Raw genomic sequence first — 461,373 nt, forward strand, 5'->3', positions numbered from 1 at the left:
TAACCGGTGGCGGTGTCGTTGAGGACGAGGACGGCAGAGGCCCGCTCGAGGCCGGCGGCGACATTGTCCGGATAGCTGCCGATCCACTTCATCCCGGCCACCCGGAAGTTCCCGCCGAGGTATCCCGGTAGGGCGATGAAGCGGTCCGGGCGTGGCGGATCGGGCCGCACGAACGTGCTGTGGGGCAGCACCGTTTCACCGGATGCGTGTGCCAGGTAGGCGCGGCGGATCACGTCCAGGCAGGCGGCCCGGTGACCGTCCACCGCGCCGGTGACGGCGCCGGCCGCGATGACGGCGAAAGCCGGTTCGGGGTGTCCGTTCATCGTGTTGCTGCGCTCCTCGACGTCGCGGATGTCTGTTCAGGTGGTGGCTGCGCGGACCGGTACGAAGGCATCCGGGCCGGTGACGCTGATACCGAACTCGTCGAGCACCCAGCGAGGGTTGTAGATCGTCTCGGTGTAGGCGGTGCCTCGGTCGGCGCACAGGAACGCGACGGTTGGCCGCGGGCCGTGGTAGTCGGCGAAGTAGGTGTCGATCGCAGCCAGCACGCTGCCGGTGGATCCGCCGGCGTGCACACCGTGGCGTAGCAGCTGCCAGCAGGCGCGGACGGTGTCCGCTTCGGCCACGACGACGACCTCGTCGATGATCGCCGCCTTGACCAGGCTGGGCTGGATCAGCGATCCGATACCGGGAATGCGGCGCCGGCCTGCGTGCCCGCCGAAGATGATTGATCCCTCGGCGTCGACGGCGATCACTTTCGCCCGGGGCCGGTGTTGTTTTACCCGCTGGGAAATCCCGGCGAGACAGGCGCCGGTACCGACCCCGACGAACACGTAGTCGACGTCCGGAAGATCTGCGCATAGTTCGGCGCCGGTGAAGGTGAAGTGCCCCCGGGCCGCGGCCGGGTTGGCATACTGGTTCGGCCAGTACGCGCCGGGAATCTGCGCACGCAGTTGCTGCACGCGGTCGATGCGTGCGGGCAGGTGACCATGCCCGTCAGCGGTCTCGACCTTCTCCATCCGCTCGCAACTGGCCCGCAGGACCTGTTCGGTCTGGGCGTTGATGGTCGGGTCGATGACGGGGATGAACGGCACTCTCAGCAGCCGGCACAGCATGGCTAGGGACACCGCGAAGTTGCCGGAGGACGACTCGACCACGGTCGTGCCGCCCGTGACCAGCCCCGCCTCGATGGCTTCGGCCAAGATCGCGTACGCGGACCGGTCCTTGGTGCTGCCAGTGATGTTGCTCGACTCCAGCTTGCAGTACAGATCAACCGTCGGATGATCCAGCTGAATCAGTGGCGTCGGCCGTGTCGCCTCCACGATCCGCAGCAGACGGGTAGTCAGTGCGCCCGTCACCACAGCGTCGACCGTCTGCCCGTGCAGGGGAGCCGACCGGCGTAGACTTGAACCCAAACCATGAATACTCCTCCGAAAGGGGACGGGGCCGGTGCCGTCTGCCCGAAGCATCCGGATAGGGGGCCCGCCGCTGTCACGGCACCAGCACCACGCCGCGCCGCAGAAATGTCGCGGCATGTGCTGTCATCGATGGACCTATGGATCGAATGAGAGAGTCGATCCGGTACTGCATGGGCTACCAGGCGCGGCCCTGCTGAAGCCAGTCACGACGGCAACGTGGTCATGCGGGTCAAGCATTCGGCAGGACGCACTGCCGAACGCCGCCGGTCCGGGCGGCAGCGAAGGCTTCGTCCATCTCGGCGAGGCGCCACCGGCCGACGGCCAGCTCGGCGAATGGATATCGACCCTGGTGCTCTGCCAGAAAGCCAATCGAGGTGTGCAGGTCAGCAGGCCGGTAGTTGTGCACCCCGGTGATCGTGAGCAGGTTACGCACGATGTGCTCCGGGTCGATTGCCACAGTCGGCCCGGGCGACACCGATCCGGCCAAGACGAGCGTGCTCCCGACCGCCAGAGAATCCGTCGCGGCCGCTATCGAGGTGGCGCGGCCAGACATTTCGAACGCCACGTCGATGCCGGATGGAGCATCGGTCACCTCGGCGGCGCCGAAGCGCAAAAGTCGTTGCCCACGGACATGATCGTGGCTGAGCACGACGACGTGCAGCCCGCGTTGTGCTAGCAAGGCGGTCACCGCTATCGCGAGCATGCCGGTGCCGACAACCAGGGCACGGCTTCCCACCCGGATCGGGCCCGCTGCGGCCGCCGCCGCGACCGCCGTGGCCATAGCGCACCCAGCGGGGCTGGCTACCTCATCGGGAACGCTGTCGGGTATCGGCACGATGGTCGTGCCGGGCCACAGCAGGCAGTGGCTTGCGAATCCTCCGGTCAGCGGCCGGGACTCCTCGAACGGCTCATGCCCGTATTTATGCAGCCTCAGGCACTTCTGCGGCATCGTCGCGCACCGCGGGCACCGGCCACAGGAACTGGTCACCGACCACACCACTCGTTGTCCCACTGAGACGGAGGCGCCGACGCCGGTGGCGACAACCGTGCCAACTTGTTCGTGTCCGAGGACACTCGGCACGGCACCGAGCCGCTGTCCGGTAACGGTTTTAACGTCGCTGCCGCAGATTGTGGCCAGATCGACGGACACGAGGACTTCGCCAGCCAGTAGCGTGTCCGGCAGCCGGTAGGCGCCGACACTGAACGACTGCCCCGGACCGTTCCAACAGCTGTACACCGCCACGGTGGATGGCTGATCGGCTTCGGCGGAGTTCACATGCTGCTCCTCGTCTGGCTTAGGCCGCGTCAGCGGTGGCTTTTCGCACTGGCCGTCCGAACAGGTGATCAACAACGTCAGCCGCGTTAACTCGACTTTTGGCGGCCAACCCGCGTCCAAATTCGGCTGGACAGCACATGTCGCTATTGCCGTCCTGCAGGTCCTGGACACGGATGCCGGAGGCGCACGTCGACTGGCCTCCACTTGGACATTGCCCCTCCACATTCACACCCACCGCTACGCTGCGGAACGCCATTGGCGAGGGAATCCAGGGGGAATTGAGCGGGAATCGAGGCTTCGAGCATCGGACGGCATCGCACGAGTCTTTGGCGCCAGCGTTGGCTGAGCCGTGATCATCACAGCATCCACTGCGGCAAGCCTGGGCCGTGTCGAGGTTCAGTCAGACGCGACCGGCTGCCGCGTTCTAGTTCAGCAGCTCGGCATCGGCGCAGGCAGCACCGCCTCCGCTAGGTCCTGCCCCGTGATGCCGTAGCAACGCTAGTTCTCATATGGTGAGAGGGGCGTTTACACTCAGGCTTCACGAGACTTCGCCCGGATGCGAGAAGGAGTCATGATTCCGTCGCGGCAGCCCCCTAACGAGCTTTTCCGCGCGGCACGCCTACGCCTCAAATCCGCTTTCGGTGAAGGGCCGCCCTCGCGGGAAGAGTTCGCAGATCGCGTCAACAGCATCATAGATTCACGAAGCAAAGAGGGCCCAGTCACCGCGAACGACATCGGGAAAATCGAGCGCGGACTGGTGTCCTATCCTCGTGAACATCGACGCCAGGCATACCGGGCCGTCTTGGGTGCTAGAACGGACGCCGAAATCGGTCTGGTAAATCGTAGAATCCGCCCGGCCGACGCTATGGTGCACAGTCATCCGGATGCGTTCACCGAGGAGCCCATCGGAACCCTTGGATTCTCCTCCACGCAGGCGATCGGCAAGGGACTCCAGCCCGAGCCATCAGCCTTTCCAATGGCCGTATTCCATGATCATGGATCTAGTGCGCCAGGTTTGACGCTAGATGACCTCGACCGTATCGACGCTGTTAAACGTGACGCTCGCCGCTATCTCGATGAGGCGCTCGTTGCATTTCTGGACGAAGAACTCACTCGCTGTATAGCCGATGACGGCATTTCTGGCCCTCGGGGTGCTTTGCCCCGCGCTCTCGGCGTCCTGTCCCTTGTCCAGCAAAATGTCCGCGTAGTGAAATGGTCGGTGCATCAACCTCTATTGCAGGTCGGTTCCCGCGCGGCGGAATTCGCGGGATGGCTATACCGCGACGCGGGGCACCCTCCGGCCGCCGAATACTGGCGTGATCGCGCTTCGGAATGGGCTATGGAGGCCACCGACTTCGCCATGCCTGGCTACATACTGATCAAAAAAAGCCAGGCGGCATGGGATGCCCGAGATGCGCCCCGCATGCTCGGCCTTGCCGAAGCGGTTCAGGCCGGCCCATGGACTCTACCCGCGCGGGTCATGGCCGAGGCCGTTCAGCAGCAAGCCAGGGGTTTAGCCATGCTCAGGTCGAAACGCCAGCATGTTGATGACACTTTGAAGAGAGCACGTGGCCTCCTTGCCGAGGTCTCGGCTGAAGCTACGCCACTTGCGGCTCATTACGACAAGGCATTATTCGAAGCGCAAGTAGCAATTTGTTATGGAGAGTCGGGCCGTCCTGAGGAAGCAGCCGAAATTTTCGAGGCGGTCGTCAAGCCGGACGTTTTTTCGGCGAGAGATTACGCCTACTTCTCAACACTCCGGGCCCAGGCATTGACGGCTGCTTCTCTGCCGGACGCCGCCGCATCGCTGGGGTCCTCAACCATCCCTGTCGCCGTGACTGCTGGTTCCACTCGAACTGTTCGAGAGCTCTCGCGGTTGAGCGTTGGCTTGCACCCGTGGCGGAATCGGCCAGCAGTCGCCTCCTTCATGCGACTGATGCGAACGCTCTAGTCAAGCAGCCAGTCGCTGATATCCTGGATTGCCGCCGATTGCCATTGCTGCGTCTGAGGGTGCCGATATTGCGGATCGTCGTGTACGGCGATGCCGTGTTGCGCTCCTTCGATCTCAATAAGTCGGCTGGTCGCGGGAATGCGTGCGGCGTAATCGCGTGAGCTCTGCACTGGAATGAAAGTGTCCAGGGTGCCGTGCAGCACCAGAGTGGGCGTAGTAATATTCTCAAAAACATGGTCGGGCCGCAGGTAGAAAACCTCGTTAAGCAAGGGTCGCCCCAGCCGAAAAGTTGGTGAGTGAGGCAAAAAGCCGTTCTCTTCGAGTTCTCGGCCGGCCGATTCATCAATCTGGCCGTTCGACCAGTAAGGCTTGTCGTCGATAAAGCGCTTTTTATAATTGATCAGCGGGTTGATTAACACCAACTTTGAAAGTTGGCGCGAATGTGAAGCGGCGTAGAAGGCGCTGACGCCGCCGCCGAAGCTGGCGCCCAGAAGGCTGACCGACGCGCTTCCGGTTAGTTGACGGAGGTGCAAAGTCGCTGCCTGAATGTCGTTCAGCACTCCGGATAACGTCAGATCCTCCTGGCGGCCGCTGCTCTCGCCGTGACCACGTAGGTCGAACCGCAACGATGCCACGCCACGATCAGCGAGGCCGGCCGCGAGCCGCGTGAAGAAGCCGCCTTCTTCGCGTGTTACACCACCACCGTGGACCAGAACGACGCTGGTTGCGGGGGCCTCGGCGGGTGACTGGAAGGAGCCCTTCAGAAGTAGCCCGTCACAGCTGTGGAAGCTGGTCAGCGTTAACCCTTTGGTCTCGTTCTCGTCGCTCATTCGGTAGTCCTCCAGCCACTGGGGTGTCGTCGGTAGGGTACCCGCGGCGGGCGACGATCGACGGTCTCTCTCCCGCGATCAGATACGTAGGAGCGGCACGTCATAGAGGTCCGCCTGCTTGCGCCGGAACATCTGGGGATCTGTCACCTCGACGATGATCATCTCTGTGAGGAACTGCACCGTTGCGCCGAGCAGGTGGCTGGTGTGTCCCGTGGCGCTGCGTTCTTTGAGTCCGACAGCCACGTGGACGTGGGGCGCTACTCGGTGCGCAGCTTCGTCCCAGGCGAGGGTTCCGCCGCCGACGGCTTCGACGTTGGATAGCTGAACTTTCGACCAGACCGGAGCCTGTGGGTTCTCGAGACGATCGCAGGTGCCGACGAGGTCGGCGGTGGCGAAGCCGGCGATGAACATAGGGATGTAGCCCTGGCGGATGCCGTGTTCTGTGCACACCTGGTTGAGGGCCGTGTAGAAGTCGTCGCCGTGGTCGAAGACCGCGACGATGGTCCGTCCGGGCGTGGCCTGCCAACTGCGTGTCATCGCGGCACCGCTTCACAGTAATCAGCGGGTGCGCCGTTCAACGGTAGCGTGTCGCCTGCTTGGCCCAGGGCGGCTACGGTCACGCCTCATCCTCGCTTCGTATGGGCGCGGGTGCGCGATCCTTCTGGGAGGCTTCCATCCCGCAGCGGTGAGGTCGGAGGAACGGGCAGCGTCAAGCTGATCACAGAACTGACCATATCGGAACTGAGGACCTCTGAGCCAAGGCCATCCGGACTGTCGAACGTGGCCCTTCGTGCCAGCCATCTCAGTCGCGTGCGACACCCCTATCGATCATTGCGATGGGTGAAGGCGGGCCAACACGAGCGCCTGACTTCCGACGTACGCTAACGGATATGCTCAATGAGAAGTTCGCCGTTCACTCCGGAAACGCCGATCTGGCGGCCGCATATCTCGATGCCATTTGCGCTGTCTACGACGACGTGTTTTCTCGGCCGCCGTTCTTCTGGCGCGACGACGAGTCCCTGCTGCACCGGGAACGTCTAGATCAGTTGCTCACCGATGCCACCTTCGGGATCACGGTGGCCTTCGCCGACCAAGATCTAGTCGGCTTTGCCTACGGGTTCACGCTGCCACCCACCACCCAACGCTGGAGCAGCCTGACCGAGCCGCTGCCGGACGAAACCACCCAAGAATGGCCTGGCAGGACCTTCATGCTCTTCGACTTCGCGGTCCTGCCGACGGCACGCGGCTACCGTGTGGGCAAGACGTTGCATGACCAACTGCTGGCCAGCCGAGTCGAGCAGCGCGCAACGCTCACCGTCCAGCCGACTGCGGCCGATACCAAAGCTATCTACCAGCACTGGGGTTGGCGCCAGGTCGGCCAGATGGAAGGCGGTCCGACCGCAGCGGCACCGATGTTCGACGTCTACCTCCGCGACTCCCTGGACGACCTGCGTCACACCAGGTGATACGAACGTGCAAGCGCCAGCGTCTCCGCTGCCGCCGGCTCATCGTGCCATCGCTCCAGTTGGCGCAGCCCGCCCTGCAAGGTCTGCACCAGCCGTACCGACCGGTTGTGGGCGGACAGCTGGACGGCATCCGCCAGCGCGGCCGCCCCAGCGGGGACATCTCGTTTGCGTTGGTTCAGCCGAGCGACGCCTAGATACGTCGACGAGATCCCGAGGTTGCGCACAAACGACGGGTCGATCCCCTCCACTGCCTCCTGCGCGACGACGGCCGCCTCGTCGGCCCGGCCCAGCCAGAGCAGGCACACCGCTTTCGTGCTTTGCAACTGTCCGGCGGTGAAGAAGTACGCCCACGGTGATGCGCTTCGCGCTTCACCGATCTCCCGCTCCGCAGCCTCCAACGCATCCCGGGCAGCTTTGTCACGTCGATCACTGGCGAACGCACGGGCGGCGACGTCCAAGGCGTAGGCCCGCAAGTGATGATCCTCTGTCTGGGCCGCCCAGCCTTGAGCGGCCAGTGCATGATCAATACCCACTCGCGGCTGCCCGCGCCAGGTGGCCAGATGGCTCATGTTGCACAACACAAGGGCACCCAGCTCGGTGTTGCGAGCCTCGTGCGCATCCGCCCGTGCCGCCTCGTAACGGAACCTGTCAAGTCAACTGAGACAGTTTCTTGATTTTGTTTAGCTTTGTGCTGGTGGAACGCTCTTCGCCGCTGCGGCGGTGACCTGTTCGAGGTCGTTGTCGTCGGGCTTGTTGATCCATGCCCGGTCTGGGAGACGAGGCGGCTGCGGGCGGCGTCGGCCGAACCGTTGCGGGTGGGCGGCCCAGGCGGCGTCGAGGGTGTGTTGCCGCTGTTGGCGGATCTGTCCAGCGGTGCCGTGATGCACCGATGCCGGGGTGTGCAGGCCGATCCCGGAATGCCGGTGCTCATGGTTGTAGTAGGTGTAGAAAGCCTCGCAGTGCTGCCGGGCGTGCTGGATCGACCCGAACCGGTCCGGGAACGTCGGGTCGTACTTCAACGTCTTGAAACTCGCCTCGATGAACGGGTTGTCATTCGAGGTCTTCGGCCGGCTGTGACTACGGCCGATCTTCAGATCGGTCAGCAGCTGGGTCACGGTCTTGCTGGTCATCGCCGCGCCCCGGTCGGCGTGCACGATCAACTGATCCGGGTTCACGCGTTCCCGGGTCGCCGCGTCGGCGATCAGCGCCTCGGCCAGCTGCCCGTCCTCGTAGCCGGCGACCAGGTGCCCAACGACGTAACGCGACCAGATGTCGATCACCGTGTAGAGATGGAACCAGACGCCCTTGACCGGCCCGCGCAGTTTCGTGATGTCCCACGACCACACCTGATTCGCCGCGTCGGCGACCAGTTCCGGCTTGGCCCGGGCCGGATGCGTGGCCTGACTGCGGCGTTCGCCGGTCTGCCCGGCGGCCCGCAGGATCCGATACATCGTGGACTCCGAACACCACCAGCGGCCCTCGTCGAGCTCCCGCGCCCACACCTGCGCCGGCGCCAGATCGGCGTATTCAGGCCGGTTCAGTAACTGCAGCACCTGCTCACGTTCGATTTCCGACAGCGCCGACGGCGGTGGCTTGCGCGGTGCCCGAGGCCGACTGACCATCGGCGGAGCACTACGGCGATACAGCGTCGCCCGGGAGACGCCGGTCAGCCGGCACGCCGGCGCGATACCCCACAACGGGGTCAGCGCCTCTTGCGCCTCGGTGAGGACGGGCTCGGCATCGCCGCGGTGTCCGCGCTCTCGGAGAGCAGTTCCAAGAGCGCGTGCGCTTTTCCCATGATCGACAACGCGGTCTGAGTCTTCGACAACTCGGCCTGCAGGCGGGCGTTCTCACGCTGAAGACGGGCAAGTTCGGCGTTCTCGGCCTTCTTCGCCGCCCGTGCAGCCGATTGCCGCCGGTCCGTCAGGCCAGCCGCGGCTCCGGCATCGCGGGCCTTGCGCCAGTCGAGAATGTGTGACCCGTACAGCCGTTCCCGGCGCAGAATCGCCCCGCGAGCCGCCGAATCCGGCGCCGACTCGTACTCCTCCAGGATCCGCGCCTTGAACTCCGCGGTGAATGTCCGCCGCTGGGGCCGGGCGTCCGGATCCAGACTCTCGTGGGGCTTCGACGTCATGCTGATGTGCTCTCCTCAGGGCCGTCCAGGAAGAGTATCCCCTGGTAGACGGGCTGTCTCACATCAGCGTGACAGGGAGGGTAATGCACGCTGGCGGCATCGAAGTTGCCTAAGTCGAACGACAACCAGCCCGCGAACCGGGACAGATTCGCCATCAGGCTCAACAGTGCATCACGGTGTTCTGAACCTGCACCGGCCAACAGGCCCTGAACCAGGTCCCGTTGGGCTAGCACGGTGTTCAGCGCCGCCTGCGGCCCGAGCGCGTCGTCCTGGCGCATACACCGCCAGAGGATGCCATCGATGTGGCTAATGACCGTCGTATCGACGCGCCCTGGACTGGCGATCGCGCCAGTGGTCCGGGCCCGCTCATCCGGGTCAAGGTTGTCGAAGAGATCCAGGGACGCAGCTGCTGTGCCAGCCGCCCAGGCCAGCCACTGCAGCACCTCGCGCCTGTTCATGGATCTTGCCCATCTGACCAAATCTGCTACCAGCTCCCGGTATGAGTTGTCACCGATCGCGAGCGACGTGACACACGAAACCGTGTGACTGACCCTGGCCAGTAGCTCTGACTGTTGCCTTTGCGGTGACGTGAGAACAGTATCTGCCGGGTCAGCTAGCGCTGTGCCGCCTACCGCCGCCCTACCCCGTTCCCGCGGAGCGAATATGTGCCGCACCGGAGCCAAGCCCGCAGCCGAGTCGCGGCCCACGCTGCCATCACCATAATCCGCCGCCGGGTCTAGCACCATCCGACCTGCGAGTGACCGTTGCTCTCGACGATCGAAGAAGCCGAGGTCTTCGTCGGTGGCGGCCTGGAGCGCTTGCCGATATGCGTCACGACGTGTTTGACGCGGCCAGGTGACTTGGCCGCGTTCAACCTTGCCGATGTCATTGTCTGTTACCCGGTAGGCGTCCGGGACGAGCTGGTTGACAGCGTCGGCTAGGGCCTGTCTGCTGCCGAATAGGCGGATGCGTGCATCACGGAACCGCTTATTGGGTACCGCGTCCGACTCGGGCATCGCCATCTCCTCCTACACCGGGGGTATGGGCTGCAGCGAGCAAGGCATACGTATGGTGATGGGTGGCCTGCAAGGCCCGCAAGATCTCGACTGGAGCAGGTCACCCATCGGTGTGGTTGTCCCTGCCGGCGTCAGCGGTCGAAATCGCCGTCCTTGGCTCCACCGACCCAGGCGTCGAACTCTTCGTCGGTGAAGATCAGCGACCCGGCATCCGGACGCTTAGAGTTGCGTACCTCCACCCCACCGCCGGCAAGGTAACGAACCTCGACGCAGTTAGATGCCGGGTTCGAGCGCCGGGATTTGAACCACACTCCAATCGGGCGCGGGGCTGGCGATGCTGCAGTGGGTTCCATGGTCATCTCCTTGTCAAGTGCTCCTGCTCCAAGGCAGTGAGGAGTTCGAGGGAATCGGCCGCACTCAGTGCGTCTTGACATAGTTCGGATCGCAGGCTGGCGTAAACCTTCACCTGGTCATGCTCGGTGAGGATCATGTCGTCGATGTTCGTGTCGACGGTGACGATCTCGATGTCGTCGGGATCGGTGTAGGTGTAGTACGAAAAGGCGGTGCGGGCCTGTTGGCGGGCGGTGAAAGCGGTATCAAGCGGGAGGACGCGGACGGTGACCGCCCGCAGGTTCAGCGCTGCGCCGATCAGGTGCTCCATCTGCCGGTGCATAATCTCGGCCGTGACCGAACGCCGGAGCAGTGCTATCTCGTCGATAACCACCTCGTAGGGCGTAGCCGCCGCTCCTGACAAGATCGCCTGGCGGGTCCTTCTAGCCTCCAAGTCACGGGCCGTGGAGAACCGGCGGGATCGTGCGGTGTGAGCGGCTTCGGCACGAGCCTTCGCGAAGTCCGGTGTCTGCAGAAGGCCCGGAATGATGAACGGCTGATACTCGAAGATCGTGGCGGCGCCGGCTTCCAGATCGGCGGTCTGTGCCTGTCGCGGGCCCATCTCGTCGTCATAGCGCTTCCACCAGCCCTGCGCTGCTGAACGTTCAGCAGCTCGCATGATCTTGGTGTGGCTAGCTGCCGCAACGCCGAGGGCATCCAGGATGAGGCGGATGGCCGCAGGATCGACCGGCCGATTGGCGGTCTCGATGTGGCTGATCTTCTGCCGCTGTAACCCGGTCTCCTGCGACAGCCTGTCAGTGGTGTAGCCAGCTTGTCTGCGGGCATCGAGGATCGCCGCGGCAAGCCACAGCCGATTCACATACGGGCTGAAATTCACAACGCGACCTTCCCTGCTCCGCCGCATTCGATAACGCCGCCGACGAGAAGCGGCGATGTCGGCATCGTAACCCACCCCTGAAACGCAGCCAGGCCCTCAGGAACGTCCCTCGTCAAGGTTTTCGCAGCTCAGGGAAAATTCTTCCCATGTCAATTCCCCTTTAAATTCCTCTCGATTCCCGTGAAACAGGGATTCCTCCCGCCTCGCGCAAGGGCGATTGTGGAGCAACACAGATTGGGCATCTCCTCGAATTGCAGATACCCGTGGTGCCGCGCCTCGCACTGCGCTGCTGGCCAGATGCCGACATCGATGCACGACCGCCAGCGCCACAAGACGATGAGGAACCGATCATGGCCGAGATTGCCGCGAGCGCCGGTCTCACCGGACAGCTCAGCACCATGGAAGCCCGGGTCGTTGGTGGTCCGCGGCCGCTCGTCGGTGTCGCCGCCTGTGACCGCAAGCCGAATGCCTGCCGGCTGGGCGTCTGGCCGCCAAATGATCCCGCGCATTGCTCCAGCAGGGCAGCCGTACCCTCCCACGTTCCTAGCGGGGAGACGGGGCTCCGCTGATGTGGACAACCCGGGATGTGACCTACCGGGACATCCAGCCCCTGTCGCGTGAACTCGCGGCCGCTGCGCTGCCCACGATGTCGGGCCGTTGGCTGGGGGCCGAGCCGGTTGCTCGTGGCCGGCCCGCCCGCACTCAGCAGCCGGAAGTCGTGGCAGCCGCCAACAAGATCATGGCCAGCCCGGTCCCGGGCATGGACGGCGCGGTGGTCGACGACGGCTTCCACGCGTGCGAGCCATCCGGCCAGCCTGAATTCTCCCCGCTGCCAGGTGCCGATACGCAAGCCTTGGTGGTGGGCGAGGTCGGTGGCACCCGCCTCGGCGGGTGTCACCAAATCAACTTCCTCGTACGGCTCGTAGATCGTGACCGGTTGGTACGCCGGGGCGGCTCATGTCAGCGCGCGGACCGGGCGGCGAGGATGTGGTCATTCTTGCCGATGTCCCTGCTCGCTGCCGTACGCGGGGTATCAGTGCCGCCTGCCAGCGCCGTCAGGCGGCATTTTGGGACAGGCCTAAGACCGCGGCCAGGCATGTCCCGGTCGCCGGGTGCGTACGACATGAGCAGTGCGCATCCGGCGACGACACGCTATCCGGAAGCCTTTCCTGGAAGGTTCCTACAGCCGACCGGCGCCTCTCGGGCGACATGCATGCAGCTCAGAGGTTACGCAGTCCAGCGATTGCACCTCCGTGAAGGAGGCTCCAGTGGCTGAATCCATGTTGAATAAGAAGTTTCAAGAGCACCGATTGCGTCTTACGTCTCCGAGCCGGCGGGGACGCAGGATGTCCAGAGCAGAGCTTGCCGTAGCGGTCAATCGCAAACTGGCTCAGCTGTACCCCGGTAAACGATCGCTGCTGGTCACCGCGCGGTGGATCAAGGACGTCGAACTGGGGAACAGCTCATGGCCTTGGAAGGAGCGCCGGCTTGCATTGCGCATCGTCCTCGGCGCGGCCTCCGACGCTGAGATCGGCCTTTTCGACCCGCGCATGAGCGACGCGGTCATCGATGCCGGCCTGGCGAGTCCCCACATGTCAGGTCATGGTGGCGACCGGCGAGTCGACTGGTCGCGACCTCAGTCAGACCGTGTCTATGACTGCCTGCTGGGCGGCAAGGACCACCACGCACCGGACCGGGCCATGGCCGAGGACCTCCTCACAGCTTTCCCGAGCGCGGCGATCGCGGCCGCCGCTAACCGAGCATTTCTGAAGCGTGCTGTCCGGTTCCTCGCTGAGGCCGGCATCCGTCAGTTTCTGGACATCGGGGCGGGGGTGCCCAGGTCCGATAGCACCCATGCGGTCGCGCAGAGTATCGCCCCGGACAGTCGCGTGGTGTACGTGGACAACGACCCCATCGTGATGACCCATGTGCGGGCCCTGCACATCAGCAATCCCGCTGGCCGCGTGGAACACGTGGAAGCCGACCTGCGCGATCCCGACGCAGTCCTGACCAGCATGGCTGTTCTCGACACCCTCGACCTGCGTCGTCCGGTCGGCGTCGTCCTGGGCGCTGTCCTGCACGACATCGCCGACGACGAAGACGCGGCCACCGCGGTCAAACAACTCTTGGATCCGATGCCGCCCGGCAGCTTCCTGGTCATCTCGCACGCTTCGACTGATTTCAGCGACAGCGACGACGCCACCCGCTACGAAGAAATGTATGCAGCCGGCCGGGTCCTGGCCCGCGCCCGGCCCGCCGCGACCATCCGCAACTACCTTCACGGTCTCGACCTCGTCGAGCCTGGGCTGGTTCCGATCTGCGAGTGGCGGCCCGATGCCGACCCGCCGGCGTCCCCGGATCAGATCGGTATGTACGGCGTCGTGGGACGCGTGCAATGACCACCACCAGCAACCGGAGCCCGGAGCCGCTGTCCGGCGCGCAGGTCGGACTCGAGATGAACATGCGGGCCGAGGACGCCGGTCCGAGCAGCGCCGGCCGCTACGACTTCTTGCTCGGCCGCGACGACAACACCGTGGCGGACCGCGCTTCGGCCGGCGCGATCACCGACGCCTTCCCGACCGCCGGCCTGGCCGCTCGGGCCAACCTAGAATTCGCGCGGAACGCCGCGGATAGGCTCGTCGACGCCGGAATCGGCCAGTTCATCGACATCGGTTGTGGCATTCAACCTCCGCCGCACGTCACCGGGCCGCACATCCACAACGCCGTCCACTGGAAGAACCACCACGCCCCGGTGGTGTACGTCGACAACGATCCGGCCGTCGTTGCGCTGTCCCGCACCCGGGTCACCGGCCGGCCTGGACGTGGGCAGATCACCGTCCTAGACGGTGATCTGCGTGACTCCGGCGACCTGATCGCCCAAGCCGTCGAGGCCAGCGGCCTCGACCCGCGCCGGCCCATCGGCGTGCTGCTGACCGCGGTCGTGCATTACCTGTCCGCCGACGACCAGCCCGTCCAGCGCGTCCAAGACCTGATCGCGGCCCTGCCCGCTCGCAGCGGCATCGCTATCAGCCACCTGAGCCCCGACCTGCTGCCCGAAGGGCTGCACACCCATCTGCCCGGCGTCATCGCCGCGTCCGGCATCCCGATCTACCCCCGGACCCTGGGCGAGATATCGCGGTTCTTCGCCGGTCTCAACCTCGTCGATCCCGGGATCATCCCGGTCCACCGCTGGCGCAACAGACCGTACGAGCGCCCGCGGTTCGACTTGCTGCCGGACACCGCGGTCGGTCTGTACTGCGGCATCGCCCGCAAACCCGGCTAACCGGTGACCGCCGCCGGTCTCGGCGTCACCACCTCGTGCCCGCCCGCACACCCAGGACATGCCATGTCGATCGCCGCCACGTCCCTGACCATCCGACCCGCCACGAGCTGGGACACCCGACCGATCGCCGGCGTGCTCACCACCGCCGCGGTGACGGCCGCGCAGTGGACCGCGTCCGCCCGGGTCGGACGGGCTCTACTGCTGTACGACGCCCTGCTGAAGCAGACTGGTCACGCCGTGCGCAACGGCGCCGCTCTGCTCGCCGAACACGACAACGAAGCGATCGGCGCACTCATCTGGTCGAGCTGCCCGCCCACGGACGCCGACATCGGCACGCCCGCTCCGGCAGACGGATTCGAGGCGCCGGGCTGCCTGCTTGCCGGACCGCTCGGCCCGCCGCAACAGCCGCACTGGGACCTACGGGCTTTCGGCGTCCTTCCCGGCCACCGGCGCCGAGGTGTGGGCACCGCCCTGCTCGACGCCTGGCATCGGCAGCCACACCACCTTCCCGTCGCCCGCGCGGCCGTCGCGGTCACCGGGCACAGCAGGCTGTTGAGCGACCACGGCTACCGGTTCATCGGCGCGATCCGCCCAACGGGATGGGAAGACGGGCCCGTCATGCAGCGACTGTGGCGCCCGGCCGTCCCCACCACCGCGACCTCAGACAGCGCCACCACCGAACGCCGGGCCAGACGGTGCTGACCGGCAGGTGGCGGCCCCTCGCCGGCATCCTCGCCGCGCAGGCCTGCGCCATTTCCGCCGCGCGGCTGCTGATGCTGGCCGTGCCGTGGATGACTCTTTCGGGCGGAGGCACCGCGACCGAGGCCGGCATCGTCATGGCCTTGCAGGCGACGCCGTACGCGGTGCTTCGGTGGCTCATCGGGCCGCTGCTGGACCGCACCAGCCTGCGCCGGGTGACATCGTCGGTGACATCTGCACCGCCGCGCTGCTGGCGGCGCTGGCCGTCGCTCCGGGCGCCCCGTTGTGGCTTGTCGCCACCGCCATGACCGCCGCAGGTATCGCCGACGGACCCGCCGTCGCCGCCAAGCGGCTGCTCCTGCCGTTCGCCACCGCAGACGCTGAGCAGCCTCTCGAACGCGGTGCGAGCCTGGCCACCGGCGTGGAGCGCGCCTGCTCTACCTTCGGCCCGCTTGCTGCCGGATGGCTGCTGACCTGCGTCGGCGGCGCGCGAGCACTGTGGGTGGCTGCCGCGCTGCTGGCCACCGCGGCGGCTCTCGCCCAGGTGGTGACCGTCGACCCGATCCGCCGACTGAGCAGCCAGCGCGGCTACGGCCGCAACCTGGTCGCCGGCGCCGCGGTCTTGTTCCGCAGCCGCTCGTTGGCTTCGCTCACCGGCTACTTCGTCGTCACCAACCTGCTCGACCAGGCCCTGCTCACCGTGCTGGTGATCGAGTGGGCTCGGCAAGGCGGCCACGGGCCCGCCCTGCTGGGTGCCACCGTCGCGGCGGCCGGTGCCGCCGCGACCCTGTCCGCACTCACGGCGGCCTGGCTCGGCAGGCGACTGCCCGCCCGAGCCACCTACCTGCTGGGAGTGCTGGTCAGCGGGCCGACGCGTTTCCTGGCGCTCGCCCTGCCGATACCAACGGACCTGGTAGTCGCACTCTGGGCGCTGGCCGGTGCCGGTTCAGGCCTGTTCAATCCCGTCGTCGAAGTCATCCAGATCCGGCTGATCCCGCTGGCCGCGTCTGGTCGCACGCGGACCCTGATCGATTCGCTCGCCTGGGCGGGCATTCCCGTCGGCGGAGCCGCCGGCGGGCTCCTGCTGCAGCACTACAGCCTCGGCCAGGCCCTGTGGATCTGTGCGGTCGTCTACTCGCTCGCCGCGGTCAGTCTGGCCTGGCTGGTGGACTGGAGCCATCCCGCGTTGCGATCGCGAGAACCGTCCTCGAGCGCGCGACTCCCGCGGCAGCGCACCACGGGCAGTGACCGCTTCCTGGTCCCGGCAGTGCCAGCTCGGGCAGACGGGATCTGCCCGTCACGATGACCGTCCGGCCGATCGCTGGCGAAGCGCTGGGAGGAGCTCGGGTCAGCTGGCGTGCCGGAGCGTCGCCGTTCGGCATGCCATTTCCGTCGGCTGCACTCCCGGGTTTTCTGCTGCCCGCGTAATGTGCATTCCGCCGGGCAGTATAGGCCGTGCTGTATTCGCTCGCCGTCGGTGAGAAATATGGCCGGTCCGCTACCGACCTTGTGATGGCAGCATGGCCCGGCGGTCGGTCCAGGGCTTACGTTCACCGGCCGTTCGCCAAGAGCGTGGCATGCCGATGAGTCGGTGCGCTGAAAGACGGCAATGGATGGCGCCTTCCGGCACTCTCTCGCAGTCCGGCAGCTGCCGACCTTCACTAGTCCGAGTGACCGAAATTCAATGGGACAAAACGCCCAAACATGCACCGGCTGTTGTGGATAGTTGCAGCTCAGAGCGTTTTCTCTCACCTGGCGGGCTGCCAAGTCCGTACGGCAAGTCCGTACGGCTTCGGCCATTCCCAAGGGTCGATCACTCTGCCAGATTGAATGGCGTCGCAGGACGATCACACCGATCAGTCGGAGTGGTCGACGCGCACCCTTAACTGAAGCTCTTCGCGCGTGCGTTGGGCATTTATCCGGTAGTTCCGGGAGCGCCTCACCCGCAGGCGCGTGCCGGTCATTGCCGGGCCGCCGCATCCGTCCGACCGAACGCGAAATCGGTCGGACCTGCAGAGGATATCTTGTGATGGATCTGAATTCTCGTGCCGCAGCGATCCATGCCGGCATGACACAGGTCGCTTGTACACAGGAGGAGGTCGTCCGCCTGTGCGGCGACCGGGACCCGCTGGCACTGGCATCGGGATCCCATGGCAGCGTGGCGTCCGGCCGCCCTGCCGTAATGCCCGAAGGCGGCCTACTGATGGCCGGACGTGGCGGGCGAACCCGGAACGGGCACCACCTGCGGAGACGGTTCGCTCTGAGAAACGGCCTCCGCGCCCGCCCCGGGTCGCCGCTGACGCCTGCTTGCCGGTCCCGTGATCGGTCGCAGACCGAGCTCATCGGTGCCGGCCGAGCTCCGCCGCTGCCGAGGCAGGCTCGATCACGCTGCAACTACAACTGGTTACGCCGGCTCACGAGCGAAGCTGTTGAGAGTCGGTAGATGTCCCCGGTCAGTCCAGACACACCCGGGCCGGGGCGAGATGGACGGCGGGCACGCACTCTCCCACGCATTGAGCGCCGGTCCCGCCGTCTAGCCCCTCACTCTTGCCTGAGATCCGCCGACACCCATTCGAGGGTTCGATGTCCTTCCCCGACACACGAAGTCATCTCGATCCGCGCCAGTCTCCGCTCCCGCCTCGCCACGCCGCAGGCCTGATGCACCACAGCCCGCCGCCCTACCAGGCCCCTGCCCACACCTCTACGCCCGGGCCGCTGCCCGGCTCGGTGCCTGACGGTATTGCGGGCGACGCAACGCAGCAGGCCGGCACCGTGGGACCTCCCTGGCGTCCCGCCGAGGAGGCCGTGCCTTTCGACCCGGCCGCGGCCCACTCCGTCGATTACCGCCATGGTTACGGCCCGGTGCCGAGGCCCGTCCAGCCGTGGCCGAGGTTCGCCGACGACCTGTTCCGGCTCGCCCACAACGGCGCACAGCTGTTCGTCGACCGTCACCTCGCCTCCGTCGGCCTGGCCTGTGCGATGTTGGCCGAGCTCGGTGTCACCGATCGCGTCGCCGTCGAGCAGGACCGCCTGGTGGTCATCGACCAGCGTCCGCCCCCGGACGCGCTGGCTCACACCGTCCTGGAGAAGGTGGCCAGCGAACCCGACCCGCTGACGCCCCAGGACTGGATGCGCTATCTGTCCGAGGACATCTACGACCAGGTCGCCCAGCGCATGATCCAGTCCGGTGATCTTCGCAAGGTCACGAAGCATGGGCGCCTGTTCGGTCGGTCACGCACCGTCTACGAGCCCACGGACAACAACGCCGCCTACTGGCCGACCGCTCGGCTGAACACCTCCGTGCAACGCGGCCGCGACTTCAATGCGTTCGACCGGGTGCTGGTCGGGCTGTGCCTGTCCAGCGGCGTTTATCAGAAGGTCTTCACCGAGGCCCCGCGGTACGTGATCGACCAGCTGATCGCCATCAGCCGCCAGAGCCGGGCGCCGATCCCGGCGTTGCTGAGCGCGCTGGACAGCCTCGAGGGCACCACCGTTCTGATCCACCCCTGAACCTCCACCAGAGCACCACCTTTTCCTGCTCTGCTGTCGTATCCGTCAGGAGCTTTCTCGTGTCTCACCCCCCGCACTCCAAGGCGACCAGCTCGGTCGCCCAAGCTTTGGCGGCCAACCGGCTCGGCGTGCCGCCGGTCGTGTTCATGGTGATGGCCGCCGCCGCCCCGCTGACCGTCATCGCCGGTGGCGCCACCACCGGCTGGGCTGTCACCGGCGTCATCGGCATCCCCATCGGCTACCTCGCCGTCGCTCTGGTCCTGGCGATCTTCTCGATCGGCTACGTGGCCATGTCCCGCAAAGTCATCAACTCCGGGGCGTTCTACACCTACGTCACCCACGGCCTCGGCCGCCCGGCGGGAGTCGGCGCCTCGTTCGTGGCCGTTCTGGCCTACAACGCCATGCAGATCGGCTTGTACGGCGGCTTCGGCAAAGTCACCGCCGACTTCATCGACGCCCACAGCGGCTGGTCCACCCCGTGGTGGCTGTGGGCCTTCGCCGGCTGGGCCCTGGTCGGGATGCTCGGTGTGCTGCGCATCGACCTCAACGGCACGATCCTGGGCACCCTGCTGATCGCCGAGATTGCCGTCGCACTCGTGCTCGCCGCCGTGCACATCACCCACCCCGCCGGTGGGCACATCACCGTGAATGCCTTGACCGCGATCTCGCCGTCGCAGCTGCTGACCCCCGGCATCGGCGCCGTGCTGGTCACGGCGATCACCGGATTCGTGGGCTTCGAAGGCACCGCCGTCTTCAGTGAGGAGTCGAAGGACCCGCGCAAGACCGTCGCCCGGGCCACCTACATCGCCCTCGCGATCATCGGCGTGCTCTACAGCTTCTGCGCCCTGGCCATGACCATCGCGGTCGGCCCCGACAAGATCGTCGACGCGGCCACCGAGCACGGCACCGAACTGATCTTCGACCTCGCCGCCCCGTACGTGCCGTCAGTGGTGCTGATCCTCGGGCATCTGCTGTTCATCACCAGCCTGTTCGCGGCCCTGCTGAGCTTCCACAACACCGTCGCGCGGTACTTCTTCGCCCTCGGCCGCGAAGGTGTTCTCCCGCGGGCGCTGGCGCTGACCAGCGTGCGCAGCCGCTCCCCGAAGGTCGCGTCGATCACGCAGACCGTCATCGCCGCGGTCGTCTTGTGCGTCTACGCCTACGCCGGCTGGGATCCCATGATCAACCTGTTCTTCTGGATCACCGTCACTGGCGGCCTCGGCGTCCTGGTCCTGATGCTGGCCACCTCCATCGCGGTGTTCGGCTACTTCCTGCGCCCGGTCAACCGGGACAGTGTCGGCGTCGGCAAGGGGCTGCTCGCGCCGATCGTGGCCGGCGGCGCGCTGGCCTGGATCCTGCTCGTCACCCTGCAGCAGTTCCACACCCTGCTCGGCGTCGACGCCGCCAGCCCCTGGCGATGGATCTTCCCCGCCGCGTTCGCGGTCGCCGGCGTGCTCGGTGTGCTGTGGTCGCTGTACCTGCGCTCCGCCCAGCCCGACGTGTACGCCGCGATCGGCGCCGGCGCTCACCGAGGTCTCATTAGCGGCCCGCAGTCCACCCAGACCGCCACCGCGGCCGGGCGGTGACCGGCATGACCGACTCCGAGATCAAGGTCGCCGTCCAGATCCGCCGCGCCAAGCAGGACGACACCGGCCTGGTCGCGAGCATCCTCGCCGAAGCCTTCTCCCACGGTGACCTCGCCGGCTGGCTCGTACCCGACGAGGACCAGCGCGCCGCCATCTACCCGCCGTACTTCCGGTTGCTGGCCGGCCATGCCATCGAGCACGGCCACGTCGAAGTGCTCGGCGACAACGCCACCGCCTTCTGGTTCGACCTGGACCACAACCCGGTGCCCGAGCTCGGCGACTACGACGCCAAGCTCGCTGCCATCACCGGCAGCGCGGTGTCCCGCTTCCGGCAACTCGACCACGCCATGCACCAGCACCACCCGGACCCACGCCTGGAGGAGCACGCCTACCTTGCGTTCCTCGCCGTGCGACCCGACCGGCAGGGCCAGGGTCTGGGTGCCGCACTGCTCCAACACCGGCTCACCGGCCTTTCCCGCCGGCACCGCGCCGCGTACCTCGAGGCCACCGGCTTGCGTAACAGAGCGCTCTACCAGCGCTTCGGCTTCGAATCGCTCGACCCGTACACGATCACTCCCGGCGGGCCGCAGCTGCACCCGATGTGGCGGTCGCGCCACACCGACATCTGAACCCGCGAGGACCGTCGGCACCGCCCAGCCGAGCCGTCACACCGGCCCAGGATCCGGCGGCCCTCGCCCCAGGGGGTGGCGCTGCCTTCTACCGCCAAAGCCAGAGCCACCCCGGCCCGCGGTGCGGCGCAACGCCCCCACCGCGCGGACGGGCACCCGGGGACCCGCGCGCCCCACGACGCGGGTCCCCGGGCCGGGTGCCCACACCCTGCCTGCGTGTGCCACCCGGAAGCCCACCCTGACGCGTCATCCGAAAACGCGCGGCGAACGCCGCGGCACACCCGTTCAGTGAGAGGAAGGCAGCCCAGTCATGGCTTCGCATCGTGCTCGCCGCCGGCAGCAGGCACCTGTCAATCGGCATCCGCAGCTGCGTGGCCACGGCAACCGCTGCAGCCTCAAGGGCCTGGTCGGCGCCGCGATCACCGCGCGGCGCCTGCTCACTGCCGATGCTCTGAACTTTCTGACCGATCCTCGACTGCCGCCGGGCGCCGCAGCAACCTGTGGCCGACGCCCGAGCCAGGCCGGGGTGGTGCGCCGGTCGAACCCCCGTCGACATCTACGGCGCACCACCCCCTCAGCTGGCATCCGCCGTGAGCTTCCCGCCCGGATGCTCCGGCGCCACGGCGGCACGACCAGGGAACAGCCATGAGGCGGCCGCGGATCATCTGGCCGCATCCAGCGGTCAGCATCGCCATCACCGCGGCGCTGCTCGCCGCCAGCTACCTGCTCATCGTCCGAGCCGCCACCCCGGCGCCGGCAGTCCCGCAGGGCTGGCACCCGTGCTACGACGACCCCGGCGCCACCAGCACGCCGAGTGTCACCACGCTCGACGCCGCCGACCGGCTGCAGAACCTGGCGGACACGATCACTACCACGCCCGCCGACGGCAAAGACCCCGACGACTACCGGTACTCGGCGGTGCGCCGTCAGTTCTGGATCGTGGTGGACGGCATGGTCGAACCCTCCGAGGACACCCTGTGGCGAGCCGGCGACGGCAGCGGTCGCACCGACGAACGCCGGCTACCGGCCCGCCCCGACCCGGACAAGTTCCCGGACGCCGTAGAACGACAGCGCCTGTCCGCAGCGCCCGCCACCACACAGACGTACCCGCTGCCCGATGGCGGAGTCCTCGGCGGCGCGGTCGCCGAACCGGTGCCCTCCGGCCCGGTGGCGCTGGCCGACGCCATCTTCGACGCCCGCGAAACCTACTGCAACAACACCGTGCTGTTCGAGGCGTTCGTCCAGCTCAACCAGCTGCACTACCTCAACCGGGCGGCCCGGGCCGCCGCGCTGCGCATGCTGGCCACGGTTCCCGGCATCGCCTACGACGGCATCGCCCGCGACCTGCTCGGCCGCATCGGCTGGTCCTTCAACCTCACCCAGCGCCTGACCCGCCAAACGATCATGCTCGACCCGCGCACCGGCAGGCTGCTCACCGCTACCACCAGCAGCTCCGCGACCGGCACCCAACAGCTTCGCGATTACCTCCTGCTGCTGGCCTGCGACCGCACCAGCGCCCCTGGCCAGCCACCCGAGCCCTAACCGCCGACCGCCCCGCAGGGCCCTTCCGCCACTCGCCCAGCGCCGCGGTCAGGGCAGCAGGCCACCCGTGGCCGCGCCGCCCGGGGCGGTGCGCTCTGCCTTTGCCGTAGCCAGCAGCGCACCGCCCACCCACCCCTGATTCACGCCGAAGCGGCGTTTGCCCGAACGAGCCGACTCCAGAACGACGACAGCCCACGCCGCAGCCCCTAACACCCAACCGGAGACCGTCATGCCCACACCAGCTCGAAATACCGCGCCCGGCCGAGCCGCAGCACCACGCGAGCCCGGCAAGAAACGGCGCATGTCGCCACCGACCGTCGGCGAGGCCCGCGACCAGCTACGGCGGCAAGTCGTCCAGCTCTACCACCCCGAACCCGGCACCGGCCAGCCACTGTCACTGCGCAAGATCGCCGAGAAGCTCGGCCGCTCCTACGGACTTGTCTGGGCGGTGCTCAACGAAGCCGGCGTCAAACGCCGCACCTCAACCCACCACAAGCGCCGCGCCACCGCCACGAACCCGTAGCCGCGGCCCTCACCGCACGGCGCCTGCACCACCACACATCGACTCACATCTGCCGCTGCCGTCCCCTCCGAGAAAGGACCGTCATGGCATCCCAACGCCGACCGTCCTCTGCCTCTGGCCCGGTACCCGCCGCCGAGCCGACGCCGCCGGCCCGCACCACGCCGCCACCCGCCGGCACACCCAGCGAACTCGCCGCCGCCGTCGCCACCGCCCTGCGCCTGAGCGTCACGGCCGCCCCGGGCGAAGCCGCCGCCGTGCTAGCACCTCACGTGACCGGCCTGTCCCTCGATCACGTGCTCGCCGATGCAGACCTGGCCGAGACGTGCCTGCTGTATGCCACCGTGGTCACCGGCGCCGAGCAGCTGCGGGCCGCGCACCTGGCCTACCACGCGCACCATGTCCGCTACCCGTGCGGGCACCCGCGCCGGCTCGCCGCCGCCGCCGCTTACGGCACTGCCCTGCACCAGCACGGACGACTCCCCGAGGCGATCGTCGTGCGCCGCCGCGTGCTCGCCGGCTACCGCACCCATCAACCCCACAACGCCCTGCCCGCCGCGGTCGCCCTGGCCGACAGCCTGCACGCCATCGGCCACTGCGCCGAAGCGATCGACCTCGTCGGCACCGCCTGGGACACCTGGCGCCGCCACCCCCACGCCGACCTCACCACCGGCACCACGATCCTCAACGCCTACATCCGGATGCTGCGGGCCTGCCGCCACGACCTCAGCTTGCTCGCCCTGCTGGCCCAAGCCCGCGACACCAGCGCCTGGAGCCACCGCGCCGCGACGCACACCACCGAGGACGCTGCCGCCGACACCACGTACATCGACGCCCACCGCATCGCGAACTGCACCCACACACCGCAACTCCTGACAGGTCACGCCGAAGCCACCGCGACACTATCCCTGCTCCCGCCACACCGATCGGTTCCCCGCCGCACTGCGACTGGCGAGCCCGCACCCGGTCGCATCCGGCGGCGCCGGCACCCCCTGGCCGGCTACCGGGCCAGCGACATCGCCGCCGCGTTCAGCCGCCTGCTCACCGCACCCGAATCCGCGATCCTGCTCAACCCCGACCGGCCCCCGCACCCCGACGACGCTGCGGCACGGCACCGGCTGACCGAGGCGACCGCCGCCTATCTAGCCCACCGCCGCGGCCTGCGCGCCGCCCTGTCCACCGCCGCCATTCTGCTGCCTGCCGCAGCCGTTCTCCTCGTCCTGCACCTCACCTGACCACCCAGACACCAGCCCACGACATCGATAGGGAGAAGCGGTGCAGCCACCGTCCACCGTCGCATGCGCCAGCCCACCTGCGCAGGACATCCCGCCCGCTGATCAGCTGCGCAGCGAGCACCAGAAACGCGAGAAGGAGATCGCTGGCCGCTACGCCGCGGGCGAGTCCATCCGGACTATCGCCGCCGACATCGGCCGTTCCTTCGGATACGTCCACCGGGCGATCGAGCAGCAAGGCGTGCCGTTCCGCAAGCGTGGCGGCCGGCACAAGCCGAACCCGGCAGCCGGTGGCAGCGCCGGCCCGAAATCCGGCACCGCCGCGAGCGCACGAACGCAGCAACAGCGCCGCGCCACGACCGCGAACCCGCCGGCGCGAATCCGGATGACCCCCGCAGAGCGGGAGCAGGCCGCTACCAAGGTCGCCCACATGTTCGTCGAGGAGAAGAAGCCGGTCGAGCAGATCGTCAAGGAGACCGGTTTCAAGCACGGTCTCGTCTACAGCCTTCTGCGATTTAAGAAGGTTCCGATGGGACCACGGGGCGGTGGCAAGAAGCGGAACGCCTCCGCCGGCACATCTTCGTCCGGGGCGTCGGCCAGAGCACCTCGATGATCAGGTACATCCAAGGCGCCGCCAGGCAGCTGGGCACCGCCGCCAACTACAGCAAGCCGCTCGGGTATCAGGCGCATCGTTCTCGGCCGTCGGCATGGCCGCCACCGCGGCGGGATCGGTGACCGATGACCGAGGTCCGCGACCATCCTGCCTGCTTCACGCCGCTACCGCCCGGCCCGCTCATCGATGATCACGTCTGGCTGCTCGACGAGGACTTCGCGACCACCCACCCGGTGGTCCTGCTGTACTACCTGCCGGAGCCAAGGCAGTGGGTCCTCGACACGGGGGAGGTCTCGCCGTCGGTGATGACCGGCAATTCCGCGTTGAACTCGCCGGACGACCTGCGTGCCGCCCAGCAATGGGTCTCTCGATTCCTGACCTGCAACAACAACTCCGGGGTCACCTTCGCGTCCGAGTTGAGCACGTGGACAATCACCGAGTGGCGGCTCGTCGCTCTGGGCGGCCGAATCGGCTGGATACCGCTGTTCGACCTCACCGACACGACCGTGCTGCCGTTTCCCGTCCGGAACCCAGCCACCGGCGCTCGCGCCAACCCAGTGACCGACAACCAGCTACGGGTCTCCCTCGACCGGGGCGCGTCGCCGACTCACCCCATCGGGACCGAGCTGCTCCGGGCAACCCGGGGTGACATCGACGAGATCACCCTGCTGCTCGCGCAGAGCCTGGTAGACCTCCCGCATGCCAGATGGCTCGTTCCCGACGACCGGACCCGGCTGTGGGTGCTGGCCGACTACCTGGCCATCCACGTCAAGCATGCGATCACCAGCGGCCATGGCCACGTCGACATCGTCCGCGAACACGATCCGGACCCGCTGACCCGCGACCGCGTCAAAGGCATCACCGGCGCCGCCGTGTGGCTCTATCACGACGAACACACCCCACCGATCCCCGATTACCACGACCGCCGTCGCCTGGCGTGCCGAAAGTTCACCGAACGCTTCGAGCAACTCGACGCCGTCCTCACCCGGCTCGCACCGAACACACCACACCACCGGCTGGCCGCGCTCGCCATCGCTGGCCACCGCCGCCGCCGGCATCTGGGGAGCCTGCTGCTGCACGCGCACCTCGCCCAACTCGACGCCGGACACCGCGACGCTGCCGCCGTCATCACCTCACCGCCAGCACATGGCTTCCTGCGCCGGCACGGCTTCACCCCCCAACCCTCGGCGCCGATGACCGCGACGCGCCGGCCCATCCCCGGAACCCGGATCACACCCTGCCACCGGCCCGCGACCACGGCGAGCAACGGATGACGGCAGTCCGCATCTTCCGCATCCCGCGCGGCCCCCAGCTGGGATTACGCGCACGGCGCGGCCTGGCCGGTGTCCTGGCCGCGCAGATCTGCACGCTGTCGGCGGCAAGGCTGCTGACCGTGGCAGTGCCCTGGCTGCTGGTCACCGGCACCGGTGACCCGGACCGGGCTGCGTGGGCCATCGGGATAGTGGTCGCCTGCCAGACCGCGCCGTACGCGTTCATGCAGTGGGCGGCCGGCCCTCTGATCGACCGGCTCGGTGGCCGTCGGATCAGCATCATCGGTGACCTGACTGGCGCGATCCTGCTGACGGTTCTGGCGCTCACGCCAGCAGCCCCCGTGTGGCTGATCGCCGCCATCATGTTCCTCGTCGGTGCCGCGGACGGCCCCGCGCACTCAGGACGACGACTGCTCGTGCCGGCCGCCGCGGCCGCGGCCGGCCACAGCATCGAGCGAGGCGTGCAGTACGCCGCCGTCGCCGGACGCGCCTCGAGAGCGATCGGCGCCGCGACCGCCGGCTGGCTGCTGGCCGCCGCCGGTGGCGCCCCCACCCTGTGGACCGCGGCAGCCCTACTCGCCGCAGCGACCGCTCTCACCGCGCTCGCCTGCCCGGAAGCCCCCCGCGACCGCCCCAACCGCACCTACCTCGCCCAGTTGAGGGCCGGCGCCGCCTTCCTACGCCACGAACGATCGCTGCGGGCCTTGAGCGCGATGCTGCTCGTGACAAACCTGCTTGACCAGGCACTGCTGGCTCTGCTGCTTCCGCTGTGGGTGCACACCACCCGACACGACCCCAGCCTTATCGGTCTAGCGCCCAGCGTCGCCGGGGCCTCGGCCGCCGGTTCCGCGCTCGCCGGTGCCTGGCTCAGCTCCCGCGTCCAGTTACCGCGCCGCGCCGTCTATCTGGCCGGAGTCCTCATCAGCGGCCCGACCCGCATCGCCGTGCTTAGCCTCGGCTGGCCCCCGGCCGCCGTGATCGCCGTATTCGCGATCGCCGGGCTCGGCTCAGGGCTGTTCAACCCGATCGTGGAGACCGTACAGATCGAGAAGATCCCCGAGGCGCTGCGCGGCAGGGTCCTGGCCATCATCAGCACAGCCGCCTGGATCGGCATCCCCGCCGGCGGCCTCGTCGGCGCCGCCCTGGTCGAAACCGTCGGACTGACCGCCACCACCGCCGTCTGCGCCGCCGCCTACCTGGCCGCCGTGCTCTACCCCGCGTGGCGTGTCACCTGGCAACCCGAGCCCGTCCGGCCGAACGAGCCACCAGCATCGGCATCAAATAGACCTTGGCGGACCGCGTGACGCCATGGCCGGTCGAGCGTCTCTACCCAGACGCCGGGTGCGCATCGCGGAGATGAGTGCTGCCGATGCGTACCCGCCACACCCGTCCCGGTCGGCAGAACCCTGACGAGAAACTCAACGGAGGTCCAGATGTCCACGCCGAACACCACGAAGTCCGGACCGCAGCGGTTACAAGCCGGCGCGGCGCTCTACGCCACGACCCTGGCCACACCCCGCAACGGCCCGCACCTCGACCGACCGGCGCTGCCTCCTGGCCGGCCCGGTGCGGCGGCGAGCACGACGTCCGAGGGCGAACCCCGCCCGCATGAGGCCACCGAAGAGCTCGGCCACATCGCCAGCACCGGCATTCTCCGCCTGAACCGGCTCATCGCCGAGAACGCCATCACCGACCCAGCCGGCGATGCGCCGCCCACCGAGAGGAAACCATGACTAGCACCGGACAGGACGACAGGCCTGCCCCACCGCCAGAAACATCCGTCCCTTCCAGGCCCTGCTGGATCCCGACTGGCCCGGACGTCCTCGATGCCGCGCCGGCCCGGGTCCACAACGCCGCGCTCGGCGGTATGCACAACTTCGCGCCCGACCGTGCCCTATGGGCGCAGATAGAAGCACTAGACCCGCAGGCCCGATCTACGGTCCAGGCCGGCCGGGCATTCCTCGAACGCGCTACCGAAGCGGTGACAGCATCCGGCATCCGTCAGTTCCTCGACATCGGAGCAGGAATCCCTGTGCTCGGTGCCACCCACGAGACGCTCCGCGACCTCGATACCACCGCCTCCGTCGTCTACGTCGACATCGATCCGATCGCGGTAGAACAGGCCCGGCAGTTACTGCGCAGAGATCCGCGAGCCCACGCCGTCCGCGGCGACCTGCTCGACCCGCATCAGATCACCGACAACGACGCCGTGCTCGCCCTGATCGACTTCGCCGACCCGGTCGCTGTCATCCTCGGCACCATCCTGCAGTTCATCCCGGATGACGCCGCAGCTGCAAGCAGCATCAGCAGGCTCGCGGACGCCTTAGCGCCCGGCAGCCTCCTGATCATCACCCACGCCACCCCCGCCCTCAATCCTGACGAACAACCCGGCCAAGAAGCGGCCCACCAGCTCTTCGAGCAGCACACCCCGACGCCCGCCGTCCTGCGCACCGCCGACCAACTTGGCGCCCTCATCGACGACCAGCTCACTGTGCTGCCGCCCGGCATCGTCACCACCGACCAATGGCAGGCTGACCCCGACTGCTGGGACGAACCCGAAGATCCGAGCGGTCAAACCCGGTCGCGCGTGCTCGTAGCCGTTGCACGCCTTCGACCGGCCGACGGCCGCGCGCAAGCACCGATGCCGGCGAAAGGCGAGCCGACCACCGACCAGCCGGACTCCGCCGTCCCAGAAAGGACCGCCGATGTCGGGCTGGCTCCTCGACGGTTGGCATGACCCGCGGGTGCCCGCCCCGGGCCGCATGTACGACTACCTGATCGGCGGAAACGCCAACTTCGCCGCCGACCGGCAAGCCGCCGACGACCTCGTCACCGCGGTCCCGCATGCTCGCCGCGCGGCCCGGGCCAACCGCGAATTCCTGGGACGCGTCGTCCGGCACCTGCTGGATCGCGGAATCCGACAGTTCCTCGACATCGGCTCCGGCCTGTCCACCATCGGCGCCGTCCACCAACTCACCGCAGATGCGCGCCCACCGGCCCGCATCGTCTATGTCGACCTCGACCCCATCGCCGTGGCGAACAACATCCTCACCTTGTACGACAATCCGAACGCCACGGCGACCCGCTGCGACATGCGGTTCCCCGACCACCTGCTCTCCGACAGCGCGGTACGCGACCTGCTCGACTTCGACAGACCCGTCGGGATCCTGATGATGGGGGTGCTGCCGTTCGTCGCCGACAGCGACGCCTACCCCGCCGTCGCGAAACTCCGGGCAACGCTGGCACCCGGCAGCTACCTTGCGCTGTCGCATCCCGTCCCCACCGCTGCCGGCCGTGCGTACGGCGACGCGGTTGCCCGCGTGTACGGGCGCACCACCACACCGGACGTCTTCTTCCGCAATCCAGCACAGGTGATGATGTTCATGGATGGGCTGGATCTTCTGCCAGCAGGACTGACCCCGGTCGCCGTCTGGCGCGCTGCTGCCAGCGGTGGTGCGAGCCTCAGGGGTGACTGTTGTGTCCTCGGCGCCGTCGGCCGCAAACTCTGACCTCAGTGCGAAGGAGCCTTCGATGAAAGTTTCGCTCCCACCCGGCGCCGCTGCTGACGACACCAAAGACCTGCTCGCCGCGGTCACACCGCAGCAGCGGGCGTTACTTGATCGGCTTGCGGCGGGTCACACCAGCGCCGCGGCCGCCGAATCGGAGTTTGTCTCACTGCGGACGGCGAACCGCCACATCGAGAAGGTCCGCGCCATGTTCGGCGTCCGGACGACTCGCGAGGCGGTGCTGGCGTATCGCCGGCACGGAACGATCACCGAACTCACGCATCCCGTTCCGGGCAGCGAGAGGCGCCCGGTCTTGCCTGCTGCGGCGTCGAAACCGTGAACAGCGACGGCACGCGGGTTCCGGGTCAAGCGAGCGCCCCGGCGGAGCAGATTTTGCAAAGCATCGACGCTCAGGTGCCCGGCCTCGGAAAAGCCGACCTGGTGTTTGTGTTCGGATCCACCTTGCCTGACGCGGTGCTGCCCGTCGCCGAGGTGCTTGAAGCAGGGCTCGCCCCGCTCGCCGTGCTTACGGGTGGCCCGAACCGGCGTATGCCTCAGCACATCGAGAGTGAAGAGCATGCCCGATTGCTGCGGGCGCGGGGGTTCACACCGGACCAGATGATCATCGAGCGGCACTCGTGCACCTCCGTGGAGAACGTCGCTTTCGCCCGGCCTCTCATCGAACAACGCCTCGGCGCGGTCCGTACCGTGATCGCCGTGGTCAAGTGGTGGCAGCGGCGGCAACTGCACCTGCTCGCCGCGGGCATACCGACCATCGAGCGGATCTACGCCTTTACCTGGAACCCGCCGGCCCGCGCCGACGGCCGCCACTACGACCGGACCACATGGGGGTTCAGCGCTGATCGCGAACGCATCGAGCGCGAGTATGTGTACTTGCAAGACCAACTGCGCCGCCGCAACCTGCCGCCATTGACCACGGATGGCAACGGCTGGATTCGATCTGACTGCTGAACCGCGGACCTGCGCGTTCTCCGGTAAGCGGCACAAGTATTTGTCGGCCCCGCCGGCGGATGTTTCTGATTCTGCGTCCTGCGGACGCTGGTTGCCGCTACCGTCCGAGTGATCACGCCTGACGGGGGAACGGCGTTGCTCACACCACCTATCGAGCCCATGCGAGCCGCGCCGGTACGCGACCTGCTGGAACCGCACACCCGCGGCACACCGCAGTACGAGGTCAAGATGGACGGCTGGCGATGCATTGCCTTCGTCGACGACCAGCAGGTCTACCTTCAGTCACGCCAGAGCCGCCGCCTGGATGCCTACTTCCCGGATCTGTGCGCACACCTGCGCACCGCGCTACTGCCCAACGTCGTACTCGACGGCGAACTCGTCATCTGGAACCAGGTTGAAGGCCGAACCTCGTTCAGCGCCCTGCAGCGCAGAGTCACCGCCGGACGCGGCCTGCACGCGGAGGTGACCAAAAATCCGGCCACCTACGTCGTGTTCGATCTGCTGCAGCTCGACGGCGTCGAGCTGGTCGACCGGTCCCTGCTCGAACGGCGGCTGCTCCTCGAGGAACTCGTCACTGACGTACCCGGACTCATGCTCTGCCCAGCTACCCGCGACCCGGAGGAAGCTAGGGCCTGGTTCCACGACTATGCGGTCACCGGCGCGGAGGGTCTGGTCATCAAAGATCTCTCCAGCCGGTACCGCTCTCGTGGCCGTTCCTGGTGGAAGTGGCGGCGCAGAACCAGCACCGAGGCTCTGGTCGGCGGAATACAGGGCGGCGTGCAGTCCCCGCACGTTCTGCTGCTTGCCCGGCGCACGGTGCGTGGCCGCCTGCAGTACGTCGGCCGCACCACACCGCTGACTGAGGACCAGCGCATTGAGCTCGGCGGCCTGTTGACTGCGGTCACTGATCACCCGTGGCCGTGCCCGTTGCCTCGATCATGGTCGGGTCGGTTCGATCAGCATGACCCGGCCGTATACCTGCCCGTACGGCCGGATCACGTGGTGGAGATCGAGGTCGACGAAGCGTTCGAGCACGGCAGGTGGCGCCATGCTGCTCGATACCTTCGCGCGCGGGTGGACCTTGTGCCTGCCGATGTGCCGGTCTTAGCGAACGCCTCACCGGCACGCAGTTCGGCCACGAGCTGATGCATCCAGGCCGCAAGGTCAGGTGGTCGCGCCCGAAGAGCTCGGTCGGCGATGACAGCTGGTCTGACGCCAACTCGCGCGCGGCGGATGTTCCGCAACTGACGAAGGCTCCGACTCGGCGCAACGCCGGGCCGGAGCCTTTCGCGTTTCTGGCTACTTCGGCCAGGCCTGCAACACCGCCGCGACCGCCAAAAGAGTCGACGGCATGGCGGCGATTAGTGCGAGCACTACGCGCCGGTCACGTCGGCGGGGTACCTTCTGCCTCAACGGAGTTCCTTCCTACTCGGAGGTTTCCGGAGGCGGCGCCGGGGCGCAATCCCGGCGTTGCCGTCTCCGTCCACGCAGCACCTTACCCACGCCCTGACCTGCAGAAATGGCCGTCACGGTGTATGGAATTTTCCGGCAGTCGGTGTAAACCGTCCCTGACGTGCAGCGATACATCTAGTCATCAGACAGCTAGTCGCATGCGGCGTGACGGGATTCACTCTTCCGTGGTATCCGGGTCACCTCCGGCGCCGCCTGGCGTGAACGATCGGCGAACCGCCCCGACCGCTTTGGCCGCCGATCTGACGCGCGCTGTGTCGACCATTCCGGCGCTAAGAGACATGACCGTGCGGATAGACGCTTACTCGGCCGCGGACCCGACCGAGGTCGCCTCGGCCCGGCGCCTGAAGGCCCACTTCGAGTTGTCGGACCTGGCGGCCAGTGCAGCCCCGAAGCGGGCGCCTTCCTATGCGATAAATCGCGCCGCCGGGGTCTCCGATAGGTTTCCCGGATGGAGGCCGACCGCATCACCCACGCCTGGCGGATCGAGGAACGAGAATGCGTGCGGCAGGAGCAGCGCCGCGGTCGCCGACACGGCTACACCACCCTGACCCCAGCCCGCACCGCGCTCGTGGTGGTCGACATGGTGCCGTTTTTCGCCGAGGAGAACGCCTACGTCCGCGGTATCGTGCCCAACATCGTTCGGCTGGCCGCCACAGTGCGAGATGCCGGTGGCACCGTCGTCTGGGTGCTGCCCGGCGCCGGCGTGCGAACGGCGGTCAAAGACGAGTTCTTCGGACCCGAGATCGCTCAGATGTTCCGGAACAGTGGCGGCGCCGGGCCGCTGCGATCCCGGCTGTGGCACGAGTTCGACGTCGAGGCCGAGGATCTGCTCGTGGAGAAGTTCGCGGCCAGCGCGTTCTTCCCCGGCCGCTGCCGCCTGCACGACATGCTGCAGGACCGTGGCATCGACACGGTCCTGATCACCGGCACGGTCACCAATGTCTGCTGCGAGTCAACAGCCCGCGACGCCAGCACCCTCGGGTATCGGGTCGTCATGGTCGCCGACGCGAACGCGGCCCGACGCGATGAGGACCACAACGCGACCCTCTACACGATCTACCGAACGTTCGGCGACGTCCGGCCCACCGACGACGTGATCAGCCTGCTCGGCAGCTGACGAACACCGGACCGCCAATGACGAAGGGCAGGGCACCTCAGCGGGTATACAGACTCGGCTCGCGGGGGATGGCGGCGCCGACGGCATCGTTCCACCACCACCATGATTCGCCGACGCGGATGCAGTAGGTCCACGCCGACCGCTTTGCCGACTCTCCGGGTGCGGCTCGTCCTTCGTGAACCTGGTCGAGCGCGGCGCCAGGCATCCTGACCGGCAGGTGCTGGCCGTTTTCCAGCGGCAGCAGCCACGAGTACCGCCCGTCAGCGTCGCCTTCAGGATGACGAATGGGCTTGTCCGCCAGCGTGAGTCCCCCGCTCAGTGGCTTCGTCGATGAACGCCGAGAGGTTCGCCTCTGCTTGTTCCTCAGTGGCGTCCTCGACTGGACGGCTCCCCGGCTTGATCACCGCGCCGGCCAGTCACCAGCGGCTGCACGCGAAGATGACAGGCAGACGACCCGCCCCGAGCATGCCGAACGACCCGTGACGCAGGTGAAACCTGCACTGCGGCGAGAGTGATGCCGCGTGATGGGTGCCGCTAGGCGTCCGATATGTGCGCCCCGGCAACCGGAGGCAATCGGCGACAACTGTCGCAGCGGATCACCAACCGGCAAGGTCATCGGCAGGGGGACGCCACCGCCGGTGCGAGGGGGTTGGCCTGCCGGCGAGGCGGGCAGTCGGCGGTGGCACCCACCAGAACTTCCGCACGAAGCTCAGATCGACATCTGACGTGCTCCTGAAGGCCCGCCACCGTCGAGGCCCGCCGATCTTGCCTGCGCAAGAGCCGCTGGCTGCCCTCAAGGAATGATCTGTCATCGAGAAGGAGAAGAGCATGCCTTCACACCGCCGACGCCACGGCTGGCTGTCGCGTCGCCGCACCGCAGTCGTGACTACCGGTCTCATCGCGGCCGGACTACTTTCCGGCCAGGCCGCCTTCGCCGCCGACGCGCAGACGGCCACCGTTAGCGCGGCGCAGGCCTACTACCAGGCCGGCGAGGGCGAGGCCGCCACCATCACCCTGACCGTTACCACCAGCGACAGCAAGGCCCTCGCGAAACCGGCCACGCTGACGTACCGAACCACCACGGGCACGGCAACCTCCGGGGCCGACTACACGACGACGAGCGGCGCGGCGACGTTCGCCGCAGGCAGCATGCCCGGTGCCCGCACGACGATCCGCATCCCGGTGCGCCGCGACCGCAGCACCGAAACCGCCGAGACAATTCCCGTCGCGCTGACCCCCACCTCGGCCGGCCTGACCGTGGGCGCCGCGCCGACGGTGGTGATCAACGCCAACGGCCTCCCGTATCTGAACAGCAAGCTCAGCACGAGGCGTCGCGTCGCCGACCTGCTCGCCCGGATGAGCCTGGACGACAAGATCGGCCAGATGACCCAGGCCGAACGCGCCGCGGTCACCGACGACCCCACCACGATCGCGAACCTGCGGCTCGGGTCGGTGCTCTCCGGCGGCGGCTCCGTGCCGGCCTCAAACACCCCGACCGGATGGGTGACCATGGTCAACACCTTCCAACAGGCCGCGCTGAGCACCCCGCTGCAGATCCCGATCATCTACGGCGTCGACGCCGTCCACGGCCACGGCAACGTGCTCGGCGCGACGATCTTCCCGCAGAACATTGGCCTCGGCGCCACCCGCAATCCGCAGCTCGTAGGGCAGGTCTACCACGCCACCGCAGCCGAAGTCCGCGCCACCGGCGTCCCGTGGGACTTCGCCCCGTGCGTGTGCGTCACCCGCGACGAACGGTGGGGCCGCTCGTACGAGTCGTTCGGCGAAGACCCGAAGCTGGTCACCCAGATGACCACCGCAGTCACCGGCCTGCAGGGCCGCCGTACCTCACAGCTGGACGACCCAGACCGGGTCCTCGCGACGATCAAGCACTACGCCGGCGACGGCAACACCACCTACGGCACCGGCGACAGCGGCTACACCATCGACCGCGGCATCACCACCACCAGCCGCGCCGACTTCGCCGCCACCATCCTCCCGCCCTACGCCGCCGGCATCCGAGCCGGTGCCGGTAGCGTGATGCCGTCATTCTCCAGCGTCGACTTCACCGACGACGGCATCGGCAACCCGATCAAGATGCACGCCAACCGCGAACTGCTCACCGGCACCCTCAAGGGCAAGCTCGGCTTCGACGGATTCGTGATTACCGACTGGGAAGGCATCCACCAGATCCCCGACCCGACCGCCACCGCGGACACGGCCAAGCCCACCGCCGTCCAGGTCCGGACCGCCGTGAACGCCGGCATCGACATGTTCATGGAGCCGAACACCGCGCAACGGTTCGAAACGCTGCTCAAAACCGAAGTCACCGCGGGCCGGGTCAGCCAGAGCCGGATCAACGACGCCGTCGCCCGGATCCTGACCTCGAAGTTCGAGCTCGGCCTGTTCGACAAGCCGTTCGCGTCCACCGACCGGGTCGACGTCGTTGGCAGCACCGAGCACCGAGCCTTGGCCCGCAAGGCGGTCGCCGAAAGCCAGGTGCTGCTGAAGAACGACGGCAACCTGCTGCCGCTGCGCTCGGACGCGAAGGTATACGTGGCCGGCCGCAACGCCGACAACATCGGCAACCAGGCCGGCGGCTGGACCCTCGACTGGCAGGGCCGCTCCGGTGACACCATCCCCGGCACCACGATCCTCGATGGCATTCGTCAGGTCGTCCCGACCGCGAAGGTAACCTACAGCGCCGACGCCTCCGCACCGATCGGCAAGGACGACGTCGGCATCGTCGTGGTGGGGGAGACCCCGTACGCCGAAGGGTACGGCGACGTCGGCGGGCCGGCCTGGCCGTGGGGCACCGACGCGCAGAAGGAGACCAAGTCCCTCACCTTGCAGTCAAGCGACAAGGCCGCGATCGATAGGGTCTGCGGCGCCGTGACTAAGTGCGTGGTGTTGGTCGTGTCCGGCCGACCACAGATCATCACCGACCGGCTCGGCAAGATCGACGCCCTGGTCGCGTCGTGGCTGCCCGGCAGTGAAGGCGCTGGAGTCGCCGACGTGCTGTTCGGCAAGAGGGCGTTCACCGGCCGGCTGCCGGTGACCTGGCCGGCCAGCGCCGACCAGGTGCCGATCAACGTCGGCGACGCGAACTACCGGCCGCTCTACCCGTACGGCTGGGGGCTGCGTACCAGCAGCATCCATCGGAGGACCACGCCTTCGATCGCTGGCCCACTCGCGGATCCGAAGACGGGCGGTTGGCGGGTCAGCGCTGCGAAATTCACTAGCGCCGGCTTCCAGTCCGTTGCCCGATAACGTCGCCCAGGCCGCAAACGGCAGAGCGCGGTTGGGCGGCGCAGCCGAAGGCCCGCCGCCCGACCGCGGGCACCGCGATGTTCCGGCCTGGTCGGGCCCCCGTTACGTCGGCTGGTGACCGGCGCCGGTAGCACCTTGTCCACCCGCCGCGGATCCGCGCCCGCCCGGGCGTAGTCCGCCTTGGAATCTCTCGGCGTTTGCGGCAGCAGCGAAACCGAGAGGTCCATGACGACGAGAGGTAAGCCGCGAGTCACCCGCAAGATCAACTTGTCGGTGGGTCGCGGTACCGTCCGGCCGTGAAGATCAACAAGTCGGGCTCGATGCGCCCTCCGAAACTCGGCGACAACGACCTCGGCGTGGCCTTCGGCTCGGTCCTCGGCAAACTCGCCGACGAAACGGTTCACGCCATCGTTTTCCGCGAGGTCGAGATCAGGGTTACTCAAGCCCTCCGGCGCCATTGGACTGAGCTGGATGAGACGGTGACGTTCAACATGGAGATCAACGCCAGCGATCACCTGAAGATGACCGATCGTGGCTGGGAGTCGGTGCAAGACGAGGTTGCCGAGTATCTGCGGGCCGACCGAAACCAGCTGGAGAACGAGCGGGTCCTTGCCCGTGCGCATATAGCCCTGTGCGACAAGGTGATCGCTGCGCTTTCCGATCCCGACGTCGCTTCGGCGTTCTCGCAGTCGTACGGCGCCGACGGGCTACGCCAAGGGATCGCACTTCACTACCTCGACGGCTCGATGGCGGCTGCACGGCGAATGTCGAAGCGGATGCAGGCGAGTAACCAGGAATACGAGGACGGATCAAACCGGATCGTGGCACGGTGGAAGTCCCGCAACGAGTTCTCCCGTACGCCGAAATCGGTTGCACTCTCTCAGGTCGACACGGAATCGCCCGAGTCGTTCGAGCAGCTCACTGCCTGGCTTCTCAAGCGGGATGGATGCACGATTCAGAGGGATCGCGGCGGACCTGGCGACCAGGGCGCGGACGTCATCGCTACCACCCCGGACGGCCTCCGGATCGTTCTGCAGTGCAAGCACTCAACCAAACAGGGAAATCGGCTGGATCCACGACACGTACACCAGCTGAACGGCACAGCGCGTCCGATTCACGGTGCGGACATCGTTGGCATCGTGACCAACCGAGCGCTCTCCGCTAGCGCCGAGGCCTTCGCGGACAGTCAGGGGATTCACATCGTCGACCGCCGAGTACTTAAGCGTTGGGCGACCTACGGCGTCCCCTGGTGGAAGCCTGAAGAAATCATGGTGCCGACGGTTGTCTCGGTGGAAACACCGGCGGAGCAGGAGGCCGCATAGGCAGCCCACGGCAAACCTGCGGCGGCCGCGGGTCAGGCCGGCGATTGAGCGCAGGTGGACCAAATGGTAGTTCAAGGGCCACCGATTCCCGCCTGCCGTTCTCTGAGGTTATGGGTCCGACTTCCCCTCGCGCTGCGAAAGCGGTTGGTGCTAAATAGCCCTGAATGAACTGATTGGAACTGAATGTCTTAAAAGATCAGCACGGGGTCGCTTGCAGTGCAGGGTCAGAGAAATGGAACATGTGTACGATCTGGCCATGGCGGGCGTTACCGAGCAACACTGGTGGAATGGCAGGTGGGGTCGCGCCCGGCGCGACGTGTATCTGCGCGCACATGGCGATCAACTAGCCGTGGAGGCGCGAGCGGGAGGCTCAGCCGGTGAAGCCCGATTGTGGCATCCGCCCACCGATGAGACCGCTCTCCGGCTCGTCGAAGACCTGATGAGCGATCAGGGCGGCTGGCGAAAGCTCAGCGTCAGGCCATGAACGGCGTGCCGGCATCTATGGCGCATCCACTGGTGCCACCCGCTCGCTGCGAGTCGGGCGAGGACCGCCGCCGTTGCGTTCCTGAACACGCTTGGGGCGCTGTGTTGGGTGCGCAGCGGTTACCGAAGTAGCTGAACGCTTAGGAGATGCGCGCGCTCACGTACCGCGGCTAGAAACGCGTGAGTGGACCGTTGACCCGCTGCGCTCGTCGGATCTTCGTCGGCCTCGACGCCTACGTCGCCGATGGCCTCGTCATACACCATCAGGCACGACCGAATACCGTCCAGGAGGTGTTCGAGAAGATCGCGGCTCGCTCGACCGGGATCGAGCGGAGTCAGCCGTTGCAGCAACATCATGAGCGCGTCACCGCGTTTGCCGACTGGCAAGCTCAGAGCCTCGGCCCTGGCGGCATCGACTAGGGCCGGCAGTCGCAGCGGATCGGGTGTGAGACCGTCACGAGCGTTCGCCGCCTCACTGAGCATCTGCGTCACGATTTCCCGCGGACCTAATCCAGCGAGCGACTGCCTGACGACGTAGGTCGGCACCTCCACCGACACGGCCTCAATGTCGTCGGCATCGGCGAACACCGCGCCCGCAGCGACACCCGCACACTCCGCTGCGACGCCGGCAGCGGCAACCAGCCAATGTGCTCCCGCGACACAGGCGGCAGCCGGCGTCACATCATGGAACAACCGTGGATCTCCGAGCGGGCTGGCACGAAACAACTGGTCCGCGGTGGCCACCTGTGAAGGCGGCGGATCCACGACCTCCGCCACCACGCCTTGGGCTGCACGCCCGGCGAAGTCACCCCGGCCAGCGCGCTGTATCGCATCCACCTCAGAGCCAACTTCCACGACAACTACCTCGCTGATCGCCGAGTCACCGATCGCGTGCAAGACGCGGCCGACCTCGTGCGCGCATTCGACCGGCTCGTCATACGACATCAGCACCGATCCGTCACCGTTCGGCAGGTTCGGAGCGGTAATCGCTTCCGCAACAGCGGCGAACATCGCCTCGGAGCCGCCGCCCATCTGCTCGTCATCAAGTTGCGCAGGCTCGGCGTACACCTGCCACAAACTCCTGGAGAGCTCGCTCAACGCCTCGGCCAACATGACCGTCTCCGAGGGTCCGGCCCCGATAAACGCTGAGCCAAGCACAGCGGCGCGGTGAGCATCCCCGGTCGGCCAGACCGCGAGGATTCCACCTAGCGCCCCATCATGCACTGCATAGATCGTCATCGTGCCGTCCTCACGGAGCCCAGCCGGCTCGGTCCCGAAACCCGCCCGCTCATTCTGCACGCAAGGGGCGGCACGATTACCATGCCCAGAATGGTTCGCCAGCCCGGACAGCACATCCTGGGCTGACGAACCAGACGCATGGAGCCAACCAGAAATTAGACAGGTGGGCAGCCCGCCCACGCGGAGCGGCGGCGTAACCTACACGCCGACGCCGCTCCGGATCCTTCCCCCGTGGGAACCGGAGCGGCGTCACTGTCTTAAGGCAACCACCACGTCAGCGAGACTGGTATTTCTCAACGACATGCGTGGGGATGCGACCGCGGTCCGACAACTCCAGGCCCTGACTCTTCGCCCAGGCACGGATCTCTTGATTCTCGTTCCGAGACGATCGGGCCTCACCGGCATCGCCCCGGCCCGGCCCCCGGCGGGCCACTGCGCTGGTGCGCGGCACCCGCGTCCCCGCGGTGATGAACGGGTCAAGGGCTTTGCGGAGCTTTCCGGTGTTCTTCTCGGACAGGTCAATCGTGTAGCTCACGCCATCCAGGCCGAACTCCACCGTCCGATCTGCCTCGCCGCCATCCAGGTCGTCGGTAAGAATGGTGACAATCTGCTTCGCCATGACAGCTGCTCCGAATCTGCGGGAAAGAGGCTCAACAGTAGCGCTCGAATTCGTGTTTTCGCCACTCGGCCACCACAGAATTCGCGAACCATTCCTGATCCCTGCAGGCGAACGCCCGACTCGGTAGTCCTGGCTAGGGGTCATTTCCTGGGCGCGCGGAAAGCAGCGTGTTCCGGAGAGCGGCAGGAACGTTAACCGCCGCCGGCGCAGGCATTCGTCGTTCACGAGCGAACCACCGAATAATCATTCATTCATCCGTCTGCCAGCTGTCGTCAGCTCCAGCGCGTCAAGCAACCCAGCTGGCGATGACCGGACACTTGTCGTCGATCACGCCCGCCTGGAGCCGACGGCGCGCAGCTGCAAGCCCAGTACCTCATTTCGCGAGGCTCGCCGAAAAAGCATCAACTTCACCAACACCGGCCATGGCTGCACCATCGCCACTGCCCGCAACACCTAATCACCCCCTCGGCGGGCACCCAATCCGGCGACCATGCATCCGTCATCACCACCATCCGGTCCGGCCCGATCTACGGAGTCAGTCGCGGGCCGTCGCCGGGTGCCACCGTAATTCGCCCGCAATCCGGATCAGCGAAGCCGCTAAACCCTTCGCCGCCAACACCCGGGAAACCCCAGTTGTCGTCATCAACGACACAAACCCGCATCGCCGGCAATACCAACAGTCCTGCCACAACCGCCGAGCACGATCCACCACCACACCGCAACCGGCATTGTTGCGGCGCGTCCACGCCACGAATCCCGCCGCCGCCGCGACGATCGACAGCCCTACGAACGCGGGCCACCTGCCTGCAGCCTCCCCGTCCATCGACGACCCCCGGACGAGAACCGCCAGGAAAAAAACGCTCGCCCCCGCCACCACCGCCGGCACCGTCGCCGACCGCGGCCGCTGCGGCGGCGTCAGAACGCGCGCCAGCCCACTGACCCGTACCGCCCGCGCCCGCACCGGCAACATGCCACTGCCATCAGCCGCGAACGCCTCCCCGCGCACGTCCACGACATCGCGGCCCTCGCGGTAGACCGCAACGACCCGCCTCAACTGTTCGCCCGATCCACACTGCAAACAGCGGAGCGTGTATGCCGGCCCGGCAGCCCTGGACGGCCCTGACTCGGCCCTCTGTTCCCGCGGCGCGCGATCCGTCGGCCGGCCCTGACCATCACCCAACTTCGACACGTCTTACCCCCGCAACCTAGGACCGATCACGGCTGGTGGGTGCCGTCACCCGAAGGTGTCGGCACCCACCAGCCACTACGCCGCGAACTTCAAACCGGCAATGAACGGAGCCACCTCGCCCTTACCCTTGCGCTTCTTCGCCCGAGCCGACCGGTCCCGCTCGAACTTCTCCAGGTCCACGACCTGCGCGGCCTTCGGCAGCAACTTGTTGAGCTTGCCCAGCAACTTCTTGTCGTGCTCCGCCAGCCGGTGACCATAAGTATCGAACGTTGTCTTGATCGACGCGTGCCCGACGATCTGCTGGATCGCCAGGAAATCGAACCCGGCCGAGATCAGATACGCCACGAACGAGTGCCGCAGGTCATGAAACCGCGGACGCTGATGTAGCCGCGTCGGGCAGCCACACGTCGACACCGCAAGCGACTTGACCTGATCCAACTCCGACCCGTTACCCACCTTACGGATCTTCGGCGGGTGCTCCGCGCATCGCTGCGCTCGCGCCACGACATACCGCCACTCCCGGTTACGGAAGTTGTTCGCGTCCCACGCCAACCCCGACGGCGACGTGAACACGAAGTCATTGCCGTTCTTCCCTGCAATCAACCGCCGCAGCACCTCCACCACCCGAGGCGCCAACGGGATCGGACGCCGCGACTTCCGCGACTTCGGAGCAGACAGCCCACCAGTACGGCTGAGCGTCTTCACGACGAACACCGCCGGGCTCTTACCATTCAGCGAAACCGCCTTGACCCGAAGACCCAGCAACTCACTCAGCCGCATCCCCGTTCCCAGCGCAACGATGACGAGATCCCGTATGTGCGGCGGACACGCCGCCAGCAGAATCTCCGACTCCTTCACCGTCAGGAAGTACGCGTCGTACTGATCGATAGTCGGCAGCCCGTTGGTGCTCTGACCCGCCGGACGATCAAACGGGTTATCGAGCCTGTACCGAGGCGTGGCATCCCGGATCACCTTGCCCAGGACGGACCAGTGTTTGCGAACCCCGGCCGGCATCAACGTCTCCGACATGCCGGCCTTCCACAGATCCACATGCGCGGCTCGGTCCACCTACCCGATGCGCATCTTCGCCAGCGCAGGCGCCCCGCCCACCGGCTGAGTGATCCACTTACCGTGCAGCAGGCGCGCGTATTCCTTCTTCGTGCTCTTGGCGATGTCGACCTTCGCCTCAAGCCACGTCTCGATCTAGTCCTCGACAAGCGGCGTCTCCGGCTGCTCGTCGGGCTCCGGCACGGTCGTCTTGTTCCAGCCGAACACGATTGCGTAGACCTCAGTGTCCGAAATCTTGTGGTTATGCGCGTTGGCTAAGTCTTCGGCCTGCTGTCCCTGGCTTTTGTCCGCGAAAGTGCACGTCTGCCACTTTCCGGCGCTGCCCTCGCGCCAGCGGACGATCCAGGACTTCCCCGTGGGTTCATCTTTGCCATGCGATCGAAGGTAACGAGATTGATGTTCACATGCGAACACGCAACGTGCATCTCGGTTACCTCCATGGACGCTCAACGGCATGTCGAAAACGTCCCTACCTGCGTTTATAGATAAACGTGCAGGTCACGTTATGTGCGTGAAGCACACTGGCAGTGTGGGGGTCAGCGGCTTCGACTACTCTGAGTGACGTTTCGGGTATTCCGATGGTGAGCGGTAACAGTGGCTCAGTGAACGTAGCGCTAAGCGATTCCATTGATTGTCTTTGGTGTCGCCTGGGATTTCAAACACTTGACCAAACGAATCCAGCTCACCCACCGGGAAACTGGTCACGAACTGGATGCAGTGACACTCGGATACCTTCGAACACGACACGGCCGCGTTCCAACCGCTGCGCCCGGAACTGTGGGCACTGACCAAACACCTGCTCGGGACATTTTGGATCTTCGACCTGCACGGCTGGGCCCCACCGCAAAGGAAGCGCCGCCTGTGCCGAACGACGCACCCAGCCCGACACACCAAAGATCCTAGGACGCCCACGAGGAGTGCCCGCATCCACGATAGTGAACATCCTCGACCGGGCCGCTGATCCGGTGCATCATCGGCTGGTGGAACGAGAACGGGCCGCCGCGTTGACCGAAGAAGTCCTGACCCGGCTGATCGAATTACAACAAGAATGGCCTCTGAACCTGGTCACCGAGGTTTACGTCTACGGCTCGTTCGCCAGGGGAGCCCTGCAACCAGCAGACGTCGATCTCGACATTGAGTACGACCAGACCGGCGACCGCTGGATCTCCACCGTCATCCACGCCCTCAGCAGCGGCCGCAACCCGCAGGTCGAGTTTAAGAAACCCCTCGTCGGCCGTAAACGCGGTATCGAGTTCGCGTTCAACAACCGGGCGGACGCGGACTACGACATGACCCTGCTGTGGCAGCGCGGCGAGGATCTCGACACCGTCCTGACCCGCTTGCGCGACATCAAAGCCGACCCGACGGCTGGCCGAGCGCCGCGCGACGCGATGCTGCCCCAGTTCGAAGGCCTCGACCGCTGGCTACCACGCCCGTACCGAGAAACCCTGAGCCGGGCGATCACCGCAGAGCTCATCACCGTCGAACGCCTGGTCCTGCCAGACACCGACATCGATCACCCGCTAGCCCGCGACCACCTCGAACGCCGATGGAACCCCGACAGCCCGCTGCACCGGGCCGGCCGCGCCGTGTTTGCCCACCTGCTGGCCCGAGGCATCGACCCGGCACAAGTCCACCTGCACGGCCGCGACGTCCAGAACAGCGACACCCCGTACTTCGCCGGCTTCTCCCTGCGCTACCTCACCTCGATGCAGGACTGCCTCACCGAACACGGCGGCACCGAATGGATCGAAGTCATACACCCGACCACCCGCGGCGCCCTCGACGCCCTGCGGATCAGCCCGACCGGTAAGGAAACCCCACGCGGTCTGCTCTGGATCGACTCCTGACCACCACCGGTGCTTACGCACCCTTGCAGGCGCCAGCTCGCGCGCCAACGTGGCCTTCCGCGGATCGAGATGGTCGTATCGGGTGCTGTCTCCGACTCGTAGATCACCGACATCGCGTACTACCCGGCAGCGCGGCAGCCGCGCTTACTGTGAGTGTGTTGTGGGGGCGTCTGGACCGAGACCGCCGACCAGATCCTCGAATCCATCGCCAGGTACTGCACCCGCATTAACGACTCACGTCACTAGCCGCGCACGGCAACCGAGAAGCCCCACTGTGTGCCTCATCCAGCACGAAGCCCAGCCACAGCAGCTTTGCTCCGGTTAGGCCACATCCTCCGGCTCTTCTTCCGCCAGGGCCACGGGCAGCCCGATCAGGTAGCGGTGTAGAGAGGTCTTCGGGATGCCGGTCTTGCTGGCGATCGTGCCGAAGCTGTGGCCTTGGGCCTTGAGTGGCCGGGCGTACTCGATCTTGTCAGCGGGGTGGGCGAGGGGCCGACCGACGTGCCGGCCGTTGGCCTCGGCGACCGCACGGGCGTTGGCGGCGCGTTCGGCGGTGAACGTACGCTCCATCTCGGCAAACAGGGCGAGCAGTAGGTAGCGGACCAGCAGGTTTGTGCTGCCGGTATAGCCGAGCTCGCGGATCTCGGCAAGCAGCCGGGTCACCGCGACGCCGGGTTGCTCAGCCCGGCGGCGGCGCAGGTGATCCCGGAACGGATCGACCAGCGTCTCGCGGTAGCGCGGCGGGCGTTTCAACTCCTCCGCTGACGCCGCGCGAGCGTAACGCTTCACGGTGTTCAGCGCCCAGCCCAACCGGCGGGCGCATTCCAGCAGGCCGTGGCCTTGATCGAGGAGCGCGTGCACGGCTCGGTGGCGGTCGCGGGTGCGCTCATCCAGGGGCTGATCCGGCTGGACAGGGCCTTGTCGCCAGCAGCCTGAGTGGGCAATCGCGGTCTTCTCGACGGCCTTGGCCAGGTTCGCCCACAGATGCCAGCGATCGCTGACCTGCATCGCCTGGGGCGCTGCGGTGCGGATCGCCTCGGCATAGGCTGCCGACCCGTCGCGGCAAACGACCTGCACGCCCGGATGGTCACGCAGCCACGCGGTCAGGGTGTCCGTTTTGCGGTCGGGCAGCACATCGACGCGGCGATGGGTGACCGCGTCGATCAGCAACGTCGCGTAACGGCGGCCCCGGCGCAGCGCGAAGTCGTCCACGCTCAGCACGGCCGGCACTGGGAGGGCGGGGATCGGCACCGCCATCAGCACCCGCAGCACCGTGCTGCGCGAAACCCGGGCGCCGACCCGGGCCAGCACACCCGCACCGGCCCGGCCCGCGGTGATGACGGCCAAGTCAGCGACCAGGGCGCTCAGCTGCCGGGTCCGCCGCGCCCACCGCTGGGTCAACGCGGGCACCTGCTCGCGAAAGGTCCGCCGCGGGCAGGGCAGTGCCGCACAGACCAGGCGACGCACGCGCAGGTGCACGACGACGGCGCGGCCACCGACCGGCAGATCGGCCAGGCGTCGCTGGTGATAGGCGTGCACCCGCTCGCTGAGCTGCCCGCAGTCCGGGCACGCCGCGGCCGCCATGGGCGTTCGGGCTACGACACCCACCGTTGTCCCGAGATCGACGACCTGCTCGATGACCAGCGAAGACAGCTGCGGGAAGGCGGCCTCGATCACATCGCACGGGCATCATGATCGCGGACGTCTGTGACCACAAAGGACGGTGGTCACCCGACCACCGTTTCTGCGCCAGAGCCGTTTTCTTGGCACTCCGGCGCCGACCGCCGCGCGCTGGTCGGTGCCCCGCCAGGCGTCGCTGGTGATAGGCGTGCATCCGTTTGCTGAGCTGCTCACAGATCAGAGCAGGCTGGTGATGGCGTCGGTGTCGGGGGTGTCGACGTCGGTGACGGTGCACAGCCGCCAGCTGTTGTTCGCGTCGTGGATGAGCGTGAGCTGGTAGCTGGTCGGGGGCAGGCCGGGCCTGGTGGAGAGGATGTGGGTGGTGCTGTTCTTGGTGGTGCGGTCGATGATGTGTTCGGTGCCGCGGACGGCTTGGATGTCGACGGTGACCTGGCCGCCGAGCGCGGCTGGGCTGCCGGTGGGGCCGACGATGCTGGTGAGTGTGGGGGCGGCGGGCTGGACGTAGGCGTTCTGGTCGACGTAGGTCTGCAGTTCGGCGGTGAGCGCGTTGTCGGCGGCGCAGCCGGGTTCGGTGATGGTGCTGGTGAGGCCGGGGTTGGGGTTGGCAAGTAGCCATTGTCCGTAAGTGAGCAGGGAACCGACGATTTTCGGCCAGTTCGTGCCGGTGTTGGTAAGTGTGGGGGTTTTGCTGGTCGGTGGTGCCGGTGAGGGGATGGTGGCCACGATCGGGGCGGCACTGGTGGTAGCGGCGGGCGCGGCGGCTGTGGTGCTGGCGCTGGTCATCGTGGTGGCGCAGCCGGTGAGCATGGCCATCGTGGTGGTGCCGGCGGCGGCGATGAGCAGGGCGCGGTGCGTGGCGGTCATCGAGTTTCCTCTACAGAAGCGGTGGGGTTCGGGGCGGCTGTCAGAGGACGGTGACGGCGAGGGAGCGGCCGATCATCGTTTCTCGAGTGATGTTGCTGGTGCCGTAGGTGGTGTCGGTGTGTACGGCGTCGACCCAGATCTCGTAGTTCATTCCCTTGCTCAGGCCGGTGATCGTGGTGGTGAGGGTTTTGCAGGTGTGAGTGGCGGCGACGGTCAGCCAGGTGGTGGGTGCGCCGTAGTTCGGGATCGCGGCGATGCGGTAGGTGAGTACGGACGGGTCGCTCAGGTCGGTCCAGTGCGCGGTCATGCTGCCGGTGCCGGCGGTGGCGGTGACCGGGATGGCGGTGGCCGGGCCGAGCATCGGGGAGCAGACAGCCGACACCGAGTTTGCTGGTGTGGGCGTGACGGATCTCGTCGAGGGCAGTGCCAGGTAGAGGCCGGTCGAGACGGGAACTGGTCGGTAGGCGCCGGCCGCGACTTGCGCGGCTGCGACCTTCGGCGCGGGAGCCGCGGTGTTGTACCAGCCGGCGGACAACGGTGCCGGTGATGCGCCCGGCGTCGCGGCGGTGACCGTGGAGGTTGTGGTACAAGCGCCGGTAGCCAGCAGAGCCGTCCCGGCGGCAACGGTGAGAGCGATTCGGCGCAGGAGCATTGTGCGGCCTTCCCGGGTTGCGGCGGCAATGCCGGTATCAGTCGGCCAACCGGACCCCGGCATAAAGCGGAACCGGGTTGCAGAACAGTTGCTCACGAAGGGCTTTCATTTCTGCGCCGGGGCATCTATTCCAGACTGCTCTTCGGTCTTGCGATTCACCGGCGACAGCAGGTGTCTACTGGGATCGGCGGAGCAGGTGTGGGAACGTTTGAGCTGCCCACATGGCTACTCGGAACTACCCGTGGCGTCTGTGTCGTGGCGGCGAAGAGATTTCCGGTCTGGCGGTTCTGCCGAGTTCGTCGGCAACCGAAAGCGCACCGTACGGGACCGCCGCCGACAACACCGGGCCGCAATATTTGTTTCTCAGCATTGCTTCAGGATTTGTTTCGCACGCTTCTGACCGAACAGCATTTCCCCGCCGTGTCTCGGATGAGGCCGCTTTCGAGGAGTGACCCGTGACCGCTCAGATTCTCCGTCCGGCGCTGTCGACCCCGTCCGGCGCCGCCGGTCCGGTAAAGGCGGTGATGAAGAAGCTTCCCGAGATCACGCTGGCGTTCTGGGTCATGAAGATCGCCGCGACCACCCTCGGTGAGACCGCCGGCGACATGATCTCCCAGACCCTGAAGCTCGGCTACTTCCTCAGCACCGTCACGCTCTTCGCGATCTTTGTGGTCACCTTGGTGGTGCAGTTGCGGTCGCGCCGCTACAACCCGGTCTTCTACTGGACGGTCATCCTGTCCACGAGCATGGCCGGCACCACCCTGTCGGACTTCATGAACCGCGACGCCAGCGCCCATTATTTGGCCAAGGGCGCCACGTCGCTCGGCTGGGGTCCGCAGGGTCTGGGCCTGGGCTACCCGACCGGCGCGGCGATCCTCACCTCGCTGCTGGTCATCGTGTTCATCGCCTGGAAGGGGACCGGGCTGCCGTTCGATATCAACAAGATCAACACCTTCCGGGGTGAGGCGCTGTTCTGGACCGCCATCCTGATCTCGAACACCCTGGGCACCTCGATGGGCGACTTCCTGTCCGACAGCTCCGGCCTCGGCTACCTCGGCGGCGCCGTCCTGATCACCGGCGTTCTGGCCGTCCTCGCCGTCTGCACCAAGATCCGCTGGATCCCGAACGTCCTGGTCTTCTGGCTCGCCTTTGTCCTGACCCGCCCGCTCGGCGCGACCGTCGGCGACTTCTTCACCAAGCCGGCTGTCAAGGGCGGCCTCGGCTTGGGCACCTACGGCGCCTCCGCGGTCCTGCTCGCCGTTCTCGCCGGCTTCATGATCTGGTCGACCGTCCGCGAACGCCGTAACCAGCTCACCCACGCCTGACAGACCAGCACCGCCCGAAGAGACCGGGGCCTACGCCGAACCACGGTGTCACGGCCCCGGTCTCTTCGCCTTCGCGCACGGTTCCACGAGACGAGTCATGCCGGGGCCCTACCCGTAGTAGGTTGCGGCGCTCGGAGAGCGGGCGTCAGTCCCCGCCAGGTCCGCCGCCGACGGAGATGCTGCTGAGCCGGCCGACCACGCTACCCCCGCACCCGTGTCGCAAGGCCGCCGCCAGTGTTTTCGCAGGTAAGCCGTGGATGTGAAGGTCCGCAACGAGACCCCGGGTTCGCCTCCGGAACGAGCATAAGTTCGGCACATCGTGCGCCCCGTACGAGTCGGCCGAGGCGGCAATCGACTCGTTCGCCGCCACGACCTGCGCGGCTGGCATCCGCCTGGAAAGCTCCGGCCGGTGGGACGTCTACGCACCTCATGGCTCGTCGCCCTCGGCGAGATGTGCCAACTGGCGGGTTGGGCCCCTGTCCGATGCCGACCGTTACAGAGCGCTGCCCGCGTTCACCTGCTCGGCGTCGGGGCCGCCCACGCCGGCGGCGATCTCGTCGGCGGCCTACAACACGCCCACTTCGGGGGACCACATCAGGCCGCCATTCTGGCCAGATCCGCGTACGCCAGCGCACGGCAGACGGCGACCGCGAGGGCGGTAACGGCACTCGCCTAAAGCACGTCTGGCTACGACGGTTGCGATGGCGACCGTCACAGCCAGGTGGGTGTCCTGCGCGACCCGGGCCGCTGGGCAATGAGCAGTCGGTCTGGTTATCGCCAGTCGAAGTGTTCGCGGTGGATGTTGCGGGCGGGCACGCCGGCCTGCCGGAATCGGCGGACGAATGTGGTGACCATCGGTCCGGGCCCACACAGGAACACCGACACCAGGGCGGGGTCGGTGTCGTCGAGCACGGCGAGGGCGTCGTCGGCGTTCAGGTACCGGCCGGTGTCGCTGTCGTGCAGGTGCAGGTGCAGATTGCCGGATGTCCGGGTGATGTCGCCGATCTCGCGGGCGTAGGGGGCGTCGCCGCTGGTGCTGTAGAACAGGTCGACGCGGGCGTTGAGAGCGCGGCTGTCGAGGGAGCGCAGCCAGCTCAGGAACGGGGTGATCCCGATGCCGCCGGCGATCCAGATCTGGCGGCCGGCGCCGCGGGCGTGGTCGAAGCGGCCGTGCGGGCCGCCGATGACGGCCGGCATTCCCGGCGTGATCAGGCTCTGGATCTCTTCGGTGTCGTCACCGAGGGCTTTGATCGTGAAGCGCAGGAGGTCGTCTCCGGCGGCGCCGGACATGGTGAACGGATGCCGGCGCCAGCCGTGGCGCCCTTCCAGGAACACCATCGCGAACTGCCCGGGTACGAATCTCAGCGGCCGGCCGACCGGGGCCAGCGCCAGTTCGGTGATGCCCGGCCCGACCGGTGTGACGCAGTGGACCTGGTAGTCGTGCAGCGGCAGGAAGTACCGGGCGATGGTTTCCCGATACACGTAGAACGCCAATCCCCCGCCGCCTGCGATCAGATACGTCCAGCGCAGCATCGGCGATCCGAACACGGTGGCATCGAGCAGACCGTGCACGAACGCCGCGGCCAGGAACAGCCCGGTGAGCCGATGCACCGCCCGCCACCGTTCGTAGCCGCCGAACACCAGCCGCGCCACCGTCGCGAGCCGTTGCCCGGCCGAGCTGCGCCCGGCGTCTCGTACGGCAGTGGTCAACCTGGCGGGCAGCCACGCCAGCATCATTCGCCAGCGCGGCTGGACCGCCCAGAGCACCAGCGCGATCAGCCCCCACACACCGATCTGGGCGAGCGGCCCGCCGAGACCACCGCCCTGATGCTGCGCTGTGATGGCGCCTGGGGGAGCAGGGCCGCCCGGATGGTGGCCCTGCGCGAACAGCACGTGCGGGATCAGCAACAGCATGCCGGCCACCGACAGCCGGCGATGCCAGATCGCCGTCTTGTCGATGCCGTCGAACCACACCTCCACCACAGCAAGCACGGAGATCAGCACCACCGCGACCGCCATCAGCAGGATCGCCTCGGCCCCGGCCAGCTGGCCGAGCAATGATCCCCACCCGGCGCCCCGCGGCCCGACAACGAGCCAGACCAGGGCGAACCCGGCGGCGAGCACGGCCACACCCGTCGGCCCGATCCACCGGGCCGGTGGGAGCAGCCGCGACAACGACACCGTGACCGGCCGTGCCAGCACACTCACCTCTACGACGATCGCATCCGCAGGTGCGCGCACACAGCCGATCAGACGATCCGAGGGGCGCACCGGATTCTCACCCACCGGCTACCCGGCATTGGCTGATTCCGAGGGTCGTGCTGCCGATCGGCATGCAGCTCGCAAAAGGTCTGTTCGATCCGGGGAGTACACCGATGCCGAATCTCGCGCCCGTGGCACGGTCCTGACGTGGCGGCTTCCGATGTCGGCGGCGGCCCGCTGGGGTGGCGCCGGGCCCCGGTCGGCGTCCTGACGATCGGCCTGGCATTGGTCGCCCTGGTGTTCGCCGTGTTCGACGATCGGGCGCGTCCGGCGGTCATCGGAATGACGGTGCTCGGGTTGGATCTGGCCGGCGCCGTCTGCAGTTGGCGAGCAGCCCGGCACAGCCCGACCGGTCCGGTCCCGTGGCGGCTGATCGCGGCCGGGCGCGCCGTCTCGGCCGGCATGGTGTTGTGTCTGTGGCACGCGGCCTTGGGCGGCATGGCGCCGTGGTGGTGGGCCGGCGCGGCGGCCCGGATGCTGATGTATCTGCTGCTGGCCGCCGGAGTGCTCGTTCCGGTAGTCAAGCAGTTAAGCGGCCGTACTCGCACGGCGATGCTGGCCGAGATCGGCACGGTCATCGCCGCCGGCTTTATGGTGATCTGGTACTTCGCCCTCGAACCCGTCCTCGCGCACGAGACCACCGAGACGGCGGGGATCGTCACGGTCGGCTGGCCGCTGGGTGATGTCCTGCTGCTGGCCGCGCTCGCCTCGCTGATCCTGCGCGGCTCCGTCACCCGCTTCGCCGCCCCGGTCACCGTCTTCGGCACCGGTTTGGCCGTCTACCTGGCCGCCGACGTGCTGTGGCTGGCCGACAGCAGCGACGCCGGCCCGATCCCGCAGAGCCCGGGCGTGCTGTTCGGCCTGGTGGCAGCCAGCCTGCTGATGACCGCCGCACCTGTTCTCACCCTGATCCGATCCGGTCAGCCGTTCGCCGCCCGCACCAGCCGGCCGCCGGCCTGGGCCACCCACCTGCCGATGACGGCCATGCTGGTCGGCTGCCTGCTCATGCTCGCCGCCACCCTCCTGCAAGGCCAGCTGCTGCAGTGGGGCGGGCTGGTGTGCGGGCTCGTCGTGATGACCTGCTTCGCCGCACTGCGGCAGCTGATCTCGCTGCGGCAGGGCCGCGACCAGCTCACCACCGACGCATTGACCGGGCTGGCGAACCGGGCCGGCCTCGACGAGGCCCTCGACCGGGCGCTGCGGCGTCAGCAGCCGGTCGCGCTGCTGCTGATCGACCTGGACGGCTTCAAATTGGTCAACGACGCCTATGGCCACGCCGCCGGGGACGCGTTCCTGGCCCACGTCGGCCGGCAGCTGCGCTCCGCGGTCCGCGGCGCCGACGTGTGCGCCCGCATCGGCGGCGACGAGTTCGCCGTCCTGCTCTTCGACATCACCGACCTCGACGAGGCAGCCGCCACCGCGCTACGGATCCTGACGATCAGCTCCGGTCACCCGGTCGTCATCGATGACGACCTGGTCCCGGCCCGGGCCAGCATCGGCATCGCAGCCGGCGGGCCCGGCTTCGACGCCAAGACCCTGCTGCGGCAGGCCGACACGGCCATGTACTACAGCAAGCGCGCCGGCAGCCACAGTCACGCCACTTACCAGCCCTCGATGGTTGATCGCCGCGCCGACGACGTCACCCTGGCCGAGGACCTGCAGCACGCCCTGCACCGTGGCGAGCTGCACGTGCTCTACCAGCCGCAGGTCGATCTGCGGACCGGCCGGATGATCGCTGCCGAAGCACTGGTCCGCTGGCAGCATCCGACCCAGGGCCTGATCCCGCCGACCCGGTTCATCCCGGTCGCCGAACGCTGCGGGGCGATCACCGACATCGGCCTGTGGGTCCTCGAACAGGCCCTGAACCAGCTCGCCGCCCTCCCGCCTACCGGCCCGGGCCAGGATCCGGCGCACATCAGCGTCAATCTCTCCCCGCAGCAACTGCGGCAGCCGACGATCGTGCACGACATCCTGGCCGTCCTCGACCGCACCGGTGCCGACCCGCGTCGCCTGGTCCTGGAGGTCACCGAGTCCGCGCTGGTGGACGAGACCGGCGGCATCGACGCGCTGCGCGCCCTGCGCGAGCACGGCATCCGCATCGCCATCGACGACTTCGGCACCGGCTACTCGTCGCTGCAGTACCTGACCCGCCTGCCCGTTGACATCCTCAAGATCGACCGCAGTTTCGTCGCCGAACTCGACAACACCCCGGAAGGATCAGCCGTCGCCGACGCCATCATCCGATTCGCGCAGGTGCTGCACCTGGACACCGTCGCCGAGGGCATCGAGACCGAGCACCACGCCACCGAACTGCTCGCTCTCGGCTGTCACATCGGGCAGGGCTACCTCTACGCCAAACCCCTGACCCCGGCCGACCTGGTCGCGATGGCGCAGGACTACCAGGTCGCGACCCGTCCCGCCGTGCCAGCACGTCACGCGTTGACGAGCACGTAGCGGCTCTTGCCCGCCGACTTCGCGGCGTACATCGCCTCATCGGCACGGCGCAGCACCTCGTCGGCGGTGGTGGCCGGGCCACCGACCGCGATGCCCAAGCTGGCGGTGACGGTCACCGTCGTACCGGCCAGATCGATGGGCTCGCCGAGGACGGCGACCACCCGGGCCGCGGTCGCATGAGCTTCCGGCTCGCCGTCGAGGTGCTCGACGATGACCGCGAACTCGTCGCCGCCGAGGCGCGCAACGGTGTCGCCGGCCCGGACCGCATCGCGCAGCCGGCCGGCGGTGACCTGCAGAACACGGTCGCCGGCATGGTGGCCGTATGCGTCGTTGATCGGTTTGAAACCGTCCAGGTCGACGAACAGGACCGCGAACGTGCTGCCGTCGCCGGTGTGGGCGGCGATGGCCCGGGTGACCTGGTCGTGGAAGAGCAGCCGGTTCGCCAGACCGGTCAGCGGGTCGTGGAAGGCCAGATGTTGCAGCTGTTCCTCGCGTTCGCGTAGCTGGGCCTCGACGCTTTCGCGGCGGGTGATGTCCTCGCGCAGCGCGGTGGTCGCCCGATCGACCTGATCCAGGGCCCGTTTGCGGCTGCCGGTCATGGTGGCGGTCAGCATCGCGAGCATCACGGTCAGCGCCGCGCCCGCGCCGAGCGTCATCGTGGCCGTGCTGCTATGTGCCGCAACAGTGAGCCGGTGGGTCGGCCAGACGCTGATGTGCCAGCGGCGCTGGCCCACGGTGATGCTCTGGTCGCGGTCGAGCCGGTCGTCGTGGCGCCGGGTGCCGGGCGTGACGACCGCGATCACGGTGTCGGTGCCGGCTGGATCGGTCAAGGTGGCCTGAACGACGCCGTGGGTCCGGTCCAGCAGCATCCGGGCGAGGAAGTCGTGTCCGTGCAGGCCTATCACGATCCAGCCGTGGAACACGTCGGGATCATCCGAGCCCAGGCCGGTCGAGATCGTCGCGGCCAGGACCACTGAGGTCTGGCGTTGATCGGCCGGAGACTGCGGTCGCGCAGCAACTGTAGGCAAGGCTGATCGCGATCGCTCCGCTCTGCCGGGCCGTGCGCAGCGCGACCGAGGCCTGCGGACTGTTCTGCAGGTCGACGCCGCGCAGACTGCTCTGGGCCGCCACCGAATACGCCATGTCGGTCAGCGTCTCGGCGTATCGGCTGACTTGATCGGTGATCGCCGTGGTCAGGTCATCGGTGTAGCGGTCCATCAGCTGACCGGCCGCCTGATCAGCGGTGTGCCGGGCCGCGCCGAACGCCGCGGCGGTGGCGGCGCCGTCGGCCAGCAACACCACGCTGACCGACGCCGCCGCCAGCCACCACCGGGACGGCCGGCGGCTCCCCCTGCCCACCCTCACCTGTTCGGCCACGTGATCCAGGGCCTTAACGTCGGCCTGAACCTGTGTTGGCCGCGGTGTCCGGTACCGGCCGGTGAGCTTCGATAGCTGGTCGACCCGGTGCTGCCATTTGGTGACCTGGGCGCGGGCTTCGGCTCGCTCGGCGCTTGAGGCCTGCGGGTCGCCGCGGACCTGGATGAGGACATCGGTGGCCGAGGCCAGGTATGCCCTGGTTCCCTGCAGTTTAAGCGTCTGGCGGACCGCGCCAGGGATGTCGGCGTAAAGATCGGCCAGACGTTGCTTTGCGGTCGCCAGTTCGTAGGCGGCGATCGCGCTGTCGGCCCGGGAGGCGTTGCTGTCCGCGTGGACCACGCCGAGTTCGTCGCGTCGCAGGCTGACCTCGTTCTACGCGGCCTGCATCTGGTCGGCGGAGGTGGTCTGGTAGGCCGCCAGGACGGTTCCGGAACGCTCGCTGGGTCCGGGCTACTGCCAGGGTGGGCGGTGGAAACGGGATCACGGTGTTCCAGATTTTGCGCGGAGGTGCCAACGAACCGGAGTCTGATCTGCTGGCCGGCGCCGTTGAGCAGACTTAGCCGCAGCGCCCACGCGTTGTCCTCGGTGGCCCAGCCGCCGTCTTTCCAGGCCGGCCAGCCATCGGAAACTCCATGTTGCTCCAGATCGGCAGGTAGTTCTCACCGACCACGGACATCGGCTCGTCCAGCATCGGCCGCAACTGCCGCTGCCGCAGGCCGGCGAAGTCGTCGCCGAGTCGGCTGGTCCGAGATCACGGGAAGCGAATTCGACCGAGACTGGTGGCTGACGCGGTCGGGCCTGACGCCGCGGCTGGGGGCGGCTGATCTTGGACTGCACCCGTTGGGCCGGCCGCCGGCCAGCTCCGGTGCGGCGTATTTCCGGCTCGACTCTGCGGAACCCGGCGGTCGTTTTCGGCGTGTCAGCGGCCCACCGTGTTCTGCGCTACCGGGGGAGCGGTGAAGAAGGCGGCGTGGTCGGTGGAGGTCAGTGGTGTGGCGTAGAGGTAGCCCTGGCCGGTGTTGCAGCCCAGCGCGCGTAGCTCGGTGGCTTGTTGTTCGGTTTCGATGCCTTCGGCGACGGTGGTCAGGTGCAGGACTTGGGAGAGCCGGATGACGGCTTCGGCGACGGCGGAGCCTTCTGGGGTGTTGTTGAGTTCGGCGACGAAGCTGCGGTCGATTTTGAGGATGTCGACGGGCAGGCGGGTCAGGTATTGCAGGGAGGAGTAGCCGGTGCCGAAGTCGTCGATGGCGATCTGGATGCCGTGTTCGCGCAGCGGGCGCAGGGCGCTGATGGCTCCGGTCTCGTCGACCAGGGCGGATTCGGTGACTTCGAGGACCAGGCGGCTGGGGTCGGCGCCGGTGCGGTCGAGGACGGTCAGGATGTCGTGGACGATGGTGGGTTCGCGGAGCTGGCGTGGTGACAGGTTGACGCTGATATGCGGGAGCCGGCCGCTACCGGCTGGTTGCGGTAGTGCCGCGAGGTGGGTGAGGGCTTGTTCGAGAACCCACAGTCCGATGTCGGTGATGATGCCGCTGCGTTCGGCGACCGGGATGAACCGGATCGGGGGAACCAGGCCGCGGGTCGGGTGCTGCCAGCGGATCAAGGCTTCCGCGGCGATCGGCCGGCCGGTGGTCAGGTCGATCTGCGGCTGGTACAGCACGTGGAGTTCGTTGCGTTGCAGGGCGTGTTGCAGGTCTTCGGCCAGGACGGCGTCGTCGGCGCGGTGGTCGATCATCGACGGTTCGTAGTAGGCGTAGCTGTGGCTGCCGGCGCGTTTGCTGTGGTACATGGCGGTGTCGGCGTGCCGGAGCAGGGTTTTGGGGTCGGATCCGGGCTCGGCGGTGGCGATGCCGACGCTGGCGCGCACGGCGACGAGGTCGTCGTCGACCTGGACGGGGTGTTCGGCGGCGATGGCCAGGATGCGCTGTGCGGCGGCGATGGCGTCGTTGATGTGGCCGGTGTCGGCGAGCAGGACAGCGAATTCGTCGCCGCCGATGCGGGCGCACACGTCGACGCTGCGGACCGCGGAGCGTAGTTGCTGGCCGACGTGGGTGAGGAAGGTGTCGCCGGCGGCGTGGCCGTAGGCGTCGTTGACGGCTTTGAACCCGTCGAGGTCGATGAGTAGCAGCGTGACTGGGCTGGCGCGTTTCGCTGTCCGGTCGAGGGCTTCGTCGAGGCCGGCGCGGTTGGCCAGCCCGGTGAGGGTGTCGGTGGTGAGCTGGTCGCGGCTCTGCCGGACGAAGATCAGCTGGCGCCAGGCGGCGGCGCAGGTCATGACGGTCAGGCCGAAGATCAGGCCGCCCCACGGCAGCGGTTTGTCCTGCCGCACCGTCGCGATGGCCAGCAGCAGGCAGCCGGCGAGCATGGCGGCCATCGGCAGGTGGGTGGCCCAGGCAGGCGGGCGGCTGGTCCGGGCGCTGTAGGGGGCGCGGGCGCGGGTGGTGGTGACGATCGGGGCGACGGTCATGAGCAGGCTGGCCAGCGTGAGAGCGGACAGCACGCGCAGGTCCTGGGTGAACGGTTTGCCGTCGTTGCTGTTGGCTATCCAGATCAGGTCGGCGACCAGGTAGAGGGCGAGGCTGGTGGCCAGGACGGTGACCGGGGCGGCGAAGCGGGTGACGGCGCCGCTCAGCACGACGGCGGTGACCGCGGCCAGCAGCAGGACGTCGCCGAGTGGCCAGCCGATCGTGACGATGCCGGGTGTCTCCGGGCTGCTCTGGGACAGGACCGGTGCGATGACGAAGCACCAGATGGCCATGAATCCCGCGGCCAGGACCGTGAGCAGTTCGGCCAGCAGCGCGGCGCGTGCCCGGCCGCTGAACCGCCGGGTGATGGAGGTGAGCACCCCGGCGGCGAGCAGTACGAACATGAGCATCCGGGCGACGGCGCCGGCGTCCCACCACGGGGTGCTGCGGCCGAGGCCGCCGCAGGCCAGGCAGATGATGCTGACCGCGGACGTGGCCCGGCCTGCGGCGACCAGCCGCCACGGCGCCAGCCCGCTGGGACTGGTCCGGGCCGCCAGCCAGCTGTAGACGGCACCTGCCAGGTCCGAGATCAGCACGATCAGCCCGATGAATTCCAGGCTGCCGCGGCCGCCGGCGCTGGCGGCGACGAGCCCGGCCAGGACCAGGCCGGTCAGGACGGCGGCGACCGGCGCCCGGCGCCACTGCACCGGACTACGGGAAGCCACGATCACACCTGACCGGCTACTCATACCCTGAGACGCTCCTGTGTCCGACGGTGACCGGGCCGCCGACGACACGGCGACTCGGGTGGGCACCGGGGGACCCGAAGCTCGGCCAGATCATCGGCGCACACCTTCCTGAAGATCGCAGATGCCGGGTAGTCATCCGGTGAGCATCCGGTGCGCCCAGCCCCGCCACGCGCTGCCAAACCCCACTGATACAGGACCGGGCAGGCCGGGGACCTGCCGGATGGGCAACGACTGTAGCGGTAAAAGCCTCCACAAGGGAGGCTACCCGGCGCCGGCGTGCGCGACCTGATGGGAGAGGACGTCGCCGAGGCGGATAGCGTCGGGTCTGGCCCGGCGCAGTATTGGTGTGCGCTCGCGCGGCGGTGATCGCCGCCGCGGGGATGCATCCCTGTCTCGTTAGCGGCCCGTTGTCGTTACGGCAGTCGTCGTGATCAGTGGTGGACGTGACGCGATGGTGCAGGCATCAGCTGGGCCGCTCGCCGGGCGGCGCCCGGCCCGGCGGGATCGCCGGCTTACACCGTTTCGGGTTGTACGGCCAGGTTGCGATGTGGTTGATCGGCCAGGCTGGCCGTGCATTTCTCCTCAGCTCGCGGCAGGCGGTGCCGACGACACGCGTCGTGACTGAGAACCTCTTCGCGTTCGCGGAGCGGAGGACCCCGCGGCGATTCCCCCACCCGCACGGCCCCCGGAACAATCGCGTTGGGCGGCCCGTCTCCTGATCACGGGCGCCTCGGCAACGGCGGTGATCCTGCTCGGTGTGGGAACGATCTGGGCCGCTGGCACCTATGTGCAAGGCGATGTGTGTGACAGCGTCAAAGACACCGCGACGTCGGCCGCCGGCACCTCCGGGGCGGACCTCGCGGCTCTGCCGCGAGACACCCTCGCCATCGCCGCCGAGGACTTCGCCCAGCAAGCCAGCCAACTGTTGTTCACCAATGATCTGAAACGGGCGATGCAGGCGCTGGCCAGCACCACCAATCACCTTCAGCAGGCCGAGCCCACGACGGGCGAAGCAGCCAACCGTGCTCAGGTGCAACAGCTGAGCCAGGCCGTCGACACCCACTTCAAACAGGCCGAAACCGCATGCGGCCTACCGCCCGACGGACTGCGCGGCACCACGCTCGGCCTTGCGGTCTTCGCCACGTCAACAGCAGGGTCCACGATCAAAGGCTGATCACCCGGCCCGCCGTACCGTCGGCACACACCGCCACCGGCTAGAAGATCGCAGCAGGTAATCGCAGAAGAACGGCTTCGATTCCGTCGGCGAGGCACTGGCAAGTGTCACGCACCGGCTCGGGCACGACTCGACGTCGGCGGATCAGGCGCTGACGCGGTTCACCCGGCGCCGCGGCCCACCGGTGGCACGGTCACGAGTTCTGGCGTCGCGTGACGCTTTGCCGGCGGCCCCGGGACGCTGACGGCAGCGGCTCCGGATCGTCAACGGCGCTAGGGCTGGAGAAAACCACCGGCGGCACCACAGGCCGGGTGGCCTCACCAGCGGTGCGGGATACCTGCTTATCGTTCGCGCTGTCCATGCGAACACGCTAGCATCGAACTGATGTTCTACCAGGAGTGAAGGCCTCGGCGCCCGGAAATCGCCTCTTGCCGTGCGTGACCGGAAAAGCCGCAGCCGGGTAGAGGTCTGCAACGCCGCGGGTCGCGGCACTCAAGCCCAGGATCTGCTCGCCGTGATGTCGTGGTGGTCCCTGTCGATCAGCAGCGCCGCCGGCCCGTTGCTTCTACCGCACGGTGACCGCCACCGGTCGGGCACCGTCCTGCACTTTCGGCTTGGGGACGTACGGCGCAGTTATTCAGCGTGTCCGGTATCAGGCCGATAGGCCTTTTGGCGCTGTGATCGCAGGGCCTCGGCAGCCGCCGGGGGAATTTGGTGGGAGACCGTGCTCATGTCCGCAGCGGGTAGTGCCCGGCAGCGAGGCCGTGCTTCTGGATGGTTCGTGGATCTGTCCGTCGCGGCGAAGATCTTCGCCGCGGTCGGTGTGGTCGCGGCGGCGGCCGTCGCCGCCGGGGTGCTGGCCGTGGCCGGCCTGGCGTCGGTGTACGGGCACAGTGAGGCGGTCGTGCGCGAGAACATGGCTCCCGCGCAGGAACTGGCCGATCTGCGCAGCGCGGCGTTGCAGACGCGTATCGCGGTCCGCGACGTCGCCCTGAAGGCAGACAAGGCCGCCGCTGTGGCCGCCTTGCAGAAAACCGATGAGGCGGTGACGGCTGCGGTGGCCACCTACCGGCCACACGCGTCCGACCCGGCCGCGGTCGACGAATTCAGCCAGATCTGGCAGCAGTACATCAGCGTTCGTGACGCCAAACAGATCCCGGCCGCCCGCGCCGGCAACCTTGCCCTGTTCGAGGACCTCGCCACCCGCACCCTGGTCCCGATGGTCACTAAGGCGTTCGCCGCGCTCGACACCGCCCGCGAGGCCGAGACCAGCGCCGCGAAGGCCAAGATCGCCGCCGCTCAAGCCCAGTACCACCGGGCGCGTCTGCAACTGATCCTGCTGGTGAGTATCGGTGTGCTGATCGGCGGCGCGGTCGCCGCCTACACCGTGCGGCGCATCGTCGGCCCCCTGCGGCAGGTCGGCGCCGTCCTGACCGGCCTGGCCGGCGGTGACCTGACCGGCCTGGCCGCGACCGGATCCCGCGACGAGATCGGCCGGATGGCGATCGCCCTTGACACTGCCACGGCCAGCCTGCGCGACACTGTGCAACAGGTGTCACAGACCGCGGCTGCTGTGGCCACTGCGGCCTCGGAACTCGCGCAGACCAGTACCGCCATCGCCGGCACCGCCGAAGGCGCCTCCGGGCAGACCCAGAACGTCGCCGCCGCCGCCAACGACGTGTCCGCACGTGTGCAGTCGGTCGTCGCCGGCGCCGAGCAGATGTCCTCGGCGATTCGCGAGATCGCCGAGTCCGCGTCGCACGCCGCCCGGGTCGCCGCGTCCGCGGTCACCGCCGCGACCAGCGCCTCGCACACTGTCGCCCAGCTCGACACGTCCAGCGCCGAGATCGGTAACGTGCTGAATCTGATCACGTCGATCGCCGAGCAGACCAACCTGCTCGCCCTCAATGCCACCATCGAAGCCGCCCGCGCAGGGGACGCCGGCAAAGGCTTCGCCGTGGTCGCCTCCGAGGTCAAAGACCTCGCCCAGGAAACCGCCCGCGCCACCGACGACATCTCCGGGCGTGTCGCCGCGATCCAGGCCGACGCGCAAGCTGCCGCCACCTCGATCAGCGAGATCGCTCAGGTTATCGAGGAGATCAACCAATACCAGACCACCATTGCCGCCGCCGTCGAGGAGCAGACCGCGACGACCGGCGAGATCAGCCGCAACATCGCCCACGCCGCTGCCGGCACCACCGACATCGCCGCCACCATCGGTCAGGTCGCCACCGGAGCAACCACCACCAGCACCGGCATGCGCCAAGCCCGGGCCGCCACCGAAGAACTCGCCGCGGCCGCTACCGGTCTGCAGACTCTCGTCCAGCGATTCCGGTATTGATCACATTTCGGCGAGGGCCGCGAGGACTGACCGGTCGATTCATGCCGCCGAGCGCTGAAGGGGCGCTCGGTAACGAGGACACCGATCGCGCCGGTGTCTATCCCGTCGGGCGGTGGCGGCGGGACCGGGTGTGTGACCTGGCACGGGGGACCGTTCACACACCCGGCGTTCCGCGGGATCACTACGGCAGTGCCCGAGTCCGCGAATCTTGCTGCATCGTGGCGGCTGATCCAGCCCGCCGTCATCACGAGCGAGAACGCGCGTCGTGAATCCCGGCTGGTCGCGACCAGCGTGCTGCCATGGTGCCCTATGTACCGTGAGCATGCAAGACCATCTGCACGTGCATTCAGGGTCGCGCGCCCTCTTGCCGGGGAACACGTCGGGGATCGCCCGAGCCCGGGCCGGTCGAAATGGGCGCTCTGCCTGGCGGTGCGTAACGATGGACGCCTGAGGGCTGTTCTGCAAGTTGATGCCGCGCGGATCGGAGCCGGCGGTGACCGGCTTGTCGACGTTTCCGGTCTCGTGCTCGGCTGTATGGGGTCGCCGGGGTCAGCGTCAGGCCGACGGCTTCCTGGGCCTGCCATCGCCTCTGGATCGAGGCCTGCAGGTTCACGCGAGCGCTGGGTCTGCCGAAGAGGTCATCGTGAGCGCGGTACGGAGCCGGACGGCGCGGCGTCAGGCTGAGATTGCCCTGGTGTTGCTGGTGCTGTTGGTCGGGCTGGTGATGTCGTTCGTGGCCTATGAGGCGGTGGACTCCGGCGAGGACCGTTACGCCGGTCAGCTCATGGATCGGTATGCCGAGGAGGTCACCGACGCGATCACCGATCGGGTGACGACCTACGGTGACACGCTCAGCGACCTGTCGTATGCCGTCGGTGCCCAGACTGACTTGAGTCAGGACGACTTCAACCGCATCACCGCGGGCCTGGATGCCAACCGCCTGCCGGGTGCCGCCGCGGTCGGTTTCATTGTCCCCGCGAGTACCGCGCAGGTCACAGCGGTGCAGCGCTATTGGCGCGGGCAGGGATCACCCGGCCTGGTGCTGCGCCTACAATCCGGCACGGGTATTCACCACTTTTTGATCTTCGAGAAGGCGTTCGACGACCGCAGCGACATGCGCGGCACCGACGTAGCCGCCAGCGCGCCGGTCGCCTCGGTTTTGCAGACCGCGCAGCGCAATGGAGTGCTGCAGGTCAGCCCTGCCTACCAGATGCTGCGTGACAGCACCGTCGTGGCTGCGCAGGGGCAGCCGAGCGTGATGCTGGCCATCGCGGTCTACAGCGGCTTGGGCTCGTCAGCCCCTGACGAGTTCAAGGGCTGGGTCGTCATGGGTGTCCGCGGCCAGGATTTTCTGTCCCAAACGTTGCTGGACCGGGGCCAGGGCACCATCGGCGTCACGGTCGCCGACACGGTGTCCGGCTCCGAGGTGGTGCTGGCTGCGGTCACGCCCGGGCGTGGGGCCGGCGACAGCGCGTTGGTGCGCCAACGCAGCGTCACTGTCGCGCAACGGCAGTGGCAGGTGACGATCACGCCCACGACCCGGATCCTGACGGCCGCCGCCCGCGGCATGAGCCGCCTTGCGCTGGCTGCTGGCGCCGCGCTGTCGCTGTTGCTCGCTGCTCTGACCGGGGTGCTGGTCGGCAGCCGTAACCGTGCCCTGGACCAGGTTGAACGGGCTACGGTCGCGTTGCGTGAGGACATCGTGCGGCGCGAGTCGATCGAGACGTCCCTGCGCGAACGCGAAAGCCAGCTGCAGCATCAGGCGTTTCACGATCCGTTGACCGGTCTGGCCAACCGGATCTTGTTCTATGACCGGCTCGCCCACGCCATGGACACCCAGGCTCGCACTGGGCAGGCCGTCGCGGTGTTGTTCATCGATCTGGACGGCTTCAAAGCGATCAACGACCGGCACGGGCACCAGGCCGGTGACACCGTGTTGCGTGAGATTGCCGGCCGGTTGCGGGTGTGCCTGCGCCACGGTGACACCCTCGCACGTTTCGGCGGCGACGAGTTCGCGGTCATCCTCGAAGGGCTGACCGCCGCCGCTGATGCCTGCACCGCGGCCCACCGGGTCATCGAGATAGTTCAGGAGCCGATAGATCTGCCGGAAGCGGTGGTCGGGGTGTCCGCGAGTGTCGGTATTGCTGTCAACCGGGCCGGGGTGAGCGCCGACGAACTGTTGAAGGAGGCAGACGACGCCATGTACGCGGCGAAAGCCGCCGGCAAGAACCGTTATATCGAGGCTGGTTGACCGCGCGACGCATCGTGCTCGCCGGCCCGGTCGGGGGCCGGAGGCAGCATGATTTGCGCGGTCAGTCCGGTGTCCGGGTGATTGCGCAGGTGCAGGGTTCCGGCGTGCGCGGTGATGATGCGGTGGGTGATTGCCAGGCCTAGTCCGAGCCCTGGCGTCTGGTCGGTCCGGGCTTGGCTGCCACGCACGAACGGGGCACCGAGCTGGGCGAGTTCGTGCGGGTCGAGGCCGGGGCCGCGATCGCTTACCGTGATTGTCGGCTGCGGGTTGCCGGTGACAGTGACGGTGATCGGTGTGTCGTGGCCGGTGAAGTGAAACGCGTTGTGTAGTAGGTGCCCGACGGCGATCTGCAGTTGTTGAGGGTCCGCGGTGACCGGTACGGGATCATCCGGCAGGTCGGCTCGCAGGCGTCGGGTGGGGTCGTTGATCGACCTGGCCGCCGATGACACGATGGCGGCCAGGTCGACCGGCTGCTGCCGGCCGGTGGGCTGGGCGCTGTCGGGGCCGATGATGCGCAGCAGGTTGTCGACGGTGCGGCAGAGCCGAGCGGTGTTTCGGTTGATCGCGTCGGTCCAGCGCTGCACGCCGGGGGTGATGGCGCCGGGGGTGTCGGTGAGCAGTTCCAGGTTGCCGCAGATGCTGGTCAGCGGTGTGCGCAGCTCGTGTGAGATATCGGCGATGACCTGGTCGTGATTGGTGTTGGCCGGCAATGGTGAGGCGGCCATTAGCCGGGTCTCGGTGTCGATGCGCCCGGCGATGTGGGTCAGCAGTCGTTGGGTGCGTTCGATGCCGCGGTGCCGGGGCTTGCGGTCGAAGACGCAGAGAGCCCCGATGGCCTGGTTCGCGGCGTATAGCGGTACGACGCCGAGGAACCGGATCTGGAGGGGGCCGGTGACCAAGGGGTGGTCGCGCAGGCGTGGGTCCGCGGTGATGTCGCCGATCATCGTCGTGGCGGTGAGGTCGAGGCTGGGTGTTAGCGGTGGCAGGGCTGTTGCGGCGGGCAGGCCGCGGGTCACCGCGTAGCCGCTGGTGTTGAGGATGGCGATGGCGGCCATCGGTAGCTCGCATGCTTCGGTAGCCAGCTCGAGGACTTCCGGCATGCCGGCGAAAGCCGTGTGATGAGGATCGGGCAGCGGCGCCGTAAGAGCGGACGAACCCGTGACGGCGGTGCCGCTGATCATCGTCTCTCCTTCGCTGTATCGGTCGTACACGGTTCTTGAACGTGACGGAAGAACTATCGGCTGATCGGTTGGTGCCGCGCGCTGGTCGCCGGTTGCAATCCGAGACCAGTCAGTTCGCCGCACCGCGGGCCGAGCAGCGTCTGATGCGCGCGACGGGATTGCCGGGACCGGTGGGGCAGCCGAGAACGGCGAACCTGAGCCCTGGCGGGCCAACATGTGGTGATAGTGGGGTGGGTGTATGCCGTCCGTGTGGATGTCGCTGGGGGAAAGATCGTGGCTGCGAAGGACAGGATGGTTGACCTGAGCGTCAACACGAAGGTGCTGGCCGCAGTCGCGATAGCGGCAGTGGTCGCGGTGGCGGTCGGTGTCACCGGGCTGGTCGGGCTGTCGAAGACCAGCGCGGCCGCCGCGCTGATCTCGACCAGCAACGTCGCCAGTATCAAAGCGGCGGGGCAGTTGCGGTCCGCAGCGGAGCAGACGCAGGCGGACTCGGCGAATCAAGCGCTGTCACCTGACGACACGGTCAGCAAGGCGTTCACCGATGCCGTCAACGCTGACTTGCAGGCGTTCATGGACGCGATGACTGCCTACCACAACAGTCATCCGGCCGGTAACGCGGCCACGATCGACAGCCTGCAGGCGACCTGGGACCAGTACGCGACGATCGCCAAGGACAAGCTGATCCCGCTTGGTGACGCCAACGATCTGCGGCAGTGGTCGACGGTGCGTGATACCGACACCAAGCCGCTGCTGGCGAAGGTCCGCTCGGATCTTGATGAACTGGATACCGCGGAGAACGCTGACGCGGTCAAGAATGCCGACGGCGCTGAGAGCACGTACCTGTTCAGCCGCCGCCTGTCGCTGACCATGCTGATCGCCGGGGTGCTGCTGGCTTTGGGATTGGGTGTGGTGGTCTCGCGTCAGATCGTGCGATCGCTGGCGAAGGTCCGTGCGGTCTGTGATGCCCTGGCCGTCAACGATCTGACGCGCACAAGCGGATTGACCTCCCGGGACGAGCCCGGTCTGATGGGGCAGTCGCTGGATACCGCGATTGTCAACCTGCGGCAGACGGTGACCACGATCGGGCAGAACGCGTCAGCGTTGTCGAGCGCGTCGGAACAGATGACCGGCACCGCCGAGCAGATCGCGTCGTCGGCTCAGGAGGCCGCCGGGCAGGCGCAGGCGGTGTCGGCAGCGGCCGAGCAGATCTCCCGCAGCGTCGACGCGGTGTCGGCCGGCAGTGTGCAGATGGGTTCGGCAATCGGGGAGATCTCGCAGAACGCGGCCGAGGCGGCCAAGGTCGCCGCCGAGGCGGTCACGGTCACCCAGGCCACCTCGGAGACGATGCGCCAGCTCGGTGACTCGTCGGCGGAGATCGGCAACGTGGTCAAGACGATCACCGCGATCGCCGAGCAGACCAACCTGCTGGCGCTTAATGCCACCATTGAGGCGGCCCGCGCCGGCGAACTCGGCAAGGGTTTCGCCGTGGTGGCTTCCGAGGTCAAGGACCTGGCGCAGGAGACTGCGCGGGCCACCGAGGACATCTCGCAGCGGGTCGAGGCGATCCAGGCCGACACCAGCGGCGCGGTCGCCGCGATCGAACGGATCTCGCAGGTCATCTCCCGGATCAGCGATTTCCAGACCACCATCGCGTCAGCGGTCGAGGAACAGACCGCGACGACCGGGGAGATGGGCCGTAGTGTGGGCGAGGCAGCGTCCGGCACCAACGAGATCGCGCAAGGTATCACCGTGGTTGCGTCGGCGGCCGAGGCCACCAGTCACGGCGTGGCCCAGACGACCGCGGCGACCAGCGAACTGGCCCGCATGGCGCAGCAGCTCAACACCTTGGTCGCCACGTTCCGGCTCTGAAGCAGCCACCTCGTGGACGATGGACGCTTTCGTTGTCGCATCCGCTGGCGGTGGCGGACCGCATCGCTGGACGAGGACAGGTTTCGGCGGTCAGGCGCCTTGCGAGGGTTTGATCGGTAGTTCGATGGCGAACGTGGTGCCGGGCCCGTCGTGCTCGGCCAGCACGATGGTGCCACCGTGGCGTTCGACGATGGTGCGGGCGATGACCAGGCCCAGGCCGGTGCCGGGAATCCGCTGTTCGAGCGCGGTCGAGGCTCGGTAGAAGCGCCGGAACAGCCGGGGCCGTTCGGCGGCGGGGATACCGATGCCGGTGTCCGCCACGGTCCAGATGATCTCGTGCCGGCCGTTGTCGACACGGGCGGCGACGGTGACCGTGCCGCCGGCCGGCGTGTATTTGATCGCGTTCGACAACAGGTTGTCCGCGACCTGCCGCAACCGGCTGGCATCGGCGTGCACCTCGATGTGTTCGGGCAGATCCACGGTGATGGTCAGGTCCTTGCCCGTGCTGGTCCGAGCGGCGTCGACGGCTTGGCCGATGACGGCGCACAGATCGGTGCCGGCCGGGTCGATGGACAGGTTTCCCGATTCCAGGCGGGCCAGGTCGAGCAGGTCGTCGGCCATGACCGAGAGCCGTTCGGCGTTGCGGCCGATGATCTGCAGATATTGACGCCGTTCGTCGGCGGTCAACGTGTCGAGGTCGGCGACGAGCAGCTGCGCGGACCCGGTGATGGCGTCAAGCGGATTACGCAGCTCGTGGGTGACCATGGCCAGGAACTCGTCCTTGGTGCGGGCCAGCTCGATGGCCAGTTCTTCGGCCCGGCGCCGTTCGACGTACTGCCCGATCTGGGCGGCGAGCCCGCTGAGCAGCCCGAGCAGGATGTCCTCGGGGTCTTCGACCCGGTCGCCGTAGACACACAGTGCGCCAAGTGTGTGCTGGCCGGTGGACAGCGGCACCCCGACAGCCACCCGCAGGCCGATACGGGCGGCAGCGCGGCTGCGCAGCGACCCGGCGTCAGAACCGAGGTCGGGGATCCAGTGGGCGGCGCCGTCGCCGCAGACCCGGCCTGGCAGCGCCACGCCGAGGCCAGGACGTCGATAGCGAAGTCGTCGAGCTGCCGGCCCGGCTGGCTGTGCCGGGCGGCGCAGGTCAGCAGCTGACGGTCGGCGTCAACGACCCACAGTTCGGTGACCGGCCAGCCCATCTGCACGCCCAACGCCTCGACGACCCGCGCCGCCGCGGCCGTGCTTGAACCGGCCTCGGCCAGGCCCCGGGTGACCGCAGCCTCCACCGCGGCGAACCGGCTCGCCCGCCGGGCCGTGGTGACGTCGTGGGCGAACAGGTGAAACACCCGGCCTTGCTCCCCGTCAGTCGCGGTCAGGGTCATTTCGATCGGGAACCCGTGGCCGTCAGCGTGCCAGGCCGACCACTGCACCCGTCGTCCCAGCGCACGCCCGGGCGAGCCGTCGGCCATCCTGGTGATTTCTGTCCGGCAGGCCGGCCGCGCTGACGGCCGGACGATGAGTTCCTCGATCTTGCGGCCGCACGCCTGCGCGCGAGGGTAGCCGAACGTGGTTTCGGCCGCACGGTTCCAGGCCGACACGATTCCAAGAGCGTCGAACGCCACGTAGGCCTCCAGCGCTCCGTCGAGCACCGCTGAGAGGACCGGATGGACCGGCTCGGTCTTTCGGCGTCGGTTGGTGTGGGCAGACACAGCGTTTCCCCTGAACAGTGCGGCGAGGCGGCAGCGGCGGGCCGGGGGAGTGGACGGCGCAATCTTCGACACTAACGCTGTCGCCTCGACGTGGTGTGCGCATCACGGATCCGCGCCGACGCGACCGGGCACCGCAAAACTCACTGGCCCGCACCTGTCAGACGTTTAGAAGTCCATCGGGCGCAGCCGATCGTGACACTGGCAGAGACAGCGTGACGAAAGGAAAGACCGTGGTGGCCGAGCCTGCAGGCGAGATCGTTAACCGGCGGTGGCGGCTGCTGACCGACCGACGCGTGTCAACGAAGATCATGGCCGCTGTCGGCGCCGTCGCGCTGTTCGGGGTCGGTAACGGCCTGTTCGCCCTCGACCGGCTCGGAGCTACCAACCAGCAGGTCAAGAACGCGTACGTGATGAACGATGAGCTCAACACCATCGGCAACCTGCGTGCCGCGGTCAACCGGTCCTGGCTGGGAATGGACGACTATCTGCTGGCCTCCACCGCGGCCGAGCGCAGCGCGGCGCGTACCGCGATCACCACCGCCGAAACGCAAGTGTCGCAGAATGTGACCGCGTATCAGGCGTTGCCGATCGGTGCCGACGCCCGGACAGCCACGACCGGCTTCCAGACGGACTGGGCGACGTTCACTTCCTTGCTCGACAACAAACTGCTGCCGGCCGCCGACGCCGGCGACCGCCACACGATGAGCACCCTGCGCACCGGTGAGTTGGCGACGGTGATGAAAGCTGTCCGGGCCGACCTGACCAGTCTGGCGGATCTGACCGTGCAGGCCGGCGTGGCCGAGGAGAACACCGCCGAGTCCCGGTATCAGTCGACGAAGTGGTGGGTGATCGCCCTGATCGCGGCCGCCGCCGCGGTCGGCCTGGCGCTAGCAGCCGGCATCGCGCGGCTCATCGTTGTGCCGCTGTCACGGTGCGTGGACGCCCTCGCCCGCATCGCCAAGGGTGATCTGACGGCCCGGGTCCGGGTCGACAGCGGCGACGAGGTCGGTCAGATGTCGGCGGCACTCAACGACACCGCGCAGGCGATGTCCGGCATGGTCGCCCGGATCACCACCAGCTCGCAGCTGCTGGGCGAGGCCTCCGAGGAGCTGTCCGCGGTCTCCCAGCAACTGTCCGCATCAGCCGAGGAAACCGCCGTGCAGGTCAACTCCGTCGCGGACTCGGCCGGTCAGGTGTCGCACAGCGTCCGGACGGTGTCGGCCGGCGCCGACGAGATGGGCGTATCGATTCGGGAGATCGCCACCAACGCCAATGAGGCCGCCGGCGTCGCCGCCGACGCCGCCCGTGCCGCCGAGACGACCAACGCCAGTGTCGCCCGCCTCGGCGAGGCATCCGCACAGATCGGCTCGGTGGTCGCCATGATCACGGCGATCGCCGAGCAGACCAACCTGCTCGCGTTGAACGCCACCATCGAAGCCGCCCGGGCCGGCGAAATGGGCAAAGGCTTCGCCGTCGTCGCCTCCGAGGTCAAGGACCTGGCGCAAGAAACCGCTCAGGCCACCCAGCAGATCACCGCACAGGTCGCCGCGATCCAGGCCGAAAGCAGCGCCGCGGTGACCGCGATCGCCCAGATCGGGCAGGTCATCGCCACGATCAACGACTACACCACCACGATCGCGGCCGCCGTGGAGGAACAGACCGCGACCACCGCGGAGATCTCCCGCAGCGTTGCCCACGCCGCGCAGGGTTCGGCTACGATCGCCGACACGATCACCGGCGTGGCGCAGGCGGCCCGCCAGGTGACCGAAGGCGCCACCGAAACGCAGCAGACCGCCGCGCAGCTGGCCGGCACCGCCGCGCAGTTGCAGGCCACCGTCGCCGCCTACCAGATTTGACCGGAGCTCGCCGTGACGCACATCGGTCCCCGCCCGGCCGCAGGGTCACCGAACCCGCGGCTGTGGCACCGCGCCTACCCCGGCCTGGCAGTGATCGGCCTGACCAGCGTCGGACTTGTGTTCGCCGCGTTCGACGATCATGGGCGGCTGACCATCATCGAACTGGCCGTGGTCCTGCTCGACCTGGCCGGCGCCATCTACAGCTGGCGCGCGGCCTCCCACAGCACCTCCGGCCCGACTCCCTGGCGGCTGATCGCCGCCAGCCGGGCCGCGTCCGCTGTCGCAGCGATCTGCCTCGGCCTGGCCGCTACGGCCGACTCCGGCTGGTGGTGGGCCGGCACCAGCGCCCGCATGGCCATGTACGTTCTACTGGCCGCCGGCGTGATCATCCCCGTGATCAGAAACTTCCCCGGCCGTACCCGCATCGTCCTACTGACTGAGATCACCACCGTGATTGCCGCCGGGTTCATGGTCATCTGGTACTTCGCGTTCGAACCGGTCCTGACCCACCAAGGCCCGCAGACTCCAAAGCTCGTGACGATCGGCTGGCCGATCGGCGACGTCCTGCTCCTGGCCGCGGTCGCGTCGCTGGTGCTGCGCGGCGCCGTCACCCGCTTCGCCGCACCCGTCACCATCTTCGGCGCCGGTCTGGCCCTGTACCTGATCACCGACGTGATCTGGCAGGCCGGCGACGCCGACGGTGTCCTGAGCACCCGGCACACCGGCGTGCTGTTCGGCATGACAGCAGCGAACCTGCTGATGACGCTCGCTGCGATCCTGACCGTCACCGGCAGCGGAACCTCTTTTCACACCCGGGCCAGCCGGCCGCCCGCCTGGGCCACCCACCTGCCGATGGCCGCGATGCTCGTCGGCTGCCTGCTCATGCTGACCGTCACCCTGCTCGAAGGGCAACTCCTGACCTGGGGCGGCCTGGTCTGCGCGCTGATCGTGATGACCTGCGCCGCCGGCCTGCGCCAACTCATCTCGCTGCGGCAGAGCCGCGACCAGCTCACCACCGACGCCCTGACCGGCCTGGCCAACCGCGCCGGCCTCGACGAAGCCCTCGACCGCGCCTTCAAACGCGGCGAACCGGCCGCGCTGCTGCTCATCGACCTCGACGGTTTCAAACTCGTCAACGACGCCTACGGCCACGCCGCCGGCGACACGTTCCTGATCCACGTCGCGCATCATTTGCGTGCCGCGACCCGCAGCGCCGACGTGTGCGCCCGCATCGGCGGCGACGAATTCGCGGTCCTGCTGCACGACACCGAGGACCGGCATCGGGCGATTGCCGCGGCCGCACGCATCCTGGCCGCCGGCACCGAACACCCGGCCAGCATCGCCGACGACCAGATCCCCGTACGGGCCAGCATCGGCATCGCCCTGGCCGAACCCGACCGCAAAACCCTGCTCCGGAACGCCGACACCGCCATGTACCACAGCAAACGCGCCGGCAGCCACAGCTACGCCTGCTACGACCCGTCAATGATCGACCACCGCACCGACGACGCCGTCCTGGCCGAGGACCTGCAACACGCCCTCGACCGCGGCGAACTGCACGTGCTCTACCAGCCGCAAATCGACCTGCACACCGGCCGGGCGATCGCCGCCGAAGCCCTGCTGCGCTGGCATCACCCTGTCCGTGGCCTCATCCGCCGAACCAGTTCATCCCCATCGCCGAACGCTCCGCAGCGATCAACACCATCGGACTCTGGGTCCTGCAACAAGCACTACAGCAGCTCACAGACCTCCCGCAGCCGGCCGCCGGAGAACAGCCCCTGCACGTCAGCGTCAACGTCTCCCCACGCCAACTGCGCGAACCAGAAATCGTTGACGACATCCTGAACGTCATCGACCGTGCCGGCGCCGACCCGACCCGACTCGTCCTCGAGGTCACCGAATCCGCGCTGGTCGACGAAACCAGCGGCATCACCGCCCTACGCGCCCTGCGTGAACACGGCATCCGCATCGCCATCGACGACTTCGGCACCGGCTACTCATCCCTGCAGTACCTCACCCGGCTGCCCGTCGACATCCTCAAGATCGACCGCAGCTTCGTCGCCGAACTGAACGACACCCCCGAAGGCTCCGCAGTCGCCGACGCCGTCATCCGCCTCGCCCACGTCCTACACCTGGACACCGTCGCCGAAGGCATCGAAACCAGCCAACAGGCCACCGAACTACGCGCACTCGGCTGCACCACAGGACAGGGCTACCTCTACGCCAAACCACTGACCGCCGACGCCTTCACCCAATTCGTCACGACAACCGCAGAAACCCTGCACACCAGCCGATCAGCGCAGCAGTAACGACCGACTGCAAAACCGGGCGACAAGCACTTTCTGCCGCACCGACACCGGTGAGCACGCTGTGACACGACCAGGACCGGCGGGCGAGATTATCGGCGAACGGGCAGCGAACCCGGATCGTCTACGCAGTTCATCTCGATAGTCTCTCCCGGCGTGACAGCGGGCAGGGCCGCCGTGGTGGCAAAAGTCAACGACGATGCTGGATAGGCGCGGGCCGCTCCGCGCACTGAGCGGCCTGATCTTCAGCGGACTCGTGTCAGCCATCCCTGTTCGGCGATACACGGCGGTGCATTAGTGCCGTCGCTGACGGCTTCCTCAAATGTGGCCCGGCGGTGCCGATGAACTGTCGTGCTGCCCGCCGGGCAGGCTGAAGGGAGAGCCGGTGGGCAGGTCCGTGCTCGTGCGCCGTACCCGTGCGGTGGCATTTTTGCTGGGACTGCTCGTCCTCTTGCTGAGTGTGGTGACCAGTGTGCTGAGCGCCCGGCAACGGCAGGTCTCGGCTCAGGACAGCACGCTGGATGTGACTCTGGGACACCAGGTCGAGGCGTTGGAGAACTACTTCGAGCGGGCCCGGGCAATCGACGCCGTGCTCGCCGCCAACCCCGCGTTCACCGACTTCTACCAGGCGCCGGGCACGAACCGGCAGAAGATCGCAGCGGGCGGCCCGTTGCTCACGCGGGTCAACGACGCTCTCGCGTACCTGGAAAAGTTGTTCCCCGGCAGGATCGGTGAGGCCTGTTTCATCGACAGCAACGGCTCGGAGATCGCCCGGGTCGTCAACGGGGTGCCCGCCGCGGCGGCCGACCTGTCCCAAAACGAGACGACCAACGCGTTCTTCGCCCCGACGCTGGCGCTCGACCCCGGACAGGTCTACCAGGCCCGAGAGTACGAGTCGCAGGACACCCACAACGCGGTCATCTCGAACTCCACCACGGTGAAAGCCGGCGGGCACACCGGCATCGTGCACTACGAGATCGCCCTGGACAGCTTCCGGATGCGTACCGGCTCCGGTGACGTCACCGCCTCGATCATCGACGCGAACAGCGACAAGGTACTGGTCGACAGCCGCGCCACCGCGATCGGTGACGACGACCCACTGACTCAGGTCACAGCGGCCGGTGCGGACGGGGGCGTCACAACCATCGGCGGGCGCCGGGTCGCCTTTCAGAGGGTGCTGGCGACTGCCGGCAACGCCAACGACTGGTACGTCGCGGTATCGGCACCGGCGTTCGGGCTCGGCTGGACCCGTGGCCTCAGCCTCGGCTCGCTCGCCCTGCTCGCCGGCGCCCTGATCACCTTGCTGGTATCGGGAGTCAGCGGCTGGACCTACCGCCGAGCGGTACGCCGTGCCGCCACGCATGATCGGCTCACCGGGCTGGCCAACCGTGCCCTGCTGACCGAGCGCACCGAATCGGCCTTGCGCAGTGGCCAGCCTGTCGCACTGCTGATGCTCGACTTGCAGAACTTCAAGGACGTCAACGACGTGCTCGGCCAGCACCACGGCGACCTGCTGCTCAACCAAATCGCCGGCCGGCTCTCTGCGGCAACCCCGTCCGGCGCCACGGTCGCCCGCGTCGGCGCGGACGACTTCGCGATCCTGTTGCCCGGCCACGACATCAACCAGGCACACGTCCAGGCCGCGCGGCTGCTCACCGACCTGCGCCGCGGGTACCTGCTCGACGGGATCAGCCTCGACATCGATGTCAACCTCGGCATGGCCGCTGGCCCCATCCACGGCACGGACGCCGAGACACTGCTGCGCCACGCGGACACCGCGATGCATCTGGCCGAGCAGCACGGCAGCGAGGTGGGGGAGTACGACCCGGCCGAGGACACCGGTGCGCCCCGCCGGTTGGAGCTGCTCGGTGACCTGCGCCGGGCGATCGAGGCCGACGACCAGATCAGCCTGCACTACCAGCCCAAGATCGACCTGCGCGACGGGCGGATCAGCGGGGTGGAGGCGCTGATCCGCTGGCAGCACCCGCAGCGAGGGCTGATGCCGCCGGACTCGTTCATCCCGATGGCCGAGACGACCAGCCTCATCCGCCCGCTGACCAGCCATGTGCTGGGCATCGCCGTACGGCAGGCCAAGGCGTGGCAGCAGGCCGGCCGGCCGATCCCGGTCGCGGTCAACCTGTCCACCCGCTGCCTGCAGGATCCGGGTTTCGCCGATCAGGTCCTCAGCCTGCTCGACCACGTCGGTCTACCAGCCGGCCTGCTGGAACTCGAGATCACGGAAAGCATGGTGATGACCGACCCCGAGCGCGCGCTGACCATTCTGCACGCCCTGCGCGCCGGCGGAATCCGACTGTCCATCGATGACTTCGGCACCGGGCACTCCTCGATGGCCTACCTGCGTCGCCTACCGGTCGACGAACTCAAGATCGATCGCTCGTTCGTCCAGGAGATGACCAGCAGCCACGGCGACTCCGTGCTCGTGCGCACCGCGATCAGCCTCGGTCACAACCTCGGCCTGTCCGTGGTCGCCGAGGGCATCGAGGACCAGCGGACCGCCGACGCCCTGCGCGACCTGGGCTGTGACGTCGCGCAGGGATACCACTTCGCCCGTCCGATGCCTGCCGGTGACCTCGGCCTCTGGATGATCGAGTACCACGGCGTCGCTGACCGTCGGCAGCACGGCGAACCCAAACTTGCGGTCTGAGCACCGCGCTGCGATCGCCTCCGCTGGCAGCGACTCGATACGGGTATAAGCAAGGGAAAGTTGGCGCGCTACACCGGGCAGGTCCTCAAACGCACGCTGTCAACGGGTGGCACCGCCAAGACCACCTGGCAGACCTACGGTTACGAGCGCGGTACCGGCCGGATAACGCTCGGGAGAATCTGAATAAAGGTGGGCGCCGATCAGAGCGAGGATGGCGTGCCGCACTTGCTGTTCCCCGCGGGCCGCCTGGTCGGCGGTCGAATCGCTGGCCGAGGGCGGGTCCGTGGCCGCGGAGACCGCGGACTCCCGGCGCGGAGGTGAGAGACGCAGATAGCGGACGGCGCGCCGGGCGGGAGACTGAGGTGCGCGGGCAGATTGCTTGGCCGGCGCGGTGTCGGGCGATGCCGGGGCCGGATCGGTGGGCGGGATGTAGGGCTTGCGCAGGTAGGCGCAGAGCACGTCGATGCAGGTCTGCCGGCCGATGATCCAGTCGTCGGCGAGGCCGGCCATGGCGTACACCCCGGCTAGGCGGACCGCGGCCTTGTCCGAGCCGAGCTGCTCGGCCGCCTTGCCAAACCGCTCACTGAACAGCTTGGTGTTCTCGCGTCGCTCGGCCGCTTCGGCGTGTCCCTGTTTGCGGTAGGCGACGGTCAGCGCGACCACCCCGCCGATCCCGGCCACCACTGCCAGCGCGATCTTCACGGCCTCAAAGGTGTTCTGCACACCCCAGACCGGCACGCCGCCCGGTCCGGCTGTACCAGCCAGGTCAGGGCGACCCAGCAACGACCCGAGTCCTAGACCCGCCGCGGCGGCGACCCCGGCGGCGAGCAGCAGCCCGCCCGCTCCCTACGAGGCAGAGCCGCCTTAACGCCTGGATATTGACCTTTTGAGCAGTACTCGGCTGAGCGAGCGTGTGCAATGAGCGGATGTCGAATCTGCGCATGCGTTGGGCGGCGGCCCGACGAGTCCGGGCTTCAGCCCATGGCACAGCTGCTAGGCCGGCCCGCGCCAACCCTCGACGCCGGCGCCCGGATGCCGCGATGGCTCCCCTGATCCGGCCTCGTCTCCGCGCCGCTGGTCGTACGAGCTCTGATTGGCGTGCGACTACGACCACGATCGGAGGCATCCTGTCGGTGCTGTTGGTCGCGGCGGGCCTGTTCTACACCAATGACGCCAACCGCAAACAACAGCAGCTCGGCCTCGAACAGCAGAAGCTCGCCCTACAGGGGCAGATCGCGGACCGGTTCACCGCCGCGATCGATCAACTCGGCCAGGAAGATCAGAAGAAGCAGGACAAACTTTCCATCCGCCTGGGCGGCATCTACGCCTTGCAACGGCTGATGATCGACTCTCCAGCTGACCAACCAGCGGTGGTCCAGGTGCTGTGCGCCTTCGTGCGCGCCCACGCCTCCTCCAAGCCGGACTCGTTGCCCGCAGTAGCACGCCCGGCGCCAACCGATGTCCGCGCCGCGGTAACAGTCCTCAGCCATCGACCCCATCCGAGCCAATACCCACTGGATTTTTCCACCGTCCTGCTCGGACTGGAAGACGCGGAGCTGAGCAGCGCGGACCTGACCGGCGTGGACCTTCGCGGCGTGGACCTGACCGGCGCGGACCTAAACGGCGCGGACCTGACCGGCGCGGACCTGACCGCCGCGGACCTGCGCCTCGCGGACCTGACCGGCGCCCGCCTGACTCGCGCGAACCTGCACGGCGCGATCTTGATCGGCGCGGACCTGACACGCACGGACTTAGCCAACGCGGACCTAAGCGTTGCGGACCTGACCGGCGCGAACCTGAACGGCACGGACCTGACCGGCGCGGACCTGCGCCTCGCGGACCTGAACCGCGCGCGCCTGCCCAACGCGGACCTGACCGGCGCGGACCTGACCGGCGCGGACCTGACCGGCGCGAACCTGGCCGAAACGAATCTGACCGAAGTGCAGGGCTTATCCCCAGCACAGCTGAGCTCCACAACGTTCACCAATACGGCCCGGCTACCTGCTGACCTACAACGGCCCGCACCGTCTCCCGTTCGATAACAGACGCTCAACACAGCCCGGCCCGTCGCCGAGCCACACACCGCCGGCGGTTCTTCGCCCGGCACCGGTGTCTGATCTTGCCCGCGCGGCGGGGTAGCCCGACCGGGTCGCCCGAGGGCAGATGGCCGGGTGCGAACGTGTCGGCGGCAGTCCGGCAGCGAAAGTAGGTGCGGCTGGTGGCGCAGCAGTTCCCGGCGATGCTGCCGACCATGTCGGGGTATCGGCGGCGGAACTCGGTAGCCTGTCTCCCGGCAGCTCCGCTGTGACGGACGACCCTCCGGAGAGCTGACCAGTCACGAACCTGTCGCCGCCGGATATGATCTTGTCGTCGCGCTGGACACGATCCTGTCGCCGAACATCAGTACGTCGGAACAGTGGCATCAACCTGTCGGCATTCAGGGACACGAACCTGTCACCCGCCCGGACACGAACTTGTGGTTGCTCAGGACACCAACCTGTCGCTCAACAGTCCGTGCGCCCCACCTGTGCGTTCCCCGGCTGAGCCGGATGCTGCTCTCAGGCCCTGGTGAGACTTCTCAGCACGATGTCAGCGCTGGGTCCTCACCAGGGTGTCAGCGCTTTTCTCATCTCTGACACGGGCTGGCTTCGTGGTGATGGGGGGCCGAGAATGGGCCAGTCGCCGGTGGCGGTGTTCAAGACTCAGACCGGATGCCGGCTGCGCGTAGGACCGCGGCGAGCCCGGTTGGGGTGCCAGGCCAGTGTTTATGCAGTGCTTGTGGCCCGGCGCGGCGGGCGACTGACCGCAGTGCCAGCGCGACGATGATCGCGTCGTCGGCGTAGCCGATGACGGGGATGAAGTCGGGGATCAGGTCGATCGGTACGACCAGGTACGCCAGCAGCAGCCAGAGCCGCACCCGCACGCTGCGGGGCAGCCCGGTATCGCCGGCCAGTCGCTTGAGCAGGCGCAGCAGGTCCGGCAGCAGCCGCAGCATCTCGATGAGAGCGGGGCGTTCGTACCGGCGACCTGCCAGCAGCAACGCGGCGATCAGCGCCAGCCACACCACGGCCAGGCCGATCCCGGCTCCGATCACGATCTTCCAGACGGTATCCATCAGGACCCGACCCTACGGAGCGGTGCTTGCCTCGACCGGGTGTTGGTCCCCGGTTACAGCCTCCAGCCGGCGTTCCAGCCGGGGAACTTCGTGGCCATGACGGTGAACTCGAGTTCGAGGGTGTCGGCTGCCGCCGCGGCGGCGAGCATGGCGGTGTACTCAGGGTCGGGGGAATAGAGCGTCCATCGGCGGCCGCGGGTGTCGAGGACGAACAGCAGCCCCCACGCGGCCGGGGTGGTGCCGGCGAGCGCGACCAGGCGCTCGGGGTTCTTCAGGTAGTTGTGTCTGATCAGGCCGTGCCCGGTGATGGTGAGCGGGAACCGGGGTGTGCCGGGTGGCCAGGCCCAGTGTCTCAGGCGTGCCACGGCGCCGTCACCGGCCGGTCGTGGTGAGCAGGAACGGCAACATCAGGTATTCAAGTTGTCCGAATACCTGTGCGGCGACCACAGCTCGCCCCGGACCGGCCGGCCGTGCGGTTACTGCGGATCGGCGGTTTGCCACGGATGAACGAATTGCTCTGGCCGAAGGCCCCAAGCCTGCAGAGCTTCGGTGAGCGCGCTCTCGCCGATGACAGAGGTGGCCTTCACGAGGAGCGCGCCGATGTCGTAGTCGAAGCCGTCGATCCGGTCGGCGGCGTAGTCCCAGTGCTTCAACTGGAAGGTGCGCTCGCGATCAGCTCGGGTCCAGCCCTCGCGGCTGGCGTTCTGGTCATCGGGGGTGGCGACGGGGCGAATATCGACGAAGGCTCGCCTGCCTGGTCCGGATGCGGCCACCTCGGTGACCAACCGTCGTCCCAGGCGCAGTGCGGTCAGCTTGTCGGTCGGCCATAGCGACGGCTCGTTTGCGGTGCTCATGCGGGCATCAGGCGGTTCAGGATGGTCCGGGCCAGGGCGTCGAGTCGGATTTGCAGGTCGTTGTCGGCGCGTCCACCGAGCTCGTCTTCCAGGCGCTCGGCCAGTGCGGCGACCGCCGGGAGCAGGTCGTGCAGCGGGCTGCCCTCATGTCCCACCACGTATAGACGGTGGGTTCCCACCTCGGCGGGGATGCTGCGGTCGAGGATGCGCTCGCAGGTGTCGGCCGCGATCAGCTCCACCGCAGTCGCCAGGTCTGGTTCTGCGAGGCCGAGTTCGGCGGTGACCGCCGCCAGGCGCCGGTTCGCGTCATGCGCCGGCAGCGTCCGAGCCGACTCCGCCGCGAGCGCCACCACGGCGTCGCCGTTGACGCCGGCCACCAGCAGGTCGCAGGCCAGCATCACGGCGTGATGAGGTTCGGTGTCGTAGAGAAGTGCCCGGGCCTGTTCGGCCCGGAGCCGGCGAAGAAGGCTGTCGTCCACGGGCCGAGACTAGTGCGTTGCTATGACTGAGCTCTCGCGGTCGATGCACCACTGCCAGCGCGCTGTCGTCTGCTGACCTCGGCCGCGTAGCGAGCCCAGTCTCCGGCCGCTAGTGCGTTGTCCACGAACGTTCACCGGGTCTGAGTCGTCAGGCGGCCTTGTTTCGGGGCCTGCCCCAGCGTTGCTGGCGTTCGCTGCGGACTCGGGCTCGTTCGCGGCGTTGGGCTGCAAGCACGTCGGGGTGGCGGGCGTTGGCGTTGCGCCAGCGCAAGTATTTGTGCAGCTTGTGGGCCAGGACGGTGTGGTTCGGGTGGTTCGAGTTCGCCATCGTGAACATGCGTAGCGGCCCGAACTGCGCCTCGATGGGGTTCGCCCAGGACGCGCTGGTCGGGGTCAGGCACAACTCGACCTTGTTCCGGGCCGCCCAGGCCCGGATCGCCGGGGTCTTGTTCGCTGACAGGTTGTCCAGGATGACGTAGATCGGGGCGCCGTCCGGCCGCGTCCTGCGGATCGATTTCAGCGCGGACAGGGTGTGATCTGCGCCTTTGCGTCGCCGGTTGATACCCCAGAGCTGGTCGTCGCCGAGGCTGTAGCAGCCGTGGAAGTAGCGGATGCCGTGCGTGCGGTGATACGTCGCCGGCAGCCGGTCTGGGTGCGACTGCGGCGCCCAGCCGCGGCCGTGGTGCGGGCGGATCGACAGCGGCCCGAACTGGTCGAACGCGAAACACCGGGTCGGGAACTTGCTGGTGACTTCCTCGATCCGGTCGAGTTTGGCGTCGAAGTCCGGGTCCTTCGACTCCTTCCAGGTCCGGGTCCGCTGCCAGCTGACCTCGTTACGGCGCAGGATCTGCCGCAGCCGTTCCCGTCCCACGGCCACCGTCCGGTCGGCGTCGGTAGCCAGGTAGTCGGCGAGTTTGCGCAGGCTCCAGCAGGTGAAAGGCCGCCCGAGCGTACTCGGGCGGGCCTTGGCCGTCGCGACGATGAACGCCTCATCGTCGTCACTGATCCGGCGGGGACGGCCTCCCGCCCACTGAGGGTCCAAAGCGCGTAAGCCGATCTCGTTGAACGAGTGGATCACGTCACGGACGGTGTCCTCATGTCCGGCGATCAGGCTCGCGATCGCCGGGACGGGCGTCCCGGACGCCGACGCCATGATGATCAGCGCCCGGCGCACCCGGACCGAGTCGTGCTTGCCTCTGCGGACTAGTTGTTGCAGCTTGCGGCCTTCTTCTTGCGTCAACCGCCGTGCCCTGACCGGCTCGGCCAACCCGCCACCCCACTCTCAACGACCGATATCACCGCCGTTGAGAGTGAGCCTTGGCCGGCAACTACCGGCGGACGTGCACCGGTGTGTCGCCGACCCGGCAAACGTTCGTGGACAACGCACTAGCGGCGGCACGAGCCCGTATACCTGGACCGCGACTGGTCTGCCCAACGGAATGACTGTCACCAGCGGCGGCGTGCTCTCCGGCACCCCGACCATCGCAGGCGCCGCTCGAGTGACCGTCACTGTTACCGACAGTGCCGGGCGCACCAGCAACGTCTCCTTCACCGTCACGGTCAAGGCCCCGGTGGCGGTCACCAACCCCGGTGAGCAGAGCAGCACCGTCGGCATCGCGACGCAACTCGCCCTGGCCGCCACCGGGGGCGATGGCACCTACACCTGGAAGGCCGACGGCCTGCCTGCCGGCCTGGCCCTTGACACCGCGACCGGTGTCATCTCCGGCACCCCGACCGCGGCAGCGACCGGCACCGTCAAGATCACCGCGACCGATCCCTCCGGCACCGCGGGGATTTTCAACCTCTCCTGGACGGTCGTCGCCCCCGCGAGTCTGACCAATCCCGGCACCGTGCAGGGCACCCTCGGCATCGAGGTATCCCAGCAACTGGCTGTCACGGGTGGTAAGGCCCCGTACGCCTGGAAGGCCGACGGCCTGCCCGCCGGTCTGTCCCTCGCCCCGGGCACCGGCCTGATCAGCGGCACCCCCTCGCGTGGGACCAGTGCGAACGTCACCGTCACCGTCACCGACGCGCTGAAGAACACCAGCACGATGACCTTCTCCTTCATCGTCGTGGCCCCCGCGCTGACCCTGTCCACGCCCACCCCAGGCACCACCGACCAAGGCCAGGCGATCCCGGCCCTGTCGATCACCGTGGCCGAGTCCGCCGGGCCGCTGACCTGGACCGCCGATGGCCTGCCCGACGGCCTGGCGATCGACCGCACGACCGGTGTCATCACCGGCACCGCCCGCACGGCCGGAACCTTCACCGTCACCATCGCCGCCGTCAGCGACAACGGGCGCGCCGGCAGCACCTCATTCCCCTGGAAGATCTACGCCGGCCCGAGCACCGGATCCGCCATGGATTCCGGCACTGTTGCTGGGCTTGGTGCGGATGTGAGCAGTGGTGGTGTGGCCGTGCTCGGTGGCTATGCGTACACGTTCGTCGGTTACAGGGTCGTGCGGTACAGCGTTGCTGGTGGTAAGAGCGCTGTGGCGGAGACTGTTGCTGGTAGCGATGGTTATGGCTGTGTTGATGCTGGTAGTGGCGGTCAGGCGCGGTTCTATGGGAACGCCCGGGTCATCGGCACCGACGGATCGTTGATCTACGTCGTTGACTTCAGCTGTGGCGTTCGCGCGGTCAACCCGGTCGGTGGCGCTACTCGGTCGATCAACGCACCGTTCTCGGCGGGTTCGACCATCGCTGGGCACTTCCTGTACACCTCGGACACCTACGGCCGGATCTCGCGTTACGACCTGCAGTCCGGTCAGGCCACCCGCGTGTTCGAGGGCGTCGAGATCTACGGCGTTCTCGCCGCCGATAACAGCTACCTGTGGGGCTTGAACAACAACGACCTCAAGCTCTACCGCCTCTCGCTGGACGGGTCCGCGCCGGTCAAGACGTTCCCGCTGCCTGCCGGTGGGATCACCACCGCCCGCTCGGCCGGGGACTACGTGTACTACACCGACAACCGGAACCTGCTCAGCCGGATCAGCAAGACCGACGGCAGCCTGCAGGTGGTCGCGGGCGACGGTGCCCACGACGATGACCTGCTCTACAACACCACCGGCATCGCCACCGACGGCACCTACCTCAACACCGCCGGCGAACACGGCCTCGCCAAACTCACCAACACTCCCCGCGTCTACGAGGAGCCTGCCAGCCGCGCAGCGGTGAACTTCGGCGACGTCCGCCCGGTCGGTGCGGATGTGACCAGTGGTGGTGTGGCCGTGATCGGCGGCTATGCGTACACGTTCGTCGGCTACAAAGTCGTGCGATACCAGGTTGCCAAGGGCAAGAACGCCGCTGCCGAGCCGGTTGCTGGTAGCGACGGCTACGGCTGTGTTGATGCTGGTAGCGGTAGTGGGGCACGGTTCTACGGCAACGCCCGCGTCATCGGCACCGACGGTTCGCTGCTCTACGTCGTCGACTTCAGCTGTGGTGTCCGCGCGGTCAACCCGAACAGCGGCGCCACCCGCACAGTTCCCGCACCATTCTCGGCGGGCTCGACCATCGCTGGGCACCTCCTGTACACCTCGGACACCTACGGCCGGATCTGGCGCTACGACCTGCAATCGGGCCAGAACACCCGCATGTTCGACGGCGTCGTCGACATGTACGGCGTCCTCGCCGCCGACAACACCTACCTGTGGGGCTTGAACAACAACGACAACAAGCTCTACCAGCTACCCCTTGACGGCAGCACCGTGGTCAAGACGTTCCCGTTGCCCGCAGGCGGGATCACCACCGCTCGCTCAGCGGGGGAGTACATCTACTACACCGACAACCGCAACCTACTCAACCGCATCAGCAAAACCGGCGGCACCCTGCAGATCGTTGCCGGTGAAGGTGCCCACGACGACAACCTGCTCTACAACACCACCGCCATCGCCACCGACGGCACCTACCTCTACACCGCCGGCGAACACGGCCTCGCCAAACTGGCCTCCGTCCCGCGGACCTTCGCTGCACCGGCTAGTGCGTTGTCCACGAACGTTTGCCGGGTCGGCGACACACCGGTGCACGTCCGCCGGTAGTTGCCGGCCAAGGCTCACTCTCAACGGCGGTGATATCGGTCGTTGAGAGTGGGGTGGCGGGTTGGCCGAGCCGGTCAGGGCACGGCGGTTGACGCAAGAAGAAGGCCGCAAGCTGCAACAACTAGTCCGCAGAGGCAAGCACGACTCGGTCCGGGTGCGCCGGGCGCTGATCATCATGGCGTCGGCGTCCGGGACGCCCGTCCCGGCGATCGCGAGCCTGATCGCCGGACATGAGGACACCGTCCGTGACGTGATCCACTCGTTCAACGAGATCGGCTTACGCGCTTTGGACCCTCAGTGGGCGGGAGGCCGTCCCCGCCGGATCAGTGACGACGATGAGGCGTTCATCGTCGCGACGGCCAAGGCCCGCCCGAGTACGCTCGGGCGGCCTTTCACCTGCTGGAGCCTGCGCAAACTCGCCGACTACCTGGCTACCGACGCCGACCGGACGGTGGCCGTGGGACGGGAACGGCTGCGGCAGATCCTGCGCCGTAACGAGGTCAGCTGGCAGCGGACCCGGACCTGGAAGGAGTCGAAGGACCCGGACTTCGACGCCAAACTCGACCGGATCGAGGAAGTCACCAGCAAGTTCCCGACCCGGTGTTTCGCGTTCGACCAGTTCGGGCCGCTGTCGATCCGCCCGCACCACGGCCGCGGCTGGGCGCCGCAGTCGCACCCAGACCGGCTGCCGGCGACGTATCACCGCACGCACGGCATCCGCTACTTCCACGGCTGCTACAGCCTCGGCGACGACCAGCTCTGGGGTATCAACCGGCGACGCAAAGGCGCAGATCACACCCTGTCCGCGCTGAAATCGATCCGCAGGACGCGGCCGGACGGCGCCCCGATCTACGTCATCCTGGACAACCTGTCAGCGAACAAGACCCCGGCGATCCGGGCCTGGGCGGCCCGGAACAAGGTCGAGTTGTGCCTGACCCCGACCAGCGCGTCCTGGGCGAACCCCATCGAGGCGCAGTTCGGGCCGCTACGCATGTTCACGATGGCGAACTCGAACCACCCGAACCACACCGTCCTGGCCCACAAGCTGCACAAATACTTGCGCTGGCGCAACGCCAACGCCCGCCACCCCGACGTGCTTGCAGCCCAACGCCGCGAACGAGCCCGAGTCCGCAGCGAACGCCAGCAACGCTGGGGCAGGCCCCGAAACAAGGCCGCCTGACGACTCAGACCCGGTGAACGTTCGTGGACAACGCACTAGGGAGCCGATCCTGGACTCCGGCAAGGTCGGCCGGTTCGGTCCCGAGAACCGCTGGGCCACGGGTGTGACCGTAGTCGACGGCTACGCCTATACCGGGATGGATAACAAGCTCGTCCGGTACAAGATCGCCGACGGTGCAGGGGCTACAGCAGAGGCGATCGCCGGAGGCGGCGGCTCGGGGTGTGCCGATGCTAACGCCTACGCTGGCGACCAGGCCCGCTTCTACAACGTGAATGTCATCGGCAACGACGGCCATTTGATCTTCGTCACCGACCCCTCCTGTGGACTGCGTGAAGTCAATCCCGAAACTGGCTCCACCCGGACAATCTCAGCTCCGGTCAGCACCCGCAGTGCAATCGTCCGTAACTACGTTTACAGCGCTGACAGCAACGGCCGGATTTGGCGTTATGACCTGCAGTCGGGCCAACCCACCCGGATGTTCGACGACGTGGTCATGTATGGAGCCTTGGCCGCAGATGACAACTACCTGTGGGGCTTCAACGCCGACGGCAAGCTCTACCGCCTCTCTTTGCATGGTTCCGCCAACCCCACAACGTTCTCGATACCAGCAACCACGGCTCTCACAGCGCTATCCGTTGGCGATTTCGTCTACTTCGTAGACGCTCAGTACCTGCTCCGCCGCATTAGTAAGACCGACGGAAGCCTGCAAATTGTCGCCGGCGACGGCGCCCACCGCGACGAACTGCTCTACAACACCATGGCCATCGCCTCTGACGGCACCAACCTCTACACTGCTGGCGAACGCGGGCTGTACGTCATCACTCCCAGCACCCGGGAATACCTCGATCCCGTAGCCCCTGGCGCCGGTCCAGACCTGGAGCCGGGCTCAATGCAGAAGTCGGTGACCAGCTTCGCCGGCAACCGGTCAGGTGTCACCGTCATCGGCTGGTATGCCTTCACCGCCTCTGGAACGACGGTGTCGAGGACCAACATCTACACCGGTGAAACCATCGTGCTCGCTGGCGGCAGCGCCGGCTGCAGCGACGCGAGCACCGGTGAGCAGGCGACCTTCTACGACGCCTCGGTTATCGGAAACGACGGCAGCCTGGTCTACGTCTTCGACTCCTCGTGTGGCCTGCGTGCCGTGAACCCGTATACCGGATCGACGCGGAGTCTGCGAGCCCCGGCAAACCAGCGTTCCTCGATCGGAGGGAAATACCTCTACACCATCGACGCGGCGAACACTCTGAACCAGTACGGCCTGGAGAGTGGCGTCACCAACACCGTCATGCGCAACCTTCCCTCAGGTGCCCTAATGGCTACCAGCGGTTCAGTTGTCTGGGTCGTAAGCGACCGGACGCTCACCTCGGTGATGGTCGAAGACACCAAAGGCAAGCAGGTTGAGCGCTATGTCGGCGCCCTCGGAACCATCAAGGAGAATCTCACCTATCGGGTTGTCGGGTCGTCTATGACCTATGCCGACAGCGCGCTGTATGTCATGACGGAAACGCGGACATCAGGCGATTCTCAATCAACACCCGCGACAGTCGTTCAGCAATCCGCCCGGATCGACGTGGACGACGCCACGATGAAGGTCTTCGGCAACCCGTTATCCGGTACCGCAGTTGGTTTCTCCGTAACGAAAAAAGATGTATTCGTTCTCGCTCAGGAGAGCGGTTCGACCAGCCTTGTACGAATCCACGACGGCAGTGAGACCGATCCGACATTCCAGGAGGACCTAAGCTACTACATCGACGAAGATACGAAGTTTATCCCGGTTACGCATGGCGAGGATGCCTTTTATTTCCGTGGCACGCAGCTCCTCTGGTGGGATCCTGAAACGGGCCGGTGTACGGCGGGATGTCAGGGCATCAAGGTTCTGGCGAAGGAGCTCGCCAGTCGCCCGATTGATTCCAAATGGGATGACTTCAAATGCTCTGTCGGCTTCGGCACCTGCAATGCTGAAGACTACGAGAAGGCCATTGTTCTCAATCGTGTCGACGATCAGCAGATCTACGATCACGACGGTGACCTTCGAGAAGACCGGAAGGAGTACGTAGCAAAGGTCGACTGTGAGCAAATGGCGTCCAGTCCCGACTACTGCGATGACCCCGACACCCTCAAGAAAATCGTTTCGGATGCCGAGACGATCTATGACATCGGCCAATCGGTGTGGGATTTCCTCAAGAAGCGAGGAGGTCTGCGCGAGACCAGCTGCGTCAATAGCTTCCGCGCCGGCACCCAGGTGCTCATGGCTGACGGCACCAGTACCGCGATCGAGGACATCCGCCCAGGGCAACAGGTGCTGGCGGGCGATCCCATGAGCCATGCAGCAGTTGCTGAGCCCGTGACGATGGTCCACGTCAATACCGACACGGAACTGACCGACATCACCCTGGCCGACGGGTCCGAGATCCACACCACCGCACACCACCCGTTCTGGACGCCCGAGCAAGAAAGCTGGACTGACGCGCAAGATCTTGCCGCAGGCGCGATTCTGAGCAGTGTCCGTGGTACTGCCACCGTGAACTCAGTGATCAACTCCACCGGCAGCATGACCATTTACAACCTGACCGTCGCCCGTATGCACACCTACTACGTGATGGCTGGCGATCGTCCGATCCTGGTGCACAACAGTGACTGTGATGCTTTCGGTGAAGTCGCTGACGAGTTGCCCGTGCGCCCGAACGACACCGGGCCAACAAGTGGGCAGGTTGTCGAATCGGTCGACGGTAAGGTTCAGAAGGTTGGAGATGTGATCAAGAGCGGCACCTATGACCCTGAGTTGAACGACTTTCTTTGGAATTCCCCGGATGTTCCAAACCCTGGCACTCGTCCCAGTAATGGAAATCCCGCCGTTCATTTCGCCGCTGATCATGTCGAAACCAAGGTGGCGTGGGCCATGCGTAAGCGTGGTATCACGGACGCCAAGCTGGTGATCAATAACAGACGAGGTTTGTGCGAACCTGCGTTTGGTTGTGAGAATGCAGTTCCGGCGGTTCTTCCCAGGGGAAGTACTTTGACGGTTTACTGGCGCGATGTGTCGGGTGTGATGCGATCCGTGAAGCTGGAAGGTATCGGCCCGAAGTAGACTAAGCGCAAGCTGCCATGATGGCAGGAAGGGGCGTCGAATGTTTCTCAAGATGTCGCTGGGCAAGGAAGAAGCATACGGAGATACGGCGGAGGAGGTTGCCCACCTCGCATCGGAGGTGCTTGGTGGGGCGGGGTCGGCGAGTAGCCCCGGGGAAGTCGCGTGGCCTCACTCGGCGGCATCTCTGTCCTTTATCGATGCTCGCAATGGTGAGCAAGATAAGTTTCCGCACAACTTCCTATTCGTGTCAGTTAATACAGCTACCGGTTTCGGTGCTCTGATCTGGTGCGTGACAGATCGAAGTGGAAAAAAGGGGGGAGCGTATGATCATGTTTGGATTTCCAACAACCCGAATCCTCCGGCATCTGATCCTCAGGTCGTAGTCGAATCAACCGCCATGTCGTTCCATTCCCCGCGGAGTTGCTTGCCTATCGAGCAGCTGCGAACGGTAGTCGAGGAATTCTGTGTTGCGGGAACTGGCGACCGGCCTGAAGGCATTGATTGGGTGCAAGGCCATTTGAACGGCTGGCGAGCTGACGGCCCGCCGCTTGAGCAAATGGTTGACCGAAATTCCGATCCGTGGGCATGAAATTTTCAGGTTATGCCCTCAGCCTTTTCAGCGGCTATTGGCTGAATTGGAGGTCGCGGCGCGATGGTCACCAAGAGTTGAAGAGATCTTCGCTATCTGACGCTGCGACCAAATGCCAGCAGGGCGCGGCTTGATACTGAACTGGTAGCCGCCGTATGTCCAACAATGGATTGCCCCGGCCCATAGGGGCCGGGGCAATCCGTGTGAATCCACCACGCTAATGGCATCAACCTGCCCAGTGAGCCGGGGCGCCCATTAGTCGGCTTCCCTCCGTCTCTACGTTGCGATACTGTTCCGGGAACTATCTAAAAGCAGCCGGTCAGGCCTCAAATTATCGCCCGTGGTGATCACAGAGCCATGTCCAACCTCGGCCACTGGGCGGGTTTCAGTCAGGAGGCTCGCAGATCAGGTCGGCGAGGTCGCGTAGCCTGCGGTAATAGTCGGCCTCGACGGGGTTGGCGAGGAGCGGCAAGACATGGTTGAGACTGCTGAGGCAGGGGCTCTGTTGCGTTGAGCGATCGGGTGTCCGCCGTGGGGCCTCGCCAGGCGTTCGGGCACAGTTGATTGGTGAGGTCTGCCGTTCGGTCGCGTTCGTGGTCTGCTCCGTCGTCCGCGTTCTCCGGGTTCCGGTTCCCGACCGAGGTGATCATGGTGGCGGTGCGCTGGTACCTGCGCTACAACCTGTCGTACCGCGATGTCGAGGAACTGCTCGCCGAACGCGGTATCGAGGTTGATCACGTTACGGTGTATCGGTGGGTGCAGCGGTTCACGCCGCTGCTGGCCGACGCGGCCCGGTTCACCCGGCGCGTTCCAGGTGACCGCTGGTTCGTGGACGAGACGTATGTGAAGGTCGCCGGGGTAATGGCGGTACGTGTACCGGGCGATCGATCAGTACGGGCAGTTCATCGACGTTCCGGTGTCTGCGCGCCGCGACGCGGTCGCGGCCCGAAGGTTCTTCACCCGGGCCATGAAGGCGTTGGGGACGGTGCCGGTCGAGGTGGTGACCGACGCCGCAACGGTCTACCCGGCGGTGCTCGCCGACCTGGTCCCGGCAGCGTGGCATCACGTCGAGCAGTATGCGAACAATCCGGTCGAGGCCGATCACAGCCGACTGAAACAGCGACTCCGGCCGATGCGCGGGTTACGCACCGACCGGACCGCCCAGACCGTGACCGCCGGGCACGCCTTCGTCCAGAATCTTCGCCGCGGACTCTACGAGATCGCCACCGCAACCCCAGCCCGGCTACGCCTGGCCGCCGCGTTCACCGAACTCGCCACCGCGATCTGACCCGGCGGCCGGGCCAGGCCGAACACGTCTCCCAGCCGAACAACGCAACAGCGCCCTCGACCGGGACCGTGACGCCGTCGACGCCGCCGTCACGCTGCCCCACCACAACGGAACGACCGAAGGCGTCAACACCAAAACCAAGCTACTCAAACGCCAAATATATGGAAGAGCAGGCTTCGCACTGCTCCGCCACCGCATTCTGCTCGGCTGACACCTCACCCACCGTCACCACCGAAAGTGAGACAGAGCCGTTTTCTTGACACTCCCGACGTTGTTGGGCGTTCGACTTCGCAGCCAACCCGAGCGTTGACCCCGCGGTCGTTCACACTCTGGGCAGCTGCGACTGGGTGAAGAAGGGCCTACCGCTCTGCCTCATCGGTGATTCCGGCACCGGCAAGTCCCATCTGCTGATCGCCCTGGGCACCGAGGCGGCGATGGCCGGGTTCCGGGTCCGCTACGTCCTGGCGACCAAGCTGGTCAACGAACTGGTCGAGGCCGCCGACGAAAAGCAGCTCGCCAAGACGATCGCCCGTTACGGCCGTGTCGACCTTTTGTGTATTGACGAACTCGGCTATATGGAGCTGGATCGTCGCGGTGCCGAGCTGCTGTTTCAGGTGCTCACCGAACGGGAGGAGAAAGCGTCGGTCGCGATCGCCTCGAACGAGGCGTTCTCCGGCTGGACCAAGACGTTCACCGACCCGCGGCTCTGCGCCGCGATCGTCGACCGGATCACCTTCGGTGGCAACATCATCGAGACCGGCACCGACTCCTACCGTCTCGCGCAGACCCGTGCCCGCACCGAACAAATCACCCGCACGACCACGTGATCCTGCAGCGGGGTCTCCCAGCGGCGGAGGAAGGTCATGGACTCCAGTGATTCCGGCAGTGATCTGCTGCCGTTGTTGCTCGAGGTCTGCGAGGACCTCTTCGTTCATGCCGGCCAGGCGGCCCGCGACGAACTCGACGACCTACTGCACGCGCGGGGCATCAAAGGCGGTCGCGGCTGGCTCATTGACATGCTCGCGCTGACCCGCCGACGTCTACAAACCCGCCCCCAAAGCGGGGAGTCACGCGCCGACGAGCCTGAACGACATCGTTGAGCTGCTGAGACCTGTGTTCACGCGGGGAGCTGAAGCGTCCCGCGGCCGGCTTCTTTCACGATGAGGTCGATCAGGCCGGGGAAACGCAGGTCGAGTTCTTCCTTGCGCAGCACGTTCTCGCGCCGGACGCCGATGTCGCTCTGGTGGATGATGCCGGCCTCACGCAGGACCCGGAAGTGGCGGGTGAGCACCGAGGCGGTGCGGTCGCGGTAGAAGCCGCCGCAGCTGAGCCCTGGGCTGTTGATCAGCCGGATGACCATGTCGAGGCGGAGCGGGTCGGACAGTGCGCTGAGCACCGTGAGCAGGTCGACGTCCTCCAGGTCGGGGTGAGCGAGCGGGGACGGGGTGCGGCTGGCCATGAGATCCAGAGTACCGCCGATCACTTCATGTACGCGTTTGCGCGTACATGAGATACGGTTCGGGGCCGGGTGAGATTCACTCCCCGCACCCCTCAACCATGCAGAAGGAACGCCATGCCTGACACCCCCTCAACGGACATTTCGACCTCCGGGCTGTTCGAGCCGACCACCTTCGGCAAGATCGAACTCGCCAATCGGATCGTCATGGCCCCCCTCACCCGGATGCGCTCCGGCGAAGCCGGTATCCCCGGCGACCTGCTCGTCGAGTACTACCGGCAGCGCGCCACCGTCGGCATGATCACCACCGAGGGCACCTACCCCAGCTTCGACTCGCAGTCCTACGCCGGGCAGCCCGGTATCGCCAGCGACGAGCAGGCCGCCGGCTGGGCCAGGGTTGCCCAGGCCGTGCACGCCGAGGGCGGCACGATCGTCATGCAGATCATGCACGGCGGCCGCACCAGCCACCCCGCACTCAACGGCGGCCGCCGGGTGCTCGCGCCCAGCGCGATCGCCGTCACCGGCGAGCTCTACACCGGCAGCGAGAAAATGCCCTACGCAGTGCCGGAGGCCATGACCGCCGAGGAGATCACGGCCTCTGTCGCCGACCATGTTGCTGCGGCCCGCCGCGCGATCGACGCCGGACTCGACGGCGTGGAGATCCACTCCGCCAACGGCTACCTGCTGCACCAGTTCCTCGCCCCCGGCTCCAACGAACGCACCGACGAATACGGCGGCACACCCGAACAGCGCGCCCGGTACGTCGTCGAGGTCGTCACCGCCGTCGCCGAAGCCGTCGGCGCTGACCGGGTCGGCCTGCGCATCTCCCCGGCCCACGGCATCCAGGACGCCCACGAACCCGACCACGACGACGTGCTCGCCACCTACGGCCACCTGCTCGACCAGCTGCGCCCGCTCGGCCTGGCCTACCTGTCCGTCCTCTACGCCGAGCCCGCCGGCGACCTCGTCCAGGAGCTCCAGCAGCGCTTCGGCGGCAAACTCGTCGTCAACGGCGGCTTCATGGCCCCCGCGATCACCGCCGAAGGCGCCGCGAAGCTGCTCGCAGCCCCGTTCGTCGACGCCGTGGCCGTCGGGCGCGCGGTCCTCGCCAACCCCGACCTGGTCGCCCGCTGGCAGGGCGGCCACCCCGAGAACGAAGCCCGCCCCGAACTGTTCTACGCCCACACCGCCGAGGGCTACACCGACTACCCGACCCTCACCAACTGACCCTCGCAACAACAACCCAAAGGCACCGAGATCCCGGGCACCGGCCGACCCCACCCCACGCCCGGGGTCTCGGCAACTATCCGAACAGATCAACACCCGAGCCAAGACCTGAGCCACGGAGCGGCTCTCAAACTCGGGAACATTGATCAAGCCAAACAGCCCTCATCCGGCTCTACAACTGACGAACAAGCGGCTCCCGTCGTCGCGGACAGAATCAACCCCGCCCGGTCATGGTCATCGCAGCTCACTTGGGCCTGACCAGCCTGGCGGATGGACCTGCGGGGCGTGGTGACGGCCTCGCAGGATGGTCCGGTTACCAAAGGTTGGAAGCCATGCAGCAGCGGGCGCGGCCAGCAGGCGCCGTGCGCTCGAGGTGGAAACGCACCCGCAGCGCCGTCACCGCTTATGTCATCCTGGAGCGCATGAATGGCGCGAGCAGCGACTCCGGCGCCCTGGCCGATCAGCGCGAGCAGCAAGTCTTACGTCTGTTCGACGCACACAGGCGAACGCTGCAACTAAGGGCAGCTACTCGCTGCCCCCACGACGAGCGGCTCCTAGCCGGGGTTTGCCGGCTCCCCGACGGGCTGTGGGCCTGGCACGCAGGAAGCCGCCTCGCGCCCCAAGCGAGCCGGATCGAGATCAGCTCATGGCATCTCGACCGCTACGCCATCGAGGAAATTACCCCAGAACTCCATGACGAGGGACAGCAACTTGCCGACGAACTACTGCGAACCAATCCGCGGTACGAAACGCCGGCAACGGTGCTCCGAATAGATGTCTGCGCAGACGGCGCCATCCGGCCAGGACCATGGCGCGGCAGCCGCTACGCACTGCAGTTCTTCGCAGGCGGCCTCCCTCTGCTCGCATCCACCACGTGCAAGTGTCGCCGCAGCTACCAAGTGCAGATGCTGGCGCTCGTGCATGCTGGCGTGAGCGCAGATCTGAATGCCATGCCACGCACGCGGCATGTGGAGGCTCTGCCCATCACCCGCGTCAAAGGACCCAGCCCGGTCAGATCGGCTTACCGCTTCACCGACCAGGGAGTGCAGGTAGACCTTGATGGACCGTGACACCGACGTCCTAGCTTCGATCGCCCGTCACGCCCGACAGCTGACCCGGATGACCGAAACACGCTGCCACAAGGACGGCCGACTGCTGGGCGCCACCTACAAACTGCCCGACGGCACCTGGCTCTGGTCAGCCGGACACCGCCAACTACCCCAACTCGCACGTTCAGAAGCCGCGGCCATCTACCTCGACGCCATCGAGGACTGCACCACTGACGAGAAACGACAGGCCTGTTACGACGGAGCAAGCGAAGCGCTGGCCTCGGACGTGAGACCACGAGCACACCACAAAGTCGCCAAGATAGAAATCGCTGGGACCGGCGGTTGGAGGTTCGCCCGCCCCTTCGCCATCTCCACGGTAAGCGGGCCAAACTTCTGCGTTACCGACGTCTCGTGCGGCTGCCGACGGCAGTATCTTCTGAACATCGACGCCCTCGTCCAAGCCTCTACCGCCTGGCAAAAAAACAAAGGACAACCGATCCACGTCGCGCCGCTGCCGGCTGACCTACCAGAGCAAGAAGTCCAACGTTTGCTACGATCGCACTCATAGGCTCGAGCGTGCTTCGCCGCCCCCGTGAGATGAGCACCGGGACTTACCCAAATAGGGGATAGTCTTGCCTGCCCTCATCCCGCTGGCCATCGTCGCGCTCATGACGATCGCACCCGTCGTAGCCTTTCTCATCATCGCCGCGATGTCCCTCAAGGACACCAAACCGGCAGAGCGCCCCAAGATCCTCAAGGAGCTGTCCGCAATGATCGCCTGGCGTAGCCGGCAGCAGGTCAGTAGCCCTCAGCAGGTCACAAGCCAGAGACGCCGACGGCGGCCACAGCCCCCGAACAACTAGGTCAGACCCTGCCGCGATGCCTGGCCGCCGACTATCAAATCGGCGGCCAGGCCACCGCCATATGAGGTGGACTTGGCGAGCCCCAAATGAAATGGGGGATACCAGGTCTTTACCTCTCTCGTTGCAAGCCACGCTGCGCACGTTTGTGATTACGGCGCCGTTCTCGCATTCTCAGCATATGGACCAGTAATTGCCGGCGATCGCCAGACTCCTGTGGAACGACAACCTGCGCGAGTGTCACTAGCGCCGTAGCTGTGATCGTTAGCGTTGCTATCGCCACTGCCGCCTGCCAAGGGAGGCCAATTCTGTCGCTAAGAAAAGCGAAGACTCCATTGAACCCCAGGACTTGTAATGTTGACCTCAAGCTGCCGTCACCGCCGAAACATTTCCCCGACGGCGGATACCCAACGGAGAGCATGCTCTCGGTGCGTTGGCGCCATGACGGGGTAAATCGCGCCATGTGAAAACCGCTGTGCGGATAACTCTTGTAAGCACAATAAGGCCTGACCTCTTCGGTCTTGGCCGGTGCTCAAAACCGACAATGCGCAGCAGCTACCGGGTGCGCGAGCGTGAGAACGCAAGGATACCACGCGTTAAGGGCGCTTTACCTCTTTGGCATAGACGACCCGGCGCTTTCCGGTCGCCAAGTACCGTTCAATGTCCGCGTAGTCGAGGACAGCAGTCGTGCAACGACACTGCAGCGTTGCCTCGTCTCGGCGAAGTTGCTCGAGAAGGCACACGACCGGCTCCTCACGGTTCGTCCGCCGCCGCTGCTCCCATGTTGCCGACCACTCGGTGTCGCCCATCCAGCCGTAATCCGGATGGTAGTGGCTCGCCAGCACGCCGCCCGCGGGCTGCGTTTCCACTGAAGTGAGGGGGCCGACACCGAGCAAAACCAGTCCCACAGGGGTCGTAAGGACCTCACTGATCGTGTGATTCCTCCGGCAGACGATTGCCAGCACCCGGAACCTGGACCGCCTCGTGGACCTCAGGATTACCTGGAGAGCGTCACGGGCGGTGAGACTCTCCGGGCCCGCGTTGAGGAACTCCTGGTGAGCGAAACTGCTGCTCCGCGCCTTGGTCGCCCGCCACTCGCGAAGCTGCTGCGGGCTCGGCTCGCCCTGGGAGTTCCTGTAGGACTCGTAGTCCTCAACATCATCTGCGTAGCTCACGGAGGCCGCTCTCCTCTCGATCCGCAGCCGCTGCGCCAAGATCCCGTGGCGTCGACGTCTGCGAACGGAACGGCTTGCCAGCGTCGCCGAACACCCGCAAAGCGACCCCTAAGTTTCCCGCTCGCGGGTCAGGACCGGACGTCAACGAGGCTACAACGAACCGTCAACTCGATGAGCTCCCGGACTCGATACATGCTGTCTCGGGCGCAGCCCGCCGCCGCCAAACGAGCGGCCTGGCTGAATACCTTGCCGCCAGCCCTAGTAGCGACCAACGACCGGCGCAGAAGCGAGGCACGGCACCCTCGTCAACCTGCCGAGGAGCCGCCGCCGCGTGAGGCTCCGTACGGCGCCGATTCAGGAACTGACTGACCACGTCAGATAATGGCGAGGTGACCCGCCTCGAGTACGACCTGGACAAGTTGGGGTGGCGCGCCTTCCAAGATCTCTCCGCGGTAATCCTGCAGGTCGTGCTGGGACAGACCTTCCACACCTTCGCCGACAGCAACGACGCAGGACGCGACGGCGCCTTCTTCCTCCGCTGGAGGACCGATGCCGGCCCTGCACTGGAAGAGCTCGCTCATGTCGAAGCCGTCACAGCCCAGTGCAAGTTCAGCGCTCAGGGAAGCGGGACGCTCACACCGTCCATGCTGACCAACGAGATCGCCAAGATACGCCAGCTGAAGAAACGAAAGCTGTGCGATGCCTACCTTCTGCTAACCAACCTCGCGGTGACCGGCAGCACGGACGCATGGCTCAAAGACCAGTTACGCACGATCGGCGTGGAGCACTGCCTGGTCCTCGACGGCCAGTGGATCTGCCAACAGATCAGCCGACGGCCGGACCTGCGGCGGTACGTACCGCGCGTCTACGGGCTGGGCGACCTCGGCAAAATTCTCGACGATCGACGACTACGACAGGCCCGCTCCTTACTCAGCCGCCTCCAGTCGGACCTGGCAACCTTCGTTCCGACCGAGGCATACCGACAAGCGGCCGACGCCCTGGCCGACCACGGGTTCGTTCTACTACTCGGTGAGCCGGCCTGCGGGAAGTCGACCATCGCGGCGACACTGGCACTCGCCGCCCTCGACAATTGGAAGTGCGGCGTCCGCAGGGTCGACTCCGCAGAAGAACTCGTCTCCACCTGGGATCCCGACGAGCCCGATCAGCTGTTCTGGATTGACGATGCCTTCGGCGGCATCCGCCATGACGCCGCACTCACCGACGGCTGGTCTCGGCGCATGGACCAAGTGATGACCGCGGTCGGTCACGGCGCCCGGCTCATTCTGACCAGCCGCGACTACATCTACCGCGACGCTCGCCCCTACCTGAAGGAATACGCCTACCCACGGCTACGCGAACAGGCAGTCGTGGTCGACGTGACGGGCCTGACTACCGCCGAGAAGCGACAGATTCTGTACAACCACCTGCGCGCGGGTGACCAAACCCGAGAAACTCTCCAACGGTGGCGTCCCCACCTACGAAACGTCGCATCTGTGACGCCCTTTCAGCCCGAGGTCGCACGTCGACTTTCCTGGCGGGGCTTCACGCGCCAGCTGCAGAACAGCGAAGAACAACTCGTCCGGTACATGGAACGCCCGTTAGCCTTCCTGAACGACGTCCTGAGCCAGCTCGACGCGGGCCCAAGGGCAGCGCTGGCATGCGTGTACCTGGCCGGCAACGAACTCGCTGCGCCGGTGCACTTCACCCCAGCGCTAGAGGGGGCCGTTCAACGACTCGGGGCTAGCCAAAGCAGCACCCTGAACGCCTTCGCAGCGCTCGACGGCACATTCTTGCAGCTATCGACCGACGCTCACGGTGACCCCGTCTGGCGATTCCGCCATCCCACCATCCGCGAAGGCTTCGCCGCCGTCATCGCCGCCGATGTCAACGCAGTAGGCATTTTCATTGACGGACTGTCCGACGAGGAACTCCTCCAGCAGATCGATTGCGGCGGCGCGGTCACCCGCGGCACACTCGTTCGTGTTCCCGCGAGCCTGTACGGGCGGGTCGTGCCGAGGGTCGTAGTCCCGCCATCACGGAAAACATGGCCGAATCCATTCGCGGTGTTCCTGCAGAACCGATGCTCAGACGAGTTTCTTCGAGCTTGGGGCCGCGTCCACAGGTCGGACTTGGACCGGCTTCTGCGCATCGGACCTTACCTCAGTGCCTGTTGGGAGCCCCGCGTTCTTGGTTCCTTGCATCGGGCAGGAGCACTACCGGACGACGTGCGTCGCAAGGCGGTCGAGCTCCTGGCCGCTGAGGCCACGCAGATACTGGACGGTGGGTGGCTGAAAGAACCTGTAGCCGCGCTATTTACCGCTAAGGAACGCGACGCGCTGCTGGCCGAGATTCGCGCCGACATCTTGCCGAACCTCGAAGACGAGGTCGACAACTCGGCCGATGGCTTCGACAGCGACACTGAACCAGAAACGCGATACGAAGAGGCGAGAAGCGCGATCTCGGCGTACAAGAAGGCATTCGCCAAGGACATCGACGCGATCGCCCTGCTAGATGCCGCCGAAGCGTATGTGACTCGGCAGATCGAATGGTCTGACTGGGAGGCGTCCCCGTCGCCGCCGCTGTCCGCACGTACATCGGGTCAGCCAGAGACCTTCGGCGGCCGCGACGAGTTCGACGACATCGCCGATGGGCGCTGAGATGGTGGTGACATCAGGTCCACGCCATGCCGTGTGCATGTCCGTGACTGCAGCAAGGGATCTACACCCACCCTCTGGCTAATTGCCGGAGGTGTATTATTTGGTGTAGAGCGATTCGACCTTTTCTGTCGGGAGGCGACTCCGCAGCGGGGAGCGACGGCCCTTCTCATGGGCGGTCAAGTGGTCGAGCGCGATAAGGTGAAATGACCTTGTTGGGCGTTGGCCGGCACGCCCGGAACGATCACAGGCATTTGGTCGCGTTTTTCTGCTTGAAGTGATTGATGCAACGTCGATGTATTTGACGTCAGGCACAGCACTTGACTGGCTGTGGTCACACGCCTGGTCACAGCGTTGATCAGCTTCTTCGGGATTGGGTGAAATCGGGCGGCACGACGGTGCCGTTCTGTCCATTTCTGCGCACATAAAAGCACATGCTGACACTGCTTAACCGAATTGTAATGCGACTGGGGGTCAAGGGGTCGCAGGTTCAAATCCTGTCAGCCCGACCGATCAATAAGGGCCGCGGACGAGGGTAAAAACCCTGGTCAGCGGCCCTTATTAATTCCCTTCCTGATCGAGATATTCCTACTATGCGACTCTGAGTTGGGGACCATCTGGGGACCGCGGGGCCTTCAGATGGGCGCTGAGCGCGTCGCCCGCCTCGTCGATCGAGCGCTGATCCGGGTGTAGGTACCGCTGCGTGGTGGACAGCGAACCGTGCCCGGCGATCTTGCGTAGCACGTGCACCTTGACGCCGGCGTCGGCCATCCACGTCAGACCTGTGTGCCGAAGGTCGTGTCGCCGTAGGTGTTCGTAGCCCATCGCGGTGACCACCTCATCCCAGTGCGTCGCATCCCGCAGAACCGCTGTGCTGATCCGGCCGCCGCGCGGGCCGGTGAACAGCCGTGTGTCCGGCCCGGCCGCGGAGTTCAGCCGTTCGACGACCATGGGCCGGACCTCTTCGATGATCGGGACCTTGCGAGCCCGTTTGCCTTTGGTGCCCTTGTCGATCAAGCCACCGGGGCCGGGTGTGGTCTGCCGTCGTACAGTCCACGTCCACGTGCTTCCGTCGATGTCGCCGGCGCGGATGCCGGACACCTCGCCGATGCGGGCCGCCGTACAGCCGGCAAACGTGACGACGTGCCCCCACCCGGTGAAGTGGCCGTGCGACCGCGCGACCAGCGCATCCGCCAGGGTGACCAGCGTTTCCCAGTCCGGCAGCGCGAGCGAGCGCGGGTCGTCCAGCTCGTCCTCGGCCTGCTGGTACTGCCGTTGCCAACCCTTCACCTGCCCGACGTTGCGATCAACCAGGCCGTCGCGCACGGCTTGTTCAAGCACCCTGACCAGCATGGCGAGGGTGTTCTTGATGGTTGACCGGCTGCACTCGTCCTCGATCCACGAGTAGACGGCCCGGTCGACCACGCCGTTAGTGATCATTCGCACGGGGATGTGACCGAGACTCGGCACGATGCGGAGTCGCCAACCGGCGAGGTATGGATCGAGGGTCTTGCGCTCCAGCCCGCGGATGGCTAGCGGCATCACCTCCGTGCCGTAGTCGACCAGAGGCTGAGTGGCCGCCGCAGGGTTGATCCCGCCGCTAGCTGCTCGCACCATGTCGTCGATCCAACCTTGAGCCTCTTCCGGCGTAACGGTCGACTTCGACTTGGACCGCTGCTCACCGGTTGACGGATCAGTCCACCGCACGCGTGCCTTGTACGGCTTCGGTCGCCCCTCGCGGAACTCCACATCGGAGCGGATCGAGACACCGAGGGGTGGGCGTTGTGCGGTGCTGGTCACGCGGCCTCCGGGGTGATTCGACGGCTGGCCAGCCATGCGCGGACGTCCTCGATCGAGTACATGATCACGCGTTCGGATAGCTGGATATACGGCGGTCCCTGGACCGGTCGAGCAGTACGCCACCGTCGGATGCTCGACGGGTCGACTCGCAGCATCTTCGCCAATTCTTCCGTAGTGATCAGTTCGGCGTCGGTCGGGGCAGTCGGCTCGGCGCCATTCAACAGCCTGAGTCGCATGGTGAGTGCCTCCGTGGAGAGCAGGTCTGGGCCGCGCAGAACGGCCCTCACGCCTGTTCTGCGCATGGGGTAGTTCAATCGGGCCTAGGAGTGAATCCATCTCAGCCAGCGTCTGAGCGGCCCGCTGAGAACGTCGTGGAGCCAAGATCTGAGCGCTCCTAGGGTGGATGGATACGCCGATTCGGCAGCGTGAACCTCAGCGGCCCGGCTTCGGGCTCGATCGTTAGACCCCCGTCCGTACGGCTTGTAGGGGTGCTGGTGGAGGAGGCAAGCCGTACAAGCCGTACGCGATCTCCGTTTCCGCAGCTCAGACTGCGTACGGCTTGCAAGGGCCGTGTACGGCTAAGCCGTACGCGAGGCTGTCCGGTACGGCTTAGCCGCCAGGGTGAATTTTGCTCGGACTTGCTCTGACCTGCGGTGATGCGGTTCTGCGGAGATCACGTACGGCTTGGTGCGCGTACGGCTTGCCGGGGTACTGGTGGAGGGGTCAAGCCGTACAAGCCGTATACGATCTCCGTTTCCGCAGATCAGACTGCATACGGCTCACAGAGATCGTGTACGGCTAAGCCGTACGCGGCTGATAGGCGGCGATCGGTGTACGGCTTAAGCCGTACGGTGCTGGAAAAGCCGTACGTTGTCTGAGCTGGGGTTTTGGGGGTCCGGGTACGGCTTGTACGGCTTGTACGGCTCGGGGGCGGGTTTCTCCTCGGGCGGGCAGTAGCGCCGCCAGGCGTCCTCGAACGCGGTTCGATGGAAGCCCTTGACCCGACCGGTGGGCGGCTCGAAGGTGATGTTCTCCGAGGCGATCTCGTACTCCTTGAGCAGCACGCCGAGCTTCATCGCGGTCAGCCCGGCGCCGCCGTTGTACTCGGCCCACGGCGCCTCGGGTAGCGCCTTCAACCGCTCCAGCAGCACCGTGCTCGGCATGCCGTCGAAGCCGGCGAACACGATACGGCAGTCGATCAGGACTCGGAGGCGGTCGGAGTACTCGGCGTCGCCCTCGCGGGCGGCGTTGAGCGCTTGCGCGGCGCGGCGGGCGCGTTCCGGCCAGTTGGCGCCGGCGAGGTCGGCGACCGCGATCAGCGGCTCCCACGTGTCGGCGGCCCGGTCCTCCAGCGGCATCTCGGGTTCGGCGTTCTCCAGCTCGGTCAGGTTCGGCCGCAGCCACGAGGCCAGGTCAGAGGCGAGGCGCCGCAGGACCGGGCCGTCGCGCTTGGACCGGAACGGGGCGACCTTCTCCGCGGCGGTCCGGCGGCGCATCTTCACGATCACGGCCCGGTCCTCGATCGTGTCGGGCATCGACCCGATCCCGGCCAGGGCCGCCATGCAAAAGGTGGGAATCTTCTCCAGCTCGCGGCTCTGGTGGTTCCACCGGATCGTCGGCCGGCCGCGCTGGTGGCCGGCGTTGAGCAGGCCACGAAGGTCCTCGTTGGCCTCGGCCTGCTTGCCGCCGAAGATTGTGTCCGCTTCGTCGAGCAGGATCGTGGGCGGGTCGGTCTCGGTGATCGAGCGGAAGATCGCCGCGGTGGAGGCGTTGACCGTCATCAGGGGCCGGTAACAGGTGCCATCGACGACGTCGAGCAGCCGGGACTTGCCGCACCGTTTTTCCGGGGCCTTGATCACGAGGCGGGGTGCGTGGGTCCATGCGTCCTGGGCGTGGGTGGCGGCGATCCACAGCACGGTGGCGTCGATCGTCTCGGGGTTCGGCATGATCAGGTATTTGGTGATGGCGGCGTGGAGGCGGTCGAGGACGGCCGCGCCGTCGGTGGGCGGGTCGGGTTCGGTCATGCGGCTACCCCTTCGATCGGTACCGCCTCGGCGCGGAATCCGCCGGTGATTGCGGTGGTGATGTTGTAGTGCGACTGTTCGGCGCGCTGGCCGGCGGCGTAGAGCGCGGCCCACGCGTCGACCGCGCTGATAGCGCCGGCGGCGACCATGCGGGCCACGCCGCGGGCGGCGCCGTAGAGGGTGACGCGGCGCCGCCCGGTCGGGGCGCGGTCGACGGCGCGCAGGTGTGCGGCGAGCAGGGCGGCGGGGTCTGAGATGAGCCCGCCGCTGCTGGTCGGGGTCGGTGCTGCGGGGCGGCTCACGGCGGGCGGCAGCTCGGCCGGGCTCGGGTTGCGCACGGTGGTGATTCCGGCCTGGTCGGCGAGGCGGGCGCATCCGCTGGCGCCGGGTGAGCGGTCGCGGATGAAGGCCAGGCAGAGATCGGGCCGGGTGGCGACCATGGCGGCGTTGCGAGCCGGTCCGCCCTGGCGGCCGGTGCTCCAGTCGGCCGGATGCTGCTCGGTGCTCACGGCGCGGTCGCGGCACCACTGGTCAGCGATGGCGTCCGCGCCCCGGGGGCAGGCGCCGTGCACGACGACCAGCGCCGCACCGTGCCGGGCGTGCAGCCGGTCGAGGACCGCCGTGATGGCAGCGACGTCGGTCCACGTGCGCGATCCGGTGAGCAGCACACGGAAAGGCCGAGACGGCGTTGCCGGCGGCGCCTCGGCGGGCCGGCACGCGGCGATCAGCGGCGGGCTCATCTCAATCACCGACCGGTCCCCCACCAGCCGGTACGGGCGCCTGGTGCCCGGATGGATCGAAGGCGGTGCCACGACGTACCCGCCCTCGGCCTTGACGTCGATGCCCGGGTACCCGCGGTGGTCGAGGTTCGTCGCGAGCGGGCCGCCGGGGTTGCGGTAGTACAGGTGCCAGCCGCCCGAGCCGGTAGCCACGCACCGGGTCGGCGGCATCAGCTCAGGTATCAGCCGGCCGCCGTTACGCGGGTCGATGTCGATCACCGCCAGGCCGGACGCGGCCCCGGTTCGTAGGGCCAGCAGCCCACCCCGGACGATCTCGTGCATGGCGCGGATCCGGTCCGGGTCGGTGGTGGCGGCGTAGAAGCCGTGGCAGGTCAGGTGCCCGCACCCGACCCGGTCGTGGTCGGGGTCGTCGGCAGGGCAGTCCCGGCAGTTGGCCACAGGGCGTTTGGTGCGGCCGAGCAGGAAGACCGGGAGGCCCTCGGCGGCGAGGGCGAGGGCCGCGGACAGCAGCGGGGCGGCGTCGGGCACGGCGCGGCTCCTTTCGCTTTTCAGAAAGGGTTTTCAGGCGGCGGAACGCCGTCCTTCTTGCGCTTGAGGACCATGCGCCGGGTGGCGTCGCGTCGAGATGCACGCGACGCCACCGATCGTGGTTGGGGTTGATCAGGCGGCGTCGGCGAGGGTCCGGCCGCCGTGCTGGTAGGACCGGGTCCGGTTGTAGGCGATCTTGCGGTCGTACTCGGCGGCCAGGTCGATGCCGAAGACGTCGCAGACGTCGAGCAGGCGGATCAGGACGTCGGCGAACTCGCTGCCCACGCCCTCGGGCTTGGGTTTGCTGTAGCCCTGGAAGATGGCCGGCTGGCACATCTCCGGCCGGGTCCAGATCTCTTGCCGCGGTTGGGTGGCGTCGGCGAGCCGGTGATCGCGGTACGCCTCCAGTGCTTCGGACAGCTCGCTGTGCAGCAGCGCGATGTAGTCGCCGAAGGTGTTCGTGCCCGGTCCGCCGTCGGCGGTTCGCCAGCCTTTCTCGATGTTGATCGTCCGGATCTCGGCGGCCATCTGCTCGATCGTCTTTCCGTAGCGTGCGTAGCTCATGGACCGGTACCTCTCTGAGATCGACTACGGGGTGATCAGGCGGCAGCCGCGTACGGGCTGCCGGTGGAAACGGGGAGGGGGACGACCTCGGCGAGTTGCCCACCCCAGCGCGGGCCGATGACTTTCGCGTCGGCCTCGATCGGCACACCGCGGAACGAGGTCGTCATGGCTGCTTGCAGCGCGCGGCGGGCGTCCTCGGCCAGGTCGGCGGGCACCTGCAGCACGATTTCGTCGTGGATGATCGCCCACAGGTAGGGATGCCAGCCGTCGAGCGCGCACAGCCGGTACAGCGACTCCACGAGCAGGTCCCGGGCAGTCGACTGGATCGCATAGTTGCTGTTGGCGTACGTGCGTGCCGGGTCGGCCGGGATCCGCCGGCGAGCGGCGTTACGCACCGGGTCCCGCTCGGCCATCGCCGCGCCGAACGCGGTGATCCGCGGGTACGCGCGTTTGAACCGCTGCACGACGTCGCGAGCGGTTCCGACGGACACTCCGGTCTGTTTGGCCAGGCCCGGGGCGCCGCCGCCGTAGATCGTGCCGAAGGTGGCCCGTTTGCTCAGCGTGCGTTGGGCGTCGGTGAAGCCGGGGCCCAACATCAGTCGGGCGGTGTTGTCGTGGATGTCGGTCCCGGCCCGGATGACCTCGATCAACCGGGGCTCGGCGGCGAGACCGGCCGCGACGCGAACCTCGACTGCCTTGAAGTCGCTGCCCACCAGCACCATGCCCGGCTCGGCCACGAAACAGCCGCGTAGCCGCGGGTCGTCCTTCTTGAACGTCTGCATGGCCGGCCACTTCACGCTCATGCGGCCGGTGTGCGCGGCGAGGGTGCGGTAGTCCGGGTGCACCCGGCCGGCCGTATCGGCGAAGCCGGGGAACCGGGCCAGGTTCGTGGCGAAGTTCCCGGTCTCGGCCATCCGCGTGGTCAGCGCGAGCATCCGGCCGACCTCCCCGCCCGGGTAGCGGGCGAGCAGGTCCGGCAGGGCGTCCTTGCTCGACAGCGACGGCCGGCCCGCGTCGGTGAAGTGCCGGAACTCGACACCGCGTTCGGCGAGCCAGTCCAGGCGTTTCGGGCTGGTCGCCTTGCACCCCATCAGCGCTTCGAGGTCTGCGCGGGCGGCCGTGTTGGCCTGCTCGAACTCGCCGCGCAGCGCGTGGGTGTAGTCGAGATCGAGGCGGATCCCGCGGATCTGCAACGCGGTGGTCTGTGCAGCTAGCCACAGCTCGACCGCGGGCAGATACCCGAGGTCGCCGAGCTGGTCGAGCAGCACATCGAGCAGGCGCCGGACGTAGATTGCGTCGAGGCCGGCGTAGACGACGTACGGTTCGGCGTCGATCGGCACGTGCGACCAGCCGTAGAGCGTCGGCCGGCCGCCCGCCCGCTGTCCGACCGGGGCGAGCGCGCGGAACAGGGCGTACAGGTCGTCCTCGGCGCGTTTGAGGCCGTCGTCGAGGTGCCGCTCGGTTAGCGACTTGAGCCCGTGATCAGCGGTCACACCCGGATCGAGCAGGCACGCCAGCACGTGGGTGTCGATCGCGCGGAGGCCGAGCGCGATGCCGAACGCGGCCCACACGGCGAGAACGTCGAAGTTCGTGTGCGAGACGAACCGGCACCGCTCGTCGCCGAGCAGACCCTCGATCATCCGCCGCTGTTCCGGGTCGGCGGCCCGCAGCACCATTGCCTGATCGGCGGTGGCGACCTGCACGAGCCGCACCCCGAAGGCAGGGCCGAAGAACCGCGGCCCGCCCTCGTCGATCGGCGTGGTCTCCACATCCAGCCCGAACAGCGTCGCCGACCTGGCGAACTGCTCGAACTCGGCCGGATCCGGATCGGCCACGACCCGCACCGGCCGTCCGCACACCTGCCGGTGGTAGATGGTGCTCACGCGACCACCTCGCCCGGGAAGCAGACCGGGCAGGTCAGCACGAACCCTGCCGGTGCCCGGTAGACGTGATCGGTACCGCAGCGCACACACGGCGGCGGCGCCGTCGGGTTGAGCAGACCGAGCAACCAGCCCATCTCACCGGCGACCGCGTGGTTGATCGGCCCGGGGTCACGTAGCACGGCGACCACCGCATCCTCGGGCGGGCGTTCCGGCTCGGGCTCGGGCAGCTCGAACAGCGCCAGCACTTCGACGCCGGCGGTCATGCTGCTCGCCTGCCCTCCGGGCCGGCCTCGATCGCGGCGAGCACACCGATCGCCCTACCCAGGTCGGCTTTCATGCCGGTCAGCGCAGGTCCGACCCGGTTGCAGGTGTCGATGATCGTACGGGTGTGCGTGCGGACGTGCCCGCGCCCGCCGCGTTCGAACATCCACCGGCGGTTGGCCAACCGTTCGGCGATCAGCTCGAACCACGGTTCGGCCATGGACCGGGCTTTCCCGGTGATCACGCTGAGGCTGCGCGCCAAGTGCAGCGCATCCGTGGCGTCCAGCGGAAGCGGCAGGTCGGCGAGGGTGGCGTCGAGAACACGCTCGACCCGCAGCACGGAGTACCGGGCGACGCAGTGCGGGGCTGGCACCGGGCTGATGCTGTGCAGGTTGACGCAGGTCAGCACGTGGCCGGGCCGCATCGGCTTGAGTTGCAGGGTCAGCGGTTGGTTGTCGCAGTTCTCGCAGATGCAGGATCCGTCGATGCGGTAGTCGCCGTGCTGGTCACGCAGGCTGCCGTTGTACTCCACCGGTTCCAGGTCAGTGATCACGCGGGCACACAGGTCGGCCGCGGTTTGCAGGGCGCCGTCCAGCTCGCCGCCGGTGCGGCTGGTGGTGTCGAGGTGGGCAGCGGCGGCCCGCCACCGGCGGTCGGTGCCGGCACTGCGACGGCTCGACATCGGCGGGTAGATCTTGTCAGCGAGGGTGGCCTCGGCCGCGGCGATCCCGCCAACCACCGAGGCGAGCGCGGTCAGCACGGCGTGCCGGCCGAGCGCGGTGTAGGTGAGGTTCGGGTCGGCCTGGAAGTCGTTGAGCAGGGCTACCACGGGCCGGGTGTTGAGGATGGCCATGCGGGTGAACTCCGATCTGATCAACAGATGTGCGGCAGGTGCCGATGTGTCGCGTGCGCCGGCCGGCACGACGCATGCCGCCGGCCAGCCGAGAGCAGAGAACGAGGGCGGGTAACCCGGCGTAGGTGCGGCTCGATACGGTCGGCCGCATGGGGATTGAGTGGGAAGAAGAGATCGGCGCGGTCCGCACCCGCAAACAGAACGCAGCGAAGTACGGCGGCGGCACCATGGGCGGGATCGAACCGTCTCGGACCAGCGACAACGTCTTCGTCTACTCAGATCCGTCGAAGGCCGTGCGGCACGGCTACAACTACGACGGGTGGGACCCCGATGACGAGATCTTCATGTACACCGGCGACGGTCGGACCGGCGACCAGACCCTGACCGGCGGGAACAAGTCGATCTATGAGCACCGGCAAACCGGGAAGGCGCTACGGCTTTTCATCGCCGACGGTGTCGTACCCGGCACCGGTACAAAAACCCACGTCTACCTCGGCGAATTCGAGCTAGACGAGCACCTGCCGTACACCCTCGAACGCTCCGAGGGCGACGACGGCCGCGACCGCGAAGTCTTCGTATGGCGACTGCGTCCGGCGGGCACGGACTACGTGCGGCGCGACAAGGACGTCTCCGACCTGGCCACGGAGGATCCCGCGCAGGCCAAGGCGTCAAATGTTGATGTTGACGAGCCGGATACCGGCCAGCCGGGAACCTCGGTCAATGTGCCGTTGGAGCAATCCGCCAAGGACTCCTTCGAGGTCTCGGCCACCGCAGCTCGTACCGCGTTCAAGCGGGAGAACGGGCTGGTCGAGCGGTACCGCAAACACCTTGAAGCCGAGCTACACGAAGTACAGCGCCGCAAGATCACACCCGCGGGTCAGCTGGTCTCGCTCTTCACCGACCTGTACGACATCACTGCCGGCGAGTTGTATGAGGCCAAAGGCACCGCCCGCCGTGACGACGTACGCATGGCCATCGGCCAGCTTTTCGACTACCGCCGACGGATGCCGGTTGACACGCACCTGACTGTGCTACTTCCGGGCCGGCCCTCTGCTGACGTGCTCGACCTAATACACAGTGTCGGATTCTCCTGCGTTTACGAAGCCGACACTGGTTTTCACCGCCTCACACCGCCTTGACGGTCAACGCGTCGCGCGTGGCCACGCGCGACGCGTAGGGATACAGACCAACGGAACTCTCGGACGCGAAGGAACGAATACCTGCTCCACTGCATATTCATGACGTGAGCTGCTCCGAAAAACGCACAGGCCGTGCGATGTTTCGACTAGTGAATTAATTTCACTTATCAGGCGTTGAATACCGACTTACCAGGGACAACAGACGTCACTGTCTGCGTATTCGGGTCGCCAAAGGCGCGCCAGATGACTTGTGGTCATGTCTGGTGCGTAAGCGTCCCGATATGGTGTGCCCACCTCCCATCGGGATCCGCGGGGCAGCCGACACGTGGGGTGGCCGCGTGGCCCCCGGGAAGGAGGTAACGCCCGATGCCGGACGACCGACCGGAGAGGAAGCGCTGGCAACTGAGTAATGCCACGGTGACGACGTTCGCCGCGGTGCTCTCGGCCATCGCTGCTCTGATCGCCGCTCTGAACGGGTGCAGCCCTACCTAAAGATCAGGTAGGGCTGCGGAGCAGGGGTCTCGGCTCGTTGATGTAGCCGGCAAGCATGTCGCGGCCGGGGCCCTTGCCTTCACCACTGCAATGATCACAAGCTGTCCGGTCGGTTAGGACTGCAGGCGATGTGCGTGGGACTTTACCGGAGACAAATCCCGCTTGTCAGGTGTCCTACCCCTCTACATGCGTAGAAATAAGTACTGCAAACGAGGGGGTGTTTGAAAAGACCGTTTCCGATCTTCGCTTTGGTTTCTTTGACTACATCACGGGCTGTGTCTGCCGGCGACGGCCCAATAACGCGTCGCGTCGAGCTCAAGCGCTACGCGACGCGTCGTGCGCAGATGGGGTCGACGCGTGCGTAGACGTCCCAGGCCCGGGCGACCGCGCCGGATCCGGGGAACAGGTCGTCGAGGGTGTCGCCGGGTGCGGCGCCGAGCAGGTCGAACATCCACCGGCAGAACGCGGCCGGTTTCGCGCCGATGATCCGGCCAGGCAGGGTTGTCATCGCGGCCACGCCGTGCACGAGCGAATCGACGCGTCGCGCAGGACCTGTTGACGGCTGTTGGCGACCGCCGCTGTAGATCACCGGTTCCCACGCACTCAGCGGCCACCTGCTCGCGGTGGGTCGCTCGCCCTTGTGCCAGGCAGCAACCCGTACCCCTGGCGGGCAGAGCGCCAGGACGGCCGGCAGGGCAGCCGCCGAGGTGGACAGCGCCCACCCGTCGAACCCGCTGAGCTGGTTGATCAGGGCGGCGTGATCGACCTCGCCGCCGTAGTCGCGGTGGCTGCGGTAAAGCCGGGAATTACCCGGGTACGGCGGGTCCGCGTAGGCGAGGCGTAGCGGGCGGCCGTCCGCGACGGCTACCGGCCGGCCGGCCGATCGGGTGAACCGGTGCCGGGCCTGCCTGCAGCGCACAGAGCAACACACCGCATCCCGCCTCGTTTGTGACGGGATCGGGCCTTCACACCATGCGCAGACCCGTCGCGTCTCGCCGGCGAGATGCGACGCGTCGAGCCCCGCCGCGGCGCTACACGAGGCGTCGCGTACCGCGGCCGCCAGACGCGACGCGTCGATTCCGCCGGCCGGCGCGACGGCTGCCGTCATCGGCTGACCTCCGCACCGTACGGGAAAGCGATCGTCGCGGCGTCGCCGTGTTTGACCTTCTTGTGCTGCGATTTGGGCAGGATCCGGGCTAGCTCGCTGCGGAACGCGTCAAGGTCGATCATCGAGTTCCGCCATCTGTGGGAGGAGCCGGCGCATCAGGGCGACGCATTCGGCCGGGTCGCGCGGCGCCCGTTGCTGCTTGAGGCGCGGGTGGTGCAGGTAGGAGCTGTTGGGTTCCAGGTCGCCGAGCCAGCGGTCGAGCCAGCGGCCGAACGCATCACCGGAGGCGACCTGTGCGGCGTGAGCGGCCGGCCAGCCCCGGTCGTCGAAGGACGTCACCAACTCCGGGGCGCTGTGGGCTTCCCACGCGATCAAACGTCGGCCCCGTAGCGCGGTGACCTGGTCGATGACGGCCAGCGGAGACATCAGGGCCAGGTCCTCGGCGTACGGATGCCGCGGGTCGGGTTCGGTGATGTAGTGCCGGATGCTGGCGTCGAGCAGGACCTGCCCGTTACGGTCGACGATCAGGTTCTTTGTCCAGTCCGGCTCGTACTCGCGGGCGCCGAAGATGACGGTCGGGTCGTCGAGCACGCTGCGCGCCCACGCTGCGACCGCGGGCCGGTCCGCGGCGCGTTCGCGCTGCCAAAGCCGTTCGGCGGCCGGGCCTTGGCAGGTACCGCAGTAGCGCTCGCCGTCGCGGCCCCTGGGATGGGTGTCCTTGCGGGTAGCGCCGCAGTCTGCGCAGGTGCGCGCCTTGTCGTACAGCCGTTGCCGGCCCGGCGACAGCGGCGGCATGTCGACAGCGTCCGCGGCCCGGTAGAGCAGGATCCAGGCGTGCCCGGACCAGTACTGGCCGGTGGCTTGCTGGTCTTTCGCGAGCTGGCGCCGGTCCTGACGGAGCATCTGCTGTGTGGCCAGGCCGGCGATGGTGAGCAGGGCCTTGAAGTCGTAGATCGGTAGTCCTTGTGTGTTGTCCACAGATCTGTCCTTCCTGCTCAGCGCAGCCAGTAGACGAGCGTGCCGAGCACCCCGGCCAGAGCCAGCACGCCGGCGGCGACGGCGGTGCGGGGCAGGCTGGCGCGCAGTTCCCACCGGTAGCGGCGGGCCAGCCAGACGGCGCCGGTCAGGACGACGGCGAGGGTGGCGAGCAGGGTGAGCCGGGGCAGCCACCAGGCGGCGGTGCGGACGGCGAACCAGGCCGCGACGGCGACGGTGGTGAGGATGAGCAGGGTCGGCAGGATGCGGGTCGCCGTCCATCGGATGATCTCGAAGGCGGCGAACCAGCGCCAGAGGCGGCGGCCGAATTCGTAGGCCGCGCCGCGGCGGGCGAGGCGGAACCATGACATGGCGTGAGGTCACTTTCTGTGGAAGTCCGGGGGATTTCACGGATTTCACTTCACGGACTTCACGGAGGCTCGGGCGCGCGCACGCGCACGCATAGACGCACCTGACGGGCGTCCGCGTGAAGCGCGTGAAGTCCGTGAAGTGCGTGAAGCACGCGCCCGAATCCGTGACACAACGTGACGGATGCGGGCGCGTGAGGGTGGTGGGTTAGCAGCCGATGCAGCGGCGGCAGCCGCGGGCGCCGGGCCGGAAGTGGCGCGGCTTGCGCCACGTGTGGCAGTACGGGCAGCGGGTCTCGACGGTGTTGAACGGCCACCACGGGGCGACCTGCCGGACCCGTTCGGCGAGCCCGCCCAACGCGGTCACGCCGGGGCCCCGGACAGGGCGGGTGCGGCGTCCGGGGCGGGCACGATGATGTCGTACACGCCGCGGTCGCCGGTCCGCGAAAGCAACGGCTCCGGGCCCTGGCAGAACTCCTTCAGGATCTTGGTCAGGGTGGGCGGCTTGAGACCGTCCTCGCCGACCACGTCTACCAGCGCGCTGAACTGCGACGGGCGGCAGACTCGCTGTCCCTGCTGATAGCCGGACAGGATCATTTGCCGGACCATCGCCCGGATCTCCGACGGGCTGTACTGCCGCCCGTCGGCCGGTTCCAGGTCGAGCGGGATCCGCTTGCGGTTCGGGACCCGGATCGGCTCGTACGGATCCCCGCCTTCCTCTGGCAGGCATTCCGGGTCCCGCGCCGGCGGCGCGCACTCGGTGTCCCGGTCGGCGTCCGGGTCGTCGTCGCGGCCTTCGTCCACCACCTCGCCGGTGCCGACCGGTGCCGGCGGGCGCGGCGGTACCGGGGCGCCGGCGGTGGCGCCCGTGTCGTCGGGGGCCTCGCCGATCGAGGCGAGGTAGGCGATCAGTTCGGCCACGAGTTCGTCCCGGTCGATCTTGAAGGTGCGGCCGGGCAGGGACCAGTCTTCGGGGTCGGTGCCGGGCACCTCGGCGTAGAGGGCGCCGGGCTTGCGGTTCTTCCACGACGGGTCGGCGCCGGCCTCGATGGTCTCCTCGGACAGCAGCCGGGCAGCCTCGGCGATATCACGGACACCCATGACGATTACGCCGCCGATGGTGGAGCGCACCGAGGTGGGTAGCCGGTCGCCGGTGGCGCGCTGCTGGCCGAGCAGCACGAAGATCCCGACGGAGCGGACCGACTCGGCCAGCTCCACCATGGTGTCCTCGCTCTCGATGAACTTGGACGCCTCGTCCACGATCACGACCTGGAACTTCGGGCACTTGGTGCAGCCGGCGGTCCACTGGTCGTGGCCGTGGCCGCCGATCTGCGCGGCCCGGCGGGCGACCTCGGCGATCATGCCGTCGAGGTAGCGCTCGCCGTCGGTCTGGTTGTGGATCATGACGTGCATGGCGTCGCGGAACGCCTTCGGCAACTGCAGGCCCTTGCGGCCGTCGATGTAGACGACCTCGGCGTCGACCCGCGAACGGGCCTCGCAGGCGAGTTCGAGCTGCAACGCGGTCTTGCCCGAGCCGGAGGCGCCGAGCAGGACCAGCACACCGATCGCGTTGCGTTCGGCCTTCGGGTCGCCGGGCAGGATCAGCGGCACGATCGAGCCGGTCTGGTAGACCGCGAGCCGGATCGGGTCGGCGATCGACCCGCCGGGCGCGGACAGGCCCGGCCACGCGGGCGGGTTTTCCAGCATGTCGACCGGGGAGATCTCCATCCGGCCGACCCGTGGGGTGCCGCGGTCCGGGACCATCCGCACCCCACCGACCGGGACGTCCAGGGACGAGGCGATCGCGGTGCGGACCTCCTTCTTCTGCAGGTCGGCGAAGTTGCCGCCGTGCACCATTTCGGTGTGGGTGACGATCCGGCCGTCGATCATCTTCGGCGTGCCGGTCTTGCCGATGTCCTGCAACTCGCGGACCCGGTCGCCGAGTTCGCCGAACACGCCGGCCCGGGCGTCGGTGCCGTCGCCGCGCAGCAGCTTGGTGACCGCGAGCAACAGCGACGTGGTGATCATGATGATCAGGTAGACCATCACGGCGTCGAACGACCACGGACGGAACGTGAGCACGAACAGCCCGCCGCACGAGCAGATCGACATCAGCATCGACGCGACCCGCAGTTCGAACTTGCGGGCGCGACCCACGCCCCACGTACACCACACGATCAGCGTGGAGCAGATCACGATCAGCCCGGCCCGCCAGGCGGCCTCCCAGACGGTGGGGTTGGCGTAGGCGCCCCACATCCGCGACAGGATGCCGGCCAGGATCAGGTTGACCACCGCCGAGACCGGCGGGATCACGTACGGCAGCGGGTTGCCGTGCACCTCGCGGCTGGCGCCGCGGGCCAGGTTCATGCCGCCGCTGTAGCGGCTCTGCCGGGCCATCAGGCGGCCTGCCGGCCGTTGCGGCGACCGCGGACGTTGAAGTCCGAGTCGCCGGGCTGCTCGTCGTCCAGGGCGATCATGAACGCCTCGAACCGGAGGTGGCAGGTCCGGGCGTACTTCGCGATCACCAGCATCTCGTCGGCGGCTCGCACGAGCGGCCGGGCGACCTGCCGGCCCCAGAACTTCGCGCGGAACCGGGACAAGCCGTTACGGCGCCCGTAGCGCTCCAGTTTCATCCGGATCATGCCCGCCAGTTCGTCCAGCTCGTCGTGCCCGGCGATCCCGACGTTGCGGATGCCTTCGAGCAGGTCGAGCAGGTCGGCGTCGTCCTTGATCTTCAGGTCGGGAAACAACTGCGGCATCGTGCCGTCCTTTCGATCAGAGCAGGGCGGCCAGAGCCGCGGTCAGGGTGAGGCCGGCCAGGCCGGCGAGCAGCAGATCCACGGCGATACGGATCCGCCGGTACTTGGAGACCGCCGAGCGCGACAACGCGATCAGCGCCTCAACCTCGCGCGACTCGGGAGTGGCCCGAGCGATCCAGACGGCGTCGCGCCGGGTGAACTCGCTCCGGACCGTGGCCCAGTCGAGCCGGGCATAACGGACGATGCCGGAATCGCCGGTCAGGTTCGGGCGGATGGCCAGGGCGAGATGAGCCACGGCCGCGGCGACCACCGCGGCGGTCAGCCAGCCGGCGGCAACCGCCAGGCCGGGCAGGGCGACGCGGGCCAGCAGCGCCAGGAGCACGGTCAGCACCGTGCCGGCCAGGGCAAGCAGCGTCCCGGCCTTAGCGTCGGCCCGGGACAACTCGGTACGGACGTGGGCGGTGGCGGCGCCGAGTTCGGTCGTCGCCTCGATCTGTACGGACATGCAGCGATCTCCAGACACGGGAGGATCAGGAGGGTGAGGCCTCGCGCCTCAGGTGAGTGGCCCGGCCGCGGTCACGGCCGGGCTACCGGGTCAACGGGGCAAGTGGTCGCGGCCCTTGATCGTCAGCGCGACGTCGTACATGCCTTGCGTGATGACGTCGAGCGCGCTCGGCCAGATCTCGTCGTCAGGCTCACCGATACGAGTGATCGTGATGTGCCCGAGTTGTTGGAGCCGAACGACGTCGTCGGCGCCAACGATGTTGTTGCTTTCGGTGCCGTACAGCCGGCACACCATGATCGGATACGGGTACGCGCCGAGCGTGGTGCGGATGTGGTTGCCCGGGTCGTTGATCACCGTCTTGATTCCGATGCCGGTCAACCGCAGCCGGATCTTCAGGGATGTTGCTATGCCGAGGCCGCCGTCGAGCCGCAGAGCGTGACGGAGCCCTACTTCGGTCCCGTCCGTCGTGGCGGAGATCAGGCCACGGTCGTCGAGGTCGATGAGTACGTCTTCTCCGACGTCCTGGTTCGGTGCGGCCACCGTCAGCGGCAGGCGACGATGTTTATGCAGGTAAAGGTGGTTGAGGATGCGCCAGTGCGCAGCAGATTTCACGGCTATTGAACCTCCCGAGACGGACTCGGCGAGATCAGAGGTAGGCGACGAACGTCTTGCCGCGTTCGGTGATCTGCGCGTAGACCAGATCCAGGCACTCGGCGACATCATCAATCGGGATCTCGATGTCGCCGTCGGTCAGATGGACGGTGAACAGGCCGCGCTCGGCCTGGTCGTACAGCTCGCCGTAGCTGACCGGCCGATTCGGCAGGCGGTTGGCCAACCTGCCGAGCGAGACCAGCTTGCCGAGCCCGGCGCGCAGGGCGCACAGGATCAGGTGCTGCGGGTTGTGGCTGGCGTGGTAGATCCCGGCCTGGGTCAGTCGCAGCCGGATCCGGGTTTCGGGCAGCCGCTGCAGCGGGCCGCGGGTGCACTCCTCGCCGGCGACGCGGGCCTGCACGAGGCCGCGCTCGACGACCTCCACGACGTCGTCACGGTCAACGGTCTGGCTGGCGATGACCGTGGCCAGGGTCGGGCTCGTGCGGCGGCTGAGCTGGTCGGGGTGGTAGAGGTAGCTGATCACGCGCCATTGCTCGGCGGTGAGGTGTCGCTGACTCACGTGCGGTTTCTCCGATCGGGAGGGTACGGATTCCGCGCCTGGCTGGCGCGGGGCACAACCGGGGATCAGAAGTAGGCGACGAAGGTTCGGCCGCGGCTGGTCTGGCGGGCGTAGGCGATCTCCGGGCACTCGCGGACGTCGTCGATGGCGATGTCCGCGCCGCCGTCCGTCAGGCGGGTCTCGATCAGTCCCCGATCGGCCATGTCGCAGAGCTGGTCGAAGGTGACCGGTGCGTGTTGGAGCAGGAAGTTCAGCGACCGATCGCAGATCAGGAGCGTGCACAGGGTCAGGTGAAGGGGATCGGTTCCCGCCCGGGTGCTACCGGCCGGGGTGATCCGCAAGCGGACTTTGGAGGCAGCCTGCCTAGGTGCAAGGGCCAGCCGCTTGACGGCATCGGCGTTGAGCGGCTGGCCGGCGAGCCGCGCCTCGGCATAGCCCAGGTCGATGACCGTGATGATCGTGTCTAGGTCGACGACCTGCTTACGCATCACGCTTGACACCGTCGCGCCGGTGAGGCGTTTGGTCTCAAACGGCTGGTACAGGTAACTGATCACGCGCCAGTGATCGGCGGCGAGGGGACGCTTGTTCATGGGTGGTTCCTCCGGTTGGGAGGGCATACGGCGAGCCGGCATGTGGCCGGCGTGGTGGATCGCGTACGGGTCCGGCGGGCAGTAGATCCGCCCGTCCAGGCGCGGTACGCCATCCAGCTCGGGCCTGAGCTGGTCGAACCGGTCGTGCTCCAGGTCGATGACGAAGCCGTCGAGCCAGGGACGCAGCGGGTAGCCACATCCCTGGCAGATGAGCTTGTCCACCGACTAGAACGGCGGCTCGTCGCCGGTCGGCGTCGAGCTGGTCGCGGCGCTGGCGCCGGCGGTCGCCCACGGGTCGGCGTCGGCGCTCGGGTTGCCGGGCTTGGCGCCGGTGGTGCCGCCGGTACGGGTGGCTTTCTGGATCGTGGCGGTGGCGTAGCGCAGCGACGGGCCGATCTCGTCGACCTCCAGCTCGACGACGGTGCGCTTCTCACCTTCCTTGGTCTCGTACGAGCGCTGCTTGAGGCGGCCCTGCACGATCACGCGGGTACCGCGCGACAGGGACTCGGCGACGTGCTCGGCCGCGTCACGCCAGATCGAGCAGGCCAGGAACAGCGGGTCGCCGTCGCGCCACTCGCCGGACTGCCGGTCGAGCAGCCGCGGGGTGGAAGCGATCCGGAAGTTCGCGACGGCGGCACCGGACGGGGTGAAGCGCAGCTCGGGGTCGGCGGCGAGGTTGCCGACGACCGTGATCACGGTCTCGTTAGCCACGGCGGGCCTTTCTGGTCGAGCGGAACACGGGACGGCGCCGGCCGGACCGGCGCGGGCGGGTGACGTAGGCGGTCGCGCCGAGCGCGGCCAGGATGAGCAGACACAGCCCCGGCCCAGCCGCGGTGTCCGCGGTCCGCGCCAGCACGAGGGTGAGCAGCACCGCGACGGCGAGCGGACGCCACGCCCGCGGTGCGGGCCGTATCCACCGGCAGCGCCGGGCCGTGCGGCGAGCGCGAGGCATCAGCGGGTCCGCGGCTTGGGAACGAACCGGCGGTGATCCGGGGTGCCGTCGCAGCCACGCGGGCAGCGCGGCACGCAGGTGGTCTGCGGCAGTTTGGCGGTATGGCCGCACCCGGCGAACGTGATCTCCACGCTCGGCTGATCGGTGCTGCCGGTAGTCTGAGCCGTCATACTGGACGCCTCCTTCGAGGTCTCACGGGATCGATGAGGGGACCGGCGACACGGCATCTGCTTGGCGGTAGGGGCCGTGTCGCCGGGTTGTACACAGTGGAATCCGCCCCGAGCCGGTGGCATCTCGCCGGCGAGGTAGCAGCTCGCCGGGACCGGCAGCAGCCGACCCGGGGCGGGGACCTTGACGCACCGGCGGACCATGCCGCCGGGCGGGTCAGGAAGGGACGCCGGTCAGCTCCGGCTGATGCCCGTTGATCGCGGTGTCCACGCTCCGGCGGCTACGCAGGACGCGGCCGACCCGGCCGGGCGAGGTACGCAAAATGTGCGCGATCTGCCGGTGCGACCGGGAATCGCCGGGGTTGTTGGCGATGGACCAGATCGCGTCCTCGATCTCCTGACTCGTGCGCGGGTCAGGATCCGCAGGCGGAGCTGCGACGATGACCGGCCGCGGGTGGTTCACCCGTAGGGTCCGCACCCGGCGCCCGTGAACCGCTCGCCGGTGCTTGCGTGAAGCGGCGACCTGAGGCGAAATGCCCACGGTGACCGGCTCGGCGGTGATCGCCGCAGCGATCTCGGCATCGATGGGCAGCGCGGCCGGCTGGTCGTCGGAAGGCAGCAGCAGAGCCATGACGCGACGGGTGCGGTCCAACTGCTCGACGACCTCGGCGACCACCGGCTCACCGGCGGTCCGGGCGTTCTTGAGCAGCCGTGAGCGCCACCATCCGGCCAGCAGGCCCGACGTCGTGGCGGCCCGGTGGTGGTTGACCACCATGCGGCGGATCTGGCGCTTCGCGGCCATCTCCGTCAGATCCGGGTCGTCGTCCGGGATCAGCCAGCCCCAGCGCTCGGCGAGGCGTCGCGGGCTGTAGGCGAACCGGCCGCGGCGGGTTCGCTGGCCGGCCGCGGTCAGCGCGGCCCACCACATCAGGAAGATCACGCACGGCACCGCGAGACGCAGCATCTTCTCCGTGAGCGTGTTCGCGTTGCTGGCCACGATCACACCCGAGATCCCGGCGATCAGCGCGGCGATCCACAACATCGGCCCCGGGTGACCCGGTGTCTCGATCTTGCCGTCCGGGCCGTACACGGTGGTGTTGCGGTACTGCTCGGCAGCCAGCGACGTGGCAGTCAGGAAACAGATCTCGAAGACCGCGAACACCAGCACCGCAAACAGCGGCGGCAGGTGCAGATCCTCGGTGGCGATCACCCACATGCCCTCGGCGTTGAGCAGCAACGCCAGGTTCATGCACGCAGACAGCGCGATCGGCCGCAGCGGCTTACCGGAGCGTTTCGCCCACACCGCGAGCCCGACCAGCAGCAGCACCCCGAGCAGGCCACCGGCGAGCAGGAGCAGCCCGCCGAAGTCGTGGACGAACCCGGTCAGGCCGGGCCAGGACAGCACGTCGGCCGGGGCGCTCACGCGGCAGCCCTGCCGAGGTCAGCCGTCACGAGCGGCCGGTGGCGACGGGTGTCCTGCTCGGTCGCGACGATCTCCCGCATCCGGGTGACCGCCGGGGACGTCGGCAGGGATTCGAGGCGTTCGGCCTCGTGGGTCAGGGTGAGGTCGTCGGCGGTGCGCATGCCGGCAGTGAAGGTGGTCAGGCACCGCTCGATCAGGTCGACCGAGCCGGTGCTGACGTACCGGTAGCCCTCGTCCTCGACCACGAGGACGGGCTTGAGAGCAGTGGTCACGTGGTGCCTCCGTCGTGGCAGGTCAGGCACTCGCCGAGCGAGCGCGGAATGCAATAGGGCCGCTCGCGGCGGCAGGACTTGCAGGTCCGGCGGGCGCGCATTGCCGCCGCCAGGGCCGTACGGACAGCCGGCGTCGCGGTGCGCTTCGGGCGGGCCAGGTCGAGCCGGTACAGGTACGCCGTACGCGTGCCGCCCACACCGGCCCACAAGATCTGCGCGGCAGGCTCATGGCCACCCGGGCAGAGACCCTGTTTGCGCAGTTGGCGCCGGGTGGCGTAACCGTCCGGGGCGCCTTTCCACCAGAACGTGGGGAGGCCGTGCCGGGTGCCCTCGGGATCCCAGAACGCGGCGCGGATCCGCGACATCAGGCCGCCACGCGATGCCCGGCCAGGGCGACGCCAGCACGGCACCCGTAGATCGCGTAGTGCTGAACCCTCTCGCCACCACATTTACCGCAGCGCACGATCTTGCAGCCGTACGGGCAGTCCTGCGTAAGGGCCACCTCAATCGACCACGTAGCGCAGTCATGACCGCGACGCGGCCGGCCAGCGATGCTCGACGCAGTACGGGTGAGCTGGGCCTCGCTACGGCGCTTGCGCCGCCAATCCAGGTCGTCCGGGCGCCGGTCCGCGGCGTACAGAGCCTCGATCTCGGCGTCCAGCTCCGCGAGGTCAGCCTCGATCCGCGGCCACTCGGCCTCGATCGCAGCCAGCTCACTCAGCGACGGGCCGTCGATCTCGGTCTCGAAGTCGATCGACATGAGTCGGGAAGTCCTTCCGGTCAGGCGGCCCGCGGCAGCCGGCGACGCCCGGAGCGTCGCGCGGACTCGGCCCGGCAGGTCGCGCACTTGGTCTCGTCCGGCGCGAGCGGCGCCAGGGTCGTGCAGGTCTCGCACTTGCGCCAGACGGCGCTCTGACGTGCAGTGATGCTGACGATCGAAGAAAGTGCGGCCATGGCAATCACGCCTCCTGGCTCGATCGGAAAGCTAGGGAATGCGGTGCAAAGAACGCCCGGTGGACCGGCTCGCCGCTACGGCGGCCGGCCCACCCGGAACGCGTCAAACTCGGCCTTCGGGCAGGCCGTTCAAGTCGAGCTAGGTCTACTTGTCCGCCACCACGCGCTCACGCCGTCGTTCCACCGTCCGCAGTGCCTCGCGGGATGTACGCCGGTCGCCTCATCGCATGTCCACCGCCGATGCCGGCGGATACGGGACAGCCAGTGCTTTTCTGGCCGCTGAGCGGGGCCTAGACCTGTCGCTTACTACTGGCGCCTTCTTGGCTGTTCCCCGCTTCCCAGCGGGAGGTAGGACGCCTGACCGGTTCGTTCTGCGCAGTTCGGTCAACACTGCCTCTGTGGAGTTGTGCCAGTGAGCGGGGGCTCAACTGGTGCGCACCAGTAGTGTTCAACTGGTACGCACCAGTTGTCAAGTGCTGGTTTGGTACGGGTGTCAAGGCCGCTCGTGCCGGGGTGCTGAACTAAGCCAACATCTGTTCGCGCAAATTCGGCAGATCACAGGGGTTAACCTGCGGTTGTTAACCCCTGTTGATCAGTGGCGCCGATGGGGCATCATGGGGAAACCGGACGAGTCGATCGAGAGGCGTCGAGATGGGAAACCAACTCCGAGCCGCACGAAAAGCGCGAGGCTGGACGCAATCTCGCTTGATAGTTGAGATCGAGAATCGCCGGTCGATCATGGGTTTGTCGGCAGTGAACCGCGCCAGCCTTAAGACCTACGTATCCGAGTGGGAGAACGGCCGCCGGTCTATCGGGGAAGGCGACCGACGTGTACTGCGCTCCGTATTCGGGTTAACGGACGGGGAACTATTCGAGCAGGTTGCAGCGCATGACGTTCTCGACGCTGCGTATGCCGAACTCGCACTCAGGATCGAGGAGTCGAAGTCGGTCGACCTTAGAATGATCGATACACTCGCCGGTCAGACTGAGCTATTTCGCTCATGGGACCGACAAATGGGTGCACCCTCGCTCGCCGATCAACTCTCTGCCCACCTATCAACCCTGGAGAATGCGCTCGCGTACTCAGTTCTTCCATCTGCGCGCCGTCCCGTCGCCAGAGTTTTATCAGGAGCGGCGACGCTCGCAGGTTGGCAAGCTTTGGACGTCGGGGGAGTCGACAGAGCATGGCGTCATTACGAATTGGCACGCCGGGCGGCAGTGGAGGCGGAGAATCCGGCTCTAATGGCACATGCGATGGGTGAACAGGCGTATGTTCTCGTCGACACAGGAAATATCGACCTGGCATTCGATTTGATCCACGAGGCGGTTGCATGTGCGCACGGAAAGGTGCCGAATCGTGTCCTGTCCTGGCTCTGTGCAGCGGAAGCCGAAATAGCAGCTACTGCTGGACGACCGGACGATAGTCACGACGCTCTTGAGCGATCTGCTGAGTGGCTGCCGGACGGGCAGGAGATGCGTGATTCGGAAGTGCCGGGCATCTTTCTGAACGGTACGCACCTGACTCGCTGGCGCGGAAACGTGCGGACACTCCTTGGTGAGCCGGGTGCCATCGGCGAATTGTGTACCGCCTTGGACGCGATGGACGGCAGTTTCACCAGGGCGGAAGGTTCCCTAAGAATTGACCTGGCACAGGGATACCTGGCGTGCGGGAAGCTGGGCGAGGCACGCGAACAGGCACGCCTCGCCCGATCATTGGCAAGTCGAACGGGATCTCTGCGGAATCGACGCCGGCTCGACCGGCTTACGGTCAAGATCTCAACAAGCACCTAGACGTTTGGGAAGCCGAATGCTAGGAGGTGAAGCAATCCAACGATCGATCCTGAGCCGACAACAAGGTTATTCTCGATAAGGTCAGGGATTCGAGAACGCGGGATCCATTCGACTATAGCCGATTCCTCGGTCGCCTCGGGTTCGCCGATAAAGGTTGCGCCTCGCGCGAAGTAGACCGAATGCGGAGAGTCGACCATCCCGCTCATGGGCTGATAGCCGATAAGCGGTTGCATCTTGTTTGGTCGCCAACCGGTTTCTTCCTCTACTTCGCGCGCCACGGCCGCCATTCCATCCTCGCCGTCATCTACTATACCGCCGGGAAATTCCCATCCCCATTGGTCGGCAACGAACCGGTGGCGCCACATCATGAGGATACTGTCGGCCTCGTTGGCGACGATTCCGATCGCGGCCGGAAAGAGCCTCACAACATGATGTTCAAACCGTTCACCACCGCCCGGAGGTTGTACGTCAACGAGGTTAAGGCGAATCCACGGTTCGTTTTCGTAGATGTTGCGCTCTCCGAAGGTCTGCCACCGAAGCGCATCTGGCTTTCCGTGGTCGAGTCGCAATTCGGTGAGCCGATCTGTGACTTCCTGCACGCCGGGCACGAAGTAGCCGCGCCCGTGCTGTGGTTCAATGAGGCCAGCGGCCGTGAGCTTGCCGAGTACAAGCCGAATCGTAGTACGGCCAACACCGAGGTCGGCCGAGAGCACGCGCTCTGACGGCAACCGGGATCCCGGCCGGTAGTGCCCGGACGCGATCCGATCGCGCAGCAGCCGCTCGATGGTGCTCGTGACGTCGCCCATGCGAGGAAGCCTAGCGGTGACGCTCATCTGATCAACTCCATCGGGCCGAGCCGGTGACGCGGCTCAGGGAGACAGGTTCGCGCCTGGTTGGGAAGACGGCACGGTCCATAGAAGTGCAGTGGCACGAGCTGGTCCAATCGAAGGGTCTCGTTGGGGCATGGTCAGTAACCGGGCCATGCCATGTTGCTCTTGGGGGTCTGCGAAGCATGGGCCGTTTCTGGAATGCGGCAACCGATCAAGCGGGGCGTGAGTTTGGTGCTCGCCACTACCGCTGGTTTGCTGGCGCCCGGATCGTGCGGGGGGTATGGCCCCCGCGGCGCTCACCTTGATCGGTGCCGTGGGGTTGGTCGTGGCCGTCGTTGCTGGCTATCGATGGTTGTCGCCCCATGGGTCGGCCATCGGATCTCGCCTCGCGAGCTGGAACTCGGCCCCTAGGAAGCAGTGCCCTCTGGGTTGTCGCGGCACTTGGCATCGCTGTGGCCGTAGCACTGCCTGTCGCATACAGCCAGAGGCGGTGGCGGTTGTCGCTGTTCAGGCCGATGGGGATGCGCCGGTTCAGGAGGCGGCTACGCCGGTTCTAGCAGGTGGCCGGGGGAGAGGACTACGTCCTGCAACGCGTGTTTCCGAGAGGCGAGCCAGGGGGGTGAACCGCTCCGATGATACGGAGCGGTCGATAAGCTGTAGGCGTGAACGCTGAGCATCGTGACATCGAGCAAACAGAGGGCATCGGCCTTCAAGACGACGTCGAGGACTATGACCTTGTTGATGATGAGGTCCTGAGCCCCGACGCGCTCTCCGACCTGGTGCTGTATACGCTCGACTGGAGTGTTCAGTCGCTTATGGAGCGGATCGGCACGACATTTGACGTCAACCCAAGTTTCCAGCGACGGGACGCGTGGAGCGCAGAGCGCAAGAGTCTCTACATCGAGTCGCTGATGCTTGGTCTGCCAGTTCCGCAGGTTGTCCTAGCCGAGGACAAGGAACGCAAGGGCCGCTTTATTGTGCTCGACGGTAAGCAGCGACTTGTTACGATGAAGCAGTTCGCGTCGCCCGATAATCAATTTCCAAGCTTCCGGCTAAAGGGTCTTGAATTTCTTCAAACCTTCCGGAACCGAACCTTTGCCGACCTTGGCGGTTCGCTAGATGGTGCCGAGTACATCGAGAATTTCATGGCGCAACCGATTCGGACGATCGTAGTTCGCAACTGGAGCACCCCGGCAGTTCTTTACCAAGTATTCGTGCGCCTCAATCAGGGAAGCTTGTCGCTCTCCCCGCAAGAGTTGCGCCAGGCTTTGTATCCTAATGATTTCACGCGATGGATTAATAAGCGTTCTGCGGAAAGCACGCCGATTCATCAAGCGCGCCGGATCAAGGGCGAGGATTTCCGAATGAGAGACGCGGAGATGCTACTCCGATTCGTCGCCTTTCAGAGGTCTATAGAGGTGTATGGCGGAAATCTGCGAGCGTTCTTGGATGAGGCATGCGTCGCCGGCGGCCGGGAATGGGCGGAACGAGGGCAACGGTACTATGACGGTCTGGCGCAGCGTTGCGAACTTGCTGTTACCAGGACATTCGAGGTCTTTGGTGAACGCGATTCCTTCCTGCGGTTCGATGATGATCGTTACATAAGGCGGTTCAACATTGCCGTCTTCGATCTCATGACGGCGATCTTGTCTGACCCGGCTGTAACCGACGAGGTGTTCCAGGCGCACAAGGATCAAATACGAGCAATATACGAGGTTCTTTGTGCGTCCAACTCTCAGTTTCAGGAGAGTCTGCAAACGACTACTAAGAGCATCGCTGCTACTGCGGGTCGGATCGTTACATTCGCTGAGAAGCTTGAGCCAATATTCGGAAGCCTGGAAATTGGTACGCGTGCCTCCGTTGCTCTCTCCAGGGTGGCAGGTCGGGCGTGACTACGGCCGACGCTGCCGCCCTGCGATCGTACTTGAATCAGCTTCGATCGTGGTACATCGTAGAAAGGGAAGATTACTTCCTCTATACGCCTGAGGATCACTCGAAGGCCTTGGCATTTCGACTCCTTGCCAGCGCGGCTCTGGAGGGCTACATAGAGAATCGGCTCTGGGCGGTGGCAGAGGCCGCCATGGAGCGTTTGAAACGTAGTCAATCAACGGCGGCCGGCCGCGCTCTGCTGTCTTGGTATATATATGAACGAAAGACGCTCTACCTGCCGATCCGTGCCGATGAGATTCTGCAGCATGTCGCTGAGCATTGCGATAACGCGCTCAAAAAGTATTTGACTCGGGTTACAGGCACTCATGGCATGAGTGACAGTGACTTTCTTAGCCTTGTGGTGCCCCTAGGTGTTCGCGAAACTGATATAGATGTGCAGTTAACCGCGAACCTGCGCATTCTATCTAAAGACAGGAATCGTGCTGCTCACGTCAGGACTAGTAGGGCGAAGAAGATGGAAGAGCCGAAGGCAGAGGCGGATCTGGTGTTTCAGATTGTTTCCAGCCTAGATGCGCTCGACGCCTCGCTCGACGCGCTCGTGCACGCTTACCCGTGACTGGAGCGGCGGGAGACCGTGGGGACCGTTTGGGGACCACACGGTATGCACGTCATGCGCGGGCCTGCACACTTAATCCTCGGCTGAACGCGGCGCATCGTGTTTGACGTGCGGAAACGTCTACTCCAACGGCCTGGGGGTCAAGGGGTCGCAGGTTCAAATCCTGTCAGCCCGACTTTACAGAACGTCTTCGCAGGTCAGAAGCCTGCGGAGGCGTTCTTTTTATTTGCCTTGATCGATTCTGAGAGTGTGTGGAGCCCTTTACTGGGCATCCGCGCAAGCGGATCGAAGTGAATTCCGGAAGGTGTTTCCGCAGCTCACGGCCAATTTGGTGAGTCGAGAGGCCGTCTCGGCGGACTCCTTTACCTGGTCGCCTCCTCCGTTGATGATCGAGTGGGTCTTCGAGGTTCTGCTGTGTATCGCTGCAGGTCAGTACGGCGTGTAGGCCGTTCGGGTGTTGCCCCTTGTGGTCGTCGACCCGGCGGCACCACCCTTTACTCGTGAGCCGGGGCCGCGGACCGGGGTTTTCGGCTGCGAGACGTGAGCACGCCGCTGCGCGACCCCTTGACTCGGGCGGCTGTGGTGCGGGGCAGCGACTCCTTGACCGGGGAGTTGACATTGAAGATCGAAAATCTCCTGGCGGGTGTTCAGAGTCAGGCCTGGGCGGTGTTGCTGAGAGACTGGGACCGGTCGTTGCGCGCCGGGAATCATCCGGAGACCACCCGGTACAACTATGTGCTCGCTGCTTCGCAGCTGGCCGCGTTTCTGGGCGAGCGGATGCCAGAGGCAGGTAGTGCCCGCGATCCAAGCTTGGTGGACAGCAAGCAGGTGACGGCGTTTCAAGCGGCGGTGATCGAGGAGCGTTCGGCGGGGACCGGGTTGAACAAGTACAAGGCGTTGCAGCAGTTCTTCCGCTGGCTTGTCATCGAAGGCGAAGTTGAGCGGTCGCCGATGGACGGCGTGCCGCAGCCGACAGCGGTGCAGAAGCTTGTCGAGGTCCTCAGCGATGAGGAGACGCGACGCATTCTCGAGGTCTGTGAGGGGCGCAGCTTCGTACAGCTGCGCGACCAGGCACTGGTCAGGATGTTCTACAACACCGGCGGCCGTCTGGCTGAGATCGGCGATCTCCTGGTGCCTGACGTCGATCTGGATACTGACTCGGTCGTCCTGACGGGTAAGGGCGGCAAACAGCGTCGGGTGCGGTTCGGGGCCAAGACTGCGGGTGCTCTGCGCCGGTATGTGCGTGCCCGCGGCCGGCGCCCGGGCTTGACCGGCATTGACCAGTTGTGGATCGCTGCGAAGGGTGCCCGGCCGCTGAGGCCGAACGGTATCAAGATCCGGCTCAGGGAACTGGGGGATAGGGCTGGGATTGACCATGTCCTCGCGCAGCGGTGGCGGCACAGCTTCGCTCACGAATGGAAGCTGGCCGGCGGCGATACCGGCGACTTGATGCTGCTGATGGGGTGGTCCTCGGAAGAGATGCCGCGCCGTTATGGTGCCAGCGCGGCCGCGGAACGAGCCAAGCAAGTCCACGCGCGACTCGGCATCGGCGAACGCGTCTAACGAGTCCGGCCGCCGGCTGAATCCACGCGGCCAGCGCTGGACGTTTTGTACTGCCTCTCGACGCTAGTGTCGACGGCGCCTGAAAACTGGTTCTGGCCCTCATCTCGTGATCGCAACTGGCCCCAGGGCATCTGATCAGCGGCTGAGCAGGACGCGTTTGCGGAGCAGATCGAACCCGGCTCGCTCATACTTTTACCTTTTGAATATCTTGATCCGATTCACGTTGCCCTCGACCGCGCCGGAGCTGTGCTCCAAGGTCAGGCCGTTGACGACCGCGTCTTAGTCCTGTGTCAGCTCGGTGGCGAAGGAGTGCAGGTGCGGGAGGTCGTCGGCGCGGACCGCGCTGAGCCAATCGTCGAGATGCTGGCCTTGACGCCGCACGAGCATGGTCGCGAAGGACGCGACGTGGGTGGCCAGCTGGTCTAGGTGTGATGTCCGGGGACGTTGGTCGAGGAAATGTAACCACTCGATCTGAGGATCGGGGCTGGATCTTGTGAACAGATGAAGGCCTCCGGCTGTGCAGTGGAGCTGTCTAGACAACCACTGAGCAGGCTGGAGGCCTTCATGTCCCACGCTAACGCCGCGTTGACCCCGCGGGCGCGATTGCGGCTGGCGCGTCTGATCGTGGATGACGGCTGGTCACCCGCACGAGCGGCCGAACGCTACGACGTGTCCTGGAGAACGGCCGCGAAATGGGCCGCTCGTTACCGCGCCGAGGGCGAAGCCGGCATGACCGACCGCTCGTCACGCCCGCACCGGCAACCGAACCTGACCCCGGCGCCGACCGTCCGCAAGATCGTGCACCTGCGCCGCAAACAACGCCTCGGCCCGGTCCCGATCGCCGATCAACTCGGCCTGGCCGCCTCCACCGTCCACGCCGTCCTGCGCCGGCGCCGCCTCAACCGGCTCTCCCACCTCGACCGCGGCACTGGCGAACCGATCCGCCGCTACGAACACGATCAGCCCGGTGACCTGCTGCACGTCGATGTCAAGAAACTCGGCAACGTACCCGACGGCGGCGGGCACCGCTTCCTCGGCCGTGTCCAGGGCAGGAAAAACAAGGCCGCCACGCCCGGCAAACCCCGCAACCGGCACCACAACCCGCTCATCGGCACCGCATACGTGCACACCGTCATCGACGACCACTCCCGCGTCGCCTACGCCGAAATCCACGACGACGAAACCGCGATCACCGCCACCGGCGTCCTGCAACGCGCCGTGGCCTGGTACGCCGAACGCGGCGTCACCACCCGCCGGGTGCTGTCCGACAACGGCTCCGCATACAAATCCCGGCTCTGGCACACCACCTGCCACGACCTGGGCATCACCGTGAAAAAGACCCGCCCTTACCGGCCACAGACCAACGGCAAGATCGAACGCTTCCACCGCACCCTGGCCGACGGCTGGGCCTTCGCCAAGCTCTACACCTCAGAGAAGGCCCGCCGCGCCGCGCTACCAGCCTTCCTTCACGACTACAACCACCACCGACCCCACACCGCCATCGGCAAACGCGCACCCATCACCCGGTTGAACAACCTGGCTGGACATCACATCTAGGTGCGGGCAGTCCGCGCGGACCTGGGCGAACATGGCGTGCTCGTCGGTGGTGAGCGAGTCCGGGTATTGCAGGATCCATGAGACGATCTGCCGGTTCTTGAGGGGTTTCGGGGTGTTCGGCGGCGGTGGTTTTTGGTGTTGCCAGGGGCGTAGCCGGTCCCGCAGAGTCCCGTATCCGCCGGTGTAGCCAGTGCTCGGATTTCCTGATGCAGGACGGTGATCAAGGTGCAGCCCTCGTTCCAGCGTTGTCGAAGGTGATCGATCCAGGGGTCGATCTTGCTGGGCCGGTTGCTGGTGGCGGCCTGGGTGAGCAGGTCGTCGACCTGGTCGGCGCGCAGGTAGCGGCGGACGGTTTCACGGGCCAGGCCGAGTTCCCGAACTATGGCATTGATGCTCTTACCGGCGGTGCGCAGGTCATGGACCTGCTGGTGGCGAAGGCGGGCCCGTTCGGCCAGACGCCCGTCCGATCGTGGTCGCGGTGCGGAAAGCGATGGCGGATCGGTGGTCGTGCCGGTTTCGCGGATGAGTCCACAGGCGCGGCGGTTAACGATCATTGCCGAGGTGATGGTGGAAGTCACGGATCCGGAAGCTTTAGAGACTGAGGCTTTACGCCGAGTCGTCGCCGCTGAGTTTATGGCCGATGCGACTAAAGCGTCGATGAGATCCGGGCTGCGGAAAGCGACGACGTCCGCGGCGACGTGGCGGCGGCTCTGAGTTGGCTCACCAGCTCGTCGATCCTCTCTACGAAGCGACGGGTGCGGCTCGAATACGAGCCACACCCGTCGTCGCGTTTGATCTTCGGTCAGTATGTGATCTGGAAAGTGGCGTCGCTTTGTACGATCGTGGTGGTGCCGCTATACCGAGTCAGCCCGGCAGCTGTTGGCGGGACCGTCCACCCAAAGGATTTCGCCTTGAGGCGAGACGGACACGGTGCACAGTACTTGCTTAATGCGTTCTGCGTAGTCGCCGCCGCCTGTCCGCCCGTGCTTGTCGCTTACGTATTGGTGCCACCGCGATGGATGCCGAGGGCGGCCACCAACGCACCAGACTTGTCCCTTTCCGCTGGCGGCGAGCCGCTCAGTTATCCAAGAGACTTGGGCGTGGAAGTTGCGCTTGGCTGGCCCGCTTAACGGGCTTACGCCCCATCCAACCAATACTTTCGTTGACCGTGCGATGCCCGTTTCCAACAGAGGGCGGGCCTTCGCCCATCCGTCTAGAGACCGCCCGTGAATGTTGATAGCTGGTAGATCGTCTGTTTGGAGCCCAAATACGTTGGCTACGGTGACCGTCTCACAATGAAGCAAGTCCGCCGCTACCTGCAACTGCCGCAGCGTTCGCGTGCCTGTCGTTGTGGGCGGGCTGCATAGGATTGCGCACAGCACCGACAAAGTTCGACATCCCCTTTTCGACTGTTTCGGACACCGCAAGGATCGCAGAAGCATCTCGTCGCCCTCGGGCCGCCCGTCGCTGCAGCGGACCTGGCCCGCGTGCACCGTGCCAAGACGGCCTTCACGCTGGTGCAACTAGGCCGGTGGGCCGCCGGTAAGGTCTTCTCGGCTTGCTCGGGCCGAGGGTGACGGGTGCGTACTCATCCCGACCCGACCTCGTTGTTTGGCGCCACTGGACGGGCGTTGGCGTGGCCGCCTCGCCCCAGTCAATGGGGCGGCCATGCCGCCCCTGGTCATCCGGCCTGAGCGGCCCGTTCTGGACGCCCTGAACACGTACTAGTGCTGCACCGCGTTAGTTCGTCGGGGGTGTGAGCCAGGCGGTCGGGTCGTTGAGGTAGAGGCCGCAGGCGCAGTCGAGGGCTTCCTCCGGGCTGCCGACAGGTAGTCCGGAAGGCAGGATGTTGTCCTGGTAGCCGTCGCGGCTGGCGAGGTAGATCGCGAAGCCCCAGGTGTGCAGGACCCCGGTGAACCGCAGCCGGCACAGCGGCTGGACCTGGCCGCCGGGCAGGACACCGTCGAGGTAGGCGAACCCTGCCCGGTAGCGGATCTGCACGCTGGCTAGTTGCGGCCAGCGATCGCGGGCGTACTCGTTGAGGCGTTGCCGCAGGTGATGCTGCATCGACTCGGGCGGGTTCCGGCGGGCCATGGGCTCCATGCTGCCGTGCCCGCGGCTGTCACACCATGATCGGCGATGATCTTTCCCGGGCGGGTCGGCTCTCGGGACAGGTGCGGGATTCGTGGTGAAGACGGCAGCGGTCACGGTCGTGATGGATGAGCAGACCCGGCAGCGGCTGTCCCGGACCGCCCGGTCAGGGCGTGCTCAGGCCCGGGCGGTGTTGCGGGCGAAGATCGTCCTGGCGGCCGCTGCCGGGACATCGAACGCTCAGATCGCCGCCGGCCTGGACATCGGTGTCGACACAGTCCGTAAGTGGCGGTCCCGGTTCGCCGCCGGTGGGCTGGCCGGCCTGAGCGACGCGAAACGGTCCGGGCGGCCCCGCCGGCATGGTCCCGAGGTTCGTGTCCAGGCGGTCGCGATCGCGACGTCGGCGCCACCGGGCCCGGAGTCGACCTGGTCGCATCGGCTGATCGCTGAGCAGACGACCGGCACCGGGATCTCACCGTCCCAGGTCGGGCGGATCCTGGCCGACTGCGATCTGCGGCCCTACCGGGTCCGGGGCTGGCTCACCCGTAAGGACGACCCGGTGTTCTGGACCCGGACCGCAGACATCTGCGACCTCTATCTCACCCCGCCACCCGGCGCGGTCGTGCTGTCCATCGATGAAAAGACCGCGATCGCTGCCCGCTCCCGCAAGCATCCCGGCCGTCGCGCCCGGCCGGGCAGGCCGGCCCGTCAGGAGTTCGAGTACGTCCGGCACGGCGCCGTGTCGATCGTCGCGGCCCTTGACGTCCAGACCGGCCAGGTGATCACCGAGCGGATCGGGCGCAACGACGCGGTGACCTTCCAACGGTTCCTGACCGTGCTCGACGCCGTCATCGACCCGGCCAGACAGATTCACGTCGTGCTGGAGAACGGCTCCTCACACGTCGCGAAAGCCACCCGGGCCTGGCTGGCAGCCCATCCCCGCTGGCACGTGCACTGGACCCCGGTCCACGCCTCCTGGCTCAACCAGATCGAGTTGTACTTCTTCGCGCTGACCCGCTGGGTCGTACGCCATGGCGACTTCAGCTCACACGACGACCTCATCGAGAAGATCGAAAGCTATGTGATTAAGAAGAACACCACCGCGAAACCCTATCGATGGACCTACGACGGAACCCTGCTCAAGGTCGCATGACCCCCGACGAACTAATGCGGTGCAGCACAAGGACTGTTCTGAACAGCTAGGTTGGCGTTGCAAATTTTCTCTACATCTTCAAGGCGGCCCTCCCGGCCGCACGCGAGCTCGTCTGCCAGGCCGTCCGCGCCTTGCCGCTTCGCTCACGGCGCTGGCCGGCCGGCGGTCACCGCGGTTAACGCTACGTCGGCCGAGCACTCATTCGCCCTCATTAACGGAGCTCCGGGGCCTGGCCGAAACGATGCGTTTTGATGATGCGGGATTTGACGCGGATCCTGCGGTCGGGCAGCAGGTTGTTCAGGACGTGAGTGCCGATGACGCCGACCAGGTCGATGACGGTGCCGGCGATGACGCCGGTGGCGTCCACGATCTGGTCGCGGGCGGTGTTGAGGGCGGTGGTGAAGCTGGCCCGGTCGGGGTCGAAGCCGGGTTGGCTGTCGGTGGCGTCGACCATCGCCGTGCGTAGTAGCTGGTAGGCGCTGAGCAGGGCGTAGACCTCCTGCTCGACACCGTCGGGGGTGCGGGCGCGTAGCACGCATCCGCCCAGGATCGAGAAGGTGAAGTCGAGGTAGGCGTCTCGATCTCCCAGCGCTGGTGGTGGAGCACGACGAGGCCGGCGGCGGGATGGGTGACGGGGTCGAGCAGAGTGGTCAGCAGCCGGTAGCCGCCGGTATGGGTGCCCGTAGTGGTGGTGATCCTGATCCGCGCGTCGATGATCCGACCGGCCGCCGGCCGATGATGGAGAAGAACGAGCCGTCGAGGTGACGGCGCAGGACCGGCAGTTTGCGACCGGTTTTGCAACGGATCAGTAGATGTGCCCCCTCGCGGCGAGGGTGGCGATCTGGCCGGCGGCGGCGTAGTTACGGTCAGCCAGCAGCAGCATCCCGGCTCGCATGCTGTGGGCCAGATATCGGGCCTGGTCGAGTTCGTCGGTGCTGACCGGGTCGAACACGGCGTCGATCACCGACCGGGTGCCGCAGGACAGCAGGGCACGCAATCGTCGTTGGGGGTAGCCGGAACCGCCGTTGTTGCAGCGTTGTTTGGCATAGCAGCCGGTGCTGCAGAGCCGTCGCCGACTCCATATGCTGCAGCACACGCGGCGGACGGAACACGGCGAGCGAGCACCGCCGTGCCGTCGGGCCATCGGGATGGCTATTACGGGCCCTCCCATCAAGGCTCCGAGCCATGCCTCTCGCGTGGGCGGGTACGTAGCGCACGGACGCCCGAAGCGCGATGATCACGGCGAACGAATCCCTGGGCGGCGCAGGGGAACTGCTCTACCGGAGGTAGAGGCTGTCAGAACAAAGCACCGTAGGGTTGTTGGCGGCGGGACCAGCCTTCGGTAGCATGCCTTCATGATCCGGCCAACCGCAGATAAGCGACAAAGCAAATGAACAATGGAATTGCGGTTGATGCTCCGGAGAGCGCGAGCGGTGCTCTATTCAGCATGAGGAGCATCCCGAACGGCGCCATCGACCAACCGCAGCTCAGGCCATTCTTTGGGTATTTTGGTGGCAAGTGGCGGGACGCTGTCAAAAATTACCCCGAACCGAAGTACGACACGATTGTCGAGCCGTTTGCCGGATCTGCAGGATACGCGATGCGCTATCCAAGCCGGAAAATCATACTCTGCGAAATTGATCCAATCCTGGCTGGAATCTGGAAATATTTGATCAACGTAGACCCTACAGAAATCCTTTCGATTCCCGACATCGGCCCTGACGGTTCGGTCGACGATCTGAAGGTTTGCGAGGAAGCCAAGTGGCTCGTCGGTTTCTGGCTCAACCGCGGTGCAGCCAGTCCTCGACGGTCCCCTTCCCGATGGATGAGGGATGGCATCCGTCCCGGATCGTTCTGGGGCGAACGCGTAAAGCAAACCATCGCGGCTCAAGTCGGTGCTATCCGGCACTGGCAGGTAATCGACGGGGGCTACTCCAGCCTGCCGCCACTTCACGCTGCGACTTGGTTCATAGACCCACCGTACGAGACGGCTGGAAAGAACTACCGGTTTGGCTCGGAGCAAATAAACTACGCTGAGCTAGCGGAGTGGTGCAAATCTCGGCCAGGGCAGGTCATCGTTTGCGAGAACGAAGGCGCGACTTGGCTGCCGTTTAGAAGCCTGGCGGATGTCAAGACGACTCGAGCTAACTCGCGATCGAAGGAAGTCGTCTGGATTTCTGATGAGAATCAGCCGGCTGACTGATGCCGAATATAACTAAGCGCCTGCACGCAGCCTTTCTAGAGCCGCTCGAAGATGCAATCGAGTGGCATTCGGCCATAGGCGTTAAGCCCCTCAGCGTTGACTTGGCGTTACCCAACCCTCCGCGCCTGCGCGTCTACATGTATTCCCTGGTTTCCGGCGGCACAGTCAGGCCTAACGAGTATAAAGGTGTTCTGCGTGTTCCTGGCCAGAAAGTCGGCGATTATGGATCGTTCGATCACTCGGGCGGCCGGTTGGCGCTCCTCGTAGCATATCGCGAGGACCTTGACGTCTTCGTGTTATGGGACGCAAGTCTGCATCCTCGTTTCAAAAACGGAGGAAACGTGCAGGTTCGCGACTACACGGTGCATGGGGCTGCTGCCCTTGGCCGAGCACGCCAGAATCGACCGCTTGTATCAGGTGTTGTCGAAGCAGTTATTGCATGTCAATCTTGCAATCTGCTCGAAGCCCTTCGCGATCGGGTCGCGTGGACCGGCGGGTTCGACCGCACCGTTGCGAGCGGCCGCTGATGCAGGGACTGGCCGAGCTGCACTTGCAGACGTCCTATCACAAGGGCCGCGACGATATCGCTGCCGGCTTCTACCTGCCATGTATGAATCGGTCGACTAAGTATGACCGCGCCGTCGGTTACTTCAGGAGCACCGTCTTTCTGATTGCTTGGCCGGAACTCCGAGGTTTCGTCCAGCGTGGTGGCAAAATTCGGGTTCTTTGTTCGCAAGTTCTGGCCGACAAAGATGTCGACGCACTCGAGCGCGGTTACTCTGCACGCGTCAATGCAGAGATCGACTCGAGGCTACTCGAAGAGGTCCGTAACCTACTCAACGACCCGATCATTTCAGATCCTGCGCGCGTTCTCGCTGCCCTTGTCGCGCACGGAACCGTGGACCTTAAGGTAGCGATTCTGCGCGACAGCGAGATGCGAAGCGCCAAAGGAAGAATCTTCCATGACAAGTTAGGCATCTTCAGTGATGAATACAACAGCCGCGTAGTATTCAAAGGCTCGATGAACGAGACATGGACGGGGCTAGCCAACGACGGGAATCTCGAATCGGTTGACGTCGCCGCGAGCTGGATGGGCGCACGAGACGTGGAACGCGTCCGCACGGAGGAGAGCTACTTCGCCGACTTATGGCATGATCGGTATCCGACGCTCAGTGTCCGTCCATTTCCCGACGTGGCTAGGCACGAGCTGGAAAATGCAAGTGAAGGCGACTGGCCAGGATCCCTTACCGACGTCTTGGATCGCATGTCCGCGCGGAAGGACAAAGGCGAAGACGCCCGCGGCAGGACGCTGCACTCACACCAGTCCGCTGGTCTTGCGGCGTGGCGAGCCAACGGACGCCGGGGCATCCTTGCCTTCGCCACTGGAAGTGGCAAGACTTTCACCGCGATTACGGCCATCCGAGAGGCAATCACCAAGCACGGCGATGTCGTGGTCGTGGTCGTTCCGGACCGGGTGCTGTTCCAACAGTGGTACCGAGAGATCGAAGAGACGACCTCTGACCTTGACGTGAGCATCCTCCGGGCCGGCTCTGGATACCGTCGCTGGCAAGACAGTCTGCGACTCTGGACTCTCCCGGACGGGCAACGTCGGATCGTCCTCGCCACCGTGAGAACGGCTGCCAGCGAAGAGTTCCGGCGAAAGCTGAGTGGGGGCGCCCACCTCATGCTGGTCGCGGATGAAGTCCACCGACTCGGTTCCGCCCGAAACCGCGAGCTTCTCGACGAAGAACTTTTCGGCGCCCGGTTGGGCTTGAGCGCGACTCCGGAGCGCGCCGGCGACGCAGAAGGCACTCAAGCGTTGCTGTCGTACTTCGGTGGAATCCTCCAGCCTCGGTACACGCTGGCGGATGCGGTCCGCGACGGCGTACTCACGAAGTACTTCTACCGACCTCACACCGTGCACCTGACCGAGCTAGAGGCCCAGGAGTGGCAGGAGATCACCGCACGTATCGCGGCTCTGCGAGCCCGCATCGCGAACGGTGATCAAAGCAGCAATGCGCTAGCGCAGCGTCTTGATCTGCTTTACATCCGACGCGCTCGAGTGGTCAAGCACGCATCGGCGAAGGTGCCTCTGGCTGTACGTGTCCTCAGACAGGAGGGCGTGGAGGGGCAGCGTTGGATCGTCTACTGTGAAGACTTGACACAGCTCAACCAGGTCAGCACCGCACTTGCGGATGCAGGGATACCAAGCCTTCCATTTCATTCCCAGATGGAAGGAAGCCGGGAGGAAACGCTTCAATGGCTGGACCGTCGAGGTGGGATCGTTGTGGCTATCAAGTGCCTCGATGAAGGAGTTGACGTCCCATCTGTGACCCACGCCTTGATCCTCGCGTCCTCCAAAAATCCTCGAGAATTCATTCAACGACGCGGACGAGTCCTTCGTCGAGCGGATGGAAAATCGCTAGCTTTCGTGCACGATGCCATCGTGCTACCACCAGCCGGTGGTGGACGTGAAGGTGCGGCAGACCCTATTACCGCTGGCGAACTAGCCCGGGCCGTCGAATTCGCGCAACACGCGGACAACCCAGCGGCATCTGCTGACTTGCAGCAAATCGCCATCGATCTCGGCATCGATCGGCGCACACTCCTCCAGGACGGGTTCGAAGATGCAGACGACTGATCTCAAAGATTTACGAGAAGCCGTTGAACGAGTACGCAACGAACAGCATCCTCATCTCGACCTTGAATTCCTTCACGCGGTCATCCGCGCGGAAGACGAAAATCCCGAGGATGACACTGCGGCACTTCGAGAGATCCAGACCGCATTAAAGACGGCTCTCTCCTCGGCAGGGGCGTAATCGTGCTGCGGCTCACGAGCATCGAGATAGAAGGCTTCGGGCCCTTCGCCGAAAAGCAGGTCATCACCTTCCCTTCCGGCCCAGGCGTGACGGTCATCTATGGCGAGAACATGCGAGGCAAGACTTCCTTGCTCAACGCTATCCGATACGCGTTTTTCGGCACGGTTCTGGGACGTGGCTCCAGAGCCCAATGGCTCCACACCATCACGAACCGTGACCTTGCCGGCGAGGGGAAGTATGGCTTCCATGTCGCTTTGACGTTCAATTACGACGGGCATGACTACGAACTGGTTCGTGAGTGCCGGCCGTCGGTCGTAGTTCCACGCAATGACGACGACTACACGGATAGCGTCATGCTCCGACGAGGAAACACGATCCTCGGCCCGGCAGAGCGCAAGAAGGCACTCCAGCTAATCTTCCCCGACGAGGTTTCGCGCTTCTTCCTATTCGACGGTGAACTCCTCCAAGAGTATGAGGAGCTGCTCATCAACGAGAGCGACTCAGGCCGTAAAATTTCCGAAGCGATCGAACGTATCCTAGGCGTGCCGATCCTCAAGCGTGGCCGCGCGCACCTCACCCAACTGTCGGAGGACGCCGACAAGTTGGCGGCGCGCGAGGCATCGAAACGCCAGGAGACACAAGCGCTCGGGACGGCGTTGCAGCAGGCAACGGAACAAAAAGAAGCCCATCAGGGTGAACTAGCACGCCTACAAAAGCAGCTTCAAGAGCTGACCAGCCAAAAGACCGAGTACGAACAAGTTCTGCAGTCCATGCAGAAGTATTCCGGCCTGTTACAGGACCGCGATGAAGCGGAAGCTCGACTCGAACAGGTCCGTAAAGACGAAAAGAATTCTCAAAGCGATCTCCAGCGAGCTATGGGCGACTCGTGGAGATCGATCCTCCGTGAACCAGTCCGTGCGGCGCGAGAGCGCGCCGAGGGCGAGGTCAGGTCCGAGTTTGACAACCTACTAGTAGCTCTGAGAGCTAAGGCGATCGCGGAGCGGCGCTGTGAGGTCTGCGGGCAGGATGTCGACGGTTCTACTTCCACCATGCTCCAGCAGACGCTCCCGCATGGCGCCGAAACGCATGCCGAATGGGCACCTGTTACCTCCACGGCCATGACAAGACTGTCGGATCTCAACCGCTTCAGAGATACAGACAACATTGGAGAAATTCAGCAACTATGGAGGCGGATCCAGAACCTCAAGCTAGAACAGATTACCCTCCAGGATCGCATCTCCGACCTTACGACGGCGCTGGCAGACTCTGACCCCGACACGGTCCGCAGGTCGAGAGCCAATTATGCCGAAGTTATCGAAAGGATGGCCGTCATAAAAAGGGCCATCGACGAAGAAAAGAAGAAAATCGACGAAACCGATCACAATATCCAGCGGTTGACCAAGCGTCTCGAAGCTTCGGGGACCTCCGACCTTCGAGCGGGTCAGGCAAGAGCGAAGATGTTGCGCGAAGCCGCTGAAGTTTTCGGTGGTGCGGTTGAAGCCTACAAAACAAAACTTCGCGCTCGAGTCGAAGATTCTGCTTCGACGTTCTTCCTTTCGATGACCACAGAAAAGCTGGACTATGTAGGCCTAACTATCAACGAAAGCTACGGCCTTACCATTCGGCACCGCGATGGCAAGGCCGAAGAAGCTCGCTCTGCTGGCGCGGAGCACGTTGTCGCACTAGCTCTCATGGGAGCACTGCAGAACAATGCTCCTCTGCGCGGCCCGATTGTCATGGACTCGCCATTCGGACGCCTGGACGAAAACCACACCGCTAATGTTGTGAGCACTTTGCCTAAAATGGCGGAGCAAGTCGTTCTCATGGTCTACGAGGCCGAAGTTGGAATCAAGAGAGTCCGCGAGCTTCTGGGCGCAGACTTGGTACGAGAGTATCGTTTGGAGCGGGAATCTGCCCGTCGTACCAACGTCCGTGAAGTAGGGTAGGGGGATATGGATCGCGATCGGGAAAGTATCGGTCTTACCAGCCAATCTCAGGTCTACCTGACCGAGATTGAGGACCGCGGTTGGTTCCTCGAGGGACAGGACATCGCCCGGTTCAGCCTCGCCTATGCCGTCCGCTCCAAGGTCAGCGAGGGGTCTACCTCGGGCACGGAAACACGGTGGGCCGCCGGCAACTTCGACAAGACCGGCGAGATTCGGGCGTTACTCTCGGCGCTGTATCCGGACTGTCAAACCCCTGTGCGACTCATGGAACACCTAGTCAATGAAGGGCTCAGGATGGTTGCCGCGAGGGCTCGAACGGAGGACCTCGGGCCCGCCGACCTCATGGACTAGAGCTAATCCGCGGAGCGTGGGCGCCGCCGACCCAGAAGCGATCGATCGTCAGGCTCCATAACCTCATACCCATCCAGATCGGGGCCTTTGAGGTCGACTCCGCTGGCCTGCGAGACGAGTATTCGCTGCCTCCTGCCCGATCATTACCCGGACCGATGGCGAGCTAGTGCCTCGTCATGCGGCCTTGAACGGGTAATCCGGGTGGCGGATCTTGGACTCGGTCGCGTATCCGGTTTTCGGACGGGCTCGCTGGTTGTGCCAGCGGATGTAGTCACCGATCGCCGTGTCCTGCTCGGCGTGGGTGCGGTGGTCGGTGCCGTTGAGGGCGAAGTAGCGCAGGGCGGCGAACTCGGCCTCGATCCAGTTCAGCCACGAGTTGTAGGTCGGCAGGAAGACAAGGTCGATGTCGTTGGCCTGGCACCAGGCCCGGACGGTCGGATGCTTGTGCGGGGAGAAGTTGTCCAGGATCAGGTGCAGCGTCTGTCCTGGCCAGCGGCGTCGCAGGCTCTTGAGGAAGGCGAGGAACTCGCCCGAGCGTTTCCGGTCCCTGATCCGGTAGTGGATCTTCCCGGTGGCCAGGTCGAGGCTGGCGATCATGTGCCGGACCCCGTGGTCACGGTGGTAAGTCGCCCGTAGCCGGACCGGCTTGCCCGGTGGTTTCCAGGCTTTGCCCGGCCGGGGCTGCAGGTTCAGCGGCCCGAACTCATCGACGCAGACGACCCGCCCGCCGGCCGGTGGATGGTCGTAGAGGTCGAGGACCCGGCGCATCTTGGCGGTGAAGTCCGGGTCGTTGCTGGCCTTCCACGTCTTCGACTGCTGCCAGGTCACGCCGCGTTCGTGCAGGATCCGCCGGACCGTCTCGATACTGATCGTGGCGACCCGGCCGCTCTCGATCAGGTAGTCACGCAGCTTCGACAGCGACCAGCAGGAGAACGGCTGGCCCAGGAATCGGGGGTCACATCGGGCGATCACGCAGATCCAGTCGCGGACCGGCTCACTGATCTTGTTCGGTGTGCCCCCTCTCCATTTTGGGTCCAGCGCGTCGAACCCCCGCTCGTTGAACGCGTGGATCACGTCGCGGACGTAGTCCTCGGTGGCCTTGAGCAGGTACGCGATGTCCGGCGCCGGCTGGCCCTGGCCGGACATCAGCACGACGATCGCCCGGCGCAGCTTGACCGGGTTTTTCGCAGTCCGCGTGATCTTCTGCAGCCGTTGACCTTCGGCCATCGACAGTGCCCGCACGAACACTTCCGGGCGCCGTCCCACCCGGCATCACCTCCCACACCACAATGCGAGAGGAACACCCTGCCCGAAACGGCCTCAGAACCGACGGATTACACGGCCAACGTTCAAAGACGAGGCACTAGGATCGACCGGAGCCAGGCCGACGTCGTTGCCCTGGTATGGGCGCGAGTGGAGGGACCCAGGCCATGCCGTCACCCGCCCGGTCCCGGCCACCGACCCTCGACGAGGTCGCCGAGCGTGCCGGGGTGTCCCGCACCGTCGTCTCCCGCGTGATCAACAACGGCCCGCACGTGAGCCCGGCCAAGCGTGAAGCGGTGGAGAAGGCGATCCGCGAGCTCCGCTTCACCCCCAACCGGGCCGCGCGGGCTCTGGTCACCCGCCAGACGGGTGTGGTGGTCCTGGCCGTCTCCGGCGAGGGGCCGGAGGTGTTCGGGGACCCGTTCTTCGCGCAGATCATCGTCGGCGCGTCCACCGCCCTGGAGAAGACCGAGCTGCATCTCATGCTCAGCCTGGCCACGCCCGTTCACGGGCGGCAGCGGCTGAAGGCCTACCTGCAGACCCGGGGCGCCGACGGGGTGATGCTGGTCGCGATGCGTGGTGACGATCCGCTCATCGACATCGCCGCGCAGTCCGGGCTGCCGACCGTCTTCGTCGGGCTACCGATACACGGCACGCCGCCCTTCTACGTCGACGTGGACAACGCCGGTGGGTCGCGGGCGGCGACCGAGCATCTGCTCCGCAACGGCCGCCGCCGCATCGCCATGATCACCGGTCCCGAGGACACCGCCGTCGGGCGGGAGCGCCGCCGCGGCTACACCGAGGCGCTGTTGCTGGCGGGCTCCGAACCGTATGCCGTGCAGCCGGGTGACTTCCTCGAGGAGGGCGGGGCCGCGGCCATGCGCGCGCTGCTGAGCGCGTACCCGGATCTCGACGCGGTGGTCGCCGCCAACGACAACATGGCGGCCGGGGCCCTGCGGGTGTTGCGGGAGGCCGGCCGTACGGTGCCCGGTGACGTGGCGGTGGTCGGCTTCGACGATCTGCCTGTCGCGGTACACACCGATCCGAAGCTCACCACCGTTCATCAGCCGGTGCAGGCGCTGGGCCGGGAGGCGGCCCGTATGCTCGTCGACCTGCTGGACGGCGCGCGGCCGGAACCGTTCATCCTGCCGACGAGAATGGTCGTGCGGGAGTCCGCCTGAGCGCGATGCGGGCCAGCTCGTGGCCGCGGCCGTTCATGTACCCGCGGTGCACCCAGGAGGTGAATGCGGCCAGCGCGGCCGGTGACGACGCCGGTGACCACGCCTCCTCCTTCGTCACGTCGAAGTAGGTGAGCAGCTTCAATTCCGGGAACGTCTCCGCGGCCAGCGTCGCGTCGAGGTCTCGCAACCACCGGGCCTTGTCGCCGCCGTCCTCGGACGACGCGAACTCCCCGAGCATCACCGGCCGGTGCGGCGCGACGGCGCGGGCCTTCGCGTACGCGGTGGCGAAAGTCGTGTCGAAGCCGGTCCAATGGTCGCCGGTCGGATCCCAGGACGGGCCGAACCCCCAGTTGTAGCCGTCGATGCCGACCCAGTCGACGTAGTCGTCGCCGGGGTACGCGGCGGCGGGATCGTTGTAGGCCTCGTCGGGCGAGGAGCCGTTGTTGAACGCCCACACCCACTGCACGTTGCCGGCCCCGGCCGCCTCGGCCACGTCGTGGACGTGCCGGTAGGCCCGAACGTAGCGCGACGGGTCGGCATCGTTGTTGGCGATGCCCCAGGGATACCAGTTGCCGTTGAACTCGTGTCCCCAGCGGACCAGGATCGGCAGCCGCACGGCGGCGAATTCCCGGGCCCGGGCGGTGATGTAGCCGTCCCAGGCGCCGTCGATGATGTCCTGGAGATGGATCTGAGCCGGATCGTTCGGGCCCAGGGCGGTGTTCCACGGCTCCCAGGTGTAATGCGGCATGATTCCGCGTCGCCACAGCGCCTTCGCCTCGTTCACCGGGAACGGGTTGCCGGTCGCCCAGCTGTCGAACCACATCACACTGGCCGGAGTGACGCCGTAGAGCCCGCGGACGTCGGCAGCGATCGCGGTGGGATCCTCCTCGCGGAACACGCCGAGGTAGCGGGTCGTGCCCCGGGCGGCGTTCGCGCGACCGGGGCCGGCCGCGACCAGGGCCGTGGCGACCGCGGCCGACCCCAGCAATGTTCGCCTGCGCATGGTGTCTCCTCGCTCTGGAAGCGCTTCCGGTCACAAAGTACGACCGGCGCTCATCGATGTAAAGCGGCGAATGGGCTCCCGGTCATGCGCTAGCAGCTCTCTTGACAAAGATTGCGGGGAAGTTTCAGAATCCCATCGACCCATCCGAATGTTTTGGACCGGAAGCGCTTCCAAATCCACCGGAAGGAGCGGAGTCCTGTGCTCATCACCCGATCTCGCGCCGCCGCCGTCATCCTCGGTGTCGCCCTCGCGCTCGCCGGCCCCGGTGCCGTACCGGCCCAGGCGGCCATCGGCTCAAGCTTTACCGACAGCTTCGACGGCTTCGACACCGGACGCTGGTACAAGGCCGACGGCTACAGCAACGGCGGCATGTTCAACGCCGGCTGGCGCGGCGACCACGTCACCGTCGGCGGCACCATGAACATCAACCTGGACAATCAGCCGTGCCCGAGCGGTTGCTCCGGGAAGCCGTACGCCTCCGGCGAGTACCGCACCACGGACCTGTACTCCTACGGCCGGTTCGAGGCCCGGCTGAAAGCGGTCAAGAATCCCGGGACCGTCACGTCGTTCTTCACCTACACCGGGCCGAGTGACGGCCAGCCGTGGGACGAGATCGACGTCGAGATCCTCGGCAAGAACACCAATCAGGTTCAGCTCAACTACTTCACGAACGGCACCGGTGGCCACGAGACCCTCATCAACCTGGGCTTCGACGCCTCCGCCGGGTACCACAACTACGCCTTCGAGTGGTGGAACCGCGGCACCGTCAACTGGTTCGTCGACGGTGTTCTGGTCCACCAGGAGAACGGCTCGCGAGGGCCGCTTCCCACCCACCCACAGCGCATCATGATGAACCTGTGGCCGGGCATCGGCGTCGACAGCTGGCTGCAGCCGTTCACCTATCGAGGCCGGCAGACCGCGAGCTACGACTGGGCCAAGTACACCAGGTACTGAGCCCGGACCATGAGCGGGCCGTGCGGGATTTCCCATTGGTGCGGCGTGCCCGGCAGGAAAGTGGGGATTACGGCGACGAGCCGGGCCGCCGTACACCCGCCGGCCGCTCTTTCTGCGCGCGCCTTTGAATAAGCAAGCCCGATATCGGCGTGTACATGGCATGAATTATGAACATCGCAAAATTGTTATATGTGACGGTGTCGCGTGTCGCCGCAGGTCACGCCCGGGCGTGTGGGCTATCCCGGAAAGGCTCTCTTGGGACGTCAGAAACAAGCTGGTAACGTCGGGCACCCATGAATGGGAGCGCTCCCATTAATCCCCCATGGTTACGAGGACGTGAAATGACACCGCACCATGATCAGCCGACGCCCACCGATTCCCCGCTGCTGCGCCGCCGTACCGTCCTGACCACGATCGGGGCGTTGCCGGTCGTCACGGTCGCCGCGTCGATCATCGGCGCTACCGAGGCCTCGGCCGCGGCGGCCAACATCAACCCGTCCGCGCCGCGGCAGACGATCCGCGGGTTCGGGGCCATGGCTCACGCGGCCTGGATCGGCGACCTGACCGCGGCTCAGCGCGACACCGCCTTCGGCACCGGCGACGGCCACCTAGGATTCTCCGTGCTGCGCATCCCGGTCAACGAGAACCAGGCGGACTGGGGACGTGACCTGGCGACAGCCCAGCGCGCCGTCGCCCTCGGAGCCACCGTCTTCGCCTCACCGTGGAACCCGCCGGCGAGCATGACCGAAACCTTCACCCACGGCAGCCAGACCAATGCGAAAAGGCTCAAATACAGCTCGTACGCCGCGTACGCCCAGCATTTGAACGACTTCACCACGTACATGCGCAACAACGGCGTCCCCTTGTATGCCATCTCGATCCAGAACGAGCCCGACTACGCCTCGACCTGGACGTGGTGGACCGCCGCGGAAATCGTCCAGTTCCTGCGGGCCAATGCCGGCACGATCAGCACCAGGGTCATCGCGCCGGAATCCTTCCAGTACGTCAAGTCGATGTCCGACCCGATACTCAACGACGCCACCGCCCTGGCCAACGTGGACATCATCGGCGCCCACCTCTACGGCACGGCGTACAGCAATTTCGCCTACCCACTGTTCCAGCAGAAAGGGGCGGGCAAAGAACTCTGGATGACCGAGGTCTACTACCCGAACAGCTCCGACTCGGGCGACGCCTGGCCCGGCGCGCTCGACGTCGGCGAGCACATGCACCACGCCATGGTCGACGCCGGATTCCAGACGTACGTCTGGTGGTATCTGCGCCGTAGTTACGGCCCGATGCGCGAGGACGGCCAGATCAGCAAGCGCGGCGCTGTCATGGCCCAGTTCTCCCGGTTCGTGCGGCCCGGATACGTGCGGATCGACGCGACCGCGAACCCGGCCTCGAACGTTTTCGTCTCGGCCTACCGGGGCTCCGACTCCGTCGTCATCGTCGCCGTCAACAAGAACACCTCGTCGGTGAGCCAGCAGTTCACCCTGACCGGCACCAGCGGGTCCGGCACCGTCGCCAACTGGCTGACCGACGGCAGCCGCAACGTCGCGCAGCAGAGCGCACTCACCATGACGAACGGTTCGATCACCGTCACGCTGCCCGCCCGCAGTGTGATGACCCTCGTCACCAGCCTGACCGGCATGATCACACCCAGCCCGTCGGCCAGTTCGTCACCCGCCGCCGGAGCCGGGCCGCGGGTCGCGTACACGACGAGCACCTGGAGCTCCGGTTTCACGGCGACCATCCGTATCACCAATGCCGGAACCTCGACCATCGACGGGTGGACGCTGAGCTTCACCCTGCCCGCCGGCCAGTCGATCACCTCCGGCTGGAGCGCGACCTACTCGCCGTCGAGCGGCCAGGTCAATGCCCACAACGTCGACTACAACGGCACACTCGCTCCCGGCGCCACCGTCGAGATCGGTTTTCAGGCCACCCACACCGGCAACACCGCCGAGCCGACCGCCTTCACTCTCAACGGCGTCCCCTGCACGGTGGTCTGATCCTGATCCCATCGACACCGGGTCACCCGGGCCGGCGCCGTGCGAATGGCGTCGGCCGGCCCTTCGCGTCGGAGCCTGCGTGCGACCGCGTTGCCGATCGATCCGCAGTCGTCATGGTCACGATCTCTTCGAAGCGCCTGCCGGGAAGGCCGAGGCTCGGTCTCGGCTGACCGGGCCGGCTGTGACGGGTCCTGGTGAAAGAAAACCCGAAGATCAAATGCCCTTCCCCGGCGATCATCGACTGCATACGCCGTGGTCAGCCCTGGTCAGCGTGAACAGGGCCACCGCCGCAGCCGTGGCGAGCGGCAGCACCACCCGGCGTCAGGAAGCGTTGCCCGAAGGCGTACATGATCACCACCGGGATGCTGACCAGCAGTGACGCGGCGGCGAGTTGTCCCTGCGGCACGACGTCCCCGGCGATCATCGACTGCATCCCCACCGGGAGCGTCTTGTAATCGTCCTTGGTGATGAACACGAAGGCGAAGAGGAACTCGTTCCAGGCATTGGTCAGCGTGAACAGGGCCACCGCCAGCAGCCCCGGCTTGGCGAGCGGCAGCACCACCCGGCGGAACGCCTGGACGCGGGTGCAGCCGTCGACCAGTGCCGCCTCCTCCAATTCGGCCGGGATCGACGCGAAGTACCCCGACAGCAGCCAGGTGGCGAAGGGAAGCGTGAAGGTCGGGTACGTCAGCACCAGCGACCACAGCGAGTCGGTCAGCCGCACCCCGATGAGCAGCTGGTAGAGCGGGATGAACAACAGCGCACCCGGCATCACGTAGGTGAGCAGCACGGTGACGGTGAAGCCCTGCGCCCCGCGGAACCGCAGCCGGGCCAGCGCGTAACCACCGAGAACCGCGCAGACCAGTGCCACCGCGGTCGACGCCCCGCTGACCAGCAGGGTGTTGAGGTACCACCGCCCGAAGGGCTGGTTGGTGAACAGAGCACCGAACTGCTCCAAGGTCCACGGCGTCGGCCACAGATCGTGTTCGCGGGTGACGACCTGGCCCTCGGATTTGAAGGCCGTGACGGCGATCCAGTACAGCGGGCCCAGCACGAAGGCCAGCAACCCGGCCAGCGCCACGCCGGATCCGAGCCACGAGATCCGCGACGATGCCCGCCGTCCGCCCTTGGCCTGCAACGCCGAGACCATCCGGCCGACCGCCGCCGCGATCAGCAGGATCACCCCGAGGACCACCGCCGCCTTCCAGAAGATCTGCGCCGACGTCCAGGCCAGCAGGCCGGTGAACACCGCGGCGCCCACCCACGGCAGCGCCGTGCGCGACCGGCCGGTCCATCGGGGTGGTGTGTTCCCGGTGTCCGCGCGCAACGTCCGGACCAGGAAGAACACCAGGCCGGCGACGATCGGCAGCATGACCAGCGTGACCGCCGCCCCCGCGCCGTACTGGAGTTGGAGGATCGCTTTCGAGTAGGCGACGAGAACGTACGGCGTGGTCACGTTGCCCGGGCCGCCCTGCGTCAGCAACCAGATGAGGTCGAAGTTGTTGAACGTCCAGATCGACGACAGGGTCACCGTCACGGTGATCACGTGGCGCAGCCCGGGCAGGGTCACATGGACGAACCGCTGCCACGCCGAAGCGCCGTCGATGGTCGCCGCCTCGTACTGGTCGGCCGAAATCGACTTCAGCCCGGCGAGGAAGCAGACGGTGAAGAACGGCACCCCCTTCCACACATTCACCAGAATCACCGACGGCATGGCCAGGGACGGGTCGGACAGCCAGCCCGCAGGCCAGCTGTCGACCAGGTGGGCCGAGGCCAGCAGCGGCCCGATCCCCGAAACGGTCAGCAGGGAATTGACGCTGCCGAAGATCGGGTCGAGCAGCGACCGCCAGCTGAACGCCGTCACCACCGTCGGCACCACCCACGGCATCAGGAGAAGTCCGGTGATCAGGGCTCGCCCACGCCGTCGATGGTGCAGCAGCAGAGCCGCGGCCAGACCCAGGACAACCTTGAAGATTTCGGCGTACGCGGTGAAGACGAACGAGTTCAGCACACCCGCCCGGAACTGGTCGTCGCCGGCCAGCGCGAGATAGTTGTCCAGGCCGACGAACACGCTGTCCGAGCCGTGCCGCTCGGTCGTGCTGGTGACGATCGACCTGGCGATCGGCACCAGCACGAGCGCGCCGACCAGTATCGCCGTCGGCGCCAGGAACAGCGCGGCCAGCCGCCAGTCACGACCGAGCCGCCGCTGGGTTCTCGTCAGGGAGCCCGGCCCCGGTGGCGAGGGAGCTCGCGTCACCGGGGCCGGTGCCGGGCGGACCGACCTCACTGCGGCAGCCCCTGCTGGGCGAAGATCTGCACCATCTTCGCGTGGGCCGCCTTCACCGCCTGAGCAGCCGCCGTTCCCTGAACGACCTGCTGCATCATGTCGGTGAGGACATAGGCCGCGACGACGGCCTGTTGGCCGGCGCTGGCCTTCTGCGGGAAGGCCAGACCGTTCTTGGTGGACAGGGGCAGCGTCTGCTGGGACATCTGCCGCACCATCGGGAAGGCAGGGTCACCGCTGGTGAAGAACGGGTCGGCCTGCCACACCTTCTCCCAGGCGGGCATGACCAGGCCGGGCGCCTCCTTCGACACCCCGACCAGCGCGGGCGCGCTGACCAGGTACTGCGCGAGGAGTTTGGCCAGCGCCGGGTTCTTGGCCCCCTTGAAGACGACGAAGCCCTGGGACTGGCCGAGCAGCAGGGATTTGTCGGTCGCCGGCCCGATGCAGTCCGAGAAGACATGCGTATTGCCGTACACCGGATTCTTCTTGGTCTTGGAATCCGCGTAGATGCTGAAGCTGTTGCGGGTGTAACCGAGGACCCCGGCCAGCCAGTTCTCGTTGTTGCTGGTGTCGGTCCAGCTGGCCACGCCCGGCGGCAACATCGCCTTGTACGCGGGTTTGGTGTAGATCTCGCCGAGAAAGGTCACCGCCTGCACCGTTTCCGGGGAGTCGAACGTGACCTTCTTGCCGTCGTTGGTGGCGATCGCCCCGCCGTACGAGTTGATCAGTGCCTCGATCATGCCGTTGCCGTCGCCGGATCGATTCACCGTCATGCCCCAGCCGAACCGGCGCTTGCCCGGGTCGGAGATCGCCAGGCACAGGTCCCGCAGCTCCTCCCAGGTGTAGACGTCCTTGGGGGAGATGCCCTTCTCCTGCATCCAGTCCTTGCGCAGGAACGACCCGATCCCGATGAAGTGGTACGGGATCGCGAACCACTTGCCGTCGAAGACACAGAAGTTCTTGGCCTCGGCGCAGGGCTCGCCGTACTTGGCGGTCAGCGCGGTGACGACGTCGGTCACGTCCTCCAGATCGCCCAGCGCCTGGAACTGCGCGACGAACCGCGAGTCGGTCATGAACGCCAGGTCGCGCGCCACGCCGCCCTTGACCTCCGCGTCGATCTTGGCCACCACGTCCCCGGCGTCGGCCTGGACCAGGCTGTTCTCGATCTTCGTCCCGGTGGCGTCGGCGAACTTCTTGATCGATGCGTCGAGCTGGTCGTTGGCCGCCGTCGAGTACAGCTTCTGCGACAGCACCCCCATCGAGGAGCCCTTCATCGACGACGCGGCATCGACCAGTTCCTTCGGCACCTCCGCCTGCACCTTGGTCGCCGAGTCGGAGGTGCCCCCGCACGCGGCCAGACCGGCTGCGCCGAGCACCCCCGCGCCCATCCCCAGAAAGTCCCGCCGGGACCATGTCGGGTTCTTCTTCACGGCCATTCGCATCCTTCGCACTCGCGTGTTTCCGCTGGTCAACGTCACAGGCGCGAGCGGTCGGCAATCAGGCCGGGTCGCAGCGCCGGCGGAGCGGTTCGAAATTTCGAACGTCGTTCGATATACCGTATGGTGTGTGGACGCGACGGTAGAGGACCACCGTGAGGGGTGTCAATGTTTCGATCCGATGTCCGGTTACTGCGGCAGAGCCGGGTAACCCATCCGGGCGGACAGCGTGGCCGCGCCCTCGCGCACCAGCTTCACCCACTCCACCTGAGCCTGCGCGGTCCAGCGGATGATCGGCGCGGAGACGCTCATGGCGGCGATGGTCGCGCCGGCATGGTCCCGGATCGCGGCGGCGGCACAGCGCATGGCGCTGTCCGACTCGCCGTTGTCGATGGCGACACCCTCGGCCCGGACCTCGTCGAGGTGCGCCCGCAGGAGGTCCGGATCGGTGATGCTGTCCGGCGTCATGCCCGGCAGGGTGCCCTTCGCCAGAACGGTGTCCAGGCTCGCCGGATCGAGGCTCGACAGCAGTACCTTGCCGACCGCCGTGCAGTGGGCCGGCAGCCGCAGGCCGACCCCGGAGACCATCCGGACCGGGTGCGTGCTGTCGACCTTGACGAGGTAGACGACGTCAGCGCCGTCGAGCACCGCCACGTGCACCGCCTCGTCGCACGCGGCGGCCACGTCCCGGGCGACGCCGTTCGCCTCCCGGACCAGATCGAGCCGCCCGGCGAACGCCGCACCGAGCTGGAACAGCGGCATACCCAGCCGGTACTGCACCGGCTGGCCCGGCACCGAGATCAGGTATCCCCGGGCCACCAGCGTGACCAGCAGCTCATGAACGGTGGTGCGCGGCAGGCCGAGCCGTTCGGCCACCTCGCGGGCCGACAGTTGCGGCCGGTCCAGGAACAGTTCGAGGATGTCGAGTGCGCGGATGACCGCGGGCACTACACGGGGCATGTCGGCAGGTCCCTTCGCAGCACCGCACCAGCCTAGCGGCGGTTCCACCGACTTTGGATGGTCAAGATGTCGATCTCCCTTCATCGCCTGCGGGCCGGCGACGAACCACGCTGGGCCGTGTGCCGGGACGGCGCTTGGGGCGCGCTCGACGGTACTCTCGCCGACCTGCTCGCCCTACCACTGGATCAGGCCCGACGGGCGGTCGAGACAGCCGCGAGCAAGGCCGACGGCGGCCTGCCCGGCGGCCGGCCCCTCCCGCCGGTCGACCAGCAGGAAGTATGGGCGGCTGGGGTGACCTACCTGCGCAGCCGCGACGGGCGAAAAGAGGAATCCGGGCACGGCTCCCTCTACGACCACGTGTACGACAACGATCGCCCCGAGATCTTCTTCAAGGCCAGCCAGTGGCGGGTGGTCGGCGACGGCGAACCGGTCGGCATCCGCGCCGACTCCGGTTGGGACGTCCCCGAGGCCGAGATCGGCCTGGTGCTCAACGCGGCCGGCGAGGTGTTCGGATACACCCTGGCCAACGACATGAGCAGCCGGTCGATCGAGGGGGAGAACCCGCTCTACCTGCCGCAGGCGAAAATCTACGACCGCTCCTGCTCGGTCGGCCCGGCGATCGTGCCGAGCTGGGCGATCGAACCCGGCCCGCTTACCGTCGGACTGCGGGTGCTGCGCGACGGCCACGAGGTCTTCACCGGAACGACGTCGACATCGGCGATGGCCCGCACTTTCGAGGACCTGGCCGGTTGGTTGTTCCGGGCACTGAGCTTCCCGGCCGGGGTGCTGCTGTTGACCGGCACCGGCGTCGTACCCGACGCTGACTTCACCACACACCCCGGCGACACGATCGAGATAACGTCCCCGGCTCTCGGCACGCTGATCAACCCCGTCATCGCCGTCGGCGATGCCACCGGTGGGAGGAAAGAACGATGACCAGCATCGAGAGCCGCTCCCCGCAGGCGCCGAAGGACGTGGTCGTACGCGTTCCCGACACGACGCCGGCGACCGTTGCCGTCGCGGCCGACGGGGCCCGGGCCGCGGCCATCGGCTGGGCCCGCGTTCCGGCCAACGCCCGGGCCGCCGCGCTGCACGCCTGCGCCGAGGCGGTCGCGAACGCGGCCGGCGAACTGACCGACCTGGTCGTCCGCGAGGTCGGCAAGCCGTGCGGCGAGGCGGGCGCCGAGATCGCTCGCGGGGTGGCGATCCTGCGCTACTTCGCCCAGCAGGCGCTGTATCCGGTGGGCGAGGTCTACCCGCCGTTCGACGGGGTGTCGCTGCTGCACACCCGGCGGCGCCCGCACGGCGTCGTCGGGCTGATCACCCCGTGGAACTTTCCGGTGGCGATCCCGCTCTGGAAAGCCGCGCCGGCCCTGGCCTTCGGCAACGCCGTACTCCTCAAGCCCGCCCCGCAGTCGTCGGCGGTGGCCCTGCGGCTGGCCGAATTGTTCGCCGGGGCACTGCCGGACGGCGTGCTGACCGTGCTGACCGGTCTCGGCGGCACCGGCGAGGCGATCGTCGACACCGCCGACGCCGTCTCCTTCACCGGTTCGGTGGCCGCCGGGCGGGCGGTCGCGCAGCGGGCGGTCGGGCGCGGTATCCCCGTGCAATGCGAGATGGGTGGCCAGAACGCCGCTATCGTCCTGCCCGACGCCGACCAGGCCGCGGCCGCGACGGCGATCGCAGCCGCGGCGATGGGCTATGCGGGCCAGAAATGCACCGCCACCAGCCGCGTGATCGTGGTCGGCGACCCCGGGCCGTTCGCCGAGCGGCTGGCCGCGGCCGTCGAGTCGCTGCCGATGGGTGACCCGGCGGACCCGGCGACGGTGGTCGGCCCGCTGATCGAGTCACGCCCCCGCGAGGCGATCCAGGACGCGGTGCGGCGCGCCACCGCGGGCGGTGCCCGGGTGCTGACCGGCGGATCGCTGCCCGACGGCGACGGCTGGTTCCAGCCCGCCACGGTGCTGGCCGACGTGCCCGCCGGCGACGACCTCAGGACCGAGGAGTACTTCGGGCCGGTGTGCGTGGTGATCCCCGCCGAGTCGGCCGACGCCGCGGTGCGGGTGGCCAACGAGGTGCGGTACGGCTTGGTCGCGGCGATCCACACCCGCAACCTGGGGTCGGCGCTGACCCTGTCGAACCAGCTGGACGTGGGCATGGTGAAGGTCAACGCCCCGACCACCGGGGTGGACTTCCACGCTCCGTTCGGCGGGGAGAAGGAGTCCAGCTACGGCCCGCGGGAGCAGGGCACCGCGGCCCGGGACTTCTACACGCGCACTGTGACGGTCACGCTCACGCCGTAGCCGCGACGATCCGGCGGGCGCCTGCCGGCGAGACACCTTGCGTTCACCCGGGTTCCCTATCTTGCGGCGCAGAGGCTGAGTCCACTGTGAGGAGTCCGCGATGCCGCTGCACGCCCACACCCGGCCGGCTTCACCGGTTCTGCGCTCGGCGCACGGGGCCGCCCGGTCCGGTCGACCCGGTCCGCAGGCGCTTCTGGCGCTGCAGCGCCAGATCGGTAACGGCGCGGTCAACCAGATCATCGCCCGGGCCCACGAGGGGGTGGATCCCGGTTTCGCCGCGGAGCTGGCGGCCGACCCCGAGTTCGCCGCGCTCGTGCAGGCGATTCTGCCCATGCTGGACGAGGGGGCCGCGGCCGCGCCGCCGCCGGCCGTTACCCAGAATCCGGCACCCCTGCCGCCGCCGGCTCCGGCTCCGTCGGTGACCGAGTCCGAGCAGTCGGTGGACGAGGATCCGACGCAGGCCATGCCGGGTGCCTGGCAGCAGGCGTGGAGCCGCGACGGCGACAAGTGGAAGGAGCGGGGCGCGGCTGCGGCTTCGGCGGCTTTCGGTCTCGGGGCCGGTGCGGCCTACACCCCGCTCAAGGCGGTACCGCTCGGTGGCACGGCGACGATCGTCAACGCCTCCACGGCGTTCGGCGATTTCATGAGCGAGCAGCAGAAGCCGGTGCCGCCACTGACCAAGCCTGCTCCCGACCCGGAGGCGGCTCAAGCCCCGAAGGTCGACAACCGCAACATGCCGAAGTATGTGGGCAGCGGCGCGATTCTCGCGGGGGCGCTGACCAACGGCATCGGTTTTCTCGCGAACAACACCACCCCGGCTCGGCAGGCCGGCCTCGCCGTGCAGGGTGTCGGTCAGCTGATCAAGGCGCCCGGCGAGGCGCTGAGTTTCAACAAGGCGCCGCAGATGTTCACCCGGGAGGGCCTGCAGCTGGCCGACTGGCCGAAAGCGGCCGGCGCGATCGGCGCCGGCACGGGCGCCTTCGTCCAGGCGGCCGGTCTCGGCAAGCAGCAGCAACTGAGGGCGCAGGGACTCTCCGGCCCGGCCGCCGTACCCCCGGAGCTGGTGGCCGCCGCCGCACTCAACGGCCTCGCGCCGGCCGGTGAGGCGGCCAACGAGATCCGTAAGGGGTGGGACACCGGCCGCCTCAACCCTGGCAAGCTCTCCTCCGGCCTGGTCGGCACGGCCGCCGCGGGAGTCACCGCCAAGGGAATCCAGTCCACCGACCCGGGGTGGCTCACCGCCGGTCTCGCCCTGACGTTCGTGAGCTTGGCTCTGAAAGCCTGGGGCGAAGGCACCAAGCTCGAGAACACCAGCTGGGGCGATCTCAGCAGGCTGCCGCTGGGGATCGGCCCGTACTTCAAGCGGATCCAGGACGAGAAGAAGCAGCCCGCCGAGGCTCCCGCGGGGCTACCGCCCGCCGAGTCCCACGAGTTGCAGGTTCGGCGGGCGGCCGCGTGACGATGGCGAGGATCGCTACCACCGGGGCCGGCAGCTGGCGCCGGTGTCTTCTCGTGAACGGTTCCTTAACCGGATTCTGATCACGATCGGACTGAGGCGTGACAAGCATGTTTTGACGATCGCCAAACCCGACACGTGTTCGTCGAGGCAATCGATCTTCAGCGGCGGGAATTCAGCAGCGACAAATGTCGACGGACTCGGAAGACCGAGTTTCGGAAGTTCCGGCGATGCGTTCGGCAAAGACGTGTGCAGTTTCGGGCCGGCGCAGTGATCTTTTGTCGCGGATACGGTCCGGGAAGTTCAGGGTTGCCTTAGGAAAAGGCGGATCCGGCCGTTGATCTCCAGATTCCGATTAGGCTCCGAGCGCTCCGGCGGGACCTGACCCAGCCCGGAGGCATGCCTCGTGCCGCAAGGGTACGGGAGCGGTCTGTGCGGAATGGGCTTCCGCCGTGGGCGGGTGGAAGGCGGAGACGGGCATGATCGGCAGCAACGGGCGGGCACGCTACGTCGTGGCCGCGCTGATCCGCATGCTCGTGGTTCTGCCTGCGCTGATCGGGATGCTGATTATGCCGGCCGCGTCGGCCCGGGCGGACAGTGGGGCGGCGACCCGGACCGACCTGGAATTCATCCGCCGAGTGCATCTGACGGCGGCCGGGGTCGGCGCGGCCAGCGCGTTGGCCCGGGGGATGAGCGTGAGCGTCACGGTCAAGCGACTGACGCAACAGGTCACCACCCAGTGCGAGCAGCTCGACGATCTGAGCCGGAGTGTGGCCGGGACGCTGGCGGTCGCGCTCGACGATCCGCTGCCGGCCGAACAGCAGAGCGCGCTTGCGAGCCTGCAGCAGAGCGACGGGGGAACGTTCGACGCCGGATATGTCGCGTACCTCTGGCGCGCCAACAGTGAGCTGTTGCCGATCGCGGCGACCGTGATGGGTACGACGCGTAGTCCGGTCGTGCGCCGGCTCGCCGAGCGGGCCGAGGCGGTCACCGCGGCACAGTTGCCGATGCTGCAGGACAGCGGCCTGCTCAAGATGGCGGTTCTGCCGACCGCCGCGCCGGCCGGCACGGTCGGCCGGCTGCCGGGTGGGGTGCCGGTGGACGGGCAGCTGGTGGCCCAGGCGCGTTCGGGCACCGGGTATCTCGCCCCGTCGGCCTGGAGCAGGGTTACCGTGCTGATCGTCGCTGTCGGCGTGGCCGGGTTCCTGTCATGGCACCTGCTGGTCCGGTCTCGGGCCGGCCGCGTGCGGGCCTGCCGGATGCCCGCGAAGCGCCGGTGGCACCGGACACCGGCCCGGCCGGACGCCGGTCGTGTCGCAGGCCCGCGGCACCGGAGATCGACCCGGCCGGAGGCCGACCGGGCAGGAAGCCGGCAGCGTCAGTACTCCGATTGGAGCCCGCGAGGAGGCGCGTGACAGGTGCCGGTCAGCCTCGCCGGCAGCGGTAGTCGACCGGTGTACTGGCCTGGATCGGCGACGGTTCGACGATGTTGACGGTGGCCGTCTCGGTGGTGGTGCCGGTTCCGCTGAATGTCCATCGCAGGGTCAGCGTGACGGATCGCTGACCCCGGCTCACCTGCTCGGTCAGTACCCCGCCGGACGTGTCGGACCGGAACCACTGGTAGCGGATCGCGCCGCTGCGGCCGTTGGTGCGCACCGTCGCGATGACGTCGACGGTGACGTTGCATTGGTTGCCGGGCGGTTTGGGTACGGCCACGGTGACGCCCTCCACCTCGATCGGCTGGAGCCTCTGCCACAGGTAGAGTCCGACCACCGCGACCAACGCCAGCGTCAGCAGGCTCGACAGCAACGACACCACCCGCCGCCACAGCGGACGGGAGCGCTGCGGCGGGGTGGCTCCCGGCCAGCCGGGAACGGCCGCGGCAGGCGCGGGAGCGGCCGGTACGCCGGGCCCGAAACGCATCTCCGCCTCGGCGCGGACGGTCGCATCCGTCGCGCTGATGAACCTCGTCGGGGTCGGCGGTCCGGCCAGGTGCACGGTCTCACCGACGGCGGGCGGTCCGGCCAGATGCACGGTCTCACCGGCGGCGGACGGCCCGGGCAGGTGGACGGTTTCGCCGACGGCGGTTCGGTCCGGATCGCCGAGGTACACCGTGGGGATCGGACGGTCGATGGTCGCCCACGGATCGACCGGCGGCCTCCTGTCGTCGCCGGGGTCCTGCGGCCGGTTCACGCCGACCGTCCCCACGCCGAATGCCTCCGTGCAGTAAGCACTGCGTGCTCCTTAACCAGGGGTGCAGAGGTTGGAGAGGGTCACGTACGCCGTTGACGCCGACGTGCCGGTGTTGCCGGCGGCATCGGTGGCGACGACCGAGATCGGGATCCGGGTCGTGGTCCTCGGCATCGGCAGCGGCCCGAGTGTCCCGGTGAAGACGTTCCGCGCGGCCGAACTCATCGACACCGTCGACTTCGTGCCGTTCAGCGTGTACTGGAAGCCGACCTTGAGAGCGGTCGGCCCGCTCCGGTCATCGGTGACGGTCACCCTGATCGTGCTGGTGCGCACCCCGTACCGGCAGCCTTCCGATTCGATCGAGGTCGGGTTGGCGCCGACCGAACCGACCGTGGGCGCGGTGGTGTCCGGCGACGCGCCGGCCGAGGGCGAGGCTGAGGCTGAGGCGGAAGTCGAGGCGGACGCCGATGCCGACGCGGATGCCGACGGTGCCGGCGATTTACTGGGCGTGCCGGTCGGGCTTTTCGAAGTGGCCGGCGTCGAGGTGCTTCCGGTGGCCGGGGCCGCGAGGGACGCGGACGGGCCGACCGACACCTGCGGTGTCGCCGACTCGCTCGACGCCGGGTCGATCGACGCCGGGCCGGCGGTGGCCGGGCTCGTCTCGCCGGCGAATGTCACGTGCTCGTCGGCCGCCGCGTACTGGTAGGCCACGCCACCGCCGAGCAGGGCCGCGACCAGCGCACCGGCGGCCAGCGCGACCCACCCGCGACCGCGCCGTAACCCGCCCCCGCCGGGCTTTCCGGCCTCGGTGGCCAGCGTCGTGGTCGCGAAGCTGATGGCGCCGCCATCACTGTCCGGGAACGGCCACAGCGCGGCCAGCAGCGCGGCCCGGCGGGCGAGGTCACGGAGGCCGTGCTCCTCCCATTCCGGACCGTAGGTCGTTCCCGCGACCTGTTCCAGGATGGCGAGGAAGGCCTGGGCGTGCGGCGGCCGGTCGGCGGGCTGCTTGGCCATCCCCAGCCGGAGCAGGTCGTGCACCGGCTCGGGGGCCGGATCGGTCGGGATCGGCGCGCTGGTGTGCTGCTCGTGCAGGACGAAGATGGTGGTGCCGTCGTACGGCGGTTTGCCGGTCAGGCATTCGAAGAAGGTCGCGGTGGCGGCGTAGATGTCGCAGGCGGGCGTCGCGGGGGAGCCGTGCCACTGCTCCGGCGCCATGTATCGCGGGGTGCCCGACACCACCGTGTCCGCGCCTTCGCCGACCGGCATGGCAATGCCGAAGTCGGCCAGTTTGCTCAGCCCGTCGCCGTCGACCAGCACGTTCTCCGGCTTGTAGTCGCGGTGCACGACCCCGTGCATGTGTGCGGCGGCCAGCCCGGCCAGCGAGCCCTTGAGGACGACCAGCGCCGCCTCCGGGCTGGTCGGGCCGTGTTCGCGCAGCATCTGCCGCAGGGTCACCCCGTTGACCAGCTCCATCACGATCGCGGCGCCGTCGGCGGTCTCGACGTACTCGTACAACCGGGACACGTGCGGGTCGTCGATCTCGCCGAGCAGGCGCGCCTCCCGCCGGAACGCCGCCCGGAACGTCGCATCGTCCCCGAGACCCGGCGTCAGATATTTGATCGCGACCGAGGTGCCGGTCTCGTCGTGGACGGCGAGCACCACACTGCCCGACGCGCCGGCACCGAGCGGACGAACGGGGGTGTAGCCGGACAGCTGCCAGCCGCTCATTCCAGGCTCTCCACCGTGAGGGGGCGGGCTTCTGGCTCCGCCGCGCCGACCATTCTGGTGGCCGGGCCCGTTCCTGGGGGATCCACGCAACGGGTGCATTAACCGACCGGACGGGTGACACCGAACACTTTCGATGTCTGACCGCGCCTTGGGAATGGAACGGATCGTGCCGACGGTCCACGCAAAACGCTCGGCCGAGTCACCCCGGCCGAGCGTTTCGCCGAACTCCGAAACCAGTTGATCAATGGTGTGGCAACGCCCCCTGAGATCGGGGCGTTCCTACCTCACTTCTTCCGATCTTCGGTTCGCCACCGGTCCCAGATCGCCCAGGCGATGACCAGGGGCACCGCCAGGTTCTTGACGAAGTGGGTGCCCAGGATCAGGTCCACGGCGATTCCCACCGCTACGGCGATCAGGCTGATCAACACGTAGCGCCAGATCCACGATCGTCGTGAACGCTCGGATGGTGACACGATCTCCTACCAGAGCCGGAACTTGTGGGTCAGCGCCAGCAACGCTCCATGCAACTTAGTACCGAAGTAGTACTTGATCTTCGTCTGGAACTTCAACGGTGTGTTCCAGCCGTGCGGCATCCACCTCGCCACCGTGGCGAACCAGCGGGCCAGCCCGGCACTCACGAATCCGACGACGAACCAGGTCAGGGCCACCCTGGCATAGCATTTGACGCTGTGGCAGCTGCCTTCCCACCAGGCCGAGAAGACCGCCTGGGCCGCGGTGAATGCGCCCGAGACCAGGAAGGGATGCACGCCCGCGCAGATGCCGCTGGTCGCCGACGCGCAGATGATGCCGACGGCACCGGCCGCGCCCAGGAGCACCCCTTCGATGCCGTACTTCACGGCACCCCTGATCACGCATCGCCAGGACAGCCAGCTGCACTGCCCGCTCAGGTCGAAGTTGTTGATCGGGTTGCCCGACGCGTAGTCGTACGCGTTGGCGCTGCCACCACTGACCGGGTCCATCTGCAGGAACCGGGCGGTCGCCGGGTTGTAGATCCGGGCTCCCATCAGCGTCAGCGAGTCCAGGGCGTCGCCGGAGCGCTGGGCGCCGCCGAGCCAGGTGTACCGGCCGCCGGCTCCCGACGTGCGGGCGATGCCGAACTCGGTCGACTCGAAGTAGCTGATGGTGCCCGAGCCGCTGGTGTCGGTGCTGGTCGGCACGTGGTCGGCGACCGTGGCGACGACGTCCCCGTGCAGGTTCGTGACCTGCAGGGTGGCCGAGCCGTCGGACTCGTGCAGCGCGGCGAGCTGCCCGTCGATGCCGGTGACGTCGCGTTCCCAGGTGTAGACGGAACCCGCGTTCGTCGAGGTGGCGATCCACGCCGGTGAGTCGCTGTTACCGCTGTAGTGGTTGAGGATCCGGCGGGTCTCGGTGCCGGAGGTGGTGTCGGTGGCCGTCCGGTAACGACCGGCCGGGTCGAGGCTGAACGCCTTGGCCGCCGAACCCTGGGTCATCGTGGCCGGCATGTCCGTGTCGTAGTAGGCGAGCGACATCCCGGCACTGCCGGAGACCAGGTCACCGGCGGGGACGGTCAGCGTACGACCGAGCTGGTCGTACGTGTACCCGCTGGTGGTGATCCGGTTGGCGGTGTCGAAGGTGCTGGTGACGGTGGCGGCCGCGGTCGTCGTCTGGCAGCTGCCGTCGTCGGCGGCGGCGTAACTGGCCAGCGATGTGCGGTCGGTCTGCCTGTCGTACCCGTACGCCCGGGTCGTGCAACCGCCGTCCACGGTGTCCTGGACCGTGGTGAGCCGGTCGGCGTTGTCGAAGGTGTAGTCCTGCGCCGAGAGCGGGGACTGGGCGTGCAGGGTGCGCCCGTCCGGATCCGCGGTCGCGGTGAACGACAGCGTTCCGGCCGGCACCGCGTCGTGGGTGGCCAGGGTGTAGTTGAGCCCGGTGGTCACGCCGGTGTTGTCGTACGTGTAGGCCGCGGTCATCCCGTTCGGATAGGTCTGCCGGGTGAGCTGACCGCCGGCGTCGTAGTCGCCCTTGAACGTCGACAGGCCGGCGGCCATGCCGGTGTCGAGCGACGTGAGCAGGCCCCGGTGCTCGGTGCCCGAGTCGTAGCCGTAGGTGTAGGTCGAGACCCCGTCGAACCGGGTCTTGACGTTGCCGTCGATGTCGTAGGTGAAGCCGCTCTGCGCCCCGTCGGCATCGGTGTAGGTGAGTTCCCGGCCGAGCGCGTCGACCGTGGACGTCAGCGTCGTGGTGCCCCGCGTCGTGCTGATCGGGATACCGGTGCCCGGGTCGTAGGCGACGGTCGTGGCCGGCACCGCGGTGGAGCCGGTGAGGCCGGTGACCGCGACGCTGGTGCCGGTGGCCCGGCCCAGGGCGTCGTAGGAGTTGGTCGTGGTCCGCACGACCGAGCCGGACGTCTCCACCACGGTGAGCGGGGATCCGTACAGGTCGTAAGTGTATTTGGTGGTGGAGACCGGGTAACCGGCCGAGGCGCTGCCGCCCGGGTCGGTGCGGCAGATCTGACCCGCCCAGTACGGCTTGCCGCCGCACTCGCTGTAGGTCGTGTTGGCCGCGGTCGAGTAGTACGTGGTGACCGTGGTGTTCGCATCGGTCGCCGCGCCACCGGGCAGCCGGGTCTCGACCACCCGCCCGGCGCTGTCGTAGCGGGTCCGGCCGGTGACGTCAGCGGTCGCCGAGGCGCTGCTGCCCATCCAGACGGTCTCGGTGGTCGGCGAGTAGAGCGTCCACCCGGAGGTGTCGCCGGTCAGCGAGGTGCCGTCGATCGGGTCGTAACCGGTCACCGTGGTCTTGGTGTCGGCCGTGGGCACCGGGGTGCCGTCGAGCGCGACCGGGGTCACGACGGTCTTGGTGACCAGGTGGTACTGGTCGGCCGTGGGCGCTCCGGTGTCGTAGGTGTACGACGTCCGCAGCCGCACCGAGGCGAGATCCCCCGAGGACAGCTGGGCCGGATGGGCCGGTCCGACCGTGCTGAGCAGGTCGACACCGTCGTCGGTGTAGGTGTTGACGGTGGCCAGCAGGTCGGCCCGGGCGGCCGGGGAGGCCTGCGCGGCCACGTACGGGTCGGTGTCCGCGGTCGGGGCCAGGGCCTGGGCCCGGTTGCCCGCGGTCAGCGCCCACACCTCGTTGCCGCCGGCGTCGTACCGGGTGGCGTCGATCTGCCAGTCACCGGCACCGTAGGCCGCGCTGTCGACGACGGCCCCGTTGATGTCGGCGTAGGTGAGTTTCGCGTACGGCCAGTCACCGGCCGCCGGTGCGTAGGCACCGCCCGATCCGGCCGCCGGCACGTGCGAGGCCGGGAAGACCGCCGCACCCGAGTAGGCCAGGTCGGACACCTGTCCCCAGGTGGCCGCGGTCGCACCGGACACGTCGGCCGCACCGCTGACCCCGGAGACCGGCAGGTTGTAGGCGACCGCCTGGACGGCGTTGCCGTTGGCCGGGTCGGACCGCGACACGCTCGCGAGCCGTCCGGATCCGTCGAAGGTGAAGTTCCAGGTGTTCAGGCCGGGCGGGGCGATCGCGACGAGACGTCCCGCGCCGTCGTAGCCGTACCGGACCTTCAACGGGGTGGCCGGGCGGGGATCCCACTCGGCGCGCAGGTGCCCGGTCGAGTCGTACTGATAGGCGGCCACCTGCTTGGTCACCACGGCTGAGGTCGCCGGGTCGTAGCCGGTCCAGGTGACGCCCGAGACCAGGCCGGTGAAGTCGCCCCAGCCGCTCTCGTCGAGGCCGGTGGCGGTCGTCGCGGTCGCGTAGGTGAGCTGCAGGGCGGTGCACCCGGCGACCCGGAACGAGCTGGTCGTGCAGGTCACCCCGGCCGGGGTCGGCGCCAGGATGGTGGTCACCCGGCCGTTGCCGTCCCGGGCGTAGGAGACCTCGTCCTCCTTGCCGGCCTCGTCGGCCCAGGCGACGGCCCAGACCCCGCTGCTCGCCTTGAGCCACGTGGTCACCGAGCCGTCCACCCCGGTCAGCTGCCAGCCGGTGTAGACGGTGGTGTCGGCCGCGTTGGCCGGGTTCTTGATGGTGGTCGACTTGACCAGCACGCTGCCGTCGTTGGCGTCGCCGACCCCCAGGTACTGCCCGGAGCTCTGCTTGACGTAGACGTGCTCGGCGGCGTCGGAGCCCTGGATCGTCACCGAGCCGGCGGCCGAGTTGTCGATCAGGGCGGAGTCGCCGTACCCGGCACCGGGGGCGGGCAGGCCGGCTCGCCATCCGGGCCCGAAGATGCCGGTCGGTCCGGTCGACGCGGCCGCCGGAGCCAGACTGGTCGCGCTCCGGCCGACGCTGAGGCCGCCGACCGACGCGTCGGTCCCGGCGATCTGGTAGTCACCGGTGGTCAGCGACACGGTGCCCGGGCCGAGCGTGGCCACCGCGGCGTTCTGGCCGAACGTGGTCACGGCCAGGGTGAAGACCCGCTCGGCCGAGTAACCGGCCGTACCGGCGGCGGTGGTGAACTTCGCCCGGATGCGCAGGGCGCCGTCCGGCTGACCGGCCGCGGCCAGGGTCGCGGCGACGTTCCAGTTGTAGCCGGCGAAGCTGGTCAGGTTGCCGGAGGTGGTGCCGGGCAGCGGCCACGCGCCGATCGGTGTCGACGACCCGTTCGGGGTGACGTCGGCCGCCGGCAGGTCGTTCCAGGTGGTGCCGGTGGCGCCGGCCGCCCACTGGTACGTGACGCCGGTGTAGCCGGATCCGGCCGAGGCCGACAGGGCCACGCCCTTGGCCGTGGAGTCACCTTCGGCCGGGGTCAGAACCCCACCGGGGCCCACCCCGAAGACGTACGCGGTGTTCCCGGTGGACAGGTGCAGCGCGGTGTCCCGGGTCCGGGCGTACAGGGTGTGCCAGCCGGGCGTGGTCGGCACCGTGGCGGTGACCGCGGCGCCCGCGTTGCTGGCGTCGTTGACCAGGTTGGGTGCCGACGGGTCGTCGAGACCCCAGTAGTAGCCGGCCCCGTCGGCCGAGCTGGTGTCCAGCGAGCAGGAGGTCGTGGCGGCCGCCTGGGCCGACCAGGTGCCCGCCGGGTAGGCCGCACAGGTGACCGCGGGTGCGGCCGGGATGTCGGTGTTCAGCTGCAGCTTGGTCGTGGACGTCGAGGCCAGACTGGCCGGCGTGAAGGCCGAGTAGTCGTAGCCGCCGGCGCCGTTGGTGACCCGGGCCCGCATCTGGTACATCACGTGGGCGCCGTTGGCCAGCACACCGGCCGGCACGGTGACCTTCGCGGTCGAGCCGGGCGTCACCGCCGCCGAGGTGTAGGTGCCGATCTCGCCGGTGCCCTCGGCCGTGTAGTTCACGTCGTGGGACAGCTTGACCTGCAGGGAGACCTTACCGCCGTCGGCGTTGGTCACCTTCGCCGCGAACGTCGGCGTCAGCGAGGTCGAGAAGATCTTCGCCGCTTTGGTGTACGTGTCGGTGGCGGTGCCGGACACCTTGGGGGAGAAGGTCACCGCCGACGGCGTACCCGGGTAGGTGTTGTAGACGACGCTCAGCGTGGGGTACCGGGCCGTGGTGGTGCAGCCGGTCGCCGCGGTGGTGTCGATGTTCATCGAGCAGAAGTACTTGGTGTACGTGGTGTCCGTCTCGCTGGACGCCTTCAGCAGCATGCCGTAGTCGGCGATCGTGCCCGACACCCACGCCTGCACCATGTTGACCACGTTCACCGTGCCGCTCGCGTTCGGGCAGCCCAGATCCTCGTTGCCGTTGGCGAACGAGGCCGACGCGCCGTAGGAGGTGGTGTACGACGGCTGGGTGGCCCAGGTGACGCTGGAGAAGTTCGCCGTGATCGGGTATGCCTGCAGGGCCCGGGCGGAACAGGTGCTGGAGAAGAAGTTCCACAGCTTCAGCGACGCCGAGGTGACGTGCGCGCCCTTCGGGACGCTGGTGGCGGTGTTGAACCGGACCAGTGCCCGGCGGATGTTGCCGGCGTCCGACAGGCCGATCCGCAGCTCGCTGTCCGACCAGTGGGAGTCGGTGTCGGCCTGGGTCACGAAGGTGTCGCCGTAGCGCGACACCGAGGACACGCTCGGGTCGATCCATACGGGGTAGACGGTGGCCGGGTCGGTCAGGAATGCCATACCCGCGCTCAGGTCCAGGTACTGGGTTCCGTCGTCATCGGTGGAGAGCTTCACCGGCACGCTCTGGACCTGGGTGTGCTCCTCCTCGACGATCTTCGAGGAGTACATCTTCGGCCCCGGCATGGTCAGCACCGCGGTCGAGGTGGCCTTGCCGTTTCCGGTCGGTACGAAGTCGTAGCCGCCGGTGTCGTTGGCGACCATGGTCAGTCCGGTCAGGTCGAAGCCCAGGTGCAGCTTCGGGGCGCTGGTCGGCGGTGCGAGCAACTTCAGTGACTGCTCGAATCCGTCCGAGGTGGCGGTCAGCACCAACTCCTCGTTGTCGCTGATCCGGTAGGTCGCGTTCGGGCCGTTGATGGTCGGCTCGGGCAGGAATTTGGACCAGATCAGGTTCGCCTCACGGGCGCCGTGATCGAAGCTGACCGCCGGTCCGCTGCCACCGGCGGAGAACTCGATGTCGACCGGGGACGCCTTGGGCACGTACCCCTTGCTGCTCTTGACCAGGTCGTAGTCGACCGAGGCCCAGGAGCCGCCGGACCGCCGCACGCGGACCGGGGTGGTCGACATCTCGGTCCGCGACGAGCCGTCGGGCTCGGCGTAGGTCTGCGACGTCTCGGTGGTCGCGTCGGTGATCAGGATCTCGTGGCCGGTGGTGGCCGCGGCGAGCCGGGCCGACACCTCGTCGGCACGCTCGTAGGACTCGGGCGTGGCCGCTGCGGCCGGCGCCGGTTCCGCGGCCGAGGCGTACCGGACCGGGGCCGCTGCCCCGAAGCCGATCAGCACCAGCAGTACGGACAATCGGGCGACGGCCCGGCGGACCGGATGGGCCGGCTTGCGGGTCAGCAAGTCGGCCGCCTGGGGAGGACGATGAATCCCCCCGCGATGGACGTGCACATGTACCTCACATGACGAGGAATGGAACCGTAATTGTCCAGATAGGACACGGCTGACGGAGCCTCGCATCGATGCAACACAACGTCAAGATCCTCTGGCTCACAGTGTTCTTCGCCGGGCGCGGCCGGCCCTGCTTCGCGGCGCGTGGCGCGGAGGGGCGGGGTGGGTGTCCGGGCTGCTCATGACCGGGGCTCTAGGCTGGGGGGATGAAGGTTCTGTCCATCCAGTCGGCGGTGGCGCACGGGCATGTGGGTAACTCCGCGGCCGTGTTTCCGCTGCAGCGCATCGGCGTCGAAGTCGTGCCGGTCTACACCGTGAACTTCTCCAACCACACCGGCTACGGCGCCTGGCGGGGGCCGCTGATCCCGCCCGCCGACGTGGCCGAGATCCTGCTCGGGGTGGAGGAGCGCGGCGTCTTCGCGCAGATCGACGCCGTGCTGTCCGGATATCAGGGCGGGGTGGGCATCGGGGACGTCATCATCGACGCCGTCCGCCGGGTCAAGGAAGCCAACCCGGACGCCGTCTACGCATGTGACCCGGTCATGGGGAACGCCAAGTCGGGGTGTTTCGTGGCGCCGGAGATTCCGGAGCTGCTGCGGGACCGGGTGGTGCCGGTGGCCGACATCATCACGCCCAACCAGTTCGAGCTGGGGTTCCTGACCGGGACCGAGCCGGCGAGCATCGAGTCGACCCTGGAGTCGGCCGATCTGGCCCGCGCCATGGGGCCGTCGACCGTGCTGGTCACCAGCGTGGAGCGGCCGGACCGGCCGGAGGGCACGATCGAGATGCTGGTCGTGGACGGGTCCGGGGCGTGGCTGGTGAACACGCCGCACCTGCCGTTCAAGGCCAACGGGTCCGGGGACGTCACGGCCGCCCTGTTCACGGCCCATTACGTGACTACTGAAGATGCGGCGCTGTCGCTGGAACGTACGGCGTCAAGCGTCTTTGATCTGATCGACCTGACCTATCGGTCGGGGCAGCGTGAGCTCCAGCTGGTGCCGGCGCAGGAGTTCTACGCGACGCCGCGCATGCAGTTCAGCGCCGAGAAGGTGCGCTGACCGGGGTTCCGAGAAAAATCCGCCGCGCTTGATCCGCTCGTGGGAGCGCTCCCGTACTGCTGACCGCAACGGAAACAGCTTCCGGCGGAAGGCGCGGGATTTCAATGTACAGGTCGCGGTGGGGTCGGTTCCGGCGATGGCAAGTGGTGGCGGTGACCGGCGTCGCCGTGGTAGCGGCCGGGGTGGGGATCGGCGTGGCCTCGGCCGGCCAGACCGCGCCGACGGTCAACTGTCCACAGGTGAAGATCAACGTGGCGATCCCGGCGCAGCAGCAGGCCGACGTGCAGCGGAACCTGCAGCTGCTCAACACGCAGATCGCCGAGGCCAACAACCGGCTGCGGACCAGCGCCGACGAGGGCGGACCGAACTTCATCCAGAACGCCATTCTCGGGCCGCTGCGGGACAAGCGGGTCTCCACCATCGACCGGATCGAGATCGCCATCGGGCGCAACGCGCCGCGGCCGAACCTCAACGCGGCCAAGGTCGCGACCTGCACGCTGAACAAGGGCGGCGGCGCCTCGGCGCAGCAGCCGACGGCGATGCCGGCCGCCACGAGGACGGCGACGACCGCCCCGACCAAGGCGGCGACGACGGCTCCGGCGACCAAGGCGCCGACCACCGCGCCGGCGACCACCGTCCCGGCCACGACCGCGCCGGCCGCCACGACGGCGGCCCCGGGCGGGACCCCGGTCTCGGTGAACGGGCAGCTCAGCGTGTGCGGGACCAAGCTGTGCAACCAGAACGGCACGGCGATCCAGCTGCGCGGCATGAGCAGCCACGGCCTGCAGTTCTTCCCGAACTGCGTGAACGCCGGCTCGCTGGACGCGATCCGCAACGACTGGAACGCCGACTTCATCCGGCTGTCCATGTACGTCCAGGAGGGCGGCCTGGCCAGCGACCCGACCGGCTTCACGGCCAAGGTCAACGGGCTGGTCGACACCGCGACCAAGCTGGGCCTGTACGTGATCGTGGACTTCCACATCCTCACGCCGGGTGACCCCAACTTCAACCTGGGGCTGGCCAAGACGTTCTTCGCCGACGTGACGGCCAAGCATGCCGGGAACAACAACGTCATCTACGAGGTCGCCAACGAGCCGAACGGGGTCAGCTGGACGGCCATCAAGTCGTACGCGGATCAGGTCATCCCGGTCATCCGCAAGAACGCGCCGAACAGCGTGGTGCTGGTCGGCACCCGTGGATTCTCCTCGCTCGGGCTGACCGACGGCGCGACCGAGCAGGAGATCATCGACGATCCGGTGACGTTCAAGAACGTGATGTACACGTTCCACTTCTACGCCGCGTCGCACGGCGCCGACCGGCGCACGGCCGTGGCCCGGGCGGCCAAGAGCCTGCCCCTGTTCGTCAGCGAGTTCGGCACCCAGACCTTCACCGGTGACGGGACCAACGACTTCGCCAGCACCACGGCCTGGCTCGACCTGCTGAAGAGCCTGAAGATCAGCTACGCCATGTGGAGCCTGTCCGACGGCCGGGAGACCAACTCGGCCTTCAAGCAGGGCACCTGCTCGGGCACCACGTTCAAGGGCACCGGGGTGCTGACCGAATCCGGTCGCTACATCCGCAGCCGCATCCTGACCGGTGTCGGCTCGCCCAACTGACACCCGCTCGACCCGGACCGCCTCCTGATCTCAGGGGGCGGTCCGCCCTATTTCTGAGCCATTTATCGGATGAATGGCGAGATTCACCGGCGTACTAAATAAATTAGTTCGGATAAAGGAGTGCAGGGAAAGCAAACCGGAAATCCGCGAGAAACGTGGGCTGCTTAGCGTCCCGGAAGGATCTTGGTTCACCCCTCCTTCCGGGAGAATTCCGTGACAGTAAGAACGCTCCTCGCGGTGGCCGCCGCCCTGGTGATCCCGCTGGGAATCGCTACCCCCGCCGCGGCGACCACCACCGCACCGGCTACCACCAAACCCACCACGACCGGCTCGGGCCTGCCCGACCCGACCGCTCGCGGGCCCTACGGACACCAGGTCATCCAGGAGGCCAAGTTCGGCCTGGCCACCATCGAGGAACCGAACTCGGACGGCGCGCTGCCGACGGCCGGCACCGCCCAGGCGGCCGAGACCGTCGAGATCCGCGGCCAGCTCTACATGCCGGACTGGACCAAGCGCCGGACGCCGTCGCCGCTGATCGTGCTGGTGCACGGCAACCACGGCTCGTGCGACACCGGCCAGGACTCGGTCAACCTGACCTGCGCGCAGTTCAAGCACAACGAGAGCGGATACGCCTACCTGGCCGAGAACCTGGCGACCTGGGGCTACACGACGTTCTCGATCTCGCAGGACCAGCTGATGATGCGCCAGGACAACAACAAGGGGAAGGGCATGCACAACCGGCGCATGCTCCTGGCCGCCGCGCTCGACGCGATCACCGCCGCGAGCAAGGCCAAGGGCCTGCCGGTGGACGCGCACACCACCATCGGCACGGCACTGTCCGGGCATCTCGACATGACGCGGATCGGCCTGATGGGCCATTCCCGCGGCGGTGACTCGGTGGCCAACTTCCTGGACTACAACCGCATCCGCACCGACGGGCCGCGCTATCCGATCAGCGGGGTCATCTCCCTGGCACCGGTGGATTACGAGCGGAAGGCCCCGTACGGGATGCCTTTCATGTCGATTCTGCCGATGTGTGACGGGGACGTCTCCAATCTGCAGGGCGCCCGTCTTTTCGAGCGCAGCCAATACGTCAATCCGAACGATCCGTACCCGCGGATCCAGGTCGAACATCTCGGCGCCATTCACAACTGGTACAACAGTGTCTGGTACGCCGACGGTGGTGCCGACGGGCAGGCCAACAACGACGCGGCCTGCGGCAACTCGGCGCCGTTCGCGACCACCAACGTCCACCCGCACAACCTGCGGCTCTCCGGCGCGGCCAGCTACACCGACCCGGCCGGCAACTACGCGATCGACAACTCGGACCCGCTGAACCCGGCGGTCAACACGAAGATCTCCGGCGACGCGGCCCGGATGGGCGACCAGGAGACGCTCGGGCTGGCGACGATGGCGGCGTTCCTGCGGCGCTACATCGGCGGCGAGGGCGCGTTCGAGCCGTACATGACCGGCGAGCTGTCCGACACCACGAGCCACCTGCAGGTGCCCGCGTCGGCCTGCCCGACCAGCGCGTCCGGCACGGCGATCCCGTGCTCGGAGCGGGTCAACACCACGTACTTCGCGGCGCCGGCCGAGCGGGTCGACGTGATCCGGCCCGAGCCGCAGAACCCGCTGACCGAGAACGCCCTCGGGGGCACGCTGAGCGGGGTGGGCTTCGCTGACCCGTACGCGCAGGCCTTGGGTGTTTCTCCCAAACCGGCGGCGACCGCGCAGGGTTACGACTGGTGCAACCCGGAGCCCGGCGATTTCGCGCCGTCGCAGCTCGGCAAGACCGGACTGCCGACCGCGGCCAAGCAGTGCCCGCTGCCGGCGGCGACCGCGCTCGGCGGCCAGAACGGCACCCGGGAGAACAGCCCGATCAACCAGTCCTACGGCAGCCAGCTGGCGCTGGCCTGGGAGCAGAACTCGCCGGCGACCCTGACCGCGCAGATCCCGGCCGCGTCGAGCGACGTCAGCGGGCTCAAGGCGCTGGCCCTGGACGCCGCGGTGAACTTCTTCGACCTGCGCAACCCCGGCGCCGACAACCGCGGCGACAACACCCGGGACGCCGCGACCTCGACCTGGCCGAACGAGAAGCCGACCTCCTACGATCCGGCCTCGACCACCCAGAACTTCCAGATCGTGCTCACCGACACGGCCGGGCACAGCGCGTCGGTGAACGCCGGCGACCCGCGCTGGGGCAACGCCCTGCACATGTCGACCGGCACCAACACCCCGAACACGCACATCGTGCTCGACCAGATCCGCGTCCCGCTGACCGAGTTCGCGAAGCAGGGTCTGGACCTGGACGCGGTGGCCGAGCTGGAACTCAAGTTCGGCGTCGGTGACCTGCCCAAGTCGGGCTCGATCGAGCTGGCCGACGTGCGGTTCCAGGAGAACACGGCCGGGCAGCAGATCCAGTCCGACGGCCGGACCAAGGCCGACGGCGCCGGCTACGGAAAGTTCGGCACCGCGGTCCGCCGGACCACGCCGGCCCGGTCGATCACCTGGACCGTCGACGACGACAAGGCCCAGTGCCCGAACGCCCAGTTCACCTCGATCCAGACCGCCGTCGACTACGCGTCCCCGTGGGACACCATCGTCGTCTGCGACGGCACCTACCAGGAGTCGTCGACGCCGGTCAACGCCACCTCCAACCCGGTCCAGGCCGGCGCGAAGAACGGCCTGACCATCACCAAACCGCTGACGATCCGGGGCACCGGCGCCGACAAGGTCACCATCGAACCGGTGCAGACCCTGGGCACACTGGCCGGCAGCCAGCCCTACCTGCGCGACGGCGGCGGCAACGTCATCACCGTCTCCCGCCAGTCGCTCGGCTCGACCGACACCAACGAGATGTTCCTCGACATCTCCGGCGTGACGGTGACCTCGGGCGACGTGTGGGCCGAGGCCGGCATCGGATACTTCGGCACCGCCGGGCGCATCTCGGACAGCGTGATCGGCCCGCTCAAGGTGGCCGCCACCGACGAGGAGAAGGCCGCGCACCCGCACGGCTGGGGCGTGATCAAGACCGGGTTCGTCCGGGGCGCGAGCACGGGCACGGTCGAGAGCGAACTCACCGTGGCCGACAGCGTGATCACCGGATACCAGTCCGGCGGCATCCTGTTCGACGGCGCCCGCGGGCCCGACGGCTCGGCCGACAACTCGGTCGGCACCGGGATCCGCAACCACGGCTACGTCACCGGCACGGTCGTGAAGGGGACGGGGCCGGCCGGCGCCGGGGTGCAGTACACCTACGGCGTCGACGGTCTGGTCGACGGCAGCCGGATCACCGGCAACGCGACCGGGGTGCTGCTGACCGGCTCCGGGGTCGTGACGGCCACCGGGGACGTGATCACCGGTAACACGTACGCGGCGTCGAACGTCCGTGACGACTGGGCGTTCCCGGTCACCGGCAGTTACTTCGGCAAGGGCCGGCCGGCGGTCGCGGGCAGTGTGGCGGTCACCCGGCAGCTCGCGCACGAGCCGGCCAGGGTGCCGACCCGGGCCGGGCGGGTCGACGACGAGGACCCCACGGCGGCCGTGGTGGATCCGGGGCGGGGCACCGAGTTCGAGGTCGGGACCGCCGTGACACCGCTGGTCCGGGCCGGTGACGACTTCGGGGTCACGTCTGCCTCGCTGATCGTCAACGGCCGGAAGGTGGAGACGACGGCGGTCGCGCCCTACCTGTTCAGCTGGACGCCGGGCCGGTCCGACGCCGGTCGGAAGGTCACCTTCCAGGCGCTGGTCGTCGACTCGGCCGGCCACAAGACCCTGTCGAAACCGGTCACCTACTCGGTCGCGCCGATCCTGCCGCCGCCCGCCGTGTCGATCGACAAGATCAAGATCGACAATGCGAGGGGTACGGCGGAGATCACCGTCACGCCGAGCAGTGCCGGCACGGTGAGGGTCACCGGCGATCGGATCGTCACCGACACCACGACGGCGCCCCGGGCCCGCCCGGTCACGCTCGGCGTCACCGTGAACGCGGCCGGCCGGCTGATCCTCGACCGGACCGGCAAGGTCGAGGTCACGGCCACCGTCACGTTCACCGACGCGGCCGGACGCAGCGCCACCGAGAAGATCACGGTGCTGCTGACCAGGCGGAAGTAACCAAAAAAACAGGCGGGGCCCCCGATGACGAGGGCCCCGCCTGTTTTCGGCCGGTCAGGGAATCCACTTCTCCCAGGTGCTGCGGTGCGCGTCGGCCCACTTGCGGGCGGCGGCGTCGGCCGAGAGATGGTTCTGGACCATGTCCTTGGCGACCTCGTTCTGGTCGGCGTTGGTCCAGGTCCAGTTCTTCAGGAACGCGGCCGCGGGGGAGCCCGAGTCGACGAACGCCTTACGGGCGATCTTGTCGAGGTCGTACGGCTGGTAATCGCAGGCGATGTCGTCCGGGACGCTGTCGCAGCCCGGCCGGTACCGCGGCAGCGGGATGTGCACCAGCCGCAGGTCGGCCTGCACCCACTGCGGTTCGTAGAAGTAGCCGAGCAGCGGGGTCTTGTCCTTCTCGGCCTTGCGGAACGCCGCGATGAGCTTGTCCTCGCTGCCCGCGTACACCATGGTGTAGTCGAGCTTGAGGTTCTTGATCAGGGCGGCGTCGTTGGTGACGAACGACGCGTCACCGGCCAGGAACTGACCCTTGTCGCCGGTGCGGGCGGTCTTGAACAGGTCGGCGCGCTCGTTGAGCTTGGTCCAGTCGGTGATGTCCGGGTACTCCTTGGCCATCCACGGCGGGACGTACCAGCCGATGATGCCCTTGTTACCGGTCAGGCCCAGCTGGACGGCGACCTTCTGGCCGTCGATGTACTTGCGCTTGAGATCGTCGTGACCCCAGTTCTCCAGGATCACGTCGATGCTGCCGTCGGACAGGCCGGCCCACGACGACGTCTCGCTCAGCGGGGTGGGCACCACCCGGCAGCCGAGCTCGGTCTTGAGCAGGTAGCCGACCACGGCGGCGTCGGCCGCGTACCCCGACCAGGGGTTGATCGCGATGTTCACGGTGCCGCAGGACGCCTGGACCGGTGGGCCGGGCGCCGCGGTGACCGCCGCCTCGGTCGTCGAGCAGCCGGCCAGCGCGGCCAGGCCGAGCGCGGCCATCGCCCGGGCGAGCCCACGCCTCACCACGTCGACTCCGCCCGCTCCCGGCGCGAGTGCTTGGCCAGAACCTCCTCGGTGAGCGCCACCAGGACGTTCTTCACCGACTCGCGGTCGCGGGCGTCGCACTCGACCAGGGGCACGCCCGCGCTGACACCCAGCGCGTCGCGGACCTCGGACGGGGAGAAACGCTGCCCGCCGGGGAACCGGTTGACGCCGACGATGAACGGGATCTCGTGCTCCTCGAAGTAGTCGATCGAGGGGAACGAGTCCTCGATGCGCCGGGTGTCGACCAGCACGATCGCCCCGAGCGCGCCGGTGACCAGGTCGTCCCAGAGGAAGGCGAAACGGTCCTGGCCGGGGGTGCCGAACAGGTAGAGCAGCAGCGTCTCGTCCAGGGTGATCCGCCCGAAGTCCAGGGCGACGGTGGTGGTGGTCTTGCCGGACACCGCCGAGGTGTCGTCGATGCCGATCGACTTCTCGGTCAGCTCGGCCTCGGTGACCAGCGGCTCGATCTCGGAGATGGCCCCCACGAAGGTGGTCTTGCCGACACCGAAACCGCCGCTGATGACAATCTTGACAGCGATGGGGTGCGCTGCCGACGGCTCGCTAGAGCGCCCGGACACGATCCCTGATCCTTTCGATCAAACTGGTGGAGAATTCCTCGGGCTGTTCTTCCACGACGAGGAACCCTTGAGTGATCAGGTCGGCCACGATCACGCGGACCACGCCGAGCGGCGCGCGCAGCGCCACCGACAGGTCCGCCACCGACTTCGACGACTGCGCGAGTTCGACGATGCGCCGCGACTCGAACCGCAACGGCGCCGACAGCGCGGCCGGGGCCGCGCGCACCAGCGTCTCGACCCGCAGCCCGTCGTGCATCGGCTGGGTGCGCCCGTTGGTCAGCATGAACGGCCGGATCACCGGATCCTCGTCCAGCTCGCCCGAGGACGGCCGGTGGTTACCGGCGTACGGGAACATCTCGGACTCCCACGACGGGCCGGTCATGCCGTCACCTCCGCTGCTGAATCGGACGGTTCACTCGCACGCTCGCTCATCGCGGCAGGTGCTGCCGGGACTCTGCGATCAGGGCCGGGGTGAGCAGGGTGCCGAAACGGTCGGCGAGCAGCGAGATCTCGTAGCCGACCAGGCCGAGATCGCTCTCGCTGCCAGCCACCACGCCGAGCACGCTGCCGTCCGCGATGACCGACACCAGCAGGAAACCCCGGTGCATCTCGATCATGATGAGTTTCAGACCGTCGAAGTCGTACCGCCGCGACGCGCTGCGGGCCAGGCTGGCCAGGCTGGAGACGATGGCCGCCAGCTGGTCCGCCTCGGCCCGGTTCAGCCCGTCCGAGCTGGCGATCAGCAACCCGTCGGAGGACACCGCCACCGCGTCGCGGACGCCGTCGGTCTGGTGAACGAAGTTGCCGAGCAGCCAATTGAACTGGTGCCGATCGGCCGACGTGTCAACGCTCATCATTCTTCTTTCCAGGTTGCTGCCAAGGGGCCATTTCGGAACTCCGGTCACGACAACCCCGCTGTCTCGGCGTTGCCACGCCGGATGCCGCCGCGCAGGGCGTTGAGCCGATCGCGTACCGCGTCGGGCGAGTCGGTGACCGGGGCCGGCCGATCGGCCGGGGCGGTGCTCGGTGCCTCCGCGCGGGGCTGGCTGCGCTGCGCGCGCGGGATCCGTTTGCGCAGGCCGTTCACCGTGCGGGGCACGCTGTCCTCGGAGCTGTCGGGCACCGTGTCGTCGACGACCACGTACTCGATCGTGGCGGGCCGTGGTTCCCGTTCGGCCGTGACCACCGTGCCGGACACCGGCTGGGCGGGCGCCGGCTCGGCCGGGCCCAGTCGCAGCGGCCGGGCCGGTTCGGGGGCGGCGGTGACCTGCCGGGCCGGCGCCCGGACCGGCCGGGACGGGGTGACCGTCGGCTGGTCGGTCAGGATCTCGGCGGGCAGCGTGATCCGGGCCGTCACGCCGGTCACCGGCGACGGGGTGAGCTGGACCTCGATACCCATCTGCAGGGCCAGCCGGCCGACCACGTAGTGACCCAGGAACCGGGCCGGCGCGGTGATGAAGTCACCCTCGCCGCGCAGTCGCGCGTTGGCCCGCTGCATGTCGTCCGGGGTCATGCCGACGCCCTGGTCGGTGATGGCGATCAGGTAGCCGGTGCCGATCCGGCGGCCGTGGATCTCCACGTCCATGTCCGGCGGGGAGAACGACAGGCCGTTCTCGATCAGCTCGGCCAGCATGTGCGCGATACCGCTGACCGTGGAGCCGGCCACCAGCACGTCGTCGACCCGGCGCAGCGTGACCCGGCGGTACTCCTCGACCTCGGAGACCGCGGCCCGGATCACGTCCGGGACCATCAGCGGCTCGGCCAGCTGGCGCGGGCTGGCCGCGCCGACCAGGACCAGCAGGCTCTCCGCGTTGCGGCGCATGCGGGTGGCCAGGTGGTCGAGCTCGAACAGGTTGGCCAGGCCGGTCGGGCTGGCCTCCTCCCGCTCCAGCTTGGTGATGAAGGCGAGCTGGCGGCGCAGCAGGTTCTGGTTGCGCCGGCCCAGGTTGGCCAGCGACTCGGCGGTGGTCCGGCGCAGCACCGCCTGCTCGGTGGCCAGCGTGTACGCGGTGTCCTGGACCCGGTCGAACGCGTCGGCCACCAGCAGCACCTCGTCGCTGGAACCGCGTGGCACGAGCACCGGTGGCGGCGCGTCGGTGGCCTTGCCGGCCGAGGCCCGCTCGACCGCTTCCGGCAGCTGCGTGCCGGCCAGCCGGTTGGCCTCGCGGGCCAGCAGCGCGAGCGGCCGGGCGACCGACTTCGACGCGACCGTGGCCAGCCAGACCGAACCGGCCAGGCAGAGCAGCACGGCCCCGATCAGCACGCCCATGCGGGTCGAGGCGTCGTCCTTCAGGGCCGCGGCGCGGGCCGTGATGACCGAGCCGACGTGGTGCTGCAGCTGCAGCATGTCGTCCAGCACGGTGGTCTGCGAGGACCACCAGGACTGGGGGTTGACCTGCAGGTACTTGCCGTCGCTGGAGGCCAGGGCGATCTGCTCGAAGTAGGCCGCCTCGCGCGCCGCGCCGGTGTCCAGGGTGTAGTCGCGGCCCGCCTTGGCGTCCGGGTCGGCGTAGCGGTCGAACACGGCCAGCGCCGCGTCCTTGGTGGCCCGCATGGTGACGAACTGCAGGTACTCGCCCCGCTTGAACCCGCCGGCCGAGAAGACCCCGTTGAGGAAGGCCCGCTCCTGGGCGGTGGCCTCCTTGACCTGGCCGAGCGCCTCCAGCGCGGTCGCGCCGCGGCGCAGCTGCTGGTCGCCGGTGCTGTCCAGGTCGTAGTCGAGGTTGCCGAGCTGGGTGATGCGCTGGGTGTAGTAGTCGACCGTGGCCAGCTGCTTGCCCGAGCCGGTGTCGGTGCCGGCCCGGACGCTGGTCAGGCCGTCGAGCTCGCGCACGGCCGGGCCGACCCGATCGGCGACGTCGCCGGCGCCGGTGATCAGCTGTTCCACCGCGGTGCGGCGCAGGTCGACCTGGTTACGGGCGCGCTGCAGCTCGGTGCTGAACGCGTCGTTGCCGCCGAGCAGGCCGGCGGCCAGGCCACGTTCGGTCTGCAGGCCCTGGACCAGCTCCTGCACGGCGAGGGCGATGGTGACGTCGCGGGCGGTCACGGAGGCCGTGCGGTAGTTCTCGATCTCGCCGACGGCCACGATGGTGAGCAGCACCAGGGTGGTCGCGACCGGCAGGGCCAGGGTGCGGACCACGCGCTGCCGGATCGTGCCGCCGGTCCAGCGGCGCCGGGTCGCCCGGTTCGCGGGGCCGGCGCTGGGGGCGGGCGGGCTGTCCGCGCCCGTCTCGGTCTGCTCGGCGTCCTCGGCCTGGACGGACAAGCGATCAGCTCCTCTGTCGACTGCCGGCCCGGCGTGATCACGGCCGGCATGCAAAGTCGATATCACTACGGAAATTCCGTGGGGTGGTGATGCAAAGTAGAGAGGCGGCACTGCGCGAAATGCGGCCCCGGGGGAATGGGGCCGATCCTCCATGATCGCCGGAATAGGATCTGCCCTTTGTCCTTGGTGGTCAACACCGGGGAGTGAAATTTACGGCGCTGCAACCTCATTTAGCTGCAACGTGATCACGTACGGTGATTTGGGAGCGCTCTCAGTCGCTGTCTGTGAGGCGCAACCATCGCGCCCCAGCGCTGATGGCGTGTGTCTCCGCGAAACTCGCCAAAGGCAGGAATCGCGGCGATAACGAGTGGAAACGGTCGGGGATCAGCCGTTCTCCGGAGTCATTTCACGGCGCAGCCGGCGCAGGCACCGGGCGATCAGCCGGGAAACGTGCATCTGGGAGATCCCGAGCCGCGCGGCTATCTCGGCCTGACTCCGGTTGCCGTAGAAGTACAGGATCAGGATCGTTCGATCCCGGTCCCCGAGGGTCGCGATCGCGTGGTGCAGCGCCGCCCGGGCCTCGGCCAGCTCGTACCCGGGGTCGTTGCCGCCGAGGGTCTCGCCCAGCTCGTTGCTGTCGTCGGTACCGACCGGTGCCGACAGCGACATCGTAGTGCGCGCCCGGACGCCTTCGAGGCCTTCCAGCACCTGCTCCTCGGTGATGTCCAGGTCCGCGGCGATGTCGGCCACGGTCGGCGACCGGCCCAGCCGCTGCGTCAGCTCACCACTGGACTCGATGATCGCGAGGCGTAACTCCTGAAGCCGGCGAGGCACCCGGACAGCCCAGGTCTGGTCACGGAAGTAACGCTTGACCTCCCCGGCGACGGTCGGGATCGCGAAAGCGGCGAAGTCGACCCCGCGGTCCGGGTCGAACCGGTCCACCGCCTTGATCAGCCCCACGGCAGCGGTCTGCAGCAGGTCGTCGACGGGCAGACCGAAACGGCGATACCGGGCGACGAGCCGCCGGGCCAGCGGCAGCCACGCCTCGATGGCCCGGGTACGCAACGCCGCCCGCGCCGGATGCCCGAGGGGGAGGGCGGCCATCGCCCTCAGCAGCTCGGACGGGGAGGCGTCGGTGCGGACGGGAGTGACGACGGTGGGGCCGGCGACGCCAGGCACGGGCTCTCCTCGATCAAGGAGGTTCGCGATGCCGGGTCTGGGGCAGCGAGCCCGTCACGGGCTCACTCCACCAGCGTAGACCGCAAACCGGGGACCTGCCCGGCGGTCGCGCCGGCGATCTGCTCAGGCGGGCCGATCACCGGTGCCGCCCACGGTCGGCGTGGACGTCGGCCCGGAGCCACCGGGCCGCACCGGACCGGCCGCGTCCCGGATACTGTCGCGCGCCGCGGCGGCGACGGCCTGCGCAGTGATGCCGAACTCGCGGTAGAGCCGCTGGTAGTCGGCCGAGGCGCCGAAGTGCTCCAGGCTGACGATCCGGCCCGCGTCACCCACGATCTCGCGCCAGCTCTGACCGACTCCGGCCTCGACGCTGACCCGGGCCCGCAGCGCCGGCGGCAGCACCTCGTCCCGGTAGTCCGGCGGCTGCTGGACGAACCACTCCCGGCACGGCATCGAGACCACCCGGGCGGCGATCCCCTCGGCGGCGAGCAGCTCACGCGCGTCGAGCGCGATCGGCACCTCCGATCCGGTGCCGACGAGCAGGACCTCCGCGTCGGCGTCGGCCCCGGCCAGCACATAACCACCGCGCGCGGCACCGGCGGCCGGGGCGTACCCGCCCGGTCCCCGGTCGAGCACGGGCAGGTTCTGCCGGGTCAGGACCAGGCCGGCGGGCCGGTCGGTGTGCTCGAGGATCGTGCGCCAGCAGACCGCGGTCTCGTTGGCGTCACCCGGCCGCACGATGTCCAGGCCGGGGATGGCGCGCAGCGCGGCCAGGTGCTCGACCGGCTGATGGGTCGGGCCGTCCTCGCCGAGACCGATGGAGTCGTGGGTCCAGACGAAGACGGCGGGCAGCTGCATGAGCGCGGCCAGCCGGACCGCGGGTCGCATGTAGTCGCTGAAGACCAGGAACGTGCCGCCGTAGGGGCGGGTCAGGCTCTGCAGGGCGATGCCGTTGAGGATGGCGCCCATGGCGTGCTCGCGGATACCGAAGTGCAGGGTCCGGCCGTACGGGCCGCCGCTCCACGCGCGCGTCTGCCGGTCGGCCGGGATGAACGAGTCCTCACCGGTCATCGTGGTGTTGTTGCTCTCGGCCAGGTCGGCCGACCCACCCCACAACTCCGGGAGTACCGGTGCCAGCGCGGCCAGGACCTCCCCGGACGCCTTCCGGGTGGCCATGCCCTTCGGATCGGCCGCGAACACGGGCAGGGCCTCGGTCCAGCCGTCCGGCAACCGCCGATTCCGCAGCCGGTCCAACAGCGCCGCCTGCTCCGGCCGCGCGTCCCGCCAGGCCTCGAAACCGGCAAGCCATTCCTTGTGTACGCGGGCCCCGCGCTCGACGACCCCACGGGTGTGCGCCAGCACCTCGCCGGCCACCGCGAACGTGTCGTCCGGATCGAAACCGAGCAGCCGCTTGGTCCCGGCGATCTCCTCGGCGCCCAGGGCGCTGCCGTGCGCCTTGCCGGTGTTCCGCTTGGTCGGGGCGGGCCAGCCGATGATCGTCCGCAGCTTGATCAGCGAGGGGCGGCCGGTCTCCGCCTTGGCGGCCTCGATCGCCGCCCGCAGCGCGTCCACGTCCTCGACGTACTGACCGGTGCGGGTCCAGTCGATGGTCTGCACGTGCCAGCCGTACGCGGTGTAGCGCGCCGGAACGTCCTCGCTGAACGAGATGTCGGTGTCGTCCTCGATCGAGATGTGGTTCGCGTCGTAGAAGACGACCAGGTTGCCGAGCTGCTGGTGACCGGCCAGCGAACTGGCCTCGGCGGTCAGCCCCTCCATGAGGTCGCCGTCGGACGCGATCACGTACACGTGGTGGTCGAACGGGCTGCCCCCCGGTGCGGCGTCCGGATCGAGCAGGCCGCGCTCGCGGCGCGCCGCCATGGCCATGCCGACAGCGCTGGCCAGACCCTGGCCGAGCGGTCCGGTGGTGATCTCGACGCCGCGGGTGTGCCGGAACTCCGGATGCCCCGGCGTGGCCGAACCCCAGGTCCGAAGAGCGCGCAGGTCATCGAGCTCCAGGCCGTAGCCGCTGAGGAACAGCTGGGTGTAGAGGGTGAGGCTGGTGTGCCCGGCCGACAGGACGAACCGATCCCGGCCCAGCCACTGATCATCGTTCGGGTCGTGCCGCATGACGTCGTGAAAGAGCAGGTAGGACAGCGGCGCCAGGCTCATCGCGGTGCCCGGGTGGCCGTTGCCGGCCTTCTCCACGGCGTCGGCGGCCAGCAGCCGGGCGGTGTCCACGGCCCGGACGTCGAGAGCGTTCCAGCCCACGGCGTCCGCAACCGGCGCCGGCACCTGCCGGGGGTACATGGCCGCCTGGTGGTCGAGCTGGGTCATGACGATCCCTTCCCACGCTCATCACGGACGCCGCCGGGTGGGGCGTCTCGCTGCAGCCGCGGATGCCCCCGACCGGCCCGGTGAAACCCGGGCCTGCACTCAGCCGCCGGGCTGATGCAATTCCCGCAGCGAGGCCCGATCGGTACGGCCGGTCTTGGCCATCAGGCGGGCGACGTGCTTCTCCACGGTGCGCGGGGACAGGTGCAGCTGTTCGGCGATCTCCCGGTTGCTCAGCCGCACGGCCAGCAGGCCGAGAATCTCGTACTCCCGCACGGTGACCCCGGAGGCCCGCAGCGGCCCGGGAATGGCGTCCCGGCCGTCGCGCCGCTGCCCCACCGAGACACCGGCCCGGCGCAGCATCGCCCGGCAGGCCCCGGCGACCGCCGCGGTCTCGGCCCGATGGAAATACTCCTCGGCCTCCCGCAGCCACGCGACCGGATCCCCCCAGCCGTCGGCCAGCGCCGCCTCGGCGCCCAGCCGCAGCACCAGGTTCCGGGCCATCGGATAGATCGCGGCGGCGTCGATCGCGGCCGCCGCCGACACCCCGGCCGCCGCCCGATCGCCGCGCCGGCCGGCCAGCACCGCCCGGGCCATCAGCGCGAACTGGTGATTCCAGCGCAGCAGGGCGGCGCCGTCCCCGAGCGCCGCCTCGTCGAGATCACCGGCCAGCGCGCGCAGCAGCAGATGCAGCCCGAACCGGCCGTTGAGCGGCGACATGGCCGGGTTCCCGCCGTTGGCCTCGGCCGCGTGGCGCAGGTCGTCGAGGGCGCGCTCCCGGTTCTCCTCCAGCAGCGAACAGAACGCCCGGGCCAGCCCGAAGACCTTGGCGTCGGCCCACGGGCTCTCGCCGTGCGAGCGGCGCAGGTCGGCGACCGCCTGATCCATCTCCCGGCGCCGGCTCTGGTGGGCCGCGATCACCGCGCCGGTCTGCCGCAGGTGACCCGCGGTCTCGACCAGGCGCAGCCGGGTCGCCGCCGGCAGCAGGCTGTCGATCATGCGGGCGGCCTCGTCGTAGCCGCCCTGCAACGCCAGCTGCAGCGCCGCGCTCGCCTCGGCCTGATACGCCGCGGTCACCGCGCCGGCCGCCCGCGCGTCCAGGCTGACCTGCCGCAACCGTCGCAGGTCACCGTCGCGGGCGGCGTCGTCGTTGCCGAGCCGGACCAGCGCGTGGATCTCCCAGAGGCGCAGGCCGTGCCCGATCGCCAGCCGCCGCGAGCGTTCCAGGCAGGCGGTGGCCTCGTCGATGTCGCGCTGCCGCAGCAACGATCCCAGCAGCTGCCAGGCCTGACAGGCCACCACCGGCAGATCGCTGCGCTCGGCGACCGCCGCGGCCCGCCGGGCCATGCCCTCGGCCAGGTCGAAGTTGCGCCGGCCGGGCAGTTCGACGACGAGGTGGGCGGCGACCACGTCGATGGCGGCCAGCTCGGCCGGGGTCGCGTGGTCGCCCAGCCGGCGCCGGGCGGCGTCGATCTGGGCCAGGCCGACCTCGGTCGAGGCGGCGAAGACGGCGGCCCAGGCCAGCCGGGTGTGCAGGGCGGCCATCCGGCTGCGCCCGAGCTCCCGGTCGAGGCGGTCGAACTGCTCGACCATGGCCAGCGCGCGATCCACCTGGCCGGCCTCGACCAGCGCCTGGACCAGCTGCTCACTGATGTCGGCCCGCAGCGCGGCGTCGTCGCCGGCCAGCGCCACCGCCTGTTCGAGCAGGTCGACGGCCGAGGCCGCGGCGCCGTCGGTGAGCGCCCGCCGCGCGGCCTCCAGCAGGTGGCGGGCGGCGATCGACCGGTCGCCGGCCTGCGTCCGCAACCGGGCCACGAGCTGGCACAGAACCCCGGGCAGCCCGGGGTCGAGCGCCTCCACCGCCTCGGCCGCCTGCCGGGACAGCTCGACCCGGTAGCTGGAGGGGAACGTGTCGAGCAGCGCGCCCGCGGTCATCGGATGCCGGAACGAACACCAGTCGAGCCCCGCCTCCTGGCTGTCGGCCCGCATCAGCTCGGCCGGCAGCCCGGCGTGCAACCGGCGGCTCAGCTCCTCCTCGCCGAGCCCGGTCATGGCCCGCAGCGCGGCCCGCGGGGCGCGCTCACCGAAGACCGCGGCGGCCAGCAGCAGACGCCGCGGCTCCTGCTCACAGCCCTGCAGGCGGCGGGCGACCCGCCGGGACAACGACCCCGGAACGTACGAGGTGAGCCGCCGGGCCAGGCGCCAGCCCCGCTCGTCGCGGCCCAGCAGCTCACCCTCGATCAGATCGGCCAGCAGGTCCGCGGCCAGCGACGGATTGCCGGCGCTGACCCGCCAGGCCAGGTCGAGCACGTCGTCGGGAACCTCCGCGGCCGGGCACTCCAGCCGGGACGCGACGAACGCGCTCAGATCGCCCTGGTCGAACCGGCCCAGATCGACCAGCCCGGCCGCGCCCCGCCGGGCCGCGCTGCCGGCCAGGTCGAGCGCCGGACTGTCGTGGTCCAGCAGGCTGGCGACCAGCGCCACGGGCTGCCCGGCCAGGTTGTCGGCCAGGTACTCGACGATGGTCAGGGTCTCCGGGTCGGCCGCCTGCAGATCGTCGAGCACCAGCAGGCAGCCCCGCTCCCGGCCGGCCAGCCCGAGCAGCCGCAGCACCCCCTCGGCCAGCACGATCAGCGGCTGCTCGTCGGGCACCGCGCCGGGCTCACGCCACTCGGGGATCAGCCGGCCCAGGATCACCCGGTACGGCCCCAGGGTGGCGGCGACGTCGGGGCCGGCCGTCCGGGCGAAGGCCATCAGGGCCTCGGTGAGCGGCCGGAACGGCGTCGACGGGGCCAGGACACTGGCCCGCCCGCGGAGCACGACCATGCCCGCACCGGCGGCGACCCGCCCGCACTCGGCCAGCAGGCGCGACCGGCCGACCCCGCTCTCGCCGCGGACGAAGACACTGCCGCCGGCGCCCTCCCGCGCCCCCGCGAGCACGGCCTCGGCTTGCCGCAGTGGCTTGTCGTGGCCGGACGGGCGGGACGCGGGCGCGGTCATCACAGCCAAGCTACCGAGGGCGAGGCGCGGGTGTCCATCGTGGAACGCGGCGGTGGACCCGCGATCGACGACGGTCGTGGTCACACCAGGTTGGGCGGCACGATGATGCAGCAGCCGGTTCCGGCCACGTACCTGATCAGGTCGTCGCCCCCGGCCAGGCTCGCGCTCGCGCCCCCGGCCACCGGCAGCGCGGCGGCGACGGCGATACCGGCCATCACCAGCACCCGGGCGAATCGGCGCCGCCGGCCACCACTGCTGTTCACATTCTTTTCCATTTATCTGCCCCCAATTCCGCGTCGGTGAGAAGCGGCGGCAACCCGCCGCTTCGACACGCTTTCACGCGGCCCGGGCCGGTACATGGGGGCGTTGCACCCATGTTTTCCGGATCAGGGGGTGCGGCGATGCGATTCGCCGACCTAGATGGGACATGTCGTGATTCCCGGTGTCACTCAGGGTGTTTCGCCAACTGCACAAAGGGGCCAAGAGTCCGGGGCACCGACCGTTTTCACATAGGCGACCAGTGGCTCCGCGGCCAGCCGGAACGCGTCCAGGTCGGCGAATCCGCGGTCGTTCACCGCCGCCGTGAGGTCGTCGCAACCCCAGAGCCCGGCAAAGGTACGGTCGATCACCTCGGTGCGGAAACGCATCCGCCGCTCGGGCCGCCGGGGATCCGGCCGGGGCAGCCGCTCGTTGATCCGCTCGGCCGCGGCCACGATCCCGCGCGCCTGGTCGAGCGCACCGGAGCGGGCCAGCGCGGGCGGCAACTGCCGGTCACCGATCGCCGCGTGCACCGCCGTACCGAAGGATCTCGAAAGAACCCGCAGGACCGCCTCGTCGTGGGCGAGCTCGTGTTCGGCCGGGCCGAGCCAGGCCCAGGCCGCCGAGTCGCGGGGCTCGCCGGCCAGAAGGCCGAGCCGCCGGGCGGCCGACAGCGCGGCGGCCTCCGGATCGGTCGCGTCCTCGGCGTCGCCGATCCGGGCCAGGACGGCGGCCCGGTGCTCGGCCGGGAAGCGCGGATGCAGCAGCATCACGGCGGCGATCGCGGCCGCGTCGCCGACCCACCGGTCACCCACGGCGGCGCCGCCGTGCCGGGCCTTCCAGCTCGCGAAGTACGCGGTGTCGACGTTCTCGATCGGCCGGTCCGAGCCGTCGTGCGGCGCCGGGGCCGCGGGGCGCGACAGCAGCCGCCGGGCGTCCTCGGCCTTGGCGTCCACCGGGTTCGCCGCGTGCCAGGCCAGGAACCGGTCGATCGCGTCGCCGGCCAGGTCCCGGCGCGCGGCCCGCTCCAGCTGCCGGTAGCCGCGCATGCGGAACGGCATGGCCGCGGCCAGGGCCACGAGATCGGCCTGCTCGGCCGGGGTCAGGACGGCGGCGGCGGTGGCCCGGCGCAACGCCACCCGGATGTTGGCCAGCGGGACGCTCAGCGCCCGGTGACCCTCCTCGGCCGGGCCGTGCACGATCGCCACCTCGTCGTCCCCGGTGATCACGCCGTCGCGGTACATCTCGAAGATCTCGCCGACGCCGCGCATGCCCAGCGGCCACAGCTCGGCCGCCCGCAGCGCGCCCATGCTGCTGCTGCCGGCCACGGTCACGCCGTTGCGGAGCAGGTGCAGGATCTCCCGGTGGCGGACCGGCGCGACCCGCATGAACAGGCCGTCGATCAGGAAGACGACGTCGCCCGGGCGGGCGTCCAGGCGCAGCAGGTCGCCGTGCGCCACCGGCGGCAGGATCGTCGCCCCGGGCCGCAGGGCGGCCGCCTCGGCGGTGGCCAGGCTCGGCCCGACAAAAACGAACTCACGCATCGTCGCCCTCCAGACCGGTCGCCAGGGCCCGCTCGTCGAACAGTCGCAAGCCGGGCGCGAACACCTTGCTGACCGGCAGCCCGAGATCGTCGTGGGTCAGGTCGACCACGAACGGCTCGACGCCGGTCCGTGCCTCGATCCGGCCGGCGCAGTAGCGCAACGCCTCGGCCGCACTGCCGGCCGTGGCCACCGGCGCCCCGACGGCCCGGCGGGGGAGTCCGGCGCTGGACAGCGGCGGCTGGGCCAGCGGGTCGGCGAGCCGGTAGACGTCGACGTCGATGTCGTCGCGCGCCCCGGACACCACACCGATCCGCGACTGGGCCGCCTCGGACAGGGCCCGCCCGACCGCCACCGCGGGATCCAGGTGGCAGCCGAAACCGCCGCACATCATCGGCATCTCCACCGACCAGACCGACGCGGCGAAGCAGGGCACCCCCAGGTCGTTGGTCAGCTCACTGACCTCCACGCGGCATCCCGCGCCCAGGATCGCGGCCAGCACCGCCCGGGTCACCGGATGCGCGGCCGTGTCCGGGTCCACGTGCCGGCGCCGGGCGAACGGGATGGCCGGGAACGGTGTCACGCAGTCCCGTTCGATCAGCTCGAACATCGCGTGCAGGGTGGCCTCGTCGGCGGTGTTGCCGATCGCCAGGCCGTTGCTGGTCGGCCGGAACAGCACCTGCGGCCAGCCGCGCCCGCGGGTGAAGTCGAGCTCGATCAGCGCCCGGGGCACCAGCACCTCGGCGCCGGTGCGCAGGCCCCGGCCGCGCACCCAGTCGAGCACGAACGACGGGGTCAGCGGCGAGCGCGGGGCCAGGGCGAGCGCGGACAGGTCGTACGGCAGGGCGAGGTCGCGGGCCGGCGCGGTGACCACGGTCGGCAGGACCAGGTTCTCCGCGTGCCAGGCCTCGATGCTCTCCATGGCGGCGCCGACGCGGGCCTGCTCGTGGTCGAGGCCGGTGCCCATGCTCACCGCCACGGTCCGGCTGTCCGGCCGGTAGGCGGCATGGGTCGGCAGGCCGATCTCGTCGAGCCCGGTCAGATCGGCCACCCGGGTGATCCCGAAGGCGGGCAGCAGCGGGCTGATCCGCTGCCACGTCTGCTCCGCGGTCGCCGAGCGGAATCCGTGACCGGTGCGGTCGGTGACGGTCGTCGTCATGGTCGACTCCCTCCTGCGGCGCGGCGCGCCAGGCCTGGGCCGGGCGCGCCGCGACAGCGAGAACCTGCTGGTCAGAGGATGATGATGATCACCACGAGGCCGCCCGCGACGGTCTCCAGCTGGTCGTCGGTCAGCTCGCTGAGGTCGACCAGCGGCGTCTCCGGGACGTGCAGGATGTGCTGGCCCGGGGTCTTGGTCCAGTCGCCGATGACCTCGTCCTTGGTGAACAGCGACTCCTTCTGGCCGCGGTCCAGGGTGACGGTCGCGCCGGCGTCGACCGGCAGGCCGGCCTCGGTGGCGTACTTGGTCGGGTCGGCGAGCAGCTTGGTCAGTTCGGCGTCGTCGCGCCACACGCCGAGCATCAGCTCGGAGTACTTGCGGACGAAGGTCTCGGGGCTGGCGATGGCGGTCATGGTGTCCCCTTTTCGAGAAGTGGATCCGGGTTCTGTCCATGAGCCTATGAGCGCCTTTCCCCGAGCCCAAGGAAAAATGCTCGATTACATCGATCCGTGCCATTCGAAGCTTTTGGACAACAGGAAATGGCCCGCCGATATCCGATATCGGCGGGCCATTCTTTCCCGGGGGGTCAGGTACAGCAGCAGGGGCAGCAGCAAGCGCACGTGGTGTCCAGGCCGGCCACCACGCTGTCCAGCTCGTCCTCGTCCAGCGCGGCCTCCTCGACCTCGCCGATCGGGGGCACGAACAGGGTGAACGTTCCCGTTTCGAGGCAGTCACGCCAGGCCGCGACCTGGATCTCGAGGTCGGGGGAGGCCAGGCCGTCCCGGACGACGGTGACGGCCACGCCGTCCGGCACGTCCAGGCCGTAATCGAGCAGAAGGCCCCGCGGATCGGTGCCCAATCGTATTTCCGTGGCCGGATCGGCCCAGACGTCGGCGACCAGTCGGCTGTAGGCGGCGATGAGGACCGCCCGTTCCGTGGAATTCATTGTCCCTCCATTCTTCACCTGCCGTCGATCCTGCTGCGGATTGTTCCGCGCGCCAATGCGGGGACGCCGATGACGGTGAATTCCACCGCGGCCGGACCGTCAGCGGAACGGATCGGTGTCATCGTCCGGCCCGGTCAGCAGCTGCCGCCGGGCCAGGGCGTGGAACAGCCCGTCACGGTCGGCCATCAGCGCGTCGAACGACCCCTGCTGGACGACCCGGCCCCGGTCCATCACCACCACGGTGTCGGCGTTGCGCACGGTCGACAGCCGGTGGGCGATGACCACCCGGGACGCCGCGAGCTGCTGCGTGCTGGCGGTGACGACCTCCTGCGTACGGTTGTCGAGCGCGCTGGTGGCCTCGTCGAAGAGCAGGACCCGGGGATGGTGGATCAACGCGCGGGCGATCAGGATGCGCTGCCGCTGCCCGACCGAGAGCGTGCCGCCGCCGAACGGCACCATCGTGGCCATCCCCATCGGCAGCCGGTTGACGTCCTCGTCGAGCCCGGCCATGGCCGCGGCCGCCCACACCTCGTCCAGGGTGAAGTCGCCGGTGCCGCAGATGTTCTCCCGGATCGTCCCGGCGAACAGCCGCCCGTCCTGCAGCACCACCCCGCACTGCCGGCGCACCGCGTGCACGTCGAGTTCGGCCAGGTCCTGACCGTCGTAGAGGACCGATCCGCTGTCCGGATGCTCGAAACCGAGCAGCAGGCGCAGCAGCGTCGACTTGCCGCAGCCGCTCGGGCCGACGATCGCCACGAACTCGCCCGAGCTGACCTGCAGCGAGACGTCCTGCAGCACCGGTGGATCATCCGGGTTGTAGCCGAACGTCACCTGGTTGAGCTCGATCTCGCCGCGCAGCTCACCCGGGTCGATGCGGTGCGGCGGCCGTTCCGGTTGCACGTCCAGGACCAGGTCGAGAGCGGTCAGGCGGGGCAGCGCGGCCAGCACCTCCACCCCCGAGGAGACGAGCACCAGCAGGGAGCCCAGCAGCAGCATGAACGCCACGTTGACGATGAAGAACGCCGTCTCGCCCAGGCCACCGCGCAACGGGCCGGCCAGCAAGGTCAACAGAATCAACTGCCCGGCCACGGGTACGGAGGAAGCCACCGCCATGATCGTGGCCTGCACCCGCCGCACGCGTTGCAGCGCCGTGCGCGACGCCGAGTTCCCGTCGGCCCAGCGGGCGTAGGCCCGGTCCTCGGCCCGCGCCAGCTTGATCTTGCTGATGCCGCCGAGCAGCTGATTGGCCAGCGCCGCGGTCCGATGCTCGACCGGCAGCGCCTGCCGCTGGCGGCGGACCACCACCGAGCCGCAGGCCCAGGTGAACCCGGCCAGGCACAGCGTCACGACGACGCCGTACACCCCGATGGGTGGGCTGGTCGCGAAGAGCAGGCCGAGAATGGTGACGGCGGCGAAAGCCGCCGGAACCGCCTGGGTGAGGATGCCGCTGAGCACCTCCCGGGTGAACGAGATGCCCAGGACCGCGTTGGCCAGTTCCCCGCTGGGATGCGCGCGGAAGAACCGCACCGGCAACCGGATCAGGCGGTCCCAGACCGCGGACTGCGCGGCGTTCTCCAGCCGCCCCTCGATTCGCAGCAGGCGCAGGTTCTGCGCGACCGCGAGCATGGCGGTGACGACCGCACCGGCCAGGAACAGCAGCGACACCCCGCCGATGCCGGAGAACGTGCCCTCCCGGGCCAGCGCCCCCAGCACCAGGCCGGAGATCAGCGGGGTGGCCAGACTCAGCACGGCCACCAGGAAGCCGCTGGCCAGCAGGCCGTAGAGGTCACCACCGGTGCCCCGCAACCCCAGCCGCAGCAGGTCGGACGGGCCGGCCCGCTGCGGCAGCGGCACCTGGACCTGGGTCGCCAGCTTCTGGTAACCGGCCGCCCCGGCCTTGTCCACCCGCGTGCGGGCCCCGGTGTCCGGGTCGACCTCGTGGTAGCGGCCCCGCCGGAACAGCAGCGGCACCGCCTCGTCGGACGGCGACCGCCAGCCGATCAGCGGCCCGAGGTCGCGCCGCCACCAGCCGCCGGGCAGCTTCACCTCGCGCAGGTGCAGGGCGGAACTGCGGGCCACGACCAGCACCGCGGCCCGGTCACCGGTCGGCGGGCGGGTGCGGTCGGCCGGCTCGGTCACGGGAGTCTCGGCGTCCTCGGTCAACCGGCTCAGCATCGCCACCGCGCGCTGGGTGAAGTCGCGGCGCACCTGGGACACCTCGGCCGGCGGGGCGCGATGCGCGCCGAGCACGCCCAGAGCCCGGCGGGCCGAGGCGGCCACCGTCTCGGCGTCGACGCGTTCGCGATCGGCGATCGTACGCCGAAATTCTTCCTCGTCGGCCTCGATGCTGACCTGGATGATCCGTTTCAGCCGGGCCAGATGCCGGTCCACGGCGGGCCACAGATCGCCGGTCAGCATCAGATCCACCGACGACAGACACTCGACCGCGCACGCCGTGACCGCGGTGAACCAGTCCCGGCCGGCCACCATCAGCAGCTCGTCGAGGTCGGAGACCTCGGCGTCACCGGCGTCGTTGCGCATGATCTGGCCACCGGCCGACCGCACCCACCACACCCCGGACACGCTGGTCACCGACGCGCCCGCGGCCAGCGAGCCGAGCCGGCGCGGGGCCAGCGCGGCCGCCTCCCGCGGCGCCTGCCCGATGCGCAGCGTGTCGGCGACGGCCAGCAACGCCCGGTCCAGGCCCGCGGTCACGGCCAGGGCGGTCACCGTGGCGGTCGGCACGCCGTCGGCGTCGACCTGGGCGCGGACCTGATGCAGGAGTTCGGCGGTCACGCCGTACACCCGGGTGCCGGGCAGCGGCACCAGCAGCAGCCGCCAGGCGCCCAGCGCGTTCGGGCTCGGCATCAGCCCGCCGTCCGGGATCCGGGCCACGAAGTGCCGCCGCGACACCTGACCGCCGAGCCGGGACCGGACCGCGAACAGGTCGGCCGCCCCGCCCCGGACCAGGTAGGCGGCGTGCCGGCCGTTGAGCCGGCACGGACCGGCCGGCATCGGCTCGGCCCGATCGGTGAGCCCGGACGGCACCCCGGTCATCTCCATCTCACTGCTCCCGTACGAGTTGGGCGTAGTGGCCGCCGCGGGCCAGCAGATCGTCGTGGGTGCCCTGTTCGACCACCCGGCCCTGATCCAGGACCACGATCAGGTCGCAGTCGCGGACCGTGGACAGCCGATGCGCCACGATCAGGCAGGTCGCGCCCCGCCGCCGCAGGTTGTGGTCGACCAGCAGCTCGGTCTGGGCGTCGAGCGCGCTGGTCGCCTCGTCCAGCACCAGCACCCGGGGCCGGCGCACCAGGGCCCGGGCGATCTCCAGGCGCTGCCGCTGACCGCCGGAGAAGTTCAGCCCGCCCTCGCGGACCAGGCCGGACAGGCCACCGGGCCGGGCCGACACCTCCTGGAAGACGGCGGCGTCGCGCAGCGCGCTGATGATCTGGTCCTCGGCGACGGTCGGGTCCCACATCGTCACGTTCTCCCGGATGGTGCCCTCGAACAGCAGCTGGTCCTGGTCGACCATGGCGACCACGGCGGCCCAGACCCGCGGATCCACCTCGGCCGAGGTGAGGTCGTCGACGGTGATCCGGCCCGACCACGGCTCGTGCAGACCGGCGACGAGCCGTCCGACCGTCGACTTGCCGCTGCCCGAACCACCGACCAGCGCGACCCGCGCACCGGGCGGCAGATCCAGGCTGAAGTCGCTGATCAGCGGCTTGGCCATCGGGTTGTAGCCGAACGTGACGTCGGAGATGCGGACGTGGCCCTCGACCGGGCCGGCCGGCGTCACCGCCCGCGGCACCGCCGGCACCGGATAGCGCTCGACGTCGCGCAGCCGGCTCAGGTCGGCGCTCATCTCCTGCAACCGGGAGCCGAGCGCGGTCAGGCTGGTCACCGGCCGGTTCATCGCGGTCGACAGGCCCTGCATGGCGGTGAGCACGCCCACGCCCAGCGCGCCCTCCAGGACCCGCCGGCTGCCCAGGCCGAGCAGGACCGCGGTGTTCATGGCGGCCAGCAGCGGCGGCACGGCCGACAGCACCGCCGTGGGCACGCCGAGCCGCTGCTGGCCGGAGAGCACCGCCGCGGCCCGCCCGGCGAACCGCTGGAACCCGAGCTGCTCACCGCCGGCCGCCTTGAACGACTCGATCATCTGGATGGTGGTGTAGACCGTGGCGAACAGCTGGCCCCGATCGGCCTGCAACCCGGCGACCGCGGTGGTCCGCCGCATCGACACGTAGCGCAGCACGACCACGTTGAGGCCGGCGAACGCCATCGACAACAGGCCCAGCAGCGGGTCGTACTGGCACATCAGGACGCCGTAGGCCAGCACCAGGAACATGTCGATGGCGGTACCGGCCATTCGGCGGGTGACGACGTCGGCGACCATCTCGTTGCTGCGGATCCGCTGGGTCAGGTCGGCCGCCTGCCGCTGGGTGAAGAAGGCCAGCGGCAGCCGGAACAGGTGCCGGACGAACCGGGCCGCCCCGCTGAGCGCCAGCGTCGCCTCGGCCCGGACCATCAGGCGCTGCTGCAGCAGCCCGGCGACCAGGGTCAGCGCGATCGCCACCAGCATCCCGGCGACCAGCCCGGCCAGCGCCGCCGAATCCCCGCCGCCGAGCAGCACCCGGTCCACGAAGACCCGGGTGAACGTCGGCATGGCCAGGCTGACCAGGGCCAGGATCAGACCCAGCAGGACGGTCAGGGTGACCGTCGAGGCCATCCCGCGCAGCCGGCGGGCCAGGGCGGGCAGGATCCGGTAGCGCCCGCCGCCGCGGCGGAACTCCGGGCCCGGCTCCATGGCCAGGGCGATGCCGGTGAACGCGCCGTCGAACTCCTCCCAGCTCACCGCCCGCGGACCGGTGGCCGGATCGTTGAGGTAGACCTTGCGGCCCAGCCCCTCCAGGACGACGAAGTGCTGGAACTTCCAGAACAGCACGGCCGGCAACGGCAGGTCGGGCAGGCCGGGCAGATCCAGTTGCAGGCCGCGGGCGGTCAGGCCGTACTTGCGGGCGCCCTTGATGACACTGGCCGCGGTCGACCCGTCCCGGCTGACCCCGCACGTCTCCCGCAACTCCTCCAGGGGCACGTGCCGGCCGAAGTGGCCCAGGACGATGGCCAGGGCGGCGGCGCCGCACTCGACGGCCTCCATCTGGATCACCGTGGGCGTGCGGACCCGCCGCTTGCGGGAGCGCACGCGCTGCACCTCGGCGGTCATCGGGCCAGCATCCAGTCGATCGGGTGTTCGGCGGCGATGACGAACCGGGCGGTGACCCGGCTGGCCGAGGTCAGCCGGAACGGCGGTGACGCCTTGGTCCAGCGCAGGCCGCTCGGCGACTCCGGGTCGGGATCGAGCCGGACCGTCACCCGGACCACCGACCCGGCGGCGAGCAGCGTGCCGACGTCCTGCCGGTCACCCAGGAAGGCGCGCAGCGACGCGTCCGACTCGGGGAACGCGCCGACCGACGAGACCGTGCCCCGGATCGTGCCGAACACCGGCTGCGGGGCCGCGTCGGCGGTCACCTCGACCCGGCTCCCGGGGTGCATGACCGGGGCGTACGAGGCCGGCAGCCAGACCACCGCCTGCAACGCGTCACCGGGGGAGTCGAGTCGTTCCATGTCGGCCACCCGGGTGCCCGGCTGCAGCAGCTCGCCCTCGTTGACCAGCCACTGCACGACGTACGCGTCCCACGGCGAGGCGACCGTGCGGATCTTGCCGGCCGGGTCGACGACGCTGTACAGCGGACGGCCCCGGGCGACCCGCTGGTTCGGGCCCACCCACACCTCGGCGACCTGGCCGCTCGCGGTGGCGTCCAGTCCGGACACCCCGGCCGAGTGGACCAGGACGCCGTCGGCCCGGACCGCGCGGACCACCTCGCCGGTCACCGCCCAGATGCCGGCCGCCGCGACGATCACCAGCAGCGCGCCGGTGACCAGCCACGTCGGGACCGTGGCGAGGCGGACGACCTCGTCCAGCTGCTCGGGACCCTCCAGTTTCTGCAGGGCCTGCTTGCGGAATCTCATCGGTCCTCCGGCCTGCGCGAGCCGAGTACGGAATCCTCCGGCCGGCGCGAGCCGAGCAGGAAGTCGGCCACCGCCGGTTCGACCAGCGGGTCGAGGCCGCTGAGCGCGGCGAACGCGGCCGAGTCGCCCGCGCCCAGGGCGCACGGGGCCAGGCCCATGGCGGTGGCGACCAGGTACATCAGCCCGGTCAGCACGCCCGCGTTCTTCAGGATCATCGCGTAGCCGAGACCCTCGTACTTCCACATCAGCCGCTGCACCCGGGCGGTGACGACCAGGACGATCTGCGGGTCACCCTCCATCGCGCTGGCCGCCCGGGCGTACGACACCAGCCGGTCCGCGCCCGGCCGCCCGTTCACCAGCTCCAGCCGATGTCCGTGCGACTCGTAGTGGTACAGGCCGGGATCGAGGCCGTCGCACATGCTGACCAGGGCGTACACCTCCAGCTCGTAGACCGCGCCGGCCCCCGGGTAGGGCCGCCGCGCCACTTCGAGACCGCCGGAGTCGGCCACGTCGGTGGCCCGTTGCACCCGGGCCAGGAACTCGGCCAGCTGGGCCAGGGTGATCGGGTGCCGGTCGTCGTGCCGGCGCAGGCTGCGCCGGGCCCGGACGACGTCGGTCAGCGAGTCGTCGGTCTTGGCGACGGCGTCCAGGTCCGGTTCCGGCAGCGTGATCACCGGGGCTCCGGCGAACTCGTGGCGTACCGGCGGGGCGGCGAGTCGGCCGCGGAACGGGAACGTGCCGCCCACCGGGAACGCGTGCCGCCCCGGCCGGGACCGGTCGTGCAGGGCCAGGTCCTCCGGCGACCAGAAGACCAGCGGCGGATCGTCGCCCTCGGCGGCCCGGTCGGCCGGTGGCACCAGCACCCGCGCGGCCAGCAACTCGTCGAGCACCCGCCCGGCCCCGGCCGCGTCCAGGCCGGTGTCCGCGGCCAGCCCGGCCACGTCGCAGCCGTCGTCCCCGGCGGCCCGGCCCAGCGCGACCGCCAGCCGCGGGTCGAGGCAGGCGACACCGTGATCGCCGAGCGGGCTCGACGACACCAGCGCGCCGGCCTCCGCGCGCAGCGTCGCGAACCGGGACAGCCGGTAGCCGACCGCGGGCCGGTGGCGGGCCGCCCCGGGACGGCCGTCGCCGGCGCCCAGCCCGCGGGGGCGGATCTCGGCGATCGGACGGTCGGCGTCGGACAACCGGCGTCGCAGCCAGCCGTGCCGGACCAGGCGGCGCAGCAACGCGTACGCGGGAAGGACTTTGCCCTCCCCCTCGGAACCGGTGACCAGGCGGCCGACCTCGACCTCACCGACCCAGCCCTCGGCCAGGCGCAGCACCAGGGCTCGCCGGCCGACGCCGAGCCGGTCCAGACGCAACCGGAACCGACTCTGGCGGATCACCACCGACCCGTCCGGTGGCGTCTCCACCTCGGCGTCCTCGCGTATGCGGTAGAACTCCTCCACCCTGCCCACCCTCTTCCGGTCTTGCGGCTCAGAAATAGACGCTGCGCGGATTGGCCGAGCTCTCGTCGGCGGCGACCGGGAGGCGACCCAGCCGCGCCGGGACCTCCCACAACCGGCCCGGCCCGAGCCGGCGCCAGAAGTGCCGCAGACCGGGCACGATCACCTTGACGACGGCCAGTTCCAGATCGGGGCGGGACTGGTCGAGGACGATGACCTCCAGGCCCGCGCCGGCGGCCATCCGCACGCACGCCGCCACGTCGGCCGCCAGGTCGTGGGTGGCCAGCGACGCCGGGGCGGCCCGGGTGCCGGCCGGGGCCAGCCAGGTCTCGTCCTCGACGCGTACGGTGCTCAGCCACTCGACCGTGTCCGGGTCGGTGATGCCGGGCCGGGCCGACCCGTCGGCCGGGTTCTGCACCATCGGCAGGAACTGGTTCAGCTCGGTGATCGCCCGGGTGGCGGCGACCGCCGGATCGAAGTGGGCGCCGAAGCCGATCAGCACGTCCCCGCCGGTGAGCCGGGGCGACACCGCGGCGTAGACCGGGATCGGCAGGTCGGCGGTGAGGTCCAGCAGCCACAGGTCCCGCCGGTAGCGCCGCCGGTAGAGAGTCTGGACGGCGGCCGGCCACGGGTCACCGAACGCGTGCAGGTCAACCCCGGGCACCCGGGAGCGGTGATACCACCACAGCGCCACCGCGTCGCGTTCCACCAGCTCGCAGAAGCCCTGGACGACGGCCTCGGCCGGGCTGTTCCCGGCCGCGCTGCCGTTGGAGTCGGACGGGCCCTCCGGGTGGCCGTACCAGCAGTACGAGGCGGGCAGCGCCCGTGGCCGGTCGTGGGTCAGCGACCAGCCGGCACTCCAGTCGATGACGGCGTCGTCGGACGGTGGCACCGGGATCCGGTGGAAGTGCGACGAGCCGGCGTTGAACCGATCCCGGCCGGCGTACTGCCGGTCGGAGAAGTGCAGCAGCTCGCGGGGGTGCACGGCCCGTTCGGGACCCAGGTCGGTCCAGCTCGCCCGGTGGACCGGGCGGTCGCCGCGCCAGACCCCGCAGTACCGCTCGATCGCCTCGCCGAGCGCGCCGGCCCGGGCCTGCGCCTCGGTGCGTCCCTTGCCGCCGCTCTGCCCGCGCAGGTTGCGCCGCAACGTCACCGGGCTGGTGGCCTGCGCGAAGTTGTGCCCGGCGGAGAAACCGAAGAGCAGGCCGTTGTCGTTGCCGTCGAGCGGCGTCACGCGGGTGACGACACCCAGGTACGGGCTGATGTGCCGGCTCAGCCGTTCCAGGGTCTGCTCGGCGGTCACCGCCCGGCCCTCGGCGCCGGTGTAGGGCGCCGGCGGGAACGTCATCGCCGTCGGTTCCGCCGGCCCGGGGGTTCCGCAGGCCGGGCACTGGGGTTGCCGGACCAGCGTGTGATCCTGGCTGGTCAGATCCCGGCTGTCCAGAGTGATCATCCGCCCGGTCAGCCGGGCCGAGGATCCGGTCACGGCGAGCACCGGCAGCTCGGCCGCGAGCAGCCCGGCCACCACCCCGGCCAGCGGGGGCAGGGTCGCCCGGGCCGCCCGCGGCCGGTCGCCGAGGCGGTCGGCCAGGTACTTCTCCACCTGCTCGTTGTCCTCCCAGCGCCGGCGCAGGCAGACCCAGCAGCCGGTGACCCCGGGCCGCAGGTGCGGGCCGAGCACCAGCACGTTGCCGACCGGGCGGACCAGGGTCCACGAACGGCCGGCTTCCAGGAGGTACGTGTTGAGCGCGTCCAGCCGCGGGTCGGTCATCGCCTCGACGACCACCACGAGCTGGGCGTCACCGGCCGTGTCGAGCCGCCGCCGGAGATCGGGCGCGTCGATCGGGACCCGCTCGACGTGCGGCCCGTGCCCGGCCAGCAGATCGGCCAGCGGCTTGGCCGTGGCCGCTCCGGCGTCCACGACCACGACCCGGCCGCCGGCCAGCCAGCGGTCCGCGGCCTCCGGGTCGACGCCGCGGGCGTCCCAGGCCGCGGCGTGCCCGGCCGGGACGGTGGCCGGGCCGTCGGTCAGCAGGCCGAGCCGGTCCATCCGGCGCAGGGCGGCGGCCAGCTCCGGGACGGTGAACCGGTCGCCCAGCGCGGCGGCCAGGTCGGCGAACGTGCGGGTGCCGTCGAGGAGCCCGGCCAGCGCGGCCGCGGCCGCGTTGTCGATCAGGAGGTTCCGGCCCTCGCCGACGACGGCCAGGTGCCCGTCGACCGGGAAAGGTTGATAGTCGGCGCGAAGCCGGGGACGGCCGGTCAGCGGCACGGGTTCCTCCAGACGTGGGGGCTAGGTCGGCTCGACCGAGGTCGCGGTGTCCAGCAGGCCCAGCACGGTGGCGGCCCCGGTCGGGGGCACGAGCAGCAGGAACACTTCGAGGCGGGACACGGTCAGGGCCTCGCCGGACACCGGCTCGCGGTGGCCGGTGGCGGTGACGTCCGGGCTCTCCACCGGCAGCGTCACCCGGCCGCCCTTCCTGTCGGCGGTGAGCCGATCGGTGGCGTACAGGGTCAGGAAGGTCAGCACCCCGCCGCCGGCCGGCGCCGCGCACGCGGACCATTCCGAACCGGTGAGCGTCCGGGCCACGGTGATGCCGGCCGCCGACATCTGCTGGTGGTAGATCGACCATCCGGCGGCCAGCTGCTGGTCCAGCACCCGGCTCGGGGCGACGAGCTCGCCGGTGCCGGCGGCGATCGTGCGGGCGAACAGTTCGGCGACCAGGGCGCTGCGCTGCGACTCCGGGAGCAGGGCGGTGCCGGAGCCGGCGGTCGCGCCCGCGATCGACCGGGCGGCGGGCGCCATGTCGGCGCTGACCTGCACGTTGTGGCTCAGCCGCCAGGCGCCGTCCGGGCCCTTGAGGAAGTGGCTGACGTCGACCGGGCTCATCTCCTCGCCGGTGAGCCGCAGGCTCGCGGTGGCCAGGAAGCAGGGCAGGTCCTCGTGCGGGGCGGCGAACACCGGGTCGGTGTGCCGGAACGCCGGCTGGGACCGGCCGGTGATCTTGGCGCGGTTCACCGCGGCGACGCTGAACTGCAGCGACGGGCTGGTCTCCTGACCCTTGAGGGCTTCGACGTTCCCGCCGGCCGAGGCGGCCGAGTCGGCCTCGTCGAAGGCGGCCAGGATCGAGGCGTACGCCGGTGACGACGTCCCGGGCGTGCCGGCCACGGCCGGTTCCCCGGCCGGCCCGGCGCAGGCGGTGAGCAGCAGGGCGAGCAGGAGGGCGCCGGCGCCGCGTCGAGGATTGGGCAGGCTCATCCGATACTCCCGGGGTTGATCGCGTACCGTCGCCGTCGAGTATCTGCAGGCGCCGGGGCGATCCGGCCCGATCACGTCGAACCCGGCCGATGCGTTCCCGACCGGGACACCGGACGACGTCATCGACGCCCGGACCGTGACATCAGCCGGTGTCGACCGTGCTGGTGTCCTCCAGGGCCAGGTCCACGTCCGGCCCCTGGGCGATGAACTCCATCACCGACGTGTGCCCGTGGTTCTCCAGCGCGGTCCGGAACGCCTCGGTCAGCATGTCGACCAGGCCCTGGGTCAGCGCCACGGCCTCCTGGTCGACCTCCACCCACGGCCGGCCACCACCGGCGGTCAGCCCCGGGCTCAACGCGATCACCCGGGCGCCGGTGGCCCGGATCAGTTCCTCGGCGACCGAGTGCACGCTGTCCAGCACCTCGCCCAGCACCTGCAGGGACGGGACCGGGCGCACCCCGGTCCGGCGCAGCTCCAGGGCCGACCGCAACGCCCGGGGGCGGACCAGCCGCAGCGTACGGTCCTCGGCGCGGACCACCACGCCGTGCCGGACCAGCGCGTGGACCAGCGACGGCTGTTCGGCGTTGAGCCGTTGCAGGAGCCCGGCCACCGGGTCGCCGGCCGGGTCGCTGTCGCGCAGGCCGAGCATGGCCTCGATCGCCACCAGGTTGAAGCCCTGCCGCTGCAGCGCCTTGACGGTCTCCAGGCGGCGCACGTGGCCGTCGTCGTAGTAGGCGGTCCGGCCCTTGCGCACCGGCGGGGCGAGCAGCCGGCGGGCCTGGTGGGCGCGGATGTTGCGCGGGGACATGCCGACGGTCCGGCCGAGCTCGTCGATCGTGTACTGCACGGTCTCCCCCTTTGCCCGATCACCTGCGGTCATCGTGGCAACGGGGCGGTGGGGGCCGCATCGGTGCGGAGCACCCATGTTTCCGACGACGGGGCGGTGCTCACTACGTACGCCGAAATCGGGTTTCGGTTTTGTCGCCGGCCGCGTGGGTATCGATGACCTCACGCACCCATCGCCCCCGGGCGACGGGTCGCCGGCCGTCCAGACTCCGCGGCCTCGTCATCAGACCAGACGTTGCCAGGAGTCGCGCCATGAGCTCATCTGTCCTGCCCCGGCCCGCACCGGCCGGTAGCGATTTCGCCGCCCTGAACCGCCGCGTCATCGAGGCCGGCCTGCTCGAACGGCGGCCCGCCTACTACGCGGTCCGGGCGAGCGTCGTGGGCGCGTTGTTCGCCGGCGGTTGGGCGGCGTTCTTCCTGATCGGCTCGTCGTGGTGGAACATCGCGCTGGCCGGCGTGCTCGGGCTGGTGTTCGCGCAGGCCGCCCTGCTGGCCCACGACGTGGCCCACCGTCAGGTGTTCCGCACCAGGCGGCCGAGCGCCGTGGCGGGCCGGATCGCCGCCAACGTCGTCGTCGGGATGAGTTACGGCTGGTGGATGGAGAAGCACACCCGCCACCACAACAACCCCAACCACGACGATCTCGACCCGGACGTGCAGCCGGAGCTGCTGATCTGGGCCACCGAGTCGGCCTGGGGCCGGCGCGGGGTGAAGGGTTTCGTCAACCGCCACCAGGCCGGGCTCTTCTTCCCCCTGCTGACTCTGCTCAGCATCGACCTGCGCATTTCCAGCATCAAAGCATTGCGACGTACGGGCATGAAGTGCCGCGCCCTGGAGGCGGGGCTGATGGGCCTGCACGTGGTCGCCTACCTGGCCGCGTTGCTGCTGGTGCTGTCCCCGCTGCAGGCGCTGGTGTTCTTCCTCGTGCACCAGGCGGTGTTCGGGGTGTACCTGGGGATGACGTTCGCGCCCAACCACAAGGGCATGCCGCACCCGGCCGGCGACGAGGACTACCTACGCAAGCAGGTGCTGACCTCGCGCAACGTCTCCGGTGGCCGGTTGACCGACGTGGCCCTGGGCGGGTTGAACTACCAGATCGAGCATCACCTGTTCCCGGCCATGCCGACGCCGAACCTGCCCCGGGCGCAGCCGATCGTCCGGGAGTACTGCGAGCGGGCCGGGGTCTCCTACGAGGAGACGGACCTGTTCACGTCGTACCGGCAGGCGCTGCGCCACCTGCACGCCGTCGGAGAACCGCTGCGCGCGGCGCGGCGCTGACACCAGAACTTTCCTCGGGAACGGGGTAGGTCCTGCGGGCCGCGGTCAGAGGGGGTACCGGCCGGCCCGCAGGATCGCCTCGCTCCGCCCCCACGGATCAGCCCAGTTCAGGCAGGTGGGGGAGCCCGGTGACGATGGCGGCGGTCACCTCGCTGAGGCGCCGGTTGTTGCGGCGGGCGTAGTCGCGGATCAGCGTGAACGCCTCGTCGGGCGTCACCCCGCGGGCCTGGGCGACGATGCCCTTGGCCTGCTCGATGACGATGCGGCTGTCCAGCGCGCCCTGCAGCTGGCTGGTGAGTGCCTCACCGCGGCGGATGGCGCGTTCCTGCAGCAGGCCGATCACGGCGACGTCGGCCAGGGACTGGACGATGGAGATGTCCGCGTGGTCCAGCTCGGTGGCGCTGCCGAACACGCCCATCGCGCCGATCACCTTCTTGCGCAGCCGCAGCGGGAACGCGTGCACCGACACGAAACCGGCCCGGGTGGCGTGCGGCGCGAACCGGGGCCACTTGTCGGTCGCGGCGGCCAGGTCGACGTTGATCACCGGCTGGGCGGTGCGGAACGCGTCGAGGCACGGGCCGTCGCCGTACTGCAACTGGAACAGTTCCATCAGGCGCGCGCTCTCGTCGGAAGCGGCCATGAAGGTCAGCCGGTCGCGATGGTCGGCCAGCATCAGCCCGACCTCGCCGGTGTCGAACAACTCGGCCACCCGCCGGGTGAGCATCTGCAGGAACTCCACCAGGTCGAACTCGTCGACGAGGGTATCGGCCACTTCGACGAACAGCTTCGAGAGCCGCTCGGCGGACACGGTCGTCACAGCGATCTACCGCCTCTCTGCGGCTGCGTGGCGACGGCGGTCACGACATGCCGCTGTCGAACGAAAGCCTACGGGCCACCACATCACGGGCCACCTCACCCAGCGCCCGGTCCTCGACGTACGCGTAGGCGCGCAACCGGGCCAACGCGTCGACCAGAGAAATGCCCAATTGCACCGCGACCATCCCCTGGGCCTGGAACAACTCCGCCCGGTGGCCCATCACCTCGTCCAGCCCGTCGGCGACCGCTTCCGGGCCGGCCCGCTCCTGGCCGTCCAGCAGCGTCGTCACGGCCACGTCGGCGAAGGTCAGCGCGTCGCGGAGCTCGCCCTCGGTCAGCGAGCCCGGCTCGACCCGGAAGACGTCGAGGGCGCCGAGGCGGGCCGCGCCGATCTGCAGGGGGAAGGCGAACACCGCTCGCATGCCGCCGTCGTGCAGCGCGGGCGCGTAGCCCGGCCACCGCCGCATCGCCCCGTCGAACAGGTCGGGCACGAGCACCGGCCGGCGACTGGCGAAGGCGTCCAGGCACGGGCCCTCACCGAGGGTGAACTGCAGCTCCTCCAGGGGCTCGCAGGACGGCTCGGACACTGCGGCCACGCCCCGCATTCCGTTCTCGGCCATCACGCTCACCCCCACTCCGGCGGCGGACAGGTCCCGCCGCGCGGCACTGCACAACCGGCGCAGGGTCCCGGCGACCCCGCCGCGGTCGCCGGCGCGCGCGGGCTCCTCGGCGACCAGGCGCGCCACCCGGAGGATCAGCTCATCCACGGGAGTACCGGCTCATGGCTGCACCTCTCCCTGGCTTGGGGAACCGCCGAGGACCAGGGCAGCAGCGTGTCCGAATGTAGTGGTGACAATACGCCACCAGGAAGGCGGTCGCGTCGCCAGACATCTCACGTCGGGAGCGGAACGGCCGACGATAAGGCCATGGGAAACGGGGGATGCCGATGAACCGACTGCCGGTACTGGTGTCGCCGTACGGCCCGTACGCCGAACTCGCGCTTCATGTGCACGATCTGACCATCCGCGGCCACCACACCGAGACGCTGCTGGCCGCCGACCAGGCCGAGGCGATCACGCTGATGCTCGGCGACCACCGCACCCACCGGGTCAGCCGGCTGGGCCGGATGTACGCGCTGAAGTCCCTGGGCCGGCTGGACGAGGCCCTGCGCATCGCCGAGGACCTGATCACCGACCAGACCCGGCTGGGCGGTCCGAAGGCCACCGACGCCAAGATCATGGCGGACGCGGCCGAGGTGCTCATCGACCTGGGCCGGATCGACGACGGCCTGCACTACGTCGCCCGGGCGATGGCCGTGCTGGACGTGGCGCCGCGCAAGGGTCTGCGCTACTTCTCGGCGATGGCCTCGCTGGCCCAGGCGGCCCGGGTCGCCGAGCTGTTCGAGCTGGCCGACGAGGCGATGCGCAAGTCGATCGAGGCGTTCGACCCGACCGACGACGTGTACCGCTCGGCCGCCGCGCTGACCCAGGCCGAGCTGTGGCTGGAGTGGGCGCTGCGCCTGGACCAGGTCGGCCGGACCGAGGACGCGGCGAACCTGGTCGCCAAGAGCACGGCCGCGCTGGAGTACTGGATCGACCACGGCATCGACTCCCCACTGGCCATCGGGCTGCTCGCCGTCTGCCACGCCAAGGCGGGCCGGATCCGGGAGACGTTCGCCCTGGTCGACGACCTGCTGCCGAGGATGCGCACGGCCGAGCAGCACCACGAGTCGCGCCTGCTGCACCTCGCGCACGGGCTGGCCCTGCGGGCGACCGGCGAGTGGCGGGCCGCCCGCCGCGAGTTCCGGGCCGCCGTGGAACTCTCCGTCCTGCGCTCGCAGCGCCTGCTCTTCCAGTACGAGCTGACCATCACGGCCGCCCTCGAATTCCCCGGCGAGGTCACCCAGGCGGTGCTGGAGTCGCTGCGCAGTCACGTCGAGGCACTGTGGCAGCTGCGGCTGGACCGGCGCACGATGCTGCGCCAGGCCTACCGCCGGGTCGAGCTGGAGGCGGCGCGCACCACCGCCGACCTGGCCGCCACCTCGGACGCGCTGACCGGGCTGGGCAACCGGCGCATGTTCGACCGCCGGATGACCACGGTCACGGCCGGCGGCTCGCTGCTGCTCATCGACGTGGACCACTTCAAGGAGATCAACGACCGCTACTCGCACGGTGTCGGTGACCGGGTGCTGGGCGAGATCGCCGCCGTGCTGCGCTCGCACTGCCGGCACGACGAGGTGGCCATCCGCTTCGGCGGCGACGAGTTCGCCCTGTTCCTGGCGACCGGCGAGGACGAGGCCCGGGCGGTCGCCGAGCGCATCCGCCGGGTGATCCAGGCCCGCGACTGGAACACGATCATGCCGGGCCTGACCGTGACGCTGAGCATGGGCCTGGCCGCGTGCCGGCCCGGCGAACCGGGCCGGGACCTCTACGATCGCGCGGACGCCCGCCTCTACGTGGCCAAGCGAGGCGGCCGCAACCAGCTGGCGGCGGCTTAGACCAAAACCCTATTTGAGGTACGTGGCCAGCCCGATTCCCTGTTCTCTCAGAGCGGTCGCGATCAGACCGGCGATCTGTTTGGCGCCGGCCGCCTCGAAATGGGTGTGGTCGTTGCAGAAGAACGCGCCGACCGCGCCCGTCGTGTAGTCGCCGTTGTTCGGGCACAACCGCAGCGAGTTGTACAGGGCGACGCTGCGCGCGTGCAGGTCGATCACCGACACACCGGCGGCCGTGGCGGCGGCCTTCGTCTCGGTGACGAAACCACGGTTGCCGACGGCGACCGAGCCGCTGCAGGTGATCGCCGCGACCGGGGTCACGAAGATCGGCTTCACACCGCGGGCCTTGGCCGCCGACGCCATCACGCCGAGCAGCTCCTTGAACCGGGCCGTGCCGACGTGCCGCGGGCAGGCCGTGTCACCGTCGTTGATGCCGAACTGGACGATCAGGTAGTCGCCCGCGGCGAAGCCGTTGAGCATCGCCGTCCACCGTGAGCTGTACGCGGTCGAGCTCAGCGCGCACTCGCCGGCCGCGTTCTTGGTGGTGGTCACGTTGCCCTCGTACAGCCAGGTCTGGATGCTGCGGCCGCCGACGGCGCTGTTCTGCACGGTCACGTCCGAGGTGAAGTACGGCGCGAACTGGCTGCCCCAGCCGATCGGGCAGGAGCCGGCGTTCATCATCGTGGAGTCACCGGCCATCCACACCTTCACCGGTGCGGCGGCGACCGTGCTCGCGCCGGTGGCGGCGCACGCCGGTCCGGCCGTGGTCGCGGTGGCGACGCCGAGCCCGCCGACGCTCAGGAGCAGGGCGGTGACTGCGGAAACAATCTTCATGGGGGGCGCTCCTAGAGGCGAGAGCTGAGGATCGGGGCGAGCCGGTCGGCGATCGCCTGATGGCCCTTGTCGTTGGGGTGCACCGAGTCGCTGAGCCCGTCGGCGGGCAGCCATCCGGTGGTGTCCACGTAGAACACGTTCGCGTCGCCGGCGGCGTTACGAGCCCCCACGGCGGCCTGGGTCTCGGTGGCGTAACGACCGATGAACGTACGCAAAGCGAAGATCTTGGTGTTGGGGAACTTGGCCCGGATCTTCGTGAGGAAGGCGACGTACTTCGCCTGGAAATCGGGGCCGCTGACGCCGTGACTCTTGTCGTTGGTGCCCAGGTTGATCACGACGGCGTCGGCCGTGTAGCGCGAGAAGTTCCAGAGATCGGTGCCGGCTTGGCCGCCGCTGGACATCCAGTAGCGCGTCTCGTGCGCCCAGCAGCCGTCACTGGTCTCGGACAGGCACATGCCACCGATTGCGATCTGGGTGTGGTTGTAGCCCAGCTGCTCGCCCGCCTTGAAGGCATAATCGGTCACCGCGAGCTGGCTGCTGGTCGTGCCGGCGGTGATCGAGTCGCCCACGAACTCGACCAGCCGGGGCCGGGCGGGCGCCTTGAACGTGGTCGCGCCGGCGTCCAGGGTCAGGCCCTGGAAGACCGCGTCCCCGGTGTACGAGCCGGCCACCTGGCGGTAGCTGACGATCAGGGTGTGGTTGCCGGCGGCCAGCGCGGCCGGGGTCAGGTTGATCGTGCCCGAGCCCTTGAACGCGGTGAACGGCTTGCCGTCGATGCTCGCCCACAGGTCGACGGTGTTGCGCTGCTGCAGTTTGACGGTCTTGCCGGTGAAACCGACCCGCAGGTACGCGCCGGCCCAGTAGGGGACGTAGGCGGCGGCGTTGGTGGTGTTCCAGCGGCCGACGAAGCTGATGTTGGTGTCGATGGCCGCGGCCGTCGCCGGGGCCGGTGCGGCCTGGGCCGTCACCTGGGCGAAAACGGTCAGCGCGGCGAGTAGGGCGCTCCGCATGAGGCAACCTCCTTATTCGGGAGCGCTCCCAGCATGCGAGGCCATGCAATAGATGTCAATCGATACCCTTGCTCGTTGGGAGCGCTCCCGCGTAACATCCTGGCCATCTCGCACTGACGTCCCGGCAACACTTCATCCCCGAACGTCGAAGCGCTTCGACGGACGTCGTGTGACTCCCCACGAGATCGGACGGACCATGCGCAGACGCACCCTCGCGCTCACCCTGGCCGCGACCGCGGCCCTCACCTCCGGCATCGCCGTCCTCGCGGCCGGACCCGCCTCGGCCGCCGCCGGCTGCACCGTCACCTACGCCGTGAGCAGCAGCTGGCCCGGCGGATTCGGCGCCAACGTGACCATCACCAACCTCGGCGACCCGCTCAGCTCGTGGACCCTGGCCTGGACGTTCACCGGTGGACAGACCGTCACCCAGGCCTGGAACACCGCCCTGACCCAGAGCGGCACGCAGGTCACGGCTCGCAATGCCGGCTGGAACGGGTCGGTCGCGACCGGCGGGACGGCGTCGTTCGGCTTCAACGGAACGACCACCGGCAGCACCAACCCGGTCCCGGCCGCGTTCACCCTGAACGGAACCACCTGCACCGGCGGAGTCACCACGCCGACCGCCGCACCCTCGGGTTCGTCGCCCACCGGCGTACCCTCTGATGCGGTTTGGGTGGATTCTGGGCAGTGGGCGAGCTGGACCAACAACGGGTACACGCTCTACAACAACATCTGGGGCTCCGGCGCCGGCACCCAGACGATCTGGGCCCGGACCGGCACCAACTGGGGCGTCGTGGCCAACCACCCGCGCACCAGCGGCGTGAAGTCCTACCCGAACACCGGCAAGACCCTGAACCGGACGCTCAGCTCGCTCAGCACGTTCACCAGCTCGTTCAACGTGTCGGTGCCGGGAACCGGCGACTACACGACCGCCTACGACATCTGGGCCAACAGCCACGCGTACGAGGTCATGCTCTGGACCAACCAGGCCGGGGCGGTCGGCCCGATCGCGGAATCCTACGACGCCAACGGCGCGGTACCGACCGCGAGCAACATCACCGTCGGCGGAAGCACCTGGAACATCTACCGCGGCTCCAACGGCGCCAACGCGGTGTTCTCGTTCGTGCGCACCAGCACCAACTCCGGGACCATCGACGTCCTGGCCGTCCTGAACTGGCTCAAGACCAACGGCTGGTGGGGTGACGTGACCGTCGGCGAGGCCCAGTTCGGGTTCGAACTGACCGGAACCGCCGGCCAGTCCAGCTTCACCGTCAACAGCTTCTCGCTCAACTACAGCTGAACCACGGGCACGGGGCGGCCGTCGCCAGGGACCCACACGGGCTCGACCGGCGGCCGCCACGACCGAGGGTGGACCACACACCCCTCGAGTCGAGAAAGGCGGGAGTGACATGTCACCCCTGTTCCGCATCCACCTGATCCGCGGCGTCATCGCCATCGCGTGGTCGGCCGCCTTCGCCGGCGTCCAGCACGACCTGACCGCCGCCACGGTCGCCCTGCTCGTTCTCTACCCGGTGATCGACGTGATCGCGTCCCTGGCCGACGTGCGCGAGAACCGGGGCACCCCGGCGCGGCGCCTGCAGATCTTCAACACCGGCCTCAGCGCGGCCACCGCCGCCGGCCTCGGACTGGCCGCGATCAGCGGCACCGGCGCCGTCCTGTTCGTCTTCGGCCTGTGGGCCGTCATCGCCGGAGCAGCCCAGGTCACCGTCGCCCTCAACCGCCGCCGCGTCCTCGGATGGCAGTGGCCGTCACTGCTGGCCGGCACACTCTCGGTGATCGCCGGGGCGACCTACCTGCCGGTCGCCCTCGGAGACGCACCCAGCCTGGCCATGCTCGTGGTCTACACCGCGGCCGGCGGGACGTTTTTCGTCCTGCAGGCGATTGGGCTGGCCTGGAGGCAGCGCCGCCTCCGAGTCACAACGGTGAACTGAAAGCCGGCCCGACCTCGACGGTCGTGGTGACCCGCACGAGCGCCGGGAAACGCGGCGTCGAACCGAAACCGAAACGGACCGGCGGATCGACGGCGGCGAGCGGCCCGAGATCGGCGCCGTCCAGCGTGGCCGTCGCGGTGGTGATCCGGTGCAGATCCTGGACGGCATACCACTCGCGGCGGCCGTTCCCGGCACTGCCGTAGGTGCGGACACCGTTCATCAGCCGGGCCGGGACGTCCACCAACCGCACCCACGGCAGCTGCCGGGCCAGCGGCGGCGGCACCGCCCGCAGCAGACGGCCGAGCCCGCCGCGACCACCGGTGCCGAACCGCAGCACGAGCGGGCCGGCCGTGACCGACCAGGCCGAACCGCGCCGGGCCACCGCGGTCGGCTCCACCTCGACATGATCGAACGAATACGTCTCGGCGATGAACCGACCCAGCTCGGCGGTGGGCGCGACCAGCCGGCGGCGGCCGTCCGGGTGCTCGATCATGACATCGCTGACCGGGCCGAACGGGGAACGCGGCCAGTGCCCGACGACCAGCCTGGTGCCGCTCGCCGTGCCGATGCCGGCGATCCACCCGTCGAAACGCACACGCTGCATGGGTCGGTGATACCCCGGACGGCTCAGACGACGCCGGGCCGGGTGATCCGCAGGGCGAGCAGGCCATGATCCAGGCCGACGATCAGCGTGTCGTCGACCGCCAGGCAGCTCAGCGCCGGGTGGTACACCTGGATGATCCGGATCAGGCGGCCGGTGGTGGGATCCCACAGGCGTACCGTGCGATCCAGGCTGGTGGAGACGATCACGTCGCGGCCGGCGTAGAGCATCGGGCAGACGCCGGTGACGTCACGCTCGTGGCCGAGCAGGGTCATCTCCGGGCGGCCGGACTCCGGATCCCACAGGGTGATCGTGCGGTCGGCGCCCGCGGAGACCAGCAGGTCCCGGCCGTTCACGGTTACCGGGCACAGAGCATTCACTGCCATGAGGCTGCGGCCGGGCGACGCCCAGTGAAGGGCGCCGCTTGGATCCCACAGCCGGACGGTTCCGGCCGTGTCGGCAGCCGCTAGCGCCACACGGCCCTTCCGGGACACGACCGTCAGAGCAGTCACCCACTCGCTCTGATTGGCGAGGCGGCTGCGGACGACGCGGTCATGGAGGGTCCATAGCCGCACTATCTGATCGTCACCTGCCGAGGCGATCAGTTCTTGGTTGTCTTCTCGGATGACGCAGACCGCGCTCACCGAGTCGTAGTGTTCGTGCATCGGCTCGCCTGGTGGCGCTGACAAGTCGTCCCAGAGCTCGACGGCGCCGCTGCTGTTCCCGGCCGCGATGACGACCGTGCCCTCGTCGTCGGCTACGCATAGGCTGGTGACGGTGCCGGACTCGGCACGTAGCTCGCAGCGCTGCTCGCCGGTGAGCGGATCCCACAGCCGGATCCCGTCGTCGCCGCCGGCGGACGCCACCATCGGGCCGTCTTCGCCGGGAACGATGCAGAGCGAGGTCACGGCCTTCAGCTGCCGGGCGTCCGCGATCGGACCACGCCGCGGCGCATCGGCGTCCCAGAGGCGGACCGTGCCGTCGTCGCCGGCCGTGGCCAGTACCGGACCGTCGTCGGTGGGCAGCTCGCACACGGCCCGGATCCAGCTCGAATGGCCGGTCAGCGGCTCACGCTCGGACCAGTCGGCGCTGTCCCAGAGCCGGATGGTCCCGTCCTCCCCGGTGGCTGCGAGAAGGCGTCGGCCCTGGGTGTCGAGGGTGCAGAGATCGGTCAGCGGGCCGCCGGTGTCGAACCGGCCCACCTCCTCGTCGGTCTCCGGATCCCACAGACGCACGGTGCCGTCGTAACCGGCCGACGCGACCAGCGCCCGGCCCGGTGACAGCCGGAGTGCGTGCAGGGTCGTCACCCAGCCGTCGTGCCCGGTCATCTTGGCCAGCGGCGCGCCGGTCAGCGGATCCCACAGCCGCACCGTGCCGTCGTATCCGGCGGACGCCAGCAGGTCGCGGCCACCGCTCGGGACGTGGGTGACCGCGGTGACCCAGCCGGCGTGGTCGTCGAGGATGTGCAACATCGTGCCGGTGGCCGGCTCCCAGATCCGGACTGTGCCGTCGTCACCGGCCGAGGCCAGCAGGTCGCGGTCGGGCAGGGGGATCGTGCAGATGTTGCGCACCCACTCCCCATGTTCACGCAGCTCGCGCACGAGGATCCGGGTGAGTGGGTCCCACAGCCGGATCGTGCCGTCGAGACTGGCGGTGGCGAGCAGCTCGGATGTCCCGGCGCGAACCGAGCAGATGCCCCGGACACCGTCCTGGTGGCATTGCCAATCCTGCTCGGACTGATTCGTCCGCGGATCCCAGAGCCGGACCGTCCCGTCGTCGTCGCCGGACGCCAGCAGGGTGCGGCCGTCCACCGTCACCGGGCAGACGTCGAAGACCGCCTCGGCATGGCCTTCCAAAAGAGTGCGCTCCTGGCGGGGGAGGGTGTGCGCCCACAGCGCCCGGTAGGGTACGTCGCCGGTGGTGTCCGGGTTGATGTCGCAGTCGAGCCGGTCCAGAGTGTCGGCGACCGAGAACAGGGCGGCGCGGTCGGCGGGCGCGGCGCCGATAGCGGCCGGCGCCAGCTGGAGCAACTGGGTGCGCGCGCGGGCCCGCACCCCGTGCGCAAGGCTGGCGACCCGCACCACCCGATCCAGCCGGGCGTGCAGCAGATAGCCGTCGTCGCACAGCAGCCGGTCGAGCCGTCCGGTCCGCGCGGCGTGCTCGGCCAGATTGGTGAGCAGATAATCGGGGGCGCGGGTCCATCCGGTAGTGCTGCCCGCCCCGATCCACGCGTCGACCAGGTGACTCTCGTCGCGGCCGGGATCCTCGCGGGCGGCCCGCAACTCGTCGTTCAGGGCCTGGTGGAACAGCCGATAGTTGATCTCACGGGCGCCGCTCGTCTCGACCAGGAAATTCGCCGCCGACGTACGCGCGAACGCCGCCAGCTCCGCCTCGGAGACCTCGGCGCCCAGGGCCCGCACGCCCGCCCGCCACAGCGACAGCGGCAGCCCCGGCGTCTCCGCGTAGGCCAGAACGGTGAGGGCGCACCGCGCCGACGCCGACCCGGCCGGGGACAGCGTGTCCACGTAGCTGTCCATGGCCGCGCCGACCCCTCCGGCGAACTGTACCTGCGAGGGGTCGAGCGCCACCGTGTCGTTGCGCGCCCGCGTCCGGGCCAGAAGACCGGCGACCAGGAAATTGGCCCGGGCCAGGGCCGCGATGCGGCGGGCGACCGGCAGGGCGACCGAGATCTCCGCGTACGGATTGCCGGGGCGCTCGTCGCCGACCAGCTGAAGGGTGGCGCGCGCGTACTCGACCAGGTCGGACTCGGCGAAGTAGGCGGGCTCGTCGAGATCGATCACGTGCCGCTCCGGGGCCGCCCCGAACAGGTCCAGGAGGCTGCCGAGATCGTCGCCGCGCCGCGTGCCGACGGCGACCTGCACGCCGACTCCGGCACATGTGCGGGCCAGTGGCAACAGCACCGTGGACAGGAGCAGCCGGGCCTGTTGCGGGGTGGCGGCCTCGTCGAGCGCATCGACGATCAGGTTGAACCGGACAGCACGCCCGGCCAGGTGGTCACGCAGTGCGGACGGCAACTCGTCCGGTGCCTGCGGCAACCGGGCCCCGGTCGCCTTGGCGATCTCGATCGCGACGTCCAGGGCGGTCTTGCCCTTGGCGTGGATCGCGCAGGACACCGATCCGGTCGTCGCGCGCACCGCGGTGTCGTCGGCCGGGAGCCCCGCGCCGATCTCCGGATCGGCCGTGGTGACGATCCGGCCCAGGACCGCCGACTTGCCGACGCCGGGGGAGCCGGTGAGAACGAGCGGGCGCCCGGCAGCGGTCGGACGATCCAGCCACTGCTTGATCCCGAGCAGGGCGGCCTCGCGCCCACGGAACCGGAACCCGCGCTCGGACCGCACCGCGACACCCCGGGCGCGGGGCAGCCAGTGCTGGCCGGCCTCGGCGTCGGTGGTGAGGGTCCACCCCCAGGCGGCCAGCGCCGCGTCGTCGGCGTCCCCGGCGCGCCACCTCGACATCGCGCTCAACCCGATCGCAGGCAGATGCTCGTCGACATATCGGAACGTCAGCGCACGGCCGTGGCCCTTGTCGTTGTGCTGCTCGACGATGCCGACCACAGCCTCGTAGTCCGGCGACCACAGTGCCGCGCCACTGAACCCCTTGGCCAGGCCCGCGTCGGACTCGTTGGTCAGCTGGATCTTTCCCCAGGAGAGCCCCTCGGTGACCCGGCCGTGTGCGGTGCTGCCGTCACCGGAACCGTTCGGGAAGCCGAACGCCCACCACGACCGCTGCAGCAGGGCGTGCTCGGGCAGGCAGCGCAACCGGGCCGGCCGGACCCGGGCCGGCACCGGCTCGGTCAGCTCCAGCAGGGCCAGGTCGATCTCGTGCCTCGGCATGCCGTCGGCCCGGCATCGCGCCACCCGGCGTCGCACCCAGAAGCCCTCGCCGGACTTGGGGAACGAGATCCACAGGTCGGGCCGTAGCTTCCCGGCCAGGCAGGCGACGTGAGCGCAGGTCAACACCAGGGACGGGCCGACCACGACACCGGTGCCGATCGCGGTGGTCGAACGCTCGCCGGTGTGAATCGCCACCGTCCACGAGGCGTTGCCGGGTGCGGGGTTCATGAGTGAGGACCGATCAGGGCCGGCCGGCCGGTGCGGTGTCCGGCCGCCAGGACAGGGTCACCTCGAAATTTCCCTCGGTCGCCGCGCGGGCCACCAGCCAGTTCGCCGTCCCGGTCACCTTGACACCGAACTTGACCTCCACGCCGTCCGGCGCGAGCGCGCGGGCCTGGGCGAGGATCTCCCGGGCCGCTTCGATGGCCGGCGTCGCCGCTGTCCGGACGCGCCCGGCCACGTCGCCCACGCCGGCGGGCTGGAAGCCGTTCACGGGATCGATCTCGAATTGCGCGACCGTCGTGCCGTCCACCTCATACGTCACGATCTCCGACGACACCGGCACCCCCTGGGAATGAGCTCTGACCGCGCGCTCGGATTCACGTCGCCGCAATGCTGCCCGGGGCTTCGGGTCGTTGGCAACCGGCCCCGCATGATCCTTTTCCGTGATCGTCGAGAAATTGCGTGATCAAGGCGGTGTGCTGGTCATATAGAGATCGTTGAGTCGCTGGTTGTCGGAAAATGGCAGCGGGGCCTCGAACGCCTTGCGCCGCGCCTGCCGGATCGGCAAAATCGGGCCGGTGCGCGGCCCCTGCCTCGTCCGCCATCTTTGATCAATGCGCCGTGCTGAGGAGCAGCGAAAATGCCGGAAAATGATCTTACTCCTGCGCAGCGCTTCGTGCTTCTAGTGTTGATGGGAAGGGCGTCCTCGCTGCCTAATGCAGAGATCAGCAATAGTCTGAAGGCGGACAAGCGAAATGATCTCGTCAAGCGAGAATTGATCGAGGTCACTGGTAAGCCGATGCAGCTGGAATTGACGCAAAAGGGGCACGATCGAGCACTGCGTGAACTCGCGGGGCCACAACCGGAGAGGTCCGGAGCGATCGGGCTCGCGCTTTATACCTACCTCCGCTTCGTGGATCAGCTGATCGAGGCCACCGGAATCGAACCCCGGGCGCTGTTCCAGCTCCGCGACCTTCACCGGGTGATTCCAGCGACTCAACAATCCCGTGTCGAGGAAGGCATCGGCGAGGTCGGGGATGACCTCGATGGGCAGGTCCGCAAGATCTATGCCGAGCTGGTCGGCCGGCCCGGCGGCCACGTCATGCTGGCCGACCTGCGCGACTCCCTGCCCGGCGTGGAGCGGTCGGAGCTCGACGCGACCCTCGTACGGATGAATCGCTCCTCCGACGTCCACATCACCCCCGAGTCCAACCAGAAGTCGCTGACGGCACGCGAGCGGGCGGGCGCCGTCAGCATTGGTAACCAGGAACGACACCTCATCGCCATCGTCTCGTGACGGGATGCGGCCGATGAATCCCGACGAACGGCAGGCCCTCACCGCGCTGCGCCTGAGCTGGGCGCCGACCCCGGACGACGTCTGGCGGCAGCCGCCGTACCACGTCGACGGCCTCCACCGGGATGTCGTCGACCTGGTCCTCGACGGTGTCGCCGAGGCGAAAGGCGACGAGAACCCGATCGGGATAGCTCTTCAAGGGCAGCGCGGCACCGGCAAGACCCATCTGCTCGGCACCGTGCGGGAGCGGGTGCAGGCCGAGGGCGGCTACTTCTTCCTGGTCGAGCTCTTCGAGTCGAAGGCGTTCTGGCGCAGTACTGCCCAGCACATGGTCGAGGGGTTCGCGCGGCCCCGGGCCGACGGGGAGACCCAGCTGACGTTCTTACTCAAGCAGCTGGCTGAGGAGCTGGACATGCCCCGGCCGGTCCGCCGGGCCGTGATCGGGGAGTACGACATCACCCGCCCGGCGCTCGACGCGTTCGTCGATCTGCTCCGTAAGCGCCACCGCCAGGTCGGTATGGAATGCCAGGACACGGCTCGCGCCCTCGTGCTGCAGGCTTCGAGCTCGCTGGCCGCCCAGGACGTGGGCGACTGCTTCCTGCGGTGCAACGACGAGGAGGAGGCGGGCAGCCGGGCCGCGTGGGGCATGCGCCGCGGCAAACGTTCGGCCCAGGAGATCGTCCGGGACGTCTCCCGGCTGCTCGCGCTGACCGGGCCGACCGTCATCGCCGTCGACCAGATCGACCTGCTGATCCGCCAGTCGGTCAAGTCCACGGCGGCCGACGACCGGACCGACTGGCAGACCTCGCTGCTGCTGGAGCAGATCGCCGGCGGGCTCATGACCTTGAGGGAGAACACCCGCCGTACCCTCTCGGTGGTCTCCTGCCTGCCCCGGACCTGGCAGGACATCAAGCAGCAGGCCACCGACACGGTGCAGGACCGTTTCCGCGAGGCCGTCTGGCTCAAGGAGATCCCGACCGCCGAGCTGGCTCGCGAACTGGTCGAGAAACGGTTCGGCCGCAAGTTCGGCGAGGCCGGTTTCACGCCGTCGTACCCGACGTGGCCGATCGATCCGGCCGCCTTCACCGACGACTTGCAGCTGACCCCGCGGGAACTCTTGCGGACGATCGACAAGCATGTCCGCAAGTGTCTGTCGTCCGGCGTGATCGAGGTGCTGCACCAGCTGGTGGCCGTGCCCGACGGCACGAGCGTGGACTTTCCGCCGGCCGAGGAACCAGCGCCGCCGACCGCGGCCTGGGCCGGTTACGATCGCGACTTCGACTCGCTCGTCGAGGCGGCCGACCCGGCCAAGGCGCTCGCGCAGGACACCGAGGACCTCGTCGTTCCCGAACTACTGCGGGCCGGGCTCACCGCCTGGATCGCCGAGCGCGGCCCGGCCGGGCAGTCCTTCAGCATCGACCCGCCGACGGGCGGGAAGCCGGTGCTGCATGCCCGGCTCCGTCAGGCGGTCGGCGGCGAGACGGCCGAGGACGAGGAGCACTGGTCGTTCCGCGCCGTCGCGTCGGCGCAGCCCATCGCGGCGCTCAACCGCATCCGCAACGCCGTCACCGGCGCCGGGCTGACCGAAGGGGTGACCAAACGGAAGCTTTTCCTGCTGCGGACACCCGAGTGGTCCGGTGGCCGGCGCACCGGCGAGGTGCTGGAGAGCTTCCGGCAGGCCGGCGGCCGGAGCCTGCCCTTCGACGAGACCGACATCAAGCAGCTCATGGCCCTGCGGGAACTCATCCGGCGGCACGGCGAGGAGACCCTGCGGCCCTGGTTCGAGAAGCGTGGGCGCACCGCCTCGATCGCGGTGCTGCACGAGGCCCTGCACGACGGAACGGCTGAGCGGCCCGTCCCGGCCCAGACCCCAGCTGCCCCGGCGCTGACCGAGGTGGTGAAACCACCGACCGGCGCGACGGACGACGCGGTGCCGCTCGGCGCGACCGCCGACGGGAGCCGGGTGACGGTCGGACTGGAAGCACTGCGCCGGCACACCGCCATCTTCGCCGGCTCGGGCTCGGGCAAGACCGTGCTCATCCGGCGCCTGGTCGAGGAGTGCGCGCTGCGCGGCGTCTCGGCGATCGTCCTGGATCCGAACAACGACCTGGCCCGTCTCGGCGACCGGCAGCCGCAGGCCCCGGAGTCATGGTGGCCCGGCGACGCGGAACGAGCCGAGGAGTACCACGCGAACACCGAGGTGGTGGTCTGGACGCCTCGCCGCCAGAGCGGGCGGCCGCTGAGCTTCCAGCCCCTCCCGGATTTCGCCGGCATCGGCGACGACCCGGACGTGTTCACCGCGGGCATCGACGCCGGCGTCGCCGCGCTGGCGCCGCACGCACGCGCCGACGGCCAGACCGAACGGGCCCGGCTCAGCAAAGCGGTGCTGCGCGAGGCGCTGACCCGTTTCGCCCGCGGCAGCTCCAGCGAACTGCCGCGCTTCATCGCCCTGCTCAGCGACCTGTCCGAGGACATGACCGCGCTCGGTGAGGACGGTGTGAAACTCGCCGGCAAGATGGCACAACTGCTGACCGCCGCGATGATCAACGATCCGCTGTTCGCCGGTGCCGGCGCGCCGGTCGACCCCGGCGAGCTGCTGACGCCCACCACCGGACGGCGCGCCCGGATCTCGGTGATCAGCTTCGTCGGCCTGCCGGAAGAACAGCAGCGGCAGACGTTCGTCAACCAGCTTCAGCTGGCCCTCTTCGCCTGGATCAGGCGGCACCCGGCTGGTGATCGGCCACTGGGCGGGCTGTTCGTGATGGACGAGGCGCAGACGTTCGCCCCGTCCGGCGCGATGACTGCATGCACCCACAGCACACTGGTGCTCGCCTCCCAGGCACGTAAGTACGGCCTCGGGCTGGTCTTCGCCACCCAGGCGCCCAAAGGCCTGCACAACCGCATCCCCGGCAACGCCGCCACGCAGTTCTTCGGGCTGCTCACCAGCATGGCGCAGATCGACGCCGCGCAGGAGATCGCCCGGGCCAAGGGCAGCAGCATCGCGGACGTCGGGCGCCTCGGCCGGGGCGAGTTCTACGCCGCGGTCGAGGGGTCACCGTTCGTACGCATGCGGGCGCCCTTCTGTCTTTCCCACCATCCGAAGAGCCCGCTGACGAGCGAGGAAGTCGTCGACCGGGCGGCCGCCTAGCGCTGGTCGAAGCCGGCCCCGGCGCCGGTGGTGGCGCCGGGGCCGGGGTGGTCAGCCGCGGACGTCGAGCTCGTAGATCCGGGCCGCCGTGTTCCCGTCACTGGCCGGGGTGACCACGTTCAACCGGACATAGCGCGCGTCCGCGTCGATCGTCGTCGTCGTGCTGTCCGCGGTGTTGCCGCGGACTGTCGCCCGGGTCGTCCAGGTGCTGCCGTCGGTGGAGGTGAGCAGGTCGAAGTCGCGGGTGTTCCAGGACGGGTACTCGCCGCCGGCGCCGGCGTGCCGGATCACGACCGAGCCGACGTGCCGGGTGCTGCCCAGGTCGGTCTGCAGCCATTTGCTGGACCCGGTCGAGCACCACTTGTCGGTCCAGCCGCCGAGCCAGCTGCCGTTGACCGCTTTCTCCGGGCCTTCGCCGGAGCCGCAGGACGAGTCGGCGGTGGCCGGCCGGGTGAGTGCCAGGTCGGCCGGGGCGCTGCTCGATCCGTACACCTCGAGTTCGTAGATTCTCGTGGCGGCGGATCCGTCGTTGGCCGGGGTGGTGACGTCGAGCCGGACGTAGCGCGCCGTCCGGGCCGGGATCGGCGAGTAGGTGCGGCTGGCCCGCGCGCCGCTCACCGTGACCGCGTTCGTCCAGGTCGTGTTGTCGGTGCTGGTGGCGATCGTGAACGCGCCGGTGTTCCAGTTGGTCGGCTCCCCGCCGAGACCGGCGTGCTTGACGACGAACGAGGACACGTTCTGCGCCGAGCCGAGGTCGACGGTCAGGGTTCGCGGAGTCCCGGTCGTACAAAATTTGCTGTTGCCTTTAAGGGTGCCGTCGACCGCTTTGGCCGCGGTCTCGGTGGTGCCGCAGGCCGCCGCCCCGGCGGTGATGGTCTTGCCGAGGGCCAGGTTCGTGCCGAGGTCCGGCTCGGCGGGGGGTTGCTGCGCGCCGTCGCCGAAGCTGGGCGGCACGTCGCCGGCGCCGGTTCCCCAGGTTCCGGGGGAGCTGCCCATCCCGTACGCGATGGTGCCGCCCCCGGCGATGTCCGGGTAGCGCAGATAGTTGTGGCTGGTCGCGGTCCCGTTGACGGTCAGCGACTGGACGTAGCGGTCGGTCGCGCTGCCGCCGGTGATCGTGATGTTGCCGCCCGGCCGCTGGATGAGCGCCTGCGGGAACAGCCCGCCGTGCACGGCCAGGGTGTCGGCGCCGGGCGTGACCGGGTAGAGGCCGAGGGCCGCCCACACGTACCAGGAGCTGGTCGCCCCGAGGTCGTCGTTGCCGGGCAGCCCGCCGGCGCCGGTGGTGAACGATTCGCTCATCACGCGGCGCACCGCGTCGGACGCGCCGGCCGGTTTGCGCGCGTAGTTGTAGGCCCACGGCACGCCGTGCTCCGGTTCGTTGCCGACGTAGAAATAGGGCCGGGAAAGACCACCGTTGAGTTCGGTGAAATGGTGATCGAGCCGCTGCACCGCGGTCGCCGGGCCGCCCATGAGCGTGACCAGCGCGCCCAGGTTGTGCGGCACCATCCAGGTGTACTGGGCGGCGTTGCCCTCGGTGTAGGGGCTTTCGGTGGCCGGGTTCAGCGGCCACGCGAACGAGCCGTCGCTGTTACGAGTGTGAATGTACGACGATTCCCCGTTGAACAGGCTGCGCCAGTACTGCGAATGCGTCGCATACGTGTTGTAGCCCGTCGTGTCACCCAGCGCCTTGGCGAACTGGCTGATCGCGAAATCGCTCGACGCGTATTCCAGGGTCTCCGACGGATTCCCGGGAATGAAATGCCCGCTCTCGTACGTGCCGCGGTTGCCGCGCAGCACATAGCCCTGCGTGCTGCCCCCGGTGGCGCTCTTCTTCATCAACGTGAGCGCGGCGGCCGTGTCGAAGTCGCGCACGCCGAACGCGTAGGCGCTGGCCACGATGATCGGTCCCGGGTCGCCGGGCATCACGAAGTCCTCGATGCTCTGCTGCGACCATTTCGGCAACAGCCCGCCCTGCTGCCCGTCGAGCACCATCGACTTGACGATGTCGGCCATCACGTCCGGCGCGATCAGCGCGGTCAGTGCCGCCCACGACCGATAGATGTCCCAGCCCGAATAGTTCTGATAAACCGGATGCGACGCGGTGTGCACGACGCCGTCGAATCCCATGTACTGCCCGTTGGTGTCACTGGCGATGTTCGGATTCATCAGCACGTGATAAAGCGCGGTGTAGAACTTCTGCAGATCGGTCGTCGCGCCCCCGCCGACCTGAATCCGATTCAAAGCCGAATTCCAGGACCCAAGAGCATTTGCGCGTACGGTCGTGAAAGCGCCCGCCTCGGCGGTGGCGTTGTTCTGCGCGTTGGCCACGCTGACGAACGAGATCCCGATCGTCGCGTTGACCACCGCGTTCGAGGTCGTGTCGAACGTGACGTAGGCCCCGGCCTGGTTCCCGCTCACGCTGGTCGCCCCGGCGCTGACCGTGCCCCCGTTGAACGTCCCCACGCCGGTCGGCGTCCGGTCGAACAGGATCGAGTAGTACAGCTTGTACGTCCGCCCGCCGCAGAACCCGCCCGCGGTGTGCTCCCCCCACACCCGGTTCCCGCTGATCGTCACGTTGCCGGCCCGGTCCCCGGTCGCCGACCGCGACGCGTTGATCAGCACCCGCGCGGTGGTCGACGCCGGATAGGTCAGCCGCAGCGCCCCGGTGCGGGTGGTGGCGCTGAGTTCGGCGTCGACGCCGTACTTGTCCAATCGGTTCTTGTAGTAACCTGGCGCCGCGGTCTCGTTCGTCTTGGTGTAGCCGCTGGCGTAGGAGGTCCAGGCGCTGCCCGGCGAGGAGCCGAGGTTCCCGGTGATCGGCAGGATCGGCAGGTCCTCGTTGTTGGGGCAGCCGGCGCCGTTGAAGTGGGTAAGGCTGAACGACTCGATCGTCCGATCCTTGTCCCGGTAGCCGGACGGCGAACCGGTCGGGGTGTCGGGGCTGAACTGCACCATCCCGAACGGCACGGTGGCGCCGGGGAAGGTGCTCCCGCCGGCGCCGCCGCCGACCGGGTTGGGCGAGTTGCTGTCGTCGGTGCCGACGAACGGGTTGACGTATCCGGTGAGGTCGAGATCGGCGGCCGACGCCGCCTGAGGAACCGAGAGGACCGCGGCGGCGAGGACCACCGCGGTCGCGAGGGCACGGATCATTGGTGCCGTCCCTTCGGACATGACATGGGTGTGACAACGTTGTCAGCCAAAATCCATGAAAGTCAATGTCCACGGGTTCCGGAACCGACGTTCCCGCAGCGGCGGCGATCGGGGGCGCCTGCTCACAGTCCGGTGTCGTATTGTCGGGCGGTGCCTGATTCCGTGACGAGCCGCGGCCCCGCGGCAGCCAAGCCCGCCCCTGCCAGTCCGTCGATCAGGAGCGGTCAGCCCCTCAAGACGAAGGCCGAGAAGCGGGCCGAGGCCAAGGCCGCCAAGGCGCGCGCCCGGGCGATGGAGCGGCGCCGCCGCGCGTTGTCCGTCGCCGGTGTCGCGGTGGTCGTGCTGGCCCTGCTCGTCGGGCTGGTCGTCTGGATCGGCAACTCGTCGTCGACGACCAGTGCGGGCTCGGCCACCACCGCCGGCGCCGAGCCCTCGGCCGCCGCGACCGAGGCTGCCGCGACCGAGGCTGCCGCGACCGAGGCTGCCGCGACCGAGGCTGCCCCGACCGAGGCCGTGTTCCCGCCGGTCCCGGCCGGCGCCGACCCGGCCCTGAGCACCAAGCCGAAGACGACCGCCGGCAAAGGCAAGATCACCCAACTCAAGACCACAACCCTCATTGAGGGTACGGGCGCAGCGGTCGCGGCCGGCCAGACGATCAACGTCAACTACGTCGGTGTCACCTATGCGGACGGCAAGGAGTTCGACTCGTCCTGGACGCGGAAGGAGCCGTTCAGCTTCCAGGTCGGCGCCGGTAACGTCATCAAGGGCTGGGACCAGGGCCTGATCGGCGCCAAGGTCGGCAGCCGGGTCCAGCTCGACATCCCGGCCGCCCTGGCCTACGGCGAGCACCCGGCCGGCGGCCAGCCGGCCGGCACCCTGCGGTTCATCGTCGACGTCCTGTCGGCCGCCTGATCTACAGTTCCCGCCATTGCGCGGAGACGCAGGCCTCCTCGTGGTCCCAGCCGCCGGCGCGCAGCCGGTCGGCGACCGCGCGGAGGTCCGCGTCCGGCGGGATGTCCAGGGCCGCTATCGGGTAGGCGGGGGCCGCGCTCTCACCCCGCACCCCGAGATCGGCGAAGGCGTCCAGTACCGCGGCCGGGTCATCATCCGTCACCCGCACGGTCAGGTGTCCCGACCAGGCCATCTTCCGCATGACCCACCGGTCGCCCTCGTACTCGACGGCCTCGACCACGTCCCCGTTCGCCGTGTCCCACGCGAACCACGGCGTGTTCTCGATCCGGTAGCGCCCTTCGCCGGCCGGGCTCGCCCACAGCCCTTCACTCTCCACCGGCGCCGGCGGCCCTTCCACCGGCGCGCGACCGTCCTCGTCCCGCACCAGCCGGAACCGCACCACCACCAGACCCCGGCCACCCGGCCGCGCATGATCCGCCCTGGACACCACGCCCGAAGCGTAGACGCGCGGGAAGCCGCACCGCGGACGGCGCGTATGGTCGTGCGGTGAATCCCGCTGACCTGCAAGGCCTTCGATCGGGATCTCTCGAGACCCGCGAAGCGCACGTCCACGACCTGCTCGACCGGGCGGCGGCGCACGGCGACGAGTCGGCGATCGCGGCGCTGCACGCGCTCGTCCGGGACTACCCGGACTATCACCGGTCGCTGTACTCGCGGGCGCTGAACCATGCCGCCGTCTTCGCGGATGCCGGGCTGGCCGAACCGTTGCTGGCCGCGCTCGGCGACACCCGGTACAACTGCCAGGCGTGGGCCGCCATGGGCTGCGCGGCGATGGATGTCCGGGACGCCGTACCTCAGCTGGTGACCCTTATCGATCACCCGCAGTGGATGGTCCGGGCCGAGACGGTCACCGCCCTCGGACGCCTCGGTGACGCCTCGGTCGTGCCCGCGCTGCGACCGTTGCTCGCCGACCCGGCCGACTGGATGCGGCAGCGCACCGCCGACGCCCTGGCCCGGATCGGCGGGGACGAGGCGCTGGAGGCGCTCTGGCACGAGTTCGAGCACCGGCGGTTCCCGCGGATCGGCTACTTGGCCAGCACCCTGGCCCTGTTCACGCCCGAGGTGGTGCCCCGGCTGCTGGCGGCGGCCGACAGCCCGGACCCGGACCAACGGTACTGGGCGGCCGTCGCGCTCGGATCGACCGGCGACGACCGGGCCGCGCCGACGCTGGAACGGCTGATGGCCGACGACCGCGGCGTGACCGTTTTCGACGGCGAGGTCCGCGCCGCCGCGAAGAAGGCGCTGCGCACGCTGCGCCGCATCAAGTCCGCCATCGCCGAGCGAGAAAAAGCCGGGGAGACCACGTGACCGATCAGGCCCGCGCGGCGGCGCTGCGCATGTACGCGGCGTTCAACGACCGCGACCACGCCGCCGCCCCGCAGATCTTCACCGACGACTTCTACAGCCATCCGCTGGGCACGACCGGCCCGCAGAGCATCGCCGACGCCTGGCAGCGCCTGCACGACACGTTCCCCGAGGTCCGCGTCGAGGTGGAGGACCTGGTCATCGACGGCGACACGGTCGCGGCCCGGCTGACCATGCACGGCCTCCCGGACCAGACCCCGATGCTCCTGGAGATGTACCGGGTCCGCGACGGCCGCATCGCCGAACTGTGGGCGCTGACCTCCATGATCAGGCCGAACCGGCCGTGACCGCCCGGAGCGCCTCGGCGAGGTCGCGCAGCAGTTTTTCGTCGTCAGCGGTGGTTCCGAACCACTGGCGGCGTTCGGGGTTCGCAAGTTCCGCCCGGATCTGCGGTTCCGCGGGCGCGGCGGCCGCACCCATCCGTTTCAGGCAGGCCACGACGTAGGAGCGGGTGAAGGCGTTCTTTCGCCAGGGCGGCAGCAGGACGTCGAGAGCGTCCGGCTCCCCGGCGATGTCCCAGATGGCCGCAGCTGCGTGGACACGGTTCCAGTCGTAGTCGTCGTTCAGCAGCTGCCGCAGCCGGGGCAGTGCGGCCGCGGCCGACGGCCCGATCCGGCCGAGCACGTCCGATGCCTCCCGCTTGGCGAAAGTGTCGAGCAGAGCCAGCGCCAACGGCAGCACCTCCTCGTGGTCGCCGCCGACCGCCCAGAGCGTGGCGACCGCCGCGGACCAGATCCAGGTCTCGTCGACGGACGCCTCCCCGGTTGGTGGCGTGGCCGCCGACCTGATCGCGGGAAGCGCCGGTGCCGCCGCCGGCCCGAGTTCGCGCAGCGTCGCCAGCGCCGACTTCACCGTGTCGGCGTCGTCGGTGGTGAGTGCCTCGATGAGCAGCGGCACCGCGGCGGGCGCGTCGAACTCGGCCAGCCCGGCCAGGGCGCCGGGCCGTTTCGCGGACGCGCAGGCTCGCAGGCGGGGCAGCAGCTGATCCGCGGCCTGCGGGAACGACCTCACCGCGGGGATGGCGAGCCAGTCGTCGACCCCGGTGTCCAGGGCCAGGAGCAGGCTGGGCAGCGCCCGCTCGTCGCCGAGCCGGGCCAGAGCCAGGACGGCCCTCTGATGCGTCCGGCGCAGATGCCGTCGCGGGGACGTCCATCCGTCCGGCCCGTGGCCGGCGACCAGTTCGCCCAGGGCGTCCCGGGCCGGCTCGCCGAGCGGGTGACAGCCCTCCAGCAGCGTCGCCGCCTCGGCCGCGACTTCCAGGTTGCCGGCACCGAGCTGGGCGGCGACCTGCCGGATCAGGGCGCTGTGGTCGCCGCGGAAGGATCCGACGAGATCGCCCGCCATCCGGATCGCGTCCAGCCGGGTTCCGGGGTCGGGGCTGCGCAGCTGTTCGGCCAGCAGTTCGGTGCGCGGCCGGACGCGTGCACCCAGCAGTTCGTGCAGGGCATGCAGCAGATCCGTGGTCAGCGCGTATCTCAGGTTGGCCCGTTCCAGGTCCTCGAACGCGGCGGCGACGAACGGTGGCACGCCCTCGGCCGGCGGCGTGATCAGCGGTGGTTCCGGCCACGGCTGCTCCGGCGGCGCGGCGTCGGCGATCTCCCGCAGCAGCCCGATCACAGCCGGCACGAGATCGTCGCCGACCTCGTCCGGGTGGCACCGCGCCTGCTGGATCACCACGGCGAGGCGGAACTCCGGCTCCCCGGTCAGGCCGCCGAGCCACCCGGCCGCGGCCGGCGCGATCACCGGCCGTCGTCGGGCCAGCGTGGCCGTCGTCTCGGCCACCACGAGGCGTTCACGCAGGCAGTACTCCATCGTCGAGCGTTCCCGGAGCAGACTCAGAGCCCGATCGGCGTCGTCGAGGAGCAGACCGAGGGCGGGGACGGCGGCCCGGCGGACCCGGCAGACGGCGTCCGCGGTCAGGTCGGCGAACACGTCCACGTGAGCCCGGAGGAACGCCACCGCCGCGGCGCAGCCGTCGAAGTCACGCTCGATCGCATGCTCGCCGATGCTGACCATCAACGCGACGATCTCGTGCCGATCCGGTGTGTCCGGGTCGACGGCCAGTTCGAGCAGGAACGGCAGGCCGGCCGCGGTGCTCGGGTAGACGTCGCCCTGATGGTGGACCTTGCCGTAGAAGTCGCCGAGCGCCTGCTCCCGCCGCTCGGCGTCGGGGGAGCGCAGCCCCTCCAGCAGCGCCGGCACCTCCGCGGCCGAACCGTAGGCATGGTGCATCGACGCCCAGTCGACATCGTGTATCCCGCTGAACATGCCCGCACTATGCCGGGACCCCCCGACATTTTCCGGTGGGCGCCGCCGTCACTCCGACGCGGAGGCGTTGTACGCGTTCTTCGCCGCCACCACCGCGGCCTGCACGTGTTCCGGGTCGACGCCGTGCACGTTCAGCGGCGGGTGCAGTCTCCGGACCAGCTCGGCCTCGGCGATCTCCGGTTCCGGGTCCTCGGCCCAGGTCAGCCGCAGGTTCGCATGCATCCACGCGGTCAGCCGGGTCTCGTCCTCGGGCACCAGCACGACCCGGTCGGTCCAGGTCGTCCGGTAGCCCTCGGACACGAGCAGCCCGGCCAGCGTGCGCCGCAGGGTTGAGCTGCCCGACCGCCGCAGATGGTTGCGCAGGATCCGGCCTCGCAGGCTGCCGGCCCGGCCCAGGTACAGCATCCGCAGCGACGGCACTTCCGCGTTCGCCGGCCCGGGCAGGTCGGGCAGGACGGAGGGGGCGGCCCACCACGCGTACACCCCGCTGCCCCGGCTGAGTCTTTTGGCGGCGACGTCGAGCGCGTACGGCCCGGTCGACAGCAGTCGTAGTGCTTCTTCGGCCTCGGTCCAGCCCTCAGTTGTCATCGCGACGATCCTAGCCGCGGCCCGTTTGTTACAGGATCAGGCGCGTTCGGTTACGACTATGTTTCCTGGGGTATCGATCTTCGTTCCGCCGCTGTCCCGAAGATCGATGCTCTTCGTAGGTTCAGCTCGCCCGGCGCCAAGAGTGCCGGGGGAGAGGAATCGGTGTTGTGGAACCGTTCATGAACCTACGGCGGCTGGGAACCAGCATGGCCGCCCTGCTCGTCGCTCTCACCGGTGCCGGACTCACGGCGTCGCCCGCCTCGGCCGACCCGCTGGGTGACGGGACCGCGCCGGGCGGGCCCGATCTGGCCGGACGCTATGTGGTCCGGCTCGCGGATGCGCCTCTGGCCTCGTACGCGGGCGGGGTCCGGAATTTGAAAGCCACCCGCGCGCCGCAAGGCGCGAAGCTGAGCCGGACCACCGCGGACGCCGGCGCCTATCGCAGCTATCTCGGGCAGCGCCGCGAATCCGTCGCGAAATCCGCGCGGGTGAATATCGGCCACAGTTTCGACACCACGTTCAACGGTTTCACCGCGACCCTCACCGCCGGGCAGGCCGACAGTTTGCGCAAGACCGCGGGTGTGGCCGCCGTCGTCAAGGACGAGCTGGTGCACGCGCAGGTCTCGACGACCGCCGACGAGCTCGGGCTGACCGGCCGCACCGGCGTGTGGCAGCAGAGTTTCGGCGGCGACAAACATGCCGGCGAAGGCACGATCATCGGCGTCATCGACAGCGGTTATTGGCCCGAGAGCCCGAGTTTCGCGCCGATGAGCGAGCCCCGGCCCGATGCCCGGACCATTGCCGCGAAATTCAAGGGCACATGCGATTTCGGTACGGCGGAACCGGCGCGCTGCAACAACAAGGTGATCGGTGCCCGCTGGTACGACAACGACGCCCTCTCCACCCTGAACCCGAACGAATTCAAGTCGCCCCGGGACAGCAACGGCCACGGCACGCACACCGCGAGCACGGCGGCCGGGCTGGGCGGCGTGCACGCGACCGTGTCCGGCATGGACATGGGCACGATCACCGGTATGGCACCGGGCGCGCGGCTGTCGATCTACAAGGCGCTCTGGTCGGACGGCGCGGGCGGGGCGGTCGGCAGCATGACCGACATCATCGCCGCGATCGAGGACGCGGTCGCCGACGGCGTGGACGTCATCAACTACTCGGTCGGCGACGACAGCGAGGCGTGGACCCCGATCGACGAGGCGTTCTTCAACGCCGCCGCGGCCGGTGTCTTCGTGGCCGCGGCCGCGGGCAACGCCGGTCCGGGCCAGAACACCGTCGACAACACGCTGCCCTGGGTGACCACGGTCGCCGCCACCGAGCAGGACCACCGCTGGCTGCGCACGATCAAACTGGGCAACGGCAAGACCTACACCGGGGTCGGCATCGGCACGGCCGGCACCACCGGAACCCTGATCGACAGCACGGCCGCGGCCGCCGCCGACGACTACTCGGCGAGCCTCTGCCTGCCCGGTGCACTCGACCCGGCCAAGGTCACGGGCAAGGTCGTCCTGTGTGCGCGGGGCGAGTCCGCCCGTACGTCGAAAAGCCAGGTCGTGGCCGATGCCGGAGGCGTCGGTATGGTCCTCTACCAGCCCGAATGGGATCCGAACGCGCTGATGGCCGACCTGCACGCGGTGCCCACCGCGCACGTCGACGTGCCGACCGGCGCCGCCCTGATCGCCTACGCGGCCACCGCCAAGCCGACCATCAAGATCGGTGCCGGCACGTTCACCAAGGTCGAGGCGCCCGCGATCGCCGGTTTCTCCTCCTCCGGGCCGTCCACGCTCAGCGGTGGCGACCTGATCAAGCCCGACGTCGCCGCGCCCGGCTCGGACGTGGTCGCCGCGGTCTCGCCGGCCGAGCACGACGGCGGTTTCGCGATGATGTCCGGCACGTCGATGGCCACGCCGCACATCGCCGGCATCGCCGCCCTGGTCAAGCAGAAACACCCCGATTGGGACCCGACGGCGATCCGTTCGGCGCTGATGACCGGCTCGCGCGACAAAACCGATAAGGGCCACATTCCGACGTACGTCGATCAGCCCGCGACCCCGCTCAACTACGGCTCGGGCGAGGTGGTCCCGGCCACCGCGATCGACCCCGGCCTGGTCTACGAGTCCACCCCCGCGCAGTGGGCCGGCTTCCTCTGCGGCGCCTACGCCAACCGTGAGGACAGCAACAACTGGGGATACGCCCCGGACTGCACCGGCATCGAGGCGACCCCGGCGGCCGCCCTCAACTACCCGTCGGTCGCCTTCGGGCACATGATCGGCACCCGCTCGATCCAGCGCACGGTCACCAACCTCGGCAAGCGGACCAGCACGTACGTCGCCAAGATCGACGCCCCCAAGGGCTACACGGTCAAGGTGAGCCCGGCACGGTTCACCGTGAAGCCGGGCGCCTCGGTCACGTACACGCTCACCGTCACCCACGCCGGGGGCGCCTTCGGTGTCCCGGTCAGCGGCAACCTGACCTGGATCGACGGCCAGGGCCACCGGGTCCGCAGCCCGATCCTGGTGAACAACACCCAGCTGGTCACGCCCGATTCGCTCACCGGCACGGGCACCAGCGGCCGCCTCACCGTGCCGGTCCAGGCCGGCTGGCAGGGCAGGCTCGAACTCGGTCCGGCCGGGCTGACCGCGGGCGCGACCACCGGGTTCACCCTCACCGGGATGATCGGCAACGCCTGGGACGACCAGTACGCCACCATTCCCGACCCGGCGCCGCCGGCCATGAAGGTCGCCAAGATCCACGTACCGGCCGGGAGCCTCGGCCCCAACGTGCGGATCGACGCGCAGTACACCCGCTGCTTCTTCGACGACGACGAGGAGGGCGCCTGCGGCGACTTCTACGCCAAGATCTTCAACGCCCGGGGCGAGTTCGTCGACGCGCAGTTCATGCACCTCCCGCACACCGCCACGCTCAACCTCCCGGACGGCGCCGGCGACTACACCCTGGTCGTCGAGCAGACCGACCTGTGGAACCTGCCGGCCGGCCAGAACAGCCAGCAGCTGAGCTACACCGTCATCACCCCGGGCGCGCCCGGCGTCAACACCGGCACGTTCACCGCGACCCCGAACCGGTCCACGATCGCGGCCGGATCCACCACGAACGCGACACTGCGCTGGTCCGGTCTGAAGGCCGGCACGACGTACCACGGCGTTGTCGTCATCAGCGACGGCCGCACGGTCGTCCGCCGCATCCCGGTGACGATCACCGGCTGACCACCCTCACCCCCCACAGAGTGGCCGGGCCCGTTCACGGGCCCGGCCACTTTTTTCGTGAATAATCGCCGGAACCGATGCAACCGTCCGGTCCACCTGCTGGTCCTTCTTCGGACAGGCGAGCAACGACCGGGAGGGCGCGTGGATGCCGAGGACTACGTACGGCAGGCGTACGAGGCGTACTACCGGCGATTAGTCATCCAGGTCACCGGCCTGGTCGGTGATCTCGCCGAGGCCGAGGACGCCGTGCACGAGGCGTTCGCCCGGGTCCTGGCCTCGCCGCGATCCTTCCTGCGGGCCGACGACGCCGAGCGATGGCTGCGCGTCGTCGCCCTCAACGTCGCCCGCACCCGCTACCGGCGGCGCTGGCTGTTCGACCGCCTGGTCCGCTCGGGCCGGGTCGAGACCACCCCGGCCACGGTGCCCGGGATGTCCGGCGACCGGGTGGCCCTGTTCGCCGCGCTGCGACGGCTGACCCCGCCGATCCGGGAAGCGGTGGTGCTGCACCACCTGTCCGACCTGTCGGTGGCCGAGGTCGCCGCCACCCTCGACATACCGGTGGGCACGGTCAAGGCCCGGCTGGCCCGCGGCCGGGCCACACTGGCCCGCTATCTCTCCGACGACGAGTCCGTCCCGCTGCCCGCGGAGGTACGCCATGCGTGAACCACAGTTCGACCGGCTGCGCTCCGAGGTCGGCGACGCGGTGCGCCAGCCCGACTTCAGCACCGTACGCAGCCGGGCCGGCAAGGTGCGGCGCCGCCGCGCGGTCACCACGGCCGCGGCGTTCCTGGCCACCGTGCTGAGCGTGACCGGCGTCGGATACTCGGTGCAGACCTCCCCGAACGAGGTCGGCCTGGCCGACACCGCACCGGCACCCACCGAGAGCCCGGGAAGCGTGTGGTTCCCCGAGACCTCGGTCACCAACGCCGGCACCAGCCTGTACCGCCTGGTCGAACCGTGCCGGGACTGCGACATGCGGCTGTACGTGTCGTCGAACGCCGGCAAGTCCTGGCAGCAGCGCCCGATACCCCCCGCGACCAGCGGCGAGACCGGCCCTCGTACGGCCAGTCTGGTGGCCCTGGCCCCCGGGCTGCTCGTCTGGCGCGAGCGGCACAACCTCACGGTCGCCGAAGTACAGGCCCTGGCATCGGGCACCCCGCTGAGCACGGGGAACAGGGTGTGGATCACCCGCGACGGCGGCTCGACCTGGCAGCCGGCCGTGATCGACACCCAGCCGGTGGCCGCGGTCCCGGACGGCGTACGGCCGGTCGACTGCGCCGTGCTCGACGTGCCGACCTGCCGGGTCGGTGCGATCGACCCGGTCACCGGCCGCTTCGCCCCCCTGGCCACCCAGCCGGCCGGCATCACCGTCCAGGAATGGTGGACCGGGGTGGTCGACGTGCCGATCGACGGGAACCTGTGGGTGCCCGGACTGGACCCGGCCACCGACAAGCCCGCGGTGGCGACCAGCACCGACGGGGGCCGCACCTGGCACACCCACGTCTTCACCGGCGCGGCGACCGCCGTGCTCGGCAGCGGCGGCACGGCCGGGATGTACACGCCCCGGATAGCCGCCGGTTCCGGCCGGACGGCCTACGTCCTGACCTACCGCACGGGCGAGGAGTACGCGTCGCACTACACCACCGACGGCGGGCTGACCTGGCGTGACGGCGACACGATCCACGTCTACCAGGTCTCGCCCGGTTTCGTCACCGCCGACGGCGCGCACATCCTCACGACGTACGCCGGGCTCGTCGCCGGCCGCGGCACCGGCCGGTACACCTCGGTCACCCTGCCCGGCTATCCGAAGGAAGGCACCGGACATCCGGTGGACCCCGGGCTGACCCAGGTCGCCCCCGGCGCCTACCTGATGAACTCCGACGACGGACCGTACCTCTCCGAGGACGGCCGGACCTGGCGGCTGATCCGCCTCCCCTAGCACGTCCTTCCCACCCGGAACGGGCCGGCCGCAGGCCACGCCCGTGGCCGGCGTGCGCCCTCGACCAGGAAGCCGACCGTGATCACCACCCACCGGATCCCCGGGCTCGACGGGCTCCGCGGCCTGGCCGCGCTCTACGTCGTGCTGCATCACTGCTGGTTGCTGTCGTTCCCCGGCTATCCGGCCAACACCGGCCCGGGCTGGCTCGGCTGGCTGGTCCACGGCCGGTTCGCGGTCGTCGTGTTCATCACCCTGTCCGGCTTCTCCCTGGCCCTCGCCCCGGCCCGCAACGCCTGGCAGCTCGGCGGCACCCGCCGCTACGCCGCCCGCCGGGCCCGGCGGATCCTGCCCGCCTACTGGGCCGCCCTGGCCATCAGCGCCCTGATCGCCGCCGTCGTACCGGCGCTGCCGCTCAGCGCCCCACCGACGTGGAAGTCCATGGTCGTCTACGGTCTGCTGCTGCAGGACGCGGTCGCCGTGCCCGCACCCAACGGCGCGTTCTGGTCGATCGCGGTGGAAGCCGGCCTGTACCTGGCATTCCCCGTCGTGCTGCTGTCGCGCCGACACCTCGGCGCGACGGCGACGATCGCCGCCGTCACCGTCCCGGTGGTGGCCGCGGGCCTGCTGGACCCCGGGCCGAGGGCGATCGGGTACACGCTGGAACTGGCACCCCTGTTCACCCTGGGTGTGCTGGCCGCCGGCATCGTCGCCGCGGCCGGCCGGATCCGCCGCCGGCCCTGGCTTCTCCTGTCCGCCCTGGCCGGCGCACCGGTCCTCACACTGGTCACGCTGCGCGGCTCGGCGTGGACGGTCGCCCACTACTACTGGCTGGACCTGTCCGTCGGACCGGCCATCGCCCTGTTCCTCGCCGCCCTGGCCACCCACCGCCCGGCCACTGTGATCCGGGCGCTGGACTGCGCGCCGCTGCGCGAACTCGGCCGCTTCTCCTACAGCCTCTACCTGATCCACATGCCGGTCGTCGCCCTCATCAGCACCCTGCTCGTGCGCCCCCACACCGGTTCACACCCGACCGCCTTCACCGTCACTGTGCTCCTGGCGATCCCGGTCGCCCTGGCCGCCGCCCGCCTGTTCGCCACCGTCTTCGAAACCCCGTTCCAGCACCTTCGGCAACGACCGGCCGCAAACCCGCCGCAATCGTCCGTGCGGGACAAGACCGTGCTTTCAATTCCGCATCCGGAGCTTTTCAAGTCGCGGACATGCTCAAGGGTTTTGGGGGCCAAAGTTGTCCCGGGTCGGAGAGGTAAGCCTCACACGCGGCTATGAACCGGGGTTTGAGGGCACGCCGATGTCGACCGGCATCGACTTCCGATCTGTAGCGAATTCGTTGGCTTTGGCGACTTTCATTCGTCAACCTCCAGGCTGTCCATGAAGTCGTCGACGTTGTCGTAGGTCGCATTCCGACCAGCGGCGATATCGGCGTCCGCGCGGCGCTCACCTTCCTGCCACCGCTTGTCCCAGAACCACTGCTGGTCGGCTGGTACCGCAATGGCCGGGCGAAGATCCAGGATCCTGTCGCTGCGTTCGGTGATCTCGACCTGAGCGCTCCGGACGGTCTTACCTGTACTGCGAGTCTTGGCAATCTTTTTACCGACGGTTCGTGAGCGGTGGTCAGCTCCCCTGCCGCCCGGTGTCTCGTCCATAGGACGAGTCTGCAAGACCCCGGCCGGCGCGCCAAGCGCCATCGATGCAATGCAGCCGTCCACATCATGAGCGGGCAGGTCTCACGCCGGCCCGGGGCCGGTGAGGACGTCCGCCATGATGGTGCGGTGAAGGGGACGCGGTGGGGGACGGATGCCCACCTCGCCGCGTCGCTCGCCCTGCCCAGTTCCACCGGGCCGTTCGTCGGCCGGACCACGCTGCTGGCGGCGCTGCGCGAGGAGCTGACCAGGCCGTACGCGCTGATTTTGCTCACCGGCGAAGCCGGCGTCGGCAAGACGCGCCTGGTCGCCGAAGTGCTGGCCGACTCCCCGGTGCCGGTGCTGGTGGCGCACTGCGACGACCTGCGCGAGCCGCAACCGCTCGGGCCGCTGCTCGACGGGCTGCGCCTGAAGGGGCCGCTGGTGGCCGGGCCGCCGCTCGACCCGGACGCCGACCGGGCCCGGCTGCTGCGCGCCATGGCCGCCCTGCTGGCCGAACGCGGCCCGCTCGTCGTCGCGCTGGAGGACCTCCAGATGGCCGACCCGGCGACCCTGGACCTGATCGACCATCTCGCGGCGCATCCGGTCGTGGGCGTGACCGTGCTGATGACCATGCGGGAGACCTCGGCGACCCGGGCACTGCCCTCGGCCGTACGTCGTCTGGCCGTGGCCCCGCTGGGCCGGGACGAGGTCGGTGTGCTCGCGTCGTCGCTGCTCGCCCGCCACGACGCCGGCGCCGTGCCGCCGAGCCGATTCGTCACCCACCTGTTCGAGCGGACCGCCGGCATCCCGTTCCTGGTCGAGGAGGTGATGCGGTCCCTGGTGACCGACGGCGACGTCGAGCGCATCCGCCGGCAACCCGAGATCCTGGGTGACGTCGCCGTGCCCGCGCTGCTGCGCGACGTGCTCCAGACCCGATTGAAAAATCTGACCGATGACGTACGGGAGATCCTCGGCGCCGCCGCCGCGATCGGTCCCGCCGCCGACCCGCACCCGATCGCCGCCGTCCTCGGCGCCGACGACGTCACCGTCCAGGCCGCCCTGGTCCAGGCCCGCGACGCCGGCCTGCTGCACGAACTCGACGGGCGGCTGTGGTTCCGGCACACCCTGGCCCGCCAGGTCGTCTACGAACTGGTCGAACCGGGCACCCGGCGGCTGCTCCACCTGCGCACCGCGCAACGGCTGGAGCAGCGCAAACCCCGCCCGGTGGCCCGGCTGGCGCATCACTACCGGCTGGCCGGGAACCCCGCCGATCACGTACGGAACGCCGAGGTCGCCGCCGATCTGGCCGCGGCCCAGGGCGACGACGGGACGGCCGCCCGCTTCCTGCTGGAGACCACCGCGTACCCGGACCTGCCGCGCCCGGTCCGGGTCCGGCTCGCGGTGAAACTGGGCCGCTCGGCCATCGAGAGCGTCGCCCAGTCCGACGCCATGCCGGTGCTGCGCCGGCTGCTGGCCGACCGCAAACTGCCACCGGGTGCCCGCGGCGACCTCGGGCTGGCGCTCGGCCGGATGCTGCGCCAGCAGGGCGAGGCCCGCGAAGGGTACGAGCAGATCGAGCGGGCCGTGCCCTACCTGCGCCAGCACGCCCGCCGCGCCCGCGCCCTGGCCGTGCTCTCCGCGCCGGACACCGTCGTCGGCCGGCACGTACGCGAACACCAGCGCCGGTGCGCCGAGGCGGCGGCCGAGGCCGACCTGTCCCGCGACCCGTCGGCCCGGCTCGCGGTCCTCATCGCCCGGTTGTCCCTCGCCCTGGAGACCGGCGACCCGGCCGCCGAGACCGCGATCGCGGCGGCGCTGGCCGGCGACGCGTTCGCCGGCTACCCGCGCGAACGGGCCCGGGCCTGCCTGAACTGGGCGCAGGGCGCGCTGCACGTGGACCGGCCGGCGTTCGCGGCCACCCTGCTGGACACCGGCCGCCGCCTGGTCGACGACGCCGACTACGAACGCCTCCGCCCCGTCGTGGAGCTCACCGAATTCGGCCTCGACCTGCTCGCCACCCACCGCCCCGCCGCCGGCTCGCCCGCCACCCACCGCCCCGGCCCCGGCTCGCCCGCCACCGCCCGGCCCGGCCCGGGCCCGGTCGTTGCTCGCCGTGAAGACCTGGAGGCGCGGCTGCTGGAGTATCTCGCCCGGCCGTACCGGCTGCCGCAGGCCATGGCCGACGCCCGCCTCTACCTGGCCCGGCTGCGCGGCGACGAGAACGGCCTACGCGCGGTCGTCGCCGAAGCCACCCGTACCGGAGCGGTCTGGCCCCTCGTCCCGGCCCGCACCGCCCTGGCCACCCTCCTGATCACCACCGGCCGCGACGACGAGGGCCGCGCCGAGGCCCGCGCCGCCCTCGCCCTGGCCACCGGCAAGGGCCTGCCCTCCTGGGGCGCCGAAGCCACCCGCCTGCTCGGCGACGAACCGGTGACCTAGAGTCGCCAGGGGCGGATAGTCGTCCGTCAATGAAGATCCACTTATATCGCGGGGGTAGCGGTGGCTGACTCGACGTCCACTCAGGACGGGCCGTCCAAGGATCGGCGCACGGTCTATCACCGGATCGCCGGGGGCAGTGTCGATCGGCTGGCCGCGCTCAGTGACGGCATCTTCGCCGTCACGCTCACCCTGCTCGTGCTCGACCTGCACGTCCCGGTGGCCGAGGAGGCGCACCGGCAGGCGCCGATCTGGCAGGACGGTTCGGTCGACGCCGAGCGGGCCTTGTGGAGCGTGTTGCAGCACGTCGGGCCGAGTGCTCTGGCGTTCGCGCTCAGCTTCCTGACGCTGGGCATGTTCTGGGTGGGCCAGCAGACCCAGCTCAACCATGTGACCCGCAGCGACCGGGAGCTGACCTGGCTGCACCTGGCGTTCCTGCTCGGTGTGTGTTTCATGCCGTTCTCGACGGGGCTGCTGGCCGAGTACATGACGTTCCGGATCGCGATCGTCGTCTACTGGCTGAACCTGCTTCTGCTCGGCGGTCTGCTGCTGGCCTGTCTGCGCTACGCCGACCGGGCCGGCCTGCTGCGCGAGGACCGTGATCCGGGGATGCGGCGCAGCACGGAACGGCGCATCGTCATCGCCCAGGTGCTGTACTTCGTCTGTGTGCTGATCTCGCTGGTCAACACGTACGTCGGCATCGGTTTGATCGTGCTGCTGCAGCTCAATTCCGCGATCGCGCCCCGGATCCGCCCGTTCGACCGGTTCTGAACTCGCCGTTCCGGAATCGAGGGCTTCCCGGTGACGTGACGCGCGAGGCAAGGGATCATGGGGCGGTGAGTGGCCGTACCTTGGGGATCCTGTCGCCTTTCGTGGGTGGCGACTACTACGGGGCGATCGTTGAGGGGATCAACGCCGCCGCGGTGGCCGGTGGCGACCGGGTCCTGGCGATGCAGACGCTCGACCCCGGGGCGCACAGTGCCGACCGCAGCGGCATCCCCGAGTTCCACCGGCCCCTGGCCTGGGATCATCTCGCCGGGCTGGTCGTGCTGCCGGGGGCGGTGAGCGCCGACTACGCCGCGGCCGCGCACCGGGCCGGCCTGCCGGTCGTGATGGTGGCCCAGGATGCCGGGGACACCGGCGCCTCGGTGGTGCTGGCCGACAACCGCAGCGGCGTCCGCGAGGCCGTCGCCCACCTGATCGAACACGGTCACCGGCGGATCGCCTTCGCCGGCTACCTGGCCCACTTCGACCTGCGGGAACGCCACGAGGGCTACCGCGAGGGCCTGATCGCGCACGGTCTCACGCCGGACCCGGCGCTGCTGTTCGACACCGGCGACAACCACGAGAGCGGCGGGGCCGCCGTCGCCGACGCGCTGATCGGGGCCGGGATGCCGGCCACCGCGATCGTCCTCGGCACCGACCGTAACGCCATGGGCCTGATCGGCCGGATGCTGGCCACCGGCCACGACGTGCCCGGCGAGCTCGCCGTCGTCGGGTTCGACGACATCGCCGACGCCGCCTACCTGCGTCCGGCCCTGTCCAGCGTGCGGCAGCCGCTCGACGAGGTCGGCGCCGCCGTCTACCGGCTGATGGCCGAGGGCGGCACCGGAACGGTCCGGGTGCCGACGATCTTCCAGCCGCGGCACTCGTGCGGTTGTCCCAGCGCCGGCCTGCCCGTCTCCGAGGCGCACACCCGCGACCTGTTCGGCCAGGTGCAATACCTGCAGAGCACCCTCAACATCCAGTACGAGCTCGGTATCGCGCTGCTCGGCACGCAGCAGGCCGACGCCCGTACCCTCGAATGGCTCGGATTGACGCCGGCGTCAGCCGGCTGCCTCGGCTTGTGGGACGAGAACCTGGAGAAGGACCACCTGCGCATCGCCGGGGAGTTCCGCATCTCCGTCGGCGCGCCCGACGCGGAGATCCCGGTGGCGCGTTTCCCGCCGGCCGAGCTGTTCGCGACCGCCGACGGCGCGGCCGGTGACATCGTGTTCACGGTGCCGATCCGCAGCCGGTCCCGCGACTGGGGGATGCTGGCCGCGGTCAGCCGCATCCAGTCCACCACCCCGCCCGGCCGCGAGACGATGAACCAGTCCGGCGCCCTGCTCGCCTCCGCCCTGGACTACCAGGTCATGATGGCCGCGCTCCGCGAGCAGGAGGAACGCCTGCGCACGGCCGCCCTGCGCGACCACCTCACCGGCCTGCCCAACCGGGTCCTGCTGGAGGACCGGCTCGGCCTCGCCGAGGCCCGGGCCGCCCGCGAACCCGGCTACCGCTACGCCGTGCTGCTGCTCGACCTGGACGGCTTCAAAGCGGTCAACGACTCTCTCGGCCACGCCGCCGGCGACGTCCTGCTGGTCGAGGTCGCCCACCGCCTGACCGGCCTGCTGCGCCGCACCGACACGGTCGCCCGCCTCGGCGGCGACGAGTTCGTGGTCCTCATCGACGGGCTCACCACCCCCGACGCGTACCAGCGGGTCTGCGAGGCCATCCAGAAGACCGTGGCCGAACCGATCGAGATCGACGGCCGCACCGTCGAGGTCGGCGTCAGCATCGGCGTCGCCGTCTCCGGCGACGGTGCCTCCGACTCCGACCACCTGCTGCGCGAGGCCGACGCCGCCATGTACCGGGCCAAGTCCGCCGGTCGCCGCCGCTGACATTCGCGGAAGCGGCCGTTTCTGTCGGAGGCAGGATCTAGCATCGCGGGCATGTTGGGTGTGCACTTCGCGATCACGGCCGAGCAGGAGCGGGAGCTCACCGCGGCCGACGAACCGTCCGAGCTCCTGGAGGATCTGGAGGAGTCGTGGGACGACGACGATCTCAAGGTCGACACGGACAAGGCGTGGGACGCCATTCACCGCTGCCTCAGCGACGGCACCCTGGACCCGGACGGCGGTGACTACCCGCTGAACCGTGCCGTCCTGGGCGGCGAGCACCTGGACGAGGAGTCCTACCTCGTCCTGCTGACCCGGGCCGAGGTTCGCGACGTCGCCTCGGCGTTGCAGCCGCTGACCCGGGAGTGGCTGCGGGAGCGGTATGACGCCTTGGACGGCGATTACGGGACGACCGGGGACCAGGATTTCGAGTACACGTGGTCCAACTTCGAGGACGTGCGATCCTTCTACGACCGGGCCGCCACTGCCGGCCGAGCCGTCCTTTTCACCGCAACCTGAGCGACCCCGCAGCCTGAGCCGCCGCGCGGCCGGGCTATTCGGGGGAGTCGGCGCGGACGTCGTCGTTGGTGCGGCCGGTGAGGACCGAGCGGGGATGATCCTCCGGGTTCCAGCCGCTCACCGCGTGCTCGTCGCGTTTGTGGATCAGCAACCACTCCTCACCCCGGGTGTGGATCATGGCCAGGCGCCCGCGGAGTTTTTCGCCGTGCAGGTCGAGGTGGAGTTCGCCGGCGGCGAGGGCCTCGGCCGGGTCGGTGTCGCCGGCCGGCTCCCAGACGCCGACGTCCCACACGATGACGTCGCCGGCCCCGTAGCGGCCGGCCGGAAGGACACCCTCGAAGTCGAAGTAGCTCAGCTCGTGGTCGTCGACGCGGAACGCGGCGCGCCGCACGGCCGGGTCGAGCGTGGGTCCTTTCGGCACGGCCCAGCTCACCAGCACGCCGCCGAGTTCCAGCCGCAGGTCGTAGTGCAGGCGGCGGGCCCGGTGCCGTTGCACCACGAAGCGACGCATGCCGCCACCCTATCCAGCCCTCGTCACGGGGACAGTGGTGCTGGCTGTACCTCGGATCCGGATGCGGCGGCCATGGTTCGGGGCGGTGCCGGAAACCTACGTTGAAGCGGCCAGACACGCCACTTCACGGAGGATCCGGTCGATGACCATCAAAAGCCCTTTTTCGGTACGGAGGATCAACCCCGCCGGCCGCCGCGGGAAGTGGTGGACCGCGCTGGTCTGGCTGCTGATCGCGGTGGCCGCCGTACCGCTCGCCGGGAAACTCGGGGACCTGCGCGTCGATGCCGCCGTCGTCGAGATGCCGCGCGGCGCCGCCGCCACGAAGGTCGCCGAGCTGGCCGGGCGCTTCCCCGACGGCGGCGTCACGCCCGCGATCATCGTCTATCAGCGCGACTCCGGCCTCACCCCACAGGACAGGGTCAAAATCAGGAAGGACCAGCTCGCGTACGGCGGTGAGCCCGTCACCGCGGTCGACGGGCAGGCCGCGATCCTGGTCGTGCCGCTCGCGGCGGAACAGTCCACGCTGGCCGGGCGGGCTCGTGCCGTACGGGAAAGCGTGGTTCTCGATTCTCCCGAGGGTCTGACCGTGAAACTGACCGGGCCGGCGGGCGCCGCGCTCGACACGGCCGACGCCAAGGCGACCGCCGACCGGACGATCACGCTGGTCACGCTCGGTGTGGTGATCCTGTTGCTGCTGATCGTCTACCGCAGCCCGATCCTGTGGATCCTGCCGCTGCTCAACGTCGGGCTGGCGTTCCTGCTGGCCCGCGCTGTGCAGTACGTTCTCGGCGCACGGGCCGGCCTGACCGTCGACCCGGGGAACGCCGCGGTCGTCACCGTCCTGATCTTCGGGGTCGGCACCGATTACGCGCTGTTGCTGCTCGCCCGGTACCGCGAGGAGTTGCACCGGCACGCCGACCGGCACGTGGCGATGGCCCGGGCGTTGCGTGGTGCCGTCCCGGCGATCGTCGCGTCGGCCGCCACCGTCAGCCTCGGACTGCTCTGCCTGCTCGCCGCCGACATGGGCTTCAACCACGCGCTCGGCAGCGCCGGGGCGATCGCCGTGGGCGCGGCCCTGACCAGCACGATCACGCTGTTCCCGGCGCTGCTGGTGATCCTCGGCCGGTGGGTGTTCTGGCCGCTGATCCCGCGCGCCGGCGCCGCCGCCGAACCGCGTGCCGCCCAGGCCGGCGCCGAACCACGTGCCGCCCAGGCCGGCGCCGAACCGCGTGCCGCCCGTGCCGGCGCCGAACCGCGTGCCGCCCGTGCCGGCGCCGAACCGCGTGCCGCCCGTGCCGGCGCCGAACCGCGTGCCGCCCGTGCCGGCGCCGAACCGCGTGCCGCCCAGGCCGGCGCCGAACCGCGTGCCGCCCGCGCCGCCGCCGAACCGCGGGCCGCCGGACGCTGGATCGCCCGCCGCCCGCGCACGGTGTGGCTGCTGGGCCTGCTCGTGCTGGCCGCCCTGGCCGCCGGGATGTCCGGGCTGCGGATCGGGCTGACCAGCGAGCAGGCGATCAGCGGGCACCCGGAGTCGATCGCCGGGCAGGAGTTGCTGGCCACCCACTTCCCGGCCGGCCAGACCAAGCCGGTCATGATCGTCGCCCCGGCCGCGGCCGACGCCTCGCTGGCCGCCGAGGTCGGGGCCGTGCCCGGCGTCGCCTCGGCGGGCGAACCCGTGCGCTCCACCGACGACACCCTGGTCCGCATCGACGCCGTGCTCACCGCGCCGGTCGACTCGGCCGAGGCCCGCGCGACCGTGCAGCGGATCCGCGACGTGGTCGGATCGCGCGGCCGCGTCGGCGGTGCGACCGCGCAGGCGATGGAGCGTGACGCCGCCCAGGAACACGACCGGGACGTGGTCATCCCGATGGTCCTGGCCGTGGTGTTCCTGCTGCTGCTCGTGCTGCTGCGGGCGTTCGTCGGATCGGTGGTGCTGATGGCCACGGTCGTCGCGTCCTACGCGGCGGCGTTCGGGGCGGCCTGGCTGATCTTCCGGCACGTCTTCGACTTCCCGGCCGTGGACGTGCAACTGCCGCTGATCGGGTTCCTGTTCGTGGTCGCGCTCGGCGCCGACTACAACATCTTCCTGCTGTCCCGGGTCCGCGAGGAGGTCGCCGTCCACGGCTACCGCGAGGGCCTGCTGCGCGCTCTCGGCGCGACCGGCGGCGTCATCACAAGTGCGGGAGTGGTGCTGGCGGCCACGTTCGCGGCGTTGACACTGACGCCGCAGGTCGCGTTCAAGGAGATCGGGATCCTGGTGGCGGTGGCCGTGGTACTCGACGCGATGCTGGTCCGGCTGGTCCTGGTTCCGGCGCTCGCGCTCGATCTGGGCCGCTGGTTCTGGTGGCCGACCCACCCGGCCGGTCGCCCCGCCACCCGATCCGGCCGCCTCGCGACCCCGGCCGACGTCGAGCAGGCGTTGTCCAGTGCCGAGGTCCCGGGCTGACCGTCACGCGGGCCAGGGCCCGGCGGCCCGCTCCGGGTGCCGCCCGGGCCGCCGGGTCCTACTCGGACGGTGCGACCGGTCCCGGCGTGATTGTCCGCGCGCGCCACCGGGTATCCGATGCCATGGCCGGTGCAGATTCCGTGACGCGATCCGACAAGACGTTCTTCGGTCAGCCTCGCCCGCTGGCCAACCTGTTCGGGGTGGAGCTGTGGGAACGGTTCTCGTTCTACGGCATGCAGGGCATCCTGCTGATCTACCTCTACTATGCGGCCGCCGACGGCGGGCTGGGCATCGACAAGGGTGCGGCGACCAGCATCGTCGGGGCCTACGGCGGCGCGGTCTACCTGTCCACGGTGCTCGGCGCCTGGGTCGCCGACCGGCTGCTCGGTTCGGAACGGGTGCTGTTCCTGAGCGCGGTGCTGGTCATGCTCGGGCACATCGCGCTCGCGGTGTTGCCGGGGCTGCTCGGGGTCGGTGTCGGCCTGGTGCTGGTGGCGATCGGCAGCGGCGGGGTCAAGGCCAACGCGACGTCGCTGGTCGGGACGCTCTACGGCGAGCACGACGAGCGCCGGGACGCCGGGTTCTCCCTGTTCTACCTGGGCATCAACCTGGGCGCGCTGGCCGGTCCGCTGCTCACCGGGCTGCTGCAGGAGAACGCCGGCTTCCACTACGGGTTCGGGCTGGCCGCGATCGGTATGGCGATCGGTCTCGTCCAGTACACGCTGGGTCGGCGCAACCTGCCGGAGGCCGGCCGGGAGGTGCCGAACCCGCTGCCGGCCAACCGGTGGCCGCTGATCGCGGGCGCGTTCGCCGCCGGTGTGCTGATCGTGGTGGTGTCGGCGCTGACGTGGCTGACCGCGGACCGGCTCTCAACGGTCGTCGTGGTGCTCAGCATCGTGGCCGCCGTCGCGTACTTCATCGTGATCCTTTCCAGTCATCGGATCACTGCCGAGGAACGTCGGAGGGTGTTCGCGTTCATCCCGATGTTCCTGGCCAGTGCCGCGTTCTGGTCGCTCTATCAGCAGCAATTCACCGTTGTGACCATCTATTCGGACGAGCGGCTGGACCGGAATCTCGGCGGCTGGGAGATGCCGGTCTCCTGGGTGCAGTCGATCAACCCGGTCTTCATCATCGTGCTGTCCGGGGTGTTCGCGGCCCTGTGGACCCGGCTCGGCGACGGGCAGCCGACGAGCCCGATCAAATTCGCCACCGGTACGGCGTTGATGGGCGTCGCGTTCCTGCTGTTCCTCCCGTTCGCCGGGGGTGGCCCGAACAGCACCCCGCTGCTGGCGCTGGCCGGGATCCTGCTGGTCTTCACGATCGCCGAGCTGCTGCTCTCGCCGGTCGGGCTGTCGTTGACGACGAAACTGGCGCCGCACGTGTTCCGGACCCAGATGGTCGCGCTGTTCTTCCTCTCGATCGCGCTCGGCACGGCCGCGTCCGGCACCCTGGCCGGCTACTACTCGGCCGATCACGAGACGGCGTACTTCGGTATCCTCGGCGCTGTGGCGATCATTCTCGGACTCGCGCTGGCCGCGGGCAGCCGTCCGATCTCGCGCTTGATGGGTGGTGTGCGCTGACGACAGCCCGGCCGTTCGCGGTGTTCGACGTCGACGGTGTGGTGGCCGACGTCCGTCATCGTCTGCGTCATATCGAGAAACGCCCGAAGAACTGGGCCGGTTTCTTCGCCGCCGCGCACCGTGACCCGGCGTTACGGCCCGGCGTCGACCTGGTGCACGAGTACGCCGAGGACCACGAGGTGATCTGGCTGACCGGCCGCCCCGAGCGGTTGCGGACGGTGACCGAGCGCTGGTTCGAGGAGCACGACCTGCCGTCCGGGCGGCTGCTGATGCGCGGCGACCACGACCGGCAGCCGGCCAAAGATTACAAAGCCTTCCGCGTACGGCGGTTGGCCGCCGAAGGCACGGTCGCCGTGATCGTCGACGACGACCCGGACGTCGTGCGCCGCCTGCAGCGCGAAGGCTTCCCGGTGCGGCTGGCCGACTGGGTCCCGCACCGCAAATCCCTCCACAAGGCCCAGGAACGCGAAGGCCGAACCTGATCGTCCCGCGGACAGGACGTCGTCGTCGTGTCCGCGGCGAGATCACGCGCCGGAACGCCTCCGTGTCATCTCCACGGCGCTCCTGTTGATCGGCTCGATCACACCACGCTGGTTGATGACGAACAGGCTGACCCCGATCTCGTCGGCCGTGGCCAGCGCTGATTTCGTATACCCCGAGGTCGAGTAGAACAGGTGCCGGTCCAGCTGCGGCTTGGCGCCGCGCAGCTGCCGCACGACCTGCGGGCCGACCGGCTTGGCCTGCATTTTCACCTGTGCGACGGCGGCCCGCGCGATGACGTCGATACCGCCGTCAGCCCCGTCGCCGGTCAATCGGGCGTCCGGAAAGCCGTGGTTCCGCATGTGCCTCTGCGCCATCCTCTCGGCCTCCCGCCAATCGGCCGGCGGCCCGGTCGGCGCCGAGATGCCGGGCCGTGCCGACGGCGTCATACCGAGCTGTGGGCGCACGCCACTCGTCGGCGGCGTCATGCCCAACTGTGGGCGCACGCCACTCGTCGGCGGTGTCACGCCGTGGTGGGCGGCCGTACCGGAGCGCTGGGAAAGGAGCGGCGGCGACACGACGACCGGCGGGGTCGGGCCGAGGGGGAGGGCCCACGACGGTGTCGGAGGGGCCGGCCGTGGTGGTGAGGCCACCCTCGACGTCCTGGCCGGCCCGGGAACGACCTGGAGAATCCGGCCGGCGAGCCACGACACCGGCTTGCGAAGCGCAAACGTGCCGGCTGACACGATCCCGAAGAAGGCCGTGGCGATCAGAGCGCTCGTGTCGCCCTGGAAGACGGTCACCAGTGAGAAGATGCTGACGTAAGCGAACAACGCACTCGTCAGGGTCAAGGCGATTCGCAACAGCTTCTGGACGACCAACGGCCTCTCCCGCGCCCTAAGTGGATCTTGATACGACGTTATCGCCCGGGCGAACCCCACCGGGTCGGCCGTTCGGCGCGAAGCCGATCATGAAAGTGGGCCGGGCCCGGTACCCCCGGACCTCGTTGCCGGCCGGCCCGAGGCCACGACGGGCGGGCGACGGTTACCGGTCGAGGTAGGCGAGGACGGCCAGGACCCGGCGGTGGTCGTCGGTCGACTGGGGCAGGTCCAGTTTGGTGAAGATGGCGTTGATGTGTTTGCTCACCGCCCGCTCGGTGATGTGCATCCGGTCGCCGATCGCCGCGTTCGAGCGGCCCTCGGCCATCAACCCCAGCGCCTCCTTCTCGCGCGGGGTGAGGGTGGACAGCTTGTCGCCGCCGAGCAGTTGGGCGACGATCTCCGGGTCCATCACGGTCTGCCCGGCGGCGACCCGCCGCAGGGTGTCGACGAACTGGCGGACCTCGCTCACCCGGTCCTTGAGCAGATAGCCGACCGCCCCCGCGCGATCGGACAGCAACTCGCGGGCGTACAACCGCTCGACATACTGCGACAGGATCAGGATCGGCAGGCCGGGCATCTCGGCCCGGGCGGTGACGGCCGCCCGCAACCCCTCGTCGGTGAACGTCGGCGGCAGCCGGACGTCGACCACGGCGACGTCCGGCCGGTGCTCGCGCAGCGCCGCGAGCAGCTGTGTCCCGTCCTCCACGGCGGCCACGACCTCGCACCGGTAAAGCGTGAGCATGTGGGTGAGCCCGTCCCGCAGCAGCGCCTGGTCCTCGGCGATCACGACCCGCACGGAACCTCCATGTGCACCACGGTCGGCCCGCCGGCCGGGCTGCTGACGGTCAGCCTACCGTCGAAAACGGACAGCCGGCGCTCGATGCCTCGCAGGCCGCTGCCCGCGCCGACCCGGGCCCCGCCCCGGCCGTCGTCGGCCACGCTGACGACGAGGGTCGATCCGTCGTGGGTGACGGTGACGGTCACCCGGGTCGCGCCGCTGTGCTTGATCGCGTTGCTCAGCGCCTCGGCGAAGACGAAATAGCCGGCCGACTCGATCGCCGGGGGCAGCCGCCCGGGCACCCGCAGGTCGAGCGTGACCGGGACGGCACTGTTGAGCGCGAGAGCCTCGACGGCGCCGGGCAGCCCGCGGTCGGCCAGCACCGGCGGGTGGATGCCGCGGACCAGGTCGCGCAGCTCGCCCAGCACCTCCCCGGCGCTGCCCTTGGCGTCCATGACCATGCGGCGGGCCAGCTCGGGGTCGGCGTCCAGCAGGTCCTCGGCGATGCCGAGTTTCATGGCCAGCGACACCAGGCGGGCCTGCGGGCCGTCGTGCAGGTCGCGCTCGATGCGGCGCAGCTCGGCGGCCGACGAGTCGACCGCGTCCTCCCGGCTGGCGGCCAGCCGCCCGACCCGCAGTCGCAGCCGGTCGGCCTCGGTCGGGGCGAGCAGCAGCACGGCCAGCCGGGCGCGCAGCCGGTTGAGCAGGCCGGGCACGAACCACGCGGCGGCGCCGACGATCGGGGTGGCCAGCATGGTCAGCCAGGCCAGTTTCGGGCTGTCGACGTCGTAGACCAGCGGGGTGAAGACGCCGGGCGGCGCGAACGGCTCGATGAGCGGCGCGAACAGGCACTCCAGGGTGCCGATCCAGAGGGCGGCGGAGGCCGCGGCGCCGGCGATGCCGAGCGGGAAGCTCGCCGCCAGCCAGCCCACGTCGCGCCAGGTCACCGGGTCGCCGCGTCTCGGGGGACCGGCATAGGGCGACGGGACGGGGGTGCCGAGGACCTGGGACGCGTGGCGCCGGTGCCAGTCGGCCAGCCGCCGGTTGCGCCGGATCACGGCGTGGGCCACCGGCCGCAGGGGGAGGCTCACGACCGTACCGAAAGCAAGGGGTAAGCCGGCCAGGCCGGCGATGCCGGCGGTGATCGCCCGCAGTAGATCTCTCAGCGCCCTGTTCATGATGGACAGCCTAAAAGCGCTGGCCGCGGCGTTCGATAGTGCAGAGGTGAGGGTTCATGGTGGTGCTAGGTTCACCATCGCCCGCGGCGCCTCAGAAGACCTGCTGGGGCAGGTCGCGCCGGCTGCTGATGCCGAGCTTGGCGAAGATCTTGCCCAGGTGCCATTCGACCGTGCGGGTGCTCAGGAACAGCTCGGCGCCGATCTCCACGTTGGACCGGCCGTCGCGGGCCCGCACCGCGATCTCGTGCTCGCGCACCGTGAACTCCACCGTCGCGGGCGTGGGCGCCGGGCCGGGCGCGGCCCCGGCGGCGACCAGGGCACGTTCGGCCCGGGCGGTGAACCCTTCGGCGCCGAACCGGGTGAACATCTCGTGGGCGGTGCGCAGGTGGGTGTCGTCCGGCCGGCCCCGGTGACACCGCCACTCGCCGTACAGCAGATGGGCTTTGGCCAGGAAGAAGGCGGCGCGGCTGGTGGCCAGGTGGTCGATCGCCCGGCGGAAGAGGTCCTCGTCGCCGGTGACCAGGGCGCGGCAGTACGCCTCGACGCCGAGCGCCCAGCCCGTGCCGCTGGGGATGCTCCGCTCGGTCAGCCGTTCCAGCGCCGAGCGGGCCGCCACCGGGTCGCCGCCGAGCATCGCGGCCTCGACCAGTTCGGCCAGGGCGACGTTGGCGATGCCGGTCTCGGCCGGGTTGGCGGTGGCCAGCTCGGCCGCGGTCCGGGCGGCGGCGTGGTCGCCGTGCGCGTTGCGCAGCAGCGCGCGGGCCGTGTAGGCGGCGGTCAGCCCGGTGCCGAGCCGTTGCGCGGTCGCCACCGTGACGATCTGGTCGATCAGCGGGTCGGCCACTGCGGCGCGGCCCTGCCAGGCGGCGGCCAGCATCCGCCCGAATGGCGGCCGGGCCAGTCCGGTGGCCAGGCCACCGGTGTGCATCTCCTCGGCGACCCCGGCGGCCTGGGCGATCGCGCCCTCGTAGAGCAGCACGGTGACCCGGTGCGCGCCGATGTAGGAGAGCCGGACCAGCGCGCCGGCCTCGCGGACCAGGGTCAGGTAGCGCGCGGTGAGCACGTGCAGCGCCTGGTCGTCGCTGATCGAGCCGGCCGCGTGGTCGGCGACGAAGAGCCAGTGCACCGCCTCGTCGAGCCCGGGATGGTCGCGCACGATCGCGGTCAGGGCCGCCCGGACGAGGGGCGCACCGGCCGGGAAACCGTCGGTGTAGAGCACGGCCAGCGCGTCCAGCAGCAGGTCGGGGCCGCTCGGGGCGTCCGGCGGGGGCAGGTCGCGGACCGCGCGGGCGATCCGGCCGATCGCGTCCGGGGCGAACCGGCCGGCCGACGCGGCCGCGGCGAACGCCTCCAGGTAGGTCTCGCGGGCCAGCGCCGGGTCGAGGTGTTCGAACCGGCGCGCGGTGGCCAGCAGCAGGTCGGGGGCCTCGGCGCTGCGCGGCGACGCGAACGCCATCTGCCCTTGCAGCAGGCCGATCCGGGCCTCGCGCAGCTCGTCCGGCGGCCCGTCGGCGGCCCGCGACAGCAGCCGGGCCGCGGCGTCGGGCGCGCCGGCCTGGTATTTCGCGCGGGCCGCGGCCAGTTCCCGCCCGGCCCGCCGGGCCGGATCACCGGTCAGCTCGGCCGCGCGTTCCAGGAACGCCGCCGCGGCGGCGATGCCACCGCGGGCCTGGGCCCGGTCCGCCGACGACTCCAGCTCGGCGGCCACTCGCTCATCAAAAACTTCTTGCGCGTACGCCCGGTGCCACGCCCGCCGATCCGGATCCGTCGCCGGATCGGTCGCCTCGGCCAGCGCCGCGTGCACCCGGCGACGCTCCCCGGCCGGCGCCGCCCGGTACGCCGCCGACCGCACCAGCGTGTGCCGGAACACCACCCGCAGCCCGATCCGCAGCAGCCCGGCCGCCTCGAGTTCGTCGCCGGCGTCCGGCCCGAGCCCGAGCCGCCGCGCGGCCGCCCACAGCCGGGTCGCGTCCCCGACCGGGTCGGCCGCCGCGAGCAGCAGCAGCCGCCGGGCGTCGGGCGACAGTCCGTCCACGCGGCGCAGGAAGCTCTGCTCGACCCGGCGGGACAGTCCGGGCAGCGCCCCGGGCAGGCCGAACCCGCCGGCCAGGGCGGCCGGGGACAACCCGCGAGGCAGTTCCAGCAGGGCCAGGGGGTTGCCGTGGGCCTCGGCCAGGATCGCCTCCCGCACACCCTCGTCCAGCGGCCACGGCACCGCCGAGGCCAGCAGCGCCCGGGCGTCGGTGTCGGGCAGGCCACCGATCACCAGTTCGGGCAGGCTGCGCAGCGTGTCGACCGGCCCGCGCACCCCGAAGATCATCACGACCGACTCGGCGACCAGGCGCCGGGCCACGAACGCGAGCGCCTGCACGGACGCACGGTCCAGCCACTGCGCGTCGTCGACGACCCCGAGCAGCGGCCGGTCGGTGGCCGCCTCGGCGAGCAGGGTCAGGGTGGCCAGCGCGACCAGGAACGCGTCCGGGGCGGGGCCGGCGTCGAGGCCGAACGTGATCCGCAGGGCGGCGCGCTGCGGACCGGGCAGCCGGTCGAGGTGGGCCAGCAGCGGCCCGCACAGCTGGTGCAGGGCGGCGTACGGCAGCTCCATCTCCGACTCGACGCCGGTGACCCGCAGCACGCGCAGGCCCTGGGCCGCCGCGACGGTGGCATCCAGCAGCGCGGTCTTGCCGACGCCGGCCTCACCGGTCAGCACCAGCGCGCCGCTGCGGCCGTCCCGGACGGCGCCGGTGAGCGCGGACAGCGTCGCCAGTTCCCGGTCCCGTCCGCGCAGCACACCACCATGATCGATCATCCGGTTGCGCGCGCAACGACCGCCCCGCGACCCGGGGCCGGGCCAGGGTCCGACCCTGGGGGTGCCGGGCCGGTCGCCCGGCGATCGTTGAGCGCATGTCCGACGTACCGGGTTCGGCCGCGGTGCCGCCGTTGCGCGGTCGCCGGCGGGAACAGGAGAGGCTCGACCGGCTGCTGCGCGAGATCCACGGCGGCGGCAGCCGGGTCCTGGTGCTGCGCGGCGAGGCCGGCGTCGGCAAGACCGCGCTGCTCGACTACCTGACCGTGCGGGCGCCGCTGGGCCGGGTGATCCGGACGACCGCGGTCGCGGCCGAGTCGCCGATCGAGTACGCCGCCCTGCAGAGCCTGTGCGCACCCCTGCAACGTCACCTCGGCCGGCTTCCCGATCCGCAGCACGCGGTCCTGGCCACCGCGTTCGGGCTGCGCCACGGCGAGCCGCCGGAGGCGGCGACGGCCGGGCCGGCCGTGCTCGCGCTGCTGGCCGTCGCCGCCGGCCCGGAGCCGCTGGTCTGCGTCGTCGACGACGCGCAGTGGCTGGACCGGGTCTCCGGCGAGGTGCTGACGTTCGTGGCCGGCCGCCTCGACGGCGGGCCGGCCGGACGGGTCGGGCTGGTCGTGGCCGTGCGCGGCCCCGGGGACGGGCCGATCCTGGCCGGGCGGCCGGAGCTGCGGGTCGACGGGCTGGCCGCCGAGGACGCCCGCGAGCTGCTCGACGACGTCGTGTGGTGGCCGCTGGACGACGCCGTACGGGAAAGAATCGTTCTTGAATCTCGCGGGAATCCGCTCGCGCTCAGGCAGTGGCCGAGAGCCGACCTGTCCCCTTACAACGCGCCGTGAGCGCCCGGGTTCAACGCCCGCGCGGTGATGCTCGACGCGGTGCCACCAGGCGTTTCCCGGCCTAGCATCCGGCTCGGGGATGACCAGGGGAGGCAATACGGTGCTGCTCGGCCGCGGAACGGAATGCGCGAAGCTGGACGGGACTCTCGCGGCGGTCCGCAACGGCCGCAGCGACGCGATCGTGCTGGTCGGCGAGCCCGGGGCCGGCAAGTCGGCGCTGCTCGCCCACGTCGGCGAGGCCGCCGCCGACCTGCGGGTGGTCCGCGCCGGCGGCGTCGAGTCCGAGATGGAGCTCGCCTACGCCGCCCTGCATCAGCTCTGCCGGCCCCTGCTGGAACACCTCGACCGGCTGCCCGGTCCGCAGGCCGAGGGGGTCGAGACGATCTTCGGGCTGCGTTCCGGGGCCGTCCCGGGCGCGTTCCTGGTCGGCCTGGGCGTGCTCAACCTGCTCGCCGAGGCGGCCCGGGACCGGCCGGTGGTCTGCGTGATCGACGACGCGCAGTGGCTCGACTCGGCGTCCGCGCAGGTCCTGGCGTTCGTGGCGCGGCGGCTCAGCGCCGAGTCGGTGCTCATGGTCTTCGCCGGCCGCACCCCGCTGCCGGGCTTCGACGGGCTGAACCGGCTGCCCGTCGGCGGGCTGCCGGACGGTGCCGCCCGCAAACTGCTCAGCTCGGTGGTGCGCTGGCCGCTCGACGACGGCGTGCGCGCCGCGATCCTGGCCGAGGCCCGCGGCAACCCCCTGGCCCTGCTGGAACTGCCGCTGACCGACCCGTCGTCGCTGGCCGGCGGGTTCGGGCTGCTCGACACGTCCCGGCGCATCGAGGAGAGTTTCCGCCGCCGGGTCGACGAGCTCCCGGCCGAGTCGCGTCTGCTGCTGCTCCTGGCCGCGGCCGATCCGGTCGGCGACCCGGTGCTGCTGTGGCGGGCGGCGGCCGCCCTCGGGGTCACCCGGGACGCCCCGACCGGTGGGCTGCTGACCGTCGCCGACCGCGTGGCGTTCCGTCACCCGCTGGTCCGCTCGGCCGTCTACCACGGCGCTGACCTGGCCGAACAGCGGGCCGTGCACCGCGCGCTGGGCGAGGCGACGTCGGCGGCGAGCGACCCGGACCGGCGGGCCTGGCACCTGGCCCAGGCCACCGTCGGCGAGGACGAGACGATCGCCGCCGAGCTGGAGGCGTCGGCCGGCCGGGCCCAGGCCCGCGGCGGGCTGGCCGCGGCCGCCGCGTTCCGGGAACGGGCGTCGATGCTCACCGGGGACCCGGACCGCCGGGCCGATCGCGAGCTGGCCGCGGCCCGCGACAAATACCACGCCGGCTCACCGGCCGAGGCGCGGATCCTGCTCGACCGGGTCGAGGCCGGCCCGCCCGACGCATTGCGGGCCGCGCACGTCGGGCAGCTGCGCGGGCACCTCGCGTTCGCCACCGGGCAGTCCGGCCGGGCGCCGGTCCTGCTGCTGGAGACCGTGCGCCGGTTCGAACGGCTCGACCCGGCCGCGGCCCGCGAGACGTACCTGGACGCCATCACGTACGCGCTGCTGGCCGGCCGGTTCGCCGGGACCCCGGTGACCGAGGTCGCCGCCGTCACCCCGCCCGCCGCCGACGGCTCCCACGCCCAGGACCTGCTCGTGGACGCGCTCGCGCAGCTCTACCGCGAGGGCCACGCGAAGGCGACACCGGCCGTGCAGCGGGCGCTCGCCGCGTTCCGGCGCGACGAACTGCCGGCCGGCGAGGCGATGCGCTGCCTCGGCATCGCCTGCCACGCGGCGTACGAGGTGTGGGACGACGAGGCCTGGGAGGCGCTGGCCGAACTCGGGCTGCGGCACACCCGGGCCGCCGGCGCCCTGGTCATGCTGCCGGTGGCGCTGACCCAGCGGATCGGCGCGCACCTGCACGCGGGGGAGTTCGACGCGGCGTCTGCGCTGGTCGAGGAGGCCGAGGCGGTCGCCGAGGCGACCGGGATGACCCGGCCCGCGTACGACGCGGCCACCGTCCCGGCCTGGCGCGGTGACTCCACCACGGCGTCCGCGCTGATCGGCGCGGCCATGCGCACGGTCGAGCAGCGCGGCGAGGGCATCGGTCTCACCCTGATCCAGCACACCAACGCCGTGCTGCTCAACGGCCTCGGCCGGTTCCCGGAGGCGCTGCGCGCGGCCGAACTGGCCACGGCCGACCCGGGCGAGTCGGCGTTCGCCGGCTGGGCGGTGGCCGAACTCGTCGAAGCGGCCGCCCGCACCGGCGACCGGGCCACCGCGGCCGCCGCCGTCGACCGGCTCGCCCGGACCACCGAACCCAGCGGCACCGACTGGGGACTGGGCACGCTGGCCCGATCCCGGGCGCTGATCAGCGACGGGAAGGCCGCCGAGGCGCTCTACGAGGAGGCGGTCGAGCGGCTCGGGCGTTCCCGTGGCCGGATGGCGCTGGCCCGAGCCCACCTGCTCTTCGGCGAGTGGCTACGTCAGGAACGCCGGATCGCCGAGGCCAGATCCCAGCTGCGTACGGCCCACGAGCACTTCGTCAGCATCGGCGCCGAGGCGTTCGCGGCCCGGGCCCGCCAGGAACTGGTCGCCACCGGCGAGACGGTCGCGGCGCGAACCCGCTCGGACAACGCCGAACTGACCACACAGGAGCTGCAGATCGCCCGCCGGGCCCGGGACGGGCGCTCCAACGCGGAGATCGGCGCCGAACTGTTCCTCAGCGCCCGCACCATCGAATGGCACCTGCGGAAGGTGTTCACCAAACTCGGCATCACCTCGCGGCGCGAACTGCGGACGGCGCTGCCGGCCCCCGGGGCACCGGTGGGCGGGCACCAGTGAGATCTACCGGGGCGCTCTTCCTGCAGATCTTTCACCGGTGGAGGTGGCAACGACCGCTGACCCGGCCCGTGCTATGACATCGACGGTGAGAACAGTCCTGGGGTTCGTCGTCCTGATCGCGGTCGTGCTGCTCGGTGTCGCGCTCGCCGCCGATGTCAAGAACCTCGCCACGCGCCACGTCCGGCGGTCGGCCGGCCTCGTCGGGCCGGCGAGCAGGCTCCTGCGCCCCGGCGACACCGAGGAGAAACGGGAACGGCGCCTCGCCCGGATCGTGCTGCTCGAGCGATCCTTCGGCGCCGTTCTCGCCCTCTCCGGATGCTGCATGATCGTGGTCGCGGCCCTGAACGGCGGCTGGTCGGCCCGATGACCAGGTGGCGACCGGCCGGCTCGCTCAGCGTGCCGAGACCCAGGACAGAGCTTGTTCGAGGTTGTACTCGGCGACGCTCCGCATGAACGCCGGGTCCGGGACGCCCTGCTCGATCAGCTGCAGCGGCCCCGCGGTCAGCGACAGCCGCTGGGTGAGCATGTAGAGCGCGAGCCGGTCCTCGTCGAGCCCGGGCACGGCCAGCCGCGGGTAGTCGCCGTGCATGCGGATGCGCAGGTACACGTGCTCCCACTCGACGTCGAAGTACTTCAGGTCGTCGATGTCGATCAGGACGGGTTCGCCGTCCGGGCCGATCATCACGTGGCCCCACAGCTCGCCGTGCACCACCGAGTATTCGGCCCGGGGCCGCACCGCCGCGGTGAGCTCGTGGAGCCGCTCCTGCAGCCGGTCGCGGGCGTCGGCGACCCGCTGATCACGCGCGGACGCCTCGGCCAGGCACCGGAGGGCGAAGCGGAGTGCCGCCTGCTCGCAGGACGGATCCTGGGCCGTCCCGCCGGCGTCGACGTGCGCCACCCGGCCGAAGGCGGGCGCGCGGCAGGACCGCATCGTCTCCAGGGTCTGCGCCAGGCGCGCCATCGTCGGCTCGGCGGCCCGCGGATCGCGGTCGAACCGCTCCTCCAGGTCCTCGCCCGGGAAGTCCTCGACGATCGCCAGGTCGGCCGGGTAGTGGACCCGGTCGCGGTCGACGAGGTGGATGCGGGGCACCCCGACCCCCATCGCGCTCAGCCGTGCGTGCCCGGCCACGAAGACGTCGAGCCCGCCGATGCCGGCCGAGAACGGATCCGCGAGGTCGTCGGCGCCGTCGGTCGCCGGCCAGTAGCTCTCGGAGTCCGACCAGACGTAGGCGATCGCGGTCGTGGCGTCGTCCATCGTCAGCCGGTAGGCGCCTTTCCGGCTGCCACCGGTGAGTCGTTCGACCGCGTCGAGACGCCGTCCACCGCCGAGGGCCTGCCTGGCCGCGCCCGCCCACCGGTCTGTGCTCACGTTTCCCGCTGTCACGTCCACGCCGTCCACTGTGCTGGATCCTCCGGTGCGACGTCTAGCCGGCCCGCCGCTCCAGCAGGGCTTTCGCCTTCTCGACGACCTCCGCCTCGGCGGCCTGCAGCCGGGCCGGCCGCTCGGTGTCCCCGACCGTGGAGGTCTCGCACTCGTCGTCGTAGCGGGCGATGGCGCCGATCAGCGGCCGCAGCAGTTCGTCGGGGAGGGCCTGCCCGCCGTACCAATAGATGTAGTGACCGCCGGAGTGCACCGGCAGCGTGCCGTCCACGATCAGGCCGGCCCACCACAGGACCAAGGCCCGGGTCCGGGCCTCCTGGTCGGTCGGCAGGTTCTCCGGCAGGAGCCGCAGCTCGGCGACGACCCGGTCGAACAGTTCCGGCGCCTCGGGTTCCTCGGCGCGGGTCAACCCGGCCAGCAGCGGCAGCGACGGCGCCTGGACACCGGACAGCAGGGCGTCCAGGCCGATCCGGATGAGGGTGTCGGACCCGGTGGGCCGGCCGACCAGTCGCTCGATCGCGACGCGCCGCAGTTCTTGAACGTCCATGGTGCCGGGCAGTATGCCGGATTCGGGACTACGAGAGCAGGTCCTCGGCGCGACCTTCGAGCATCTTGGCGATCTCGGCCGAGCGCGGGAGCATGATCGACTCGTAGGTGCGGACGCCCTCGTCGATGCTGCCGGAGCCGGCCAGGGCCAGGGCCAGGTCGCTGGCGTCGAGCATGGCCAGGTTGACGCCGACACCCAGTGGGGGCATCAGGTGGGCGGCGTCGCCGAGCAGGGTGACGCTGGGGTGGTGGGTCCAGGTGTGCGGGACGGGCAGGGCGTTGATCGGGCGGTCGACGTAGGGGCCGTCGTTCTCGGCGACCAGCCGCCGCAGCTCCGGCGACCAGTGGGCGAACTCGGCGAGCAGCCCGGCCCGGATCTCGTCCGTGCTCAGGCCGCTCACGTCGGCCGGTGAGCGGCGGATGATGTAGACCCGGATGTGGCCGCCGCTGTTGCGCTGGGCGAACAGGCCACGGTCGCCGTCGGCGGCGTGCGCGCCACCCTGGCCGACCAGTGCGGACAGCGCCGCGTGGCGGTTCTCGACGTCGTCGAACCACGCTTCCAGGAACGACACCCCGGTGTACTCCGGCCGGGCCGGGGACACCACCGGACGTACGCGTGAATAGGCGCCGTCGGCCCCGATGACGAGATCAGTTTCGGTCGCAGTGCCGTCCTTGAACCGGAGGGTTCGGCCGTCGGTCGAGGCCAGGGCGTGTCCCCACCGCACGGTGCCCGGCTCCAGGGAGTCGAGGAGCAGGTCACGCAGCTGCCCGCGGTCGATCTCGGGTTTGAACAGCTCGCCCTCCTCGGGGCGGTGGTGCTCGCGCAGGTCGCCGGTGATCGCGTACTCGCGCATCTCCTGGCCCTCGGGGCGGGCCAGGCGGAAGAACTCGTCGAGCAGGCCGGCCTCGCGCAGCGCGACCTGGCCGTCGTCGGCGTGCAGGTCGAGGGTGCCGCCCTGGTTGCGGGCGTCGCGGCCGGGGTCGCGGTCGTAGACGGTCACGGCGAGGCCGTGCCGCTGCAGGATGCGGGCGCAGGTGAGGCCGCCGGGGCCGGCGCCGATGATGCTGATCCGATTCATGGCTGTCTCCTTCCGAGAGGGCGCCGGGGCGGCGCCTCATCCAGAAAAGCAGACTCGATAAAAAAGTGCAACGAGTCAACTTTGTGGCCCACTCAACTGTCGGATACGCTCAACCCGTGAACGAGATCCCCGTCGGCCGCCGTGAGCGCAAGAAGGCGGCCACCCGCCAGGCGATCGCCGACGCCGCCCTGCGCCTGTTCCTGGAGCGTGGCTACGACCAGGTCGGCATCCGGGACGTCGCGGACGCCGCCGATGTCTCCACGACCACGCTGTTCAAGCACTTCAGCGGCAAGGAGGCGCTCGTCTTCGACCAGGAGCAGGACGTCGACGCCGCGCTGATCGCCGCGGTCCGCGACCGGGCCGAGGGCGAGAGCATCGTCGACGCGCTGCGCCGGCACGTGCTGGCCACCTGGCTGCCGATCGCCGAGCACCCGCAGCGGGCCGAGTTCGTCGCGCTCGTCGACGCCACACCCGCGCTGCGCGCGCACCATGAGCGGATGTGGACACGGCACACCGGCACTCTCGGTGCCGCGATCGCCGCCGAGTTCGGGCGGCCCGCCGACGACCTGGCCTGCGTCACCCTGGCCCGTTTCGTCCTGGACATCCCGGCCCTGACCAGCACGCGGACCGATCGCCGGGCCGCCGTCGAAACAGTCTTCGAGATCCTTGCCAAAGGATGGAAAAACCCCATTTAGCCGTACGGCGTTGATCATCCGACCGCACGGGGGATCGCGGGATCCAGGCCCGGGGCGATAGTCTCCGGCAACGATTCTGGTCGATGAGCGGCGCGTCCGGCCTTCGGTGCTCTCCTAGCCGCGATCGGCATCCGAGCTGGAGGGCGTTCCGATTTCTGACGTCACGGACGTTCGCGCCGACACGGCCGACGACGACACCCCGCCCGCGGCGACTCCCGACCCGGCCGTTCCCGGCAGCCGGATGTCCCGGCTGCGCGCGGCGGCCTGGTCGGCCGCCCCTGCCATCGGGCTGTACCTGATGATCCGCTCGCTCAGCCTCGACGTCATGTACGTGCTGGCCAGCCACGCGGCCGTCCGCGCGCCGGGCAAGCAGGTCTACCCGGACGGCACCATCAACAACCAGTGGCGCAGCTTCACCTCGATCATGGACGCGCTGGTGTCGTGGGACGCCCGGTGGTACACGAAGATCGCCGGCCAGGGGATCGGCGGCCCGATCGGCGCGGTCGACGCCGACGGCGTGCCGTACCAGTTGCGCCTGATGTTCTTCCCGCTCTACCCGTGGCTGGCCCGCCCGCTGACCTACGTGCCGTTCATCTCCCCGGTCGTCGCCTGCCTGATCGTCTCGTTCGTGTCGGCCGTCGCCGCCGCCTGGGGCCTCTACGCGATCGGGCGGCACCTGCACAGCCGTCGCGTCGGTGTGCTGTTCGCCGCCATGTGGGCGATCGTGCCGGCCGCCATGACCGAGAACGGCGCGTTCAGCGAGTCGCTGTTCACCGCGCTGGCCGTCTGGGCCCTCTACTCCGTGCTCAAGGAACGCTGGCTGATCGCCGGCCTGCTCGCCGGCCTCAGCGGCCTGAGCCGGCCCACCGCAGCCGCGTTGATCGGCACGGTCGGCCTGGCCGCCCTGGTCGCGGCGATCTCCCGGCGGGGCGGCTGGCGGCCGTACGCCGCAATGCTCTTGGCTCCTGTGGGTCTGCTGGGTTACATCGGGTACGCGTCCTACCGCATCGGCAGCGTGTCCGAGTATTTCTCCATCCACGCGCACCAGTTCGGTGCCGAATGGGACTGGGGCAAGTCGCTCTGGGACACGGTCAACGACATCATGATGGGCGTCGGCGACGACAACGGGAACAAGCCCATCCGCATCCTGTCCGTGCTGTTCCTGGCCGGGTTCATCATGCTGCTGGCCCTGCTCGTGCGCCGCGCGCCGTGGCAGCTGACCGTGTACGCGGCGGCGACCCTGGTGCTCGTCGTCGGCGCGCACGCGCACATCTCGATGATGGGCCGGCACCTGCTGCCCGCGTTCCCGGTGCTGCTGATCCCGGCCGTCGCCCTGGCCCGCGCCAAGGACCGTGACCTGGCCATCGCGCTGGGCGCGCTCGCGCTGCTCTCCGGCTGGTACGCGGGCTGGCTCCCGTTCATCTCCGGCCAGGCCATCTAGGTTCAGTCGCGCAGGGCCGTGCGCAGCTCGCGGCGGTTGCTGATGGTCAGCTTGGTGAAGACCTTGCGCAGGTGCCACTCGACCGTGCGGCTGCTCAGGAACAGCTCGGCACCGATCTCGGTGTTCGACTGGCCGTCCCGGGCCCGGCGGGCGATCTGCCGCTCCTGCGGGGTCAGCTCGGTCGGCGCCGGGACCACCCGCGCCTGGATCGGGGCGCCGGTCGCGGCCAGCTCCCGGCCGGCCCGGTCGGCATAGGCTTCGGCACCGAAGGACGAGAACATGTCGTACGCGGCCCGCAGCTGATCACGCGCATCACCGTTGCGACCGGCCCGGCGCAGCCACTCGCCGTACACCAAATGGGTCCTGGCCAGCATGAACGCGGCGCGGCAGCGGGCCAGCCGCTCGACCGCCTCGCGATAGAGCGGCTCGGCCCCGGCCCCGTCGGTGAGCAGCGCCCGCGACCGCGCCTCGACACCCAGCCCCCAGTCGGTGCCGCTCGGCCCGGTCCGCGCCGTCAGCCGGGCGAACGCCCGCGTCGCCGCGTCCCGATCACCGTTGCGGACCGCCGCGTCGACCAGCTCGACCAGCGCCCAGTCGGCGAACCCGGCCTCCAACCGGTACGCGGTCGCCCGCTCGGCCGCGGCCTGCGCCTCGGCGTAGCGGCCCAGCCCGTTGTTCAGCACCGCGCCGAACATGTGCATGGCGGTCAGCACCGCGCCCTGACCCCTTTCGGTCAGCACGTCGGTCACCTCACCGATCAGAGCGGACACGACCTCCTCCCGGCCCCGCCACGCGGCGACCGCGAGCGCGGCGATCGGCGGCTGCACGTCACCGGTCGCCGTCCCGATCGCGTCGACCTCGTCGACCAGGGCCGCAGCCGCGGCGATCTCGCCCTGATGCAGGTGCAGGGCCAGCCGCTGGTAGAGGATGAACGGCAGCCCGGCCAGGGCCCCGGTGGCCCGGGCGTTGCGCAGGTGCCGCATCGTCAGGTCCTGCCAGGCGTCGTCGTCCCAGACCGTGTGCGCGGCATGCGACACCACGTAGACCAGGTGGATCGCGTCCTGCGCGGCCACACCCTCCCGGAAGCCGGCCAGCGACCGGCGGATCAGGTCGGTGCCCGCCTCGAACCCGTCGGTGTAGAGCGTGGCCAGCCCGTCGAGCAGCAGATCCCGCGGCCCCGGCTCACCCTGAGCACTGGTCTTCAACGCGGCCGTGGCGACCTCGGCCAGCCCGGTGTCGGTGGCCAGCCGGCCGACGAACACCGCCCCGGCGAACGCCTCCAGATAGGTCTGCCGGGCCAGCCCCGGATCCAGCGGCTCCAGCCGCCGCGCGGTGTCGACCAGCAGACCCGGCGCCTCGGCGCTGCGGGTCGCCGACGCGAACGCCATCTGCCCGCGCAGCAGCCCGATCATCGCGCCGCGCAACTCGTCGCCCGGGCCCATGCCGGCCCCGGCCAGCAGCGCCGCCGCCGCATCCGGGGCACCCGCCCGGTACTTGGCCCGGGCCGCGGCCAGCTCCCGGTCGGCCCGCACCCCCGGATCGGCGGTCAGCTCGGCCGCCCGCTGCAGGAACGCCGCCGCCGCGGCCAGCCCACCACGCGCCTGGGCCCGGTCGGCCGACGCGGCCAGCTCGGCCGCGACCGTCTCGTCGGTGCCGGCCGTCGCATAGGCCCGATGCCAGGCGTGCCGGTCCGGGTCGGCCTCCCGCGAAGTGGCCTCGGCCAGCGCCGCGTGCACCCGGCGACGGTTGGCCGACGACGCCGCCCCGTAGACCGCCGACCGCACCAGCGTGTGCCGGAACACCACCCGCGAACCGATCCGCATCAACCCGGCCGCGTGCAACGGATCGCCGGCCTCCGGCCCCAGCCCCAGATGGGCGGCCGCCCGGCGCAGCAGGAACGAGTCACCGACCGGGTCGGCCGCGGCCAGCAACAGCAGCAGCCGCGCGTCCGCATCCAACTCGTCGATGCGGCGCAGGAAACTCTCCTCCAGCCGGCCGTGCCCCCGGGCCAGCCCGAACCCGCCCGCCATCCCGGCCGGGGACCAGCCCAGCGGCAACTCCAGCAGCGCCAGCGGATTACCCCGGGCCTCGGCCAGCAGCGCGCCGCGCACGTCGGCGTCGAGCGGCCAGCGGACCACCGACTCCAGCAGCTCCCGGGCGTCCTTCTCGCTCAGCCCGCCCAGCGGCAACTCCGGCAACTGGCCGAGACTGTCACTCTCGCGCTTCGCGAAGATCATGGCGACCGACTCGGCGTGCAACCGCCGCGCCACGAAAGCCAGAGTCTGCGCCGACGACTGGTCCAGCCACTGCGCGTCGTCCACCACACACAGCAACGGCTTCTCGGCCGCCACCTCGGCCAGCAGCGTCAACACGGCCAGACCGACGAAGAACGGCTCCGGCGCCGGGCCGCCGCGCAGCCCGAATGTCACCTCCAGGGCCGCCCGCTGCGGCACCGGCAACCGGTCGAGGTGATCGAGCACCGGGCCGCACAAACGCTGCAACGCCGCGAACGGCAACTCCATCTCCGACTCGACCCCGGCGACCCGGGCCACCCGCAGACCCCTCGCCTCCTCGACCGCCGCATCCAGCAACGCCGACTTCCCGATCCCGGCCTCACCGACCACGACCAGCGCGCCACTACGGCCGGCCCGGGCCGCCCCCAACAGGCCGGCCAGGGCCGCCTGCTCACTCTTCCGCCCCCGCAACACCACGCATCCGATCCTTGGACAGCCCATTACGCACCGTCAATAAGCAGCGTCACGCAACCCGTGGTGAACCCGCAAAACCGGTATACGTGAGGTTGACCCGCGACAACCACGGGACCCGGGCACCAGTACCCCGCACGGGCGCGACGTGCGGCTGCCGGCCAGCACAGTGACCGGCGTGAGAGACGAACGCCTGACCGACCTGCACACCCGGCACGCCCGCGACCTGCTCGGCTTCCTGTCCGGGTTCACCGCCGGTAACCGGTTCAGCGCCGAGGACCTCCTGCAGGAGACGATGCTGAGAGCCTGGCGGCACATCGACACCCTCCCGGCCGAACCCGACCACACCCGGCGCTGGCTGTTCACGGTCGCCCGCAACGTCGCCATCGACGCCATCCGCCGCCGGTCCGCCCGCCCGGCCGAGGTCGACCTCGGCGACCTGACCGAACCCGGCCCGGACGAGACGTCGGGCACGGTGATGGCGGTCGACTCGCTGCGCCACGCCATCGGCAATTTGAGCACGCCGCACCGGCGGGTGCTGGCCGAGCTGTACGTCCAGGGCCGCACTCCGGACGAGGCGGCCCGCCGGCTGGGCGTGCCGATCGGGACGGTCAAGTCGCGGGCGCACTACGCCCTCCGCTCGGTCCGCACCGCCGTCGCCGGCCGCTGACCCAAGGGCTCCGCCTGATCCGGCCTTCGTGAGCTGCGGTCCATGTTTAGTTCGGGCTATAGTTTGCTCAGTCGGAGAACTCCCCGCGCCGCTGGTCGATCAAGACCACGACAGCCGTGAGGGATTGGTTGCGGGCCCTGCGGCAGACTGATCCCGAGGTCTACCGTTCGGTGAACATCGCCATCGACATGCTCGCGGAGATCGGCCCCGGCTTGGGGCGGCCGCTTGTCGACACGATGCACGGTTCGAGCATCGGCAACCTCAGGGAGTTGCGGCCGCGGTCGGGCCGCGACTTCGCCATCCGGGTGTTGTTCGTGTTCGACCCCTGGTCGCAGGCGGTGTTGCTGGTCGCCGGCAACAAAGCCGGTGACTGGACACGGTGGTACAGGGCGGCCATCCCTGTCGCCGAGACGGCGTATGACAGCTGGCTTGCTGTCGAGAGGAAGCGGAGGGAGAACTCATGACTGAGTTTCACGACTGGGAGGACCTCCGTGCGGAACTGCACGACGGGGACGACGAGGCGCTCGAGATCGAGCGGGCCCGGACCGAGGCCTGGGTCGGAGCCTTCCACCTGGCTGAGGAGCGAAAGCGGCTGGGTCTGACGCAGCGTCAGGTAGCCGAGATCATGGGCGTTTCGCCCGGTCGGGTCAGTCAGATCGAGAACGGTGACCTCGAAGCCAACGAGGTGGCGACGCTCAGCCGGTACGCCCGGGCGTTGGGCGCCCGCATGCGGATCATCTTCGACTACGGCAGCGACCTTCGGCAGATCGCCTGAAGCGTGCCCGATTCCGGTCGGCGGTCCCGTCGCCGACACCGTCGCGACCGCCACCGGCCGATAGGATCCGCGGCGGGGTGGGGGTCGTAGCGCAGAGGTCGTCGCGCTGGTCTCCAGAATCAGAAGACATCGGTTCGAATCCGGTCGGCTCCCACCTCCACTGCGGCGACCGGGCGATACCGGCCGGATCTGAACAACTTCAGACGCCCTCGCAGCGCAGAGCTTCCACGCCCCAGGCCGTGGACAGCGCGAGCGGCTGGCCGGTAGGCGTACCAAGCGGTGGCAGCAGTTGCCGGCCGCCGTCCCCGACAATCTCGACCGCGCATGGACGGATATTCGCGGCCGCTGATTCTGAGGGCCGGGGCTGATCGGATCCCGTGCGTGGCGGCCGGGTTCTAACCCGCGGATTTTCTCAAGATCTTTGGATGTACGCCGATGGTGGCGGCCATGATCCGGCTTTCGTCTGCGCTGGTCGGGGTGGCTCTGCTGCTCGCGACTCCGGCCGCCGCCCACGCCGCGCCCAGTGAGACCGTGACCGACGGCGTGCTGCGGCGCGCGGTGGTGGACACGTTCGGGCGGGGGCCGGATGTGGTGCGGACCAGTGTCGCCACCGGGGCGGGGGCGACGATCGAGGTCCCGGAGTCGCTGGCGCGGGGGATCGCGGAGGGGTCGAGCGTGACCGTCACGCGTGGGGCGGACGGCACGGTGGAAGGGCTCCATGGCCGTACGTCAATCTCTTCGAATGAAACCGTGAGCGGAACGCACCACCTGGTGGTGGTGCCGGTGTTCTGGAAGGGCAGCGCGCTGCCCGACGCGGCGGCCTTCGCCGCGACCACCGCGAGCGTCGACAAGTATTACGACACCGTGTCCGGGGGTGCGATCCGGTTCACCCTGGACCGGGTCACCGAGGCGCGGAAGATCACCGTGACCGGCTGTGACACCAGCGCGATCGAGTCGGCCGCGCGGGGGATCGCCGGCAGTGTGGCCCAGGACCAGTTCCATCACATCGTCGTCTACTACCCGTACGAGAGCGCCTGTGGTTTTGCCGGTCTCGGCTATGTCGGCGGGGGCGGTTTCGTCTGGCTCAACGGCTACAACACCACGCAGGTGCTGGGGCACGAGCTCGGCCACAACCTGGGTCTGTGGCACAGCGACGGCTATCACTGCTGGTCGGACCCGGCGCGGACGAATCCGGTGCCGTTGTCCGCGAATTGCCAGGTCGAGGGGTACGCGGATCCGTGGGACATCATGGGCAGCCGCGCGACCGGTGAGCTGACCGCCGCGCACCTGGACCAGCTCGGCGTGCTCGGTTCGGGCGGCACGCAGGTCGCGACGGCCGGGAAACAGGTCGTGCTCGCGCCGCTGTCCGGCGGCCAGGGGGTGCGGCAGCTGACCTATCGGAGCGGGACGCGCGCCTACTACCTGGAGTACCGCGACGGCGCCCGCCTCGACCAGTCGCTGAGCGGCGCCGGGACCGGGCTCGCCGTGCGCTTCACCGACACGAGCCTGAGCAGCGACTTCGTGCACGATCACCAGCTGATCTCGTATCAGCCGACGATGCCGGTGCTGCGGCCCGGCGAGGGCTGGAACGATCCGGCCGGGACGATCAGCATCCGTACGGGGGCGGCCACCGCGGCCGGCCTGCCGGTGACCGTCGGCGGGGTCGGTGACACCCGGGCGCCGTCCGCGTTCGCGCTGGTCAGCCCGAAGACGTCGGCGTCGCTGACCACGCCGAAGACCACGGTGAGCTGGACCCCGGTCACCGACGACACGGCCGTCACCTCGGTGTCGGTGCTGGCCGACGGCCAGGTCGTGGCCACCGCGCCGGGGACCGCGACCTCGGTCTCGGCGGCGATCCCGGACGGCAAGCACACGTTGCAGGCGGTGGCGACCGACCCGTACGGCAACACCAGCCGCACCGGCACGGTCACGGTGACCGTCGACGGCAACGCCCCGGCCGGCACCCCGGCGCCGCTGGCCGTGCTGCGGGCCGGCGGGACGGTCACCACGTCCGGCGTTCCGGTGTCGGTGAGCTGGGGCCTGACCGATCCCAACGGGGTCGCCCAGCAGAGGATCGCGCAGGACTCGGGCGCCTGGGCCGGTCTCGGGACGACCGTCCGCAAGATCGAGGCGACGGCCCGGCCGGGGGTCAGGACCCGCTGGCAACTCGCGGTTTCCGACAAGATCGGACATTCGGGTACGGTCATGGGCGCCTGGAACACGGCAACCCTGGACGTGCGCGGGGGCACCTACACCGGCGCCTGGTCCACGGTCACGAGCCCGGCCCGCCTCGGCGGCAGCGAACGGACCACGACGGCCCGCGGGGCGGCGGTGTCGTACACGTTCACCGGCCGCGCGATCGGCCTGATCGGCACCCGCGACAAGACCAGCGGGCCGGCCGACGTGTACGTCGACGGCGCGAAGTTCAGCACGGTCACCCTGTACAACGGCATGGCCTGGAGCAACACGATCGTCTACACGCTGACGTGGACGGGTTCGGGCACCCACACGGTGAAGTTCGTCAACCAGGGTTCGCGCCTCAACATCGACGCGATCGCGACCATCGGCTGAACCGGAGGGCCCGTGGGCAACGCGCGCCGCGCCCATGAGCCCTCCGGCCGTCAGGTCAGCCCTTGTAGGCGCCGATGATCTTGGTGAACTGGTACGCCGACTGCGACACCCCACTGCAGGTGTCGTCGTTCGGGTAGGCGCCCGGGCACTGCCGGTCCCGGTTCAGCGACCAGAACGTCAGCCGGGCAATCGTGTGCTGCTGCGCGTACGCGGTGATCGTCTGCATGTCGGCCAGGGTCACCGTCGCGTGCTCGTCGGTGATGCCGTTCATGGACGAGATGCCCACGTGCTTGTACGCGTCGGCGTCCGACCATCCGTACGCCGTCTTCAGTTTGTTCTTGAGCCCATCGGCGGCCTGGATCGTCAGCTGGCCCTGGTTACCGCCGGTGTTGCCCCAGTCGAAGGTCATGATGCCCCAGCCGTCGACGACCAGGCCGGCGCCGGCCGCCCGGTTGATCAGCGACGCGTCCGGCCCGCCGGTGCCGCTGCCCAGGGTGATGTACGTGGTGATGCCCGGGTTGTTGGCCTTGATGATCTTCAGGGCGTCGACCGTCTTCTGCTGGTCGGCCGGGGTGTCGTACGGCGTACCCTCGATGTCGATGTCGATCGCCTTGAGCGAGTACGCGTTGATCACCTTCTGGTACGCCGCGGCCAGCGCGGTCGCGCTGGTGCAGTAGTGCTCCAACCACGGTCCGGCCGCCCCGCCGAACGAGATCACCACGTCGCCGCCGTTGGCCCGGATGGTGTTGATCGCGGTCTGGTCGGCACCGCCGGTCAGCGCCCGCGAGCCGTCCCACTTGGGGTCGCAGTTGCCGCTGTTCAGCATGAACGCCATGGTGAACCACTTGACGCCGGTCGCGTTGGTGACCGTGGTCAGGTTCGGCGGGTTGCCCCAGCCGGTGTAGTAGTACGGCGCGACCGCCTTGATGCCGGGACCGCTGCCGGTCGGCGGCGCGGTCGTCGGGCTGGTGGTCGGGCTCGAACCGCCGCCGAACGTCCACTTCTGGTTGGACGTGCCGGTGCACGACCAGATCTGCAGCTTGGCGCCGTTGGCGGTGCTCTTGTCCTTGACGTCCAGGCACTTGCCGGACGCGGTGTTCACCAGGTCACCGGCGGCGCTGAGCGTCCACTTCTGACTGGCGACGGTGTCGAAGCAGTCCCAGAGGTGCACGGCGGCGCCGTCGGTGGTCGCGTTGTTCGCGACGTCGAGGCACTTGCCGCGCCCCTGGACCGACCCGTTGTCGGCGAACGTCCAGGTCTGGTTGCTGCTGCCGGCGACACAGTCCCACAGCTGGGGAAGGTTGCCGTTGGCGGTCGAGCCGTCGGTGACGTCGAGGCACTTGCCGTTCAGCGAGCTCTTGACGGCGCCGGCGCTGGCCGCCGAGGCGTTGGTGATGCCGAGGACGCCGAGCGTCCCGACGGTGACGGTCGCGGTGAGGATCGCGAGGATACGGGAGCGTTTCACGGGGGTGATCTCCCTTGCCGTGGTGGGGGAGCCTGGCCGGGATTGGTAAGGCGGTTAACAATTACGCCCGCGTCGATGTATCGGTCAACGTCACACAACGCGATCGACGCCACGTTTTCCCAGCTCAGCCCCCACCGAAGCAGGAACCTTAAATAACCTTAAATGTATGAAACACGGCAACATCACACGTCTTCAAAGACCCACAAACCCGATTTCCCCGTACGGACGAGGAAGTCCCGCCGGTCAGGCGTCGTGGAAGGGGGCCGGCTCCGCCGGGATGCGCTTGGACATCAGGCAGAACTCGTTGCCCTCGGGGTCCTCCAGCACGATCCACGAGCCGCTGCCGACGATGCTCGACCGTCTCGCGCCGAGGCCGAGCAGCCGGGCGAGTTCCTCGTCCTGTCCGCAGTCGGTCGGGCAGACGTCGAAGTGCAGGCGGCTCTTCACCGTCTTGCGTTCCGGGACCCGGATGAACAGGATGTCCGGGCTGACCGTCGCCCCGCGGATGGCGACGCCGGTCTCGTCCCGCGCGAAGATCCGGTAGCCGAGCGCCGCGCTCCAGAACGTGGCCATCAGTTCCGGGTCGTTGCAGTCGATCGTGATGTCCCCGACGCGGCTGGTCATGCGCCGGATCTTAGGCGGCGCGCGGTCAGCACCAGGCCTCGCCGTCGTGCGAGCCGGTCACTTCGACGCCGTACACGTCCGCCGGCTCCTGAGTTTCCGGATCCCCGAGGTGGTTGTAGTCGCTCGGGAACCACACCTTGAAGTAGGCCGTGGCCCCGTCGACCGTCTTGCTGAAGCATCCCGGGGGGTCGGCCTGCCACCCGTCGGCCGTGGCCGCCGATCGGTAGAAGGACTTGACGTCCGCGCGGGGCATCGCGGTCTGATACCGCCGTCCCGCCTCGGCGAAGCCGTCGTCGGTGTCGCAGCGCGACGACGCGTCCACCTGCGTCGCGGTGTCCGGGTGGGCGGCCAGGATCGGCAGGCCGGCCAGGGTGGCGACGAACCGCTCATCGCGCTCGGAACACCCACCGGCCGCGGAGACGAGATCCGCGCACCCGGCCGAGGAACCGGCGACCAGCACCCCCACCAGGGCAAGACGAAGCGGCGCCCCGCTGATCATCCGCGGGGCGCCGGCGTTCGATCCGTCGACGGTCATGACGGTGGTCTCACATGTGGTGCGCGGGGCGGATCTGCAGCATCTCGGACAGCCGGTTCGTGACCGGCCGTGCCTCCAGGTGCAGCCGGGCGATGTTGAGCTGCCCGTCCCCGATGACGACCAGCAGAGCCAGCTCCCCGATCGCGTAGACCGACAGGTAGCCGTTCTGGTTGTGGATCGTCACGTCGGAGAATCCACCCTGCCCGAGGACCGCCCCGGTGGTCCGGCTGATGCCGTGCGCGCCCGCCGCCAGCGCCGCCACGTCGTGCGGCTCGGTGCCGGTGGTGGTGTCGTAGAGCATGAGCAGGCCGTCGACACCCGCCACCACGCACCCGAGCACGCCCGGCACCTGCATGCGCAGCCGGGCGAGCTCGGAGAGGACGTGTTGCTCCTCGATGGTGGTCATACGTCCAGGTCCGCCTCGATCTTGCGGAGCTGGTGCCGCGCCAGGCCCAGGTTGGCCCGGTCCTTCTGCAGCGACAGGTACAGGAAGAAGGCGTCGCCGTTGCGCTTGTTCTGCAGCAGGCGGATCAGGTGGTACTGGGTGTCGAGGGTGATCAGGATGTCCTCGATGCCGTCCTGCAGACCGAGCATGTTCAGCGTGCGGACCTTGGCACGGATCACGTCGGTGTTGCCCGCCGCCGCGATGTTCATGTCCATGATCTGACCGCCGCCGAGCACACCCAGGGTCAGACCGCTGGTGTAGTCGACGAGGGCGACGCCGATCGCGCCCTCGATCGTCATGGCTTCCTTGAGGGCCGTCTCGATATTCACTGCCAAGCTCCGTTCCGACAAAACATGTTCAGCCGGGGCCAACAGTGGCACGCCCGAAATGGAAGGGCACTGAACTAAACCGAGGTCGGTACGAAGATCTTTGTCCGCATCGCCCGAACGGACCTTGAAACGTCGCAACGGTGGATGGACATTTCTCCGAACCGCAAAGAGGGGAAATTATCGGGAATTTCGGAAAGGCGGGCGGATACGTCGGTCATCGGACAATGAAACAGAGTTTCCCGTACGGGGGAGGAAGCGCCACGATGACCACGTGAACTTTGATCGAGACCGCGCGCAGTCCAGCGCCGTCGCCCTCGCCGACGGCCGGCAGCGCCTCGCCCGCACCGTGGCCACCGCCGCCCACGACTGGTCACCGGCGCAGCAGGAGATGCTGGCCTCGGTGGCGACCCCGCCCGAGGACATCGCCGGGGTGATCGCGCGGCTCAAGGTCGTACAGAAAATTCTTGATTCTCTGCCGCCGAGCCCCGGCGCCAATCGTGTCGCCGCGTTCAACACCCTCTATCTCACGATCACCGAGCAGGTCGCCGAAAGTCTGCGCGGTCCCGATTGCACCGACCCGCAGTGGCTGGAGACCCTGGACGTCGAATTCGCCCGCCTGTATTTCCGTGCCCTCGGCACCTGGGGTGTGGCCGGCGCCGACCCGGCCGACGCCTGGGAGGTCCTGTTCCGCCGCGCCCACGACGACTCGGTCACCCTGATGGATGCCGCCGTCCTCGGCGTCAACGCCCACATCAACCACGACCTCGCCCTGGCCGTGGTCGCCACCTGGGAACGCCTCGGTTTCCCGGGCGACGGCCCCCAGCACCCGGACTACCTGCTGGTCAATCGCATCTTCTACCAGCAGATCCCGCTGCTGCGGCGCCGTTTCGCGACCGCCTGGCAGCTGGAGATCGACCGGTGCGTCGGCGACCTCGACGACTGGAGCCAGCGCATCCTGGTCCGCACCACCCGGGCCATGGCCTGGGAGCAGGCCGAGATCCTGTGGCGCCTGCGCGACGACCCGGAGGACCTGGCCCGGGCCCTGCTGATCCTCGACCGCGCCTCCGCCTGCGCCGGCGAGACCCTGCTCACCGGCACGACCCTGCTCAAGGCCGTCTGGCTGACCGTCACCGCCTGGGCGCGACGCCTGTTCACGCGCCGCTGACCAGCCGCGCCGCGAACTCGGCGGGCTCCACCAGACGAAGGTCGTCCGTCCACCCCTCCGGCTCCGATGCCTCGACCGGCTCCGGCCGCCGCGGTCGGGTGACCCGCTCGATCGACCCCGTCCCGGCCGGCGCGAATCCGGCCGCCCGCAGCGCGGCCAGGGTCTCGGCCTCCGGTTTGACGCTGCTCAGCACCGTCGGCGCCAGCTGTGTCAGCTTCAGCGACCGCAGCGACCGGGTGTGCAGGATCTCGGTCAGCAGCGCCTCGTCGTCGCTGCACAGGCAACAGGCGGCCGGCTGCACCCGGACCCGCCCGTGCCGGCGCGCCACGTCCCCGATCAGGTAGCTCAGGGCCTGCGGCAGCCGCCCGCCCTCGGCGACCGAAGCGAGGCGCTCGATCAGCTCGTCCGCCCGGGCGCCGTCGTCGAACGCCCGCCGCACGCTGGCCGCGGAGAACCGCCATGTCCAGGCGCCACCGCGCGACTCCGCGTCGGCCACCCCGCCCAGCAGGGCCAGCAGCGACGCCGACGGCGTGCCGGTCGCCACCGCGGTCAGATCGTTCTGCAGCATGACGGTCGCGCGTTCGCCGGCCACCATGGCGGCCGCCGCCCGGTGTGTCTCCTCCGGCTCGGCGGCCAGCAGGTGCCGGCCCAGGGCGGTCGGCGCCCCCTGGGCGAGCAGCCCGATGGCGTGGGCCTCGCGCCAGATGCCGGTCACGAACCGCTCGTAGTCGTCGCCGGCGGTCTCCGCGAGCACCGGGTGCCGCCAGGCGAACCTCGCGGCCAGGCCGTCGCGGGTGATCGCCCGCCCGTCCTCGGTGAGCCCGCCGGTGACGCGCAGCAGGGCCGTGCGCAGCCCGATCAGGATGGCCTCCTCCTCGGGATCCCAGTAGAGCGCCCGCTCGGCCGGCTCGCCGGGCCGGGGCGGAGCCAGCGGACAGGCCGGCATCTGCAGCCACGACGCGACGAGGTCGACGAGTTTCGCGCCCGGTTCGAGGGCGGTGAATTCCCCGTACACCGGACCCACGGCCAGCCCGTCCTCATCGGCCGAGGTCAGCCCGCCCGCGGTGACCACCTCGACGCTGAGCCGGGCCCGGTCCTCGTCCAGCCGGACTTCCTTGGCCAGCCGGCGCAACTCCCGGAGCCCGAGCCCACCGGTCTTGAGCAGCCCGACCGGTGACCGGCCGATCGTCTCCATCAGGGCGGCGACCGCCGACAGGGTCTCGTTGGCCGCGGCCGCCGCGTCCCGGGCCACCGCCGCGGCGCTGACCGGCGTGGTCGGCGCCGCGGGCGGCTCGCCGTCGAACGGCGCCCGATAGTCCTCACCGCGCAGGGCCAGCGCCACCTCGCGGGGCATCCGCCCGCCGCCACCCCACCCGGACGGGATCAGCAGCCCGTGCTCGACCGCCCACGGCAGATCCCGGACCACGCCGGCGCCGGAGTAGATGTGGGTCATCGCGAGGCCCGGTTGCTCCGCCACCTCCCGCAGTCGCCGATGGTCCTCGGTGGACGCCCCCGCCGCGACCGCGCGGACATGGCCGGGGTCACCCAGCCAACCGGCGACCGCGGCCACCACGTCGTGCTTCCGTCGCCCGGCGGCCACCCCGAACCGCTCGGCCAGCCTCCGCGCCTGCGGCACGGTGGCGCCGGCCAGCAGATCCGCGGCCCGCGGCCCCAGGCCGAGCGGCTCCGGCCAGACCGCCTCCAGATGATCGGCGGCGAAGCCGCCACCGACCGGCCAGATCAGGGCCACCGCCGAAAGCCCGGCCACCGCTTCGCTCAGGGCAGCGTCATCTTCCCGTACGCCGATGAGCCCGGCCAGCCGTGCGACCGTCCACCCGTCGCCCAGCGCGGCGACCGCCTCGCCCACCTGCAGGCCCGGCCGCGCCGACGAGGCGATCGCGACGGCGAGCGACTCCCGGGTCAGCATGTGCCCGGCCAGCTGCGTCAGCGTCGCCGGCAACGGTTCGAGGGTGAGATCCCGGCGAGCCGCCGCCAGGTCGGCGAGCTGCCGCTCGGTCAGGTTGTGCAAGTGGGTGACGAGGGCGTTGCGAGACTGCTCGGAGACGACCACGGCAGCCAATCTAGGCAATCCGGCACCCAAGATCGAGCAGGTCCCCCGCGAGGGTGTCGAGGATCCGCTCCTCCATGACCGATCGCCCGTGCCGGAGCATCGTCTCACCGAGCGCGGGATCCCACGGTGTCCCGGCCGGAGGGCCCAGCAGGGCACTGCCCGGGCCCACGGCCCGCTCGTAGTCGGCCGCGCTCATCCGCCACGGTGTGACCGACGGATAGCGGGCCAGCGCCGCCGCGGTCATCCGCACCCCGGCCCAGTCGAAGTCGTTGCGCCAGCGGATCACCGTGTCCGGCCGAGCCGCGGCGAGCAGCCGGTGCACGGCCGCCGAGGGCACCCCTTCGGTGCACACCAGCGGAGCGGTCGCCCGTCCGGCCACCGCCCGCAGCACCGCCGGGTTCTCGCAGACGAAGATCTCCGGCCGGTCCAGTACCGGTGGTGTCAGCCGGAGCTGGTGCAGCGTGACCCGGAACGGTACGTGCGCCGCCGCGGCCCCGGTCAGCCAGTCGCCCAGCAGGCCCCCCGAGGCCGGCAGGTTCAGCACCAGCACCTGGCTGGCCAGGTCGTCGGGCACCACCCCGGCCAGTTCCCACAGCGTCCGTTCCTGCTCCGCGCCCACCGGCGGCGGCACGTCGTGCCGGCCGGCCAGGGCGCGCAGCACCAGCCCGCGTACCGGGCCGTCGGCGAGGGCCTTGGTGTCGCCGAGCACCCGTTCGGCGAAGACCGGCATCGGCTCGTCGTCGGCCGGCAGCGCGTCCAGGGCGGCCACCACGTCGGGGAACGGCAGCCCGCCCCGGACGATCCGGGTCAGTGTCCCGTCGCGCCGCAGGCCGTCCACGAAGTCGAGATACCACGGCTGCCCGGCGTGCCGGCTGGCCGCGGCCAGCGCGAGGACGGCGTCGCGGCCGACGGCCTCCCGGGCCCGTTCCCCGGGCCGGTCCCGGAACGGCCCGACCGTCTCGGCCAGTCCCGTCCCGTGCGCCTCGCGCAGGAACGTGTCCAGCTCGGCCAGCCGCACGGTCACCCGGGCCACACCGGCCGGCCGGTGCACCCCGGTCACCCCGATCACGACCAGGCGTTCGGCGTCGTCCGGGGCGGACAGCGACACGGATCCGTCCAGGGCGCCGCCGGTGCGTTCCAGGCTGCGCCGGGCCGCGGCCAGCAGCCGCCGCCAGCCCGGGTCGGTGCTCAGGCCGGGCACCGGCGGGTCTCCGGCGAGCCCAGCGCCCGGGCCAGGGTGCCGTCGAAATCGGCGATGTTCATCGTCCCGTCCCACACCAGCAGCACGGCCGAGACCGTGTGTTCCACGGTGGAGTGCGACAGGTCGTAGTGCGCGCACCCGGTCACCGCGGGATGGGTGGCCCACAGGTCGTACCCGGTCATGAACAGGTCCAGGTCGAACTGCTTGGCCAGCGACATCAGCTCACCGCGGCCGTTGTCGTCGACACCGGCGAACGCCTCGTCCAGGCCGAGCAGCCGCGGCGCGTCCGGCCGGGCCGAGCCGAACAGCGCGTTCGCGGCCGCGAACAGTGGCAGGTGCAGCGACACCGACTGCTCGCCGCCGGACAGCTGGCTGTGCCGGGCCCGGGTCAGCGGCTCGGTCGTGCCGCCCGGCCGGTGCAGGGCGAACGCGAACACCCGCCACTGCCGGTAGTCGAGCACCTCGGCCAGCAGTTCCCGGTACGGCTTCTCCGGCGCCTGCGCCCGTGCCAGCTTGATCCGGGCCGCGAAGTGGCGCCGCAGCGTGGTCAGCTGTCCCGGGCCGAGCCGGGCCGGGTCACGCTCCAGCATCTTGCACACCTCGCGCTGTTCCGGGTCGAGGTCGTCGGCGAGTCGCCAGCCGACCCCGACCGTCAGCCCGGACGACATCCGCCGTGCCCGCATCTGCTCGTCCATGGCGTCGACCAGGTCGCGCGCCTCGATCGTGCGCCGATGGATCTGCCCGGCCAGCTGGCCCAGCAGTGCGTCCTCGAAGACCCGCTGCTCCGCCTCGGTCAGCAGCTGCTCCTGGTCCCGGCGTTCCCCGGCGATGCGCTGGGCGAAGTGTGCGACCGGGGTCATCCCCTGCTCGTCGGCGACCCGTACCACGATCACGCCCTCGTCGGTGTCCCACTCCGGCCGATGATCCAGCCCGGCCGCCGGCAGTTGCGCCTGCAACTCGGTCAACGCGCTGGTCAGCCTGGTCGCCGACTGCTTCAGCGAGCTCTCGGTGGGCGTCAGGTCGCGGGTGGCGGACAGGATCGCCTCGTGCAGCGCGACCACCTCGGGCGCAAGATCAAGATCCGGGTCGTCCGCGACCGGCCAGCGCAGGTGCTCCGGGCAGCGCATCAAACCCAGCAAATCCGATTGGGCGTACGGCCGCAACCGCACCGCCTCGCGCCGAGCCTCCCCGATCGCCTCCTCGACACCCTGCTCCTCAACCCGCACCCGCTCGCGCGCGGCGGCGCGTTGCTCCCGCGCCTGGCTGTGCGCGTCCCGCACCTCGGCCAGGGTCGTCTCGGCCGCCGTCACCGCTCGCTCGGTCTCGGCGACGTCGGCGAGGACCTGCGCCGCCTCGGCCCCGATCGCCGCGCGCAGCGTGGTCAGTTCCTCGTCCTTCTCGGTGTGCCGCGCCCGTGCCTCGCGGGCCGTCCCCGCCGCCGTCTCGGCCCGCAGCTCGGCCTCGGTGTGCCGGTCGGCGGCCTGTTCGGCCTGCTCGTTCGTCCGGTCCGCGTTCTCGTGGGCGTGCCGCAGCTCGATGCCGAGCGTCGCGAACCGGTCCAGCGCGTCCTTCGTCGCATCGAGACGGTCCACCGGCAGCGACCGCTCGGCGACCGCGCGGCGCAGCCCGGCCGCGGCGGACGCCTGCTCGGCCACGGCCGCGTCGAGTTTTCCGGCGGCGTCGAGGGCGGTCTCCCGCCGTACGCGCAGAATCGTCGCGGCCGTGTCGGCCTTGCGCTCGGCGTCCAGGATCGCGGTCCTCGGCGGCAGCGCCGCGCCGGCCCGTTCGACCCGCGCCAGCAGTTCCCGGCGTTCCGCCCGCTCCTGCCCGACCGCGATGATCGCGGTGTCGAGTGCGGCCAGCCGCTGATCGCAATCGGCCAGGCGAGCCGCGCGGCGCACGGCCCGGGCGGTCGCCCCGATGTACTCCGGGCGCTCCTTGGCGAACCGCCCGACCCCGCTGCCCTGCGCCCACCGTCCGTCACCGGCGATCCCGGACGGGCCGGTCAGATCACCCAGCGCGATCCCGGCGAGCACCGCGGCGATCCGGCCGGCCGGCACCATCTCCTGTTCCTCGGCCACCAGCACCCCGGCCAGGGTGTCGCCCGTGACCGGGGCACCGGCCCGCAGATAGGCGTCGTGTTCACCGGGCTCGTCCGAGGCGGGGTGCACCCACGCGTCGAGCAGGCCGGACGCGTGCAGCGCGGCCTCGATCCCGGCCGCGTCCGCCTCGGGCACGTCGTCGGCGAACCGCACCAGCTGCCACAACGGCGCACCGACGCGACCCGCACGGGGTGCCGGCCGGGTCGGTGAGGGCGGGGGAGCGTCGTCGTGCTCGGCCGCGATCGCCGCCCGCTCGGCCCGCACCGCCGCCCGCTCGGATCCGAGCTGGTCGGCCCGGCTGCCGAGCGCCGAGATCTCGTCCCGGATCGCCCCGGCCGGCGCCTCGACCCGCGCGTTGTAGAGGTCCCGCAGCGACGGCGCCTGCGCCACCACCACGGCCAGCTGTTCCGGCAGGCCGGTCAGTTCCAGCCCGGCGAGCAGGTCCGCGTGCGCGGCGCCCCACGCGTGGACCTCACCGACCGTCCGGTCGACGGCCTCCCGCAGCCGCTCCTCGGCCGCCGTCTCGTCGGCGAGCGCCTGGTCCACGGCCGCCTTCGTGTCCCGGTCGGCCTCGGCCGCGCGCACGTGCTCACGTTCGGCCTCGGCGAACCGGTCGGCCAGCGCACGTACTGCGACCACGTCGGCCCGCCGCGCCTGCGTCCGCGCCGAAAGCCGGGTCGCCAGCCCGTCGGCGTCCGCGTCCCCGGCCCGCCACTCGATCCCGCCGGTCTCCGCCTCACCCGCCAGATCGGCCCCCAACCGTCCGATCCGAGCCTGGGCGTCCCGTGCGGCCGCGGCGGCCGTGACCGATTCCGCCCGCCGCCGCCCGGCCGTCGCGACCTCCGCCTCGACCGTCTGCTCCTCGCGGCCGGCCTGCGCCGCGAGGTCGTGCACGTGCCGTTCCAGGTCGGCGAGCTGCTCGTGCGACCGGTAGGCGGCCGACCCCTTGAGCCGTTCCAGGTGCGCCCGCAGCCGCCCCGGCTCACCCTCGGCGGCCCGCAGCCGCTGCTCGGCAGCGTCGGCCCGCTCCTGCGCGACCCGTTCCGACTCCCGGTCAGCGGCCAGCCGGCCTCGCCGCTCACCGACCGCGTCGCGGCGTGTGGTGAGCGCATCGGCCGCCGACCGCGCATGAGTTCGCAGGTAGGTGGCGTACACCCCGAGGAACGCGCCGGTCGCGCCATCGGCGGCGATCAACCCTTCGAGGGTACGGGCGACCGCCTCCATGTCGTCGAACGAGCGCGCCGCCTCGACCAGCAGATGATCCTCGACCGGTCGCAGCCCGCGCTGCAGGGTCCGGGACAGCTCCACCGGGTTGAGATCCTTCGCCAGCTGCGGCTTCCGCAGGGTCAGCACCAGGTCGAGCAGTTGCTCGTACCGGGCCGGCCCGAGCCCGAACAGTCGCGCGTCGACCAGATGCCGGTACTCCTCGGCCGAGTCCCGGACCGCGTCCGGTCCCAGCCGGTCGATCAGGTCGCGGCGCGACACCGGGCGGTCGTCGGCGTCCAGAATCGACAGATCCACCCCGACCCGGCCGTCGGCCACGAAGTGCCAGCGGGTCACCCGGTCGTTGTGTTTGTGCGCCCGCAACCCGATGCCGACGGTCACGAACGACTCGCCGTCGCCGAACTCCATCCAGACGTAGGCGTACGACGACTCCTGCCCGCGGTAGAGCAGGTTCGACTTCATCGTCCGGTCCTCACCGGCGAACGGGTTCAGCCGCCGCGGCTCGATCCGCCCGTCCAGCACGAACGGGAACAGCACCTCGAGGGCCTTGGTCTTGCCGGACCCGTTCGGGCCGCGCAGCACCAGCCAGCCGTCGACGAACAGGAACTCCTCGTCCCGGTAGTCCCAGAGGTTGACGATCCCGGCGCGGGTGGGGGCGAAACGTGCCAACGAGATTCCTTCTTCAGAACAGCGTGCGCTGTTTGACCTGGGCTTTCGTGCTGCGATAACGACCGATCAGCGGGCGCGCCAGCACGCCGCCGGGCACCGCCGCCACCGCGTCGAAGCGTACGAGCAGCGCCACCGCCTCCGCCCGCAGCCGCTCCGGATCCGCGTGCCAGGCCGCGCCGAACGCCGACCCGTACGAGCGCAGGATGTCCGCGGTGGCCTCGCGCAGGAAACTGTCGGTGATCAACGGCAGCCGGGTCTCACCGGCCTCGTCGTCCTCCACCGTCGCGGCCGGCTGCGGATCGTCGCCGGGCATCGGCACGCCCGCGGGCAGGCCGGCATCCACCTGGGCGACCAGCTTGACGTGCTCCTCGCCGGGATCGGGCATCGGCATCCGGCGCGCCTTGCGACCGTCCGGATCGGCCACCCGCTCGGCGATCGCGACGGCCAGCAGCACCGCCGCCTGCGCCACACTGCCGGTGCCCGGGAACCGCTCGGCCGACCAGCCCGCCGTGTCGACCAGCAGCACGCCCTCGGCCCGCCGCTCCAGGCGCAACCCGGTCAGCCGGTACAGATCGGCCGGCAGCGCCTGACCCCGCAGGTGGTTGCCGACCTCGGCGCTCACGTCGCCGAAGTACACCACCGGCCGTTCCAGCACGCTGCGCCGGGCCGCCTGCGCCGCGGCCCGCCGCTCGGCGTTGCCGCTGCTGCTCAGCGACCGCTCCAGCAGTGCCGTCACCGATTCGATGTGCTGCAGCACCCGCGGCGGCCGGAACAGGGCGAACACCGCGTCCCGGGCCACGTCGTAGAGCGCCTCCCCGGCACCCGGATCACTCGCCCAGGCCGAGCTCGACCCGTCGGCCAGCCGCAGGACACCCCGCTCCTCCAGCCAGGCGACCGCGTCGACGAACGCGCGCCGATCGGCGCCCGAGTCCGGGTCCAGGCCCAGCCCGGTGATCCGGTTCGCGTCGCCGGACACCGCGTCGGCCAGCTCGCTGAGGGTGATCTGGATACCGGCCCGGCCCAGCGTGGCCAGGCACAACGACAGGTACGCGTAGCGCCGCCGGTCGAACGGCCGCCCGGTGCGCGACAGCGCCGGCCGGTCGGTGACGAGCCGGTCCGCGGTGCGCACGAGACGGGCCGTCGCGCCGTGCAGCTCCAACCGGTAGCCGAACGCCTCGGACAGATCCCGGCGCAGCTCGGCCGCGAAACGACGTACGCGAGCAAGGGCTTTCTCGTCGGGAAACGTCGCGGTGATCAGCGGGTGGCGCAGCAGCAGGCGCACGGCCCGCTGGTAGTCGGCCAGTTCCAGATCGGAGACCTCGGCGGCGAACCTCATGCGGCCACCGCGGTGTGCCCGGCGGCCGTCACCGACAACTCGTAACCGTCCAGGTGCAGCCGGCCCGACCGGGTCACCACCGTACTGAACCTTCCCGGACACGGGGTCAACGTCAGCCGTACGCCGAAAGCCGCCGCGGCCAGCGGTGTGTCCCGGCGACCGGCCGTGCGGGCCGAGAGCGCGATGTCCAGCAACCGCCGCAACGCGCCGGCCTGGGCGTCGTCGAGCTCCACGTCCTCGATCGCGACCAGTCGCGCCGCCGCGTCGGCCTGGCGGCGCTCCTCGGCCACCTGCCGCTCCCGCAGCATCCGCCGCGAGGTCTCCGACCGATCGATGCGCGCCGGCCGCCCGTTGCCCTGACCGGGCATCCGCCCCGACTGCACCAGCGACCGGGACAACTCCACCGCCGGAGCATCCCACCAGGACAACCGGCCCGCGATGGCCTCCGGATCGGCGTAGGCCACCCCGGCGTGCCGCGGCCCGCCCAGCCCGAACACCACCTCGAAGATCGCGTGCGCGGCCGGCTCCGACCCGGCCCCGGTGAACCACGCCGCCAGATGCCGCAGCTGCGACTCCCGGCTCACCCCACCCCGGCGCGCCTCGGTCACCCGCCGCAGCAGCGCCAGGACGTCCCCGATCGCGGCCATCGTCGCGCCCCCGAGCCGCTCCGCCTCGCTCGGCGCGTCACCGGCCGGCGCCAGCCACGACCGCAGACCCGCCCACCGCCGCCGCCAGTCGGCCAGCCGCTCGGCCGGCGTGGCGAACAACCGATCGTCGGCCTCGGCGGCCGCCTCGATCATCCGCTCCAGCCCGGTCGCCTCGGCCTCGGCCACCGCCTCGCGCAGGCGCGGCGTGTACCGCTGCAACTCGTCGTGGAAGTCCCGCAGATGAGCCAGCAGAGCATCCTTGTGATTCAAGAACACTTCCGGGCGTACGTCGTGAGTGCGGCCCAGATCCCCGAGCATGTGATAAAAACGCGCCGCGCGTTCGGCCACGTCGGCCAGGGCCCGGTCCAGCCGGTTCAGCTTCCGGTAGACCTCCTCGGCGTCCCCGCTCTCGTTCGCGTCCCGCAGCGCCTTGAGGTCGGCGAGCAGATCCGCGAAGACCAGCCGCGACAGCGTGCTGTCGTCGAGCCCGGCCGCGAGCACACTCTCCACCGCGCGATGCGCGCGATAACCGGCCTCGGTGAACTGGTAGACCGAGTGCCGATTCCGGTACTCGGCCAGTGTCGCGGCCCGCGCGCCGTCCTGACTGCGGTCCAGCACACCCCACTCGACCAGCGCGTCCAGCAGCCGCGGCAGCTCCAGCGTCGCCGGATCCGGACATTCCGGATGTACGTCGGCCAGGCCGTTCAGTGCGGCCTGGACCTCGGAGGTGTGCAGCACGACCTGGTAGCTGTTGCGGGCGCTCTCGAAGGCGCGCAGCAACCACAGGTAGGCGACCCGGTTGTCCGCGTTCACATAGGAGAACAGCCGCAACCGGTCGTCGACCCCGAAGTCATCCAGCCCGAACGATCCCGCCATGCACGCCCTCTCCGAGGAATCGGTTTCAGCCTATCGAGGCATCCGATGATCCACCCAGTCCGGAACCCGGTCGGGTGAACCCCGGGCCTGCGCACATTCACCCTTGTCGTGCAGAAATAGTCGTGCGTAAGGTTGTCGGGCGTCACCCCTTGCATCGATGACCACGAAAGACGGGGACATGTCCGGATACCCGCCCGTGCGTGAGGTCGGTCGATGGCCGCTCCTCGCCGACGATCTCTTCCGCCTGGCCCACGACGGGCCCAAGCTCTGCGTCGATCACGACCTCATCGCCGTCGGGCTGGCCTGTGCCCTGCTGGCCGAGCTGTCGACCATGGATTACCTCACCGTCGACGGCGACCGGCTGCTGATCACTGGGCAACGCCCGCCGCCCGACGCGCTCGCGCACACCGTGCTCACCGAGATCCTGAGCCAGCCCGACCCGGTGCCGGTGCCCGACTGGTTGCGCTACCTGTCGGCCCGCCAGTTCAATGTGTACGAGCAGGTCGCCCGCCGGCTGATCCGCTCCGGCGACCTCGTCGAGGTGCCGCGCCGGCGGCTGTTCGGGCCGCCCCGCAGCGGTTACGCGCCGACCGACAACAACAAGGCCTACTGGACCACCGCCCGCCTGAACACGGTGGCCGAGCGCGGCTACGCCTTCGACGCGTTCGACCAGGTGCTGGTCGGGCTCTGCCTGTCCACCGGCGTCTACCGCCGGGTGTTCAGCAGCCCGGCCCACGTCATCCGGCGCCTCGGGCACGACAGCCGGCGGACCCGGCCACCGATCCCCACCCTGCTGCGCCACCTCGACCGGCTCGTCGGCAACGCCGTCGCGATCAGCTGACCCTTCTTCTCCCGGGAGTATCTCCGTGTCCCACCACCCCTCGCGTAACACGATCGAGCAGACCCTCGCGGCCGGCCGCCTCGGCGTGTGGCCGGTCGTCTGCATCGTGATGGCCGCCGCCGCACCGCTGACCGTCATCGCCGGCGGCGCCACCACCGGCTGGGCGGTCACCGGCGTCATCGGCATCCCGATCGGCTACCTGCTCGTCGCCCTCGTGCTCGCGGTCTTCTCGGTCGGCTACGTGGCGATGTCGCGCCAGGTCGTCAATTCAGGAGCCTTCTACACGTACGTCACCCACGGGCTCGGCCGGGTGCCCGGCGTCGGCGCGTCGGCCGTGGCCGTGCTCGCCTACAACGCCATGCAGATCGGTCTCTACGGCGGGTTCGGCCAGGTCAGCGCCGACTTCATCGACGCCCACACCGGCTGGTCGGTGCCCTGGTGGCTGTGCGCGCTGGCCGGGTGGGCGGTCGTCGGGCTGCTCGGGGTGCGCCGCGTCGACCTCAACGGCCGCGTCCTGGCCACCCTGCTGATCGGCGAGATCGGCGTCGCCCTCGTCCTCGCCGCCGTGCACGTCACGCATCCGGCCGGCGGCCGCCTCGACCTCACCGCGATCTCCCCGGACCAGCTGTTCACCGCCGGGATCGGCGCGGTGCTGGTCACCGCCATCACCGGATTCGTCGGCTTCGAGGGCACGGCCGTCTTCTCCGAGGAATCAAAGGATCCGCAGCGTACGGTCGCCCGGGCCACCTACATCGCGCTGGCCGTCATCGGCGTCCTCTACAGCCTGTGCGCCCTGGCCATGACCGTTGCGGTCGGCCCCGGCAACATCGTCGCCGCCGCCACCGAGCACGGCACCGAACTGATCTTCGACCTGGCCGCGCCGTACGTACCCTCGTCTTTGCTTGTTCTCGGGCATTTGCTCTTCATCACCAGCCTGTTCGCGGCGCTGCTGTCCTTCCACAACACCGCGGCCCGCTACTTCTTCGCCCTCGGCCGTGAAGGCGTGCTGCCCCGCGCCCTGGCCCGCACCAGCGTGCGCAGCCGATCCCCGCAGATCGCGTCGATCACCCAGACCGTCATCGCCCTCGTCGTGCTCGGCGTCTACGCCTACGCCGGCTGGGACCCGATGATCAACCTGTTCTTCTGGATCACCGTCACCGGTGGCCTCGGCGTGCTCGTCCTCATGCTGGTCACCTCCATCGCGGTGGCCGGCTACTTCCTGCGCCCGGGCAACCGTGTCACCGTCGGCGCCGCCCGCGGCCTGCTCGCCCCGACGTTGGCCACCGCCGCGCTCGGCTGGATCCTGGTCATCACCCTGCAGCAGTTCCACGTGCTCCTCGGCGTGGATCCGTCGTCACCGTGGCGATGGATCTTCCCGGGCGCTTTCGGTGTCACCGCGGTCCTGGGCATGCTCTGGGCTCTCTACCTGCGAGCGGCCCGCCCGGCCGTGTATGCCGCCATCGGCGCCGGCGCCCACCACACCGTGATCGACGCCGCCGTCAGCGCCGGAGACCGGTGATGAGCCCAGCCGGTATCCGCCGCGCCACCGCCGCCGACCTCACCACGGTCACCGGCATCCTCGCCGCCGCCTTCCAGGACGGCGACCTGGCCGACTGGCTCATCCCCGACCCCGGCCGGCGCCGCCGCGTCTACCCGCCGTACTTCGCCATGCTCGCGGCCCACGCGCTCACCCACGGCCACGTCGACCTCGTCGAGGACACGGCCTGCGCGCTCTGGTACGACACGCCGGCCGGCCCGATCGACAACTACGACCAGCGGTTGGCCGCCATCACCGGGCCGGCGCTGCACCGCTTCCAAACCCTCGACCGGGCGATGGCCGCCCACCATCCGGACGGGGCGCACGCTTACCTGGCCTTCCTGGCGGTCACCCCGTCCCACCAGTCCCGCGGCCACGGCTCAGCCCTGCTCACCCACCACCACACCCGCCTGGGTGGGCCCGCCTTCCTAGAGGCGACCGGCTCAAGAAACCAAGCGCTGTACGCCCGCCACGGCTACAGCCTGCTCGGCTCCTACCGGATCACCACGGATGGGCCTCTCCTGCACCCGATGACGCGAACCAGTGCCGATGCTCACGACGATCCACCAACCCGTTAGCGAGTCTCGGAGACTGGTGTTCCAGTAGCGGGGCCCAGCTCAACCCTCGTAGACGGTTTCAGGCTCATGGACTACGTGCATCAGGTCAGTCAGGAACTCGCGCGTCTCCAGGTCCTCCGAATACAGAACCGTGCCCCGCATCCCGCGCGTCATCAACACCTTGTAGGTGTTCCGGATGAGACGGTCGACCTCGTCGTCCGGCAGCGATTTACGGAACGACGGGTCCTTGAACTCGGAACGACGCGTGACCAGACGGCCGTCACGGGCAACCAGGTCGGGGCCGATGATCACGCCGGACCATTCGTACTCGAAACCCTGTGCGGTGTAGACGCAACCGACCTGACTGAAACCGTTCGGATCGGTCGCCCAGAACGGGCTGCCGGGAGCGTCGCCGACACTGCGGTCGCTCTTGACGTTCCACGGTCGCGACCAGTCACCGAGACGGACGTCGTCAACCAGCGTGCCGTCTGGTCTCGGGTCGCTCCACGGCCAGCAGTAGCCGGCCGACATTCGCGCGCTCTGACCAAGAGCCTGTTTCCCGGCGAGGAACATCTCCATCTCCTGCGGCGAGTAAGCCACGCGTAGATCGAAACGTCCGTCGCCCACCCACGTCGAAGGCTTACCGCCGCGTAGCCCGAGAAGATTCAAGACCCACTGCTCGTACTTCTCACTACCACCGCACCGGAATTGATCGTGCAGAGAGACCACATTGATGTCCAGGCCGTTCCGCTTCGCGTACGCGGTGATGATCTCCACGTTGCCCTGCTCTCCCGGCTTGACGACCTGGTGCTCATCGAGCAGGAAGACCGGTACGCGGGCCGCCGCGACGAGTTCCTCCAGCTGGGTCCGGGCGCTCTGTCGCTGTGCTGACCGGGTGAAACGGTTGACCGATGTCTCCCGGATCCGGTGCGCCTCGTCGCAGATCAGCACGTCGATGCCGTTGCGTTCGGCGGTCATGAAGCTGTTGAAGTAGAGGAACATGTTCTTCAACCGTGTCGAACCCTTACCGGCGTAGCGCCGCAGTGTTTGGGTGAACGAACGAGACCCGGTGGCGTGCAGGGCTGTCCGGCCTTGTCGTGCGAGTTCGCCGAGCAGGCTGAGCGCGATTACGCTCTTGCCGCTGCCGGGTCCGCCCGCCACGACGACGAGCCGCTTACTGTCCGCGGCCCGGGCGCGTTCCACCGCGTGCAGGACCAGTTCGTACGCGATCCGCTGCTCGTCCAGCAGTGTGAAGTGCGAGCGGCCCTTGAGCTCGCTCGCCGCGTACGAGAGCAGGTGCCGGCTGGGTCGCACCGTGCTCGACAGGAACCGGTCGGCCGAGCCGGCGCCGGGCTTCGCGGAGTCGAGGGACGCCTGCAGATAGTTGAGGAAGGCACCTCGGCGCTGCTTCGTAAAGATCTGGCTGTGCTGGGCGACCGGGCGGTCGAGAAGTTCGGCGACGTCCCGGTCGACTGCGTTGTGTAGGTAGGCGACGCCACGCAGCGTGTTGTTGTGGCCGGAGAGCAGGCCGAGGAAGTCGACCAGGTACTCGCAATACTCGCTGACCTGGATGCCCGGATGCAGCAGCGGCCGGGCGACGTGTTCGACATGGACCAGCGTGTCCGAGTCTTCGTAGCGCGTGGCGTAGGACCACTGCTTCAGCTCGACCACCACGAACGAGTCTTCGCCGGTCCTTGGATGGACCCCGGCGAGTACGGCGTCGACCCGGCGGCTGGTCAGCGGAAGCTGGTACTCGATTAGTACCTCGACGTCATCCAACCCGGCGTCGGCGAGATCTTGCGCCAGCACAGGGAGGCTGCGAGACCAGGACTTCCGCTCGGATGGGCCGACGTTCCCTACCTCCTCGACGATCCGGTCCACCAGGGTGCCCTCGGTGGCGAGACGGAGAAGACCGGCCGCGGAGACGCGGAATACCGACATTTGCTGTTGCCCCCGGGCAGCACGAATCGATCGTGCGGATGGGAGGCATATCCAGCGTTCGGAAGCCTGTCGGACCGCTTACGGACAACGCAGACTGTAGCGACCCGCTCAACGTCCCGCTACAACGCGACGGTGGAAGGAACTCGTCCGACTATCCGGCCGGATGATTCTCTTCTCAGGAAAGGCGGTAAATGTCCCACCAGTCGGCCTGCCTGTGTCTGGTGACGACGCCATCGATCCGGGTGAGGATTAGCCAGTTCCCGTTGAAGTCCAGCGAGACGTCTTCAGATCCCGAATCCAGCACCCGTTTGACCGCGGCGATCATCGCGGCCAGCGGCGAAAATAATTCGCCGTCCTTTCTCATGTGGAAAGTAATCCTTACGAAGTCTGCGGGCTCCCATTCCCATATACCGTCGCCAGAATCGGCTTCGATATAGCCGTCCTGTCCGGCGTAGAGCGTGACACCGAAGCCGTATTTCTCGTTGAGGTCAGCGGTCAGTAGGGGTGGTGTGCCTACCGGGCGTTCATCGGGTTCGGGGAACGCCCTCGCGGCTACCTCCCGAACCGATGCTGGGTTGGCGACGTGAAGGCGGTACTCGAGTGCCATCAGTCTTCTCTCAGGTGTTATTCGCGTGGGGGATGATCTGAAGGACTTGCTCGTCAGGGGTGATCAGCTTGACCTCCTTGATCTTGGGAAGTGTCCAGTCGTGGAATTGCTTCCATAATGCTGATATGTCGCCTCTCCAGTCCTTGAGGTCTAGGACAACACGCTGGGTCTGTCCGTCGTTGCCCTTATCTCTTACCTCGCTCCAGACGTTACGGGCGCTCGTGGTCGGATTCGGCGAGTAGCAGTCGAACACCTTTCCTTCAAGCAGATAGTCTGGCAATTTTACCGGGCTCCCCAGATCGCCGTGCTCCTGCCGTGCTTTAGCTATCTCATCCCCGTTGGGGTTCTGCTTGATCCGATAGCCATTTTCGGCCAGTAAGTCGGCGACCTCGTTCTCTCGGTCAAGGGATCTTCGATCCCCCTCGGCCATGGCATTTTCAATTTTTGATTTCTTGCCGTCCGGCACGCCACCTATCTGTCCGGTTGCTGGGGTAATGATCGAATCAGACGACCGCTGGGGGACTGATCCGGACTGGCCCGCCTGGGAGCGGCCGCCATGGCCAGCCTGGTTCGCGTTCTCGTGGCCCGCGGATATCTTGCGAGCCCCAGTGCCCCTGGTCGGCTGGTGGCGCTGGCCGCTGGGCGGGCCACCGTCATCCTTGGACCTTCTCGGTCGTGCCATGGTCGGGCTACCCGCCGACTAGTTCGGCGAGGTTGGTGAGGCTTGTGGTGAGGGCTGTGGTGTAGCCGGCTATTCGCGCACCCCACTTTGCCACCGCCACCACGATCTGGGCGGCCACCGCCGGGATGGTGATGACGGCCATGGCCTCGACCGCCCAGACGACGACCCGGGACACCAGGTCGGCTATCAGGTCGCGGACGATGTCGCGGGTGAATCGGACCAGGTTGCCGGCGGCCTCGGTCGCCGCGGACATGGCGGCGGCGGTGCCGCTCAGGATGCCGATGGCCGTCACGTTGTGCGACATCATCGACGAATAGGCCGCCGACGCCGTGCCTTGCCAGTCCAGCAGGTCCCCGCTCAGGCACCGCTGCAGGTCAGCAGCTGTGTGGTCGAGTTCGGCGGCGATGTTCTGCCACGTGGCGGCGTGCGCCGCGACCCTCTCCGGCGCACCCGTCAGCTCGTCGAGCATGTGGCGCAGCGGCTCGAAATACTCCATCGCCCAGGCCAGCCCGTTGGCCAGCAGGGTGCCGAGCGGGTCGACGGCGGCCGAGGCCACGCTGATGCCGGTGGTCGCGCCGGTCAGCAAGGTGTCGACCCATTCGCCGCCGCGGATCTCGGCGACCAGTTCCTGCATGTCGCCGATCATCGTGGCATCGGTGGCCGCGGCCGGGGCGGCCGGTGCGGCGACCAGGGAGGTCATCGGAGACCGCCGGCGGTACGGATGGTGGCCGCCGACCGGGAGTCGGTCGATTCGTACTCCGCAGCGGCCGCGTGCAGGTCGCCGGCCAAAAGTTCCAGGTTCTCCGCGACGTAGTCGGTCAGTTCCTCCTGCCGGCGGTGCCGCGCCGCGAGAACGGCCGGCAGCCAACTGCACAGCAGACCGAAAGCGCCGGCATCCTGGGTAATCGACGAGCTCGCGGCCTGGACGGCGTCGAAGCGGGCCTGGAACGAGCGCAGGTTGCCGGCGTGCCGGCGGATCTGATCCGGGTCGACCTGCACACCGTCGGTCACGGCCGGCCCTCCACGGACGGGAGGCGGGACAGCATCTCGCGGGCCGCCACCGAGTCGGGGCCGATGCTGTCCAGGATGATGCGCCGGGTCTGCTCGGCAGCCTGACGCCGGGCGTCCCGCAGCGTGGACATCACGGTGCGGGCGAGGACGTCCGGGTCGTGGCGGGCCACGTCGGGGCCGAAGCGGATGTCCATCAGCGCGCCCTGCGAGTCGATCGTCACCTCGACCAGGCGGCGGGGATCACGGGTGGTGACCCGCAACACGGACAGCCGGTCGCTCATCGCGCGGGTCCGGGTGACCAGGGCGTCGATGTCGTCGCGCCAGGCGGCGATGCGGTCCAGGGCCATGCCGGGTTCGAGCAGCGGCTCCACATTCGAGGGCATGCGAACTCCTTCGTGAACGGATGCGCAAGGAAGAAACCGAAGGCCGGCCGGCCGGTTTCAAGCTAGGCGAACGCGATTCACGCTGCGACAAGGAATTTGCTGCCTGTGGATAACTACAGGGAGTGAACGGTGTGGTCCCGTGGAACCGGAACCACACCGTTGGCCCGGCCTAGTTGGGCCGGTCCCGGCGAACTGTCGGGCGGCGGCCCCGGATCGTGCTGTGGCTCAACGCGCGGATGACCCGGTCGGCCTCCGCCTCCGGCACCTCGACCAGCGAGAACCGGTCGGTGATCTGGATCGCCCCGACGTCGCGGGCCGGCAGCCCGGCCTCCCCGGCGATGGCCCCGACCAGGTCCTGCGGCCGCAGCCCGGCGCGCCGGCCGAGTCCGACGAACACCCGGGTCACCGGGCCGCCACCGGAGCGGCCGCGGTTCGGTCCACGGTCGTCGTACCGGCCGCCGCCGGGTCCGCTCGACGTGCGGCGTTCGGCGCGGTTGACCGGCTCGCGTTCGCGCTGCGGCGAGATCGTCGGGATCTCCGGCTCGTCGACGTCGCCGCCGTTCGCCTCGTGCAGCAGCTTCAGGGCGACCAGCGCGACCTGCTCGACGTCGGCGTCCTCGGTCAGCGAGTCCAGCACCGACCGGAATCGGTCCAGGTCGTCGGCGTCGATCGCGTTCTGGACCGTGGTGCGGACCAGTTCCAGGCGCCGGGCGCGCAGGTCGGTGACGGTCGGGAGTTTCTCCAGGACGATCCGCTGGCCGGTGAGCCGTTCGATGGCCTTGAGCATCCGCTGCTCGCGCGGCTCGGCCAGGGTGATCGCGGCGCCGGTGCGGCCGGCGCGGCCGACCCGGCCGATGCGGTGCACATACGCCTCCGGGGCGGACGGCACGTTGTAGTTGATCACGTGGGTCAGCTGTTCGACGTCCAGGCCGCGGGCGGCCACGTCGGTGGCGACCAGCAGTTCGGTGGTGCCGGCGCGCAGGCGACCCATCACCCGGTCACGCTGGTCCTGGCTGAGGCCGCCGTGCAGCGCCTCGGCGCGATACCCGCGCCCGTTCAGGCTCTGCGTGACCTCGTCGACCTCTTCCCGCGTACGGCAGAAGACGATCGCCGCCGTGGGCGCTTCGACGTCGAGCACGCGGCCCAGCGCGGCGGTCTTGTAGGGGCGCGCGACGAGGTAGGCACTCTGGCGCACCGACGGCAGCGCGTCGGCCGCCGTGGTCTCCTTGCCCATCCGGATCCGCATCGGCTCCCGCAGGTGCCGGCGGGCGATCGCGTCGATCCGCGGCGGCATGGTCGCCGAGAACAGCACGGTCTGCCGTTCCGTGGGCGTCTCGGTCAGGATCGCCTCGATGTCCTCGGCGAAGCCCATGTCGAGCATTTCATCGGCTTCATCCAGTACGACGGTCCGAACCGCGTCGAGACGCAACGTCTCCCGCTCGATGTGGTCCAGGATCCGGCCCGGGGTGCCGACGACCACGTCCACGCCCCGCCGCAGGACCTGCAGCTGGCGGCTGATCGGCTGGCCACCGTACACCGGGAGGACCCGCACGTTGAGGTCACGCCCGTACCGATACACGGCCTGCGACACCTGCTCGGCGAGTTCGCGCGTCGGCACGAGCACCAGCGACGTCGGCGCATCACCGGCGCCGGGCACCAGGCCCTGCAGCAGCGGCAGCGCGAACGCGGCGGTCTTTCCGGTCCCGGTAGCGGCCTGTCCCACCAGGTCATGACCGGCGACGATGGGCGGGATGGCCTCCCGCTGGATCGGCGTCGGCTCCTCATAGCCGAGGTCAGCGAGCGCACGCAGCAGTTCGGGACGTAGCCCCAGCTCGGCGAAGCCTGTATCGGTGCTGGTAGCGGGGTCTTCGTCCATGGGGGCAGGATACGGAGTTCACCCACCGATCCGCACATCGGGCGATCCACGCCACATCCAGCAACCCCTTCGCGGTATCCGGTGACGGTGAATCGGGTCTCAGCGGCAGCCCGGGATCTGGTCCTGGGACCACCGTTGCGTGCCGGTCTGGTTGACGATCACCACCTCGTCGGCGCCGCCGTGGCACAGCTCGGAACTCAACGGTTTCAACTGGGCGTCGAACCAATCGCGGCCGGCCGCGTGCGGGAAACCGGCGCCCGCGTCCACGTACAGATACACCACGTGCTGACTTCGGGCCGGGGCGTGCTCGGAGAGTTCCTTCACCGCACCGCGAACATTGGCGCCGATGGAATCGCTGCTGATCGCCTTGGTCTGGATGGCGATCAGTTTGCGCTGCGTGCTGTGGACCAGCAGATCGACGCCGTCCTTGTCGAAGGCGATCGTCGCGTCCGGGTCCTCGCGCAGGACCGAGGCGGCGATCTGCAACTGCCGGCGGTTCCCGGTCTTCTCCTTCACCGGTGTTCCGGGCGCGCCCGTGTCGTACTCGAAAATGATGTCCTGCAGTTTGGTGTAGAGAATCGGCGGATTCTCGATCCGGCGGGAGCGGACCAGCTCGCCGAGCTCCGGCAACAATCCCAGATTCACCGCGTTCTCGGTCGCGTCGAGGGCCTTGTCCGGGTCGAATTTCGGGTAGTCGGCCATCGCGTCCAGGGTGAACAGCATCGCCGTGGCCTGGCTGGGATCGAGCCGGCTCAGAACCGGAGAGCGGCCGGGAACCAGGCCCTTCTCCTGCAACTGCCGCATCAGTTTGAGATTGTCGCCGTGCAGTTCGGGGGAGTACACCTCGGCGCGATAGTCCGCAGGCACGTTCTTGTTGGTCGGGGCCGGATTCGGGAAACTGAACGTGGTCGTCGTCCGGGAATCGCCCGGCGCCATCGTGCCCAGCGACTTGACCTGGGTCCTGGTCATTCCGGGGGTCACCGAGGCGATCACCGTGGCGGCACCGGCGGCGGCGCCGACGTTCTTGACCGTCACCGTCCAGGTGCAGGTCACGGTCTTGCAGGTGGTCGCGTTGACGGTCACGTCGAAAGCCGGCAGTTTCGCCGCGGTCTTCTCCTCGACCAGGGCGTTCTCCGGGAGGCTGACCTTTTTCACGTCGCCCGGAGGAACATTGACCAGAGCGCTTATGTACGGCGGTGTCGCCGCGGTCGTCTCGCCGGCCGAACCGATCGGCGTGCCCTCCCGCAGCGGCCCGCCGAACCACACCAGCCGATAGGGCCGGGCGCGGCTGAACGCCACCGTCCACCCGTCGCGCCGCATCCCGACCACCGGCACACCGGCCACCGTATTCACGTCGTCGGCCGGCGCCCCACCGTTGCGAACCCAATCGACCATTCCGGCCAGTGCATCCGGGTCCAGACCGTTGCTCTCCATCGGGAAGGCATAACCTTCAGGACGTACCCAATTGTTGTTGAGAATGCCGAGGCGGGCCGGATCGCGACGTGCCCACCAAGCCTGATCGCCGCGGACCTCGGCATTCTCGCCGGAGGCGAGGTATTCGGCCTTCCCGCCGCCGGAATCGGTGAGCGTGCCGGTGGTGTCGCCGCCCTTCAGAATGGTCAGATCGCCGGTGACGTCCAATCCCTTCTGGTCGAAATAGGTCGCTTTCAGCGCGGTGGCGTCCTGGTCGCGCAGAGCCGTTGCCGCCTGCGCCGCGGCGATCGCCGGCTTCGGTCCCGGATCGTCACGCGTGCGCAGATAAACCAGGCCGCCGGCGGCGGCAAGAGCCAGAAACAACGCGAGGCCGATCAGCAGGAAAGGTGTGCGACGCGATTCCGGCGCCGCTGCGATGGCGCTTTCCCTCGGGGGTACGGACGGAGCCGGGCTCACCGCCGGAGTCCAAGATCCCGGAGGTGGGGGAGGTGGCGGCGGCGCCGTCCGTTGCCGGGGGATCTCGGGGGTGAACTGCACCATCGGCGCGCGCGGCGGCGGTGTGATCGGTTCCGGGGCCCGGGGCGGGGGTTGGAGCGGCGTCGGAGTCCGTGGCCCGGGCCCGGCCCACGGCGGCTCGACATCCCGCCGCGTCCGTTGCTGAGGAACCGGCGTCGGAGTCCCCGCCGGCGCCGAAGCAGGCGGCGAGGTGGGTGGCGAAGCACTCTTTCGGGGCGGCGGCACCCAGGGCCCGGCCGGGTCGGGAGTGGACGTGACCGCCGGCGGCGCGGATTCCCGGCGGGAGGCCGGCGCGGCGGGCGCGGAGTCGCGAGAAACAGCCGGCGTGCCGTGGCGAGAAGGAGCCGGGGGAGCAGCAGCGGCGCCGCGAGGAGGAGCCGGGGGAGGGGCGGCCGGCGGCGGAGCGACGGGCTTCTTCGGCGGTGCGCTCCCGGCCCACGGATTGCTCCGCGCGGGCGGCCCGGAGACCGGCGGCGGGCTGGCGGCCGGCGGTGGCCCGGAGGTCGGCGGTGATCCGGACCGCGGAAGTGAACTCGACGACGGGACCGGCGTGGTCACCGGCGGAGGTTTGTCGGGTTCCGGCGGTGACCACGCCGACTCGGACCGAGCGATCGAAGGCCGAGCCGGCGGATCAGCCGAGTCAGAGCGAGGCGGCGGCGACGCAGGTGGCGGCGGTGGTTCCCCGTCTGAGGACGCGCCCCGCCGAGGCGGCGTATCCCACGGCCCCGGGTAGTGCTCCCGCTCGTCCCGCTCCGAACCCACCTACAACCCCCATCCGTACCCGGACGGGACGATCCTAATGAGGCGAGCCGATAATCGACGAAGGATCGCGTTATCTGGCACATGGCGCCACCCGGTCAGAGGTTGAAACCGCCCGATACCTCGATGTCCTGGGCGGTGATCCAGGCCAGGTCGGTGCCGCACAGGGCGGCGACGGCGGTGCCGATGTCGTCCGGTTCGCCGAGGCGGCCCAGCGCGGTCCGCGCGGCCAGACCGGGAATCACCTCCGGGTAGCGTTCGAAGGCGTTGTCGGCCAGGCGGGTGCGGGTCGAGCCGGGCGAGACGGCGTTGACCCGGATGCCGCGCGGGCTCAGCTCCTTGGCCAGGTATCGGGTGAGGGTGAGCAGGCCGCCCTTCATCGTCCCGTAGGCCGAGTAGCCGGGTTCCATCCCGTTGAACGTGGCCGCGCTGCTGGCGACGTTGACGATGGTGCCTGCGTCGGCGAGCAGCGGCAGCAGGGTCTGGGTGAGGAAGTACGGACCCTTGAGCAGGACCCGCATCAGCGTGTCGAACATGTCCTCGGTGGTCTCGGCGAACGGGGCCATCCCGCTCGACCCGGCGTTGTTGACCAGGTGATCGAAGGTGTCGCGTTGCCAGGTGTCGCGCAGCGTGGCGGCCACGGTGTCGCGGAAGTCCGCGAACGTCTCGGAGCGGCCGACGTCCAGCGGCAGCGCGACGGCGGTGCCGCCCTCCTGCTCGATCCGCGCGACGGTGTCCTTCGCCCCGGACCGGTTGCCCTGGTAGGTGAGGATCACGCCGGCGCCGCGCCGGGCGATCTGGACGGCGGCGCTCTGCCCGATGCCGGAGCTGGCCCCGGTGACAATGGCGATGCGCGTGATCATGGCTTGTTCCTCTCATCGGCGGTACATCGACCAACCAATAAAAACAGCCTGAGCAGTACGGACGTTAGAACGATGCTGGCACACTCTTGCCTGATTCTGCTTTACTCGCCGAGTGAGTTTCATCGAGCTGCGGGAACTGCTGGAGCGGCACGCCCGGCCCGACCAGCGCACCGCCGTCGACAACGTGCTGATCTCCCGGGTCACCCGCTCCGCCCCGCCGGTGCCGTCGATGACCGGGACGGTCCTCGCGGTCATCGCGCAGGGGGCGAAACGGCTCGCGCTGGGCGACCGGGTGTACGAGTACCGCGACGGGCAGTACCTGATCGCCTCGGTCGACCTGCCGGTGACCGGGCACTTCACCGAGGCCGGGGCGGACCGGCCGGCCCTCGGGTTCGGGATGATCCTGCGGCCCGCCGTGGTCGCCGAGCTGCTGCTGCGGGCGCCCGCGTTCCCGGCCGGCGGGGGCACACCGTCCGGGCTGGCGGTCAGCGACGTGCCGGCCGACCTGCTCGACGCGGTGACCCGGATGGTGCGGCTGCTCGATCATCCGCGGGACGCGTCGGTGCTGGCGCCCCTGATCGAACGGGAGATCCTGTGGCGACTGATCACCGGGGAGCAGGGCGCGGCCGTACGGCAGATGGGTCTGGCCGACAGCGGCCTGAGCCACGTGGCCCGGGCCGTGGGCTGGATCCGCGACCACTACGACGAGGCGTTCCGGGTCGAGGAGCTGGCGCGGCTGGCCGGGATGAGCGTGTCCGCGTTCTACCGCAACTTCCAGGCAGTGACCGCGATGAGCCCGATCCAGTTCCAGAAGCAGATCCGGTTGCAGCAGGCGCGGCTGCTGCTGGCGACCCGGCCCGGGGACGTGACCGGGATCAGCCGGCAGGTCGGTTACGAGAGCCCGTCCCAGTTCAGCCGGGAGTACCGTCGCCAGTTCGGCGCCGCGCCCAGCCAGGACGTCGCCGCCCGGCGAGGCGCGGAGCCGGCGCTGCTCTGAAGGCGGCGCCGGGTCACACTCCTCAGCGGCGGCCGGTGGCCAGGGCGATCAGGAACTGTCCGCCGCCGGGCTCGACCGTCGCCGTGACTGGCAGTCCGGGAACCAGGCGGGAGAAGCGGTCGACCAGCCAGTCCGCCGCTTCCTGAGCGTCCTTCTTGCTCGGGGAACGGCCGACCAGCTCCCGCCCGCCCTTGCGTTCGAGCCGCTCGGCCACCGTGATCAGCGGCGCCGGCTCGATCACCTGAAGGCGGTCGGGCCAGGCGATGACCACCTTGACCGCGCCCTTGCGGGTGTTGCAGGCGCGATGCGCGAGCCGCTCGGCGATCTTGGCCTTGCGGTCGGCGGTGCGGGCGTCCACGCTGGGGCCGCGCGGGTCGTTCACCGGCATGTCCGGGTCGACCCGCTCGTCGCACACCCAGCAGCGCCAGTTTTCTTGCTTGGCCACGTCCTCGAGAAGACTCACCCGAGCAACCTAGCCTACCCGCGGCTTTTCTCCCCTCCTGATGGCTTTGAAGAAGGGGTAATCACACCGTTTCGGACAGTAATGGACGGTATGAAACTGGCTGGCGCGGGTCCGGTAGGCTGCAATCCTGGTCGATGGATCGCCAATCGGCCACAGGGGAGGTAATGACGTGACCGCGCGGGTTCCTCCGGCCGAAATCCATCGATCATTTTAACGACGTTGATGTCGTACTGAATGTGATTCTCACTCCTACGACCATTGTCGAACCGCTTTCCGCTCGGGGGATCGCCGAATGACTCAGCCGCCGCCTTGGCAACCACCGGAACAGCCGCCGCCTGACCAGGCCTGGCAGCCGCCGCAGCCGCACGTCCCGCAGCAGCGCCAGCCGCACGACGAGCCGACCACGCCGATCTCGGCCACGCCGGATCAGCAGTCGGAGCCGACGACCCCGGTCCCGGCCGAGTCCAGCCCGGCCGTCCCGACCTCCACCGAGCCGACCCCGGCCGCCCCGACCTCGGCCGCCCCGATCTCGGCTGCCCCGGTTTCGGCTGCCCCGGTTTCGGCCGCGCCGAGCCCGACGACCCCGGTTTCGGCCGCTCCCGGTTCCGGTGTGCCGCATCAGGACCCGGATCCCACCACGCCGATCTCGGCCGCGCCGCCGCTTCCGGTCGATCCGACCGCGCCGGTGTCGGGTTTTCCGCATTCGGGTTTTCCGCAGCCGCCTCAGCCCGGTCAACCGTGGGCGCAGCAGTCCGACCAGCCGTGGCAGCCGCCGCAGCAGCCCGGCCAGCCGTGGACGCAGTCACCCCTGGCTCCCGGTCAGCCGTGGCAGCAGTCACCCCTGGCTCCCGGTCAGCCATGGCAGCAGTCACCCCCGGCCCCCGGCCAGCCGTGGCAGCAGCAGCCGGCGCCCGGCCAGGCCTGGCCGCCGCAGCCGGGCCAGCCGCAGCCCGGGCAGCCGTGGCCGCCGCAGCAACCGGCCGACTGGCAGCAGCAGCCGGGCTGGCAGCAGGCCCCGCCGCCGATGCCCCCGGCCCCGCCCCGCGAGCCGAAGAAGACCGACCGGCTCGCCGCGGCCGCCGGTAACGCCTCGTTCCTGAGCCTGGGCTACTTCATGATGCGGCGCGCCGGTTTCGGCGTGCTCACCCTGCTGGTCTCGTTCATCCTGCTGTTCTTCATCGTCCCGTCGGTGCACACCGTCTGGATCGAGGTCGTCGCCGTGCTCTGGTGGCTGGCGATGATCGTGCACGGGTATTTCCTGGCCCAGGGCCCGGTCGAGCCGTCCAGTGCGCTGCGCCAGCGGATCGTCGGGATCGCCGCCGCGGTCGTCGTGCTGCTGGTCCTCGGCCTGCTGCGGGTGCAGGCCGGCGGCATCGGCCAGGCCGTCACCGACGCCAAGGCCAACGGCGACTGCACGCACGCGCTGGAGAAGCTGGACCAGGTGTGGCTCGGCCTGCGGATCGCCGACGCGCCGCTCGCGGCCAAGGACGACGACACGGTCACCGCCTGCCACAAGCTGAACGACGCGCGCGACACGATCAAGGCCGGTCTCGCCTCGGCCGACACGACCGAGCTGAACGAGGGCTTCGGCCAGCTCAACTCGGTGCTGAGCACGATGCCCGGCCACGAGAAGATGACCGACAAGGTGCTCGACCAGTTCCTGGCCGGCCTGCCGGTCTCGAACGCGTGCGACACCGTGAAGATCACGCAGTGGCTGGGTGACCGGGCCAAGTCCGGCAACACCCTGGACCGTTCGGCCGATGTGGTGCCGCAGATCGAGCCGGCCGCGCTGATGGGCTGCGCCGACGGGTTCATGACCAGCAAGGACTGGACGGACGCGAAGGGCGTCTACCAGCAGCTGATCAACGCGTACCCGAACGACCCGAACATCGGCCAGGCCAAGGACGGCATCGCCAAGGCCGACCTGGCCATCGAGCTGGACACGCTGCGCGAGCGGACCACCGGCTCCACCCCGTCGTACTGCGAGGATCCCTCGAAGTACAGCGTGGCCAAGGCCTACGGCAAGGGCGTCAACCGGGCCCTGATCTTCGGGAACAGCACGCAGTCGGGCCGGCTCCCGGCAGCCTGGAAGACCACCGACCCCGAAGCGGCGAACCTGGTCCTGTGCGTCAGTTCGGACGCTCAGGGTGCCGCGGTCCGCACCTGCGACTACCGGAGCCAGTTCGGCACCGGCGGGCTCTACCCGGTGACCTTCCACAAGGTGAAGGTGACCGTGAAGGGCTACGAGATCCGCACCGGCCGCCTGATCATCAACCAGACGCTGCAGTTCGGCGGGTCCAGCTGCCCGTCGACCGTGCACTACACGACGACGCTCGGAACCGACTTCGGGCCGCCGCGCCACATGACCGTCACGGTCAACGCGGCCGAGGTCCGGACCCAGTTCCAGAAACTGATCGTCAAGTAACCACCGTCCGGATGCGGCCCCGGGACAGGGGCCGCATCCGGAACATCGGCCGGCCCACGCGGTCCTGGAGACCCTCGATCTGCGGGACGTGACCGTCACCGCTGACGCGCTGCACACGGTCAAGCCACCGTCGAGCTCATTCATCAGCAGGCAGCCATTTCGTGCTGCCGGTCAAACGGCGTCACCGAATCCACCCGCTGGGCCAACCGGAACATGACCAGGCCATTCACCATCCTCGGCCGCACCGGATGATGGTGAAACGGCCGTGCTTCCCGACCAGATTTTTCTGCTCCCCAATCCGTTGGTCAGGGGCAGAAGACGGCGGTGATGGCCTTGAAGAAGGCGGGTCGAGCGTCCGGCACCGGCGGGTTGGCCGGATCGTGCTTCTTGTCGGTCGCCAGGTCGAAGACGTTCGCGACCAGGACGAGTTGGCGGGACGTGTCCGGGCTGGTCATCGACACGCTGTTGTAGCCCGGCCCGCCGCCGTCGGTCTCCCAGACCGCCACATCCCCCTCCTCGCACGGAACCTCCACCTGCTTCACTCCCAGCCCGTAGTCCTCCTCGGGCACGGTGGTCAACAGCTCCCGCTGCTGGGCCGCGGGCAGCAGCCGGCCGCCGAACAGCGCGGCGTCGAACCGCGCGAGGTCGCTTGCCGTCGAGATCATCGCGCCCGCCGTCCACTCGCTGGACGGGTTGAAAGCGGTCACATCACGGTGGCTCAGGTCGTATCCCCGCAGAAACGGCCTGGGCAACGCGGAACCGCCGAGCGGGAACGAGGTCTCGGTGAGCTCGAGCGGCTCGATGATCCGCCGGTGGATCTCCGCATCCGCACGGTGGCCGGTGACCTTCTCGATGATCATCCCGGCCAGCAGGTAGTTGGTGTTGGAGTAGTCCCAGCCCTGTCCGGGCGGGAACAGCGGCCGGTGCGCCATCGCCGCGGCGATCACTTCCTGCGGTGTTCCGCCGCCCTGATCGGTGCCGATCTCCGGGTCGTAGATGCCGCTGGTGTTGTCGAGCAGCTGCCGGACGCTGACCTTCCGCCCGTCGTTACCGTTGCCCCGGACCACCCCGGGCAGCCACTTCTCCACGCTGTCGTCGAGGCTCAACCGCCGCTCGGCGACGAGCTGCAGCAGCACGGTCGACACGAACGACTTGGTGTTGCTGAAGATCCGCCAGTGGTCCCGCGGCTGTGCCCGGCCGGCGGCGAGCTGCCGGACGACGCCGCCCTGCCGGACATACGCGATCACCCCGGGATTGCCGGCGGCGACCGCCTCGTCGATGGCCTTCTGTACCGCGGCTCGCAGCGGTGGCTCGCTCGCATGGGCCGCCGCACCGGTGGCCAGCGACGCGGTCAGCGCGACGGCGGACATCACTTTCATCCTGCTGGTCGACATGTTGTGTCCCTCGGTCGGTGAACGTTCGACGCCACCGACTCTGCCGGGCCCGTTGCCGCGTTTCGACCAGGCGAACCCCCGTCCTTGACCCTGGGGACAACCCGGTGGTGGTACGGGGGACCACCGGCTGCCGGGCCGGACGACCATCGTCCATCCTGGATGCATGCCCACTCGCGCCAACGCTCTCCGACAGCTGCTCTACGCCCTGATCGGGCTGCCCCTGGGCCTCGCCGGCCTCGTCTACACCGTGTATGTAGTGCTCGGCGGCGCCCTGCTCTCGATTACCGTGGTCGGCCTGCCCGTGCTCAGCGCCGGGCTTCGGGGCGCGCGTCTGATCGGCGCGCTCCATCGTGGGCTCGCCCGCCGTCTGCTCGGGGTGGCGACCACCGCCCCGCCCTCGCCGAACGGCGGTGCCGGCCTCACCGGCTGGGTCAGAGCCGGCCTGAGCGATCGGGCGGCCTGGAGATCAGTGGGCTACCTGCTGCTGAAAGCACCGATCGCCGTGCTGTCCATGGCGGTCGTGATCGTCGGGTACGGATACGGGCTCGGCGCTCTCACCTATCCCGTCTGGTGGCGGCTGATCCCGGCCCAGGCCGACGCCATCGGCGTGCTCCGAGCCGGGTTGCCGCTGCCCGGTGACGTCTACCTGGACAGCTGGCCCCGCGCACTGCTCACCGCGGCGTGCGGTGTCGTCCTCCTGCTGCTCGCGCCGCTGGCGCTGCGGGCAGTGCTGACGCTCGACGGCATGGTCGTGGCCGATCTGCTCGACGCGCGCCGGCTCGACGAGCGGGTCCGCGAGCTGCAGGCGAGCCGGGACTTCGCGGTGCATGAGTCCGCCGCGGCCCTGCGCCGCATCGAGCGCGACCTGCACGACGGCGCGCAGGCCCGCCTGGTGGCCCTGGCCATGAATCTCGGCGCCGCCAAGGAGCAACTGGAGCAGAGCGACGCCGACCCGCAGGCTCGTGATCTGGTCGGCAGCGCGCACCGCGACGCGAAAGCTGCCCTCGTGGAGTTGCGCGACCTGGTCCGCGGCATCCACCCGCCGATCCTGGACAATGGGCTCGACGCCGCACTGGCCACCCTCGCCGCTCGCAGCGCGGTGCCGGTCGAGCTGACCGTCGCCGTCCCGAGGCGGCCGTCGCCACCGGTGGAGACCATCGCCTACTTCTGCGTCGCCGAGCTGCTCACCAACGTGGCCAAACACAGCGGAGCCGCGCGCGCCGTGGTCCAGGTCGAGCAGGACGACGCCCGGCTGCGCCTGCGGGTGACCGATCACGGGCGGGGCGGCGCCACGCCCCGGGGTGGCCTCGCCGGCTTGGCCGACCGGGTCCGGACCGTCGATGGCCGCCTCGGCATCAGCAGCCCCGCCGGTGGGCCTACGGTAGTCACCGTGGAGCTGCCGTGCGGGTCGTGATCGCCGAGGACGTCGCCGTGCTGCGCGACGGTCTCACCCACATCCTCACCAGCAGAGGGCACACCGTGTGCGCTGCGATGGGCGACGCCGAGGAACTGCTCGCGGCCGTCGCGGAGCACCGGCCGGACGTGGTGATCGCCGACGTGCGCATGCCGCCGACCCACACCGATGAGGGGCTGCGCGCCGCGATCACCATCCGGCGCGACTACGCGGAGACCGGGGTTCTCGTCTTCTCGCAGTACATCGAAACCCGATATGCCGCCGATCTGCTGGCCGGCGGCGCGCAGAAAGTCGGCTACCTACTGAAGGACCGGGTCGCCGACGTCAGCGACTTCATCGACGCGCTCACCCGGGTCGCCGCCGGTGAGACGGTCCTCGACCCCGAGGTCGTCACCCAGCTGTTCGGCGCCAGCCGTCAGGCCGGCCACCTGGCCGAGCTGACCCCGAGGGAACGCGACGTCCTGACACTGATGGCGGAGGGCCGTTCCAACACCGCAATCGGCGAGCAACTGGTGCTCGCCTACGGCTCCGTCGAGAAGCACATCACCAGCATCTTCACCAAGCTGGGCCTGCCCGCCTCCCCGAGCGACCACCGCCGCGTCCTCGCCGTCCTCCACTACCTGCAGCAGTAAGGCACCCACCGGCGCTGCCGGTCTCGGCTCGGAGGTGCCATCAGCCTGTGTGACAACCGTTGAACAGCGCAGAAACGATCACCGAAGGAAGGGATCGCACCATTTGCGGCGCGGCCTCCGACAAACTCCAGCGAATCTTGCCGGACCGGGCGCCCGGCAAGTCGTGTTCGGCGTTTAACGTCATCGCAACCAGACGATCCTGTGGAAACCCGCGATCGAGTGCCCGGCGCTCGGCATGCCGAATTCAGGCGCCGTGATAGAAAAGCCGGCCGAGGCCGACCGTGAAAATGGTGATGCCGTACAGGGCGTGCTCCACCGAGACGGTCAGCAGGGAACGCGACTTCTGATACCGGCGGGCGAACAACCAGCCGCCGCCGATCGTCAGCACCACCGCCAGGACGTTGCCGAACAGCAGGTGGGCGAACCCGAACGCGGCCGCACTGGCCCCGGCCGCGATCCGATCGGTGCGGAAGATCCCGCGGTAGCGGTGCAGCAGGAACGCCCGGTAGAGCAATTCCTGCGGATAGACCGACGCCAGCGGGTAGAAGACCACGATCAGCAGCCACAACAGCGTGTGCTGACGCGGCATGTCGAACAGATGCGCACGGTCGAAAACGGCCACGCCGGCCGCGGCGAGAACCGAGAAGATCGCCCATCGGGCGATCATTCCCGGCAGGGCCGGCGGTAATGCTTCCGGCCGCCACAGATCACGGTTGCTGAATTCGCGCGTACGGACGAGATAGGTCACCGCCGCAGCCCCGCCCAGCAGCAGCGCCGGAATGGGCCCGCCCGGGACGTGGGCCACGATGAACAGCCCGACCAGCCCGTAGAAGACGAGCAGATGCTCCACGATCACCGTCGGGGACGGTAGTCGCGTCAGGCGACCGGTACGCGACGCGCGGATGGACCGCAGGTGTGCGGCTCACCGCCGTACCTCCTAATCGGTGTTGATCTTCGAAGCGTGACCGCGGGCGGCCTCGACGGTGTAGCGGCGCCCGGCCTCGTCGAGTTTGTCGAGCGCCGCGTCGATCAGGTCGAGGCCCAGCACGTCGGCCAGCCGCACCAGATAGACGGTGACGTCGCCGATCTCGGCCCGCACCCGGGGCCCCAGCTGCGGATCGGCCATCACCGCGGCCGACTGCTCGGGCGTCAGCCACTGCAGTTCGGCCAGCAGCTCGCCGACCTCGCCGGCCAGGGCCATCGCCAGGTTCTTGGGCGTGTGGAACTGCTCCCAGTCCCGCTCGCGGGCGAACGCCCGCACCCGTTCCGTCAGCTCACCCATGCTCGACACGACGACCAGTCCAGCACAGCGCTCCCGCCGGTGCTCCGGGGCCCGCTCAAGTGAATCCGCAATCTCATGTGATGGCAGGTAGAGTGCGGTGATGGATGTCGATGAGGCGCGGAGCCGGCTCGATGCCGGGACGAAGTTCACGGGCGATGAGCTGGACGAGATCTGGGCCGTGCTGCCCGTCGTCCGGCCCGAGGAGATCCTCGGCAGCTGGCGGGGGAGCGAGTTCGAGACCGGGCACCGCTTCGAGGGGACCCTCGCGAAGATCGGCTGGCACGGCAAGCGGTTCACGTCGCTGACCGAGGTCGCGCCGATCGTCTGCCGCCGCGCCGACGGCCGCCTCTACGACAACGTCGAGATGGCCAAGGGTGGGGCGAGCCTGTGGACGGTCGAGTTCCGTGGGGAGACGACGGCGACCATGGTGTACGACGGGCAGCCCGTTTTCGACCACTTCAAACGGGTGGGGCCGGACAGCCTGCTCGGGGTCATGAACGGCAAGGGCGTCCGCGATCAGGGGCGGTACTACTACTTCCGCCTCGACCGGGACTGACCGATGCTGATCAGGGCGGCGCTGGTCGAGCAGGCCGGTGGGCCGTTCGTGGTGCGGGACGTGGAGATGGCCTCGCCCGCGGCGGGGGAGATCCTGGTGCGGATCGAGGCGGCCGGCATCTGCCACACCGATCTGGCCCTGCGGGGGCGGTGGCCGGCGGCTCGGCTGCCGATGGTGTTCGGGCATGAGGGCGCCGGGGCGGTGGAGGCCGTCGGGGACGGGGTGCCGGCGGTGGTGGTGGGGGATCGGGTCTGCCTCAGTTTCCGCAGCTGCGGGGAGTGCGGGGAGTGCCGGGGTGGGCGTCCGGCGTACTGCTTGCGCAGTCTTGTGAACACGCAAGGCGTGAGTGGTGTTCTGCGATCCGGCGCTGGTCCTGTCTTCTCCGGATTTTTCGGACAGTCGAGTTTTGCGACGCATGCGATGGCGTACGTATCGAACACCGTGACCATCCCGGCCGACTTTCCCGCGGTGCTGGCCGCGCCGCTCGGCTGCGGCGTGCAGACCGGAGCGGGCACGATCCTCAACGTCCTCGACCCCGCGCCCGGCGATCGCGTGATCATCTTCGGGGCGGGCGGGGTGGGGCTCAGCGCGCTGCTCGCCGCGCTGACCCGCTCGTGCGAGGTGATCGTCGTCGAGCCGCAACCCGCGCGGCGTGACCTGGCCCTCTCGCTCGGCGCGGCCGACGCCGTCGCGCCCGGCGCGGAACTTCCGTCGGCACACCACGCCGTCGACACCACCGGCCGGCCCGACGTGATCACCCAGGCCGTCGGGGCGCTGCGACGCCGCGGAACCCTGGCGCTGGTCGGCATGGGTGGCACGACGTCGTTCGACATCATGACCGTGATGGCCGGCGGCCTGAACATCCGCGGCGTGATCGAGGGCGACGCCGTCCCGGCCGACTTCCTGCCCCATCTGATCGAACTCCAGCGGGCCGGGCGTTTCCCCGTGGAGAAGCTGATCACGACGTATCCGTTCGCCGACATCGAGCAGGCTGCTCAGGACACCCTCACCGGTAAGACCGTCAAGCCGGTCCTGACCTTCGACTGATACCCGGTGCCCGCCCGGTTTGCGCCGGCGGGCGGGGTGGTTGCGGGAGTCTGCGGCAAGAAGACAGTGGTGGGCGGGTTTGTTGCTCTGACCGGGACCACCCGCGGACGTCGCCCTGGAGGGGGTCGCGTTCTGGGCGCGCCAGCGCCCTGCGGGCCCCGGAAGGGTCCCCGCGGGAGCGGCGGTCCGGACCACAGCGGAGACAGGACATGAAGATCTTGGGTTTGGGGGTTGGTGGACGGGTCCGCCGGGCGCGGAATGAGCTCTTGTAGGCTCGGCCGGTCACCCACGTCGATGTGAGTCGAGGGATCCACTAGATGAACGACGAGTCCGAGTTCCGTCCGGACCGTACGCAGGAGATGTTCCTTCCGATGGTGGCGCACGCGCAGCCGGTGCCGCCGCAGCACGGCGGGGCCGAGGTGATCGAGGCGGCCGCCTACCGGGGTGACACCGTCTTCGAGCGTGAGGTGATCGAGAAGCTGGCCGGGGCGGCCGCGCGGTCCGTGCCGGGGGTGGCCGAGCTGGGCGGGGACGTGGCCCGGTTCTTCAACGCCGTGCTGGACAAGGTGGGCCTGGACAAGGTCGGCGACGCGACGCGCGGGGTGTCGGCGAAGGTCGAGGGGACCTACGTCGACATCACGGTCATCCTGTGCCTGCGCGCCGGTGAGGTCGTGTCCGAGGTGACCAGTGAGGTGCGCGGGCGGGTGATCGAGGCCGTGGAGAAGTACGGCGTGCAGGTCAACAACTGCACGGTCAAGGTCGACGACATCCTCATGCCGGAGTGATCCAGCGGCGGCTGATCGCGGACGTCCGGGAGCGTTGCCGGACCGACGATCGGCTGGTGGCCGCGCTGATGTACGGCTCGTTCGTGTCCGGTGAGGCCGACGAGCACAGTGACATCGAGTTCTGGCTGTTCAGCGACGCCGCGATCGATGCCCGGGAGTGGATCGGGCCGGTTCAGCACCTGGTCGTGAACGAGTTCGGGGCGCACGTGGCGTTCTTCCCGGGCCTGGTCCGCGGGGAGTTCCACTTCGCCGGGGCGGACGGGATCGGGCAGGTGGCGACCTGGCCGACCCGGGACGTGGAGATCATCGTCGACCGGACGGGGGCGTTGCGGGCCGCGCTCGACGTGGCCAAGCCGCAGATCGTGACGGACGCCGCCGAGCTGTGCGGGCGGTTCGCGAACTGGCTGGTGCTCGCGCATCGGGTCGCGCGGCGCGGCGAACTGCTGCGGGCGATCGACGCCCTCGCGCACGTCCAGCGGCATCTGCTGTGGATGGCCCGGCTCGCCGAGGGCCGCACCGAGCACTGGCTGACCCCGTCCCGAGCGGCCGAGACCGACCTGCCGGCGCCGGTGGTCGCGGCCCTGCACCGGGCCACCGCCACCGCCGACCCCGAGTCGATCAGGGCAGCCCTCGACGCGGCCTGGGTGTGCGGACGCGGCTACTGGCCGGAGCCGGTCCCGGAAGCACTCTTCGCCGAGCTCGACAACCTATAGCCGGCACGTGCTCTCCCGGACGATCAAGCTCGTGGTCAGCTCCACGTGCCGATTGCCGATGGACTCCCCGCGGGCCAGCGCCAGCAGCGTCCCGGCGGCCTGCCGGCCCATGTCGCGCAGCGGCTGCCGGACCGTCGTCAGCGGCGGCGACGCCCAGGCGGCGCCCGGCAGATCGTCGAAGCCGACGACGCTGAGCTGCGCCGGAACCGAGATCCCGAGCCGGCGGGCCGCCTCGTAGACGCCCAGCGCCATGTAGTCGTTGGACGCGAAGATCGCGGTCGGCGGCTCGGCGCCCGCCATCAGCCGGCGCGCGGCGGCCAGCCCCGACTCGAAGTAGAAGTTTCCGCGCTCGACGGTGCCGTCGTGCCCGAGCGCCGCCCGGTAACCCTCCAGGCGGGACTTGCTGCACCACAACGTCTCGCTGCCGGCGATCATGGCGATCCGCCGGTGGCCGAGGTCCATCAGGTGCCGGGTCGCGGTGTACGCCCCGGCGAAGTTGGCCGCGTCCACGGTCGGCACCTCACCGGGGAGCGGCGACGCCGGGTCGAGGGCCACCATCGGGACGTTCAGGCTGCCCAGCGCGGTCCGCAGGGAACCCGACGAGCTGCCCGCGGCCAGGATCACGCCGTCGGTGCGGCCGATCCGCAACCGGCGCAGCAGCTGCTCGGTCGCGGTCGTGCCGCCGGTCAGCGACGACACCACGATCCCGACGCCGGCCGCGCTGGCCGCCGACTCGATGCCCTGGATGTGCTCGGTCTCCCAGGCACAGTCGATCTCCGGGAAGATCACGTCGATCAGGGCGATCCCGCCCGCCCGGAATGAGTTGCGGGCGCGATACCCGTGCTCGCGCAGCAGCTCCTCGACCCGCTCCCGGGTCATCGGAGAGACCCCGTCGCGCCCGTTGAGCACGCGGGACACGGTCGGCACCGACACGTTGGCGAGGGACGCGATGGTCTCCATCGTCACCCTTGACGAAGTCATGACTGAGACTTGTCTATGCCGGCCGCGTCCGTCAATCACAAATTCGGCGGTCAGAACTGCGGGCAGAGCCGTTCCCGGACGACCTTGATGATCTTCGGGGCGTCGGCCTGCTTCGTGCTGAACCGCTGGGTGGCCACGGTCGCCCACTCCTTCTCCGGGCGCGCCTTGAGGTCACGGCACTGGTCGCGACCGCGGTTGACCAGCGACTCCGCGTCCTGCGAGGTGACCAGCCCGGGGTCGATGCCCTTCAGATCGGCCAGGTAGGCCTCGGTGGTCGCCGCGTCCGGCTTCGGCGGGAACCCGAGCTGCGCCTCCATGCTGGCCCGCAGGTCGGGCGGCGCCGCCACCTGCGAATTCTGCGCGGCCGGGGCGATCGTCGAGTCGGAGCCGCTGGAACAACCGGCGAGGCTGACGGCGAGGGCGGCGACGGCGATGACAAGCTTGCGAGACATGCCCGGCTCAACGACGCCGACGCGGGAACAGGCACGGCCCCATTCTTTCCCGTACGGCGATGAGCACGCGCCCGTCGCGACGTCGTCGCCGCTCAGGCCGCTCACCGCCGTACGCAAAGAAAAATCAGCGGACCGCGAGCGCCGGGCCCGAGTTGTGCAGCAGCGGGAGCATGGCCGCCGGCGGCAGCGGGCGCGAGAACAGGTAGCCCTGCCCGGTGTCGCAGCCCAGTTCCCGCAGCCGATCGGCTTGGGGCCGGGTCTCGACCGCCTCGGCCGTGACGGTCACGCCGAGCACGTGCGCGAGCCGGATGATCGTCTCCACGATCTGCTCGTCGGCCGAGGCGACCGACGCCGGGTCGCGGAGTCCGTCCACGAACGGGCCGGCCAGCTTGAGGATGTGGATCGGCAGCCGGCGTAGGTAGGCCAGGTTCGAGTAACCGGTGCCGAAGTCGTCGATGGCGATCCGGATGCCACCGGCCGCGAGCACGTCGAGCGCGGCCAGCGGGGCCCCGTCGGTGTCCATGATCGCGCTCTCGGTCAGTTCCAGGACCAGCAGGCGCGGGTCGAGTCCGGTGTCGGCCAGGATCTTGGCGACCTCGGCCGGGAACCCGGGCTCGCGGGCCTGCGCCACGGTCACGTTGACGCTCATGAAGACCGGATTGTCGGGGAAGCTCCGCGCCCACTCGGCCGCCTGCGCGCACGCCTGCTGCAGCACGTGCCGGCCGAGCGCGACGATCACGCCGGTCTCCTCGGCCAGCGGGATGAACGAGTCCGGCGAGAGCGTGCCCAGCTGCGGATGCCGCCACCGGACCAGCGCCTCCACGCCGCGCAGCCGTTCGTCGGCCAGCGACACCAGCGGCTGGTAGACCACGGTGAACTCGTCGCGGTCGAGGGCGTCGGGCATGTCCGCGGCCAGCGCGTAGCGGGCGGCCTGCCGGGCGTTGCGGTCGGCGTCGTACATCACGTACCGGGCCCGGCCCTCCGACTTCGCGGTGTACAGGGTGAGGTCGGCTGCCTTCATCAGCTCGGCCGGTGTGGTGTCGGCGACGTCGCTGTCCACGACGCCGATGCTGGCCGAGACCCGCAGCCGGTGCCGCTCGATCTCGTACGGCCGGGTCAGCTCGCCCAGGGCCCGTTCGGCCAGTTCGCGCATCTCGGCCGGCCCGGACGGATCCCGGACCGCGATCACGAACTCGTCGCCGCTCATCCGCCCGGCGATCCGGCACGGCTCGTCCGCGCAGCCGGTGAGCCGCTCGGCCACCGCGACCAGCAGCGCGTCGCCGACCTGGTGGCCGAGCGTGTCGTTGACCCGCTTGAAACCGTCCAGGTCCAGGTAGCAGAGCCCGACCCGCCGGGCGTCGGCGAAGACCACGTCGAGGTGGGCGGCGATCATCGTCCGGTTCGGCAGGCCGGTCAGCGGGTCGTGGGTGGCCTGATGCTGCAGGTTCTCCTTGAGCCGGCGCCGGTCGGTGATGTCCTGCACCATCACCATGGTCAGCTCGGGGGCGCCGTGCTCGTCGCGGATCAGCGACGACGTCATGTCGGTCCAGACCGCCGAGCCGTCCTTGCGGAAGTACGCCTTCTCCAGCCGCACGTGATCCCGCTGCCCGCCGATCATCTCCTCGTACAGCTTCCACATGCCGGGCGGATCACTCGGATGCGCCAGCTGCGGAACGGTCAGCGCGCACATCTCGTCCGGCCGGTACCCGAGCAGGTCGGCGAAGGCCTGGTTGACCCGCACGATCCGCCCGTCCATGGTGCTGACCCCGATGCCGACCGCCGCGTTGTCGAAGATCGCCCGCAGCCGGGACTCGCTGTCGCGCAGCGCCCGCTCGACGCCCGCGTGCGCGTCCAGCACGGCCCGGGTCAGCTGCTCCTGCTCGGACATGGTGGCCTCGCGCAGCGCCTGGGCGAACCCGGCGGCGACCGCGGCCTGGATCCGGGTCGCCTCCGGCTCGTCGAAGAACGCCCCGATCAGCGTGATCGTGCCGGCCAGCACCGACGGGTCGGTCAGGTGGGCGGCGACCAGTTCCGCGCCGACCTCCCGGCCGGCCGTCGGCAGCCGGGTCGCGAGCCGGGCCAGCAGCGCCTCCAGCGCGGCGCCGTCGAGCGGGACGAAACCCTCGTACGCGATCCGCTGCAACCAGAGCCGGGCGAAACCGGTCACGGTTTGCGGCCGACGCCGGCGTACGCCCCCACTCGCTCAGGGTGCTCGTCGACTGGGTCGCCCGCGTCCGGGCGCCACTGCGGGATGAAGACCAGACCGGGTTCGACCAGATCGAAGCCTGCGAAGTACGCCGTGACGGCCGCCCGGTCGCGCAGCACGATCTCGGTGCCGGTGCGCCCGGACAGCCGCTGCGCCTCGACCACCTCGGGCGGCTGACCGTCGGCGGTCGCGTGCGAGATCAGCAGGAAACTGCCCGGCGCCACGGCCGCGCCGAGCGCCGCCACCAGCGCCGCCGGCCCGTCCGCGTCCGGCACGAAGTGCAGCACCCCGGCCAGCAGGACGGCGACCGGCTGGGACAGGTCGAGACCCAGCTTCTCCGACTCGGCCAGCACCCGGTCCACGTCGCGCATGTCGGCCAGGATCACGCCGGTCCCGTCGACCCCGGCCAGGATGGCCCGGCTGTGCTCGACCGCGACCGGGTCGATGTCGACGTAGACGACCCGGGAGCCGGGCGCGGCCTCCAGCGCGATCTCGTGCACGTTGCCGGCGGTCGGGATGCCCGAGCCGATGTCCAGGAACTGCCGCACGCCCTGGGCGGCCAGGTAGCGCACGGCGCGGCGCAGGAAGACCCGGTTCGACCGCATGGTCTCGCCGATGTTCGGCGTCATCGACGCGATCTGCTCGGCCAGGGCCCGGTCGACCGCGAAGTTGTGCGCGCCGCCGAGAAAGTAGTCGTACACCCGCGCCGCACTCGGAATGTTGACGTCGATGCCCGCGGGCACCCAGTCGCTCGACTCCGTCACCGTTTCCCCACGATCCTCTTCGGACAACCCGCCAAGAACCACAACTGTCTATCGTTCCTGGCTGCGGAAGGCAACCATCTGTTCGGCCGGGGCCGGGGCACCCCTTTGCCGGCTCAGCAGATTGGCCACGCCGTCGGCGGTCATCGGCTCACCCAGGTAGAAGCCCTGACCCACCGTGTAGCCGAGGTCGAGCAGCGCCGCCACCTGCTCCGGGCTCTCGATCCCCTCGGCCACCGTGCCCAGGCGCAACGCCCCGGCCAGCTGGATCACCGCCCGGGCCACGGCCCGCCGGGCATCGGTCGCGGCCGGACTCCCGTCGTCGATCTCGATGCCGTCCACGAACGACTTGTCGAGCTTGACGATCGAGGCCGGGAACGCGCGCAGCAGACTCAGCGACGACTCCCCGGTGCCGAAGTCGTCCAGGGCCAGCCGGATCCCCATCCGGTCCAGCTCGTACAACGCCCGCGACACCTGCTGGCCGCGCAGCACCGCCGACTCGGTCACCTCCAGGACCAGCCGCTCGCAGGGCAGACCGCTCTCGGCCAGCGCGGCCGCCACGTCGGCGACGAAGTCGGGGTCGTGCAGCTGCCGCGCCGACACGTTCAGCGCGGCCTCCTCCAGCCCGTCCGGACCGAACTCGGCCAGCCAGGCCGCCGCCTGCCGGCACGTCTCCCGCAGCACGAACCGGCCCAGCGGCACGATCAGGCCGGTCCGCTCGGCCGCCGGGATGAAATCGGCCGGGCTGACCAGCCCACGCTCCGGATGGTGCCACCGGACCAGCGCCTCGACCCCGATCACCCGGTTCACGTCGAGGCGCACCAGCGGCTGGTAGACCACCCGGAACTCGTCGCCGTCCAGGGCCCGCCGCAGCTCACCGCCGAGCTGCATGTGGGCCAGGACCGGCTCACCCATGCCGTCCGCGTACCGCACCGAGTTGGCCTTGCCGCGCTGCTTGGCCATGTACATCGCCACGTCGGCGTTGCGCAGCACCTCGTCGGCGGAGTCGCCGGGCGCGGCGTCGGCGATCCCGATGCTGGCCTGCACCAGCAGGCGGTGCCCGCTGATCGGATGGGCCAGCGCACCCAGCAGCCGGCAGGCCAGATCATCAGGATCAGAACCGGTCAGCAGTACGGCGAACTCGTCGCCCCCCACCCGTACCGGAAGCGCGTTTTTCCCGGCCTGCGCCCGCAGCAACCCGGCCACCGACACCAGCAGCTCGTCGCCCACCCCGTGACCGAGCAGATCGTTCACCGTCTTGAAGTCGTCCAGGTCGATGAGCAGCACGGACGTCGGCCCGCCGCCGGCCAGCGCCGCGGTCAGCCGCTCCCGGAACAACGCCCGGTTGGCCAGCCCGGTCAGCCCGTCGTGGCTCACCTCGTACTGCAGCCGCTCCTCCTGCACCCGCGCGATCCGCAGCAGCCGGGCGTTCTCCCGATAGGCCAGGTACTGCCGGACCATGACCAGCGCGGTCACCACCACCGCGGCGATCAGCACCACCCGCACCGGCCAGCGCAGCGGCGCCCCGAACGCGATGGCGACCAGCGGCACGTCGGCCAGGATCATCGCCAGGTACGGCAACAGGGTGCCCGGCCGGACCGGCTCCCGGCGCGCTCCACGATCGGCGCGGATCTGCGCCGCCACCCCGAGCGTGATCAGCAGCGGCGCCAGCGGCAGCACGAACGCCTGAGCCGGCACACTGCCGATCAGACCGAACCGCACGGCCAGCACCGCCGCCACCCCGGCCGGCAGCCCACCGGCGGCCGCGACCAGCCGCATCGCCACCCGATCGACCGGACCGCCGTCGATGTACGACACCTTCGTCGCCGCGCTCACCGTCACCAGCAGACCGAGCCCCACCAGCACCATCGCCTGCCGGCTCCACGGCTCCCGGGCCGACAGCATCGGGGCAAGACCGGCATACCACAACACGGCCGCGCAGCCGAGGAACGCGATCGTCCGATCCAGCGCCATCCGCCACCGCTCGGCCCCGCCCGGCGCGACCACCGGCACCCGGCCCAGCGTCCAGATCGCGATCAGGAACCCGACCGCCGCGCAGGCCGCGGCCAACGGCGGCATGCTGCGGGTATGCGCCTGACTGACGTGGGTCAACATGTCCACGGCCATCCACGCATACCCGGACGCGATCACCGCCACCGAGATCAGCACACCCCGCCAGAACCGGGCCGCCACCGGATCCGGCTCGGGACTACGGCGGATCAGATGCAGCACGGACGCGACCGCGAACACCCCACCGGCCGGCGCGAACACATACGCAACCGCTTCGACACCGACCCCGAACCCCAGGAAACCCACACACCAGACGGTCCCGAGCAGGGCCGTCGCCGCGGCCGCGAGCACATGCCGCCGAGCCGTCGTCTGAAGCATCTCCCGGGTCACGCGCCCGACCCTAGCGAGTCCGATGTGGAGCAAAACTCCCCCGAACGTTCGGAACCCGTCTATGCGCCACGGCCCGAGCCGATGAGCAGAACGGTCCGATCGGGCCAGCCGTCCCGGTCCTGCCCCGCCGCCGGCGGCCGCATCACGGCGATCCGCACCTCCCGCGGCCACCATCGGGTCGGCTCCCGCCACGTGCACTCCACCATCCTCGCCCGGGGGTCATCAGCGCAATCCCCGAGCCGCTCCCAACGGCCGAGCTGCCCCGCGATCAGATCCCGGGTCTGGATCCAGGAGGAATTCAGATCCATCGCGTACGTCGTGACGGTCGCCTTCCCCCGCCCGCTCCGCAACCCCAGCGCGATGATCCCGGCGCGCGTCTCCACGTCGACCCGGTACGCCCCGCCCTCGGGCAGCGAGGTGGTCGCCCCGTCCGGCGGGACGATCGCCTGCGGTCGGCCGGCGGCCCGCCACCGTACGAGAGCAATCCCCCCGACCGCGAGAAGACCCACCACCAGCAGGCCCGTCGTGAGAATCCGCCAGTTGGTCCGCACAGCCGCAGTCTAGGTACGACACTGTGCCCCCGGCATCAGCCGTTGGATCAACCCGCGAACATCACATCGCCCGGATAAACTCCCCGCCCGCCCACAACGAAAGTTTGGGCTTCGATACGACCGTCCTACGGTGGAGTCGGCTCGTCGGCCGTCGCGGCCGTGTGGCGTGCATCGGCCACGCATGGTCAGCATGTCGCGTAGATGCGTCTTGTGTCCTGGGCCAGCGGCGGGTTGCCCCCATCGCATCGACACACATAAGTTGAATTCCATGGGGGACGCTGATGCGGCCGAAGTGTGGTTGGAGTCGTGGGTAGCCAGAGTCGATGCTCAGGCGTCCCATACGGTGGAGTTGTCCCGTCGGGTGGCCGCACTCACCGGTGTAGCACGCAGCCGAGACGGGTCCATTGCCGTCAAGGTCGGCTCTTCAGGCCGACTGGAATCACTTGACATCGACGACCGCGCCCTCCGGGTCTCTGGTGCAGAGCTGAGCCGGGAGATCATGGCGGTGATCCGGCATGCGCAGGCACAGCTGTCGGCGCAGGTCACCGAGCAGGTACGTCAGACCGTCGGGCTGGGCACCGAGACCGGGCAAGCGGTGATCCACTCCTATGCGACGCGCTTTCCGGGAGGACCGGCCGACGAACGGCGTGACCGCCGTGGCTGGTGAGCTGTTTCAGTTTCCCGTCGGTGATGTGCGGCGGCACGCCGACAGTACCGATGTGGTCGCCGACGCGGTCGAGCTGGCCCGTACCGCAGTCCGTGAGGTCACCATGGACACTCAGGCGTACGGGCAGCTGTGCCAGTTTCTGCCCGGCCTGTTGAGCCCGATTTTTGCCTTGGCCGCCGGCGCGCTGACAGAGACCGGCGAGTCGCTGCGCGAGACCGCCTTCAACCTTCGGGCGGCCGTTGCGGGCGTCACGGACATCGACACGACGGCCGCCGACGGCATTCGTCATGCCGGCCTGCCTGGCAACGGCCCCGGGCACCGCCCGTCGTGACCAATCCGCTGGTGGTCCACGGCTCCGACTCGACGACCCGATACACCGGTCTCGGACTGATCGAGGACGCGGCGGACATCACCAACGGCATCCGCAATCACAGCTGGGTCGACCCGGCCCTTGGCGGGGTCGGCGCCGGCCTGGACATGCTCTCGCTGGCTGTCGACCCGCTCGGCACCCTGGTCTCCTGGGGCGTTGCCTGGCTGATGGAACACGTCAAACCCCTCAAGGAAGCCCTGGACTGGCTTGCCGGCAACGCTGACGAGGTCGCCGCGCATGCGGCGACCTGGACCAACGTCGCCGCCTTGACCGAACAAGCCCGCCAGCAGTACATCGATCGGCTGCGTACTGAAGTCGCCGACTGGTTTGGCATGTCCGGTGATGCCTACCGTGCACACGCCGACGCGCACCTGAACGTGCTGGAAGCCCTGGTAACTGCTGCGCATGGCATCTCTTACGCAGTCGAAGGCGCTGGCCTACTCGTTGCGCTGGTCCGCGGCATCGTTCGCGACCTGATCGCCGAATTCATTGGGACTCTCGCCGCACGCCTACCCCAATGGCTCGCGGAAGAGGGGCTCACCCTCGGCATTGCCAGCCCTCTCGTCGCGGGTCAAGTGGCGACCCTGGTCGCCAAGTGGGTCCACAGAATCCAACACTTCGTCCGTGCCCTGCTCAACAGCCTGCGCAGGCTCCATCCCATGCTCGACAGACTGGCTGGCGTCTTTGAGAAGTCGCAGGCCCACAGTCATGATCTTGCCCGTACCGATCCTACCGTCCCGGCCACCGGCGAGTTTCGGGCCGACTTTCCCCGCGGCGCTGACTTTATCGACGACGGTGAAGGCATCTCCGAACGTGCCGCCGAAGCGTACCGGCGCATTCGCAACAGCCCGCAGGACACGGCTGCCGTAGCCGCCAGCACCGGCATCGACCCACGAATCATCGAAGGTATGCGGCAGAACCTGTTCGTCCAGCAACATGACGTTCCCCTCGGGCCCAACCAGGTCGAGCGCGGCTACTTCACTCCTGATGAAACCATCGCCGATCTCTGGGACGGAGCATCCAGAGGAACGCTGAGTCCGGCGAAGATCTCTGAATTTCGAAATCTCGCTGCCCATGAGTACGTGGAGAACAAGCTGATGGAGGCCGGTCTTCCCTACAGATCGTCCCATCCTGATGCCTTCGACGCCGACGGTGACCGCATCGTCCATCGTGACCATCCGGGTGCCCACGACTTGGCGCCACATCAATACCGGCCTGACGCGCCGCTCGGACATTGGCGGCTGTTCGGCCTGGACAACTCTGGACTTCGCCTGGCTGATGATCTGTCGAATCTCGATGAGGTCGTCGATGCCGCCATGCAAGGATTGAGACGATGACACCTGAGGAATCCGTACGCGCCACAGCTACTCGTTTGGCTGCCGTTGACTGGGGACGTCATGGCGACAGGGCGTGGTCCAAGGCGGCTCTTCTGAAGGAGTACTTCCGCCGCCTGGCCTGCTGGGCCGCGGCCTATGACTGTGACTCCCCGGTGCCGTTCTTCGACCTCGCCCGATGTGTTTCCCCTGATGTCAGCGTCGACCAGGAAGTTCTCGACGATCTGCTGAGGGCGTTGGAGGCCAAGGGGGCAGGACGAAACATCGCCCAGGTGACTCCGTTCATTCTGCGCTGGGCGGCTCTGCGGGCAACGCCTGGCACCGAGTTCCCCGCACATTTGGAGGATCCCTTCGAGCCGCTGGTGCTGCTCTGCGAACGAGGTGGTGGCTTCCACACCGAGCACGGCGCGGTCGATCTGGAACTGAAGTCGGTTCGCATGGCCGGTTGGCGCAGGCGAGCTGAGGATCCACCGATGCCGAGCTTCGCCCCGGAGGATCTCGACGAGATAGACCGGGCCGGATCGATCGCTCAGTTCGGCTACGTCATCGATTCCCTCTAGCAATTGACGTTGCCGGCACGCCCGGGGTCATCGCGCTCTCCGGCGGGCGTCCGAGCGGACGTTGCGCCGCCGTCGTCCGTCTCGAAGGTCAACTCCTGACTCTGCGTCCGGGCGAGGCCGTCCACGGCCTACCGTAAGAGCCATGCGACGCATCATCACGACGTTCGGCCTGGTCACGGCACTGGTCGTGGCCATGTCGGCGCCGGCCGCAGCGGTCGGCGCGACCACCGTCGATCAGCTCGAAGCAGCCCTGCCCGCCGCGGTCGATCTGCCGACCGGCTACACCGTGTCCGGAGGACCGTACACCGACGAGACCTGGTTGTTCGGATATGGGCGGCCGTGCGACAACGACGAGGACAAGTCCGGGCGGAAGGCAACTGCGGTCACTCAGGAATACCGGTCCGGCAGTGATCGCCATTTGGAGATGGTGGTTGCCGCGCCGGGCTCGTACTGGGCTCGGGAGTTCGTTCGCCACTGGGCCGACCGGCCCATCCGCTGCCCGCACAACACGAACGCGGCGTACGGCAGCGTCGAGATGGATTACACCAGCATGCCGCTGCCGGCGGTCGGTGACGCCTCGGCCGGCGTCATCACCGTCCTCACCGGGCAGATGAGACTGGACGGCCTGCCCGGCCCGGCAAACCCGGCGCGTGAACTCTCCGCCGCGGTCGCCGTCGGCGACCTGCTCGGATTCTACGAACTGCATGGGGTCACCCCGGCCGACGGCGCCGGGTTCATGGAGTTCGTCGCCAGGAGCGCGGCGAAACTAATCCGCATCAAGGGTCAGCTCGACGCCTCAAACGGTCCTGCTCGCGAGCGGCCTCCTTCAGGAACGCGGTGACGACGGGGAGCGGCAGGCTGCTGTCGGTCAGCAGCACCTCGGCCTCACTCGGATCATCATGCGAGAACAGGACCGTCACCAGGCCTGGTCCCACCTCTCTGTCCACGATCTCGGCCAGCTCCAGCGCGGGGCCGTCATGCCGTATTGCATCGTGATAGGCCATCACCTGGAACCGCCGGCCCCCGTGCTCCAGATATCCGATCACCGGTCGTACTCGAAGACCTTGGCGGCCAGGTCGATCATGATGTCGAGGATATAGGCGTAGCCGCCACCAACCGGAAACTCCTCGACAGTCGATTTCGTCGCCGATGCCGTCATCTTCGAAGAAGCACGCGCGCCAGAAGCTCGGGTCTTTCAGGCGTTCCTGGAGATCCGCGGGCAGCGGCATGCGCGGCAACCCAGCAAGGTGCCTCCGACGGCGTGTCGAGACGCTGCCGATTCCCCCGGCACGCCGGCGACCGCCGGGTTCAGAGGTAGCTGACGCCGGTCAGTTCCTCGGCCACCGCCCAGAGCCGCTTGGCGACAGCCGGATCTGCCGCTTCCCGGCCGAGCCGGGCCTCGGTGACGCGCCCCCGCGTCTCCCAGAATCCGGACGGGCCGAAGAACTGACCGCCCCGCACATCGGGGTCGGTGGCAGCGCGCAACTGTGGCAACGTGCCCTGTTCCACCGATTGGGTGGCCAGCAGCCCGAGTGAGGCGATCAGTTGCCCGAGACGGCCGCGGTGTTCCCAGGCTCGGGGGTCAGGTTGGTACGGGTGAGCCAGCGTGCTTATGATCGGCGAGCCAGCGGCCGCTAGCCGCGTCGTAGCGGCCGTTGATCAGTCGGTGACGTCGGCGTTCAGGAACCTGATGAGGCTGCGCGAGTGAGCCGAGCGGCGGGACGATCGCGGCGTAGGCCGTGCAGGTTTCCAGCACTCGTACAGGATTTGCACCGGGCGCACTGCACAACCTCGCGGTAATGCCAGCGGCGTCGGACAGTAGCTGATAAGACTCCCCCTCTCCCCGGGGATGGGGCGCAGGTCCGTCCACCGCCCTCCGATGTTGCGACCCGCGTCGTCAGTGCCGACTTCGTGGGCAACCTGGGCGAGCGCTGAACCTGCGCTTCATCATCGGCGTGTACCTATTCGAAGATGCAACGCATCGCGATCGCGGTCCGTCTTCTGACATCGGCTTGGACAGCCCTTGAGAGTCGGACACCCCGGCCTTTCGTGTTTCGGAGGTGGTCAGGTGCCAGGGGATGAAGCGGTGATGAGTTGCGAGAGTTTCCGAGGAGGTCGGCGTGACCGATGGCATCATCTATGACACCAGGTTTTACGCCGCCCTCGAAGCTGAGGTGAACGCGTTCCGCAAAGCCCTGACGAAACGCTGGCGCAAAGAGGTCGCGAATGCCTGCTGGGAGAACAGCCCGTTCAGGACCGCGTTCCACCGGTACCAGGCTCCCTATGGGGAGGACCTCTGGGATTACTGGGATTCGATCAACCGGCTCCACCTGATCTACGGTCCATGCGAGGTCGTCGAATGGGCGGCTCCGGCGTGTTGGTCACGAACGATCGCTACGGCAACCAGGTGATCGCGCCGAGCGAGATCACCTGCGGCATGAATACGATCATGGAGCACGTCGAGTACTGGGCGCACGCCGAAGGCAGCGCGGTCCTCGGTAAGCTGCCACAGTTCGACACGCATGATCAGCGCGCGATCGAGGGTGCGCAGCAGGCGCTCCTTGCGATCGGTGGCGCCCTCGGCCTGAAGTCCGCCGCCGGCTCCGACCCCGGCTTCGCCCCCGCGAGCAGCACCGACCTGATCAACAAGGTCACCAAGCTCATCGGCGAGGACGGCGAGAACGCCGGCTGGTACGTAGGCTGGACCGGGCTGGCCGCCGACAAACTCAAAGGCGGCTTCTTCGCCTCGATCGCCCCAACCTTGTACAACCAGGCCAGGATCGCCGCGAGCATCCACAAGCTCTACAGCGCCAGGGGCACCATCATCGAGGAGATGCGCTCCGGCTCATTGAAGATTCTCGGCGATGCCGGCAAGGCCCTCGACGAGACCAAAGAGGTCACCACCGACCTCAACCCGGTCTGGCAGACCTTTCAGGGGATGGGCACGGCACTCAGCATCATCGGCGGCTGGAACCCGGTCACCGGAGCTGTCGGCGCGAGCGTCCAGCTCGTTGGCATCCTCGGGCAGAACTTTGCGCCTCAGATCAAATATACGGAGTACGCCCACGATGTCGAGGCGGTGATCACTAAGCTCTGGGCCCATCTCGACGAGCAGTCCCACGACCTGTTCTCCCGGGAGAACGACTACAGCAACGGCATCGATAGCCTCCGCGACACCGTCTTCGGGATCAACAGCTTCAACCTGGAGTTGTATGACCTGACCGAGAACACGGCCACCGGCCATGCCGACAGCAAAGCATTCCACGCCGAGATCGATGCCGTCCTGGAGCTCGCCGACACGTGCTACGAATGCGCGGAGATCTACGAGCGTCAGCTCATTCCAAAAATCTCCACGGTCCAAGCAGCCGACGCCTCACTGGCCACGGCTGACGGATCCGAAGGCCGCGCCGACCCCAAGGTCAAAGCCATGGTCGTGGAGTACAGCGAATACTTGAAGACCGCATGCGGCCGCCTCTACCTCGCGGGCGAGCAGATCAAAGCGGCGGCGCAGGCCTACTCGGCGACGGACACCCGGGCCAAGGCCGAGTTCGAGTCCGTCATGCGGGACTGGGACGAGCCGCCCGCTCCGGCCCAGTCCCGGGCCTGGGCCGGGGACACCGACCGCAGCGGCTGGCAGGTGCACGTTCCGGGTGCGCCCTCGTACGTCAACGACACGACCCCTGGTGACAACGACCCGAACGGGCCCGACTACGCGACGGAGCAGACCCACTGATGAGACTCATGGTGACCGGCGCAGTCGTCATGCTCCTGCTGGCGGGCTGCAACTCGCCCGCCGACCCCGAGAACGGCGAGTCGACGCCGCCATCTCAGCCGCCGTCCCCGGCAGCGTCCAGTGTCCAGCGAGCTACGGAGGCCGAACTCAGCGCGGTCTGCGACGCACTGGACAAAACGGTGACGCTGCCAGGCGACGGGACCGTCAAATACAACACCAAGTTCAGCCTCAAGACGTCCGCAACGAACACACCTATGTGCGACATCGAACCGGACGGCAAGTACTACGACGTGGCCACCAAGGTGCCTGTCTTCGGCCGAGCCGAGTTCAACTACGGCCGATACACCGACCAAGAGATGCTCCAGGTCAGGTATGGAAAGTACACACCCGAGACGGTCGAGAACGTGCTCACCCTCGATCAAGCGGATCCGTTGACCGACGAGTTGCCGTGCGCGGTAGAGCCCTGCAAGGACGGCGTTCACGGATACCAATACAACTTCCGCTTCGAGGCCGTCATGGGCAGCAATATCTCGGTGGACGCGCGGTACGACTTCATCACGACGGACGTGAGGGGGGACAAGAAGCCGCAGTACCAGGAACAGGCGATCGAGGCATTCAAGGCTTCGATGCAAGCCATCGCCGCCGGACTCAAATAGTGGTCTCCAGTAGTAGCCGATCCACCCGATCACCAGCCTTGAACACGACCTGTGGCCGGTGTTCGCAGGCCCGCGTCCTCGCCGGCGCTTACAACAAGGTCACCTTCGCCGATGCCGGCCAGATCCCGGGGAACTGGCGATGACCGCTCGCAGCAGGATGCGAGCTGCGGCGCAAATGCCGGCTGCATCGGCGATGGTCCTGTCCGCCTGCTCAGGGGGAGGCCAGGGGCCAAGGCATAGCTGCTGCGCCGTATCGCGGCTTGCCACCAAACAGGGTGGGTGCGGTGGTGCCTTGGGTTGCCGAACGCCGGCACTGGCGGTCGGTTGCGGGTTCGAGTCCCGCCCGGCCCACGTTGATCTTGCATGCGAACCAGCGAGCCCTGATGGCGGGGCGGTGGTTCGCATATCGTGCGTCATTAGCGTAGGAGAGCTGATCGCCGCGGCTGCCGATCCGTACGGCCGGTGGAGTCCTTCCTGCGGGCGGGGCAGGCCGTCTCGTAGCGGATGGCCGGTAGGGCTGATGATGCCTGTTGCCCTCGCGAGGGCACGGTCCGGCATGGCACGCTTGGGGCAGAATCTGCCGAGAAGGTGAGGTGATCCGATGAGTGTGGCAGTGCTGGAGCACCCGGAGCCATGGAGCGAGGACGAATACTTCGCGCTCGGTGAGACCTCGAATCGGATCGAGCTGATCGATGGGAGCCTGTGGGGGAGTCCCGCGCCGAGCAAACGGCACCAGCACATCGCGTTCCTGCTCGCCATGGGGCTCTATACGGCGGCTGAGCAGGCGGGACTTCTGGTCTTGCAGGACGTCAATCTCCGCCTGGCCGGCGGGCGCATCCTCCAGCCCGACATCGTTGTGGCCGATACCGATGACATCGGTACCACGGTTGAGGCCGGTGAGGCCAAGCTCGTCGTCGAGGTGGTCTCACCGAGCAACGCCGGAACGGATCGGCTCCTCAAGCCTCAGCTGTACGCGGCAGCGGGAATCGCATGGTACTTGCGGGTCGAGCAGCCGCAGGACACCGTCGAACTGCACCTTCACAAGCTGGTCGACGGTCACTACGCCCTTGCCGAGGTCGTGCGCCCCGGTCAGACGCTTGCCTCCGACGAGCCGTTTCCGTTCAAGCTTGAGGTGGCGGCATTGCTACGCCGTCGACACCGCGACTGACGTCCGTCTGCGATCCGCCCCATGTCGGCGACTACGGCAGCGACTCAGGCAGATCGCCTGAGGCTCTGCCCGGCTTGAGTTTCGAGCGCTCGGTCGGCGGCCAGTTGGCCGTCATCAGTGCTCACGCTGGCCCTTGACGGCCGCGTGAACTGGTCAAACGTCCCGGCAGTGCGTCGCCGGTGACGGTGGTCGGGTGGTTCGTATGGTGCAACGTCCGGCCCACCCCTTCGGTGAGCAGGACGTTCGTAGAGGGCGAGGTGAACTGCGCGAACCATGCGGAGGGCGGTCTCCGGTTACGGATCGGCCTCCGGTCCTGTCCTATACCGTCACCGAGAGGTCGGCGGCGGTCAGCAGTTCTCGGGCCGCGTCGGCCGGGCGCCGGTATTCGAGCCAACGCCGGGCCGGCGGCCACGGGTCGGTGCCGCGGCGCACATGGTCGGCCAGCACCTCGACCACTGCATCTGCGGGACGAGCGGGAGATCGGCCGGGCGCCGGGCACTGGCGCGGTGCATCGACGAGGCGCACGAAGTCGTGGACGAGGAAGGCTAGGTCATGAGCGAAAGTGGCGGTTGGGCCGCGATGCGGGAGCGGCGGTTGGCTGAGCCCGGTGCCGCTGAGGCGTATGACGCGGCGCGCCTGGCATTCGAGCTCGGGCGCTCCGTTCGGGAGCTTCGCGAGCGCCGAGGTTGGAGCCAAACGCAACTTGCTAAGGAATCGGGAATGACGCAGTCCGCGGTCGCCCGGTTCGAGGCCGGCGGGACCGTTCCGACCTTGATGGTGCTGGAGCGGCTGGCAGCGGCCCTGGACGTGAGTCTCAAAGTGGGGTTCGAGCCGCGCGGTGCGGCCGCTTGAGCCGGCCGGTGCTCGAATCACTGCGTCCAGGCTGCTCATCGCTTGCCACTACGTGCCTGTGACCTGGCTAAATAATCCATCAGCGGATCACCGACGACCACGGTGGCGTGGTTCACATGGTGCAACGTCCGGCCCGCCCCGCGCCTGACCTGTGGGAACGTGCTGGTCTGAGGTGGCATTGCGCGAACCGCGGGTCGCTCGGGCGTTGTGCCGGGTCCGATGTGGTAGACGGGTACATGCCCAAGAGTCGTGGCCGTCCCACGGGACGAGGTAAGCCGAAACGCCCGCAGCGCCCGGTGCGCGAGTTGCGGTTGTCGGACCGGTTGATGCGTGACGCGGTGACGATCGTTTCCGTGGACAGTGTGCTCGAGGTCGAGCGGTGGGCCAGCGGGTGGCTCGGCGCGGCCTGGTCGGATGCCGGGCTCGGCCAGCGTGAGTCGGAGAAGGTCTTCCACCTGGAGGTCGTTGGCCGGGCGTCGACTCGGCCGTCGCCGCACGGGCTGGCCGCGGTGGCCGCGCTGCGCCGGGTTGCCGCGCCTGGCGAGTGGTCGTTGCTGGACGGCACGCTGGAGATCTTGGCGGAGAGTGAGCCGGTGCCTCAGTGGTTCGCTGTCCCCGCCTTCGAGCCGGTTCGGGCGTGGCGGGCGGTGGATGTCTGGGACAGCGAGCATGTGCTGTTCGTCGAGTTCGCCGGGCAGACGCCGCACACGCTGATGGCGCAGATCTCGCTCGCCGGCGGTGTGCTGGTCGACAAGCTGGCGGTGCTGCAGCTGGGGGCTGCGGAGACCTGGGATCGGTTGCGTGAGCCCGATGAGGTGCCGATGCCGGCCGTCGAGTGCCCGGTCGAGGTTGCGCTGGCGGAGCTGGCGGATGCGTTGCGGACGACGGACATGACCTGGCCCCGTCACGATGACGGGGACTTTCTCGACTTGCGGGCGCTGGCCTGGTCACGATGCCGGTCGTACCTGCCGGACTTCCGTGACTGGCAGCCGATGGGCGATGAGGAACGGCAACGACTGCTGGACGGCTTCGCGCCGGTCGGCGACACGGTCGCCCGGTCGCTGGCCGACCTGTTCCTGGACTACGGCGACGGCTACATGACCAGTGGCCCGTTGTGCTGGAGCCCGGGACAGGTCGGCTTGTTTTTGGCCGACTGGCTGCCGCGTAAGGCGGCGCTGGACGCCGAGCAGCGTGCCGCGTTGCCGGATGTGTTGCGGCGCTGGATCCGGTACGCGCTGGAACATCGCGAGGTCGAGCCGGGATGGATCGGTCCGGTGGTCGAGGCGGTCGACACGTTCCTTCCGACGTTCGAGGAGGCGTTCGATGACTCGGCGGCGTGGGGTCCGGCCAAGCAGATCGCCGCGGAGTTGGCGGCCCGTGGTATCGATCTCTCCGACCCGGAAGCGGTGGAGGACGCGATGGGGGGACTCAACGCCGAACGCCTCGCTCGATACCTGACCGACTGATCACCCGAACGAGGTCATCGGTGGTGTGGCGTCGGAGGCGGTTCTTTATCCTTCGCGGGTGTCTTCGCGAAGTAAAGCCGACCTCGATGCCCTGGTCGCCGAGGCGATCGTGGACTGCGACGACGAGCATGACCAGCTCAGCGGCCTTTTCGTCATGATCGAGGACAATCTGGCGGTGCCGTTCGGCACCGAGGTTCTCGATGTGCCGGTGGTGGTCCGGAAGGTGGATCTGCGTTCGTCGGGGATCGTGGCCGGCTGCGGCAGGCGATCGGGATTCTGGACCTTCCGTTGCCGGATCCCGCGCCGGACGGTGCGCAGTGGATCGAGGCGTACCGGTGGTGGGCGGCTGACCGGTGAGTGAGTACCAGTACTACGAGTTCGTGGCGCTCGATCAGGCGTTGACCGCCAAGCAGCAGAGCGAGTTGCGAGCGGTGTCGTCGCGGGGCCGGATCACGTCGTCGAGTTTCGTCAACGACTACCAGTGGGGCGATCTGAAGGCCGATCCGGCCAAGTGGATGGAGCGTTACTTCGACGCGCACCTGTACCTGGCGAACTGGGGCACGCGGCGGATCATGTTCCGGCTGCCCAGGACGGTCCTGGACCCGGCGACGGCGTCGAGGTTCTGCGTCGGGGATTCGGCCGTCTCCTCCGCGACCCGTACGCATGTGGTCCTGGATCTTCGCAGTGAGGACGAGGACGGCGACGAGGAGTGGTGGGATGAGGAGGGCCGGCTCGCGGCGATCGTGCCGGCCCGGGCGGAACTGGCCGGCGGCGATCGGCGGCTGCTGTATCTGGCCTGGCTGCTGTGTGTGCAGAACCGAGAGCTGGATGACGGCGAGCCGGAGCCGCCGGTTCCCGCCGGACTGGCGAAGCTGAGCGGGCCGTTGCAGGCCCTGGCCGACTTCCTTCGTCTGGATCCTGATCTGCTGGACGCGGCGGCGACGGCGAGCCGGCCGCCGGCCGAGAAGGAGCCCTCCGCCTCCGAGTTGCGTCGCTGGGTGGCGGGTCTGCCGGTGGCGGACAAGGATGACGTGCTGCTGCGGGTGCTGCGTGGCGATGCCGGCCTGCTGCGGTCGGAGTTGCTGCGGCGGTTTCACGGTGTGGCCGAGGAGCCGTCGGCCGGCGCGGGACGGACCGCCGGGGACCTGCTCGCTGCCGCTGAGGAACGCTGGGCTGCACGGCAGCAGCAGAAGCGGGAGCGTGCGGCGGCCGAGCGTCAACGTCGTGAGGAAGCGGCCGCCGCGGCCCGCGAGCAGCGTCTGGACAAGTTGGCCCGAAACCCGGTCCGGGCCTGGGCCCAGGCGGACGAGTTGATCGCGACGAAGCGCCCGAAGGACTACGACGCGGCGGTGACTCTGCTTGTAGATCTTCAGGCGCTGGCGGTACGGGAGGGCGAGATCTCCGAGTTCGCCGAGCAGATGACCCGGCTGCGGGAGCGGCACGCCCGCAAACCGAGCCTGATCGACCGTTTCAACCGGGCCCAGCTCGACTGATCCGGCAAGCCGGCCGGCGGTCCGATTGATCCGAATACCGCCGCCGCCCGTTCTCCCTGGCAAATGCCGGGAGGGCGGGCAAGGTGGCAGTGATGCGCAAGGTCAGGCACGTGGCATGGGCGTTGTCGATGGTGGCGCTGGCCGGCTGTGCCCCGGCCGCGGCCCCGGCCGGTTCGGCGGCCGGACAACCGCAGCCGCAGACGACGACGCGGCCCGCCGCCTCGCGGAAGGCCGACTGCACGAAGGCGACGAAGGTCCTCATCGTGGACAGCGGCTCCGAGCTCGCGTTCAGCCCCGCGAAGCTGACCATCCAGCGTGACGCGTTCCTGGCCGTGGTCAACCGGTCGAAGGCGGCGCACCCGCTGCGGTCGGAGCCGGACGCCGGGATGGTCACCAGCGTCATCGGCCTGCAGGAGCGCCAGGTCATCCAGTTCCCCGACGAGGGAACCTTCGCGGTCCGGACCGGTGGCGCCGAGCTGCGTCTGACGGTCGCCGGGGACAGCGGGTGCGGCGCCCCGAAGCCGGAGCTCACCATCACGAAGGCCGGCGTTTTCACCCCGTCGACGGTCAAGGTCGTCGCGACCGAGAACTTCGCCGTGGTCAACGAGTCGGGCGCCACGCAGAGCGTGACCTGCACACCGGGCAGTAACAGCGACCACACCCGGCTGGAGGCCGGCGAGACGCAGATCCTGGCCCTCGACGAGCCCGGCCGCTACGTCTGCGCCAGCCGCCAGCACCCGTCCGCGAAGGTCACCGTCGTCGTCACCGGCGACTGAGGTGTCCGATCACCGGTCGTACTCGAAGATCTTGGCGGCCAGGTCGGTCATGACCTCGGTGGCCCCGGCGCCGATGGGCAGGATGCGGACGTCGCGGTAGTGGCGTTCCACTTCCGACTCGCGCAGATATCCCATCCCGCCGTGCAGCTGGACGGCCTCGTCCACGACGTGGCGGGCGGCGTCCACGGCCGCGTTCTTGGCCAGGCACACTTCGCCGGCCACCCATTCGCCGGCGGCGTGGCGGGCGGCCACCCGGCGGGTGTACGTGCGGGCCAGCTCGATGCGCTGCCGCATCTCCACCAGTTTGTGCCGCACCACCTGCCGGCTGATCAGCGGACGCCCGAACGTCTCCCGGAGCCGGACCTGCTCCAGGGTCAGCGCGAGGCACCGTTGCGCCACCGAGTACGCGTGCACCGCCGCGATGATCCGCTCGGGCACGAAGGTCTGCGCGATCAGCGGGAAGCCGCCGTTCTCGGCGCCGACCAGGTTGGCGGCCGGGACGCGGCAGCCGGCGAACGACAGTTCGGCGGTGTCCGAGCAGAGCCAGCCCATCTTGTCGAGCTTGCGGGAGACCGTGAAGCCGGGCGTCCCGCGCTCGATCACGAGCAGGCTGATGCCGGCCGCGCCGGGGCCGCCGGTGCGGACGGCGGTGGTGACGAAGTCGGCCCGGGTGCCCGAGGTGATGAACATTTTCGTGCCGTCGACCACGTACTCGTCGCCGTCGCGGACCGCGGTGGTGCGCAGCGAGCCGACGTCCGAGCCGGCGTCCGGTTCGGTGATGCCGAGCGAGCAGATCAGCGTGCCGGCCAGGGCCGGGCGGACGAACCGGTCGATCAGGCCGGCGTCACCCGAGGCGATCATGTGGGGGAGGGCGATGCCGTGCGTGAACAGGGCCGCGTGCGCGCCGGACGAGCCGCCGGCCTCCAGAAACGCCTCCGTCGCGACCACCGTGTCGACCGTGTCGCCGCCGTCCCCGCCGGCCTCCTCCGGGAACCCGACACCGTAGAGGCCGGCTTTCGCGCAGCTCACATGCAGGTCACGCGGGATCTCCCCGGCCCGCTCCCAATCATCCAGGTGCGGAAAGACCTCTTTGCGTACGAACGTGGCCACCGCCTGCCGCAACGCCAGCCGTTCCGGGGTCTCGAACGGGTCCTCGTACATGTCAGGTTCCCTTCGTTCGCTCGACGAGGGTGTCCGGGTCGCGCCGCCCGAGCAGGATCGCGGCCGCCCGTTTCCACCGGCGGATCAACAGCTCGCGGCGCCCGAGTTCGCCGCTGACGATGCCGGTCATGACCAGGCCGGTCATCATCTCGAAGGTCATCTGGACGACGGTCGCCACCCGCGGGTCGGGCCCGAGCAGCGCCTGCGCCCGCCCGTGCAGCACCCCGAAGATCTCCTTCTCCACCGGCATCAGTGCGGCCCGCAGTTCGGGGTCGGTGCGGGCGGCGTTCCACAGTTCGAGCGCGGCCCAGAACAGCGGGGACGAGAAGTGGTGCCACACGCCGTCGATGAACGCGTCCAGCTCGTCGACGCCTGCGGGCAGCGCGGCCAGCTCGACGACCAGCGCGTCCAGGCGCCGCCGGGCGACGTGCTGGACCGAGGCGACAAGCAGGTCGATCTTGGTGGGGAAGTGGTGCAGCAGCGTGCCGCGGGGCACGTCGGCGCGCGCCTGCACCTCGGCGGTCGTCGTCTCCGCGTAACCCCGCTCGACCAGGGCCTGCAAGGTCGCGTCGAGGATGCGGGCCCGGGTGGACTCGCTGCGCTGAGCCTGGGTGCGCCTCACGGCACTTACCGTACGACCTGACGGTTAGTTCGGTCCACTCCAGATTTTCCTGGCCGTTTTCGGTCTTGTCGTGACGCGCGTCACTGGCTTACCGTCACGCCAGACTGTTTGGGAGGTGTCGATGCGCTTCCGTCGCCGAGCTGTGCCCGCAACCCCGCCCGCCGAACCCGCCACCACGCCCGAATCCGCGCCGCCGCGTCGGCCGGCCCGCCCGTGGGCGCTGTCGATCGCCGTCCCCGCACCCGCAGCGCAGGTCTTCGCCTACCTGGCGAACGCCGCGACGATGGCGGACTGGCTGGTCATGCACACCGGCTGGCCCACGGATCCACCCGGCGCCCTGACCGCCGGTGCGCGCTTCCGCCAACGGGTCAAGCTGATGGGCACCCCGGTCGAGGTCCGCTGGACGGTCACCGCCGTCGAGGATTCCTGCACCCTCTGGCTCGACGGAACCGGCCCGATGGGAATCGAGGTCGGCGTCTACCTCACCCTGTCGGCCGACGGCTCCGGCACGACCGTCCGACTCGACGGCGGCGTCCAGGGCGGCCCGACCGACGGCCCCCTCGGCCCGATGGTCGCTCGCAACCTCACCGACGCCCTGCGCAAGTCCCTCAAGCGCCTCGCCCAAGCCGATCTGACCTCCGTCCGATCCGCCCCACTTTCCCGACCAGAAACCCAAAAATCAGAAAAAATCCGACATGAGCGTACGGGCGTGGAAGTCGACCCCTGGACCCCGGTGCTCGTGGGAGCCGGCCAGATCAGCGACCGTTCCACCGACCCCCGAAACGCCGACCCGGTCTCCCTCGCCGTCCGCGCCCTGCGTCTGGCCGCCACCGACAGCACCACCCCCGAGATCCTGAAAAAAGCCGACACCGTCGGCTGGGTGGCCAGCGTCTCCTGGCAGTACCCCGACGCCGCCGCCCTGATCGCCGAAGCCGTCGCCGCCCCCGGAACCGTCCAGACCGTCCAGACCGGATTGTTCGGCGGCGACGGCCCGCTGCGGCTGCTCAACGACCTCGCCGCCGCGATCACGCGCGGCGAGACCAGCATCGCCCTGATCGCCGGCGCCGAAGCCGCGGCAACGGCGGCCGCCGCGGAACGTTCCGGAACACCGCTCGACTGGCCCACGCAGCCCGACGGCACCACCCCCACCCGAACCCTCGGCAGCGACCGCGAACCCAACAACGCCCCGGAAACCGCCGCCGGCCTGACCTCCCCGCTGCGCATGTACGCCCTGATCGAAACCGCGATCCGCGCCAAGCTGGGCCTCACCGCCGACGAGCACCGCACCCGGATCACCCGGTTGTGGTCCCGCTTCTCCGACGTCGCCGCCACCAACCCGCACGCCTGGCTGCCGCACCCGCGCACCCCGGCCGAACTGGCCACCCCGGATGCCGGCAACCGCCCGGTCGGCGACCCGTACACCAAGCTGCTCACCGCGAACCTGCAGGTCAACCAGGCCACCGGCCTGATCCTGTGCAGCGCCCAGGCCGCCCACGAGGCCGGCATCCCCCAGGACCGCTGGGTCTTCGTGCACGCCGGCGCACACGCCGAGGACGAATGGTTCGTCACCGAGCGCGCCGACCTGGCGGCCTCCCCGGCCATCCACGCGATCGGCCGTGCCGTGCTGGGCCACACCGGCCGCTCGATCGACGAGATCAAACACCTCGACCTGTACGCCTGTTTCCCGTCGGCCGTGCAGATCGCCGCCGACGAGCTGGGCGTCCCGCTCGATCGGCAACTCACCGTGACCGGGGGACTGACCTTCGCGGGCGGCCCGGGCAACAATTACGCGAGTCACGCCGTGGCCAACCTCGTACCCCGATTGCGTCTTGATCCTGATGACTATGGGCTGGCGACGGCGCTCGGCTGGTACCTGACCAAGCATGCCGCCACAGTGCTGTCCGCGCGCCCGCCGGCCGCCGAGTTCCGCGACATCGACGCGGGCCTGCGCCTGAATCGTCCGGCCCGGCGGGTTGCCGAGGACGGAACCGGGGTCCTGGAGGCGTACACCGTCACCTACCACCGGGACGGCACGCCGGAGAGCGGCATCGCCACCGAGATCCGGCCCGACGGCACTCGAACCGTCCGGAACGTCCCACCGGAATCGCTGCAAACAGCCATGCTGACCAGGGAACTCCCGGCCCCCGGCGAGCCACCGGTCCTGGTCGGGTGGCAGGGCCCGATCACCGTCATCCGCCTCAACCGCCCCGAGGTCCGCAACGCCGTCGACCTGGCCACCGCTCGCGCCCTGGAACGCGCGATCGACGACTTCGAGGCCGACCCCGACGCCCGCGTCGCGGTGCTGACCGGCAACGGCCCGATCTTCAGCGCCGGCATGGACCTGAAGGCGGCCGCCCGCGGCGAGTACCCGATCACCGAGGGGCGTGGCCTGCTCGGCCTCACCGCCAGGCCGCCCCGGAAACCGCTGATCGCCGCCGTCGAGGGCGCCGCCCTGGCCGGTGGTTGCGAACTCGCGCTGGCCGCCGACCTGATCGTCGCCGCCGAGGACAGCCTGTTCGGCATCCCGGAGGTCAAGCGCGGCCTGGTCGCCGCGGCCGGCGGGGTGCTCCGGCTGGCCCGCAGCCTGCCCCGGGCCACCGCCCTGGAAATGGCGCTGACCGGCGAACCGATGCCCGCCCGGCGGCTGCACGACCTCGGGCTGATCAATCGGATCACCGCGCCCGGCAAGGCGTACGAAAGCGCCATTGATCTTGCGGTTTTGATCGCCTCCCATCCGGAACGGGCGGTCCTGCTCTCCAAACGCATCGTCGACGAGCACCTGGACTGGAGCACCGGCGACGCGTTCGACCACCTGGCCGGCATCGCCGGTGAGGTCCTCGGCTCGGCCAACCTCGACCTGCGAAAGGCCCCCTCGTGAGCGCTCGGGAGAACCTGCACGCGGTGCTGCGCATGCACCAGATCGGCATCGTCAACCTGCTGCGCCCGGACCACCTGGTCGGCGCCGCGATCCGCAACGCGCGGCTCGGCCCGCAGGCCGCCCTGATCATGAAGGCGGCGGCCGAGCACCCGCACGCGCCGGCGCTCACCGACGACCGCGGCACGCTCAACTACCGGCAGCTCGACGAGCAGTCCAACGCCCTGGCCCACGCGCTCAAGGACCTGGACCTGCCGGAACGCTCGGTGATCGGCGTGCTCGCCCGCGACCACCGCGGCCTGGTCCTGACCATCAGCGCCGCCGCCCGCGCGAATCTGCGGCTCGCGCTGATGAACACCGGGCTCGCCCCGCAGCAGTTCGCCGAGGTGGTGGCCCGGGAGAACGTGCGCGCGGTGCTCTACGACAGCGAGTTCGCGAACCTGATCGACGCCCTGCCGGACGACGTGCCGCGCTACCTGACCTGGGCCGACGAGGGTGCCGTGGACAAGACGATCGACATGCTGATCGCCGGCCGGCCGATCACGCCGTTGCCCATGCCGGAGCGGCCACCCGGGTTCATCATCCTGACCAGCGGCACCACCGGGCTGCCCAAGGGCGCACCCCGCACCAAGGTGTCCCCGCTGGCCAGCGCCCTGATCGCCGACCGTATCCCGTTCCCCCGGCAGGGCGCGATCGTGGTCGCCTCCCCGCTGTTCCACAGCACCGGCTTCGGCGCCTGGACGGTCGGGCTGTCCCTCGCCGACCACGCGATCCTGCTGCGCCGCTTCGAACCCGAGCGCATCCTGCGGGCCCTGGCCGACCACAAGGCGAAGATGCTGGTCGCCGTCCCGACGATGCTCACCCGGATCCTCGCCCTGGGACCGGAGATCATCGCCAAGTACGACGTCTCGGCGCTCCGCACGGTGTTCGTCGCCGGGTCACCCCTGGCCCCGGAGCTCACCAATCGGTTCCAGGACACGTTCGGCGAGGTCGTCTACAACGTCTACGGCTCCACGGAGGTCGCCGTCGCCTCGGTCGCCCAGCCCGCCGAGTCCCGCCGCGCCCCCGGCACGGTCGGGAAACCGCCGGTCACCGTGCACGTCGCCATCTTCGACGACAACGGGATCCGGGTCACCCGGCCGCACGAGACCGGGCGGGTGTTCGTGCGCACCGGCATCCCGTTCGAGGGCTACACCGACGGCCGGCACAAGCAGGTCATCGACGGTTTCATGTCCACCGGCGACCGCGGCCACGTCGACGAGGCGGGCCTGCTCTACATCGACGGCCGCGACGACGACATGATCATCTCGGGCGGGGAGAACGTCTACCCGCTGGAGGTCGAGAACCTCCTGGCCGAACGCGACGACGTCATCGAGGCGGCCGTGATCGGCGTCGACGACCCCGAGTTCGGCACTCGCCTGCGCGCGTTCATCGTCCCGGCCGAGGACGCCGCCCGCGACCCCCAGGAGATCCGCGACTACGTGAAGGCGCTGCTCGCCCGCTACAAGGTGCCCCGCGACGTCGTCTTCATCGACGAGCTCCCGCGCAACCCCACCGGCAAACTCCTGCGCCGCGATCTGCCGACCGGCCCGCTGACCTGACAACGCCGCGACCTGCGCCGATCCGGCATCCGGGCCGGTCCGATCGCCGTAGGCTCGGCGTGTGTCCGGGGCGTCTGCGGGTGACCGAGTACGGCTGGCCGTGGTCGTCGGCGCGCTCGGCGTCGTGTTCGGCGACATCGGCACCAGCCCGATCTACACGCTGCAGACCGTGTTCAACCCGGACGACCCGCATCCGGTGCCGGTCAGCGGCGACAACGTGTACGGCGTGGTGTCGCTGATCTTCTGGTCCGTGACGATCATCGTGACGGTCACCTACATCCTGCTCGCGCTGCACGCCGACAACGACGGTGAGGGCGGCATCATGGCCCTGATCACGCTGCTGCGCCGGGCCGGGGCCCAGCGCACCCGCCGGACCACGATGGCGCTGGCCATGCTGGGCATCTTCGGGGCCGCCCTGTTCTTCGGCGACAGCATGATCACCCCGGCGATCTCGGTGCTCTCCGCGGTCGAAGGGCTCAAGATCGTCGAGCCGTCGCTCGGCAGCTTCGTCGTGCCGGTCACCGCGGTCATCATCCTGGTGCTGTTCCTGGTGCAGAGGCACGGTACCGCGGCGGTGGGCCGGGTCTTCGGCCCGATCATGGTCACCTGGTTCACCACGATCGGGGCGTTCGGCATCGGCGGCATCGCGCGCCACCCGGGAATTCTGCGAGCGCTCTCACCGACGTACGCGATCGAGTTCTTGACCGGGCATTTCGGCATCGCCTTCTTCTCGCTGGCCGCGATCGTGCTCGCGGTCACCGGCGCCGAGGCCCTCTACGCCGACATGGGCCATTTCGGTCGCAAGGCCATCAGCCGCGGCTGGCTGTTCCTGGCCCTGCCGGCCTGTGTGCTCAGCTATCTCGGGCAGGGCGCGCTGATCCTGGACGATCACGCCAACCTCAGCGGCCCGTTCTTCCTGCTGGCCCCGGACTGGGCCCGGCTGCCGCTGGTGTTGCTGGCCACCGCGGCCACGGTGATCGCGTCCCAGGCGGTGATCACCGGAGCGTTCTCGGTCACCTCGCAGGCGGCGCAGCTCGGCTACCTGCCGCGGCTGCGGATCGCGCACACGTCCGACTCCTCGATCGGGCAGATCTACGTCCCGTGGATCAACTGGTTGCTGCTGTTCTCGGTGCTCACGCTGGTTTTCGCCTTCCGCTCGTCGGCCGCCCTGGCCTACGCGTACGGGATGGCCGCGACCGGTACGATCACCATCACCACTCTGCTGTTCTTCCGCGTCGCCCGGGACACCTGGCGCACCCCGGCCTGGCTGCTCAGTGCCGGTGCGGCCGCCCTGCTCCTGGTCGACCTGCTGTTCGTCGCGGCCAACCTGACCAAGCTGGTGCACGGCGCGTGGCTGCCGCTGCTGATCGCGCTCACCGCGTTCACCATCATGACGACCTGGCAGCGCGGCCGGGCGGTGATCACGGCCGAGCGCGGCCGGCACGAGGGTTCGCTGCGCGACTTCGTCGCCGAGCTGCGCGAACACCCCGACCGTACGGTCCGGGTGCCGGGCACGGCGGTCTTCCTGAACCGGGGGATGGAGGCGGCGCCGCTGGCGTTGCGGGCCAACGTCGAGCACAACCACGTGCGGCACGAGCACGTCCTGATCTGCGCCATCAAGATCGAGACGGTGCCGCGGATCGCGCCCGACGAGTGCCGCACGGTGGTCGACGGCCTCGGGTTCGCCGACGACGGGATCATCCACGTGACCGTCCGGTTCGGCTATGCCGAGACGCCCGACCTGCTGCCGGCCCTGCACACGCTCGACGACGAGAGCACCGAGGGCCGGCTGCAGATCGATCAGGCGTCGTTCTTCCTCTCCAAGATCGAGCTGCGCCGCGGGGACGCGCCGACGATGGCGGCCTGGCGGAAACGGCTGTTCATCGCCACCTCCTACCTGACCGCCGACGCGGCCGAACACTTCCGGCTGCCCCGCGAGCAGACTGTCATCATGGGGTCACACATCGAGGTGTGAGTTCTCCGGTCCGTCGCTGCCCGCCGGGTACTCCACGATCGGCACCTCGCCGTCGTGCCACGCCTTGGTGACCGGTTCGACGATCCGCCAGCACTGCTCGGCCACGTCGCCCCGCACCGACAGCAGCGGCTCGTCGTCGAAGACGCCGCGCAGGACCTCGCCGTACGGCGGAAGGTCGCCCGGCCCGAAGTCGGCCCTCAGCGTGATCGGGTCGAGCACGAACGGATCGCCCGGCCCGTTGATCGTGAAGTCCAGTTCGAGGCGGTCCGGCCCGAAGCCGATACGCAGCCGGTTCGGCCCGTCCGGGCCGCTCAGCCCGTCCGGCAGCCGCTGCGGCTCCTTGAACGTGATCACCGCTTCCTTGCGGCTGTTGGCGACCGCCTTGCCCGAGCGCAGCCGGAACGGCACCCCGGCCCAGCGCCACGTGTCGACCGCCAGCACCAGCTCGGCCAGCGTCTCGGTCTCGCGCGCCGGGTCGACGCCGTCCTCGTCGACGTAGTCGGGCAGCTGCCGGTCACCGAGCTTGCCGGCCGTGTACCGCGCCCGCAGGCTCGACTGTTTCGGATCACCACCCCACAGCCGGGTCGCCCGCAGCGCCTCGGCCGTGCCGTCGCGGAAGACCCCGGCGTCCAGCGACTGCGGCGCCTCCATCGTGAGCAGCGCGAGAATCTGCAGCAGGTGGCTCTGGATCATGTCGGCCAGGGCGCCCGCCTTGTCGTAGTACCCGGCCCGCCCCTCCAGGGCCAGATCCTCGTCGAAGACGAGGTCCACGCCGGCCACGTGCTCGGAGTTGAGCAGCGGCTCGAAGATCCGGTTGGCGAACCGGAGTCCGAGAATGTTCAGCACGGTCGACTTGCCCAGGAAGTGGTCGATCCGGTGGATCTTCTCCTCCGGAGTCAGGCGCGTGAGCAGCCGGTTCAGCGCCGCCGCGGACGCCGAACCGGTCCCGAACGGCTTCTCCAGCACCAGCCGCGTGCCCTTCGGAAGATCCACGTCGAGCAGCGCCTCGCACGCCTTCGCGGTCACCGCCGGCGGCAGCGCGAAGAAGATCGACAGCGTCCCGTCCACGTCCTCCAGCAGCCGCCGCAGATCCTCCGGCCGGGTCACGTCGGCGCTGCGATACCGGGTGTTCTCCAGCGTCTTCGCCGCCGGCCCGGCCTCCCGATGATCACCGAACGCGTCGCTCACCCGCTGGTGCCAGCGATCCGCGTCCCAATCCTCGGTCCCGGCGCCGAGCAGCGTCAGCGGCGGCGCGTCCCCGGCCGCCAGCAGCGCACCGAGCCCGGGCAGCAGCAGGCGCGCGGTCAGATCCCCGGACGCCCCGAGGATCAGCAGCGTTTGCGCGGAGCCGTCATTCGTCATGGGCCGAGCTTGCCCGCTCCAGCCCAAGATCAAAACCCTGCTTTTGTACGTGTGAGCCCCGTCGCCAACCACAAGGACCCCGCACCTGTCACCGATCACGCGAGGCGACCCCGGCGCCGGGCCGCTGAGCGACCGCCGGGCGGAAAGGCCGGGTCGGCCACACCATCAACGATCAGGATCCACTGGCTCACGATGAGGCCGGCCCGAGCAGCGAGCGCGCAGTTGCAAGTCCGATGAAGGGACTGCCGGCATGGGTGCCTCGGCAGGCCCGGCACAGCGGCCGGGTCGCGTCGACGGGCCAGATGGTCGACTCGACGTAGTCGTGCAGCTCGTAGTCGACACGCTCGATGACGCAGTCCGCGTTGGCCGCCACCACGGCCGAGGTGATGCACCGATGGGGCCGGTCGTGCGACTGGCGCAGCGATCGGGCCGAGATGACCAGGAGCCGCTCTCGAGGGGCCTCGTCGCAGTCCAGGACGTGCACTACGCCGGCCGGGGGATAGTCCCGGGCGGTCATCGGGCGCCACCGGCCGCGGGCTGGGCGGTGCTTGCCCGGGAAGGATCGTAGGGAACGTACGGGCCGCAGTCGCAGCGTCCACGGTTCCGCCGTCGTGTCCTCATGCTGATCGCCTCCGCCAGGCTGCTCCGGTAACCAGGGCAACGGCGGGCAGGCCTGACGATCACGGGATGCCCGGGACCGCCTGCGCGTCGTTGCTGGTCCCGACGCTACGAGCGGGCAGGCGAGAGTAGAGGCACAGTTTGTGCCCCCTCGCTCATGCGGCCAGCAGTCCGATCTTCACGGCGAGCTCAGATGCGCGCCGCCGCCGAGCGGGGGTCTTGGACTCAGCCTCCTCGAGGATGATCCGCTTGGCGTAACCGTTGTACCGGATCGTCTCCGGCGCGGCCTGATGCGCCTTCTCCAGGGTGGCCAGGGCGACATCGGGCTGCCGGTCGAGCTGGTACCCGCGTGCTTCCTCGATCCGGTGCCGAGCCCGTCGCGGGCGAGACGGGATGGTCTTCGCCTCGGCCGCGGCTGCTTGCCGGACCGATTCCACGCCCTGCCGGAGTTCCACGGCCACCGTCACGGCATGTGCTCCCATGATCGCCTGCGAGAACGAGGTGACGGGGTCGTAGTGGCCGTCGGGCAACTGATTGGCCATGGCGCGGGCGGTGTCCCAATGTCGCCACGCGATGCCGGTCGCACCGCGCCGGGCGGCGGTGTACCCGGCTTCGAAGGTGAGGGCCCCCGCAATCGCCAGGACTTCGGGTGGCGCGTCATCGAGCAGGGGTTCGAGATATCTGAGCGTCTCCAGGTTCACCGCGTCAGCGGCGTCGAAGTGTGCCGGTCCCGCGTCGCGATGTGCCTGGGTGGTCAGCCACGCAGCCACGCCAATGGCGTACGGATCCTCGGACTCCTGGGCGGCAATCAGGCCACGCTCGGCCACCCGCCACAGCAACGCGGCGTCCGGCTGATAGGCCACGAAGAATTGGCTCAGCGAGTAGACCTCGGCCAGCACGGCCTGCGCGGCACGGCGTGCTGGTCCGGTGTCGGCCTGCCGCGCCGCAAGCTGGGCGTCCCGGATCAGTTCCGGCAGCAGCGCCCCGATCACTTCTCGGTGGTCAGGGGCCGAGTGCCGAGCCGACCAGGCATGCGCCAGCCGGGCACGGATGTGGGAAGTCGGCGGCGCCGGCCGAGCGGTGGCGACCGGGAAAGCATTCATGGCCGCCTTGACGGCCGCGAGGCGCGGATGGCCGGGGCCGACAAACAGGTCAACGTGCAGCGACCGGTCGCCGGTGAGATCGGACAGATCGCGCACCCGCAGCGCCTCGGCGAGAGCGAGGACGATGTCCAACTTCGGCGGTTTGAGGCGGCCGATCTCCAGCCCTTTGACCCATGATCCTGACTTGCCGACCAGGCCGCCGAGTTGGTCCCGCGTGAGGCCTTTGCGCGTGCGGAGCAGCTGCAGGCGCTGGCCGAAGGCCAGTGGATCGGTGTACGGATCCGGAACGTCGTTGTCCATCGGTGCTCCCTGGTAGCGGTCAGGGCGCGGCGACCGGCCGCTACAGCCGGCCGCCATCAGTCCAAGGTACGTCACCGGCGTCAACAAGCGGGGCTCGGTGTTCAGCAGCTTCTTCCGGCACCCGAGCACATGGTGGCCTCATCGCCGTACGCGCGACTTTTAAGGTTGTTTAAGGGTTTGCCTCGGACGAATCCGTTGACCGTGCCATCGACGGCCTGCTTTATTGGCAACCAACTTGCCAATTCCCCCGAGGCAAGGCCATCCCTCTTCGCATCGAGGTTCTCCCATGCGCAAGCGCACCTTCCTCGCGATCGCCGTCTCCGCCGTCGTCGTCGGCGGCCTCGGCGTCGCCGGCATCACCGCGGCCTCGGCCGCCACCCTCGACCCGGCCCTGCCGCCGGGCGGCAACTTCGACCTGGCGGTGTGGCAGCTGCAGCTGCCGACCGGGTCGCCCGGCAAGCCCGACACCATCCAGCCTGCGCAGCTCAAGGGCGCCAACGGGTACAGCAACCCGGCCTACTTCTGGACCGACAAGAACGACGGCTCGATGACCTTCTGGGCGCCCGAGAAGGGCGTCACCACGCCCAACTCCAACTATGCCCGCTCCGAGCTGCGCGAGATGAACAGCAACGGCAGCGCCGCCGACTGGACGCTGGCCGGCAACCACACGCTCAGCGCGCAGCTGCGGATCGTGTCGGTGACCAAGAACGTCTGCGTCGGCCAGGTCCACCTGGGCTCGGGCGGCTCGTCGACCAAGCCGCTGCTGGAGCTCTACTACCGGCCCAACGGCGACATCTACCTGGGCACCGAGAACTCGCCCGACGGCGGGCAGACCCTGCACAAGGTCGGCAACGTGGCGCTCGGCGTGAAGTGGACCTACGTCATCAACGTCACCGGCAACACCATCAACCTGACCCTCAACGGGACCAAGACCAGCTACGCGATCCCGTCGTCGTTCAACCCGTACAAGCAGTACTTCAAGGCCGGCTCGTACAACCAGTCCTCGTCGGACAGCACGAGCAACGGCGCCAAGGTGAAGTTCTACAGCCTGACGATCAAGCACTCCTGACCGAGGCGGTCACCGTGGGCTCGCTCGACCAGGGGAAGTTGATCCACTTGTCGGTGCGGGCCCACACATAATTGCAGGTGAACGACGTGTGCGGCTTCTCGTAGATCACCGCGGTCCGCACCTGGGCCGCCGGCCCGGCGCAGAAGTCGTGGACCAGCTTCAGCGTCGCCCCGGTGTCGGCCACGTCGTCCACGATCAGGATGTTCGCCCCGGCCAGGGCCGACACCTCCGGCACCGGCGACAACATCACCGGCAGATCCAGCCGCTCGTCCACCCCGGTGTAGAACTCGACGTTGATCAGCTGCGTGTTCTTCACGTCGAGCGCATAGCTGATCGACCCGGCCGCGAGCAGCCCGCCCCGCGCCACCGCCAGGATCAGATCGGGCCGGAAACCGTCATCCACGATCGCCTGGGCCAGATCCCGCCCGACCCGCCCGAAGGCCTCCCAGGTCAGCGTCTCCCGCTCGCTCAAATCCCCGCTCCCGTCCCGCCGATCTTGCGCGAAACCTTAGCAACCGCCTGAGCGGGAGCCCGGTGCGTGAGAACGTCAGAGAGGAGTCACAGGAGGAGACGATGATCACCGTTGCCGCCGGGAGCACCCTCACACTGCGCTGCCAGGGGATGGAAGCGATCCCCCTGGTCTGCCTGGCCGAGGTCAAAGCGCCGTTCATCGCCGAGCTGCCACCACTGCCGGTGCTCAGCCTCGACGAGCCGGGCGTCCGCCGCTACGGCATCCTGGAACTGACCAGCAGCGCCGGCGTCGCCTGGGTCGAAGCCGAACTGCGCGGCGGCCTGATGACCGTCCTCGGCGACAGCCCGACCGGGGTCGTCCAGCGGCGCGACTCGCCCCGCCGCCCCGGCGCCTACCCGGCCAGCGGCACCGCCCAGGTCGACACCGGCGACAGCCAGCGCCTGATCGCCATCGCCGGCCACGTGCAGGACGTCTCCACCAGCGGACTGCTGCTGCAGGCCCGCGCCGAGGACGACCGCCCGCACCTGCCCACGGCGATCCTGCGTACCCTGCTGCACGTCACCATGCCGTGGGGCGAGATGACCGCCGCCGTCACCACCGTCGACCAGCGTTCCGACCAGCTGCGCGGCACCTTCGAATGGATCGACGCGGGCGACGCGAAAGCCCTTTCCGCCTTCGTGTTGTCACGCTGACACCCGGCGTTCCTAAAATCGAGCTGTGGTTCCCGATGACTCCGCCGCGCGCCGGCAAGACATGGATCGCCGGGAGGCTGCTCTCGTCCTGCGCGAGGAGGCGGTCGCCGAACGCGAACGCCTGCTCCTGATCCGCGAACACCTGCTCGACGAGCAGCTCATGGCCGCCGACGCCCGCGAGTTGCGGGCCAACGAACGCGAGAGCTCCCAGACCGCCCGCGAACGCGAGTTCAGCCGCCGCGAGGCCTCCGGCGTCATCCCGGAGGACCCGATCGACGGCATGGAGGACGCGTTCGCCCGCGAGGTCGCCCGCCTCGACCGCAGCAACGCCTTCCTGGAACGCTCCCGCGCCGCCGTCGAACGCGCCCAGGCCCGCCTCGACAGCCTCCGCCAGCACCGCGAGAACGGTTGAGTTTCCCCCACCCCGTCCGGGGAACTGGATCATCATGACCTGGCTGGAGTTCGCGCTGCTGCACACCCCGGAACCCACCACGGTCCGGGTCGCGGCCCGGCGCGGCAACCGTTACGCCGAGCCGACGACGATCGGCCCGTGCGTGGTCAACCGGGCCCGCCGGGTCGTCTTCTGCCCGCCCGACACCGACGTCCCACCCGGTTCCCTGGTCACCCTGCCCACCGGCCAGACCAGCCGGGTCCGGGCCACCTGCCACCTGGACGCGCACGGCTACCGCCTGCCCGGCCACCTCCAGCTCGACCTGGAGTGAGGGTCAGGAGCGGCGGCGGCGGTCGCGGACGTACAGGACCGCGGTCTTGCCCTTCTCGGTCGGGCGGCGTTCGGACTCGAACAGGCCGGTCGCGCCGAGCAGGTCGCTGAGTTTGGTGTAGCCCCAGTTGCGGGCGTCGAAGTCGGGGCTCTGCTTGAGCAGGATGTGCCCGACCGCGGCCAGCGGCGCCCAGCCGTCGTCGTCGGAGGCGGCCTCGACCGCGTTGCGCAGCTTGTTGACCAGGGCGCTGTCCGATTTGAGGCGGACGCCGGCGATCGGGGTGCGGGTCTCGGCCGGTTCCGGTTCGGCCGGGCTGCTGTGCGGGGCGGTCAGGTTCTCGGTGTAGATGAACTTGTCGCACGCCGCCACGAACGGTTTCGGGGTCTTGCGCTCGCCGAAGCCGTACACGATCAGGCCGGATTCCCGGATGCGCGCGGCCAGCCGGGTGAAGTCGCTGTCGCTGGAGACGATGCAGAACCCGTCGAGCCGCCCGGAGTAGAGCAGGTCCATCGCGTCGATCACCATCGCCGCGTCGGTCGCGTTCTTCCCGGTCGTGTACGCGAACTGCTGGATCGGCTGGATGCTGTAGGCCAGCAGGTGTTCCTTCCACCCGCGCAGGTTCGTCCCGGTCCAGTCGCCGTAGGCGCGCTTGACGTGCGCGGTCCCGTACTTGGCGACCTCGGCCAGCAGCCCCTCGACGATCGCCGGCTGCGCGTTGTCCGCGTCGACCAGCACGGCCAGGCGCGCGGCGCTCTCACTGCTGCTGATGCTCATCGAAAACGACCTTACTCACAACCGTCCGGCAACCCTATCCCCGGAAGGTGAGTCGGATGCGAGCCATTCTCCTCGGCATCGGGCTGGTCGCCGGGCATTTCGTCGCGCTGCGGGTGCTGCCGTCCGGGTCGCAGGCCGCGACGAACCTGAGCGTCGGCGTGCTCATCCTGTCCGCCCTGATCGCCGCCGCGAGCGCCGTCGCGACCGCGCGCCGCAGCACCGGCCGGGCCCGCCACGGCTGGGCCGTCCTGGCCGTCGGCATGGTCGGCTGGGCGTTCGGCGAGTCGGTGTGGGCGTTCTACGTGACGTTCCGCCAGGGCAACGCCCCGTTCCCGAACCTCGGTGACTTCGGTTTCCTGCTGATGGTGCCGGGCGCGGTTCTCGGCATGGTGGCCGTGCTCGGGGTGCGCCGGGGCCTGCTGCGGGTGATGCTCGACGGCCTCGTCATCGCCGGTTCGCTGCTGTTCCTGAGCTGGGTGTTCGTTCTCGAACGGGTCTATCAGGCGGGCAACCTGGCCCCGGCCGCGAAGGCGGTGTCGCTGGCCTACCCGCTCAGTGACGTGCTGCTCGCCGCGGTCGCGCTGATCCTGCTGCCGCGCGCCGCCCCCGGCTTCCGGGCGACGGCCGCGCTGATCCTGGCCGCCGCGCTCGCGCTCAGCGTCGGCGACCTCGGGTTCGCCTACCTGAACCAGCACAGCACGTACACCTGCGGCGATCCGATCGACACGGGCTGGGTCGCCGGGTTCGTGCTGATGGCGCTGGCCGCGCACCGGGCGCCGTCGGCCCGGTCGCATCCGGAGCAGAGCGTGCCGATCCTGGTGTGGCTGCCGTACGCGCCGCTCGCGGTCGCGATCCTGACCGCGGCCGAACAGCTGGCGTCCGGGCGGCGGCTCAGCGGCTTCCTGTCGGTGCTGCTCGGCGCGGTGATCCTGCTCGTCCTGGCCCGGCAGATGGTCGCCCTGCGGGACAACACCGCACTGAGCCGCGACCTGCACCGGGTCGTCGCCGAGCTGCGGGAACGCGAGAGCGAACTGCATCACCTGGCCTACCACGACCCGTTGACCGGACTGGCCAACCGGGCGCTGTTCCTGGCCAGCGCCGAGGCCGTCCAGGACGGTCCGCTGGCCGTGCTCTACCTGGATCTCGACGGCTTCAAACCGGTCAACGACCGGCACGGGCACGCGGCCGGTGACGCCCTGCTGGTCGAGGTCGGTCGCCTGCTGCGGGCCGAGACCCGCGACGACGACCTGGTCGCCCGGCTCGGCGGGGACGAGTTCGCGGTGCTCATGCCCGGGGTCGGTGACCGGGCCGAGGCCGAGGACCTGGGGCGGCGGCTGACCGCCCGGCTGGCCGAGCCGTTCCTGATCCTCGGCCACACCGTGCGGATCGGCGCGAGCGTCGGGGCCGGCCTGCGAGAGCCGGGCGACCTGTCGGTGGATGCGCTGCTGCGGCGGGCGGACGAGTCGATGTACGCGATCAAGTCCACCCGCCCCGGCCGGCGTGGTGCCGCGGTGACCGTCTAGGCCGTGGCCAGCGGCGCGACGTCGGCCGCACCCCGGCGGGTGGCGTCGGCGCTCTCGTCGTCGGGCTGCTGCTGCGCGGCGAGCTCGGCGACCACCCGGGCCTCGTACAGGGAAATCTCCTTCTCGGTGTCGGCGGTGTCCCAGCCGAGCGCCTCGGCGATCAGGTTCGCCGTGGTCCGGGCTGCGGCGACGCCACGGTCGGTCGTCTCGATGGAGATCCGCGTACGGCGGGTGAGCACGTCCTCGAGGTGGCGTGCGCCCTCGTGGGTCGCCGCGTAGACGACCTCGGCCTTGAGGTAGTCGGCGGCCCCGTCGAGCGGCTCCCCGAGCACCGGATTGTCGGCGACCAGCGCCAGCACCTCGTCGGCGAGGGTCCCGTACCGGCGCAGCAGGTGCTCGATCCGGAACACCGGCACCTTGGACGTGCGGGCCAGCTGCGCCCGCCGGTTCCACGCGGCCCGGTAGCCCTCGGCGCCGAGCAGCGGGACCTGCTCGGTGCAGGACGCCGGCACCCGGGCGTTGAGCTGCTGCACCGCCGCGTCGACGGCGTCCTTGGCCATCACCCGGTACGTGGTGTATTTCCCGCCCGCCACCACGACCATCCCGGGCGCCGGCGTGCCGACCGCGTGCTCGCGGGACAGTTTGGCCGTGCTGTCCGCCTGGGCCGACAGCAGCGGCCGCAGCCCGGCGTACACACCCTGCACGTCGTCGGCGGTCAGCGGCGTGGCCAGCGCCTTGTTGACCTCTTCGAGGAGGTAGTCGACGTCGGCCCGGGACGCCGCCGGGTGCGCCTTGTCCAGGTCCCACTTGGTGTCGGTGGTGCCGATGATCCAGTGGCGGTCCCACGGGATCACGAACAGCACGCTCTTGGCGGTCCGCAGGATCATCCCGGTGTTCCCGGAGATCTTCTCGCGCGGCACCACGATGTGGATGCCCTTGCTGGCCGTGATCCGGAACTCGGGGCGTTCGCCGGCCAGCATGGCCTGGCTGTCGCCGGTCCACACCCCGGTCGCGTTGATCACGGTCCGCGCGCGGATCTCCAGTTCGGCGCCGGTCTCGGCGTCCCGGGCGCGGACCCCGACGACGCGCCGGCCCTCGCGCAGGAAGCCGATGACCTCGGTGCGGGCCGCGACCTGGGCGCCGTACGCGGCCGCGGTCCGTACCAGGAACATGGTGTGCCGCGCGTCGTCGACCTGCGCGTCGTAGTAGCGGATGGCGCCGACCAGGCTTTCGGGCCGCAGTGACGGGAACGCCCGCAACGCCTCGGTGCGGCTCAGGTGCCGGTGCATCGGCACCCCGACGCCGCCGCTGCCGGCCAGGGCCAGGGTGTCGTAGAGGGCGATGCCGGCGCCGACGTAGAGCCGTTCCCACGCCCGGTGCTGCAGCGGGTAGAGGAACGGCACCGGCCGGACCAGGTGCGGCGCGAGCCGGTTGATCAGCAGGCGACGCTCCTTGAGCGCCTCCCGGACCAGCGAGAAGTCGAGCATCTCCAGGTAGCGCAGGCCGCCGTGGATCAGCTTGCTGGACCGGCTGGACGTGCCGCTGGCGAAGTCACGCGCCTCCAGCAGGCCGACCGACAGCCCGCGGGTGGCCGCGTCCAGGGCCGCGCCCGCGCCGACCACCCCGGCGCCGACCACCAGCACGTCGAGTTCTTCACTGGCCATGGTGGTCAGGGCGGCTGCTCGCGACTGCGACGAGATCTTTCCGGTGTTCATTGCAGATCCTTCCTAAACCCAGTCCAGGGTGCGGTCGACCGCCTTGTGCCAGCGGGAGATTCCTTCGGTACGGCGGTCCGGCGCCCAGGTCGGCGTCCAGCGCCGGTCCTCCCGGCGGTTGGCCCGCAGCTCGTCCTCGGAGCGCCAGAAGCCGACGGCCAGCCCGGCCGCGTAGGCCGCGCCCAGCGCCGTCGTCTCGGCCACGGCCGGCCGGCTCACCGGCACGCCGAGGATGTCGGCCTGCAGCTGCATGCACAGCTCGTTCGCGGTCACGCCGCCGTCCACCTGCAGGCAGTCGAGCTCGGTGCCGGAGTCCTGGGCCATCGCCACGACCACGTCCCGGGTCTGGTAGCAGATGGCTTCGAGGGCGGCCCGGGTGATGTGCGCCGAGGTGTGGAACCGGGACAGGCCGACGATCGCGGCCCGGGCGTCCGGCCGCCAGTAGGGCGCGAACAGCCCGGAGAACGCCGGCACGAAACACACGCCGGCGCTGTCGTCGACACTGGCGGCCAGGGTTTCGCTGTCCGAGGCCGATTCCAGGATGCCGAGCTGGTCACGCAGCCACTGAATGGCCGAGCCACTCGCGGCGACGGAGCCTTCCAGCGCGTACACCGGCAATTGGCTCTTGAATTTGTAGGCGACCGTCGTCAGGAGACCGTGCGTCGATCGGACCGGCGTGGTTCCGGTGTTCAGAAGAACGAAATTCCCGGTTCCGTACGTGCATTTGGCGTCGCCCGGCTCGAAACACGTCTGCCCGAACAACGCCGCCTGCTGGTCGCCGATCGCCGCCGCCAGCGGAACCGTTCCCAGCGCCGTTCCGTAGACCTCGGCCGAGGAGCGAATCGTCGGCAGCATCGCCTCGGGAATGTCGAAAAGGGCCAGCAGAACGGGATCCCAGGCCAATGTCGAAAGGTTCATCAGCTGGGTACGGCTGGCATTGGTCACGTCGGTGACGTGCAGTTCGCCGCCGGTCAGGTTCCAGATCAGCCAGCTGTCGATCGTCCCGAACAGCACCTCGCCGCGCTCGGCCCGCGCCCGCAGCCCGGGGGTGTGGTCGAGCAGCCAGCGCGCCTTGGTCGCCGAGAAGTAGGTGGCGGGCGGCAGCCCGGTCCGCTCGCGCAGCAGATCCGCGTCGAGTTCGCGCAGGTCAGCGGCGGTGCGGGTGTCCTGCCAGACGATCGCCGGAGCGACCGGCTCGCCGGTGGCCCGATCCCACAGGACGACCGTCTCGCGCTGGTTGGCGATGCCGATCGCCGCCAGGTCGGACGCGACCAATCCGGCGTTGGCCAGCGCCACGTCGATCGTCTTGCGGGCGTTCTCCCCGATCTCCCGCGCGTCGTGCTCGACCCGGCCGGCCGCCGGCAGGATCTGCCGGTGCTCGATCTGTCCGCGACTGATCTCGGTCCCGGCCCGGTCGAAGATCATGAACCGGGTGCTGGTGGTGCCCTGATCGATCGCGCCGACGAAATCCGCCACATCGCCTCCCTCTTTCCCCGGGACGCTATGAAGCGAAAATGCTCCCGGCAACGGCGATCGTGCGACAATGTCGCACGATGCCCGGCCTGATCCAGTCCATCGAACGTTCGTCGGCCGTCCTGCGGCTGCTCGCCACCGGTCCCGGCCGGCTGCGGGTCAAGGAGATCGCCGACGCCCTCGGCCTGCCCAAATCCACCGCGCAGAGCATCCTGCGCACGCTCACCGCGATCGGCTTCGCCGAGCAGGACCCGCGCACCGCCCGCTACCGGCTCGGCCGCGCCCTGCTCGACCTCTCCTCCACCGGCCTGGACGCCAACGAACTGCGCGCCCGCGCCCTGAACTGGGCCGACGCGCTGGCCTCACGCAGCGGCGAGGAGGTGCACGTGGGCGCGCTGCGCGACGGCGGCGTGCTCGTCGTGCACCACGTGTTCCGCCCGGACGACTCGGCCCAGTCGATGGACACCGGCCGGATGGCGCCGCCGCACGCCACCGCGCTCGGCAAGGTGCTGCTGGCCTACCAGGCGACGGCCGCGCAGGACGCGGTGGCGAGCGGCCTCGACGCGTACACGAGAAGGACCCTGACCACCCGGCCGGCCCTGGCCCGGGCGCTGGCCGAGACCCGGGCCGACGGCTGGGCGTTGTCGGTCGAGGAGTGGCAGGCCGGCCGGGCCGGGATCGCCGCACCCCTGCGGACGTACGGTGGTCTGGTGGTCGGCGCGATCGGCATCAGCGGCCCGGTCGAACGGCTCTGCGACACCCGCCGGCACGCCCGGCCCGCCCTGGTGGAGCACGTGGTCGCGGCCGCCCGGGCGATCTCCCGAGACCTGGCCGGGTCGTGACCGACCGGTACGTCCTGGCCATCGACCAGGGCACGACGTCGACCCGGTGCATCGTCTTCGACCGCCGCGCGACGGTCGTCGCGGTGGCCCGGGCCGAGCATCCGCAGTCGTATCCGCAGCCCGGCTGGGTCGAGCACGACGCCGCCCGGATCTGGCGGGACGTACCGAAACTGATCAGCCGGGCGCTGCACGACGCCGGGCTGACGCTGGACCGGATCGCGGCCGTCGGGATCGCCAACCAGCGGGAGACGGTCGTGCTGTGGGACCGGGCCACCGGGAAGCCGGTGGCCCCGGCGATCGTCTGGCAGGACACCCGGACGGCCTCGGCGGTCGCCGCCCTCGATTCGGAATTCCTGCGGGAGCGGACCGGCCTTCCGGCCGCCACCTACTTCTCCGCGACCAAGGTCGGGTGGCTGCTGGAGAACATTCCGGGGCTGCGATCGCGCGCTTCCCGCGGGGAGATCCTGTTCGGCACGATGGACAGCTGGCTCATCTGGAATCTGACCGGCGGACTGCACGTGACCGACGTGACCAATGCCAGCCGCACCCAGCTGATGAACCTTTCGACCCTGCAGTGGGATCCCGATCTGCTGGCCCTTTTCGGCATTCCCGAGGCGATGCTGCCGGACATCCGTTCCTCGGCGGAAACGTACGGCACCGCGCTCGGCGGGGTGCCGATCGCCGCCGCGATCGGGGACCAGCAGGCGGCATTGTTCGGGCAGACCTGTTTCGAGCCGGGCGACGCCAAATGTACGTACGGAACCGGCGGTTTTCTCCTGCTCAACACCGGGACCGTGCCCGTGCGGTCCGGGCACGGGCTGATCACCACGGTCGGCTACCGGATCGGATCCGCGCCGCCCGTCTTCGCCCTGGAGGGGTCCATCGCGATCGCCGGGTCGCTGGTCCAGTGGATGCGCGACGGGCTCGGGCTGATCGGCACGCCGTCCGAGATCGAGACCCTGGCCGCGAGCGTCACCGACAACGGCGGGTGCTACATCGTGCCCGCGTTCTCCGGCCTGTTCGCCCCGCACTGGCGCAGCGACGCCCGCGGCGTGATCGTGGGCCTGACCTCGTACATCACCAAGGGCCACCTGGCCCGCGCGGTTCTCGAAGCGACCGCCTGGCAGACCCGGGACGTCGTCGACGCGATGAACGCGGACTCCGGGCTGGCGCTGACCGCTCTCGACGTGGACGGCGGGATGACCGCCGACAACCTGCTGATGCAGACCGTCGCCGACGTGCTCGACGTGCCGGTGTCGCGCCCGATGGTGGCCGAGACGGTGTCCCTGGGCGCGGCCTACGCGGCCGGGCTGGCCGTCGGCTACTGGTCGGATCCGCGCGACCTGCGGGGGAACCGGCACCGGGCGGCGAGCTGGTCCCCGAGGATGTCGGCCGAGGAGCGGGCGGCCGGGCATGCGACCTGGCGCCGGGCCGTGGCCGCGGCCGTCTTCTTCAGCGACGGCGCCTGATCGCCGGGTTGCTCGGGCCGAGCACACTCGGCAGTGATTTGCCTCGATGCGAGCTCTGGTTGAACCGGGGGAGTGACGGGGCGGTACTCCTGAGTGACCGGTCCATGTCCTCCCGTGCAGAGAAGGTGCAGCATGACGTACCCCGACCCGACCGCCGGACCGAACTACTCGGCACCGAACTACTCGCCGCCGGCCTACGAGCCGCCCGCGTACGAGCCGCAGGCCTACCAGCCGCCGGCGCAGAACCCGCCGCCCGCGCCGCGCCAGCCGGTCCCGCCGCAGGCCGCGCCCCCGCCGGCGCCCGGCCAGTACGGCCCGCCGGCCGCCCCGGGGCAGTACTCGCCGCAGGTTCCGCCGCCGGCCATGCCCTATCAGGCCTGGGCCTCCGCGGACGCCAAGGACGACTACGCGCAGCGCCAGATCAACCTGGCCGAGGACGCCGCTCGGGGTAAGAAGGACATCACGGTCGGCGCGATCTGGTTCGTCGTCGGCGGACTCATCACGGTCGTCACGATGGCGTCGGACGCGTCGGTCTACATCGTCGCGTGGGGCCCGATGCTCTACGGCGCCTACCGCGTCATCAAGGGCATCCTGGCGGTACGCCGAGCCGGCTGATCTCCCGGGCCGGCTGACCTTCCGGGCCGGCCGATTGACGTTTCTGAATTGTTGCCGTAGCTTGACGGGGAAAGCGCATTCCCGCACTCCAAGGCTTAGCTCGAAAGTCGCCTCCCGAGTCCGTGCCGACCCCTTCGGTGGTCGCGCGGACCGGTCGAGGTCGACGAACTCCGGCGATCGTCCACCACGCCCTAGTCGCCAGGGCGCGGACGATCGCCGGAGTCGTCTGCGCGGCCGGACATCCCCCGTTGAACGTCCGGCGGTCAGGACGGCTGAGCGGTGCCCGCCGCGGGCTCCGGGACGCGGCCCGCGGTGCTGAGCAGGGCCAGCACCCCGGCGGCGACGGCGACGACCGCGCACACCGGAATCAGGTGCGGGGTCTCGCCGAACCGCCACCAGCCGGGCCGCAGGACCGAGTGCAGCGTGTAGACCGGCTGGTCGTGGTCGACCTTGGTGACCAGCAGCACCGCGGTACGCACGACGGCCTGCGCCGGCAGTACGGCCGCGACCAGGGCCACTCCGGTGAGCACGCCCGTGACCCCGCGCCGGACCGGGCGCATCGGCCGGATCCGGGCGGCCGCGGTCGCCGCCAGCAGCCACCCGGCGAGCGCCCCGAGCAGCGCGCCGGCCGCGGTCAGCACCGCGTACCAGCCGGTGCGGGCGGCGAACACCTCGGCGAAGAGCCCGCCGTAGTAGATCTGCCGGCCGGGGTTGCTGGTGTCCCCGCCGATCGCGTCGGTCGCCAGCCCGTGCACCACGACGCCGTCGCGTTCGGCGGTCAGGATCGCGTAGCGGCGCAGGTTCTCGTAGCGGCTCGGGTCGGGCGCGTCCATCCCGTCCTCGGTGATGGTGGTGGCGCCGTCCGCGGCCATCGACGGTGCCATCCGGCTCTCGAAGGAGCGGTCGGTGATCGGCCGTACGGTGAACTCGGTGATCGTCCATCCGGCGGCGATCAGCCCGTCGCGGGCCTGCTCGACGGTCCAGGTGGGGGCCGGCCCCGGGTTCTGGTTCCGCGGCATCGCGCTGATGGTCAGGTAGTCGGCGTAGCCCGGATCGCGTTGACGGTAGGAGACCTGCTCGAGGTCGGCCGCGTCGGCGACCGCGGCGTTCGCGATCGCCCGAGCGTCGGCGTTCGAGGGCAGGCCGGTGAGGGTACGTTCGCCGGCCCAGCTGCCCGCCGCGGCGCCGCCGACGCACAGGGTCACGGTCACCAGTACGGCCGCGACCAGGGCGAACGGGCGGCCGGCGGGGATCCGGAAGCGCTGCCGGAGACCACTGGCCAGCAGGTGCCAGGTCTCGGCCGCGGACGGCCGGGAGCGACCGGGTTCGGCCATCTCCAGCAGCGTCGTGACGATCTCGGTGCCGTGCCGCCGGCGGTAGCGGCCGGAGTAGGCCAGCAGCAGCCGCCGGTAGCGGCGTTCGAGCCGCTCGTCCGTGGCCGGCCAGACCCCGCCGGTCACGCGAGGCCTCCCCGCAGGGCGAATCCGGGCCGGTGGCGCAGCTCCTCGCGGGCCACCGCGGCCCGGCGGTCCAGGCGGGCGATCTCGCTGCTCAGCGCGGCGGTGCCGGCGGCGGTGAGCCGGTAGTAGCGACGCAGCCGCCCCTCGACCGCCTCTTCCCGGTCGACCTCGATCAGCCCTTGCTCGGCGAGCCGTTCGAGCGCGCCGTAGAGCGTGCCGGGCTTCAGCCTGACCTCGTCGGAGGAGAGTTCGGCGACCGCCTGCACGATGCCGTAACCGTGCCGGGGTTGTGCCGCGAGCGCGGCCAGGATGAGAAACGTCGGTTCCTGCATGGGCGCTGACACTACGTCGGCCGGTATATATCGTCAACCGAACTATAGGGAGCCCTCCGACGGCACGTGCCGCCGGAGGGCAGAAGGGTCAGGAGACCGCGACGTCGAAGACGTGCATGATGCCCTGGTCGGTCGACTCGGGAAGCACGACGGCGGCGACCGTCTTGGCCGGGTCGAGTGCCACCGGCGTCGTGGCGAAGACCCGGAACGTCCCCGTCCCGGCCGTCCCGTTGACGTTGTTGCGCCCCTGCAGTGCGAGGGCCTGGACATTCCCGGCCGGCGCGGCCGCCGCCCAGTCGCCGAACGTGACGCTCACCGGCTGGGACGTGCCGTCCGTGTACTGGACGGTCGCGGTACCGGTGGCCGGCCCGTTGGTGGCCAGGCCGAGGAAGGACACGCTGGTCCCGGCCTTGCCGACGGCGATCCGCTGGCCGTGCGGGATCCAGTTGTCCGGCGTGCCGGGTGCGGCCGACGGCCAGGTGAACGCGGTGCCGCCGGCGGTCACGGTGGCGCCCGGGGTCGCGCCCGCGGCGGCCAGGGCGGTGCGAGGCAGCGACCAGTCACTCAGGTCCATCGAGCCCAGGTTGCCCTGCCCGTCCGGCGTGGTTCCGGCGTTGTTCCGGGCGTCGGCTCCGGCCGTGTAGGACGGCGGGACGTCGGCCGCCCCGGTGCCCCAGGTGCCGGGCGTGTCCGACATGGTGAAGTCGAGCGTGGTGCCGTGCGGGACGAGCGACGCGTCGATCCAGCTCGCGGTCTGCTTGGTGCCACCCACGGTCAGGCCCGTGACGTACCGTCCGGAGCCCTTGGTCTTGATCTTGATGCTGTGCCCGCCGCCGATCGGGTCGATCTTGATCCGGGTGAACATCGGACCGCTGATCACCAGGTCGCCGGTGCCGTAGACGGCCGGGTAGAAGCCCAGCTGGGCGAAGACGTACCAGGCACTGAGCGAGCCCTGGTCGTCGTTGCCGGGCAGGCCCGACGGCGTGGTGTCGTACATCTCGGAGACCGCGCGGCGCAGCACATCGGCGGTCCTGGCCGGCGCCTGCAGCCAGTTGTAGACCCACGGGGTGTTGAACGCGGCCTGGTTCGAGAGGTAGTTGCCGGTCTGCGTGTACGCGCCCGCGTCGAGCTGCGCCATCAGCGTGTCCAGCTGCGTGGTCGCCGCGGCCACCCCGCCCCGCTCGGCGATCAGCGTCGACAGGTTGTGCGGCACCATCCACCCGTACTGAAAGCCGGTTGATTGGTTGAATTGCCCGCGCCCGGCGCCGTCCTCGCGCACGCGCAGATCGAACGAGCGGTCGAAGCCGGTGCGCTCGCGCGGCCGGATGTGCTGGGTGACCGGGTCGAAGACGTTCATCCAGTTCTGCGAGCGGGCCGAGAAGAAGGCCGCGTCGTCCGAGTCACCCAGCCGGTCGGCCAGCTGCGCGATCGCGAAGTCGTCGACCGAGTACTCCAGGACCCGGGAGGTCGCGAAGTCGCCCTTGCGGTTCTCGATCAGGCCGGTGGCGAAGTACTGGTAGCCGTCGCTGCGGGTGGTCGTGGTGGCCGGCAGCTTCTGGGTCGACACCATCGCGGCCAGCGCCGCCGCCCGGTCGTAGTCGGTTGCGCCCAGGTCGTCGAGCGTCGACAGGATGACCTGGTAGTTGTCGCCCTGCATGCGGGCCGCGCCCGGTGCCCAGCGGCCGGTCTGCTGGACCATGGCCACGATCGACCGGTTGATGTCACTGGCCACGGCCGGGAAGGTCAGCGCGATCAGCTGCGCCTGGCTGCGGTACATGTCCCAGCCGGACCCGGCGAAGTTGATGTTGCGGTAGAAGTGGTGGCCCTTGTCCACGGTGTGGGTCAGGCCGTCGAAGCCGACGTACTCGCGGTTCACGTCCTCGCGGACGTTCGGCTGCAGCAGCACGTGGTAGAGCGCGGTGTAGAACGAGGTCCGCCGGGCGCTGTCACCGCCGTCGGCGTCGATCGTGCCGAGCGCGTCCTCCCAGGCCTTCCGCGCGTCCGCCCGCACGGCGTCGAACGACTTCGAACCGGCCTCGGCGTCCCGGTTGGCCGCGGCGTTCGCCACGCTGACGTAGCTCAGCCCGGTCTTGGCGGTCACGGTCGTGCCGGGCGCGAAAGTCACCCAGCCGCCGGTGTCGTGCCGGTAGTCGACGCTCGTGTCGGTGCCCGCCTTGATCGCGTGCGTGCTGCCCGCGGTCAGATCCGCGTCGTTCCACGTCCCGTAGGAGGCGAACGGCTGGTCGTAGGTCGTCGAGAAATACGCCTTGTACGAGTTGCCGACGTCGCACACGTCGGCGCCGTACATCCACCCCGAGACCGTCCGGGTCGCCGGGTCGATCGTGATCTCGCTGCCGAACGACCGGTTGTTCTGCCCGGACACGTCCAGGATCAGGGTGGCCTGGCCGGCGAAGCCGTACCGGCTCACCGAGGTCCGCGCGGTCGCGGTCAGCTCGGTGGTCACCCCGTTGTCCAGCGCCACCCGGTAGTACCCGGGCTGGGACACCTCGTTGTCGTGGCGGAAGCCCAGGTAATAGCCCTTGACGTCGGTCGAGGGATTGACCGGCAGACCATTTCCGGCGTACGGGATGGTCGGGAACTCGTAGCCACCGAAACGTCCCGTGCAGCCGGTCCCCGAGTAGCGCGTGAGCCCGAACCCGCGGATCAGGTTCGCCGTGTACTCGTACCCGCCCTTCTCACCGACCAGCGCGTTGCCCGCCTGGTAGGTGGTCGGGCTCGGCTGCACCATGCCGAACGGCACGGCCGCCCCGGGGAACGTGTTGCCGTAGGCGTCGTTGCTCTTGTTCTGCGTGGTGTCCATCTCGGTGCCGATGAACTGGTTCACCGCGTCGAACGGGGACAGTTCCGCGGCCGCCGCGGGCACGGCCACGGCCGTCATCGCCAGGACCGGCCCGAGCGCCGCGGCCAGCAACGCCCTTCTGGACGGAAAGCTAATCATTCCGGCCATCCTGGTGTCCGGAAAGGACGTACGCATGTCGAAAAGTCATCGGGCAGGCGTCGCCCGAGTAAGATCGGTTGTCGTGAGCCGGCTGAATCTCGACGACGACACCGGCATCGATGAGCAGGGCCTGGTTCAGGGCGAGACCATCGCCGCCTGGCAGGACCCGCCCGGCCCGATCGCCTGGGCCGTCGAGGACTGGCAGCCCGAGCCGCAGATCGTCGCCTGGGCCCGGCTCGGCGACTGGGAGGCGGCCCTGGCCCGCGTCGGCCGGCACGCCCAGCTCGGCGTCCGCCGCGACGGCGCCCGCCCCGACTGGCACGGCCTGAGCAAGTCCCCGTCCGACATGAACCGCGGCATGGTCGGCGCCACCCTGCTCGCCCCGGGCCGGCTGGCCGACGTCACCGCCGTGACCCGCAGTGACGACTTCACCGGCATCACCGTCGAGGGCGCCCAGCGCGTCCAGCAACTTGTCGTCCCGAGGATCGTCGAGCACCCGCCGGGCGAGGAGATGGAACCGGCCGAGGCCCGGTTCGCCCTCGGCGCCCCGGCCGCGCAGGCCCCGGCCGCCCCGGCCGACCTGCCCGAGGAACTGACCGCCGGGCTGCTGCGCCGGTTGCGCCGCAAACCGGTCGACGTGGTCCGGATCGCGGTCGGCCTGCGCATCGCCGAGACCTGGCAGCTGGCCGACGGTTTCCAGCTGCCGCTCGTCTACGACGTGGCGCCGGGCAAACGGCAGGGCTACGTGGTCGACGACAACACCGGCACGGCCCTGAGCACCCTCTACGCGTGCCGCAACCACCACCCGGCGGCCACCCTGGCCTGGTGCTCGCACTGCCTGAACTCGACCTGCCCGGCCTGCTCGGAAGCGGTCCGCCCGTGCCGGCTGTGCCAGGGCGAGACCTGCGGCGACTGTGTCGTCACGGACGACGGCCGCTGCCGCGCCTGCGCCGGCCTGACCAAACTCGGCATGTTCGCCAAGGGGAAGTACGGGGTGTCGGCCGGCGGCTCGGCCTGGCACGGCGAATCCCCGAACGTGCAGGTCACCATCCGTCAGCAGCGCAACTGGTGGACCCTGGAACGCTGGGACCGGAACGGCCGGGTCACCATCCCGCTCGACCCGGGCATCGTGCGCTACCTGAGCTGACCCGCGCCGAGGCGGAACCGCGGGCGGTCACCGTGCGTCGAAGCGCGCATGGCCGACTTCCGCGAGCGCCGGGCCGCCTGGCTCACCGTCGCCGCCGCCCTCACCCTCTCCGCTTGCGGCGGCATTTCTTCCGGTACGGGGGAATCGACCCGCACCGCCATCCGCGACGCCGCCGCCGAGCTGCCGCCGCGGTACACGTATCTGCTCACGTCCACCTGCGGGGAACGGGCGCTGATCGGCACGTACGAGATCGTCGTCGACCAGGACCGGGCCGTCTCCGGGAAGCCGGCCGACGCCGACACCAACACGTACGTGACCGAGTTCCCCACCATCCGGGCGCTGCTGGACGCGGCGCTGAACGCCGACGCCAAGGCCGGCATCGAGTTCGAGGCGGACGCCGCCGGGCTGCCCGCGCGGCTCTCGATCGACCCGGAGCCGGACGCGCTCGACGACGAGGAGTGCTACCGCTTCACGGCGATCACCCCGGTCACCGGGGTACCCGGGAAGCCGTCGCCAGGGTAGGTCCCGGGCTCGAACAGCCGATCGGCCGCGCCAGCATGGGCTGATGAGAAGCGTTGCGACCGTGATCGGCGCCGGAATCTGACCATGGAATATCAACTGGAATTGATCGCCGTGCCGGTGACCGACATCGACCGGGCCAAGAAGTTCTACAACCAGCTCGGCTGGCGCGAGGACCTGGACTACGTCTGCGGCGACGACTACCGGGTGGTGCAGTTCACGCCGCCCGGCTCCGGATGCTCGATCGTCTTCGGGGCCGGGATCGGCATCGCCGCGCCCGGCACGATGGAGAACGTGCACCTGATCGTCCGCGACATCGAGGAGGCGCGCGCCGAGCTGACCGGCCGGGGCGTCGAGATCAGCGAGATCTTCCACGACGCGGACGGCGTGTTCCATCACGCGGGAACAGAGAAGCGCGTTTCGGGTCTCTATCCAGGGCGTTTGTCGTACGGATCATTCGCTTCGTTCGCTGATCCGGACGGCAACGGCTACTTGCTGCAGGAGGTCGCCGAACGGGCGCCAGGTACGCTCCCAGCGTGCTGAGCTCAGTCGGACTCCGAGGCCGCGCCCGCGAACGTGACCAGCTCGAACGCCTGATCCGGGACGTCCGCTCCGGGCAGAGCCGGGTCCTCGTCCTGCGCGGCGAGGCCGGCACCGGCAAGTCCGCGCTCCTCGACTACCTCGTCGACCAGGCCCCGGCGACCCGCGTCGTCCGCGCCGCCGGCGTCGAACCCGAGACCGAACTCGCCTACTCGGCGCTGCAGCAGCTGGTCGCCCCGCTGCTGCCGCACCTGGACCGGCTGCCCGAACCGCAGCGGGTCGCACTCTCCACCGCGTTCGGCCTCAGCGCCGGCCAACCCCCGGAAGCCCTGCTCATCGGCCTGGCCGTGCTCGGCCTGCTCGCCGAAGCAGCCGTCGAACAACCCCTGGTCGTGGTCGTCGACGACGCCCAATGGCTGGACCGGATGTCCGAGGTGATCCTCACCTTTGTGGCCCGGCGCCTCGACGCCGAATCGGTCGCCCTGGTCTTCGCGGCCCGCACCCCGGCCGACGACGCCCTGCTCACCGGCCTGCCCGAACTGCGGATCGAAGGGCTGCCCGAGGCCGACGCGCGGGCGCTGCTGGAGACGGTGCTGCCCGGGCTGGTCGACGCCCGGATCCGCGACCGCATCGTCGCCGAGACCCGGGGCAACCCGCTCGCGCTGCTCGAACTGCCGCGGGAGATGGACCCGGCGTTCGGCTTCGGCATCCCGGCCGCCTCCGCTGCGGGCCACACCTCAGTCGCGGGCCACGTCACTGCTGCGGGTCACATCTCGGCTGCCGGCCACGCCTCGGTCGCGGGCCAGGTCGAGGACGGCTTCAAACGGCGGATCGCCGCCCTGCCCGACGACAGCCGCACCCTGCTGCTGGCCGCGGCCGTCGAACCGGTCGGCAACGTGCCACTGCTCTGGCGCGCGGCCGAACTGCTCGGCGTCAGCCCGGCCGCGGCCGGCCCGGCCGAAGCCGCCGGACTGGTCGAGATCGGCGCCCGGGTGCGCTTCCGGCACCCGCTCGCCCGATCGGCCGCCTGGCACGGCGCCGACCCGGCCGCCCTGCGCGCCGTCCACCAGGCGCTGGCCGAAGTCACCGACGCCATCGAAGACCCCGACCGGCGGGCCTGGCACCGCGGCCACGCGGCCATCGGACCGGACGCCGCCGTGGCCGAAGAACTGGAGAACTCGGCCGGCCGGGCCCTCGCCCGCGGCGGCCGAGCCGCGGCCGCCGCCTTCCTGGAACGCGCGGCCGAACTCACCCCCGAACCGGGCCGGCGCGCATCCCGCCTCCTGGCCGCCGCCCAGGCCCGCCTCGCGTCCGGCGCCGCGGCGATGGTGCCCGGCCTGCTCGCGGCCGTGGAACAGGAACCGCTCGACCCGATCCAGCAGGCGACCGTCGAACGGTTGCGGGCGCGCATCGCGTTCGTCCTGAACACCGGACGGGAGATCGTGCCGCCGCTGCTCGCCGCCGCCGGTCGCCTGGAGAGCCTGGATCCGGCCGCGGCCCGGGAAACCTATCTGTCGGCGGTGGGCGCGGCGATCAACGCGGGCCGGCTCGGCGGGGACGACCTGCAGCGGGCCGTCGACGCCGCCGCCGGTTCCCTCCCGGCGTCCCTGCTCGCGCTCTCCCCGCCCGACGTTGCCGCCTCCTCGCCCGACGTTGCCGCCTCCTCGCCCGGCGTCGCTGCTCCCTCGTCCAACCTCGCTGCTTCCTCGCCCGGCGTCGCTGCTTCGGCTGATTCGGTGGCTGCTTCCCTGCCCGCGGTGGCCGGTCTTGCGGGCACGGCTGCTGCCCCGGGTGGCGAGGTCGAGCCGGCCGGGCTGCTGCTCGCGGCCCTCATCGTCTGGGCCCGCAACGGGCTGGCCGCCGCCGTGCCGTCATTCCACCGGGCGCTGGCCGCGGTGCCCCCGGACAACGAACTCGACCTGCTCTGGCTCACCGGCATGCTGATCCACGAGGTCTGGGACGACGAAGCGTTCCAGGACCGAACGGAACAGGCGGTCACCTTCGCCCGCGCCGCCGGCGCACTGTCCCGCCTGCCCAGCGCCCTCACGTTCCGCTCCACCGCGCTGATCTACGCCGGCCGGTTCGCCGACGCCTCCGACCTGATCGACGAGGCCGCCGCACTGGCCCGCGCCACCGGGCCCGCCCCGCACCCGGCCAGCGGCAGCATCCTCGCCGCCTACCGCGGCCGTACCGAAGAAGCCCTGTCCCTGATCGGCGAACTCTCCCGGGACGCCCGCGCCGGCGGGGTCGGCTGGCTGCTCGGCGTGGCCGGCTACAGCAAGGCGATCCTGCACAACGGCCACGGCGACTACGCCGACGCGATGGCCGCGGCCCAGGAAGCGGCCGGCCACGAAGACCTCGCCGTCCTGCAGTGGTCGCTCGGCGAACTCGTCGAAGCGGCCGCCCGCACCGGCGCGACCAAAGAGGCCGCCGACGCCCGCGACCGGCTCGCGGCCCGGACCGGAACCGTCGACACCCCGTGGGCCCGCGGCACCCGGGCGCTGGCCGACGCGCTGGTCGACGACGCCGAGGACGCCTACCGGGAAGCCGTCGACCAGTTCGCGGCGAGCCGGCACAAGCTGTCCCTGGCCCGCGCCCGACTCCTGTACGGCGAGTGGCTGCGGCGGGCGAACCGGCGCGCCGAGGCCCGCGAGCAGCTGCGACCCGCATACGAGGCGTTCAGCACCATGGGCGCCGAAGCCTTCGCCGAACGGGCCGGCCGCGAACTGACCGCGACCGGCGAGACGGTCCGCAAGCGTACGACCGGTACGCGCGAGGAGCTGACCGCGCAGGAATCACAGATCGCACGGCTGGCCGCCGCCGGGCGCACGAACCCGGAGATCGGTGCGGTCCTGTTCCTCAGCCCCCGAACCGTCGAATGGCACCTCCGCAAGATCTTCACCAAGCTGGGCATCACGTCCCGCCGCGAGCTGCCCGCCGCGGTGGGCCGCATCGCCTGATCCTAGGCCGCCGCGCCGGCCCGGTTGAGTTGTCCACAGTGGCGGGTTGTCCACAGGGCACCCGCCGCCCAGCCCAATTTTCCGCGATAATGGCTGGTGGGCGGTCTGCCCCCTCGGTTGGGGTGGGGACCAGGAGTAGGGCGCCCGGCTGGGTCAGGACCGGCAGCCGGGCGCCGCCATCCCACCCTGACCACCAGCTCGGCCGGCCCGGCTGGTGTTCAGGGCTGCGAAATCGGCCGGGTGCAGCCGTCAGTGCCAGCTGGGCGGTGCGAGCTGGTGTTCAGGGCTGCAAAATCGGCCGGGAACAGCCGTCAGCGCCAGCCGCGCCGACCGAGCTGGTGCTCAGGGTCGCAACGCGGCCGGGAAGCAGCCGTCAGCGCCAGCTGGGGCGGATGAGCTGGTGCTCAGGGCGGGCCGGGCGGGCGATCACGGTGGGGCGCGGAGGTTGGACGGGAGCGGGGCTGTCGCCGTACGGGAAAGGTGGTTTTGAAGGGGCTCGGCCCGGCGTTTGGGGGATCGCCGGGCCGAGCATGGGGATGGGGTCAGGAGCCGATGCGGAAGGTCGCGTCCTGCTTGTCGGTCGCGGCCGACCCGCTGGTGATCGGGTCGATGCGCAGGACGTAGTTGCTGTGGCGCAGGTAGCGGTCCGGATAGTTGTAGGACCGGAACGACGTCCACGACGAGTCCGCGAATCCGGCGGTCTTGTAGAACGTGGCGTCGGCGTTGAACGTGCTGGTGCCGTCGCTCGCGTTCAGGACGAGGGCGTAGTTGGAGTGCCGCAGGTACCGGTCCGGGTAGTTGACCGAGCGGAACGACACTCCGGACGAGTCGGCCAGGCCGGGCACCAGGGTCCACTGCTGGTCCTGGTAGGGGTCGAACGGGTACGCGTCGATCCGCCCCACGCTGTTGCTGTGCCGGATGTACCGGTCGGGGAAGTTGTACGATTTGACCCGGTTCCACGAGGGTGTTCCCCACTTGGCGGTCAGGTTCGACAGTTCACCCGAGGTGATCGGCACGATTCCGCAGTGTTTGGAGTTCAACGGCTGGGTGTACGACCGGTCGTTGAGCAGCGTCCACGCCCCGCCGGCCACGTTTGTCGTCTGCCAGCAGAAGAACCGCCCGTTGGGACTCCAGGTGTCGCCCCACATGTACCAGATGTCCGACGTGTTGGACTTGCTGATCTGCGGCGCCTCGACCCCACGCCCCGGCGTGATCGCACCCGTATAAATCCCGAATTTTCCGGCAGCCAGCTTCGTCCCGAGCAGAGTGCTGTTCGTATTGTTCTTGTAGTACATGAAAGTAACCCCACCAACGGTCACAAACGTCCCGTCAATAGCGTCGTACCCGGGATCGTAGAGAACCGCGTTGGCCGTCGCGGTCACGAAATCGCTGGTGTAGTTCACCATCAGAACGTTGTGCCCGGTGCCGTTAACCGCCGAGTACACGATCGCGTACTGCCCCCGCGATGCGTCCCAATACGCCTCCGGCGCCCAGGCGTGAGTCGCCAGCGAATGCACCTTGATCCGCCGATACCCGGTGAACGTCCGCAGGTCGGCCGAGTCCCACACGTGCAGGTACTGGCTCTGATACGACCAGTCGGTCCCGTAGAGATCGGTGGCCAGCACCACGAACGTGCCGTCCTGTTTGCGCAGCAGAAACGGATCGCGCAACCCGAGACTGCCCGCGGTCGGCGTCGCCACGGCGTTGTTCTGATTCAGTGGCGTCCAGTTCAATCCGTCCGCGCTGACGGCCAGATGCAGCCCGTAATTCGCGGCGGTCATCGACGGCGATTCCGTGAAGTACGCCATCGCGTACCCGGAGTAGGTCGCGGCCTGGGCCGCGGTCGGGACGAAAACGGAGGCGGCCGCGCCGGCCAGCAGAGTGCGTCGTCTCATTTCGCGATCGCCGTCCCGTGCCGGCAGCCCGAGCAGGTCACCTTGCTCAGCCCGGTCCACGTGTTCAGGTCGGTGCTGGTCGCCGTGTAGATCCCGTCGCCCGCGCTGTAGTGGTCCACGTACATCCGCCAGCTGCCGTCGTCCAGCTTGACCAGTGACGGCCCCTCGTACCCGGACGCGAACAGCGTGCCCCGGTTGACCCAGCCCTCGGTGAGGTTCGCGGTCGTCGTCCAGTGCTCGATGTACTTGGTCGTCTCGTTCTTGGTGAACGCGTGCCACGTGCTGCCGGACTTCACCACGTACGTGTCGATGTGGTTGGTGCCCAGGCCCCACATCTGAGCCGGGCCGCTCCACGAGGTCAGCGCGGTGTTCTGGGCCGTGTACACGTACGGGCGGAAGCAGAACGAGCACGAGGTCGACGCGACGCTGGTGATCAGCTTGACGCTGCTGCCCTCGACGTAGAACTCGGGCGCCCAGGTGTAGTTCGCACCCGAGATCCCGGCCGGGATGCTGGCGATGTTCGTCCAGGTGGTCAGGTTCGTGCTGGACGCGATGTTGAAGTACGCGCTGGTGGTCGTCCACGACTGGACGGTGTAGGCGGCGTAGTAGACGCCGTTGCGCTTGAGGATGCTCGGGTCGCGCAGCACGCCGGTCGGCCCGTGGAAGTTCGTGTCGGTCAGGGTGCTGTAGCTGGTGCCGCCGTTGGTCGACTGGTAGATCCAGAGTTCCTCGTCGGCGGCCGCGTCACCCTTGAAGGTGGCGTAGATCAGGGTGGTCGCGGCGGATGCGGGCTGGGGGAGGGTCAGCACGCCCAGGATCAGCGTGAAGAAGGTGATGAGGATGCGGCGCATGCGTCTCCTTGATGCTCTGTTAGCGCTAACAATTCAGCGCAGACGGGGATGTAGCGCAGGAGAGATCGCACGGACTGGCCTGGGGTGTGGCCGTCCGCAGTTCGAAGTTTCTGAATGATTGCGCTCAGATTGCGGCGCTGTCAAGGACGTCCGGGGCCCTCCTGAGAGGACCCCGGGAAACCTTCAGGCCGAACGCCGTTCGGCCGCCGCGGCCAGATTCGCCGCCTCCGCCTCCTCGGCGGTCGCGCAGGCCACCACCACGTCGTGCATCGTGCGATAGAACGCCGACGCCGCGAGCGTCGCCCGCCGGTCCACCCCGCCGATCAGCTTGGCCCGGCCCTGCCGCTGCGGCGAGAACGCCAGCAGATAACGCGCGCTGGTCCGCGCGGCCAGCGCGTCCTGGAACTCCCCGCGGGTCGTTCCCGGGGCAACCCACGATTCGAGTACGACGAGATCCCCGTCCCGCAGATGACCCGCGACCGTGTCGGCCGCGGCCAGCACCGGCCCCAGATCCGGACGCCCCCGCTTCAGCGGCACCGGCGACGCGACCAGGTAGACCGTGCACTCGGTGAGCCACGCCGGGTCGTCGCTGGCGTGGTAGCGCCCGGTCTCGTGCATGGCCACCAGCTCGTGGCCGAGCGCCGACCGCCCCGCGCGTAGCCGGGCTATCAACTCGGGATCGGGGTCGAAGCCGGCGACGGTGTGCCCGGCGATGATCGCCGTCCGGGCGAGGGACAGGCCGGCGCGGTCCTGCCCGACGACGGCGACACGGTAGCCGTGCGGGGCGGCGGGCTCGGGTGTGGTGGCGATGACGGTGGCTCCTTGCCGTCGCTGAAGAAGATCGGTCGAGAAAGAACCATAGGTCGATCCGAGGCCTCCGGTAATCGCTCTCCGGTGGTCCTCCGAACGGTCGTTTCCGCACCGTCTGGGCGATTCCGCTGTCGGCATCCGGTCAGAGGCTTGAGCCCGTGATGTCACTGACCGTACGGATGACTGTTTCGTATCAGGATGCCGCGGGGTGACCTTCGACCTTGACAGGGATCGTCTATCCCAGCAGGGTGTACCGCCTAGGCCTGTTGATCTCGGACGTCTTGCGCACCACGCCCTCCGGCAACACGCCAGTCGGCAGTTGGTTACGCACGGTGAGGGGACCGGGATGAAACTGGATCCGCAGGACTACGACGACCTGATGCACGGCCAGTCGATGGTCGAGATGTGGCGTCGCAGCGACCACGCCGTCGCCGTCGCCGCCGAGCTGATGAAGCTGCACGGCGGCACGGTCCCGATGAGCGAACTGCTCTGGGCCGGCGCCGAGGCCTTCCTGCCCCGCCAGTGGAAGGCCGGCCGCGCCGCCGAACCCGCCGTCGCCGCCGCCGAGGTCTACGAACGCTGGCGCCGCCTGCACGAGCGCCGCCTGCGCCGCCAGCAGGAAGCCGACGGCAAGAGCTGACCAGCCCCAAAACCCTGAAACCACTTTTCCGGTACGCCATGAACCACGCCCGCCCCCGAACGACCGTCCCATCAACAGCCGAGCCCCCAGAAGCACCAGCCCCCGCCCATTCCCCGGCTTCGAGGCACCAGCCCCCGAGCCCGGCCGGCGCCCCGGGACACGAGGCCGCCCGCCGAGCGCGCCCGTCCCCGGACACGGATGCGACCCTCAGCACCGGCCGGAACGGTTCGACCGGTGCTGAGGGTCGGCTCAGGGCCGTGGAGGGACCCCTGAGCGCCGGCCCGCGCCTGGCAGCGCCGGGCGGCTCGACCGGGGGCGGGTCCGCGAGGCGGGCGCCGCTGAACGCCGTACGCGCAAATGATCGAAGCCGGACCGCGGCGGACCCGGCGGCGGACCGGAAAGCTTGAGGGGAGCGGACCGGGGCCGGCGCCGGCCGTGGGGGACGGCGGCGCCGGCGGTCCGTCAGTTGACGAAGACCGGTGCGGACGCGGACGTCGCGACCGGCGTGTACTTGGCCGAGAAGAAGCCGTTGGCGACGCACGCCGCCGGGCCGCTGCTCTTGTTGAACTGCTGGTCGGTGAAGGTGATCGAGTTGTCGGTGTTGTCGGCGACGCCGGCGATGGCGTTGCCGTTGGCGACGAAGACGCAGGTCACCGAGCCGAGCAGGGACTTCAGGTTGAGGGTGGCGGAGATCGGCGCGGTGGCCGTGCCGGTGACCGCGACCGTGCCGTCGCTGGCGACCGTGGTGGCGTAGGGCTGGTTGCTGATGGTGACGCTGTTGACGCCGGTCACCCCGGGGACGCCGGTGACCGTGCAGTTGGACACCGCGAGGGTGGAGCCGAGCGAGGCGGCGCCGGGGGCGGCCGGGTTGTCGTTGACGACGGCGCTGAAGCTGGACGTGTTGCACTTCATGCCGTTGCTGCCACCGGCCGCGGTGGCGAACACGGCCTGGGCTCCGGTGACGATGGAGGCCGAGATGGTGTCGCCGACGGTGACGGCCGGTCCGGCCAGGGTGTCGGTGGTCAGCACGGTGGCGTCGTCGGCCAGGGCTGGGGTGGCCAGCAGCAGGGACACGGCGGCGCCGGTCATGAACGCGGCGGCGATGCGACTTCTGTGCATGGGGGTGCACCTTTCCTAGGAGGCGGCGAGCGCCTGGGTGAGGTCGTCGAGGCTGGGGGACAGGGCGAAGGTCGTGTTGTTGCGGCTGAACACGACCGCGTTCTTGCCGGCCGCGCTGGGCAGGCCGAACGCCAGGTTGATGAGCGCGTCCAGGGTGCCGGGGATCAGGCCGCAACCGTTGGCCTTCGGTACGGCGTAGGCGTTGTCCACCAGCGTCGCGCCGGTGAAGCCCACGCCGAGCGTCTGGTAGCCGTTGGCGTCCGGTTCGATGGTGATGTTCCCGGAGTCCCCGGTGACCGGCTGGTTGGGTGCCGGCGGGCTGGTGGTGCCCGTGGTCGGGCTGAACCTGATCGGGCTGGTGTCCGATCCGATGTAGCACTTGGTGCCGAACAGCGCGTTGTACAGGTGCAGTTTGATCGGCAGGACGAAGACGGGTGTGTCCTCCCCGGTGGCCAGCGGCACGAAGTCGCTGATCGTCCCGGCCAGTTCGACCTGGGCGAACACGCTGGTCACGCCCGGGATGATGTTGGCGATGCCGGGGATGGTGACCTGCAGCGGCTTGGCCACCAGGGTTTTGCCCTTGGCGGCCGGGACGGTGGAGTAGACGTTGGCCTCGCTGCCGTCCGGGAACTGCCGGGTCGGCGCCGACGCCGGCCAGTAGACGCCGAACTGGACGGTGATCGGGCTGTCGAACGGTACGACGTTGGTGCCGATCGTGACGCTGCCGCCGTTGGTGATCGACTGCACGCAGCCGACCTGCAGGTTCGTCGGGTCCTTCATGGTCGCCGCGGTGAGCGGGCAGTTCTCCAGCCCGTCGTAGGCGGCGGCCTGGGCGGGCCCGGGGGTGAGTGCCACGACCGCGGCCGCGGTGGCGATCATGGCGAGGACGGATTTCAGCCGTGACGCTGACATGGCGTCACTCCTTCGAAAAACCTCGTTGGGATCATGGCCCGGCCGTTTCCGCAGCGTTCCGGGGGCTTGAGCGGGAGGTGATACTGGGGTGACCCGCGTCGTGCACCATCGAGATCCGTGGACGTATGAGAAACCCCAGCGGTATGTCATGTCAAGACATTGAGGGACGACGATGACGAATTCCGTAATCAGCCCGCTGCCGGGCTCCCGTCCCGGGCGGGATCCGGCCCGGGCGATCAAACGTGGTCCGCGCTCGATGACGCCCGAGGCGGTGGCCGCGACCCAGCGCGAGCGTCTCTACGACGCGCTCGTGCACACGGTCGCCGAGAAGGGCTACGTGAATGCCCGGGTCAGCGACATCTGCACGGCGGCCGGGGTGACCCGCCCGGCGTTCTACGCGCTGTTCGCCGGGAAGGAGGACGCGTTCCTGGACACGTACCGGCACGGCACGCAGGTCGTGCTGCGGCTGATGGACGACGCCTACGCGGCGGCCGGCGACTGGCGCACCGGAGCCCGGGCCGCGCTCAAGGTGCTGCTCGACGTGCTGGCCGGTGTGCCCGCGTTCGCCGCGATGGCGATCGTCGAGATCGATGCGGCCGGCCCCCTGGCCCGGGCCGAGCGGACCGAGCTGCTGGGCCGGTTCGCCCGGTTCTTCGCCGAGGCCCCGGAGGTGCCCGACGGTCTGGTCGACACCGTGGTCGGCGGCGTGTACTCGACGATCTACGGGCGGGTCTCGGCCGGCCGGGTCGCCGAGCTGCCCGGTCTGCTGCCGATGTTGAGCTACTTCATGATGGCGCCGTTCCTGGGCCGCGAGGGCGCGGCGGCCGAGCTGGACCTGCGGCCGGGCGGGGAGCGCGTCGTCCCGCCGTGCGCGGCATCAGATACCGACGGGGTTTTTCACTGACTGGAATGCGGGCCTCTGCGCTTGACGCCTCGTGTTACTGCGGCGTAACTTCGCCGAAATCCATCGAGGAGCGCAAATAGCCACGCCGGGTCGGCATCCGCAGTGCCGGGACCGGCGAAAACGCCCGCAAAGGAGAGTGCATGTCCTCCACACGTCCCGGCCGCACCCGCTGGCGCCGGTTCGCCGCGATGCTGCTCAGCGGCCTCGCGGCGACCGTCGCGCTGGTGCTGCTGACCGGCAAGGGGGTGCTCGCGGCCTCCTTCTCCATCTCCGGCATGCCGTTCACGGTCACCTCGCCCAAGTTGCACGGGTACGGATTCGCCCAGTACGCGGAGCTGGACCACATGGAACCGGGCAGTCCCAACGAGGGTGACACCGGCGGCCAGGTGCTCGTGATCGTCTCGGCGATCCGCGACGCCGAGCTCGACGGGCTGTGCCAGAGCATCGCGCTCGGCGGCATCAACCTGAAGATCACCGCGGGCAGCCCGACCAACAAGGTCACCGCCGACACGCTCGTCGTCGACTCCGACCTGATCACCGCGAACGCCGACTTCAAGGCGATCGAGATCGGCCGGGACTCCAGCACGCTGGACGCGGTGCCCGGCAAGAAGGGCGCGATCGGCGTCTTCGGCCAGCAGGCCGACGAGGTCACGCTGACCAACCTGCGGCAGAACAACTACGCCACCACCGCGGCCACGTTCAAGCTGCCCAGCCTGCACATGTCGTTCACCGGCGACGGCTGCTGACCGTGTCCGGCATCGCTTCACACCGGGCCTCGCCGGGCGCTCGCGCCTGGCGGGGTTTCCGCGGCTGGCGCCGCACCCGGCCGTTCTGGGGTGGACTGTTCGTGCTGCTCGGCGGGGCGGAGATCCTCTTCACGGTGTGGGCGCCGCTGGGGGTGGTGCTGCACGTCGGGATGCAGAACTTCATCGGCTACCTGGTGCCGTACGTGATCATCTTGTTGGGTGTGCTTCTCTGGTTCAATCCGGCTCAACGGATCTTCTATTCGTTGATCGCGATGATCTGCGCGCTCGGCTCGTTCCTGACCTCGAACATGGGCGGCTTCGTCGTCGGCCTGCTGTTCACGCTGGTGGGCGCCGCGCTGGCGTTCGCCTGGGCCCCCGAGGACCCGCCGCCGGCCCCGGAACCGGTCGCCGAGCCCGAGTCCGCCGCACCGGCACCCGCTTCGCCGCCTTCGGCCGAAGACCCTTCCGGCGTACGGCGGGTGGCCGCGCCCCAGGAGCAGGACCAGAACACCCTGCCGCCCGAGGAGCAGTGGCGCAGCGAGCCGCCGGCCTGGAACGCCCCCGGTCCGGGCCCGAAGCACGCGGAGTAGAGATTTCCCGGGCACCCGCCCGGTGGTGGTCGCTCTGACCGCCCCCGGCGGGTGCCCGCGCGTATGCCAGGTTCCGAACTGCGGCGTGTCTGCTTTGTCACGTTATGTCCGGATTGCAATGCTGGTGCGGCTGTCACTCGTTCTCCGGCTTCACCAGGAGCGCCGATGCGCCGTACCCAATCCGCGACCCCACCCCCGGTGATCGTCACCGGCACCGGGCGCTGCGGCTCCACCATGGTCTCCGAGATGCTCGCCCGGCACCCCGACGTGCTCAGCGTCAGCGAGTTGTTCACCGCCGTGCATGTCCCGCTGATCCCCGGCGAGATCAGCGGCGCCCGCTTCTGGGAACTGCTCGGCACGCTCGACCCGGGCATCGCCGAACTGGTCCGGCACCGGGTCGACATCCGCGAGGTGCAGTACCCGTTCGGCCGGGGACGCTTCACCGCCGAGACCGGGGTGCCGGCGCTCTGCCTGCTCACCCTCCCGCACCTGACCGGCGATCCGGACGCCCTCTACGACGAGCTGGCGGCCGAGGTGCCGGGCTGGACGCCGGCGCCGGCCGAGCAGCAGTACCGCCGGTTCTTCGCCCACCTGGCCGCCCGGCTCGGCCGCCGGGTGATCGTCGAGCGCAGCGGCGGCTCGCTACGGATGCTCGGCTCGCTGCTGCGGATCTTCCCGGACGCCCGGGTCGTCCACCTGCACCGCGACGGCCCGGACACCGCGCTGTCGATGAGCCGCCACCCGGCCTTCGCGCTCGGCGCGCAGACCGTCGAACTGAGCCGGCGCGGCGCCGGGGACGACCTGCCCGAGGACCTGGCCGACTTCCGGCCCGGACGGTTCACCGCCGCCGCGCTGCGCCACGAGATCCCGCTGCAGCGGTACGGGCGATTGTGGAGCGTGCTGCTGCTGGAGGCCGAACGGACCCTGGCCGGGCTGCCGGCCGACCGGCTGATGGCGCTGAGCTACCGCGACCTGATCGCCGACCCGGCCGGCCGGCTGGCCGAGCTGGCCCGCTTCGGCGGCTTCGACCCGGACCCGGACTGGCTGCGTGAGGCCGCCGCCTCGGTCCGCCCCGGCCGCACCGGCACCGCGGACGCGCTTCCCGCGCCGCAGCGCCGCGAACTGCACCGCTCCTGCCTGCCGGGGCAAGCGGTGCTGCACCGCCTCGGTCACGTCGCGTGACCGGGGCTCTGCCGATCGAAAAGTAAGAGTCTCCCCGAAACAACGGAAAGGTGCTGGAGTATGGACTCCGCATACCAGATCGTCACGCGCAACCTGGCCGAGCACTTCGAGGTCGACCCGGCCCGGCTCACCCCGGAGACCACCCTGGAGCAGCTGGAACTCGACTCGCTGTCGATCCTCGAGTTCGGGCTCCTGCTGCAGGAGGAGACCGGGGTCCGGCGGCTCGACGAGGGCGTGGTCACGTTCCGGACCACACTCGGCGCGATCGCCGCCACGCTGGACAACCAGCGGACGGGCGGATCGGCCGGCACCGAGGTCCGCATGGTGACCGGGGCGGTCCTGGCCGGGGACCGGTGAGCGCCCGCGACGCGGTGGCGGTGACCGGGCTCGGCCTGGTCACCCCGGCCGGGGTCGGCGCCGCCGCCACCTGGGCCGGACTGATCGAGGGCCGGTCCACGGCCGCCCGGGATCCGGAGCTGGTCGGCCTGCCGGTCGCGTTCAGCTGCCGGGTGACCGATTTCGACGGCGCGGCCCTGCTCGGGCACCGGCTCAACCGGCGGCTCGACCCGTTCGGCCGGTTCGCGGTCGCCGCCACCCGGGAGGCCGTGGCCGACGCCGGCCTGGGCCCGACGCTGTGGGAGCCGGAGCGGGTCGCCGTGATCCTCGGGGTCGGGGCCAGCAGCATGAGCGGCACCGAGACCGCGGTCGAGATGGTCCTGGAAGGGCAGCCCGACCGGGTCTCGCCGTTCGCGCTGCCGCGGACGCTGCCCAACATGGCCGCCGCCGAGGCCGCCCTGGACCTGGGGACGCAGGGCCCGTGCTTCACGGTCAGCAGCGCCTGCGCCTCGGGCGCGCACGCGCTCGGCGTGGCCCGCGACCTGCTGCTGGCCGGGGTCTGCGACGTGGTGATCGCCGGCGGCGCCGAGTCCGGCCGCAGCCGTACGTCGGCCGCGTGCTTCGCCCGGATCGGGGCGCTCTCCACCCGCGGCGACGAGCCGCAGCTGGCGTCCCGGCCGTTCGACCTGGACCGGGACGGGTTCGTGCTCGGCGAGGGGGCCGGCATCCTGGTCCTGGAACGGGCCGCCGACGCCCGGGCCCGCGGGGCTCGCGTGCGGGCCTACCTGTCCGGCTACGGTGCCTCGGCCGACGCCCACCACATCACCGCCCCGCACCCGCAGGGCCGCGGCGCCGTCCGGGCGATCCGGGCCGCGCTGGACGACGCCGGCCTCGACCCGGCGGCCATCGGGCACGTCAACGCCCACGCGACCAGCACGCCGATGAACGACGTGGTGGAGGCGGCGGCGCTCGGCGAGGTGTTCGGGTCGTCGGCCCCGGCGGTCACCGCGTTCAAGGGCGTGCTCGGGCACGCGATGGGCGCGTCCGGCGCGATCGAGGCGGCCGGGGTCGTCCTGTCGCTGGAACGGGGACTGCTGCCGCCGATCGCCAACCTGGACAAGCTCGACCCGGCGATCGACCTGAACGTGGTGACCGGCCGGCCCCGCCAGGCCCGCCGGGCCCCGGCGGTCAGCACGTCGTTCGGTTTCGGCGGCCAGAACGCGGCGCTGGTCTTCAGCCCCGCCTAGGTCGCGTTGCGGAATTCGGCCCGGTTCAGGCGGACCGGCAGCGAGGTCGGCTCCGGGATGATGTCGTTGCGCCAGGTGGCCTCACCGGCCGTCGACAGGCGGGGAAAGCGCTGGTAGAGCCCGACCAGCGCGATCCTCGCCTGCTGCCGGGCCAGGGTCGCGCCCAGGCAGTAGTGGGGGCCGTGCCCGAACGACAGATGCCGCGGCTCGCCCTGACGGCGGCCCGGGCAGGCCTGATCGGGATCCGCGTAGGCGCGCGGATCCCGGTTGGCGGCGGCCACCGCGGGCATGACCAGCGCGCCGGCCGGCACCGGGGTGCCCCACAGGTCCAGGTCGTCGGTCGCGTACCGGTGGCTGGCCAGCGGGAACGGCGCGCAGAGCCGGATCAGCTCCTCGGCCACCGCCTCGTGCGCGGTCGCGTCATCCCCGGCCAGCATCGCCGCCAGCTCGGCCCCGCCGCAGTAGCCCGACCCGGCGTCGGCCGCCGGCGGGGCGGACAGCAGCAGCACGGCCCGGGGGAAGAACATCGACATCGAGTGCGCGCCGGCCACCAGCAGCATGTTCAGCAGCGAGGTCAGCTCGACCAGGGTGATCTCCCGGTCCTGCCGGGCCTTGCCGAGCATGCCGAGCAGCGTGTCCTCGCCGGCGTGGTCCTTGGCCAGACGGAACCAGATCTGCGTCAGGTCGGCCGAGGCCGCGCGCAGCCGTGGGCACCCGGTCGTGCCGCTTCCGGTGATTACGTGCACCAGTTCCTGCAGGTGGGGCGTCTCGGCCTGGGGGATACCGACGATCTCGGCCAGGATCCGCATCGGCAGCGGCCGGGTGAACGCGGTGACCAGGTCGACCTCGGCCGGCCCGGCGGCCAGGTCGTCGAGCAGGCCGTCGACGTGCCGTTCGATGATCGCCGGCCATCCGGCCGAGGCGGCCCGCGACCACCAGCCGTTCAGCAGCCGCCGCAGCCGGGTGTGGTCCTGTCCGTCGGTGCTCAGCAACTGCCGCCCGCTGACCCAGATGGTCTCCGGGCCGGGGCTGCCGGCCGCCGGGACCCGGGCGCGGTCCTTGCGCAGGCGGGGATCGGCGAACGCGGTCCGCGCCTCCTGGAAACGGGTCACCAGATAGACGGGCGGGATGCCGGGCAGCGCGACCCGGTGCACCGGGCCCGCCTCGCGCAGGTCGTGGAGTCGGCCGCCGGGATCACGGCGGTAGTCGTCGGTACCGAAGACAGCCTCAAGCGTCATCCGGACATAATTGCCCAAAACGGTCAGAACGTACAGCGGGGCCGGGGGTGTTCCCGGACATCTGGCACACCCCCGGCCCGGGTCAGCTCGCCGAGGCCGAGTAGCTGTTGGTGACGAAGTTCAGGCCGCCGCTGGACGACGTGATCTCGTACCCGAACTGGATGTTGCCCAGCGTGACGTCGCCGAACCAGCCCTTGCCCTTGATCCAGTTCATGATCGCCTTGATGTCGACCGTGCCCGAGCTGGTGTTGCTCGTGCGCACGAAGGAGAAGACCGCGTTGGCGCCGTTCGATCCGCGGTAGACGCTCCACGAGTGGCCACCCACCGTGACCGAGGTCTGCAGCGAGCCGATCGGGCCGACGGCGCCCGTCTTGTTCATCCACAACATGATCTCGTACGCGTTGTTGTCGGCCCAGATGTCGTAGGCCGTGGTGTAGGCCCCGCTGCCCGGAACGGTCACGTTGAAGCTGCTTGTGGCGCTGCCGAGCGCGCTCAGCTTCTTGTTCACGCTCTTGCTGGCGTTCGGGTACGCCTTCACCCCGCCGGTGTTCGGGTGATTGGCCCAGACACCCCAGTTGCTGTACGAGTTGGCCCAGATGCTCTGCGGGCCGGCGCCGCTGCCCCAGATGTTGTTGTACAGCGTGTAGCCGCCGTTGCTCCAGGTCGCCCACTGGTCGGACGAGCCCCAGGTTGCGGCGTGCGCGGCCTGCGGGGCGACGAACAGCAGTGCGGCGGCGACCCAGGTGGCCAGCAGGATCCGTAGTTTGCGCATGAAGCGCCTCCTCGGGGGATGGCGGCGCCGTTGATCGACTCGTCGAAGCGCTTCGACGATGGGGGATGGATCATCGGCGTCGCTCGATGTCTTGTGGCCTCAAGCTATCACGTTCATTGCCGGCGTGTTACCGCCCAAGTGATTGACGAATCTGGATCGGAGCGCCTAACGTGCCCGGTAGGAAAGCCCTTTCCCCCAGCTCGGGCCCAGGAGGCATGATGTACCGCCGAACACTCCTCTCCGCCGCCGCGCTGGGCGGCGCCGTCGCCTGGTCCGCCCCGGCCGGCGCCGCTCCCCGACGAATCGACGTGATCGTCGAACCCGGCACCAGCATCCAGTCCGTGGTCGACGCGGCACCTGCGGGCGCGGTCACGCCGTACGTCATAGGAATTCGCCCCGGGGTTTATCCCGGCCAAGTCATCGTGCCCGCCGACCGGACCTTCCTCGAATTCCGCGGCCTCGGACGCGCGCCGGGCGACGTGGTGATCGCCGACGACCGCGCCAACGGCACCCTCAAACCCGACGGCACCCCGTGGGGGGACCTCGGGCAGCGCCTCGGTGACCCTCAGTGGCGCCGACTTCCGCGCGACCAACCTGACCTTCGCCAACCTGTTCGACGAGGCCGCCCACCCGGAGATCGCCAACCGGCAGGCCGTCGCCGTGCTCACCCGGGCCGACCGGCTGATCTTCGACCGGGTGCGGTTCCTGGCCAACCAGGACACCCTGTACGTCAACAGCACCGCGGCCGGCGTGATCGCCCGCTCCTACTTCCGGGACTGCTACGTCGAAGGCGACGTCGACTTCATCTTCGGGCGCGGCACCGGAGTCTTCGCCCGATGCCACATCCACTCGCTGAACCGCGGCAGCACCCCCAACGGGTACGTGACCGCGCCCAGCACCGACATCACCACCCCGCACGGCCTGCTGTTCAGCCGCTGCCGCCTCACCTCGGACGCGCCCGCCGGAACCGTGTTCCTGGGCCGCCCCTGGCACCCGAGCAACGACCCCAACGCCATCGGGCAGACCCTCATCCGCGAATCGTGGATCGGCGACCACATCGGCGCCACCGCGTGGAGCGACTTCGGGACCTGGCCGTGGCGCGACGCCCGCCTCGCCGAATACCGCAACTACGGGCCGGGCGCGCTGCACGGCGACGACCGGCCGCAGCTGACCCGGGCCGAAGCCGCCGAAAACGAGATCACCGACTTCCTCGGCGACTGGAAGGTGTGCTGAGGCGGACCGTCCCATCCCGGCCCGCAACGGCCATGCCGGCGCCGGGTCAGGATCGGTCCTCAGGTGTCGCGCCTCAGGACCTTGGCTTCCACTGCGACCGAGGCAGGAGCCCGTCGTCGTACGCGATCATTTCGTCGTAGACCTGTTGCCAGGTCAGGCCGTTGACGATCCAGCCTTCGTGGCGGCCCGCCTCCTGCACAAGACGTCGGGTCGACCACAGGTCCAGTCGATGGTGGTGGCCGTTGTCGCGTAGCCAGCGTGCTTCCCGGCTCGCGCGACGGCGTCCGTCGCCGTCATCGATTAGGACGAACACGTTCTCGCCCTGCTGCACGAAGACCGACGCGTGCGCCAGCACCATGATCTCGCCGAGACTCTTCCCGCTACGCACCCGATCCTGCGCGGGCATGCCGCTGATCCTGGCCACCGCGTCGATGAACCGGCTGGTGGTGAGCTCGTCGGGCAGGATCTCGACACGCTGCGAACTCTTCAGGCGGTTCCAGGTGCTGAGCACAGCGGTGTTCCGGAAGCGCGGGTCCTTGCTCATTCCTGTGATCTCGCCGTCGACACGAGCCGGGGCGGCCAGTCGTAGTTTCTGCGACTCCGCCACCTGGATCAGGATGTTCTGCTGGCCGACGGCGAGAAAGTTCAGGGATGGGCCCGCGTCGAGCAGGATGCTCACGGGGCAGGCTCCTCCCGTTCGGCATCGAGGAAGAGTGGAGCATCGTCGTCCCACTCGTCGTCTCCGTCGACCGGCTGTGCGGTGCCCAGTTCGTTTGCCAGCTCGGTGGGACTCTGCCCGTACCAGGAGGCCAGCTCGCCGATGCCGAGAACGCCACGCCGATAGCCCTCGACGGCGCGGGCCATCAGCGACTGTGGCGCGCGCGGGACCGAAGAATCGGCCGCGAGCGCACGGTACTGGCTGCCCCAGCCGAAGGTCGTCGCCAGGTTCGCCGCTGATCGGGCACTCCACGCCGTGCATGTCTCACCGTCGATCAACCCGGCTGTGCGCAGCTGGATCGCGGCGATGTACGGAGACACCTCGAACTCCTGCACCAGATCGGAGAGATCGGTCAGAACGACGCTCGCCGAGGCGAAGCGGTGGTGGACGGCATCCAACGGAAGGAGGAGATGCCGCGCGAACGCGTCCGCGCGGATCTCTTCCGGAGACCGCTCGCCGGGAGCCAACCGGATGTCACGGTCGAGGTCGCCGGCGACCACATGCCCGACCTCGTGCGCGATCGACGAACGTTGCCGCATCGGATGCGGTGTGGCCGCCACGGCTATCACGACGCGGCCGGTGACCGGGTCGCGCATCGAAAGCCCGTGCTCCGTTTCGGGCACGTCGATGCTGATGACGTCCACCTCGATGGTGACGTGAACCAGCTCGTGCATGTCCTTGATCGGTCCGTCGCCGAGCCTGTGCCTGGCCCGGAAGCTGTCCGCGAGCTGCTGTGCCCGCTGTTCGTTCGCGCTCAGCTCGGGCTCCTAGATGCCGTGGTCGGTCAGATAGCTGTCCAGCTCCAGGTAGGCGTAGAGGCGCTCGCGCATCACGGCCATGGAGCAGTGGTCACCATCGGTCCGGGCCGCGAATCGGGCACGCTCGCGCACCTCCGGCAGTCCGGTGATCACCGCGGCGCGGACGCCGAAGCAGTCGGCGAGCCGGACCAGCTCGTCGCCCCTCAGGGGGCGGTCGCCGCTCTCGATCCGTGAATAGGTCGGCTGAGAGACGTCGATCGCCCTGCGGGCCGCATCCTGCGAGACGCCGGCGGACTCGCGGGCCGCGCGCACCCGTCGGCCGAGTTCGCCCTGGTCAATCTGCATCTGAATAACCTCCCATCGGTTATTCATGATGACAGGTGTGCATGCGGTCCGGCAACCCGAGGAGGGTCCGTCGGCGTTTCGAGTCGATGACGGCACCCGCTGTCAGTGCCGGCCGCAGCGATCAGGCCGGCGCCGGCAGCTGTCGTCGGTCTGCTGGTGACCGTGAGCCAAGTCGGCCGGGTGGGGCCTCCTCGTCATACGTTGAGCGCGGCGGGGGTGAGGGCCGGCCGGGTTGTGGCGGCCCAGCGGGTGAGGGGGAGGTAGAGCAGGCCGCCGGCGGCGAACAGGGTGGCCAGGACGAGCCAGCCGGTCGAGTGCAGGCCCAGGACGCAGGCGGTGACCAGCGGTGGGGCGATCATGTCGCCCAGGCCGCGGCCGGCGAAGTAGGTGCCCTGGTACTGGCCTTGGGCCCAGGACGGCGCGATCTCGAAGAGGATTCCCCAGCTGCCGGTGGACAGCAGGAGTTCGCCGAGGACGTGGACGACCGCGGCCAGGGCGATCATGGTGGCGGCCGGCCAGGGGGAGCGGCCGCCGGTGAGGGCGAGCAGGCCGCAGGACAGGGCGATCACCGTGGTGCCGCGCAGGGCGGATCGGCGGGCGGCGGGGAGGTCGTGGACGTCGCGGGCCATGCGGACCTGCAGGAGCACGCAGCCGGCCGTGTTGATCACCAGGGCGACCGAGATCAGCCAGAGCGGGGCGTGGGCGCCGGTGGCCAGCCACAGGGGCAGGCCGATGCCGAACAGGTCGTTGTACGTGCTGGAGAGCAGGCCGTCCAGGGCGGCGAAGGCCAGGAACGGGCGGTCGCGCAGGGCGACCAGGCGGGGGCCGCCGGCCGGGGTGGTGCTGGGCGGCACCGGCGGGACGCGGGTGAGCAGGGCGGCGGCGACGAGGAAGGTGCTCGCGTCGACGAGCAGGATCACGACGTACGCGAAAGGGGTGTGGATCAGTAGTGGAATGCTGCCGGCCAGCGTGCCGAGCCCCATCCCGGCGTTGGTCACGGTGCGCATCTTCGCGCGCATCTGGAGGCGGCCGGCGGCGGCGAGGGCCCCGTTGGCGCCCTTGACCAGTGCCGTGGCGATCGCGATGAGGCAGCTGAGCAGGGCGAACGGCAGTACCGAGTGGACGGTGAGCAGGGCCGCGTAGGAGCCGGCGAGCACGATCATGGCCAGGATGGACAGCCGTTTCGGGCCGTAGCGGTCGGCGATGTAGCCGAGCGGGGTCATGGCGAGGACGCCGGCGGCCGCGCCCGCGCTGAGACCGATGGCGATCATCGCGGGGCTGAGCCCGGCGACCGTGGTCAGGAACAGCACGCTGGTGGTCAGGTAGGCGCCGTTGCCGAACGCGTTCACCAGCGTGGCGAGGAGCAGCACACGCATGTCCACATCTAACAAGACGTACGTACGGTTTGCAGCCAGCCCAGCAACCAGCCCAGCAGCCAGCGCAGCAACCAGCCCGGCCGCCGTCGCGAATGAATGAATTGTCAAATGCTCATATAACAAATCATGGACACAACCGTTGACGCATTTTTTCACCCCTTTATCGGCTGGCCCCGAAACCCGTTGTCGGATATGTTGAGAAAAGCGCCGGTGAAATCGGGAGACACAGATGCTCAGTCTCACGCCGAGAATCGACACAACCATTCAGTCCCTGCTCGACGACCGCGACTACCTGGCCGAACTGCTCGACGCCCTGGGTTCGCCGCTGGCCGTGGTCCTGCCTCAACGGCTGCAGAAAAACGTCACGGCCTTCCGTGAGACGTACCGTCGGCATCACCTGTCGGGCCGTCTCTACTACGCCCACAAGGCGAATCGTTCTCGGGCCCTGCTGCGCGAGCTGGCCGCCGGCGACACCGGGGTGGACGTGGCCTCGCTCGGCGAGTTGCAGCACGCGCTGGGCGCCGGTTTCACGCCGGACCGGATCGTCGCCACCGGCCCGAAGAACCGGGATTTCCTCTGGCTGGCCGCCCGCACCGGGGTGACGGTCAGCGCCGACTCCGGTGACGAGCTGGCCGAGCTGGCCGGCATCGTGGCCGGTCACCGGCTGCCCCGGGTGCCGGTCACGCTGCGGCTGTCCGGGTTCACCTCGACCGGTGTGCGGGTGCTGGCCCGGCGCAGCCGTTTCGGTACCCCGGTCGGCGAGCTGGCCGACGCCCTCGACCTGCTGGAGAAGCGTTCCGACCAGCTCGAACTGACCGGCGTGGCCTACCACCTGGACACCGTCGCGCTGCCGGAGAAGGCCGTCGCGCTGGAGAGTTGCCTGGTCGCGCTGGACGAGTGCCGGGCTCGCGGGTTGCGGCCGCGGTCGCTGGACATCGGCGGCGGTTTCGGCGTGAACTATCTGGCCGACGGTGCCGAGTGGGATCGGTGGACGTCCGAGCTGGGCCAGGCCGTGCTCGGCCGCCGGGCGCCGCTGACCTGGGACAACCATGGGTACGGGCTGCGCGCCGAGAACGGCACCTTGCGAGGAAATCTCGCACTGTATCCGGCATATCGCCCGATCGTCGGAGCCGCCTACCTCGACCGGCTGCTCGGCACCCCCGCGCCGGAACGCGGCCGCCCCCTCGGCGAGCTGCTGCTGGACCACATGTACGACCTGGACGTCGAGCCGGGACGAGCCCTGCTCGACCAGTGCGGTCTGATCTTGGCGCGCGTGGTGGAAACCAGCAACGACGAGGTGAGGCTGGACATCAACGCCCGCGACGTGAGCCTGGAGGAGCACGGCGTCCTGATGGACCCCGTCGTCATCCCGAGAACCGGCGACCGCCGCCCCGGCCCGGCCGGCGTCTACCTGCTCGGCAACCTCTGCCTCGAATCCGACCTGATCACCCGCCGCAAGGTGTACCTACCGGTGATCCCCCGCCCCGGCGACCTGCTCGCCTTCGTCAACACCGCCGGCTACTTCATGGACTTCAGCGCCACGCAGGCCCTGCACCAGCCGCTCGCCCGCAAGGTCGCGGTCTACACGTCCGGCGGCGTCCGCCGGTGGTGCCTGGACGAGCAGTACTGGCCGGTGCACACCCGGCAGGAGGTCCCGTGAGACACGACGACATCACCGAGGCGATCGGCAACACGCCCCTGGTGCGCATCGATCCGGCCGTGCACGGCCTGGCCAACATCGACCTGTACGCGAAGCTGGAACTGCTCAACCCGTTCGGCTCGGTCAAGGACCGCGCCGCCTGGGGCATGGCCCGCCCGCTGCTGGCCGGCGCCCGGCCCGGTGACACCGTGGTCGAGCTGTCCAGCGGGAACACCGCCAAGGCCCTGGCCCTGCTGGCCGGCATGCACGGCCTGCCGTTCAAGAGCGTCACCAACCGGATGCGGGTGCCCGAGGTCAAGGAGCTGCTGCTCCTGCTCGGCGCCGAGATCGACGAGCTGCCCGGCCGGTCCGAGTGCCTCGACCCGGCCGACACCGACGACCCGCTGACCCGGATGCACCGGCAGCTGGCGCTGGAACAGACCGGTTACCTGCACACCGACCAGTACTTCAACCAGCGCAACGTCGACGCGCACGCGCACGGCACCGGCCCGGAGATCGTCAAGGACCTGGACGGCCGCGCACCGGACTGGTTCGTCGCCTGCGTCGGCACGGCCGGCTCGTCGACCGGGGTCGCCCGGGTTCTGCGCCAGCACAATCCCGAGGTCGAGGTGGTCGGCCTGGTCGCCGCCAAGGGCGACTTCGTGCCCGGGATCCGGACGATCGACGAGGCGCACGAGGTCGGCCTGTTCGACCCGGGCGTCTACGACCGGCTGGAGACGGTCACCGCCGAGGAGGCGATCGACGGGCTGCTCACCCTGGTCCGCCGGTGCGGGATCCTGACCGGGCCGACCGGCGGGGGCGCGTTCGCCGGGGCGCTGCGCCGCCTGCGGGCGGTCGACGGGTCCCTGACCAGCCGCAAGACCGCTGTGTTCATCGTCTGCGACAGAATCGAGAGCTATCTTTCGTACGTCCGTGACCGCCGCCCGGAAATTTTCGGGCGACCACCGCGGCGCAACACCACCCGCACCCTGACCGACGCCGAGCTCACGGCCGCGCCGGAGATGTCCGTCGAGGCCGCCCAGCGCCGGCTCGGCGGGACCGACACCCTGGTCGTGGACCTGCGCAACCCGTACGCCTATCAGGCTCTTCATCTGGCCGGCTCGATCAACATCGTCGACGAGGTGTTCGCCGACCTGCTGCACGCCGGGCTCCCGTTCAGCCGCCGCCGGCCGATCCTGCTGGTCTGCCCGGTCGGCGAGAAGTCGGCGCGTTACGCGGCCCTGCTGCACCGGATGGGCCACCCGGACGTGCACTCCCTGGCCGGCGGGATCATCGCCTGGCGCGACGCCGGAGCCGAGCTTGTCCGCGACTGACCTCACCGCCTGGCAGCGCGAGCTGCGCGCCCAGTTCCCGATCGTGACCGCCCACCCGGACGTCGCCTACCTGGACAGCGCCGCCACCGCGCAGAAGCCGCAGCCCGTCCTGGACGCCGTCCTGGACTACCTGACCAGCGAGAACGCGAACGCCGCCCGTGGCACCTACCCGTGGGCGAACCGGACCACGGTCCGCATCGAGCGGGCCCGCGACCGGCTGCGTGCGTTCCTCGGCGACCCCGAACCCAACCGGACCGGGGTCCACTTCGTCAGCGGCGCCACCGAGGGCCTGCGCGCGATCGCCCGCGACTGGCTCGCCCCGCAGCTGCGCGACGGCGACGAGATCGTGGTCCCGCACGCCGATCACAGCGCCAACATCGTCGCCTGGCAGGAGGCGGCCGCCCTGGCCCGGGCCCGCGGCGACCGGGTCACGCTGATCCCGATGCCCTACGACGCCGCCCACGACTACGACGCGGTCCGCCTGGCCGACCTGGTCACACCCCGGACCAGGATGATCGCGGCGACCCACGTGCACCACGTCTACGGCAACGACATGCAGGTCACCCGGCTGCGCGACGCCGCCGGGCCGGGCGTGCCGATCTGCCTGGACGCCGCGCAGAGCATCGGTCACCTGCCGATCTCGCTCGACACGCTCGACGTCGACTTCCTGGTCTTCTCCGGCCACAAGGCGATGGCGCTGCCCGGCACCGGCGCGATCTGGTCCCGTAACCGGCGCGGCCCGGCCTACGCGCCGGCCGGCTGGGCGGGCACGCCCAACACGGCCGGGATCGTCAGCCTGGCCGCGGCCCTGGACTGGCTGGACGCGGCCGGCCCGGAGCGGATCGCCGCCTGGACCCGCGACCTCGGCGCGCGGCTGACCGCTGGTCTCGCGACCCTGGACGCCTACGAGGTGCTGGGCTGCCAGACCAGCCTCACCGCCGAGTCCACGGTCCAGCGCCGGCAGGGCATCGTGACGTTCCGCCACCGCACGATCAGCTCCAACGACCTCGGTTTCATCCTGGCCGCCGACGGGTTCCTGGTCCGCGCCGACGGTCACTGTCAAGGCGATCAGGGCGAGAAGACCGCTTCGGTACGGGTGAGCACCCACGTCCACAACACCACGGGCGAGATCGACCGCCTGCTGACCCGGCTCGCCGACCTGAACGACGGCTGACCACGACTACCCCACCGGCAGGACCACCACCGCGTCCAGGCCGGTCGGCGCGGCCGGCTCCAGCCGCGCGTCGCCGCCGGCCGCCTCGGCCAGCTTGCGGACCAGGGCCAGCCCGAGCCCGGTCCCGCCCTTGGGCGCGCCCGGCGCCCGCCAGAACGGTTCGAGCGCCCGCACCCGCTGCTCCCCGCTGAGCCCGGGCCCGGCGTCCACCACGTGCAGCTCGACCGTGGCCGACACCGGCCGCCACGAGACCTGGACCGTGCTGCCGGGCGGCGCCACGGCCAGCGCGTTGGACAGAAGGTTGTCCAGAATCTGCTCGACGGAACCGCTGATCGCCCGTACGCGCACCTGCTCTTGACCGGAAATGGTCACCGAGACGTCGCGGTCGGCGGCCATCGGGCGCCACAACGCCGCCCGCTCCTCGGCCGCGTCGGTCAGCCGCACGGTCTCCGGCGCGCCCGGGCTGTGGGTCATCGCCAGCAGCGTGTCGACCATGGTGGCCAGCCGGTCGGTCTCGACCAGCGCCGCCCGCAGGTTGGCCTGGCCCGCCGGCCCGATGTCCGGCTCCAGGTTCTCCAGGCGCAGCCGCATCGCGGCCAGAGGGGTCTTGAGCTGGTGCGACGCGTGCCCGAGGAACGACCGCTGGGATGCGATCAACTCCTGGACCCGGGTGGCCGTGGTAGTGAACGTGGCGGCCAGCCGACGCAGCTCGGGCGGCCCGCTCGTGGTCGACGCGGCCGGCGTCACCCCCTCGGCCAGCCGGCGCGTGGCCAGCTCCAGAGCCCGCACCGGACGGGCGATCCACCGGGCCAGCGCGGCCGCGATCAGCGCACCGACGCCGAGCACGATCACACCGACCACGGCCAGCAGCGTCCAGAACTGGTGGACCCGTCCGGCCATCGACGCGGTCGAGATCGTCACCCGGACCGCGCCCTGCTCCGGATTGCCGGGGTGGATCGGCACGGCCACCGACATGGCCCCGTCCGACGACGCGTTGATCACCTGCGCCTGACCGGAAAGGATCGTCGCCAGCTCGGGCGGTGCGGTGCCGCGGTCGACCACCTCGACCCGGGCGTTCCACCGCTGCCCGAACTGGCGGGCCAGCGCGTCCACCTGGTCCGGCGACGCGTCGACGAATGCGGCCAGGACCTCGGCGTCATGTTCCAGCTGGGCCGACGCGTGCTGCTGCTCGCCGCGGGCGAAGACCAGGCCGAGCGGCAGGGCCAGCCCGACCAGCACCACGAGGGTCAGCGAGAGGTAGGTGAGCAGCAGGCGGCGGATCATGTCGGGTCCTACGCGCCGGGATCGGCCCGGGTTCAACCGTTCCCGGCCCCGATCCGTACCTCCGGACATGCGGATTCTCCTGGTCGAGGACGACGAGTCGATCGCCGAGCCCCTGATGGACGGGCTCGGCCGCTACGGCATCCGGTCGCGTCACGTCGCCACCGGCGCCGCCGCCCTGGCCGCCCCGCTCGACGACTTCGTCCTGCTCGACCTGGGCCTGCCCGACATCGACGGGATCGACGTGTGCCGTGAGCTGCGCCGGGCCAGCGACGTGCCGATCATCATGCTGACCGCGCGGGGCGACGAGTCGGACCGGGTGCTCGGCCTGGAGATCGGCGCCGACGACTACGTGGCCAAGCCGTTCAGCACCCGGGAACTGGTGGCCCGGATGCGCGCGATCAGCCGCCGCACGACCCCGCGCCCGCACCGGGAGCTGGGCCCGCTGGTCATCGACGAACGCGCCCGGCAGGCCGTCCTGAACGGCGAGGTGCTGCCCCTGACCCCGAAGGAGTACCAGCTCCTGGCCCTGCTGGCGGCCGACCCGGGCGCGGTCGTGGACCGCCGGCGGATCCTGGAGACGGTGTGGGAGCCGAACTTCTTCGGCCGGGGCAAGACCCTCGACTTCCACGTCGCCACGCTGCGGCGCAAGCTGGGTGACCCGCGCTGGATCGAGAACCGGCGCGGCGTCGGCTTCCGCCTGGTCGTGCCCTAACCGGCCTGGATCGGGCGGGCCGAGATCAGGCCGTCACGGTCGGCCACCAGCAGCGTCGTCCCGCCGATCACGGCCAGCGCCTCGGGCCGCCCCGGCACCCGGTGCCGCAGCGCCGCGGTGGCGTAGCCGTGGCAGTCCACGTGCGAGCCGCCCGAGCAGGTGAACACCCGGCCGGCGGCCACGACCGCGCTGTCCACGCTCTCGGTGCCCGGTGACGACCACCGCGCGACCACGCCCTCGCCGACCACGATCTCCTTGAGCCCGCCCTCGCCGGCCAGGTAGACCCGGTCGTCCTGGACCCACATCCGCTCCGGGTACTCGCCCTGGTCCCAGCACCACAGCAGCGCCCCGCCGGGCGTGAGCACCCGCAGCCCGCCGCGGTGACCGGCCAGCACCCGGTTGCCGCCGGCGAGATACGCGGCGGCCCGCACCGGCCCGCCGATCACGTCCAGGGTCCGCCCGTCGGCCGCGTCGAGCTCGACCGCGCCGACCGCCGTGGCCACGATCAGCCGCTCCCCGGCCGGGTCGGCGGCCAGCGTGTACGGCGCCGCCGGCAGCCGCCGCTCCCACCCGAGCGTCCCGTCGCCGGCCAGCCGGAACACCCGCCCGTCGGCCGTACCGCCGACCACGCCGCCGGGCACCGGCGCGACGTGCCGGGTGGCGCCGTACCCGGTGGTCAGCTGGGCGTCCACCCACAGTTCGAGCCCGTCCCAGCGCAGCCGCGCGACCCCGCGGTCGGTCGCCACCCAGGCCAGGTCGCCGTCGGCCGCCAGGTCCCAGACCGTGCGCCGTTCCAGCCGTACCTCGTCGAGCGGCTCGGCTGCCGCCTCGAAACCGTCGCCGGGCACCCGCGGGCCCTCGTCCAGCACCGATGTGACCTCGCCGGTCGCCGCGTCGACGGTGGCCACGCAGAGCCAGTCGCCGCGGACGAACTGCACCAGGAAGGCGTACCGGCCGTACTCCCAGGTCGTGCTGACCGCGGCCACCCGCCCGCCACCGGCCTCACGCAACGCCCGGTCCACCGCGTTTCCGACATCGAGCGCCGACACCACCTCGTGCATGTCCCACCTCCACCGGGGATGACCGTTCGTCGAGGTAGACGCGCCGCCGAGCACGCCGGTCGAGGGTGCGGCCGAACCCTGCCCCGGCCCTGGACAGTTTCTATACCTTCTTATCCGGGCCTTAACGATCGGACAGCGTGCTGATAGGCCGCCGAGCGCGAACCTCTTACCAGTCCGAACGAGCTGGAGGTTCCACACATGTTCAAGATCCGTACCGCCGTCTTCGTCGCCACCGGCGCTCTCGCCGCCCTGGGTGTCGCCGGCACCGCCCTCGCCGCCGACGGTGGCTTCTCGGCCTCGGCTTCGCCGTCGGCAAGTGCGACTTCTTCCGTACGGGGATCCGCCGCGGTGAGCGTGGAAGCGGCCAAGGAGATCGCCGTCCGGGTGGCCGGCGGCGGCTTCGTCGAGTCGGTGGAGCGCGAGACCGAGCACGGCCGGCCGGTGTTCAGCGTGGACGTGATCGTCGACGGGGTGGAGCACGACGTCTACGTGGACCGGGCGAACGGGGAGGTGCTGCGTCACCGGATCAAGGGTGGCGCCGACGTCCGCGTGTCCCCGTCGTCCTCGGCGACGCCCCGCACCTCCGCCTCCTCCCACGCCGAGCCCGGCGACGACAAGGGCGGTCTTCGCACCCGTGGTACGGAGGCCGGTGACGACAACGGTGGCCTGCGGACCCGGGGCACCGAGGCCGGTGACGACAACGGTGGCAGCCGCACCCGGGGCACCGAGGCCGGGGACGACAACGGTGGGTCGCGGGCCCGGGAGGCCGGGGACGACCACGGCGGCCGGGGCCGCGGCAGTGACGACAAGGGCGGCGACGACCACGGCCGCGGTGGCCACGGCTCGGACGACTGAGCCGCCCCGAGCGGCGGTCGCCAGGAATTCCGGCGGGCCGCCGCTCACCGCCGTACGGTGATAGAAAGGTTTTGTGATCTTCGATGACCTGGACGCCTATGTCAGCCAGCCGCGGCTCGCCGGCCTGCGGATCTCCCCGGACGGTGGCCGCCTGGTGGTCGGCGTGGGCACACCCGACCGCAAGGGCAGCCGCTACACGACGGCGCTCTGGGAACTCGACCCGGACGGCACCCGCCCGGCGCGCCGGCTGACCCACAGCGACAAGGGCGAGACCGCCGTCGGCTTCACGGACGCGGGCGACCTGCTGTTCACCTCGGCCCGCCCGGACCCGTCGGCCGACCCCGCCGAGGAGCCCGCCACCGCGTTGTGGCTGCTCCCGGCCGCTGGCGGCGACGCCCGGGTGATCGCCGCGCCGTCCGGTGGCGTGAGCGGCGCGGTGGTCAGCGGCGCGGGCACCGTCGTGTTCGGCTCCTCGCTGCTGCCGTCCTCGGACGACCAGGTCGCCGACCGCAAACTCCGCGAGCGCCGCAAGGAGACCGGGGTCAACGCGGTCCTGTACGAGGACTATCCGATCCGCTACTGGGACCACGCGTTCGGCCCGGAGCGCACCCGCCTGCTCACGGCCGACCTGGGCCCCGACGAGCACCCGGCCCTGCGCGACCTGACCGGGCACGTGGGCAACGCGTTCCCGGCGACACCGGAATGGGATCTGGCGCCGGACGGCCGTACCGTCGCGGCGATCTGGACCGTGACCGAACCGGCCGCCTCGCGCCGCGCCACCCTCGTCACGATCGACGTCGCCACCGGCGAACGCCGCACCCTGGCCGACGAACCGGCCTACGAGTTCGAGTCGCCGCGGATCTCCCCGGACGGCACCCGGGTCGCCGTCGTCGTCTACCGCCGCTCCACCGCGGGCGACCCGGGCGACCGCTGGCTGGCCGTGATCCCCCTGGCCGGCGGCCCGGTGCGCGACCTGACCCGGGACTGGGACCGCTGGCCGGCCGACCCCCGCTGGACCCCGGACTCGGCCTCGCTGATCGTGAACGCCGACCACGACGGCCGCGGGCCGCTCTGGCGGGTCGACGCGACGACCGGCCAGGTCACCCGGCTCACCGGCGACGACGGGTCGTACCTGGACGCCCAGGTCGCGCCCGACGGCCGCGCCGTCTACGCGCTGCGCTCAGCTGTCGACAGCCCGCCCGCCCCGGTGCGGGTCGGGCTCGACGGCACCATCACCCACCTGGCCGGCCCGGCCGAACCGGTCGACCTGCCCGGGACACTGACCGAGGTGACGGCCACGGCCGCCGACGGCACCCCGCTGCGGGCCTGGCTGGTGCTGCCCGCGGGCGCCGGGTCCACGCCCGCGCCGCTGCTGCTGTGGATCCACGGCGGGCCGCTCGGCTCGTGGAACGGCTGGTCGTGGCGGTGGTGCCCGTGGCTCGCGGTGGCCCGCGGCTACGCCGTGCTGCTGCCCGACCCGGCTCTGTCGACCGGCTACGGCCACGAGTTCATCCGGCGCGGCTGGGGTACGTGGGGGTCGGCGCCGTACACCGACCTGATGGCCCTGACCGACGCCGCCGAGCAGCGTTCCGACATCGACGAGACCCGGACCGCGGCCATGGGCGGCAGCTTCGGCGGCTACATGGCCAACTGGATCGCCGGGCACACCGACCGGTTCACCGCCATCGTCTCGCACGCCTCGCTGTGGGCGCTCGACCAGATGTGGGGGACCAGCGACGTCGCCTACTACTGGCGGCGGGAGATGACCGAGGACGCGATGCGGGACAACTCACCGCACCGCTTCGCCGACCGGATCACCACCCCGATGCTGGTCATCCACGGCGACAAGGACTACCGCGTCCCGATCGGCGAAGGCCTGCGGCTGTGGTGGGACCTGCTGTCCCGCTCCAAGGCGGAGGACGGCACGACCCCGCACAAGTTCCTGTTCTTCCCGGACGAGAACCACTGGATCCTGACCCCGGGACACGCCAAGGTCTGGTACGCGACGACGTTCGCCTTCCTCGACCACCACGTCCACGACACCCCGTGGCAGCGCCCGGAGATCCTCGGCTGACACCTCTCCGATGTGGGGGTGACGATCCCGGTCGCCGCCTCCACATCGATAAACTGCCGACCGTGACGCTGCCGGAAGCCGGTTGGTCGGCCGAGGACCTCGATCGGACGCCCGGCCTCCCGCCGCGGGCGGAGATCATCGACGGGTCGCTCGTCACGCCCGGCCCGCAACAGCTCCTCCACATGAAGGCGCTGCGCCTGCTGGAGAACGCGCTCGCCCGCCTCGCCCCCTGGGATCAGTACCGCGCCCGCCGCGAGATGTCCGTCGTGCTCGGCCCGCGCCAGCGGCTGGAACCGGACGTGATGCTCGTCCACGCCGCCGCCGAGATCGGCCCTGGGGGCACCTGGTACCCGGCGGACGCGGTGATCCTGGTCGTCGAGGTCGTCTCCCCGGATTCGGAGGAGCGCGACCGCAAGCGGAAACCGCAGCTCTACGCGGACGCCGGCATCGAGTGGTTCTGGCGCGTCGAGGACGTCGACGGGAAGATCGTCCTCTACGCGTACGAGCTGGATCCGGCGATCCGTCAGTATTCGCCGCTGGGGATCTTCCACGATCGGGTCACCCTGACCGTTCCGTTCGCGATCGACATCGACCTCACCGAGATCGACCGTTTTTGAGCCGTCAGCGGGAGGGCAGGGCGGGGCGCTTGGCCCGGGCCGGGACGCCGGTGGCGCGTCGGCGCGGGGCCAGGTCGCCCTCCAGGCCGACCTCGTAGAGCGCGGCGTGCGTCCGTGACTGCTTGGCGTAACGCATGGCCGCCTCGGCCCGCTGGAACAGTTCGGTCGGGGTCGCCGCGTGGACCGGGTAGACGGCGCCGCCGACCGCCGCGTTGATCCGGACCTGGAAGCCGTCCAGGTCGGCCGGGCCCTGCACCGCGTCGAGCAGGCGGCGGGCCGTCTCCAGGCAGGCCGGCGCGGAGCCGACCTGGGGGAGCAGCACGGCGAACTCGTCGCCGCCGATCCGGGCCACCATGTCGCCGTCGCGGACCGCACCGAGCAGCCGGGACGCCACCGACTGCAGCAGCAGGTCGCCGATCCGGGGGCCGAGCGTCTCGTTGACGTCGGCCAGGCCGTCCAGGTCGATCACGACCAGTCCGGCCGGTTCCTGCTCGGAGTCGGCGACCGGCAGGGTCCGCTCGACCCGGGTCATCATCGCGGCCCGGTTGGGCAGGCCGGTCAGCTCGTCGACCGGGGGTACGTCGTCGGCCGGGTCGTGCTCGGGGGCGGGCAGCAGCAGGTGGGCGGCGGTCGCGAGGAGGGCCAGGTCGTACGCGAGCACGGTCCCGATCGCCCACAGGCTGGTGACGCCGGCGACGGCCAGTGCGGCCAGTGCGCACACGCCGAGCCCGAGGCCGAGTATCACGGCCCGGGCGATCGCCTTCCCTCGTACCTCTCCGCCGGTCATGCCGCCATCATCGGCGGCCCGTTCGCGGCGTTGAGGAAAACTACGGGCAGTGCTCGGGTTCGCTCTCGAACTTCAGGGTCCCGACCGAGCCACCCCAGGTCACGCAGGTGTTCGCCGCGGTCGCTTTGATCGGCCCGGCGTAGTACTGGACCGAGCCGGACACGCTGGCGCGGGCCTGCCCCTGCGGTTGGACGAAGGCCGACGCGTCGCCCTTCTTGCCCAGCCCGGCCGTGCGCAGCGTGACCACGCAGTTCGACCCGTCGGAGTCGCGGTAGAGGAAGTAGATCCGGCCCTTGACCACGCCCGCGGGCGACTTCAGGTTCTGCTGGTCGAGCAGCTGGTAGCCGTCGCCGCAGACCTGGGACGGCTGGGTCTTGTTGGCTTCCTCGGTCTCTTCCGGGCCGGGCGTCGGGCTGCCGTCCTCGTCGGGCAGGGTCTGGTCGCCGTCGTCCTCGTCCGGGTCGGGCTGGTCGACCGTCTTGGTCGGTTCGGCGGTCTTCTTGCCGCCGCCGTTCTTGTGGGTCGGCGGGTTGGCGACCGGCCGGCTCGACTGCTGGACGATCCCGCCGGTGGCGGCCGCGGCCGCGTCCGGTTCGCCGTTGTGGGAGACGACCGCCCAGAGCACGCCGGCGCCGATCAGGACCAGGCCGATGGCGCTGGCGACGAGGGCCCGGTTGCGCCGGCGGCCGGAGTCGTCGGCCGGTTCGGGTTCGGGCGAGGGGAGCGGCCGCCCGTAGGAACCCGACGGCCGGTCGTAGGAACCGGACGGCCGGTCGTAGGAACCGGACTGGTAGGCCGCGGTGGCCGGCTGGTAGGGGGCGGGGGCCGCGGCGCCGGCCGCGTACGTCGGGTACGCCGGCGGTTCGGCCGGCCGCCGGACGGTCGGGGTTCCCCAGTTCCCCGGCGGCGCGGCGGGCGGGGCCGGCGGCCCGGCCGGGGCGCGCAGCGCGTTACGGGCGGCGTCGGCCAGGGCGGCCCCGCTCGGGAACCGCTGCGCCGGGTCCTTGGCCAGCGCCCGCAGCACCACCGCGGCGACCCCGCGGGGCACGTCCGGCGGCAGCACCGGCGGCTGCCCGTGGACCAGCTGACCGAGCACGGCCAGCGGGTTGTCGCCGACGTAGGGCGGCCGGCCGGTCAGGCACGCGTAGGCGACCGCGCCCAGCGCGTACACGTCGGTGGCGGCGGTCACCGGCTTGCCCTCGGCCTGCTCGGGCGCCATGTAGTTGACCGAGCCGAGCACCACGTTCGTACTGGTGATGCCCGTGATCCCGACCGAGCGGGCGATGCCGAAGTCGACCAGCACGATCGCGCCGCCGGGCCGGACCAGCAGGTTCCCCGGCTTCACGTCGCGGTGGATGATGCCCGACTGGTGGGCGGTGTGCAGCGCGTCGGCCATCCCGGCGACGATCGACATCGTCTCGCCGGGGCTCAGCCGGCCGGCCTGCTGGATCTTCGCGGACAGCGACGTGCCCTCGATGAACTCCATCACCAGGTAGTCGAAGCGGTCGCCGTTGACGACCGCGTTCTCCCCGTAGTCGTAGACCTGCACGATGCCGCCGTGCCGCAGCTGCGCCATCATGCGTGCCTCGGACCGGAACCGGGTGATGAACTCGCGGTCGTTCATCAATGCCGGCAGCAGCACCTTCACGGCGACGTCACGGTGCAGCAGCAGGTCGATGCCGCGCCACACCTCACCCATGCCGCCGGCCGCGATCCGTTGGGTCAGCTGGTAACGGCCGTTGAGCACGATTCCGGGGGAGAGCACCGGGACATGCTAATAGCCAAACCCAAAAAACAAGACCTGCCCCACGTACGACGTACGTCTCTTGATCTGTCCCGTGACACACCGTCGCGAGGTGATCCCCGATCCGTCTCCGGCGGCGCGCCTTGCGCGCGATCCGGCCGGTTGTCCGGGCGGTCCCGGTCCTCGGGAGGCGGCCCGGGGAACCGGCCGAGGCCCGGCCTGCGCATCGGGGGCGAAACGTCACTACCCGGCCGCGACCGGCTGATCATGGGGCGAAAGTTGCACCCCGACAAATCCGGAATGATACGAATATCCGGGTACTGACCAGCCAACCCCTCTGGATGACGATGAAACTCGGAGCATTGACAGCGGTCACGCTCGGACTCGCGGTGGCGGTGTGCGGATCCGCGGCCGCCCAGGCCGATCAGAGCGAGTCCTCGGACAAGAGCGCGACCTACTGCCGGATCCGGGTGCACGGCGGGATCCTGGCCAAGTACGAGAGCCTCGGCACCGACCGGGGCCGGCTCGGCTGCCCGCTCGGCATCGAGCAGCGGGCCCACGGCGGCGGGCGGATGCAGCAGTTCGACGGTGGTTCCATCTACTGGTCGCAGGAGACCGGCGCGCACGTGGTGGCCGGGCGGATCCTCGACGTGTGGCAGGGCAACGAGGGTGAGGCCGGCTGCATCGGCTACCCGGTCGACGAGGAGTCCGACGCGCCCGCCCACGGGGGTCGTCAGCAGCACTTCCAGCACGGGGTGATCTGGTACCTGTCGGACGGCAGCTACAGCGCGGTCTGCTGACCGTCCTCAGCGGCCGGCGATCCGGAAGACCGGGAAGCCCGGGGCGGCCGCCTCGATGTCGGCCTGCGGCGAGTCGGCCTTGAGCCCGTCGAAGAACGCGCCGGTCTCCCAGGCCCACTTGCGCAGGTAGAGCCGGATCAGCGCGGGCTTGTCGGCGTCGGCGATCTCCATCGGCACGAAGGGCTGCGAGCGCCGGCCCAGTCGCAGCTCGCCCTCGCCGGCCGCGCGCAGGTTGCGCACCCACTGGGTGTGCCCGCGCGGCGCCAGCAGGTACCGCTCGCCCTCGTGGGTGAAGACGTTGACGATCGTGGTGCGCACCTCGCCGCTCTTGCGGCCGCGCACGGCCAGCACGCGGCTGCCCATCAGGCTGACGCCGTGGGCGGTGAGCCACTTGGCGAAGTCGTTGAAGGCGTTGGTGGCGCTCTTGGGGGCCAGGTACCGCATGTCGTCCTCCTCGATTTCCGAGAGCACCGCTCTCGTCTGTTAACAGTGAAACCGGACAGCCGTTCTCTGTCAAGAGCAGTGCTCTCGCTCATCGAAGGCGCTTGACGTCTGTTACTCGGGCGAGTAAAAATTTACTCATGCGAGTAAACGACACGGTGGCGGCGAGCGCGCGACGGGCGCAGATCGTCACGGCCGCCATCGACACGATCGCCGAACTGGGCTACGGCAACGCGTCCTTCGCCCGCATCGCCAAGCGGGCCGGGATCAGCAGCACCCGGCTGATCTCCTACCACTTCGACGACAAGGCCGAACTGGTCCGGGCCGTCGTCGCCGCCGTCCTCACCGAGGCGGCCGAGCACATGGGCAAGCGGCTGCGCGTCGCCGACGGCCGGGTCGCGCTGCTCACCGCGTACATCGAATCGAATCTGGAATTCATCGCCGAGCACCCGACCGCCATCCGCGCGGTCATCGAGATCGCGGCGGCCGCCCGCGCCGAGGACGGCACCCCGCTGGTCGCCCCGGCCGGCGCCGACGACCCGGTCGCCCGGCTGGCCACGATGTTCCGCGAGGGTCAGGCGGCCGGCGAGTTCCGCGTCTTCGACCCGGTCGTCATGGCCGTCACCCTGCGCGCGGCGATCGACGCCGCGGCGAGCACCCCCGACCTCGACCCGCACGCCTACGCGGCCGAGCTGGTCGCCCTCTTCGTCCGAGCCATCCGGAAGGACCCCTCATGAACATGGCGGTAACAATGAAACCCCCCACCCGGTTCGCCCTCCTCCTCCCGATGATCATCGACTTCGGGCTGCCGCTCGTCGTCTACTACGGCCTGCGCGCGGCCGGCGTCGACCAGTGGTGGTCGCTGCTGCTCTCCGGTGTCGTGCCGGCCGTCGTGGTGATCGCCCGGTTCGTCCGCTCCCGCAAGATCGACTTCCTGGCCCTGTTCGTGCTCTCGATCGTCGCGCTCAGCGTCGGCGTCTCGGCGATGACCGGCGACGCGCGCACCATGCTGATCCGCGACGCCTGGGGCGGTCTGCTCGGTGGCCTGCTCGGGCTGTGGCTGCTGGCCTCGGTCCGGGTCGGCCGGCCCGCGCTGATGTACCTGATCCGCGCGTTCGTGCTGACCAAGGTCGGCCCCGAGGGCCTGCGCGCCTGGGAGAGCAAGTGGGACACCGACCGGGACTTCCGGCGCGCACTGCGACTGCTCACCTTCGTCTGGGGGTGTGCCAGCGTGCTCAACGTGCTGGTCACGCTGGCCGCGGCCTACCTGCTGCCGCTCGACCTGGCCCCCGCCGTGCTCAACGTCAGCTGGCCGGTGATCCTCGTCCCGACCCTGGTCTTCCACCTCTACTACACCAAGAAGAAGGACCTAAGAGCATGACCACCGATGGGGTACGGACGGAGCAGGCGACCTATGACGTGATCGTCGCCGGGGCCGGGCCGACCGGGCTGATGCTGGCCGGCGAGCTCGCCCTCGGCGGGGCCCGCGTGCTGGTGCTGGAGAAGCTGAGCGCCCGCACCGGGCAGTCCAAGGCGCTCAACCTGCAGCCCCGCTCGGCCGAGGTGCTGGCCTCGCGGGGACTGCTCGACGACATCCTGGCGCAGAAGCCGGTGCTGCTGCCGCGCGGGCACTTCGCCGGGATCCCGCTCGACTATTCAGAACTGGACACGCCCTACCCCTTTCAGATCGGCATCCCGCAGGCCCGGGTCGAGGAGCGGCTGGCCTCGTGGGCGGTCGGGCTCGGCGCCGAGATCCGCTACGGAGCCGCGGTCGGCGCGATCGCGCAGGACGCCGGCGGGGTGACGGTGGACGGGGTGCGGGCGTCCTTTCTGGTCGGTTGCGACGGGGCGCGTAGTGCCGTACGAAAGCAATCGGGTGTTGCCTTTGAAGGTCGTGACGCCCGGGTGTGTGCGCTGGTGGCGGATGTGACGCTGGCCGCCGGCGGGCCGGAGGACTGGGAGTTGCCGGCGCCGAAGGGCGACGGGATGCTGACCGTGCTGCCGCTGGGGGACGGAGTTTTCCGGATGCTGGCGGCCGGGCCGGCGCAGATGGCGGCCGGGCGCGACGACCCGATCCCGGACCGCGAACTGGCCGATGCGCTGGCCCGCGACGGGCTCGAACTGGGCGAGGTGCGGTGGGCCTCCCGGTTCACCGACACGACCCGGCAGGCTGATCGGTATCGGACGGGGCGGGTGTTCCTGGCCGGGGATGCGGCGCACATCCACTCGCCGGCCGGTGGGCAGGGGCTCAACCTCGGGCTGCAGGACGCGTTCAACCTGGGCTGGAAACTGGCCGAGGTGATCCGCGGGGAGGCCGGGGACGAACTGCTCGACACCTATCACGCCGAGCGGTATCCGGTGGCCGCGCGGGTCCTGCAGGCGAGCCGGGCCCAAGGGGTGCTGTTCGTGCCCGACGAGGACGTGGCGGCGCTGCGGGAAGTCTTCGGCGAACTGGTCGACGCGCGGGCGCTGGCCGCGCGGGTGGCCGGACTCGATCACGGCGACCGTGTGCCCGGCCTGGACCTGGCCCGGTTGCACGACGGCCGCCGGCACGTGATCGACGGGCTGCCCATCCGCCCCGACGGTTTCCGCGGTCAGACCGTTGCGAACTGGGTCCGGTAGAGCTCCTCGTAGCGGCCGCCGGCCTCCAGCAGCGTGGCGTGGGTGCCGCGCTCGACCACCCGGCCCTCCTCGATCACCAGGATCTGGTCGGCGGCCCGGACCGTGGACAACCGGTGGGCGATCACCACCGCGGTCCGGCCGGCCAGCGCCTCACCGAGCGCCGCCTGCACCGCCTGCTCGGACGTCGAGTCCAGATGAGCGGTCGCCTCGTCCAGCACCACCACCCGCGGCCGGGCCAGCAGCAGCCGCGCGATCGTCAGCCGCTGCCGTTCCCCGCCGGACAACCGGTAACCGCGCTCGCCGATCACCGTGTCCAACCCGTCCGGCAACGACCGCATCAGATCGGCGATGTGGGCCCGTTCCAGCACGTCCCAGATCTCCGCCTCGGTCGCCTCCGGCCGCGCGAGCAGCAGATTCGCCCGCACCGAGTCGTGGAACAGATGACCGTCCTGAGTGACCAGGCCGAGCGTGGCCCGCAGCGAGGCCGCGGTCAGGTCCCGCACGTCCACCCCGGCCAGGCGCACCGCCCCGGCCCCGGCGTCGTACAGCCGCGGCAGCAGGCCGGCCATCGTCGACTTCCCGGCCCCGGACGAGCCGACCAGGGCCACCATCTGCCCCGGCTCGGCCGTGAACGACACGTCGTGCAGCACCTCGGTGCCGCCGCGGGTGTCCAGCGTCGCCACCTCCTCCAACGAGGCCAGCGACACCTTGTCGGCCGACGGATACGCGAACCGCACCCCGTCGAACTCCACCGACACCGGCCCGTCCGGCACCTCCCGCGCGTCCGGCTTCTCCTCGATCAGCGGCTTCAGGTCGAGCACCTCGAACACCCGCTCGAAGCTGACCAGCGCGCTCATCACCTCGACCCGCGCGCTGGCGAGGGAGGTCAGCGGCGCGTACAACCGGGTGAGCAGGATCGCCAGCGCCACCACGTTGCCCGGGTCGAGGGTGCCGCGCAGCGCGTAATACCCGCCGAGCCCGTAGACCAGGGCCACCGCCAGCCCGGACACCGAGACCAGCGCGGTCAGGAACACCCACTGGGCCATCGCCGTGCGCACCCCGATGTCGCGCACCCGCCGGGCCCGCGCCGCGAACTCGGCCGACTCGGCGTCCGGCCGCCCGTACAGCTTCACCAGGGTCGCCCCGGGCGCCGAGAACCGCTCGGTCATCTGCGTGTTCATCGCCGCGTTGTGCTCGGCCGCCTCCCGCTCCATCTGGGCCAGCCGGCTGCCCATCCGCCGCGCCGGCCAGACGAAGATCGGCAGGAGCACCAGCGCCAGCAGCGTGATCTGCCAGGAGATGCCGATCATCACGATCAGCGTCAGGACGAGCGTCACCAGATTCCCGGCCACCCCCGACAGCGTGTCGCTGAACGCCCGCTGCGCCCCGATCACGTCGTTGTTGAGCCGGCTGACCAGCGCGCCGGTCCGCGTCCGGGTGAAGAACGCGACGGGCATCCGCTGCACGTGATCGAAGACCGCGGTGCGCAGGTCGAGGATCAATCCCTCCCCGATCCGCGACGAGAACCACCGCTGCACCAGCCCGAGCCCGGACTCCCCGAGCGCCACCACGGCGATCGCCACCGCCAGCCACACCACCAGCCTGGTGTCGGCCCGGTCCACGATCGCGTCCACCACCCGCCCGGCCAGCACCGGACTGGCCACCGCGAGCACCGCCGTCACGATGCTGACCAGCAGGAACCCGGTCAAGGCGCGTCGGTGCGGCCGGGCGAACACGGCGATGCGTCTCAGGGTGGCGAGGGAGAAGGGCCGCTTGTCCTCCTGCTGGTTCATCGCGTGATACATCGAGTTCCAGGCCGCCATCTCCATGCTCATGCCGGAACCGTGTCACCTCACCCTTGGTTGAGGTCAAGCCGATTAACGCTCCGGTGCGGCCGCTGCTCAGAAGCGGCGCAGCGGCGGCTCGGCGCTGAGCTGCGGCGTCGTCAGCATCGACCGCGCGCTCTGGACCAGCGCCGCCGCGGAGTTCGCGGGGAACCGCAGCGGGTCGACGGCCGGCATCAACGGCCATCCGCAGGTGGCCCGGCCGACCCGGGACAGGCGGGCCGGCCCCGGATGCCGGAGGGCGTCCATCCCCAGCAGCCAGGCCGCGTTGTCGTAGGCCAGGCCGAAGTGCTCGACCGTCTCCAGTGGGCACAGTTCCTGGACCGCGATGTTGCTGACCGCCGGCGAGGGCGGGAGCGCCGACCGCTGGTAGGGCAGGATGATCTCGTCGTACCGCGTGTAGATCTGCGTGTAGCTGACGCCCGGCCACGTCTCCGGGCCCTGATTCAGAGCGGTCAGGAACGCCGACCCGGCCCGCTGCTGCCAGTACGCCGCCGAGCACACCGTCTGGGCCGCGCACTGCACGTCGAACTCCTGGGTGCCGTGGTTGGACGCGGCCAGCGACACGTAGTCGTCGACCATCGCGCGGGTGTCCCGGTAGTACTTCATCGCCCAGCGGCCGATCATCCCGCCCTGGCTGTGGCCGAGCAGGTCGATCCGCGTACCGGAAGCGTGGTGCAGGAATCGGATGGCGCGCACGACGTGCCCGGCGGCGACCTGGATGTCGCCGTTGCCGCTGTCCGGCAGGTCGACGTCGCAGTGCGCGCGGCCCTCGGCGTCGAACGCGCGGTCCCAGTTCCAGGAGAAGTTCGCCCGCGAGTTGGAGGTGGTGCCGTGGATCAGCAGGACCGGGGTGCGGCCGGCGCGGGCACTGGCCGCCGGGTTCCCGCTGCAGTGCAGACCGGCCGGCGCCGCGGCCGAGTCGGCTTCGGACTGCTGCGAGACGTGGTCGGCGGGGGCGGGCGACGGGGCAGAGGTGGCCGGGGACGGCAGCGGGGAAACCCCGAGCAGCGCGGCGGCCAGCAAGATCGGGAGGCTCACGTCGTCGGAAACGAGCAAGCTGCCCATGGGGTTGCCGGATCGGGGTGAGGAACAACGCGAGTGCCGCCACCCCGAGCGCGGCCCCGGTCAGGATCACTCCGAGGTGCGCTGAACGATCGCCTGACGGCCCGGGTGGGGATATCCCCACCGAAGTCGGGGGCCCGCCTGGTGTCGGCCGGCCGCCGCTCGGCCGTAATTTCTCCGTATCGCCGGAAGAACGGGGGAGGGCAGTGCTGATACGGGTGCCGCGTGAGATCGGGGCCGGGTTCTACCGATCGTCGGTGCTGGCCGCGCTGACCTGTGTGCTGCCGCTGGTCGCGGTGGCCGTGACGTGGGGCGGTGTGCGGTTCGCCGGGACCTGGAGTCCCGGGCCCGGCGCGCCGCTGATCGGGCGGGTCGCGGTCGGGTTCGGGCAGGCCGGGGCGGTTCTGCTGTGGCTGGCCGGCGCGCTGTGGATGACCCACGCGCTGAGCAGCCGGCCACTCGCGCAGGGCGCGCGGCGGCGGGCGCAACGATGGCTCGGCCTCGACCTGGACGTCGAGTATCGCGGGCCGGCCCCGGTCACGCGGATGGCGACCGGGTTCTGGTGGGACGGGGTGGAGTACCACAAGTCCGAACGGGAGGCCCGGCGGCGGGCCGGGATGAACGCGCGCTTCCACGATCCACAGCTGAAGTGGGACGGGCTGTGGGCGGTCGTGGCCGGCGTGACCGTGTTCCCGGTGACGGCGCTGCCACTGCTCGGCGTCATCGGCGGGCTGGGCCTGGCGGCTCAGGGCCGGGCCGTGACCGGGCTCGTGACCGTCGTGGCGGCCCTGGCCGTGGCGCCGTTCGCCTGGCGGATCTTCCGGCCGGTGGCCGACGAGTTCCTCGGGCCCGGCGCGGGGACCCGGCTCGGCCGGCGCGTGCGGGAACTGGAGACGATCCAGGCCGACCTGACCCAGACCCAGGCGGCCGAGCTGGAACGCATCGAGCGCGGCCTGCACGACGGGGCACAGGCCCGGCTGGTCGCGATGGGCATGTCCATGCAGGCCGCCGAGCGGATGATGGACCGCGACCCGGACGCGGCCAAGGCGATCCTGGCCGACGCCCGCGCGTCCTCACGGGCCGCGTTGGAGGAGTTGCGGTCGCTGGTCCGGGGCATCAACCCGCCGGTCCTGGTCGAGCGCGGGCTGGTCGACGCGGTCCGGGCGCTCGCGCTGGACGTTCCGGTGGAGGTCGAGGTGCACGCCGTGGTCCCGTCCCGCCCGGAACGGCCGGTCGAGTCGGCGGTCTACTTCGCCGTGGCCGAGCTGCTGGCCAACGTGGCCAAGCATGCGCACGCCGAGCACGTGACGGTCGACCTGACGTATACCGGAAGTGCCCTGGTCGCGACCGTCACCGACGACGGGGTCGGCGGTGTTCCGGCCACCCCGGACGGGTCCGGGCTGGCCGGGATCGCGCGGCGGATGGGCGCGTTCGGCGGCGGCATCGAGGTGCACAGTCCGGTCGGTGGTCCTACACGCGCTACGGTGTCGGTGCCATGCGCGTTGTGATCGCCGAGGATCTGTTCCTGCTCCGGGACGGTCTGGTCCGGCTTGTGGAGGCCTACGGGCACGAGGTGGTCGCTGCCGTCGACAGCGGGCCGGCCACCCTGAAAGCCCTGGTCGAGGAGCGGCCCGACGTGGCCGTTGTGGACGTGCGGTTGCCGCCCACGTTCTCCGACGAGGGGCTTCAGGCCGCGCTGGCCGCCCGGCGCGAGATCCCGGGGCTGCCGGTGCTGATCCTCTCGCAGCACGTCGAGCAGCTCTACGCCCGGGAGCTGCTGGCCGACGAGCACGGCGGGGTCGGATATCAGCTCAAGGACCGGGTGCTGGACGCCGACGACTTCATGGACGCGCTCACCCGGGTCGCCAACGGCGGGACGGCGCTCGACCCGGCGGTGGTCGCCAAGCTGCTGGGGCGGCCGCGCCGGGCCGACCCGCTGGCCGTCCTCACCGAGCGGGAGCGGCAGGTGCTCGGGCTGATGGCCGAGGGCATCTCGAACACCGCCATCGCGGCCCGGCTGTTCCTCAGCGAGGGCGCCATCAGCAAGTACACGACGTCGATCTTCGCCAAGCTGAACCTGCTGCCGGACGACGACACCAACCGGCGGGTGCGCGCCGTCCTGACCTACCTCGGAGCGGTGGCCGCCGCCGACGACAACTGACCCAGGCAGCGGAAGGGCGCTCAGGAGATCTCCAGGGTGACCACCGCTCCGCCGCCGGGGCCGGCGCCGACCGTGAACGACGACGCGACCTGACGGGCGATGTCGAGGCCGAGCCCGGTCGAGCCGCCACCGGACGTTCCGCGCCGGGCGATGTCGGGTTCGGCGGCCGCGGGTGGGAAGCCGGGGCCCTCGTCGGCGACCGTGAGCAGCGCGCCGCCGGACGGGCAGGCGGCCAGGGCGACCGCGAACGGGGTCCCGTCCGGGGTGTGCGCGAACACGTTGCCGAGCAGCGCGTCCAGCGCCGCCGCGAGGTCGTCGGCGGCGACCGCGACCGGGAGCGGGGTGGGCGGGACGGATTCGGTGACCGCGCGGCCGGTGTCCTCGGCCAGCACCCGCCAGAACGCGACCCGGTCGGCCACCACGGCCGTGGCGTCGCAGGTCGCCGGGACAGCCGTCATGTCGCGGCGCGCCTGCTGGATCACCGCCGTGACGGCGCGGGCGACGCCGTCGGCGGCCGAGGCGACCCGGGCCGACTCCTCGGGGTCGCGCAGCGCCTCGGCCTCCAGGCGCAGCGCGGTCAGCGGGGTGCGCAGGCGGTGCGAGAGGTCGGCGACCCGTTCGCGTTCGGCGGCCAGCAGGTCCTGGATGCGGCCCGCGAGATGGTTCAGGGCGCCCGCCACCTCGCGCAGCTCGGGCGGTCCGGCGGGAGCGGCCCGGGCGGTCAGTTCGGCGCCGGCCAGGCGGTGCGAGACGTCGCTGAGCTCGGTGATCGGCGCGACGATGGTGCGCGCGAGCCGGTCGGCGACGATCAGGCCGACCAGGAGCAGGGCGGCGCCGACCCCGGCCAGGGTCAGCCAGGCCCGGGAGACGCCGCGGGCCAGTTCGGCCTCGGTGACCACGGTGCGCACGACGCTGGTCCCGGTCCGGCCGACGACCGGGACGACCAGTTCCCGTCCGCCGCCGGTGGCGACGGTGAGGGCCCGGTCGTCGGCCTTCGCGAGCCGGACCGCCGGGGTCTCGGCGGCCGGGGCACCGACGGCGGTGCCGTCGGGAAGAAACACCGTCACCGGTACGGCCGCGGCGGGCACGGCCAGCCGCAGGGCCGCGACGTCACCGCCGGCGAGCGGCACGATGGCCTGCACGACCGCGTTGGCCCGGTTCAACGCCCGGTCGTGGGCGACCTGCCGCAGCAGCAGCGCGATCGGCACGAGGAAGGCCAGCAGGACGAGCACCGTGGTCGCCGCGACGAGCAGCGTGAGCCGCGCCCTCATGACGGCTCGTTCAGAAGAACGAGAGGACAGGCAACCGTGCGCGCCCTCATGACGGCTCGCTCAGTTTGACGCCGACGCCGCGGACCGTGTGCAGGTAGCGCGGCTCCTGCGCGGTCTCGCCGAGCTTGCGCCGCAACCACGAGAGGTGCACGTCGACCGTCTTGTCGGCTCCGCCGTACGGGACCTGCCACACCTCGCTGAGCAGTTCGCGTTTCGTGACCACCTGCCCGGCCCGCAGCGCCAGGTGGTGCAGCAGGTCGAACTCGCGCGGGGTGAGGTCGACCGGCGTGCCGTCCAGGGTCACCTCGCGGGCGCCGGCGTCGATCCGCAGCCCGCCCACGACCAGCGCCGGGTCGGCGTCGTCGGCGACCAGGCCGCCGCGGCGCAGGACGGCCCGGATCCGCGCGTCCAGCTGCGCCGCGGTGAACGGCTTGACCACGTAGTCGTCGGCGCCCGCGTCCAGGAGCCGGACCATCTCGATCTCCTCGTCCCGGGCGGTCGCGATGATCACCGGGATCCGGCTGACCGCCCGCAGCATCCGCAGCAGTTCCCGCCCGTCGAGGTCGGGCAGACCCAGGTCCAGGACGATCAGATCCGGTCGCTCGGCCAGCGCGGTCTGCAGGCCGTCCATCGCGGCGGGCGACGCGGCGACCGCGTGCCCGCGTTCGCGCAGGGCGCGCAGCAGGGTGTTCCGGATTGCCGGATCGTCCTCGATCAACAGGAGTCTCGCCACGGCTGCAAGTTAACCGTTCGGCGCATCGGCCGGGGCGTTCTTAACCCTCCCTTATCCGTGTCCCGGGGGCGGCTTAGCGTGCGCGGGCGCATAGTGGCCCGGTGAGTCGGATGGGGCAGCGTGCGGTGATCGTCGCGGGATGGCTGGTCGCGGCGGTCCTCGCCGTGCTGGTCGGGGTGGTCGGGATCGGCCTGGTCGGCCTGGCCGGCGGGGAGAACGAGGTGATGAGCGAGGCCGACGTCGAGCAGGCGCTGTCCCGGGTGTCGGACCCGCCGTCGCCGTCGGCGCCGCCGGCATCGCCCGAGCCCTCGACGCCGGCGGCGACGGTGAACGAGCAGTCCTTCCGGACCCGTGGGGGAACGGTCGTCGCCGACTGCGACGGGATCAGCACGATGTCGCCGGCGCAGGGCTACGAGATTCACGAGAAGCGGCAACTGGAGGGCGAGTTCCGCAGTGTCCGGGACAATCACGTCCGGGTGAAGGTCAAGCTGACCTGCGTGAACGGCGTCCCCGACATCAGCGAGCGCGACGACGACTGACAGGGCCAGGCGCCTCGAAGTGGACCGCGACGGCCCGGCCGCGACCGGCCTACCGTGCCCTGGTGGACTCTCGCCTCGCCGCTGACCTCGGTGACCTGCCCGACCTGCTGACCGCCGCCCGCGACTACGCCGCCGGGATCCTGGCCGGTCTCGACGACCGCCCGGCCGCGGTGCCGCCGCCCCCGGCCGTCCCGGCGCCGCTCCCGGTCGACGGTCTCGGCGCCGCGAAGGCCCTGGAGATCTTCCGGGAGCGCTGGGCGCCCGGCTTCTCCGGCAGCGCCGGCCCCCGCTACCTGGGCTTCGTCACCGGCGGCGCGACGCCCGCGGCCCTGGTCGGTGACTGGCTGACCGGCACTTTCGACCAGAATGCGAGCACCCGGCAGGACTCCTCGGCGGTCGATCTGGAGCGCGAGACCGTCGCCTGGCTGCGTTTCCTCTTCGGATTGAAAGACGATTTCTCCGGTACGTTCGTCTCCGGCGCGACGATGTCGAACACCGTCGGCCTGGCGATCGGCCGTGAGTGGCTCGGCGAGCGTAAAGGCGTCAGTGTCGCCCGGCAGGGGGTCGCCGCTCTGGGTGACATCCCGGTCCTGTCGGGCGCGCCGCACTCCAGTGTCTACAAGGCCCTCTCCATGATCGGAATCGGTCGTGACCAGTTGCGCGTGGTCACGACCCAGGACGGTCGTGAGGCCGTGGACCTCGTCGCCCTGGACGCCGTGCTGTCGCAGGTGTCCGGGCCGGCGATCGTCGTCGCCAACGCCGGCACGGTCAACACCGTCGATTTCGACGACCTCCGCGCGATCGCCGCGCTCAAGGCCGAGCACGACTTCTGGCTGCACGTCGACGCCGCCTTCGGCGGGTTCGCCGCGCTCAGCCCCGAGCACCGGCACCTGGTCGACGGGCTCGACCTGGCCGACTCCATCGGCATCGACCTGCACAAGTGGCTCAACGTGCCCTACGACGCCGCGGTCCAGTTCACCCGGCGCCCGGACCTGCAGGTGAGCGTCTTCCAGAACTCGGCCGCCTACCTCACCGAGCCCGGCCCGGACCCCGACCCGTTCCACCTCACGCCGGAGAACTCGCGGCGGCTGCGGGCGCTGCCGGCCTGGTTCGCGCTCGCCGCCTACGGCGCGGCCGGCCACCGCGAGATCGTGGAACGCGACATCGCGCTGGCCCACCGCTTCGGCGACGAGGTCGCGCGGATTCCCGGGGCGAGGCTGCTCTCGCCCGTACGTCTCAATGTCGTGTGTTTTGCGACCGACCGTGACGTGCGAGTGGTGCTGGAGGCGGTCGCCGCGTCCGGCGAGGGGTTCCTGACGCCGACCGTGCACGGCGGTGTCCCGGCCCTGCGGGCCGCCTTCAGCAACTGGCGTACGCAGGCCGGGGACGTCGACCGGGTGCTCGCCGTCCTCCGTGAGGTCCTCGCGTCGTGATCTAGGGTGTCGAGGTGCCTCGATCATCGTTGACCGCCGTTGCCCGTTCCGCGACCAGCGCCGATGCCGAGCGGATCGCGGAGATCTGCACCACGGCGTATCGGACCGCGTACAGCGAGTTGCTGCCGGCCGGCTACATCGATCGGACCGTCGACATCTACTTCGGCGCGGCGCGGGTCGCGCGGCAGGTGCCGGCGAATCCGCCGAAGTGGTTCGGCTATCAGGTGGCCGAGGAGGACGGGCGGCTGCTCGGCGCGGCCGGCGGCGGGATGACCGGGGCCGGGGTCGGCGAGCTGCACCTGATCTACCTGGAGCCGGTCGAGCGCGGGCGGGGTCTGGGGACGCTGCTGCTGGACCGGGTGATCGAGCAGATCCGGGAGGCCGGCGGGACCGAGGTGTGGCTGTCGGTGTTCCTCGGGGACGGGTCCGGGATCGGGTTCTACCGGGCGCGCGGATTCCAGCCGGTGGAGACGGTGCAGGCCGATCTGTCCCGGGAGGACGATCACATCCGCAGCCTGCGCATGCGCCGCGTCCTGGACTGAGACCGGCGCCGGCGCGGTGCGGCGGGAGTGTCCGACGGCACTGACGCAAGCCGGATAAATCGGTTCCGGGTGGGTGTGCCGGGACGGCAGGATGTCCGGTGTGGAACGGGGACCCGGTCAGTACCTGTGGTGGTTGGCGCGTCAGCTGAAGGGCCGGGTCGCGCTCGGCGCGCTGTTCGGGTCGCTGTGGTTCCTCAGCCTGGCCGCCATGCCGTACCTGATCTCGCAGGCCATCGACCGCGGCATCGCGCCGCGCCGCCCCGGCCCGCTGATCGCCTGGGCCGCGGCCGTCCTCCTGTGCGGGCTGGCCGGCGCCGGGCTCGGCATCATGCGCCACCGCAGCATGACCAAGCTGCGCATCGCCGCCGCCCTGCGCACCGCCGACCAGGTGCTGACCCACGCGACCCGGCTCGGGGCGGCGCTGCCGCGCCGGATCACCGCCGGTGAGGTCGTCACCATCGGCATCTCCGACGTGTGGCTGATCGGCCGGGCCATGAACGTCGGCGGTGTCGGCGTCGCCTCGATCCTGGCCTGCGCGGTCGTCGCCGTCCTGCTGCACCGCACGTCACCGCAGCTCGCCCTGGTCGTGCTGATCGGTGTGCCGGTGCTCGGGGTGGTGGTCGGGCCGCTGCTCAAGGGCACCCAGCGGGCCGGGTCGCACTACCGGGAGCGGCAGGGCGCGCTCAACGCCCGGCTGGTCGACGTGGTCGGCGGGCTGCGCGTGCTCAACGGGCTCGGCGGCAGCGCCGTCCACCTCGACCGGTACGTGCGCGAGTCGAACCGGCTGCGCGACCAGGGCTATCGGGTGGGCCGCCCGTCCAGCTGGGTCAACGCGCTCGGCGACGGGCTGCCGATGGTGTTCCTGGCCGCCGTGATCTGGGTGGCCGCGCGGATGGCGGCGGGCGGGACGATCACGCCCGGGCAGCTGGTCGCGGTGTACGGGTACACCGCGATGCTCGTCATCCCGGTCAGCGTGCTGATCTTCTGCGGGTTCGACATCACGTACGGGCTGGTCGCCGCCCGCCGCGTCACCGGCTTCCTGAACCTGCCTCTGGACGATCCGCGCGGCGAGGACGGCCCACCCGGCCCGTCCCGCCTGCACGACCCGGAGTCGGGGGTGACCGCCGAGCCCGGCCGGCTGACCGCGCTGGCCGGCGCCCGCCCGGCCGACGCCGCCGAGGTCCTGGACCGGCTCGGCCGGTACGCCGAGCCCGGGCCGGTGACCTGGGGTGACCGGCCGATCGGGGACGTCGCGCGGGACGTGATCCGGGAACGGATCCTGGTCGCCGAGAACGACGCCGACCTGTTCGCCGGCCCGCTGCGCGAGGTCGTGGCCGGTCGCCGCGACCCCGACGACGATCTGATCCGCGCCGCGATCGACACCGCGGTCGCCCACGACGTCGCCGACGACCTGGACCGGCCGGTCGAGTGGGGTGGCCGCAACCTCTCCGGCGGGCAGCGGCAACGGGTCCGGCTGGCCCGCGCGCTGCACGCCGACCCGGAGATGCTGCTGCTGGCCGAGCCGACGTCGGCGGTCGACGCGCACACCGAGTCGGCGATCGCGGAACGCCTCGCGGCGGCCCGCACCGGGCGCGGCACGGTCGTGGCGACCACCTCGCCGGTGCTGCTCGACCGGGCCGACGTCGTGCACCACCTGGTCGGCGGCCGGGTCGCGGCCAGCGGGACGCACCGCGAGCTGTTGCGGTCCGATCCCGGCTACCGCGCCCTGGTCACCCGCGTGTTCGGGGAGGACGCATGAACCGGCTTCCGGTCGCCGACCAGCGGCTCGTGGTCCGGGCGACCCTGCGCCTGATCGGCGCCGACAAACGGTCGGTGGCCGCGATGATCGCGCTGAACTCGCTCGCCGCGATCGCCGGCCTGGGCGCACCCTGGCTGCTCGGGCGGGTCATCGACACGGTCGCCGCCGGTGGTGGCGTGTCCGCCGTCGACCGGCTGGCCCTGGCCGTGCTGGCCTGCGCGATCGCCCAGAGCCTGCTGTCCAGGTGGGCGCTGGCCCTGGCCTACCGGTTCGGCGAGCGCACCTCGGCCCGCATCCGCGAGACGTTCCTGCGCCGGGCCCTGGCCCTGCCCGCGGCCGTCGTCGAACGCGTGCCCAGCGGCGACATCGCGGCCCGCGGCACCACCGACGTCGACGCGGTCGCCACCACCCTGCGCGACGTCCTCCCGCGGATCCTGATCGGCCTGGTCGAGATGGTGTTCATCATCGTCGCCGTGATCGTGCTGAACCCGCTGCTCGGCGTCGCCGGTGTCCTCGGCCTCTCCGGCGTCTGGTTCGTCACCCGGTGGTACCTGCGCCGCGCCCGCGCCGCCTACCTGCGCGAGGGCGAGGCCAACTCGTGGCTGGCCGAGGAGCTGGCCGCGACCACCTCGGGCGCCCGGACCATCGAGGCGTTCGGGCTGGGCGGGCGGCGGCTCGCGGCCGGGCACGCGGCCATCGCCGACACCCGCCGGACCCGGATGATCACGCTCGGGCTGCGCACCGTGTTCTTCCCGGTGGTGGAGACCTCGTACGCGATCCCGGTCGTGCTCGCCCTGCTGCTCGGCGGTCTGCTCTTCATGCACGGGCGGGTGACGCTGGGTGAGGTCGGCGCGGCCGTGCTCTACCTGCGCCAGCTGGTCAACCCGCTGGACACGCTGCTGATCCGGATCGAGCAGCTGCAGTCGGCGAGCGCGTCGTTCGCCCGCGTCGAGGGCCTCGCGGCGATCGAACGGGACGTGCCCGCGCCGGTCGAGCCGCCGGTGGACGATCGGATGGAGGTCCGCGGCGTCCGCTTCGCCTACGACTCCGGCCGCGACGTTCTCCACGACGTCGATCTGACGGTACGGCCGGGGGAGCGCCTGGCCGTCGTCGGCCTCAGCGGCGCCGGGAAATCCACCCTGGCCCGTCTGCTCGCCGGCGTCGACCGGCCCACCGCCGGCTCGGTCACGGTCGGCGGCGTGCCGATCGCCGACCTGCCGCCCGAGCAGCTACGCGGCCAGGTCGTCCTGGTCACGCAGGAACACCACGTGTTCCGCGAGTCGGTGCGGGACAACCTGATGGTGGCCGCCCCGGACACCGAACTGCGCCGCGCGCTGGACACGGTCGGTGCCGACTGGGCCGACGACCTGGACCGGGACCTCGGCGCCCACCCGCTCGACGGCGCTCAGGCGCAGCAGCTCGCGCTGGCCCGGGTGCTGCTGGCCGGGCCGCACACGGTGATCCTGGACGAGGCGACGGCGCTGCTCGACCCGACCGCGGCCCGGGACGCGGAACGGGCGCTGGCGGCCGTGCTCCACGGTCGTACCGTGATCGCCATCGCCCATCGATTGCAGACCGCCCACGACGCCGACCGCGTCGCCGTGATGGACGACGGACGGATCATCGAGCTCGGCACGCACGACGAACTGCTGGCCGCCGGCGGTCCCTACGCGGCGCTGTGGCGCTCGTGGCACCGAGCCGATCAGATGCGGTAACCCGGTCAGGGTCTTGCGCCGGGACAGTTGCCGTGTGAACAGCCGAGGCTAGGCTCGGCGGATCCGGGCGAGGTCCCGGCGGATGTAGCGCAGGTGCGCCCACTCCTCCTCCAGGATCACGCGAAGGCAGTCACCGACGCTGGGCTGCCGGTCATCGCCGCCCCACGGGTTGTCGCGTTCCTCGGCGAGAATCTCCGGCGTGACCGTGGCCAGGTAATCGGTCACCATCCGCTGGCGCTCGGCCCGCACGTCGAGGATCTCCGCGTAGGCCGGCGGGTCCACGCGGAAGATCGACATGTCGAAGCCCATCCGGTCGGCGCCGGTGAAGATCTGGCCGATCTCGTGGAACGGCTGCCGGATCCGCAGGATCCCGCCGCGCAGCCAGGCGTCGGTGGCCAGCACGAGATGCCGCAGGGTCTGGGCCAGCGACCACTCGTCCTCGACGTGGGCGTCCACGAGGTCCGGCGGCGTGTCGGCCACCGTGGTCTGCCACGCCGACCGCACCGCGACCCACCCCTCGCGCAACCCTTCGGGGGTCTGCGCGTTCTGCAGCTCGCGGCCCGGGAACTGCCGGTTGAGCTCGGCCTCGACCAGCGGCACCACGTCGACCCCGTTGACGAGGAGGCGGCCGAAGAGCAGGTCGTGGCTGTCGATGTCGAGCCCGTCGACGTCGACGCCGCGCATCCTCACCCCGCTGACGTCGGAGAAGCGCAGGGTGGCGCCCTTGAAGCTGGTCCTGACGAAGGTCGCGCCTTCGAACTGCTTCGTGCCGGAATAGGTCGTCATCGCGTCATTGTCGCGGCTTCAGGCCGCGACCAGGCTGAGCTCGCCGGTGCCCTTGGTGCGCTTGGCCTCGTACATCGCCAGGTCGGCCCGGCCGATCAGGTCGTCGATGGTGTCGCCGGCCCGCGCCGCGGCGTACCCGGCGCTGATCCCGATGCGCACCTGTTCGCCGGCGACCGGGAACGGGGTCGTCACCATGTCGCGGATCCGGGCGCAGATCTCGTCCAGCGCGTCCGCGCCCCGGCAGACGATCACGAATTCGTCGCCGCCGAGCCGGAAGACCAGGTCACTCTCGCGGACACAGCGACGCAGACGCTCGGCGACGGCGACCAGCAGCCGGTCGCCGGCGGCATGGCCGAGCAGGTCGTTCACCGGTTTGAAGCCGTCCAGGTCGCAGAAGAGCACGGTCAGCTCCTCCGGCCGGTGCCGCAGCTCGGCGGCGATGTGCTCCGCACCGGCCGTCCGGTTCGGCAGACCGGTCAGGCCGTCCCGGGTGGCCAGGCGGACCAGGGCCCGCTGGGCCTCGTCCCGGGCGCTGGACAACCGCTCGATGCGGATCATCACCAGCGGGACGATGCTGACCGAGGTGAAGGCCAGCAGCAGCGCGTCGACCGGCAGACCGAGCAGCCCCCGGATCCCGGCGGTCAGCGGCGCGAGCCCGACCATCAGGCCGAGCACGAACAATCTCCCGCGGCTGAGACGGTCGACCGGCGGCTCACCCGGGGTGGTCACCACCCCGACGCCGGGATGCAGCGCGGCACACCCCAGCAGCGCGTACGCGGCCAGGTAGACCATGTCCGTCCAGCTGGCCCGCGCACCGGTCGACGGGTCGACGGCCAGCGCCCCGACGATGTTGCCCAGCAGGCCCAGCCCGACCGCCGCGGTGAGCAGCCGCACCGGTGCCGTGTCCCCGGGCCCGACCAGCGAGACGCGCAGCAGCGCGCCCATCGTCCCGGCCATCACCAGGACGTTGACGAAGACGGCGACCTCCCGGCCGGTCGTCACGTGCTGTTCGGTCAGGGCCGGGAACAGCAGCGAGTCCCAGAACAGGCCGGTCAGGGCCAGGGCGGTGACCACCGAGTCGATGAGACCGCCGATGTCGCGCCGGCCCCGCTGCACGACCACGACCAGCGCCGAGCACAGCACCAGGACGCCGCCGCCGGTCAGGAAGATCTCGGCGACGGTGCCGTCCCCGGTCACCCGGCCCTCGACGATCACCAGCCAGGCCCACAGGCTGTTGCCCACGTTGTAGAGCAGAACCGCGCCGAGCATCAGCCACCAGGAGAGCCGCTCGCGCGGCGCGGCCCGGCGCAGGGCCACCGCCACGCACGGCAGCGCACTCAGGGCCACCAGCAGGAACGGGAGATGGCGCAGGTCGCGCGGCCAGAGCAGGAACGTCACGACCAGGACGGCGGCCATACCGGCATACCAGCGTCCACGGGCCATGCCCGTACAGTCGGCCGCCGGCCGGTCCGGTTGAGCCAAGTCCGGGTCGAAGATCAGATGCGGTAGTACGGATATCCCGGGTAGATGTAGCCCGGGCTCCAGAACGGCGAGTACCCGTAGTGCCGGTACAGATCGTCGTAGTACGCCGTCGCGTCGATCAGCTCCGGGTCGTAGACCGGGGCCTCGGCCACGATCTGTTTCGGCTGGCCCACGTGGACCACCTCGTCGTCGATGGCCCGGATCGCCTCGATCGGGACGTAGGACGAGGTCGCCCCGAAGCCCAGGATGCCGCCGTGGGCCACGTGCAGCATGCGCACCCGGTGTTCCTCCGGGTCGATCAGCAGGTCGTCGACGCGGCCCAGGTCGTGGCCGTCGCGGTCCTGGACCTTGCGCCCGCGGATGTCCTCGGCCGGGTCGCCGACCATCCGGTCGCTGTCGCTCAGCTTGATCAGTTCGATGCTGGTGTTCGGTGTCGTCATCGAACCCGCCTCCTCGCTCGTGAAGATCAGCTCCTGAAGATCAGTTCGTGAAGATCAGCGCTGGTCTGTGGGATACCCGATCCCGGCATTCCGCAATCCGGTGCTGGTGGGGCACGCTGGGCGGATGGGATGGACGGTGCGCAAGCAGCTGCTCTGCCCGGCCTGCGGCGACGTCGTGGCGGAGGCGATCCACCGGCGTCTCCCGGCGATGCTCACGGTGCTCGCGACGGCCGGCTACGAGGTGATGCCCCGCCGCAGCGCCGCCGTCGAGCGGGACCTCGGTGAGGGCCTGCTGGCCGGCGTCCCGGACGAGGAATCGCTGCGGGAGATGCTGCAGCACTACCACGCCGATCTGATCTACGAGCTGATGTGCGCCCGCGGCCACGTCACCTACCGGCCGGCCCCGGTGGTGGTCGACGCGCTCCGGACGACGCCCGGCGCCTGGGTGAGTCTCGCCTGAGAACGGGGCCATGGCGTGAACCCGGCGCATCCGGTTAGATCCATGTACGTCAGTACGTGCGCGGCGATGGGGGATCCGAGTGAGCGAGCACGGGATCAGGGCGGCGCGGCCGGAACCCGTACCGGAGCAGTCGCCCGCCGTGCCGCCCGGCGGATCCCGCGGCCGGTTGGCCGCGGTCGGGGTGATCGCGATCGTGGCCGTGGCCGCGGTGATCGTCGCGGTGTACGGCCGGGGCGGCGGCGCGGTCCCGGCGGCGCCGGTCACCACGGCCGCGGCCGCGCTGAAGACCGAGGCCGGGGCGGCCGCGGGCCCGGACGACGCGGTCATGACGATGCTGCGGGAGCAGGCGGCCGCGCTGATCCGCGGCGACGAGGCCGGCTGGATGGCGCCGGTCGATCCGGCCGAGACGGACACCGTCGCGTACTTCCGCAAGCGTTTTCAGGTTCTTCGCGCGCTGCACGTGAGCCAGTTCGCCTACGCGCGCGGGACCGCGCCGGTCGCGGTCGGCGCCGGGGACACCGCGTTCAGCGACGTGATCTACGCCGGGGTCTGTTTCAGCCGGCCGAGCTGCCCGGACATCATGCCGGAGGACGGCATCGAGCTGGGCGCCCCGCGGATCAAGGAGACGTTCTCGTTCCGCCGGGCCGACGGGCGTTACCTGATCACCAGTGTCTTCGCGAGCCCGCCGGAGAACTCGCGCGAGCCGATGCCGTGGCAGAGCGGTGACCTGGTGGTCGCCGACGGCAAGCGGGTCACCGTGGCCGCCGCCCCGGCGGTTGCCGGCCGGGCGAAGGAAGCCCTGGAGGTGGCCGAGAAGGCGGCCGTGGTCGCCGACCGGTTCGCCGGGCTGTTCCACAATCCGCAGCAGCGCTACCGGGTCTTCCTGGCCGACGACAAGCAGTGGAAACGCTGGTTCAACAGCCCGATGGCCCGGGAGAACGCCGTGGTCGGGCTGACCGTCGCGATCAACGACGTGCAGAGCGAAATCATGATCAAGATGAGCGGGAACGCGACCCGGGCTGAACTGGCCGACACCATCCAGCACGAGATGGGGCACGTCGTCTCGGTCGGCAACCTCAACGACACCGGCAAGAAGCTGGTCCCCGACGTGCACGAGGAGTGGCTGACCGAGGGCGTCGCCGAGTACATCGGCCACTACCCGGGGCACGCCGCGCAGTCGTCGCGCCGGGCCGCCGTGCACCAACTCGTCGCCTCCTCGGCCCGGCCGCGGAGCATCGAGGTGCCCTCGCTCGACTGGGACGACCCCAAGAAGATCAACGCCTATTACGGGTACGGACATTTCGCCATCGACTGCCTGGCCGCGACCTACGGTGAGCCGAAGACGGTGGCGTTCGTCAGCGCGATGGCGCGCGAGGGCAGGAGCGACGACGAGGCCGCCACCTCCGCGTTCGGCAAACCGTTCGCGGAGGTGGACAAGACCTGTCTCGCCTGGATCGGGTCCCACGCCTGAACGGTCAGATCAGGCCGCCCATGCCGGGATCGGTGATGCTGTCCCGGCCGTTCTCCAGGTGCCCGGCGTACCGCGTCACGGTGCTGCCCGCGGTGACCGTGACGTCGTACCAGCCGTGCGTGCGCACCGCGCTGACCTGCGAGATCCGGCTCGTCCCGGGACGCAGTCGCAGCGTGGACGCGTGCCGGGCGTAGCGGTCGGTGACCGTCACCGCGGCGTGACTGCGGCCGTTGTTGCGGATCTCCAGCAGGACCGTGTCGCGCCGCTCGTCGTAGCGGGCCCGCACCACGATCCGGGTGTCGCCGCGGACGAACCGGCGGTAGAACCCGTTCGGCCCGTGCACCTCGACGTCGTCGCCGGTGATCGCGCCGATCAGGTGCTTGCCCGGCTCGACGGTGAACGAGAGCGGATCGGCCCCCAACGGCCGTACGCCGAAAACCGCTGTTGATCTTCCGGTGTTGCGCAGTTCCAGGGTGTCGGCGGTCGCGTCCGCGTGCAGGGTGTAGGGCAGCGCCCGGGCCGGACGCACGCCCCGCTCCTGACGCGGCAGCGCCGGATCGGCCGGGGGGATCGGGATCTCGTCCGGCCGCCGGGTCAGGTCGGCCGGCTTGAACCGCGTCGTCGCGGGCAGGTCGACCGGCCGCCGGTTCGGCGTCCTGAAGTCGAACGCACTGGTCAGGTCGCCGGCGACGGCCCGCCGCCACGGGGTGATGTTCGGTTCGGTGATCCCGAACCGCTTCTCCAGGAAGCGGATCAGCGACGTGTGGTCGAACGCCTGCGAGTTCACCCAGCCGCCGCGCGTCCACGGCGACACGACGATCGCCGGGACGCGGATGCCGAAGCCGTACGGCCCGGCCGGGTGCCCGGCCCCGGTGAAGAGCTCGTTCGCCGTGGAGACGGTGGAGCGCGCCGGGTCCGGCGTCGGCGGGACGAGATGATCGAAGAAGCCACCCTCCTCGTCGTACGTGACGATCAGCGCCGTTTTCGACCAGACCTCCGGCTTCGCGGCCAGGATGTCGATGACCTGCGAGACGTACCAGGCGCCGTAGTGCGGCTCCCAGTTCGGGTGCTCGGTGTACGCCTCCGGCGCGACGATCCACGTGACCTGCGGCAGCGTCCCGTTCTCGACGTCCGCCCGGAAGTCGGTGAGCAGTTGCTCGGGGTTGCGGCCGAGCTCGTTCACCTCGGTGCCGGTCTTCGCCCGGTCGGCGAGCGGGTCGCCCGGCCGGGCGTTCTGGTATTGGTGGAAGTAGAGCAGCGCGTTGTCGCCGTAGTTGCCGATGAACGGATCCGAGGTCCAGCCCCAGTACCCGGCCGCGGTCAGGCCCAGGCCGACGTCCTGATAGACCTTCCACGAGACGCCGGCCTCCTGCAGCCGCTCCGGGTAGGTCGTCCAGCCGTAGCCGGCCTCGGCATTGGTGATCACCGGGCCGCCGCCCCGGCCGTCGTTGCCGACCCAGCCCGACCACATGTGATAGCGGTTCGGGTCGGTCGGGCCGAGCAGCGAGCAGTGATAGTTGTCCAGCACGGTGAACGCGTCGGCGAGAGCGAAGTGATACGGCAGATCGGCCCGGGTGTGATGGGTCATCGTCTGCACGCCCTTGTTGGGCACCCACCTGTCGTACCGCCCGGCATTCCAGGCGGCGTGAGTGTCGTCCCAGCCGTGCGGCGGGTCGGGCAGGAACGTCGCGCCGAGATCGGGAACGTCCGGCCGGAACGGGAGCAGCCCGTCCTGCTGCCAGACCGACTCGCCGGACGGCTTGCGGGCCGGGTGCGGGTCGGCGAACCCGCGGACACCCCGGAGCGTGCCGAAGTAGTGGTCGAAGGAGCGGTTCTCCTGCATCAGGAAGATGACGTGCTCGACGTCCTGGATCGACCCGGTGCGGTTGTTCGCCGGGATGGCGAGGGCCTTCTCGAGCCCCGCGGGCATGGCTGCGGCTACCGCCGGCATGCCCAGCATCTGCAGAAACTGTCTACGATCCACGCTGGCCACGGCCGCGGACGCTATCCACCCGAGGTGGCCTCCGCGTGACATTCACGGGTGTATATGACGCCGTCGAGAGGGCGGCTAAGCTTCCCGCGTGCGCTGGTGGAGAAGCCTGGAACCGATGATCCGGGACGGTCTGGGAGCCGGGCTGCTGATCCTGGCCGCGTTCGTGCCCGGGATCGCCGAGCTCGGACTCCAGATCGGTGAGCTGCACCTTCACGGCACCACCGGGGTCGGCACGGCACTCCTGGTGATCCAGGCGCTGTCGTTGGTCCCGCGCCGCCGGTGGCCGGCCCTGAGCCTCGCCGTGGGCGGGATCGCGTGGGGCGTCTACCAGCTGGGCGGATACCCGACGACCGTCGCCGGGATGGCACTGCTGCTCGTGCTCTACAGCGTCGGCGCGCATCAGGAACGGTTCCGCCGGCCGCTGGCCGTCGTCGCCACCGTCGCCTACGTGGTGCTCGCGGTCGGGCTGCACCAGCGCGGATCCAGCGAACACGTGATCAACTACGTGACGTTCTTCGCCGTGCTGGCGGCGAGCTGGGGAGCCGGGACCTGGGTGCGGGCGCGGCAACTCGAAGAGGCCCGGAAACGGGCGGCCAGCGTGCGGCAGGCAGTCACCGACGAGCGCGGGCGGGTCGCCCGTGAGCTGCACGATGTGGTCACCCACCACGTGACCGCGATGGTCGTGCAGGCCGACATGGCCGGATTCCTGATCTCGGCCGACCCGGCCAAGGCGGCCGACGGCGTCGCCTCGGTCGCCCGCAGCGGCCGGGAGGCGCTGACCGAGCTGCGGCGGCTGCTCGGGGTCCTGGACGGCGTCGCCCTGCCCGACGAGCAGCCGGAACGCATCGCCGACCTGGTCGACCGCATGCGCCGCGCCGGGCAGCCGGTCGACTTCGCCGAGGAGGGCGGACCCGGTCCGGAAGGCGGTCTCGGGCTCGCCGTCCACCGGGTCGTGCAGGAAGGGCTGACCAACGCGGTCAAACACGCCCAGGGCCGGCCCACCCGGGTGCGGGTCCGGCACGCCGTCTCCGGCACCGAGATCGAGGTCGTCACCGAAGGATCGTTCCGCGGCGCCCACACTCCGGGCCATGGTCTGACCGGGCTCGGGGAGCGCGTCAAAGTCTTCGGCGGGACCTTCGAGGCCCAAGGAACACCCCAAGGCGATTTCGCCGTACGGGTTGTGCTGCCCCAGGCGGTGACCGCGTGATCCGCGTCCTCGTCTGCGACGACCAGGCCCTCATCCGGGCCGGATTCGTCACCGTGTTCGGACTCCAGCCCGACCTCGACGTGGTCGGAGAAGCCTCCGACGGCGAGACCGCCGTGCGCGAAGCGCGACGACTGCAACCCGACGTCGTCGTGATGGACATCCGGATGCCGCTGCTCGACGGGATCGAAGCCACCCGCCGGCTGGCCGGGCCGGGCGTCGCGGCGCCGATCAAAGTGCTCGTGGTGACGACGTTCAACCTGGACAAATACGTGTACGAGGCGCTGCGGGCGGGGGCCAGCGGATTCCTGCTCAAGGACGCGCAACCGACCGAACTGATCGAAGGGATCAGGACGGTCGCGCGCGGGGAATCGCTGCTGGCACCGGCCGTGACCCGGGGACTGGTCGGGAAGTTCGGCGATCGTGTCCGGCCGTCGACCCCCGGCGTGAGCGATCGGCTGGCGGCACTCACCCCGCGTGAAGTGGAGGTCTTCCGGCTGATCGCGGAAGGGCTGTCCAATGCGGAGATCGCGGGACGGCTGGTGATCGGGCAGGAGACGGTGAAGACGTACGTCTCCCGGATCCTGACCAAGCTCGACCTGCGCGACCGCGTCCAGGCGGTCATCCTCGCCTACCAGACCGGCCTGGTCACCGCCCAGCCCTGAGCTTTCAGGCTAGCCTCCTAGGAAGCCCTGCGGGCGGTGCCGTGCAGCTCGACCGGGTGCGCCCTGTCTCCCGGGTGGGCGGTCGGGGTCGGGTTCGCGGCGCTGGCAGCGGGTCCGCGAGCGGAGGCCGCCTGGTCGGTCGGTGCTCACGGAGGTTGGCGGCGGCGACCTGGTCAGCTGGCACTCACGGCTGTTTTCGAGCCCGAGTACGACCGTGAGCACCAGCCGGGGCCGCGAGGTCCGCGTTTGGCCCGGCCGCGACGCGGCTCCCGCGTTCGGGCCGGCTCTCAGCGGCTCTCGCTTTCGGGGCGGCTCTCGGCGGCGCTGGGGGATGGGGTGGGGTGGGTGGACCGGTTTGGTGTGGCCGGTGTGGGCGGGAGAGGATCGCAGCGTGAGCGAGCACGGGGAGCGTGCCGGGCGGTTGCGGGTCGGGCTGTTCGGGGGGTTGCGGGTCGGCCGGGGTGAGGCTGATCTGGCGGTGCCGGGCGCGCGGTTGCGGGGGCTGCTCGTGCGGCTGGCGCTGGCCGCCGGGCGGCCGGTGGGGGCGGGCACGCTGGTGGACTCGTTGTGGCCGATGGATCGGCCCGCGGATCCGGCGAACGCGTTGCAGTCGCTGGTGTCGCGGCTGCGGCGGCTGCTCGGGGACGCCGACACGGTGACGCAGGACGAGGGCGGCTACCGGCTGGCCGTCGGGGACGACGACGTGGACGTGATCCGGTTCGAGCGGCTGGCCGGGGGCGGGCGGCAGAGGCTGCGGGCCGGGGACACGGCCGGGGCGGCCGAGCTGCTCGGTTCCGCGGTCGGGCTGGTCCGGGGGCCGGTGGCGGCCGAGGTGGGCGTGGTGGCCGAGGCGGTCGGGGTGCGGCTGGCGCGGGCGGTCAGCGCGGCCCGGGCCGACCTGGCCGAGACGGATCTGCTGCTCGGGCGGTTCGATGCGGCCGAGGGGCGGCTGAGCCGGCTGATCGAGGAGCATCCGCTGGACGAGCGGGTGGCCGGGCTGCTGATGGACACCCTCGCGGCGCAGGGGCGGCAGGCCGACGCGCTGGCGCTGTTCGAGCAGGTGCGGGAGCTGGTGGCCGACCGCCTCGGGGCGGACCCGGGGGTGGCGCTGCGCGAGCGGCACCTGCGCATCCTGCGGGGTGTGGCCGAGCCGGACGAGAACGCCGTACCCGTCAAGGCCGTACCGGAAAAAGAAGTGAAGCCGGCGGCGGACAACCTGCCTGAGCCCCTGACGTCGTTCATCGGCCGTGAGGCCGATCTGGCCCGGGTGGACGAGTTGCTGTCCGGCGGGCGGTTGATCACCGTGCTCGGGCCGGGCGGGGCCGGGAAGACGCGGCTGGCGACGCAGGCGGCGCGGCGGCGGCGCGGCGAGTTCCGGGACGGGGTGTGGCTCATCGATCTGGCGTCGGTGACCGCGCCGGCCGAGCTGCCGGCGGCCGTGCTGGCCGCGACCGGGCTGCGCGCCTCGGCGATCTTCGCCGAGGGTTCGGGGTTGCGGCTGGAGGGGCGCACCGACGTCGACGTGCTGGTGGATCAGTTCGCGACCCGGGAGTGCCTGTTCCTGGTGGACAACTGCGAGCATCTGATCGACGCGGTCGCGCACCTGGCCACGGCGTTGCTGGTGCGCTGCCCGCGGTTGCGGATCCTGGCGACCAGCCGTGAGCCGCTGGCCGTGGACGGGGAGGCGCTGGTGCCGCTCGGCCCGCTCGGGATGCCGGAGCAGGCCGATCTGGACGAGGCGGAGAAGTCGCCCGCGGTGCGCCTGTTCGCCGAGCGGGCCTCCGCCGTGCTTCCCGGGTTCGCGGTGGACGCGGCGACGGTGGCCGACGTGGTGCAGATCGTGCGTCGCCTGGACGGGCTGCCGCTGGCCCTGGAGCTGGCCGCGGCCCGGCTGCGCACGCTCGGGCTGGGCGAGTTGGCGGGCGGGCTGGACGACCGGTTCCGGCTGCTCACCACCGGCAGCCGGACGGCGCTGCCGCGGCACCGGACGCTGCGCGCGGTGATCGCCTGGAGCTGGGATCTGCTGGCCGAGGACGAGCGGATCGTGGCCGACCGGGTGGCGGTGCTGCCGGGCGGGGTGACCGCGGGTTCGGCGACCGCGGTCTGCGCGGATGCCGGGGTGCCGGCCGCGCTGATCCCGGACCTGCTGGCCGCGCTGGTCGACAAGTCGCTGCTGCAGCGCGCGCCGGACGGGCGGTACCGGATGCTGGAGACGCTGCGGGAGTACGGGATCGACCGTCTCGCCTCGCAGCACGCGCTGACCGGGACGCGCCGGCTGGCCGCCGGCTATCTGGCCGCGCTGGTCGCCGAGCACGACCCGCGGTTGCGGACGGCCGAGCAGCTGGACGCGCTGACCGTGCTGCGGGCCGAGTACGACAACGCGCTGGCCGCCCTGCGTCACCTGTGCGACGAGGGTGACGCCGACGGCGCCACCCGGCTGGCGTTGAGCCTGGTCTGGTACTGGCAGATGTTCGGCCGGCACGCCGACGCCGCGTTCTGGCTGAACGAGGCGTTGCGGCTGCCGGGCGAGCGGAGCCGGCTGGTCACCGACTGCGCCGAGGCGATCCTGACGTTGAATCGGGTGAGCTCCGAGGCCGTGATGATGATGGAGACCGCGCAGCAGCGTCAGGACCGGTTGCGCTCGCTCTCCGACCGGCTGATGTCGCATCCGGAGCTGCCCGGGCTGGTCGGTGCGCTGGCCGCGGTGGTGCTGTTCATGGCTCAGGAGCGGGAGGCCGCCCAGGCGCGGATGGATCAGCTGGTCGACGGCCCGGACGCGTGGGTGGCGGCGCTGGCCCAGCTGTTCCGGGCGCAGGTCGCGGAGAACAACGGGGACGTCGAGCAGGTCCGGGTGGACGTGACGGCCGCCCTGGCCGGGTTCCGGGCGGCCGGCGACCGCTGGGGGCAGGCGACCGTGCTGCCGTTGCGGGCGCTGCTGCGGCAGTACGAGGGTGACCTGGACGGCGCGCTGGTCGACCTGACCGCGGCCAAGGCGCTGGCCGGCGAGTTCGGTTCGCTCGACCTGGGTGACGAGATCTTCATCGACCTGCGGCGGGCCGACCTGCACCTGCGGCGCGGGGAGCCGGACGAGGCGATGGCCGCGCTGGCCGGTGCCCGGGCCCGGGCCGAGCGGTCCACGTCACCGGAGATGATGCTGCTCATCGACGGTCTCGAGGCCGGGATGATGGTGACGATGGGCGAGCTGGACCGGGCCGAGGAGCTGGTCGGGCGGGCCGAGTCGCTGCTGCCGATCGACGAGGCGGGCTTCATGAACGGTGATCACGGCACGGCGATCATCGAGGGGGTACGGGCGACGCTGGCGTTGCGGCGCGGCGACCGGGTGCGGGCCGAGCGGGCGCTGATCCGGGCCTACGCGGCGGCCCAGGAGACGCAGGACATGCCGATCCTGTCGCTGGTCGCGGTCGGTGCGGCCGGGCTGGCCGAGCTGACCGGCCGGCATCGGGAGGCGGCGCAGCTGCTGGGCGCGGCGGCCCGGTTGCGCGGGGCGCACGACCCGACGGACCTGCAGGTGGCCGAGCTGACCCGGCGGAATCTGGCCGAGCTGGGGGAGGAGGGCTTCGCCGAGGCGTACGCGGCGGGCTGGGCCCTGGACCCGAACACGGCACTGGCCCGGGCGGACCCGGGCCAGTTGCGCGCGATCGAGGGGTAACTCAGGCGCGCTTGTTGTAGGCGCGCAGGGCCAGCGGCACGAAGACCACCAGCAGCCCGGCCATCCAGGCCAGGGTCATCCACAGGTGGTGGGCGACCGGTCCGCCGGTCAGCAGGCCACGTTCGGCGCCGACCAGGTGGGTGATCGGGTTGACCTTGACGAAGGCCTGCAGCCAGCCGGGCAGGGTCTCGGTCTTCACGAACACGTTGCTGCCGAACGAGAGCGGGAAGACCAGCAGGAACATCACGCCCTGGACGGCGCCCGAGGTGCGCACGATCATGCCGACCCAGACCGAGATCCAGCCGAAGCAGAGGCCGAAGCCGACGGCCAGGGCGACCGCGGCCAGGGCGGCCGGAGCGTCGGTCTGGATCCGGAAGCCCATCACGGTGCCGATGCCCAGGGTCACCAGGCACACCGTGATGTAGCGGACGATGTCGGCCATGACCGCGCCGACCAGGGGCGCCGAGCGGGATACGGGCAGGGACCGGAACCGGTCGAAGACACCCTTCTCGATGTCGGCGTTGAGGTTCTGGCCGAGGGCGATGCCGCCCATGGCCAGGGACTGGCCGAGCATGCCGGGCAGCAGGAACTGCAGGTAGGTGTGCCGGTCGCCGCCGGCGATGGCGCCGCCGAACAGGTAGGTGAACATCAGCAGGAAGATGACCGGCTGGATGGTCACGTCGATCAGGGCTTCGGGCGTGCGGACCGTCTTGATCAGGCTGCGCTTCGCGAGGGCCGCGCTGTGCCGGACCAGCGCGAGGAACGGTCCCCCGCGGGGCGCGTCCAAACGGACCGGTGCGTCGTCCAGGACTGCGGTGGTCATACCAGGGCCTCCGTCTTCTTCTCTTTCTCGCCACCGCCGGTGAGCGTGTGGAACACCTCGTCGAGGCTGGGCAGGTGCAGGCCGAACTCGTTGACCTCGACGCCGGCCCGGCGCAGGGCCGGGATGACGTCGTCGAGGACGTGGTCCGAGGTGACCGGGACCGACACGGCGCCGGGCCGGGACCCGGCCGCGGTGTCCGGTGCGGCCGAGGTGCCGGGGGAGGCGACCTGGTCGAGGATCCGCAGCACGTCGGGCACGCGGGCCGGGTCGGCCGGCCGGATGCGCAGGGTCTGCCCGCCGACGCGGCGCTTGAGCCCGTCCGGGGTGTCCTGGGCGATGACCTTGCCGTGGTCGACGACGACGATCTCGTCGGCCAGGGCGTCCGCCTCCTCCAGGTACTGCGTGGTCAGCAGCACGCTGGAGCCCTGCGCGACCTGGGTGCGCACGACGCCCCACATGTCCTCGCGCTTGGCCGGGTCGAGGCCGGTGGTCGGCTCGTCGAGGAAGATCACCTCGGGGTGGCCGACGAGGCTGGCGGCCAGGTCGAGACGGCGGCGCATGCCACCGGAGTACGTCTTGGCCGGGCGGCCCGCCGCCTCGGTCAGGTCGAACCAGGCCAGCAGTTCGGCGGCGCGCTTCTTGGCGTCGCGGGTGTGCAGGTCGAGGAGCTGGCCGATCAGGACCAGGTTCTGAGTGCCGGTCAGGTCCTCGTCGACCGAGGCGTACTGCCCGGTCAGGCCGATCCGGCGGCGCACCTTCTGCGGCTCGCGCAGCACGTCGATGCCGGCGACGAACGCGGTGCCCTCGTCCGGGCGCAGCAGGGTCGCCAGCACCCGCACCGCGGTCGTCTTGCCGGCCCCGTTGGGCCCCAGGACGCCGAGGACCGTGCCCCGGCGCATGGCCAGGTCCACCCCGTCGAGCGCCTGCGTCTTACCGAAGCGTTTGCGCAACCCCTCGGCGCGCACCACGAGATCGTCCACGATTCTCGCTCCCCCTCATCCGTTGTCGGTATCGAGAGTGGGGGAGGGCGCTGGCATGATCCGCACACAGCGCTGGCACGGCTCACCGGGGGGCCGGGTGAGCCGTGCCAGCGGGCTGTCAGGGCGGCGCGAACGCCGTACCCTCAAATCGTGTTTTAGGTTTTAAATCCCTTTTGCCGACGGCGGGGCGGCATCCTCGCCCGCGGGGCCGGCGGTGCTCGCGCCGGCCAGAACCGGGGTCGAGGCCGGCTCCGGGGCGTGGTCGTCGTCGAGCATGGTGGCCTCGTCGAACGGGTCGTTGCCGCTGAGCACCAGCTCGGCCCGCTCCCGGTCGAACTCCTTGGTCCAGGTGCCGATCAGGATCGTGGCGACGGCGTTGCCGGCGAAGTTGGTCAGCGCGCGGGCCTCGGACATGAACCGGTCGATGCCGACGATCAGGCCGACGCCGTCGACGAGTTCCGGCCGGTGCGTCTGCAGGCCGCCGGCCAGGGTGGCCAGGCCGGCGCCGGTGACCCCGGCCGCGCCCTTGGACGCGATGATCATGAACAGGAGCAGGGAGACCTGCTCGCCGATGGAGAGCGGTTTGTCCATGGCCTGGGCGATGAACAGCGACGCCATGGTCAGGTAGATCGCCGTGCCGTCGAGGTTGAAGGAGTAACCGGTCGGCACCGCGATGCCGACGACCGGCTTGCTGACGCCGACATGTTCCATCTTGGCGATCAGGCGGGGCAGCGCCGACTCGGACGACGACGTCGACAGGATCAGCAGGAACTCCCGGCCCAGGTAGCGGAAGAAGCGCCAGATGTTGACCCGGGCGACCAGCCAGAGCATCGGGCCGAGCACCGCGAACACGAAGATCGCGCAGGTCAGGTAGAAGCCGAGCATGATCTGGGCCAGGCTGATCAGCGCGTCCACGCCGGCCGAGCCGACCACCGCGGCGATCGCGCCGAACGCGCCGATCGGGGCCAGCCACATCAGCATGGCCAGCACCCGGAAGACCAGGCGCTGGAAGACGCCGATGGCGTTGAGCACCGGCTGGGCCCGCTCGCCCATCGACTGCAGGGCGAAACCGATCAGCAGCGCGACCAGCAGCGTCTGCAGCACCTCGCTGCCGACCAGCGGGGAGACCAGGGTCGTCGGGATGATGCCGAGGATGAAGTCGGCCGTGCTCTCGCTCGCGGTGCCGCTCACCTGCTTCTGCCCGGCCGCGGCGACCGAGGCGTCCAGGTGCAGGCCGGAGCCCGGGTGAATGATGTTGCCGACGATCAGGCCGATGGCCAGCGCGACCGTCGACATGATCAGGAAGTAGCCGAGTGTCAGGCCGCCGACCTTGCCGACCTTGGCCGCCTGCCGGACCGAGCCGACGCCGAGCACGAGGGTGCAGAAGATGACCGGGCTGATCATCATCTTGATCAGGTTGACGAATCCGGTGCCGATCGGCTTGAGCTCCACTGCCGTCTCCGGAGCGAGCAGGCCTACGGCGATGCCGAGGAGTACGGCCACGATCACGGCCGGATACAGATAGCGGGTGCGGTCCTTCATGGCGAGGACTGTGGTCTAGGTCTCAGCCCAGATCACGATTACGGTCATTCTGTTCATCGCCTCTCACGGGCTGGAAACGGGTATGACTCGTCGGTGGAGTATCGCGCGGCAACTGTTCGCGCTGCAGGTGCTGGTCGTGACGCTGCTGGTGGCGGTCTGCACGACCGGCGCCGTGCTGCTCGCCCGGCGCGATGCCCGCAACGCGGCGATCGGCGAGGTCACGGCCGTGGCCGAGACGATCGCGCACTCGCCCGAAGTGGTCACGGCGTTGCATTCCGAGGATCCCAGCAAAACCCTTCAGCCGTACGCCGAGGCGGCGCGCAAAGCCACCGGGACCGACTTCATCGTGGTGATGGCCCCGGACCGCACCCGGTACACGCATCCGACCCCCAGCCTGATCGGCCGGCCGTTCGCCGGTTCGGTCGACCAGGCGCTGGCCGGTGGCGAGGTCGTCGAGGAGTACCCGGGCAGCCTGGGTGACTCGTGGCGCACCGTCGTACCGATCCGCGACGGTTCCGGCACGATCGTCGGCCTGGTCGCGGTCGGCATCCGCACCACCGCGATCAACCGGGCCCTGGTCGCCCAGTTCCCGGCGGTCGCCACCGGCACCGCCGCGGCGCTGCTGCTGGCCGCGGCCGGCGCGTGGGTCCTGAGCCGCCGCCTGGGCCGGCAGACCCACGGGCTCGGGCCGGCCGAGATGACCAGCATGTACGAGTACTACGACGCGGTGCTGCACTCGGTCCGCGAGGGCCTGGTCGTGGCCGGCCGCGACGGGCGGGTCGAGCTGATCAACGACGAGGCCCGGCGGCTGCTCGGCCTCGACTTCATCGATCCGCCGGAGATCCCCGCCGAGGTCGCCGACCTGATCGCCGAACGGCGCACCATGGTGGACGAGCCGATCCTGGCCGGCGACCGCATCCTGGTCGCCAGCCGTCGCTTCACCCACGACTCCCGCGGCAGTGTGCTCACCCTGCGCGACCACACCGAGCTGCGCCAGCTCACCGGCGAACTCGACTCGGTGCGCGGCCTGACCGAGGCGCTGCGGGCCCAGGCCCACGAGGCCGCCAACCGGCTGCACACCGTCCTCACCCTGGTCGAACTCGGACAACCGGAAGAAGCGGTCCGGCTCGGCACCGAAGAACTGGCGCTCGCCCAGCAGCTCACCGACCAGGTCGTCGGCGCGGTCCGCGAACCGGCCCTGGCCGCGCTGCTGCTCGGCAAATCGGCCCAGGCCGCCGAACGCGGCGCCGAACTGATCGTCGACCCGTCCTCGCAGGTGAACGATTCACCCCTGCCGCCTCGTGATCTGCTCACGGTGGTCGGCAACCTGGTCGACAACGCCCTGGAAGCGGTCGCCGGTGTCCCGGCCGGCTCGCCGCGGCGGGTACGGGTACTGGTGCGGCAGGAGGAGGACGCGGTGCTGGTCGAAGTCGGCGACACCGGGCCGGGGCTGACCCCGGACCAGGCGGACGCGGCCTTCCGGCGCGGCTGGACGACCAAACCGGGCCCCGGCCGGGGCGTCGGACTGTCGCTGGTCCGGCAGGTCGCGCAGCGGTACGCCGGGACGTACGGCATCAGCCCGGGACCCTCGGGCGGGGCGATCTTCTCCGTCCGGCTGTCGCTGCCCGTCCCGGCCGGCCCGGAGCGGCCGCGATGATCCGGGTGCTGGTCGTGGAGGACGAGCCGCTGATCGCCGAGGCGCATCGCGTGTACACCGAGCGGGTCGACGGGTTCGAGGTCGTGGGCGTGGCGCACACGGCCCGGGAGGCGACGGGCATCCTGCGTACGCGGGAAGTGGATCTGATTCTTCTTGATCTGAACCTGCCCGATCGGCATGGACTCGACCTGGCCCGGGCGTTGCGGGCGGCCGGCAGCGGTGCCGACGTGCTGGCCGTGACGTCCAACCGCGACCTGGGGATGGTGCGGCAGGCGGTGGCGCTCGGGGTGACGCACTATCTGCTGAAGCCGTTCACGTTCGCCGCCTTCCGGGACAAGCTCGACCGGTACGCCCGTTACCGCGCGCAACTGGTGGAATCGACCGAGGCGGCGGCCCAGCACGAGATCGACCGGGTGTTCTCGACGCTGCGCGGGAGCCCGCCGGGGAGCCTGCCGAAAGGGCTCGACTCGGCGACGTTCGACCTGGTGCTGGGGGCTTTGCGGGCCGAGCCGGGACTGTCGGCGGCCGAGGTGGCGGCCCGGACCGGGACCTCGCGGGTGACGGCTCGTCGCTACCTGGAGCATCTGGCCGAGTCGGGGCGGGCGGTGCGCACTCCGCGTTATGGGGGGCCGGGGCGGCCCGAGGTGGAGTACCGCCCGGCCTGAATCCGCCGCGCGGCCGTGGCCGTTCGCAGCGCCGGCCAGAACCGGAGCCGCCGCCGGTGGTCGGCTGCGGCGATCACCGCCGCCAACGCCGGGCGTTCGTGGGCCGGGACGAGAACGATGACGATCAGCAGCGGTAGGGCGGCGGCCAGCAACTCGGTCATCACGACGAAGGCGACGAGCGCGGTGACCAGCCCGATGAGGACGACAGGACTCATGGCGACTCCTGAACCGGTCACCGGGCGACGATTGCGGCCAGCAGAAGGACCAGCGCGATGCCGAGGGAGAAGGCGACGACGGCAGCCGCTGCGGCCGCCTCCAGTACGACTCCGAACGGCTCCATCGCGCGTTTCAGGAAACGAAGTCCGATGATCACGCAGAATCCGGCCAGGACGAGATAGAGCAGGGGCTGATCGCCGGCGAGCGAGGGCCCCGGTGACGACAGGTGGAACATGACCACCGCCAAGGGGAGTAGTGGATTGACTACTCTCAGGCTCCGGGAGGTGGCGGCGACTGTCCATGACTTATTCACTACCTGCGAATAAATTTAGGCCCATTGATCGTTTGTCAAGGGTGATTTTCGGTCGGTTAGTTGTCACGCCGCATGCTGACGCGTTTCCGCACCTCAAACCTCGTAGTATGATAAATCTCCAGTGTGACTAAAAGGATGACCTTGCGCGTGATCGCTGACAGCTGTACCTCGGGTGCCTGTCCGACGATCTTCAGCACCGACTCGGGTTCCATCGTGGTCCAGGGCTATGTGGTTCCGGCGGAGCAGGCCGGTGTCGACGTGCCGGACGGCGAGATGCTCGTGGAGATTCCCCTGGAGCTTCTCCGAGCGGCTCAGCAGGCGGTTTCCTGAGGGTTCGAGACGGGGGCAATCGATTGGCGACCAGCTCTGATCCCCACGTCGATCCGGAGCAGCCGATCGGTGAGGCCCTGGCGCGGATGCGTCGAGCCCACCAGCTCAGCGGGGCCAAGCTGGCCGCGCTGGTTGGCATGAGCCAACCCAAGATCTCCCGGATCGAGCGCGGCCGCGGGCTTCCCGATCCGGAGGACGTGGTCGTCATCGCGCGTGCCCTGGGCGCCGGCGAGGCCGAGGTCCAGGACCTGCGGCGCCGAGCCGAAATGGCGCACGACCGGATGACCGACTGGCGCCCGGCGGCGGCCGGCCTCGCCAATCGGCAGCGGGGCGTGGCGAAGTGGGAGTCCTCGGCTCGCGAGATCCGGGACTTCCAGCCCGCCGTGCTGCCCGGATTAGTGCAGATCGGCAGCTATGTGCGTGCAGCGCTGCTGGCGTTCCTGCGTGTGGTGCAGCCGGAGGGCGACGAGTTGGAGCTGGCCCGCGCGGTCACCGCCCGGACCGAGCGGCAGGAGGCCCTGGCCGACCTCGGCAAGAAGTTCCACTTCGTGATCGCCGAGGCGGCGCTGCGCAATCGCCTCTGCCCGCCGGTGTCGATGCTCGAGCAGCTCGGTCATCTCCGTGAGCTCGCCGGTCGTCCCAACGTGACGTTCGGCATCATCGCCGACGAGACGCCGACGGCCATCCCGCCCCAGCATGGATTCACGCTCTTCGACGACGACATGGTTGTCATCGAGACCTACAACACCGGGCTGCTCTCCCGGGGCGGCAACGTCATCCTGCAGTACCGGCAGGTGTTCGAGAGCTTCGCGGGGGCGGCGGCGCCGGAGATCGGGCCGATCCTGGACAAGTACGAGACCTATTACGTGGAGCGGCTGACCCGGCGGGAGTGAGCTGCTTCGGGATTGGTCGGACCGGGTTGGGGTTGGGGCTCAAGTTTGCCGGGCGCGTGCCGAACTGACCGGATGTGACGGGTCTCCGGCGTCCCCCGTGGTGGCTCGCCTGGCTGCTGGTCGGCACGGCGGTCGCAGCCGGGTGGTCGCTGCTGCCGTACGGCCTGGCCGCGGTGGTCGTGTCCTCGCTGCTGTCGTTCGCAGCGGTCGCGGTGATGGTGGTCGGGGCTCGGCGGCGGCATCGGGATCAGAAGCCGGCCTGGTACCTGTTCGCGGCCGGGGTCGTCACCTGGGTGGCCGGTGATCTGGTCTACGCGGCGAACGGGGCTGCCTCGTTCCCGTCCTGGGCCGACGCGTTCTACCTGGGTGCCTATCCGCTGCTGGTGATCGCGCTGTTCCTGCTGACCCGCCGGCGGGGGCCGTTCTGGTCGGGGAACCTGATCGACTCGGCGATCGTGGCGATCAGTGTCGGCATCGCGTACTGGACGTTCGTGATCGAACCGATCGTGATCGACGCGACGCAGTCGCCGCTGGCCCGGGCGGTGACGGCCGGCTACCCGACGATGGGTGTGCTGTTGTGTGCGCTGCTGGTGCCGATGCTGTTGCGCCGGGGTCCGCGGACGGCCGGGATGTGGCTGCTCACCGTGGGCGGCGTGGTCACGCTGGCCTGCAACACCGTGTACACGCTGGTGCCGGCGGCGATGGATCCGTGGGGGTCGTTCGTCTACGGCGGCTACCTGTTCGCCTACGTCTGCTGGGCCGCCGCGGCCATCCACCCGTCGCCGACCCTGGGGCCGGCCGAGGAGGCCGACAGTCTGGGCTGGAGCCGGCTGCTGGCGCTGCTCGCCTCGATGCTCATGGTGCCGGCGATCCTGCTGGTGCAGGGCGAGCGCGGGACCGGTGCGACCAGCTGGCTGGCCGTCGGGATCGGTTCGATGGCGCTGTTCGTGCTGGTGGTGACCCGGATGTCCGGGTACATCGCGCGGGCTCACAGCCAGGCCCGGCGGCTGCACGACCTGGCCATGCGCGACGACCTGACCGGCCTGCCGAACCGGCGGGCCTTCGAGGAGGAGGCGATCCGCGGGGTGGCGGCCGGCCCGTGCCGGCTCATCATGATCGACCTGGCCGGGTTCAAGCACGTCAACGACCGGCTCGGCCGGACCGCCGGCGATCAGGCCCTGGCCGCGGTGGCCGACCTGCTGCGCCGCTCGCTGCGCGAGGGTGACGCGGTGGCCCGGATGGGGGCCGACGAGTTCGCGGTCCTGGCGCTGGACACGCGCGAGGGCGAGGGCGACGCCGTGGTGGCCCGGCTGGTCGACCTGCTGCGCCGGCCGATCGTCTCGGGCGAGCACGAGCTGCTGCTCAATGCCCGGCTCGGGGTGGCCGACAGCGAGCACTGCGGGGCGGTGCCGGTGCCCGAGCTGGTGCGCCGGGCCGACACCGCCCGGTACGCCGCCAAGGCGGCCGGCAGTCAGCTCATGGTCTACACGGCCGAGCTGGACGCGCGGGCCGACGCGACCGCGCGGCTCGGCGCCGACCTGCGGCACAGCCTGGACGACGGCGATTTCCGGGTGGTCTACCAGCCGATCGTGGACCTGGACACCGGGCGGTTCCAGGCCTGCGAGGCGCTGGTGCGCTGGCATCACCCGGTGCGCGGGTTCGTCAGCCCGGTCGACTTCGTGCCGGTCGCCGAGGACAACGGGCTGATCGTCGAGCTGGGCGAGTTCGTCATGCGTACGGCGTGCTGGAAGTTCGCCGGTTGGCGGCGGGACCTGGGCCGGGACGCGCCCGGCTACATCAGCGTGAACGTGTCGGCCCGCCAGCTCAGCGAGCCCGGCTTCCCGGCGGTGGTGGCCGGGATCCTCACCGAGTGCGGTCTCGAACCGGCCCAGCTGCTGGTCGAGGTGACCGAGACGGCCCTGTTCGGCGGGGGGACCGCGGTGCACGCGGTGGAGACGCTGCACGCGGCCGGGGTGCGGATCGCGCTGGACGACTTCGGCACCGGACACTCGTCGCTGGGCCTGCTGCGGACCGTCCCGGTGGACGTGCTCAAGGTCGACAAGTCGTTCGTCGACGAGATCACCGCCGACGGTTCCCGGGCAGTGATCGTGGACGCGCTGATCCACGTCAGCAAGGGGCTGGGGCTGCTGGCCGTCGCCGAGGGGGTCGAGACCGCGTTGCAGGCCGATTACCTGCGGGAACTCGGGTACGAGTACGCGCAGGGCTACTTCTTCGGCAAACCGGTGCCCGAGCCGTCATTTCACCGACCGGGTGCTCTCCCGGACGACCAGCTCGGTGGCCAGCTCGATCCGGGTGGACTCCAGCCGCTCACCGTTGATCAGTCGTAGCAGGGTGCGGGCCGCGGCCACGCCCATCTCGTGCAGCGGCTGCCGCACGGTGGTCAGCGGCGGCGCCGTCCACTGGGCGAAGTTCAGGTCGTCGAAGCCGACCACGCTGACGTCGCCCGGGATGCGCAGGCCGGCCCGGCGCAGCGCCTCGTACACCCCGGTGGCCTGCTGATCGCTGCCCGCGAAGATCGCCGTCGGACGCTCGGGCCGGTCGAGCAGCGCGGCCGTGGCCTGCAGGCCGCCCTCGTGCTGGAAGTTGCTGTAGCGCACCAGCTGCCGGTCGGCGGGCAGCCCGGCCGTCTCCAGCGCGGCCCGGTACCCGGCGATGCGGGCCCGGGTGCACTGCAGTTGTTCCGGGCCGCCGATCGCGGCGATCCGGGTGTGCCCGAGCTGGATCAGGTGCTCGGCCGCCGCGTACCCGCCGGAGAAGTTCGTGGCGCCGATCGACGGGACCTCCGGCGGCGGCTGGCTCACCCCGTCGACCACCACGAACGGCAGGCCGCGGCGTTCCAGGTCGCCCCGCTGGGCCTCGGTCAGCTCGGAGAGCACCAGGATCGCGCCCTCCGAACCGCGGGCCAGCAGCGAGTCGATCCAGCGGCGGGTCAGTGACTGCCGGTTGTGGACCGAGGAGACGACCAGGCTGAGCCCGGCGTCCTCGATCACCTCCTCGACCCCGGACAGGATGGACAGACCCCACACGCTGTCCAGCTGGTTGATCACCAGATCGATGAGATCGGTACGGCGGCCGGCCCGTCGCGCCGTCCGGGGCCGCTGGTAGCCGCGCTCGGTGATGAGTTTCTCGATCGTGCGCCGGGTCGACGGCGCCACGTCGGTGTGCCCGTTGAGCACTTTCGACACGGTGGAGATCGCCACGTTGGCCTCGCGGGCGATCTCGGTCAGGGTCGGCCGCCGGCTCGACGCCATGTTTCCCCCAGGTTTCGAAAAGTATTGCCGTCATCGATGCCGTGTCGTGTGATCGGCACGTTACACCGCCGCTGGACGGCACCGAAACCTCTCCGAAAGATTTCGATAACCATGCGCAGAACCGTTCTGAAAGTGATCGCCGCGTCGGCGGCGCTGACCCTGGCCGCGGCGTGCGGCAACGGCGGCCCGGGCACCGGATCCGGTGCGGCCGGCTCCGGGGTGCAGGTGTGGGCCCTGGAGGACGCCGCGGTCAACCCGATCGCCACCCGGAGCATCGCCGACTTCAACGCCGGCACCGGGAACAAGGTCGAGCTGGTCACCTACGTCAACGACGCGTACAAGCAGAAACTGCAGGTGGCGATGGGCTCGCCGCAGGCGCCGGACGTCTTCTTCAACTGGGGCGGCGGCAACCTCGAGCAGTTCGTGGACGCCGGGCAGGTCGAGCCGCTGGACGACGTGCTGGCCAAGGATCCCGCGCTCAAGGACAAGTTCCTGCCCAGCGTGATGTCGGTCGGGCAGGTCGGCGGGAAGCAGTACGGCCTGCCGATGCTCGGGGTGCTGCCGGTCGTGTTGTTCATCAACAAGGACGTCTTCGACCAAGCCGGGGTCCAGCCCCCCAAGACGTACGCGGAGCTTCTGAATTTGATCGATGTTTTTAAATCGAAGAGGGTCGTGCCGATCGCGCTGGCCGGCTCGCAGGGCTGGACCGAACTGATGTGGCTGGAGTACCTGCTGGACCGCATCGGCGGCGCCGACAAGTTCCAGGCGATCGCCGCGGGCCGCGACGGCGCCTGGACCGACCCGGCCGTGGTCAAGGCCCTCGGCGAGATCAAGAACCTGGTCGGGCGGGGTGCGTTCGGCACCAACTACGCCTCGGTCAACTACGACAACCAGGGCGCGTCGAAGCTGTTCGCCACCGGCAAGGCGGCCATGCACCTGATGGGCACCTGGGACTTCTCGGTGCAGAAGGACGCCAACCCGAAGTTCATCACCGACGGCAAGCTCGGCTACGTGAACTTCCCGGCCTACGACGGCGGCGCCGGTGACCCGAAGGCCGTGGTCGGCAACCCGAGCAACTACTACTCGGTCAACGCGGCGTCGAAGAACAAGACCGTGGCCACCGACTTCGTGGTGAAGTCGCTGACCTCCGACTCCTACATCAACGGCCTGATCGAAGCCGGACAGGTCCCGCCGGTCAAGGGCGTCGAGGCGACGCTCAGGACCAAGCCGAACGCGGACTTCACCACCTTCACCTACGACCTGGTGGCGAACGCGCCGAGCTTCACCCAGTCCTGGGACCAGGCGCTCAGCCCGTCGGTCAGCGCCGCACTGCTGACCAATCTGCAGAAGCTGTTCGTCGACAAGATCACCCCGGACGAGTTCGCGGCCGCCATGGCCAAGGTCAAATGATCGCCGCAGCACACAGGGAGCGGCCCGGGTTCGCCTGGGCCGCGCCCGCGGTCGCCTTCTTCGTCGCCCTCGGCATCCTGCCGGTCGTCGCCGTCGCCTACCTGAGCCTCACCCGGTGGAACGGCCTGGGCGACCCGCAGTGGATCGGCCTGGCCAACTGGGCGGCCGTCACCGACGACCCGGACCTGATCAACGGCATCACCCGGACGCTTCTGCTGACCGTCGTCTCCTGGCTCCTGCAGACACCGTTGGCGCTGCTCATCGGCGTGTGGGCGGCCGGCCCGCAACGCGCTCGCGCGGCCGTGTCGACCCTGTTCTTCCTGCCGCTGCTGCTGTCGACCGCGGCGATCTCGCTGACCTTCGTGTCGCTGCTCGACCCCAACTTCGGGCTGGCCGCGGACTACGGAAAGTACGTCGGCGTGCCGGACGGCAACTTCCTCGGCTCGGACAACGCGCTCTACGTCATCGCGTTCGTCGTGGCCTGGCAGTTCGTGCCGTTCCACACGCTGCTCTACCAATCGGCGACCCGGCAGATCCCCCGGTCGCTCTTCGAGGCCGCGCAGATCGACGGAGCAACGGGGGTGCGGCAGTTCTTCGCGATCACCCTGCCGCAGTTGCGGAACACGATCATCGCGAGCTCGGTGCTGATGCTGGTCGGCTCACTGACGTACTTCGAAATGGTTCTTCTGATGACCAACGGCGGGCCGGGCACCGCGACCCGGGTGCTGCCGCTGCACATGTACATCAAGGGATTCGTCGGCTTCGACATGGGTTATGCCAGCGTGCTCGCGGTTCTGCTGGTCGCCGTCGGCACCGCCCTGTCGGTCGTCGTGGTCCGCATCACGGGCTACCACCGGATGGCCAGCGATCGGGAGGGCGCATGACGTCGGTCGTTTTTTCCAGATCAAGATCAAGGCTTGCGCGTACGTGGAATGTCCCGGCCGGGGTTCTGGCGGCCGTCTGGCTCGTGATCGTGGCCGTCCCCGTCTACTTCGTCGTGATCACCGGGTTCCGCACCCAGGACGCGTACATCGAGCAGGGCCCGCTCGACCTGCCGACCCACCCGACCCTGGCCAACTTCACCGCCCTGTTCGAGCTGGGATTCACGACGTACCTGGTCAACAGCCTGATCGTGGCGTTCGGCACGGTGGCGCTGGTGCTCGGGGTGGCGCTGCCCGCGGCCTACGCGATCGTCCGCAACCCGAGCCGGGCGCTGCGCACCGCGTTCAACGTCTTCCTGCTCGGGCTGGCCGTGCCCGCGCAGGCGGTCATCGTGCCGATCTACCTGATCATCACGAGACTGCAGATGTACGACTCGCTGCTCGCCGTCGTCCTGCCCACCGCCGCGTTCTCGCTGCCCATCGCCATCGTCGTCCTGACCAGCACCCTGCGCGACATCCCGGGCGAACTGTACGAGGCGATGACCGTCGACGGCGCCACCACCCGGCGGATCTTCCGGCAACTCGTCCTGCCCCTGTCCCGGCCCGGACTGGTCAGCGTCGGCATCTTCGTCGGCCTGGGCGCCTGGAACGGCTTCCTCTTCCCGCTCGTGCTCACCCAGAGCGACGACCAGCGGGTGCTCACCCTCGGACTGTGGAGGTTCCAGAGCCAGTACGGCACCGACGTGCCCGGACTGATGGCCGCCGTCGTGATCTCCGCGCTGCCGGTCCTCGCCCTGTACCTGTTCGGCCGCCGTCACCTGCTCAGCGGGCTCGCGGCCGGCTTCGGAAAGTAGCCCACCCTTGTCCGAGATCCGCAATCCGGTCCTGCCCGGCTTCCACCCCGACCCGTCGATCCTGCGCGTCGGCGACGACTACTACCTGGCCACCTCGACGTTCGAGTGGTACCCCGGCGTCCGCCTGCACCACTCCCGGGACCTGGTGCACTGGCGGCCGCTGGGCGGTGCCCTGTCGTCGCTCCGCCTGCTTGACCTGGCCGGCGCCCCCGACTCCGGCGGAGTCTGGGCACCCGGCCTGACCTGGGCCGACGGCCTGTTCTACCTGGTCTTCACCGACGTCAAGGGCTACAGCGGCTTCTTCGACACCCCGAACTACCTGGTCACCGCGCCCAGCATCGACGGACCGTGGTCGGACCCGATACCGCTGCACGCCCGAGGCTTCGACCCCTCCCTGTTCCACGACGACGACGGGCGGACCTGGCTGCTCAGCAACCGCACCGACTGGCGGCCCGGCCGGCCCTGGGCGTCCGGGATCATCGCGCAGGAACTCGACCGGGCAGCCGGGAAACTCGTCGGGGAACCGGTCGAGATCTACCGCGGGACCGCGGCCGGCATGACCGAAGGACCGCACCTCTACCGGCGGGACGGGTGGTACATCCTCCTCACGGCCGAAGGAGGAACCGACTGGTTCCATCAGGTGACCGTGGCCCGGGCCCGGCACCCGCTCGGGCCCTATCAGACCGACCCGGCCGGGCCGCTGCTCACCTCCGTGCACCGGCCCGGCCTCACCCTGCAGAAAGCCGGACACGGAAGCCTGGTGGAGACACCCGGCGGCGAATGGTTCCTGGCGCACCTGGCGGCCCGGCCGCTGAGCCGGCCACGCGGGCGCTGCATCCTCGGACGGGAGACCGCGATCCAGCGGGTCACCTGGACCGAGGACGGCTGGCCGCGCATCGAAGGCGGCGTGCCACACGACGTGGTGAACGGGCCCGACCTGCCGGAACATCCGTGGCCGGCCGTGGTGCAAGACTTCGGCGGGCCGCAGTGGAACAGCCTGCGGCGGCCGGCCGAACCGTCCTGGGTGACCGTCCTCGACCCGGGAGCCGTGCGGATCCTGGGCGGGCGGTCGGCGGCCGCCCACACCGGGGAGAGCCTGCTGGCCCGGCGGGTCGACGCGTTCCGGGCGTCGTTCGAGGCGACGGTGGACTTCACGCCGGTCGGATTCCAGCAGACGGCCGGGGTGGTGGCGTACTACAACAGCCGGAACTGGTACTTCCTGCGCGTCGGCTGGGACGGTGAGGTGGTCGTCGAACTGACCTCCCGCGTCCGGGGACGCCTGCGGGCCCACGGCCCGGCCGTTCCGGTGAGCGGGCCGGTGCGCCTGCGGCTCGACCTCGACCACGGCGAGCTGACGGCGTCGTGCGGCGACGTGCGGTGGGGGCCGCTCGACGCGAGCGTGCTGTCCGACGAACATGCCTTCGAATCGGACGGGGAGAACGCATTGGCCTGGGGATTCACCGGGGCGTTCGTGGGGTTGTGGGTGCAGGATCTGACCGGGGGTGAGTTGGCGGCCGACTTCAGCGAGGTCCGGTACCGGAGCTGATCAGCCGGGGCGGCGGTGTGTCCGCCCCTGGCGTGGCTCTCCGGCTGGGTTTTGGGCGCGGCCCTTCCGCCATCTGCGCGGGAGGGCCGGCTCCGCGTGGGCAGGGGCCGCTTCGTGCCGTGCCGTGTCGGGTCGTGCGCGGGACCGCGTCGCGTCGTGGGTCCGGCCTGCGTCGTACCGTGTGGGTTCGTTTCGTGCGGGGGGAAGGGTGCGCTCGCGCCGGCGGAGGGCGTGCAGCTCCGTGCGTCGGCGCTTAGCACGCCCGAGTGGAGGCGTGGTGGATATCCACAGTGGCGGGTTGTCCACAGGGGCTCGGCGGGGGTTCGGCGAATTCGGGATAATGGTCGTGGGACCGCCCCCCGGTGGAGTGGTGGGGTCTGTCCGGGTCGCGCCTCGGTGCCGGGCCACCCGCGGAACCCCCCATGGCCGTACCCGCAAATGCCCTGGACCCGAAGCGGCCTCCCGCCAACCGCATGGTTTTCGCAGGTGATCCACGGCCACAAGACCCCACATTGATCAACTAAGCTCTCCGGCCATGGTCAGCGAGAACGTCGAAGACAAGCTCCGGGAGTTCGCCGAGGATCCCGATTTTCCGCACCGGGAGGCGGCCCGGCACGCGCTGCGGTTCCGCTCGTCCGGGGAGGTCTCGGACCTGGTCGCGATCGCCGACGAACCGCACGGGTGTGGGACCACCGAGCTGCTGTTCGCGATGGCGGGGGAGAAGCGGACCTGGCTGAACTGGGTGCCGATGCCGGAGGAAGCGGTCATCAACATCAGCCGGGACATCGCCCGCCGGCGGGCCGCCGGTGAGGAGGCGGAGATCACCGAGCTGGGGTTGTCCGGTGGGGAGCCGCCGAGCGCGCTGGCCGCGTTCGAGCGGGCCGCCGGGAAGCCGGTGAAGATCGGGATCGCCGAGTTCGGGGAGCCGGACATGCGGGTTCCGTTGCGGCCGGGGCGGTTCGCGGTCTGGCGTTACCAGGGTGACGAGGCCGAGCCGGCGGTGTTCGCGCCGTCGGGTGAGGCCGTGCGGGTGCTCCACCAGGTCGGGGCCGAGCCGTGGGCGTCGCCGCTGTCCGGGTATGTGCAGGCCGAGCCGTTCGGGGATCTGCCGTTGGACGACCTGCTCGGGTTGCTCGTGCACCCGCCGCAGGCGCCGGACATCCCGCGTTACCAGGTGCTGGCCAGGTCCGACCCGGCCTACTGGTATCGCCTGCTGCAGCCGTGGGTCTGTCTGGGCATCCTGCACCACGAGAAGCAGGAGCCGTGGGCGACGTCGACGCGGCGGCAGGTGCTGGTCGATCTGGCTTTCGGGGTGGAGGACTGGGTTTCTGACGCGGCGCTGTTCGCGCTGGTCACGGCCGCCTATCGGCAGCCGGAGATCCGCGATGAGGTACGTGGCCTGGTCGCTGACCGGATGCTCGCGGCCACGCGGGCGCCCCGGCCGGTGACGATCTGGACGTCGCTGGCGCACCTGATGCTGATCACCCCGAACGCCACCGCCGACGACCGTTCCCTGGCCGCGGCGATTCTGAAGCAGAACGAGGAACCCGAGCCCGAGCCCGAGCCACAGCCGCGCTCGAACCGTTCGCGGGAGCGGCGCTGGCCGCGCTGGCTGGGCGGGCGCAGGTAGGGACGGGCCGCCGCCGGGACCCCGGCCCAGGGTCCCGGCGGCGGGTTCGGGGTCAGCTGAAACGGAACCAGTCGAGTTCGAGGATGTCGGTGGTCTCGTTGGCCCGGGGCACGACCGTGATCGAGGTCGTGCCGGCCGGGAGGTTGCTGACGTTGAACGCGATTTCCTTGTACGTCCCGGTCGAGCCGGTGCCGAGCAGGCCGGGCGCGGCGATGACCGGGCCGGTGGCCGAGCCGGCGTGGAATTCGAGGGTGAACGCGCTGCCGGTGGATCGGGCCGAGGAGTAGCGGAAGACGACCTGGTTCGGGGTCCGCCCGAAGCTCATCCGGTCGTAGCGGGCCCAGTCGCCGTTGTTCAGCGAGCCCAGCCGGTTGCCGGCAACGGTTGTGCCGCTCTGGGAGTCGGGCCCTTCGGCCTCGATCGTCGCGAAGGCGTCCCGGCCACCACCGGTCGGGGGCGTGGAAGTCGACGTGGAAGGAGAAGGGGAAGGAGACGACGACGGCGACGGTGATGACGTCGGGACACCACTGCCCCAGTCGACTCCGCGGCCCGCGAGGGTCCCGTTCACGAAGAGCGAGTTCTGCAACTCCCGCTTGAACCCGGCCCGGATCGTCGCGTTGTCCTGGATCCGGCTGTCCCCCCAGTATCCGTCGGTGCAGTTCGGTGACCCGGCCGTCGCCCCCACCGGGCAGCTGAACTGCTTGATCGCCTCCCAGTCGCTGTTGATGTAGGAGGCCGCGCGAATCACGTCACTGTTCGCGTTGATGTACGAGAAGTACTGGTCGTACCACCCGGCCAGCTCGTTCAGCCCACCCAGGGCCACCCGGTTGTTGACGTTTACGCAGGACGAGTCGAGTGTGGAGGTCCGGTAGCCCTGCGGTGTCGACTCGGCGATCATCGCCGGCTTGCCGTGGGCGCGGGCGAAGTTCACCACCCGGTCGTAGAGCACCCCGGGCGAGCTGGTCGGGGTGTCGCACGCCCACTGATGCTTCCGGTACGTCGCGTCCCAGTAGAACGTGCTCATCGCCACCCAGTCCACGACGTCGTCGCCCGGATACCAGTCGGCCAGGTGGTTCGGGTGGGAGAAGTCCTGCTTGTACTCGGCCGCCCCGTCCTTGACGTAGCTGGCGCTCTGCCACACGGTCGCCACGTTGCTCGCGCCGAGCGCGGTGATCCGCTGTTTGACGACCCGGAACGCGGCCTTGTAGAAGTCGGCGTTGTAGCAGTTCCACGGCCCGTCGAACTCGTACCCGACGCGCAGGTAGACCGCCCGGCCGGTGTTCTTCAGATACGTGATCAGGTTGTCCAGGTTCTGCCGGTACTGGGCGCCGAGCGCCCCGGCGACGTCCGCGTCCTGCCGGTTGATGATCGCCCGCAGCGGCTGGTTGTTGCAGCCGGGGCTGTCGGCCAGGTAGAGCCCGACGGCCAGGGCCGCGCCCGGGTACTGCGCCAGCGTCTGGTCGAAGTTGAACACGTTGCCGTTGAGGTCACAGGTGGCGGTGAGCCCGTTGCACGCGTTCGGCGAGATGTTGGTGTAGAGCGTGACGCCGCCCGGCTTCGGGAAGCTCGCGTCGACGTCGAGCACCTGCGACTTGTAGGCGGCCAGGTCCGGGGTGGTCTGACCGATCAGGGAGAGCACCTTGTTGCCGGTGGGCAGGTTGACGCCGGTGATGGCGGCCTCGGCGGGGGAGGAGAGGAGCGGCATGGCCATCGCGGCGACCGCGAGCGCCGCGATGGCGACAAAACGTTTCTTCACGGGATTCCTAACAGGGAGTGGTGAAGCGCTGCGCGGTGAGGCCCGCGCAGAACGAGGAGCGGGCCTGGGCGTACTGGGAGAGGCGCCCGTCGACGAACCAGGTGGAGTTGACCGGGAAGTCGAAGCTGCCGTCGGCGATGCCGTCCCACCCGTACCGGAAGTCCAGGTCGATGTAGACGGCCGCCCTGATGACCTGACTCAGGTCGTAGGTGCCGGACTCGTTGGGGATCGGCCCGCGGTAGCTCATCAGGCCGAAGAGCCGCTTGACCCACAGGTCGCCGCGGGTCGTCTCGAGGCCGCGGGTGTCCGAGCCGTTGTCGGTGAAGTTCATCATCCCGGACTCGGAGACGATCATCGGTTTGCCGTGGACCTGGGCGAACCGCATCATCTTCAGGACGTTGCCGTCGTAGTCGAAGTTCTGCCGGACGGCGGCCGGGTTCCCGTAGGAATCCCGGCCGATGTACGTGTTCCGGCACTGCAACGCACCGGCGTCATAGTCGCCGTTGTAGTGGTAACCGTTGTCGTAGATCGGCAGGCACAGCTCGTGCGCGAAGACCGACACCCCGATCCAGTCGACGACGGCGTCGCCCGGGTACATCTGCTCGAACTCGCCCCGCACCGGGTGGAAGACGTAGCTCACGTTGTCCTGATGCTTACGTGAGTCGATCAAACCCTTGAGACGGGCAAACGCATTTTTGTACGACGAACAGGTCGCGTCCGTGCAGTGGTAGAACGTCGACACCTCGTAGTCGAGCCGCAGGAAGAACTTCGCCCGCGGGTACTGGTTCACGAACGCGATCAGCCGGTCGAACTGCGCCGTGTAGCCACCGGCCGCGATCTCGGCGGTGACCTGCCGGGAGCGGGCCGCCTTGGCGTTCTCGTCCCCGCCGGTGAAGCCGGGCGGGTTGTCCTTCCAGGAGATCCCGATCTGCACGGCCCGGCCTGTGACGCGAGCTGCTCGGCGTACTGCCGGTGCCCGTCGTTGACCCAGTTCCCGGACTTCACCTCGTAGTAGACCGAGCCGCCGGCCGGTGCCGGGGCGAACGACGTGTAGTCGTTCCAGGCCGCGCTCGTGGACTGCCCGACGAAGAGCAGCCGCGAACCGTCGGCCGGTACGAACGTCGAGGCGGCGGCCGGTGTCGCCGCACCGAGCACCACCATCGTGAGGGCCGCGATCGCGGCGACACATCTTCGGAACATGCCGAGACCGTACGAACGTATCGATGAATCCCGAACAGTTTTCGAAACAAGCCGGAAATATTGCCGAACTGGTCCAACCAGTTGACGGGTTGATGTGTGGGCGGGCACACTGCCGCGCATGGATTTCGATCCCGCACCCCGCCAGTCGGTCTCCGACCACGTGTTCGGGCGCCTCCGCGACGCGATCGTGGGCGGCCGCTACCCGGCCGGCGACGCGCTGCCCAGCGAACGCGAACTGGCCACGACCTTCGAGGTCAACCGGCACGCGATCCGGGAGGCGCTGCGCCGCCTGCAGCAGCTCGGCCTGGTCAAGGTCAGTCAGGGCGGCGCCACCCGCGTCCTCGACTGGCGGGAGAACGCCGGGCTCGACCTGGCCATGGCCGGTGACGTGCTGCCGGTCGAGACGTTGTCGCGGGACGTGATGGAGATGCGGGCGACGATCGGGGCCGACGCCGCCCGGCTGTGCGCGCTGCGGGCGACCGACTTCGCCAGGAAGCAGGTCGTCGACGCGGTCGAGATCTACGCGGCGGCGGTGCCCGACCTGGCCCTGATGGGTCCGGCCGACCTGCTGGTCTGGCGGCGCATCGTCGAGGGCTCGGGCAACATCGCCTACCTGCTGGCGTTCAACAGCCTGACCGCCGGGACCCTGGCCGTCGGGCACGTGCCGGCCCACCTGCGTACCGAAGAACTCTTGAACGTCGCGGCCCACCGCAAGCTCGCCGCCCTGATCGCGGCCGGCGAGGCCGCCGAGGCCGAGGCCGTCGCCCGCGGCCTTCTGCACGCGAAGGAGAACGTCCGTTGATCCCCGCCGTGGTCTACGCCATACCGGCGTTCCTGCTGCTCATCGTCATGGAAGCGCTGTCCTTCCGGTTCCTGCCGGATGACGAGGAGCGCGGCTACGAGACGCGTGACACCGCCACCAGCCTGTCCATGGGCGCCGGCAGTCAGGTCATCGGCATCCCGTGGAAGCTGCTCACCGCGGTCGCGTTCGCCGGGCTGTACGTGATCAGCCCGTTCAAGCTCGACCCGCACGACTGGTGGGTGTGGGTGCTGCTGTTCTTCGCCGACGACTTCGCCTACTACTGGTTCCACCGGCTGCACCACGAGGTCCGGGTGTTCTGGGCCGGGCACGTCGTGCACCACTCCAGCCAGTTCTTCAACCTGTCGACCGCGCTGCGGCAGAGCTGGACGCCGATGACCGCGACCCCGTTCTGGCTGGGCCTGGCCCTGCTCGGCCTTCCTCCATGGATGATCTTCCTGCAGCAGTCGATCAGCCTGGCCTACCAGTTCTTCCTGCACACCGAGCGGATCAACCGCATGTGGCGGCCGATCGAGTGGTTCTTCAACACGCCGTCGCACCACCGCGTGCACCACGGCTCGAACGACCCCTACCTGGACCGCAACTACGGCGGCATCCTGATCATCTGGGACCGGATGTTCCGCAGCTTCGAACCCGAGGGCGAGGCCGTCCGGTACGGCCTGACGACGAACCTGACCACGTACAACCCGCTCAAGGTGGCGACCCACGAGTACGCCGCGATCGGGCGTGACCTGCGCACGGCCACGAACTGGCGGGCCCGCCTCGGCTACGTGTTCGGCCGTCCCGGCTGGCAGCCGGCCGCGTGAAACTCAAGATCTTCGCCGCCGTCGCGATCGTCGAGGTGATCGCGGTGGCGGCGGACTGGACACCGGTCCAATGGGTGGCCAAGCCCCTGCTCGCACCGATCTTGATCTGGTACGTCGGCAGGTGGAACCGGCTCACGGCGGCGCTCGTGTTCGCCACGCTCGGCGACGTCGCGCTGCTGATCCCCGGCAAGGTCCCGTTCCTGGCCGGGATGGGGTTCTTCCTCGGCGCCCAACTCTGCTTCCTCACCGCGTTCCTGCGGGCGGCCCGTCCGAAAACGATCGCCTTCACGGCGTACGCAATCGTCTGGTTGTTGGTCAATGCCCTTCTCTGGGATCGGGTGGGCGCGCTGCGGATCCCGATCCTGATCTACAGCCTGGCGTTGGCCGCGATGGCCGCGGCGGCCGTCGCGGTGTCCCGGCGCACGGCCGTCGGCGGCGCGTTGTTCCTGGTCTCGGACCTGATGATCGGTGTCGGGGCGGCCGGGATCGATCTGCCGGCCGCGGGCGTGCTGGTGATGACCACCTACGCGGCCGCGCTCGCGGCGATCGTCACCGGCGCGGTGACCACCGGTCACCCCGTCGCCCGGCCTCACGATCATCACCTCGGGGGTGACGTCCGGGCCACCCGGCCCGGGTGACACCGCCACGGACCCGCCAAAATCAGCGTTTTCGCAGCTCAAAGCCGCGAGACTTGACGGCATGAGATGTCAATTCCTGATCGGTAGCGTCCTGGTCGCCGGGGCGCTCGCCGTCCCCTCCGCGGCGCAGGCCGACCCGGCGATCACGACCCCGGCCCGCTACGAACTCCCCACCACCGACGCCGTCACCGACGTGCTCGCGGTCGGCCCGGAGGTGTGGGTCGCCGCCGGCAACACCGTGCTGATCACGTCGGCAACCGGCCGGGTGCGCACCACGGTGACCGGGCTGCTTGGCGCGAAAGGCCTGACCCCGAGCCCGGACGGGACCAGCGTCTACGTCTCCGAGTCGACCGCCGGCAAGATCGCCCGGGTGTCGACGGCGGGCGAGGTGCTCGGCTCGTGGACGTCGCAGGCCTGCCCCGGCCGGTCGTCGATCGTGGGCGGGGCGCTGTACTACGCCTACTCCTGCGACGTGGAAACCGGCGGCGTCGGACGGCTCGACCTGACCGACCACACCGACCGGAGTGTGCTGACCGATTCCGATCTCGGTGGGCTGACCGGGGCCGGGTCCCGGGTGATCACCTATCCCAGGCGCGGTGTCGCCGGGACGGCCACCGCGTACACGGCGGCCGGCGACGGCACGCTCACCAAGGGCAACAGTGCGGCGCTGGACGCGGCCGACGACGTCGAGATCTCGCCCGACAGCACCCGGTTCCTGGTCACCCAGTCCGCGAGCGAGAACGGCGTGGCCCGCTACAACTCCGCGACCATGACGAAGGACGGCGACTTCCCGACCGGGCCGCACGCCACCGCGGTCGCCTGGTCACCCGACGGCGCGCGCTTCGCCGGGCTGATCGACACCGCCGTCGATCAGCGGCCGGTGCACATCTTCGACGCGGCCGGCGGCACCGAACTGGTCACGTCGCCGGTGGCCGGCACCAACTCGTACTTCAACCCGGCGGGCACCGCGTCCTGGTCGGCCGACGGATCGACGATCTTCTCCATCGCCCAGGAATTCGGCAACGCCCCCACCCTCGTCGCGACGCCGACGGCCGGCCAGGTCGCGACCACCGTGTCGGCCACCGTCGCCCCGGCCAAGGCCTACGGCAAAAACCTGACGATCACGGTACGGACACCCGGGCGCTCCAGGGTGGCGGCAACCGTGTCCGTCCGGCAGAACGGGGTGACCACCGTCGCCGGCATCACCACCAGCGCGACCGGGATCGCCTACCTCAGCCTGGCCGCCCGCGGCAACGGCAAAGTCACCGTGAACACCGCCGCCGACGCCAAATACCTGCCCGCGACCACGACCGCGTCGTTCACGACCCCGTCGGCGCTGTCACTGACATTGATGCACGGCACCACCAAGCGGGGCGTCGTCCACTACCGGTCGATCGGCGCGGTCCTCGGCGCGTTCGGCGTCCTGCCCAAACGGTCGGCCAAGGTCACCGTCACCCTGCAGCACAAGGTCGGCACGTCCTGGCGGACCGACGGCAACATCGTCCTCACCACCGCCAGCGACGGCAGGGTCGGTGTGGTCCTCAAACGCGGCAACAAGAAGGTGATCTACCGCTTCCTCGGCCGGGCCGGCGCGGACACGGTCGCCGCGGCCTCCCCGCCCGTGGCCTCACGCCCGTTCATCATCGATTGATTCCTGGGTACGGCGTTCCGGGGCGGTGGGCATAGCACGGGCCGGTGCCCGGCCGCCCGTTGTCCACACTGATCCGTCGTCCACAGCCCACCCACCCGATCTTGGGTTCCCTTGCGACAATGGTCCGAGGCGCTCCCCCAGTAGGGTGGGTGGGTTGTGTCGCCGGCCGCGGCCAAGATCAGCGTCGATGATCGACTGGTCGCCCCTGACCTGCTCGAATGCGCAGCCGAAGCCGTTGTCGCCGCTCACGCCGAACTGCCCGGGCGCAGCTCTCGATGCCGGCTGAACCCGCGGGTCAGGCCGGCGGGTCAGGCCGGCGGGTCAGGGGCGGATGCGGATGCCGTCGAGGGCGAAGTCGATCACCCGGGCGCGCTGGGCCTCGTCGACGAAAGCGCCGGAGACCAGGCCGGAGATCATGCGCAGGACGTCGTCGAAGCTGGCGTCCGGGCGGACCTGGCCGGCTTCCCGGGCGCGCTGCATCAGCGGTTCGCCGGCTGCGTACATGGTGATGCGGCATGACTTGAACAGCTCGGAGTCGCGGTTCAGCGCGTCGACGACGGCGCGTTTGGTCACCACGTACTGCACGAAGCGGTCGAGCCAGGAGCGCAGCGCCTCCCACGGCGGCTGGTCGGCGACGGCGAGGGCGGCCGCGCTGAGCTGGTTGATCTCCTCGATGTAGACCGCCTCGAACAGGTCGCGGCGGGTCGGGAAGTTCCGGTACAGCGTGCCGATGCCGACCCCGGCCCGGCGGGCGATCTCTTCCAGCGAGGCGTCCGTGCTGCTCTCGGCGAAGATCTCGCGGGCGGCGGCCAGCAGCGCGTCGAAGTTGCGCCGCGCGTCGGCCCGCTGGGGGCGGCGCACCGCGACCGGCACGTCAGGCATCGAGACCCTCCTCACATCACCCTCCCCGGTAATTCGGTTGCTAACCGGAGGGGGTCCTCCACTAATCTGGAGGCATGCCTCGACTTTACCAGGCGACCCCACGCGTGACCTTCACGGTGCTGGCCGCCGCGGCCGCTGCGTTCGCCCTCATGCAGTCACTGGTCACCCCGGTGCTGCCGACCATCCAGCAGGACCTGCACACCACCACCGGCACGGTCACCTGGGTGCTGACCGCCTGGTTGCTCGCCGCCTCGGTGGCCACCCCGCTCATGGGCCGCATCGCCGACATGATCGGCAAGGACCGGACGCTGCTCGTCGCGCTCGGCGCCATCGCGCTGGGCTGCCTGCTCGCCGCGATCGCCCCGAACGTGACGGTGCTCATCGTGGCCCGCGTCGTGCAGGGCCTCGGCGCCGCCGTCTTCCCGGTCTCGTTCGGCATCATCCGGGACATCTACCCGCCGAACCGGGTCTCCTCGGCCATCGGCATCCTGGCCGCGGTCATCGCCAGCGGCAGCGGCCTCGGCATCGTCCTGGCCGGCCCGATCGTCGGCTGGCTCGACTGGCGCTGGCTGTTCTGGATCCCGATGGTCGCCGTGACCCTGGTCGCCGTCGCGGCCTGGCGCGTGGTCCCGCCGTCCCCGACCGGCGTGCGCGGCCGGATCAACTGGCTCTCGGCCGTGCTGCTGGCCGGCTGGCTGGTCGCTCTGCTCCTGCCCCTGAGCAAGGGCGCGACCTGGGGCTGGTCCTCCGGCCGTACGCTCGGATTGTTCGCTCTTGCCCTGGTCCTCTTCGCCGGGTGGATGCTCACCGAGCTGCGTTCGGCCGAGCCGCTCATCGACATGCGGATGATGCGCCTGCCCGCGGTCTGGACGACCAACCTCGTCTCGCTGCTGTTCGGCGCCGCGATGTTCGGCGTCTTCGCGTTCCTGCCGCAGCTCATGCAGGTCCCGGCCAGCACCGGCTACGGCTTCGGCGCCGGCGTGACCGGCGCCGGCCTGCTGATGCTGCCGATGATGGTGACCATGGCGGTGTTCGGCTCGATCAGCGGCCCGCTCACCCGCTGGGTCAGCAACAAGGCGCAACTGCTCATCGGCGCCGGCCTGGGCACCATCGCCGCACTCGCCCTGGCCCTGGCCCACGACAGCCGGGCCGTGGTGTCGCTCACCGGCGCCGTCTTCGGCATCGGTCTCGGCCTGCTCTACTCCTCGATGATCAACTTGATCGTGCAGAGCGTGCCGATGAACCAGACCGGTGTGGCCAGTGGTATGAACACCAACATCAGGACCATCGGAGCTTCCATCGGTACGGCGGTGGTCAGCTCCGTGGTGACCGGGCACGTCGGCCCTCAGGGCCTGCCCGCCGAGTCCGGCTACACCGAGGCGTTCCTGCTGCTCGCCGTGGCCAGCGCACTCGCCTTCCTGGTCGCGCTCCTGGTCCCGGCCGGCCGTCGCCCGTCCGCCGCACGTGAGACGCCCGTGGCGCTGCCGGAGCTCACGCCGGTCGAGGTCTGAGTTCTGAGGTGAACAAGACGCCGGGCCCCGGGCAGCGAGGCCCGGCGTCTGCTCATCGGCACCGCTCCTCGGCGGAGCGCTCGATGAGGTCGTTCGTCGGTTAGGTTAGCCTACCCTTGCCTGGCCGTACAGGGGTTGCCGCGCCTGATGCTCCGGACCGCGCCCGACGGACGCCCGGGGCGGGGTCACATTCTCGCCGGGCATCGCGTTCGACCAGCGCATTCCGATCAATGTCAGATTCGGCCGTTAATTGCGTTGCCGGTCCCGGGACGACGGCTTAACGTAGTCCTCACAAGCGAGCGGACGGCCGAAAGGGCCGGACAGCAAAACGATCAGGGAAGGGGTGACGATCATGCGGTGGCCGACCTCAAGCATGGCGCAGCACGAAACGCTGCGAGCTGAGGGCGTCACGCCCCGATCGGGTCGACCCCTGGCGAGTCTGATCAAGGACATGCCGCAGGAGTGGTGGCGAGGCTAGCAAACCGGCTAGCGTCTCTCCGCCGCCCTCCCGATCCGGGACCGGGCGGTTTTTCTTTACCCCTGCGGGTGTAGCTCAACGGTAGAGCGGCAGCCTCCAAATCTGTCAGATGCGGGTTCGAATCCTGCTGCCCGTGCTTTCCCCTGCTCTTTGAAAACTCCACAGTGGATGACGCATATCTTTTGTCCCGGCCGTCGGCTTTTCGTCGTCGGCGGCCGGGGAACGATGGGCTTGTAGCGCAGTTGGTAGCGCACCGGTTCGGCAGACCGGGGGTCGGCGGTTCGAATCCGCCCAGGTCCACGCACCACAAGTCTCCGTAGCTCAGCGGAAAGAGCACCAGGCTACGAACCTGGGGGTCGTGAGTTCAAATCTCGCCGGGGACGCTTTTTCAGCACGTGTTGATCAGCGCCCGTGAGGTTGCGGAAGGTTAGACCACCGGACTCTCAATCCGGAAGACCGGGTTCGACCCCCGGACGGGTGACGTGGCTGTAGCTCAGCCGGTAGAGCGCCGCCTCGCCATGGCGGAGGCCCCGGGTTCGAACCCCGGTAGCCACTTTGAAATGAGCTCACCGAGAGCATCGGAAGCCAAGAGCGGGTTTGTTCAGCTGACAGCCGGCGGGCTATCTTCGATCAATGGATCGCAAGTGGAAAGATGCGGATCTGCTACGGCTGGTGCCGGCGGTCCGATCTTGGCGGCAGTTGGCAATGGGACTGGGGTTGTCCGGGCGCGGTGGCCGGAACTTTAACATGATCAAGGCGGATGTGATGCGGCTCGGGGTTTCCGTTGATCACTTTGTTGGTCAAGGCTGGCGGGCCAAGTCTGGTAATGGGCGTGATCCGGAGAAGCAGCGGGAGGCTAAACGTCGTTGGTATCAGGAAAATCGCGAATTATATTTAGCCAGAAATGCCAGGAGGCGTCGTGAACGGGTCGATCTTCTCAGAACTATGAAGAGTGTTCCGTGTATGGACTGTGGCGTCGAATATCCGTATTTTGTAATGGATTTCGATCACCGTGAAGGGGAGAAAAAAGAATTTGCCCTGGCTCATGGCACTCGATCGGTTGTTGGACTGGAGAGGTTCATGGCTGAGGCTGAGAAGTGTGATGTAGTTTGTGCGAATTGTCACCGATTTCGCACTGCGCAACGTGGCGGATGGTTTCAGTTTGCATCAGACCGGGCGGGGGACTAGTCGATGCCTGTTGCCCGGTCGGATCAATAACGAAATTAATGATGGTAATGCCGGTGGAGCACGACTGGTCGTGCACTCGTTTCGTAATCGAGAGGCAGCGGGTTCGAGTCCCGCCTCCGGCTCTGGTTCCACAATTTTTGTTTCATTTGGCCCGGGTAGCCCAACGGCAGGAGGCACACCGCTCAGAACGGTGGTAGTGCGCGTTCGAATCGCGCTCCGGGTACGTACGTCGCCAGGGCTCGTAGCTCATTTTCGGTAGAGCGCCGCTCTCGCACAGCGGAGGTGGCCGGTTCGAATCCGGCCGGGTCCACGGGTTCCACGGGTCCACGGGGGTTCCCGCTCCCGCGCCCTTGCCAGCCAGGGGTTCACCCATGCCTTGTTAGCTCAGTGGGAGAGCAAGCGCCTGTCGAGCGCGAGGTCGCCGGTTCGATCCCGGTACAGGGCGCATGGAGAGTTGGCCGAGTCAGGTCTATGGCGGCGGATTGCTAATCCGCAGTGGGGGTTCCGGCCCCCACCGAGAGTTCGAATCTCTCACTCTCCGCTTTCGTGTCGCCGTAGCTCAGCTGGTCGGAGCGCCGCCCTGATAAGGCGGAGGCCGGTGGTTCGAACCCACCCGGCGACACTCTCGGGATGTAGCGCAGCTTGGTAGCGCACCGGTTTCGGGAACCGGGGGTCGTGGGTTCAAATCCCGCCATCCCGACGTCGCATTTGAAGACGCCAGCCGATAGGCGCCGGCCACCGCTTCGAAAGCGGTTGGAGGCAGCGATGCCTCGTGGGCGTTCGACCCGCCCCGTCTTCGCACACGCGTCGCTAGCTCAATGGGTAGAGCAACTGCCTCTTAAGCAGTGGGTTCGGGGTTCGAGTCCCCGGCGGCGCACTCGCAGGGTGGAGGAGTTCGGTCGTCCTCGCCGGTCTCATAAGCCGGAAATCGTGGGTTCGAATCCCACCCCTGCTTCCAATCCTGGCGCGGTGGACGAATAGGGAGAGTCACCTGGTTTTCACCCAGGGAATTTGCGGGTTCGAGTCCCGTCCGCGCTGCTCACGCCGTACGGCGAAATCGGTTTTGTTTTTGGGTTTGATTGTTGGAGGGGCCGGCCTGGCTTCGGAATCGCCGCTGGAAACGGCGTGGGCCCGGACGGGTCCCGTGGGTTCGAATCCCACCTCCTCCGCGTCGGTAATTTTTCGCCCGGATAGCTCAGCGGAAGAGCGCCCCGCTTACAACGGGGATGTCCCAGGTTCGATCCCTGGTTCGGGTACGGTGACAGTAGCTCAGCGGCTAGAGCGCCGGAATGTGGATCCGGTAGACGCTCGGTTCGAATCCGGCCTGGCACCCTTTCACGCATCCCGATCGTCTCGGGGGAGACCGGTCTGCGTGAACGGTTTTGTTCTTACCACGTTCACGATCTGCTGTTTGGGATCGCGGTCGGCTTTTCTGTTTTGCGGGCACGATCTGCCGACAGGGCCGTGTGCCGCATGCGCGCCCGCTTCTCATGCGGGCGCGCACCCGCCTTCGTAGCTCAGCGGAAAGAGCACGGCGTTCCGAGCGCCGGGGTCGCTGGTTCGAGTCCAGCCGAGGGCACGATGTGAGTCATCCACTGTGGGGTCACCGCAGGCGGGCCGGCGCCCGCCCGCCCCTCATAAGGGTGGATCGCCCGGTTCGACACCGGGGCCTGCGACCTGGAAACTTGGCCCGTTCACGGGTGCCGCGCGGTCGTACATTGGATCGCATGGAGCTGCACTGGTGGTCGATCGAGGTATTCGACGGGCCGCGGTCCTCCGCCGCCCGCTGGCAGGATTCATTCGGCAACGCGCTGGTCGAGGCCGCCGTCACGCACGGGGCCTATGACTGGGAATGGCATCGCCACAGCTGGGGTGTCTTGTTCGAGATCGCTTTCCGTGCCGACGAGCGGTTCACGGAATTCCGCGACCTGCCGGCGGTTCGGGCCGCCCTGGACGCGGTGCCTGACCCGGTGAACGGGCTGATGGTCTATCCGGGGCGCGGTGGAAGCTCGGGCCGGGTCCAGCCCCGTCGGCCCCTCCCGAAATCCGGCGCCGGCGCTGCCACGATCCCGGTCGAGCCGCCCCGCACGGAGCTGCATCTGGCCTCCACCGAACCACCCGTCACCACCGCTGGGGTAACCGCCGCCTGACATCCAACCCTGCCGTGCAAGGTCTCGCCTCGCCACCCGCCAATGCTTGTAGTGGCCGGTGTGGCTGGGCTGGGGGCGATTGTCGTGGTGCGGCCGGTTTGGGCTCGTCCAGCGGCGACGCTCCGGGTGGTGGGCGGTCGTCTTGGGGCGGGGTTGGTCCAGGTGGGGCGGTTGGTCAAGAGGCGATGCCGTTGCGGAAGGCGTAGGTGACGGCCTGGGCGCGGTCGCGGACCTTGATCTTGGCGAAGACGTGGTTCACGTGGGTTTTCACGGTGGACTCGGAGACGTGCAGGTGGGTGGCGATCTCGCCGTTCGACAGGCCGGAGCCGATCAGGCGCAGCACGTCCAGCTCACGGTCGGTCAAACCGTTCGGGGCCGGGCCGCGATCGGTGGCCGTCGTGTGCGACACGGGCCGATCGGGCAGCCAGCCGAGCAGGCGGCGCTGGACGGACGGATCCAGGTCGGCATGACCGGCGGCGACCCGGCGCAGGGCGCGCTCGACCTCCTCGGCGCCGGCATCCTTGGTCAGGTAGCCGCGGGCGCCGGCCCGCAGGGCGTCGAGCACATCGGCGTCGTCGGCGAACGTGGTCAGCACGACGACCTGGGTGCGCGGATGCTCGGCCCGGATGCGCCGGGTCGCGGTCACCCCGTCGCAGTTCGGCATCCGTAGGTCCATCAGCACGACGTCCGGATCGTGCCTGGCCACGGCGGCGACCGCTTCGTCGCCGTCGGCCGCGAGCTCGACCACGTCGACGCCGCCGACCAGCGAGAGCATCAGCTGGAGGCCGTCGCGGACCATGCGCTGGTCGTCGGCGATGACGACGCGGAGGGTCCGCTCCTGGGCAGCGTCAGACATATCCGGTATCCCTTTCCGTCCGGTCCGGTGATCAGATCGGCGCCGAGCAGCGCGGCGCGTTCGCGCATGCCGGTGAGCCCATACCCGCCGCCGGCCGAAGTGTCCGGCGGTGAGGGCGCCCCGGTGTCGCGGACTTCGACGCGCAGGGCGTCGTCGGTGAAGGCGACGGTGACCGTGACGCCGGCGCCCGGGGCGTGCTTGCGCGCGTTGGTGAGACCCTCCTGGACGGTGCGCTCGACGGTGAGGGCGGCCGGTGGGGCCGGCGACCAGGGGGCGCCGGACTCCTCGTACTTCGCGTCGGCGTCGGCGGCCAGCACGCGCAGGATCTCGGACAACGGGCGGGCGTCGCCGCGCAGCGACTGGACGGCCCGGCGGGTCTGCTCCAAGCCGTCGCGCGCCATCCGCTGGGCGACCACGATGCGTTCCCGCACGTCGGCCGGGGTGGCGCCGCGGTCGATGAGCAGGCGGGCGCCCTCCAGCTGGACGGTCTGCGCGGAGAGTGTGTGGGCCAGGATGTCGTGGATCTCCCGGGCGATGCGCTGGCGCTCGGCCAGCCGGTCACGCTCGGCGGCCGACTCGCGGGCCGACTGCTCGGCCTCCAGGAGCTGCTCGGCGGTGACCGCGCGATTCCGCGCGCCGCTCACGACCAGGGCGACCACCAGGGCGGCGCCGCAGATCGCGGCCATCAACGGCACGTCCTCGTCGTCGCCGCGGGCCAGCGGGGCGAGGCAGGTGGCGGCGATGACCGTGCCCGCGAAGACGAGGCCGGTGCGGGCCGGGAGCCGGGCCAGGCCCGCGATGATCGCGACCCCGCAGGCCAGCCAGCCGGGTGCGCGACCGTCCACCGCGAGGAGGGTGACACCGCCGGCCGCGAACAGGGCCAGGCCGATCAGGCGCTGGATCCACTGCTCGGGGCCGTGGCGTAATCCGTAGGCCGAGCCGCAGAGACTGATCGCGAGCGCGGCGACCGCGAGCACGCGGTGCTCCGGCGCGGCGAGCGCGACGGTGGCGGCGGCCAGCACGACGAGCGTGACGGCGCGCCCGGCGTTCAGGGCCCACGACCACTCGGGGCCGGCGCGGTGCGAGGTCTCGGACACACGCCCACCGTACGGGCCGGGGCGGCCCGCGGCGTCGGACCCAGGTCTGAGCCGTCACGTCATCCCCAGGGTGGAGGCGACCGTCCACAGTCAACCCTGGGTCTGAACGAAAACATCATCTCCTGAGCCGACGCGCAGGCGTGGCGCCCGGCATACGGTTTGCCGCATCGCACCGCCCGCTCGGAAAGGACCACGTCGATGCGTCGCCGATCGCCCGTCTTCGCACTGTTCTTCCTCGCCCCGCTGGTCGGCGAGTTCTTCCTCGGCGACTTCGCGATCACGCTGCTGCCGCTGCTGTTCGTTTTTGCGCCGATGTACGGCGGCGCCGCCGTGGTGATCCGCGAGGTCACCCGCCGCACCGGGCGGGGCTGGCCCACGATCGTCACCCTCGCGCTGGCGTACGGGGTGCTGGAGGAAGGCCTGATCACCCAGTCCCTGTTCAACAAGGACTATCTGGATCAGCATCTGCTCGACCCGGGATACATACCGGCGCTCGGCACGGCCGCGCCGTGGGTCATCTTCGTGCTCACCCTGCACACCGTGTGGAGCATCAGTGTGCCGATCTCGCTGGTCGAGCAGGGCAGCACCCGGCGCACCGAGCCGTGGCTGGGCCGGGTCGGCGTGATCGTGGCCGCGGTGCTGCTGGCCGTCGGCGCGTTCGCGGTGTTCAACAGCACGCGCACCGACGACAGCCTCAGCCACGGTTTCCTCGAGTCGCCGGGGCAGGCGCTCACGATCGTCGCGATCGCGCTGGTCCTGATCGTGATCGCGTTCCTGCTGCCGCGGCGGGCGGCCGACCGGCCGGGGGCGGTGCCGGCCCCGTGGGCGGTGTTCGCCACCGGGATCGTCGCCGGCGTGCTGTTCATGAGCGTGACCAGCGACGTGCTGTCGACCGGGGCCGGCGTCGCGGCGATGCTGGTGGCCGTGATCGGGATGTTCACGCTCGTCGGCGTCTGGGGGCGGCGGTCGGCGTGGGGGCCGTGGCACCGGTATGCGATCACGGCGGCGGCGCTGCTGACCTACACCTGGCACACGTTCTTCACCAACAGCGCGGGCTTCGTGCTCGACCTGGTCAGCCACATCATCTACGCGGCGGCGGCACTGGCGATCCTCTGGTATGTGGCCCGGCGGATGCGGGCGATGACGCCGGCTCACGACACCCGGCTCGAGGCCGTGGGATGAGCCGGACGGGGGAGACGGGCCCCGGTGCGCGAGACGCACCGGGACCCGTCGATCGATCACGCCGCCGGGCGATATCCGGCCGGGCGACTCGTGAACGTGCCGCGGCCGTGGGTCCGGCTCAGCAACCGCGTCGCATAGCCGAACAACTCGGCCAGCGGCACGAGCGCGGTCACCGTCCGTACACCCGAATCGGTGACCTGGCCCCGCCGGGCCGCAAGGTCGCCGAGCACCGCGCCCAGAGTCTCCGCCGGCGCGCTCACCGTGACCTCGGCGACCGGTTCGAGAACCTCCATCGCGCAGGCGCGAAGCGCCTCGCGCAGGCCCAGCTTGCCGGCGGTGCGGAAGGCCAGCTCGGACGAGTCCTTCGGGTGGGTCTGCCCGTCGGTCAGCGTGACCCGCAGGCCGACCACCGGGTGACCGCCGAGCGGACCCTCGCCGAGTGCCTCCCGGCAGCCGGCCTCGACCGCCCGGATGTACTCGGCCGGCACGCGACCGCCGGTCACCGTCGAGGCGAAGGTGAAGCCCTCGCCCGGCGCGACGTCGAGCACGACGTGGGCGAACTGACCGGCACCGCCGTCCTGTTTGACGTGGCGGTAGAGCATGCCGGTCACGCCGTGACGGACCGTCTCGCGGTAGGCGACCCGCGGCCGGCCCATGAGCACGGCCAGGCCGGTGCGCTGCCGGAGCTTCTCCACGGCGACCTCCAGGTGCAGTTCACCCAGACCGGAGAGCAGGGTCTGGCCGGTTTCCGCGTCGACGCGGACGGTCAGGGACGGGTCCTCCTCGGCCAGCGCGGCCAGCGCCTGCGGCAGGCGCGGCGCGTCGAGGCGTGTCCGGGCCTCGACCGCGACCGAGACCAGCGGGTCGGTGATCCGCGGCGCCTCCAGCTGGACGGGGTGTTCCCTGGTCGAGAACGTGGCGCCGACCTGGGCGGACTTCACCCCGGCGACGGCGACGATGTCACCGGCGGTGGCGCGGTCGATCTCGGTGTGGCGATCGGCCTGAACCCGCAGGATGCGGCCGATCCGTTCGGTGCGCCCGGCGCCCGCGTCCCACACGGTGTCCCCCTTCGTGATCGTGCCGTCGTAGATGCGCAGGTAGGTGAGCCGCCCGGTCCTGGTGGTGTGAACCTTGAAGACCAGGGCCGCGAGGTCCGGGGACCCCGTGGCCGGCTCCGGGAGGAAGTCGACGACGGCATCCAGGAGCGGCTCGATGCCCTTGTTGCGGTAGGCGGAGCCGCAGAGGACCGGGACGGCCTGGCCTTTGAGGGTCAGATCCCGGATCGCCGCTCGCAGGGTCGTGTTCGAGATGTCGCCCAGCTCCTCCAGGGCGGCGGGGTGGAGTTCGGCGACCTGCTCCTCAAGGGCACGGCGGGCGGCCGCGACCTCGGGCGACATCTCCGAGATCTCGGTCATGACGCTGTCGATCCAGGTCCGCAGGCCGATCAGGTCGACGACGCCACGGAACTCGCCCTCGGTCCCGAGCGGCAACTGCACCACCAGAGGAACCACGTCGAGTTTGTCGCGGATGGACGCCACCACGGCCGGCAGGGACGCGCCCGGACGGTCGAGCTTGTTGACGAAGGCGATCCGCGGGACGGCGTAACGGTCGGCCGTTCGCCAGACCGCCTCGGACTGCGGCTCGACCCCGGCCACCCCGTCGAACACGGCGACCGCGCCGTCCAGCACACGCAGCGAACGTTCCACCTCGTCGGAGAAGTCCACGTGCCCGGGCGTGTCGATCACATTGAGGCGATGACCGGCCCAGTCACAGCTGACCGCGGCCGCGAAGATGGTGATCCCACGGTCGCGCTCCTGAGGATCGAAGTCGGTGACGGTCGTACCGTCGTGGACCTCGCCCTTTTTGTGGGTGGCGCCGGTGGCGAAGAGGATCCGCTCGGTCAGAGTGGTCTTGCCGGCGTCGACGTGGGCGAGAATGCCGAGATTGCGGACACGCATGATGGCTGGTTCTTTCGATTCCGATCGGTCGAGGACGTGCGCCCATCCGGCCGCCGGCGAGAGAACTGCCTGGCGGTCAGGGACGTCCGGACCCGGTGGCGCGGCCGGGGCCGGGCACATCGGAGACGAGGATCAGATCGAATCGCGACACGGGGGTCCACATGATCGGGTCCCCCTCTCCTGTCGTGCGGTCGGGTCGAAACTACCCACCGAGCGCAAGGCCGTCGACCGATTTACGGTGGGGGCGTGGGCCCCCTCGTCGCGGTTCTGGCGATCATCGTCGCGGTCCGGATCTGGGCGCGGTTCGGGCCCGGCCGGGCCCAGCTCATCACCGGGCCGCTCGCCGCGGCGCTGCTGGTCGCGGTCTCCGGCCTCACCGCGGGGCAGGCGGGGCTCCGGCTCTCCGGCATCGGGTACGGCGTCGGCGGGGCCGCGGTCATAGCCATCGCGTATGCGGTCGCGGTGCGGCTTCCGGTGGCACGACGATTTTTTCGTACGACCTACGCGCGCCCGTGGTTCACCGCGTTCGTCTCGGTGCCGCTGGCGACGGTCGTCTTCGAGGAGGTGGCGTTCCGCGGGGTGCTCTGGGGGCTGGTCGACCGCGATCACGGCCCGGTCTGGGCGACCGGGGTGACCGGGGTGCTCTTCGGGCTCTGGCACCTGGCACCGGGACGGCCGTGGACCGATGCGCTCGTCACCGCGGTGGCCGGGGTGGTCCTCGGGTCGCTGCGCGCGGTCGGCGGTGGGGTGGTCGGGCCGGCGTTGGTGCATTGGGCTGCCGACGGGTTCGGGGTGCTGGCTGCCGCACATGTCCGGGGCCGGGAGCCCGGCGGTGTCGATCAGCGGGAAGGGCCGCCGCCTGGAGGTGGCTGACCCGGGGCGATTGGAGTCGTGAAGGCCAGGCCCGGGGAGGTTGAGCGGCGAGGGCCGGCTTCAGGGCGCTTGAGGCTGTGGCGGGTCGGCGGCTGTGGCGCGGCTGTGGCGGGTCGGCGGCTGTGGCGCGGGCGGGGCGGGTCGGCGGCTGTGGCGCGGCCGGAGCGGGCTGGGTTGGCTCTGCGGGGCGGGATGTCGATATTGGGGAATGGTGATCGGAATCGGTCCGGGGACGCAGATCTTTATTCGTGATCGAAATGGGGACGCGAATGATATTGCGAATGCGGAGCTCCAGGAATGTGAAAGTGAATGTCCGAAAAGTAAGTTTTTGATGGGGCTTGGGAGTAATTTCTGGGGGATATCTTCCGGGTGACTTCCACGTTTCGGGCAGGGGATTCGTTGATCTGGTGGACTTGACTCCGTCGAACGGCCGACAGAACGTGCACAGAGCGTTTCGGGCGGTTACTTTATGTAGGTGCCCCGCGCTCGTCGGTGGTGGCACGAATGCCTTTTGAGCTGCGCTGTGCCGTGCTGTTGGAGATCTTTATCGGATCGACTTGTTCGGCGCTCGCAGAATGGGCCGCGAGTCATCTAAGAATTAGTGCGTCGAGCGTTCCAGACGGGGTCGGCGCCCGGCCGCGGGCCGGGGCCCATCGACGAGGGTGGTGTGATGATCCGGGTCCTGGTGGTGAGAGACGAGGGGTACTTCGGTGTCCCTGTGCGCACGTTCCTGGAGACCGAACCGGACATGCACTACGTCACCACCCTGCCGATCAACGCCGACCTGGCGTCGCGGGCCGCGCAGTTGTGGCCGGCGGTGATCGTGATCGACACGGAGTACATGGTGAGTCAGGTCCTGCCGATGGCCGACGAGCTGCACACCGCGATCCCGTCGTGCGCGATGCTGCTGCTGTGTGATCCGTCCAAGCGGGGGATGCTGCCGCCGCGGCGGTGGAACGGTGGGCTGAACTTCCTGCTCAAGAGTGCGGCGTCGTCGTCTCTGGCCGATTCGGTACGGCGGTTGGCGGCCGGTGAGCGGGTGGTGTCGCCGATGCTGCAGGCGGCGTCGCTGAACACCGACCGTGGGTTGAGCACCCGGGAGTTGGAGGTGCTCGGGCTGGCCGCGGAGGGCGAGTCGGTGAAGGAGATCGCGGGTCGGCTTTACCTTTCCGGGGGTACGGTGCGCAATTACCTTTCCGCGGTGATCGCGAAGACCGGGGCCCGCAATCGCCTGGACGCGATTCGCATCGCCCGCAAAGAGGGCTGGCTGCGGTGAGAACGTGCCCGCAAAGAGGGTCGGCTGCGGTGAGGGCATGCCCGCAAAGAGGGTCGGCTGCGGTGAGGGCATGCCCGCAAAGAGGGTCGGCTGCGGTGAGGGCATGCCCGCAAAGAGGGTCGGCTGCGGTGAGGGCATGCCCGCAAAGAGGGCCGACTGCGGTGAAGGCGTGCCCGCAAAGAGGCCGGTGACGGGCGATCGGGGCGGACGCGAGACCGGGTCGCGTAGCGTGGGTTTCGATGCGTGGTGAACAGTTCGAGGTGCCGGCGTTGCCGGTGCTGCTGCCGCTGGGCGGCATCCTGATGGTGCTGTCCTACCTCTGGCTGCGCCGCCGGGGGCAGCTCACCACCGGGCGGCTGCTGGCCGCCTGGGCGCTGAGCTGGTATGCGGTGGCGGTGCTGGGCGCGACCATGCTGCCGATGTTTCTGTCCTGGGGGCCGGAGGCCGGGCCGCCCGCGACGTATCGGATTCTGCTGGTCCCGACGTTGGCCGTGCGGCGGCGGGATTTCGTGTTGAACGTGATGATGACGTTGCCGCTGGCGGCGCTGCTGCACCTGAATTTCGGGATCGCCGACAAGTTGCGGGTGGTGCGGATCGGGTTTTTTCTGAGCCTGTCCATCGAGCTCACCCAGCTGGTGATGATCCTGACCGTGCACGGGAACCGGTGGGCCGACGTGAACGATCTGCTGTCGAACACGATCGGGACGATTTTCGGGTTCGTGGGCTGGCAGTGGCTCATCCGGTCGGAGCGCGTCCGTAACCTGGTCCGGCGACGGGTGCGGTCAGGGTGATCCGTTCGTAGATCTGCTCGACCGCGGCGGCCAGGTGGTCGGCGTCGTAGCGGAGGCCGGCGGTGCGGGCCGGCATCCGGGCGCCGCGGCGTTCGGCCAGGCAGAGCAGTTCGGCGCGCAGTGTGCGGGGCAGGGACTCGCGGTCGTGGGCGGAGAGCCGGTGGGTGCCGCGGACCGGTACGCGGGCGGCGGCCCGTTCCTCCAGGGGCGCGCACGCGGCGTAGACGGCGGGCAGCCCGGCCGCGATGGCTTCGAGCACGGCCAGCCCCCACGTGTTCTGGTCGGGGGAGGCGAAGACGTCCATGGCGCAGAGCATTTCGCGCGGGTGCCGGACCGAGCCGGTGAACCGGACCCGGTCGGCGACGTCCTCGATGACGGCGAGTTGTTCCAGGGCGGGGCGGGCCGGGCCGTCGCCGACCAGCAGCAGGACCGCGCCGGGCACCTCGGCGACGGCGCGGATCAGCAGGTCGAAGCGCTTGTCCGGGGTGAGCCGGCCGGTGGCGCCGATGACCGGCACGTCGTGGCCGAGGCCGAGCCGGGCCCGGGCGGCGGCGCGCAGGACCGGGTCGAAACGGTATTCGGTCGGGTCGATGGCGCGGGGGATGGTGGCGATCCGCTCGTCCGGGACGCCCCAGCCGCGCAGCCGTTCGGCGATGGTCGTGGTGGCCGCGATCGTCATCTCGCCGAACCGTTCGCTGAGCAGGTAGAGCGGGCCGAGCCGGGTGGCGCCGGGCCGGCCCAGGTGGTGTTCGGTGGCGACCACGTGCGGGACGCCGGCCAGCCGGGCGGCGATCCGGCCCTGCACGCACGCGCGGTACAGGTGGGTGTGGACCAGGTCGTAGCGGCCCCGGCGGATCAGGCGGCGCAGCCGGGCGATGGCTGCCAGGTCGCGGTCGCAGACGGTGCTCAGTTCGTGCACCGGGATCCCGCCGGCCTGGATGGCGCGGGCCTCGGTGCCGGGCGGCGAGAGGGTGACCACCTCGCTGTCGTGCGGCAGCCGGCGCAGCAGCAGCCGGAGTTGATGTTCGGCGCCGCCCTCCGCCGCAGTGCTGATCACGTGCAGCACCCTCATCGTCGCCCTCCAGTCGCATAGTCGACAGAACGCTTGCGACGGCTCCTGGGAGAACGGTGCCGGAATGGCCGGTGAAGTGGAAGTCGCAGATGTCATATCTAATGTGATGATCATTCATCATCAATATGACAGGGTCCGCCGATTGGCCTGAATAGTGCGGCCGAAAAGCGTCGGAAAATACTGATCGAGGACGCGTGCTGCGGAAATAACAGAACGTGAGGATTTCTCGGGTAGCCCATGACAATTGCTACTGCAACCGCTCATCGGCAACTGAAACTCTGAAAGCCGCGAATGGCCCGATATTTGAATGTCGACCCGGCGTGAATGAGCCGGCCCTTTTTCCCGCCGAGTGAGGATCCTACGAGGGGGAATCCCATGCAAACACACCCGGCCGCGGACTCTGTTGCCGGAGAGTGGCCACGCCGGGCGGCGCCGTGGATGCGCGCGGTGCTGCCCGGCCGGGCGGCTCGGGCCGGCGCCGACGCGCTCGCCCTGGCCGTCGCCCTACTGATCGCCACCCTGCTGCGCCACGACGGGCACCTGCACTGGCTCAACGGTCCCGGCCTGGTCGAACTGGCGTTCGTCGCCGGGCTCGTGCACACCGCGGCCGGCATCCGGTTCGGGCTCTACACCGGACGCTGGTCGTACGGCTGCTTCGAGGAGATCCTGGCCCTGGCCAAGACCGCCGTGGTCACCATTCCGCTGGTGTTCGTGCTGGACACCGTGCTCGGGCGGCTCGTGCCCCGCTCGGCCATCATCGGGGCCGGGCTGATCGGGCTGGTCCTGGCGGCCGGCATCCGGTACGCCGTGCGACTGCTGCGCGACCAGCGGCTGCGGCCGAACCCCGAGCCGGGGAGCCGGGTCGTGGTGATGGGCGCCGGGGAGGGCGCGACCCAGGTGATCCGGGCGATGCTGCGGAGCCCGTCGAGTCCGTACGTCCCGGTTGCTCTTCTCGACGACGACCCGGCCAAGCGCGCCCTGCAGATCATGGGCGTCCCGATGGCCGGCAACCGGCACGCCATGGCCGAGGTGGTGCGCCGCTTCCACGCGGACACCGTGGTGATCGCGATACCGAGCGCCGGGGCCGGGCTGATCCGGGCGCTGACCGACCTGGCCGAGCCGCTCGACGTGGAGGTCAAGGTCGTGCCGCGGGTGGTGGAGTTGTTCGGCCGGACCGTCCGGGTCGAGGACATCCGCCCGGTCAGCCACGCCGACCTGCTCGGCCGCCGGGAGATCGCCATCGACCTGGCCGCCGTCGCCGGCTACCTGCAGGGGCGGCGCGTGCTGGTCACCGGGGCCGGCGGTTCGATCGGCTCCGAGCTGTGCCGGCAGGTCGCCCAGTTCAACCCGGCCCGGCTGGTCATGCTCGACCGCGACGAGTCCGGCCTGCACGCGGTGCAGCTGTCGCTGGACGGGCGCGGCATGCTCGACGACCGGAACCTGGTCGTGGCCGACATCCGCGACCAGCAGCGCCTCGACGAGGTGTTCGCCGAGCACAAGCCGCAGGTGGTGTTCCATGCCGCCGCGCTCAAGCACCTGCCGCTGCTGGAGATGCACCCGTCCGAGGCGCTCAAGACCAACATCATCGGCACCGACCAGATCCTGCAGACCGCCATCCGGCACCACGTCGACCGGCTGGTCAACATCTCCACCGACAAGGCCGCCGACCCGTGCAGCGTGCTCGGCTACTCCAAGCGGATCACCGAGCGGCTCACCGCCGCCGCCGACGCGGCCGCGCCCGGCACGTACACCAGCGTGCGGTTCGGCAACGTGCTCGGCAGCCGCGGGTCGGTGCTGACCGCGTTCGCCGCGCAGGTCGAGGCGGGCGGGCCGATCACCGTCACCCACCCCGAGGTCAACCGCTACTTCATGACCGTGCAGGAGGCGGTCCGGCTGGTCGTGCAGGCCGGGGCTCTGGACAGCCACGGCGAGGTGCTGGTGCTGGACATGGGTGAGCCGGTGCGGATCGCCGACGTGGCCAAGCGGATCGCCGAGGCGGCCGGACGGCCCATCAAGATCGTCTACACCGGGCTGCGGCCGGGCGAGAAGCTGGCCGAGGTGCTGCTCGGGCCGGGCGAACCGGACCACCGCCCCAACCATCCGCTGATCTCGCAGGCCCCGGTGCCGCCGCTGGACGGCTCGGTGCTCTCGCTGCTCGACCCGTCGTCGCCCCGGGAGGACCTGATCGCGGTGCTGCGCTGGCTCGCCGAGAGTCCGGCGTTGCCCGGCCGTGTCGAGAAGCCGCCCGCTCCGCGCCTGGGCGGCCACAACGGGAAGAAAGCCGAGTTCACCATGCGCCTCGGGCGACACCCATGAGATCAAAATCCGATTTGCGTACGCGAGGGAGCGTCCCGATGCGCGTAGTCATCGCCGGTCAGGGCTACGTCGGACTGCCCCTGGCGATCCGGGCGGCCGAGGTCGGCCACACCGTGGTCGGTTTCGACGTCGACGACGAGCGGATCAAACGGCTCGCCGCCGGCGAGTCCTACGTCGACGACATCACCGCCGAGCAGCTCCAGCAGGTCCTGGCCGCCGGCAACTTCCTGCCGTCGTCCGACCCGCGGGCCTGCGCCGGCTTCGACGTCGCAGTGATCGCGGTGCCCACACCGCTGCGCGACGGCACCCCGGACCTGCGCCACATCGAGGAGTCGGCCCGCACCCTGGCCCGCTACCTGCGACCCGGCGCGACCGTCGCGCTGGAGTCGACCACCTATCCGGGGACCACCACCGAGCTGGTCGCGCCGATCCTGGAGGAGGGCTCGGGGCTGGTCGCCGGCGAGGACTTCCACCTCGGCTACAGCCCGGAGCGCATCGACCCGGGCAACCGGCAGTGGAACCTGACGACCACGCCCAAGGTGGTCTCCGGGATCAACCCGGCGTCACTGGCGAAGGTGCGCGCCTTCTACGCCTCGGTGGTCGAGACGACCGTGCCGGTCTCCGACCCCAAGGTCGCCGAGCTGGCCAAACTGCTCGAGAACACGTTCCGGCACGTGAACATCGCGCTGGTCAACGAGCTCGCCGTCTACGCGCACGACCTGGGCATCGACGTGTGGGAGGCGATCGACGCGGCGTCGTCCAAGCCGTTCGGGTACCTGCGCTTCGTCCCCGGCCCCGGCGTGGGCGGGCACTGCCTGCCGATCGACCCGTCCTACCTGTCGTGGCGGGTGCAGCGGACCCTCGGGCAGAGCTTCCGCTTCGTCGAACTGGCCAACGACATCAACAACCACATGCCCGACTACGTCGTACGTCGTCTGGTCGTCGCCCTGAATCGTCATCGCAAGGCGGTCAACGGGTCGACGGTTCTCCTGCTCGGCCTGGCCTACAAGAAGAACACCGGCGACGCGCGGGAGTCGCCGGCCCGCCGGGTCGCCGCGCTGCTGCTGGAGATGGGCGCCGACGTCCGGGCGGCCGACCCGCACGTGGTCGAGGACGCGCACGTCGACCAGCGGCTCGTCCGGGTGGCGCTGACCGCCGAGCAGGTGGCCGCGGCCGACGCCGTGGTGCTGCTGGCCGATCACGACGCCTTCGACCTGGACCTGGTGGTCGAGCACGCCCGGTACGTGCTCGACACGCGCCACCGCCTGACCGGAACCGTCGTGGAATCGATCTGAACGGGGGAGTCGTGGACCTCGTACGCTCAATCTGGAATGTCGTCAATCAACTCGTCGCGCTGATCGCCCTGATCGTGCTGTCCCCGCTGATCCTGGCCGTCGCGCTCTGGATCCGCGTCGCCGACGGCCGGGGTGTGCTCTTCGTCCAGGACCGGGCCGGTAAGGACGGCCGGCCGTTCCGGATGCTGAAGTTCCGGTCCATGGTGCACGACAGCGTCGCCCTGAGCGCGCAACTGGGCATGGCCGACCCGTTCGGCCTGCTCCAGGACGACCCGCGGATCACCCGCTGCGGGAAGATCCTGCGCCGGACCAGCCTGGACGAACTACCCCAGCTGATCAACGTGGTGCGCGGGCAGATGAACCTGGTCGGGCCCCGGCCGGACGTGCTGCCGCAGGTCGCCAACTACTCGCCGGAGGACGCGCGCCGCCTCGAGGTGCGACCCGGGATCACCGGGTGGGCGCAGGTCAACGGGCGCGACGACATCGACTGGCCGGCCCGGTTCGTGCTGGACCGCTGGTACATCGACCACTGGACGCCGTGGCTGGACCTGCGGATCGTGGGACGCACGGTCACCGGGCTGAACCGGGGCGAACCGCCGGTGCACGTGGACACGCTCAACATCGGCCGGTCGGTCGGCGACAACACCCAGGACCTGAGCCGTGCGGTCTGACCCGGGCCGTTGTTCCGACGCGGGCATCCGGGAGATCGGCTCGGAGTTCCACTGGGATCCGTCGGCGCTGCTCAGCGACGTGCGCGGCGGGTTGCCGGGGTGGGTGCCGGCGCGGCGGGAACTCTTCGCCACCGGGTGCGGGGCGTTGCGGGCGGCACTGCGGCTGCTCCCGCCCGGCGGCCGACTGCACGTGCCGTCGTACTTCTGCATGGGTGTGGCCGAGGCCCTGGCCCAGGACCGGCCGGTCGCGTTCTACCGGCAGCTGCCGGACGGGCGCGGGCCGCGCTGGGAGACGTTGCGGATCCGGGCCGGCGACGTCGTGCTCGCGCAGAACCTCTTCGGCGGGGACGAGCAGCCGCCCTGGAACGCGTGGATCAGAGCCCACCCCGGCATCCCGGTCATCGAGGACCACTCCCACGATCCGTTCAGCATCTGGGCCAAGAACAGCATTGCCGCGTACGTCGTCAGCTCGCTCCGCAAAACCCTGCCGTTACCCGACGGCGGGCTGCTCTGGTCGCCCACCGGGCGGGAACTGCCCGCACCGGAAGGGCCGGAGTCGCCCGGCGCGGGTCAGAAGCTGGCCGCGATGCTGCTCAAGGCCGGATGGCTGGACGGGCAGCCGGTGCCCAAGGAGACGTTCCGGGCACTGCAACGGCGGGGCGAGGGCGAACTGCTCGGGAGTGCGGGACCGGCCAGCACCGTCACGCGGGCCGTGCTGCCGATGCTCGACGTGGCCGGGATCCGGGCGCTGAGCAGCCGGAACGCATTCGCTTTGCGGGATGCGCTGCTGGCCCGTACGGGAAATGCCGGAATTTTGGGTTTTCATGGATCGGAAGACGTCGCGCCGTTCCGGATCCAGATCGTCCTGCCCTCCACCGTGGAACGCGACGGACTGCTGGAGACGCTGGCCGCGAACCGGATCTACGCCCCGGTGCACTGGCGTCAGGACCGGCGGGGGTGGTGGAGCGGCGACCAGGAGGCGGCCGCGCTGGCCGACCGCATGATCACCCTGCCAGTTGATCATCGTTGCAGCTCAGACGATGTTTTCCGGATGGCTGAAGTGGTCACCGCGCAGGTCTCGCGCGAATCGAGGAGCAGCCATATCATCAGGGCGTGAGAGCAGCCTGCACCCTCGGTGACGGCGGCCGATCGCGATGACCGGCGGCGGCTGGATCGCGCTGAGCATCGCCGTCTTCGGCTCGCTCTGCTACGCCGCCGGCTCGATCCTGCAGGCCGTCGGCGCCCGGCGCAGCACCAGCGCGGTCTCGACACTCGGGCATCCGCTCTACATGATCGGCATCGCGCTGGACATGACGGCCTGGCTCGGCTCCATGGTCGCGCTCCGCAAGATGCCGGTCTACCTGGTCGAGTCCATCCTGGCCGGTTCCCTGGCCATCACGGCGTTCGCGGCCTGGGCGTTCCTCGGCTCCAAGCTGCGCAGACGCGACGTGGCGGCGATCGTCGTGACGATCTTCGCGCTCGTCGGCCTCGCGTCGTCGGCCGGCGAGCAGGGCGTCGTGGCCGCGTCGCTGCAACTGCGCCTCGGGTTCATCGGCGCCCTGGTCGTCGTGCTGGCGCTCGGCGTCGTGGCCACCAGGATCGGGGCGCCCGGACTCATCGCCGCGGTCGGCGGCCTCTCGATCGGCGCCGCCGCACTCGGCGGCCGGGCCCTGCACCTGCCCGACGAGGAGATGACCACGGTCGGCTCGGCCGCCGTGGCGATCTTCACCGAGCCGCTGACCTACGTGCTGCTGGTCTTCGCGGCCAACGGCATGGTGATGTACGCGAACGCGCTGCAGGGCGGCGACGTCGGACGGGTCACCGCGGTGCACTGGACGTTCGAGGTGATCGCGCCGTCGGTGGTCGCGCTGACCGTTCTCGGCGACACCGTGCAACCCGGCCGGGAACCACTGGCCCTCGGCGCGGCCCTGGTCACCGTGGCCTGCGCGGTCGTGCTGGCCAGCGCGCCGGCCACCTCAACCCTGGAAGAACCCCTGGCCCTGCCCGCCGGCGCCGAACCTCACGCACTACCCGCGCCACCGCTGCCGGTCCTGCCCGGGGCGGCCGGGCACCCGGTCAGCGCACTCGTCCCGATGGCGGCCTGGCGGCTCGCCATCCCGATCGAGGCCCGATGGCCGGCGCTGCAGCCGCCACTCGTCCGGGGCTACGGGATGATCGTGTGGTGGGGGCCGTCATGGGCGCCACTGCCGATCTGGGTGCCGCCGGACCGCACACTCGTACCGCGCGAACGGCCGAAGATCGCCGACCGGCCGCAACGGATCTGGCCGGCCCGGGTCGGGCCGCAACTGCCGGCGAGCCGGCGGCCGGCCCGTCACCGCGACCTGATCATCCCGGCCCGGCACCGGGCCGAGGACCAGGACGCCGCCTAGAACTAAAGTTGGTGGTCCGGGCCTCCTCGGTGCGATGTGCTCGCGCGCCGG

391 protein-coding genes, 20 tRNA genes and 6 pseudogenes (1 of these 417 cut by a window edge) are annotated in these 461,373 nt (G+C 69.6%); 220 read left to right on the forward strand and 197 right to left on the reverse strand.

All coding sequences use genetic code 11. The features are described 5' to 3' along the window. The 3 genes from sbnB to ACSHV8_RS01015 all read right to left on the reverse strand — a co-directional run. Positions 1-323 carry the beginning of a 2,3-diaminopropionate biosynthesis protein SbnB gene (gene sbnB, locus ACSHV8_RS01005; RefSeq protein WP_436528437.1) on the reverse strand. It extends 697 nt beyond the left edge of the window, so 323 of the gene's 1,020 nt are visible here — the first part of the coding sequence; it begins with the start codon at positions 321-323; the stop codon falls past the left edge of the window. Positions 324-359: 36 nt separating this feature from the next. Continuing rightward, positions 360-1,361, reverse strand: a complete 1,002-nt coding sequence (gene sbnA / locus ACSHV8_RS01010; protein WP_436528439.1) for a 2,3-diaminopropionate biosynthesis protein SbnA — start codon at positions 1,359-1,361, stop codon at positions 360-362. Between the two features lie 286 nt (positions 1,362-1,647). Further along, the gene (locus tag ACSHV8_RS01015) at positions 1,648-2,694 is read right to left on the reverse strand and encodes an alcohol dehydrogenase catalytic domain-containing protein (protein WP_436528440.1); all 1,047 of its coding nucleotides are present in this window, start codon (positions 2,692-2,694) and stop codon (positions 1,648-1,650) included. Positions 2,695-3,265: 571 nt separating this feature from the next. Between ACSHV8_RS01015 and ACSHV8_RS01020 the strand changes: the two genes are divergently transcribed. Further along, entirely contained in the window at positions 3,266-4,645 is a 1,380-nt protein-coding gene (locus ACSHV8_RS01020; protein WP_436528442.1) for a hypothetical protein, read from the forward strand. Here the strand turns inward: ACSHV8_RS01020 and ACSHV8_RS01025 are convergent. Together ACSHV8_RS01025 and ACSHV8_RS01030 are read right to left on the reverse strand one after the other, a co-directional pair. Then, a complete protein-coding gene (locus ACSHV8_RS01025) occupies positions 4,642-5,475 on the reverse strand; it encodes an alpha/beta hydrolase (protein WP_436528443.1) in 834 nt (277 codons plus the stop codon). The two genes, ACSHV8_RS01020 and ACSHV8_RS01025, sit on opposite strands and share 4 nt — an antisense overlap. A gap of 78 nt (positions 5,476-5,553) precedes the next feature. Then, entirely contained in the window at positions 5,554-6,012 is a 459-nt protein-coding gene (locus ACSHV8_RS01030) for a PPC domain-containing DNA-binding protein (RefSeq protein WP_436528445.1), read from the reverse strand. 353 nt (positions 6,013-6,365) lie between these two features. Here ACSHV8_RS01030 and ACSHV8_RS01035 point away from each other — a divergent pair, with 353 nt between their 5' ends. Then, positions 6,366-6,941: a GNAT family N-acetyltransferase gene (locus tag ACSHV8_RS01035; RefSeq protein WP_436528447.1), complete on the forward strand. Its 576-nt coding sequence runs from the start codon at positions 6,366-6,368 to the stop codon at positions 6,939-6,941. Here the strand turns inward: ACSHV8_RS01035 and ACSHV8_RS01040 are convergent. The 6 genes from ACSHV8_RS01040 to ACSHV8_RS01065 all read right to left on the reverse strand — a co-directional run bounded on the left by ACSHV8_RS01040 (position 6,929) and on the right by ACSHV8_RS01065 (position 11,319). Beyond that, positions 6,929-7,510: a hypothetical protein gene (locus ACSHV8_RS01040; protein ID WP_436528449.1), complete on the reverse strand. Its 582-nt coding sequence runs from the start codon at positions 7,508-7,510 to the stop codon at positions 6,929-6,931. The genes ACSHV8_RS01035 and ACSHV8_RS01040 overlap by 13 nt on opposite strands. A 111-nt stretch (positions 7,511-7,621) precedes the next feature. Beyond that, the gene (locus ACSHV8_RS01045) at positions 7,622-8,638 is read right to left on the reverse strand and encodes an IS3 family transposase (RefSeq protein ID WP_436528451.1); all 1,017 of its coding nucleotides are present in this window, start codon (positions 8,636-8,638) and stop codon (positions 7,622-7,624) included. Between the two features lie 5 nt (positions 8,639-8,643). Then, on the reverse strand, positions 8,644-9,075 hold the full coding sequence (locus ACSHV8_RS01050; protein ID WP_436528453.1) for a transposase: 432 nt from the start codon (positions 9,073-9,075) through the stop codon (positions 8,644-8,646). Beyond that, on the reverse strand, positions 9,072-10,091 hold the full coding sequence (locus tag ACSHV8_RS01055; protein WP_436528455.1) for a hypothetical protein: 1,020 nt from the start codon (positions 10,089-10,091) through the stop codon (positions 9,072-9,074). The genes ACSHV8_RS01050 and ACSHV8_RS01055 overlap by 4 nt, the downstream gene beginning before the upstream one ends. 131 nt (positions 10,092-10,222) lie before the next feature. Next, a complete protein-coding gene (locus tag ACSHV8_RS01060) occupies positions 10,223-10,444 on the reverse strand; it encodes a DUF397 domain-containing protein (protein ID WP_436528457.1) in 222 nt (73 codons plus the stop codon). 2 nt (positions 10,445-10,446) lie between these two features. Next, positions 10,447-11,319, reverse strand: coding sequence for a helix-turn-helix domain-containing protein (locus tag ACSHV8_RS01065; protein ID WP_436528459.1), 873 nt, complete (start codon positions 11,317-11,319; stop codon positions 10,447-10,449). A gap of 1,268 nt (positions 11,320-12,587) precedes the next feature. Between ACSHV8_RS01065 and ACSHV8_RS01070 the strand changes: the two genes are divergently transcribed. The 22 genes from ACSHV8_RS01070 (at position 12,588) to ACSHV8_RS01175 (ending at position 37,864) form a co-directional block, all read left to right on the forward strand. After that, complete coding sequence (locus ACSHV8_RS01070; RefSeq protein ID WP_436528461.1) at positions 12,588-13,718, forward strand: SAM-dependent methyltransferase; 1,131 nt, start codon at positions 12,588-12,590, stop codon at positions 13,716-13,718. After that, positions 13,715-14,602: an SAM-dependent methyltransferase gene (locus tag ACSHV8_RS01075; protein ID WP_436528463.1), complete on the forward strand. Its 888-nt coding sequence runs from the start codon at positions 13,715-13,717 to the stop codon at positions 14,600-14,602. The genes ACSHV8_RS01070 and ACSHV8_RS01075 overlap by 4 nt, the downstream gene beginning before the upstream one ends. Positions 14,603-14,665: 63 nt before the next feature. Beyond that, entirely contained in the window at positions 14,666-15,304 is a 639-nt protein-coding gene (locus ACSHV8_RS01080; RefSeq protein ID WP_436528465.1) for a GNAT family N-acetyltransferase, read from the forward strand. A 169-nt stretch (positions 15,305-15,473) separates the two neighbouring features. Then, complete coding sequence (locus tag ACSHV8_RS01085) at positions 15,474-16,607, forward strand: MFS transporter (protein WP_436528466.1); 1,134 nt, start codon at positions 15,474-15,476, stop codon at positions 16,605-16,607. A 1,556-nt stretch (positions 16,608-18,163) separates the two neighbouring features. Next, the gene (locus tag ACSHV8_RS01090; RefSeq protein WP_436528468.1) at positions 18,164-18,811 is read left to right on the forward strand and encodes a GOLPH3/VPS74 family protein; all 648 of its coding nucleotides are present in this window, start codon (positions 18,164-18,166) and stop codon (positions 18,809-18,811) included. Between the two features lie 59 nt (positions 18,812-18,870). Further along, positions 18,871-20,397 carry an APC family permease gene (locus tag ACSHV8_RS01095; RefSeq protein ID WP_436528470.1) on the forward strand — a complete coding sequence of 509 codons (1,527 nt, stop codon included), beginning with the start codon at positions 18,871-18,873 and terminating at the stop codon, positions 20,395-20,397. A gap of 5 nt (positions 20,398-20,402) precedes the next feature. Then, a complete protein-coding gene (locus tag ACSHV8_RS01100; protein WP_436528472.1) occupies positions 20,403-21,026 on the forward strand; it encodes a GNAT family N-acetyltransferase in 624 nt (207 codons plus the stop codon). Positions 21,027-21,671: 645 nt separating this feature from the next. Beyond that, entirely contained in the window at positions 21,672-22,568 is an 897-nt protein-coding gene (locus tag ACSHV8_RS01105) for a hypothetical protein (RefSeq protein ID WP_436528474.1), read from the forward strand. A gap of 301 nt (positions 22,569-22,869) precedes the next feature. Further along, entirely contained in the window at positions 22,870-23,091 is a 222-nt protein-coding gene (locus tag ACSHV8_RS01110; protein ID WP_436528475.1) for a helix-turn-helix domain-containing protein, read from the forward strand. Positions 23,092-23,174: 83 nt separating this feature from the next. Then, positions 23,175-24,323: a hypothetical protein gene (locus ACSHV8_RS01115; protein ID WP_436528476.1), complete on the forward strand. Its 1,149-nt coding sequence runs from the start codon at positions 23,175-23,177 to the stop codon at positions 24,321-24,323. 40 nt (positions 24,324-24,363) lie between these two features. Then, positions 24,364-24,933, forward strand: a complete 570-nt coding sequence (locus ACSHV8_RS01120; RefSeq protein ID WP_436528478.1) for a helix-turn-helix domain-containing protein — start codon at positions 24,364-24,366, stop codon at positions 24,931-24,933. Between the two features lie 233 nt (positions 24,934-25,166). Then, positions 25,167-26,207: a hypothetical protein gene (locus ACSHV8_RS01125; RefSeq protein ID WP_436528480.1), complete on the forward strand. Its 1,041-nt coding sequence runs from the start codon at positions 25,167-25,169 to the stop codon at positions 26,205-26,207. Further along, complete coding sequence (locus ACSHV8_RS01130) at positions 26,204-27,508, forward strand: MFS transporter (RefSeq protein WP_436528482.1); 1,305 nt, start codon at positions 26,204-26,206, stop codon at positions 27,506-27,508. The genes ACSHV8_RS01125 and ACSHV8_RS01130 overlap by 4 nt, the downstream gene beginning before the upstream one ends. 129 nt (positions 27,509-27,637) lie before the next feature. After that, on the forward strand, positions 27,638-27,937 hold the full coding sequence (locus ACSHV8_RS01135; RefSeq protein ID WP_436528484.1) for a hypothetical protein: 300 nt from the start codon (positions 27,638-27,640) through the stop codon (positions 27,935-27,937). Next, positions 27,934-28,941, forward strand: coding sequence for an SAM-dependent methyltransferase (locus ACSHV8_RS01140; protein WP_436528486.1), 1,008 nt, complete (start codon positions 27,934-27,936; stop codon positions 28,939-28,941). Before ACSHV8_RS01135 ends, ACSHV8_RS01140 begins: the two co-directional genes overlap by 4 nt. Further along, positions 28,910-29,713, forward strand: coding sequence for an SAM-dependent methyltransferase (locus ACSHV8_RS01145; protein ID WP_436528488.1), 804 nt, complete (start codon positions 28,910-28,912; stop codon positions 29,711-29,713). The genes ACSHV8_RS01140 and ACSHV8_RS01145 overlap by 32 nt, the downstream gene beginning before the upstream one ends. Beyond that, positions 29,682-30,050 carry a hypothetical protein gene (locus ACSHV8_RS01150; protein WP_436528490.1) on the forward strand — a complete coding sequence of 123 codons (369 nt, stop codon included), beginning with the start codon at positions 29,682-29,684 and terminating at the stop codon, positions 30,048-30,050. The genes ACSHV8_RS01145 and ACSHV8_RS01150 overlap by 32 nt, the downstream gene beginning before the upstream one ends. Further along, positions 30,047-30,682 carry a YdcF family protein gene (locus ACSHV8_RS01155; RefSeq protein ID WP_436528491.1) on the forward strand — a complete coding sequence of 212 codons (636 nt, stop codon included), beginning with the start codon at positions 30,047-30,049 and terminating at the stop codon, positions 30,680-30,682. The genes ACSHV8_RS01150 and ACSHV8_RS01155 overlap by 4 nt, the downstream gene beginning before the upstream one ends. Positions 30,683-30,790: 108 nt before the next feature. Further along, the gene (locus tag ACSHV8_RS01160; protein ID WP_436528492.1) at positions 30,791-31,828 is read left to right on the forward strand and encodes an ATP-dependent DNA ligase; all 1,038 of its coding nucleotides are present in this window, start codon (positions 30,791-30,793) and stop codon (positions 31,826-31,828) included. Between the two features lie 775 nt (positions 31,829-32,603). Continuing rightward, positions 32,604-33,272, forward strand: a complete 669-nt coding sequence (locus ACSHV8_RS01165) for an isochorismatase family protein (protein ID WP_436528494.1) — start codon at positions 32,604-32,606, stop codon at positions 33,270-33,272. 828 nt (positions 33,273-34,100) lie between these two features. Then, the gene (locus ACSHV8_RS01170; protein WP_436528496.1) at positions 34,101-36,542 is read left to right on the forward strand and encodes a glycoside hydrolase family 3 protein; all 2,442 of its coding nucleotides are present in this window, start codon (positions 34,101-34,103) and stop codon (positions 36,540-36,542) included. A gap of 296 nt (positions 36,543-36,838) precedes the next feature. Continuing rightward, positions 36,839-37,864 (forward strand): restriction endonuclease, encoded by a 1,026-nt coding sequence (locus tag ACSHV8_RS01175; RefSeq protein ID WP_436528498.1) that lies wholly within the window; start codon positions 36,839-36,841, stop codon positions 37,862-37,864. Between the two features lie 603 nt (positions 37,865-38,467). Here ACSHV8_RS01175 and ACSHV8_RS01180 read toward each other — a convergent pair. From ACSHV8_RS01180 to ACSHV8_RS01200, 5 genes are all read right to left on the reverse strand, one after another. Continuing rightward, positions 38,468-39,586 (reverse strand): hypothetical protein, encoded by a 1,119-nt coding sequence (locus tag ACSHV8_RS01180; RefSeq protein WP_436528500.1) that lies wholly within the window; start codon positions 39,584-39,586, stop codon positions 38,468-38,470. A gap of 274 nt (positions 39,587-39,860) precedes the next feature. Beyond that, positions 39,861-40,205 (reverse strand): histone-like nucleoid-structuring protein Lsr2, encoded by a 345-nt coding sequence (locus ACSHV8_RS01185; RefSeq protein WP_436528502.1) that lies wholly within the window; start codon positions 40,203-40,205, stop codon positions 39,861-39,863. Positions 40,206-40,740: 535 nt separating this feature from the next. Further along, positions 40,741-41,259 (reverse strand): hypothetical protein, encoded by a 519-nt coding sequence (locus ACSHV8_RS01190; RefSeq protein ID WP_436528503.1) that lies wholly within the window; start codon positions 41,257-41,259, stop codon positions 40,741-40,743. 210 nt (positions 41,260-41,469) lie between these two features. Continuing rightward, positions 41,470-42,444 (reverse strand): tyrosine-type recombinase/integrase, encoded by a 975-nt coding sequence (locus ACSHV8_RS01195; RefSeq protein WP_436528505.1) that lies wholly within the window; start codon positions 42,442-42,444, stop codon positions 41,470-41,472. A 153-nt stretch (positions 42,445-42,597) separates the two neighbouring features. After that, positions 42,598-42,918 carry a hypothetical protein gene (locus tag ACSHV8_RS01200; protein WP_436528507.1) on the reverse strand — a complete coding sequence of 107 codons (321 nt, stop codon included), beginning with the start codon at positions 42,916-42,918 and terminating at the stop codon, positions 42,598-42,600. Between the two features lie 479 nt (positions 42,919-43,397). Here ACSHV8_RS01200 and ACSHV8_RS01205 point away from each other — a divergent pair, with 479 nt between their 5' ends. Further along, a complete protein-coding gene (locus ACSHV8_RS01205) occupies positions 43,398-44,312 on the forward strand; it encodes a nucleotidyltransferase domain-containing protein (protein ID WP_436528509.1) in 915 nt (304 codons plus the stop codon). A 321-nt stretch (positions 44,313-44,633) separates the two neighbouring features. On the opposite strand, the gene ACSHV8_RS01210 is transcribed toward ACSHV8_RS01205, so the two are convergent. The 3 genes from ACSHV8_RS01210 to ACSHV8_RS01220 form a co-directional block, all read right to left on the reverse strand. After that, complete coding sequence (locus ACSHV8_RS01210; RefSeq protein ID WP_436528510.1) at positions 44,634-45,989, reverse strand: ISL3 family transposase; 1,356 nt, start codon at positions 45,987-45,989, stop codon at positions 44,634-44,636. Between the two features lie 180 nt (positions 45,990-46,169). Further along, positions 46,170-46,817, reverse strand: coding sequence for a hypothetical protein (locus ACSHV8_RS01215; protein WP_436528512.1), 648 nt, complete (start codon positions 46,815-46,817; stop codon positions 46,170-46,172). Between the two features lie 40 nt (positions 46,818-46,857). Then, positions 46,858-47,199 (reverse strand): fibronectin type III domain-containing protein, encoded by a 342-nt coding sequence (locus tag ACSHV8_RS01220; RefSeq protein WP_436528514.1) that lies wholly within the window; start codon positions 47,197-47,199, stop codon positions 46,858-46,860. 725 nt (positions 47,200-47,924) lie between these two features. On the opposite strand from ACSHV8_RS01220, the gene ACSHV8_RS01225 reads away from it, so the two are divergent. Further along, positions 47,925-48,794, forward strand: coding sequence for a COG4705 family protein (locus ACSHV8_RS01225; protein ID WP_436528516.1), 870 nt, complete (start codon positions 47,925-47,927; stop codon positions 48,792-48,794). A gap of 341 nt (positions 48,795-49,135) precedes the next feature. Then, positions 49,136-49,456: pseudogene (locus ACSHV8_RS01230) on the forward strand (hypothetical protein); the annotation flags it as partial. A 109-nt stretch (positions 49,457-49,565) separates the two neighbouring features. On the opposite strand, the gene ACSHV8_RS01235 reads toward ACSHV8_RS01230, so the two are convergent. Further along, complete coding sequence (locus ACSHV8_RS01235) at positions 49,566-51,002, reverse strand: ferredoxin reductase family protein (RefSeq protein WP_436528518.1); 1,437 nt, start codon at positions 51,000-51,002, stop codon at positions 49,566-49,568. Positions 51,003-51,203: 201 nt separating this feature from the next. Here ACSHV8_RS01235 and ACSHV8_RS01240 point away from each other — a divergent pair, with 201 nt between their 5' ends. After that, the gene (locus ACSHV8_RS01240) at positions 51,204-53,510 is read left to right on the forward strand and encodes a putative bifunctional diguanylate cyclase/phosphodiesterase (protein ID WP_436528520.1); all 2,307 of its coding nucleotides are present in this window, start codon (positions 51,204-51,206) and stop codon (positions 53,508-53,510) included. On the opposite strand, the gene ACSHV8_RS01245 is transcribed toward ACSHV8_RS01240, so the two are convergent. From ACSHV8_RS01245 to ACSHV8_RS01255, 3 genes are all read right to left on the reverse strand, one after another. Then, complete coding sequence (locus tag ACSHV8_RS01245) at positions 53,489-54,433, reverse strand: diguanylate cyclase domain-containing protein (protein WP_436528522.1); 945 nt, start codon at positions 54,431-54,433, stop codon at positions 53,489-53,491. The two genes, ACSHV8_RS01240 and ACSHV8_RS01245, sit on opposite strands and share 22 nt — an antisense overlap. Positions 54,434-54,440: 7 nt before the next feature. Continuing rightward, positions 54,441-55,226 (reverse strand): hypothetical protein, encoded by a 786-nt coding sequence (locus ACSHV8_RS01250; protein ID WP_436528524.1) that lies wholly within the window; start codon positions 55,224-55,226, stop codon positions 54,441-54,443. Between the two features lie 580 nt (positions 55,227-55,806). Then, positions 55,807-58,077 (reverse strand): putative bifunctional diguanylate cyclase/phosphodiesterase, encoded by a 2,271-nt coding sequence (locus tag ACSHV8_RS01255; RefSeq protein ID WP_436528526.1) that lies wholly within the window; start codon positions 58,075-58,077, stop codon positions 55,807-55,809. A 781-nt stretch (positions 58,078-58,858) separates the two neighbouring features. Between ACSHV8_RS01255 and ACSHV8_RS01260 the strand changes: the two genes are divergently transcribed. The 3 genes from ACSHV8_RS01260 to ACSHV8_RS01270 all read left to right on the forward strand — a co-directional run bounded on the left by ACSHV8_RS01260 (position 58,859) and on the right by ACSHV8_RS01270 (position 63,867). Beyond that, on the forward strand, positions 58,859-59,275 hold the full coding sequence (locus ACSHV8_RS01260; protein ID WP_436528528.1) for a hypothetical protein: 417 nt from the start codon (positions 58,859-58,861) through the stop codon (positions 59,273-59,275). A 781-nt stretch (positions 59,276-60,056) separates the two neighbouring features. Then, on the forward strand, positions 60,057-61,616 hold the full coding sequence (locus ACSHV8_RS01265; RefSeq protein ID WP_436528530.1) for a methyl-accepting chemotaxis protein: 1,560 nt from the start codon (positions 60,057-60,059) through the stop codon (positions 61,614-61,616). Between the two features lie 694 nt (positions 61,617-62,310). After that, on the forward strand, positions 62,311-63,867 hold the full coding sequence (locus ACSHV8_RS01270) for a diguanylate cyclase domain-containing protein (protein WP_436528532.1): 1,557 nt from the start codon (positions 62,311-62,313) through the stop codon (positions 63,865-63,867). On the opposite strand, the gene ACSHV8_RS01275 is transcribed toward ACSHV8_RS01270, so the two are convergent. Further along, the gene (locus ACSHV8_RS01275) at positions 63,849-65,048 is read right to left on the reverse strand and encodes a GAF domain-containing sensor histidine kinase (RefSeq protein ID WP_436528534.1); all 1,200 of its coding nucleotides are present in this window, start codon (positions 65,046-65,048) and stop codon (positions 63,849-63,851) included. The genes ACSHV8_RS01270 and ACSHV8_RS01275 overlap by 19 nt on opposite strands. 291 nt (positions 65,049-65,339) lie before the next feature. Between ACSHV8_RS01275 and ACSHV8_RS01280 the strand changes: the two genes are divergently transcribed. Beyond that, the gene (locus tag ACSHV8_RS01280) at positions 65,340-66,917 is read left to right on the forward strand and encodes a methyl-accepting chemotaxis protein (RefSeq protein WP_436528536.1); all 1,578 of its coding nucleotides are present in this window, start codon (positions 65,340-65,342) and stop codon (positions 66,915-66,917) included. Positions 66,918-67,007: 90 nt separating this feature from the next. Here the strand turns inward: ACSHV8_RS01280 and ACSHV8_RS01285 are convergent, their stop codons facing one another. Beyond that, entirely contained in the window at positions 67,008-67,994 is a 987-nt protein-coding gene (locus tag ACSHV8_RS01285) for a sensor histidine kinase (protein ID WP_436528538.1), read from the reverse strand. Between the two features lie 236 nt (positions 67,995-68,230). Beyond that, a pseudogene (locus tag ACSHV8_RS01290) lies at positions 68,231-68,701 on the reverse strand (PAS domain-containing protein); the annotation flags it as partial. Between the two features lie 23 nt (positions 68,702-68,724). Here ACSHV8_RS01290 and ACSHV8_RS01295 point away from each other — a divergent pair. The 3 genes and pseudogenes from ACSHV8_RS01295 to ACSHV8_RS01305 all read left to right on the forward strand — a co-directional run bounded on the left by ACSHV8_RS01295 (position 68,725) and on the right by ACSHV8_RS01305 (position 75,456). After that, positions 68,725-70,485, forward strand: a complete 1,761-nt coding sequence (locus ACSHV8_RS01295) for a methyl-accepting chemotaxis protein (RefSeq protein ID WP_436528540.1) — start codon at positions 68,725-68,727, stop codon at positions 70,483-70,485. 951 nt (positions 70,486-71,436) lie between these two features. Beyond that, a pseudogene (locus tag ACSHV8_RS01300) lies at positions 71,437-72,794 on the forward strand (putative bifunctional diguanylate cyclase/phosphodiesterase). A gap of 382 nt (positions 72,795-73,176) precedes the next feature. Then, the gene (locus ACSHV8_RS01305; protein ID WP_436528542.1) at positions 73,177-75,456 is read left to right on the forward strand and encodes a putative bifunctional diguanylate cyclase/phosphodiesterase; all 2,280 of its coding nucleotides are present in this window, start codon (positions 73,177-73,179) and stop codon (positions 75,454-75,456) included. Between the two features lie 99 nt (positions 75,457-75,555). On the opposite strand, the gene ACSHV8_RS01310 is transcribed toward ACSHV8_RS01305, so the two are convergent. Beyond that, the gene (locus ACSHV8_RS01310; RefSeq protein ID WP_436528544.1) at positions 75,556-76,158 is read right to left on the reverse strand and encodes a hypothetical protein; all 603 of its coding nucleotides are present in this window, start codon (positions 76,156-76,158) and stop codon (positions 75,556-75,558) included. Positions 76,159-76,589: 431 nt separating this feature from the next. On the opposite strand from ACSHV8_RS01310, the gene ACSHV8_RS01315 reads away from it, so the two are divergent. Continuing rightward, positions 76,590-77,498: a pentapeptide repeat-containing protein gene (locus tag ACSHV8_RS01315; protein ID WP_436528546.1), complete on the forward strand. Its 909-nt coding sequence runs from the start codon at positions 76,590-76,592 to the stop codon at positions 77,496-77,498. 653 nt (positions 77,499-78,151) lie between these two features. Here ACSHV8_RS01315 and ACSHV8_RS01320 read toward each other — a convergent pair. The 5 genes from ACSHV8_RS01320 to ACSHV8_RS01340 all read right to left on the reverse strand — a co-directional run bounded on the left by ACSHV8_RS01320 (position 78,152) and on the right by ACSHV8_RS01340 (position 81,171). Next, positions 78,152-78,571, reverse strand: coding sequence for a YkvA family protein (locus ACSHV8_RS01320; RefSeq protein WP_436528547.1), 420 nt, complete (start codon positions 78,569-78,571; stop codon positions 78,152-78,154). Between the two features lie 53 nt (positions 78,572-78,624). Next, positions 78,625-78,936, reverse strand: a complete 312-nt coding sequence (locus ACSHV8_RS01325; RefSeq protein WP_436528549.1) for a hypothetical protein — start codon at positions 78,934-78,936, stop codon at positions 78,625-78,627. Positions 78,937-79,047: 111 nt separating this feature from the next. Further along, on the reverse strand, positions 79,048-79,425 hold the full coding sequence (locus ACSHV8_RS01330) for a hypothetical protein (protein ID WP_436528551.1): 378 nt from the start codon (positions 79,423-79,425) through the stop codon (positions 79,048-79,050). Further along, positions 79,422-79,904 (reverse strand): hypothetical protein, encoded by a 483-nt coding sequence (locus ACSHV8_RS01335; RefSeq protein WP_436528553.1) that lies wholly within the window; start codon positions 79,902-79,904, stop codon positions 79,422-79,424. Before ACSHV8_RS01335 ends, ACSHV8_RS01330 begins: the two co-directional genes overlap by 4 nt. Before the next feature lie 148 nt (positions 79,905-80,052). Further along, positions 80,053-81,171, reverse strand: a complete 1,119-nt coding sequence (locus tag ACSHV8_RS01340) for an IS630 family transposase (RefSeq protein ID WP_436528555.1) — start codon at positions 81,169-81,171, stop codon at positions 80,053-80,055. On the opposite strand from ACSHV8_RS01340, the gene ACSHV8_RS01345 reads away from it, so the two are divergent. The 8 genes and pseudogenes from ACSHV8_RS01345 to ACSHV8_RS01380 all read left to right on the forward strand — a co-directional run bounded on the left by ACSHV8_RS01345 (position 81,059) and on the right by ACSHV8_RS01380 (position 91,189). After that, the gene (locus tag ACSHV8_RS01345; protein ID WP_436536651.1) at positions 81,059-83,941 is read left to right on the forward strand and encodes a putative Ig domain-containing protein; all 2,883 of its coding nucleotides are present in this window, start codon (positions 81,059-81,061) and stop codon (positions 83,939-83,941) included. The genes ACSHV8_RS01340 and ACSHV8_RS01345 overlap by 113 nt on opposite strands. 61 nt (positions 83,942-84,002) lie before the next feature. Then, positions 84,003-85,121 carry an IS630 family transposase gene (locus tag ACSHV8_RS01350; RefSeq protein ID WP_436528555.1) on the forward strand — a complete coding sequence of 373 codons (1,119 nt, stop codon included), beginning with the start codon at positions 84,003-84,005 and terminating at the stop codon, positions 85,119-85,121. 13 nt (positions 85,122-85,134) lie between these two features. Continuing rightward, positions 85,135-88,212, forward strand: a complete 3,078-nt coding sequence (locus ACSHV8_RS01355) for a DddA-like double-stranded DNA deaminase toxin (protein ID WP_436528557.1) — start codon at positions 85,135-85,137, stop codon at positions 88,210-88,212. Between the two features lie 40 nt (positions 88,213-88,252). After that, positions 88,253-88,801, forward strand: coding sequence for an Imm1 family immunity protein (locus tag ACSHV8_RS01360; RefSeq protein WP_436528559.1), 549 nt, complete (start codon positions 88,253-88,255; stop codon positions 88,799-88,801). 648 nt (positions 88,802-89,449) lie between these two features. Further along, positions 89,450-90,089 (forward strand): annotated as a pseudogene (locus ACSHV8_RS01365) (IS6 family transposase). 55 nt (positions 90,090-90,144) lie between these two features. Further along, positions 90,145-90,300: pseudogene (locus tag ACSHV8_RS01370) on the forward strand (transposase); the annotation flags it as partial. 79 nt (positions 90,301-90,379) lie between these two features. Continuing rightward, positions 90,380-90,916 (forward strand): annotated as a pseudogene (locus ACSHV8_RS01375) (ATP-binding protein); the annotation flags it as partial. Between the two features lie 36 nt (positions 90,917-90,952). Continuing rightward, positions 90,953-91,189, forward strand: coding sequence for a hypothetical protein (locus tag ACSHV8_RS01380; RefSeq protein WP_436528561.1), 237 nt, complete (start codon positions 90,953-90,955; stop codon positions 91,187-91,189). Between the two features lie 17 nt (positions 91,190-91,206). Here ACSHV8_RS01380 and ACSHV8_RS01385 read toward each other — a convergent pair whose 3' ends face one another. Continuing rightward, positions 91,207-91,548, reverse strand: a complete 342-nt coding sequence (locus tag ACSHV8_RS01385) for an ArsR/SmtB family transcription factor (protein WP_436528562.1) — start codon at positions 91,546-91,548, stop codon at positions 91,207-91,209. Positions 91,549-91,662: 114 nt separating this feature from the next. Between ACSHV8_RS01385 and ACSHV8_RS01390 the strand changes: the two genes are divergently transcribed. The 4 genes from ACSHV8_RS01390 to ACSHV8_RS01405 all read left to right on the forward strand — a co-directional run bounded on the left by ACSHV8_RS01390 (position 91,663) and on the right by ACSHV8_RS01405 (position 94,684). Further along, positions 91,663-92,772 carry an alkene reductase gene (locus tag ACSHV8_RS01390; protein WP_436528564.1) on the forward strand — a complete coding sequence of 370 codons (1,110 nt, stop codon included), beginning with the start codon at positions 91,663-91,665 and terminating at the stop codon, positions 92,770-92,772. A 332-nt stretch (positions 92,773-93,104) separates the two neighbouring features. Then, positions 93,105-93,842, forward strand: coding sequence for a hypothetical protein (locus ACSHV8_RS01395; protein ID WP_436528566.1), 738 nt, complete (start codon positions 93,105-93,107; stop codon positions 93,840-93,842). After that, positions 93,832-94,389: a hypothetical protein gene (locus ACSHV8_RS01400; protein WP_436528568.1), complete on the forward strand. Its 558-nt coding sequence runs from the start codon at positions 93,832-93,834 to the stop codon at positions 94,387-94,389. The genes ACSHV8_RS01395 and ACSHV8_RS01400 overlap by 11 nt, the downstream gene beginning before the upstream one ends. A gap of 64 nt (positions 94,390-94,453) precedes the next feature. Next, positions 94,454-94,684, forward strand: a complete 231-nt coding sequence (locus tag ACSHV8_RS01405) for a hypothetical protein (protein ID WP_436528569.1) — start codon at positions 94,454-94,456, stop codon at positions 94,682-94,684. A gap of 593 nt (positions 94,685-95,277) precedes the next feature. On the opposite strand, the gene ACSHV8_RS01410 is transcribed toward ACSHV8_RS01405, so the two are convergent. Continuing rightward, positions 95,278-95,856 (reverse strand): hypothetical protein, encoded by a 579-nt coding sequence (locus ACSHV8_RS01410; protein WP_436528571.1) that lies wholly within the window; start codon positions 95,854-95,856, stop codon positions 95,278-95,280. A gap of 389 nt (positions 95,857-96,245) precedes the next feature. On the opposite strand from ACSHV8_RS01410, the gene ACSHV8_RS01415 reads away from it, so the two are divergent. Next, positions 96,246-98,513: a hypothetical protein gene (locus tag ACSHV8_RS01415; RefSeq protein WP_436528573.1), complete on the forward strand. Its 2,268-nt coding sequence runs from the start codon at positions 96,246-96,248 to the stop codon at positions 98,511-98,513. Positions 98,514-99,101: 588 nt separating this feature from the next. On the opposite strand, the gene ACSHV8_RS01420 is transcribed toward ACSHV8_RS01415, so the two are convergent. The 8 genes from ACSHV8_RS01420 to ACSHV8_RS01455 all read right to left on the reverse strand — a co-directional run bounded on the left by ACSHV8_RS01420 (position 99,102) and on the right by ACSHV8_RS01455 (position 107,163). Then, on the reverse strand, positions 99,102-100,259 hold the full coding sequence (locus ACSHV8_RS01420; RefSeq protein WP_436536653.1) for a site-specific integrase: 1,158 nt from the start codon (positions 100,257-100,259) through the stop codon (positions 99,102-99,104). A gap of 47 nt (positions 100,260-100,306) precedes the next feature. Further along, complete coding sequence (locus ACSHV8_RS01425; protein ID WP_436528575.1) at positions 100,307-100,546, reverse strand: helix-turn-helix transcriptional regulator; 240 nt, start codon at positions 100,544-100,546, stop codon at positions 100,307-100,309. A 603-nt stretch (positions 100,547-101,149) separates the two neighbouring features. After that, entirely contained in the window at positions 101,150-102,334 is a 1,185-nt protein-coding gene (locus ACSHV8_RS01430; protein WP_436528577.1) for a DUF3631 domain-containing protein, read from the reverse strand. Then, positions 102,331-103,602, reverse strand: coding sequence for a bifunctional DNA primase/polymerase (locus ACSHV8_RS01435; RefSeq protein WP_436528579.1), 1,272 nt, complete (start codon positions 103,600-103,602; stop codon positions 102,331-102,333). The genes ACSHV8_RS01430 and ACSHV8_RS01435 overlap by 4 nt, the downstream gene beginning before the upstream one ends. A 132-nt stretch (positions 103,603-103,734) precedes the next feature. After that, positions 103,735-104,166, reverse strand: a complete 432-nt coding sequence (locus tag ACSHV8_RS01440; protein WP_436528581.1) for a hypothetical protein — start codon at positions 104,164-104,166, stop codon at positions 103,735-103,737. A gap of 35 nt (positions 104,167-104,201) precedes the next feature. Beyond that, positions 104,202-106,049, reverse strand: a complete 1,848-nt coding sequence (locus tag ACSHV8_RS01445; protein WP_436528582.1) for a DNA polymerase — start codon at positions 106,047-106,049, stop codon at positions 104,202-104,204. Then, positions 106,046-106,312 (reverse strand): hypothetical protein, encoded by a 267-nt coding sequence (locus tag ACSHV8_RS01450; protein WP_436528584.1) that lies wholly within the window; start codon positions 106,310-106,312, stop codon positions 106,046-106,048. Before ACSHV8_RS01450 ends, ACSHV8_RS01445 begins: the two co-directional genes overlap by 4 nt. Further along, positions 106,309-107,163, reverse strand: coding sequence for a hypothetical protein (locus ACSHV8_RS01455; RefSeq protein WP_436528586.1), 855 nt, complete (start codon positions 107,161-107,163; stop codon positions 106,309-106,311). Before ACSHV8_RS01455 ends, ACSHV8_RS01450 begins: the two co-directional genes overlap by 4 nt. Before the next feature lie 149 nt (positions 107,164-107,312). Between ACSHV8_RS01455 and ACSHV8_RS01460 the strand changes: the two genes are divergently transcribed. Beyond that, complete coding sequence (locus ACSHV8_RS01460; RefSeq protein ID WP_436528588.1) at positions 107,313-108,302, forward strand: hypothetical protein; 990 nt, start codon at positions 107,313-107,315, stop codon at positions 108,300-108,302. 814 nt (positions 108,303-109,116) lie between these two features. Here ACSHV8_RS01460 and ACSHV8_RS01465 read toward each other — a convergent pair. The 19 genes from ACSHV8_RS01465 to ACSHV8_RS01555 all read right to left on the reverse strand — a co-directional run bounded on the left by ACSHV8_RS01465 (position 109,117) and on the right by ACSHV8_RS01555 (position 120,038). After that, on the reverse strand, positions 109,117-109,713 hold the full coding sequence (locus tag ACSHV8_RS01465; RefSeq protein ID WP_436528590.1) for a hypothetical protein: 597 nt from the start codon (positions 109,711-109,713) through the stop codon (positions 109,117-109,119). 185 nt (positions 109,714-109,898) lie between these two features. Then, positions 109,899-110,024 (reverse strand): hypothetical protein, encoded by a 126-nt coding sequence (locus ACSHV8_RS01470; RefSeq protein ID WP_436528592.1) that lies wholly within the window; start codon positions 110,022-110,024, stop codon positions 109,899-109,901. Continuing rightward, positions 110,011-110,880, reverse strand: coding sequence for a hypothetical protein (locus ACSHV8_RS01475; protein ID WP_436528594.1), 870 nt, complete (start codon positions 110,878-110,880; stop codon positions 110,011-110,013). The genes ACSHV8_RS01470 and ACSHV8_RS01475 overlap by 14 nt, the downstream gene beginning before the upstream one ends. Before the next feature lie 17 nt (positions 110,881-110,897). Further along, positions 110,898-111,248, reverse strand: a complete 351-nt coding sequence (locus ACSHV8_RS01480; RefSeq protein ID WP_436528596.1) for a hypothetical protein — start codon at positions 111,246-111,248, stop codon at positions 110,898-110,900. Positions 111,249-111,453: 205 nt separating this feature from the next. After that, positions 111,454-111,612 (reverse strand): hypothetical protein, encoded by a 159-nt coding sequence (locus tag ACSHV8_RS01485; protein WP_436528597.1) that lies wholly within the window; start codon positions 111,610-111,612, stop codon positions 111,454-111,456. Next, positions 111,609-113,642: an ATP-binding protein gene (locus ACSHV8_RS01490; protein ID WP_436528599.1), complete on the reverse strand. Its 2,034-nt coding sequence runs from the start codon at positions 113,640-113,642 to the stop codon at positions 111,609-111,611. Before ACSHV8_RS01490 ends, ACSHV8_RS01485 begins: the two co-directional genes overlap by 4 nt. Beyond that, positions 113,642-114,004, reverse strand: coding sequence for a hypothetical protein (locus tag ACSHV8_RS01495; protein WP_436528600.1), 363 nt, complete (start codon positions 114,002-114,004; stop codon positions 113,642-113,644). The genes ACSHV8_RS01490 and ACSHV8_RS01495 overlap by 1 nt, the downstream gene beginning before the upstream one ends. 16 nt (positions 114,005-114,020) lie before the next feature. Next, a complete protein-coding gene (locus ACSHV8_RS01500) occupies positions 114,021-114,509 on the reverse strand; it encodes a Pycsar system effector family protein (RefSeq protein WP_436528602.1) in 489 nt (162 codons plus the stop codon). 90 nt (positions 114,510-114,599) lie between these two features. Continuing rightward, positions 114,600-115,121 (reverse strand): hypothetical protein, encoded by a 522-nt coding sequence (locus tag ACSHV8_RS01505; protein ID WP_436528604.1) that lies wholly within the window; start codon positions 115,119-115,121, stop codon positions 114,600-114,602. Between the two features lie 34 nt (positions 115,122-115,155). Continuing rightward, positions 115,156-115,680: a hypothetical protein gene (locus ACSHV8_RS01510; RefSeq protein ID WP_436528606.1), complete on the reverse strand. Its 525-nt coding sequence runs from the start codon at positions 115,678-115,680 to the stop codon at positions 115,156-115,158. A gap of 65 nt (positions 115,681-115,745) precedes the next feature. Next, entirely contained in the window at positions 115,746-116,492 is a 747-nt protein-coding gene (locus tag ACSHV8_RS01515; protein WP_436528607.1) for a hypothetical protein, read from the reverse strand. 3 nt (positions 116,493-116,495) lie between these two features. Then, complete coding sequence (locus tag ACSHV8_RS01520; RefSeq protein WP_436528609.1) at positions 116,496-116,981, reverse strand: single-stranded DNA-binding protein; 486 nt, start codon at positions 116,979-116,981, stop codon at positions 116,496-116,498. Further along, on the reverse strand, positions 116,974-117,222 hold the full coding sequence (locus tag ACSHV8_RS01525) for a hypothetical protein (protein ID WP_436528611.1): 249 nt from the start codon (positions 117,220-117,222) through the stop codon (positions 116,974-116,976). The genes ACSHV8_RS01520 and ACSHV8_RS01525 overlap by 8 nt, the downstream gene beginning before the upstream one ends. Continuing rightward, on the reverse strand, positions 117,222-117,392 hold the full coding sequence (locus tag ACSHV8_RS01530) for a hypothetical protein (protein WP_436528612.1): 171 nt from the start codon (positions 117,390-117,392) through the stop codon (positions 117,222-117,224). Before ACSHV8_RS01530 ends, ACSHV8_RS01525 begins: the two co-directional genes overlap by 1 nt. Before the next feature lie 214 nt (positions 117,393-117,606). Next, positions 117,607-118,812 (reverse strand): hypothetical protein, encoded by a 1,206-nt coding sequence (locus ACSHV8_RS01535; RefSeq protein ID WP_436528614.1) that lies wholly within the window; start codon positions 118,810-118,812, stop codon positions 117,607-117,609. Then, positions 118,809-119,084 carry a hypothetical protein gene (locus ACSHV8_RS01540; RefSeq protein ID WP_436528616.1) on the reverse strand — a complete coding sequence of 92 codons (276 nt, stop codon included), beginning with the start codon at positions 119,082-119,084 and terminating at the stop codon, positions 118,809-118,811. Before ACSHV8_RS01540 ends, ACSHV8_RS01535 begins: the two co-directional genes overlap by 4 nt. Then, positions 119,081-119,449: an RRQRL motif-containing zinc-binding protein gene (locus ACSHV8_RS01545; protein WP_436528618.1), complete on the reverse strand. Its 369-nt coding sequence runs from the start codon at positions 119,447-119,449 to the stop codon at positions 119,081-119,083. The genes ACSHV8_RS01540 and ACSHV8_RS01545 overlap by 4 nt, the downstream gene beginning before the upstream one ends. Further along, the gene (locus ACSHV8_RS01550) at positions 119,449-119,844 is read right to left on the reverse strand and encodes a DUF6284 family protein (protein WP_436528620.1); all 396 of its coding nucleotides are present in this window, start codon (positions 119,842-119,844) and stop codon (positions 119,449-119,451) included. Before ACSHV8_RS01550 ends, ACSHV8_RS01545 begins: the two co-directional genes overlap by 1 nt. 20 nt (positions 119,845-119,864) lie before the next feature. Further along, positions 119,865-120,038 carry a hypothetical protein gene (locus ACSHV8_RS01555; protein ID WP_436528622.1) on the reverse strand — a complete coding sequence of 58 codons (174 nt, stop codon included), beginning with the start codon at positions 120,036-120,038 and terminating at the stop codon, positions 119,865-119,867. Between the two features lie 705 nt (positions 120,039-120,743). Here ACSHV8_RS01555 and ACSHV8_RS01560 point away from each other — a divergent pair. Beyond that, positions 120,744-121,829 carry an XRE family transcriptional regulator gene (locus ACSHV8_RS01560; RefSeq protein ID WP_436528624.1) on the forward strand — a complete coding sequence of 362 codons (1,086 nt, stop codon included), beginning with the start codon at positions 120,744-120,746 and terminating at the stop codon, positions 121,827-121,829. Here ACSHV8_RS01560 and ACSHV8_RS01565 read toward each other — a convergent pair. Further along, positions 121,826-122,635, reverse strand: coding sequence for a GntR family transcriptional regulator (locus ACSHV8_RS01565; RefSeq protein ID WP_436528626.1), 810 nt, complete (start codon positions 122,633-122,635; stop codon positions 121,826-121,828). The genes ACSHV8_RS01560 and ACSHV8_RS01565 overlap by 4 nt on opposite strands. A gap of 686 nt (positions 122,636-123,321) precedes the next feature. Between ACSHV8_RS01565 and ACSHV8_RS01570 the strand changes: the two genes are divergently transcribed. The 4 genes from ACSHV8_RS01570 to ACSHV8_RS01585 all read left to right on the forward strand — a co-directional run bounded on the left by ACSHV8_RS01570 (position 123,322) and on the right by ACSHV8_RS01585 (position 128,285). Beyond that, positions 123,322-124,551, forward strand: a complete 1,230-nt coding sequence (locus ACSHV8_RS01570; RefSeq protein ID WP_436528628.1) for a DUF262 domain-containing protein — start codon at positions 123,322-123,324, stop codon at positions 124,549-124,551. Then, positions 124,548-125,165 carry a hypothetical protein gene (locus ACSHV8_RS01575; RefSeq protein WP_436528630.1) on the forward strand — a complete coding sequence of 206 codons (618 nt, stop codon included), beginning with the start codon at positions 124,548-124,550 and terminating at the stop codon, positions 125,163-125,165. The genes ACSHV8_RS01570 and ACSHV8_RS01575 overlap by 4 nt, the downstream gene beginning before the upstream one ends. 540 nt (positions 125,166-125,705) lie before the next feature. Further along, positions 125,706-126,728, forward strand: coding sequence for a tyrosine-type recombinase/integrase (locus ACSHV8_RS01580; RefSeq protein ID WP_436528632.1), 1,023 nt, complete (start codon positions 125,706-125,708; stop codon positions 126,726-126,728). A 564-nt stretch (positions 126,729-127,292) separates the two neighbouring features. Beyond that, positions 127,293-128,285 (forward strand): IS481 family transposase, encoded by a 993-nt coding sequence (locus tag ACSHV8_RS01585; protein ID WP_436536655.1) that lies wholly within the window; start codon positions 127,293-127,295, stop codon positions 128,283-128,285. On the opposite strand, the gene ACSHV8_RS01590 is transcribed toward ACSHV8_RS01585, so the two are convergent. Next, positions 128,282-128,839, reverse strand: a complete 558-nt coding sequence (locus ACSHV8_RS01590; RefSeq protein ID WP_436536657.1) for a helix-turn-helix domain-containing protein — start codon at positions 128,837-128,839, stop codon at positions 128,282-128,284. The two genes, ACSHV8_RS01585 and ACSHV8_RS01590, sit on opposite strands and share 4 nt — an antisense overlap. Before the next feature lie 1,186 nt (positions 128,840-130,025). Further along, a complete protein-coding gene (locus ACSHV8_RS01595) occupies positions 130,026-130,379 on the reverse strand; it encodes a hypothetical protein (RefSeq protein WP_436528634.1) in 354 nt (117 codons plus the stop codon). A gap of 91 nt (positions 130,380-130,470) precedes the next feature. On the opposite strand from ACSHV8_RS01595, the gene ACSHV8_RS01600 reads away from it, so the two are divergent. Continuing rightward, positions 130,471-131,529 carry an IS630 family transposase gene (locus ACSHV8_RS01600; protein ID WP_436528636.1) on the forward strand — a complete coding sequence of 353 codons (1,059 nt, stop codon included), beginning with the start codon at positions 130,471-130,473 and terminating at the stop codon, positions 131,527-131,529. Between the two features lie 211 nt (positions 131,530-131,740). On the opposite strand, the gene ACSHV8_RS01605 is transcribed toward ACSHV8_RS01600, so the two are convergent. Then, positions 131,741-132,064: a hypothetical protein gene (locus ACSHV8_RS01605; RefSeq protein ID WP_436528638.1), complete on the reverse strand. Its 324-nt coding sequence runs from the start codon at positions 132,062-132,064 to the stop codon at positions 131,741-131,743. A 59-nt stretch (positions 132,065-132,123) separates the two neighbouring features. Between ACSHV8_RS01605 and ACSHV8_RS01610 the strand changes: the two genes are divergently transcribed. Continuing rightward, positions 132,124-132,294, forward strand: a complete 171-nt coding sequence (locus ACSHV8_RS01610) for a hypothetical protein (RefSeq protein ID WP_436528640.1) — start codon at positions 132,124-132,126, stop codon at positions 132,292-132,294. 40 nt (positions 132,295-132,334) lie between these two features. On the opposite strand, the gene ACSHV8_RS01615 is transcribed toward ACSHV8_RS01610, so the two are convergent. Beyond that, positions 132,335-132,526 carry a hypothetical protein gene (locus tag ACSHV8_RS01615; RefSeq protein WP_436528642.1) on the reverse strand — a complete coding sequence of 64 codons (192 nt, stop codon included), beginning with the start codon at positions 132,524-132,526 and terminating at the stop codon, positions 132,335-132,337. A 450-nt stretch (positions 132,527-132,976) separates the two neighbouring features. On the opposite strand from ACSHV8_RS01615, the gene ACSHV8_RS01620 reads away from it, so the two are divergent. From ACSHV8_RS01620 to ACSHV8_RS01645, 6 genes are read left to right on the forward strand one after another with little or no spacing between them, the layout of a single operon-like run. Continuing rightward, a complete protein-coding gene (locus ACSHV8_RS01620; protein ID WP_436528643.1) occupies positions 132,977-133,732 on the forward strand; it encodes a hypothetical protein in 756 nt (251 codons plus the stop codon). Beyond that, positions 133,732-134,259 carry a hypothetical protein gene (locus ACSHV8_RS01625; RefSeq protein WP_436528645.1) on the forward strand — a complete coding sequence of 176 codons (528 nt, stop codon included), beginning with the start codon at positions 133,732-133,734 and terminating at the stop codon, positions 134,257-134,259. The genes ACSHV8_RS01620 and ACSHV8_RS01625 overlap by 1 nt, the downstream gene beginning before the upstream one ends. After that, positions 134,259-136,373, forward strand: a complete 2,115-nt coding sequence (locus ACSHV8_RS01630) for a DEAD/DEAH box helicase family protein (RefSeq protein ID WP_436528647.1) — start codon at positions 134,259-134,261, stop codon at positions 136,371-136,373. The genes ACSHV8_RS01625 and ACSHV8_RS01630 overlap by 1 nt, the downstream gene beginning before the upstream one ends. Continuing rightward, positions 136,360-136,551 (forward strand): hypothetical protein, encoded by a 192-nt coding sequence (locus ACSHV8_RS01635; RefSeq protein ID WP_436528649.1) that lies wholly within the window; start codon positions 136,360-136,362, stop codon positions 136,549-136,551. The genes ACSHV8_RS01630 and ACSHV8_RS01635 overlap by 14 nt, the downstream gene beginning before the upstream one ends. A gap of 2 nt (positions 136,552-136,553) precedes the next feature. Further along, complete coding sequence (locus ACSHV8_RS01640; protein ID WP_436528651.1) at positions 136,554-138,497, forward strand: AAA family ATPase; 1,944 nt, start codon at positions 136,554-136,556, stop codon at positions 138,495-138,497. 6 nt (positions 138,498-138,503) lie between these two features. Then, positions 138,504-138,848 (forward strand): hypothetical protein, encoded by a 345-nt coding sequence (locus tag ACSHV8_RS01645; protein WP_436528653.1) that lies wholly within the window; start codon positions 138,504-138,506, stop codon positions 138,846-138,848. 174 nt (positions 138,849-139,022) lie between these two features. Here ACSHV8_RS01645 and ACSHV8_RS01650 read toward each other — a convergent pair whose 3' ends face one another. Continuing rightward, a complete protein-coding gene (locus ACSHV8_RS01650) occupies positions 139,023-140,114 on the reverse strand; it encodes an IS630 family transposase (RefSeq protein WP_436528655.1) in 1,092 nt (363 codons plus the stop codon). Between the two features lie 164 nt (positions 140,115-140,278). On the opposite strand from ACSHV8_RS01650, the gene ACSHV8_RS01655 reads away from it, so the two are divergent. Then, complete coding sequence (locus tag ACSHV8_RS01655; protein WP_436528657.1) at positions 140,279-141,292, forward strand: LacI family DNA-binding transcriptional regulator; 1,014 nt, start codon at positions 140,279-140,281, stop codon at positions 141,290-141,292. Here the strand turns inward: ACSHV8_RS01655 and ACSHV8_RS01660 are convergent. Continuing rightward, positions 141,252-142,295 (reverse strand): glycoside hydrolase family 26 protein, encoded by a 1,044-nt coding sequence (locus tag ACSHV8_RS01660; RefSeq protein WP_436528659.1) that lies wholly within the window; start codon positions 142,293-142,295, stop codon positions 141,252-141,254. The genes ACSHV8_RS01655 and ACSHV8_RS01660 overlap by 41 nt on opposite strands. Positions 142,296-142,493: 198 nt before the next feature. On the opposite strand from ACSHV8_RS01660, the gene bglS reads away from it, so the two are divergent. Beyond that, a complete protein-coding gene (gene bglS / locus ACSHV8_RS01665; RefSeq protein ID WP_436528661.1) occupies positions 142,494-143,249 on the forward strand; it encodes a beta-glucanase in 756 nt (251 codons plus the stop codon). 341 nt (positions 143,250-143,590) lie between these two features. Further along, positions 143,591-145,261, forward strand: coding sequence for a cellulose binding domain-containing protein (locus ACSHV8_RS01670; RefSeq protein ID WP_436528663.1), 1,671 nt, complete (start codon positions 143,591-143,593; stop codon positions 145,259-145,261). A gap of 256 nt (positions 145,262-145,517) precedes the next feature. Here ACSHV8_RS01670 and ACSHV8_RS01675 read toward each other — a convergent pair whose 3' ends face one another. The 3 genes from ACSHV8_RS01675 to ACSHV8_RS01685 form a co-directional block, all read right to left on the reverse strand. Then, positions 145,518-147,518: an ABC transporter permease gene (locus ACSHV8_RS01675; protein ID WP_436528665.1), complete on the reverse strand. Its 2,001-nt coding sequence runs from the start codon at positions 147,516-147,518 to the stop codon at positions 145,518-145,520. Between the two features lie 26 nt (positions 147,519-147,544). After that, positions 147,545-148,981, reverse strand: coding sequence for an extracellular solute-binding protein (locus tag ACSHV8_RS01680; RefSeq protein ID WP_436528667.1), 1,437 nt, complete (start codon positions 148,979-148,981; stop codon positions 147,545-147,547). Positions 148,982-149,170: 189 nt separating this feature from the next. Then, a complete protein-coding gene (locus tag ACSHV8_RS01685) occupies positions 149,171-149,941 on the reverse strand; it encodes an IclR family transcriptional regulator (protein ID WP_436528669.1) in 771 nt (256 codons plus the stop codon). A gap of 57 nt (positions 149,942-149,998) precedes the next feature. Here ACSHV8_RS01685 and ACSHV8_RS01690 point away from each other — a divergent pair, with 57 nt between their 5' ends. The 4 genes from ACSHV8_RS01690 to ACSHV8_RS01705 all read left to right on the forward strand — a co-directional run bounded on the left by ACSHV8_RS01690 (position 149,999) and on the right by ACSHV8_RS01705 (position 155,115). Then, positions 149,999-150,877 (forward strand): fumarylacetoacetate hydrolase family protein, encoded by an 879-nt coding sequence (locus tag ACSHV8_RS01690; RefSeq protein WP_436528671.1) that lies wholly within the window; start codon positions 149,999-150,001, stop codon positions 150,875-150,877. After that, positions 150,874-152,244 (forward strand): aldehyde dehydrogenase family protein, encoded by a 1,371-nt coding sequence (locus tag ACSHV8_RS01695; RefSeq protein WP_436528673.1) that lies wholly within the window; start codon positions 150,874-150,876, stop codon positions 152,242-152,244. Before ACSHV8_RS01690 ends, ACSHV8_RS01695 begins: the two co-directional genes overlap by 4 nt. 100 nt (positions 152,245-152,344) lie before the next feature. Beyond that, the gene (locus ACSHV8_RS01700; protein ID WP_436528675.1) at positions 152,345-153,703 is read left to right on the forward strand and encodes a hypothetical protein; all 1,359 of its coding nucleotides are present in this window, start codon (positions 152,345-152,347) and stop codon (positions 153,701-153,703) included. Positions 153,704-154,179: 476 nt separating this feature from the next. Then, complete coding sequence (locus ACSHV8_RS01705) at positions 154,180-155,115, forward strand: DUF4142 domain-containing protein (RefSeq protein WP_436528677.1); 936 nt, start codon at positions 154,180-154,182, stop codon at positions 155,113-155,115. Positions 155,116-155,125: 10 nt separating this feature from the next. Here the strand turns inward: ACSHV8_RS01705 and ACSHV8_RS01710 are convergent, their stop codons facing one another. The 4 genes from ACSHV8_RS01710 to ACSHV8_RS01725 form a co-directional block, all read right to left on the reverse strand. Next, on the reverse strand, positions 155,126-155,908 hold the full coding sequence (locus tag ACSHV8_RS01710) for a hypothetical protein (protein ID WP_436528679.1): 783 nt from the start codon (positions 155,906-155,908) through the stop codon (positions 155,126-155,128). Positions 155,909-155,944: 36 nt separating this feature from the next. Then, positions 155,945-157,618, reverse strand: a complete 1,674-nt coding sequence (locus ACSHV8_RS01715; RefSeq protein ID WP_436528681.1) for a protein kinase domain-containing protein — start codon at positions 157,616-157,618, stop codon at positions 155,945-155,947. A 284-nt stretch (positions 157,619-157,902) separates the two neighbouring features. Continuing rightward, positions 157,903-158,091: a hypothetical protein gene (locus tag ACSHV8_RS01720; protein WP_436528682.1), complete on the reverse strand. Its 189-nt coding sequence runs from the start codon at positions 158,089-158,091 to the stop codon at positions 157,903-157,905. Between the two features lie 6 nt (positions 158,092-158,097). After that, positions 158,098-164,520 (reverse strand): DNRLRE domain-containing protein, encoded by a 6,423-nt coding sequence (locus ACSHV8_RS01725; RefSeq protein ID WP_436528684.1) that lies wholly within the window; start codon positions 164,518-164,520, stop codon positions 158,098-158,100. Between the two features lie 254 nt (positions 164,521-164,774). On the opposite strand from ACSHV8_RS01725, the gene pdxY reads away from it, so the two are divergent. From pdxY to ACSHV8_RS01740, 3 genes are all read left to right on the forward strand, one after another. Next, the gene (gene pdxY / locus ACSHV8_RS01730) at positions 164,775-165,626 is read left to right on the forward strand and encodes a pyridoxal kinase PdxY (RefSeq protein ID WP_436528686.1); all 852 of its coding nucleotides are present in this window, start codon (positions 164,775-164,777) and stop codon (positions 165,624-165,626) included. A 152-nt stretch (positions 165,627-165,778) separates the two neighbouring features. After that, positions 165,779-167,242, forward strand: a complete 1,464-nt coding sequence (locus ACSHV8_RS01735; protein ID WP_436528688.1) for a glycoside hydrolase family 5 protein — start codon at positions 165,779-165,781, stop codon at positions 167,240-167,242. Between the two features lie 213 nt (positions 167,243-167,455). After that, a complete protein-coding gene (locus tag ACSHV8_RS01740; protein ID WP_436528690.1) occupies positions 167,456-171,355 on the forward strand; it encodes an Ig-like domain-containing protein in 3,900 nt (1,299 codons plus the stop codon). Between the two features lie 54 nt (positions 171,356-171,409). On the opposite strand, the gene ACSHV8_RS01745 is transcribed toward ACSHV8_RS01740, so the two are convergent. The 20 genes from ACSHV8_RS01745 to ACSHV8_RS01840 form a co-directional block, all read right to left on the reverse strand. Then, positions 171,410-172,342, reverse strand: coding sequence for an ABC transporter substrate-binding protein (locus ACSHV8_RS01745; protein ID WP_436536659.1), 933 nt, complete (start codon positions 172,340-172,342; stop codon positions 171,410-171,412). A 20-nt stretch (positions 172,343-172,362) separates the two neighbouring features. Continuing rightward, positions 172,363-172,965 (reverse strand): GTP-binding protein, encoded by a 603-nt coding sequence (locus tag ACSHV8_RS01750; protein ID WP_436528692.1) that lies wholly within the window; start codon positions 172,963-172,965, stop codon positions 172,363-172,365. After that, complete coding sequence (locus ACSHV8_RS01755) at positions 172,949-173,320, reverse strand: DUF742 domain-containing protein (RefSeq protein ID WP_436536661.1); 372 nt, start codon at positions 173,318-173,320, stop codon at positions 172,949-172,951. The genes ACSHV8_RS01750 and ACSHV8_RS01755 overlap by 17 nt, the downstream gene beginning before the upstream one ends. Before the next feature lie 73 nt (positions 173,321-173,393). After that, positions 173,394-173,819: a roadblock/LC7 domain-containing protein gene (locus tag ACSHV8_RS01760; RefSeq protein ID WP_436528694.1), complete on the reverse strand. Its 426-nt coding sequence runs from the start codon at positions 173,817-173,819 to the stop codon at positions 173,394-173,396. Between the two features lie 47 nt (positions 173,820-173,866). Further along, positions 173,867-176,230 carry a nitrate- and nitrite sensing domain-containing protein gene (locus ACSHV8_RS01765; protein ID WP_436528696.1) on the reverse strand — a complete coding sequence of 788 codons (2,364 nt, stop codon included), beginning with the start codon at positions 176,228-176,230 and terminating at the stop codon, positions 173,867-173,869. 384 nt (positions 176,231-176,614) lie between these two features. After that, complete coding sequence (locus ACSHV8_RS01770; RefSeq protein WP_436536663.1) at positions 176,615-177,334, reverse strand: SigB/SigF/SigG family RNA polymerase sigma factor; 720 nt, start codon at positions 177,332-177,334, stop codon at positions 176,615-176,617. 198 nt (positions 177,335-177,532) lie between these two features. Continuing rightward, positions 177,533-179,716 (reverse strand): transketolase, encoded by a 2,184-nt coding sequence (gene tkt / locus ACSHV8_RS01775; protein WP_436536665.1) that lies wholly within the window; start codon positions 179,714-179,716, stop codon positions 177,533-177,535. A 126-nt stretch (positions 179,717-179,842) separates the two neighbouring features. Further along, entirely contained in the window at positions 179,843-182,740 is a 2,898-nt protein-coding gene (locus ACSHV8_RS01780; RefSeq protein ID WP_436528697.1) for an ATP-binding protein, read from the reverse strand. A gap of 80 nt (positions 182,741-182,820) precedes the next feature. Then, complete coding sequence (locus ACSHV8_RS01785; protein ID WP_436528699.1) at positions 182,821-183,015, reverse strand: hypothetical protein; 195 nt, start codon at positions 183,013-183,015, stop codon at positions 182,821-182,823. 174 nt (positions 183,016-183,189) lie between these two features. Next, positions 183,190-184,542 (reverse strand): TfuA-like protein, encoded by a 1,353-nt coding sequence (locus ACSHV8_RS01790; RefSeq protein WP_436528701.1) that lies wholly within the window; start codon positions 184,540-184,542, stop codon positions 183,190-183,192. Then, positions 184,535-185,698: a YcaO-like family protein gene (locus ACSHV8_RS01795; protein ID WP_436528703.1), complete on the reverse strand. Its 1,164-nt coding sequence runs from the start codon at positions 185,696-185,698 to the stop codon at positions 184,535-184,537. The genes ACSHV8_RS01790 and ACSHV8_RS01795 overlap by 8 nt, the downstream gene beginning before the upstream one ends. Positions 185,699-185,769: 71 nt before the next feature. Beyond that, positions 185,770-186,111, reverse strand: coding sequence for a hypothetical protein (locus tag ACSHV8_RS01800; protein WP_436528705.1), 342 nt, complete (start codon positions 186,109-186,111; stop codon positions 185,770-185,772). A 173-nt stretch (positions 186,112-186,284) separates the two neighbouring features. Continuing rightward, a complete protein-coding gene (locus tag ACSHV8_RS01805) occupies positions 186,285-186,644 on the reverse strand; it encodes a hypothetical protein (protein ID WP_436528707.1) in 360 nt (119 codons plus the stop codon). Positions 186,645-186,743: 99 nt separating this feature from the next. Beyond that, the gene (locus ACSHV8_RS01810) at positions 186,744-189,707 is read right to left on the reverse strand and encodes an NHLP bacteriocin export ABC transporter permease/ATPase subunit (protein WP_436528709.1); all 2,964 of its coding nucleotides are present in this window, start codon (positions 189,705-189,707) and stop codon (positions 186,744-186,746) included. Position 189,708: 1 nt separating this feature from the next. After that, entirely contained in the window at positions 189,709-191,871 is a 2,163-nt protein-coding gene (locus tag ACSHV8_RS01815) for an NHLP family bacteriocin export ABC transporter peptidase/permease/ATPase subunit (RefSeq protein ID WP_436528711.1), read from the reverse strand. Then, positions 191,868-192,677 (reverse strand): HlyD family efflux transporter periplasmic adaptor subunit, encoded by an 810-nt coding sequence (locus ACSHV8_RS01820; RefSeq protein ID WP_436528713.1) that lies wholly within the window; start codon positions 192,675-192,677, stop codon positions 191,868-191,870. Before ACSHV8_RS01820 ends, ACSHV8_RS01815 begins: the two co-directional genes overlap by 4 nt. Beyond that, positions 192,674-194,125: a SagB family peptide dehydrogenase gene (locus ACSHV8_RS01825; RefSeq protein WP_436528714.1), complete on the reverse strand. Its 1,452-nt coding sequence runs from the start codon at positions 194,123-194,125 to the stop codon at positions 192,674-192,676. Before ACSHV8_RS01825 ends, ACSHV8_RS01820 begins: the two co-directional genes overlap by 4 nt. Before the next feature lie 28 nt (positions 194,126-194,153). Continuing rightward, on the reverse strand, positions 194,154-196,391 hold the full coding sequence (locus ACSHV8_RS01830) for a TOMM precursor leader peptide-binding protein (RefSeq protein WP_436528716.1): 2,238 nt from the start codon (positions 196,389-196,391) through the stop codon (positions 194,154-194,156). 21 nt (positions 196,392-196,412) lie between these two features. After that, entirely contained in the window at positions 196,413-197,378 is a 966-nt protein-coding gene (locus ACSHV8_RS01835; RefSeq protein ID WP_436528718.1) for a hypothetical protein, read from the reverse strand. 142 nt (positions 197,379-197,520) lie between these two features. Beyond that, positions 197,521-198,225, reverse strand: a complete 705-nt coding sequence (locus ACSHV8_RS01840; protein ID WP_436528720.1) for a MerR family transcriptional regulator — start codon at positions 198,223-198,225, stop codon at positions 197,521-197,523. 251 nt (positions 198,226-198,476) lie between these two features. Here ACSHV8_RS01840 and ACSHV8_RS01845 point away from each other — a divergent pair, with 251 nt between their 5' ends. After that, entirely contained in the window at positions 198,477-199,502 is a 1,026-nt protein-coding gene (locus ACSHV8_RS01845; protein WP_436528722.1) for a fatty acid desaturase family protein, read from the forward strand. Positions 199,503-199,599: 97 nt separating this feature from the next. Here the strand turns inward: ACSHV8_RS01845 and ACSHV8_RS01850 are convergent, their stop codons facing one another. Then, positions 199,600-200,319: an ANTAR domain-containing protein gene (locus tag ACSHV8_RS01850; protein ID WP_436528724.1), complete on the reverse strand. Its 720-nt coding sequence runs from the start codon at positions 200,317-200,319 to the stop codon at positions 199,600-199,602. 40 nt (positions 200,320-200,359) lie between these two features. Next, complete coding sequence (locus tag ACSHV8_RS01855; RefSeq protein WP_436528726.1) at positions 200,360-201,085, reverse strand: GAF and ANTAR domain-containing protein; 726 nt, start codon at positions 201,083-201,085, stop codon at positions 200,360-200,362. A 179-nt stretch (positions 201,086-201,264) separates the two neighbouring features. On the opposite strand from ACSHV8_RS01855, the gene ACSHV8_RS01860 reads away from it, so the two are divergent. Then, positions 201,265-202,815, forward strand: a complete 1,551-nt coding sequence (locus ACSHV8_RS01860; RefSeq protein WP_436528728.1) for a diguanylate cyclase — start codon at positions 201,265-201,267, stop codon at positions 202,813-202,815. A 9-nt stretch (positions 202,816-202,824) separates the two neighbouring features. On the opposite strand, the gene ACSHV8_RS01865 is transcribed toward ACSHV8_RS01860, so the two are convergent. Then, on the reverse strand, positions 202,825-203,646 hold the full coding sequence (locus tag ACSHV8_RS01865) for an SGNH/GDSL hydrolase family protein (RefSeq protein ID WP_436528730.1): 822 nt from the start codon (positions 203,644-203,646) through the stop codon (positions 202,825-202,827). 11 nt (positions 203,647-203,657) lie between these two features. Then, positions 203,658-204,656, reverse strand: a complete 999-nt coding sequence (locus ACSHV8_RS01870; protein ID WP_436528732.1) for a GDSL-type esterase/lipase family protein — start codon at positions 204,654-204,656, stop codon at positions 203,658-203,660. Positions 204,657-204,852: 196 nt separating this feature from the next. On the opposite strand from ACSHV8_RS01870, the gene ACSHV8_RS01875 reads away from it, so the two are divergent. Continuing rightward, positions 204,853-205,956: a cellulose binding domain-containing protein gene (locus tag ACSHV8_RS01875; RefSeq protein WP_436528734.1), complete on the forward strand. Its 1,104-nt coding sequence runs from the start codon at positions 204,853-204,855 to the stop codon at positions 205,954-205,956. Between the two features lie 109 nt (positions 205,957-206,065). Then, positions 206,066-206,608, forward strand: a complete 543-nt coding sequence (locus tag ACSHV8_RS01880) for a hypothetical protein (RefSeq protein WP_436528736.1) — start codon at positions 206,066-206,068, stop codon at positions 206,606-206,608. Here the strand turns inward: ACSHV8_RS01880 and ACSHV8_RS01885 are convergent. The 3 genes from ACSHV8_RS01885 to ACSHV8_RS01895 are packed head-to-tail and all read right to left on the reverse strand — an operon-like array spanning position 206,592 to position 211,622. After that, entirely contained in the window at positions 206,592-207,212 is a 621-nt protein-coding gene (locus ACSHV8_RS01885) for a hypothetical protein (RefSeq protein WP_436528738.1), read from the reverse strand. The two genes, ACSHV8_RS01880 and ACSHV8_RS01885, sit on opposite strands and share 17 nt — an antisense overlap. Positions 207,213-207,235: 23 nt before the next feature. Beyond that, complete coding sequence (locus ACSHV8_RS01890; protein WP_436528740.1) at positions 207,236-211,291, reverse strand: trypsin-like peptidase domain-containing protein; 4,056 nt, start codon at positions 211,289-211,291, stop codon at positions 207,236-207,238. A 13-nt stretch (positions 211,292-211,304) separates the two neighbouring features. After that, on the reverse strand, positions 211,305-211,622 hold the full coding sequence (locus tag ACSHV8_RS01895) for a CU044_2847 family protein (protein ID WP_436528742.1): 318 nt from the start codon (positions 211,620-211,622) through the stop codon (positions 211,305-211,307). A 303-nt stretch (positions 211,623-211,925) separates the two neighbouring features. Here ACSHV8_RS01895 and ACSHV8_RS01900 point away from each other — a divergent pair, with 303 nt between their 5' ends. After that, positions 211,926-212,582 (forward strand): hypothetical protein, encoded by a 657-nt coding sequence (locus tag ACSHV8_RS01900; RefSeq protein ID WP_436528744.1) that lies wholly within the window; start codon positions 211,926-211,928, stop codon positions 212,580-212,582. A 13-nt stretch (positions 212,583-212,595) separates the two neighbouring features. Further along, complete coding sequence (locus ACSHV8_RS01905; protein WP_436528746.1) at positions 212,596-215,727, forward strand: helicase HerA domain-containing protein; 3,132 nt, start codon at positions 212,596-212,598, stop codon at positions 215,725-215,727. A 51-nt stretch (positions 215,728-215,778) separates the two neighbouring features. On the opposite strand, the gene ACSHV8_RS01910 is transcribed toward ACSHV8_RS01905, so the two are convergent. After that, positions 215,779-218,880 (reverse strand): GH92 family glycosyl hydrolase, encoded by a 3,102-nt coding sequence (locus ACSHV8_RS01910; protein ID WP_436528748.1) that lies wholly within the window; start codon positions 218,878-218,880, stop codon positions 215,779-215,781. A 150-nt stretch (positions 218,881-219,030) separates the two neighbouring features. On the opposite strand from ACSHV8_RS01910, the gene ACSHV8_RS01915 reads away from it, so the two are divergent. After that, positions 219,031-219,792 carry an FKBP-type peptidyl-prolyl cis-trans isomerase gene (locus tag ACSHV8_RS01915; RefSeq protein ID WP_436528750.1) on the forward strand — a complete coding sequence of 254 codons (762 nt, stop codon included), beginning with the start codon at positions 219,031-219,033 and terminating at the stop codon, positions 219,790-219,792. Between the two features lies 1 nt (position 219,793). Here the strand turns inward: ACSHV8_RS01915 and ACSHV8_RS01920 are convergent, their stop codons facing one another. Then, positions 219,794-220,282, reverse strand: coding sequence for a DUF4265 domain-containing protein (locus ACSHV8_RS01920; RefSeq protein WP_436528752.1), 489 nt, complete (start codon positions 220,280-220,282; stop codon positions 219,794-219,796). A 56-nt stretch (positions 220,283-220,338) separates the two neighbouring features. Here ACSHV8_RS01920 and ACSHV8_RS01925 point away from each other — a divergent pair, with 56 nt between their 5' ends. Both ACSHV8_RS01925 and ACSHV8_RS01930 read left to right on the forward strand, forming a co-directional pair. Beyond that, entirely contained in the window at positions 220,339-221,160 is an 822-nt protein-coding gene (locus tag ACSHV8_RS01925; protein ID WP_436528754.1) for a HEAT repeat domain-containing protein, read from the forward strand. Then, positions 221,157-221,504 (forward strand): ester cyclase, encoded by a 348-nt coding sequence (locus ACSHV8_RS01930; protein ID WP_436528756.1) that lies wholly within the window; start codon positions 221,157-221,159, stop codon positions 221,502-221,504. The genes ACSHV8_RS01925 and ACSHV8_RS01930 overlap by 4 nt, the downstream gene beginning before the upstream one ends. Here ACSHV8_RS01930 and ACSHV8_RS01935 read toward each other — a convergent pair. Together ACSHV8_RS01935 and ACSHV8_RS01940 are read right to left on the reverse strand one after the other, a co-directional pair. Then, positions 221,485-223,485 carry a hypothetical protein gene (locus ACSHV8_RS01935; RefSeq protein ID WP_436528758.1) on the reverse strand — a complete coding sequence of 667 codons (2,001 nt, stop codon included), beginning with the start codon at positions 223,483-223,485 and terminating at the stop codon, positions 221,485-221,487. The genes ACSHV8_RS01930 and ACSHV8_RS01935 overlap by 20 nt on opposite strands. A gap of 48 nt (positions 223,486-223,533) precedes the next feature. Then, positions 223,534-224,073 (reverse strand): GIY-YIG nuclease family protein, encoded by a 540-nt coding sequence (locus tag ACSHV8_RS01940; RefSeq protein WP_436528760.1) that lies wholly within the window; start codon positions 224,071-224,073, stop codon positions 223,534-223,536. A 179-nt stretch (positions 224,074-224,252) separates the two neighbouring features. Between ACSHV8_RS01940 and ACSHV8_RS01945 the strand changes: the two genes are divergently transcribed. From ACSHV8_RS01945 to ACSHV8_RS01960, 4 genes are all read left to right on the forward strand, one after another. After that, a complete protein-coding gene (locus tag ACSHV8_RS01945) occupies positions 224,253-227,309 on the forward strand; it encodes a S8 family serine peptidase (RefSeq protein ID WP_436528762.1) in 3,057 nt (1,018 codons plus the stop codon). Between the two features lie 141 nt (positions 227,310-227,450). Further along, the gene (locus tag ACSHV8_RS01950; protein ID WP_436528764.1) at positions 227,451-227,972 is read left to right on the forward strand and encodes a sigma-70 family RNA polymerase sigma factor; all 522 of its coding nucleotides are present in this window, start codon (positions 227,451-227,453) and stop codon (positions 227,970-227,972) included. Continuing rightward, positions 227,965-229,248: a hypothetical protein gene (locus tag ACSHV8_RS01955; RefSeq protein ID WP_436528765.1), complete on the forward strand. Its 1,284-nt coding sequence runs from the start codon at positions 227,965-227,967 to the stop codon at positions 229,246-229,248. The genes ACSHV8_RS01950 and ACSHV8_RS01955 overlap by 8 nt, the downstream gene beginning before the upstream one ends. Before the next feature lie 78 nt (positions 229,249-229,326). Next, entirely contained in the window at positions 229,327-230,532 is a 1,206-nt protein-coding gene (locus tag ACSHV8_RS01960) for an acyltransferase family protein (protein ID WP_436528766.1), read from the forward strand. A 77-nt stretch (positions 230,533-230,609) separates the two neighbouring features. Here ACSHV8_RS01960 and ACSHV8_RS01965 read toward each other — a convergent pair whose 3' ends face one another. Beyond that, positions 230,610-230,909 carry a hypothetical protein gene (locus ACSHV8_RS01965; protein WP_436528768.1) on the reverse strand — a complete coding sequence of 100 codons (300 nt, stop codon included), beginning with the start codon at positions 230,907-230,909 and terminating at the stop codon, positions 230,610-230,612. Between the two features lie 126 nt (positions 230,910-231,035). Between ACSHV8_RS01965 and ACSHV8_RS01970 the strand changes: the two genes are divergently transcribed. The 4 genes from ACSHV8_RS01970 (at position 231,036) to ACSHV8_RS01985 (ending at position 236,500) form a co-directional block, all read left to right on the forward strand. After that, positions 231,036-233,327: an AAA family ATPase gene (locus tag ACSHV8_RS01970; RefSeq protein WP_436528770.1), complete on the forward strand. Its 2,292-nt coding sequence runs from the start codon at positions 231,036-231,038 to the stop codon at positions 233,325-233,327. A gap of 60 nt (positions 233,328-233,387) precedes the next feature. Next, positions 233,388-234,095 (forward strand): TMEM175 family protein, encoded by a 708-nt coding sequence (locus ACSHV8_RS01975; protein WP_436528772.1) that lies wholly within the window; start codon positions 233,388-233,390, stop codon positions 234,093-234,095. A gap of 65 nt (positions 234,096-234,160) precedes the next feature. Next, the gene (locus ACSHV8_RS01980) at positions 234,161-235,984 is read left to right on the forward strand and encodes a diguanylate cyclase domain-containing protein (RefSeq protein ID WP_436528774.1); all 1,824 of its coding nucleotides are present in this window, start codon (positions 234,161-234,163) and stop codon (positions 235,982-235,984) included. A gap of 51 nt (positions 235,985-236,035) precedes the next feature. After that, complete coding sequence (locus tag ACSHV8_RS01985) at positions 236,036-236,500, forward strand: YfbM family protein (RefSeq protein WP_436528775.1); 465 nt, start codon at positions 236,036-236,038, stop codon at positions 236,498-236,500. Positions 236,501-236,534: 34 nt separating this feature from the next. Here the strand turns inward: ACSHV8_RS01985 and ACSHV8_RS01990 are convergent, their stop codons facing one another. Then, positions 236,535-237,011, reverse strand: coding sequence for a DNA polymerase ligase N-terminal domain-containing protein (locus ACSHV8_RS01990; RefSeq protein ID WP_436528777.1), 477 nt, complete (start codon positions 237,009-237,011; stop codon positions 236,535-236,537). Positions 237,012-237,153: 142 nt separating this feature from the next. On the opposite strand from ACSHV8_RS01990, the gene ACSHV8_RS01995 reads away from it, so the two are divergent. From ACSHV8_RS01995 to ACSHV8_RS02005, 3 genes are all read left to right on the forward strand, one after another. Next, a complete protein-coding gene (locus ACSHV8_RS01995; protein ID WP_436528779.1) occupies positions 237,154-239,457 on the forward strand; it encodes an MMPL family transporter in 2,304 nt (767 codons plus the stop codon). A gap of 140 nt (positions 239,458-239,597) precedes the next feature. Beyond that, positions 239,598-241,037 (forward strand): peptide MFS transporter, encoded by a 1,440-nt coding sequence (locus tag ACSHV8_RS02000; RefSeq protein ID WP_436528781.1) that lies wholly within the window; start codon positions 239,598-239,600, stop codon positions 241,035-241,037. Positions 241,038-241,057: 20 nt separating this feature from the next. Beyond that, entirely contained in the window at positions 241,058-241,519 is a 462-nt protein-coding gene (locus ACSHV8_RS02005) for an LNS2 domain-containing protein (protein WP_436528783.1), read from the forward strand. Positions 241,520-241,561: 42 nt separating this feature from the next. Here ACSHV8_RS02005 and ACSHV8_RS02010 read toward each other — a convergent pair whose 3' ends face one another. The 4 genes from ACSHV8_RS02010 to ACSHV8_RS02025 all read right to left on the reverse strand — a co-directional run bounded on the left by ACSHV8_RS02010 (position 241,562) and on the right by ACSHV8_RS02025 (position 247,145). Then, a complete protein-coding gene (locus ACSHV8_RS02010) occupies positions 241,562-242,320 on the reverse strand; it encodes a restriction endonuclease (protein ID WP_436528785.1) in 759 nt (252 codons plus the stop codon). A 241-nt stretch (positions 242,321-242,561) separates the two neighbouring features. Then, positions 242,562-243,194, reverse strand: coding sequence for a response regulator transcription factor (locus tag ACSHV8_RS02015; protein ID WP_436528787.1), 633 nt, complete (start codon positions 243,192-243,194; stop codon positions 242,562-242,564). Then, complete coding sequence (locus ACSHV8_RS02020; RefSeq protein WP_436528789.1) at positions 243,182-244,354, reverse strand: sensor histidine kinase; 1,173 nt, start codon at positions 244,352-244,354, stop codon at positions 243,182-243,184. The genes ACSHV8_RS02015 and ACSHV8_RS02020 overlap by 13 nt, the downstream gene beginning before the upstream one ends. 91 nt (positions 244,355-244,445) lie before the next feature. Beyond that, positions 244,446-247,145, reverse strand: a complete 2,700-nt coding sequence (locus ACSHV8_RS02025) for an AAA family ATPase (protein ID WP_436528791.1) — start codon at positions 247,143-247,145, stop codon at positions 244,446-244,448. A 113-nt stretch (positions 247,146-247,258) separates the two neighbouring features. Between ACSHV8_RS02025 and ACSHV8_RS02030 the strand changes: the two genes are divergently transcribed. The 3 genes from ACSHV8_RS02030 (at position 247,259) to ACSHV8_RS02040 (ending at position 251,178) form a co-directional block, all read left to right on the forward strand. Beyond that, on the forward strand, positions 247,259-247,999 hold the full coding sequence (locus ACSHV8_RS02030; RefSeq protein WP_436528793.1) for an AAA family ATPase: 741 nt from the start codon (positions 247,259-247,261) through the stop codon (positions 247,997-247,999). A gap of 100 nt (positions 248,000-248,099) precedes the next feature. After that, the gene (locus ACSHV8_RS02035) at positions 248,100-250,811 is read left to right on the forward strand and encodes an ATP-binding protein (protein ID WP_436528794.1); all 2,712 of its coding nucleotides are present in this window, start codon (positions 248,100-248,102) and stop codon (positions 250,809-250,811) included. Positions 250,812-250,896: 85 nt separating this feature from the next. Next, positions 250,897-251,178, forward strand: coding sequence for a hypothetical protein (locus ACSHV8_RS02040; protein ID WP_436528796.1), 282 nt, complete (start codon positions 250,897-250,899; stop codon positions 251,176-251,178). A 24-nt stretch (positions 251,179-251,202) separates the two neighbouring features. Here ACSHV8_RS02040 and ACSHV8_RS02045 read toward each other — a convergent pair whose 3' ends face one another. Genes ACSHV8_RS02045 through ACSHV8_RS02055 form a run of 3 tightly spaced genes read right to left on the reverse strand, consistent with a single transcriptional unit; the run spans position 251,203 to position 253,817 of the window. Further along, complete coding sequence (locus tag ACSHV8_RS02045; protein ID WP_436528798.1) at positions 251,203-252,180, reverse strand: phosphotransferase family protein; 978 nt, start codon at positions 252,178-252,180, stop codon at positions 251,203-251,205. Between the two features lie 55 nt (positions 252,181-252,235). Further along, positions 252,236-252,739 (reverse strand): hypothetical protein, encoded by a 504-nt coding sequence (locus ACSHV8_RS02050; RefSeq protein ID WP_436528799.1) that lies wholly within the window; start codon positions 252,737-252,739, stop codon positions 252,236-252,238. A 28-nt stretch (positions 252,740-252,767) separates the two neighbouring features. Then, positions 252,768-253,817, reverse strand: a complete 1,050-nt coding sequence (locus ACSHV8_RS02055) for an FAD-dependent oxidoreductase (RefSeq protein ID WP_436528801.1) — start codon at positions 253,815-253,817, stop codon at positions 252,768-252,770. A 116-nt stretch (positions 253,818-253,933) separates the two neighbouring features. Between ACSHV8_RS02055 and ACSHV8_RS02060 the strand changes: the two genes are divergently transcribed. Then, complete coding sequence (locus tag ACSHV8_RS02060) at positions 253,934-254,512, forward strand: TetR/AcrR family transcriptional regulator (protein WP_436528803.1); 579 nt, start codon at positions 253,934-253,936, stop codon at positions 254,510-254,512. Positions 254,513-254,753: 241 nt separating this feature from the next. Next, on the forward strand, positions 254,754-255,953 hold the full coding sequence (locus ACSHV8_RS02065; protein ID WP_436528805.1) for a glycosyltransferase family 39 protein: 1,200 nt from the start codon (positions 254,754-254,756) through the stop codon (positions 255,951-255,953). A gap of 2 nt (positions 255,954-255,955) precedes the next feature. Here the strand turns inward: ACSHV8_RS02065 and ACSHV8_RS02070 are convergent, their stop codons facing one another. Then, a complete protein-coding gene (locus ACSHV8_RS02070) occupies positions 255,956-258,664 on the reverse strand; it encodes an AAA family ATPase (protein ID WP_436528807.1) in 2,709 nt (902 codons plus the stop codon). Positions 258,665-258,836: 172 nt separating this feature from the next. Between ACSHV8_RS02070 and ACSHV8_RS02075 the strand changes: the two genes are divergently transcribed. The 5 genes from ACSHV8_RS02075 to ACSHV8_RS02095 all read left to right on the forward strand — a co-directional run bounded on the left by ACSHV8_RS02075 (position 258,837) and on the right by ACSHV8_RS02095 (position 262,674). After that, entirely contained in the window at positions 258,837-259,328 is a 492-nt protein-coding gene (locus ACSHV8_RS02075) for a sigma-70 family RNA polymerase sigma factor (RefSeq protein WP_436528809.1), read from the forward strand. A gap of 98 nt (positions 259,329-259,426) precedes the next feature. Continuing rightward, positions 259,427-259,792 (forward strand): type II toxin-antitoxin system RelE/ParE family toxin, encoded by a 366-nt coding sequence (locus ACSHV8_RS02080; protein ID WP_436536667.1) that lies wholly within the window; start codon positions 259,427-259,429, stop codon positions 259,790-259,792. After that, on the forward strand, positions 259,789-260,103 hold the full coding sequence (locus tag ACSHV8_RS02085) for a helix-turn-helix domain-containing protein (protein ID WP_436528811.1): 315 nt from the start codon (positions 259,789-259,791) through the stop codon (positions 260,101-260,103). The genes ACSHV8_RS02080 and ACSHV8_RS02085 overlap by 4 nt, the downstream gene beginning before the upstream one ends. Positions 260,104-260,183: 80 nt before the next feature. After that, positions 260,184-260,256 (forward strand) — tRNA-Trp (locus tag ACSHV8_RS02090). A gap of 294 nt (positions 260,257-260,550) precedes the next feature. Beyond that, on the forward strand, positions 260,551-262,674 hold the full coding sequence (locus ACSHV8_RS02095) for a hypothetical protein (protein WP_436528813.1): 2,124 nt from the start codon (positions 260,551-260,553) through the stop codon (positions 262,672-262,674). Between the two features lie 55 nt (positions 262,675-262,729). Here ACSHV8_RS02095 and ACSHV8_RS02100 read toward each other — a convergent pair whose 3' ends face one another. The 5 genes from ACSHV8_RS02100 to ACSHV8_RS02120 form a co-directional block, all read right to left on the reverse strand. Then, positions 262,730-264,139, reverse strand: coding sequence for a ricin-type beta-trefoil lectin domain protein (locus tag ACSHV8_RS02100; RefSeq protein WP_436528815.1), 1,410 nt, complete (start codon positions 264,137-264,139; stop codon positions 262,730-262,732). Positions 264,140-264,382: 243 nt separating this feature from the next. Then, positions 264,383-264,763, reverse strand: a complete 381-nt coding sequence (locus tag ACSHV8_RS02105) for a VOC family protein (RefSeq protein ID WP_436528817.1) — start codon at positions 264,761-264,763, stop codon at positions 264,383-264,385. 25 nt (positions 264,764-264,788) lie between these two features. Continuing rightward, positions 264,789-265,298: a hypothetical protein gene (locus ACSHV8_RS02110; RefSeq protein WP_436528818.1), complete on the reverse strand. Its 510-nt coding sequence runs from the start codon at positions 265,296-265,298 to the stop codon at positions 264,789-264,791. Between the two features lie 10 nt (positions 265,299-265,308). Further along, positions 265,309-265,704, reverse strand: a complete 396-nt coding sequence (locus ACSHV8_RS02115; RefSeq protein ID WP_436528820.1) for a roadblock/LC7 domain-containing protein — start codon at positions 265,702-265,704, stop codon at positions 265,309-265,311. After that, complete coding sequence (locus ACSHV8_RS02120) at positions 265,701-266,042, reverse strand: hypothetical protein (protein ID WP_436536669.1); 342 nt, start codon at positions 266,040-266,042, stop codon at positions 265,701-265,703. The genes ACSHV8_RS02115 and ACSHV8_RS02120 overlap by 4 nt, the downstream gene beginning before the upstream one ends. Before the next feature lie 301 nt (positions 266,043-266,343). Here ACSHV8_RS02120 and ACSHV8_RS02125 point away from each other — a divergent pair, with 301 nt between their 5' ends. Beyond that, a complete protein-coding gene (locus tag ACSHV8_RS02125) occupies positions 266,344-267,237 on the forward strand; it encodes a DUF5995 family protein (protein WP_436528822.1) in 894 nt (297 codons plus the stop codon). Here the strand turns inward: ACSHV8_RS02125 and ACSHV8_RS02130 are convergent. Genes ACSHV8_RS02130 through ACSHV8_RS02150 form a run of 5 tightly spaced genes read right to left on the reverse strand, consistent with a single transcriptional unit; the run spans position 267,224 to position 277,363 of the window. Next, positions 267,224-269,308, reverse strand: coding sequence for a helicase-associated domain-containing protein (locus tag ACSHV8_RS02130; protein ID WP_436528824.1), 2,085 nt, complete (start codon positions 269,306-269,308; stop codon positions 267,224-267,226). The genes ACSHV8_RS02125 and ACSHV8_RS02130 overlap by 14 nt on opposite strands. 10 nt (positions 269,309-269,318) lie before the next feature. Continuing rightward, entirely contained in the window at positions 269,319-270,509 is a 1,191-nt protein-coding gene (locus ACSHV8_RS02135; protein WP_436528826.1) for a TIGR02679 family protein, read from the reverse strand. Beyond that, positions 270,497-274,504 (reverse strand): TIGR02680 family protein, encoded by a 4,008-nt coding sequence (locus ACSHV8_RS02140; protein WP_436528827.1) that lies wholly within the window; start codon positions 274,502-274,504, stop codon positions 270,497-270,499. The genes ACSHV8_RS02135 and ACSHV8_RS02140 overlap by 13 nt, the downstream gene beginning before the upstream one ends. Before the next feature lie 13 nt (positions 274,505-274,517). Then, positions 274,518-275,840, reverse strand: coding sequence for a TIGR02678 family protein (locus ACSHV8_RS02145; protein ID WP_436528829.1), 1,323 nt, complete (start codon positions 275,838-275,840; stop codon positions 274,518-274,520). Further along, positions 275,837-277,363, reverse strand: a complete 1,527-nt coding sequence (locus ACSHV8_RS02150) for a TIGR02677 family protein (protein ID WP_436528831.1) — start codon at positions 277,361-277,363, stop codon at positions 275,837-275,839. Before ACSHV8_RS02150 ends, ACSHV8_RS02145 begins: the two co-directional genes overlap by 4 nt. Positions 277,364-277,520: 157 nt before the next feature. On the opposite strand from ACSHV8_RS02150, the gene ACSHV8_RS02155 reads away from it, so the two are divergent. From ACSHV8_RS02155 to ACSHV8_RS02165, 3 genes are all read left to right on the forward strand, one after another. Continuing rightward, positions 277,521-278,204 (forward strand): GOLPH3/VPS74 family protein, encoded by a 684-nt coding sequence (locus ACSHV8_RS02155; RefSeq protein WP_436528833.1) that lies wholly within the window; start codon positions 277,521-277,523, stop codon positions 278,202-278,204. Between the two features lie 109 nt (positions 278,205-278,313). Then, entirely contained in the window at positions 278,314-279,723 is a 1,410-nt protein-coding gene (locus ACSHV8_RS02160; RefSeq protein ID WP_436536671.1) for an APC family permease, read from the forward strand. Further along, positions 279,723-280,319 carry a GNAT family N-acetyltransferase gene (locus ACSHV8_RS02165; protein ID WP_436528835.1) on the forward strand — a complete coding sequence of 199 codons (597 nt, stop codon included), beginning with the start codon at positions 279,723-279,725 and terminating at the stop codon, positions 280,317-280,319. The genes ACSHV8_RS02160 and ACSHV8_RS02165 overlap by 1 nt, the downstream gene beginning before the upstream one ends. A gap of 39 nt (positions 280,320-280,358) precedes the next feature. Here the strand turns inward: ACSHV8_RS02165 and ACSHV8_RS02170 are convergent, their stop codons facing one another. The 9 genes from ACSHV8_RS02170 to ACSHV8_RS02210 all read right to left on the reverse strand — a co-directional run bounded on the left by ACSHV8_RS02170 (position 280,359) and on the right by ACSHV8_RS02210 (position 290,370). Beyond that, on the reverse strand, positions 280,359-282,239 hold the full coding sequence (locus ACSHV8_RS02170) for a DNA/RNA helicase domain-containing protein (RefSeq protein ID WP_436528837.1): 1,881 nt from the start codon (positions 282,237-282,239) through the stop codon (positions 280,359-280,361). Between the two features lie 175 nt (positions 282,240-282,414). Beyond that, positions 282,415-282,846, reverse strand: a complete 432-nt coding sequence (locus ACSHV8_RS02175) for a SitI3 family protein (protein ID WP_436528839.1) — start codon at positions 282,844-282,846, stop codon at positions 282,415-282,417. A gap of 10 nt (positions 282,847-282,856) precedes the next feature. After that, positions 282,857-283,276 carry a hypothetical protein gene (locus tag ACSHV8_RS02180; protein ID WP_436536673.1) on the reverse strand — a complete coding sequence of 140 codons (420 nt, stop codon included), beginning with the start codon at positions 283,274-283,276 and terminating at the stop codon, positions 282,857-282,859. 259 nt (positions 283,277-283,535) lie between these two features. Beyond that, positions 283,536-284,228, reverse strand: coding sequence for a WXG100 family type VII secretion target (locus tag ACSHV8_RS02185; RefSeq protein WP_436528841.1), 693 nt, complete (start codon positions 284,226-284,228; stop codon positions 283,536-283,538). Beyond that, positions 284,225-284,539, reverse strand: a complete 315-nt coding sequence (locus tag ACSHV8_RS02190) for a type VII secretion target (RefSeq protein ID WP_436528843.1) — start codon at positions 284,537-284,539, stop codon at positions 284,225-284,227. The genes ACSHV8_RS02185 and ACSHV8_RS02190 overlap by 4 nt, the downstream gene beginning before the upstream one ends. Next, complete coding sequence (locus ACSHV8_RS02195; RefSeq protein ID WP_436528845.1) at positions 284,536-284,922, reverse strand: YbaB/EbfC family nucleoid-associated protein; 387 nt, start codon at positions 284,920-284,922, stop codon at positions 284,536-284,538. Before ACSHV8_RS02195 ends, ACSHV8_RS02190 begins: the two co-directional genes overlap by 4 nt. Positions 284,923-285,091: 169 nt before the next feature. Further along, positions 285,092-286,798, reverse strand: a complete 1,707-nt coding sequence (locus tag ACSHV8_RS02200) for a DEAD/DEAH box helicase (protein ID WP_436528847.1) — start codon at positions 286,796-286,798, stop codon at positions 285,092-285,094. Between the two features lie 99 nt (positions 286,799-286,897). After that, a complete protein-coding gene (locus ACSHV8_RS02205) occupies positions 286,898-288,595 on the reverse strand; it encodes a hypothetical protein (RefSeq protein WP_436528849.1) in 1,698 nt (565 codons plus the stop codon). Positions 288,596-289,605: 1,010 nt separating this feature from the next. Continuing rightward, entirely contained in the window at positions 289,606-290,370 is a 765-nt protein-coding gene (locus ACSHV8_RS02210; protein WP_436528851.1) for an SDR family NAD(P)-dependent oxidoreductase, read from the reverse strand. A gap of 112 nt (positions 290,371-290,482) precedes the next feature. Here ACSHV8_RS02210 and ACSHV8_RS02215 point away from each other — a divergent pair, with 112 nt between their 5' ends. Continuing rightward, positions 290,483-291,367, forward strand: a complete 885-nt coding sequence (locus tag ACSHV8_RS02215) for an AraC family transcriptional regulator (protein ID WP_436528853.1) — start codon at positions 290,483-290,485, stop codon at positions 291,365-291,367. Between the two features lie 22 nt (positions 291,368-291,389). On the opposite strand, the gene ACSHV8_RS02220 is transcribed toward ACSHV8_RS02215, so the two are convergent. Beyond that, positions 291,390-291,830: a hypothetical protein gene (locus tag ACSHV8_RS02220; protein ID WP_436528855.1), complete on the reverse strand. Its 441-nt coding sequence runs from the start codon at positions 291,828-291,830 to the stop codon at positions 291,390-291,392. Positions 291,831-292,122: 292 nt separating this feature from the next. Between ACSHV8_RS02220 and ACSHV8_RS02225 the strand changes: the two genes are divergently transcribed. Further along, positions 292,123-294,255: a hypothetical protein gene (locus tag ACSHV8_RS02225; RefSeq protein ID WP_436528857.1), complete on the forward strand. Its 2,133-nt coding sequence runs from the start codon at positions 292,123-292,125 to the stop codon at positions 294,253-294,255. A gap of 305 nt (positions 294,256-294,560) precedes the next feature. Here ACSHV8_RS02225 and ACSHV8_RS02230 read toward each other — a convergent pair whose 3' ends face one another. Further along, positions 294,561-295,649 (reverse strand): serine hydrolase domain-containing protein, encoded by a 1,089-nt coding sequence (locus ACSHV8_RS02230; RefSeq protein WP_436528859.1) that lies wholly within the window; start codon positions 295,647-295,649, stop codon positions 294,561-294,563. Positions 295,650-295,812: 163 nt separating this feature from the next. Between ACSHV8_RS02230 and ACSHV8_RS02235 the strand changes: the two genes are divergently transcribed. Together ACSHV8_RS02235 and ACSHV8_RS02240 are read left to right on the forward strand one after the other, a co-directional pair. Continuing rightward, positions 295,813-297,063, forward strand: a complete 1,251-nt coding sequence (locus tag ACSHV8_RS02235; protein WP_436528861.1) for a sensor histidine kinase — start codon at positions 295,813-295,815, stop codon at positions 297,061-297,063. Beyond that, entirely contained in the window at positions 297,051-297,695 is a 645-nt protein-coding gene (locus ACSHV8_RS02240) for a response regulator transcription factor (RefSeq protein ID WP_436528863.1), read from the forward strand. The genes ACSHV8_RS02235 and ACSHV8_RS02240 overlap by 13 nt, the downstream gene beginning before the upstream one ends. 244 nt (positions 297,696-297,939) lie before the next feature. Here the strand turns inward: ACSHV8_RS02240 and ACSHV8_RS02245 are convergent, their stop codons facing one another. Both ACSHV8_RS02245 and ACSHV8_RS02250 read right to left on the reverse strand, forming a co-directional pair. Beyond that, entirely contained in the window at positions 297,940-298,551 is a 612-nt protein-coding gene (locus ACSHV8_RS02245) for a CPBP family glutamic-type intramembrane protease (protein ID WP_436528865.1), read from the reverse strand. A gap of 81 nt (positions 298,552-298,632) precedes the next feature. After that, the gene (locus tag ACSHV8_RS02250; protein WP_436528867.1) at positions 298,633-298,977 is read right to left on the reverse strand and encodes a nucleotide pyrophosphohydrolase; all 345 of its coding nucleotides are present in this window, start codon (positions 298,975-298,977) and stop codon (positions 298,633-298,635) included. 100 nt (positions 298,978-299,077) lie between these two features. Between ACSHV8_RS02250 and ACSHV8_RS02255 the strand changes: the two genes are divergently transcribed. From ACSHV8_RS02255 to ACSHV8_RS02270, 4 genes are all read left to right on the forward strand, one after another. Further along, entirely contained in the window at positions 299,078-299,533 is a 456-nt protein-coding gene (locus ACSHV8_RS02255) for a DUF4334 domain-containing protein (protein WP_436528869.1), read from the forward strand. 3 nt (positions 299,534-299,536) lie between these two features. Beyond that, positions 299,537-300,580, forward strand: a complete 1,044-nt coding sequence (locus tag ACSHV8_RS02260) for an NAD(P)-dependent alcohol dehydrogenase (protein WP_436528871.1) — start codon at positions 299,537-299,539, stop codon at positions 300,578-300,580. 317 nt (positions 300,581-300,897) lie between these two features. Then, on the forward strand, positions 300,898-301,365 hold the full coding sequence (locus ACSHV8_RS02265; RefSeq protein WP_436528873.1) for an Asp23/Gls24 family envelope stress response protein: 468 nt from the start codon (positions 300,898-300,900) through the stop codon (positions 301,363-301,365). Further along, the gene (locus ACSHV8_RS02270) at positions 301,362-302,078 is read left to right on the forward strand and encodes a hypothetical protein (protein WP_436528875.1); all 717 of its coding nucleotides are present in this window, start codon (positions 301,362-301,364) and stop codon (positions 302,076-302,078) included. The genes ACSHV8_RS02265 and ACSHV8_RS02270 overlap by 4 nt, the downstream gene beginning before the upstream one ends. Here ACSHV8_RS02270 and ACSHV8_RS02275 read toward each other — a convergent pair. From ACSHV8_RS02275 to ACSHV8_RS02300, 6 genes are all read right to left on the reverse strand, one after another. Further along, complete coding sequence (locus tag ACSHV8_RS02275) at positions 302,073-303,059, reverse strand: LacI family DNA-binding transcriptional regulator (protein ID WP_436528877.1); 987 nt, start codon at positions 303,057-303,059, stop codon at positions 302,073-302,075. The two genes, ACSHV8_RS02270 and ACSHV8_RS02275, sit on opposite strands and share 6 nt — an antisense overlap. A 50-nt stretch (positions 303,060-303,109) precedes the next feature. Continuing rightward, positions 303,110-303,511 carry a hypothetical protein gene (locus tag ACSHV8_RS02280; RefSeq protein WP_436528879.1) on the reverse strand — a complete coding sequence of 134 codons (402 nt, stop codon included), beginning with the start codon at positions 303,509-303,511 and terminating at the stop codon, positions 303,110-303,112. A gap of 124 nt (positions 303,512-303,635) precedes the next feature. Further along, positions 303,636-305,678: a putative bifunctional diguanylate cyclase/phosphodiesterase gene (locus ACSHV8_RS02285; RefSeq protein WP_436528880.1), complete on the reverse strand. Its 2,043-nt coding sequence runs from the start codon at positions 305,676-305,678 to the stop codon at positions 303,636-303,638. After that, positions 305,675-306,481, reverse strand: coding sequence for an SAM-dependent methyltransferase (locus tag ACSHV8_RS02290; RefSeq protein ID WP_436528882.1), 807 nt, complete (start codon positions 306,479-306,481; stop codon positions 305,675-305,677). The genes ACSHV8_RS02285 and ACSHV8_RS02290 overlap by 4 nt, the downstream gene beginning before the upstream one ends. 48 nt (positions 306,482-306,529) lie before the next feature. Further along, the gene (locus ACSHV8_RS02295) at positions 306,530-308,878 is read right to left on the reverse strand and encodes a putative bifunctional diguanylate cyclase/phosphodiesterase (protein WP_436528884.1); all 2,349 of its coding nucleotides are present in this window, start codon (positions 308,876-308,878) and stop codon (positions 306,530-306,532) included. 59 nt (positions 308,879-308,937) lie between these two features. Next, on the reverse strand, positions 308,938-309,429 hold the full coding sequence (locus tag ACSHV8_RS02300; protein WP_436528886.1) for a hypothetical protein: 492 nt from the start codon (positions 309,427-309,429) through the stop codon (positions 308,938-308,940). A gap of 268 nt (positions 309,430-309,697) precedes the next feature. Between ACSHV8_RS02300 and ACSHV8_RS02305 the strand changes: the two genes are divergently transcribed. From ACSHV8_RS02305 to ACSHV8_RS02325, 5 genes are all read left to right on the forward strand, one after another. Further along, a complete protein-coding gene (locus tag ACSHV8_RS02305; protein ID WP_436528888.1) occupies positions 309,698-310,096 on the forward strand; it encodes a YbaB/EbfC family nucleoid-associated protein in 399 nt (132 codons plus the stop codon). Then, complete coding sequence (locus ACSHV8_RS02310; protein WP_436528890.1) at positions 310,086-310,427, forward strand: hypothetical protein; 342 nt, start codon at positions 310,086-310,088, stop codon at positions 310,425-310,427. The genes ACSHV8_RS02305 and ACSHV8_RS02310 overlap by 11 nt, the downstream gene beginning before the upstream one ends. Continuing rightward, positions 310,424-311,803: a hypothetical protein gene (locus ACSHV8_RS02315; RefSeq protein WP_436528891.1), complete on the forward strand. Its 1,380-nt coding sequence runs from the start codon at positions 310,424-310,426 to the stop codon at positions 311,801-311,803. The genes ACSHV8_RS02310 and ACSHV8_RS02315 overlap by 4 nt, the downstream gene beginning before the upstream one ends. Then, complete coding sequence (locus tag ACSHV8_RS02320) at positions 311,800-312,360, forward strand: hypothetical protein (RefSeq protein WP_436528892.1); 561 nt, start codon at positions 311,800-311,802, stop codon at positions 312,358-312,360. Before ACSHV8_RS02315 ends, ACSHV8_RS02320 begins: the two co-directional genes overlap by 4 nt. A gap of 142 nt (positions 312,361-312,502) precedes the next feature. Further along, positions 312,503-313,201 (forward strand): hypothetical protein, encoded by a 699-nt coding sequence (locus tag ACSHV8_RS02325; protein ID WP_436528894.1) that lies wholly within the window; start codon positions 312,503-312,505, stop codon positions 313,199-313,201. On the opposite strand, the gene ACSHV8_RS02330 is transcribed toward ACSHV8_RS02325, so the two are convergent. Beyond that, complete coding sequence (locus ACSHV8_RS02330; RefSeq protein WP_436528896.1) at positions 313,137-313,589, reverse strand: hypothetical protein; 453 nt, start codon at positions 313,587-313,589, stop codon at positions 313,137-313,139. The genes ACSHV8_RS02325 and ACSHV8_RS02330 overlap by 65 nt on opposite strands. 79 nt (positions 313,590-313,668) lie before the next feature. Then, positions 313,669-313,845: a hypothetical protein gene (locus tag ACSHV8_RS02335; protein WP_436528898.1), complete on the reverse strand. Its 177-nt coding sequence runs from the start codon at positions 313,843-313,845 to the stop codon at positions 313,669-313,671. Between the two features lie 635 nt (positions 313,846-314,480). Between ACSHV8_RS02335 and ACSHV8_RS02340 the strand changes: the two genes are divergently transcribed. The 4 genes from ACSHV8_RS02340 (at position 314,481) to ACSHV8_RS02355 (ending at position 317,917) form a co-directional block, all read left to right on the forward strand. After that, the gene (locus ACSHV8_RS02340) at positions 314,481-314,771 is read left to right on the forward strand and encodes a hypothetical protein (protein WP_436528899.1); all 291 of its coding nucleotides are present in this window, start codon (positions 314,481-314,483) and stop codon (positions 314,769-314,771) included. After that, positions 314,720-316,093: a hypothetical protein gene (locus ACSHV8_RS02345; RefSeq protein ID WP_436528901.1), complete on the forward strand. Its 1,374-nt coding sequence runs from the start codon at positions 314,720-314,722 to the stop codon at positions 316,091-316,093. Before ACSHV8_RS02340 ends, ACSHV8_RS02345 begins: the two co-directional genes overlap by 52 nt. Further along, the gene (locus ACSHV8_RS02350) at positions 316,093-316,749 is read left to right on the forward strand and encodes a hypothetical protein (RefSeq protein WP_436528903.1); all 657 of its coding nucleotides are present in this window, start codon (positions 316,093-316,095) and stop codon (positions 316,747-316,749) included. Before ACSHV8_RS02345 ends, ACSHV8_RS02350 begins: the two co-directional genes overlap by 1 nt. Positions 316,750-317,350: 601 nt before the next feature. Then, a complete protein-coding gene (locus ACSHV8_RS02355; protein ID WP_436528904.1) occupies positions 317,351-317,917 on the forward strand; it encodes a Uma2 family endonuclease in 567 nt (188 codons plus the stop codon). Positions 317,918-318,235: 318 nt separating this feature from the next. Here ACSHV8_RS02355 and ACSHV8_RS02360 read toward each other — a convergent pair whose 3' ends face one another. Next, positions 318,236-318,373 (reverse strand): hypothetical protein, encoded by a 138-nt coding sequence (locus ACSHV8_RS02360; protein ID WP_436528906.1) that lies wholly within the window; start codon positions 318,371-318,373, stop codon positions 318,236-318,238. A gap of 123 nt (positions 318,374-318,496) precedes the next feature. On the opposite strand from ACSHV8_RS02360, the gene ACSHV8_RS02365 reads away from it, so the two are divergent. The 5 genes from ACSHV8_RS02365 to ACSHV8_RS02385 all read left to right on the forward strand — a co-directional run bounded on the left by ACSHV8_RS02365 (position 318,497) and on the right by ACSHV8_RS02385 (position 322,504). Next, on the forward strand, positions 318,497-318,769 hold the full coding sequence (locus tag ACSHV8_RS02365) for a helix-turn-helix domain-containing protein (RefSeq protein ID WP_436536675.1): 273 nt from the start codon (positions 318,497-318,499) through the stop codon (positions 318,767-318,769). A gap of 353 nt (positions 318,770-319,122) precedes the next feature. Next, positions 319,123-320,235, forward strand: a complete 1,113-nt coding sequence (locus ACSHV8_RS02370) for a hypothetical protein (protein ID WP_436528908.1) — start codon at positions 319,123-319,125, stop codon at positions 320,233-320,235. Between the two features lie 58 nt (positions 320,236-320,293). Beyond that, positions 320,294-320,596, forward strand: a complete 303-nt coding sequence (locus ACSHV8_RS02375) for a hypothetical protein (RefSeq protein WP_436528910.1) — start codon at positions 320,294-320,296, stop codon at positions 320,594-320,596. Beyond that, positions 320,589-321,728, forward strand: a complete 1,140-nt coding sequence (locus ACSHV8_RS02380; RefSeq protein ID WP_436528912.1) for a hypothetical protein — start codon at positions 320,589-320,591, stop codon at positions 321,726-321,728. Before ACSHV8_RS02375 ends, ACSHV8_RS02380 begins: the two co-directional genes overlap by 8 nt. 92 nt (positions 321,729-321,820) lie before the next feature. Beyond that, positions 321,821-322,504, forward strand: coding sequence for a cupredoxin domain-containing protein (locus ACSHV8_RS02385; protein ID WP_436528914.1), 684 nt, complete (start codon positions 321,821-321,823; stop codon positions 322,502-322,504). A gap of 9 nt (positions 322,505-322,513) precedes the next feature. Here the strand turns inward: ACSHV8_RS02385 and ACSHV8_RS02390 are convergent, their stop codons facing one another. Together ACSHV8_RS02390 and ACSHV8_RS02395 are read right to left on the reverse strand one after the other, a co-directional pair. Further along, entirely contained in the window at positions 322,514-323,665 is a 1,152-nt protein-coding gene (locus ACSHV8_RS02390) for an acyl-CoA dehydrogenase family protein (RefSeq protein ID WP_436528916.1), read from the reverse strand. A gap of 1 nt (position 323,666) precedes the next feature. After that, positions 323,667-324,287, reverse strand: coding sequence for a TetR/AcrR family transcriptional regulator (locus ACSHV8_RS02395; RefSeq protein WP_436528917.1), 621 nt, complete (start codon positions 324,285-324,287; stop codon positions 323,667-323,669). Positions 324,288-324,408: 121 nt separating this feature from the next. Here ACSHV8_RS02395 and ACSHV8_RS02400 point away from each other — a divergent pair, with 121 nt between their 5' ends. The 3 genes from ACSHV8_RS02400 (at position 324,409) to ACSHV8_RS02410 (ending at position 330,738) form a co-directional block, all read left to right on the forward strand. Beyond that, positions 324,409-327,165, forward strand: coding sequence for a type II toxin-antitoxin system Rv0910 family toxin (locus tag ACSHV8_RS02400; protein ID WP_436528919.1), 2,757 nt, complete (start codon positions 324,409-324,411; stop codon positions 327,163-327,165). Continuing rightward, entirely contained in the window at positions 327,162-328,763 is a 1,602-nt protein-coding gene (locus tag ACSHV8_RS02405) for an AMP-binding protein (RefSeq protein WP_436528921.1), read from the forward strand. The genes ACSHV8_RS02400 and ACSHV8_RS02405 overlap by 4 nt, the downstream gene beginning before the upstream one ends. Positions 328,764-328,824: 61 nt before the next feature. After that, positions 328,825-330,738, forward strand: a complete 1,914-nt coding sequence (locus tag ACSHV8_RS02410; protein ID WP_436528923.1) for a potassium transporter Kup — start codon at positions 328,825-328,827, stop codon at positions 330,736-330,738. Here ACSHV8_RS02410 and ACSHV8_RS02415 read toward each other — a convergent pair. The 3 genes from ACSHV8_RS02415 to ACSHV8_RS02425 all read right to left on the reverse strand — a co-directional run bounded on the left by ACSHV8_RS02415 (position 330,721) and on the right by ACSHV8_RS02425 (position 334,121). Next, positions 330,721-332,100: a glucose-6-phosphate dehydrogenase gene (locus ACSHV8_RS02415; protein WP_436528924.1), complete on the reverse strand. Its 1,380-nt coding sequence runs from the start codon at positions 332,098-332,100 to the stop codon at positions 330,721-330,723. The two genes, ACSHV8_RS02410 and ACSHV8_RS02415, sit on opposite strands and share 18 nt — an antisense overlap. A gap of 187 nt (positions 332,101-332,287) precedes the next feature. After that, positions 332,288-332,617 carry a hypothetical protein gene (locus ACSHV8_RS02420; protein ID WP_436528926.1) on the reverse strand — a complete coding sequence of 110 codons (330 nt, stop codon included), beginning with the start codon at positions 332,615-332,617 and terminating at the stop codon, positions 332,288-332,290. 256 nt (positions 332,618-332,873) lie between these two features. Beyond that, entirely contained in the window at positions 332,874-334,121 is a 1,248-nt protein-coding gene (locus ACSHV8_RS02425) for a helix-turn-helix domain-containing protein (protein ID WP_436528928.1), read from the reverse strand. Between the two features lie 286 nt (positions 334,122-334,407). Between ACSHV8_RS02425 and ACSHV8_RS02430 the strand changes: the two genes are divergently transcribed. After that, a complete protein-coding gene (locus tag ACSHV8_RS02430; protein WP_436528930.1) occupies positions 334,408-335,190 on the forward strand; it encodes a polysaccharide lyase family 7 protein in 783 nt (260 codons plus the stop codon). Here the strand turns inward: ACSHV8_RS02430 and ACSHV8_RS02435 are convergent. Next, a complete protein-coding gene (locus ACSHV8_RS02435) occupies positions 335,177-335,662 on the reverse strand; it encodes a phosphoribosyltransferase (protein WP_436528932.1) in 486 nt (161 codons plus the stop codon). The genes ACSHV8_RS02430 and ACSHV8_RS02435 overlap by 14 nt on opposite strands. A gap of 62 nt (positions 335,663-335,724) precedes the next feature. Here ACSHV8_RS02435 and ACSHV8_RS02440 point away from each other — a divergent pair, with 62 nt between their 5' ends. Genes ACSHV8_RS02440 through ACSHV8_RS02450 form a run of 3 tightly spaced genes read left to right on the forward strand, consistent with a single transcriptional unit; the run spans position 335,725 to position 337,076 of the window. Beyond that, positions 335,725-336,354: a PilZ domain-containing protein gene (locus ACSHV8_RS02440; protein WP_436528934.1), complete on the forward strand. Its 630-nt coding sequence runs from the start codon at positions 335,725-335,727 to the stop codon at positions 336,352-336,354. A gap of 25 nt (positions 336,355-336,379) precedes the next feature. After that, on the forward strand, positions 336,380-336,766 hold the full coding sequence (locus ACSHV8_RS02445; protein ID WP_436528936.1) for a hypothetical protein: 387 nt from the start codon (positions 336,380-336,382) through the stop codon (positions 336,764-336,766). A 34-nt stretch (positions 336,767-336,800) separates the two neighbouring features. Then, entirely contained in the window at positions 336,801-337,076 is a 276-nt protein-coding gene (locus ACSHV8_RS02450; RefSeq protein WP_436528937.1) for a hypothetical protein, read from the forward strand. 3 nt (positions 337,077-337,079) lie between these two features. Here ACSHV8_RS02450 and ACSHV8_RS02455 read toward each other — a convergent pair whose 3' ends face one another. After that, the gene (locus ACSHV8_RS02455; protein ID WP_436528939.1) at positions 337,080-337,850 is read right to left on the reverse strand and encodes an NYN domain-containing protein; all 771 of its coding nucleotides are present in this window, start codon (positions 337,848-337,850) and stop codon (positions 337,080-337,082) included. A gap of 56 nt (positions 337,851-337,906) precedes the next feature. On the opposite strand from ACSHV8_RS02455, the gene ACSHV8_RS02460 reads away from it, so the two are divergent. Beyond that, positions 337,907-339,373, forward strand: coding sequence for a diguanylate cyclase domain-containing protein (locus ACSHV8_RS02460; protein ID WP_436528941.1), 1,467 nt, complete (start codon positions 337,907-337,909; stop codon positions 339,371-339,373). Here the strand turns inward: ACSHV8_RS02460 and ACSHV8_RS02465 are convergent. Next, entirely contained in the window at positions 339,370-341,088 is a 1,719-nt protein-coding gene (locus ACSHV8_RS02465) for a glycerol-3-phosphate dehydrogenase/oxidase (RefSeq protein ID WP_436528943.1), read from the reverse strand. The genes ACSHV8_RS02460 and ACSHV8_RS02465 overlap by 4 nt on opposite strands. 12 nt (positions 341,089-341,100) lie before the next feature. Beyond that, positions 341,101-342,564: a glycerol kinase GlpK gene (gene glpK / locus ACSHV8_RS02470; RefSeq protein WP_436528945.1), complete on the reverse strand. Its 1,464-nt coding sequence runs from the start codon at positions 342,562-342,564 to the stop codon at positions 341,101-341,103. Positions 342,565-342,641: 77 nt separating this feature from the next. Here glpK (ACSHV8_RS02470) and ACSHV8_RS02475 point away from each other — a divergent pair, with 77 nt between their 5' ends. From ACSHV8_RS02475 to ACSHV8_RS02485, 3 genes are all read left to right on the forward strand, one after another. After that, positions 342,642-343,403 (forward strand): IclR family transcriptional regulator, encoded by a 762-nt coding sequence (locus ACSHV8_RS02475; protein ID WP_436528947.1) that lies wholly within the window; start codon positions 342,642-342,644, stop codon positions 343,401-343,403. Beyond that, positions 343,400-344,872, forward strand: coding sequence for a glycerol kinase GlpK (glpK, locus tag ACSHV8_RS02480; RefSeq protein ID WP_436528949.1), 1,473 nt, complete (start codon positions 343,400-343,402; stop codon positions 344,870-344,872). Before ACSHV8_RS02475 ends, glpK (ACSHV8_RS02480) begins: the two co-directional genes overlap by 4 nt. Before the next feature lie 132 nt (positions 344,873-345,004). Continuing rightward, entirely contained in the window at positions 345,005-345,487 is a 483-nt protein-coding gene (locus ACSHV8_RS02485) for a hypothetical protein (protein WP_436528951.1), read from the forward strand. A gap of 263 nt (positions 345,488-345,750) precedes the next feature. Here ACSHV8_RS02485 and ACSHV8_RS02490 read toward each other — a convergent pair whose 3' ends face one another. From ACSHV8_RS02490 to ACSHV8_RS02500, 3 genes are all read right to left on the reverse strand, one after another. Beyond that, a complete protein-coding gene (locus ACSHV8_RS02490; RefSeq protein WP_436528953.1) occupies positions 345,751-346,947 on the reverse strand; it encodes a hypothetical protein in 1,197 nt (398 codons plus the stop codon). Beyond that, positions 346,944-347,279 (reverse strand): PadR family transcriptional regulator, encoded by a 336-nt coding sequence (locus tag ACSHV8_RS02495; protein ID WP_436528954.1) that lies wholly within the window; start codon positions 347,277-347,279, stop codon positions 346,944-346,946. Before ACSHV8_RS02495 ends, ACSHV8_RS02490 begins: the two co-directional genes overlap by 4 nt. Positions 347,280-347,367: 88 nt before the next feature. After that, positions 347,368-350,238, reverse strand: coding sequence for a GH92 family glycosyl hydrolase (locus ACSHV8_RS02500; RefSeq protein WP_436528956.1), 2,871 nt, complete (start codon positions 350,236-350,238; stop codon positions 347,368-347,370). An 82-nt stretch (positions 350,239-350,320) separates the two neighbouring features. Here ACSHV8_RS02500 and ACSHV8_RS02505 point away from each other — a divergent pair, with 82 nt between their 5' ends. The 4 genes from ACSHV8_RS02505 (at position 350,321) to ACSHV8_RS02520 (ending at position 355,404) form a co-directional block, all read left to right on the forward strand. Further along, positions 350,321-351,385 carry a hypothetical protein gene (locus ACSHV8_RS02505; protein WP_436528958.1) on the forward strand — a complete coding sequence of 355 codons (1,065 nt, stop codon included), beginning with the start codon at positions 350,321-350,323 and terminating at the stop codon, positions 351,383-351,385. A gap of 48 nt (positions 351,386-351,433) precedes the next feature. Continuing rightward, positions 351,434-351,907, forward strand: a complete 474-nt coding sequence (locus ACSHV8_RS02510) for a hypothetical protein (RefSeq protein ID WP_436528960.1) — start codon at positions 351,434-351,436, stop codon at positions 351,905-351,907. Between the two features lie 84 nt (positions 351,908-351,991). Further along, positions 351,992-352,447, forward strand: coding sequence for a VOC family protein (locus ACSHV8_RS02515; RefSeq protein WP_436528962.1), 456 nt, complete (start codon positions 351,992-351,994; stop codon positions 352,445-352,447). Continuing rightward, on the forward strand, positions 352,441-355,404 hold the full coding sequence (locus tag ACSHV8_RS02520; protein WP_436528964.1) for an AAA family ATPase: 2,964 nt from the start codon (positions 352,441-352,443) through the stop codon (positions 355,402-355,404). Before ACSHV8_RS02515 ends, ACSHV8_RS02520 begins: the two co-directional genes overlap by 7 nt. Positions 355,405-355,946: 542 nt before the next feature. Here ACSHV8_RS02520 and ACSHV8_RS02525 read toward each other — a convergent pair. The 3 genes from ACSHV8_RS02525 to ACSHV8_RS02535 all read right to left on the reverse strand — a co-directional run bounded on the left by ACSHV8_RS02525 (position 355,947) and on the right by ACSHV8_RS02535 (position 359,098). Further along, positions 355,947-357,299: a glycoside hydrolase family 43 protein gene (locus tag ACSHV8_RS02525; RefSeq protein ID WP_436528965.1), complete on the reverse strand. Its 1,353-nt coding sequence runs from the start codon at positions 357,297-357,299 to the stop codon at positions 355,947-355,949. After that, complete coding sequence (locus ACSHV8_RS02530) at positions 357,296-358,150, reverse strand: family 43 glycosylhydrolase (RefSeq protein WP_436528966.1); 855 nt, start codon at positions 358,148-358,150, stop codon at positions 357,296-357,298. Before ACSHV8_RS02530 ends, ACSHV8_RS02525 begins: the two co-directional genes overlap by 4 nt. 183 nt (positions 358,151-358,333) lie before the next feature. Continuing rightward, positions 358,334-359,098, reverse strand: coding sequence for a hypothetical protein (locus ACSHV8_RS02535; RefSeq protein WP_436528968.1), 765 nt, complete (start codon positions 359,096-359,098; stop codon positions 358,334-358,336). Positions 359,099-359,306: 208 nt separating this feature from the next. Here ACSHV8_RS02535 and ACSHV8_RS02540 point away from each other — a divergent pair, with 208 nt between their 5' ends. Beyond that, entirely contained in the window at positions 359,307-359,600 is a 294-nt protein-coding gene (locus tag ACSHV8_RS02540; protein WP_436528969.1) for a hypothetical protein, read from the forward strand. Between the two features lie 462 nt (positions 359,601-360,062). Here the strand turns inward: ACSHV8_RS02540 and ACSHV8_RS02545 are convergent, their stop codons facing one another. Both ACSHV8_RS02545 and ACSHV8_RS02550 read right to left on the reverse strand, forming a co-directional pair. Then, positions 360,063-360,719: a Tat pathway signal sequence domain protein gene (locus tag ACSHV8_RS02545; protein ID WP_436528971.1), complete on the reverse strand. Its 657-nt coding sequence runs from the start codon at positions 360,717-360,719 to the stop codon at positions 360,063-360,065. A 15-nt stretch (positions 360,720-360,734) separates the two neighbouring features. Continuing rightward, positions 360,735-361,631, reverse strand: coding sequence for a hypothetical protein (locus ACSHV8_RS02550; protein ID WP_436528973.1), 897 nt, complete (start codon positions 361,629-361,631; stop codon positions 360,735-360,737). A 172-nt stretch (positions 361,632-361,803) separates the two neighbouring features. Between ACSHV8_RS02550 and ACSHV8_RS02555 the strand changes: the two genes are divergently transcribed. The 6 genes from ACSHV8_RS02555 (at position 361,804) to ACSHV8_RS02580 (ending at position 366,636) form a co-directional block, all read left to right on the forward strand. Continuing rightward, positions 361,804-362,535: a TetR/AcrR family transcriptional regulator gene (locus ACSHV8_RS02555; protein WP_436528975.1), complete on the forward strand. Its 732-nt coding sequence runs from the start codon at positions 361,804-361,806 to the stop codon at positions 362,533-362,535. 140 nt (positions 362,536-362,675) lie between these two features. Beyond that, positions 362,676-363,281, forward strand: a complete 606-nt coding sequence (locus ACSHV8_RS02560) for a DUF6230 family protein (protein WP_436528977.1) — start codon at positions 362,676-362,678, stop codon at positions 363,279-363,281. 2 nt (positions 363,282-363,283) lie between these two features. Beyond that, positions 363,284-363,871 (forward strand): DUF6114 domain-containing protein, encoded by a 588-nt coding sequence (locus tag ACSHV8_RS02565; RefSeq protein WP_436528979.1) that lies wholly within the window; start codon positions 363,284-363,286, stop codon positions 363,869-363,871. A gap of 165 nt (positions 363,872-364,036) precedes the next feature. Then, positions 364,037-365,053 (forward strand): sulfotransferase family protein, encoded by a 1,017-nt coding sequence (locus tag ACSHV8_RS02570; protein WP_436528981.1) that lies wholly within the window; start codon positions 364,037-364,039, stop codon positions 365,051-365,053. Between the two features lie 60 nt (positions 365,054-365,113). Continuing rightward, complete coding sequence (locus ACSHV8_RS02575; RefSeq protein WP_436528983.1) at positions 365,114-365,410, forward strand: acyl carrier protein; 297 nt, start codon at positions 365,114-365,116, stop codon at positions 365,408-365,410. Then, positions 365,407-366,636: a beta-ketoacyl-[acyl-carrier-protein] synthase family protein gene (locus ACSHV8_RS02580; RefSeq protein ID WP_436528985.1), complete on the forward strand. Its 1,230-nt coding sequence runs from the start codon at positions 365,407-365,409 to the stop codon at positions 366,634-366,636. Before ACSHV8_RS02575 ends, ACSHV8_RS02580 begins: the two co-directional genes overlap by 4 nt. On the opposite strand, the gene ACSHV8_RS02585 is transcribed toward ACSHV8_RS02580, so the two are convergent. Beyond that, positions 366,633-367,874 carry a cytochrome P450 gene (locus ACSHV8_RS02585; RefSeq protein WP_436528987.1) on the reverse strand — a complete coding sequence of 414 codons (1,242 nt, stop codon included), beginning with the start codon at positions 367,872-367,874 and terminating at the stop codon, positions 366,633-366,635. The two genes, ACSHV8_RS02580 and ACSHV8_RS02585, sit on opposite strands and share 4 nt — an antisense overlap. 82 nt (positions 367,875-367,956) lie before the next feature. Continuing rightward, entirely contained in the window at positions 367,957-368,646 is a 690-nt protein-coding gene (locus tag ACSHV8_RS02590; RefSeq protein ID WP_436528989.1) for a glycoside hydrolase family 12 protein, read from the reverse strand. Positions 368,647-369,204: 558 nt separating this feature from the next. On the opposite strand from ACSHV8_RS02590, the gene ACSHV8_RS02595 reads away from it, so the two are divergent. Further along, positions 369,205-369,879 carry a pectinesterase family protein gene (locus tag ACSHV8_RS02595; RefSeq protein ID WP_436528991.1) on the forward strand — a complete coding sequence of 225 codons (675 nt, stop codon included), beginning with the start codon at positions 369,205-369,207 and terminating at the stop codon, positions 369,877-369,879. A gap of 73 nt (positions 369,880-369,952) precedes the next feature. Here the strand turns inward: ACSHV8_RS02595 and ACSHV8_RS02600 are convergent, their stop codons facing one another. The 4 genes from ACSHV8_RS02600 to ACSHV8_RS02615 form a co-directional block, all read right to left on the reverse strand. Next, positions 369,953-370,558, reverse strand: a complete 606-nt coding sequence (locus tag ACSHV8_RS02600) for a hypothetical protein (RefSeq protein WP_436528993.1) — start codon at positions 370,556-370,558, stop codon at positions 369,953-369,955. Beyond that, positions 370,555-371,271, reverse strand: coding sequence for an ImmA/IrrE family metallo-endopeptidase (locus ACSHV8_RS02605; protein ID WP_436528995.1), 717 nt, complete (start codon positions 371,269-371,271; stop codon positions 370,555-370,557). Before ACSHV8_RS02605 ends, ACSHV8_RS02600 begins: the two co-directional genes overlap by 4 nt. Before the next feature lie 93 nt (positions 371,272-371,364). Further along, positions 371,365-371,700 carry a helix-turn-helix domain-containing protein gene (locus ACSHV8_RS02610; protein ID WP_436528997.1) on the reverse strand — a complete coding sequence of 112 codons (336 nt, stop codon included), beginning with the start codon at positions 371,698-371,700 and terminating at the stop codon, positions 371,365-371,367. Between the two features lie 194 nt (positions 371,701-371,894). After that, a complete protein-coding gene (locus tag ACSHV8_RS02615) occupies positions 371,895-373,076 on the reverse strand; it encodes an MFS transporter (protein WP_436529001.1) in 1,182 nt (393 codons plus the stop codon). Between the two features lie 229 nt (positions 373,077-373,305). Here ACSHV8_RS02615 and ACSHV8_RS02620 point away from each other — a divergent pair, with 229 nt between their 5' ends. The 3 genes from ACSHV8_RS02620 to ACSHV8_RS02630 are packed head-to-tail and all read left to right on the forward strand — an operon-like array spanning position 373,306 to position 377,223. After that, positions 373,306-374,736 (forward strand): Y4yA family PLP-dependent enzyme, encoded by a 1,431-nt coding sequence (locus ACSHV8_RS02620; protein ID WP_436529002.1) that lies wholly within the window; start codon positions 373,306-373,308, stop codon positions 374,734-374,736. Next, positions 374,733-376,049: a pyridoxal-phosphate dependent enzyme gene (locus ACSHV8_RS02625; RefSeq protein ID WP_436529004.1), complete on the forward strand. Its 1,317-nt coding sequence runs from the start codon at positions 374,733-374,735 to the stop codon at positions 376,047-376,049. The genes ACSHV8_RS02620 and ACSHV8_RS02625 overlap by 4 nt, the downstream gene beginning before the upstream one ends. After that, positions 376,036-377,223 (forward strand): aminotransferase class V-fold PLP-dependent enzyme, encoded by a 1,188-nt coding sequence (locus ACSHV8_RS02630; RefSeq protein ID WP_436529006.1) that lies wholly within the window; start codon positions 376,036-376,038, stop codon positions 377,221-377,223. The genes ACSHV8_RS02625 and ACSHV8_RS02630 overlap by 14 nt, the downstream gene beginning before the upstream one ends. A 6-nt stretch (positions 377,224-377,229) precedes the next feature. On the opposite strand, the gene ACSHV8_RS02635 is transcribed toward ACSHV8_RS02630, so the two are convergent. Beyond that, a complete protein-coding gene (locus ACSHV8_RS02635) occupies positions 377,230-378,507 on the reverse strand; it encodes a sensor histidine kinase (RefSeq protein WP_436529008.1) in 1,278 nt (425 codons plus the stop codon). A gap of 67 nt (positions 378,508-378,574) precedes the next feature. Between ACSHV8_RS02635 and ACSHV8_RS02640 the strand changes: the two genes are divergently transcribed. Beyond that, on the forward strand, positions 378,575-379,219 hold the full coding sequence (locus tag ACSHV8_RS02640) for a response regulator transcription factor (protein WP_436529010.1): 645 nt from the start codon (positions 378,575-378,577) through the stop codon (positions 379,217-379,219). On the opposite strand, the gene ACSHV8_RS02645 is transcribed toward ACSHV8_RS02640, so the two are convergent. Beyond that, the gene (locus ACSHV8_RS02645) at positions 379,216-380,280 is read right to left on the reverse strand and encodes a hypothetical protein (RefSeq protein WP_436529012.1); all 1,065 of its coding nucleotides are present in this window, start codon (positions 380,278-380,280) and stop codon (positions 379,216-379,218) included. The genes ACSHV8_RS02640 and ACSHV8_RS02645 overlap by 4 nt on opposite strands. Positions 380,281-380,478: 198 nt before the next feature. Between ACSHV8_RS02645 and ACSHV8_RS02650 the strand changes: the two genes are divergently transcribed. From ACSHV8_RS02650 to ACSHV8_RS02660, 3 genes are all read left to right on the forward strand, one after another. Continuing rightward, a complete protein-coding gene (locus ACSHV8_RS02650) occupies positions 380,479-381,135 on the forward strand; it encodes a PepSY domain-containing protein (RefSeq protein ID WP_436529014.1) in 657 nt (218 codons plus the stop codon). A gap of 73 nt (positions 381,136-381,208) precedes the next feature. After that, complete coding sequence (locus tag ACSHV8_RS02655; RefSeq protein WP_436529016.1) at positions 381,209-383,209, forward strand: prolyl oligopeptidase family serine peptidase; 2,001 nt, start codon at positions 381,209-381,211, stop codon at positions 383,207-383,209. Between the two features lie 62 nt (positions 383,210-383,271). Then, positions 383,272-383,826: a Uma2 family endonuclease gene (locus ACSHV8_RS02660; RefSeq protein ID WP_436529018.1), complete on the forward strand. Its 555-nt coding sequence runs from the start codon at positions 383,272-383,274 to the stop codon at positions 383,824-383,826. A 4-nt stretch (positions 383,827-383,830) separates the two neighbouring features. Here ACSHV8_RS02660 and ACSHV8_RS02665 read toward each other — a convergent pair whose 3' ends face one another. Then, positions 383,831-384,613 carry a diguanylate cyclase domain-containing protein gene (locus tag ACSHV8_RS02665; protein WP_436529020.1) on the reverse strand — a complete coding sequence of 261 codons (783 nt, stop codon included), beginning with the start codon at positions 384,611-384,613 and terminating at the stop codon, positions 383,831-383,833. A 40-nt stretch (positions 384,614-384,653) separates the two neighbouring features. Beyond that, positions 384,654-386,378 (reverse strand): serine/threonine-protein kinase, encoded by a 1,725-nt coding sequence (locus ACSHV8_RS02670; protein WP_436529022.1) that lies wholly within the window; start codon positions 386,376-386,378, stop codon positions 384,654-384,656. A gap of 320 nt (positions 386,379-386,698) precedes the next feature. Here ACSHV8_RS02670 and ACSHV8_RS02675 point away from each other — a divergent pair, with 320 nt between their 5' ends. After that, positions 386,699-387,157, forward strand: a complete 459-nt coding sequence (locus ACSHV8_RS02675) for an LGFP repeat-containing protein (RefSeq protein WP_436529024.1) — start codon at positions 386,699-386,701, stop codon at positions 387,155-387,157. A 6-nt stretch (positions 387,158-387,163) separates the two neighbouring features. Here ACSHV8_RS02675 and ACSHV8_RS02680 read toward each other — a convergent pair whose 3' ends face one another. After that, entirely contained in the window at positions 387,164-387,601 is a 438-nt protein-coding gene (locus ACSHV8_RS02680) for a nitroreductase family deazaflavin-dependent oxidoreductase (RefSeq protein WP_436529026.1), read from the reverse strand. Positions 387,602-387,738: 137 nt separating this feature from the next. Between ACSHV8_RS02680 and ACSHV8_RS02685 the strand changes: the two genes are divergently transcribed. The 3 genes from ACSHV8_RS02685 to ACSHV8_RS02695 are packed head-to-tail and all read left to right on the forward strand — an operon-like array spanning position 387,739 to position 390,220. Beyond that, positions 387,739-388,335 (forward strand): TetR/AcrR family transcriptional regulator, encoded by a 597-nt coding sequence (locus ACSHV8_RS02685; RefSeq protein WP_436529028.1) that lies wholly within the window; start codon positions 387,739-387,741, stop codon positions 388,333-388,335. Positions 388,336-388,349: 14 nt separating this feature from the next. Further along, entirely contained in the window at positions 388,350-388,979 is a 630-nt protein-coding gene (locus ACSHV8_RS02690; protein WP_436529030.1) for a VC0807 family protein, read from the forward strand. Beyond that, positions 388,976-390,220 carry an FAD-dependent monooxygenase gene (locus ACSHV8_RS02695; protein ID WP_436529032.1) on the forward strand — a complete coding sequence of 415 codons (1,245 nt, stop codon included), beginning with the start codon at positions 388,976-388,978 and terminating at the stop codon, positions 390,218-390,220. The genes ACSHV8_RS02690 and ACSHV8_RS02695 overlap by 4 nt, the downstream gene beginning before the upstream one ends. Here ACSHV8_RS02695 and ACSHV8_RS02700 read toward each other — a convergent pair. Both ACSHV8_RS02700 and ACSHV8_RS02705 read right to left on the reverse strand, forming a co-directional pair. Then, positions 390,193-392,055, reverse strand: a complete 1,863-nt coding sequence (locus tag ACSHV8_RS02700; RefSeq protein WP_436529034.1) for an ABC transporter ATP-binding protein — start codon at positions 392,053-392,055, stop codon at positions 390,193-390,195. The two genes, ACSHV8_RS02695 and ACSHV8_RS02700, sit on opposite strands and share 28 nt — an antisense overlap. A gap of 66 nt (positions 392,056-392,121) precedes the next feature. Further along, positions 392,122-393,105: an esterase/lipase family protein gene (locus tag ACSHV8_RS02705; RefSeq protein WP_436529036.1), complete on the reverse strand. Its 984-nt coding sequence runs from the start codon at positions 393,103-393,105 to the stop codon at positions 392,122-392,124. A 242-nt stretch (positions 393,106-393,347) separates the two neighbouring features. On the opposite strand from ACSHV8_RS02705, the gene ACSHV8_RS02710 reads away from it, so the two are divergent. Both ACSHV8_RS02710 and ACSHV8_RS02715 read left to right on the forward strand, forming a co-directional pair. Further along, on the forward strand, positions 393,348-394,637 hold the full coding sequence (locus ACSHV8_RS02710; RefSeq protein WP_436529038.1) for a sensor histidine kinase: 1,290 nt from the start codon (positions 393,348-393,350) through the stop codon (positions 394,635-394,637). Further along, positions 394,625-395,290 carry a response regulator transcription factor gene (locus ACSHV8_RS02715; RefSeq protein ID WP_436529040.1) on the forward strand — a complete coding sequence of 222 codons (666 nt, stop codon included), beginning with the start codon at positions 394,625-394,627 and terminating at the stop codon, positions 395,288-395,290. Before ACSHV8_RS02710 ends, ACSHV8_RS02715 begins: the two co-directional genes overlap by 13 nt. A 20-nt stretch (positions 395,291-395,310) precedes the next feature. Here ACSHV8_RS02715 and ACSHV8_RS02720 read toward each other — a convergent pair whose 3' ends face one another. Next, the gene (locus tag ACSHV8_RS02720) at positions 395,311-396,561 is read right to left on the reverse strand and encodes an ATP-binding protein (RefSeq protein WP_436529042.1); all 1,251 of its coding nucleotides are present in this window, start codon (positions 396,559-396,561) and stop codon (positions 395,311-395,313) included. Between the two features lie 46 nt (positions 396,562-396,607). Beyond that, positions 396,608-397,294, reverse strand: coding sequence for a response regulator transcription factor (locus ACSHV8_RS02725; RefSeq protein WP_436529044.1), 687 nt, complete (start codon positions 397,292-397,294; stop codon positions 396,608-396,610). Positions 397,295-397,404: 110 nt separating this feature from the next. Between ACSHV8_RS02725 and ACSHV8_RS02730 the strand changes: the two genes are divergently transcribed. The 5 genes from ACSHV8_RS02730 to ACSHV8_RS02750 all read left to right on the forward strand — a co-directional run bounded on the left by ACSHV8_RS02730 (position 397,405) and on the right by ACSHV8_RS02750 (position 403,282). After that, positions 397,405-397,833 (forward strand): hypothetical protein, encoded by a 429-nt coding sequence (locus tag ACSHV8_RS02730; protein WP_436536677.1) that lies wholly within the window; start codon positions 397,405-397,407, stop codon positions 397,831-397,833. 62 nt (positions 397,834-397,895) lie between these two features. Then, positions 397,896-399,266: a pyridoxal phosphate-dependent decarboxylase family protein gene (locus ACSHV8_RS02735; protein ID WP_436529046.1), complete on the forward strand. Its 1,371-nt coding sequence runs from the start codon at positions 397,896-397,898 to the stop codon at positions 399,264-399,266. A 14-nt stretch (positions 399,267-399,280) separates the two neighbouring features. Then, entirely contained in the window at positions 399,281-399,808 is a 528-nt protein-coding gene (locus ACSHV8_RS02740) for a GNAT family N-acetyltransferase (protein ID WP_436529048.1), read from the forward strand. 208 nt (positions 399,809-400,016) lie between these two features. Further along, entirely contained in the window at positions 400,017-401,567 is a 1,551-nt protein-coding gene (locus tag ACSHV8_RS02745) for an ABC transporter transmembrane domain-containing protein (protein WP_436536679.1), read from the forward strand. Next, complete coding sequence (locus ACSHV8_RS02750; RefSeq protein ID WP_436529050.1) at positions 401,564-403,282, forward strand: ABC transporter ATP-binding protein; 1,719 nt, start codon at positions 401,564-401,566, stop codon at positions 403,280-403,282. The genes ACSHV8_RS02745 and ACSHV8_RS02750 overlap by 4 nt, the downstream gene beginning before the upstream one ends. A gap of 48 nt (positions 403,283-403,330) precedes the next feature. Here ACSHV8_RS02750 and ACSHV8_RS02755 read toward each other — a convergent pair whose 3' ends face one another. Genes ACSHV8_RS02755 through ACSHV8_RS02765 form a run of 3 tightly spaced genes read right to left on the reverse strand, consistent with a single transcriptional unit; the run spans position 403,331 to position 405,990 of the window. Further along, entirely contained in the window at positions 403,331-404,068 is a 738-nt protein-coding gene (locus ACSHV8_RS02755; RefSeq protein WP_436529052.1) for a DinB family protein, read from the reverse strand. Between the two features lie 18 nt (positions 404,069-404,086). Further along, complete coding sequence (locus tag ACSHV8_RS02760) at positions 404,087-405,511, reverse strand: diguanylate cyclase domain-containing protein (protein ID WP_436529053.1); 1,425 nt, start codon at positions 405,509-405,511, stop codon at positions 404,087-404,089. Between the two features lie 53 nt (positions 405,512-405,564). Beyond that, on the reverse strand, positions 405,565-405,990 hold the full coding sequence (locus tag ACSHV8_RS02765; RefSeq protein ID WP_436529055.1) for a PRC-barrel domain-containing protein: 426 nt from the start codon (positions 405,988-405,990) through the stop codon (positions 405,565-405,567). Positions 405,991-406,114: 124 nt separating this feature from the next. Between ACSHV8_RS02765 and ACSHV8_RS02770 the strand changes: the two genes are divergently transcribed. Together ACSHV8_RS02770 and ACSHV8_RS02775 are read left to right on the forward strand one after the other, a co-directional pair. Beyond that, positions 406,115-406,450 (forward strand): hypothetical protein, encoded by a 336-nt coding sequence (locus ACSHV8_RS02770; protein WP_436529057.1) that lies wholly within the window; start codon positions 406,115-406,117, stop codon positions 406,448-406,450. Between the two features lie 79 nt (positions 406,451-406,529). Further along, entirely contained in the window at positions 406,530-407,921 is a 1,392-nt protein-coding gene (locus tag ACSHV8_RS02775) for a hypothetical protein (protein ID WP_436529059.1), read from the forward strand. Positions 407,922-407,925: 4 nt separating this feature from the next. On the opposite strand, the gene ACSHV8_RS02780 is transcribed toward ACSHV8_RS02775, so the two are convergent. Continuing rightward, positions 407,926-409,956 carry a phosphocholine-specific phospholipase C gene (locus tag ACSHV8_RS02780; RefSeq protein ID WP_436529061.1) on the reverse strand — a complete coding sequence of 677 codons (2,031 nt, stop codon included), beginning with the start codon at positions 409,954-409,956 and terminating at the stop codon, positions 407,926-407,928. Positions 409,957-410,002: 46 nt separating this feature from the next. On the opposite strand from ACSHV8_RS02780, the gene ACSHV8_RS02785 reads away from it, so the two are divergent. The 3 genes from ACSHV8_RS02785 to ACSHV8_RS02795 all read left to right on the forward strand — a co-directional run bounded on the left by ACSHV8_RS02785 (position 410,003) and on the right by ACSHV8_RS02795 (position 415,453). Continuing rightward, positions 410,003-411,121 carry a sensor histidine kinase gene (locus ACSHV8_RS02785; RefSeq protein ID WP_436529063.1) on the forward strand — a complete coding sequence of 373 codons (1,119 nt, stop codon included), beginning with the start codon at positions 410,003-410,005 and terminating at the stop codon, positions 411,119-411,121. After that, the gene (locus ACSHV8_RS02790) at positions 411,118-411,783 is read left to right on the forward strand and encodes a response regulator (RefSeq protein WP_436529065.1); all 666 of its coding nucleotides are present in this window, start codon (positions 411,118-411,120) and stop codon (positions 411,781-411,783) included. Before ACSHV8_RS02785 ends, ACSHV8_RS02790 begins: the two co-directional genes overlap by 4 nt. Positions 411,784-412,174: 391 nt before the next feature. Continuing rightward, the gene (locus tag ACSHV8_RS02795; protein ID WP_436529066.1) at positions 412,175-415,453 is read left to right on the forward strand and encodes a BTAD domain-containing putative transcriptional regulator; all 3,279 of its coding nucleotides are present in this window, start codon (positions 412,175-412,177) and stop codon (positions 415,451-415,453) included. Position 415,454: 1 nt separating this feature from the next. On the opposite strand, the gene ACSHV8_RS02800 is transcribed toward ACSHV8_RS02795, so the two are convergent. From ACSHV8_RS02800 to ACSHV8_RS02810, 3 genes are all read right to left on the reverse strand, one after another. Then, positions 415,455-416,276, reverse strand: a complete 822-nt coding sequence (locus ACSHV8_RS02800) for an ABC transporter permease (RefSeq protein WP_436529068.1) — start codon at positions 416,274-416,276, stop codon at positions 415,455-415,457. After that, positions 416,273-417,256 (reverse strand): ATP-binding cassette domain-containing protein, encoded by a 984-nt coding sequence (locus ACSHV8_RS02805; protein ID WP_436529070.1) that lies wholly within the window; start codon positions 417,254-417,256, stop codon positions 416,273-416,275. The genes ACSHV8_RS02800 and ACSHV8_RS02805 overlap by 4 nt, the downstream gene beginning before the upstream one ends. Before the next feature lie 162 nt (positions 417,257-417,418). Continuing rightward, positions 417,419-418,798 carry a cation:dicarboxylate symporter family transporter gene (locus ACSHV8_RS02810; protein ID WP_436529072.1) on the reverse strand — a complete coding sequence of 460 codons (1,380 nt, stop codon included), beginning with the start codon at positions 418,796-418,798 and terminating at the stop codon, positions 417,419-417,421. Positions 418,799-418,880: 82 nt separating this feature from the next. Here ACSHV8_RS02810 and ACSHV8_RS02815 point away from each other — a divergent pair, with 82 nt between their 5' ends. Further along, complete coding sequence (locus ACSHV8_RS02815) at positions 418,881-420,455, forward strand: sensor histidine kinase (protein WP_436529074.1); 1,575 nt, start codon at positions 418,881-418,883, stop codon at positions 420,453-420,455. Next, complete coding sequence (locus ACSHV8_RS02820; RefSeq protein WP_436529076.1) at positions 420,452-421,120, forward strand: response regulator; 669 nt, start codon at positions 420,452-420,454, stop codon at positions 421,118-421,120. The genes ACSHV8_RS02815 and ACSHV8_RS02820 overlap by 4 nt, the downstream gene beginning before the upstream one ends. Here the strand turns inward: ACSHV8_RS02820 and ACSHV8_RS02825 are convergent. Together ACSHV8_RS02825 and ACSHV8_RS02830 are read right to left on the reverse strand one after the other, a co-directional pair. Continuing rightward, the gene (locus tag ACSHV8_RS02825; RefSeq protein ID WP_436529077.1) at positions 421,075-421,335 is read right to left on the reverse strand and encodes a hypothetical protein; all 261 of its coding nucleotides are present in this window, start codon (positions 421,333-421,335) and stop codon (positions 421,075-421,077) included. The two genes, ACSHV8_RS02820 and ACSHV8_RS02825, sit on opposite strands and share 46 nt — an antisense overlap. 17 nt (positions 421,336-421,352) lie before the next feature. Then, positions 421,353-421,583, reverse strand: coding sequence for a hypothetical protein (locus ACSHV8_RS02830; protein WP_436529079.1), 231 nt, complete (start codon positions 421,581-421,583; stop codon positions 421,353-421,355). Between the two features lie 213 nt (positions 421,584-421,796). Here ACSHV8_RS02830 and ACSHV8_RS02835 point away from each other — a divergent pair, with 213 nt between their 5' ends. From ACSHV8_RS02835 to ACSHV8_RS02845, 3 genes are all read left to right on the forward strand, one after another. After that, complete coding sequence (locus tag ACSHV8_RS02835; RefSeq protein WP_436529081.1) at positions 421,797-421,979, forward strand: hypothetical protein; 183 nt, start codon at positions 421,797-421,799, stop codon at positions 421,977-421,979. Positions 421,980-422,002: 23 nt separating this feature from the next. After that, a complete protein-coding gene (locus tag ACSHV8_RS02840; protein ID WP_436529083.1) occupies positions 422,003-422,872 on the forward strand; it encodes a Scr1 family TA system antitoxin-like transcriptional regulator in 870 nt (289 codons plus the stop codon). A 74-nt stretch (positions 422,873-422,946) separates the two neighbouring features. Further along, positions 422,947-425,220 (forward strand): putative bifunctional diguanylate cyclase/phosphodiesterase, encoded by a 2,274-nt coding sequence (locus ACSHV8_RS02845; protein WP_436529084.1) that lies wholly within the window; start codon positions 422,947-422,949, stop codon positions 425,218-425,220. On the opposite strand, the gene ACSHV8_RS02850 is transcribed toward ACSHV8_RS02845, so the two are convergent. Next, positions 425,128-426,144: a LacI family DNA-binding transcriptional regulator gene (locus ACSHV8_RS02850; RefSeq protein ID WP_436529085.1), complete on the reverse strand. Its 1,017-nt coding sequence runs from the start codon at positions 426,142-426,144 to the stop codon at positions 425,128-425,130. The two genes, ACSHV8_RS02845 and ACSHV8_RS02850, sit on opposite strands and share 93 nt — an antisense overlap. 132 nt (positions 426,145-426,276) lie before the next feature. On the opposite strand from ACSHV8_RS02850, the gene ACSHV8_RS02855 reads away from it, so the two are divergent. The 5 genes from ACSHV8_RS02855 to ACSHV8_RS02875 all read left to right on the forward strand — a co-directional run bounded on the left by ACSHV8_RS02855 (position 426,277) and on the right by ACSHV8_RS02875 (position 432,465). Continuing rightward, on the forward strand, positions 426,277-427,554 hold the full coding sequence (locus ACSHV8_RS02855; RefSeq protein ID WP_436529086.1) for an extracellular solute-binding protein: 1,278 nt from the start codon (positions 426,277-426,279) through the stop codon (positions 427,552-427,554). Then, positions 427,551-428,438 carry a carbohydrate ABC transporter permease gene (locus ACSHV8_RS02860; protein ID WP_436529088.1) on the forward strand — a complete coding sequence of 296 codons (888 nt, stop codon included), beginning with the start codon at positions 427,551-427,553 and terminating at the stop codon, positions 428,436-428,438. The genes ACSHV8_RS02855 and ACSHV8_RS02860 overlap by 4 nt, the downstream gene beginning before the upstream one ends. Continuing rightward, on the forward strand, positions 428,435-429,289 hold the full coding sequence (locus tag ACSHV8_RS02865) for a carbohydrate ABC transporter permease (protein ID WP_436529090.1): 855 nt from the start codon (positions 428,435-428,437) through the stop codon (positions 429,287-429,289). Before ACSHV8_RS02860 ends, ACSHV8_RS02865 begins: the two co-directional genes overlap by 4 nt. Positions 429,290-429,296: 7 nt before the next feature. After that, positions 429,297-430,835 (forward strand): glycoside hydrolase family 43 protein, encoded by a 1,539-nt coding sequence (locus ACSHV8_RS02870; RefSeq protein ID WP_436529092.1) that lies wholly within the window; start codon positions 429,297-429,299, stop codon positions 430,833-430,835. Between the two features lie 535 nt (positions 430,836-431,370). Next, positions 431,371-432,465 (forward strand): hypothetical protein, encoded by a 1,095-nt coding sequence (locus ACSHV8_RS02875; protein WP_436529094.1) that lies wholly within the window; start codon positions 431,371-431,373, stop codon positions 432,463-432,465. 52 nt (positions 432,466-432,517) lie between these two features. Here the strand turns inward: ACSHV8_RS02875 and ACSHV8_RS02880 are convergent, their stop codons facing one another. Together ACSHV8_RS02880 and ACSHV8_RS02885 are read right to left on the reverse strand one after the other, a co-directional pair. Further along, positions 432,518-434,221 carry a carbohydrate-binding protein gene (locus ACSHV8_RS02880; protein ID WP_436529096.1) on the reverse strand — a complete coding sequence of 568 codons (1,704 nt, stop codon included), beginning with the start codon at positions 434,219-434,221 and terminating at the stop codon, positions 432,518-432,520. Positions 434,222-434,228: 7 nt separating this feature from the next. Beyond that, positions 434,229-435,155: a hypothetical protein gene (locus tag ACSHV8_RS02885; RefSeq protein ID WP_436529098.1), complete on the reverse strand. Its 927-nt coding sequence runs from the start codon at positions 435,153-435,155 to the stop codon at positions 434,229-434,231. Positions 435,156-435,539: 384 nt separating this feature from the next. On the opposite strand from ACSHV8_RS02885, the gene ACSHV8_RS02890 reads away from it, so the two are divergent. The 4 genes from ACSHV8_RS02890 to ACSHV8_RS02905 all read left to right on the forward strand — a co-directional run bounded on the left by ACSHV8_RS02890 (position 435,540) and on the right by ACSHV8_RS02905 (position 439,336). After that, positions 435,540-436,223 (forward strand): FadR/GntR family transcriptional regulator, encoded by a 684-nt coding sequence (locus tag ACSHV8_RS02890; RefSeq protein ID WP_436529100.1) that lies wholly within the window; start codon positions 435,540-435,542, stop codon positions 436,221-436,223. Continuing rightward, positions 436,220-437,047, forward strand: a complete 828-nt coding sequence (locus ACSHV8_RS02895; protein ID WP_436529102.1) for a sterol desaturase family protein — start codon at positions 436,220-436,222, stop codon at positions 437,045-437,047. Before ACSHV8_RS02890 ends, ACSHV8_RS02895 begins: the two co-directional genes overlap by 4 nt. Further along, positions 437,044-437,685, forward strand: coding sequence for a lysoplasmalogenase (locus ACSHV8_RS02900; protein ID WP_436529104.1), 642 nt, complete (start codon positions 437,044-437,046; stop codon positions 437,683-437,685). The genes ACSHV8_RS02895 and ACSHV8_RS02900 overlap by 4 nt, the downstream gene beginning before the upstream one ends. A gap of 61 nt (positions 437,686-437,746) precedes the next feature. Further along, the gene (locus ACSHV8_RS02905; protein ID WP_436529106.1) at positions 437,747-439,336 is read left to right on the forward strand and encodes a hypothetical protein; all 1,590 of its coding nucleotides are present in this window, start codon (positions 437,747-437,749) and stop codon (positions 439,334-439,336) included. 321 nt (positions 439,337-439,657) lie between these two features. On the opposite strand, the gene ACSHV8_RS02910 is transcribed toward ACSHV8_RS02905, so the two are convergent. Next, the gene (locus ACSHV8_RS02910) at positions 439,658-440,218 is read right to left on the reverse strand and encodes a TetR/AcrR family transcriptional regulator (protein ID WP_436529108.1); all 561 of its coding nucleotides are present in this window, start codon (positions 440,216-440,218) and stop codon (positions 439,658-439,660) included. A 74-nt stretch (positions 440,219-440,292) separates the two neighbouring features. On the opposite strand from ACSHV8_RS02910, the gene ACSHV8_RS02915 reads away from it, so the two are divergent. The 22 genes from ACSHV8_RS02915 to ACSHV8_RS03020 all read left to right on the forward strand — a co-directional run bounded on the left by ACSHV8_RS02915 (position 440,293) and on the right by ACSHV8_RS03020 (position 445,545). Next, the gene (locus ACSHV8_RS02915) at positions 440,293-441,729 is read left to right on the forward strand and encodes an MFS transporter (protein WP_436529110.1); all 1,437 of its coding nucleotides are present in this window, start codon (positions 440,293-440,295) and stop codon (positions 441,727-441,729) included. 542 nt (positions 441,730-442,271) lie between these two features. Then, positions 442,272-442,343 (forward strand) — tRNA-Trp (locus ACSHV8_RS02920). A 91-nt stretch (positions 442,344-442,434) separates the two neighbouring features. Next, positions 442,435-442,507, forward strand: a tRNA-Ala gene (locus tag ACSHV8_RS02925). Between the two features lie 10 nt (positions 442,508-442,517). After that, positions 442,518-442,590: transfer RNA gene (locus ACSHV8_RS02930), tRNA-Arg, on the forward strand. Positions 442,591-442,613: 23 nt separating this feature from the next. Continuing rightward, positions 442,614-442,688: transfer RNA gene (locus ACSHV8_RS02935), tRNA-Glu, on the forward strand. Between the two features lies 1 nt (position 442,689). After that, a tRNA-Gly gene (locus ACSHV8_RS02940) sits at positions 442,690-442,762 on the forward strand. A gap of 78 nt (positions 442,763-442,840) precedes the next feature. Then, positions 442,841-443,395: a hypothetical protein gene (locus tag ACSHV8_RS02945; RefSeq protein WP_436529112.1), complete on the forward strand. Its 555-nt coding sequence runs from the start codon at positions 442,841-442,843 to the stop codon at positions 443,393-443,395. A gap of 49 nt (positions 443,396-443,444) precedes the next feature. Then, positions 443,445-443,517, forward strand: a tRNA-Thr gene (locus tag ACSHV8_RS02950). Positions 443,518-443,544: 27 nt separating this feature from the next. Beyond that, a tRNA-Leu gene (locus ACSHV8_RS02955) sits at positions 443,545-443,618 on the forward strand. 12 nt (positions 443,619-443,630) lie between these two features. Further along, positions 443,631-443,705, forward strand: a tRNA-Ala gene (locus ACSHV8_RS02960). Positions 443,706-443,768: 63 nt separating this feature from the next. After that, positions 443,769-443,840, forward strand: a tRNA-Asp gene (locus tag ACSHV8_RS02965). 3 nt (positions 443,841-443,843) lie between these two features. Continuing rightward, positions 443,844-443,936, forward strand: a tRNA-Ser gene (locus tag ACSHV8_RS02970). A 7-nt stretch (positions 443,937-443,943) separates the two neighbouring features. Then, positions 443,944-444,017 (forward strand) — tRNA-Ile (locus ACSHV8_RS02975). A gap of 4 nt (positions 444,018-444,021) precedes the next feature. Further along, positions 444,022-444,095, forward strand: a tRNA-Pro gene (locus tag ACSHV8_RS02980). A 104-nt stretch (positions 444,096-444,199) separates the two neighbouring features. Next, positions 444,200-444,272: transfer RNA gene (locus ACSHV8_RS02985), tRNA-Lys, on the forward strand. 2 nt (positions 444,273-444,274) lie between these two features. Beyond that, positions 444,275-444,353 (forward strand) — tRNA-Met (locus tag ACSHV8_RS02990). 5 nt (positions 444,354-444,358) lie between these two features. Continuing rightward, positions 444,359-444,433: transfer RNA gene (locus ACSHV8_RS02995), tRNA-Glu, on the forward strand. Positions 444,434-444,479: 46 nt separating this feature from the next. Then, a tRNA-Ser gene (locus tag ACSHV8_RS03000) sits at positions 444,480-444,564 on the forward strand. 15 nt (positions 444,565-444,579) lie between these two features. Then, positions 444,580-444,651: transfer RNA gene (locus tag ACSHV8_RS03005), tRNA-Val, on the forward strand. A gap of 1 nt (position 444,652) precedes the next feature. Continuing rightward, positions 444,653-444,728: transfer RNA gene (locus ACSHV8_RS03010), tRNA-His, on the forward strand. 173 nt (positions 444,729-444,901) lie between these two features. After that, positions 444,902-444,974: transfer RNA gene (locus ACSHV8_RS03015), tRNA-Arg, on the forward strand. A gap of 148 nt (positions 444,975-445,122) precedes the next feature. Next, the gene (locus ACSHV8_RS03020; protein ID WP_436529114.1) at positions 445,123-445,545 is read left to right on the forward strand and encodes a hypothetical protein; all 423 of its coding nucleotides are present in this window, start codon (positions 445,123-445,125) and stop codon (positions 445,543-445,545) included. A gap of 175 nt (positions 445,546-445,720) precedes the next feature. On the opposite strand, the gene ACSHV8_RS03025 is transcribed toward ACSHV8_RS03020, so the two are convergent. Together ACSHV8_RS03025 and ACSHV8_RS03030 are read right to left on the reverse strand one after the other, a co-directional pair. Further along, a complete protein-coding gene (locus tag ACSHV8_RS03025; protein WP_436529115.1) occupies positions 445,721-446,401 on the reverse strand; it encodes a response regulator transcription factor in 681 nt (226 codons plus the stop codon). Next, positions 446,320-447,498: a sensor histidine kinase gene (locus ACSHV8_RS03030; protein ID WP_436529117.1), complete on the reverse strand. Its 1,179-nt coding sequence runs from the start codon at positions 447,496-447,498 to the stop codon at positions 446,320-446,322. Before ACSHV8_RS03030 ends, ACSHV8_RS03025 begins: the two co-directional genes overlap by 82 nt. A 198-nt stretch (positions 447,499-447,696) precedes the next feature. On the opposite strand from ACSHV8_RS03030, the gene ACSHV8_RS03035 reads away from it, so the two are divergent. Next, entirely contained in the window at positions 447,697-448,680 is a 984-nt protein-coding gene (locus ACSHV8_RS03035; protein WP_436529119.1) for a hypothetical protein, read from the forward strand. Positions 448,681-448,736: 56 nt separating this feature from the next. On the opposite strand, the gene ACSHV8_RS03040 is transcribed toward ACSHV8_RS03035, so the two are convergent. Further along, positions 448,737-450,638 carry an elongation factor G gene (locus ACSHV8_RS03040; RefSeq protein ID WP_436529121.1) on the reverse strand — a complete coding sequence of 634 codons (1,902 nt, stop codon included), beginning with the start codon at positions 450,636-450,638 and terminating at the stop codon, positions 448,737-448,739. Between the two features lie 246 nt (positions 450,639-450,884). Between ACSHV8_RS03040 and ACSHV8_RS03045 the strand changes: the two genes are divergently transcribed. The 3 genes from ACSHV8_RS03045 to ACSHV8_RS03055 all read left to right on the forward strand — a co-directional run bounded on the left by ACSHV8_RS03045 (position 450,885) and on the right by ACSHV8_RS03055 (position 453,578). Further along, complete coding sequence (locus tag ACSHV8_RS03045; RefSeq protein WP_436529123.1) at positions 450,885-451,511, forward strand: CPBP family intramembrane glutamic endopeptidase; 627 nt, start codon at positions 450,885-450,887, stop codon at positions 451,509-451,511. A gap of 670 nt (positions 451,512-452,181) precedes the next feature. Continuing rightward, positions 452,182-452,787 (forward strand): LuxR C-terminal-related transcriptional regulator, encoded by a 606-nt coding sequence (locus ACSHV8_RS03050; protein WP_436529125.1) that lies wholly within the window; start codon positions 452,182-452,184, stop codon positions 452,785-452,787. 239 nt (positions 452,788-453,026) lie between these two features. After that, a complete protein-coding gene (locus ACSHV8_RS03055; RefSeq protein ID WP_436529127.1) occupies positions 453,027-453,578 on the forward strand; it encodes a VanZ family protein in 552 nt (183 codons plus the stop codon). Here ACSHV8_RS03055 and ACSHV8_RS03060 read toward each other — a convergent pair. After that, the gene (locus ACSHV8_RS03060) at positions 453,523-454,635 is read right to left on the reverse strand and encodes a glycosyltransferase (RefSeq protein WP_436529129.1); all 1,113 of its coding nucleotides are present in this window, start codon (positions 454,633-454,635) and stop codon (positions 453,523-453,525) included. The genes ACSHV8_RS03055 and ACSHV8_RS03060 overlap by 56 nt on opposite strands. 453 nt (positions 454,636-455,088) lie before the next feature. On the opposite strand from ACSHV8_RS03060, the gene ACSHV8_RS03065 reads away from it, so the two are divergent. Genes ACSHV8_RS03065 through ACSHV8_RS03085 form a run of 5 tightly spaced genes read left to right on the forward strand, consistent with a single transcriptional unit; the run spans position 455,089 to position 461,322 of the window. Continuing rightward, entirely contained in the window at positions 455,089-456,966 is a 1,878-nt protein-coding gene (locus tag ACSHV8_RS03065) for a polysaccharide biosynthesis protein (protein ID WP_436529131.1), read from the forward strand. Between the two features lie 38 nt (positions 456,967-457,004). Continuing rightward, a complete protein-coding gene (locus tag ACSHV8_RS03070; RefSeq protein ID WP_436529133.1) occupies positions 457,005-458,261 on the forward strand; it encodes a nucleotide sugar dehydrogenase in 1,257 nt (418 codons plus the stop codon). An 11-nt stretch (positions 458,262-458,272) separates the two neighbouring features. Then, positions 458,273-458,932 (forward strand): sugar transferase, encoded by a 660-nt coding sequence (locus ACSHV8_RS03075; RefSeq protein ID WP_436529135.1) that lies wholly within the window; start codon positions 458,273-458,275, stop codon positions 458,930-458,932. Continuing rightward, positions 458,922-460,049, forward strand: a complete 1,128-nt coding sequence (locus ACSHV8_RS03080) for a hypothetical protein (RefSeq protein ID WP_436529137.1) — start codon at positions 458,922-458,924, stop codon at positions 460,047-460,049. Before ACSHV8_RS03075 ends, ACSHV8_RS03080 begins: the two co-directional genes overlap by 11 nt. A gap of 37 nt (positions 460,050-460,086) precedes the next feature. Further along, on the forward strand, positions 460,087-461,322 hold the full coding sequence (locus tag ACSHV8_RS03085) for a hypothetical protein (protein ID WP_436529139.1): 1,236 nt from the start codon (positions 460,087-460,089) through the stop codon (positions 461,320-461,322). Positions 461,323-461,373: the final 51 nt, after the last annotated feature.

The organism is Actinoplanes sp. HUAS TT8, from assembly GCF_051380535.1.
GTDB lineage: Bacteria > Actinomycetota > Actinomycetes > Mycobacteriales > Micromonosporaceae > Actinoplanes.

Excerpts from the sequence above, each read along its gene's own strand:
- ACSHV8_RS02815 (WP_436529074.1), top strand. The coding sequence starts at position 418,881 with ATGACTCGTCGGTGGAGTATCGCGCGGCAACTGTTCGCGCTGCAGGTG.
- ACSHV8_RS02170 (WP_436528837.1), bottom strand. The coding sequence starts at position 282,239 with ATGTCGGTATTCCGCGTCTCCGCGGCCGGTCTTCTCCGTCTCGCCACC.
- ACSHV8_RS01870 (WP_436528732.1), bottom strand. The coding sequence starts at position 204,656 with ATGCGGAGCGCCCTACTCGCCGCGCTGACCGTTTTCGCCCAGGTGACG.
- ACSHV8_RS02120 (WP_436536669.1), bottom strand. The coding sequence starts at position 266,042 with ATGACGATCGAGGGCGCGATCGGCGTCGCCCTCGTCGACTACACCAGC.
- ACSHV8_RS02320 (WP_436528892.1), top strand. The coding sequence starts at position 311,800 with ATGACACCTGAGGAATCCGTACGCGCCACAGCTACTCGTTTGGCTGCC.
- ACSHV8_RS02145 (WP_436528829.1), bottom strand. The coding sequence starts at position 275,840 with ATGAGGTTCGCCGCCGAGGTCTCCGATCTGGAACTGGCCGACTACCAG.
- ACSHV8_RS01635 (WP_436528649.1), top strand. The coding sequence starts at position 136,360 with ATGCAGACGACTGATCTCAAAGATTTACGAGAAGCCGTTGAACGAGTA.
- ACSHV8_RS01050 (WP_436528453.1), bottom strand. The coding sequence starts at position 9,075 with ATGACGTCGAAGCCCCACGAGAGTCTGGATCCGGACGCCCGGCCCCAG.
- ACSHV8_RS02235 (WP_436528861.1), top strand. The coding sequence starts at position 295,813 with ATGCCCACTCGCGCCAACGCTCTCCGACAGCTGCTCTACGCCCTGATC.
- ACSHV8_RS01865 (WP_436528730.1), bottom strand. The coding sequence starts at position 203,646 with ATGAAGATTGTTTCCGCAGTCACCGCCCTGCTCCTGAGCGTCGGCGGG.
- ACSHV8_RS02730 (WP_436536677.1), top strand. The coding sequence starts at position 397,405 with ATGGGGCAGCGTGCGGTGATCGTCGCGGGATGGCTGGTCGCGGCGGTC.
- ACSHV8_RS01550 (WP_436528620.1), bottom strand. The coding sequence starts at position 119,844 with ATGTCGATCGACTTCGAGACCGAGATCGACGGCCCGTCGCTGAGTGAG.
- ACSHV8_RS01845 (WP_436528722.1), top strand. The coding sequence starts at position 198,477 with ATGAGCTCATCTGTCCTGCCCCGGCCCGCACCGGCCGGTAGCGATTTC.
- ACSHV8_RS02770 (WP_436529057.1), top strand. The coding sequence starts at position 406,115 with ATGGGATGGACGGTGCGCAAGCAGCTGCTCTGCCCGGCCTGCGGCGAC.
- ACSHV8_RS01565 (WP_436528626.1), bottom strand. The coding sequence starts at position 122,635 with ATGGGCGACGTCACGAGCACCATCGAGCGGCTGCTGCGCGATCGGATC.
- ACSHV8_RS02415 (WP_436528924.1), bottom strand. The coding sequence starts at position 332,100 with ATGACGAATGACGGCTCCGCGCAAACGCTGCTGATCCTCGGGGCGTCC.
- ACSHV8_RS02820 (WP_436529076.1), top strand. The coding sequence starts at position 420,452 with ATGATCCGGGTGCTGGTCGTGGAGGACGAGCCGCTGATCGCCGAGGCG.
- ACSHV8_RS02250 (WP_436528867.1), bottom strand. The coding sequence starts at position 298,977 with ATGGGTGAGCTGACGGAACGGGTGCGGGCGTTCGCCCGCGAGCGGGAC.
- ACSHV8_RS02095 (WP_436528813.1), top strand. The coding sequence starts at position 260,551 with ATGATCCGGCTTTCGTCTGCGCTGGTCGGGGTGGCTCTGCTGCTCGCG.
- ACSHV8_RS01170 (WP_436528496.1), top strand. The coding sequence starts at position 34,101 with ATGCCTTCACACCGCCGACGCCACGGCTGGCTGTCGCGTCGCCGCACC.
- ACSHV8_RS02685 (WP_436529028.1), top strand. The coding sequence starts at position 387,739 with ATGCGAGTAAACGACACGGTGGCGGCGAGCGCGCGACGGGCGCAGATC.
- ACSHV8_RS01055 (WP_436528455.1), bottom strand. The coding sequence starts at position 10,091 with ATGCCCGAGTCGGACGCGGTACCCAATAAGCGGTTCCGTGATGCACGC.
- ACSHV8_RS02750 (WP_436529050.1), top strand. The coding sequence starts at position 401,564 with ATGAACCGGCTTCCGGTCGCCGACCAGCGGCTCGTGGTCCGGGCGACC.
- ACSHV8_RS02085 (WP_436528811.1), top strand. The coding sequence starts at position 259,789 with ATGACTGAGTTTCACGACTGGGAGGACCTCCGTGCGGAACTGCACGAC.
- ACSHV8_RS02675 (WP_436529024.1), top strand. The coding sequence starts at position 386,699 with ATGACGATGAAACTCGGAGCATTGACAGCGGTCACGCTCGGACTCGCG.
- ACSHV8_RS01815 (WP_436528711.1), bottom strand. The coding sequence starts at position 191,871 with ATGACCGCCGAGGTGCAGCGCGTGCGCTCCCGCAAGCGGCGGGTCCGC.
- ACSHV8_RS01745 (WP_436536659.1), bottom strand. The coding sequence starts at position 172,342 with ATGGCCGCGCTCGGCCTGGCCGCGCTGGCCGGCTGCTCGACGACCGAG.
- ACSHV8_RS03065 (WP_436529131.1), top strand. The coding sequence starts at position 455,089 with ATGCGCGCGGTGCTGCCCGGCCGGGCGGCTCGGGCCGGCGCCGACGCG.
- ACSHV8_RS02455 (WP_436528939.1), bottom strand. The coding sequence starts at position 337,850 with ATGAGCATCAGCAGCAGTGAGAGCGCCGCGCGCCTGGCCGTGCTGGTC.
- ACSHV8_RS02260 (WP_436528871.1), top strand. The coding sequence starts at position 299,537 with ATGCTGATCAGGGCGGCGCTGGTCGAGCAGGCCGGTGGGCCGTTCGTG.
- ACSHV8_RS02760 (WP_436529053.1), bottom strand. The coding sequence starts at position 405,511 with ATGGCCCGTGGACGCTGGTATGCCGGTATGGCCGCCGTCCTGGTCGTG.
- ACSHV8_RS03040 (WP_436529121.1), bottom strand. The coding sequence starts at position 450,638 with ATGCGTGTCCGCAATCTCGGCATTCTCGCCCACGTCGACGCCGGCAAG.
- ACSHV8_RS01995 (WP_436528779.1), top strand. The coding sequence starts at position 237,154 with ATGACCATCAAAAGCCCTTTTTCGGTACGGAGGATCAACCCCGCCGGC.
- ACSHV8_RS02485 (WP_436528951.1), top strand. The coding sequence starts at position 345,005 with ATGACGTACCCCGACCCGACCGCCGGACCGAACTACTCGGCACCGAAC.
- ACSHV8_RS02175 (WP_436528839.1), bottom strand. The coding sequence starts at position 282,846 with ATGGCACTCGAGTACCGCCTTCACGTCGCCAACCCAGCATCGGTTCGG.
- ACSHV8_RS01470 (WP_436528592.1), bottom strand. The coding sequence starts at position 110,024 with ATGATCGACCTTGACGCGTTCCGCAGCGAGCTAGCCCGGATCCTGCCC.
- ACSHV8_RS01400 (WP_436528568.1), top strand. The coding sequence starts at position 93,832 with ATGGACCGTGACACCGACGTCCTAGCTTCGATCGCCCGTCACGCCCGA.
- ACSHV8_RS02150 (WP_436528831.1), bottom strand. The coding sequence starts at position 277,363 with ATGGCGGGATCGTTCGGGCTGGATGACTTCGGGGTCGACGACCGGTTG.
- ACSHV8_RS02385 (WP_436528914.1), top strand. The coding sequence starts at position 321,821 with ATGCGCAAGGTCAGGCACGTGGCATGGGCGTTGTCGATGGTGGCGCTG.
- ACSHV8_RS02620 (WP_436529002.1), top strand. The coding sequence starts at position 373,306 with ATGCTCAGTCTCACGCCGAGAATCGACACAACCATTCAGTCCCTGCTC.
- ACSHV8_RS02640 (WP_436529010.1), top strand. The coding sequence starts at position 378,575 with ATGCGGATTCTCCTGGTCGAGGACGACGAGTCGATCGCCGAGCCCCTG.
- ACSHV8_RS01760 (WP_436528694.1), bottom strand. The coding sequence starts at position 173,819 with ATGAGCGTTGACACGTCGGCCGATCGGCACCAGTTCAATTGGCTGCTC.
- ACSHV8_RS01985 (WP_436528775.1), top strand. The coding sequence starts at position 236,036 with ATGTTGGGTGTGCACTTCGCGATCACGGCCGAGCAGGAGCGGGAGCTC.
- ACSHV8_RS01785 (WP_436528699.1), bottom strand. The coding sequence starts at position 183,015 with ATGGAAAAGAATGTGAACAGCAGTGGTGGCCGGCGGCGCCGATTCGCC.
- ACSHV8_RS01880 (WP_436528736.1), top strand. The coding sequence starts at position 206,066 with ATGTCACCCCTGTTCCGCATCCACCTGATCCGCGGCGTCATCGCCATC.
- ACSHV8_RS01075 (WP_436528463.1), top strand. The coding sequence starts at position 13,715 with ATGACCACCACCAGCAACCGGAGCCCGGAGCCGCTGTCCGGCGCGCAG.
- ACSHV8_RS01135 (WP_436528484.1), top strand. The coding sequence starts at position 27,638 with ATGTCCACGCCGAACACCACGAAGTCCGGACCGCAGCGGTTACAAGCC.
- ACSHV8_RS01115 (WP_436528476.1), top strand. The coding sequence starts at position 23,175 with ATGGCATCCCAACGCCGACCGTCCTCTGCCTCTGGCCCGGTACCCGCC.
- ACSHV8_RS01670 (WP_436528663.1), top strand. The coding sequence starts at position 143,591 with ATGACACCGCACCATGATCAGCCGACGCCCACCGATTCCCCGCTGCTG.
- ACSHV8_RS02020 (WP_436528789.1), bottom strand. The coding sequence starts at position 244,354 with ATGAACAGGGCGCTGAGAGATCTACTGCGGGCGATCACCGCCGGCATC.
- ACSHV8_RS02745 (WP_436536679.1), top strand. The coding sequence starts at position 400,017 with ATGCCGTACCTGATCTCGCAGGCCATCGACCGCGGCATCGCGCCGCGC.
- ACSHV8_RS01955 (WP_436528765.1), top strand. The coding sequence starts at position 227,965 with ATGCGTGAACCACAGTTCGACCGGCTGCGCTCCGAGGTCGGCGACGCG.
- ACSHV8_RS02765 (WP_436529055.1), bottom strand. The coding sequence starts at position 405,990 with ATGACGACACCGAACACCAGCATCGAACTGATCAAGCTGAGCGACAGC.
- ACSHV8_RS01440 (WP_436528581.1), bottom strand. The coding sequence starts at position 104,166 with ATGAGCTACGCACGCTACGGAAAGACGATCGAGCAGATGGCCGCCGAG.
- ACSHV8_RS01770 (WP_436536663.1), bottom strand. The coding sequence starts at position 177,334 with ATGGCCGCCCTCCCCCTCGGGCATCCGGCGCGGGCGGCGTTGCGTACC.
- ACSHV8_RS02715 (WP_436529040.1), top strand. The coding sequence starts at position 394,625 with ATGCGCGTTGTGATCGCCGAGGATCTGTTCCTGCTCCGGGACGGTCTG.
- ACSHV8_RS02800 (WP_436529068.1), bottom strand. The coding sequence starts at position 416,276 with ATGACCACCGCAGTCCTGGACGACGCACCGGTCCGTTTGGACGCGCCC.
- ACSHV8_RS02345 (WP_436528901.1), top strand. The coding sequence starts at position 314,720 with ATGGGCGGCTCCGGCGTGTTGGTCACGAACGATCGCTACGGCAACCAG.
- ACSHV8_RS01630 (WP_436528647.1), top strand. The coding sequence starts at position 134,259 with ATGCAGGGACTGGCCGAGCTGCACTTGCAGACGTCCTATCACAAGGGC.
- ACSHV8_RS01585 (WP_436536655.1), top strand. The coding sequence starts at position 127,293 with ATGTCCCACGCTAACGCCGCGTTGACCCCGCGGGCGCGATTGCGGCTG.
- ACSHV8_RS02195 (WP_436528845.1), bottom strand. The coding sequence starts at position 284,922 with ATGCCCTCGAATGTGGAGCCGCTGCTCGAACCCGGCATGGCCCTGGAC.
- ACSHV8_RS02465 (WP_436528943.1), bottom strand. The coding sequence starts at position 341,088 with ATGAACACCGGAAAGATCTCGTCGCAGTCGCGAGCAGCCGCCCTGACC.
- tkt (WP_436536665.1), bottom strand. The coding sequence starts at position 179,716 with ATGTACCCCCGGCAGGTGCCGGCGCCGGTTGCGGACGCCGTGGGCTGG.
- ACSHV8_RS02590 (WP_436528989.1), bottom strand. The coding sequence starts at position 368,646 with ATGCGCAAACTACGGATCCTGCTGGCCACCTGGGTCGCCGCCGCACTG.
- ACSHV8_RS01130 (WP_436528482.1), top strand. The coding sequence starts at position 26,204 with ATGACGGCAGTCCGCATCTTCCGCATCCCGCGCGGCCCCCAGCTGGGA.
- ACSHV8_RS01780 (WP_436528697.1), bottom strand. The coding sequence starts at position 182,740 with ATGACCGCGCCCGCGTCCCGCCCGTCCGGCCACGACAAGCCACTGCGG.
- ACSHV8_RS02105 (WP_436528817.1), bottom strand. The coding sequence starts at position 264,763 with ATGACCAGCCGCGTCGGGGACATCACGATCGACTGCAACGACCCGGAA.
- ACSHV8_RS02350 (WP_436528903.1), top strand. The coding sequence starts at position 316,093 with ATGAGACTCATGGTGACCGGCGCAGTCGTCATGCTCCTGCTGGCGGGC.
- ACSHV8_RS01790 (WP_436528701.1), bottom strand. The coding sequence starts at position 184,542 with ATGCGTGAGTTCGTTTTTGTCGGGCCGAGCCTGGCCACCGCCGAGGCG.
- ACSHV8_RS02650 (WP_436529014.1), top strand. The coding sequence starts at position 380,479 with ATGTTCAAGATCCGTACCGCCGTCTTCGTCGCCACCGGCGCTCTCGCC.
- ACSHV8_RS02585 (WP_436528987.1), bottom strand. The coding sequence starts at position 367,874 with ATGACGCTTGAGGCTGTCTTCGGTACCGACGACTACCGCCGTGATCCC.
- ACSHV8_RS01380 (WP_436528561.1), top strand. The coding sequence starts at position 90,953 with ATGGACTCCAGTGATTCCGGCAGTGATCTGCTGCCGTTGTTGCTCGAG.
- ACSHV8_RS01685 (WP_436528669.1), bottom strand. The coding sequence starts at position 149,941 with ATGCCCCGTGTAGTGCCCGCGGTCATCCGCGCACTCGACATCCTCGAA.
- ACSHV8_RS01805 (WP_436528707.1), bottom strand. The coding sequence starts at position 186,644 with ATGAATTCCACGGAACGGGCGGTCCTCATCGCCGCCTACAGCCGACTG.
- ACSHV8_RS01965 (WP_436528768.1), bottom strand. The coding sequence starts at position 230,909 with ATGGACGAGACACCGGGCGGCAGGGGAGCTGACCACCGCTCACGAACC.
- ACSHV8_RS02425 (WP_436528928.1), bottom strand. The coding sequence starts at position 334,121 with ATGGACAACGACGTTCCGGATCCGTACACCGATCCACTGGCCTTCGGC.
- ACSHV8_RS02275 (WP_436528877.1), bottom strand. The coding sequence starts at position 303,059 with ATGACTTCGTCAAGGGTGACGATGGAGACCATCGCGTCCCTCGCCAAC.
- ACSHV8_RS01875 (WP_436528734.1), top strand. The coding sequence starts at position 204,853 with ATGCGCAGACGCACCCTCGCGCTCACCCTGGCCGCGACCGCGGCCCTC.
- ACSHV8_RS02910 (WP_436529108.1), bottom strand. The coding sequence starts at position 440,218 with ATGCCTGACGTGCCGGTCGCGGTGCGCCGCCCCCAGCGGGCCGACGCG.
- ACSHV8_RS01035 (WP_436528447.1), top strand. The coding sequence starts at position 6,366 with ATGCTCAATGAGAAGTTCGCCGTTCACTCCGGAAACGCCGATCTGGCG.
- ACSHV8_RS01060 (WP_436528457.1), bottom strand. The coding sequence starts at position 10,444 with ATGGAACCCACTGCAGCATCGCCAGCCCCGCGCCCGATTGGAGTGTGG.
- ACSHV8_RS01655 (WP_436528657.1), top strand. The coding sequence starts at position 140,279 with ATGCCGTCACCCGCCCGGTCCCGGCCACCGACCCTCGACGAGGTCGCC.
- ACSHV8_RS02755 (WP_436529052.1), bottom strand. The coding sequence starts at position 404,068 with ATGACGACCTATTCCGGCACGAAGCAGTTCGAAGGCGCGACCTTCGTC.
- ACSHV8_RS01450 (WP_436528584.1), bottom strand. The coding sequence starts at position 106,312 with ATGACCGCCGGCGTCGAAGTGCTGGCGCTGTTCGAGCTGCCCGAGCCC.
- ACSHV8_RS01390 (WP_436528564.1), top strand. The coding sequence starts at position 91,663 with ATGCCTGACACCCCCTCAACGGACATTTCGACCTCCGGGCTGTTCGAG.
- ACSHV8_RS02390 (WP_436528916.1), bottom strand. The coding sequence starts at position 323,665 with ATGTACGAGGACCCGTTCGAGACCCCGGAACGGCTGGCGTTGCGGCAG.
- ACSHV8_RS02255 (WP_436528869.1), top strand. The coding sequence starts at position 299,078 with ATGGATGTCGATGAGGCGCGGAGCCGGCTCGATGCCGGGACGAAGTTC.
- ACSHV8_RS02570 (WP_436528981.1), top strand. The coding sequence starts at position 364,037 with ATGCGCCGTACCCAATCCGCGACCCCACCCCCGGTGATCGTCACCGGC.
- ACSHV8_RS02200 (WP_436528847.1), bottom strand. The coding sequence starts at position 286,798 with ATGGACGAAGACCCCGCTACCAGCACCGATACAGGCTTCGCCGAGCTG.
- ACSHV8_RS01910 (WP_436528748.1), bottom strand. The coding sequence starts at position 218,880 with ATGATCCGTGCCCTCGCGACCGCGGTGGTCCTCGCCGCCGCGGTCCTC.
- ACSHV8_RS02700 (WP_436529034.1), bottom strand. The coding sequence starts at position 392,055 with ATGAGCATGGAGATGGCGGCCTGGAACTCGATGTATCACGCGATGAAC.
- ACSHV8_RS01555 (WP_436528622.1), bottom strand. The coding sequence starts at position 120,038 with ATGGCCGCACTTTCTTCGATCGTCAGCATCACTGCACGTCAGAGCGCC.
- ACSHV8_RS01860 (WP_436528728.1), top strand. The coding sequence starts at position 201,265 with ATGAACCGACTGCCGGTACTGGTGTCGCCGTACGGCCCGTACGCCGAA.
- ACSHV8_RS01320 (WP_436528547.1), bottom strand. The coding sequence starts at position 78,571 with ATGGATACCGTCTGGAAGATCGTGATCGGAGCCGGGATCGGCCTGGCC.
- ACSHV8_RS02545 (WP_436528971.1), bottom strand. The coding sequence starts at position 360,719 with ATGCACAGAAGTCGCATCGCCGCCGCGTTCATGACCGGCGCCGCCGTG.
- ACSHV8_RS02230 (WP_436528859.1), bottom strand. The coding sequence starts at position 295,649 with ATGTCGACCAGCAGGATGAAAGTGATGTCCGCCGTCGCGCTGACCGCG.
- ACSHV8_RS01215 (WP_436528512.1), bottom strand. The coding sequence starts at position 46,817 with ATGACCGCCACGCACCGCGCCCTGCTCATCGCCGCCGCCGGCACCACC.
- ACSHV8_RS02050 (WP_436528799.1), bottom strand. The coding sequence starts at position 252,739 with ATGGACGTTCAAGAACTGCGGCGCGTCGCGATCGAGCGACTGGTCGGC.
- ACSHV8_RS02280 (WP_436528879.1), bottom strand. The coding sequence starts at position 303,511 with ATGTCTCGCAAGCTTGTCATCGCCGTCGCCGCCCTCGCCGTCAGCCTC.
- ACSHV8_RS02160 (WP_436536671.1), top strand. The coding sequence starts at position 278,314 with ATGGCCGCCGCCGCACCGCTGACCGTCATCGCCGGCGGCGCCACCACC.
- ACSHV8_RS02555 (WP_436528975.1), top strand. The coding sequence starts at position 361,804 with ATGACGAATTCCGTAATCAGCCCGCTGCCGGGCTCCCGTCCCGGGCGG.
- ACSHV8_RS01525 (WP_436528611.1), bottom strand. The coding sequence starts at position 117,222 with ATGCCTCGCGCTCGCCGCACGGCCCGGCGCTGCCGGTGGATACGGCCC.
- ACSHV8_RS01020 (WP_436528442.1), top strand. The coding sequence starts at position 3,266 with ATGATTCCGTCGCGGCAGCCCCCTAACGAGCTTTTCCGCGCGGCACGC.
- ACSHV8_RS01705 (WP_436528677.1), top strand. The coding sequence starts at position 154,180 with ATGATCGGCAGCAACGGGCGGGCACGCTACGTCGTGGCCGCGCTGATC.
- ACSHV8_RS01620 (WP_436528643.1), top strand. The coding sequence starts at position 132,977 with ATGAGGAGCATCCCGAACGGCGCCATCGACCAACCGCAGCTCAGGCCA.
- ACSHV8_RS01140 (WP_436528486.1), top strand. The coding sequence starts at position 27,934 with ATGACTAGCACCGGACAGGACGACAGGCCTGCCCCACCGCCAGAAACA.
- ACSHV8_RS01100 (WP_436528472.1), top strand. The coding sequence starts at position 20,403 with ATGACCGACTCCGAGATCAAGGTCGCCGTCCAGATCCGCCGCGCCAAG.
- ACSHV8_RS02365 (WP_436536675.1), top strand. The coding sequence starts at position 318,497 with ATGCGGGAGCGGCGGTTGGCTGAGCCCGGTGCCGCTGAGGCGTATGAC.
- ACSHV8_RS01180 (WP_436528500.1), bottom strand. The coding sequence starts at position 39,586 with ATGACGATCTATGCAGTGCATGATGGGGCGCTAGGTGGAATCCTCGCG.
- ACSHV8_RS02535 (WP_436528968.1), bottom strand. The coding sequence starts at position 359,098 with ATGCCGACAGCGGAATCGCCCAGACGGTGCGGAAACGACCGTTCGGAG.
- ACSHV8_RS01810 (WP_436528709.1), bottom strand. The coding sequence starts at position 189,707 with ATGGAGATGACCGGGGTGCCGTCCGGGCTCACCGATCGGGCCGAGCCG.
- ACSHV8_RS03085 (WP_436529139.1), top strand. The coding sequence starts at position 460,087 with ATGACCGGCGGCGGCTGGATCGCGCTGAGCATCGCCGTCTTCGGCTCG.
- ACSHV8_RS02945 (WP_436529112.1), top strand. The coding sequence starts at position 442,841 with ATGGATCGCAAGTGGAAAGATGCGGATCTGCTACGGCTGGTGCCGGCG.
- ACSHV8_RS01145 (WP_436528488.1), top strand. The coding sequence starts at position 28,910 with ATGTCGGGCTGGCTCCTCGACGGTTGGCATGACCCGCGGGTGCCCGCC.
- ACSHV8_RS03025 (WP_436529115.1), bottom strand. The coding sequence starts at position 446,401 with ATGTCTGACGCTGCCCAGGAGCGGACCCTCCGCGTCGTCATCGCCGAC.
- ACSHV8_RS02610 (WP_436528997.1), bottom strand. The coding sequence starts at position 371,700 with ATGCAGATTGACCAGGGCGAACTCGGCCGACGGGTGCGCGCGGCCCGC.
- ACSHV8_RS02110 (WP_436528818.1), bottom strand. The coding sequence starts at position 265,298 with ATGACCGTCGACGGATCGAACGCCGGCGCCCCGCGGATGATCAGCGGG.
- ACSHV8_RS02515 (WP_436528962.1), top strand. The coding sequence starts at position 351,992 with ATGGAATATCAACTGGAATTGATCGCCGTGCCGGTGACCGACATCGAC.
- ACSHV8_RS02525 (WP_436528965.1), bottom strand. The coding sequence starts at position 357,299 with ATGAGACGACGCACTCTGCTGGCCGGCGCGGCCGCCTCCGTTTTCGTC.
- ACSHV8_RS02165 (WP_436528835.1), top strand. The coding sequence starts at position 279,723 with ATGAGCCCAGCCGGTATCCGCCGCGCCACCGCCGCCGACCTCACCACG.
- ACSHV8_RS01455 (WP_436528586.1), bottom strand. The coding sequence starts at position 107,163 with ATGGCCATCCTCAACACCCGGCCCGTGGTAGCCCTGCTCAACGACTTC.
- ACSHV8_RS01430 (WP_436528577.1), bottom strand. The coding sequence starts at position 102,334 with ATGACCGAACCCGACCCGCCCACCGACGGCGCGGCCGTCCTCGACCGC.
- ACSHV8_RS02325 (WP_436528894.1), top strand. The coding sequence starts at position 312,503 with ATGCGACGCATCATCACGACGTTCGGCCTGGTCACGGCACTGGTCGTG.
- ACSHV8_RS02180 (WP_436536673.1), bottom strand. The coding sequence starts at position 283,276 with ATGGCCGAGGGGGATCGAAGATCCCTTGACCGAGAGAACGAGGTCGCC.
- ACSHV8_RS01495 (WP_436528600.1), bottom strand. The coding sequence starts at position 114,004 with ATGCCGCAGTTGTTTCCCGACCTGAAGATCAAGGACGACGCCGACCTG.
- ACSHV8_RS02810 (WP_436529072.1), bottom strand. The coding sequence starts at position 418,798 with ATGAAGGACCGCACCCGCTATCTGTATCCGGCCGTGATCGTGGCCGTA.
- ACSHV8_RS01275 (WP_436528534.1), bottom strand. The coding sequence starts at position 65,048 with ATGATCAGCGGCACCGCCGTCACGGGTTCGTCCGCTCTTACGGCGCCG.
- ACSHV8_RS02560 (WP_436528977.1), top strand. The coding sequence starts at position 362,676 with ATGTCCTCCACACGTCCCGGCCGCACCCGCTGGCGCCGGTTCGCCGCG.
- ACSHV8_RS02355 (WP_436528904.1), top strand. The coding sequence starts at position 317,351 with ATGAGTGTGGCAGTGCTGGAGCACCCGGAGCCATGGAGCGAGGACGAA.
- ACSHV8_RS02055 (WP_436528801.1), bottom strand. The coding sequence starts at position 253,817 with ATGAATCGGATCAGCATCATCGGCGCCGGCCCCGGCGGCCTCACCTGC.
- ACSHV8_RS02185 (WP_436528841.1), bottom strand. The coding sequence starts at position 284,228 with ATGACCTCCCTGGTCGCCGCACCGGCCGCCCCGGCCGCGGCCACCGAT.
- ACSHV8_RS01900 (WP_436528744.1), top strand. The coding sequence starts at position 211,926 with ATGCCGGAAAATGATCTTACTCCTGCGCAGCGCTTCGTGCTTCTAGTG.
- ACSHV8_RS02210 (WP_436528851.1), bottom strand. The coding sequence starts at position 290,370 with ATGATCACGCGCATCGCCATTGTCACCGGGGCCAGCTCCGGCATCGGG.
- ACSHV8_RS01490 (WP_436528599.1), bottom strand. The coding sequence starts at position 113,642 with ATGGCCCGGCAGAGCCGCTACAGCGGCGGCATGAACCTGGCCCGCGGC.
- ACSHV8_RS02905 (WP_436529106.1), top strand. The coding sequence starts at position 437,747 with ATGAGATGTCAATTCCTGATCGGTAGCGTCCTGGTCGCCGGGGCGCTC.
- ACSHV8_RS02875 (WP_436529094.1), top strand. The coding sequence starts at position 431,371 with ATGGTCAGCGAGAACGTCGAAGACAAGCTCCGGGAGTTCGCCGAGGAT.
- ACSHV8_RS01385 (WP_436528562.1), bottom strand. The coding sequence starts at position 91,548 with ATGGCCAGCCGCACCCCGTCCCCGCTCGCTCACCCCGACCTGGAGGAC.
- ACSHV8_RS01660 (WP_436528659.1), bottom strand. The coding sequence starts at position 142,295 with ATGCGCAGGCGAACATTGCTGGGGTCGGCCGCGGTCGCCACGGCCCTG.
- ACSHV8_RS01530 (WP_436528612.1), bottom strand. The coding sequence starts at position 117,392 with ATGACGGCTCAGACTACCGGCAGCACCGATCAGCCGAGCGTGGAGATC.
- ACSHV8_RS01690 (WP_436528671.1), top strand. The coding sequence starts at position 149,999 with ATGGTCAAGATGTCGATCTCCCTTCATCGCCTGCGGGCCGGCGACGAA.
- ACSHV8_RS02825 (WP_436529077.1), bottom strand. The coding sequence starts at position 421,335 with ATGAGTCCTGTCGTCCTCATCGGGCTGGTCACCGCGCTCGTCGCCTTC.
- ACSHV8_RS01795 (WP_436528703.1), bottom strand. The coding sequence starts at position 185,698 with ATGACGACGACCGTCACCGACCGCACCGGTCACGGATTCCGCTCGGCG.
- ACSHV8_RS02605 (WP_436528995.1), bottom strand. The coding sequence starts at position 371,271 with ATGCACGAGCTGGTTCACGTCACCATCGAGGTGGACGTCATCAGCATC.
- ACSHV8_RS03055 (WP_436529127.1), top strand. The coding sequence starts at position 453,027 with ATGCGTGGTGAACAGTTCGAGGTGCCGGCGTTGCCGGTGCTGCTGCCG.
- ACSHV8_RS01110 (WP_436528475.1), top strand. The coding sequence starts at position 22,870 with ATGTCGCCACCGACCGTCGGCGAGGCCCGCGACCAGCTACGGCGGCAA.
- ACSHV8_RS02500 (WP_436528956.1), bottom strand. The coding sequence starts at position 350,238 with ATGATTAGCTTTCCGTCCAGAAGGGCGTTGCTGGCCGCGGCGCTCGGG.
- ACSHV8_RS02430 (WP_436528930.1), top strand. The coding sequence starts at position 334,408 with ATGCGCAAGCGCACCTTCCTCGCGATCGCCGTCTCCGCCGTCGTCGTC.
- ACSHV8_RS01625 (WP_436528645.1), top strand. The coding sequence starts at position 133,732 with ATGCCGAATATAACTAAGCGCCTGCACGCAGCCTTTCTAGAGCCGCTC.
- ACSHV8_RS01025 (WP_436528443.1), bottom strand. The coding sequence starts at position 5,475 with ATGAGCGACGAGAACGAGACCAAAGGGTTAACGCTGACCAGCTTCCAC.
- ACSHV8_RS02540 (WP_436528969.1), top strand. The coding sequence starts at position 359,307 with ATGAAACTGGATCCGCAGGACTACGACGACCTGATGCACGGCCAGTCG.
- ACSHV8_RS01935 (WP_436528758.1), bottom strand. The coding sequence starts at position 223,485 with ATGTTCAGCGGGATACACGATGTCGACTGGGCGTCGATGCACCATGCC.
- ACSHV8_RS02420 (WP_436528926.1), bottom strand. The coding sequence starts at position 332,617 with ATGACCGCCCGGGACTATCCCCCGGCCGGCGTAGTGCACGTCCTGGAC.
- ACSHV8_RS02305 (WP_436528888.1), top strand. The coding sequence starts at position 309,698 with ATGGGGGACGCTGATGCGGCCGAAGTGTGGTTGGAGTCGTGGGTAGCC.
- ACSHV8_RS02030 (WP_436528793.1), top strand. The coding sequence starts at position 247,259 with ATGTCCGACGTACCGGGTTCGGCCGCGGTGCCGCCGTTGCGCGGTCGC.
- ACSHV8_RS01425 (WP_436528575.1), bottom strand. The coding sequence starts at position 100,546 with ATGCGACTCAGGCTGTTGAATGGCGCCGAGCCGACTGCCCCGACCGAC.
- ACSHV8_RS01595 (WP_436528634.1), bottom strand. The coding sequence starts at position 130,379 with ATGGCCCGCCGGAACCCGCCCGAGTCGATGCAGCATCACCTGCGGCAA.
- ACSHV8_RS01040 (WP_436528449.1), bottom strand. The coding sequence starts at position 7,510 with ATGAGCCATCTGGCCACCTGGCGCGGGCAGCCGCGAGTGGGTATTGAT.
- ACSHV8_RS02635 (WP_436529008.1), bottom strand. The coding sequence starts at position 378,507 with ATGATCCGCCGCCTGCTGCTCACCTACCTCTCGCTGACCCTCGTGGTG.
- ACSHV8_RS01480 (WP_436528596.1), bottom strand. The coding sequence starts at position 111,248 with ATGTCATGGTTCCGCCTCGCCCGCCGCGGCGCGGCCTACGAATTCGGC.
- ACSHV8_RS02475 (WP_436528947.1), top strand. The coding sequence starts at position 342,642 with ATGCCCGGCCTGATCCAGTCCATCGAACGTTCGTCGGCCGTCCTGCGG.
- ACSHV8_RS02460 (WP_436528941.1), top strand. The coding sequence starts at position 337,907 with ATGCGAGCCATTCTCCTCGGCATCGGGCTGGTCGCCGGGCATTTCGTC.
- ACSHV8_RS01395 (WP_436528566.1), top strand. The coding sequence starts at position 93,105 with ATGCAGCAGCGGGCGCGGCCAGCAGGCGCCGTGCGCTCGAGGTGGAAA.
- ACSHV8_RS02115 (WP_436528820.1), bottom strand. The coding sequence starts at position 265,704 with ATGACCACCATCGAGGAGCAACACGTCCTCTCCGAGCTCGCCCGGCTG.
- ACSHV8_RS02330 (WP_436528896.1), bottom strand. The coding sequence starts at position 313,589 with ATGCCGCTGCCCGCGGATCTCCAGGAACGCCTGAAAGACCCGAGCTTC.
- ACSHV8_RS01500 (WP_436528602.1), bottom strand. The coding sequence starts at position 114,509 with ATGTCCGTACAGATCGAGGCGACGACCGAACTCGGCGCCGCCACCGCC.
- ACSHV8_RS01080 (WP_436528465.1), top strand. The coding sequence starts at position 14,666 with ATGTCGATCGCCGCCACGTCCCTGACCATCCGACCCGCCACGAGCTGG.
- ACSHV8_RS02915 (WP_436529110.1), top strand. The coding sequence starts at position 440,293 with ATGCCTCGACTTTACCAGGCGACCCCACGCGTGACCTTCACGGTGCTG.
- ACSHV8_RS02265 (WP_436528873.1), top strand. The coding sequence starts at position 300,898 with ATGAACGACGAGTCCGAGTTCCGTCCGGACCGTACGCAGGAGATGTTC.
- ACSHV8_RS01700 (WP_436528675.1), top strand. The coding sequence starts at position 152,345 with ATGCCGCTGCACGCCCACACCCGGCCGGCTTCACCGGTTCTGCGCTCG.
- ACSHV8_RS02530 (WP_436528966.1), bottom strand. The coding sequence starts at position 358,150 with ATGCGCCGCATCCTCATCACCTTCTTCACGCTGATCCTGGGCGTGCTG.
- ACSHV8_RS01835 (WP_436528718.1), bottom strand. The coding sequence starts at position 197,378 with ATGAGCCTGCCCAATCCTCGACGCGGCGCCGGCGCCCTCCTGCTCGCC.
- ACSHV8_RS01645 (WP_436528653.1), top strand. The coding sequence starts at position 138,504 with ATGGATCGCGATCGGGAAAGTATCGGTCTTACCAGCCAATCTCAGGTC.
- pdxY (WP_436528686.1), top strand. The coding sequence starts at position 164,775 with ATGAAGGTTCTGTCCATCCAGTCGGCGGTGGCGCACGGGCATGTGGGT.
- ACSHV8_RS01990 (WP_436528777.1), bottom strand. The coding sequence starts at position 237,011 with ATGCGTCGCTTCGTGGTGCAACGGCACCGGGCCCGCCGCCTGCACTAC.
- ACSHV8_RS01945 (WP_436528762.1), top strand. The coding sequence starts at position 224,253 with ATGAACCTACGGCGGCTGGGAACCAGCATGGCCGCCCTGCTCGTCGCT.
- ACSHV8_RS01200 (WP_436528507.1), bottom strand. The coding sequence starts at position 42,918 with ATGCCGTTGAGCGTCCATGGAGGTAACCGAGATGCACGTTGCGTGTTC.
- ACSHV8_RS01345 (WP_436536651.1), top strand. The coding sequence starts at position 81,059 with ATGATCAGCGCCCGGCGCACCCGGACCGAGTCGTGCTTGCCTCTGCGG.
- ACSHV8_RS02400 (WP_436528919.1), top strand. The coding sequence starts at position 324,409 with ATGCGCTTCCGTCGCCGAGCTGTGCCCGCAACCCCGCCCGCCGAACCC.
- ACSHV8_RS03020 (WP_436529114.1), top strand. The coding sequence starts at position 445,123 with ATGGAGCTGCACTGGTGGTCGATCGAGGTATTCGACGGGCCGCGGTCC.
- ACSHV8_RS02575 (WP_436528983.1), top strand. The coding sequence starts at position 365,114 with ATGGACTCCGCATACCAGATCGTCACGCGCAACCTGGCCGAGCACTTC.
- ACSHV8_RS02550 (WP_436528973.1), bottom strand. The coding sequence starts at position 361,631 with ATGTCAGCGTCACGGCTGAAATCCGTCCTCGCCATGATCGCCACCGCG.
- ACSHV8_RS01890 (WP_436528740.1), bottom strand. The coding sequence starts at position 211,291 with ATGAACCCCGCACCCGGCAACGCCTCGTGGACGGTGGCGATTCACACC.
- ACSHV8_RS03070 (WP_436529133.1), top strand. The coding sequence starts at position 457,005 with ATGCGCGTAGTCATCGCCGGTCAGGGCTACGTCGGACTGCCCCTGGCG.
- ACSHV8_RS02890 (WP_436529100.1), top strand. The coding sequence starts at position 435,540 with ATGGATTTCGATCCCGCACCCCGCCAGTCGGTCTCCGACCACGTGTTC.
- ACSHV8_RS02065 (WP_436528805.1), top strand. The coding sequence starts at position 254,754 with ATGTCCCGGCTGCGCGCGGCGGCCTGGTCGGCCGCCCCTGCCATCGGG.
- ACSHV8_RS02860 (WP_436529088.1), top strand. The coding sequence starts at position 427,551 with ATGATCGCCGCAGCACACAGGGAGCGGCCCGGGTTCGCCTGGGCCGCG.
- ACSHV8_RS02615 (WP_436529001.1), bottom strand. The coding sequence starts at position 373,076 with ATGCGTGTGCTGCTCCTCGCCACGCTGGTGAACGCGTTCGGCAACGGC.
- ACSHV8_RS02450 (WP_436528937.1), top strand. The coding sequence starts at position 336,801 with ATGACCTGGCTGGAGTTCGCGCTGCTGCACACCCCGGAACCCACCACG.
- ACSHV8_RS01695 (WP_436528673.1), top strand. The coding sequence starts at position 150,874 with ATGACCAGCATCGAGAGCCGCTCCCCGCAGGCGCCGAAGGACGTGGTC.
- ACSHV8_RS01545 (WP_436528618.1), bottom strand. The coding sequence starts at position 119,449 with ATGTCGCGGATCCGCGCCGCGTTCTGGGATCCCGAGGGCACCCGGCAC.
- ACSHV8_RS02680 (WP_436529026.1), bottom strand. The coding sequence starts at position 387,601 with ATGCGGTACCTGGCCCCCAAGAGCGCCACCAACGCCTTCAACGACTTC.
- ACSHV8_RS01905 (WP_436528746.1), top strand. The coding sequence starts at position 212,596 with ATGAATCCCGACGAACGGCAGGCCCTCACCGCGCTGCGCCTGAGCTGG.
- ACSHV8_RS02645 (WP_436529012.1), bottom strand. The coding sequence starts at position 380,280 with ATGCACGAGGTGGTGTCGGCGCTCGATGTCGGAAACGCGGTGGACCGG.
- ACSHV8_RS02720 (WP_436529042.1), bottom strand. The coding sequence starts at position 396,561 with ATGAGGGCGCGGCTCACGCTGCTCGTCGCGGCGACCACGGTGCTCGTC.
- ACSHV8_RS01940 (WP_436528760.1), bottom strand. The coding sequence starts at position 224,073 with ATGACAACTGAGGGCTGGACCGAGGCCGAAGAAGCACTACGACTGCTG.
- ACSHV8_RS01330 (WP_436528551.1), bottom strand. The coding sequence starts at position 79,425 with ATGAGCACCGCAAACGAGCCGTCGCTATGGCCGACCGACAAGCTGACC.
- ACSHV8_RS02865 (WP_436529090.1), top strand. The coding sequence starts at position 428,435 with ATGACGTCGGTCGTTTTTTCCAGATCAAGATCAAGGCTTGCGCGTACG.
- ACSHV8_RS01165 (WP_436528494.1), top strand. The coding sequence starts at position 32,604 with ATGGAGGCCGACCGCATCACCCACGCCTGGCGGATCGAGGAACGAGAA.
- ACSHV8_RS02690 (WP_436529030.1), top strand. The coding sequence starts at position 388,350 with ATGAAACCCCCCACCCGGTTCGCCCTCCTCCTCCCGATGATCATCGAC.
- ACSHV8_RS01280 (WP_436528536.1), top strand. The coding sequence starts at position 65,340 with ATGGTTGACCTGAGCGTCAACACGAAGGTGCTGGCCGCAGTCGCGATA.
- ACSHV8_RS02155 (WP_436528833.1), top strand. The coding sequence starts at position 277,521 with ATGACCACGAAAGACGGGGACATGTCCGGATACCCGCCCGTGCGTGAG.
- ACSHV8_RS01590 (WP_436536657.1), bottom strand. The coding sequence starts at position 128,839 with ATGATCGTTAACCGCCGCGCCTGTGGACTCATCCGCGAAACCGGCACG.
- ACSHV8_RS01460 (WP_436528588.1), top strand. The coding sequence starts at position 107,313 with ATGGGGATTGAGTGGGAAGAAGAGATCGGCGCGGTCCGCACCCGCAAA.
- ACSHV8_RS01800 (WP_436528705.1), bottom strand. The coding sequence starts at position 186,111 with ATGACCGCCATCGCCAGCCCCGAGACCTTCGTCCGCAAGTACTCCGAG.
- ACSHV8_RS02225 (WP_436528857.1), top strand. The coding sequence starts at position 292,123 with ATGACTCAGCCGCCGCCTTGGCAACCACCGGAACAGCCGCCGCCTGAC.
- ACSHV8_RS01105 (WP_436528474.1), top strand. The coding sequence starts at position 21,672 with ATGAGGCGGCCGCGGATCATCTGGCCGCATCCAGCGGTCAGCATCGCC.
- ACSHV8_RS01715 (WP_436528681.1), bottom strand. The coding sequence starts at position 157,618 with ATGAGCGGCTGGCAGCTGTCCGGCTACACCCCCGTTCGTCCGCTCGGT.
- ACSHV8_RS01680 (WP_436528667.1), bottom strand. The coding sequence starts at position 148,981 with ATGGCCGTGAAGAAGAACCCGACATGGTCCCGGCGGGACTTTCTGGGG.
- ACSHV8_RS01820 (WP_436528713.1), bottom strand. The coding sequence starts at position 192,677 with ATGAGATTCCGCAAGCAGGCCCTGCAGAAACTGGAGGGTCCCGAGCAG.
- ACSHV8_RS01755 (WP_436536661.1), bottom strand. The coding sequence starts at position 173,320 with ATGTTCCCGTACGCCGGTAACCACCGGCCGTCCTCGGGCGAGCTGGAC.
- ACSHV8_RS01885 (WP_436528738.1), bottom strand. The coding sequence starts at position 207,212 with ATGCAGCGTGTGCGTTTCGACGGGTGGATCGCCGGCATCGGCACGGCG.
- ACSHV8_RS03050 (WP_436529125.1), top strand. The coding sequence starts at position 452,182 with ATGATCCGGGTCCTGGTGGTGAGAGACGAGGGGTACTTCGGTGTCCCT.
- ACSHV8_RS01360 (WP_436528559.1), top strand. The coding sequence starts at position 88,253 with ATGTTTCTCAAGATGTCGCTGGGCAAGGAAGAAGCATACGGAGATACG.
- ACSHV8_RS02665 (WP_436529020.1), bottom strand. The coding sequence starts at position 384,613 with ATGACCGGCGGAGAGGTACGAGGGAAGGCGATCGCCCGGGCCGTGATA.
- ACSHV8_RS02850 (WP_436529085.1), bottom strand. The coding sequence starts at position 426,144 with ATGGCGTCGAGCCGGCGGCCGACCCTGACCGAGATCGCCCGCGAGGCC.
- ACSHV8_RS01030 (WP_436528445.1), bottom strand. The coding sequence starts at position 6,012 with ATGACACGCAGTTGGCAGGCCACGCCCGGACGGACCATCGTCGCGGTC.
- ACSHV8_RS02510 (WP_436528960.1), top strand. The coding sequence starts at position 351,434 with ATGGCCGACTTCCGCGAGCGCCGGGCCGCCTGGCTCACCGTCGCCGCC.
- ACSHV8_RS02695 (WP_436529032.1), top strand. The coding sequence starts at position 388,976 with ATGACCACCGATGGGGTACGGACGGAGCAGGCGACCTATGACGTGATC.
- ACSHV8_RS02495 (WP_436528954.1), bottom strand. The coding sequence starts at position 347,279 with ATGCAGGAACCGACGTTTCTCATCCTGGCCGCGCTCGCGGCACAACCC.
- ACSHV8_RS01185 (WP_436528502.1), bottom strand. The coding sequence starts at position 40,205 with ATGGCGAAGCAGATTGTCACCATTCTTACCGACGACCTGGATGGCGGC.
- ACSHV8_RS02780 (WP_436529061.1), bottom strand. The coding sequence starts at position 409,956 with ATGTCACGCGGAGGCCACCTCGGGTGGATAGCGTCCGCGGCCGTGGCC.
- ACSHV8_RS03035 (WP_436529119.1), top strand. The coding sequence starts at position 447,697 with ATGCGTCGCCGATCGCCCGTCTTCGCACTGTTCTTCCTCGCCCCGCTG.